General features: G+C 71.1%; 434 protein-coding genes (2 of these 434 running past the window's edge). 212 read left to right on the forward strand and 222 right to left on the reverse strand.

Annotation, left to right across the window (positions count from 1 at the left end):
- Positions 1-493, forward strand: partial view of an MMPL family transporter gene (locus HNR30_RS00275; protein WP_181606995.1) — the final stretch only. It extends 1,664 nt beyond the left edge of the window; only the last 493 of its 2,157 coding nucleotides appear in the window; its start codon lies beyond the left edge, outside the window; it ends in the stop codon at positions 491-493.
- Positions 494-530: 37 nt separating this feature from the next.
- The gene (locus tag HNR30_RS00280; RefSeq protein WP_220133123.1) at positions 531-1,376 is read left to right on the forward strand and encodes a S1 family peptidase; all 846 of its coding nucleotides are present in this window, start codon (positions 531-533) and stop codon (positions 1,374-1,376) included.
- A gap of 43 nt (positions 1,377-1,419) precedes the next feature.
- Here the strand turns inward: HNR30_RS00280 and HNR30_RS00285 are convergent, their stop codons facing one another.
- On the reverse strand, positions 1,420-2,478 hold the full coding sequence (locus HNR30_RS00285; protein ID WP_181606999.1) for an alcohol dehydrogenase catalytic domain-containing protein: 1,059 nt from the start codon (positions 2,476-2,478) through the stop codon (positions 1,420-1,422).
- A 101-nt stretch (positions 2,479-2,579) separates the two neighbouring features.
- Here HNR30_RS00285 and HNR30_RS00290 point away from each other — a divergent pair, with 101 nt between their 5' ends.
- The 3 genes from HNR30_RS00290 to HNR30_RS00300 are packed head-to-tail and all read left to right on the forward strand — an operon-like array spanning position 2,580 to position 7,245.
- Positions 2,580-3,812: an ABC transporter substrate-binding protein gene (locus tag HNR30_RS00290; RefSeq protein ID WP_181607001.1), complete on the forward strand. Its 1,233-nt coding sequence runs from the start codon at positions 2,580-2,582 to the stop codon at positions 3,810-3,812.
- Complete coding sequence (locus tag HNR30_RS00295; RefSeq protein ID WP_181607004.1) at positions 3,809-6,517, forward strand: ABC transporter permease subunit; 2,709 nt, start codon at positions 3,809-3,811, stop codon at positions 6,515-6,517. Before HNR30_RS00290 ends, HNR30_RS00295 begins: the two co-directional genes overlap by 4 nt.
- A complete protein-coding gene (locus HNR30_RS00300) occupies positions 6,514-7,245 on the forward strand; it encodes an ABC transporter ATP-binding protein (RefSeq protein ID WP_181607008.1) in 732 nt (243 codons plus the stop codon). Before HNR30_RS00295 ends, HNR30_RS00300 begins: the two co-directional genes overlap by 4 nt.
- On the opposite strand, the gene HNR30_RS00305 is transcribed toward HNR30_RS00300, so the two are convergent.
- Complete coding sequence (locus tag HNR30_RS00305) at positions 7,242-7,850, reverse strand: VOC family protein (protein ID WP_181607010.1); 609 nt, start codon at positions 7,848-7,850, stop codon at positions 7,242-7,244. The genes HNR30_RS00300 and HNR30_RS00305 overlap by 4 nt on opposite strands.
- A gap of 23 nt (positions 7,851-7,873) precedes the next feature.
- Positions 7,874-8,596 carry a dienelactone hydrolase family protein gene (locus HNR30_RS00310; RefSeq protein ID WP_181607012.1) on the reverse strand — a complete coding sequence of 241 codons (723 nt, stop codon included), beginning with the start codon at positions 8,594-8,596 and terminating at the stop codon, positions 7,874-7,876.
- Between the two features lie 88 nt (positions 8,597-8,684).
- Between HNR30_RS00310 and HNR30_RS00315 the strand changes: the two genes are divergently transcribed.
- Genes HNR30_RS00315 through HNR30_RS00330 form a run of 4 tightly spaced genes read left to right on the forward strand, consistent with a single transcriptional unit; the run spans position 8,685 to position 12,402 of the window.
- Positions 8,685-9,506, forward strand: coding sequence for a hypothetical protein (locus HNR30_RS00315; protein WP_181607017.1), 822 nt, complete (start codon positions 8,685-8,687; stop codon positions 9,504-9,506).
- 9 nt (positions 9,507-9,515) lie between these two features.
- Positions 9,516-10,619 carry an acyl-CoA dehydrogenase family protein gene (locus tag HNR30_RS00320; protein ID WP_181607019.1) on the forward strand — a complete coding sequence of 368 codons (1,104 nt, stop codon included), beginning with the start codon at positions 9,516-9,518 and terminating at the stop codon, positions 10,617-10,619.
- Positions 10,616-11,572 carry an acyl-CoA dehydrogenase family protein gene (locus tag HNR30_RS00325; protein WP_181607020.1) on the forward strand — a complete coding sequence of 319 codons (957 nt, stop codon included), beginning with the start codon at positions 10,616-10,618 and terminating at the stop codon, positions 11,570-11,572. The genes HNR30_RS00320 and HNR30_RS00325 overlap by 4 nt, the downstream gene beginning before the upstream one ends.
- Positions 11,563-12,402, forward strand: coding sequence for a TIGR03619 family F420-dependent LLM class oxidoreductase (locus HNR30_RS00330; RefSeq protein WP_246377055.1), 840 nt, complete (start codon positions 11,563-11,565; stop codon positions 12,400-12,402). The genes HNR30_RS00325 and HNR30_RS00330 overlap by 10 nt, the downstream gene beginning before the upstream one ends.
- A gap of 4 nt (positions 12,403-12,406) precedes the next feature.
- Here the strand turns inward: HNR30_RS00330 and HNR30_RS47135 are convergent, their stop codons facing one another.
- A complete protein-coding gene (locus HNR30_RS47135) occupies positions 12,407-14,368 on the reverse strand; it encodes a CHAP domain-containing protein (RefSeq protein WP_246377056.1) in 1,962 nt (653 codons plus the stop codon).
- 243 nt (positions 14,369-14,611) lie between these two features.
- On the opposite strand from HNR30_RS47135, the gene HNR30_RS00340 reads away from it, so the two are divergent.
- On the forward strand, positions 14,612-15,232 hold the full coding sequence (locus tag HNR30_RS00340; RefSeq protein WP_181607021.1) for a PaaI family thioesterase: 621 nt from the start codon (positions 14,612-14,614) through the stop codon (positions 15,230-15,232).
- 15 nt (positions 15,233-15,247) lie between these two features.
- Positions 15,248-15,901 (forward strand): GntR family transcriptional regulator, encoded by a 654-nt coding sequence (locus HNR30_RS00345; protein ID WP_181607022.1) that lies wholly within the window; start codon positions 15,248-15,250, stop codon positions 15,899-15,901.
- Here the strand turns inward: HNR30_RS00345 and HNR30_RS00350 are convergent.
- Genes HNR30_RS00350 through HNR30_RS00375 form a run of 6 tightly spaced genes read right to left on the reverse strand, consistent with a single transcriptional unit; the run spans position 15,898 to position 22,588 of the window.
- The gene (locus HNR30_RS00350; RefSeq protein WP_181607023.1) at positions 15,898-16,647 is read right to left on the reverse strand and encodes a glucose 1-dehydrogenase; all 750 of its coding nucleotides are present in this window, start codon (positions 16,645-16,647) and stop codon (positions 15,898-15,900) included. The two genes, HNR30_RS00345 and HNR30_RS00350, sit on opposite strands and share 4 nt — an antisense overlap.
- Positions 16,647-18,656, reverse strand: a complete 2,010-nt coding sequence (locus HNR30_RS00355; protein ID WP_181607026.1) for an acetate--CoA ligase family protein — start codon at positions 18,654-18,656, stop codon at positions 16,647-16,649. The genes HNR30_RS00350 and HNR30_RS00355 overlap by 1 nt, the downstream gene beginning before the upstream one ends.
- Positions 18,640-20,145, reverse strand: coding sequence for a class I adenylate-forming enzyme family protein (locus HNR30_RS00360; RefSeq protein ID WP_181607028.1), 1,506 nt, complete (start codon positions 20,143-20,145; stop codon positions 18,640-18,642). Before HNR30_RS00360 ends, HNR30_RS00355 begins: the two co-directional genes overlap by 17 nt.
- Before the next feature lie 16 nt (positions 20,146-20,161).
- A complete protein-coding gene (locus HNR30_RS00365) occupies positions 20,162-20,485 on the reverse strand; it encodes a VOC family protein (protein ID WP_181607030.1) in 324 nt (107 codons plus the stop codon).
- Complete coding sequence (locus HNR30_RS00370) at positions 20,482-20,820, reverse strand: Zn-ribbon domain-containing OB-fold protein (RefSeq protein WP_181607033.1); 339 nt, start codon at positions 20,818-20,820, stop codon at positions 20,482-20,484. Before HNR30_RS00370 ends, HNR30_RS00365 begins: the two co-directional genes overlap by 4 nt.
- A 52-nt stretch (positions 20,821-20,872) precedes the next feature.
- A complete protein-coding gene (locus HNR30_RS00375; protein ID WP_181607035.1) occupies positions 20,873-22,588 on the reverse strand; it encodes a serine/threonine-protein kinase in 1,716 nt (571 codons plus the stop codon).
- A gap of 218 nt (positions 22,589-22,806) precedes the next feature.
- Here HNR30_RS00375 and HNR30_RS00380 point away from each other — a divergent pair, with 218 nt between their 5' ends.
- Both HNR30_RS00380 and HNR30_RS00385 read left to right on the forward strand, forming a co-directional pair.
- The gene (locus HNR30_RS00380) at positions 22,807-23,361 is read left to right on the forward strand and encodes a cysteine hydrolase family protein (protein WP_246377057.1); all 555 of its coding nucleotides are present in this window, start codon (positions 22,807-22,809) and stop codon (positions 23,359-23,361) included.
- Complete coding sequence (locus HNR30_RS00385; protein WP_181607037.1) at positions 23,361-24,125, forward strand: SDR family NAD(P)-dependent oxidoreductase; 765 nt, start codon at positions 23,361-23,363, stop codon at positions 24,123-24,125. The genes HNR30_RS00380 and HNR30_RS00385 overlap by 1 nt, the downstream gene beginning before the upstream one ends.
- A gap of 39 nt (positions 24,126-24,164) precedes the next feature.
- On the opposite strand, the gene HNR30_RS00390 is transcribed toward HNR30_RS00385, so the two are convergent.
- Together HNR30_RS00390 and HNR30_RS00395 are read right to left on the reverse strand one after the other, a co-directional pair.
- Positions 24,165-25,361, reverse strand: coding sequence for an RNA-guided endonuclease InsQ/TnpB family protein (locus HNR30_RS00390; protein ID WP_181607041.1), 1,197 nt, complete (start codon positions 25,359-25,361; stop codon positions 24,165-24,167).
- Between the two features lie 116 nt (positions 25,362-25,477).
- Positions 25,478-26,716, reverse strand: coding sequence for a serine hydrolase domain-containing protein (locus tag HNR30_RS00395; protein WP_181607043.1), 1,239 nt, complete (start codon positions 26,714-26,716; stop codon positions 25,478-25,480).
- A 28-nt stretch (positions 26,717-26,744) separates the two neighbouring features.
- Here HNR30_RS00395 and HNR30_RS00400 point away from each other — a divergent pair, with 28 nt between their 5' ends.
- Entirely contained in the window at positions 26,745-27,629 is an 885-nt protein-coding gene (locus HNR30_RS00400; RefSeq protein ID WP_181607045.1) for a cyclase family protein, read from the forward strand.
- Between the two features lie 49 nt (positions 27,630-27,678).
- Here HNR30_RS00400 and HNR30_RS00405 read toward each other — a convergent pair whose 3' ends face one another.
- Complete coding sequence (locus HNR30_RS00405) at positions 27,679-28,680, reverse strand: cytochrome P450 (RefSeq protein ID WP_220133125.1); 1,002 nt, start codon at positions 28,678-28,680, stop codon at positions 27,679-27,681.
- 55 nt (positions 28,681-28,735) lie between these two features.
- Between HNR30_RS00405 and HNR30_RS00410 the strand changes: the two genes are divergently transcribed.
- A complete protein-coding gene (locus HNR30_RS00410; protein WP_181607049.1) occupies positions 28,736-29,329 on the forward strand; it encodes a TetR/AcrR family transcriptional regulator in 594 nt (197 codons plus the stop codon).
- Here the strand turns inward: HNR30_RS00410 and HNR30_RS49840 are convergent.
- The 3 genes from HNR30_RS49840 to HNR30_RS00425 are packed head-to-tail and all read right to left on the reverse strand — an operon-like array spanning position 29,313 to position 33,192.
- Entirely contained in the window at positions 29,313-30,593 is a 1,281-nt protein-coding gene (locus tag HNR30_RS49840; protein WP_181607051.1) for an aminoglycoside phosphotransferase family protein, read from the reverse strand. The genes HNR30_RS00410 and HNR30_RS49840 overlap by 17 nt on opposite strands.
- A gap of 45 nt (positions 30,594-30,638) precedes the next feature.
- Positions 30,639-32,123: an AMP-binding protein gene (locus HNR30_RS00420; protein WP_181607055.1), complete on the reverse strand. Its 1,485-nt coding sequence runs from the start codon at positions 32,121-32,123 to the stop codon at positions 30,639-30,641.
- 25 nt (positions 32,124-32,148) lie between these two features.
- Entirely contained in the window at positions 32,149-33,192 is a 1,044-nt protein-coding gene (locus HNR30_RS00425; RefSeq protein ID WP_181607058.1) for an LLM class flavin-dependent oxidoreductase, read from the reverse strand.
- Positions 33,193-33,258: 66 nt separating this feature from the next.
- Here HNR30_RS00425 and HNR30_RS00430 point away from each other — a divergent pair, with 66 nt between their 5' ends.
- Positions 33,259-34,170 carry a carbon-nitrogen hydrolase family protein gene (locus HNR30_RS00430; protein ID WP_181607060.1) on the forward strand — a complete coding sequence of 304 codons (912 nt, stop codon included), beginning with the start codon at positions 33,259-33,261 and terminating at the stop codon, positions 34,168-34,170.
- Positions 34,171-34,228: 58 nt separating this feature from the next.
- Here HNR30_RS00430 and HNR30_RS00435 read toward each other — a convergent pair whose 3' ends face one another.
- Complete coding sequence (locus HNR30_RS00435; protein ID WP_181607062.1) at positions 34,229-35,464, reverse strand: M64 family metallopeptidase; 1,236 nt, start codon at positions 35,462-35,464, stop codon at positions 34,229-34,231.
- A gap of 121 nt (positions 35,465-35,585) precedes the next feature.
- On the opposite strand from HNR30_RS00435, the gene HNR30_RS00440 reads away from it, so the two are divergent.
- Both HNR30_RS00440 and HNR30_RS00445 read left to right on the forward strand, forming a co-directional pair.
- The gene (locus HNR30_RS00440; RefSeq protein WP_181607064.1) at positions 35,586-36,533 is read left to right on the forward strand and encodes a LysR family transcriptional regulator; all 948 of its coding nucleotides are present in this window, start codon (positions 35,586-35,588) and stop codon (positions 36,531-36,533) included.
- The gene (locus tag HNR30_RS00445) at positions 36,499-37,728 is read left to right on the forward strand and encodes an alpha/beta fold hydrolase (protein WP_312894163.1); all 1,230 of its coding nucleotides are present in this window, start codon (positions 36,499-36,501) and stop codon (positions 37,726-37,728) included. The genes HNR30_RS00440 and HNR30_RS00445 overlap by 35 nt, the downstream gene beginning before the upstream one ends.
- Here the strand turns inward: HNR30_RS00445 and HNR30_RS00450 are convergent.
- The 6 genes from HNR30_RS00450 to HNR30_RS00475 all read right to left on the reverse strand — a co-directional run bounded on the left by HNR30_RS00450 (position 37,725) and on the right by HNR30_RS00475 (position 43,677).
- Complete coding sequence (locus HNR30_RS00450) at positions 37,725-39,134, reverse strand: ATP-binding protein (RefSeq protein ID WP_181607066.1); 1,410 nt, start codon at positions 39,132-39,134, stop codon at positions 37,725-37,727. The two genes, HNR30_RS00445 and HNR30_RS00450, sit on opposite strands and share 4 nt — an antisense overlap.
- Positions 39,131-40,792 carry an NAD(P)/FAD-dependent oxidoreductase gene (locus tag HNR30_RS00455; RefSeq protein WP_312894164.1) on the reverse strand — a complete coding sequence of 554 codons (1,662 nt, stop codon included), beginning with the start codon at positions 40,790-40,792 and terminating at the stop codon, positions 39,131-39,133. Before HNR30_RS00455 ends, HNR30_RS00450 begins: the two co-directional genes overlap by 4 nt.
- 24 nt (positions 40,793-40,816) lie before the next feature.
- Complete coding sequence (locus HNR30_RS00460; RefSeq protein ID WP_181607070.1) at positions 40,817-41,575, reverse strand: SDR family oxidoreductase; 759 nt, start codon at positions 41,573-41,575, stop codon at positions 40,817-40,819.
- Between the two features lie 9 nt (positions 41,576-41,584).
- Complete coding sequence (locus HNR30_RS00465) at positions 41,585-42,424, reverse strand: RNA polymerase sigma-70 factor (protein ID WP_312894165.1); 840 nt, start codon at positions 42,422-42,424, stop codon at positions 41,585-41,587.
- Complete coding sequence (locus HNR30_RS00470; protein ID WP_181607072.1) at positions 42,414-43,271, reverse strand: NAD-dependent epimerase/dehydratase family protein; 858 nt, start codon at positions 43,269-43,271, stop codon at positions 42,414-42,416. Before HNR30_RS00470 ends, HNR30_RS00465 begins: the two co-directional genes overlap by 11 nt.
- Positions 43,272-43,338: 67 nt before the next feature.
- Positions 43,339-43,677, reverse strand: a complete 339-nt coding sequence (locus HNR30_RS00475; protein ID WP_181607075.1) for an SSI family serine proteinase inhibitor — start codon at positions 43,675-43,677, stop codon at positions 43,339-43,341.
- 107 nt (positions 43,678-43,784) lie between these two features.
- Here HNR30_RS00475 and HNR30_RS00480 point away from each other — a divergent pair, with 107 nt between their 5' ends.
- Positions 43,785-44,459 (forward strand): ThuA domain-containing protein, encoded by a 675-nt coding sequence (locus HNR30_RS00480; RefSeq protein ID WP_220133127.1) that lies wholly within the window; start codon positions 43,785-43,787, stop codon positions 44,457-44,459.
- Here the strand turns inward: HNR30_RS00480 and HNR30_RS00485 are convergent.
- A complete protein-coding gene (locus HNR30_RS00485) occupies positions 44,431-45,066 on the reverse strand; it encodes a MerR family transcriptional regulator (RefSeq protein WP_181607079.1) in 636 nt (211 codons plus the stop codon). The genes HNR30_RS00480 and HNR30_RS00485 overlap by 29 nt on opposite strands.
- Before the next feature lie 118 nt (positions 45,067-45,184).
- On the opposite strand from HNR30_RS00485, the gene HNR30_RS00490 reads away from it, so the two are divergent.
- Positions 45,185-46,237 (forward strand): beta-ketoacyl-[acyl-carrier-protein] synthase family protein, encoded by a 1,053-nt coding sequence (locus HNR30_RS00490; protein WP_181607081.1) that lies wholly within the window; start codon positions 45,185-45,187, stop codon positions 46,235-46,237.
- Between the two features lie 6 nt (positions 46,238-46,243).
- Here the strand turns inward: HNR30_RS00490 and HNR30_RS00495 are convergent, their stop codons facing one another.
- Entirely contained in the window at positions 46,244-47,116 is an 873-nt protein-coding gene (locus tag HNR30_RS00495) for an N-acetylglucosamine kinase (protein WP_181607083.1), read from the reverse strand.
- 73 nt (positions 47,117-47,189) lie between these two features.
- Here HNR30_RS00495 and HNR30_RS00500 point away from each other — a divergent pair, with 73 nt between their 5' ends.
- The 8 genes from HNR30_RS00500 (at position 47,190) to HNR30_RS00535 (ending at position 55,416) form a co-directional block, all read left to right on the forward strand.
- On the forward strand, positions 47,190-48,086 hold the full coding sequence (locus tag HNR30_RS00500; RefSeq protein ID WP_312894166.1) for a MurR/RpiR family transcriptional regulator: 897 nt from the start codon (positions 47,190-47,192) through the stop codon (positions 48,084-48,086).
- Positions 48,040-48,768, forward strand: a complete 729-nt coding sequence (locus tag HNR30_RS00505) for a sugar isomerase domain-containing protein (RefSeq protein WP_181607088.1) — start codon at positions 48,040-48,042, stop codon at positions 48,766-48,768. Before HNR30_RS00500 ends, HNR30_RS00505 begins: the two co-directional genes overlap by 47 nt.
- A 31-nt stretch (positions 48,769-48,799) precedes the next feature.
- Positions 48,800-50,167: a cellulose binding domain-containing protein gene (locus HNR30_RS48945; protein ID WP_181607090.1), complete on the forward strand. Its 1,368-nt coding sequence runs from the start codon at positions 48,800-48,802 to the stop codon at positions 50,165-50,167.
- Positions 50,164-51,429 (forward strand): extracellular solute-binding protein, encoded by a 1,266-nt coding sequence (locus HNR30_RS00515; RefSeq protein WP_181607092.1) that lies wholly within the window; start codon positions 50,164-50,166, stop codon positions 51,427-51,429. Before HNR30_RS48945 ends, HNR30_RS00515 begins: the two co-directional genes overlap by 4 nt.
- A gap of 66 nt (positions 51,430-51,495) precedes the next feature.
- Positions 51,496-52,428: a carbohydrate ABC transporter permease gene (locus HNR30_RS00520; RefSeq protein ID WP_181607097.1), complete on the forward strand. Its 933-nt coding sequence runs from the start codon at positions 51,496-51,498 to the stop codon at positions 52,426-52,428.
- Complete coding sequence (locus tag HNR30_RS00525; RefSeq protein ID WP_181607101.1) at positions 52,425-53,243, forward strand: carbohydrate ABC transporter permease; 819 nt, start codon at positions 52,425-52,427, stop codon at positions 53,241-53,243. The genes HNR30_RS00520 and HNR30_RS00525 overlap by 4 nt, the downstream gene beginning before the upstream one ends.
- A complete protein-coding gene (locus HNR30_RS00530; protein WP_181607103.1) occupies positions 53,240-54,421 on the forward strand; it encodes a beta-N-acetylhexosaminidase in 1,182 nt (393 codons plus the stop codon). The genes HNR30_RS00525 and HNR30_RS00530 overlap by 4 nt, the downstream gene beginning before the upstream one ends.
- Before the next feature lie 116 nt (positions 54,422-54,537).
- Entirely contained in the window at positions 54,538-55,416 is an 879-nt protein-coding gene (locus HNR30_RS00535; protein ID WP_181607105.1) for a DUF4034 domain-containing protein, read from the forward strand.
- 42 nt (positions 55,417-55,458) lie between these two features.
- Here HNR30_RS00535 and HNR30_RS00540 read toward each other — a convergent pair whose 3' ends face one another.
- The gene (locus HNR30_RS00540; RefSeq protein ID WP_181607108.1) at positions 55,459-56,388 is read right to left on the reverse strand and encodes an N-acetylglucosamine kinase; all 930 of its coding nucleotides are present in this window, start codon (positions 56,386-56,388) and stop codon (positions 55,459-55,461) included.
- 81 nt (positions 56,389-56,469) lie between these two features.
- Here HNR30_RS00540 and HNR30_RS00545 point away from each other — a divergent pair, with 81 nt between their 5' ends.
- The 6 genes from HNR30_RS00545 to HNR30_RS00570 all read left to right on the forward strand — a co-directional run bounded on the left by HNR30_RS00545 (position 56,470) and on the right by HNR30_RS00570 (position 61,938).
- The gene (locus HNR30_RS00545; RefSeq protein WP_181607111.1) at positions 56,470-57,339 is read left to right on the forward strand and encodes a MurR/RpiR family transcriptional regulator; all 870 of its coding nucleotides are present in this window, start codon (positions 56,470-56,472) and stop codon (positions 57,337-57,339) included.
- Positions 57,336-58,073 (forward strand): sugar isomerase domain-containing protein, encoded by a 738-nt coding sequence (locus HNR30_RS00550; RefSeq protein ID WP_181607114.1) that lies wholly within the window; start codon positions 57,336-57,338, stop codon positions 58,071-58,073. The genes HNR30_RS00545 and HNR30_RS00550 overlap by 4 nt, the downstream gene beginning before the upstream one ends.
- A complete protein-coding gene (ngcE, locus tag HNR30_RS00555; protein ID WP_181607116.1) occupies positions 58,073-59,434 on the forward strand; it encodes an N-acetylglucosamine/diacetylchitobiose ABC transporter substrate-binding protein in 1,362 nt (453 codons plus the stop codon). Before HNR30_RS00550 ends, ngcE begins: the two co-directional genes overlap by 1 nt.
- Positions 59,435-59,439: 5 nt before the next feature.
- Positions 59,440-60,336: a carbohydrate ABC transporter permease gene (locus HNR30_RS00560; RefSeq protein ID WP_181607119.1), complete on the forward strand. Its 897-nt coding sequence runs from the start codon at positions 59,440-59,442 to the stop codon at positions 60,334-60,336.
- Positions 60,336-61,202, forward strand: a complete 867-nt coding sequence (locus tag HNR30_RS00565) for a carbohydrate ABC transporter permease (RefSeq protein WP_181607123.1) — start codon at positions 60,336-60,338, stop codon at positions 61,200-61,202. The genes HNR30_RS00560 and HNR30_RS00565 overlap by 1 nt, the downstream gene beginning before the upstream one ends.
- 79 nt (positions 61,203-61,281) lie before the next feature.
- Positions 61,282-61,938, forward strand: coding sequence for a type 1 glutamine amidotransferase domain-containing protein (locus HNR30_RS00570; RefSeq protein ID WP_181607126.1), 657 nt, complete (start codon positions 61,282-61,284; stop codon positions 61,936-61,938).
- Here HNR30_RS00570 and HNR30_RS00575 read toward each other — a convergent pair.
- On the reverse strand, positions 61,935-62,303 hold the full coding sequence (locus tag HNR30_RS00575) for a MerR family transcriptional regulator (protein WP_181607128.1): 369 nt from the start codon (positions 62,301-62,303) through the stop codon (positions 61,935-61,937). The two genes, HNR30_RS00570 and HNR30_RS00575, sit on opposite strands and share 4 nt — an antisense overlap.
- A gap of 56 nt (positions 62,304-62,359) precedes the next feature.
- Between HNR30_RS00575 and HNR30_RS00580 the strand changes: the two genes are divergently transcribed.
- From HNR30_RS00580 to HNR30_RS00590, 3 genes are read left to right on the forward strand one after another with little or no spacing between them, the layout of a single operon-like run.
- Positions 62,360-63,403: an aldo/keto reductase gene (locus tag HNR30_RS00580; RefSeq protein WP_181607131.1), complete on the forward strand. Its 1,044-nt coding sequence runs from the start codon at positions 62,360-62,362 to the stop codon at positions 63,401-63,403.
- Between the two features lie 35 nt (positions 63,404-63,438).
- Positions 63,439-64,245, forward strand: a complete 807-nt coding sequence (locus HNR30_RS00585; protein ID WP_181607133.1) for an SDR family oxidoreductase — start codon at positions 63,439-63,441, stop codon at positions 64,243-64,245.
- A 57-nt stretch (positions 64,246-64,302) separates the two neighbouring features.
- Positions 64,303-64,944 (forward strand): ATP-binding protein, encoded by a 642-nt coding sequence (locus tag HNR30_RS00590; protein ID WP_181607136.1) that lies wholly within the window; start codon positions 64,303-64,305, stop codon positions 64,942-64,944.
- A 551-nt stretch (positions 64,945-65,495) separates the two neighbouring features.
- Here HNR30_RS00590 and metE read toward each other — a convergent pair.
- On the reverse strand, positions 65,496-67,748 hold the full coding sequence (gene metE / locus HNR30_RS00595; RefSeq protein WP_181607137.1) for a 5-methyltetrahydropteroyltriglutamate--homocysteine S-methyltransferase: 2,253 nt from the start codon (positions 67,746-67,748) through the stop codon (positions 65,496-65,498).
- A gap of 56 nt (positions 67,749-67,804) precedes the next feature.
- Here metE and HNR30_RS00600 point away from each other — a divergent pair, with 56 nt between their 5' ends.
- Together HNR30_RS00600 and HNR30_RS00605 are read left to right on the forward strand one after the other, a co-directional pair.
- A complete protein-coding gene (locus tag HNR30_RS00600) occupies positions 67,805-68,827 on the forward strand; it encodes a LysR family transcriptional regulator (RefSeq protein WP_246377236.1) in 1,023 nt (340 codons plus the stop codon).
- A 142-nt stretch (positions 68,828-68,969) separates the two neighbouring features.
- Positions 68,970-69,986 carry an MFS transporter gene (locus HNR30_RS00605; RefSeq protein WP_312894274.1) on the forward strand — a complete coding sequence of 339 codons (1,017 nt, stop codon included), beginning with the start codon at positions 68,970-68,972 and terminating at the stop codon, positions 69,984-69,986.
- On the opposite strand, the gene HNR30_RS00610 is transcribed toward HNR30_RS00605, so the two are convergent.
- Together HNR30_RS00610 and HNR30_RS00615 are read right to left on the reverse strand one after the other, a co-directional pair.
- Positions 69,958-70,644 carry a DNA alkylation repair protein gene (locus tag HNR30_RS00610; protein ID WP_181607142.1) on the reverse strand — a complete coding sequence of 229 codons (687 nt, stop codon included), beginning with the start codon at positions 70,642-70,644 and terminating at the stop codon, positions 69,958-69,960. The genes HNR30_RS00605 and HNR30_RS00610 overlap by 29 nt on opposite strands.
- Positions 70,641-71,321, reverse strand: coding sequence for a TetR/AcrR family transcriptional regulator (locus HNR30_RS00615; RefSeq protein ID WP_181607144.1), 681 nt, complete (start codon positions 71,319-71,321; stop codon positions 70,641-70,643). The genes HNR30_RS00610 and HNR30_RS00615 overlap by 4 nt, the downstream gene beginning before the upstream one ends.
- Before the next feature lie 87 nt (positions 71,322-71,408).
- Here HNR30_RS00615 and HNR30_RS00620 point away from each other — a divergent pair, with 87 nt between their 5' ends.
- From HNR30_RS00620 to HNR30_RS00640, 5 genes are read left to right on the forward strand one after another with little or no spacing between them, the layout of a single operon-like run.
- Positions 71,409-72,560: an acetyl-CoA C-acetyltransferase gene (locus tag HNR30_RS00620; protein WP_181607146.1), complete on the forward strand. Its 1,152-nt coding sequence runs from the start codon at positions 71,409-71,411 to the stop codon at positions 72,558-72,560.
- A gap of 32 nt (positions 72,561-72,592) precedes the next feature.
- Positions 72,593-73,087: a hypothetical protein gene (locus HNR30_RS00625; RefSeq protein ID WP_181607149.1), complete on the forward strand. Its 495-nt coding sequence runs from the start codon at positions 72,593-72,595 to the stop codon at positions 73,085-73,087.
- 5 nt (positions 73,088-73,092) lie between these two features.
- Positions 73,093-74,433 (forward strand): alkaline phosphatase D family protein, encoded by a 1,341-nt coding sequence (locus HNR30_RS00630; RefSeq protein WP_181607151.1) that lies wholly within the window; start codon positions 73,093-73,095, stop codon positions 74,431-74,433.
- Between the two features lie 45 nt (positions 74,434-74,478).
- Entirely contained in the window at positions 74,479-75,957 is a 1,479-nt protein-coding gene (locus HNR30_RS00635; protein ID WP_181607154.1) for a glycoside hydrolase family 3 protein, read from the forward strand.
- Between the two features lie 20 nt (positions 75,958-75,977).
- Entirely contained in the window at positions 75,978-76,643 is a 666-nt protein-coding gene (locus tag HNR30_RS00640) for a pentapeptide repeat-containing protein (RefSeq protein ID WP_181607156.1), read from the forward strand.
- Positions 76,644-76,655: 12 nt separating this feature from the next.
- Here the strand turns inward: HNR30_RS00640 and HNR30_RS00645 are convergent, their stop codons facing one another.
- Genes HNR30_RS00645 through HNR30_RS00660 form a run of 4 tightly spaced genes read right to left on the reverse strand, consistent with a single transcriptional unit; the run spans position 76,656 to position 79,861 of the window.
- A complete protein-coding gene (locus HNR30_RS00645) occupies positions 76,656-77,681 on the reverse strand; it encodes an NAD(P)H-dependent flavin oxidoreductase (RefSeq protein WP_181607158.1) in 1,026 nt (341 codons plus the stop codon).
- Positions 77,678-78,397 carry a CoA-transferase subunit beta gene (locus HNR30_RS00650; protein ID WP_181607160.1) on the reverse strand — a complete coding sequence of 240 codons (720 nt, stop codon included), beginning with the start codon at positions 78,395-78,397 and terminating at the stop codon, positions 77,678-77,680. Before HNR30_RS00650 ends, HNR30_RS00645 begins: the two co-directional genes overlap by 4 nt.
- On the reverse strand, positions 78,384-79,151 hold the full coding sequence (locus HNR30_RS00655) for a CoA transferase subunit A (protein ID WP_181608881.1): 768 nt from the start codon (positions 79,149-79,151) through the stop codon (positions 78,384-78,386). Before HNR30_RS00655 ends, HNR30_RS00650 begins: the two co-directional genes overlap by 14 nt.
- 5 nt (positions 79,152-79,156) lie before the next feature.
- On the reverse strand, positions 79,157-79,861 hold the full coding sequence (locus HNR30_RS00660; protein WP_181607162.1) for an enoyl-CoA hydratase family protein: 705 nt from the start codon (positions 79,859-79,861) through the stop codon (positions 79,157-79,159).
- A gap of 39 nt (positions 79,862-79,900) precedes the next feature.
- On the opposite strand from HNR30_RS00660, the gene HNR30_RS00665 reads away from it, so the two are divergent.
- Together HNR30_RS00665 and HNR30_RS00670 are read left to right on the forward strand one after the other, a co-directional pair.
- Complete coding sequence (locus HNR30_RS00665) at positions 79,901-80,680, forward strand: SDR family oxidoreductase (protein WP_181607164.1); 780 nt, start codon at positions 79,901-79,903, stop codon at positions 80,678-80,680.
- A 7-nt stretch (positions 80,681-80,687) separates the two neighbouring features.
- On the forward strand, positions 80,688-81,593 hold the full coding sequence (locus tag HNR30_RS00670; RefSeq protein WP_181607166.1) for an SDR family oxidoreductase: 906 nt from the start codon (positions 80,688-80,690) through the stop codon (positions 81,591-81,593).
- Between the two features lie 43 nt (positions 81,594-81,636).
- On the opposite strand, the gene HNR30_RS00675 is transcribed toward HNR30_RS00670, so the two are convergent.
- Positions 81,637-82,176 carry a 3'-5' exonuclease gene (locus HNR30_RS00675; RefSeq protein WP_181607169.1) on the reverse strand — a complete coding sequence of 180 codons (540 nt, stop codon included), beginning with the start codon at positions 82,174-82,176 and terminating at the stop codon, positions 81,637-81,639.
- A gap of 44 nt (positions 82,177-82,220) precedes the next feature.
- Positions 82,221-82,784, reverse strand: coding sequence for an NIPSNAP family protein (locus HNR30_RS00680; RefSeq protein WP_181607171.1), 564 nt, complete (start codon positions 82,782-82,784; stop codon positions 82,221-82,223).
- Between the two features lie 210 nt (positions 82,785-82,994).
- Between HNR30_RS00680 and HNR30_RS00685 the strand changes: the two genes are divergently transcribed.
- The 3 genes from HNR30_RS00685 (at position 82,995) to HNR30_RS00695 (ending at position 84,454) form a co-directional block, all read left to right on the forward strand.
- Positions 82,995-83,252: a hypothetical protein gene (locus HNR30_RS00685; protein WP_181607175.1), complete on the forward strand. Its 258-nt coding sequence runs from the start codon at positions 82,995-82,997 to the stop codon at positions 83,250-83,252.
- A 54-nt stretch (positions 83,253-83,306) separates the two neighbouring features.
- Positions 83,307-83,564 carry a hypothetical protein gene (locus HNR30_RS00690; RefSeq protein WP_181607180.1) on the forward strand — a complete coding sequence of 86 codons (258 nt, stop codon included), beginning with the start codon at positions 83,307-83,309 and terminating at the stop codon, positions 83,562-83,564.
- 86 nt (positions 83,565-83,650) lie between these two features.
- On the forward strand, positions 83,651-84,454 hold the full coding sequence (locus HNR30_RS00695; RefSeq protein WP_181607183.1) for an ATP-grasp domain-containing protein: 804 nt from the start codon (positions 83,651-83,653) through the stop codon (positions 84,452-84,454).
- Here HNR30_RS00695 and HNR30_RS00700 read toward each other — a convergent pair.
- Genes HNR30_RS00700 through HNR30_RS00730 form a run of 7 tightly spaced genes read right to left on the reverse strand, consistent with a single transcriptional unit; the run spans position 84,451 to position 90,648 of the window.
- The gene (locus HNR30_RS00700; RefSeq protein WP_181607186.1) at positions 84,451-85,197 is read right to left on the reverse strand and encodes an SDR family oxidoreductase; all 747 of its coding nucleotides are present in this window, start codon (positions 85,195-85,197) and stop codon (positions 84,451-84,453) included. The genes HNR30_RS00695 and HNR30_RS00700 overlap by 4 nt on opposite strands.
- A gap of 10 nt (positions 85,198-85,207) precedes the next feature.
- Positions 85,208-86,392: an ATP-grasp domain-containing protein gene (locus tag HNR30_RS00705; protein WP_181607188.1), complete on the reverse strand. Its 1,185-nt coding sequence runs from the start codon at positions 86,390-86,392 to the stop codon at positions 85,208-85,210.
- A complete protein-coding gene (locus HNR30_RS00710) occupies positions 86,389-87,102 on the reverse strand; it encodes an esterase family protein (RefSeq protein ID WP_181607191.1) in 714 nt (237 codons plus the stop codon). Before HNR30_RS00710 ends, HNR30_RS00705 begins: the two co-directional genes overlap by 4 nt.
- The gene (locus tag HNR30_RS00715) at positions 87,102-88,067 is read right to left on the reverse strand and encodes an alpha/beta hydrolase (protein WP_181607193.1); all 966 of its coding nucleotides are present in this window, start codon (positions 88,065-88,067) and stop codon (positions 87,102-87,104) included. Before HNR30_RS00715 ends, HNR30_RS00710 begins: the two co-directional genes overlap by 1 nt.
- Positions 88,067-89,368, reverse strand: coding sequence for a DUF2252 domain-containing protein (locus HNR30_RS00720; protein WP_181607195.1), 1,302 nt, complete (start codon positions 89,366-89,368; stop codon positions 88,067-88,069). The genes HNR30_RS00715 and HNR30_RS00720 overlap by 1 nt, the downstream gene beginning before the upstream one ends.
- Before the next feature lie 3 nt (positions 89,369-89,371).
- Positions 89,372-90,346, reverse strand: a complete 975-nt coding sequence (locus HNR30_RS00725; RefSeq protein ID WP_181607197.1) for a hypothetical protein — start codon at positions 90,344-90,346, stop codon at positions 89,372-89,374.
- A complete protein-coding gene (locus tag HNR30_RS00730; RefSeq protein WP_246377058.1) occupies positions 90,343-90,648 on the reverse strand; it encodes a PadR family transcriptional regulator in 306 nt (101 codons plus the stop codon). The genes HNR30_RS00725 and HNR30_RS00730 overlap by 4 nt, the downstream gene beginning before the upstream one ends.
- Before the next feature lie 57 nt (positions 90,649-90,705).
- On the opposite strand from HNR30_RS00730, the gene HNR30_RS00735 reads away from it, so the two are divergent.
- Positions 90,706-91,272, forward strand: a complete 567-nt coding sequence (locus tag HNR30_RS00735; RefSeq protein WP_181607200.1) for a DinB family protein — start codon at positions 90,706-90,708, stop codon at positions 91,270-91,272.
- On the opposite strand, the gene HNR30_RS00740 is transcribed toward HNR30_RS00735, so the two are convergent.
- Genes HNR30_RS00740 through HNR30_RS00750 form a run of 3 tightly spaced genes read right to left on the reverse strand, consistent with a single transcriptional unit; the run spans position 91,269 to position 93,644 of the window.
- Positions 91,269-91,997 (reverse strand): SDR family oxidoreductase, encoded by a 729-nt coding sequence (locus HNR30_RS00740; protein ID WP_181607202.1) that lies wholly within the window; start codon positions 91,995-91,997, stop codon positions 91,269-91,271. The genes HNR30_RS00735 and HNR30_RS00740 overlap by 4 nt on opposite strands.
- The gene (locus HNR30_RS00745) at positions 91,994-93,082 is read right to left on the reverse strand and encodes an acyl-CoA dehydrogenase family protein (RefSeq protein WP_181607204.1); all 1,089 of its coding nucleotides are present in this window, start codon (positions 93,080-93,082) and stop codon (positions 91,994-91,996) included. Before HNR30_RS00745 ends, HNR30_RS00740 begins: the two co-directional genes overlap by 4 nt.
- On the reverse strand, positions 93,069-93,644 hold the full coding sequence (locus tag HNR30_RS00750; RefSeq protein WP_181607206.1) for a flavin reductase family protein: 576 nt from the start codon (positions 93,642-93,644) through the stop codon (positions 93,069-93,071). Before HNR30_RS00750 ends, HNR30_RS00745 begins: the two co-directional genes overlap by 14 nt.
- A gap of 88 nt (positions 93,645-93,732) precedes the next feature.
- On the opposite strand from HNR30_RS00750, the gene HNR30_RS00755 reads away from it, so the two are divergent.
- Positions 93,733-94,878 carry a thiolase C-terminal domain-containing protein gene (locus tag HNR30_RS00755; protein WP_312894168.1) on the forward strand — a complete coding sequence of 382 codons (1,146 nt, stop codon included), beginning with the start codon at positions 93,733-93,735 and terminating at the stop codon, positions 94,876-94,878.
- Positions 94,875-95,225 carry a Zn-ribbon domain-containing OB-fold protein gene (locus HNR30_RS00760; protein ID WP_181607208.1) on the forward strand — a complete coding sequence of 117 codons (351 nt, stop codon included), beginning with the start codon at positions 94,875-94,877 and terminating at the stop codon, positions 95,223-95,225. The genes HNR30_RS00755 and HNR30_RS00760 overlap by 4 nt, the downstream gene beginning before the upstream one ends.
- Here HNR30_RS00760 and HNR30_RS00765 read toward each other — a convergent pair.
- Both HNR30_RS00765 and HNR30_RS00770 read right to left on the reverse strand, forming a co-directional pair.
- A complete protein-coding gene (locus tag HNR30_RS00765; protein ID WP_181607211.1) occupies positions 95,203-95,670 on the reverse strand; it encodes a hypothetical protein in 468 nt (155 codons plus the stop codon). The two genes, HNR30_RS00760 and HNR30_RS00765, sit on opposite strands and share 23 nt — an antisense overlap.
- 155 nt (positions 95,671-95,825) lie before the next feature.
- Positions 95,826-96,077: a hypothetical protein gene (locus HNR30_RS00770; RefSeq protein ID WP_181607213.1), complete on the reverse strand. Its 252-nt coding sequence runs from the start codon at positions 96,075-96,077 to the stop codon at positions 95,826-95,828.
- A gap of 237 nt (positions 96,078-96,314) precedes the next feature.
- On the opposite strand from HNR30_RS00770, the gene HNR30_RS49845 reads away from it, so the two are divergent.
- The 3 genes from HNR30_RS49845 to HNR30_RS00785 all read left to right on the forward strand — a co-directional run bounded on the left by HNR30_RS49845 (position 96,315) and on the right by HNR30_RS00785 (position 98,554).
- The gene (locus tag HNR30_RS49845; RefSeq protein WP_312894169.1) at positions 96,315-97,037 is read left to right on the forward strand and encodes a GntR family transcriptional regulator; all 723 of its coding nucleotides are present in this window, start codon (positions 96,315-96,317) and stop codon (positions 97,035-97,037) included.
- A 192-nt stretch (positions 97,038-97,229) separates the two neighbouring features.
- On the forward strand, positions 97,230-97,811 hold the full coding sequence (locus HNR30_RS00780) for a GNAT family N-acetyltransferase (protein WP_181607216.1): 582 nt from the start codon (positions 97,230-97,232) through the stop codon (positions 97,809-97,811).
- A gap of 62 nt (positions 97,812-97,873) precedes the next feature.
- Complete coding sequence (locus tag HNR30_RS00785; protein WP_181607218.1) at positions 97,874-98,554, forward strand: copper homeostasis protein CutC; 681 nt, start codon at positions 97,874-97,876, stop codon at positions 98,552-98,554.
- A gap of 4 nt (positions 98,555-98,558) precedes the next feature.
- On the opposite strand, the gene HNR30_RS00790 is transcribed toward HNR30_RS00785, so the two are convergent.
- The 3 genes from HNR30_RS00790 to HNR30_RS00800 all read right to left on the reverse strand — a co-directional run bounded on the left by HNR30_RS00790 (position 98,559) and on the right by HNR30_RS00800 (position 101,722).
- Complete coding sequence (locus tag HNR30_RS00790) at positions 98,559-100,226, reverse strand: serine/threonine-protein kinase (RefSeq protein WP_181607220.1); 1,668 nt, start codon at positions 100,224-100,226, stop codon at positions 98,559-98,561.
- A 73-nt stretch (positions 100,227-100,299) separates the two neighbouring features.
- Positions 100,300-101,337: a DUF6986 family protein gene (locus tag HNR30_RS00795; RefSeq protein ID WP_181607222.1), complete on the reverse strand. Its 1,038-nt coding sequence runs from the start codon at positions 101,335-101,337 to the stop codon at positions 100,300-100,302.
- Between the two features lie 40 nt (positions 101,338-101,377).
- Complete coding sequence (locus HNR30_RS00800) at positions 101,378-101,722, reverse strand: winged helix-turn-helix transcriptional regulator (protein ID WP_181607224.1); 345 nt, start codon at positions 101,720-101,722, stop codon at positions 101,378-101,380.
- 80 nt (positions 101,723-101,802) lie between these two features.
- Here HNR30_RS00800 and HNR30_RS00805 point away from each other — a divergent pair, with 80 nt between their 5' ends.
- Positions 101,803-102,384 carry an LUD domain-containing protein gene (locus tag HNR30_RS00805; RefSeq protein ID WP_181607225.1) on the forward strand — a complete coding sequence of 194 codons (582 nt, stop codon included), beginning with the start codon at positions 101,803-101,805 and terminating at the stop codon, positions 102,382-102,384.
- On the opposite strand, the gene HNR30_RS00810 is transcribed toward HNR30_RS00805, so the two are convergent.
- Together HNR30_RS00810 and HNR30_RS00815 are read right to left on the reverse strand one after the other, a co-directional pair.
- A complete protein-coding gene (locus HNR30_RS00810; protein WP_181607227.1) occupies positions 102,371-103,663 on the reverse strand; it encodes an FAD-dependent oxidoreductase in 1,293 nt (430 codons plus the stop codon). The genes HNR30_RS00805 and HNR30_RS00810 overlap by 14 nt on opposite strands.
- Before the next feature lie 11 nt (positions 103,664-103,674).
- Complete coding sequence (locus tag HNR30_RS00815; RefSeq protein ID WP_181607229.1) at positions 103,675-104,724, reverse strand: class I adenylate-forming enzyme family protein; 1,050 nt, start codon at positions 104,722-104,724, stop codon at positions 103,675-103,677.
- A gap of 121 nt (positions 104,725-104,845) precedes the next feature.
- On the opposite strand from HNR30_RS00815, the gene HNR30_RS00820 reads away from it, so the two are divergent.
- The 3 genes from HNR30_RS00820 (at position 104,846) to HNR30_RS00830 (ending at position 107,463) form a co-directional block, all read left to right on the forward strand.
- The gene (locus HNR30_RS00820) at positions 104,846-105,379 is read left to right on the forward strand and encodes a hypothetical protein (RefSeq protein WP_181607231.1); all 534 of its coding nucleotides are present in this window, start codon (positions 104,846-104,848) and stop codon (positions 105,377-105,379) included.
- A 63-nt stretch (positions 105,380-105,442) separates the two neighbouring features.
- Entirely contained in the window at positions 105,443-106,111 is a 669-nt protein-coding gene (locus HNR30_RS00825) for a response regulator transcription factor (protein ID WP_181607234.1), read from the forward strand.
- Entirely contained in the window at positions 106,111-107,463 is a 1,353-nt protein-coding gene (locus tag HNR30_RS00830; protein WP_181607236.1) for a sensor histidine kinase, read from the forward strand. The genes HNR30_RS00825 and HNR30_RS00830 overlap by 1 nt, the downstream gene beginning before the upstream one ends.
- On the opposite strand, the gene HNR30_RS00835 is transcribed toward HNR30_RS00830, so the two are convergent.
- Genes HNR30_RS00835 through HNR30_RS00845 form a run of 3 tightly spaced genes read right to left on the reverse strand, consistent with a single transcriptional unit; the run spans position 107,443 to position 111,049 of the window.
- Positions 107,443-108,978 (reverse strand): AMP-binding protein, encoded by a 1,536-nt coding sequence (locus HNR30_RS00835; RefSeq protein ID WP_181607238.1) that lies wholly within the window; start codon positions 108,976-108,978, stop codon positions 107,443-107,445. The two genes, HNR30_RS00830 and HNR30_RS00835, sit on opposite strands and share 21 nt — an antisense overlap.
- Before the next feature lie 20 nt (positions 108,979-108,998).
- The gene (locus HNR30_RS00840; RefSeq protein ID WP_181607243.1) at positions 108,999-109,994 is read right to left on the reverse strand and encodes a phenylacetate--CoA ligase family protein; all 996 of its coding nucleotides are present in this window, start codon (positions 109,992-109,994) and stop codon (positions 108,999-109,001) included.
- Positions 109,991-111,049 (reverse strand): LLM class flavin-dependent oxidoreductase, encoded by a 1,059-nt coding sequence (locus HNR30_RS00845; RefSeq protein WP_181607246.1) that lies wholly within the window; start codon positions 111,047-111,049, stop codon positions 109,991-109,993. The genes HNR30_RS00840 and HNR30_RS00845 overlap by 4 nt, the downstream gene beginning before the upstream one ends.
- Positions 111,050-111,196: 147 nt before the next feature.
- On the opposite strand from HNR30_RS00845, the gene HNR30_RS00850 reads away from it, so the two are divergent.
- Together HNR30_RS00850 and HNR30_RS00855 are read left to right on the forward strand one after the other, a co-directional pair.
- Positions 111,197-111,643, forward strand: coding sequence for a hypothetical protein (locus HNR30_RS00850; RefSeq protein ID WP_246377059.1), 447 nt, complete (start codon positions 111,197-111,199; stop codon positions 111,641-111,643).
- Positions 111,644-111,645: 2 nt separating this feature from the next.
- On the forward strand, positions 111,646-113,199 hold the full coding sequence (locus HNR30_RS00855; protein ID WP_181607253.1) for a long-chain fatty acid--CoA ligase: 1,554 nt from the start codon (positions 111,646-111,648) through the stop codon (positions 113,197-113,199).
- Here the strand turns inward: HNR30_RS00855 and HNR30_RS49850 are convergent.
- The gene (locus tag HNR30_RS49850) at positions 113,160-114,038 is read right to left on the reverse strand and encodes an acyl-CoA dehydrogenase family protein (RefSeq protein WP_181607255.1); all 879 of its coding nucleotides are present in this window, start codon (positions 114,036-114,038) and stop codon (positions 113,160-113,162) included. The two genes, HNR30_RS00855 and HNR30_RS49850, sit on opposite strands and share 40 nt — an antisense overlap.
- Positions 114,039-114,164: 126 nt before the next feature.
- Between HNR30_RS49850 and HNR30_RS00865 the strand changes: the two genes are divergently transcribed.
- Positions 114,165-114,797: a hypothetical protein gene (locus HNR30_RS00865; RefSeq protein ID WP_181607258.1), complete on the forward strand. Its 633-nt coding sequence runs from the start codon at positions 114,165-114,167 to the stop codon at positions 114,795-114,797.
- A gap of 57 nt (positions 114,798-114,854) precedes the next feature.
- Positions 114,855-116,606, forward strand: a complete 1,752-nt coding sequence (locus HNR30_RS00870; RefSeq protein ID WP_181607261.1) for a proline--tRNA ligase — start codon at positions 114,855-114,857, stop codon at positions 116,604-116,606.
- Positions 116,607-116,854: 248 nt separating this feature from the next.
- Here the strand turns inward: HNR30_RS00870 and HNR30_RS00875 are convergent, their stop codons facing one another.
- The 4 genes from HNR30_RS00875 to HNR30_RS00890 all read right to left on the reverse strand — a co-directional run bounded on the left by HNR30_RS00875 (position 116,855) and on the right by HNR30_RS00890 (position 118,456).
- Positions 116,855-117,046, reverse strand: coding sequence for a DUF4236 domain-containing protein (locus HNR30_RS00875; RefSeq protein WP_246377061.1), 192 nt, complete (start codon positions 117,044-117,046; stop codon positions 116,855-116,857).
- A gap of 21 nt (positions 117,047-117,067) precedes the next feature.
- Positions 117,068-117,271 carry a DUF4236 domain-containing protein gene (locus tag HNR30_RS00880; RefSeq protein WP_181607266.1) on the reverse strand — a complete coding sequence of 68 codons (204 nt, stop codon included), beginning with the start codon at positions 117,269-117,271 and terminating at the stop codon, positions 117,068-117,070.
- Between the two features lie 23 nt (positions 117,272-117,294).
- Positions 117,295-117,723, reverse strand: a complete 429-nt coding sequence (locus tag HNR30_RS00885; protein ID WP_181607269.1) for a ferritin-like domain-containing protein — start codon at positions 117,721-117,723, stop codon at positions 117,295-117,297.
- 268 nt (positions 117,724-117,991) lie between these two features.
- Positions 117,992-118,456 carry a hypothetical protein gene (locus HNR30_RS00890; RefSeq protein WP_181607273.1) on the reverse strand — a complete coding sequence of 155 codons (465 nt, stop codon included), beginning with the start codon at positions 118,454-118,456 and terminating at the stop codon, positions 117,992-117,994.
- Between the two features lie 94 nt (positions 118,457-118,550).
- Here HNR30_RS00890 and rimP point away from each other — a divergent pair, with 94 nt between their 5' ends.
- From rimP to HNR30_RS00940, 10 genes are all read left to right on the forward strand, one after another.
- On the forward strand, positions 118,551-119,048 hold the full coding sequence (gene rimP, locus HNR30_RS00895) for a ribosome maturation factor RimP (protein WP_181607275.1): 498 nt from the start codon (positions 118,551-118,553) through the stop codon (positions 119,046-119,048).
- Positions 119,049-119,071: 23 nt separating this feature from the next.
- Positions 119,072-120,064 carry a transcription termination factor NusA gene (nusA, locus tag HNR30_RS00900; RefSeq protein WP_181607276.1) on the forward strand — a complete coding sequence of 331 codons (993 nt, stop codon included), beginning with the start codon at positions 119,072-119,074 and terminating at the stop codon, positions 120,062-120,064.
- Positions 120,048-120,359 (forward strand): YlxR family protein, encoded by a 312-nt coding sequence (locus HNR30_RS00905; protein ID WP_181607277.1) that lies wholly within the window; start codon positions 120,048-120,050, stop codon positions 120,357-120,359. Before nusA ends, HNR30_RS00905 begins: the two co-directional genes overlap by 17 nt.
- A gap of 125 nt (positions 120,360-120,484) precedes the next feature.
- Positions 120,485-123,649, forward strand: coding sequence for a translation initiation factor IF-2 (gene infB, locus HNR30_RS00910; RefSeq protein WP_181607278.1), 3,165 nt, complete (start codon positions 120,485-120,487; stop codon positions 123,647-123,649).
- Between the two features lie 195 nt (positions 123,650-123,844).
- Positions 123,845-124,141 (forward strand): DUF503 domain-containing protein, encoded by a 297-nt coding sequence (locus tag HNR30_RS00915; protein WP_181607280.1) that lies wholly within the window; start codon positions 123,845-123,847, stop codon positions 124,139-124,141.
- 19 nt (positions 124,142-124,160) lie between these two features.
- Positions 124,161-124,628, forward strand: a complete 468-nt coding sequence (gene rbfA / locus HNR30_RS00920) for a 30S ribosome-binding factor RbfA (protein WP_181607284.1) — start codon at positions 124,161-124,163, stop codon at positions 124,626-124,628.
- Positions 124,625-125,833, forward strand: a complete 1,209-nt coding sequence (locus tag HNR30_RS00925) for a DHH family phosphoesterase (protein ID WP_312894170.1) — start codon at positions 124,625-124,627, stop codon at positions 125,831-125,833. Before rbfA ends, HNR30_RS00925 begins: the two co-directional genes overlap by 4 nt.
- Positions 125,830-126,684: a tRNA pseudouridine(55) synthase TruB gene (gene truB, locus HNR30_RS00930; protein WP_181607286.1), complete on the forward strand. Its 855-nt coding sequence runs from the start codon at positions 125,830-125,832 to the stop codon at positions 126,682-126,684. The genes HNR30_RS00925 and truB overlap by 4 nt, the downstream gene beginning before the upstream one ends.
- A gap of 89 nt (positions 126,685-126,773) precedes the next feature.
- Positions 126,774-128,459, forward strand: a complete 1,686-nt coding sequence (locus HNR30_RS00935) for a PHP domain-containing protein (protein WP_181607288.1) — start codon at positions 126,774-126,776, stop codon at positions 128,457-128,459.
- Positions 128,456-128,950 carry a hypothetical protein gene (locus tag HNR30_RS00940; RefSeq protein ID WP_181607291.1) on the forward strand — a complete coding sequence of 165 codons (495 nt, stop codon included), beginning with the start codon at positions 128,456-128,458 and terminating at the stop codon, positions 128,948-128,950. Before HNR30_RS00935 ends, HNR30_RS00940 begins: the two co-directional genes overlap by 4 nt.
- Before the next feature lie 65 nt (positions 128,951-129,015).
- On the opposite strand, the gene HNR30_RS00945 is transcribed toward HNR30_RS00940, so the two are convergent.
- Positions 129,016-130,032 (reverse strand): TRM11 family SAM-dependent methyltransferase, encoded by a 1,017-nt coding sequence (locus HNR30_RS00945; RefSeq protein WP_181607293.1) that lies wholly within the window; start codon positions 130,030-130,032, stop codon positions 129,016-129,018.
- An 89-nt stretch (positions 130,033-130,121) separates the two neighbouring features.
- Between HNR30_RS00945 and HNR30_RS00950 the strand changes: the two genes are divergently transcribed.
- The 4 genes from HNR30_RS00950 (at position 130,122) to HNR30_RS00965 (ending at position 135,539) form a co-directional block, all read left to right on the forward strand.
- Positions 130,122-131,042, forward strand: coding sequence for a bifunctional riboflavin kinase/FAD synthetase (locus HNR30_RS00950; RefSeq protein WP_312894171.1), 921 nt, complete (start codon positions 130,122-130,124; stop codon positions 131,040-131,042).
- Between the two features lie 159 nt (positions 131,043-131,201).
- Complete coding sequence (gene rpsO / locus HNR30_RS47150) at positions 131,202-131,471, forward strand: 30S ribosomal protein S15 (RefSeq protein WP_312894172.1); 270 nt, start codon at positions 131,202-131,204, stop codon at positions 131,469-131,471.
- 241 nt (positions 131,472-131,712) lie between these two features.
- Positions 131,713-134,031 (forward strand): polyribonucleotide nucleotidyltransferase, encoded by a 2,319-nt coding sequence (locus HNR30_RS00960; RefSeq protein ID WP_181607296.1) that lies wholly within the window; start codon positions 131,713-131,715, stop codon positions 134,029-134,031.
- A gap of 155 nt (positions 134,032-134,186) precedes the next feature.
- A complete protein-coding gene (locus tag HNR30_RS00965; protein ID WP_376771721.1) occupies positions 134,187-135,539 on the forward strand; it encodes a M16 family metallopeptidase in 1,353 nt (450 codons plus the stop codon).
- On the opposite strand, the gene HNR30_RS00970 is transcribed toward HNR30_RS00965, so the two are convergent.
- Complete coding sequence (locus HNR30_RS00970) at positions 135,532-135,903, reverse strand: hypothetical protein (RefSeq protein WP_220133129.1); 372 nt, start codon at positions 135,901-135,903, stop codon at positions 135,532-135,534. The two genes, HNR30_RS00965 and HNR30_RS00970, sit on opposite strands and share 8 nt — an antisense overlap.
- Before the next feature lie 198 nt (positions 135,904-136,101).
- Positions 136,102-137,382 (reverse strand): S8 family peptidase, encoded by a 1,281-nt coding sequence (locus HNR30_RS00975; RefSeq protein ID WP_181607298.1) that lies wholly within the window; start codon positions 137,380-137,382, stop codon positions 136,102-136,104.
- A gap of 141 nt (positions 137,383-137,523) precedes the next feature.
- Between HNR30_RS00975 and dapB the strand changes: the two genes are divergently transcribed.
- Together dapB and HNR30_RS00985 are read left to right on the forward strand one after the other, a co-directional pair.
- Entirely contained in the window at positions 137,524-138,255 is a 732-nt protein-coding gene (gene dapB / locus HNR30_RS00980) for a 4-hydroxy-tetrahydrodipicolinate reductase (protein WP_181607300.1), read from the forward strand.
- A gap of 111 nt (positions 138,256-138,366) precedes the next feature.
- The gene (locus HNR30_RS00985; RefSeq protein WP_181607302.1) at positions 138,367-138,852 is read left to right on the forward strand and encodes a GNAT family N-acetyltransferase; all 486 of its coding nucleotides are present in this window, start codon (positions 138,367-138,369) and stop codon (positions 138,850-138,852) included.
- Here HNR30_RS00985 and HNR30_RS00990 read toward each other — a convergent pair.
- Complete coding sequence (locus HNR30_RS00990; RefSeq protein ID WP_181607305.1) at positions 138,827-139,297, reverse strand: hypothetical protein; 471 nt, start codon at positions 139,295-139,297, stop codon at positions 138,827-138,829. The genes HNR30_RS00985 and HNR30_RS00990 overlap by 26 nt on opposite strands.
- Before the next feature lie 53 nt (positions 139,298-139,350).
- On the opposite strand from HNR30_RS00990, the gene HNR30_RS49855 reads away from it, so the two are divergent.
- From HNR30_RS49855 to HNR30_RS01010, 4 genes are all read left to right on the forward strand, one after another.
- The gene (locus HNR30_RS49855; RefSeq protein WP_181607307.1) at positions 139,351-140,205 is read left to right on the forward strand and encodes an ArsR/SmtB family transcription factor; all 855 of its coding nucleotides are present in this window, start codon (positions 139,351-139,353) and stop codon (positions 140,203-140,205) included.
- A complete protein-coding gene (locus HNR30_RS01000) occupies positions 140,202-140,846 on the forward strand; it encodes a TenA family protein (protein WP_312894173.1) in 645 nt (214 codons plus the stop codon). The genes HNR30_RS49855 and HNR30_RS01000 overlap by 4 nt, the downstream gene beginning before the upstream one ends.
- Positions 140,837-142,324, forward strand: a complete 1,488-nt coding sequence (locus tag HNR30_RS01005) for a PucR family transcriptional regulator (protein WP_181607309.1) — start codon at positions 140,837-140,839, stop codon at positions 142,322-142,324. The genes HNR30_RS01000 and HNR30_RS01005 overlap by 10 nt, the downstream gene beginning before the upstream one ends.
- A gap of 93 nt (positions 142,325-142,417) precedes the next feature.
- A complete protein-coding gene (locus HNR30_RS01010; protein WP_181607311.1) occupies positions 142,418-142,681 on the forward strand; it encodes a hypothetical protein in 264 nt (87 codons plus the stop codon).
- On the opposite strand, the gene HNR30_RS01015 is transcribed toward HNR30_RS01010, so the two are convergent.
- A complete protein-coding gene (locus tag HNR30_RS01015; RefSeq protein ID WP_181607314.1) occupies positions 142,666-143,313 on the reverse strand; it encodes a response regulator transcription factor in 648 nt (215 codons plus the stop codon). The genes HNR30_RS01010 and HNR30_RS01015 overlap by 16 nt on opposite strands.
- A gap of 29 nt (positions 143,314-143,342) precedes the next feature.
- Between HNR30_RS01015 and HNR30_RS01020 the strand changes: the two genes are divergently transcribed.
- The gene (locus tag HNR30_RS01020; RefSeq protein ID WP_181607316.1) at positions 143,343-145,319 is read left to right on the forward strand and encodes a sensor histidine kinase; all 1,977 of its coding nucleotides are present in this window, start codon (positions 143,343-143,345) and stop codon (positions 145,317-145,319) included.
- On the opposite strand, the gene add is transcribed toward HNR30_RS01020, so the two are convergent.
- From add to HNR30_RS01050, 6 genes are all read right to left on the reverse strand, one after another.
- Positions 145,316-146,305 (reverse strand): adenosine deaminase, encoded by a 990-nt coding sequence (add, locus tag HNR30_RS01025; protein ID WP_181607318.1) that lies wholly within the window; start codon positions 146,303-146,305, stop codon positions 145,316-145,318. The genes HNR30_RS01020 and add overlap by 4 nt on opposite strands.
- Positions 146,302-148,029 carry an adenine deaminase C-terminal domain-containing protein gene (locus HNR30_RS01030; RefSeq protein WP_181607320.1) on the reverse strand — a complete coding sequence of 576 codons (1,728 nt, stop codon included), beginning with the start codon at positions 148,027-148,029 and terminating at the stop codon, positions 146,302-146,304. Before HNR30_RS01030 ends, add begins: the two co-directional genes overlap by 4 nt.
- The gene (locus HNR30_RS01035; RefSeq protein WP_220133130.1) at positions 148,026-149,363 is read right to left on the reverse strand and encodes a purine-cytosine permease family protein; all 1,338 of its coding nucleotides are present in this window, start codon (positions 149,361-149,363) and stop codon (positions 148,026-148,028) included. The genes HNR30_RS01030 and HNR30_RS01035 overlap by 4 nt, the downstream gene beginning before the upstream one ends.
- Before the next feature lie 78 nt (positions 149,364-149,441).
- Positions 149,442-150,311, reverse strand: a complete 870-nt coding sequence (locus HNR30_RS01040) for a 1,4-dihydroxy-2-naphthoate polyprenyltransferase (RefSeq protein WP_181607326.1) — start codon at positions 150,309-150,311, stop codon at positions 149,442-149,444.
- 3 nt (positions 150,312-150,314) lie between these two features.
- Positions 150,315-150,923: a GNAT family N-acetyltransferase gene (locus tag HNR30_RS01045; protein ID WP_181607330.1), complete on the reverse strand. Its 609-nt coding sequence runs from the start codon at positions 150,921-150,923 to the stop codon at positions 150,315-150,317.
- Positions 150,924-150,983: 60 nt separating this feature from the next.
- Complete coding sequence (locus HNR30_RS01050; RefSeq protein ID WP_181607332.1) at positions 150,984-151,478, reverse strand: CGNR zinc finger domain-containing protein; 495 nt, start codon at positions 151,476-151,478, stop codon at positions 150,984-150,986.
- A 30-nt stretch (positions 151,479-151,508) separates the two neighbouring features.
- Between HNR30_RS01050 and HNR30_RS01055 the strand changes: the two genes are divergently transcribed.
- Positions 151,509-151,814, forward strand: a complete 306-nt coding sequence (locus tag HNR30_RS01055) for an antibiotic biosynthesis monooxygenase family protein (RefSeq protein WP_181607335.1) — start codon at positions 151,509-151,511, stop codon at positions 151,812-151,814.
- Here HNR30_RS01055 and HNR30_RS01060 read toward each other — a convergent pair.
- On the reverse strand, positions 151,790-153,205 hold the full coding sequence (locus tag HNR30_RS01060; protein ID WP_181607339.1) for an aminotransferase-like domain-containing protein: 1,416 nt from the start codon (positions 153,203-153,205) through the stop codon (positions 151,790-151,792). The two genes, HNR30_RS01055 and HNR30_RS01060, sit on opposite strands and share 25 nt — an antisense overlap.
- Positions 153,206-153,293: 88 nt before the next feature.
- Here HNR30_RS01060 and HNR30_RS01065 point away from each other — a divergent pair, with 88 nt between their 5' ends.
- From HNR30_RS01065 to HNR30_RS01080, 4 genes are all read left to right on the forward strand, one after another.
- Positions 153,294-154,196, forward strand: coding sequence for a DMT family transporter (locus HNR30_RS01065; RefSeq protein WP_220133131.1), 903 nt, complete (start codon positions 153,294-153,296; stop codon positions 154,194-154,196).
- A gap of 28 nt (positions 154,197-154,224) precedes the next feature.
- Complete coding sequence (locus HNR30_RS01070; RefSeq protein ID WP_181607346.1) at positions 154,225-155,247, forward strand: hypothetical protein; 1,023 nt, start codon at positions 154,225-154,227, stop codon at positions 155,245-155,247.
- Between the two features lie 197 nt (positions 155,248-155,444).
- A complete protein-coding gene (locus HNR30_RS01075) occupies positions 155,445-156,053 on the forward strand; it encodes a hypothetical protein (protein WP_181607348.1) in 609 nt (202 codons plus the stop codon).
- A gap of 69 nt (positions 156,054-156,122) precedes the next feature.
- Positions 156,123-156,569 (forward strand): GNAT family N-acetyltransferase, encoded by a 447-nt coding sequence (locus tag HNR30_RS01080; RefSeq protein ID WP_181607351.1) that lies wholly within the window; start codon positions 156,123-156,125, stop codon positions 156,567-156,569.
- A gap of 81 nt (positions 156,570-156,650) precedes the next feature.
- On the opposite strand, the gene HNR30_RS01085 is transcribed toward HNR30_RS01080, so the two are convergent.
- From HNR30_RS01085 to HNR30_RS01100, 4 genes are all read right to left on the reverse strand, one after another.
- Complete coding sequence (locus tag HNR30_RS01085) at positions 156,651-157,388, reverse strand: methyltransferase domain-containing protein (protein ID WP_181607353.1); 738 nt, start codon at positions 157,386-157,388, stop codon at positions 156,651-156,653.
- Between the two features lie 22 nt (positions 157,389-157,410).
- Positions 157,411-157,890: a GntR family transcriptional regulator gene (locus HNR30_RS01090; RefSeq protein WP_181607355.1), complete on the reverse strand. Its 480-nt coding sequence runs from the start codon at positions 157,888-157,890 to the stop codon at positions 157,411-157,413.
- Positions 157,891-159,095: 1,205 nt separating this feature from the next.
- Positions 159,096-159,800, reverse strand: coding sequence for a JAB domain-containing protein (locus HNR30_RS01095; RefSeq protein ID WP_181607358.1), 705 nt, complete (start codon positions 159,798-159,800; stop codon positions 159,096-159,098).
- 366 nt (positions 159,801-160,166) lie between these two features.
- Positions 160,167-160,877, reverse strand: coding sequence for a GntR family transcriptional regulator (locus tag HNR30_RS01100; protein WP_181607360.1), 711 nt, complete (start codon positions 160,875-160,877; stop codon positions 160,167-160,169).
- A 318-nt stretch (positions 160,878-161,195) separates the two neighbouring features.
- Between HNR30_RS01100 and dapA the strand changes: the two genes are divergently transcribed.
- A complete protein-coding gene (gene dapA, locus HNR30_RS01105) occupies positions 161,196-162,113 on the forward strand; it encodes a 4-hydroxy-tetrahydrodipicolinate synthase (RefSeq protein WP_181607363.1) in 918 nt (305 codons plus the stop codon).
- Positions 162,114-162,229: 116 nt separating this feature from the next.
- Positions 162,230-163,915, forward strand: a complete 1,686-nt coding sequence (locus HNR30_RS01110) for a ribonuclease J (protein ID WP_181607365.1) — start codon at positions 162,230-162,232, stop codon at positions 163,913-163,915.
- Positions 163,916-164,233: 318 nt separating this feature from the next.
- On the opposite strand, the gene HNR30_RS01115 is transcribed toward HNR30_RS01110, so the two are convergent.
- From HNR30_RS01115 to HNR30_RS01125, 3 genes are read right to left on the reverse strand one after another with little or no spacing between them, the layout of a single operon-like run.
- Entirely contained in the window at positions 164,234-164,992 is a 759-nt protein-coding gene (locus HNR30_RS01115) for a hypothetical protein (RefSeq protein ID WP_181607369.1), read from the reverse strand.
- Entirely contained in the window at positions 164,989-165,702 is a 714-nt protein-coding gene (locus HNR30_RS01120; protein WP_181607371.1) for an ABC transporter permease, read from the reverse strand. The genes HNR30_RS01115 and HNR30_RS01120 overlap by 4 nt, the downstream gene beginning before the upstream one ends.
- A complete protein-coding gene (locus tag HNR30_RS01125) occupies positions 165,699-166,409 on the reverse strand; it encodes an ABC transporter ATP-binding protein (RefSeq protein ID WP_181607374.1) in 711 nt (236 codons plus the stop codon). Before HNR30_RS01125 ends, HNR30_RS01120 begins: the two co-directional genes overlap by 4 nt.
- Before the next feature lie 200 nt (positions 166,410-166,609).
- On the opposite strand from HNR30_RS01125, the gene HNR30_RS01130 reads away from it, so the two are divergent.
- Genes HNR30_RS01130 through HNR30_RS01140 form a run of 3 tightly spaced genes read left to right on the forward strand, consistent with a single transcriptional unit; the run spans position 166,610 to position 168,971 of the window.
- Positions 166,610-167,851: a sensor histidine kinase gene (locus HNR30_RS01130; protein ID WP_181607377.1), complete on the forward strand. Its 1,242-nt coding sequence runs from the start codon at positions 166,610-166,612 to the stop codon at positions 167,849-167,851.
- The gene (locus tag HNR30_RS01135) at positions 167,848-168,486 is read left to right on the forward strand and encodes a response regulator (RefSeq protein WP_181607380.1); all 639 of its coding nucleotides are present in this window, start codon (positions 167,848-167,850) and stop codon (positions 168,484-168,486) included. The genes HNR30_RS01130 and HNR30_RS01135 overlap by 4 nt, the downstream gene beginning before the upstream one ends.
- Positions 168,483-168,971 carry a DUF402 domain-containing protein gene (locus HNR30_RS01140; protein ID WP_181607382.1) on the forward strand — a complete coding sequence of 163 codons (489 nt, stop codon included), beginning with the start codon at positions 168,483-168,485 and terminating at the stop codon, positions 168,969-168,971. The genes HNR30_RS01135 and HNR30_RS01140 overlap by 4 nt, the downstream gene beginning before the upstream one ends.
- Before the next feature lie 4 nt (positions 168,972-168,975).
- Here the strand turns inward: HNR30_RS01140 and HNR30_RS01145 are convergent, their stop codons facing one another.
- Both HNR30_RS01145 and HNR30_RS01150 read right to left on the reverse strand, forming a co-directional pair.
- Entirely contained in the window at positions 168,976-170,073 is a 1,098-nt protein-coding gene (locus tag HNR30_RS01145) for a glycoside hydrolase family protein (RefSeq protein WP_181607384.1), read from the reverse strand.
- The gene (locus tag HNR30_RS01150; RefSeq protein WP_181607386.1) at positions 170,070-171,326 is read right to left on the reverse strand and encodes a glucarate dehydratase family protein; all 1,257 of its coding nucleotides are present in this window, start codon (positions 171,324-171,326) and stop codon (positions 170,070-170,072) included. The genes HNR30_RS01145 and HNR30_RS01150 overlap by 4 nt, the downstream gene beginning before the upstream one ends.
- A 91-nt stretch (positions 171,327-171,417) precedes the next feature.
- Here HNR30_RS01150 and HNR30_RS01155 point away from each other — a divergent pair, with 91 nt between their 5' ends.
- Positions 171,418-172,881 carry an aldehyde dehydrogenase (NADP(+)) gene (locus HNR30_RS01155; protein WP_181607388.1) on the forward strand — a complete coding sequence of 488 codons (1,464 nt, stop codon included), beginning with the start codon at positions 171,418-171,420 and terminating at the stop codon, positions 172,879-172,881.
- 52 nt (positions 172,882-172,933) lie between these two features.
- Here the strand turns inward: HNR30_RS01155 and HNR30_RS01160 are convergent, their stop codons facing one another.
- The 5 genes from HNR30_RS01160 to HNR30_RS01180 are packed head-to-tail and all read right to left on the reverse strand — an operon-like array spanning position 172,934 to position 177,723.
- Entirely contained in the window at positions 172,934-173,839 is a 906-nt protein-coding gene (locus tag HNR30_RS01160; protein ID WP_181607391.1) for a 5-dehydro-4-deoxyglucarate dehydratase, read from the reverse strand.
- A gap of 36 nt (positions 173,840-173,875) precedes the next feature.
- Positions 173,876-174,637: an IclR family transcriptional regulator gene (locus tag HNR30_RS01165; RefSeq protein WP_181607394.1), complete on the reverse strand. Its 762-nt coding sequence runs from the start codon at positions 174,635-174,637 to the stop codon at positions 173,876-173,878.
- A 40-nt stretch (positions 174,638-174,677) separates the two neighbouring features.
- Positions 174,678-175,547: a carbohydrate ABC transporter permease gene (locus HNR30_RS01170; protein ID WP_312894175.1), complete on the reverse strand. Its 870-nt coding sequence runs from the start codon at positions 175,545-175,547 to the stop codon at positions 174,678-174,680.
- Positions 175,544-176,467 (reverse strand): carbohydrate ABC transporter permease, encoded by a 924-nt coding sequence (locus HNR30_RS01175; protein ID WP_181607396.1) that lies wholly within the window; start codon positions 176,465-176,467, stop codon positions 175,544-175,546. Before HNR30_RS01175 ends, HNR30_RS01170 begins: the two co-directional genes overlap by 4 nt.
- Positions 176,464-177,723 (reverse strand): ABC transporter substrate-binding protein, encoded by a 1,260-nt coding sequence (locus HNR30_RS01180; protein WP_312894176.1) that lies wholly within the window; start codon positions 177,721-177,723, stop codon positions 176,464-176,466. The genes HNR30_RS01175 and HNR30_RS01180 overlap by 4 nt, the downstream gene beginning before the upstream one ends.
- A 156-nt stretch (positions 177,724-177,879) precedes the next feature.
- Here HNR30_RS01180 and HNR30_RS01185 point away from each other — a divergent pair, with 156 nt between their 5' ends.
- The gene (locus tag HNR30_RS01185) at positions 177,880-178,674 is read left to right on the forward strand and encodes an NAD-dependent epimerase/dehydratase family protein (protein WP_220133132.1); all 795 of its coding nucleotides are present in this window, start codon (positions 177,880-177,882) and stop codon (positions 178,672-178,674) included.
- A gap of 172 nt (positions 178,675-178,846) precedes the next feature.
- On the opposite strand, the gene HNR30_RS01190 is transcribed toward HNR30_RS01185, so the two are convergent.
- The 7 genes from HNR30_RS01190 to HNR30_RS01220 form a co-directional block, all read right to left on the reverse strand.
- Positions 178,847-180,448, reverse strand: coding sequence for an RICIN domain-containing protein (locus HNR30_RS01190; protein ID WP_181607402.1), 1,602 nt, complete (start codon positions 180,446-180,448; stop codon positions 178,847-178,849).
- A 100-nt stretch (positions 180,449-180,548) separates the two neighbouring features.
- On the reverse strand, positions 180,549-182,864 hold the full coding sequence (locus tag HNR30_RS01195) for a pectinesterase family protein (protein ID WP_181607405.1): 2,316 nt from the start codon (positions 182,862-182,864) through the stop codon (positions 180,549-180,551).
- A 186-nt stretch (positions 182,865-183,050) separates the two neighbouring features.
- The gene (locus HNR30_RS01200; RefSeq protein ID WP_181607408.1) at positions 183,051-183,794 is read right to left on the reverse strand and encodes a rhamnogalacturonan acetylesterase; all 744 of its coding nucleotides are present in this window, start codon (positions 183,792-183,794) and stop codon (positions 183,051-183,053) included.
- Positions 183,794-185,614: a DUF6807 family protein gene (locus HNR30_RS01205; protein WP_181607410.1), complete on the reverse strand. Its 1,821-nt coding sequence runs from the start codon at positions 185,612-185,614 to the stop codon at positions 183,794-183,796. Before HNR30_RS01205 ends, HNR30_RS01200 begins: the two co-directional genes overlap by 1 nt.
- Entirely contained in the window at positions 185,611-186,639 is a 1,029-nt protein-coding gene (locus tag HNR30_RS01210) for a mandelate racemase/muconate lactonizing enzyme family protein (protein WP_181607412.1), read from the reverse strand. Before HNR30_RS01210 ends, HNR30_RS01205 begins: the two co-directional genes overlap by 4 nt.
- Complete coding sequence (locus HNR30_RS01215; protein WP_181607415.1) at positions 186,636-187,511, reverse strand: 5-dehydro-4-deoxyglucarate dehydratase; 876 nt, start codon at positions 187,509-187,511, stop codon at positions 186,636-186,638. The genes HNR30_RS01210 and HNR30_RS01215 overlap by 4 nt, the downstream gene beginning before the upstream one ends.
- The gene (locus tag HNR30_RS01220) at positions 187,508-188,398 is read right to left on the reverse strand and encodes an NAD-dependent epimerase/dehydratase family protein (protein ID WP_181607417.1); all 891 of its coding nucleotides are present in this window, start codon (positions 188,396-188,398) and stop codon (positions 187,508-187,510) included. The genes HNR30_RS01215 and HNR30_RS01220 overlap by 4 nt, the downstream gene beginning before the upstream one ends.
- A gap of 160 nt (positions 188,399-188,558) precedes the next feature.
- Here HNR30_RS01220 and HNR30_RS01225 point away from each other — a divergent pair, with 160 nt between their 5' ends.
- From HNR30_RS01225 to HNR30_RS01260, 8 genes are all read left to right on the forward strand, one after another.
- Positions 188,559-189,539, forward strand: a complete 981-nt coding sequence (locus HNR30_RS01225; protein WP_181607421.1) for a LacI family DNA-binding transcriptional regulator — start codon at positions 188,559-188,561, stop codon at positions 189,537-189,539.
- Positions 189,536-190,498 carry an aldose epimerase family protein gene (locus HNR30_RS01230; RefSeq protein ID WP_181607425.1) on the forward strand — a complete coding sequence of 321 codons (963 nt, stop codon included), beginning with the start codon at positions 189,536-189,538 and terminating at the stop codon, positions 190,496-190,498. The genes HNR30_RS01225 and HNR30_RS01230 overlap by 4 nt, the downstream gene beginning before the upstream one ends.
- A gap of 250 nt (positions 190,499-190,748) precedes the next feature.
- A complete protein-coding gene (locus tag HNR30_RS01235) occupies positions 190,749-191,663 on the forward strand; it encodes a carbohydrate ABC transporter permease (RefSeq protein WP_376771729.1) in 915 nt (304 codons plus the stop codon).
- Positions 191,647-192,513 (forward strand): carbohydrate ABC transporter permease, encoded by an 867-nt coding sequence (locus tag HNR30_RS01240; protein ID WP_181607435.1) that lies wholly within the window; start codon positions 191,647-191,649, stop codon positions 192,511-192,513. The genes HNR30_RS01235 and HNR30_RS01240 overlap by 17 nt, the downstream gene beginning before the upstream one ends.
- A gap of 34 nt (positions 192,514-192,547) precedes the next feature.
- Positions 192,548-193,819, forward strand: coding sequence for an ABC transporter substrate-binding protein (locus tag HNR30_RS01245; protein WP_181607445.1), 1,272 nt, complete (start codon positions 192,548-192,550; stop codon positions 193,817-193,819).
- Between the two features lie 58 nt (positions 193,820-193,877).
- Positions 193,878-195,170, forward strand: a complete 1,293-nt coding sequence (locus HNR30_RS01250; protein WP_181607447.1) for a Gfo/Idh/MocA family protein — start codon at positions 193,878-193,880, stop codon at positions 195,168-195,170.
- A 220-nt stretch (positions 195,171-195,390) separates the two neighbouring features.
- Positions 195,391-196,449 carry an alpha/beta hydrolase family protein gene (locus HNR30_RS47160; protein ID WP_181607449.1) on the forward strand — a complete coding sequence of 353 codons (1,059 nt, stop codon included), beginning with the start codon at positions 195,391-195,393 and terminating at the stop codon, positions 196,447-196,449.
- Positions 196,440-197,420 (forward strand): LacI family DNA-binding transcriptional regulator, encoded by a 981-nt coding sequence (locus HNR30_RS01260; RefSeq protein ID WP_181607452.1) that lies wholly within the window; start codon positions 196,440-196,442, stop codon positions 197,418-197,420. Before HNR30_RS47160 ends, HNR30_RS01260 begins: the two co-directional genes overlap by 10 nt.
- Positions 197,421-197,446: 26 nt before the next feature.
- On the opposite strand, the gene HNR30_RS01265 is transcribed toward HNR30_RS01260, so the two are convergent.
- Positions 197,447-199,825 (reverse strand): SpoIIE family protein phosphatase, encoded by a 2,379-nt coding sequence (locus HNR30_RS01265; protein ID WP_181607464.1) that lies wholly within the window; start codon positions 199,823-199,825, stop codon positions 197,447-197,449.
- Between the two features lie 96 nt (positions 199,826-199,921).
- Between HNR30_RS01265 and HNR30_RS01270 the strand changes: the two genes are divergently transcribed.
- The 8 genes from HNR30_RS01270 (at position 199,922) to HNR30_RS01305 (ending at position 212,217) form a co-directional block, all read left to right on the forward strand.
- The gene (locus HNR30_RS01270; protein ID WP_181607475.1) at positions 199,922-205,090 is read left to right on the forward strand and encodes a HAMP domain-containing protein; all 5,169 of its coding nucleotides are present in this window, start codon (positions 199,922-199,924) and stop codon (positions 205,088-205,090) included.
- On the forward strand, positions 205,087-205,707 hold the full coding sequence (locus tag HNR30_RS01275; RefSeq protein WP_181607484.1) for a response regulator: 621 nt from the start codon (positions 205,087-205,089) through the stop codon (positions 205,705-205,707). Before HNR30_RS01270 ends, HNR30_RS01275 begins: the two co-directional genes overlap by 4 nt.
- A 72-nt stretch (positions 205,708-205,779) precedes the next feature.
- Entirely contained in the window at positions 205,780-208,293 is a 2,514-nt protein-coding gene (locus HNR30_RS01280; RefSeq protein WP_181607486.1) for an FtsK/SpoIIIE family DNA translocase, read from the forward strand.
- Positions 208,294-208,362: 69 nt separating this feature from the next.
- Positions 208,363-209,142, forward strand: a complete 780-nt coding sequence (locus tag HNR30_RS01285) for a helix-turn-helix domain-containing protein (protein ID WP_181607489.1) — start codon at positions 208,363-208,365, stop codon at positions 209,140-209,142.
- Positions 209,143-209,178: 36 nt separating this feature from the next.
- Positions 209,179-210,591 (forward strand): 30S ribosomal protein S12 methylthiotransferase RimO, encoded by a 1,413-nt coding sequence (rimO, locus tag HNR30_RS01290; protein ID WP_181607498.1) that lies wholly within the window; start codon positions 209,179-209,181, stop codon positions 210,589-210,591.
- The gene (pgsA, locus tag HNR30_RS01295) at positions 210,588-211,160 is read left to right on the forward strand and encodes a CDP-diacylglycerol--glycerol-3-phosphate 3-phosphatidyltransferase (RefSeq protein ID WP_181607500.1); all 573 of its coding nucleotides are present in this window, start codon (positions 210,588-210,590) and stop codon (positions 211,158-211,160) included. The genes rimO and pgsA overlap by 4 nt, the downstream gene beginning before the upstream one ends.
- 3 nt (positions 211,161-211,163) lie before the next feature.
- Entirely contained in the window at positions 211,164-211,652 is a 489-nt protein-coding gene (locus tag HNR30_RS01300; RefSeq protein WP_181607504.1) for a CinA family protein, read from the forward strand.
- Positions 211,653-211,860: 208 nt separating this feature from the next.
- On the forward strand, positions 211,861-212,217 hold the full coding sequence (locus HNR30_RS01305) for a helix-turn-helix domain-containing protein (RefSeq protein ID WP_181608890.1): 357 nt from the start codon (positions 211,861-211,863) through the stop codon (positions 212,215-212,217).
- On the opposite strand, the gene HNR30_RS01310 is transcribed toward HNR30_RS01305, so the two are convergent.
- The 3 genes from HNR30_RS01310 to HNR30_RS49860 all read right to left on the reverse strand — a co-directional run bounded on the left by HNR30_RS01310 (position 212,214) and on the right by HNR30_RS49860 (position 215,619).
- Entirely contained in the window at positions 212,214-212,963 is a 750-nt protein-coding gene (locus HNR30_RS01310) for a DNA-formamidopyrimidine glycosylase family protein (protein ID WP_181607507.1), read from the reverse strand. The two genes, HNR30_RS01305 and HNR30_RS01310, sit on opposite strands and share 4 nt — an antisense overlap.
- Before the next feature lie 275 nt (positions 212,964-213,238).
- Positions 213,239-213,688, reverse strand: a complete 450-nt coding sequence (locus HNR30_RS01315; RefSeq protein WP_181607511.1) for an RrF2 family transcriptional regulator — start codon at positions 213,686-213,688, stop codon at positions 213,239-213,241.
- Between the two features lie 8 nt (positions 213,689-213,696).
- Positions 213,697-215,619 carry an endonuclease/exonuclease/phosphatase family protein gene (locus HNR30_RS49860; protein WP_181607514.1) on the reverse strand — a complete coding sequence of 641 codons (1,923 nt, stop codon included), beginning with the start codon at positions 215,617-215,619 and terminating at the stop codon, positions 213,697-213,699.
- 129 nt (positions 215,620-215,748) lie between these two features.
- Between HNR30_RS49860 and HNR30_RS01325 the strand changes: the two genes are divergently transcribed.
- A complete protein-coding gene (locus tag HNR30_RS01325) occupies positions 215,749-216,924 on the forward strand; it encodes an ROK family transcriptional regulator (protein WP_181607516.1) in 1,176 nt (391 codons plus the stop codon).
- Positions 216,925-216,932: 8 nt separating this feature from the next.
- Here HNR30_RS01325 and HNR30_RS01330 read toward each other — a convergent pair whose 3' ends face one another.
- The 15 genes from HNR30_RS01330 to HNR30_RS01400 form a co-directional block, all read right to left on the reverse strand.
- On the reverse strand, positions 216,933-220,154 hold the full coding sequence (locus tag HNR30_RS01330; protein ID WP_181607518.1) for a S8 family peptidase: 3,222 nt from the start codon (positions 220,152-220,154) through the stop codon (positions 216,933-216,935).
- Positions 220,155-220,261: 107 nt separating this feature from the next.
- Positions 220,262-221,164 (reverse strand): putative sugar O-methyltransferase, encoded by a 903-nt coding sequence (locus HNR30_RS01335; RefSeq protein WP_181607520.1) that lies wholly within the window; start codon positions 221,162-221,164, stop codon positions 220,262-220,264.
- Positions 221,161-222,216 (reverse strand): hypothetical protein, encoded by a 1,056-nt coding sequence (locus tag HNR30_RS01340; protein WP_181607523.1) that lies wholly within the window; start codon positions 222,214-222,216, stop codon positions 221,161-221,163. The genes HNR30_RS01335 and HNR30_RS01340 overlap by 4 nt, the downstream gene beginning before the upstream one ends.
- Complete coding sequence (locus HNR30_RS01345; protein ID WP_181607525.1) at positions 222,216-222,806, reverse strand: flavoprotein; 591 nt, start codon at positions 222,804-222,806, stop codon at positions 222,216-222,218. Before HNR30_RS01345 ends, HNR30_RS01340 begins: the two co-directional genes overlap by 1 nt.
- A complete protein-coding gene (locus HNR30_RS01350) occupies positions 222,806-223,978 on the reverse strand; it encodes a SagB family peptide dehydrogenase (RefSeq protein ID WP_181607534.1) in 1,173 nt (390 codons plus the stop codon). Before HNR30_RS01350 ends, HNR30_RS01345 begins: the two co-directional genes overlap by 1 nt.
- A complete protein-coding gene (locus HNR30_RS01355; RefSeq protein WP_181607538.1) occupies positions 223,975-225,081 on the reverse strand; it encodes a hypothetical protein in 1,107 nt (368 codons plus the stop codon). The genes HNR30_RS01350 and HNR30_RS01355 overlap by 4 nt, the downstream gene beginning before the upstream one ends.
- A complete protein-coding gene (locus HNR30_RS01360; RefSeq protein WP_181607541.1) occupies positions 225,078-225,458 on the reverse strand; it encodes a hypothetical protein in 381 nt (126 codons plus the stop codon). The genes HNR30_RS01355 and HNR30_RS01360 overlap by 4 nt, the downstream gene beginning before the upstream one ends.
- A gap of 5 nt (positions 225,459-225,463) precedes the next feature.
- Positions 225,464-226,747, reverse strand: a complete 1,284-nt coding sequence (locus HNR30_RS01365; RefSeq protein ID WP_181607544.1) for a hypothetical protein — start codon at positions 226,745-226,747, stop codon at positions 225,464-225,466.
- Positions 226,744-227,310, reverse strand: coding sequence for a TOMM precursor leader peptide-binding protein (locus tag HNR30_RS47175; protein ID WP_181607545.1), 567 nt, complete (start codon positions 227,308-227,310; stop codon positions 226,744-226,746). Before HNR30_RS47175 ends, HNR30_RS01365 begins: the two co-directional genes overlap by 4 nt.
- Positions 227,289-228,368, reverse strand: coding sequence for a SagD/YcaO family ATP-dependent cyclodehydratase (locus HNR30_RS01375; protein ID WP_181607547.1), 1,080 nt, complete (start codon positions 228,366-228,368; stop codon positions 227,289-227,291). Before HNR30_RS01375 ends, HNR30_RS47175 begins: the two co-directional genes overlap by 22 nt.
- A 178-nt stretch (positions 228,369-228,546) precedes the next feature.
- Positions 228,547-228,696, reverse strand: a complete 150-nt coding sequence (locus tag HNR30_RS01380; RefSeq protein WP_181607550.1) for a hypothetical protein — start codon at positions 228,694-228,696, stop codon at positions 228,547-228,549.
- A gap of 112 nt (positions 228,697-228,808) precedes the next feature.
- On the reverse strand, positions 228,809-230,221 hold the full coding sequence (locus HNR30_RS01385; protein WP_181607552.1) for a glycoside hydrolase family 3 protein: 1,413 nt from the start codon (positions 230,219-230,221) through the stop codon (positions 228,809-228,811).
- 68 nt (positions 230,222-230,289) lie between these two features.
- Complete coding sequence (locus tag HNR30_RS01390; RefSeq protein ID WP_181607555.1) at positions 230,290-231,141, reverse strand: carbohydrate ABC transporter permease; 852 nt, start codon at positions 231,139-231,141, stop codon at positions 230,290-230,292.
- Positions 231,138-231,995, reverse strand: a complete 858-nt coding sequence (locus HNR30_RS01395) for a carbohydrate ABC transporter permease (RefSeq protein ID WP_246377065.1) — start codon at positions 231,993-231,995, stop codon at positions 231,138-231,140. The genes HNR30_RS01390 and HNR30_RS01395 overlap by 4 nt, the downstream gene beginning before the upstream one ends.
- Positions 231,996-232,156: 161 nt before the next feature.
- Positions 232,157-233,506, reverse strand: coding sequence for an extracellular solute-binding protein (locus HNR30_RS01400; RefSeq protein WP_181607566.1), 1,350 nt, complete (start codon positions 233,504-233,506; stop codon positions 232,157-232,159).
- 172 nt (positions 233,507-233,678) lie between these two features.
- Here HNR30_RS01400 and HNR30_RS01405 point away from each other — a divergent pair, with 172 nt between their 5' ends.
- Together HNR30_RS01405 and HNR30_RS01410 are read left to right on the forward strand one after the other, a co-directional pair.
- Positions 233,679-234,839, forward strand: a complete 1,161-nt coding sequence (locus HNR30_RS01405) for an ROK family transcriptional regulator (protein ID WP_181607569.1) — start codon at positions 233,679-233,681, stop codon at positions 234,837-234,839.
- 12 nt (positions 234,840-234,851) lie between these two features.
- Positions 234,852-235,499, forward strand: coding sequence for a M15 family metallopeptidase (locus HNR30_RS01410; protein ID WP_181607571.1), 648 nt, complete (start codon positions 234,852-234,854; stop codon positions 235,497-235,499).
- On the opposite strand, the gene HNR30_RS01415 is transcribed toward HNR30_RS01410, so the two are convergent.
- From HNR30_RS01415 to HNR30_RS01425, 3 genes are read right to left on the reverse strand one after another with little or no spacing between them, the layout of a single operon-like run.
- A complete protein-coding gene (locus HNR30_RS01415; RefSeq protein ID WP_181607573.1) occupies positions 235,496-236,389 on the reverse strand; it encodes a CU044_5270 family protein in 894 nt (297 codons plus the stop codon). The two genes, HNR30_RS01410 and HNR30_RS01415, sit on opposite strands and share 4 nt — an antisense overlap.
- A gap of 7 nt (positions 236,390-236,396) precedes the next feature.
- The gene (locus tag HNR30_RS01420) at positions 236,397-236,960 is read right to left on the reverse strand and encodes an RNA polymerase sigma factor (RefSeq protein ID WP_181607575.1); all 564 of its coding nucleotides are present in this window, start codon (positions 236,958-236,960) and stop codon (positions 236,397-236,399) included.
- Between the two features lie 59 nt (positions 236,961-237,019).
- Positions 237,020-237,784 carry a phosphotransferase family protein gene (locus HNR30_RS01425; protein ID WP_246377284.1) on the reverse strand — a complete coding sequence of 255 codons (765 nt, stop codon included), beginning with the start codon at positions 237,782-237,784 and terminating at the stop codon, positions 237,020-237,022.
- A 108-nt stretch (positions 237,785-237,892) separates the two neighbouring features.
- Between HNR30_RS01425 and HNR30_RS01430 the strand changes: the two genes are divergently transcribed.
- The 6 genes from HNR30_RS01430 to HNR30_RS01455 are packed head-to-tail and all read left to right on the forward strand — an operon-like array spanning position 237,893 to position 248,703.
- On the forward strand, positions 237,893-239,317 hold the full coding sequence (locus HNR30_RS01430) for a class I adenylate-forming enzyme family protein (RefSeq protein ID WP_312894178.1): 1,425 nt from the start codon (positions 237,893-237,895) through the stop codon (positions 239,315-239,317).
- A complete protein-coding gene (locus HNR30_RS01435; RefSeq protein ID WP_181607579.1) occupies positions 239,314-240,678 on the forward strand; it encodes a condensation domain-containing protein in 1,365 nt (454 codons plus the stop codon). Before HNR30_RS01430 ends, HNR30_RS01435 begins: the two co-directional genes overlap by 4 nt.
- Positions 240,668-241,513, forward strand: a complete 846-nt coding sequence (locus tag HNR30_RS01440; RefSeq protein WP_181607582.1) for a thiamine pyrophosphate-dependent dehydrogenase E1 component subunit alpha — start codon at positions 240,668-240,670, stop codon at positions 241,511-241,513. The genes HNR30_RS01435 and HNR30_RS01440 overlap by 11 nt, the downstream gene beginning before the upstream one ends.
- Positions 241,504-242,478: an alpha-ketoacid dehydrogenase subunit beta gene (locus HNR30_RS01445; protein ID WP_181607584.1), complete on the forward strand. Its 975-nt coding sequence runs from the start codon at positions 241,504-241,506 to the stop codon at positions 242,476-242,478. The genes HNR30_RS01440 and HNR30_RS01445 overlap by 10 nt, the downstream gene beginning before the upstream one ends.
- Positions 242,471-243,517, forward strand: coding sequence for a 2-oxo acid dehydrogenase subunit E2 (locus tag HNR30_RS01450; protein ID WP_181607586.1), 1,047 nt, complete (start codon positions 242,471-242,473; stop codon positions 243,515-243,517). Before HNR30_RS01445 ends, HNR30_RS01450 begins: the two co-directional genes overlap by 8 nt.
- Positions 243,514-248,703: a non-ribosomal peptide synthetase/MFS transporter gene (locus tag HNR30_RS01455; RefSeq protein WP_181607590.1), complete on the forward strand. Its 5,190-nt coding sequence runs from the start codon at positions 243,514-243,516 to the stop codon at positions 248,701-248,703. Before HNR30_RS01450 ends, HNR30_RS01455 begins: the two co-directional genes overlap by 4 nt.
- Here HNR30_RS01455 and HNR30_RS01460 read toward each other — a convergent pair.
- The 4 genes from HNR30_RS01460 to HNR30_RS49865 are packed head-to-tail and all read right to left on the reverse strand — an operon-like array spanning position 248,645 to position 254,761.
- Positions 248,645-250,420 carry a N,N-dimethylformamidase beta subunit family domain-containing protein gene (locus HNR30_RS01460; protein WP_181607592.1) on the reverse strand — a complete coding sequence of 592 codons (1,776 nt, stop codon included), beginning with the start codon at positions 250,418-250,420 and terminating at the stop codon, positions 248,645-248,647. The genes HNR30_RS01455 and HNR30_RS01460 overlap by 59 nt on opposite strands.
- Positions 250,417-251,664 (reverse strand): condensation domain-containing protein, encoded by a 1,248-nt coding sequence (locus HNR30_RS01465; RefSeq protein WP_181607594.1) that lies wholly within the window; start codon positions 251,662-251,664, stop codon positions 250,417-250,419. The genes HNR30_RS01460 and HNR30_RS01465 overlap by 4 nt, the downstream gene beginning before the upstream one ends.
- A complete protein-coding gene (locus tag HNR30_RS01470) occupies positions 251,661-251,897 on the reverse strand; it encodes an acyl carrier protein (RefSeq protein ID WP_181607596.1) in 237 nt (78 codons plus the stop codon). Before HNR30_RS01470 ends, HNR30_RS01465 begins: the two co-directional genes overlap by 4 nt.
- Positions 251,894-254,761 carry an AMP-binding protein gene (locus HNR30_RS49865; RefSeq protein WP_181607598.1) on the reverse strand — a complete coding sequence of 956 codons (2,868 nt, stop codon included), beginning with the start codon at positions 254,759-254,761 and terminating at the stop codon, positions 251,894-251,896. Before HNR30_RS49865 ends, HNR30_RS01470 begins: the two co-directional genes overlap by 4 nt.
- A 99-nt stretch (positions 254,762-254,860) precedes the next feature.
- Here HNR30_RS49865 and HNR30_RS01480 point away from each other — a divergent pair, with 99 nt between their 5' ends.
- Positions 254,861-255,949, forward strand: a complete 1,089-nt coding sequence (locus HNR30_RS01480; RefSeq protein WP_181607601.1) for a carboxylate-amine ligase — start codon at positions 254,861-254,863, stop codon at positions 255,947-255,949.
- 6 nt (positions 255,950-255,955) lie between these two features.
- Here the strand turns inward: HNR30_RS01480 and HNR30_RS01485 are convergent, their stop codons facing one another.
- The 5 genes from HNR30_RS01485 to HNR30_RS01510 all read right to left on the reverse strand — a co-directional run bounded on the left by HNR30_RS01485 (position 255,956) and on the right by HNR30_RS01510 (position 265,497).
- Positions 255,956-257,839 carry a hypothetical protein gene (locus tag HNR30_RS01485; RefSeq protein WP_181607603.1) on the reverse strand — a complete coding sequence of 628 codons (1,884 nt, stop codon included), beginning with the start codon at positions 257,837-257,839 and terminating at the stop codon, positions 255,956-255,958.
- Positions 257,824-258,558 (reverse strand): ABC transporter ATP-binding protein, encoded by a 735-nt coding sequence (locus HNR30_RS01490; protein WP_181608892.1) that lies wholly within the window; start codon positions 258,556-258,558, stop codon positions 257,824-257,826. The genes HNR30_RS01485 and HNR30_RS01490 overlap by 16 nt, the downstream gene beginning before the upstream one ends.
- Before the next feature lie 139 nt (positions 258,559-258,697).
- A complete protein-coding gene (locus HNR30_RS01500) occupies positions 258,698-263,866 on the reverse strand; it encodes an Lhr family helicase (protein WP_246377073.1) in 5,169 nt (1,722 codons plus the stop codon).
- 47 nt (positions 263,867-263,913) lie between these two features.
- Positions 263,914-264,501 carry a TetR/AcrR family transcriptional regulator gene (locus tag HNR30_RS01505; protein WP_181607606.1) on the reverse strand — a complete coding sequence of 196 codons (588 nt, stop codon included), beginning with the start codon at positions 264,499-264,501 and terminating at the stop codon, positions 263,914-263,916.
- A gap of 12 nt (positions 264,502-264,513) precedes the next feature.
- Positions 264,514-265,497: an aldo/keto reductase gene (locus HNR30_RS01510; protein ID WP_181607608.1), complete on the reverse strand. Its 984-nt coding sequence runs from the start codon at positions 265,495-265,497 to the stop codon at positions 264,514-264,516.
- 98 nt (positions 265,498-265,595) lie between these two features.
- On the opposite strand from HNR30_RS01510, the gene HNR30_RS01515 reads away from it, so the two are divergent.
- On the forward strand, positions 265,596-266,084 hold the full coding sequence (locus tag HNR30_RS01515) for a VOC family protein (protein WP_181607611.1): 489 nt from the start codon (positions 265,596-265,598) through the stop codon (positions 266,082-266,084).
- A gap of 21 nt (positions 266,085-266,105) precedes the next feature.
- Here the strand turns inward: HNR30_RS01515 and HNR30_RS01520 are convergent, their stop codons facing one another.
- Positions 266,106-266,309, reverse strand: coding sequence for a hypothetical protein (locus HNR30_RS01520; protein ID WP_181607614.1), 204 nt, complete (start codon positions 266,307-266,309; stop codon positions 266,106-266,108).
- A 44-nt stretch (positions 266,310-266,353) separates the two neighbouring features.
- On the opposite strand from HNR30_RS01520, the gene HNR30_RS01525 reads away from it, so the two are divergent.
- Positions 266,354-266,548 (forward strand): DUF3046 domain-containing protein, encoded by a 195-nt coding sequence (locus HNR30_RS01525; protein ID WP_181607618.1) that lies wholly within the window; start codon positions 266,354-266,356, stop codon positions 266,546-266,548.
- On the opposite strand, the gene HNR30_RS01530 is transcribed toward HNR30_RS01525, so the two are convergent.
- The 3 genes from HNR30_RS01530 to HNR30_RS01540 all read right to left on the reverse strand — a co-directional run bounded on the left by HNR30_RS01530 (position 266,545) and on the right by HNR30_RS01540 (position 267,835).
- Positions 266,545-266,835: a hypothetical protein gene (locus HNR30_RS01530; RefSeq protein ID WP_181607621.1), complete on the reverse strand. Its 291-nt coding sequence runs from the start codon at positions 266,833-266,835 to the stop codon at positions 266,545-266,547. The genes HNR30_RS01525 and HNR30_RS01530 overlap by 4 nt on opposite strands.
- A 62-nt stretch (positions 266,836-266,897) precedes the next feature.
- Positions 266,898-267,326, reverse strand: a complete 429-nt coding sequence (locus HNR30_RS01535) for a hypothetical protein (RefSeq protein WP_181607625.1) — start codon at positions 267,324-267,326, stop codon at positions 266,898-266,900.
- Positions 267,323-267,835 carry an RNA polymerase sigma factor gene (locus HNR30_RS01540; RefSeq protein ID WP_181607627.1) on the reverse strand — a complete coding sequence of 171 codons (513 nt, stop codon included), beginning with the start codon at positions 267,833-267,835 and terminating at the stop codon, positions 267,323-267,325. Before HNR30_RS01540 ends, HNR30_RS01535 begins: the two co-directional genes overlap by 4 nt.
- A 180-nt stretch (positions 267,836-268,015) precedes the next feature.
- On the opposite strand from HNR30_RS01540, the gene recA reads away from it, so the two are divergent.
- The 3 genes from recA to rny all read left to right on the forward strand — a co-directional run bounded on the left by recA (position 268,016) and on the right by rny (position 273,686).
- Positions 268,016-269,149, forward strand: coding sequence for a recombinase RecA (gene recA, locus HNR30_RS01545; RefSeq protein ID WP_181607638.1), 1,134 nt, complete (start codon positions 268,016-268,018; stop codon positions 269,147-269,149).
- 1,304 nt (positions 269,150-270,453) lie between these two features.
- Positions 270,454-271,110, forward strand: a complete 657-nt coding sequence (recX, locus tag HNR30_RS50585; protein WP_376771731.1) for a recombination regulator RecX — start codon at positions 270,454-270,456, stop codon at positions 271,108-271,110.
- 965 nt (positions 271,111-272,075) lie between these two features.
- Entirely contained in the window at positions 272,076-273,686 is a 1,611-nt protein-coding gene (gene rny / locus HNR30_RS01555; RefSeq protein WP_181607642.1) for a ribonuclease Y, read from the forward strand.
- A gap of 204 nt (positions 273,687-273,890) precedes the next feature.
- Here rny and HNR30_RS01560 read toward each other — a convergent pair whose 3' ends face one another.
- The 5 genes from HNR30_RS01560 to HNR30_RS01580 are packed head-to-tail and all read right to left on the reverse strand — an operon-like array spanning position 273,891 to position 278,992.
- Entirely contained in the window at positions 273,891-275,720 is a 1,830-nt protein-coding gene (locus HNR30_RS01560; protein WP_181607644.1) for a S9 family peptidase, read from the reverse strand.
- A gap of 38 nt (positions 275,721-275,758) precedes the next feature.
- Positions 275,759-276,664, reverse strand: a complete 906-nt coding sequence (locus HNR30_RS01565) for an amino acid ABC transporter permease (RefSeq protein WP_181607647.1) — start codon at positions 276,662-276,664, stop codon at positions 275,759-275,761.
- Positions 276,661-277,329 (reverse strand): amino acid ABC transporter permease, encoded by a 669-nt coding sequence (locus tag HNR30_RS01570; RefSeq protein WP_312894180.1) that lies wholly within the window; start codon positions 277,327-277,329, stop codon positions 276,661-276,663. The genes HNR30_RS01565 and HNR30_RS01570 overlap by 4 nt, the downstream gene beginning before the upstream one ends.
- A gap of 59 nt (positions 277,330-277,388) precedes the next feature.
- Positions 277,389-278,249 carry a glutamate ABC transporter substrate-binding protein gene (locus HNR30_RS01575; RefSeq protein ID WP_181607653.1) on the reverse strand — a complete coding sequence of 287 codons (861 nt, stop codon included), beginning with the start codon at positions 278,247-278,249 and terminating at the stop codon, positions 277,389-277,391.
- A 14-nt stretch (positions 278,250-278,263) separates the two neighbouring features.
- The gene (locus HNR30_RS01580; RefSeq protein WP_220133231.1) at positions 278,264-278,992 is read right to left on the reverse strand and encodes an amino acid ABC transporter ATP-binding protein; all 729 of its coding nucleotides are present in this window, start codon (positions 278,990-278,992) and stop codon (positions 278,264-278,266) included.
- Between the two features lie 188 nt (positions 278,993-279,180).
- Between HNR30_RS01580 and miaB the strand changes: the two genes are divergently transcribed.
- Positions 279,181-280,650, forward strand: coding sequence for a tRNA (N6-isopentenyl adenosine(37)-C2)-methylthiotransferase MiaB (gene miaB, locus HNR30_RS01585; protein WP_181607668.1), 1,470 nt, complete (start codon positions 279,181-279,183; stop codon positions 280,648-280,650).
- A gap of 16 nt (positions 280,651-280,666) precedes the next feature.
- On the opposite strand, the gene HNR30_RS01590 is transcribed toward miaB, so the two are convergent.
- Positions 280,667-280,849: a hypothetical protein gene (locus tag HNR30_RS01590; RefSeq protein ID WP_181607671.1), complete on the reverse strand. Its 183-nt coding sequence runs from the start codon at positions 280,847-280,849 to the stop codon at positions 280,667-280,669.
- Positions 280,850-281,262: 413 nt separating this feature from the next.
- On the opposite strand from HNR30_RS01590, the gene HNR30_RS01595 reads away from it, so the two are divergent.
- From HNR30_RS01595 to HNR30_RS01605, 3 genes are all read left to right on the forward strand, one after another.
- Complete coding sequence (locus HNR30_RS01595) at positions 281,263-281,808, forward strand: hypothetical protein (RefSeq protein ID WP_181607673.1); 546 nt, start codon at positions 281,263-281,265, stop codon at positions 281,806-281,808.
- 274 nt (positions 281,809-282,082) lie between these two features.
- On the forward strand, positions 282,083-282,820 hold the full coding sequence (locus HNR30_RS01600; protein WP_181607675.1) for an isocitrate lyase/PEP mutase family protein: 738 nt from the start codon (positions 282,083-282,085) through the stop codon (positions 282,818-282,820).
- 68 nt (positions 282,821-282,888) lie between these two features.
- Positions 282,889-283,560, forward strand: coding sequence for a class III extradiol ring-cleavage dioxygenase family protein (locus HNR30_RS01605; RefSeq protein ID WP_181607678.1), 672 nt, complete (start codon positions 282,889-282,891; stop codon positions 283,558-283,560).
- On the opposite strand, the gene HNR30_RS01610 is transcribed toward HNR30_RS01605, so the two are convergent.
- Positions 283,547-284,434 (reverse strand): ribonuclease Z, encoded by an 888-nt coding sequence (locus HNR30_RS01610; RefSeq protein WP_181607682.1) that lies wholly within the window; start codon positions 284,432-284,434, stop codon positions 283,547-283,549. The two genes, HNR30_RS01605 and HNR30_RS01610, sit on opposite strands and share 14 nt — an antisense overlap.
- Before the next feature lie 60 nt (positions 284,435-284,494).
- Here HNR30_RS01610 and HNR30_RS01615 point away from each other — a divergent pair, with 60 nt between their 5' ends.
- Both HNR30_RS01615 and HNR30_RS01620 read left to right on the forward strand, forming a co-directional pair.
- Positions 284,495-285,046 carry a DUF6461 domain-containing protein gene (locus tag HNR30_RS01615; RefSeq protein ID WP_246377298.1) on the forward strand — a complete coding sequence of 184 codons (552 nt, stop codon included), beginning with the start codon at positions 284,495-284,497 and terminating at the stop codon, positions 285,044-285,046.
- On the forward strand, positions 285,043-285,540 hold the full coding sequence (locus HNR30_RS01620) for a methylated-DNA--[protein]-cysteine S-methyltransferase (protein WP_181607688.1): 498 nt from the start codon (positions 285,043-285,045) through the stop codon (positions 285,538-285,540). The genes HNR30_RS01615 and HNR30_RS01620 overlap by 4 nt, the downstream gene beginning before the upstream one ends.
- On the opposite strand, the gene HNR30_RS01625 is transcribed toward HNR30_RS01620, so the two are convergent.
- Positions 285,537-285,905, reverse strand: a complete 369-nt coding sequence (locus tag HNR30_RS01625) for an antitoxin (protein ID WP_181607690.1) — start codon at positions 285,903-285,905, stop codon at positions 285,537-285,539. The two genes, HNR30_RS01620 and HNR30_RS01625, sit on opposite strands and share 4 nt — an antisense overlap.
- A gap of 80 nt (positions 285,906-285,985) precedes the next feature.
- Here HNR30_RS01625 and miaA point away from each other — a divergent pair, with 80 nt between their 5' ends.
- From miaA to HNR30_RS01645, 4 genes are read left to right on the forward strand one after another with little or no spacing between them, the layout of a single operon-like run.
- Positions 285,986-286,885: a tRNA (adenosine(37)-N6)-dimethylallyltransferase MiaA gene (gene miaA, locus HNR30_RS01630; protein ID WP_312894181.1), complete on the forward strand. Its 900-nt coding sequence runs from the start codon at positions 285,986-285,988 to the stop codon at positions 286,883-286,885.
- Positions 286,857-287,669 (forward strand): diaminopimelate epimerase, encoded by an 813-nt coding sequence (gene dapF, locus HNR30_RS01635; RefSeq protein WP_181607704.1) that lies wholly within the window; start codon positions 286,857-286,859, stop codon positions 287,667-287,669. The genes miaA and dapF overlap by 29 nt, the downstream gene beginning before the upstream one ends.
- Before the next feature lie 50 nt (positions 287,670-287,719).
- A complete protein-coding gene (locus HNR30_RS01640) occupies positions 287,720-288,475 on the forward strand; it encodes an SCO6745 family protein (protein ID WP_246377075.1) in 756 nt (251 codons plus the stop codon).
- Between the two features lie 19 nt (positions 288,476-288,494).
- Positions 288,495-290,774, forward strand: a complete 2,280-nt coding sequence (locus HNR30_RS01645) for a tetratricopeptide repeat protein (protein ID WP_181607706.1) — start codon at positions 288,495-288,497, stop codon at positions 290,772-290,774.
- A gap of 97 nt (positions 290,775-290,871) precedes the next feature.
- Here the strand turns inward: HNR30_RS01645 and HNR30_RS01650 are convergent, their stop codons facing one another.
- On the reverse strand, positions 290,872-291,279 hold the full coding sequence (locus HNR30_RS01650) for a PPOX class F420-dependent oxidoreductase (protein WP_181607708.1): 408 nt from the start codon (positions 291,277-291,279) through the stop codon (positions 290,872-290,874).
- Positions 291,280-291,289: 10 nt separating this feature from the next.
- Complete coding sequence (locus tag HNR30_RS01655; protein ID WP_181607710.1) at positions 291,290-291,877, reverse strand: dihydrofolate reductase family protein; 588 nt, start codon at positions 291,875-291,877, stop codon at positions 291,290-291,292.
- A 108-nt stretch (positions 291,878-291,985) separates the two neighbouring features.
- Here HNR30_RS01655 and HNR30_RS01660 point away from each other — a divergent pair, with 108 nt between their 5' ends.
- Genes HNR30_RS01660 through HNR30_RS01675 form a run of 4 tightly spaced genes read left to right on the forward strand, consistent with a single transcriptional unit; the run spans position 291,986 to position 296,505 of the window.
- Positions 291,986-292,702 carry a VOC family protein gene (locus HNR30_RS01660; RefSeq protein WP_181607712.1) on the forward strand — a complete coding sequence of 239 codons (717 nt, stop codon included), beginning with the start codon at positions 291,986-291,988 and terminating at the stop codon, positions 292,700-292,702.
- Between the two features lie 44 nt (positions 292,703-292,746).
- Entirely contained in the window at positions 292,747-295,107 is a 2,361-nt protein-coding gene (locus HNR30_RS01665; protein WP_181607714.1) for an ATP-binding cassette domain-containing protein, read from the forward strand.
- Positions 295,108-295,117: 10 nt separating this feature from the next.
- Entirely contained in the window at positions 295,118-295,876 is a 759-nt protein-coding gene (locus HNR30_RS01670; protein ID WP_181607716.1) for an SDR family NAD(P)-dependent oxidoreductase, read from the forward strand.
- Entirely contained in the window at positions 295,873-296,505 is a 633-nt protein-coding gene (locus HNR30_RS01675; protein ID WP_181607718.1) for a nitroreductase family protein, read from the forward strand. Before HNR30_RS01670 ends, HNR30_RS01675 begins: the two co-directional genes overlap by 4 nt.
- Here HNR30_RS01675 and HNR30_RS01680 read toward each other — a convergent pair.
- Positions 296,450-297,166, reverse strand: a complete 717-nt coding sequence (locus HNR30_RS01680) for a TetR/AcrR family transcriptional regulator (RefSeq protein ID WP_181607719.1) — start codon at positions 297,164-297,166, stop codon at positions 296,450-296,452. The two genes, HNR30_RS01675 and HNR30_RS01680, sit on opposite strands and share 56 nt — an antisense overlap.
- 110 nt (positions 297,167-297,276) lie before the next feature.
- On the opposite strand from HNR30_RS01680, the gene HNR30_RS01685 reads away from it, so the two are divergent.
- The 12 genes from HNR30_RS01685 to HNR30_RS01735 are packed head-to-tail and all read left to right on the forward strand — an operon-like array spanning position 297,277 to position 312,957.
- A complete protein-coding gene (locus HNR30_RS01685) occupies positions 297,277-298,881 on the forward strand; it encodes an amidohydrolase (protein ID WP_181607721.1) in 1,605 nt (534 codons plus the stop codon).
- Positions 298,878-300,473, forward strand: a complete 1,596-nt coding sequence (locus tag HNR30_RS01690) for an ABC transporter substrate-binding protein (protein WP_181607723.1) — start codon at positions 298,878-298,880, stop codon at positions 300,471-300,473. The genes HNR30_RS01685 and HNR30_RS01690 overlap by 4 nt, the downstream gene beginning before the upstream one ends.
- Positions 300,470-301,390: an ABC transporter permease gene (locus HNR30_RS01695; protein WP_181607724.1), complete on the forward strand. Its 921-nt coding sequence runs from the start codon at positions 300,470-300,472 to the stop codon at positions 301,388-301,390. The genes HNR30_RS01690 and HNR30_RS01695 overlap by 4 nt, the downstream gene beginning before the upstream one ends.
- Positions 301,387-302,226, forward strand: a complete 840-nt coding sequence (locus HNR30_RS01700) for an ABC transporter permease (protein ID WP_181607727.1) — start codon at positions 301,387-301,389, stop codon at positions 302,224-302,226. The genes HNR30_RS01695 and HNR30_RS01700 overlap by 4 nt, the downstream gene beginning before the upstream one ends.
- A 3-nt stretch (positions 302,227-302,229) precedes the next feature.
- On the forward strand, positions 302,230-303,141 hold the full coding sequence (locus HNR30_RS01705; RefSeq protein WP_181607729.1) for an ABC transporter ATP-binding protein: 912 nt from the start codon (positions 302,230-302,232) through the stop codon (positions 303,139-303,141).
- Positions 303,128-303,868 carry an ABC transporter ATP-binding protein gene (locus HNR30_RS01710; protein WP_181607732.1) on the forward strand — a complete coding sequence of 247 codons (741 nt, stop codon included), beginning with the start codon at positions 303,128-303,130 and terminating at the stop codon, positions 303,866-303,868. The genes HNR30_RS01705 and HNR30_RS01710 overlap by 14 nt, the downstream gene beginning before the upstream one ends.
- Before the next feature lie 11 nt (positions 303,869-303,879).
- A complete protein-coding gene (locus tag HNR30_RS01715; RefSeq protein ID WP_181607734.1) occupies positions 303,880-305,241 on the forward strand; it encodes an amidase in 1,362 nt (453 codons plus the stop codon).
- A 50-nt stretch (positions 305,242-305,291) separates the two neighbouring features.
- The gene (locus tag HNR30_RS01720; RefSeq protein WP_181607736.1) at positions 305,292-307,697 is read left to right on the forward strand and encodes a GcvT family protein; all 2,406 of its coding nucleotides are present in this window, start codon (positions 305,292-305,294) and stop codon (positions 307,695-307,697) included.
- Complete coding sequence (locus tag HNR30_RS01725; protein ID WP_181607739.1) at positions 307,694-308,899, forward strand: sarcosine oxidase subunit beta family protein; 1,206 nt, start codon at positions 307,694-307,696, stop codon at positions 308,897-308,899. Before HNR30_RS01720 ends, HNR30_RS01725 begins: the two co-directional genes overlap by 4 nt.
- Positions 308,899-309,141, forward strand: a complete 243-nt coding sequence (locus HNR30_RS46635; RefSeq protein WP_220133134.1) for a sarcosine oxidase subunit delta — start codon at positions 308,899-308,901, stop codon at positions 309,139-309,141. Before HNR30_RS01725 ends, HNR30_RS46635 begins: the two co-directional genes overlap by 1 nt.
- Positions 309,138-312,233 carry a 2Fe-2S iron-sulfur cluster-binding protein gene (locus tag HNR30_RS48985; protein WP_220133135.1) on the forward strand — a complete coding sequence of 1,032 codons (3,096 nt, stop codon included), beginning with the start codon at positions 309,138-309,140 and terminating at the stop codon, positions 312,231-312,233. The genes HNR30_RS46635 and HNR30_RS48985 overlap by 4 nt, the downstream gene beginning before the upstream one ends.
- Before the next feature lie 43 nt (positions 312,234-312,276).
- Entirely contained in the window at positions 312,277-312,957 is a 681-nt protein-coding gene (locus tag HNR30_RS01735) for an HNH endonuclease family protein (RefSeq protein ID WP_312894182.1), read from the forward strand.
- Here HNR30_RS01735 and HNR30_RS01740 read toward each other — a convergent pair.
- From HNR30_RS01740 to HNR30_RS01770, 7 genes are all read right to left on the reverse strand, one after another.
- Positions 312,954-313,967 carry a CU044_5270 family protein gene (locus HNR30_RS01740; protein ID WP_181607741.1) on the reverse strand — a complete coding sequence of 338 codons (1,014 nt, stop codon included), beginning with the start codon at positions 313,965-313,967 and terminating at the stop codon, positions 312,954-312,956. The two genes, HNR30_RS01735 and HNR30_RS01740, sit on opposite strands and share 4 nt — an antisense overlap.
- Positions 313,964-314,581: an RNA polymerase sigma factor gene (locus HNR30_RS01745; protein ID WP_181607744.1), complete on the reverse strand. Its 618-nt coding sequence runs from the start codon at positions 314,579-314,581 to the stop codon at positions 313,964-313,966. Before HNR30_RS01745 ends, HNR30_RS01740 begins: the two co-directional genes overlap by 4 nt.
- A 47-nt stretch (positions 314,582-314,628) precedes the next feature.
- A complete protein-coding gene (locus tag HNR30_RS01750; RefSeq protein ID WP_181607746.1) occupies positions 314,629-314,943 on the reverse strand; it encodes a MerR family transcriptional regulator in 315 nt (104 codons plus the stop codon).
- 60 nt (positions 314,944-315,003) lie between these two features.
- Complete coding sequence (locus HNR30_RS01755) at positions 315,004-315,432, reverse strand: Hsp20/alpha crystallin family protein (protein WP_181607751.1); 429 nt, start codon at positions 315,430-315,432, stop codon at positions 315,004-315,006.
- 81 nt (positions 315,433-315,513) lie between these two features.
- Positions 315,514-315,840, reverse strand: coding sequence for a PepSY domain-containing protein (locus HNR30_RS01760; RefSeq protein WP_181607753.1), 327 nt, complete (start codon positions 315,838-315,840; stop codon positions 315,514-315,516).
- Between the two features lie 46 nt (positions 315,841-315,886).
- Positions 315,887-317,071 (reverse strand): sensor histidine kinase, encoded by a 1,185-nt coding sequence (locus HNR30_RS01765; protein WP_181607765.1) that lies wholly within the window; start codon positions 317,069-317,071, stop codon positions 315,887-315,889.
- The gene (locus HNR30_RS01770; RefSeq protein ID WP_181607769.1) at positions 317,068-317,745 is read right to left on the reverse strand and encodes a response regulator transcription factor; all 678 of its coding nucleotides are present in this window, start codon (positions 317,743-317,745) and stop codon (positions 317,068-317,070) included. The genes HNR30_RS01765 and HNR30_RS01770 overlap by 4 nt, the downstream gene beginning before the upstream one ends.
- A 94-nt stretch (positions 317,746-317,839) precedes the next feature.
- Between HNR30_RS01770 and HNR30_RS01775 the strand changes: the two genes are divergently transcribed.
- Positions 317,840-318,319, forward strand: a complete 480-nt coding sequence (locus HNR30_RS01775; protein WP_181607773.1) for a septum formation initiator — start codon at positions 317,840-317,842, stop codon at positions 318,317-318,319.
- A gap of 13 nt (positions 318,320-318,332) precedes the next feature.
- Here the strand turns inward: HNR30_RS01775 and HNR30_RS01780 are convergent, their stop codons facing one another.
- Genes HNR30_RS01780 through HNR30_RS01790 form a run of 3 tightly spaced genes read right to left on the reverse strand, consistent with a single transcriptional unit; the run spans position 318,333 to position 321,275 of the window.
- Entirely contained in the window at positions 318,333-320,240 is a 1,908-nt protein-coding gene (locus tag HNR30_RS01780) for a YfgM family protein (RefSeq protein ID WP_181607775.1), read from the reverse strand.
- Between the two features lie 55 nt (positions 320,241-320,295).
- Positions 320,296-320,508 (reverse strand): DUF2277 domain-containing protein, encoded by a 213-nt coding sequence (locus HNR30_RS01785; RefSeq protein WP_181607777.1) that lies wholly within the window; start codon positions 320,506-320,508, stop codon positions 320,296-320,298.
- Between the two features lie 29 nt (positions 320,509-320,537).
- The gene (locus HNR30_RS01790) at positions 320,538-321,275 is read right to left on the reverse strand and encodes an IclR family transcriptional regulator (RefSeq protein ID WP_181607780.1); all 738 of its coding nucleotides are present in this window, start codon (positions 321,273-321,275) and stop codon (positions 320,538-320,540) included.
- 25 nt (positions 321,276-321,300) lie between these two features.
- Between HNR30_RS01790 and HNR30_RS01795 the strand changes: the two genes are divergently transcribed.
- From HNR30_RS01795 to HNR30_RS48990, 4 genes are all read left to right on the forward strand, one after another.
- The gene (locus tag HNR30_RS01795) at positions 321,301-322,206 is read left to right on the forward strand and encodes an SPFH domain-containing protein (protein WP_181607782.1); all 906 of its coding nucleotides are present in this window, start codon (positions 321,301-321,303) and stop codon (positions 322,204-322,206) included.
- Between the two features lie 42 nt (positions 322,207-322,248).
- Positions 322,249-322,590 carry a hypothetical protein gene (locus tag HNR30_RS01800; RefSeq protein WP_181607784.1) on the forward strand — a complete coding sequence of 114 codons (342 nt, stop codon included), beginning with the start codon at positions 322,249-322,251 and terminating at the stop codon, positions 322,588-322,590.
- A 79-nt stretch (positions 322,591-322,669) separates the two neighbouring features.
- Complete coding sequence (locus HNR30_RS01805) at positions 322,670-322,993, forward strand: TraR/DksA family transcriptional regulator (RefSeq protein WP_181607786.1); 324 nt, start codon at positions 322,670-322,672, stop codon at positions 322,991-322,993.
- 113 nt (positions 322,994-323,106) lie between these two features.
- Complete coding sequence (locus HNR30_RS48990) at positions 323,107-323,229, forward strand: hypothetical protein (protein WP_281389441.1); 123 nt, start codon at positions 323,107-323,109, stop codon at positions 323,227-323,229.
- A gap of 1 nt (position 323,230) precedes the next feature.
- Here the strand turns inward: HNR30_RS48990 and HNR30_RS01810 are convergent, their stop codons facing one another.
- The 6 genes from HNR30_RS01810 to aceB form a co-directional block, all read right to left on the reverse strand.
- Complete coding sequence (locus HNR30_RS01810) at positions 323,231-323,563, reverse strand: helix-turn-helix domain-containing protein (RefSeq protein WP_181607788.1); 333 nt, start codon at positions 323,561-323,563, stop codon at positions 323,231-323,233.
- 400 nt (positions 323,564-323,963) lie between these two features.
- Positions 323,964-324,719: an IclR family transcriptional regulator gene (locus tag HNR30_RS01815; RefSeq protein WP_181607790.1), complete on the reverse strand. Its 756-nt coding sequence runs from the start codon at positions 324,717-324,719 to the stop codon at positions 323,964-323,966.
- Positions 324,716-325,936, reverse strand: coding sequence for a (Fe-S)-binding protein (locus tag HNR30_RS01820; RefSeq protein ID WP_181607793.1), 1,221 nt, complete (start codon positions 325,934-325,936; stop codon positions 324,716-324,718). The genes HNR30_RS01815 and HNR30_RS01820 overlap by 4 nt, the downstream gene beginning before the upstream one ends.
- Positions 325,936-327,171 carry an FAD-binding oxidoreductase gene (locus HNR30_RS01825; RefSeq protein ID WP_312894183.1) on the reverse strand — a complete coding sequence of 412 codons (1,236 nt, stop codon included), beginning with the start codon at positions 327,169-327,171 and terminating at the stop codon, positions 325,936-325,938. Before HNR30_RS01825 ends, HNR30_RS01820 begins: the two co-directional genes overlap by 1 nt.
- Positions 327,172-327,182: 11 nt before the next feature.
- Positions 327,183-328,610 carry an FAD-binding oxidoreductase gene (locus tag HNR30_RS01830; RefSeq protein WP_181607798.1) on the reverse strand — a complete coding sequence of 476 codons (1,428 nt, stop codon included), beginning with the start codon at positions 328,608-328,610 and terminating at the stop codon, positions 327,183-327,185.
- Positions 328,607-330,184, reverse strand: a complete 1,578-nt coding sequence (gene aceB / locus HNR30_RS01835) for a malate synthase A (RefSeq protein WP_181607800.1) — start codon at positions 330,182-330,184, stop codon at positions 328,607-328,609. Before aceB ends, HNR30_RS01830 begins: the two co-directional genes overlap by 4 nt.
- A 138-nt stretch (positions 330,185-330,322) precedes the next feature.
- Here aceB and HNR30_RS01840 point away from each other — a divergent pair, with 138 nt between their 5' ends.
- The 6 genes from HNR30_RS01840 to HNR30_RS01870 all read left to right on the forward strand — a co-directional run bounded on the left by HNR30_RS01840 (position 330,323) and on the right by HNR30_RS01870 (position 338,531).
- Entirely contained in the window at positions 330,323-331,006 is a 684-nt protein-coding gene (locus tag HNR30_RS01840) for a DUF4097 family beta strand repeat-containing protein (RefSeq protein WP_181607802.1), read from the forward strand.
- An 85-nt stretch (positions 331,007-331,091) separates the two neighbouring features.
- On the forward strand, positions 331,092-332,480 hold the full coding sequence (gene hflX, locus HNR30_RS01845; RefSeq protein ID WP_246377083.1) for a GTPase HflX: 1,389 nt from the start codon (positions 331,092-331,094) through the stop codon (positions 332,478-332,480).
- A gap of 345 nt (positions 332,481-332,825) precedes the next feature.
- On the forward strand, positions 332,826-334,034 hold the full coding sequence (locus tag HNR30_RS01850) for an amidohydrolase family protein (protein WP_181607816.1): 1,209 nt from the start codon (positions 332,826-332,828) through the stop codon (positions 334,032-334,034).
- Positions 334,035-334,043: 9 nt separating this feature from the next.
- Complete coding sequence (locus HNR30_RS01855; RefSeq protein WP_181607819.1) at positions 334,044-334,841, forward strand: DegV family protein; 798 nt, start codon at positions 334,044-334,046, stop codon at positions 334,839-334,841.
- A gap of 85 nt (positions 334,842-334,926) precedes the next feature.
- The gene (locus HNR30_RS01860) at positions 334,927-335,631 is read left to right on the forward strand and encodes a ComEA family DNA-binding protein (protein ID WP_312894184.1); all 705 of its coding nucleotides are present in this window, start codon (positions 334,927-334,929) and stop codon (positions 335,629-335,631) included.
- 269 nt (positions 335,632-335,900) lie between these two features.
- A complete protein-coding gene (locus HNR30_RS01870; protein ID WP_281389442.1) occupies positions 335,901-338,531 on the forward strand; it encodes a ComEC/Rec2 family competence protein in 2,631 nt (876 codons plus the stop codon).
- A gap of 254 nt (positions 338,532-338,785) precedes the next feature.
- On the opposite strand, the gene HNR30_RS01875 is transcribed toward HNR30_RS01870, so the two are convergent.
- The 3 genes from HNR30_RS01875 to HNR30_RS49875 form a co-directional block, all read right to left on the reverse strand.
- Positions 338,786-340,999 (reverse strand): transglycosylase domain-containing protein, encoded by a 2,214-nt coding sequence (locus tag HNR30_RS01875; protein ID WP_181607821.1) that lies wholly within the window; start codon positions 340,997-340,999, stop codon positions 338,786-338,788.
- Positions 340,999-342,117 carry a class A beta-lactamase gene (bla, locus tag HNR30_RS01880; RefSeq protein ID WP_312894185.1) on the reverse strand — a complete coding sequence of 373 codons (1,119 nt, stop codon included), beginning with the start codon at positions 342,115-342,117 and terminating at the stop codon, positions 340,999-341,001. Before bla ends, HNR30_RS01875 begins: the two co-directional genes overlap by 1 nt.
- Before the next feature lie 121 nt (positions 342,118-342,238).
- On the reverse strand, positions 342,239-343,192 hold the full coding sequence (locus HNR30_RS49875; protein WP_181607827.1) for a helix-turn-helix transcriptional regulator: 954 nt from the start codon (positions 343,190-343,192) through the stop codon (positions 342,239-342,241).
- 157 nt (positions 343,193-343,349) lie between these two features.
- Between HNR30_RS49875 and HNR30_RS01890 the strand changes: the two genes are divergently transcribed.
- Both HNR30_RS01890 and holA read left to right on the forward strand, forming a co-directional pair.
- The gene (locus HNR30_RS01890) at positions 343,350-343,598 is read left to right on the forward strand and encodes a heavy-metal-associated domain-containing protein (RefSeq protein WP_181607829.1); all 249 of its coding nucleotides are present in this window, start codon (positions 343,350-343,352) and stop codon (positions 343,596-343,598) included.
- Positions 343,599-343,844: 246 nt separating this feature from the next.
- Complete coding sequence (holA, locus tag HNR30_RS01895; protein ID WP_246377092.1) at positions 343,845-344,816, forward strand: DNA polymerase III subunit delta; 972 nt, start codon at positions 343,845-343,847, stop codon at positions 344,814-344,816.
- A gap of 337 nt (positions 344,817-345,153) precedes the next feature.
- Here holA and HNR30_RS01900 read toward each other — a convergent pair whose 3' ends face one another.
- The 8 genes from HNR30_RS01900 to HNR30_RS01935 form a co-directional block, all read right to left on the reverse strand.
- Positions 345,154-345,849, reverse strand: a complete 696-nt coding sequence (locus HNR30_RS01900) for an ABC transporter ATP-binding protein (RefSeq protein ID WP_312894186.1) — start codon at positions 345,847-345,849, stop codon at positions 345,154-345,156.
- A complete protein-coding gene (locus HNR30_RS01905) occupies positions 345,842-346,756 on the reverse strand; it encodes an ABC transporter ATP-binding protein (protein ID WP_181607832.1) in 915 nt (304 codons plus the stop codon). Before HNR30_RS01905 ends, HNR30_RS01900 begins: the two co-directional genes overlap by 8 nt.
- A complete protein-coding gene (locus HNR30_RS01910; protein ID WP_181607835.1) occupies positions 346,757-349,366 on the reverse strand; it encodes an ABC transporter permease family protein in 2,610 nt (869 codons plus the stop codon).
- The gene (locus HNR30_RS01915) at positions 349,363-352,461 is read right to left on the reverse strand and encodes an ABC transporter permease (RefSeq protein ID WP_181607838.1); all 3,099 of its coding nucleotides are present in this window, start codon (positions 352,459-352,461) and stop codon (positions 349,363-349,365) included. The genes HNR30_RS01910 and HNR30_RS01915 overlap by 4 nt, the downstream gene beginning before the upstream one ends.
- Positions 352,462-352,623: 162 nt before the next feature.
- Complete coding sequence (locus HNR30_RS01920) at positions 352,624-355,056, reverse strand: hypothetical protein (RefSeq protein ID WP_181607841.1); 2,433 nt, start codon at positions 355,054-355,056, stop codon at positions 352,624-352,626.
- Positions 355,053-358,181, reverse strand: a complete 3,129-nt coding sequence (locus HNR30_RS01925; RefSeq protein WP_181607845.1) for an ABC transporter permease — start codon at positions 358,179-358,181, stop codon at positions 355,053-355,055. Before HNR30_RS01925 ends, HNR30_RS01920 begins: the two co-directional genes overlap by 4 nt.
- 141 nt (positions 358,182-358,322) lie before the next feature.
- On the reverse strand, positions 358,323-358,595 hold the full coding sequence (rpsT, locus tag HNR30_RS47200) for a 30S ribosomal protein S20 (protein ID WP_181607849.1): 273 nt from the start codon (positions 358,593-358,595) through the stop codon (positions 358,323-358,325).
- Positions 358,596-358,677: 82 nt separating this feature from the next.
- The gene (locus HNR30_RS01935) at positions 358,678-359,673 is read right to left on the reverse strand and encodes a glycoside hydrolase family 18 protein (protein ID WP_181607853.1); all 996 of its coding nucleotides are present in this window, start codon (positions 359,671-359,673) and stop codon (positions 358,678-358,680) included.
- A gap of 14 nt (positions 359,674-359,687) precedes the next feature.
- Between HNR30_RS01935 and lepA the strand changes: the two genes are divergently transcribed.
- Entirely contained in the window at positions 359,688-361,562 is a 1,875-nt protein-coding gene (lepA, locus tag HNR30_RS01940; protein WP_220133137.1) for a translation elongation factor 4, read from the forward strand.
- A 4-nt stretch (positions 361,563-361,566) separates the two neighbouring features.
- Here the strand turns inward: lepA and phnE are convergent, their stop codons facing one another.
- The 4 genes from phnE to HNR30_RS01960 are packed head-to-tail and all read right to left on the reverse strand — an operon-like array spanning position 361,567 to position 365,069.
- On the reverse strand, positions 361,567-362,358 hold the full coding sequence (gene phnE / locus HNR30_RS01945; protein ID WP_181607866.1) for a phosphonate ABC transporter, permease protein PhnE: 792 nt from the start codon (positions 362,356-362,358) through the stop codon (positions 361,567-361,569).
- The gene (locus HNR30_RS01950; RefSeq protein ID WP_181607873.1) at positions 362,355-363,059 is read right to left on the reverse strand and encodes a phosphonate ABC transporter ATP-binding protein; all 705 of its coding nucleotides are present in this window, start codon (positions 363,057-363,059) and stop codon (positions 362,355-362,357) included. Before HNR30_RS01950 ends, phnE begins: the two co-directional genes overlap by 4 nt.
- Positions 363,056-363,955, reverse strand: a complete 900-nt coding sequence (locus tag HNR30_RS01955; RefSeq protein ID WP_181607875.1) for a phosphate/phosphite/phosphonate ABC transporter substrate-binding protein — start codon at positions 363,953-363,955, stop codon at positions 363,056-363,058. The genes HNR30_RS01950 and HNR30_RS01955 overlap by 4 nt, the downstream gene beginning before the upstream one ends.
- Positions 363,956-363,965: 10 nt before the next feature.
- A complete protein-coding gene (locus HNR30_RS01960; RefSeq protein ID WP_181607878.1) occupies positions 363,966-365,069 on the reverse strand; it encodes a TIGR03364 family FAD-dependent oxidoreductase in 1,104 nt (367 codons plus the stop codon).
- A 134-nt stretch (positions 365,070-365,203) separates the two neighbouring features.
- Here HNR30_RS01960 and HNR30_RS01965 point away from each other — a divergent pair, with 134 nt between their 5' ends.
- Both HNR30_RS01965 and HNR30_RS01970 read left to right on the forward strand, forming a co-directional pair.
- Positions 365,204-365,956, forward strand: a complete 753-nt coding sequence (locus HNR30_RS01965) for a GntR family transcriptional regulator (protein WP_220133138.1) — start codon at positions 365,204-365,206, stop codon at positions 365,954-365,956.
- A complete protein-coding gene (locus HNR30_RS01970; protein ID WP_181607890.1) occupies positions 365,953-366,675 on the forward strand; it encodes a phosphonatase-like hydrolase in 723 nt (240 codons plus the stop codon). The genes HNR30_RS01965 and HNR30_RS01970 overlap by 4 nt, the downstream gene beginning before the upstream one ends.
- Before the next feature lie 171 nt (positions 366,676-366,846).
- Here HNR30_RS01970 and HNR30_RS01975 read toward each other — a convergent pair whose 3' ends face one another.
- Together HNR30_RS01975 and HNR30_RS01980 are read right to left on the reverse strand one after the other, a co-directional pair.
- A complete protein-coding gene (locus HNR30_RS01975) occupies positions 366,847-367,647 on the reverse strand; it encodes a methyltransferase domain-containing protein (RefSeq protein WP_181607892.1) in 801 nt (266 codons plus the stop codon).
- A gap of 60 nt (positions 367,648-367,707) precedes the next feature.
- Complete coding sequence (locus HNR30_RS01980; RefSeq protein WP_181607894.1) at positions 367,708-368,931, reverse strand: FAD-binding oxidoreductase; 1,224 nt, start codon at positions 368,929-368,931, stop codon at positions 367,708-367,710.
- A gap of 154 nt (positions 368,932-369,085) precedes the next feature.
- Here HNR30_RS01980 and HNR30_RS01985 point away from each other — a divergent pair, with 154 nt between their 5' ends.
- From HNR30_RS01985 to HNR30_RS01995, 3 genes are all read left to right on the forward strand, one after another.
- Positions 369,086-369,574: a GNAT family N-acetyltransferase gene (locus HNR30_RS01985; protein WP_181607895.1), complete on the forward strand. Its 489-nt coding sequence runs from the start codon at positions 369,086-369,088 to the stop codon at positions 369,572-369,574.
- Positions 369,575-369,638: 64 nt separating this feature from the next.
- A complete protein-coding gene (locus HNR30_RS01990; RefSeq protein ID WP_181607896.1) occupies positions 369,639-369,932 on the forward strand; it encodes a hypothetical protein in 294 nt (97 codons plus the stop codon).
- A gap of 10 nt (positions 369,933-369,942) precedes the next feature.
- A complete protein-coding gene (locus tag HNR30_RS01995) occupies positions 369,943-370,572 on the forward strand; it encodes an MOSC domain-containing protein (RefSeq protein ID WP_181607897.1) in 630 nt (209 codons plus the stop codon).
- A gap of 185 nt (positions 370,573-370,757) precedes the next feature.
- On the opposite strand, the gene HNR30_RS02000 is transcribed toward HNR30_RS01995, so the two are convergent.
- Positions 370,758-372,011 carry a glycoside hydrolase family 18 protein gene (locus HNR30_RS02000; protein WP_312894187.1) on the reverse strand — a complete coding sequence of 418 codons (1,254 nt, stop codon included), beginning with the start codon at positions 372,009-372,011 and terminating at the stop codon, positions 370,758-370,760.
- A gap of 105 nt (positions 372,012-372,116) precedes the next feature.
- On the opposite strand from HNR30_RS02000, the gene hemW reads away from it, so the two are divergent.
- Positions 372,117-373,334, forward strand: a complete 1,218-nt coding sequence (gene hemW / locus HNR30_RS02005) for a radical SAM family heme chaperone HemW (RefSeq protein WP_181607898.1) — start codon at positions 372,117-372,119, stop codon at positions 373,332-373,334.
- 45 nt (positions 373,335-373,379) lie between these two features.
- Here the strand turns inward: hemW and HNR30_RS48995 are convergent, their stop codons facing one another.
- The 3 genes from HNR30_RS48995 to HNR30_RS02020 are packed head-to-tail and all read right to left on the reverse strand — an operon-like array spanning position 373,380 to position 375,667.
- Positions 373,380-374,087, reverse strand: a complete 708-nt coding sequence (locus HNR30_RS48995) for a DUF4870 domain-containing protein (protein ID WP_181607899.1) — start codon at positions 374,085-374,087, stop codon at positions 373,380-373,382.
- 9 nt (positions 374,088-374,096) lie between these two features.
- Complete coding sequence (locus HNR30_RS02015; RefSeq protein WP_181608900.1) at positions 374,097-374,873, reverse strand: DUF3097 domain-containing protein; 777 nt, start codon at positions 374,871-374,873, stop codon at positions 374,097-374,099.
- A 44-nt stretch (positions 374,874-374,917) separates the two neighbouring features.
- Positions 374,918-375,667 (reverse strand): hypothetical protein, encoded by a 750-nt coding sequence (locus tag HNR30_RS02020; protein ID WP_181607900.1) that lies wholly within the window; start codon positions 375,665-375,667, stop codon positions 374,918-374,920.
- Between the two features lie 140 nt (positions 375,668-375,807).
- Between HNR30_RS02020 and hrcA the strand changes: the two genes are divergently transcribed.
- The 3 genes from hrcA (at position 375,808) to HNR30_RS02035 (ending at position 378,827) form a co-directional block, all read left to right on the forward strand.
- Positions 375,808-376,827 (forward strand): heat-inducible transcriptional repressor HrcA, encoded by a 1,020-nt coding sequence (gene hrcA / locus HNR30_RS02025; RefSeq protein ID WP_181607901.1) that lies wholly within the window; start codon positions 375,808-375,810, stop codon positions 376,825-376,827.
- A gap of 11 nt (positions 376,828-376,838) precedes the next feature.
- Positions 376,839-377,972, forward strand: a complete 1,134-nt coding sequence (gene dnaJ / locus HNR30_RS02030) for a molecular chaperone DnaJ (RefSeq protein ID WP_181607902.1) — start codon at positions 376,839-376,841, stop codon at positions 377,970-377,972.
- Positions 377,973-378,092: 120 nt separating this feature from the next.
- On the forward strand, positions 378,093-378,827 hold the full coding sequence (locus HNR30_RS02035; protein ID WP_181607903.1) for a 16S rRNA (uracil(1498)-N(3))-methyltransferase: 735 nt from the start codon (positions 378,093-378,095) through the stop codon (positions 378,825-378,827).
- An 11-nt stretch (positions 378,828-378,838) separates the two neighbouring features.
- Here the strand turns inward: HNR30_RS02035 and HNR30_RS02040 are convergent, their stop codons facing one another.
- Positions 378,839-379,471 carry a hypothetical protein gene (locus HNR30_RS02040; protein ID WP_181607904.1) on the reverse strand — a complete coding sequence of 211 codons (633 nt, stop codon included), beginning with the start codon at positions 379,469-379,471 and terminating at the stop codon, positions 378,839-378,841.
- Positions 379,468-379,947 carry a SigE family RNA polymerase sigma factor gene (locus tag HNR30_RS02045; protein WP_181608901.1) on the reverse strand — a complete coding sequence of 160 codons (480 nt, stop codon included), beginning with the start codon at positions 379,945-379,947 and terminating at the stop codon, positions 379,468-379,470. Before HNR30_RS02045 ends, HNR30_RS02040 begins: the two co-directional genes overlap by 4 nt.
- 294 nt (positions 379,948-380,241) lie before the next feature.
- Here HNR30_RS02045 and HNR30_RS02050 point away from each other — a divergent pair, with 294 nt between their 5' ends.
- The 8 genes from HNR30_RS02050 to era all read left to right on the forward strand — a co-directional run bounded on the left by HNR30_RS02050 (position 380,242) and on the right by era (position 386,203).
- Positions 380,242-380,586 (forward strand): histidine triad nucleotide-binding protein, encoded by a 345-nt coding sequence (locus tag HNR30_RS02050; RefSeq protein WP_181607905.1) that lies wholly within the window; start codon positions 380,242-380,244, stop codon positions 380,584-380,586.
- An 86-nt stretch (positions 380,587-380,672) separates the two neighbouring features.
- Positions 380,673-381,743, forward strand: coding sequence for a PhoH family protein (locus tag HNR30_RS02055; RefSeq protein WP_181607906.1), 1,071 nt, complete (start codon positions 380,673-380,675; stop codon positions 381,741-381,743).
- A gap of 64 nt (positions 381,744-381,807) precedes the next feature.
- Positions 381,808-382,272 carry an rRNA maturation RNase YbeY gene (gene ybeY, locus HNR30_RS02060; protein WP_181607907.1) on the forward strand — a complete coding sequence of 155 codons (465 nt, stop codon included), beginning with the start codon at positions 381,808-381,810 and terminating at the stop codon, positions 382,270-382,272.
- On the forward strand, positions 382,269-383,561 hold the full coding sequence (locus HNR30_RS02065) for a hemolysin family protein (RefSeq protein ID WP_181608902.1): 1,293 nt from the start codon (positions 382,269-382,271) through the stop codon (positions 383,559-383,561). The genes ybeY and HNR30_RS02065 overlap by 4 nt, the downstream gene beginning before the upstream one ends.
- Positions 383,562-383,812: 251 nt before the next feature.
- The gene (locus tag HNR30_RS02070; RefSeq protein WP_181607908.1) at positions 383,813-384,445 is read left to right on the forward strand and encodes a hypothetical protein; all 633 of its coding nucleotides are present in this window, start codon (positions 383,813-383,815) and stop codon (positions 384,443-384,445) included.
- An 11-nt stretch (positions 384,446-384,456) separates the two neighbouring features.
- Positions 384,457-384,771: a cytidine deaminase gene (locus HNR30_RS02075; protein ID WP_181607909.1), complete on the forward strand. Its 315-nt coding sequence runs from the start codon at positions 384,457-384,459 to the stop codon at positions 384,769-384,771.
- Between the two features lie 64 nt (positions 384,772-384,835).
- On the forward strand, positions 384,836-385,300 hold the full coding sequence (locus HNR30_RS02080) for an NUDIX domain-containing protein (protein ID WP_181607910.1): 465 nt from the start codon (positions 384,836-384,838) through the stop codon (positions 385,298-385,300).
- On the forward strand, positions 385,301-386,203 hold the full coding sequence (gene era / locus HNR30_RS02085; RefSeq protein WP_181607911.1) for a GTPase Era: 903 nt from the start codon (positions 385,301-385,303) through the stop codon (positions 386,201-386,203).
- Here era and HNR30_RS02090 read toward each other — a convergent pair.
- The 7 genes from HNR30_RS02090 to HNR30_RS02120 all read right to left on the reverse strand — a co-directional run bounded on the left by HNR30_RS02090 (position 386,139) and on the right by HNR30_RS02120 (position 391,143).
- Positions 386,139-386,597 carry a hypothetical protein gene (locus HNR30_RS02090; RefSeq protein WP_181607912.1) on the reverse strand — a complete coding sequence of 153 codons (459 nt, stop codon included), beginning with the start codon at positions 386,595-386,597 and terminating at the stop codon, positions 386,139-386,141. The genes era and HNR30_RS02090 overlap by 65 nt on opposite strands.
- 80 nt (positions 386,598-386,677) lie before the next feature.
- Positions 386,678-387,451, reverse strand: coding sequence for an urease accessory protein UreD (locus tag HNR30_RS02095; RefSeq protein WP_312894189.1), 774 nt, complete (start codon positions 387,449-387,451; stop codon positions 386,678-386,680).
- Positions 387,448-388,158, reverse strand: a complete 711-nt coding sequence (gene ureG, locus HNR30_RS02100; RefSeq protein ID WP_181607913.1) for an urease accessory protein UreG — start codon at positions 388,156-388,158, stop codon at positions 387,448-387,450. Before ureG ends, HNR30_RS02095 begins: the two co-directional genes overlap by 4 nt.
- Before the next feature lie 12 nt (positions 388,159-388,170).
- Positions 388,171-388,785: an urease accessory protein UreF gene (locus tag HNR30_RS02105; protein ID WP_181607914.1), complete on the reverse strand. Its 615-nt coding sequence runs from the start codon at positions 388,783-388,785 to the stop codon at positions 388,171-388,173.
- Positions 388,785-390,482 (reverse strand): urease subunit alpha, encoded by a 1,698-nt coding sequence (locus HNR30_RS02110; RefSeq protein WP_181607915.1) that lies wholly within the window; start codon positions 390,480-390,482, stop codon positions 388,785-388,787. Before HNR30_RS02110 ends, HNR30_RS02105 begins: the two co-directional genes overlap by 1 nt.
- 35 nt (positions 390,483-390,517) lie before the next feature.
- Positions 390,518-390,844, reverse strand: a complete 327-nt coding sequence (locus HNR30_RS02115; protein ID WP_181607916.1) for an urease subunit beta — start codon at positions 390,842-390,844, stop codon at positions 390,518-390,520.
- Positions 390,841-391,143 (reverse strand): urease subunit gamma, encoded by a 303-nt coding sequence (locus HNR30_RS02120; RefSeq protein WP_181607917.1) that lies wholly within the window; start codon positions 391,141-391,143, stop codon positions 390,841-390,843. The genes HNR30_RS02115 and HNR30_RS02120 overlap by 4 nt, the downstream gene beginning before the upstream one ends.
- A 181-nt stretch (positions 391,144-391,324) precedes the next feature.
- Here HNR30_RS02120 and urtA point away from each other — a divergent pair, with 181 nt between their 5' ends.
- From urtA to HNR30_RS02150, 6 genes are all read left to right on the forward strand, one after another.
- A complete protein-coding gene (gene urtA, locus HNR30_RS02125; protein WP_181607918.1) occupies positions 391,325-392,533 on the forward strand; it encodes an urea ABC transporter substrate-binding protein in 1,209 nt (402 codons plus the stop codon).
- Between the two features lie 79 nt (positions 392,534-392,612).
- Positions 392,613-393,464 (forward strand): urea ABC transporter permease subunit UrtB, encoded by an 852-nt coding sequence (gene urtB / locus HNR30_RS02130; RefSeq protein ID WP_181607919.1) that lies wholly within the window; start codon positions 392,613-392,615, stop codon positions 393,462-393,464.
- The gene (gene urtC / locus HNR30_RS02135; RefSeq protein ID WP_246377102.1) at positions 393,461-394,513 is read left to right on the forward strand and encodes an urea ABC transporter permease subunit UrtC; all 1,053 of its coding nucleotides are present in this window, start codon (positions 393,461-393,463) and stop codon (positions 394,511-394,513) included. Before urtB ends, urtC begins: the two co-directional genes overlap by 4 nt.
- Complete coding sequence (gene urtD / locus HNR30_RS02140; RefSeq protein WP_181607920.1) at positions 394,497-395,246, forward strand: urea ABC transporter ATP-binding protein UrtD; 750 nt, start codon at positions 394,497-394,499, stop codon at positions 395,244-395,246. The genes urtC and urtD overlap by 17 nt, the downstream gene beginning before the upstream one ends.
- Complete coding sequence (gene urtE / locus HNR30_RS02145; protein ID WP_181607921.1) at positions 395,224-395,913, forward strand: urea ABC transporter ATP-binding subunit UrtE; 690 nt, start codon at positions 395,224-395,226, stop codon at positions 395,911-395,913. Before urtD ends, urtE begins: the two co-directional genes overlap by 23 nt.
- Before the next feature lie 133 nt (positions 395,914-396,046).
- Positions 396,047-396,670 carry a hypothetical protein gene (locus tag HNR30_RS02150; protein WP_181607922.1) on the forward strand — a complete coding sequence of 208 codons (624 nt, stop codon included), beginning with the start codon at positions 396,047-396,049 and terminating at the stop codon, positions 396,668-396,670.
- A gap of 7 nt (positions 396,671-396,677) precedes the next feature.
- Here HNR30_RS02150 and HNR30_RS02155 read toward each other — a convergent pair whose 3' ends face one another.
- Together HNR30_RS02155 and HNR30_RS02160 are read right to left on the reverse strand one after the other, a co-directional pair.
- On the reverse strand, positions 396,678-396,923 hold the full coding sequence (locus tag HNR30_RS02155; protein WP_181607923.1) for a DUF2630 family protein: 246 nt from the start codon (positions 396,921-396,923) through the stop codon (positions 396,678-396,680).
- Between the two features lie 74 nt (positions 396,924-396,997).
- Complete coding sequence (locus tag HNR30_RS02160; protein ID WP_181607924.1) at positions 396,998-397,960, reverse strand: GNAT family N-acetyltransferase; 963 nt, start codon at positions 397,958-397,960, stop codon at positions 396,998-397,000.
- Between the two features lie 200 nt (positions 397,961-398,160).
- Here HNR30_RS02160 and leuA point away from each other — a divergent pair, with 200 nt between their 5' ends.
- Positions 398,161-399,867, forward strand: coding sequence for a 2-isopropylmalate synthase (leuA, locus tag HNR30_RS02165; RefSeq protein ID WP_181607925.1), 1,707 nt, complete (start codon positions 398,161-398,163; stop codon positions 399,865-399,867).
- Here the strand turns inward: leuA and HNR30_RS02170 are convergent.
- Both HNR30_RS02170 and HNR30_RS02175 read right to left on the reverse strand, forming a co-directional pair.
- Complete coding sequence (locus HNR30_RS02170) at positions 399,848-400,897, reverse strand: DmpA family aminopeptidase (protein ID WP_181607926.1); 1,050 nt, start codon at positions 400,895-400,897, stop codon at positions 399,848-399,850. The two genes, leuA and HNR30_RS02170, sit on opposite strands and share 20 nt — an antisense overlap.
- Entirely contained in the window at positions 400,894-401,493 is a 600-nt protein-coding gene (locus tag HNR30_RS02175) for a TetR/AcrR family transcriptional regulator (protein ID WP_181607927.1), read from the reverse strand. The genes HNR30_RS02170 and HNR30_RS02175 overlap by 4 nt, the downstream gene beginning before the upstream one ends.
- A gap of 88 nt (positions 401,494-401,581) precedes the next feature.
- On the opposite strand from HNR30_RS02175, the gene HNR30_RS02180 reads away from it, so the two are divergent.
- Positions 401,582-402,910 (forward strand): APC family permease, encoded by a 1,329-nt coding sequence (locus HNR30_RS02180; protein WP_181607928.1) that lies wholly within the window; start codon positions 401,582-401,584, stop codon positions 402,908-402,910.
- On the opposite strand, the gene HNR30_RS02185 is transcribed toward HNR30_RS02180, so the two are convergent.
- Positions 402,897-403,598: a TetR/AcrR family transcriptional regulator gene (locus HNR30_RS02185; protein ID WP_181607929.1), complete on the reverse strand. Its 702-nt coding sequence runs from the start codon at positions 403,596-403,598 to the stop codon at positions 402,897-402,899. The genes HNR30_RS02180 and HNR30_RS02185 overlap by 14 nt on opposite strands.
- 96 nt (positions 403,599-403,694) lie before the next feature.
- Between HNR30_RS02185 and HNR30_RS02190 the strand changes: the two genes are divergently transcribed.
- The 3 genes from HNR30_RS02190 to HNR30_RS02200 are packed head-to-tail and all read left to right on the forward strand — an operon-like array spanning position 403,695 to position 405,816.
- The gene (locus HNR30_RS02190; protein WP_246377104.1) at positions 403,695-404,039 is read left to right on the forward strand and encodes a YrdB family protein; all 345 of its coding nucleotides are present in this window, start codon (positions 403,695-403,697) and stop codon (positions 404,037-404,039) included.
- Between the two features lie 2 nt (positions 404,040-404,041).
- On the forward strand, positions 404,042-404,935 hold the full coding sequence (locus tag HNR30_RS02195) for an NAD-dependent epimerase/dehydratase family protein (RefSeq protein WP_181607931.1): 894 nt from the start codon (positions 404,042-404,044) through the stop codon (positions 404,933-404,935).
- Positions 404,932-405,816 (forward strand): Gfo/Idh/MocA family protein, encoded by an 885-nt coding sequence (locus HNR30_RS02200; RefSeq protein WP_181607932.1) that lies wholly within the window; start codon positions 404,932-404,934, stop codon positions 405,814-405,816. The genes HNR30_RS02195 and HNR30_RS02200 overlap by 4 nt, the downstream gene beginning before the upstream one ends.
- Before the next feature lie 56 nt (positions 405,817-405,872).
- Here the strand turns inward: HNR30_RS02200 and HNR30_RS02205 are convergent, their stop codons facing one another.
- The 3 genes from HNR30_RS02205 to HNR30_RS02215 are packed head-to-tail and all read right to left on the reverse strand — an operon-like array spanning position 405,873 to position 409,343.
- Positions 405,873-406,883 carry an acetamidase/formamidase family protein gene (locus tag HNR30_RS02205; protein ID WP_181607933.1) on the reverse strand — a complete coding sequence of 337 codons (1,011 nt, stop codon included), beginning with the start codon at positions 406,881-406,883 and terminating at the stop codon, positions 405,873-405,875.
- Positions 406,880-408,262, reverse strand: coding sequence for an APC family permease (locus HNR30_RS02210; RefSeq protein WP_246377106.1), 1,383 nt, complete (start codon positions 408,260-408,262; stop codon positions 406,880-406,882). Before HNR30_RS02210 ends, HNR30_RS02205 begins: the two co-directional genes overlap by 4 nt.
- Positions 408,263-408,287: 25 nt before the next feature.
- The gene (locus HNR30_RS02215; protein ID WP_181608906.1) at positions 408,288-409,343 is read right to left on the reverse strand and encodes a substrate-binding domain-containing protein; all 1,056 of its coding nucleotides are present in this window, start codon (positions 409,341-409,343) and stop codon (positions 408,288-408,290) included.
- A gap of 38 nt (positions 409,344-409,381) precedes the next feature.
- Here HNR30_RS02215 and HNR30_RS02220 point away from each other — a divergent pair, with 38 nt between their 5' ends.
- The 4 genes from HNR30_RS02220 to HNR30_RS02235 are packed head-to-tail and all read left to right on the forward strand — an operon-like array spanning position 409,382 to position 411,344.
- Positions 409,382-409,825 (forward strand): MarR family winged helix-turn-helix transcriptional regulator, encoded by a 444-nt coding sequence (locus HNR30_RS02220; protein WP_181607934.1) that lies wholly within the window; start codon positions 409,382-409,384, stop codon positions 409,823-409,825.
- Between the two features lie 47 nt (positions 409,826-409,872).
- Entirely contained in the window at positions 409,873-410,490 is a 618-nt protein-coding gene (locus HNR30_RS02225; RefSeq protein WP_181607935.1) for a hypothetical protein, read from the forward strand.
- Entirely contained in the window at positions 410,480-410,929 is a 450-nt protein-coding gene (locus HNR30_RS02230; protein ID WP_181607936.1) for an RDD family protein, read from the forward strand. Before HNR30_RS02225 ends, HNR30_RS02230 begins: the two co-directional genes overlap by 11 nt.
- Positions 410,930-410,972: 43 nt before the next feature.
- Positions 410,973-411,344 carry a VOC family protein gene (locus HNR30_RS02235; RefSeq protein WP_181607937.1) on the forward strand — a complete coding sequence of 124 codons (372 nt, stop codon included), beginning with the start codon at positions 410,973-410,975 and terminating at the stop codon, positions 411,342-411,344.
- Here HNR30_RS02235 and HNR30_RS02240 read toward each other — a convergent pair.
- From HNR30_RS02240 to HNR30_RS02270, 7 genes are all read right to left on the reverse strand, one after another.
- Positions 411,341-411,802 carry a cupin domain-containing protein gene (locus HNR30_RS02240; RefSeq protein WP_181607938.1) on the reverse strand — a complete coding sequence of 154 codons (462 nt, stop codon included), beginning with the start codon at positions 411,800-411,802 and terminating at the stop codon, positions 411,341-411,343. The genes HNR30_RS02235 and HNR30_RS02240 overlap by 4 nt on opposite strands.
- 8 nt (positions 411,803-411,810) lie before the next feature.
- The gene (locus HNR30_RS02245) at positions 411,811-413,433 is read right to left on the reverse strand and encodes a helix-turn-helix domain-containing protein (protein WP_181607939.1); all 1,623 of its coding nucleotides are present in this window, start codon (positions 413,431-413,433) and stop codon (positions 411,811-411,813) included.
- Complete coding sequence (locus tag HNR30_RS02250; protein WP_181607940.1) at positions 413,430-414,503, reverse strand: DUF917 domain-containing protein; 1,074 nt, start codon at positions 414,501-414,503, stop codon at positions 413,430-413,432. The genes HNR30_RS02245 and HNR30_RS02250 overlap by 4 nt, the downstream gene beginning before the upstream one ends.
- Before the next feature lie 3 nt (positions 414,504-414,506).
- Positions 414,507-415,613, reverse strand: coding sequence for an S-methyl thiohydantoin desulfurase family protein (locus tag HNR30_RS02255; protein ID WP_181607941.1), 1,107 nt, complete (start codon positions 415,611-415,613; stop codon positions 414,507-414,509).
- Positions 415,595-417,187, reverse strand: a complete 1,593-nt coding sequence (locus HNR30_RS02260; protein WP_181607942.1) for a hydantoinase/oxoprolinase N-terminal domain-containing protein — start codon at positions 417,185-417,187, stop codon at positions 415,595-415,597. The genes HNR30_RS02255 and HNR30_RS02260 overlap by 19 nt, the downstream gene beginning before the upstream one ends.
- Positions 417,188-417,241: 54 nt before the next feature.
- On the reverse strand, positions 417,242-418,564 hold the full coding sequence (locus HNR30_RS02265; protein ID WP_181607943.1) for a purine-cytosine permease family protein: 1,323 nt from the start codon (positions 418,562-418,564) through the stop codon (positions 417,242-417,244).
- A gap of 168 nt (positions 418,565-418,732) precedes the next feature.
- Positions 418,733-420,010, reverse strand: coding sequence for a Glu/Leu/Phe/Val family dehydrogenase (locus HNR30_RS02270; RefSeq protein ID WP_181607944.1), 1,278 nt, complete (start codon positions 420,008-420,010; stop codon positions 418,733-418,735).
- A gap of 193 nt (positions 420,011-420,203) precedes the next feature.
- Here HNR30_RS02270 and HNR30_RS02275 point away from each other — a divergent pair, with 193 nt between their 5' ends.
- The 4 genes from HNR30_RS02275 (at position 420,204) to HNR30_RS02290 (ending at position 424,164) form a co-directional block, all read left to right on the forward strand.
- Positions 420,204-421,736 (forward strand): alkaline phosphatase D family protein, encoded by a 1,533-nt coding sequence (locus tag HNR30_RS02275; protein WP_181607945.1) that lies wholly within the window; start codon positions 420,204-420,206, stop codon positions 421,734-421,736.
- Positions 421,733-422,446, forward strand: a complete 714-nt coding sequence (locus HNR30_RS02280; protein WP_181607946.1) for a class I SAM-dependent methyltransferase — start codon at positions 421,733-421,735, stop codon at positions 422,444-422,446. The genes HNR30_RS02275 and HNR30_RS02280 overlap by 4 nt, the downstream gene beginning before the upstream one ends.
- A gap of 70 nt (positions 422,447-422,516) precedes the next feature.
- On the forward strand, positions 422,517-423,071 hold the full coding sequence (locus tag HNR30_RS02285) for an RNA polymerase sigma factor (RefSeq protein WP_312894190.1): 555 nt from the start codon (positions 422,517-422,519) through the stop codon (positions 423,069-423,071).
- Positions 423,064-424,164 (forward strand): CU044_5270 family protein, encoded by a 1,101-nt coding sequence (locus HNR30_RS02290; RefSeq protein WP_181607947.1) that lies wholly within the window; start codon positions 423,064-423,066, stop codon positions 424,162-424,164. The genes HNR30_RS02285 and HNR30_RS02290 overlap by 8 nt, the downstream gene beginning before the upstream one ends.
- A 42-nt stretch (positions 424,165-424,206) precedes the next feature.
- On the opposite strand, the gene rocD is transcribed toward HNR30_RS02290, so the two are convergent.
- The 4 genes from rocD to HNR30_RS02310 form a co-directional block, all read right to left on the reverse strand.
- Positions 424,207-425,415: an ornithine--oxo-acid transaminase gene (gene rocD / locus HNR30_RS02295; RefSeq protein WP_181607948.1), complete on the reverse strand. Its 1,209-nt coding sequence runs from the start codon at positions 425,413-425,415 to the stop codon at positions 424,207-424,209.
- Positions 425,412-426,221 (reverse strand): dimethylargininase, encoded by an 810-nt coding sequence (gene ddaH / locus HNR30_RS02300; RefSeq protein WP_246377108.1) that lies wholly within the window; start codon positions 426,219-426,221, stop codon positions 425,412-425,414. The genes rocD and ddaH overlap by 4 nt, the downstream gene beginning before the upstream one ends.
- A 101-nt stretch (positions 426,222-426,322) precedes the next feature.
- Positions 426,323-426,808 (reverse strand): Lrp/AsnC family transcriptional regulator, encoded by a 486-nt coding sequence (locus HNR30_RS02305; RefSeq protein ID WP_181607949.1) that lies wholly within the window; start codon positions 426,806-426,808, stop codon positions 426,323-426,325.
- A 50-nt stretch (positions 426,809-426,858) separates the two neighbouring features.
- The gene (locus HNR30_RS02310; protein WP_181607950.1) at positions 426,859-427,806 is read right to left on the reverse strand and encodes an isopenicillin N synthase family dioxygenase; all 948 of its coding nucleotides are present in this window, start codon (positions 427,804-427,806) and stop codon (positions 426,859-426,861) included.
- Positions 427,807-427,858: 52 nt separating this feature from the next.
- Here HNR30_RS02310 and HNR30_RS02315 point away from each other — a divergent pair, with 52 nt between their 5' ends.
- Positions 427,859-428,440 (forward strand): alpha/beta fold hydrolase, encoded by a 582-nt coding sequence (locus HNR30_RS02315; RefSeq protein WP_181607951.1) that lies wholly within the window; start codon positions 427,859-427,861, stop codon positions 428,438-428,440.
- A 12-nt stretch (positions 428,441-428,452) separates the two neighbouring features.
- On the opposite strand, the gene HNR30_RS02320 is transcribed toward HNR30_RS02315, so the two are convergent.
- Positions 428,453-429,064 carry a TetR/AcrR family transcriptional regulator gene (locus HNR30_RS02320; protein WP_181607952.1) on the reverse strand — a complete coding sequence of 204 codons (612 nt, stop codon included), beginning with the start codon at positions 429,062-429,064 and terminating at the stop codon, positions 428,453-428,455.
- Positions 429,065-429,139: 75 nt separating this feature from the next.
- Between HNR30_RS02320 and HNR30_RS02325 the strand changes: the two genes are divergently transcribed.
- Positions 429,140-430,249 carry an FAD-dependent monooxygenase gene (locus tag HNR30_RS02325; protein WP_181607953.1) on the forward strand — a complete coding sequence of 370 codons (1,110 nt, stop codon included), beginning with the start codon at positions 429,140-429,142 and terminating at the stop codon, positions 430,247-430,249.
- 4 nt (positions 430,250-430,253) lie between these two features.
- Here HNR30_RS02325 and HNR30_RS02330 read toward each other — a convergent pair whose 3' ends face one another.
- The 3 genes from HNR30_RS02330 to HNR30_RS02340 form a co-directional block, all read right to left on the reverse strand.
- Positions 430,254-431,375 carry an alpha/beta hydrolase family protein gene (locus HNR30_RS02330; RefSeq protein WP_181607954.1) on the reverse strand — a complete coding sequence of 374 codons (1,122 nt, stop codon included), beginning with the start codon at positions 431,373-431,375 and terminating at the stop codon, positions 430,254-430,256.
- Between the two features lie 163 nt (positions 431,376-431,538).
- Positions 431,539-432,369 (reverse strand): alpha/beta fold hydrolase, encoded by an 831-nt coding sequence (locus HNR30_RS02335; RefSeq protein ID WP_181607955.1) that lies wholly within the window; start codon positions 432,367-432,369, stop codon positions 431,539-431,541.
- Positions 432,370-432,394: 25 nt separating this feature from the next.
- On the reverse strand, positions 432,395-432,874 hold the full coding sequence (locus HNR30_RS02340; protein ID WP_181607956.1) for a DUF1203 domain-containing protein: 480 nt from the start codon (positions 432,872-432,874) through the stop codon (positions 432,395-432,397).
- Positions 432,875-433,020: 146 nt separating this feature from the next.
- On the opposite strand from HNR30_RS02340, the gene HNR30_RS02345 reads away from it, so the two are divergent.
- The 3 genes from HNR30_RS02345 (at position 433,021) to HNR30_RS02355 (ending at position 435,472) form a co-directional block, all read left to right on the forward strand.
- Positions 433,021-433,524: a TOBE domain-containing protein gene (locus HNR30_RS02345; RefSeq protein ID WP_181607957.1), complete on the forward strand. Its 504-nt coding sequence runs from the start codon at positions 433,021-433,023 to the stop codon at positions 433,522-433,524.
- Between the two features lie 170 nt (positions 433,525-433,694).
- Positions 433,695-434,450, forward strand: a complete 756-nt coding sequence (locus HNR30_RS02350; RefSeq protein WP_181608909.1) for an ABC transporter permease — start codon at positions 433,695-433,697, stop codon at positions 434,448-434,450.
- Positions 434,438-435,472 (forward strand): ABC transporter ATP-binding protein, encoded by a 1,035-nt coding sequence (locus HNR30_RS02355; RefSeq protein WP_181607958.1) that lies wholly within the window; start codon positions 434,438-434,440, stop codon positions 435,470-435,472. Before HNR30_RS02350 ends, HNR30_RS02355 begins: the two co-directional genes overlap by 13 nt.
- 12 nt (positions 435,473-435,484) lie before the next feature.
- Here HNR30_RS02355 and HNR30_RS02360 read toward each other — a convergent pair whose 3' ends face one another.
- The 3 genes from HNR30_RS02360 to HNR30_RS49005 form a co-directional block, all read right to left on the reverse strand.
- A complete protein-coding gene (locus HNR30_RS02360) occupies positions 435,485-435,949 on the reverse strand; it encodes a molybdopterin-binding protein (protein WP_220133142.1) in 465 nt (154 codons plus the stop codon).
- Positions 435,950-436,101: 152 nt separating this feature from the next.
- Positions 436,102-436,821 carry a DUF5941 domain-containing protein gene (locus tag HNR30_RS49000; protein WP_181607960.1) on the reverse strand — a complete coding sequence of 240 codons (720 nt, stop codon included), beginning with the start codon at positions 436,819-436,821 and terminating at the stop codon, positions 436,102-436,104.
- Positions 436,818-438,326, reverse strand: coding sequence for a CDP-alcohol phosphatidyltransferase family protein (locus HNR30_RS49005; protein WP_181607961.1), 1,509 nt, complete (start codon positions 438,324-438,326; stop codon positions 436,818-436,820). The genes HNR30_RS49000 and HNR30_RS49005 overlap by 4 nt, the downstream gene beginning before the upstream one ends.
- A 112-nt stretch (positions 438,327-438,438) precedes the next feature.
- Here HNR30_RS49005 and recO point away from each other — a divergent pair, with 112 nt between their 5' ends.
- Genes recO through HNR30_RS02385 form a run of 3 tightly spaced genes read left to right on the forward strand, consistent with a single transcriptional unit; the run spans position 438,439 to position 440,950 of the window.
- On the forward strand, positions 438,439-439,176 hold the full coding sequence (gene recO, locus HNR30_RS02375; protein ID WP_181607962.1) for a DNA repair protein RecO: 738 nt from the start codon (positions 438,439-438,441) through the stop codon (positions 439,174-439,176).
- Positions 439,173-439,952, forward strand: a complete 780-nt coding sequence (locus HNR30_RS02380; RefSeq protein ID WP_181607963.1) for an isoprenyl transferase — start codon at positions 439,173-439,175, stop codon at positions 439,950-439,952. Before recO ends, HNR30_RS02380 begins: the two co-directional genes overlap by 4 nt.
- A 44-nt stretch (positions 439,953-439,996) precedes the next feature.
- A complete protein-coding gene (locus HNR30_RS02385) occupies positions 439,997-440,950 on the forward strand; it encodes a S41 family peptidase (protein WP_181607964.1) in 954 nt (317 codons plus the stop codon).
- Between the two features lie 16 nt (positions 440,951-440,966).
- Here HNR30_RS02385 and HNR30_RS02390 read toward each other — a convergent pair whose 3' ends face one another.
- A complete protein-coding gene (locus tag HNR30_RS02390; protein ID WP_181607965.1) occupies positions 440,967-441,893 on the reverse strand; it encodes a hypothetical protein in 927 nt (308 codons plus the stop codon).
- Positions 441,894-441,931: 38 nt separating this feature from the next.
- On the reverse strand, positions 441,932-442,480 hold the full coding sequence (locus HNR30_RS02395) for a CGNR zinc finger domain-containing protein (protein WP_181607966.1): 549 nt from the start codon (positions 442,478-442,480) through the stop codon (positions 441,932-441,934).
- A 67-nt stretch (positions 442,481-442,547) separates the two neighbouring features.
- On the opposite strand from HNR30_RS02395, the gene HNR30_RS49880 reads away from it, so the two are divergent.
- The gene (locus tag HNR30_RS49880) at positions 442,548-443,465 is read left to right on the forward strand and encodes a DMT family transporter (protein WP_181607967.1); all 918 of its coding nucleotides are present in this window, start codon (positions 442,548-442,550) and stop codon (positions 443,463-443,465) included.
- Here the strand turns inward: HNR30_RS49880 and HNR30_RS02405 are convergent.
- The 8 genes from HNR30_RS02405 to HNR30_RS02440 form a co-directional block, all read right to left on the reverse strand.
- Entirely contained in the window at positions 443,405-443,794 is a 390-nt protein-coding gene (locus HNR30_RS02405) for a Fur family transcriptional regulator (RefSeq protein WP_181607968.1), read from the reverse strand. The two genes, HNR30_RS49880 and HNR30_RS02405, sit on opposite strands and share 61 nt — an antisense overlap.
- Positions 443,791-444,621 carry a metal ABC transporter permease gene (locus HNR30_RS02410; protein ID WP_181607969.1) on the reverse strand — a complete coding sequence of 277 codons (831 nt, stop codon included), beginning with the start codon at positions 444,619-444,621 and terminating at the stop codon, positions 443,791-443,793. The genes HNR30_RS02405 and HNR30_RS02410 overlap by 4 nt, the downstream gene beginning before the upstream one ends.
- 37 nt (positions 444,622-444,658) lie before the next feature.
- Positions 444,659-445,417 (reverse strand): metal ABC transporter ATP-binding protein, encoded by a 759-nt coding sequence (locus HNR30_RS02415; RefSeq protein WP_246377366.1) that lies wholly within the window; start codon positions 445,415-445,417, stop codon positions 444,659-444,661.
- A 17-nt stretch (positions 445,418-445,434) separates the two neighbouring features.
- Complete coding sequence (locus HNR30_RS02420; protein ID WP_312894191.1) at positions 445,435-446,328, reverse strand: metal ABC transporter substrate-binding protein; 894 nt, start codon at positions 446,326-446,328, stop codon at positions 445,435-445,437.
- Positions 446,329-446,527: 199 nt separating this feature from the next.
- A complete protein-coding gene (gene fdhD, locus HNR30_RS02425; protein ID WP_181607972.1) occupies positions 446,528-447,370 on the reverse strand; it encodes a formate dehydrogenase accessory sulfurtransferase FdhD in 843 nt (280 codons plus the stop codon).
- Complete coding sequence (locus HNR30_RS02430) at positions 447,357-448,190, reverse strand: 2Fe-2S iron-sulfur cluster-binding protein (RefSeq protein WP_181608910.1); 834 nt, start codon at positions 448,188-448,190, stop codon at positions 447,357-447,359. Before HNR30_RS02430 ends, fdhD begins: the two co-directional genes overlap by 14 nt.
- Positions 448,191-448,195: 5 nt before the next feature.
- Positions 448,196-449,911 (reverse strand): NAD(P)H-dependent oxidoreductase subunit E, encoded by a 1,716-nt coding sequence (locus tag HNR30_RS02435; protein WP_181607973.1) that lies wholly within the window; start codon positions 449,909-449,911, stop codon positions 448,196-448,198.
- Positions 449,911-451,650, reverse strand: the 3' portion of a protein-coding gene (locus tag HNR30_RS02440; RefSeq protein WP_181607974.1) for a molybdopterin oxidoreductase family protein. The gene runs 153 nt beyond the window's last position; the window shows 1,740 of its 1,893 coding nt (coding positions 154-1,893); its start codon lies off the right edge, out of view — the gene reads right to left on this strand; the stop codon is at positions 449,911-449,913. The genes HNR30_RS02435 and HNR30_RS02440 overlap by 1 nt, the downstream gene beginning before the upstream one ends.

Here is a 451,650-nt window from a genome sequence, read left to right on the forward strand (position 1 = left end):
CCTGGTGGGCATGGACCCACCGGTCTCCGACGCCATGCTCGTGGAGTGGATCTTCAGCGTCCCGATCGACAACTACGTGCCCCTGATGCTCTTCGCGGTGCTGTTCGGGCTGTCGATGGACTACGAGGTCTTCCTGCTGACCGCGGTGCGCCAGGCCTACCTCAAGCACGGGGACAACCGCCGCGCCGTGGCCGAGGGACTGGGCTCGACCGGACGGGTGATCACGTCGGCGGCACTCATCATGGTCGCCGTGTTCGTCGCCTTCATCGCCTACCCCGACCCTCTGGTGAAGGTGTTCGGCGTGGGCCTGGCGGTGGCCATCGCGGTCGACGCGACCATCATCCGCGGGTTCCTGGTTCCGGCGACGATGGTGCTGCTGGGACGGGCCAACTGGTGGTGCCCGCGCTGGCTCGACCGGCTGCTGCCCAACCTGTCGGTCGAGGGGCACGAGGAGCACACGTCAGCACCACGTGAGCTGGTCGATGCGCGATAGAAGTGCTCTCGTGACAGTCAGGGCACAGACTTCGCCCATGTCTGTCATGCGCAAGGCGCTGACAAGCGCCATAGCCGCCGTGGCCCTGCTGCTCTCCCTCACCGCACCGGCCGGGGCCATCACGGGAGGCCTCCCGGACGGCAACCTGCACCCCAACGTCGGCCTCATCCTCTACTACACCGAGGAGGGGCGCTTCCGCTGCTCGGCCACCCTCATCTCGCCGACCGTCCTGCTGACGGCCGCGCACTGCACGGAGGGCACACTGGGCAGCACGCTCGTCACCTTCGACTCGGTGATCGCCGAGAACCCGCCGTCGCCGTTCCCGGTCGCCGCCGACCCGAGCGCGGGATACACCCCGCAGGAGATCACCGCGGCCGGGTTCCTGTCGGGCACCGCCCACACCCACCCCGAATACTCGGGCTTCACCGACCTCGACAACTGGAACGACATCGGCGTCATCGTGCTCGACCAGCCGGTCGCCGGGATCACCCCGGCCCAGCTGGCGCCGATCGGCTACCTCGACGCCTACGCCCAGCCGAGGCTCAACAAGACCATCTTCACCTTCGTCGGGTACGGCACCGAGGTCCGTAAGCCGCTGACCGGCCCGCAGAAGCCGCAGCCGATGACGTATCCGCTGATGCGCCGCTACGCGGAGTCTCCGGGTCAGAAGCTGACGCCGCAGATCCTGCAGGCCAACGGCAACTACAACGACAACCGCGGCACCGGAGGCACCTGCTTCGGCGACTCGGGCGGTCCCGGCTTCCTCAACGGCTACCTCGTCACCGTGACGAGCTACGGCTACACGCAGAACTGCCGCTACCTCGGCGGCTACCAGCGCGTCGACATCCCCGTCGTGGCCGACTGGATCGCGACCTTCCTGTAAGGGCGAGCGGGCGGGGGCGGGACGCGTGCCGTACCCCCGCCCGTCAGTCGAAGACGATGACACTGCGGGCCACCGAGCCCTGCCGTACCCTTTCGACCGCCGCGTTGATGTCCTCCAGCGGCACGCGTTCGGTGATCAGCCCGTCCAGGTCCAGCCGTCCCGCCATGTACTGCGCGGCCAGCATGGGCAGGTCGCGCAGCGGCGCGGCGTCGCCGCCCTGGGTGCCCATGAGCCTGCGCGAGGCGAACAGCAGGCTGGGGTCGATCTCCAGGTTCTGGCCGCGCGGCGGGCTGCCGACCATGACGGTCGTGCCGCCCGGGCGGGTGGCGGCGAAGGCCTTGGCCAGCACGCCGGGAACGCCGGTGGCGTCGAAGGCGTAGTCGACGTTCTGCGGGAACTCCTGGACCGGTGTCGCGCCGAACCGCTCGGCCAGCTTGAGCTTCTGCTCGGCGATGTCGGCGGCGTAGATCGTGGTGGCCCCGGCCAGCACCGCGCCCTGGATGACGTTGAGCCCGACCCCGCCGCAGCCGACGACCAGCACACTTGAGCCCGGCTGCACACGCGCCACGTTGAGCACGGCGCCGACGCCGGTGACGACGCCGCACGCGAGCAGGGCCATGGCGGCGAAGGGCGCGTCCTTGGCGATCTTCACGCACATGCGCTCGGAGACCACCGCGTGCTCGGCGAAGGAGCCGATGCCGATGAAGCGCCTGGTCTCGGCGCCGTCGAGGGTCATGCGCGGCAACCCGCCCATGATCGCGGTCATCCGCGCTGGGCCCGAGCACAGGTGGAACTCGCCCCCGGCGCAGCCCCGGCAGCGCCCGCAGGGACCGCTCATCGCGATGATCACGTGGTCGCCCGGCTTGAGTGCCGCGACCCCCTCGCCGACGCTCTCGACCACGCCCGCGCTCTCGTGGCCGAGCACGAAGGGCAGCTGGGAGACGACCGGGCTCTTGCCGTCGATGGCCTTCAGGTCGGAGCCGCAGATGCCGGAGGCCCGGATGCGCACGCGGACCTCGCCGGGTCCCGGGTCGGCCAGCTCGACCTCGCGGATCTCCAGGGGCGCGTGGAATTCGGTCAGTACGGCGGCGCGGGTCAGCATGACCGTCACGCTAGCCGGAGCACAATTGCGTAGCAAGCAGTTGCTTGGTGATGTCCGTAAATCTACTCTTCAGAAAACCGAGCGAGCGCTAGGTGGTTTTCATGAGGAAGCGGATGATTGCCGTCCTGGCCGCTGCGGGGCTCGCCGCCGCGGCCTGCGCGGCCGAACAGTCGGGCGGTACGGCCAGCGGTGCGGCTTCCGGTGTCACCGGCACCTCCATCAAGATCGGCGGGGTGCTCACCAAGACCTCGGCCAGCGGCTACTCCACCAAGGACGCCGAGATCGGCGCCAAGGCCAGGTTCGAGCGCGCCAACGCCGCAGGCGGCGTGCACGGCAGGAAGATCGAGTTCGTCGGCGCCGAGGACGACACCCAGGACGCGGCCAAGGGCGACGCCGCGGCCAAGAAGCTCGTGCAGAAGGACGGCGTGTTCGCCCTCGTGCCCGTGCACGCGCCCAACTTCGGCGGCGCCGCCTTCCTGGAGCAGCAGGGCGTGCCGTGGTTCGGCTGGGCGACCGGGCCGCAGTGGTGCGGCACCACGACCGGCTTCGGCTACAACGGCTGCCTGGCGCCCAAGGCGGGCGCGGGCTCGCAGACCTGGTGGGGACGGCAGATGGCCGACCTGCTCGGCGGCGCCCAGGGCAAGAAGGTCTGGGTGCAGACCTCCGACTCCAGCGGCAGCAAGTACGGCGGCAAGACCATCTCCCAGTCGTTCGAGGCGGCCGGCTTCACCCTCGTCGGCGTCGACTCCAGCCTGCCCGCCGCGGCCCCGCCGCCCGACTGGCTCCCGCACGTCAACAAGATCATGGCGACCAAGCCCGACGTCGTCGTCAGCGTCATCGCGGGCACCAAGTTCAACGCCGGGCTCTACGCGGGCCTGAAGAAGGCCGGCTACCAGGGCGTGCTCACCGACGCCACCAGCTACGACGCCAACATCCTCAAGGACCCCGCCCAGGCGCAGGCGTTCGAAGGCGTCATCGCGGCACCCATGTTCGAGCCCTTCGAGTCGACCGCCCCGGAGATCGAGCAGCTGCGCAAGGACGTCGAGGCCGTGGCGCCCGGCACCCAGCTCACCCAGCACCTGGCCATCGGCTACTGGGCGGCCGACATCTTCCTGAAGGTCGCCGACCAGGCGGGCAAGGACCTCACCAGGGAGAAGTTCCTGTCCGTGGCCAACGGCACCTTTTCCTACGAGAACGCCGGATTCGGGCGCATCGCCTATCCCAAGGACCACGACGAGCCCAACGGCTGCGGCGCGCTGGTGAAGATCAGCGGCGGCGCGTTCCAGGTGGCCAAGAACATGAAGTGCTTCGACAACGTGCCGCTCAAGCCGTGATCGGATACATCCTCAGCGGGCTCGTCACCGGCGCGATCTTCGCGGTGCTGGGCTCGGGACTGACCCTGTCGTACGCGGCGACCGGGGTGTTCAACTTCGCCCACGGCGCGATCGGCTTCCTGACCGCGCTGGTGTACTACGAGCTCTACGCCGGACTCGGGCTGCCGCGCTGGATCGCCGCCCTGGTGGCGGCCGGGCTGTTCGCGCCGCTGGTCGGGCTGGCACTGCACCGGGCGATGTTCCGCGGGCTGGCGGGGGCGGGGGAGACGGCGCAGATCGTCGGCACCATCGGGCTGACGATCGCGCTGCCCGCCCTCGGGCTCTTCCTGGTCGAGCTGGCCCTGCCCCTGGGGCTCGCGCCAATCGACGTGAGCGTGCAGCCGCGCGGCGTCGGCCCGGCGCCGCCCGCGCTGTTCGACCTCGGCATCGTCACGCTCGACAGCGACCAGCTGATCACCTTCGGCTTCGCCGTACTGGCCGCCGCCGGCCTGTGGGCCTTCATGCGCCACACCCCGTACGGCCTGCGCATGCGCGCCTGCGTCGACCGGCGCGGCCTGGCCGGGCTACGGGGCATCGACCCCGACTCCACCTCCGCCCTCGCCTGGATGCTCAGCTGCCTGCTCGCCGGCCTGGCCGGTGTGCTGGCGCTGCCCATCGTCGGGCTCGACGCCCACGCCTACACCGTGCTGCTGTTCGCCTCCGCCACAGCCGCGGTGTTCGGTCGGCTGCGCTCCATCCCCTGGACCTTCGCCGCCGGGCTCGGGCTCGGCGTCGTGACGAACCTCGTCGCCGGATACGGCTCGTTCCTGCAGGAGATCACCGGCCTTCGCTCCGCCGTACCCGTCATCCTGCTCTTCCTCGGCCTGCTGCTGCTCAACCGCTCGCGCGAGCGGGTGGCGGGCAGCTCGGCCGAGGACACGCCGCCGCCCGACTACCGCGCCGACCTGCCGCCGTGGCGGCGCCGCCTGCCCTGGCTCGCCGGCCTGGCCCTGCTGCTGGGCTTCACCTTCACCCAGTCCGACTACTACGTGGGCATCGTCGCCCAGGGCCTGGTCCTGGCGCTGATCTTCTGCTCGTTCGTGGTCGTCACCGGGATCGGCGGCATGGTCAACCTCGCCCAGGCCTCCTTCGCCGCGATGGCCGCACTCACCTGCGGATGGGCCTTCTCCGCGGGGCTGCCGTTCATCGTGGCCATCGTGCTCGGGGTGCTCGCCGCCACCGCCGTCGGCATGCTCGTCGCCCTGCCCGCGCTGCGGCTCGGCGGGCGCATCCTCACCCTGGCCACGCTGGCCCTGGCGCTCCTGGCCGACCAGGTGCTCTTCCAGATCGACGCCTTCAGCAACGGGACCATCGGGTGGACGCTGCCCGCGATCAACCTGGGCTTGGGCACCACGACCTCGCCGCAGGTGCGGGTGGTGCTGCTGCTCGTGCTGATCGGTCTGGTCGGGCTGCTGGTGCGCAACCTCGAACGGTCGGCCTCCGGCCGGGCGATCCTCGCGGTGCGCTCGGCTCCCGCCGCCGCGACCACCTCGGGGTTGTCGGCGGCGCGCACCAAGTTCCTGCTCTTCGCGCTGGCCTCGGCGATCGCGGGGCTCGGCGGGGTGCTGTACGCGATCTCCAAGGGGGCGACCACCGCCACCGACCTGCCGGCGTTCGCCGGGTTCGTCTGGCTCGCCGTCGTGGTGCTGCAGGGAGTGCGGCGCATCGGCGGCGCGGTGGTGGGCGGCCTCATCGCGGCCGTCTTCCCCGAACTGCTGTCGGCGTGGGGAGTGTCGGCGCACGTGGGGCTCATCCTGTTCGGGGCGGGCGGGATGATCCTGGCCAAACACCCGGACGGCGTGCTCGCCCAGCTCGCCGAGCAACGGTACCGCCGCCGCACGAAGGCCACGGCGGGGTCCACCACGGCGGACACCACGGCGGGCGCCACGGTGGACCCCCTGTCCGCCGCTCCCGGTGTCCCCCTCCGCCGCGTCGGTGAGACGGTGTACGGCGGAGCCCGGCGGGAGGCGTCCGGTGACCAGCCGTCCCCGCTGTTCGAGCTCCAAGGCGTGGTCGCCGCCCGAGCCGAGGCCACCGTCCTGCGGGGCGTCGACCTGGAGGTCCACGCGGGCGAGGTCGTCGCCCTCCTGGGAGCCAACGGCGCGGGCAAGTCCACCACCTGCGCCGTGGCCGCCGGAGACGTCCTGCTCACCGAGGGCCGGGTGCTGCTCGACGGCACGGACGTCACCACCTGGCAGCCGCATCGACGGGCCAGGGCGGGCATCCTCCTGGCCCCGGAAGGGCGCGGCGTCTTCCCCGCCCTCACCGTGGAGGAGAACCTGCGCACCTGGCTGCCCGACCCCGCCCCCGTCTTCGACCGCCTCCCGCTCCTGGCCACCCGGCGTGCCGTACCGGCCGGTGCGCTGTCGGGAGGCGAGCAACAGCTTCTCACCCTCGCCCCCGCCCTGGTCAGACCACCGAAGGTGCTGATCGCCGACGAGCCCTCCCTGGGCCTGGCCCCGAGGGTGGTCGAGCAGGTCTTCCAGCTGTTCACCGAGCTGCGCGACAAGGGTGTGGCGCTTCTCCTGGTCGAGGAGAAGGCGACGGAGGCGCTGGCGATCGCCGACCGGGTGGCGTTCATGCGGCTGGGCCGCATCACCTGGACGGGCTCCCGGTCGGAGGTCGACGGCGAGCGGCTGGCGGCGGCCTATCTGGGGGTGTCATGAGAGTCGAGGACGTGTCGGTCTCCTTCGGCGGGGTCAGGGCCCTGACGGAGGTGAACTTCGAGGCCCCGGAGGGCGGGATCTGCGGCGTGATCGGTCCCAACGGCGCGGGCAAGACCACGCTGTTCGACGTGATCTCCGGGTTGCGCAGGCCGAGCGGCGGGCGGGTGAGCCTCCAGGGGCAGGACCTGACCGGTCTGAGCGCGGTGAAGCGGGCCAGGAACGGCGTGCGCCGCACGTTCCAGCGCACCCAGGTCTTCGGCCGCCTGACGGTGGCGGAGAACGTGCTGGCCGCGCTGGAGTGGCCGCGCCAGAACTTCCTGGGCGACCTGGCCGCCTGGCCGTCGAGGCGCACGCTGGAGCGCGAGCGTGGCGGGCGCGTGGACGAGGTGCTGGCGTTGTGCGGGCTGACGCCGCTGCGCGACGCGTACGCGGCGGCGTTGCCGGTCGGGCAGCGGCGGCTGGTGGAGCTGGCCAGGGCGCTGGCCGGCCGGCCGAGGCTGCTGCTGCTCGACGAGCCGACCTCGGGGCTGGACGCCGACCAGGTGGCCAGGCTTCGCGAGGTCGTCACGGGCCTGGAGACGACCGTGCTGCTCGTCGAGCACGACATGGGCTTCGTGATGGGCGTGTGCGACCGGCTCGTGGTGCTGGACCTGGGCAAGGTCATCGCCCAGGGACCGCCCGAGCGGATCAGGCAGGACCCGGTGGTCAGGGCCGCCTATCTGGGTTAGCCGGTGCTCCGCTCCACGGTGATCCCCTCGCGTCCGAGGTCCTCGATGATCCCGTCGACCAGACGCGTGGCCACGGTGCGCTCCAGGCGGCCGTGGTCACGAAGCTCTCGTACGGCGGGCACCGGGTCGGCGTCGGCGAACAGGCGCTCGTCGCCGTAGTCGACCGGCCGCCCGGTGGGGTCGATCGTCCACCACGAGGCCTCCAGCGCGATGCCGTTGGGGTCGCTGAAGTAGATCGACCGCAGGAACCCGTGGTCGATCACGTCGGTGACCTCGCAGCCGTGAGCCTTCAGCCGGTCGCGCATGCGGTTGAGCGCGTCCTCGTCCGGCAGGTGCAGCGACAGGTGGTCGAACTGGGAGGCCTTCGGGTACGGCACGCCGGCCGGCTTGGCGAAGCTCTCGATGGGCTGGTCGGTGAACTCGAAGAACGCGATGGTGTTGCCCGGCGCGACCTCGAAGAAGTAGTGGCGGAAGGCGGGGATGGCAAGCGTGGTCACCAGGCGCGCGTCGAGGACGCCGTGCCAGAAGCGCACGGTCGCGTCCATGTCCGCTGTCACCAGGGCCAGGTGGTGGACTCCCCGCCACGGAACGGAATCGGTGGCCATGCCGCTGACGGTACGCCTTTCAACTATCCGTGGCGAGAGGTGAAGGCCAGGATCCTGCGCCACGAGTCGGCGCACGCCTCGGCCCACTCGGTCGCCGAGCGGTCGAAGAAGGAGTGCGGCGCGCCCTCGTAGACGTGCTGCTCGACCTCGATGCCCGCCCGCTCCAGGCTGGAGCGCAGGGCGGCGAACTGCTCGGGGGTCGCGCCGCGGTCGGCGCCGCCCAGGAGCATCAGCACGGGGGAGCCGGGCCCCTTCGGCTCCCAGCCGTCGATGAAGCGCAGCGAGCCGTAGTAGCCGACGCCGCCCGCGAAGCCCTCGACCGAGGCGGCCACGCGCCAGGCATGGGCGCCGCCGAAGCAGAAGCCGACGACGAAGACCGGGCCGGGCAGGGTGGCCGCCGCCGCCCTGGCGTCGGCGTCGAGCTGTTCGTCGGTGACCTGCCGCACGTGCGGCAGGTAGTCGAAGTCGTCGCCGCGCTCGCCGGTGCCCGCCGTGCGGCCGAAGTAGTCGATGGCCACGGCGTGGAAGCCGGCCTCGGCGTAGCGCACGGCCAGGTCGCGGTAGAACGGGTGCAGGCCGCGCACGTCGGGGAAGATGACGACGCCGCGCCCGTTGGGCTCGGCGGGCACGGCCCGGTAGGCCAGGAACGTGGTGCCGTCGGCGGAGGTGAGGGTGGTCTCGCCGTGCTCGGCGACCTCGCCCACGACAGGCGGTGCGGGCGGGCGGCTGTCAGGAGAGTGGCACACAACTGACAATCTCTCGCATCGACGGCATGGACCGGGCAAGGTTCTGCTACGGACGAACGAAAACAGGGGTCACGAGCGTCCAAGGGTCATGAGGTCACGCCCCACCGCCGCGGTGCTTCTCGGCCACGTGGCCCTCTACGGGCTGCTGCTCATCACGATCGACACCGCTGCTCTCCCCGAACCCTCCGACGCCGTCCGGTTCTGGCTGCGGATCGACGCCCAGGTCTTCTCCGTCGCCGCCCTGCTGCTGCTCTTCCCGACCTTCCTGGTCTACCGGGGCGACCCGCTGGGTTCGCTGCTCAGCGGCCTGATGGGCACGCCCTACCTGGTCGCCCTGGCCTGGCTGATCGGCGACGCGGCCGTCGGGCTGGCCGACTACGGTCCGCGCTGGTTCGTGGTGGCCAGGTTCGTGCTGCTGGTCTTCGCCGCGGGCACGTTCGTCGCGGGGCTGCTGGCCATCCCCGCCAACGCCGAGGCGCGGCCCGCGCGGGTCTCGGCCGCGGTGCTGGCGCACTCGTTGGGGTTCTGGCCGGTCGTGGTGGCGCTGTCGGTCGTCGCGCTGGCCGAGCCCCTGCCCGCCGGGACGGGGGTCTGGGGTGCGCGTGACGACGTGGTCTACGGGCTGTGGGCGTACTCGGCCGGGTTCGTGGCACTCGGCGTGGCCCTGGGGCTGCTCGCGCGCAGCGCCCAGCGCCGCGGCCCCACCACGGGCACGCTGATCTCCGCCGGGCTGCTCCTGCCGCCCTACCTCGTGCTGATGGAGCTGTTCACCCGCTTCGACCCCTTCCACCTGGCGCCCTACACGCCGCCCGAGTGGTACGGCTGGGCGGTGCAGACCATCACGGTGTGGTCGGCGCTGGCGCTGATGGCGGGGGTGGGGTTCCTGTTCAGGGAACCAAGCGTGCGCTAGGTTGGGTAGGTGGATCTCGACTTCACCCCCGCGGAACAGTCGTTCCGCGCCGAGGTGCGCTCCTGGCTGGCCGAACACACCCCGCGCCACCTGCCGTCCCTCGACACAGCCGACGGCTTCGCCGCCCACCGCGCGTGGGAGGCGCGGCTCGCCGCCGAACGCCTGTCCGTGGTCTCCTGGCCGGAGGAGTACGGCGGGCGGGGAGCCTCCCTCATCGAGTGGCTGATCTTCGAGGAGGAGTACTGGGCGGCCGGAGCGCCGGCCAGGGTCACCCAGAACGGCATCTTCCTGCTCGCCCCCACCCTGTTCACCTACGGCACCCCCGAGCAGCGCGCCACCTGGCTGCCGCGCATGGCCCGCGCCGACGACGTCTGGGCCCAGGCCTGGTCGGAGCCGGGCGCTGGCAGCGACCTGGCCGCACTCACCTCACGCGCCGTCCGCGCCGACGGCGGCTGGCGGCTGCACGGACTGAAGACCTGGAGCTCACGAGCCGCCTACGCCGGCCACGGCTTCGGCCTGTTCCGCACCTCGGGCGAGCGCCACCACGGCCTGACCTACTTCCTGTTCCCCCTCGACGACGTCGAGGTGCGGCCCATCGCTCAGCTCGACGGGGAGTACGGCTTCGCCGAACTCGCCTTCGACGGCGTGTTCGTGCCCGACTCCATGGTGCTCGGCGACGTCGGCCAGGGCTGGCGCATCGCCATGGCCACCACCTCCTCCGAACGCGGGCTCACCCTGCGCAGCCCGGGCCGCTTCCTGGCCACCGCCTCCCGGCTCGTCGACCTCGCCGCCGACGCCGGCGACCCGGTGCTCCTCGACCGGGCCGCCCGCTGCTGGACCGAGGCCGAGGCCTACCGCCTGCACACCTTCACCACCGCCCGCCGCCTCATGGACGGCACGGAGATCGGCGCCGCCTCCAGCCTCGGCAAGGTCTTCTGGTCCGAGCTCGACCTGCGCATGCACACGCTCGCCATGGACCTGCTCGGCGACCGGGCCGCCGGGACGCCCTGGTACGACGGCTTCCTGTTCTCCCTGGCCGGGCCCATCTACGCCGGGACCAACGAGATCCAGCGCAACATCGTCGCCGAGCGGGTCCTGGGGCTGCCACGATGAACTTCACCTTCACCGACGACCAGGCCGACTTCGGGCTCGTCGTCCGCGACGTGCTCGCCGGCTGCCGCGACGACCGGGGCGCCGCCGCCTGGCAGCGGCTGGGGACGCTCGGCTTCTTCGGGATGCTCGTCGACGACTCGCGCGGCGGACTCGGGCTTCGGCTCGCGGACGCGCTGCCCGCCCTGGAGGAGACCGGGCGGGCGGCCATGCCCGGCCCCGTCGTCGACACCGCCGTCGCGGGCGCGCTGCTGCTCGACGGGCCCGAACTCGACAAGCTCGCCGCCGGAGCGCTCCGCGTCGCCGTGGCCGACAGCGCCTCGACCGCCGCCGACGCCGACCTGGCCGACGTGATCGTCGCCTGGCCGCGCGTGGCCTCCCGCGACGCCGTATCGTCGCAGGCTCCTCAACTTCGTGTACGGCTTGAGCCACGGCCGGGCATCGACCCCGCCAGGCCGCTGTTCACCGTCACCCTCGACGGCGACACCCGCGAACTGACGGGCTCGGCCGTAACAGCGTGGCGGGCGGCCACCGTCGCCACCGCGGCCCAGCTGATCGGGGCCGCCCGCCACCTGCTCGACACCACCGTCGCCTACGCCCGCGAGCGCACCCAGTTCGGCCGGGCCATCGGCGGCTTCCAGGCGGTCAAGCACCGGCTCGCCGACGTCGCCATCGCCGTGGAGTTCGCCGCCCCCCTCGTCCACCGGGCGGCCCTCTCCTACGAACTGCCCTCAGGCGAGCGGGACGTCAGCGCCGCCAAGGCCGCCGCCAACGACGCCGCCCGCCTCGCCGCCGAAGCGGCACTGCAGGTGCACGGCGCCATCGGCTACACCCACGAGCTGGAACTGCGCCACTGGCTGACCCGCGTGTGGTCGTGGAGCGCCGCGTACGGCACCAGCGCAACACACCGCGCCCGCGTGCGCGCCCTGGTCAGGGAGGTACCGCGATGGCCGTGAAGATGAAGTACGGCGTGCCGCTCGGCCTGCTGCATCCCGCCGCGTGGAAGGACGTCGCCGTCGCCGCGGACGAGCTCGGGTTCGAATCCGTGTGGGCGCCCGAGCACCTCGTCTTCACCACCGACCTGTCCACCGCGACCTACCCGGGCACCAGCGACCCCGGCATCAGACCCGCCACGCCGATCTTCGACGCGCCCGCGTTCCTGTGCTGGCTGGCCGGGCTGACGCGCCGCATCCGGCTGGGCACCGCCGTCCACCTGTTCGCGCTGCGCCACCCGTTCGTGTCGGCGCGGGCCTTCGCCACGCTCGACGTCATCTCGACAGGGCGCGCCATCTGCGGGGTCGGCGCCGGGTGGTACCGGGGGGAGTGGGACGCGGCGGGAGTGCCCTTCGAGACGCGCGGTGCCCGGCTCGACGAGGCGCTGCGCATCGCCAGGCGGCTGTGGAGCGAGCCCGTGGTGGAGCACAGCGGGGAGTTCTACCGCTTTCCCGAGGTGGCGTTCGAGCCCAAGCCGGTGCAGCACCGGCTGCCCGTGCTGGCCGGGGGCGAGTCGCGTGCGGCCCTGCGGAGAGCGGCGACGCTGTGCGACGGGTGGATCAGCATGCCGCACACGCTGGAGTCGATCCGGCCGCAGCTGGAGGTGCTGTCGGAGCTGTCGGGCGGGCGCCGCGTGCCGGTGACGGCGCACGCCTACGACCTGGCGTCGCCCGGCGAGGTGGGGGAGTGGGCGGCGCTGGGGGTGGACCGGCTCATCGTGCGGCCGTGGAAGCGGTCGCGTGACGCGGTGGACGGGCTGAGCGCGTTCGCACGGGAGTACGGGGTGTCGTAGCCGGTCACCGGGGGGTGGCGGCGGGCTCGAGGTCGCGGTGACGACGGCCCCTCAGCGGCGCGTCCTGCACGAACCCCCCGGCCACCCGGAGGTCGGCGCGGCGGGCGTCGTGCGGGTGGCCGTCCGCCGCCGGGCGGTGGCGGCGGCCGCGGGTGGGTGCGCTCTCCTGGAAGCCCGCCTCGTCGCCGTGGACGGCGGTCTTGCGGCGGCGGCCCCGGTAGGCGGAGTTCTCGCGCGGCGCCAGGGCGTCGCGGTCGATCCCCGGGAAGGCACCCGCCGGCGAGGAGGCGGCCTGGTCGAGCCGCCGGTAGGTGGTTCGACGTCCCGAGGCGGCACGGAAGGCGTCGAACTCGGCGGTGACCTCGCCGCGCACCGGCTCGGCGGGGATCTCCCTGCGCAACCTGCGCGGCACCCGCTCGCCACGGCGACCGGCCGTCTCCGACGCCCCCGCCTCACCGGCCCCGGAGCGGCCGGACGCGCCGGCGAGATCGGCCGCTCCGGCGACGCGGCGCGCGGCGGTGCCGCCGGGCGATCCGAGGCCGTCGAGCGAGGCGGCGTCGAGGTGGGCGAGGGTGGTGGCGTCGAGGCGAGTCAGGATGTCGGTGTCGAGGGGGCTCGTGAGGTACGCCTCGTCCACCGGCGCGGCCAGGACGAGCGCAGGGTGCGGCATCTCCACGGAGCCGGAGAGGGGACCGGGGGCGGAGAGGGGACCGGAGGCGGCGATGGAGACGGTGCCACTGGAGGACGCGAGGCCGGAGGCGGTGGCGAGGCCGGAGGCGGTGGCGAGGCCGGAGGCGGTGGCGAGGCCGGTCGCCGAGGCGAGGCCGGTCGCGGTGGCGGAGATGAGGCCGGTGGTGGAGACCGGGCTGGTGACGGAGCTGGTGACGGTGACAGAGCCGGTGACAGGGCCGGTGAGCCCGATCCCGGCCTTCGACGTCTTGCGCCGTGTCCCCGCCGTACGGCCCGCGGGCCGTACGGTGGCGCGCTTGCGGCGGCGGCCGCGGGCGGGCGTCTCGGACGCCAGCGGACCGGCGCCGGCGAGGCGGGCCCGTACGTGCCTGGTCCTGGAGAACACCAGCACCGCCAGCGCCGCGACGAGGGCCGAGCCGACCAGCGCGGGCGTGCCGAGCGCGGCCACCGGGGAAGTGGTGGCGGCGGCGACGTCGACGATCGCGGGCAGTGGCTGCGTGGTCGCCTCCTGCGTGTCGGCCGTCGCGGGCTTGGCGTGCTTGCCCTTGGCGGCTGGAGTCCCCGCCTCGGCGTCAGAGGAAGACGACGACGAAGAACCAGAGGACGAGGACGTCGCTGAAGGCGCCGGCTTGGCCGTGGGAGGGGCGGGGGCGTCGGCCGCCTTGGGCTTGGCCGGGGCGGAGGCCTGGGGCGAGGCCTCGGCGCGCGGGAACAGGGCCGTGAACTCGTTGCCCGACTCCGCGTCGCCGTAGAAGGGCGTGTCGGGCGCGAGGGTGCCCTCCTCCTTCTGCGGGGCGTTGGCGGCGTCGAGCCTGGCCTTGATCTTCTCGGGGTACCCGTATCCGACGACCTTGCTGGTGTCTCGTTCCTTGCGCTTGGCGACCCCGCCGTCGATGTTGCCCTCGATGGTGTGGATCCGGCCGCCCTCGACGCTGGTGACGATGCCGACGTGGTCGATGCCGTCGATGTCGTCCGACCCCGACCAGTCGTAGAAGACGAACGCTCCCGGCTTGGGCTTGGTCCCCCAGGCGCCCTGCTCCTTGAACCATTCGGCGTGGGCGACGGTCCAGGCGAACTGCCCGATCCACTCCTCGTAGCCGAGCTTGGCCGCGGCCCACGACAGGTACATGTCGCACCACGGCTGGCCGCTGTAGTCGGAGTCGGTCTCGACGTTCCTGCCGTACCAGTCGCCGAACTTGGTGTAGGCGTTCGCCTTCTCCGTGTAACCGAGCTCCTTCTCGAGCAGCTCGATGTACTTGTGCATCTCTGGTGTCATGGAGGTTCGGGGGACCTTCCGGGGCAGCCTTCAACTTCTGTGATTGGGGAGGCTACCTGGGCAAACGAGCGGTCAAGCACAGACCAAGGAATCGCCAACCGCGGTTCGGAACCAAAAACCGCAGGTCAAGAGGTTGCCAGATATGCCGGAAATAGGTGGTGAAATCCGGAAAAGATCTACCTGTGACGTGTGTGATCCCTGATTCGAATGTCATTCTGTAGAACGTGTTCTAGTATGGGTTCCATGACGATGGAGCTCACTCCCGAGTCCCGCCTGGCCGCCCACTGCGAGCTCGCCCAGCAGACCCGCGACCTGATGGACGCCGTGGCACTGACGGAGGTCAAGGAGGACGAGCTGCTGGCCGTCACGGCCGAGCTGGCGGCGCTCACCGAGCGCCTGCGAGCCGCCTCCCGCGCCACTCCGCTGCCCTTCGATATCTCGCCCGACGGCAACCTGCGCCACCTGGGCAACGCCGTCATCGGCGGCGCCAACCCCATGGCGCTGCCGCTGGTCGTCGAGATGGACGGCCTGACCGCCAGGGCGGAGGTCACCTTCCGCCCCCTGCACGAGGGCCCACCCAACGGGGTGCACGGCGGCATCAGCGCCATGGTCCTGGACCACCTGCTCGGCCAGGCCGCCGCGGCCGCGGGCTTCCCCGGCATGACCGGCACCCTCACCCTGCGCTACCTGCGGCCCGTGCCGTACGGCACGCCCCTGGTGGCCACCGCCGAGCACACCCGCGCGGAGGGACGCAAGAGCTGGGCCGACGGCCGCATCGCGCTGCCCGACGGCACGCCCCTGGTGGAGGCGAGCGGAGTGTTCGTCATGCCGACCGCCTGGCTGGGACGGCATCCCGGCACCTGACGGTACGGTTTATGCATGGTCTACGAGACGCTGAAGGAGCAGATCATCGAGGGGGTGCTCCAGCCGGGCCGGCGTCTCGTCGAGCGTGAGCTCGGCACCGAGCACGGTGTCTCCCGGGTCCCCGTCCGCGAGGCGCTGCGGCGCCTGGAGGCCGAGCGCCTGGTCGTGGTCGTGCCGCGCAAGGGCGTGCTGGTGCGCCCGTTCACTCCGGCCGACGTCGCCGACCTGTTCGACGTGCGCGAGAGCCTGGAGGTGCTGGCCGCAAGGCTGGCCGCCGCGCAGGCCACCGACGCCGATCTCAAGCGCCTGCGTGCCTCCCTTGAGCATGCCGCCCGCCAGAGCGTGCCCTCGGAGATCGCCCGCGCCAACGCCGCCTTCCACACGGTCGTCGTCGAGTTGTCGGGCAACGCCCTGCTCGTCGACATCATGCGCCCGCTGGAGGCCAGGCTGCGCTGGCTGTTCAGGCTCACCTCCAGCCGCGACATCGCCCAGCAGTGCGCCGAGCACGCCGAGCTGTTCTCCGCGATCGCATCCCACGATCCCGACGCGGCCGCGGAGTGCGCGCTCAAGCACGTCAGCAGCGGCCGCGCCCCCTCGCTCGAGCTGGCCAAGGGCTGGAGCGCCGTCGACACGCTGGAGGTGGCGCGCAGCCGCCGCAAGAGGTCCTAGTACCCGGCTCCGGTGAGCAGCCCTCCGTCGACCGTGAACTCACTGCCGGTGCAGTAGCTGGAGCGGTCGGAGGCCAGGAAGGCCACCACGTGGGAGACCTCGATCGGCTTGGCGAAGCGCTTGATGACCATCGACTTGACGAAGGCGTCGGCGTCGACCTCCGTCATCATCTCGGGGTCGAGGACCATGTTCGTGTTGATCGCGCCGGGGTGCACGCTGTTGACGCGGATCTTGAAGGGGGCCAGCTCGCGCGCCGCGGCCTTGGTGACGCCGCGGATGCCGAACTTCGAGGCGGCGTAGGCCGACAGTCCCGCCGCGCCGATGAAGCCCTCGATGGAGGAGATGTTGACGATCGAGCCGCGTCCCGAGGCCTTCATGGGCTCGATCACCGACTTCACGCCGAGCCAGGTGCCCTTCAGGTTGACGTCCAGGACGCGGGAGAACTCCTCGATTGGCATATCGGCGATACGGCTAAATTTCAGGATCCCGGCGTTGTTGACCAGGATGTTGAGCTTGCCGTACGTCTCCACAACCGTCTCCACCGCCCGCGCCCATTCCTCGGGCCGGGTGACGTCCTGACGCACGAACGTCGCCCCGGTCTCGGCGGCCAGGGCCTTGCCCTCCTCCTCCAGCACGTCGCCGAAGACCACCTGGGCGCCCTCCTCCAGGAACAGGCGCACGTGGGATTCCCCCATGCCCCTGGCGCCCCCGGTGATCAGCGCGACCTTGCCGTCCAGCAGGCCCATCACAGACTCCTTCCCGCGGCGACGGCCACCGCCGCCGCCTCCATCGACCGGTAGACGGGCAGCCGCGAGGCGATGGCCCGTAGCTCGTTCTCGACCCCGGGCGGGGCGACGTCGGCGTTCCTCAGCACCAGGCTCAGCCGGGTGCCCCTGACCTGGACGAGCTCGCGCGCGAAGGCGTGGAGCGGCTCGGCGGAGGAGCCGTAGGTGAAGAAGCTCTGCACGTTGACGTGGGCGACGACGTCGCCGTACGGCAGGCGGGGGAGTATCGCCTCGATGGCCCTTCTGGCCAGGGAGGGGTCGGCGCGGGGGCCGACGGGGATCTCCAAGGGGTTGGCCAGCGAGCTGCCCGCGCCCAGGCCGAGGCCGTCGAGGGCGCCGTCGGGCAGGGGCGGCAGGGACAACCCCCGGCGGTCGAAGGCGTCGGCGGCCAGCACGCTCGCCCCGCCGCTGGGCCCGATGACGAGCACTCCGGCCGGACGCCGACCGGCGCCGTGATCGGCGGACGTAGAGTGAGAGGTCCCGTGATCGGCGGCCGGGGCGTGCGCCTGGAAGTAGGAGAGCACCCCGATCAGGTCGTCCTGGCTGTCGACGAGCACCGTGCCGGTCTGCTCGGCCAGCGCCCGCCACACCCGGCCGTCGCCCGCCATACCGCCGGTGTGCGAGGCCGCGGCGAGCCGTCCCTGGCGGGTGCGGCCCCCAACCAGCAGGGCCACCGGCTTGCCCGTCTCCCGCAGCGCCTCGAACAGCGCCCTCCCGTCACGCGGGTCCTCCAGGTAGAGCCCGATCGCCGTGGTCTCCCGGTCGCCGGCCAGCCAGCCGAGCAGCTCGGCGGGGCCGACGTCCGCGCAGTTGCCCACGGTGGCGACCCGGCTGAAGCGCAGCCCGCGCAGCTCGCCGACCTTGACGACCTCGCCGGCCAGGCCGCCGCTCTGCGAGACGAGGGCGATGCCGCCCGGCTCGCCGAGACCGCCGCCGACGAAGGTCTGGCGGCCTCGGGGCGAGTAGACGCCCATGCAGTTGGGCCCCAGCAAGCGGCTTCCCGGCGGCATCGCGCCGAGCAGCTCGGCCTCCAGGTCGGCGCGTCCCGCCTCGCCGAATCCGCCGCTCATCACCTGGATGTACGGCACGCCGTCCGCCTGCCGTACGACCTCGGCGCATCGGGCGGCGGGCACCGCGACCAGCGCGTAGTCCACGCCCGACAGCGTCGGCACGGCAGGTACGCCGTCGATGGAGGAGGCCGTGGGGTGCACAGCGACGACCGGGACACCGCTCTGCTTGTAGAAGCCGAGGAACATGTTGCCGAAGCCCGGCCTGGTGGTGGAGGCGCCCACCACGGCGACGCGCCGAGGCTCGAACAGCGCGGTGAAGTCGCCCGCGCGGCGGGGGGCGGGCGCGGGGGCGCAGCCCTCGATGTAGCGGGCGTCGACGGCCACCAGCCCGCCGGGCCCGGCGATGACGGGATTGAGCTCGAACTCGCCCAGTTCCAGCCGCTCCCACAACCCTCCGTTGCCGCCCAGGGCCAGCAGCAGCTTGACCAGGGCGGACACGTCGACGGCCGGGGTGCCGCGATGGCCGTGCAGGAGCGGGGAGCCGCGCAGGCCGTCGACCATGGCCCGCGCGTCGTCCTCGGTGATCGGGCACACGCGCAGCACCGTGTCGCGCAGCACCTCGGTCCAGACGCCGCCGAGACCGAAGAGCAGCACCGGCCCCGCCATGGGGTCGCGGACGAGCCCGGCGATCAGCTCGACCCCGGCGGGCGCCTGCTCCTCGACGAGGTAGGAGGCGAAGCCCATCTCGGCCGCCGCCGCGGGCAGGCCGGCGTGGTCGAGGCCGAGCCGTACGCCGCCCACGTCCGACTTGTGCAGCACGCCCGACGCCTTGAGCACCAGGGGCGCGGTCAGGGCGGCGCACGAGGTGAAGTCGCCGTCGGTGACCAGCACGCCCCTGGGCACGGGGATGCCCGATGCGAGCAGCAGCTCCTTGACCGCGTGCTCAGACCAGGTGGCCATACAGTTCCCGGATCTCCCGCCTGAGCAGCTTGCCGGGCCCGCCGGAGGCGTCCTGGAAGTGCGGCAGCTCGTCGGCGACCACGATGTGGTCGGGCTGCTGGTGGGCGGGCAGCGACTCCGACAGCGCGAGCGCGACCTTGGCGGCGTCGAGCGAGTGACCCGCGCGGGGCACGACGGCCAGCAGGATCTTCTGCTCCGGGGCGCCCTCGGGGACGCCGACCACGCCGGCCTCCGCCACGTCGTCCAGGGCCGCGGCGGCCTCCTCGACGGCGGCGGGCTGGCTCCAGTGGCCGCCCTTGGCGATGGCGTCCTCGCGCCGGCCGAGCACGGTGAGGACGCCGTCCTCCGAGACGACGCCGAGGTCGCCGCCGACGAACCATTCGCCGCGCAGGACCTCGTCGGAGGGCAGTCCGTCGTAGCCGGCCATGCGGTGCGGCCCGGCGAGGTTGATCTCGCCGGTCCGGCCGACGACACGTCCGCCGGAGGGGTCGGTGATCCGGACGGCGTTGCCCATCCTGGCCCGGCCGGAGGAGCCGAGCGGCGTGGATCCGTCGTCGACCCGTCCCATGCAGGTGTAGGGCGCCTCCGTCTGGCCGTAGTAGGAGTAGACCCCGGCCTCGGGCAGGCGTTCCTTGATGCGCGAGAGCATGGTCGCGGTGAGCGGCTCGCCGCCCAGCATGATCACCCGCAGGGACGACAGGTCGACCCCGGCGTGCTCGTCGGAGCCGAGCAGGGCCGCGTAGAACGAGGGGATCTGCGAGACATGGGTGACCTTCTCGCGCGGCACCACCTTCAGGAAGTTGCCGGGGCCCCAGTCCTGCTCCAGCACCAGCCGCATCCCCGCGTAGAGGGCGGGGCCGACGATGGCGGGGAAGCCGATGCCCCAGATGATCGCGCCGGTGCCGAAGACGGAGTCCTGGGAGCGCGGCACGTCGAGCCAGATCTGCGCCGTGGCGATGGAGGAGGCGTGGGTGTGCACGACGGGCTTGGGCAGCCCTGTCGTCCCCGAGGTGTAGTAGAGCGCCACCGGGTCGTCGTGGGATCCGCGGAGCTCTGGCTCGTCCTGGTTGTCCGAGACCAGCGACTCGGCGGCGATCCACGAGGTGATGCCGGGCAGGTTGGGCCTGATCTGCTCGATCACCCGCGCCACCGTGGCGTCGTAGACGAACGCCGTGCAGCCCGACCGCTCCACCACGGCCTGGAGCGTCTCGACCGGCCAGAAGGGGTTGAGCGCCGCGGTGACCGCGCCGAGCTTGGCCTGGGCCAGGTAGATCTGCGCCACCAGGAGCGTCTCGTTCAGCAGCGCGGCGACGCGCTGGCCGGGCACGATCCCGGCCGCCGCGAGCGCGTGCGCGCGCTCGTTGACGGCGCGGTTGAGCTCGTCGTAGGTGAAGCTCTGCTCGCCGCAGTAGGTGAGCGCGACCCGATCGGGAGTGCGCAGCGCGCCGGCCGTCAGGATCGCGTAGCCGTAGTTTCCATATGGCGACATGGGGGGTGCCTCCCGATCAGAGTGGCTGGTACAGCACGAAGGGGTTGCCCGACGGGTCGCGCAGCACCGCGCGCAGTTCGTGCGGCCCGCTCTCGGCCGGCCGCTCGACCTTCCCGCCCCGCTCCAGGAACTCCTGTACGGCCACGGCCAGGTCCTCGACCTTGAAGGAGGGCACCGGATCGCCCACCACGTGCTCGGCGGGACCGGCCAGCGCGATGGTGACCGTACCTCCGTCGAGGGCGGCGAAGCGGTCGCCGTCGCGGAACTTGACCGGCAGGCCGTAGAACTCGATCGCCTGGTCCAGGTCGGCGACGGGGATGAGCACGTTGCCGAGTTTCATAGGGGCCTCCACTGCGGTAGGTCGTCGGCGAAACTCACCCGCACACGCTGGCCGATGCCGACCTCGTCGGCGAGGATCCGCCCGAAGGCGCGCACGCCCTCGGGCAGGTCGATCCAGGCCAGGATGTACGGCTCGCGCCCGCGGAACTCGGGGACGAAGGAGCGGTGGACGACGGTGTAGGTGTGCACGGTCCCCTCGCCCGAGACCGGTTGGAAGGCGAGCTCGCCGCCGCAGTCGGGGCACTCCTCGGCGGGCAGGTGGACGTAGCGGGCGCAGGGATCGCAGCGCTGAATGACCAGCTCGCCGCGCGCGCATGCGGCCCAGTAGGCGTCCATCGATTGCCAAGCTAGCGCACGCTTGGTTGGGGCACAACAGGTCGAATCCGGCTCAACCGGGCGGCGGCTCGCTGATCACGTCGGTGGGCTCGGACTCGGCCGTGGGCATCGCCCTCGAGCTCGCCTCGGTCGTCGGCGACGGGACGGTCCTGGCCGTCGGCGACGGCGCGCTCTGAGAGGTGCCGGTCGGTTCCTGGCTCGGGCAGGGCGGCCCGTCCATCGGCGCCTCGCTGACCTCCGGGCCGCTGTCGGCCACGGGCACGGTGGCCACGATGATCCCGAAGTAGGCGCGCCTGCCGCAGGCCACGTCGCCCAGGTCGCGGGTGATCGGCTGGGTGTAGCTCGTCTCGCCGGTCAGGGTGCGCACCTCGGTGCCCAGCACGCGAGAGGTGCCGCCCTCCTCGCGCCGGGTGTAGGAGATCTTCAGCTCCACCGGTCCCGTGCCCGCCGCCGTCACCCGCACCGCGCCCGCCGAACCACTCCAGCCCAGGATGGTCGCGGCCCGCACGGCAGGACGGGCGGGGGCGGACTGCGACGATCGCGTGGGCGTGGGGGCCGGCGTCGTGGGAGGCGGCGGTGGCTGGCTCTGGCCCGAGGTCGGCGGCTGCTGCCGGGAGGTGGGCGGAGCGGTGGTGACGGGAGGCTTGGTGGTGGGCCGCCTGCTGGGTCTGCGGTCGGTGGGAGGCGGCCTGGTGCCCTCGACCGTCGGGTCGATCTGCCGCGGCGACTCGGGCGGCGGCATCAGGATCGGCCCGGTGTTGCCGGTGCCCCGCGCCACGAGGAGGGCGACCAGCATCGCCACCACCGCGCCGCCCGCGATCCACAGATGCGGCGGCAGCCTCGGCACGAGGGTGACCCAGCTGCGCCCGCGCCTGATGACGGCCGTCTCGCCTTCGCCCGGGTTGTCGGGCGCCGCCAGGGGGAAACGCAGCGCCAGCAGGGTGGCCAGTTCCGCCAGGTGACGCCGGCCGCGTTTCTCCCATTCGGGGCCGTAGCCCGCGAGCGCGTCCTCCTCCAGCTCCGACAGGAACTCGGTCGCCGAGCCGTACCTGGTCGCGGCGTCCTTGGCCAGGCCCCGGCGTAACAGGTCACGCAGCATGTCGGGCACGAGTTCCAGCGGGACGGGGTCGTGCAGGTGCCGGTCGCGGATCTCCGAGGTGGTGCCGCGGTATGGCACGCGGCCCATCACGCACTCGAACAGCTGGCACGCGGCGGCGTACAGGTCGGCGCGCGGGTTGAAGCCGTTGGTGTGCAGCCACAGCTCGGGGGCCATGTACGGCGGGCTGCCCTGCGGCACGTTGGGCTCCTCGACGTAGCCCACGACACCGAAGTCGCCCAGCTTGCTGGTGCCGTCGGCCTGCACGAGGACGTTCTCGGGCTTGACGTCGCGGTGCGCCACGCCCTTGGCGTGCCCGGCGGCCAGCGCCAGCAGGGTGCCCTTGAGCACGGCCAGCGCCGCCTCCGGGCTGGTACGGCCGTGCTCGGCGAGCAGGGTGCGCAGCGAGACGCCGTCGACGAGCTCCATCACCACGGCGGCCCTGGTGGGGGTCTCGACGTACTCGTAGAACCGCACGACGTTCTCGTCGTCGACCTCGACCAGGCGCGGCGTCTCGGCGGTGAAGCGGGACATGAACTCGGGGTCGCGGCGCAGGGCGGCGTTGAGGTACTTGATCGCGACGTAGGCGCCGGTCTCCTGGTAGGTCGCGAGGAAGACCCGTCCCGTGCGGCCGGCGCCAAGCTGACGTACTTCTCGGTACCCCGGGACCAAGATCAACCCCCATTGAGTCGCCCGTCTAGGATTCGACGGTCTCACCCGGGGTCCCGGTTGTCACGAGTCACGATATTTAACGTGTCGTGCTGGAAATATCACTCTATGTGAAGCGAGACAAGCCGGGCGCCGCCAAGCGCGTTGTGGGGGAGGGTCGAGATTGTTAAGCTCCAGAGGTGAACCAAGCAAGCGCTCGGCTAGCAGTGCTGGTGATGGAGATGCAGCGAGGAGTCGTCGGCGACCTCACGAAATTTCCTGACCTGGTGGATGACGGGCTGATCGACAACACCGCCTCGCTCCTGCGTGCCGCCCGCGCCGCCGCCATGCCCGTCGTGCACTGCACCGCCGCCTTCCGCGCGGACCGGGCGGGATCGTTCACCGACAACTGCCCGTTCATCGTGCACCTGCTGAAGGACCCCGGCCACATGCTGGAGGGCACCCCCGCCGTCGAGGTGCTGCCGCAGCTGTGGGACGACGGCGACCTGGAGAGCCGCCGCTACCACGGCTTCTCGCCCTTCACCGGCACCACCCTCGACCGGCGCCTGCGCGCGATGGGCGTCACCCACCTGATCGCCGCCGGGGTCTCGCTCAACCTCGGCATCCCCGGCCTGGCCCTCGAAGCGGTCAACCTCGGCTACCACGTCACCGTCGCCACCGACGCCGTCGCCGGCGTGCCACGGGAGTACGCCCAGGCCGTCATGAAGCACACCATCAGCCTGCTGGCCACCCGCAGGACCACCGCCGACCTCGTCGCGGCCATCAAGGAGAGGTGATGGAAGGACTGCGCCTGGACGGCAGGACGGCCGTCGTGACCGGGGGAGCCGGGGCCATCGGCGCCGCCATCAGCCGTGACCTGGCCGACCTCGGCGCCCACGTGATCGTCGCCGACCGCGACCTGCCGGGAGCCGAGAAGATCGCCGCCGAGCTCGTGGTCGAGCTGGGCGGCGGCACCCGGATGTGCCTCGGCAGAGCCGCCCACCTCGACCTGGCCTCACCCGCCTCGATCGAGGAGTTCGCCGCAGCCCACCAGCCCGACGTCGTCGTCCACAACGCAGGCGTCTCGGTCGTCGAGCCGTTCGTGGCGGGCGACCCCGCCATGTGGGACCTGATGTGGCAGGTCAACCTGCGCGGGCCGATGTTGCTGACCAAGCTCGTGCTGCCGCGCATGACGGAGCGGGGCTGGGGGCGGCTCGTCTACATCTCCTCCGACGGCGCCCGCGCGGGCTCGGGCGGGGAGGGTGCCTACGCCGCCACCAAGGCCGGGCTGTTCGGCCTGGCCAAGTCGCTGGCCAGGGAGGTCGCCAGGGGCGGGGTGACCGTCAACGTCGTCTGCCCGGGGCCCACGGACACCCCGATGCTGCGCCGGGTCTCCGCCGAGCAGCCCGGGCTGGTCGACAAGCTCGCCCGCGCCATCCCGATGCGCCGCCTGGGCGAGCCCGCCGACGTGGCCGGACTCGTGGCCTACCTGTGCACCCACCGCGCCGCCTACATCACCGGCCAGGTCCTGTCGGTGAGCGGCGGCGTGACGATGCATTGACATCCTCCCTCTCGTGAACGAAGGGGATTCCAACAGCACCTACCCCACGAGGAGGAGGTCACGTTGAGGTTCACGGTTCGCAGGCTCCGGCAACCCGGCGCCTCCCCGTGCAGCCACCGCATGCCCCGCGGCGGTATCCCGGACGTTGCATGCCGCGTTCACGTCGGCGTGCGCCTGATGTCCGCAGGCGACGCAGGCGAATCGAGATTGGCTCTCTCTCGACCCGGCCGCGCGATGCCCGCAGACATTGCAGGTCTGCGACGTGTAACGCGGGTTGACCCTGACCACCCTGCCGGGAGCCTTGTGCTCCAGCCGGGTCACCAGCCGGCCCCACCCGTTGGCGAGGATGCCCCGGTTCAGGCCCGCTTTCTGACGCACATTGCGGCCGGGCGCGTCCGGGGTGCCCCGCGCCGAACGGCTCATGTTCGCGATGTCGAGGTCTTCGACGGCGATCATGTCGAACCGGCGCGCAAGATCGGTCGAGCTCTTCTCGATCCAGTCCTTGCGCCGGTCCGTCTCGCGCGCCCGCAGCCTGGCGACGGCCTGCTTGACCTTGCCCCGCCGCCTGGAGCCGCGCCGGGCACGGGCCAGCCTGCGCAGCAGCCGCGCCATCCGTGTCTTCTCGCCCTCGCGCAGGCCGGGCACGTTCAGCATCTCCCCGGTGGACAGCGCCGCGCTGACGACGACGCCCCGGTCCACACCCACCACCTCGCCCGTCCCCGGCGCGGGGATCGCCTCCGGGACGGCGGCGAACGCCACGTACCAGCGGCCGGACGCGTCGCGGGTGACCCGGTAGGACTTCACCCCGTCGGGTACCGCACGCGACCAGCGCAACCGCACCCAGCCGACTTTCGGTACCTTGACCTCGCCCACCCGCCGCGACAGGCGGCGCACATCGCCCGCCTTGACGGCGATGATCCGAAACCCCTCGTGCCGTCCGGCCTTGCGCCACGTCGGCCGCCGGTGCCTGCCGGCGAAAAAGTTGGCCATGGCCTGCGCGAAATCGCGCAACGCCTGCTGCTGGACGGTCACCGATCCCGCCGCGAGCCACGGATGGGCGGCTCGCGCCTCGGTCAGCTGACGGCACTGCTCGGCGAACCCCGGCGCGCCCTTCCGGCCGGGACGCCAGTGCGCGTGCTGCTCGACGGCCAGATTCCAGACGAACCGGGCGTGCCCGCAGTGCTCGGCCAACGCCGCCTCCTGAGCGGGCGTCGGCGTCAGCCGGTAGCGGGACATACCGATCAACCTACCGACCGCCACCGACAAAACCAGGAGATCACAGTGCCGCATCGTGCCGCGTTTCCTCCCAGCACTGAAGGACGGCGCCTCCACGCTGCAGGTGTTCGGTGAACTCACAGAGCCTGGTACGACGCCTCCAGCAGGAGATAGCCGCGCAGCGCGCCGTCGGCGGCGCGGGCCAGGCGGTTCGGGGTGTAGCCGAAGGCCAGGCCGTGCTCCACGTCGCCCAGGCCGAGGAAGCCGCCCATGCCGGTGTGGCCGAACGCGCCCTCGTGGCCCGCCGTCGGGGTGAGGAAGGTCATGCTGGGGCGCATGTAGCCCAGGCCGAAGGAACTGTCGACGATCAGCAGCTCGTCGGGGCCGCTCACGCGCCGCCTGATGGCGTCGCGCAGGGTCCGCTCCTGGAGGATCTCGCCGGCGACCAGGGCACGGTAGAAGCCGGCCAGGGCGCGGGCGGTGGTCACCAGGCCCGCGGCGGGCCAGCCGGAGGCCATGACCGCCGGATGGTTGGCGCCGCCGGGCAGGAGCTGCATGTCGGGGTTGCCCAGGGCGCGGTTGAGCGGGCTCTGCGGGTCGGCGAAGGCCCGGTTCATGCGGGTGAACAGGTCGTCGGCCGGGGCCTGGCCATGGGCGGCGGGCGTCTCCACCGGGGCCGGGGCCGGGGCCGGGGGCTGGCCGTTGGCGGACGCCTCCATGGGAGTGGGCGCGGGGTCCGCCGTGCGGGCGGCCGGGCGGTTGGTGGTCAGGCGGGCCGCGCGGTCGATGACGTGGTCCGGTGCCCCCAGCCACATGTCCAGCCCCAGCGGCCCGGCGATCTCGGCCGCCACCAGCTCGCCCGCCGTCTTGCCGCTCACCCGTCGGATGACCTCGCCGAGCAGGAACCCGTACGTCAGGGCGTGGTATCCGTGCCTGCTGCCCGGTTCCCACATCGGCTCCTGGGCCGCCAGCCGCGCCGCGATCGCCGGATGGTCGGAGAACTCCTCGACCGGCACCGGATCGTCGATGATCGGCAACCCCGCCTGGTGGGTGAGCAGGTGTTCCACGGTGACGTCCGGCTTGCCGAACTCGGGCCAGTACGTCGCCACCGGCTCGCTCACCTTCACCAGCCCGCGCTCGACGAGCGTGAGCAGCACGGTCGCGGTGATCGCCTTGGTGCACGAGTAGGCGTAGGCGGGCGTGTCGGCGGCCCACGGCCGCCCGGTGTGCCGGTCGGCGACGCCGTCCCACAGGTCGACGACGGGTTCGCCGTGCAGGTAGACGGCGACGGCCGCGCCCACCTCCTCGCCCTTGGCGAAGCTCTTCTCGAAGATCTCTCGGACGCGGGCGAAGCGGGGATCACAGTGGCCGTTCACACGACTCCTAGGGGAAGCGAGCGCTTACTTGGTCACCGAGCCTAACAACTGGGGGCGTTTCGGCCCAGAGGATCAGCGGGGCACGCTCAACCTGCTGACCGGCGAGCGGGTGCTGGCCGCGCTGGCCGCCGCCGTCACCGGGCAGGTCCTGTGCCTGTCGATGCCGGTACGGCGAGGCGGCCCGCGGCTGCGCGGGCGCCCGGAGCCCCAGCACTTCATGTCCATCGACGGCGCCGACTTCGCCGCGGGCACCAGGCCCGTGGGTGCGGGGCTGCGGATGGCCGACGACGCGCTCATCGTCTCGGCGCACGGCACGACCACCCACATGGACGCCCTGTGCCACATGTGGGAGGGCGATCAGCTCTACAACGGCCACCCGGCCGCCCAGGTGCACTCGTACGGCGCCAAGCGGTGCGGCATCGAGCAGGCGGGCGGGGTCGTGGCGCGCGGCGTGTTCTTCGACGTGCCGAGGCACCTGGGGCTCGATCACCTGCCGCCCGAGTTCCGCATCTCCGGCGACCTCCTGGAGGAGATCGCCCCCGTCGGGCCGGGGGAGGTGGCGGTGATCAGGACCGGCTGGCCGCTGGTGTGGGATCGTTCGCCGGAGGAGTACTGGTCGGGCCAGCCGGGCCTGGCCGCGTCTGCGGGACGGTGGCTGGCCGAGCGCGACGTGGCGGTGGTGGCCGCCGACAACGCCGCGATCGGCGGGCTCAACCCTCGTCAGCTCTCCGACGAGGACCTGGCCGACGACCTGCACCTGATCCTGCTGCACCGCCACGGCGTCCACCTGATCGAGCTGCTGTGGCTGGAGGAGCTGAGCGCGACCGGCCGCTCCGACTTCGTCTTCGTCGCAGCGCCCCTGCGCCTGCAGGGAGGCACGGCCAGCCCGCTCAACCCGCTGGCGATCCTCTGACCGGGGCGACGGCGGGCCGGCTCGACCCCGCTGGCGGTCCTCCTGACCCTCACCAGGCGACGGGCAGCTCCTCCAGCGTGGCGATCGGATAGCCGGCGCGCGGTCTCGGCTCCCCGGCGTGCCGCAGGGCGGGGAAGGCCTCGAACAGCGCGCGGTAGGCGATGCGCAGCTCCAGCCTGGCCAGGTTGTGGCCCAGGCACAGGTGCGCGCCGTACCCGAAGGCCAGGTGCTCGCGTGCCTCTGGCCGGTCCAGGCGCAGCGTGTGCGGGTCGGTGAAGACGGCGGGATCGTGGTTGGCCGCGAGCAGGTCGATCGTCACCGTCTCACCGGCGGCGACCGTGCGCTCGTCGAGCTGCACCTCCTCCAGCGCGGCGCGGTTCGGCGCGCCCACCCGGACGATCGTCAGGTGCCGCAGCAGTTCCTCGACCGGGTCCGAGCGGTCCTGCTCGGGGTGGCGCAGCAGTGTGTCGACGCCCAGGGAGATCATCGCCGCGGTGGTCTCGTGCCCGGCCACCAGCAGGATCAGCGCGATGTTGGTGAGCTCCTCGACGGTCACCTCGGCCTTCAGCCCGCTGATCAGGTCGTCGCCGGGCTCCTTGCCGTCGATCAGGTCGCGCAGGTAGCCCGTGAGGTCGGCCACGGCCTGCTGCGAGCCGTACACCATCGCGGTCGAGTTGCTCTCGAAGAAGGCGTGGTCGGCGTACGGCACGCCGAGCAGCTCGCAGATCACCCGCGAGGGCAGGGGAAGGGCGAAGGCGCTCACCAGGTCGACGGGGGGTCCGTGGGTGATCATGCCGTCGATGAGCTCGGCGGCGATCCGCTCGATGCGGGGTTCGAGCAGCCGCATGCGGCGGGCGGTGAACTGGCCCTGCAGCAGGCGCCGGTAGTGGGTGTGCCGCGGCGGGTCCATGTGGATGAACCAGCCGGGCGCCGCGGGCTGGGAGGCGTCGTTGGGCCGGGCGGTGGGGAGCTGGGGGCGCTTGAGCTCCTGCCGGTTGCTGAAGCGCGGGTCGCTCAGGACCGTGCGGGCGTCTTTCTGAGTGCTGACCATGAAATGAGAGTAGACTTTCATTTCGGAGTTTGCTAGCGCTTTGTAGAATCTCAGCATGAGTCTGCGGGAGCGCAAGAAGGCCAGGACCCGGGCGCTGATCCAGCGCGAGGCACTGCGGTTGTTCCGGGATCAGGGCTACGCGGCGACCACCGTCGAGCAGGTCGCCGAGGCGGCCGAGGTGGCGCCGAGCACGGTCTTCCGCTACTTCCCGACGAAGGAGGACCTGGTCGTCATCGACGAGGACCAGGATTTCCTCGACGCGCTGCGCGACGCGCCCGCCGAGCTGGGCCCGGTGGGCGCGGTGCGACACGCCATGCGGGTGTGGACGGCCGCGCAGAGCGCCGACGAGCTGGCCGAGGGGGTCGAGCGGGAGCGGCTGATGCTCACCGTGCCCGAGGTGTGGGCGTCGAGCCTGAAGAGCATCACCGGGTCGGTCACGGCGATGCAGGAGCTGCTGGCGCGGCGGGCCGGGGTGCCGATGGAGGCCATGCGCAACCGCACGGGCGCCATCGTGGGAGTGATCTTCGCGGTATGGCTCACGTGGTCGTCGTCGCCGGGCTCCGACGGCCCGGCCGAGCTGGACCGGGCCCTGGCCGAACTGGAGGTCCTCGACACGGCCCCCGCGCCGCAGGTCAGGAACGCAGGGTGAGCAGGCGGCGCAGCCAGCGGGCGATCATGGGCTTCAGCGTCGCGTCGCCGTCGGGAGGCAGCACCGAGACGATCGCCGCGTAGCTGATCGCCTGGTTCACGGCCACCAGCGGCTCGGCCAGCTCCCACGCCTCCCGCAGCCGGTCCGGCGGCGCGTGTGCGGTCCAGGCGGCCAGATAGGCGTCGAGCGCGGCCGGGTTGGGCTGCCAGTAGAGCGTCACCAGGTCGAGAAACGGGTGGCCGACGCCCGCGTCCGTCCAGTCGAAGTAGACGAAGCCGCCGTCGGCGCGGGCGACGTTGGCCAGGTGGAAGTCGCCGTGCACGGCACAGTCCGGCAGGCCGTACGCCGACAGCCGCTCGACCGCGGACAGCAGGCCGGGTACGGCGGAGCGGATCGCCCGCGCCTCCTCCTCGTCCAGCCAGGACGCCGGGTCGGCGCCGGGCGGGACCACCGTGTGGTCGAGCGCGGCGGCCCAGGTCGACAGCTGATCGGCCAGCCACGGCAGGGTGCGCTCACCGCATCCCGCCGCGATGAGCTCGGCGGTCACCCCGGAGGTGGCCGCCTGGAAACGGCCGTAGGCGCCGAGCACCTCGGCGTGCACGTCGAGCGGGGCCTGGTGGCCGATCTCCGGAGGGAAGGGCCGCATGGCCAGCAGCCGCGCGCCTGGGTCGTGGGCGAGCGGCGCGGGCACCTGGCCGGGGAAGTGCCGGTGCAGGACGGTGACGACCGCGCCCTCGTCGACGAACAGCGGGGAGTCGGCGGCGGACTTCACGAAGACGTCGCCGTCCGAGGTGGGCACGCGCAGGACGCAGCTGAGGTCCCAGATCCGCACCTGCTCGGCCGGCCCCGTGACGGTGACGCCCGGCGGCAGCGCACCGGCCAGCCAGCGGGTGACCCGGTGGATCCAGCCCGGCCGGGCCCACGGGGCCTCGCCGGACCGCCCGCCGCCGGGCGTGGCCCCCGAGGTGCCGGAGGCATCGAATGACCCCGGGGTGTACCACTCCGGGGCGTGGCCGTCGGCGAAGTCGTCGCGGTGGGCGCCGAGCAGGGTCAGGTGCCGCACGCCCGTCTCGCTGTCCTCCTTCTCGGACAGCGCCTTGAGCAGCACGGCGTCGACCTGGCACGCGCGCAGCAGCGCCTCCTGCAGAGGGCGCGGCTCGTCGGCCCACAGGCGTCCTGGCAGCTCGACCGCGGGCAGGACCTGGGGCCCGCCGGGCCGTACGAGCTGCCATTCGACGATGGTGCGCCATTCGGGTTCGGTCACGGCGGTCCACTGTGCACCATCGTCGCCCGCCCGGGCCACCGAATATCAGGCCCCCGGGTAGTTCCCTCCGCCGTGGGCGGCGTCGAGCGCGTCGTAGTCGGGGGTGAAGCCCTTCTTCGGCACGGCCTCCACGAACACCACGCGCCTGGGTTTCTTGTAGGAGGCCAGCAGGCCCTTGACGTGCTCGATGAGCTCCTCCTCCGTGGCCTCGCCCTTGAGGGCGACGACGGCCTGGACCGCCTGGTGCCAGGTGTCGTCCGGCACGCCGATGACGGCGGCGTCGGCGACGGCGGGGTGCGTCTTGAGCGCGCGCTCGACCTCGGCGGGGTAGATGTTCTCGTTGCCCGACTTGATCATCCGCAGCTTCGGCCCGATGAACGTGATGGTGCCGTCGGGCTCGCGTTTGCCCAGGTCACCGGTGTGGTGCCAGCCATCGGCAGATTTGGCGGCGTTAAGCTCCGGCCGGGCGAAATATCCGGAGAAGAGGGTCTTGCCGCGTGCGCAGATCTCGCCCACCTCCCCCGGCGGCACCTCGATCCCGCCCGGACCGAGGATCCGCACCTGCACCAGCGGCGAGGGCCGCCCCGCGAACCCCGATCCTCCCGGCGCCAGCCCCAGGAAGGTGAGCATGCCGCCCACCTCCGTCTGGCCGTATCCGCCCATCTTGGAGCGGCACCACGGCGAGTCGTCGACCGTGGTCATGGCGTCCCACTCGGCCGAGTGGGAGATGAAGCGCATCGAGGACAGGTCGTACTTGCCGCCCGCGTTGGCCGCGACCACGGCGTCGATCATCTGCCCGAACAGGAACGCCTGCGTGACCTTCTCCGCGTCGACCAGCCGGCACAGCTCCTCGGCGTCGAAGGCGGGCATGAAGACGTTCTTGCCGCCGAGGTGGAAGGTGGCCAGCGCGAACATCGTCGTGCCGACGTGGAAGAGCGGTCCGCTGGCCAGGAAGGCGAAGTCCGGCTCCATGCGCCGCACGATCTGCAGCGAGGTGGCGTGCGCGAGCAGGGCGGCGCTCGACAGCAGGGCGGCGTTGGGCCGGCCGTCGAAGGCGGCGGTGTAGAGCGCCAGCACCGGCTCGGTGTCGGCGACCTGGTCGAAGGCGCGCAACGATCCGGAGGCGAGGAAGGCCTCGTACTCCTGCCCGGCCCGGATCCAGGCGCCGTCGGCCTGGACGAGCGGGGTGACGGCGTCCGACGGTTGCCACACCACGACGCGAGGCGTGAGGTCGCCGAGGACGAACCGCAGCTCGTCGGTGCTCTGGCGCCAGTTGGCTGGGCAGCAGACGGCTCCCAGCCGCGAGCAGGCCAGCAGCAGTTCCAGGACGGCATGGGAGTTCTGGCCCAGCCAGAGCACCCGGTCGCCGGGGCCGGTGCCGCGCTCGGCCAGGGCCGCGGCCAGGCGGGTGACGCGGGCTTCCAGTTCGGGATAGGTGAGCCGGACCTCGCCGTCGACCACGGCGGCGGCCTGGGGCCTGCTGCGCGCGTGGTCGGCCAGGACGTCGGAGAGGGTCAGGGAGTGGATCATCGCGCCTCCTGGAGAATCACAACATTCAGCGGAACGCCGGCATGACCTCGGCGGCGAAGAAGCGCATGACCTGCTTCATCTCCTCGAGCGGCATCGGCCTGGTGCTGCCGAAGTCGCACAGCAGCTGCCCGAATCCCGCGTCGCGCAGCACGGAGATCTGCTCGACGACCCGGCCGGGATCCCCGATGACCTCCAGCTGCTCCCACCGGAAGTCGTTGCTCACCGAACCGCCCTTGAGATAGCGGTCCTGGTAGTACTCGAAGCCCTGGGCGGCCTTGCCGGTGCGCGAATCGATCGGCGCGCTGCGCTCGTTGAAGATGCGCGAGCGGTCGAATCCGGCCTCGAACCGCGCCTGGTCCTCGCGTGCCTGCTCCAGCGTGGGCGCCACGTAGACGCTGCGCGCCACGACGAGGCTGTCGGCGCGCTGTCCCGAGATCGTCTGCCAGGTCTCGGCGGCCTGCACCACCTTGCGGAAGGGTGCCGCGGGGTCGGCCAGGATCGGGATGCCGCGCTCGGCGTACATCGTCACCGTCTCGGGGGAGACGGCCGCCACGTGGATAGGCGGGTGCGGCGTCTGCACCGGGCGGGGCGTCAGCGCCACCTCCGCGCCGGTCTTGTAGAACTTGCCCTCGTGCTGGAACGACTCGCGGGTGAACAGCCCGAGGATCACGTCCAGCGACTCGTTGAAGCGGTCGCGCGCCTCGGCCAGGTCGATGCCGAAGCCCTCGAACTCGAAGCTCTGGTAGCCGCGGCCGATGCCGAGGTCGAGCCGGCCGTTCGAGAGCACGTCGACCAGCGCCGCCTCCTCGGCGACGTGCACGGGATTGTGCAGGGGCAGGACCACGATGCCGGTGCCCAGGCGGATGCGCTCGGTCCTGGCGGCGGCGTGGGCGAGGATCGTGAACAGGTTCGGCACCACGCCGTAGTCGCGGAAGTGGTGCTCGGCCAGGCGCACGCCGTCGAATCCCAGCTCTTCGGCCAGCTCGATGAGCTCCAGGTGGTAGTCGTAGACGTCCTTGAAGCTCTGTCCATCGAACCGATGGAAGAGGTGGAAGGTCGAGAACTTCATGCCGGCCCCTCATCTGCTAACCAAGCGCTCGCTTGGGCAGCGTATCAGGAGCCATAGGATCACGCCATGCGTATCGCCGCCGCCCAAGCCCGCTGCCCCTGGCTCGACCCCGCGGCAGGAACCGCCAAGGTCCTGGACTTCCTCCACGACGCCGCCGACCGGCAGGTCGAACTCGTCGCCTTCCCCGAGACCTTCCTGTCCGGCTACCCGTACTGGCTCAGCTCCACCGGCGGCGCCGCCTTCGACGACCCGCTGCAGAAGCAGGCCTACGCCTGCTACCTCGACGCCGCCGTGGAACTGGGCGGCCCCGAGCTGGCGACCATCACCGAGGCCGTGCGCGACCTGGGGATCTTCACCTACCTGGGCATCAGCGAGCGCTCGGGAGGCACCGTCTACTGCACGCTGGTCGCGATCTCGCCCGACCACGGCGTCGTCTCAGCCCACCGCAAGCTCATGCCGACCTTCGAGGAGCGGCTGGTCTGGGGCACGGGCGACGGCCACGGGCTGCGCGCCCACACCTTCCGCGGGGTGCGGGCGGGCGGGCTCAACTGCTGGGAGAACTGGATGCCGCTGGCCCGCCAGTCGCTCTACGCCCAGGGCGTCGACCTGCACGTCTCGGTCTGGCCGGGCTCCACGGGGCTGACGCGCGACATCACCCGCTTCATCGCGCGCGAGGGCCGGGTCTACTCCCTGGCGGCCGGGGCGCTCATCTCCTTCGACGACGTGCCCGCGGGCTTCCCGTTCACCGTGGAGCAGCCGTCGGGCTACGACGGCGGCTCGGCGATCGCCGGGCCCGACGGCGAGTGGGTCGTGGAGCCGGTCTCGGGCGAGGAACGCCTGGTCATCGCCGATCTCGACCTGGCGCGGGTCAGGGGCGAGCGGCAGAACTTCGATCCCGCGGGCCACTATCACCGCGGCGACGTGCTCCGGCTGACCGTCGACCGCAGGCGGTTGTCGGGCGCCGAGTTCCTCGACTGATCCCCGTACGGCACGCGCCGGGCTGCACCGGCCCTGGCGCGTGCCGTACGGGAAGATCTCAGTGGTTGCCCTTGACCGTCCAGGTCACCGACTGGGTGAGCGGTCCGGCGAGGTGGGCGGGGTCGCGCACGTCGGGTGTCGTGTGCGAGACCTCCACGCGGAAGGTGCCCCCGTTGCCGCCGCCGACGGCCCGCACCGAGGTACGGCCCCGCCAGTCGGCCATCTCGTGGCCGTTCTTGAACCAGCGCACCGTCAGCCCCTCGACCGGGAGCGTGGTGATCGCCAGGGTGCTCTGTCGCGGCACCGGCGAGGTGTTCGGGGTGTGGGCGTCGATCGGCCGGGCGATCTCGAAGAACTCGGCGATCATCTTCTCCCTGCCGACCGAGTTGAACTCCCTGCGCAGGCTGCGCATCAGCGAGTTGTCGCTGGGACGGAAGGCGCCGTACTGCGTGTAGTAGGCGCCCTCGAAGGCGCCGGTCACGCCGCCGTCGGGGGTGGGGGAGCCGAGCCAGCGCCACCACTTGGCCCGCTCGGCGGTCATCTGCTCGGCGTTCTTGATCGTGACGTTGGCCTCGGCGAGCTCCGGGCCCTCGTAGCGGCTGCCGTCGCCGGGGAAGGCCCAGTACGGGTACTCGTCGGCCAGGTCGCCCAGCGAGTGGCCGAGCTCGTGCGGCAGGATCTCCGCGCCCAGCGCGTGCCCGCCCGCGAAGGTGACGAGTTCCTCCTCGGTGTAGCCGGCTCCGCCGTACTTGGTGGTGTTGGCCAGGACCGCGATCTGGTCCATGCCGGGCGCGAGCGCCGCGTGGGCACGCGCGGCGTCGATGTCGACGCACAGCAGCCGCTCCAGGCCGTCGCACCAGAACTGCGCGCCGAGCGGGGTGTCCTTGACGACGTCGGCGGTCGGGTCGCCGGTGACCCCGGAGACGGGGGAGACGACGTTGACCTGCCAGACGTTGAAGAGCTCGCGGTAGGTCCTGAAGGGCTCCTTGGCGGTCATGCGGGCCCAGGTGTCGGCCACCTGGGCGGAGTAGGAGGCCTGGTCGGCGGCGGTGTAGCCATCGCCGAGGAAGGTCAGGTCGATGCGGTTGGCAGGGTCGCCGTTCACCTCGACGGGGGTGACGGTGGCGGTGGGCGCCAGGCGGGCGCGCAGGCGCGGCTCGGGCAGGTCGACGGGGACGCGGGTGATCGTGCCGTCCTCGCTGAAGACCTCCATGGGCCGCGGTCCGGCCGAGGCCTGGGCGGGGGCGCCGATCAGGGTGAGCGTGCAGAGCAGGGCTAGGGTGAGTCGCCGCATGCCGAGGATCGTGGCCGCGCCGGATCACGGCCAGATGACGCGTTCTGCGGCGAAAAATCGGTATAAGCAGGTCAGCGGGCATCCATATCGCCGGTGTTATGGAATGTGATATGGCTTCTCCGTGAGCCTGGAGCTGCGCCACCTCAGAGCCGTCTGCGCGATCGCCGACGCCGGCAGCGTCAGCCGCGCCGCCACCGTGCTGGGCACCTCCCAGCCCGCGCTCACCGCCCAGCTTCAGCGCATCGAGCGGGTGCTCGGCGGGCGCCTGTTCACCCGCGGCAGGCACGGCGTCACCCCGACCCCGCTCGGCGCCTACGTGCTCGAACGTTCCCGCATCCTGCTCATCGGCATGGAGGAACTGCTCGCCGGCGCCACCGCCCGGCCCTCGGGCACGATACGGCTCGGCGGCGTGGCCGGGCCCATCCTGCCCGGCCTGGTCGAGCTGCTGGGGGCGGGCGTGAGCTCCTACGCCGACGACTCGCCCCAGCTCCTGTGCGACCTCGTCGCCGCCGGCCGCCTCGACGCCGCCGTGGTGGCCGACTACCGCGAGCACGAGCTGCGCCCGCCACCTCCGCTGCGCTCGGCGGTCATGGCCGAGGAGCCGATCTTCATGGCCGTGCCCGAGACCCACCCGCTGGCCGTGCGCGACGAGATCGGCCTGGCCGAGCTGGCGGGCGAGGCCTTCGTCCTGTCACCGTCCGACGGCGGCGGCTGGCCCGAGTGTTTCCTGCTGGCCTGCATGCGTGCCGGGTTCGCGCCACGCACCCCCCACCAGGCGGCCGACGGCTGGGTCATCCGCTCCATGGTCACCACGGGCGGCGCGGTCGCGCCCTGCCGCGCTACCTTCGCCGAGAGCCCCGGCCTGGTCATCAGGCCGCTGACCGGCACCCCGCTGACCATGCGCCACCTGCTCGTCTGGCACCCCCACGGAACGCTGGCCGAACGCTCGGAGGAGGTCATCGGGTACGGCACGCGCCTGTTCTCCGCCTATGCCCTCGACCGGCCCAGGTACGTGGAGTGGTTAGGGTTGCGGCGTGAGAGTGACGATGCCCGGCCTGACCGCCGTTGACCACGAGTTCGCCGTTCCGCTCGACCACGCCGACCCCGCCGGGCCCACCATCACCGTCTTCGCCCGCGAGATCGTCTCCCCCGACAAGGCGGGCCAGGACCTGCCCTGGGCGGTGTTCCTGCAGGGCGGACCCGGCGGCAAGTCCCCGCGCCTCGACGGCCCCGCCTACTTCTCCCACATCCTCAAGACCCATCGCGTGCTCCTGCTCGACCAGCGCGGCACCGGCCGCAGCACCCCGGCCGTCGCCGAGGGCTCGCCGAAGGAGCTCGCCCGTCGGCTCGGCCACTTCCGCGCCGACGCGATCGTCGCCGACTGCGAGCACATCCGCCGCGCGCTGGGCATCGAACAGTGGGAGACCTGGGGGCAGAGCTACGGCGGCTTCGTCACCCTCACCTACCTGTCGCAGGCGCCCGAAGGGCTGAAGGCCTGCCACATCACCGGCGGCCTGGCCGGGATCGACGCGAGTGCCGACGACGTCTACACGCGCACCTACCCGCGCGTCCGCGAGAAGATCCGCGCCTTCTACGCCCGCTACCCCGGCGACCGCGCCAAGGTCACCGCCATCGCCGAGCACCTGTCGTCCACCGGGGTCACCCTGCCCGACGGCGACCCGCTGACCTTCAGGCGCTGGCAGTCGCTGGGCATGATGCTCGGCAGGAGCGGCGGCGCGGAGAAGCTGCACTGGCTGCTCGACGAGGCCTGGATCGGCGGGCGGCTGTCCGACGCCTTCCTCTACGACGTGATGATGGAGACGTCGTTCCACGCCGGGCCGCTGTACGCCGTGCTCCACGAGTCGATCTACAGCCAGGGCCCGGCCACCGCGTGGTCGGCCGAGCGCCTGCTGCCCGACGACTTCCGGGCGCCCGACATGTTCACCGGCGAGATGATCTATCCGTGGATGTTCGCCGACATGCGGGCGCTGCGCCCCTTTCGCGAGGCCGCCGAGCTGCTGGCCGAGCGGGACGACTGGCCCCCGCTCTACGACGCGGCCCGCCTGGCGTCCAACGAGGTCCCGGTCGCGGCGGTCGTCTACCACGACGACATGTACGTGGACGCGGGACTCTCGCTCGACACCGCCTCCCGGCTGGGCGCCTGCAAGGTGTGGGTCACCAATGAGTACGAGCACAACGGCTTCCGCGCAGACGGGCGGCGCATCACCGCCCGCCTGATGGAGATGAACGCCGGCCTCGTCTAGGAGACGATCTCCCGCAGCGGCAGCCGTACCTCGAACCACGTGTCACCCGGCGCCGAGCGCATCTTGATCTCGCCGCCGTGGCGGCCGGCCACGATGCGGTAGGAGATGTCGAGGCCGAGCCCGGTGCCCTTGCCGACGCCCTTGGTGGTGAAGAACGGCTCGAAGACCCGTTCCTTGATCGCCTCGGGCACTCCGGGTCCGGTGTCGCCGATCTCGATGATCGCCTCGTCCTCGTCGTGCGCGGTGCGGATCGTCAGCGTGCCCTCGCCCTCCATCGCGTCGAGCGCGTTGTGGATGAGGTTGGTCCACACCTGGTTGAGCTCGCCCGCGTAGGCCGGGATCGGCGGGAGGGTGCGGTCGAAGTCGGTCACCACCGTCACACCGGGCGGGATCTTGCCACGGAAGATCGCGATCGTGCTCTCCAGCAGTTCGTGCACGTCGACCGTCTGGAAGGGCGCCCGGTCCATCTGGGAGTACTGCTTGGCCGAGGCCAGCAGCGAGCTGATGCGCTCGGTGGCCTCGGTGACCTCCTTGAGCATCTGCGAGATCTCGACCGCCTCCGACAACCAGCGCAGCGCGGTGCCGGCGTGCTGGTCGCCGACCTTGTGGCGCACCTTGTCCATGGTCTCGATGGTGAAACCGGCGTTGACCAGGCCGGGAGCCAGGTCCCACGCGTCGTCGATGCCGATCTCCTCAAGCGCGTCGCCGATCTCGTCCTCGGCGTCGGAGACCTCCATCGGGGTGCGCTTGGGCACGTTGCCCACCGCCTGCGCGCACATCTCGACCGTGTCGATCAGCGCCCGCAGCTTCTCGGGCGGGATGCCGCCCTCGGCCAGCTCGGCGAGCTGGATGCGGGAGTTGCGGATCAGCTGCCGCAGCTCGCCCACCGCGCGCACCGCCGCAGCGGCGGGGTTGTTGAGCTCGTGGGTGAGCCCCGCGGTGATCTGGCCCAGCGCGGCCAGGCGCTGCCGCCTGTCGATGATCTCCCGCTGCACGCGCCCGCCCAGGAACATGCCCTGCAGCAGGTGGGTGGCCATGGGGAACCACTCGGCGACGATGTAGGCGAACTTCTTGGCCGGCAGCTCGAAGGTCCTGCTCGGCGCGGTGGCCTTGAGCGAGTGGGTGTACAGCGGCGGCGCCTGCGGGCCCAGCCACGCCTGGGTGGCTCCGCCGTACACGCCGGGCTGGGAGGTGCGGGGCGCGGCGACCGTGCCCGCGGTGGTCTCGGTGATCATCTGCATCTCACCCTCGACCAGCACCACGAAGCAGGTGGCCTCCTCGCCCTGGGTGACGATCATCTCGTCCTGGGCGTAGGTGCGCTCGGCTCCCTTGGTCAGCAGCAGCTCCAGCTGCTCGTCGCTGAGCCTCTCGAAGAGGAAGAGCTTGCGAAGTTCGTCAGCGTTCACTGTTTCTCCAGGTACCTGTGCACCAGCGCCACCGCCATCGCGCCCTCGCCGACGGCCGAGGCGACCCTCTTGATCGAGTCGGAGCGCACGTCGCCGGCCGCGAACACGCCCGGCACGTTGGTCTCCAGGAAGTACGGCTCGCGCCGCAGCGGCCACTGCTTCGGCCGCCGGCCGCCGACCACCAGGTCGGGACCGGTCAGCACGAAACCCTTGCCGTCGCGCTCGACCGTCTCGTCCAGCCACGAGGTGTACGGCTCGGCTCCGATGAAGACGAACAGCCACTGCGCGTCGGCGAGGTATTCCTTGCCGTCCTCCTCGACGCGCAGGCGTTCGAGGTGGCCGTCGCCCTCGGCGCCGGTCACCTGGCTGCGGTAGTGCACCCTGATGTTGGGCTTCTCCGCGATCTGCTCGATGAGGTAGGCGGACATCGACTTCTCCAACCCGTCACCTCTCACCAACACATGAACCGTGCTGGCGAATCCCGACAGGTAGACGGCGGCCTGACCGGCCGAGTTGGCCGCCCCCACGATGTAGACCTCGCTGTCCTGGCAGCTGGGCGCCTCGGTCAGCGCCGCGCCGTAGTAGACGCCGCGGCCTACGAAGTCGTCGAGGCCCGGCGCGTCGAGCCTGCGGTAGCTCACCCCGGTCGCGAGGATCACCGCGTGCGCCGCGATCTGCTCGCCCTCCTTGAAGCTCACCACCCTGGCCTGGCCGTGCGGCTCCAGCGCGGTGACCTTCCTGGCGGTCAGCAGCTCGGCGCCGAACTTCAGCGCCTGCCGCCTGGCCCGGTCGGCCAGCTGCTGGCCGGACACGCCGTCGGGGAAGCCCAGGTAGTTCTCGATCCTGGAGCTCTGGCCCGCCTGGCCGCCGCTGGCGTGCGCCTCGACCAGGACCGTGTTCAGGCCCTCCGACGCGCCGTAGACGGCCGCGCCCAGCCCGGCGGGGCCGCCGCCGATGACGATCAGGTCGTAGAAGTCGGTCGCCGGAGTCGTCGACAGGCCCACCGCGGTGGCCAGCGTCGACTGGGTGGGCGCCTGCAACGCGTCGCCGCCGGCCGTCACCACGAGCGGCAGCCTGCACACCTCGGGGCCGCCGGCCGCGGTGATCAGCTGCGCCGCCTCGGGGTCCTCGGCCAGCATCCAGCGGTAGGGCACGTGGTTGCGGGCCAGGAAGTCTCTCACCTGGTAGGAGGGCGCCGACCAGCGGTCGCCCACCACGCGCAGCTCGGCCTGCTCGACCCGGTCGGCGCGCTGCCAGGCGTCGAGCTGGCCGTCCATCACCGGGTAGAACTTCTCCTCCGGCGGGTCCCACGGCTTGAGCAGGTAATGGTCGAGGTCGACGACGTTGATCGCCTGGATCGCCGCGTCGGTGTCGGCGTAGGCGGTCAGCAACACCCTGCGGGCGAAGGGATACAGATCCATGGCCTGCTCGAGGAACTGCACGCCGTTCAGCTGCGGCATCCGGTAGTCGGCCAGGATCGCGGCGACGTCGTCGCCGCGCAGGCGCATCTCCCGCAGGGCGTCGATGCCCTGCAGCGCCTCTTCCGCCCTGACAATCCGGTACTGCTGGCCATACCTGCGCCGCAGGTCTCTGGCGACGGCCCGGGAGACGCCCGGGTCGTCGTCGACGGTCACGATGATCGGCTTGTCCACACTCACCCATAGAGCATGCCATGCCGCTCTTCAGGCGATTACGTGCGCACTTCCGCCGTCGACCAGCAGGGAGGCGCCGGTCACGAACGAGGCGCGCTCGCTGGCCAGGAAGGCGATCACGTCGCCCACCTCCTGCGGCCGGCCGATGCGCCCGACCGGAACGCGGGCCGCGCGTTCCTTCAGCCCCTCCGGCGTGGAGAACGAGCGCAGCCGGTCGGTGTCGATCGGTCCGGGCAGCACGTTGTTGATCAGCACGCCCTTCGACCCGACCTCGCGGGCCAGCGAGCGCACCACCCCGGCCACGGCCGAGCGGGTGGCGTTCGACAGGGCCAGACCGTCGATAGCCTCGCGCACCGAGCTGCTGGTCACGGTGACGATGCGGCCCCACTCGCGCCCGACCATGTCGGGCAGCACGGCACGGATCAGCCGGACGGTGCCCAGCAGGTTGCGCTGGATGGCGACGTCCCAGTCGTCGAGCGACATGTCGGTGAAGCGCCCCACGGGAGGACCGCCCGCGTTGGCGACGAGGATGTCGGCGGGGCCGAGCACCTCGCGGGTCTCGGCCACCACCCTGGCCGCCGATCCGGGGTCCTCCACGTCGGCCAGGATGCCGTGCACCGTCGTGCCGTACTCCTGAAGCTCCACGATCGCCTCGGCCAGGCGCTCGGGGTTGCGGGCGCTCACGCAGACGTGGCACCCCTCGCGCGCCAGGCTCTTGGCCGCCGCCAGGCCGATGCCGGCACTGCCTCCGGTGATGAGGGCGACCTTGCCCGTGATGCCGAGATCCATAAGGAAGGACTATAGAACCCTCTGCAGTTTGTCGGGATTACCGATGGTGTAGATGTCGTGGATGAGCCCGTCGCGCACGTCGAAGGCCATCAGCTGCATGCGGCCACCCATGTCGACGAGCAGCGCCGGCTGGCCGTTGGCCTCGACGGGGGTGACCGATTCGAGGGTGTAGCGCCGCAGCAGCCCGGTGATGAACTTCACCACCGCCTCGCGACCGGTGATCGGCTTGAGCGCCATGCGCACCTTGCCGCCGCCGTCGCTCCAGGAGACGACCTCGTCGTGCAGGAAGCCGGTGAGCGCCTGCATGTCGCCGAGGCTGGCGGCGCGCAGGAACCCTTCGAGCAGCTTGGCGTGCTCCTCCGAGGAGGGGCTGAACCGGTCGCTGCCCTCCGCGAGCCGTACGGAGGCACGGCGGAAGAGCTGGCGGCAGTTGGCCACCGAGGTCTCGACGATCTCGGCGATCTGCTCGTAGGGCAGCTCGAAGGCCTCGCGCAGCACGAACACGGCGCGCTCAGGCGGCGTGAGCCGCTCCATCATGTGCAGCGTGGCGAAGGAGACGGTGTCGCGCAGCTCGGCGGTGTCGAGCGGGCCGATGTCGCCGGAGAGCACCGGTTCGGGCAGCCACGACCCGGTGTAGGACTCCCGCTTGACCCGGGCAGAGCGGAGCTGGTCGAGGGCCAGGCGAGAGACCACGGTGGTGAGGAAGGCGCGCGGTTCGCGCACCTCCTCCTGGTCGACGCCCTGCCAGCGCAGCCAGGCCTCCTGGACGACGTCCTCGGCGTCCCACATGCTGCCGAGCAGCCGGTAGGCGATGCCCAGCAGGGTGGGACGGAGCTCCTCAAAGTTCACGGGTCGCATCATAGGAAGGCCGCCAGTTGAGGTGGAGCCGGGCCCGGGTGTTGTCGGCGCCGCGCAGCCTGGTCATGTAGTGCACGCCGAAGGCGCCCACGGCCAGCCGCGCCAGGGCGGCGGGCACGCGCTTGGGCGCCGGGGCGCCGAGCCGGGCGGCCAGGGCGGGCAGCCACTCGCGGACGGCCAGCGGGTGGTCGTCGACCACGTTGAGCACGCCGGTGACCTCCCGGTCGAGCGCGGCCACGATCGAGGTGGCGGCGTCGTGGGTGTGGGTGAAGGAGAACACCGAGCCGCCGTCGCCGACGATGGGCATCTTGCCCGACCGGACGGCCTTGGTGACGTAGCCGTTCTTGTCGTAGGAGGTGCCGGGGCCGGTGAGGTGCCCGAACCGCAGCACCAGGCCGCCGGCCTCGGCGGTGCGCCGCTCCAGCTCCACCAGCGCGCCCAGGGTCTGGCGGAACTGCTTGGGCGGGTCGGCCAGGAGCGGCGCGTCCTCGTCGGCCAGGCCCTGGCCGGGCTCGTAGGCGAAGGCCACGCCCTGGGCGATCAGCCGGACGCCGGGCCCGGCGTCGACGAGGTTGCGCATGCCTTCGGTGCGCAGGCGGTTGGTCAGGGCGAACTCCGAGGCGAAGCGCCGGGGATTGAGCGCCTGCGGGATGGCGGTCGCCAGGTGGATCATCACGTCGGGGCCGGCCTGCCGTACGGCACGCGCGAGGCCCTCTCGGTCGAGCAGGTCCACGCCCGTGGACCGCGAGATCGGGACGACCTCGTGGCCCACGGCGTTCAGCAACGGGACCAGCTGACGGCCGATGACTCCGGTGGCTCCTGCGACGAGAACTCGCATGGTGGTCTCCTCAGGTTGTGCGCTTTCGGAGACTGGACGGGCGAGCCGCTCCGGATGTGACAACCGATCAGAAGGAGAACACGGTGCCCGTCTGTCGCAGCATCTCGCAGCGGTTGGGGAAGGTGTGCAAGTAGGTGATCTTGCGCCCCTCCCAGGTGCCGATGAGCCTGACGGCGTAGGGGTTGTACTCCTTGGTGCAGGCGCCCGCACCGCCCGGGTGGGCGGTCAGGTCGCCGTCGACGTCGCGCAGCAGGTCGCAGGCGGCCTCGGGGTCGGGGTGGGCGCCGCCGTCGGGGTCACAGGTGAGGTTGGTCCGCACGGCGGAGCTGATGATGGTCGTCCCGCTGAAGGAGGTGTTGGTCACCGACAGCTCCAGTGAGGTCCCCGGGGTCGGTCCTGCGGTCATGGCCGCCATCAAAACGATCTTGGTGAACATCATGAGCGGGGTGATTCCCCTGATCAGGTCCGCTCAGCGGATGGATTTGGTCAGCTGTCCGTGATGAGATGGCTGCCGTGGCGAGAAATCTCATTCTGTCAGGAGGCCTCTACCACGACTTCGCGGCGACCTCCCAGGCACTGTCCGACGTGCTGGCGGAGATCGGTGTGGAGTCCGAGATCACCGAGGACATCGCGGGAGCTCTGAGCGAGCCCTCGGAGTACCAGCTCATCACCGTCAACGCGCTGCGCTGGCAGATGGGCCTGGAGCGCTTCGCCGACCAGCGGGACGAGTGGGGGTTCCGGCTTCCCGCCCAGGCCCGCACCACCCTGCTCGACCATCTCGACCGCGGCGGCGGCCTGCTGTGCATGCACGCGGCGTCGATCTGCTTCGACGACTGGCAGGGCTGGCCGAGGGTGGTCGGCGCGAGCTGGGAGTGGGATCGTTCGCACCATCCGCCGCTCGGCTGGGCCTCGGTGCGCGTCACGGGCGATCACGAGGTGGTGGCGGGGTTGCGCGACTTCGACCTGGTCGACGAGGTCTACAGCGACCTGCGCGTGATGCCCGACGTCAAACCGCTCGCCAGCGCCAACGGCCAGCCGCTGATCTGGGCACGGCCGGTGCGGCGCGGGCGGGTGTTCTACGACGCGCTCGGTCACGACACGCGCTCCTACGACAACGAGATCCACCGCACCCTGCTGCAGCGGGCGGCGTTGTGGCTCCTCAAGCGTCCGGTGCAGTTGAGAGACTGACCTCGGCCTCCGCCGCTTCCCGCGCCAGGCGGCGCAGGGCGTCGAAGGCCTTGCCGTACAACACCGTGCCGAGCACGACCGACTCGACGGTGCTGTCGCGCGGCCCGTCGGGGGTCACGGACGGGATCTCGATCTCGGTGACCAGACGGTGGGCCAGCTCGGCGTGGTGGCCCAGGTCGGTGGAGAGCTCCAGTTGCCTGAGGCGGTGCAGGGTCTGCACCAGCTCGGCGCGGGCGGGCGCGCGCCGGCCGATCCGCCAGCCTTGGGCGGCGATCAGGCGTTCCGCGTCGTGTTCTGCCTCGCTCCAGTCGTCGCCCGGCTCGGGTGCGACGGCGGCCGACAGGGCGTGGCGGGCGACGCCGAGCATGACGTGGGTGGGCAGGCTGTCGTCATCGACGGCGGAGATGATCTGCTTGATCGAGGCGATGGGCAGCCTGCCCACTTCGAGCAGCGCCCGGATGAGGCGCAGGCGGCGCAGGTGTGACTCGTCGTAGTCGGCGCGGGTGGCGGCGAGCGGGCGGCCCTGGGGGAGCAGGCCTTCGCGCAGGTAGTACTTGATCGTGGCGATGGCCAGGCCGGATCTGGAGCTCAGCTCGGACATGCGCATCGGTGGATACTAGCACTATCCAAACCGAGCAAGCGCTTGTGTTACGATGTGCGGCAACCGTCCGGCCGGGGCGGATCGCGCCCCGCCTCGGCCGGGCGTCCAGCGTCCGGGGAGAGACATGGCAGCCGTCGCCGGCATCGGGATGACCGCGCTCACCAGGCAGTCGGGACGCAGCGTGTTGTCGCAGGCGGTCCAGGCGTGCCGGGAGGCGTGCGCCGACGCGGGGATCGCGCCCGGCGAGGTCGACGGGCTGCTCAGCTACCACCTCGGCGACTCGGTGCCGGTCGTGCAGGTCGCGCGGGCGCTGGGGATCGAGCGCCTGGGCTGGCACAACGACATCTGGGGCGGCGGGACCCAGGCGGCGTCGATCCTGGGCGAGGCGGCCATGCTCGTCTCCAGCGGCACGGCACGCCACGTCCTGATCTATCGAGCCCTGAACGGCCGCTCCGGGCAGCGCATGAACACCGTGCCCACCCACCACGACGACTTCACCCGCAGGTACGGCATGGCCGGCCCGATCTCGATGTTCGCCCTGGCCGCCACCCGCTACCTGCACGACGCCGGGCTGACGGAGGAACACCTGCACGCCGTGGTGGCGCAGTCGCGCGAGAACGCGGCGGGCAATCCGCGCGCCCAGCGCAGGGAGGCTCTCGGCCTCGGCGACTATCTGGCCAAGCCGTACGTCAGCACGCCGCTGCGCACGGCGGACTGCTGCCAGGAGAGCGACGGCGCGGTCGCGCTGCTGGTCAGCGGCGTGCTCGGCGGGCCCCGCATCAGGACCGTCGTGCGCGGCGGCGGGCCCGGCTGCTCGGCCATGGACCGGGCTCCCGACGTGACCGCCGTGTTCTCGCAGTACCTGGCTCCCGAGTTGTGGGAACGCTCGGGCGCCAGACCGCGCGACGTGGACGCCGCGCTGCTCTACGACGCCTACTCCTGGCTGGTGCCCAAGCAGCTGACCGACTTCGGGATCACCGGCGAGCCGGGGCCCTATCTGATGGAGCGCGCGCACGCCTGGGTCAACCCGCACGGCGGGCTGCTCAGCGAGGGGTACGTGCACGGACTCAACAACGTCGCCCAGGCCGTGCGGGAGCTGCGCGGAGGCAGGAGCCTGGCACTGGTCACCGGCTTCGGCGGCTCCTACGGCAGCGCAGCCCTGCTCGAAATGACCTGAAGCCGGTCAGGAGGGCAGGAACGCCCGGTGCGGCGCCTCGGGTGACACCGTCCGGGCCGCGAGCCAGGCGGCCGCCGCCTCGCCCGGGCCCGCCGTCACCGGGGCACTGGGCGCCAGCAGCTCCCGTACGGCCCGGCGCACCGGGCCGTCGTTCGTCAGCACGCTGCCCGCCAGCACCGCGGGCGTTCCCGGCTCGTGCACCTCGTGGAAGGTCCTGGCCAGCAGCGCCGCGCCACGCTCGACGATCTCCGCGGCGGCCGGGTCGCCCTCCTCGCACGCCTGGCTGACCAGGGGCGCCAGCTCGGCCAGCGCCAGCGGCGGCGCGGCCTGGGCGATCACCGCCACCTGCTCGTGATCGTGTGCGCCGAGGTGCTTGAGCACCAGCTCGGTCAGGAGTCCCGGCCTCGCCCGCACGGCCGAGCGGGCCGCCTGGCGGCCGAGCCAGAAGGCCGAGCCCTCGTCGCCGAGTTGCCAGCCGAACCCGTCGGCGGTGCCGACGATCGTGTGGTCAATAATTTTTGCCGCGATGGCGCCCGTGCCGGCGATCAGTACGGTGCCCGAGGGGTCGGGCGTCCCCGCCGCCAGGGCCACCACCACGTCGCCGACGACCTGCGGGGGCACCGGGAAGAGCGCTTCGAGCTCGGCGGTGACCGCCTCGATGCCGGCCAGGCCGATCGTCGCCGCCACGACACCTCCGCGATCGACACCCGCCAGAGCGCCGTCTATCGCGGCCTTGAGCTGCGCATAAGCATGAGATGCCGACACCGCTGCCGGGTTGCCGCACCCCGCGCGCGCGTGGCCGACCACGTGACCGTCGAGCGTGGCGACGACCGCGCGAGATGATGTGCCTCCGGCGTCCACGCCGATTACCACTGCCATGTCAAAAATTATTGGCCATAACCCTTGACCGCGCTAGATGGTGAGCATAATTTTCACCATCAAGGAGGACGACGTGGAACTACTGTCCCGGATACGGGCCGAACAGGGCGAACTGCCCGAAGCGCTGCGCAAGGTCGCGGAGGTGATCCTGGAAGACCCGGCCGAGGCCGCCAGGATGACCATCGTCGACCTGGCCGAGCGCTCCGGCACCTCGACGGCCACGATCACCCGGTTCTGCCGGGCCCTGGGCTTCAGCGGCTACGCCGAACTCCGCGTCACCATCGCCACCGAGACAGGACGGGCCGCCCGCCAGCAGTGGGCCACCGACATAGGGCAGGAGATCCGGCCCGACGACGGGCTCGACAAGGTGCTCGGCGTGGTCTCCAACAGCGACATCAGGCTGATCCAGGAGACCGCCGCCCAGCTCGACCTGGGCACGGTGGAGAAGGTGGCGCAGGCGATCTCCAGGGCTCGCAGGGTGCTGCTGTTCGGCGTCGCCAGCAGCGCCGCGGTCGCCGGAGAGATGGAGTACCGGCTCCAGCGTATGGGCGTGCCCACCTGGAGCAGGTCCGACGCGCACAGCGCGCTCACCGACGCCGCCCTGCTCGACGACGGCGACGTGGCCATCGGCATCTCCCACAGCGGCCGCACCCGCGAGGTCATCGAGGTGCTCGCCGAGGCGGGCAGCCACGGCGCGATCACCGTCGCCGTCACCTCGCACCCCCGCTCACCCCTGGCCGAGGTGGCCGAGCTCGTGCTGACCAGCGCGGCACGCGAGACCACCTTCCGCGCCGACGGGTTCGCCGCGATCCACTCCCAGCTGCTCGTCCTCGACGTGGTCTACGTCGCGGTCGCGCAACGCACCTACGAACGGACGAAGGAGGCGTTCGACCTGACGGTGAGAGCCGTCACCGGTCACCGCTATGAACTACCTCGAACACCTGAAGAGCCTGATCGACCCGCTGGCTGACCAGCCCGTCGAGCAGGCCGCGACACTCGTCGGCAAGGCCCTCGACAACGGCGGCGTCATCCAGGCCTTCGGCTCCGGCCACTCAGAGGCGATCGCGATGGAGATCGCCGGCCGAGCCGGAGGGCTGGTGCCGACCAACCGCCTCGCCCTGCGTGACATCCACCTGTACGGCACCGCGGCCCGCTCCGAGCTCGAACGCTACGACCTCGAACGGGATCCTGCCGTCGCCCACCAGATCCTCGACGCCGCCCCCATCCACGAGCACGACCTGTTCGTGATCATCTCCAACTCCGGCGTCAACGGCGTCGTGGTCGAGCTCGCCACCCAGATCAAGGAACGCGGCCACGACCTGATCGCCATCACCTCGCTCCAGCACAGCAACGCCAGCACCTCCCGCCACCCCTCGGGACGCAAGCTGTGCGACCTGGCCGACGTCGTCCTCGACAACCTGGCCCCGTACGGCGACGCCGTACTGCCCCTGCCCGACGGCGGCGCCTACGGCGCCGTCTCCACCGTCACCTCCGCCTTGCTGGCCCAGCTCGTCGTGACCCGCGTCGTGCGCGAGCAGCTCGACGCCGGCAAGGTCCCGCCGATCTACCTCTCGGCCAACGTGCCCGAGGGCGACGCGCACAACCTCGCACTCGAGGCCCGCTACGCGGGCCGCATCCGCCGCGGCGCCTGACTCTCCTTTTCACCCCCCAAGGAGCTTCGCCATGTTCAAACACGTCTGGAAGATCGTTGCCGCCTTAGCCCTCGTGGTCGGACTCGTCGGCGTGGCCCACGCCAGCGCGGCTCCCGGCCTGCGCCTGCAGTACAGGAACAGCTCGACCGGGGCCACCACCCCGCAGGCCGAGCCCTGGTTCAAGCTCTTCAACGACGGCTCGTCCGCCGTGCAGCTCAGCCAGGTGAAGATCCGCTACTACCTGACCGGCACGGAGACCTACCGCTTCGCCTGCTCGTGGGCGGTCGTGAGCTGCTCCACGATCACCGGCTCCTTCACCGGGCTGGCGGGCGGCAAGCAGTACCTGGAGGTGGGCTTCACCTCGGGCACGCTCGCACCCGGAGCCAACACCAGCGACATGCAGCTGCGCTTCTACCGGGCCGACTGGCAGAACTTCACCCAGAGCGACGACCATTCCTACGGCGCCGTGACCTCCTACACCGACTGGAGCAAGGTCGCCGTCTACGTGGGCGGCCAGCTCGCCTGGGGCACCCCGCCCGGCGGCGGCGAGCCGTCGCCGTCATCGTCGCCCTCACCCACGGTCACCCCGACCGGCCAGCCCGGAGGCAAGCTCTTCGACGACTTCTCCTACACCGGCTCCGGCGACGCCCGGCTGGCCCAGCGCGGCTGGACCGTGCGCTCCAGCAGCGGAGGCCCCGGCGTGCCCGGCGCGACCTGGTCGCCCTCGGCCGTCACCTTCCCCGGCGGCCTGCTGACCCTGGAGTCGTCGACCAACGGCACCGGCTCCGGCACGGTGCAGACCGAGCTGTCGACGAGCAACCGCAAGTTCTTCGAGGGCACCTACGCCGCCCGAGTGAACTTCAGCGACGCCCCGGTCAGCGGCGTCCCCGACGGCGAGCACATCGTGCAGACCTTCTTCACCATCACCCCGCTCAACTCCAACCTCGACCCCAACTACGGCGAGCTGGACTTCGAGTACCTGCCCAACGGCGGCTGGGGCGAGCCCTCGAACATCATGTACGCCACCTCGTGGGAGACCTACCAGGCCGACCCCTGGCAGGCCGTCAACACCCACACCGCCGAGCGGGTGAGCTTCGCCGGCTGGCACGACCTGGTCATCCAGGTCTCCGGAGGCACCATCCGCTACTACATCGACGGCCGCCTGTTCGCCGAGCACGGCGGCATCTACTACCCCGAGACGCCCATGTGGATCATGTTCAACCAGTGGTTCATCGATCTGCAGGGCGCCACCACGCCGCGTACCTACCGGCAGCAGGTCGACTGGGTCTACCACGCCCAGAACGAGGTCGTCCCGCCCGCCGAGGTCCTGACCCGCGTCGCCGGCTACCGCGCGGCCAACACCACCTTCGTCGACACCGTTCCCGGGAGCGCTTCATGAAGCACCGGTTCCTGGCCCTAGCGGCCGTATTCGCCCTGACCGCCTGCGGTTCCACGCCGGACCCGGCCCCCAGCGCCGCCACCGGCGGCTCGCCCTCCGCCCAGGCCCCAGCCAAGCTCGTCGTCTGGATCATGGACGGCAGCGTCACCAAGGAGCTGCTCGGCAGCTTCGAGAAGGAGTACGAGGCCGCCCATGCCGGCATCGACCTCGACATCCAGATCCAGGCCTGGGACGGCATCGGGGAGCGTGTCACCGCCGCCCTGGCCAGCACCGACGCCCCCGACGTGATCGAGGTCGGCAACACCCAGGTCGCGCAGTACTCCGCCAGCGGCGGCGTGAAGGACCTGACCGACAAGACCGCCGACCTGCAGGGCTCCGACTGGCTGCCCGGCCTGGCCCAGCCCGGCCAGATCGACGGCAAGCAGTACGGCATCCCGTGGTACGCGGCCAACCGCGTCGTCGTCTACAACAAGGACCTGTGGGGAGACACCGCGATCCCCAAGACCCGCGACGAGTGGGTCGCGGCCACCGAGAAGCTCAACAAGGGCGGCAACCAGGGCATCTACCTCACCGGGCAGACCTGGTACGCGCTGGCGGGCTTCATCTGGGACGAGGGCGGCGACTTCGCCGTCCAGCAGGGCGGCAAGTGGGTCGGCGCGCTCGACAGCCCGCAGGCGCTGGCGGGGCTCGACTTCTACAAGAAGCTCCAGGCGCTCGGCAAGGGTCCCAAGGACGCCGACGAGGCCAACCCGCCGCAGCACGAGGTCTTCGCGCAGGGCAAGGTCGCGCAGATCATCGGCGTGCCCGGCATCGCCGCCCGGGTGCTCGAGGTCGAGCCGGGGATGAAGGACAAGATCGGATTCTTCACCATCCCCGGCAAGACGGCCGACAAGCCGGGCGCCGTCTTCACCGGCGGTTCCGACCTGATCATCCCCGAGGCGTCCAAGAACCACGACGCCGCCTACGAGGTGGTCAAGGCGCTGGCCGGCGAGAAGTTCCAGACCGAGCTGGCCAAGGCCATGAGCTTCGTGCCCAACAGGACCTCGCTCGCCGGCGTTCTGTCGGGTGACGAGGGCACCGCCGCGATGGCGGCGGGCGCGGCCAACGGCCGGGCGACGCCGAACACGCCCAACTGGGCGGCCGTGGAGGCGACCACGGTGATCAAGCAGTACATGACGGCCGTCCTGACCGGCGGCGACCCGGCGGCCGAGGCCAAGAAGGTCTCGCAGTCGATCACCGACACCCTCAACAGCGGCTCCTGACCGACCAGCCCCGCCGTACCTCGTGAGGGGACGGCGGGGCGTCCGATTCACCCCCGAGGAACCTCCGTGACCCTCACGACCCAGGCCCCGCCCAGGCGCGGCCAGCACCGCCCGCCCGCGGCGGCGCGCCGCCGCGCCAATCCCTGGCCCTACCTCCTCATCGCCCCCGCCGTGGCCGGCGGGATCTTCCTTCTCCTCTACCCCCTCCTCAAGGCCGCCCTCATCTCCTTCCAGCACTTCCGCATGGGCGAGCTGATCAGGGGCGGGGCGGAGCTGGTCGGCTTCGACAACTACCGGGAGCTCCTGGCCAAGGAGGAGTTCTGGCAGGTGGTCCTGCGCACGTTCGTCTGGACGGCCGTCAACGTCGTCCTCATCGTCGTCCTGGGCACCGGCATCGGCCTGATGCTCGCGCGCCTGGGCAAGCGGGCCAGGCTGCTGCTGATGTCGGCGCTGGCGCTGGCCTGGGCGACGCCGGTGATCGCGGCGACGACGATCTTCCAGTGGCTGTTCCAGTCGGAGCTGGGCATCGTCAACTGGCTGCTGGGGATCCAGGGATTCGCGTGGTTCGCCGATCCGGTGGCGATGTTCGCGGTGCTGGTGATCCTCGTGGTGTGGCAGTCGATCCCGTTCGTGGCGCTCACGCTGTACGCGGGCCTGACGACGATCCCGAACGAGCTGTACGAGTCGGCGCGCATCGACGGCGGCACGGGCTGGCAGATCTTCTGGAAGGTGACCTTCCCGATCCTGCGCCCGCTGTTCGCCCTGATCACCTCGCTGGAGATCATCTGGGTCTTCAAGTGTTTCCCGCAGATCTGGGTGCTGAGCCAGGGCGGGCCCGACGGGGCGACGACCACGCTGCCCGTCTACGCGTTCAAGATCGCCCGCGTGTTGCACCGGTACGACATGGGTTCGGCCGTGGCCATGCTGACGGTGGTCATCCTCGCCTTCGCCCTGATCACGAACCTGCGCCGCATGCTGAAGCAGGAGGCCGCCGCATGAGAAGAGTCGCGCTCAACACCGCCGCGGCCGTCACCTTCGTCGTGATGATCTTCCCGGTCTACTGGATGGTGATCACCGCCTTCAAGCCGACGAAGGACATCCAGGCCGAGACGCCGTCACTGTTCCCGCTGAGCCCGACGCTCCAGCACTTCGAGACCGCGATGGGCGCCGAGGGCTTCTGGCGCTTCTGGGCCAACAGCCTGCTCGTCACCGCGGGAGCCGTACTCCTGGCCCTGATCGTGGCGTTGCTGGCGGCCTTCGCGGTCAGCCGGATGCGCTGGCGCGGCAAGGGGCCGTTCATCGTCGCCGTCTTCGCCGCCCAGATGGCGCCCTGGGAGGCGCTGCTGGTGCCGATGTTCATCATCGCCCGCGACACCGACCTGCTCGACTCGCTGCTGATGCTCACGGGCGTCTACTTCATGATCACCCTGCCGTTCACCATCGTGACCCTGCGCGGCTTCCTGCAGGCGATCCCCGCCGACCTGGAGGAGGCGGCACTGGTCGACGGCTGCACCCGCGCCGTCGCCTTCAGGCGCATCGTCTTCCCGCTGCTCGCGCCCGGTCTGATGGCCACCTCCCTGTTCGGCTTCATCACCGCCTGGAACGAGTTCGCCTTCGTGAACGTGCTGATCATCAAGGATCAGGCCAACCGCACCCTGCCGGTCTGGCTGTCGTCCTTCCGCGACGTCTTCGGCACCGACTGGGGCGCCACCATGGCCGCGGCGACCATGTTCGCCCTGCCCGCGCTGGTGCTCTTCCTGTTCCTGCAGCGCCGCGTCGGCGCCGGCATGACGGCAGGGGCGGTGAAGGGATGATCCCCAAGGCGCACCACCAGGACCTGAGCCCAGGACGCAGGGGAGAGGTACGGCACGAGCCCGACGATCCCGGCCTCGGCCCCGAGGGCTACCGCCTCACCATCACCCCCGAGCACACGCTGGTCACCGCCGGCGGCCCGGCCGGACGTTTCTACGCCCTCGGCACCCTGGCCAGGACCACGGGCATCGGCACGATCGAGGACCGTCCACGGTACGGCTGGCGCGGCGTGATGCTCGACGTGGCGCGGCACTTCATGCCCAAGGAGTTCGTGCTCAAGCTGATCGACCTGCTGGCCGTCCACCGCATGAACGTCCTGCACCTGCATCTGACCGACGACCAGGGCTGGCGGCTGCACGTCGAGAGGTATCCGCGCCTGACCGAGGTCAGCGGCGAGCACTACACCCACGACGACATCCGCGAGATCGTCGCCTACGCCGCCGAGCGGTTCGTCACGATCGTGCCCGAGATCGAGATGCCGGGCCACGCCCAGGCCGCCATCGCCGCCTACCCGTGGCTCGGCAACGACCCGGCCCGCCAGCTGCCGGTCTGGGACGTGCCGGGCATCAGCAAGCACGTCTTCAGCCTCGACGAGCGCACCATCGCCTTCTGCCAGGACGTGCTCGACGAGGTGAGCGAGCTCTTCCCCGGCCCCTACGTGCACATCGGCGGCGACGAGTGCCCGACCGAGGAGTGGGAGGGCAACCCGCGCGGGCTGGAACCCGGCCAGGCGCGGGGCTGGTTCCTGTCGCGGCTGAAGGTGCCGGGCAAACGGCTCGTCTACTGGTACGAGCGCGACGACGGCCCGCCCGGCGCCGCCGCCATGGTCTGGCTGGAGGAGTCGCTGCCCGGCGACCGCGAGGTGATCTACGCCCCGCACGAGCGCACCTACCTCGACTACGCGCCCTGGCCCGGCGAGCCGGGCGCCAACGGCCGCGTGCTCACGCTGCGCCAGGTGTACGGCTTCGAACCGCCCGACGGCATCCTCGGCGTGCAGTGCCAGTTGTGGACCGAGTACATGCCCGACCCCGAGGCGGTGGAGCGCATGGCCTTCCCCCGGCTCTGCGCCTTCGCGGAGGTGGCCTGGGGGAGCGCCGGCGACGACTACACCGACTTCCTGCGCCGCCTGCCGTCCCACCTGGCCAGGCTCGGCGTGGCGTCGGGGGCGGTCATGCCCTGACCGACGGGTGTAAGGGCGAGATTTCAGGACAAATGATCGGCTCGTCGGTACCTTGTGCAGCCGGAACACGGGTTGCGGAGGCGGTCATCATGGCGTTCTGGAGCAAGAAGTCGATCGTGGATCCCACCTGTGGCGATCGCACGGCGGCCCGGCTCCGCGACGCCCTGACCAGACGCGACAGGCACACCGCCGCCACCCTGCTCGCGGCCGTGCACCACCCCGACGACCGCGCCTTCTACCTGGGCATCTGCGCCGGGGTCGACGGCCTGCAGGAGTGGATCGACGAGTGGATCGCCGCCGAGCCGGACTCCACGCTGCCCCTGCTGGTCAAGGGCGTGCACGGCGTCGACTGGGCGTGGGACGCGCGAGGCGGCGGCCGGGCGTCGGAGACCTCACCCGAGCGGTCCAGGGAGTTCCACCGCAGGCTGGAGATCGCCGAGAACTGCCTGGACCAGGTCGTCGAGCGTGACCCCGGCGACACCGAGGCCTGGGCGACGCTGGTCACCTCCGCCCGCGGCAGCCAGGTGGGGCGGGAGGAGGCCGAGCGGCGTTTCCGCAACGTCGTGACCCGCCACCCGGCGCACCGGGCCGCCCACGAGAGCATGCTGCAGTACCTGTGCGGCAAGTGGTTCGGCAGCGACGAGGAGATGTGGACGTTCGCCCGCGACGCCCCGCTGCCGCACCTGATGATCGACGCCCACATCGAGACGTGGATCGCCCACGGCCGTTCGGCGCTCGACAACGACGAGACCCGCGAGACGCTGCGCGAGATCGCCGCCAAGGTGCACTCGTACGAGGGGCACCGCGACCCCGGCTGGATCGTCGTGGAGAACGCCATGGCCCTGATCTTCTGCATCGCCGACGACTACGCCTCGGCCGCCCGTCAGTTCGACCGGATCGGCGACCGCGCCACCGACTGGCCCTGGTTCCATCTGGAGGGCGGGGCCGACAAGCAGTTCAGGTTCTTCAGGAAGGTCGCCTTCAAGGAGGGCTGACCCGGCGCGGCCAGGGGCGGCCATCCGGCCTGGTGGTGCGCCTCACCCCGAGGTGAACGCCTCGTGCGGGGCGTCGGGGTCGAGCCGGAGCGCCGCGAGCCAGGCCGCCGCGCCCGCGCCGTCGCGGGCCGTCGACACCTCGGTGCCCGCCAGCCGGTCGAGCACGGACCTGCGGACCGGGCCCTCGCTGGTCAGCACGCTGCCCGCCAGGACGATCGGGCCCGAGTGGTGCACCCGGCCCACCGTGGCGACCAGATGATCGGCCGCCTCCTCCACGATGGAGGCGGCCATGGCGTCACCCGCCTCGGCCGCCTGGCAGACCAGCCGCGAGACGGCGGCCAGCCGCATGTGGTCGGCCTGCGCGAGCCGGACGATGCGGTCGACCTTCGCACGGTCGGACGGCCACTCCTGCTCGCCCAGGAAGTGGGTGACGACCAGCTCGACGAGCAGGCCGGCCGGCTGGCCCCTGTCAAGGCAGTGCACGGCCGCCTTCGCTCCCGCGCGGCCGATCCAGAATCCCGAGCCGTGGTCGCCGAGCAGCCAGCCGAGCCCGTCGGCGAGCGCGTCGAGTTCCCTGCCGGCGATGCGCGCGGCCACCGCCCCGGTCCCTGACAGCAGCAGCGAGCCGTCGGGGGCGGACGAGCCCGCCGCGAAGGCGATGGGCACATCCCCGATCAGGGTGGGCGCCTGCGGGATGCCGTGACGGCTCCAGATGGCCGAAAGCGACTCGTGCAGGGCGTCGGCCTGGCCGGCGACACCCGCCAGCGAGCCGCGCACCTGGGCGGCGTCGACTCCGGTGAGCGCCAGGTCAAGGGCGTCGCCGATGGCGGCACTGGCCTTGGCCAGGCCGTGTGCGGAAGGGTTGCCGGGCCCCGCTGTGCCGTACCCCAGCCTGGTCCCGTCGAGGGCGTGGACGGCGACCCGGGTGGAGGTGGCCCCGGCGTCGACACCGACGACGAACGGTTTTGTCACGGTCCTGATTCTGGGTCTTGACGTGACCGTCTTGCAAGAATAATTTTCGCCGCAAGGTTCGGTGTTCGGAAGGAAATTTCCATGACACCTGGTGCCCTTGGCCGGATCGAGAGCGAATTACCCGGTTTGCCGGAAGCGTTACGCCGGGTCGGCGAGGTCATCCTCGAGGATCCGGCCGAAGCGGCCCGCTCCACGATCATCGCCTTGGCCGAGCGTGCGGGCAGTTCTCCCGCGACCGTCACCCGCTTCTGCCGGGCGTTCGGTTTCGCGGGCTATGCCGACCTGCGTGTGGTGCTCGCCACCGAGACGGGCCGCGCCGCGCAGGCGGGCTGGGGCGCGGGCGTGGGCCACGCGATCGGCCCCGACGATCCGCTCGACAGCGCCATCAAGATCATGGCCGCCGCCGACACCCGCCTGATCCAGGACACCGCGGCCCAGGTCGACCCCGATACCGTCGGCCAGGTGGCCGACCTGGTCGTCGAAGCACGCAAGATCCTCCTCGTCGGCGTCTCCACCAGCGGTAACGTCGCCGCCATGCTCGCCGGACGGCTGCGCAGGATAGGCCTGCCGTGCTGGAGCACCTCCGACGCGCACGAGGCGCTCTCGGACGCCGCCCTGCTCACCGCCGGAGACGTCGTGCTCGGCATCAGCCACCGCGGCCGCACCCGCGAGGTCATCGAAGCGCTCGCCGAGGCCGGCAGCCAGGGCGCCACCACGGTCGCGGTCACCTCCTTCGCCCGCTCGCCCGTGGCCGAGGTCGCCGACCTGCTGCTGGCCACGGCCGCATCGCCCGAGACCCCGCTGCGCCTGGGCGGACTGGCCGCCGCGCACGCCCAGCTGTTCGTGCTCGACGCCGTCTACGTCGCCGTCGCGCAACGCACGCACGAACGCACCAGCCAGGCCTTCGCCCGGACGATCCGGGCGGTCGAGAGTCACCGGGTGGAGAGATGACCGTGGGATATGCCGAACGAGTCCTGGACCTCGCGCGGGAGGTCGCGGGCACACAGGCCGAGCGGATCGGGCAGGCCGCCGCGCTGCTGGTCACGAGCCTGCGCGACGACGGCGTCGTCAACGCCTTCGGCTCCGGCCACTCCGAGGCCATCGCGATGGAGATCGCCGGCCGCGCGGGCGGCCTGGTGCCCAGCAACCGCCTGACCCCCCGCGACCTGGTCCTGTACGGCGGGCAGCCGCCCTCCGTGCTCACCCCGGAACTCGAACGCGACCCGTCGATCGCCCACACGATCTACGAGCTGGCGCCCGTCCGCCCGCAGGACGCCTTCGTCCTGATCTCCAGCTCCGGCGTCAACGGCACGGTCGTCGAACTCGCCACGCTGGTCAAGGAGCGCGGCCACCCGCTGATCGCGATTACCTCGGTCCAGCACAGCACCGCCATGACCTCGCGCCACCCGTCCGGCCGGCGCCTGCTCGACCTCGCCGACGTCGTGCTCGACAACGGTTCACCGTACGGCGACGCGATCCTCGACCTGCCCGGCGGAGGCGGTTACGGCGCCGTCTCCACCATCACCAGCGCCCTGCTCGCCCAGCTGATGGTCACCGAGACCATCGAGCGCCTGATCGCGCTCGGCCAGAGCCCGCCCGTCTACCTGTCCGCCAACATCACCGGCGGCGACGAACACAACCGTGCACTAGAAGCCCGCTACGCCGGGCGTATCAGGAGGTCCTGATGTCTGTTTCCCGCCGCGAGCTGCTGCGTGCCGCCGCGTTGATCCCCGCCGCCGGAGCCTTGGCCGCCTGCGCCACGCCCGTGCAGCAGACACCCGCCACCCAGGCGGCAGGGGCCAAGAAGGCGCTGGAAGTGTGGATCTTCGACGGCGGCTTCGGCCACCAGTACGCCACCGACATCCACCAGCCGCTCTTCAAGAGCAAGTTCCCCGACGTGGAGGTCAAGCACAACTTCACCAAGGAGATCACCAAGGTCCTGCAGCCGCGCTTCGCCGGAGGCAACCCGCCCGACGTGATCGACAACTCCGGCGCCAACGCCATGGACTTCGGCGCCCTGGCCCAGGACGGCCAGCTGCTCGACCTCGGCCCGCTGCTGGAGATGCCCAGCTGGGACGACGAGAGCGTCAAGGTGAAGGACACCGTCGACCCGGCGGTGATCAACTTCGGCACCTTCGACGGCAAGTTCTTCGTCCTGGGCTATGTGAACTACATCTTCGGCGTCTGGTACTCCCAGAAGGCCTTCACCGACAACGGCTGGGCCGCGCCCAAGACCTGGGACGACTTCATCGCGCTCTGCGAGACGATCAAGAAGTCCGGCAAGATGGCGCCCTTCACCTACGCGGGCAAGCACCCGCAGTACCTCTACGAGATCCTCCTCACCATGGCCGCCAAGATCGGCGGCAACGACGTCCTGGTCAACATCGACAACCTCGAGGACGGGGCCTGGAAGGCCCCCGCGATGCTGGAGGCGGCCACACGCTGGGCCGAGGTCGGGGCCAAGTACCTCATGGAGGGCACCGCCGGCCTCGACCACGTGCAGACGCAGACCGCGCAGAACAAGTACGAGGTCGCCATGCTGCCGTCGGGCTCCTGGCTGGAGAACGAGCAGAAGTCCACCACCCCGCCCGACTTCGCCTACGGCATGTTCCCCGTGCCCGACGTCACCGGCTCCGACAAGCTGCCGTACGGCACGCTGCACACCCAGCCGGGCGAGAACTTCATCGTCCCGGCAAAGGCCGCCAACACCCAGGGCGGCGTCGACTACCTTCGGGCGATGTTGTCGAAGAAGGCCGCCGGCGACTTCAGCAAGATGGTCGCCACCGTCTCGGTGGTCAAGGGCGCGGGCGAGGGCCTCGAACTGTCGCCCGGCGTCAAGAGCGCCTCCGCCGCCGTGGCCGCCGCCGGGTCCAACACCGTCTTCTACCGCTGGCAGAGCTGGTACGCCCAGCTCAAGGACGAGGCCATCGCCGCCACCGGCCAGCTCATGACCGGCGGCGTCACCCCCGAGAAGTACCTGGAGCGCATCCAGGCCAAGGCCGAAGAGATCAAGAAGGACTCCTCCATCAAGAAATTCAAGCGCTGATCCTGATGAGACGACGACTGTTCATCTTCTCCTTCCTCGTCGCCCCGGTGACGCTCTACCTGGTCTACGTCATCGCGCCGTACGCCCAGGCGTTCTACATCGCCATGACGAACTGGCGCGGCGTCAACGCCGCGCCCCAGTTCATCGGGCTGGAGAACTTCGGGCGGCTGCTGGGCGACGGGGTCTTCTGGAAGGCGGTGGGGCACAACGCGCTGCTGCTGGCCCTGCTGCCGGTGATCACCATCGCCCTGGCCCTGGTCTTCGCCTACCTGCTCAACGTGGGCGGCGCCGGAGGCAGGACCGGGGTCTGGGGGTCGAAGTTCTACCGCGTGCTGTTCTTCTTCCCCCAGGTGCTCGCGGTGACCATCGTCGCCGTGCTGTTCCAGCAGGTCTTCAGGCCCGACGACAGCGGCATGCTCAACGCCCCGCTCATGGCGCTCGGGCTCAAGCCGGTCGGCTTCCTGTCCAACCCGTCGATCGCCCTGTGGTCGGTCATGGCGGTCCTGATCTGGCAGGCGGTCGGCTTCTACGTCGTGCTCTTCTCCGCCGGGCTGGCCTCCATCCCGCGCGAGATGTTCGAGGCGGCGCAGATCGACGGCGCCGGCCGCATGTCGATGTTCTTCCGCGTGACCCTGCCGCTGCTGCGCGACACCGTGCAGGTGGCCTGGGTCTACCTCGGCATCATCGCCATGGACGCCTTCGCCATCGTCTGGGTCATGACCGACCAGCACGGAGGCCCCGACCGCTCCACCACGGTGATGGCGGCCGAGATCTACCGCAACGCCTTCCAGTACTTCCAGTTCGGCTATGCCTCGGCGCTCGGTGTGGTGATGTTCTTCTTCGTCCTCGGCTTCGCCGTCCTGTCGCTGCGCCTGTCACGGCGGGAACGGATCGAGTTCTGATGTCTCGCAAACACCACCTGGGTCCCCTGAACGTCCTGATGCACATCGCCCTGGCCGTCTGGGCGCTGCTCATCATCGTGCCGCTGGTGTGGACCTTCCTCGCCTCGGTCAAGAGCGAGGACGAGATCTTCAGCGACGCCTGGTCGCTGCCGGCCACGCTGCGCTGGGACAACTTCGCCAGAGCCTGGGAGCAGGCGCACATCGGGCAGTACATGCTCAACAGCGTCATCGTCGTCTTCTTCGGCGTGCTGGGCACGATGCTGCTCGGCTCCATGGCCGCCTACGTGCTGGCGCGTTACCCCTTCCGCGGCAACCGCGCCATCTACCTGCTGTTCGTCTCCGGGCTGGCCTTTCCCATCTACCTGGCGCTGACGCCGCTGTTCTTCGTCGTGCAGAACATGGGCACCATCCCGGTCATCGGCCCCTACATCGGGCTCAACACCCATGCCGGGCTGATCCTGGTGTACATCGCCTACTCGATGCCGTTCACGGTGTTCTTCCTCGCCGCGTTCTTCCGCACCCTGCCGACGGCGGTGGCGGAGGCGGCCCTGGTCGACGGGGCCTCGCACACGCGGATCTTCTTCCAGATCATGCTGCCGATGGCCCGGCCCGGCATAGTCTCGATCACCATCTTCAACGTGCTCGGGCAGTGGAACCAGTACCAGAAGCCGCTGGTGCTGCTGCAGGACCGGGACAAGTGGGTGCTGACGCAGGGGATCGCCGACATCTCGACGGCGGCGGGCTACGACCAGGACTGGTCGGCGCTGTTCGCCGCGCTGACGCTGGCGATCCTGCCGATGCTCATCGTGTACACGATCTTCCAGCGCCAGATCCAGTCGGGCCTGACCGCGGGAGCGCTGAAGTGACCTGGTACGGCGTCGCGGGTCAGCCAATCGTGAGCGTCGTTATTGGTGGTCATGGGACGGGGCGGGGCATGATCGAAGGATGACCAAGCGCATTCTGATCGTCCTCACCAGCCACGACGACCTCGCCGGTCTGCGCAAGACCGGGTTCTACGTCTCCGAGGCGGCCCACCCGTGGCAGGTGTTCCGCGAGGCGGGCTACGAGGTGGAGCTCGCCAGCGTGGCCGGCGGGGTGGCGCCGCAGGACGGCTACGACCCCGACGACGCCGCCCAGCGGGAGTTCGTGGCCGCCTTCGACCTGGAGCACACCACGGCCCTGGCCGACGTCGACCCCTCACGCTACGACGCCGTGCTGTACGCCGGAGGGCACGGCACGATGTGGGACTTCCCCGCCAACCCCGACGTCTCCCGCCCCGGGCGCGACGTCTACGAGGCGGGCGGCGTCGTGGCCGCGGTCTGCCACGGCCCGGCCGCGCTCGTGGACCTGACCCTGTCCGACGGCTCCTTCCTGCTGGACGGCAAGCGCGTGGCCGGCTTCACCAACGCGGAGGAGCAGGCCGTCGGGCTCACCGACGTGGTGCCGTTCCTGCTGGCCGACAAGCTGACCGAGCGCGGGGCGACCCACGTGCCGGGGCCCGAGTGGCAGCCGCAGGTCGTGGTCGATGGGCGCCTGGCGACCGGGCAGAACCCGCAGAGCGCCACCGCCCTCGCCCAGGAGATCGTGAAGCTGCTCTCCTAGCAGTCGGGCAGGCGGCCCTCGTAGATGCCGACCTTGTGCTCGATCACCTCGAGGCACGCGTTGAGCTCGGCGAGCTGCTCCAGCACGTGCTCGCGGTGACGCTTGAGCAGGTCCAGGCGCTCCTTCTCGTTGCCGGGGCCCTGCCGTACCAGCTCGGTGTATTCGCGGATCACCGGCAGCGGCATGCCCGACGAGCGCAGGCGGATGCAGACGCCGAGCCAGCCGACGTCGTCCTCGGTGTAGAGGCGCCGCCCGCCCGCGGCTCGCCTCACCGGGTTGGCCAGCAGCCCTTCGCGCTCGTAGAAGCGGAGCGTGTGCACGCTGAGGCCGGTGCGTTCCGCCACCTGCCCGATGCTGAGGGTCATCGTCCGCTCCTTGTCCGCTTGATCTAGAGTCGACTCTAACTCCTAGGGTGCCTAGCATGAGATATCGAGTTCTGGGTGGCACGGGCATCGAGGTCAGCGTCCACTGCCTGGGCGCCATGATGTTCGGCAGCATCGGCAACCCCGACCACGACGACAGCATCAGGATCATCCACGCCGCGCTCGACGCCGGCATCAACTTCGTCGACACCGCCGACATGTACTCCAGCGGCGAGAGCGAGGAGATCGTCGGCAAGGCGCTGCAGGGCAGGCGCGACGACGTCGTGCTGGCCACCAAGGTGCACTTCCCGATGGGCGAGGGACCCAACCGCCGCGGCAACTCGCGGCGCTGGATCGTGCGCGAGGTCGAGGACTCCCTGCGCAGGCTCCAGACCGACTGGATCGACCTGTACCAGATCCACCGGCCCGACCACACGACAGACATCGAGGAGACCCTCTCCGCGCTGACGGACCTCGTACGTGACGGCAAGATCCGCGCCTTCGGGTGCTCGACCTTCCCCGCCGAGGACATCGTGGAGGCCTACCACGTGGCCACGCAGCGCGGGCTGATGCGCTTCCGCACCGAGCAGCCGCCGTACTCCATCCTGGCCCGCGGCATCGAGGCCGACGTGCTGCCGACCTGCCGGCGGCTCGGCATGGGCGTGCTGACCTGGAGCCCGCTGGCCTCAGGCTTCCTCACCGGGAAGATCCGCAAGGGCGTGACCGCCGACTCCCACCGGGCCCAGCTGATGGCGCAGCGGTTCGACCCCTCGCTGCCGGTCAACCAGGCCAAGTACGAGGCCGTCGAGAAGCTCGCCGCGCTGGCCGACGAGATCGGGTGCACCCTGCCAGAACTCGCCGTCGCCTTCGCCGCGGCGCACCCAGGCGTCACCTCGGTGATCACCGGCCCGCGCACCATGGAGCAGCTCGAAGGGCTGCTGAAGGGGGCCGCGCTGGAGCTCGACGACGCCGTGCTCGACCGCATCGACGAGATCGCCCCGCCCGGCAGCAACACCTACCCGCCCGACGGCGTGTGGAAGCCGCGCCCGCTCGTCGAGCCCGCGCTGCGCCGCCGCCCCGCCGGGGAGCGCGCCGCGGGCTGAGGAATGTTCCGCCGCTCCCGGGCAGGTGAAGGGGCATGATTCTGGTACTGGGCGCGACGGGAACGATCGGCCGCCGGGTGGCGGCCCAGCTCGAGGCCGGGGGCCACCCCATACGGGTCGCCTCCAGACACACCCCGACCCCGTTCGACTGGACCGACGCCGCCACCTGGCGCCCGGCCCTCGAAGACATCGGAGCCCTCTTCCTCATGGCGCCCGACGGCCAGGAGATCGAGCCCGAACTGGTCGGCCAGGCCGTACGAGGCGGGGTGCGGCGCATCGTCCTGCTGTCGAGCGGCGGCATCGAGGTGATGGGCGACCAGCGCCTGCTCGCCGCCGAACGCACCGTGCGCGAGTCGGGGGCGCAGTGGACCATCCTGCGGCCGTCGTGGTTCGACCAGAACTTCGACGAGGGCTTCCTGCGGCAGGGGGTGCTGGCCGGGCACATCACCGTCCCGGTGGGGGAGCTGCGGCAGCCGTTCGTCGACGCGGGCGACATCGCCGCTGTCGCGGTCGCGGCCCTCACCCGTGACGGGCACGTGGGGGAGAGCTACGAGGTGACCGGGCCGCGGGCGCTGTCGTTCGCAGAGGCGGCCGCGATCATCGCGCGGGCGGCGGGGCGCGAGGTGCGCTTCGACGGCTCCGCAGAGGCGTACCTGGCGGCGATGACCGGCGTCGGGATGCCGGAAGAGCAGGTCAAGGGAGAGATCGAGGCGTTCGCGGCACTGCGCGACCAGGGGGACGCGCAGCCCACGGACGTGGTGCGGCGGGTGACGGGACGCGCACCCAAGCCGTTCGAGACGTACGCCTCGGAGGCGGCCGGGCGCGGAGCCTGGGCCGGCTGACCGGATCTCCGCACCACTTGATCGAAGAGACCAAAAGCCACGCCTAGGGTGCTGAGAGTGGAACCATCCCGAACCGCCTGGCGAAACACCACCCACGACTGGGCCGCCGACGTCGACCTCGGCCACCTCACCCGCATCCGCGAGAACCCGGCCGAGTTCGCCCCCGGCGGCGTGCTGCACCTGATCCTCGAAACGATCGCCTACCCGGCCGACGAGGCCGCGAGCACCGGCGGCGGCCGCTGCACCGTCACCCTTCACGCCGACGGCTCGGTGTCCGTGGCCGACCAGGGGCGAGGCACCGACACCCGCCTCGACGAGCGGGGACGGCCGGTGAGGAAACCCATCATGGCCACCAAGGACCTGCGCTTCTTCGACGACCCCGGGGCCGAGACGCTTCCCGACGGGCACGCGCGGCGCGGCATGTCCGTCGTCGCCGCGCTCAGCGAGTGGCTCGTCCACACCAACCGGCGTGCCAACGGGGCCTGGAGTCAGCGCTACGAGCACGGCATCCCCGTCACCGGCCTGGAGCCCCTGGCCGGGGGTGGAGGGACGGGGACGACGGTGCGGTTTCTGGCAGGGGCGCAGCTGGCGCCGCTCGCGGAGGACTTCGGCCGGTTCGCGGAGGCATGGCCGGGGCTGGCGGTGGACGTCGATGATCGGCGGGGCGGGCGAGCGTCGGCTGCCGGGGCCGAGCGGTAGGGGTACACCGGCGCTCGCCTCACCGGCCACCCCGATCGGCGCCCGCCGCGACAGGGCTGCCCACTGCCGGTCTGTCAGGTCATGCCGCCTCCCCGCCACTACGCTGGCCACGAGGTCTCGGGTATGTGGCTCTTCTTCGTCGTTGAACCAACTACCGGAGACTTCGTTATCTATCGAGCACCGCCACGCGTGAACCTCAAGCCCCTTTGAAAACGCGGCCTGGATCGATCTCTGGCCAATGGGGCCAACACGTGAAGAATCCTGGGCAGGACAGGCACTCCAACCCTCCAGAAGCCCTCCCCCAAGACACGCCCCACCATGGGCTGCCCGGGCGCAGCCCGGGCCGAGGCCGGGACGCCCGAGCGCGGAGCGCGAGGACCGCTGACCCGGGTGGGATCCAGGCGGGTGACCCAGGACGTGCGTCACGGGTGGGCGGGGGGTGCCGGGGGGCGGAGCCCCCCGTGCGGGGTCCGGGGCGGAGCCCCGGTGTCACAGCCCGCCGGCGAGAAGCGCGGAGCGCTTGCCCTCAAGGACCATGCCTAGGAGGCGGTTCACAAGCCCGCCCGTGCCTCCCGCGCCGCCTCCACCAGGTTCCCGAGCGCCGCCTCCACCTGCGCGTATGTCCGCGTCTTGAGCCCGCAGTCGGGGTTGACCCACACCTGTACGGCCGGCAGCGCGTCGAGGGTCGCCCGCAGGGACCCGGCGATCTCCTCGACCGACGGCACCCGGGGGGAGTGGATGTCGTACACGCCGGGCCCCAGACCTCGGCCGAAGCCCTGGACCCCGCCGAGGATGCGGGCTCCCGAGCGGGCCGATTCGATGGTGGTCACGTCGGCGTCGAGGCCGTCGATCGCGGAGAGGATCTCCTGTGCGTCCGAGTAGCACAGGTGTGTGTGGATCTGCGTGCGGTCGGACACGCCTGATGTCGCCCGCCGGTAGGCGGCGACCGACCACTCCAGGTAGGCGGGCTGGTCGGCGGCTCGGAGGGGGAGCAGTTCGCGAAGGGCGGGCTCGTCGACCTGGATGATCGAGATGCCCGCGGCCTCCAGGTCGGCGACCTCGTCGGCGATGGCGGCGGCGACCTGGTGGGTGACGGCGGCGAGGGGGAGGTCGTCGCGGTCGAACGACCAGGCCACGATGGTCACGGGCCCGGTGAGCATGCCCTTGACGGGTTTGTCCGTCAGAGACTGCGCGTACCGCGCCCACCTGACGGTGATCGGCGCCGGGCGGCTGACGTCGCCGTGGATGATCGGCGGGCGCGTGCAGCGCGAGCCGTACGACTGGACCCATCCGTGCCGGGTGACGGCGAAGCCGTCGAGGTGTTCGGCGAAGTACTGCACCATGTCGTTGCGTTCCGGTTCGCCGTGCACGAGGACGTCGAGGCCGAGGCGTTCCTGGACCCGGATGGCGTGCTCGATCTCCTGCTCGACGAGCTTGTCGTAGTCGGATTCGGCCAGCGATCCGCTGGTGACGGCGGCGCGGGCGGCGCGCAGTTGGCCGAGCTGGGGGAAGGATCCGATCGTGGTGGTGGGCAGCGGGGGCAGGTCCAGGTGGGCGGCCTGGGCGGCGGCGCGTACGGGGTAGGGGCTGCGGGCGGCGACGGGCGGCAGGGGGGCCGGGGCAGCGGTGGCCGGGGGCGGGCTGCCGGGCCGGCCGGTGGTCAGGAGCCTGGACAGTGCGGCGACCTCGGCGACCTTCTCCTCGGCGAACGCCAGCCGTTCCCACAGGCCGGGTTCGAGGGAGGTCTCGACGGCGACGGTGTACGGCACGTGCTGCAGGGAGCAGGAGGTGGAGACCACGACCTGGGCGGCCTTGACGGAGCGCAGCAGTCCGAGTGCGCGGTCGGTGTGGGTGCGCCAGATGTCGCGTCCGGAGACCACCCCGGCAACGATGATCTTGTCGGGTGCCGGGGGCGGGACGACGCCGCGCACCAGGTCCACGGCGATCGCCTCGACGGGGGTGGCGGCGAGCACGCCGAAGGCCTCGCCCAGGTCGCCGAAGTAGGAGGCGACCAGCAGCCCGGGCCGTCCGGCCTGGGCGCCGAGCCGGTCGTAGGCCGCGCGGACCGCCGCGAGCTCTCTCGGCGTGCGGTCACCGACCAGGGCGGGCTCGTCCAGCTGCACCCAGGTCACGCCTTCGGCGGCCAGTGCCGCCAGCAGTTCCTCGTAGCAGTCCAGCACCTCGTCGAGCCGCTCCAGCGCCCCGGCGAGCAGCAGGAAGGTGACCGGGCCCAAGATCACGGGACGCGTCTCGAATCCCAGCTCCAGCGCCTGCCGTACCTCGGAGATCGGCTTGGAGGCGTCGAGCTTGAAGACGGTGTCGCCTCCGATCTCCGGCACCAGGTGGTGGTAGTTGGTGTCGAACCACTTGGTCATGCGCAGCGGGGCGAGGTCGGCGGTGCCTCGTGCCATCGCGAAATAGGGGTCGTCGGCGTCCAGGTAGCGTGCCGGGGTGGCGCCGAGCAGCACGATCGTGTCGAGTACCTGGTCGTAGAGGGAGAAGGTGTTCGACGGCAGCCCGTCGAGGCCGAGGGCGTGGAGCCGCTGCCAGGTCCGCGCCCGCAGCTCGGCGCCGGTCGCCTCCAGGTCGGCGCGACCGGCGCGGCCGTCCCAGTAGGCCTCCAGGGCACGCTTGAGCTCACGGTCGGGCCCGATGCGCGGGTAGCCGAGCACGGTCGATGCGGGGAAGGTCCTCAAGGCCGACGGGTCCTGCGGTCCGGTGGGATTGCTCAAGGCCGACGGGTCCTGGTGTCCGGTGGGATTGCTCAAGGCCGACGGGTCCTGCGGTGCGGGAAAGGTTCTCATGGCGACGCATCCTGCAAGCCTTGACGGAAACCAGGCATCATTCATTCGTGCTGCTTATGCTTCGCGAGATCCGGTGTTTTGCCCGCGTGGCCGAACGGCTCAGCTTCTCGCGGGCCGCCGCCGACCTGGGACTGTCGCAGCCGGCGATGAGCCAGGCCGTCACGCGGCTGGAGAAAGCGCTGGCCGTACGGCTTTTCGAGCGTAATGCCCGCGAGGTACGGCTGACGCCGGCGGGTAAGGGGCTGCTGGAGCACGCGCGGCAGGTGCTGGACTCCGTGCACGCCCTGGAGTCGGAGGCTGCTCGGCTGGCGCGGCCGATCATTCACTTGGCTTATCCATCGCTGGCCGGGCCGCTGGCCGCCCGCATCGCCAGGCGGCTGGCGAACGCGCATCCGCCGGTGGTGGTGGAGCTGCACAACGCGGGTCGCGGCGCCGCGATCGCCGCGCTGGACTCGGGGGAGGCGTCTGTCGCGATCATGGCGATCCCGGCCCCGGCGCGCTTCGTGACCGGGGCGCGGTTCCACGTGGCGCTGGATCGTCTGGCGGTCCCGGCGGGCGACCGGCTCGCGCAACCAAGCGGCGGACGCCCGCCGAGGGTGCCTGTGGCAGGCGGGCACCCGTCCATGCCCGGCGGTCGCCCGGCGAGGACGTCCACGCCAAGCGGACGCCCGTCCGTGCCCGGCCTACGCCCGCCGAGGTCATCCCTGCCCGGCGCCGACCCGGTGGCCGAGGGGGTGCGGCCCGAGCAGCTGGCCGGGCGCGACATCCTCCTGCCGCGCAACCGCCCGCCCGGCGGGGCGTGGGCGAAGCTGGCCGAGCGCCTGCCCGGCCGCCACCGCGCGATCGCCGAGGACCTCGACGACTTCACCGGCGCCCTCGACCTGGTCGCCGCGGGTGCCGGCCTGTTGCCGATCCCTCAGCTGGTCGCCCGCACCCTGCGCCGCGACGACGTGCACTACGTCCCGCTGGAGGCGGGCGAGCTGCGCCTGACCTACGGCGTCGCCTGGTTGCGCGACCAGGTGACGCCCGACCTCCTGGCGCTCGTTAAGGCCGTGCAGGATTCGTTGTGGACGAGGTAGTCTCGCGAACATGAGACGCCGACATTGATCCATAACGCGCCTGAGGCGCAGGCTGTACGCCTACGCCTTCACCGAGGACTTCATCCTCATCTATCCGGTCTACGCGCTGCTGTTCGCCGATCACGGGCTGAACGCCGCCGAGATCTCCTCCCTGCTGGCCATCTGGTCGATCACGTCGTTCGTCCTGGAGATCCCTTCCGGCGTCTGGGCCGACGTGGTCTCGCGGCGCAAGCTCATGGCCTGCTCGCCGCTGCTGATGACGGCCTGCTACGCCCTGTGGACCTTCGCCCCCGGCTATCCCGCGTTCGCCGCAGGTTTCGTGTGCTGGGGCGCGGCGAGTGCGCTGCGTTCCGGAGCGTGGGAGGCGCTGGTCTACCAGGAACTCGCCCACCTGAAGGCGGAACGCGACTACGCCAGGGTGATCGGCCGGGCCGAGGTGGCGAGCACGATGGCCGTCATGCTGGCCTCCGCGCTGGCCGCCCCGGCGCTCACCGCCGGCGGCTACCCCCTGCTGGGGATCCTGAGCCTGCTCATGCCGCTGGTCACGGCGGGCATCGGCTGGTCGCTTCCGGAGAGCCGCAGGGTCGACGACGACGGCGAGGAGGAGCCCTCGGTCCGTCGCGTCATCACGGCCGGGCTGCGTCAGGTACGGCACAGCCGCAAGGTCAGGCAGGCGCTGATCCTGCTGGTGCTCGTCTACGGGCTCACGGGCATCGACGAGTATCTGGCGCTGCTGGCCGACGAGTCGGGCGCGAGCCCCGCGGACGTGGCGCTGCTGATCGGCGTGGTCACGGCCGGTGAGGCGGTCGGCGGCTGGCTGGCCGGGCGCGGCCTGCGATGGGAGCGCCCGCTGCTGGTGCTGGCGGGCCTGCTGCTCGCGCTGGGCGCGATCCTGCAGCACGCGGTCGGGTTCGTGCCGATCGCGGCGGCCTTCGCGATCTTCCGGTGGGCGGTCACGGCGGCTGACGCGAGGCTGCAGGAACGGATCGAGGACACCGCGCGGGCCACGGTGACCTCGTTGTCGGGCTTCGGTACGGAGGTGGTGGTGCTGGCGATCTACGCCGGATACGGCCTGGGCTCGCACTGGCTGTCGTCGTGGCAGCTGTTCGTGGTGGCCGCCGTGCCGTACGTCATCCTGGGACTTGCGCGACGTTCTTGAGGGCCTCGCGCCTGCTCAGGCCGCTGATTCCCTTGGCCGTGACGTAGCGCACGACCTCGCGGGCGTTGACCTTGGCGTACTCTCGCAGCGCCCAGCCGATCGCCTTGCGGGCGAAGAAGTCGTTGTCGGACAGGCTCGGCTCGATGCAGGCGTACAGGAGCGCGGTGTCGGTCTGCTCCTTGAAGCGGTTCTGCGACAGGATGGCGGTGCGGCGCTTCCACAGGTTCTTGTCGTGCGCCCATTCGAGCATGGTCGCGCGCATCGAGTCGGGGTAGCGCTCCAGCAGGTGGCCCATGCGATGGGTGGCCAGCTCGTCGACCAGGTCCCACCACGCGCCGGTGACGATCATCTCTTCGTACATCGGCACGGTGTAGAGCGTCTGGAAGTCGCGGTAGAGGCGGAAGCCCGCGAGCTCGATCGCGGCGTAGCGTTCCTCGCGGAACTCCGCCTCGCGCCACAGGGCGAGCACCGCGCGCCGCCACTCGGGCGCCCCGCCGAGCCGGTTGGCCAGGAAGACGGCCTTCAGCGCGAGCTTGCGCGGACCCGACTGCACCCCGAGGAAGGGCATGTCGGACTTCATGTAGGCCTGCATCGCCGGGGCCTTGTCGGCGTCGGCGATCTGGCGAAGCGCCTGGCGGGCCGCGTCGACGACGCTCATGAGCCCTGCTGGGAGGTCCGCTCGCCCGTGGCCAGGCCGTCGAAGAGCATCGTGATGTAGTGCTCGGCCAGGCCCGTGGTGTTGAGGCGCCCGCCCGGGCGGAACCAGCGCACCGCCACCCAGATGGTGTCGCGGATCATGCGGTAGGTGAGCTTGGGGTCGACGTCGGGGCGGAACTCGCCGGCCGCCTGGCCCGCCTTGATCTGCTCCAGCCACATGCGCTCCACCTCCTCCTCGGCCTTCATGAGGTAGGCGAAGCGGTCGCCGGGCAGCGACAGGAGGTAGTTCCAGTCGTTCTGCATGACGGTGATCGCGGCGCGGTGGGGCTCGAGGGTGCTGAAGCCGATGCGCACCATCTCGGAGAGCACCTCGCGTGGGGTGCCTCCGACCTCCAGCGCGGCGCGGTAGCGTGCCACCAGGTCGTCGAGGAAGGTGGAGAGCACCTCGTCGACGATCGTCTCCTTGGAGTCGAAGTGGTGGTAGAGGCTGCCGGACAGGATGCCTGCCTCGTCGGCGATCTGGCGGACGGTGGTGGCCTGGAAGCCCTTGCGGGCGAACAGCTCCGCGGCGAGCTTGACGAGATGGTCGCGGCGCTCTGAGGCGGATCCGCCCGACGGCCGCGGACGACGGGAAGCCGCTGGGGTCACTGCGGGACCGGCGTTCTTTCTGGTGGGCACCTCCCCATTATGGGCCCTCGGACAATCGCTTGTTCACCGACTCGCGCAGGTCATGCGCGTCAACCAAGCGCTTGTTACGCTTGGGACATGAGAGAGGCCTACATCGTCGATGCCGTCCGTACCCCCGTCGGCCGCCGTGGCGGCGGGCTGTCGGCCATCCATCCCGCCGACCTCGGCGCCCACGTGCTCAGCGCGCTGATGGAACGCACCGGCGTCAACCCCGCGGCCGTCGAGGACGTGGTCTTCGGCTGCGTCGACACCGTCGGCCCGCAGGCGGGCGACATCGCCCGCACCTGCTGGCTGGCGGCCGGACTGCCCGAGCACGTGCCGGGGGTGACGGTCGACCGGCAGTGCGGCTCCTCGCAGCAGGCCGTGCACTTCGCGGCGCAGGCCGTGCTGTCGGGCACCGCCGATCTGGTGGTCGCCGGGGGAGTGCAGAGCATGAGCACGGTGCCCATCTCCTACGCCATGCTGGCCGGCCGCGAGCTCGGCTTCGACAACCCGTTCGCCGGATCCAAGGGCTGGGCCCAGAGGTACGGCACGCGCGAGGTCTCGCAGTTCGCCGGCGCGGAGCAGATCGCCGCGAAGTGGGAGATATCCCGACAGGACATGGAGGAGTACTCCTTCGAGTCCCACCAGCGGGCGTTACGCGCGATCGACGAGGGCCGCTTCGCCGGAGAGATCGCCCCCATCGAGGGAGTCACCACCGACGAGGGGCCGCGCCGCGACACCTCGCTGGAGAAGATGGCCTCGCTCAGGCCCCTCGTCGAAGGCGGCAGGCTCACCGCCGCCCTGTCGTCGCAGCTCTCCGACGCCGCCGCGGCCCTGCTCGTCGCCTCGCCGCGTGCCGTACAGGAACACGGGCTGACCCCGCGTGCCCGCATCCACCACCTGTCGGCGCGGGCCGACGACCCGATCATGATGCTCTCCGCGCCCATCCCGGCGACCGCCCACGCGCTGGCCAGGACCGGGCTGGACATCTCCGACATCGCGGTGGTGGAGATCAACGAGGCCTTCGCCTCCGTCGTGCTGGCCTGGCTCAAGGAGACGGGCGCCGACCCCGCGCGGGTCAACCCCAACGGCGGCGCGATCGCACTGGGCCACCCGCTGGGCGCGACCGGCGCGCGGCTGATGACCTCGCTGCTGTGCGAGCTGGAGCGCACGGGCGGAAGGTACGGCCTGCAGACGATGTGCGAGGGCGGCGGCCAGGCCAACGTCACCGTCATCGAACGCCTGTGAACCAAATCGCACCCTGACGACTCTTAGTCTCTGTGAAGAAACTCCTGGTGGCGGCGCTTGCCGCGGGAACCACTCTGACCCTGATGGCGCCTGCCTCCGCGCAGGCCGCGACGACGACCTTCGGCCCGTACGGCTACGGCAAGGTCAAGCTCGGCATGAGCCTCAAGCAGGCCAAGGCCACGAAGAGGATCGTGCTCAAGATGAAGGGCGAGGGCGGCGGCTGCTCGGGCTGGGACCTCAAGGCCCATCCGACGGGCAAGGACAGCGTCGGCCTGTACATCTCGCGCAACGTGGGCGTGGCGGGCATCTTCGCCTGGAAGGGCGTCAAGACGCCGGAGGGCATCGGGCTCGGCTCCACGAAGGCCCAGCTGAAGAAGGCCTATCCCAAGCTCAAGACCGCCGCCTCCGGCTTCCCGATGGTGTCAGTCCCCGGCAATCCCAAGGCCTACTACCTGTTCCTGCTGAACTCCAAGGGGAAGGTGCGGGAGATGGGCCTGGCACTCGACACACAGGACTGCTTTAACTAGGGCACATGGCCAACCCTTTCACCCTGGGCGTGGCGTCGGGCGAACCACTGCCCGACGGCGTGGTCATCTGGACCAGGCTGGCGCCCGCCCCGCTGACCCTCGACCCCGCCAGGCCCGGCGGCCTACCCAGCCGGGCGGTCGAGGTGCGGTGGCAGGTCGCCGAGGACGAACGCTTCACCCGGATCGTGCGTGAGGGGGTCACGCAGGCCCAGCCCCGCTGGGCCTTCAGCGTGCACGTGCGGGTCGACGGGCTTCGTCCCGGCGCCGACTACTTCTACCGTTTCCGCAGCGGCTCCGACCACAGCCCGGTGGGCAGGACCCGCACCGCTCCCGACGCGGCCTCCGCCGTGCCGGTGCGTTTCGCGGTGGCCAACTGCCAGCGTTACGAGCACGGCTTCTACACCGCCTACCGGCATCTGGCCGCCGAGCGGCCCGATGTGATCTTCTTCGTGGGCGACTACGTCTACGAGTCGCCGCAGGCCGCCAATCCGGTGCGCACGCTGCCGAACACCTCCGAGGCCGACACGCTGGCCGAGTACCGGCTGCGCTACACCCGCTACAAGCTCGACAAGGATCTGCAGGCCGCGCATGCCGCCGCGCCGTGGGTGGCCACCTGGGACGACCACGAGGTGGCCGACAACTACACGGGCGCGCCGTCGTTCTTCCGCCGCCGCGCCCGCGCCTACCAGGCCTACTACGAGCACCTGCCGATCCGGGTGAAGCCCGACGCCCACCTGCTGCAGATGTTCCGCCGCCGCGTCTACGGCCGGAACGCCGAGTTCATCGTGCTGGACTCGCGCCAGTTCCGGGTGCCGGGCGACATGCTGGGCGCGGCCCAGGAGAAGTGGCTGCTCGAACGGCTGCGCACCAGTACGGCGCGCTGGAAGGTCCTGGTGGAGCCGCTCTTCTTCGCCCGCCGCTTCGTGCCGGGCAACCCGCCCAACCTCCGCCTGGACGCCTGGGACGGCTTCCAGGAGCAGCGCCGCCGCATCTTCGACGCCAAGGCCGGCGGCCTGATCGTGCTCAGCGGCGACGTGCACAACCACTGGGCGAGCGACCTGCGCGCCGACTTCCTGGATCCGCAGTCGCCGATCGTCGGCGCCGAGTTCGTGACCAGCTCGATCTCCAGCCGCCCGCCCTCCACGGACGCTCCGGCGGTGCTGGCGGCCAACCCGCACATCAGGTTCTTCGACGGCCGCCGGGGCTACGTGTCCGGTACGGCCGGGGCCTCTGACTTCAGGGTTTCGTACCGGGTCGTGGATTCTGTCGAGAAGGCAGGGGCCAATGTCCGGATTGTCGCCGAGTTCGTCACGGAAGGTGAGGGAATCAAGCGTTCTGACGTTTGAAAATGCCTCTAGCAAATAGGAAACTTTCCTATTAGATTTCGGGTCATGCCCACGCGCGACCGCGGCCTGAAAAGGCTTGCCGACTCCGTCCTGCTGCCCGGATTCCAGGGCACCTCCCCGCCCGACTGGCTGCGCCGACGACTGGGCGACGGACTGGCCGGAGTCGTGCTGTTCACCCGCAACATCGCAGGCTTCGCCCAGGTCGCCGAGCTGACCGCCGCCCTGCGGGCTGAGAACCCCGCCGTGCTGGTCGGCGTGGACGAGGAGTCGGGCGAGGTCACCCGCCTGGAGGTGGCCACCGGCAGCAGCCGCCCCGGCCCCTACGCGCTCGGCGTGGTCGACGACGTCGTGCTCACCGAGGAGGTCGCCTGTGGCCTGGGCGCCGACCTGGCCGGCGTCGGGGTGAACGTCGACTTCGCGCCCTCGGCCGACGTCAACTCCAACCCCGACAACCCCGTGATCGGCCTGCGGGCCTTCGGCGCCGACCCCGGACTGGTCGCCCGGCACGCCGCCGCCTTCATCCGCGGCCTGCAGTCGGCCGGGGTCGCCGCCTGCGCCAAGCACTTCCCCGGCCACGGCGACACCTCCGTCGACTCCCACTACAGCGTGCCCGTCGTCGGCGACGACTTCGAGGGCGCCCTGCTGCCCTTCCGCGCCGCCATCGAGGCCGGGGTCAAGACGGTCATGACGGGCCACCTGCTCGTACCTCAGGTCGACGCCGAGATGCCCGCGACGCTGAGCCACCAGGTGCTGACCAGGCTGCTGCGCGAGGAACTCGGCTTCGAGGGCGTGATCATCACCGACGGCATCGAGATGGCCGCCGTCTCCAGCGTCTACGGCCTGGGCGGCGCCTCCGCCATGGCCATCGCCGCCGGCGCGGACGCCATCTGCGTGGGCGGGGAGAACTCCGACGAGCTCAGCGCCATCGTCATCCGCAATGCCATCGTCGACGCGGTCGTCGAGGGCAGGCTCCCCGAGGAGAGGCTGCACGACGCCGCCCGCCGCACCTCCGCGCTGGGCGCCTGGGCGGCCGGTGGCGTGCGTTCGGCCGGCTCGCCCCGCGCCGAGGAGATCGGCCTGCACGCCGCCCGCCGCGCCGTCAAGGTGACCCGCAGGTCCGCCGCGCCCGTCCTGCCGATCACCTCGGCCCCGCACGTGATCGAGCTGTCGCCGGAGATGAACCTCGCCATCGACAAGAAGACCCCGTGGGGAGTCGGCGAGCCGCTGTCCAAGCTGATGCCCGGCACCGTCGTCACCCGCCTGCAGGGCGCCGACGGCCCGGCGCTGGAGAACCTGCTCTCCTCCACCAACGGCAGGCCCATGGTGATAGTCGCCCGCGACGCCCACCGCTACCCGTGGCAGCTCCAGGCGATCGAGCACCTGCTGTGCGCCCGCCCCGAGTCGGTCGTGGTCGAGATGGGCCTGCCCGAGCGCAGCGACCTCGGCGCCGTCCACATCGCCACGTACGGCTCGGCCCGGGTGTGCGGCCAGGCCGCGGCGGAAGTCATCACCGGACTGTCGTAGGGACCCTCTAGCATCCACGGGTGGAATTCGTAGACCAGGACCTGTCCGGCTCCTCCCTCACCGACCTGCCCGACGAGCCCCATCTCTTCCGCGGCTGCGACCTGTCGCGCGCGGAATTCTGGGGCGCGTCCCTGGCGGGCTCGCAGTTCCTCGGCTGCGTCCTGGAGCAGACCGACTTCCGCCGCGCCGACCTCGACAGCGCCGTCTTCGAGGGCGGCGGCGGCCTGCGCCCGCGCTTCGGCGACGCCGACCTGCTCGACGCCCGCTTCACCGACGTCGACCTGTCGTCGGCCGAGTTCGGCGGCGCCCTGCTGACCGACGCCGCCTTCACGGGCTGTCGCATGATCGGCGCCAAGCTCACCGGCTCGCGCGGCCCCGGCTTCGCCGTCGAGCGCAGCAACCTGACGATGGCCAACCTCGGCGGCTGCTCCTTCCGCGGCGCGCGGCTGTCGGGCGTGCGCTTCGACGACGGCGACCTGTCGGGCTGCGACTTCACCGACGCGGTGCTGGCCGACTGCCGGCTCATCGGCGCACGGATGATCAACGCCGTCTTCGAGCGAGCCGACCTGCGCGGAGCCGACCTCGGGCATCCCGACGACACCACGCTGCGGGTCTTCTCCGGCGCGGTGATCAGCCCGGCCCAGGCGGCGGCGCTCCTCGCCGACCGGGGGATCAAGGTGATCTGAAGCCCCAGGCCGCTAGCGCGGCAGCCGCGCCAGCGCCCGTTCGGCCTCGGCCATGACGCGCTCGATCAGCTCCGCGCACGACGGCAGGTCGTCGATCACACCGACGACCTGCCCGCTCGCCATCACCCCGAGGTCGGCGCGCCCGTCGACCATGGCCGCCTTCAGCAGCATCGGCGTGTTGCCCGCCTGCAGCACCTGCGCCCAGGTCAGGTCGCGGCCGTGCTTCATGCGCCGCCCCTCCCGCACGAGCGCCGCGATCGACAACCCGGAGACCGCCCTGAACCTCAGCCCGTTGCGTACGGCACGCAGCAACCTGGTCCGCTGCAGCGAATCGACGAACGGCGTGCGCAGCACCCGGTGCGGCACCCCGTCGACGTGGGTGGTGACCACCGTCTCCGAGGCGCCCAGGTAGGCCTTCTTGACCTCGTCGGGCACCGGGGAGTCGCTGGTGAGCAGGAAGCGGGTGCCCATGGCGATCCCGGCCGCGCCGTACGCCAGGGCGGCCACGAGCCCGCGCCCGTCGAAGAAGCCGCCCGCGGCGATGACGGGGATGTCGACCGCGTCGACCACCTGGGGCAGCAGCAGCGTGGTGGCGACCGGCCCGGTGTGGCCCCCGCCCTCGCCGCCCTGCACGATCACGGCGTCGGCGCCCCAGGCGGCGACCTTCTCGGCGTGGCGGCGCGCGCCGACGCTGGGGATCGTGACGACTCCCGCGTCCTTGAGCCGTTTGATCAGTTCCTGGCGCGGCGCCAGGGCGAAGGAGGCGACCCGCACCCCTTCGCGGATCATCACCTCGACACGCTCGGCCGCGTCGTCGGCGTCGGAGCGGATGTTGACGCCGAAGGGCGCGTCGGTGCGTTCCCTGACCTCGCGGATGGCGGTGGTCATCTGCTCGACCGACATGGTGGCGGCGGCGATGACGCCCAGGCCGCCGGCACGCGAGGTGGCCGCGGCGAGCCGGGCGCCGGCCACGTAGCCCATCCCTGTCTGGACGATCGGGTGGCGGCAGCCGACCAGGTCGGTCAGCGCGGTCCTCACGCGGCGACCTCCTTACCGCGCTGCCCGCCGGGATCCAGGCTCCGGAGCACCTCCAGCTCCTGAGCCGTGGGCAGGCGGGTCTGCGGCACGTCGCCCGGCACGGCCAGCGGGAAGCCGGTCGCCCTGACGACGTCGTCGACGCTCACGCCCGGGTGCACCGAGGCGAGCCGCATCGAGCCGTCGGGGGTGTCGAAGTCGAGGACGGCGAGGTCGGTGACGACGCGGCGCAGGTCGTACGCGCCCCGGTCGGTGCCCAGGCCGCTGATCATGTCGACCCGCTCGACGAAGACGCGGGGGGAGTGGCGGGGGATCCAGTAGCTGGTGGGGTTGCAGAGCGTGTTGCCCGGCGCGCCGCGCACGCCCAGGAGCTGCGCCTTGGGCCGGGTCCAGTCGCCGATGCAGGAGATGTTGGTGTTGCCGTGCCTGTCGATCTGCGAGGCGCTGAGCATGACGTGGCGCCTGCCGTGCAGCACCAGCCACAGGTGGTCGCGGAAGGGCAGCCAGCCTTCGACGGTCCTCGGTGCCGCCCCGAGTTCTGGCACGTCGCCGGTGAGCAGGCAGGTGCCGTCGGAGGTGAGCAGGTCGGGCTCGAAGGTGAGGCGGGCCAGGCGGGCTGCCAGCACGGTGATGGCGCCGCCGATCCCCGCGGCCAGCACCTCGCCGTCGCCGCGGAAGGCCTCGGCGCAGGCGATCACGCACACGTCAGCGCGGCTCATCGATGAACTCCTGCCAGGGGGTGGTGGTGTAGCGCTTCTGCCAGTCCTCGTCGCGCGGGTAGTCGGGCTCGCAGCTGGTGAACCACGCGCCGCCCGGCGCCTCCACGACGCCGGAGACCATGGCACGGCTGACCAGCAGCGACTGCAGCGGACCCTCTTTCAGCAGGTCGTCGACGACGCGCTCGCAGGAGACGAAGGTCTGCCGCGCCGCCTTGGCGTAGAGGTCGTCGAAGTAGGGGTCGGGGCCGAGGTACTGCCCGTTGCCGCGGGCGTCGGCCCGGTTGAGGTGGATCAGCGCCACGTCCATGGTCAGCGCGGGCACGGCGACCAGTTCCTCGTCGGAGTAGGGCGAGCTCACGGTGCGCAGCTCCGGGTTGACCCGCATCACGTCGGAGCCGAGCCCGGCCCTGGTCGGCAGGAACGGCAGCCGGTGCGCCGCCGCCAGCAGCCCGAACATGAACATGCCCTCGTCGTATTCGGTGAAGGCGATCGAGCCCTCCTGCCTGGCCTTCCTGAAGTGCGGTTCGAGGGGGATGGAGTCGAGCGTGACGAAGGGGGCGACCACCCGGCGCACCTTGCCCGCCGCGCACAGCAGGCCGACGTCGGCCCCGCCGTACGAGACGATCGTCAGGTCGGTGAGATCGGAGCGCAGGATGCCCTCGATCAGCGCCATGGGCTTGCGGCGCGATCCCCAGCCGCCCACGCCGATCGTCATCCCGCTCTCCAGCCGCGCGACGACGTCGCCGACCGTCATGACCTTCATCCGAGCCCCCTGCGTTTGCCCATCAGGTTCAGTTCGAAGGTGAAGCCCTGCTCGAAGCGGTAGCTGCCCTTGGGGTCGACCGGGTCGATGCCGTTGAGCGACTCCTTGGCGCGCCGGATGACGTAGGGGTCCTTGGCGGCGATCTGGGCGGCGACCTCCATGGCGGTCTCGCGCAGCTTGCTCGTGACGTGGAGCACGGAGCCGTAGGCGTGCAACTCCTGCGCGGTGACGGGCCGGCAGGTGTAGACCATGGCGCGCATCAGGTGTTGCGGCACCAGCCGGGCCAGGTGCGTGGCCGCGCCGAGGGCCCCGCGGTCCACCTCGGGCAGGGCGAAGTAGGCGTCCTCTGCGGCGACCACGATGTCGGCGTTGCCGGCGAGGCCGACGCCGCCTCCCAGGCAGTAGCCGTGCACGGCGGCGATCACCGGGACCTCGCACTCGTAGACCGCCGCGAAGGCCTCGTAGCACCCCCTGTTGACGGCGACCATCAGGCCCGGATCGTGTTCCAGCTCCTTGACGTCCACGCCCGCGTTGAAGCCCCTGCCCTCCGCCCGCAGGACGACGACCCTGGTCGCGGGGTCCTGTCCGGCCTGCCGTACGGCGTGGGCCAGATCGTTCCAGCCGCGGGCGGTCAGGGCGTTGACCGGCGGAACGTCCACGACGATCTCGGTGATCTCTCCGGGAATTGCCTCGATGCCCACTATTCCTCCACCTAACGCTTGCTTGGTACGGTAGCACCTGTGAGCCACGACTTCACCGGCAAGGTCGTGCTGATCACCGGCGGCACCAAGGGGATCGGCGCGGGCATCGCGCGCGCCTTCCTGGAGGCGGGCGCCACCGTGATCGTCTGCGCGCGCAAGGAACCCGGCGCCCCCATCAGGACCTGGCTGTCCGGCACCGAGCACCCCTGGCGCACGGCGCAGTTCGTGCAGGCCGACGTCCGCGAACCGTCCGACGTGACCCGGCTGATCGCCGGACTGCCCGGGCTCGACGTGCTGGTCAACAACGCGGGCGGCTCGCCTCCCGCCCCCGTCGACGGCACCTCGCCCCGGCTGCACGCCCGCGTCATCGAGCTGAACCTCGTGGCCCCGCTGCTGGTCTCCCAGGCCGCCTACCCGCTGCTGGCCGCCTCCCGAGGCTCGATCGTCATGATCGGCTCCATCAGCGGCTCCCGCCCCTCGCCCGGCACCGCCGCCTACGGCGCCGCCAAGGCCGGGCTGCACCACCTCGCCGCGTGCCTGGCCGCCGAGTGGGCGCCCGCCGTACGGGTCAACACGGTCGTCGTCGGCCTCGCCGAGACCGAGGGCGCGGCCGAGCACTACCCGCCCGGCGTCACCGGCGCCATCCCCGCGGGCCGGCTGGCCCGCCCCGAGGACGTCGCGGATGCCTGCCTGTGGCTGGCCGCGCCCGGCTACGTGACCGGCGCCGAGATTCTGCTCCACGGCGGCGGCGAGACCCCGGCCTGGCGGGCGGCCGAGGGCCGGGACACCCCTGGCGGAGGCGATCACCGTGAGGCATGATCAGCGCGTGCTTATCTGTGACGGGCGCGTCGTCATCATCACCGGAGCCGGCCGGGGCATCGGCAGGCAGCACGCCCTGGAGTTCGCCAGGCAGGGCGCCCGCGTCGTGGTCAACGACCTGGGCACCGGGCGATCCGGCGACGGCCGCTCGGGCGAGCCCGCCCAGCTCGTGGCCGAGGAGATCAGGCAGCTCGGCGGCCAGGCCATCGCCAACTGCGACGACGTGGCCACCTGGGACGGCGCCGCACGGCTGGTCAAGTCGGCGGTCTCCGCGTTCGGCGGCCTCGACGTGCTGGTCAACAATGCCGGCTTCCTGCGCGACCGCATGCTCGTCTCGATGACCGAGCAGGAGTGGGACGACGTGGTCAGGGTGCACCTCAAGGGCCACTTCCTGCCGTTACGCCACGCGGCCGGCTACTGGCGCGAGCGGGCCAAGTCCGGCGTTCCCCCGCAGGCCAGAGTGATCAACACCTCGTCGGGCGCCGGGCTGCTGGGCAGCGTCGGCCAGGGCAACTACGCGGCCGCCAAGGCCGGCATCGCGGCGCTGACCCAGGTCGCCGCCGCCGAGCTGGGACGGTACGGCGTCACGGTCAACGCCATCGCGCCGGCCGCGCGCACCAGGATGACCGAGGAGGTCTTCGCCTCCACCATGGCCGCCCCCGAGTCCGGGTTCGACCCGATGGACCCGGCCAACGTGGCGCCCCTGGTGGTGTGGCTCGGCTCGGCGGCCTCGGGGCACGTGACGGGGCGGGTGTTCGAGGTCGAGGGCGGGGTGCTGTCGCTGGCCGACGGCTGGCGCCACGGGCCCAGGGCCGAACGCGACACGCGCTGGGAACCCGCCGACGTGGGCGCCGCCGTGGACGAGCTCGTCCGCCAGGCCCCGCCGCCCGAACCGGTGTACGGCGCCGGCTGATCACCGAAGGGCGCGGGTCCAGCAGGTGTACGGCGCCGGCTGATCACCAGAGGTCGCGGTCCAGCAGGTGGACGACCAGCGCGGCGATGTTCCACGCGTCGTCCTCGCCCCGATGGTGCCGCCCTTCCAGCGGCAGCCCGGCGACCTCCAGCGCCTGCGCCATGCCGGGCCGCCTGGCCAGGCCGAGCGCCTCGGCGAAGCGGGCCTTGGCGTTGACGTGCACCTGGTTGAAGGGATACTCCGCCTGCCCGGCCCGGCACTGCCGGGTGAACTGCAGGCGGTCGTAGTCGCCCCAGCTCGCCCACGGGCGCAGCCCGGCGTCGTGGTCGCGGGCCAGGATCCGGCACGCCTCGGCGAGCGTGACCCCGCCGTCGACCTCGTCCTGGGTGAGCCCGGTCAGCTCGGTGCAGAAGGCGCTCACCGTGGAGCGTTCTGGGCGCACCAGGATCCCGTGGCGGCCGACCCGCTCGCGGGCTTCGGTGTCGACCACGGTCAGGCCGATCTCGATGATCTCGTTGGGCATGCCGGACGGGTTGGGCCCGTCCCAGCAGGTGGCCTCGACATCGACGACGTTCAGGAGCATGGCGGCAGGCTAGGACCGCGGCGCCCGCCCTCGCACGCCGTTTTTCAGCGCATGCCCGAGCGCGGGGTGGGGGCCAGGCGCAGGTGTTCCACCGGCGCGGTCAGCCACGGTGACAGGTCGGGGAGGGCCGGTGCGGGGGAGCCGGTCAGCCGGATCGCCACGTTGGCGTCGGAGCGCACCGGCAGCGCGGGGAAGGTGTTCTCCGCGTGCTCGCTGTGCCACGTGAACTCCCGGAGGGCCTCGGGCGGGACGTCGGGCGTGACGTGGCAGATCGCGGCCTCGAAGAGCGGGCCCGTGGCGTGCACGGGTGCGGAGGCGCGGAGCAGGAGCACGTCGTCGGAGTCGATCATCGTGGCGTTGGCGGCGTCGCGGTGTTCCTTCCAGGCGGGACTGTGCAGGTAGAAGGACTCAAGGGCGTGCCGCCGCACCTCCATGTCACGAAATTTCCGGATCCAGTGGATGACGTCGGGCCGGTCGAGATCCTCGAACATCGCCACCAGCCCGATCCCCGCCTCCTCCTGCGACTCGACGAAGTGCCGCTCGAACAGGGAGACGAAGCTGTCGCGCAGCCCGGGACGCAGCGTGTAACGCCGCCACTCGTAGATCATGCGCACACCGTAAGGCGGGATCCCTGTCAGCCCGCGTCAGTGATCGAGACGCAGAAGAATCTTCTAATTACTCTGCGCTACCAAACGATGACCTTCGGTTATATGATCGCTTTGGCTTTGACCTCCAAGGTCAAGTCGAGTCAAAGGGCTAGTCGTGTGCCTTCTGGGCCCGGGCACGAGACTGCCGGCCATCGGTGAACAGGAGCAGAAGTGATCAAGAAGCTGTGCGCAACCGGTGCCGTCCTGGCAGCGGCGACGGGCGTGACCTTGCTTGCCGCCCCAGCACACGCAGACAGTTGGACCAGCAACTGGAGCAGCAACAGCGACTCCTCGCAGTCCGGCAACAACTTCGGAAACGTCGCGGCCTCGAACGTGGGCGGCGGCGGCTCCACGAACGTCAACAACATCAACGGGATCGCGACGACTGCCTCTGACAGCAGCATCTCGGTGACCTACATCTTCAGGTAGCACGTGCCTTCGCCTCAGTCCTCACCCAGCACCTCCCTCGGAAGGAACTTCCCCATGCTCAAGAAGATCTGCGTCACCGGTATCGTCGTGGCCGCCGCCGGTGTCTCCCTGATGGCCGCTCCGGCCTCCGCCGACACCGACACGCACAACTCCAGCTGGAACAACGAGTCGTCGCAGTCCGGCAACAACTTCGGCAACGTGTTCGCCGGCAACGTGGGCGGCGGTCGCTCGACCAACGTCAACAACATCAACGGCAACGCCGTGACCGGCACCAACGGCAGCTGGGTGGGCGTGCGCGTCTTCGTCGACTAGCGATGCGCGGCGCGAGCCGGGTCTGCGCGCGGCCCGGCTCGCCGCCACACGTATGAGCGCTGAATGCGTCCAATACCATCACTTGGGTGACTATCTGTGCTTATGCGACATATGACGGCCCTGATGACGATCGGGAGCTCACGCTCGAAGCCTGGAGCGAGGCCGGCATCGACGGCCGTGTCGTGCGCTGGGACGACCCGGAGGCCGACTGGTCGGTCTTCGACGCCGTCGTGGTGCGCTCGACCTGGGACTACGTGGAGCGTCGTGCGGAGTTCCTGGCCTGGACGCGCAGGGTCGGAGAGGTGTCGCGGCTGCTCAACCCCGCCGAGGTGATCGAGCGCAACACCGACAAGACCTACCTGCGCGACCTGGGCGTCGCCACCGTTCCCACCCACTGGTCCTCGCACGACCTGCCCGACTGGCCCGAATACGTCGTCAAGCCCGCCATCTCGGCGGGCGCCAAGGACACCATCCGCACCGGTGACCGCGCCGTCGCGGCCGCCCACGCCGCTCGTCTGGAGGCCGCCGGCCGTACCGCCATGGTGCAGCCCTACCTCGACATGGTGGAGGCCGAGGGCGAGACCTCGCTGCTCTACTTCAACCGCCGCCTCAGTCACGCGGTACGGCGAACGCCGATGCTCGCCGCGGGCACGACCTCGGCGGACAACGCGCGGGCCGAGCTGCGCGATCCAGCCCCGGACCAGGTCGAACTGGCCGAGAAGGTGCTTGCCGCCATCCCCCAAGCCCTTCTCTACGCCCGCGTCGACCTGGTCCGGCTGTCCGACGGCAGCCCGGCCGTGATCGAGCTCGAACTCACCGAGCCCTACCTCTACCTGCGCTACGACAACGCCGCCAAGAACTTCGCGGCAGCGCTGCGCGAGCTGGTCTAGCAGGTGATGCCGCCGTCGACCGGGATGACCGTGCCCGTCAGGTAGGCCCCGGCCCGCGAGGCGAGGAAGATGGCGGTGCCGGCCATGTCCTCCGGCGAGCCGATCCTGCCCAGCGGCACGGAACCGGCGATGGCGCGGCGCGTGCCCGGATCGTCGAGGGCGAAGGCCATCATCTTCGACTCGAACGGGCCGGGCGCGATGGCGTTCACCGTGATGTGCTCACCGGCCAGCTGGCGTGCCAGGTGGCGGGTGAGCATGTGCACGCCCGCCTTGGTGGCGGAGTAGGGGTAGCTCTCCAGGGCCGGGACCCTGATGCCGTCGACGGAGCCGACGTTGATCACCCGTGCCGGGTCCTCGGCGGAGGCGGCCTTGCGCAGGTTCGGCAGCAGTTGCTGGGTGAGGAAGAACACGCCCTTGACGTTGATGTTCCAGAGCTTGTCGAAGGCCGACTCGGGGAACTCCTCCAGCGGAGCTCCCCAGGTCGCGCCCGCGTTGTTGACCAGCACGTCCACCCGTTCGGGCAGGGCCTCCACCAGGGTCGCGATGCCCTCGGGGGTCGACAGGTCGGCGACCACGCCGGTGCAGCCGATCTCCTCGGCCGCGGCGTTGACCTCGGCGCTCTTGCGCGCGGAGATGAACACCGTGGCGCCCGCCTCCGCGAAGCCCTGGGCGACCATCCGGCCGATCCCACGCGAGCCGCCGGTCACGACGACGGTCTTGCCCGATACGTTGAACAGAGTCATATTCTAGAGCTTAGTTCTCTTTGAGCCACAACGTCATCAGGCCGCGGAAGTGCTCGACGAAGCGCTCGTGCTCGCCCGGCGGATAGGTGTGGCGCACGGTGTCGACCAGCAGGTCGTCGAAGGCCGGACCGGCCACCCAGTCACGCACCACCTGGTCGAGGTGGGGCAGCCGCGTCGCGCAGAACTCGTGGTAACGCTCGGTCTCGAAGTAGTCGTCGGCCAGCCTGCGGTAGGCGGCCAGCCGTTCGGCGTAGTCACCCTCGATCTCGAAGTACTCGCGGGTGCCGAGATCGATGCGCGGGCGGCGGCCGGTCTCCGCGCAGAAGATCGTCCACTTGACCAGCGTCTTCATCGCCCAGGGGAAGTAGTAGTGCAGGCTCGTCAGCGCCACGTCCGGGCAGGCGTTGGCGTAGTCGATCGGGTGCACGTCGCTGCCCTTGACCAGCACCTCGCAGGAGTTGAACTCCCAGCGGAAGAAGGCGTTGACCAGCCGCGAGATCGTCACCACCTCGTCGCCGACCTGCGGCGACAGGAAGTTGTGGTCGACCGCGTAGCGCGAGTGCATGGGCAGCTCGGGCTGGAACTTCATGACCATGGTCTCCGCCCCGATCGACAACGACCGGGCGAAGGCGTCGTAACCGTCGATCGCCTTCTGCAGGTGCATGAGCATCTCGCCGCTGGCGTCGTAGGCGGCGTGCAGTTCCGCGGGCGAGCGCACGATCGACACGCCCCGCCAGGCGCCGCCGTCGTAGGGCTTCATGACCAGCGGGTAGCCCAGCGACTCGGCGATCTCGTCGAGGTCGAAGGGCCGGTTGTAGCGGGCCGAGGTGTAGGCGTACCGCGCGTTGTCCAGCGGGTTCTTGTACGGCACCAGCACGGTGTCGGGCACCTTGATGCCCATGCGCATCAGCGCGCAGTAGGCCGTGTGCTTCTCCATCGCCTGGAAGGTGAACGGGCTGTTGAGCACGTACACGTCGTCCATCATGGCGATCTTCTTGAGCCACTCGCGCGGGTGGTAGTACCAGTAGGCCAGCCGGTCGATCACGACGTCGTGACGCGGTTTGTCGCGCAGGTTGAACGGCTCGATGGTGACCCGCTCGACGTCGAAGCCGTCGGTGGCCTCGCGCATGATGGCCTCGAAGGCCGTCGGCCAGTCCTCCTCGGTGCCCAGCAGCAGCCCGATCAGATGTCTCATACGAACCTCCCCAGGTGGTGTGCGAGCTGGGCGCGCCAGGAGGGCCAGTCGTGCGGCACGTCGTGGCCCCACAGGTCGAGCTCGTGCCTGATGCCCTTGGCGGCCAGCACGGCCGCCAGTCGCTTGGTGCTCTCCAGCGCGCCGGTGGTGTCCTCCCACTGGCCCTGTCCGCAGACCAGCAGCAGGCTCAGCCGCCCGCGCAGCCAGTCCAGGTGGTCGCCGTGCAGGTTCGGCACGTAGTCCAGCGGGTTGTTGAAATAGGCCGACTCGCCGCGCTCGCCCCAGCCGTACCAGTGCGACGGGTCGTAGGTGCCCGACAGGCAGAGCGCCAGCGGGAACAGGTCGGCGCGCCGCAGCGCGAGGTTGGCGGCGTGGAAGGCACCCAGGCTGCAGCCGAACAGCATGATCTCCGCGGGACCCGCGCAGTCGCCGTGGATCGCCGGGACGACGCGGTCGAGGATCCAGCGCTCGTAGTCCTCGTGGCTCTTGGCCCTGGCCTCCATGGGCAGGTGCCGGTTCGACCAGCTCTGGGCGTCGTTGCTCGGGACGCAGTAGATCTTCACCCGGCCCGCCTCGACCAGGTGGCCGACGGCGGCGAGCATGCCGTTGTTCTCGAAGTCGGCGGCCTGGCCCTGCTCGCTGGGGAAGGCCAGCATCGGGCGCCCCCAGTGGCCGTAGGCGAGGACGCCGTCGCTCAGTTCGCGTCTCATCAGGTCATGTCCTGGAGTAACCGGCTCAGGTGGGGGTGGAAGGCGTCTCGCCAGGCCGTGTAGTTGTGCACATCCGCCACTTCCCGAAATGTCACGTCGTATCCCTGTAAGTCCAGAGCTTCCGCCAAAAGGTGGTTGTTGGAAAGGTTCTCCTCGGCGAGACCGCACGTCATGGCGACGGGCACCGGGCGCCCCTTGCCGCGCTTGGCGCTCTCGACGAAGTCCGTGATCTGCTCGAAGCGCGGGAAACGCCGCTCCTGGGGGTCGTGCTCACGCGTGAAGAAGCTGCCCGACTGCAGGAACAGCGCGTCGAACAGATCCGGGTGGCGCCGGTGGGCGTGCAGCATGGCCAGGGCCCCCAGGCTGGTCCCCATGCCGATCCTGCGCCTGGCGGGTATCCGCCCCAGGACGCTCAGCGCGTCCGCGTAGTCGTCGTCGGCCGCGTAGATCCGGTTGCGGTCGTGCGGCTGGAGCAGCGCGACCCACATCGGCCTGAACCAGGTGTGGCGGATGCCGAGCTCCAGGTATCGCAGCAACATCGCCAGCCGCGCGTATTCGGGGCCGTCGTGGACGACCAGCAACGAGGGGAACGGGGGCGGTTCCGCCGGGCCGTACCAGGAGATGTCGAGCCCGGGCGCGGACACGATGGTTTCGCGCGCCCACTCGTACGGCGGCGCGGGATCGCGCACCCACGACGGAGCGCGGTACTCGGGGAACTCCAGCACGCTCTTGTCGCCGAAGACCCCGGCGACCCGCAGGGGGTTGCCGGGATCGAGGATGGTCTCCCTGCGGCCGTCGCGGTGGGTGACCTCGAAGAGGTACTCCATCCGGTCGACCCGCGGACGGGGGACCTCCAGCCGCCAGCCGCCCTGGACCGGGGAGAGCTCCACCGTGTCGAGCCCCACCTCCTGGTAGAGGCGGACAGCCGACAGCCTCCCCTGATCCGGAAGGAAGAAGCTCAGCATCAAAGCCCCGGCATGCGCCCGTTTCTGAACAGGTCCACGAAGACCTGATGGTCCTGACGGGCCTGTGCCCCGTACGCATGGGAGAAATCCACCAACATCGATATAAATCCGGAAGTTTCGGAACCGATGCGCTCCACGATCGCCTCCTCCGTCGAGAAGTCGACCAGGTCGTGCGACGACTCGTCGTCGGCCACCGAGTGCATGCGCGCGACCGCCCGCCCGAGGTCACGCATGATCGAGCGCAGCTCCTCCGGCTCGTTGACGTCGTCCCAGTCGAGGTCGGCGGAGTACGGCGAGACCTCGGCGACCAGCTGCCCGATCCCGTCGAGAGTGGTGTAGCCGAGCCACGGATCGGCGTAGGCCTGCAGGGCGCGCTGCGACTCGGCGGTGCGGTGCCCCTGGTGCAGGAAGTACCCCGACACCCGTTCGTCGGCGATGTGCCGGGCGACCGCGGGCACCTGGGCCTGCTTCATGTAGAGGATCACGTCGTTCTCCAGTGCCTGCGAGCGCCCCTCCAGCAGCAGGTTGTACGAGGGCAGCCCGGCCGAGCCGATCCCGACGCCCTTGCGCAGCGCCACGTCCTTGATGTGGTGCTCGACAGGGCTGGAGGGCACCGGCAGCGTGCCCAAGTAGTCCTCGAAGGCCGCGCAGACCTTGCGCCTGATGTCCTCGTCGACCTCCGTGCGGGTGTCGGTGATGGCGAAGCGCCGGTCGTAGGTGTCGACGACCGTCTCGTGGTCGAGCATCGCGACCCTGGTCGACAGCCGGGCGGTCTGCAGCACCCGGTGGAGCACCCCGCTGGTGGTGTCGAGGGTGAGCGAGCCGATCGCGTCGTCGCCGCCGTGCGCGATGCCGGTGAGTTCGACCAGGTAGGCCTGGCCGAACTCGCTCACGAGCTCCGAGATCGCGGCGTCCGAGAGCGCCTTGGCGTATCCGAGCAGCGCCACGCTGGCCGCGAAACGCTTGAGATCCCAGGTGTAGGGGCCGACGTAGGCCTCGTCGAAGTCGTTGACGTTGAAGACGAGCACGCCGGAGGCGTTCATGTAGGTGCCGAAGTTCTCGGCGTGCAGGTCGCCGTGGATCCACACGCGCCTGGTCTGGTCGTCGAGGTAGGAGTCGTCGGCGAACGGCCCGGCCATGTCGGCGTAGAACAGGCAGGCGCTGCCCCGGTAGAAGGCGAACGGCGAGGCCGCCATCTTCCGGAACTTACGGGAGAAGGCGGCAGGGTCCCGCTTGATGGAGTCCCCGAACTCCGTCATGAGGACGCCGAGGACGTGGGACTCGCGAACCTCAGAGCTCATGATTCACAGTACGGCGCGCGGATCCTCGCGACCAGAGCTCGGCATGGCGCGCAGCCCGCGCACCCAGAGCGCGGGAACCAGGACGCCCAGCAGCGCCAGCTGGGCCGCGCCGGAGATCACGATCGCCTGGCTGAACTGGTGGTCGAGCAGGAGGGGCAGCCGGCTGGCCAGCAGGGGCAGACCCAGCACGCCCAGCGCCAGCGCCGCGGGGGCGTGGACGGGGCGCCGGGTGAGCGCCGAGACCGAGCCGACGGTGAGCAGCAGTGCCGCCACACCCTCGCCGGAGGCCCACGGCCAGATCCACATCCAGCTCTCGTCCAGGCCGGGGGCCGGCCCGGAGGTCAGCACGGAGGCGCTCACGTAGTACACGAGGCCCACGGCCATGGCCGGCACGATGACGAGCCAGGGCAGCACCGGAGTGGTCGAGCCGCCGTGGTGGCCGAGCAGCAGCGCGAGCGCGGCGACCACGGCCATGGAGGTCGTGCCGAGCCACGACTCGAACGCGATGTCACCGAACGCCAGGGTGATGGCGACCTGCTGGAACACGGTGAAGGCCAGGCCCGCCAGCGCCAGGCTCCTGGCGGGGCGCACCGCGCCACGGGCGAGGGTGGCGAAGGCCAGCAGCCAGCAGATCGCCAGTCCGAGGTTGGCCGCCTCGTAGAGCCGGTCGCTGAGCGGGTCGGCGAGGGCTGACATCAGCGTCGCGGACGACAACACGGCCTGCAGCCCGATGCCGAACAGTGCGGTGAGGCGCACGGTCTCGCCCCAGGCCGCGCCTCGGGGCCTCCAGCTGAGCCGCACCCTGACCGCCAGGGCCGCGACGCTGAAGATCTCACCCCATGGGGGCCGAGGTCCTGTCTCGTCGGGGGCGTCGTAGGCCTCCAGGAAGGCGGCGACCATCTCCTCCTCGCGCTCGGCCCGATAGGAGGCGGGCAGCAGCTTCAGGACGTTGCGGTAGCGCTGCTCCAGCAGGGTCATGAGGTCACCGTCCTGGCGCGCAGCCGCGCGGTGGCGGTCCTGACGTTCTCGGCCAGCCGGGCCGCTTCCTGTTCCAGGGCCGCGGCCCCGTCGTCGGTGAGGCGGTAGTAGCGGCGCAGCCGCCCGTTCTCCGCCTCTTCCCGGTCAAGCACGACCAGGCCCTCGGTGGCCAGCCGGTCGAGCACCCCGTACAACGTCCCGATCTTCAGCTGGGTCCGTCCCCCGGACAGCCGCTCGACCTCCTGGACGATGCCGTATCCGTGCCTCGGCTCGCCCACCAGGGCGGTGAGCGTCAAGAACATGGGCTCCGTCATATTCACACATGCATCATATCCTGCGAGCCACGATATGATGCGGCCATGAAGGAAGAGCTTGTCACCTACCTCCAGAGCGCCCGTGAGGCGATGGTCTGGAAGCTCCAGGGCCTGCCGGAGTATGACGTGCGCCGCCCCATGACCCCCACGGGCACGAACCTGCTGGGCCTGGTCAAGCATCTGGCCGCCGTCGAGCTGGAGTATTTCGGCCTGGTCTTCGGCCGCCCGTCCGGCGTCGTGCTGCCGTGGTTCGCCGACGACGCCGAGCCCAATGCCGACATGTGGGCCACGGCGCAGGAGTCACGCGAGGAGATCGTGGCTCTGTACCGCACCGCCTGGGAGAAGGCCGCCGCCACTTTCGAGGCTCTTGAGCTCGACTCGCCCGGCGAGGTTCCGTGGTGGCCCGCCGAACGTCGGAAGGTGACGCTCCACCGGATCCTGGTCCACATGATCGCCGAGACGAACCGGCACGCCGGGCATGCCGACATCCTGCGTGAGACCATCGACGGCGCGGCCGGGATGCGCGAGGGCAACGACAACATGGGCGCCCAGGGCCCCGAGTGGTACGCCGCCCACCGCGAGCGCCTGGAGGAGATCGCCGCAGGCGCCTAAGGGTGCTGGCTCGACACCGAGATCACCTCGCCGGTCATGTAGCCCGAGTAGTCGCTCGCCAGGAAGACGATCACGTTGGCCACCTCCCACGGCTCGGCGGCCCGGCCGAAGGCCTCCTGCGCGGCCAGTTGCCGGAGCAGCTCGGGCGAGGTGACCTTCTCCAGGAACGCGTGCATGGCCAGCGAGGGCGCGACGGCGTTGACCCGGATGCCGTGCGGAGCAGCCTCTAGCGCCACGCACCTGGTCAGCGCCATCACGCCGGCCTTGGCCGCGGCGTAGTGCGACTGCCCGCGCTGCGCCCGCCAGCCGATCACCGAGGCGTTGTTGACGATCACCCCCTGCCCGCGGGGGATCATGCGGCGCAGGGCGGCCCTGGTGCAGCGCATGGTGCCGGTGAGCGTCACGTCGAGCACGGTGTCCCATTCGCGGTCGGTCATCTCCGCCAGCTCCGCCGTACCCCCGAGTCCCGCGTTGTTGACCAGCACGTCGAGCGGGCCGCAGGCCTCGAACATGGCCTGGACCTGCTCCTCGTCGGTCACGTCGCAGGGGATCGCCAGGGCGCCGAGCTCGGCGGCGGCCTCCTTCAGCCGCCGCTCGTGGCGGTCGGAGACGATCACCCGCGCACCCTCCTCGGCGCAGCGCCGCGCGGTCGCGAACCCGATCCCGGCCCCGGCCGCCGCCGTGACCAGAACGGTCTTGCCGTCCAGCAGGCCATGACTGTTCATTTCGGCAGCCCCAGGACTCGTTCGGCGATGAGGTTGCGCTGGATCTCGCTCGATCCCGCGTAGATGGTGTCGGCGCGGCTGAACAGGTACAGCCGCTGCAGTTCGGTCAGCTCGCCGCCCGGCGCGACCAGCCCGCCGAGCCCTTGGACGGCCTGGGCCAGCTCGCCGAGCCTCCTGTGCCACTCCGACCAGTACAGCTTGGCCGTGGCCAGGTGCGGGTCTCGGTGGCGCATGATCTGCAGCTCGATCCACGACTGGGTGAGCCGGTCGAGCAGGATCGGGTCGCGCAGTTCCCCGGCGGCCGCGACCACCTTGGCGAACTCGCGCTGGAAGCCGATCTGCTGGGCGAGCGTCGAGACGCCGCGCTCGTAGCCGAGCGTCGCCATCGCCACCTTCCAGCCCTCGCCCGGCTCGCCCAGGATGTCGCCGGCGGCCGCCCTGGCGCCGTCGAAGAAGACCTCGTTGAACTCGCCGGTCCCGGTCAGCTGGACGATTGGGCGCACCTCGACGCCCGGCTGGTCCATCGGGACGAGCAGGTACGACAGGCCGCGGTGCCGGGCCGAGCCGGGTTCCGTACGGCACAGCACGAAGATCCAGTCGGCGACGTGGGCGAGCGAGGTCCACACCTTCTGCCCGGTGAGCACCCACTCGCCGCCCCGGAGCACCGCCTTGGTCTGCACGTTGGCCAGGTCGGATCCGGCATCGGGCTCGGAGTAGCCCTGGCACCACAGCTCCTCGCCGCGCTGGATCGGGGGCAGGAACCTGCGCTTGTGCTCCTCGGTGCCGAAGTCGAGGATCGTCGGGCCGATGAGGTTCTCGCCGATGTGGCCGACCCTGGCGGGGGCGTCGGCCCTGGCGTACTCCTCGTGGAAGGCGATCTGCTCCTCGACAGAGGCCGCGCGCCCGCCGTACTCCCGCGGCCAGCCGAGGCACGTCCAGCCGGCCTGGCCGAGGTGGCGTTCCCACGCCTGCCGTACCTCGAAGCCCTCGTGCTCGCGTCCTGGGCCGCCCAGGCCGCGCGCGTGCGCGAACGGGCCGTTCAGCGCCTCGCCGAGCCAGGCGCGCGCCTGCTCACGGAGCGTCACGGAAGGCCCCGTAGCCTCCGCGGAAGAACACCAGCGGACCGCCCTCGGCGTGCGTGTCGAGCTGCAGCACGCGGGCCACGACGATCACGTGGTCGCCCGCCGGGTGCTCGGCCTCGATGGAGCAGTCGATCCAGGCGAGCGCGCCGTCGAGCACCGGGCTGCCGCCCGGCGAGTCGCTCCAGCCCAGGCCGGCGAACTTGTCGCCGCCCCTGGAGGCCAGTTGCAGGCAGATACGCTGCTGGTCCTCGGCCAGGACGTTGACCGTCAGGGTCTTGGCGCTGCGCAGGCGCGGCCAGCTCGTGCTGGTGTGCGCGACGCAGAAGGCGACCAGCGGCGGATCCAGGGAGACCGAGGTGAAGGAATTGGCGGCCAGGCCGCAGGGATCCCCTGAGGTGGGGTCCAGGGCCGTGATCGCGACCACACCGGTGGCGAACCTGCCCAGCACCGTGCGGAAACGCTGACCGTCGAGCTGGTTCCCGTTATGGGGGTGCATGGCGGCTCCGTTGCGTGGGTGACCGTTGCACTCCTCGGGCGCGAGCAGCCGTGCCGCGTGAGTGCTCATGGTCGCCTCCTTCAGCCGTATCATACCAAGCGCTTGCTTGGACGGTAGGTGGCTTGCTCGGAAAGTGTCAAGCGCTTAGGTTGAGGGTGTGGCCAAGCGCTTGCTTGCTTTTTCTGATCGTACGGCCCTCGCGGGCATCGGATACACCGACTTCTCCAAGAACTCCGGCGTCAGCACCCTGACCCTCGCCTGCCGCGCCATCCTCGCCGCCCTCGACGACGCCGGGCTCGGCGTCGACGACGTCGACGGGATCGCCACCCACCGGGTCGGCGACTCCGTGCCGCCCTCCACCGTCGGGCCCGCGCTCGGCATGGGCGCCCCCACCTGGTACCTGGACCAGTTCGGAGGCGGGAGCGTCTCGCACTCGGTCGTCGGGCAGGCCGCCCTGGCCGTCGCCGCCGGACTGGCCGAGACCGTCGTCTGCTACCGGGCCATCAACGCACGCTCGGAGTTCCGCATGGGCACCGCCGCCTCACCCGGCATGGAGGCGCAGTACCAGGTGCCCTACGGGCTGGCCCAGCCGCTGCAGCACTTCGCCATGGCCGCCAGGATGCACATGATCCGCTACGGCACCACCGCCGAGCACCTGGGCCGGATCGCGGTGCGGCAGCGGGCCCACGCGGTCAAGAACCCGCGCGCGCTCATGCGGGTGCCGATCACCCTCGACGACTACCTGGCCAGCCGGTGGATCGCCGAGCCGTTCCGGCTGCTCGACTGCTGCCTGGAAACCGACGGCGCCTGCGCCGTGGTCGTCACCTCGGCCGAGCGGGCCCGTTCGCTCCGCCGTACGCCGGTCCTGATCTCGGCGGCCGCCTGGGGCGGCGGCGACTCGTTCCTGTCCGGCGCCTCACCCGCCGACCCGACCGTCACCGCCGCCGCCGAACTCGCCCCCCGCCTGTACGGCCAGGCGGGACTCGGGCCCTCGGACATCTCGGTGGCGATGTTGTACGACTGCTTCACCTACTCGGTGCTCGTGCAGCTGGAGGACTACGGATTCTGCGCCAAGGGCGAAGGCGGCGACTACCTGGAGGAGTCGCTGCCGTTCAACACCCACGGCGGATTCCTGTCCGAGGGGTACGTGCACGGGCTCAACCATGTCGCCGAGGCCGTCTCCCAGCTGCGGTGGGAGGCGGGCGACCGGCAGGTGCCCGGGGCGTCGGCCGCGCTGTCGACCTCGCAGCCGGGCTACGTCCTGCCGGCCACCTCGGCGCTCATCCTGCGGAGGGACTCGTGACCGATCGGGATTCCGCGGCGTGGTGGGAACGGGTGGCGGAAGGGCGGCTGGAGGTGCAGGAGTGCTCACGCTGCGGCACGCTGCGTTTCCCCGCGCGGGCCTTCTGCCCGCGATGCCGCGCGGAGGACTGGCGATGGCGCGCGGTCGAGCCGGTCGCCGAGGTGGACAGCTGGATCGTCGAGCGGCGCACGACGCCGCCGACCACGATCGTCCGGGTGCGGCTGGCGCGGGCACCGCACGTCGTCATGTACGGCAACTGGCGGGCGGAGCGGGAGCCGTCGCCGGGGGAGCGGGTCGGGGCGGTCTTCGAGGACGGGCCCAAGGTCAACTGGGTTCCTCGGCCCTGAAACGCTCGTGGGCGGCCTGTTTGGTGATGCCCATGGCGGAGCCGACCTGGGCCCAGGAGGCGCCGCCGGTGCGGGCGGCGGCGACGGCCTGGTCGAGCAGGGTGCGCTGCCAGCTCTCGACGTGCGACAGCAGGGTCAGGGCGGCCAGCGGGCGCTCCTGGGTGAGGTTGACGATCTGCTCGCACAGCAGGTCGGACTTGACCACCAGCCAGCCGGGCGGCGCCGCCGCGGCCAGGGGCATCACGTGGCGGTACCACTGCAGCTCCGCGTCCTTCGCGCCCTCGGGCGTGGCCGGTGATCGCCGACGGCTGGTCCAGCCGCACGAGCAGGTCGCCTGGTAGCCGACGAAGTCGCGGGTGAACAGCTCGGCGGAGCGCGCGAGCGAGCCGTCGGGCAGGACAGGTGTGGTGTGGCCCTCGTGATCCGGGACGTCGGGGAACCTCATGGGGCGTCAAGCTACCTTGACGATCCGATTGCCGTCAAGGTTGCCTGACGGCTTGAGGGACGGAAAACGCGTCCTGGCGGGCGTGGGGGACCCGCCAGGACGCGCCTCCTTCCCCGTACGTGATCGTGACCAGGACTCCGGCGAGGGTTGGAGTCCTAGCCCGAGTGCTCACGCACGGAGCCGGTGGGGGAGTGTTCCTCCTCGAGGTGCTGCCCGTGCCGGTAGCGCTCGGCGATGAGTTGCGCCGCGCCGACCGGATCGTCGATGGGATGCGTGATCGTCGCGCCCTCCTCGGTCCACACGAACGACCCGTCCTTGCACCACACGGTCAACTCGGTGAGCACCGACAACACGGACATGCCGTTGGCGTTGCTCTGGTAGGTGTGGGTGAACCCCTGGCGATGCAACGCGTAACGCAGTAAACGTGTTGCCTCGCGGGGGTCATGCCAGGGCAGATACGACGTGGCCGAGAGCACCGGGCTCACCCCCTCGAAGGACTCCGCCTTTGATGGATTTGTACCAACGAATGGATGATGCGGCTGTCAAGGGCGTCCGGTCAAGGGGTTCTGGCCTGCTAGAACCAGATCGTCTAAATTGTTGGAACAAAAGGGGTGAAAGTGGCAGCGTCCCCGCTTTATCGCCAGGTGGCCTCGATCTTGCGGCAGGCCATCTACTCAGGCGTCTACAAGCCCGGTGACGTTTTGCCCACAGAGGCGGAGCTTCAGGACAAGTACGGCATCAGCCGGAACACCGCTCGAAACGCCTTGATCATGTTGCTGAACGAGGGTCTCATCACCCGGACCCCGCGCATCGGTTCCGTCGTCCGCGAGCGCCGCGCGCTGCTCATCCATCCGCAGCGCGAGCTCGAGCCCCAGCCGGAGGGAGAGATCAGGGAGGCGTTCGCCACGGCGGTGCGGACCGAGGGGCGCGAGTTCAGCCAGGACATCATGATCGAGACCGTCGGCGCGGACGACGAGATCGCCGGCCGGCTGGAGCTCGGCGACGGAGAGTTCGCGATCGTACGGCGGCGCCTGCGTTACGTGGACGGCCAGCCGTACAACATCAACGACTCCTACTATCCGCGCAAGATCGTCCAGCTCTCGGAGATCGCGGAGCCCGGCGACATCAGAAGAGGCGCCAACCGGGTCCTGCAGGAGCTCGGGCACAGGCAGGTACGCGTCGTGGACGACATCATGGGCAGGATGCCCACGCAGCGGGAGGCCGAGCTCCTCCAGCTGGACGCCGGCACGTGCGTCCTGGTGTTCGTCCGCGTCGGGTACGACGCGAGCGACACGCCGGTCCGTGTCGCGGTGTCGGTGTTTCCCGCCGACAAGCACTTGATCAGATACGAGCTCGACCTCGACTGAGCGAGCTCGCTTGGGGGTGATCTCGCCGACCGGCGCCCCGCGAGCCTTTTCGGACTTGCCGCGCCGGTGATGGGAGTAGTGCATACTCCCGAAAATTCGATTTATCCAGAAATATCCGGATATGTGCAGCGCGCCATCACTCGAACACAGTCCGTGTTCACGCGCACACCCACCGCAACGAAGGGATGTCCGATGCACTCGAAGACCCTCCTTGCTCCACTGACCCTCCGGCGAGCGGAGCCCGGTGACCTCTCAGGTGTCCTCACCCTCCTCGCAGACACCGCCGAATGGCTGCATTCCCAGGGGGTGCGGCAATGGCCGCGCGGCGGGTTCGGCCCGGAGCGCATCGAGCCGCTGATCGCCGAGGGCACGCTCTACGTGCTGGAGTCCGGGCTGTTCGACCCCGTGGCCAGCATCGCGCTCGACACGCATGCCGACCGCGAGTTCTGGACCCCGGCCGACCGCCCGGCCGACGCGCTCTACGTGCACAAGCTGGCCGTCTCCCGCGGCTGGTCGGGAAGCGGCCTGGGCGACGCCCTGCTGGACTGGGCCGGCGGCTGCGTGGGGGACGCCGGGCTGCGCTGGCTGCGGCTTGACTGTGCCAAGGACAACGCGCGGCTGCAGGACTACTATCGGCGACGCGGGTTCACTCACCTGCGGACGGTGGATCTCCCCCACCGGGCCTCGGGGGCACTCTTCCAGCGTGCCGCCGCTCGCCACGACGACCACGAGCTCTTCCGGGATCTGACCACGTCCGAGCTGGTCAGCGCCTGAGGCTCCAGAAAATGCCCCCTTCCCGCCCGGAAGGGGGCAGATCAGGCGATAGCCTTTGCCCGATGACTGGTTCACTGCTTGAGGTGATCGCGCTCGACGTGCGCGACGCCGTGGCCGCCGAGCGCGGCGGTGCCGACCGCCTGGAGGTCGTCGCCGACATGTCCGCCGACGGGCTCACCCCCGCCCCGGAGACCGTCGCGGCCATCTCCGGCGAGTGCGCGCTGCCGCAGATGGTCATGATCCGTGCCACGGCGGGCTTCACCGCCGACGCCGAGACGCTCGACGGCCTGCGCCGGGCGATCAAGGAACTGTCGGCCGCCGGTGCGGCGGGGTTCGTCTTCGGCTTCCACGACGCCGCCGGCATGGTCGACCTGGCCGCCACGGAGGCGATGATCCACGCGGCGTCGCCGCTGCCGTGGACCTTCCACCGCGCCGTCGACCACGCGGCGGACATGCACGCCGCCTGGCGGGCCGTCCGCCTCCTGCCCAACCTCGCCACCGTCCTCACCTCGGGAGCCCCCTCGGGGGTGGCCGACGGGCTGCCGGTGCTCAAGGCCCGCGCGGAGGCGGGGGACGCTTCGCTGATCCTCGCGGGCGGAGGCCTGAAGCCCGAGCACGTGCCGGAACTGCTGTCGTACGGCGTGCGGGCCTTCCACGTGGGGAGCGCGGTGCGCGGCTCATGGCGCGAGCCGGTCGACCCGGCGCTCGTGGGCAAGTGGCGTCAGCTGGTGGATCGCGACTGAGGAGTTACTGCCCGTCCTGGTAGACCATGGGGCCCGACTCCAGGAAGGCCGCGCGGGAGGCGTCCTTGAGCCACGTGGTCGCGCTGGAGGCCCGGGTGAGGTTCGTGTAGACGGCCAGGGTACGGATCACGTAGCGGCCACGCTGCCCGGTCCACGAGTACAGCTGGACGTCCCACCAGTTCGACGTGTAGCAGATGCCCGACGATCCAGGACCCTCCTGCGGGCACCGGATGCCCCAGTCCTGCACGTAGACGTTCTTGAGCCTGGAGTACGCGGTGCGGGCTCTGGCCGCGTCCTTGAGCGGGACGACCCAGACGGTCACCATGATGCGGCCCTTCGGCGCGCCCGAGCCGATGTAGGCGCCCACGGCCATGTCGCCGCAGCGTGCCTTGCGCAGGGCGGACTTGACCCGCTCGTCGGGCCACGGGCTCGGGCAGTCCTCGACTCCCGCGGCCTCACGGCTGAAGCGCACCCCTTGAGGGCTCTTGAAGGACACCGGGAGCAGGGCGTCGGCGGTGATCGGGGTCGGGTCCGTGCTCTCCTTGTCGAGGTCGGCGGGGTTGAAGGGATCCTCGGTCGGTTGCTCGGTCGGTTCCTCGTCCGGCTCCTCCGAAGCGCTCGGCGACGGCGTCGGTTCGGAGGAGGCAGCGGAAGAGGTGGAGGGCTGGGACGTGGCCGCCGGGTCGCTTGACAGCGCTCCCTGGACGGCGTTCCTGACCACGGCTCGTACACCCACGACGACCAGGACCAGCGCCACCGCCCCTGCGCCGACGGCCAGGCCGATCTTCTTCGACCGTCCGCCGCCGCCGGCCGGAGGCGGGGGAGGTTCGCCCCACCCGGGAGGCGGCCCCGGCGGCGTCTGCGGGTGCGGCCGGAGGGTGAGCCGCTCGGACTCCGGCATGCCCGCCGTGGGGTGCGCGGCGGGCGGCTCGTCGCCGGTCAGGCGGCGCAACAGGGCGGCGGCGCTCGGCCGGGCCGCCGGGTCCTTGGCCAGGCAGGCCGTCAGGGCCGGGCGCAGTTGCCGGGGTACGGCCGACAGGTCGGGTTCGCGGGTGAGGATGGCGTGCATGATGACCGGAAAGGTGTCGCCGCGGAAGGCCTGCTGCCCGGTGGCCGCGTAGACCATGGAGGACGCCCAGCTGAACAGGTCGGCCGCCGGGGTGATCGGCGCTCCGCCGAACTGCTCCGGCGCCATGTAGACGGGCGTGCCCATCACGCTGTGCGTGGCGGTCTGGTCGGTGACCCTGGCGATCCCGAAGTCGATCACCACGGGTCCTTCCGGCCCCATGATCACGTTGTGCGGCTTGAAGTCGCGGTGGATGATCCCGGCTCGATGGATGGCCGCCAGCGCGGTGAGCGTGGCCACCGCGAGCCGTTCCAGCCCGCTGCCGGAGCGCGGGCCCTCGGTTCTCACCAGCCGGTCGAGCGAAGGCCCAGGGATGTGCTCGCTGACGATGTACGGCTGGTCGCCCACCAGGCCCGTGTCCAGGACCCGCGCGGTGCAGAACGGGGCGACCTGGCGTGCCGCCTCGGCCTCGCGCAGGAAGCGGCGGCGTGCGTTCTCGTCCGCTGCGGCTCCGGCGTGGAGCACCTTGATCGCGACCTGCTCAGGGGACGATCCACGGCCCAGGTAGACCGTTCCCTGGCCGCCCCGCCCCAGGACCGCGGTCACCCGGTAGGGCCCGATCTGTCGTAAATCTTGCGGCGTGAGCGCATGCACAAGATCTCACCCTAACCCCCTGGGGCTAGCGGGACCCGAGTGCGCTGTCCGCCCGCCGAAGGGCGGCGGCCAGGGTCTTGATGGTCGCCGGCTCGTCCATGACGCCCGCCACCTGGCTCTGCGCCTCCCAGGCGTCCACCCGCTCCCGGTAGGAGGAGTAGGTCGTCAGGTGGAAGGCGTACACGGTGGCGAAGCGGCTGACCAGGTGCGAAGGATGCATGTCCCAGCCCTGGTAGAAGCCGTTCGACAGCGAGTGGCGTACCAGCCGCGCGTGCCGTACCCACAAGGCGTGCACGTCCGATGCCGCGTCCGATGCGGGGGAGGCGGCCAGGGAGCCGTCCGACAGTTCCACGGAGGTGGTGGAGAAGGCGGTCTGCATGAGGTTGCGCGCGTGGTCGCAGGCGGGGTGGTCGAGGCGCTGCTCGTGCGGCGGCAGGCCGAGCGAGGCGGTGTAGTCGAACACGCCGAAGTGCGCCGCGGCCAGGCGCGGATCGAGGCCGGGGCGCAGGAACGGCAGGGTGCGCGGGTCCTCCACCTGGAGCTCGAAGGTCAGCTCCGAGCCAAGGGAGCCCAGCAGCGACGAGAAACGCGGGACGTACGACTCTTCGAGGACCTTCGGGAAGGTCACCGTGAATCCGGGCGGCAGGGACTCGAAGGACTCCAGGAACAGGCGCAGCGTGCGCTCCGAGCGCTCCTCGTCGTCGGCGAAGGACTTGACGCGCAGGCCCCAGCGCCGGGGCAGCGCTCCGGCGTCGTGCAGTGCCTGGACGGCGGCCACAGCGGCGGCGACGTGGCCGTCCTCCTGGCCGGGGCGGTTGCCGTAGCCGTCCTCGAAGTCGATGCGCACGTCCTCGATGGGCTCGTCGGTGAGCTTGGCGACGACCCTGGGGTGGACGTCACGGGCCAGGTCGAGCGGGACGTCGAAGACGGAGGCGAGCTCGTCGGCGGAGGGCAGGTGCTTGTGCAGCAGGTCCAGGGCCTCCTGGCCCCAGGTGGTCACGGTCGCGGCGGTGAAACGGTCCGCCGGAACGTAGACCGTGTGGATGGGCTGCCACCCTGACATGAGATTCCTCCAGAAACGTCCCCGAATCTGGCTGAGTGTCTCACACGGCGTGCTGTGTACGTTCGGCGAACCGCTGCCGGGCCAGCTCGATCTCCGAGGTATGCGACTCGCCCCAGTTCATCACCGTCCATGCGGATTCCAGCAGCGAGCGGCCCAGCTGCGTCAGCTCGTAGTCGACGCGGGGCGGGACGGTCGGGTGCACGGTCCGTTCCAGCAGGCCGTCCTCCTCCAGGGCGCGCAGGGTGGCGGTGAGCATGCGCTTGCTGATCGCGGGCAGGGCGCGGCGCAGCTCCATGAAACGGCGGGTGCCCGGCGACAGCTCGTGCATGACGGCCACGCTCCACTTGTCGCCCAGCCGGTCGAGCGTCTCCTTGGCGATGCACATGAGCTGGTTCCCTCCGTGTGACCGGGGCAGAAAAAAGTGCCGTCTGCCACTCCAGGGTAAACCTACTCACAATCAAGGGCATGACGACTTTCGCAGAGCCCGCCGACGCTGAGCAGCTTGAGCGGGCGACCCAGGGACTGACCGACCGTGGCTTCGCCGTACAGGTCGTGGACACCGCGGAGGAGGCCAGGAAACTGGTCGCCGACCTGGTGCCGAGGGACAAGGGCGTGTTCACCGCGGTGAGCGAGACGCTCAGGCTGGCGGGCATCAGCGCCGACCTCGACGAGTCGGGCGACTACCGGTCCGTCCGCGCCGAGCAGGGTGAGCGGGCGGTCGCGGCCACGCCCGACTACATCGTGGGCAGCGTGCACGCCGTGACCGAGGCGGGCCAGGTGGTGGTGGCCTCGGCCAGCGGCAGCCAGCTCGGGCCGTACGCCTCGGGGGCGGGCAGGGTCATCTGGGTGGTCGGCTCCCAGAAGATCGTGAAGGACCTCGACACCGGGCTGCGGCGCACCTGGGAGCACACGCTGAAGCTGGAGTCGGAGCGCATCGAGCGGCTGTACGGCCAGCCGTCGTTCATCGCCAAGCTGCTCATCGTGGAGCGTGAGCACGACCCGGAGCGGGTGACCGTGGTGCTGGTGCGCGAGGCTATCGGTTTCTGATCGCCGCGTTCATGGCGTCGAGGCCGACCAGCTTGACGCGCTCGCCGCGGTCCAGCGACCTGGCGAGCGCGGCCTCCGCGGCCTCGATGTCCAGCCAGTCGTCGTAGACGACGGGCCGTACGCCCTTGGACGCGAGCAGCGTGTCGAGGTCGGTCGTCCGTCCCGAGGGGGCGTCGGCCAGCAGGGTGCGCACGGTCTCCGCGGCGTCGGACTTGTTGGTGCCGATCACCCCGGTCGGCCCGCGCTTGAGCCATCCGGCGACGTATTCGCGCTCGCGCACCCGCCCGGCGACGTGGGGCACGGTCATGGTGTCGGTGGAGAACGGCACGCCGGGCAGCGGCACGCTCTGGTAGCCGACCGAGCGCAGCACCATGCCCACGGGAAGCGTTTCGTACTCTCCCGTGCCGACCACGCGCCCGTCGACCAGGTGGGTGCGCTCCAGCCGGAGCGCCTCCACGCGGTCGGTGCCGAGGATCTCGACGGGCCGCAGCCAGAAGCGCACGTCCAGGCGCCGGGGACGGCCCACGGGGGCGCGGGCGGCCCACGACTGCAGCACGTCGATGTTGCCGCGCACCTGGCGGGGGAAGTCGCCGCCGAGCACGACGGCCTCCTCGGGCCGCACGCACACGTCGGCGTTGGCCACCTCGCCCAGCTCGCGCAGTTCCTTCAGGGTGAACTTGGCGTGCTCGGGCCCCCGGCGGCCGATCATGTGGATCGCCTTGACCTGCGATGACTCCAGGCGCTCCAGCACGTCGTGCGGGATGTCGGTGCCACGCAGGTCGTCGTGGGTCTTGGCCAGGATACGGACCACGTCGACCGCGACGTTGCCCACGCCGATCACGGCCACTTCCGGGCTGTCGAGGGTGAAACGGTCGGGGGAGACGTCGGGGTGCCCGCAGTACCAGTTGACGAAGTCGGTGGCGGCCACGCTGCCCGGCAGGTCCTCGCCGGGGATGCCCATGCGCCGGTCGACCATCGCCCCCGTGCAGTAGACGACCGCGTCGTAGCAGGTCAGCAGCTCCTCGACGGAGAGGTCCGCGCCGAGCGTGATGCCGCCGACGAAGCGCACCTGGGGGAGTTCGAGCACCTTGCGCAGGTAGTTGGCGATGGACTTGATCGAGGTGTGGTCGGGGGCGACCCCGTACCTGACCAGCCCGTACGGTGTGGGCAGGCGTTCCAGGACGTCGACCTGGACATCAGGGGGTGCCAGCTTGACGAGGGCTTCGGCGGTGTAGATCCCGGCAGGTCCCGATCCGACGACTGCGACGGTCAGCGCCACCTGCGGCCTCCTTACGCTCCGACATGGGGGTCTGCCAGGGTCAACCGGCCAGTGCCGTCGATATATCCCCGGTCTCCGGTGCGCACGAACCCGTCACGGGCGAAGACCCTGACATTCCGGGCGGTCTCCACATATCCGCTCATGACGGCTCGTGATCGCAAAAGTACCGCCCCCACCTCGCCCCGGGCCAGGATTCGGCCGTTCGGATCCCGGATCGAGACGTCCACGCCCGCCCGAGGCCGCCCCACGGTGCGCTCGGCGTCGTCGGGCGGATCGTCGGGCCGGGTGCCCAGGCCGAGACCCGCCTCGGTGCACAGGTAGCGGTTGCACACCGGCACGCCGTACCGCTCGCGCAGCTTCCTGATCAGGCCGGGCCCGGCCGGCGCCCCGCTCGACAACACCAGCCGCACCTCGGGCAGTCGCGCGCCGGTCTCCATGACCTGGGCGAGCTGACGCGGGCTGCCCTGCAGTACCGGCAGGCGGTGGTCGCGCACCAGCCGGGCCGCCGCCTCGGGATCCCAGCGCGGCAGCAGGTGGCTGGTACGCCCGGTCTGCAGGAACACCGGCAGGCGGGTGGCGAAGGCCAGGTGGTCGAGGCGGGTGAAGACCATGCGGGCGTCGCCGGTGCCCCAGCGGGTGCCGGCGCCGTGCGCCCTGATCGCCTCCAGCTGCTTGTCGCCGAAGACGACGCCACAGCGATGCCGCGAGGTGTACACGACCACGACCGGCCGTTCGGGGCCCGGCGGGAAGGGCGGGGGCGGCGCCTCGCGACGGCCCAGCCGCTCCAGCGTGGACAGCACGATGGCGGGATCGGGATGCCCGGCGCCCGCCGTGACGGCGCCGATCTTGGCCGCGGCCACGTAGGCCAGCACCCAGTCGGGCCCTTCCGGCAGCGCCAGGGCGACCACGTCGCCGATGCGCACGCCGCGATGCGCCAGGCCCGCGGCCAGGCGGTCGGACAGCGTGTCGAGATCGGCGAACGAAAGGCACGAGGAACCGGAGACGACCGCCGCGCGCGCCCCGAACCGGCGTGCGGCCTCCCCGGCCAGCAGACGCAGCATGAGCGCTCCGGGAGGACGGGGGCGCCCTGTCTATACCCGCCCTGAACAGCAATAACCGTTCTCAGCGATTTCCCAGGCTTCTCCTCGGCCGATCCCAAGCCCGACCGCTTGGCTGGTCGCCATGAAGAAGACCCTCACTCTCGGCCTGGTGGCCGCCGCGTTGGTCACGACGGGCCTGGCCACCTCGTCGAGCGCCGCCACCGTCTCGCCGGCCGCGGCCGTGCGGCTCGACCCGGCGCCCCTTCCCGAGGGCGTCACCACGATCACCGACCAGATCCTCGACGCGGACCGCACCCTGCGCGGCCCCGGCCTGCGCAGCCGCTACAACCTGTGGGTCGTAGGCATCCACGGCACGGCCACGGTGCGCGACAAGGACTCGAAGTTCATCAACTACACCTGGCAGCGCGGCACCCTGACCGCCAAGACCGCCACCACGGTGACGGTCACCAGCAAGGACGGCGTCGTCCAGACCTGGGCGCTGCACGCGTCGACCCGCTTCCGGCGGGCGGCCAAGCCGGCCGATCTGACCAAGCTGGTCGTCGGCGACGGTGTCTTCGCGATCGGCGTGCCCGGGGCCGCCGGGCCGACGGCCGCGGCCGTGTTCGTGCCGAAGAACCGCGCCGTGCTGGAGGCTCCGGCGGTTCCTGGAAGCTGACAGCGGCCCGTGGCGGAGGCTCCGGTCTTCGCCACGGGCACCTTTACCCCAGAATGGGGCGCTATGACGGAAAAGGCCATCCTGGTCGTCGAAGACGAGCCGCACCTGCGCGACATCGTCGAGCTCGCCCTGCGCTTCCACGGTTTCCGCGTGACAGGCGTCGCCTCGGGCGAGGAGGCGCTGGCCGCGGTGGAACGCTCACAGCCCGACCTGATCGTGCTCGACGTCATGCTGCCGGGCATCGACGGCTTCGAGGTCTGCCGCCGCCTGGCCGAGCGCCACATCCCCGTCATCTTCCTGACCGCGCGCGACACCACCGCGGACACCGTGCACGGGCTGACGCTCGGCGGCGACGACTACGTGACCAAGCCCTTCTCCGTGGAGGCGCTGGTGGCGCGGGTCAGGGCCGTGCTGCGCCGTATCGAGCGGGCCTCGGGCGGCGGGGTGCTGCGCGTGGCGGACCTGGAACTCGACGAGGCCCGCTGGGAGGTACGGCGGGGCGGCAAGCCGGTGGAGCTGTCGCCCACCGAGTTCCGGCTGCTGGCCTTCCTCATGGCCCACCCCGGCCGCGTGCTCACCAAGCGCCAGCTGCTGGAGCACGTGTGGGGGTACGGCGGGCAGTCACAGGTGGTCGAGACCTACATCTCCTACCTGCGGCGCAAGCTCGACCCGCTCGGCGAGCCGCTGATCCACACCCAGCGCGGGGTGGGTTACGCCATCAGGCATCCGTGATGTCGCTGCGCGCCCGCCTGCTCGCCGGCCTGCTCGCGGTCAGCACGATCCTGCTGCTCACCCTCGGCACCGTCAGCGTGGTGGTGCTGCGCGACCATCTCGTCCAGCGGCTGGAGAGCCAGCTCGACACGGCCGCCAGGACCACCGCCGTGCGCGTCTTCGCCGCCCCGGGCGGGCAGCTCGACCGCATGCTGACCGGCTCCACCTACGCCGCGGTGAGCTTCAACGCCGGCACCGGCAAGGCCAGGCTCATCAACGGCGACGCCCCGGCCAGCGCCAGCGTGCCGGGACTGGTCGAGCGGCTCGGCCGCAACCTGGTGCGCCAGCACGCGGAGGCGGGACGGATCTTCATCCTCGACAACGGCATGCGGGCCAGGGCGGTCGCCCAGAACCGCCAGCCCAACCGGGTGATCGTGCTCGCCGTGCCGATGGACGCCGTCGAGGCGCCGGTGCGCCGGCTGATCCTGGCCGAGCTGCTCACCGGGGTCGGCCTGATCCTGCTGCTGCTCGCCGTGGGGCGCCTGCTCATCGTCGGCGGGCTCGCGCCGCTGTCGCGCATGGCGGCCACCGCCCATCACATGGCCGCGGGCGGCGACCTGTCGCTGCGCATGCAGGCTGGACCCTCCGAGGCGGGCCGGCTGGCCGGGGCGGTCAACGTATTGCTCGACCGCATCGCGGAGATGTTCCGCGACCGCTGGGCCTCGGAGGACCGCGTGCGCCGCTTCGCCGCCGACGCCTCGCACGAGCTGCGCACGCCGCTGTCGACCATCCGCGGGTACGCCGAGCTGTACCGGACCGGGGCGATCCCTCCCGCCGAGCTGCCCAAGATCATGGGCAGGATCGAGGACGAGGCCACCAGGATGGGCGACCTCGTCGGCCAGCTGCTGGAGCTGGCCCGCCTGGACCGGGGGGCGGAGCTGCAGCTCGACGAGACCGACCTGTCCGCCGTCGTGCGCGAGATCGCCGCCGACTGCTCCGCCGTCGCGCCCGCCTTCCCGATCATCGCCGACGTGCCCGACACGCTGAGCGCGGTGGTCGACGAGCCGCGCTTCCGCCAGGTCGTGGTCAACCTGCTGGCCAACGTCCGCGCCCACACCCCGGCCGGGACCTCGGCCGTCGTCCGGCTGTCGCGGCGCGAGCACGGAGGCGTGCTGCTCGTGGTCGAGGACGCGGGTCCCGGCGTCAAGGACCCGGACAAGGCCTTCGACCGTTTCCACAAGGGCTCGCCCGACGGCACCGGGCTGGGACTGGCGATCGTCAAGGCGATCACCGAGGCCCACGGCGGCCGCTGCTGGATCACCTCGGGCGGCGGGACCGCCGTCCACGTCGAGCTACCCGCGCTCGCCGGCTGACGACGCGCGCAGGGCGAGCTTGTCGATCTTCCCGTTGGCGTTGACGGGCAGCGAATCCACCACGAAGACCCGCCTGGGCACCTTGTACGACGACATGTTCTCCTTGGCCCACGCCACCAGCGTGCCCGCCTCGACCTCGACGCCCGGCCTCGGCACCACGAACGCCCACCCGCACTCCCCGGCGCGATCGTCGGGCATGCCGACCACCGCCGCCTGGGCGAGCGATCCCTCGCGCAGCAGCAGCGACTCCACCTCGGCGGGGGAGACGTTGAAGCCGTTGACGATGAACAGCTCCTTCTTGCGGTCGACGATGGCGACGTTGCCGGCCGGGTCGAGGTAGCCGATGTCGCCGGTGTGCAGCCACCCGTCGCCGTCGATCGCCTCGGCCGTGCGGGCGGGGTCGTCCCAGTAGCCGCGCATGACGCCGTAGCCTCGCTGGAGGATCTCGCCGCGCTCGCCGTCGGCGACCTGCTTGCCGTCGTCGTCGACGATCCTGACCTCGATCCCGGGTACGGGCCTGCCGGTGGTGGCGGCGATGACCTCGACGGGGTCCCCGGCCCTGGTCATGGAGACGACGGTGCCCTCCATCAGGCCGTAGGCGTTGATCATGCGCTCGACGCCGATCTCGTCCAGCACCCGCCGCACCAGCGCGGGCGGTACGGCGGCGGCGCCGCAGATGGCCACCCGCAGGGAGGAGAAGTCGCGCGGAGCCTGCTCGAGCTCGGTCAGGAGCCGGGAGAAGAAGGCCGGCGCACCCGCCAGGACGGTGACCTTCCCGGACTCGATGAGGTCGATCACCGTCTCCGGCGTGAACGCCGGCACCGGGATCATCGTCGCCAGCCGCAACACGCAGGCGAGCAGCCCGGCGTTGAGCCCGAACCCGTGGGCGAAGGGCGCGATCACCGGATACCGGTCGCCCTGGCGCAGGGTGACGATCTCGGCCCAGTCCCAGTAGCCGCGCAGCACCTGCGCGTGGTCGAGCATCACGCCCTTCGGCGTGCCCGTGGTGCCCGACGTGGACATGATCTCGCACAGGTCATGCGGCTGTACGGCCAGCGCGCGGGCGAGGGCGTCGTGGAGCGGCGTGTCGTGGGCGGCGGCCAGCAGCTCGTCGCGGGTGAGCGTGCCGCCCGGCCCGATCGTGTGGCGCAGGCCGCTCATGGGCGGCAGGAGCCCGGCCAGGCCCTCGGAGCCGACGAGCACCACCTCGGTGCCGGTCTTGGCCAGCAGAGCCTCGGCCTCGATCCCCTTGTAGCGGGCGGACAGCGGGACGATCACGGCGCCCGCGCACCAGACGCCGAACGCGTACTCCACCCAGGTGGCGTCGTTGACTCCCCACACGGCGACGCGGTCGCCCTGCCGTACGCCCAGGGACATCAGCCCCCTGGCCACCCGGGTGGCCCGGTCGGCGAGCTCCCGCACGGTGACGGCGCCCAGGACGGGCACGTCCGGGTGGTGGCCGGCCTGGTGGTGCAGCATGCGGGGGATGGTCCCCCAGTCGGGTAAGGGTTCCATCGCGCCTCCCGTGGGAGCCTTCAGGTCAGCAACGCGCGGTCGCGGCCCAGGTGCTGGCCGCGCTGGTCGGTGACGATCCCGGGGGTACGGCTCTCGCCCACCTCCGGGGAGATCTCGACGGCGATCTTGACCGGGGTGAGCCCGTGGAGCGCCTGCTCGATGCGCGACTTCCACATGGGGTTGCCCACCAGGCTCTGCCTGGCGAAGCGGATCGTCAACACGGCGGCGTCGAGGGTGCCCTGGCGGCTGACGGTCAGCTCCCAGCCGGCCACGCCGTCGATCTTCGACATGGCCTTGTCGAGGCGGGCGAGCGAGACCCACACGCCCCTGATGAGCAGGTGGTCGCCGACCGTGTGCAGGGAGCCGCGCATGACGTAGCCGGTGCGCAGGACCGTGTCGTCGCCGGCCACCACGATCTCGCCGCTGTCGGCGAACTCGTCCTTGCCCAGGCGGGCCTTGCGGAGCGCGGGAGCGAAGTCGGACTCCTGAGAGGAGCGCCAGGCCATCGCCGCTCCGGAGAAGGGGTTGGCCAGCACCTCGGTCACGGTCGCGTCGAACTCGCCGGCCAGGTGGGTCAGCGTGTGGGGCGAGGCGATCTCGCCCGTCACGATCACCTGGCGCAGGCCCAGGTCGAGCGGGTCGAGGAGGAACTCCAGATGGAGCCTGGCCAGGAAGTCCATCGCCCCGGTCGGGGTGGCGACGAGCGTCGTGGCCCGCACCGAGGACAGCAGGTGGTGCAGGCGCATGCGGCCGCGCGGCCCCGCGGTGGCGGCGGCCGCGGCGACCTCCGCGGAGGCGGAGGCCCACAACGAACCGGCCGGCTCCGCCAGGGCGACGACCACGCGGTCGCGCTCGCCGACCCCGGCGGCGCGCAGGGCGTCGGCGGTGGTGGCGACGTCGTGGGGGGTGAGCGGCACGGCACTGGAGGCGTCGGGCGACAGCTGCAGCAGGCCGGAGGCGGTGGCGGCGGACGAGGCCAGGTCGTCGCGGGTGAGCCAGCGAGCGGGGTGGTTCACTTCATCACCTCGGTCATGAAGCGGGTCATCGACTCGCACACGTGCTCGTGCGCGAGTCCGCCCACCTGGGCCTGGAGGATGAGGTCGGTGGCGCCCGCCTCGGCGATGCGGGCGACGGCCTTGCGCGAGCCCTCGGCGTCGTCGACCACGACCATGAGGTGCTCGCGCAGCGTGGCCATGGCCTCGCCGGGCGGCATGCCCGCGGCGAGCTGGCCCAGCACCCGGTGGGTGGCGTGCCTGGCGTCGTAGTAGTCGGGCGGGGTGACGAGGTTGACCTGGCGGCGGATGTACCACAGCACCGGGTCGGCGGCGATCTGCGCGGCCTCGTCGCGGGTGGCGCCGACGAACCAGGGGATCATCAGCGCGACGCGCCGGCTGTCGGGGTCGAAGCCGTTGCGCTCCAGCTCCGCTCGGTACTTGGCGATGTCCTCCGCCACGTCGTCGATGCCCTTGAGCATGGTCATGCCGAGCAGGTGGTAGCCGTGCTTGGCGGCGGCCAGGTAGCCCTCCAGCGAGGTGGAGGCCGTCCAGACCGGGGGATGCGGCCGCTGGGCGGGGCGCGGGTAGACGGCCACGTCGGGGATCTCGAAGAACTCGTTGGAGCGGGAGATCGGCTCGCCGTCGGCCTCCCAGATGGCCAGGACGGCCTCCAGGGAGTCCTCCCAGATCTGGCGCGACTTCTCGAAGGGCCGCTGGAAGGCCTGGTACTCCAGGGGTGAGGCGCCTCGTCCCGTACCGAACTCCACCCGGCCGCCGCTGAGCACGTCGAGGGTGGCGATGCGCTCCGCCGTGCGGATGGGTGACTGAAAGGGGAGCAGGACGACGCCGAGGCCCAGGTGGATGCGCTCGGTGCGCTGGGAGATCGCGGCGAGCACCAGGTCGGGCGCCGAGGAGTGGGAGAAGCCGCGGGTGAAGTGGTGCTCGACGAACCACGCGGTGTCGTAGCCGAGCCGGTCGCCCAGGACGACCTGGTCCATCACGTTCCGGAAAGCCTGCTGTTCGACCTCGCGAGTGCGCCCCCGCACCTCCAGCTCGTAGCCCAGGCTGATCCGCATTCGCCCCTCCAAGAACTCTTAACCAAGCGCTCGCTTGGGAAGCGTATCAGCCCCCGCCCTTGCGGGGAAGTAAACGGGAGACCAGAGTGAATGATCGTGAAGCGAAAGCACGGGCTGAGACGGCGGAAAGATGGGACCCTCCCTTCCATGAGGGGATTCCGCCGCGAGCGGCCTGTCGTGGATGAGCAGGCCTTGGCGAGTGCGCGTAGGTATGAGGCTTTCGGCCGGGTGATGGCCGCGTTGGCGACGGAGGCGGAGTTCATCGAGTCCTGCCGCGACCTGACCTGGTGGCGGGGCTCCGACCACAGCTGGCACCTGGAGTGGCGCGACGGTCCTTACGCCGCCGAGGTGGCCGAGCTGCTGGTCGAGCAGGTGTGCGACGCGAACGGAAGCCTGGTCGCCCCGGCGGGTCCCGGCAACCAGGCGACCGCCGTGCTCGACGTCATGGGGGTGCGCCTGGAGCTGCGCGCCGTCGATCCGCTCGGCCGCGAGCGCATGCAGGCACGCGGCGCCTTCTGGCGCCTCACCGAGGCGCTCGACACCTCCCGGCCCACCAACGCCCGCCGCCCATGGGAGGAACTTCTCGGAGGTTGATCATGCGCAGCACCATGCAGGACGTCCCCCTCACCGTTTCCCGCATCCTGCGCCACGGAGCCGCCGCCCACGGCGGCTCCAAGGTCGTCTCCTGGACCGGCGACGGCCCGCGCGAACGCAGCTTCGCCGAGGTCGCCGCACGGGCCGGGCAACTGGCCACCGCCCTGCGCGACGAACTGGGCGTCGACGGCGACCAGCGGGTGGCCACGCTCATGTGGAACACCGCCGAGCACCTCGAGGCCTACCTGGCGGTGCCCTCCATGGGCGCGGTGCTCCACACGCTCAACCTGCGCCTGCCCCAGCAGCAGCTCGCCTACATCATCCGGCACGCCGACGACAGCGTCGTGATCGCCGACGCCTCGCTCGTGCCCCTGCTGCCCGAGGTCAAGCGGCTGATCGTGGTGCCCGACGACTACGAGGAGCTGATCGCCGGGCGCGACCCCGACTTCGCGTGGCCCGAGCTCGACGAGCGCGAGGCCGCGGCCATGTGTTACACCTCCGGCACCACCGGCGACCCGAAGGGCGTCGCCTACAGCCACCGCTCGATCTACCTGCACTCCATGCAGGTCAACATGATCGACGTGCTGGGCTCCACGCCCGCCGACACCACGCTGCCGGTCGTGCCCATGTTCCACGTCAACGCCTGGGGCATCCCGCACGCGGCGTTCATGGGCGGGGTCAACCTGCTGATGCCGGGCCCGCACGTCCAGCCCCCCGCGCTGGCCGAGATGATCGAGACCGTACGGCCCACGCACGCGGCAGGGGTGCCGACCGTCTGGCAGGGACTGCTGCAGGAACTGCGCTCCAGGCCGCGCGACGTCTCCAGCCTCCAGGCGGTCGTCGTCGGCGGCTCGGCCTGCCCGCCCGCCCTGATGCGCTCCTACGACGAGGAGCTGGGCGTCAGGATCGTCCACGCGTGGGGCATGACGGAGATGTCGCCCCTCGGCTCGGTGGCCGTCGCGCCGCCCGCCGCCGAGGACGAGTGGTCCTACCGCGTCACCCAGGGACGGTTCCAGCCGGGTGTGGAGGCGCGGTTGTGCGGGCCCGGCGGCACGGTCCTGCCCTGGGACGGGCTCGCCGTGGGCGAGCTGGAGGTGCGCGGGCCGTGCGTCACCGCCTCCTACTACGCCGCCGACGCGCCGGAGAAGTTCAGCACCGACGGCTGGCTGCGCACCGGCGACGTCGGCACGATCACCTCCGACGGGTATCTCACCCTGACCGACCGGGTGAAGGACGTCATCAAGTCGGGCGGCGAGTGGATCTCCTCGGTGGAGCTGGAGAACCACCTGATGGCGCACCCGGGCATCCTGGAGGCCGCGGTCGTGGCGGTGCCCGACGACAAGTGGGGCGAGCGCCCGCTGGCCGTCGTCGTGCCGGAGGGCGAAGCCGACTTCCACGCGCTGCGCGACTTCCTCGGCGAGCGGGTGGCCCGCTGGCAGCTGCCGGAACGCTGGACGGTGGTGGAGTCGGTGCCCAAGACGTCGGTGGGCAAGTTCGACAAGAAGCTGATCCGCGCTCAGTACGCCGGAGGGGAGCTCGACGTCACGAGCCTGTGAAGGCGGGCGCGGTGCGCCTGCGGCGGCCCGAACAGCTGGGCGTCGGACGTGGCCCGCTTGAAGAAGCGGTGCGCGTCGTGCTCCCAGGTGATGCCGATGCCGCCGTGGATCTGGATGTTCTCGCCCGCCGCCGACAGGTAGGCCTCGCCGCAGTAGGAGCCGGCCACGGCCGCGGGCACGGCGCCCGCCACAGCCGCGGCCACGGCCGCCTCCGCGGACTCCACGAGCATCAGCAGGTCGGCCAGCTTGTGCTTGATCGCCTGGAACGAGCCGATCGGGCGGCCGAACTGCTCGCGGGTCTTCGCGTAGGCCACGGCGCTCTCCAGGCACCGCCGCGCCCCGCCCGCCTGCTCGGCTGCCAGCGCGATGACACCCAGGTCGCGCACACGCTCCGGGTCTCCCGCCGGCCCCAGCGGCCTGGCCTCGTCGATGTCGAAGCGGGCGAGCGGGCGGCTGGGATCCATCGTGTCGTACGGCATGCGCCGGAAGGCCGTCGCCTCCACCAGCCACTCGCCCCGGTAGGCGAAGACCCGCTCCCCGTCGAGCGCGTGGTCGCCCCCGTCGAAGAGCACGGTGGCGCTCGACGTCCCGGCCGCCAGGCTCGTGAGCGTCTCCGCGTCGCCCGCCTGCTTGACGGCCTCGACGGCCAGGAAAGTCTGCAGGAACGGCAAGGGGGACAGGGCCCGGCCGAGCTCGGCCGAGACGACGGCGAGCTCCTCCAGGCCGCAGCCCGCTCCGCCGTACTGCTCGGGGACGGTCAGGCCGGCGGCACCGAGCTCGCCGGCGAAGGCCGGCCACGCCGGGCCGGTCGCGAGGAAGGAACGGACGATGTCGCGCACCCGCCTATATTAACCAAGCGTTTGCTCAACTAGCCCTGCCTTGACTGAGTTTTACTTCCCCTGTAATGCGGCATATCGTGACGTATGGCCACTTTTGTCAGGGGGACGAAGAGGCCGGACAGAACTATGGATGACATACAGGTCGATTACGCCCACTATGCCGAGTACGACAGACGTCAGCGAGGCATCCAGCGTCACCTGCTGATCACCTTCTTCGGGGGAGTGGTGCTCGGCCTCGTCGGCATGGTCCTGCCCGCGTCACTCGCCGACGTCTACGACCCGTACGCCGCCATCGCTCTCGCCGTCGCGGTGGGAATGACCGCGAGCGGCTTCGGCTGGGCGCTGCTCACCTCGTTCCTGACCGCGGCCTCCGGCGTCGTGTCCACCATGGGACTCGGCACCCTGCTCGGGACGGCCGACTTCAACACCACCGCGGGCGGCGCGATCGGCCTCAACGTACTCCTCGTCCTGCTCGTCGCCGTCGGCCTGCTGGCCTACGTGACGCGCAGGAACGACCGATGGGGCGACCTCGCGGCCGGAGGCATCAGCGCCCTCGTCCTCACCGACGTCATCGACCGCAGCACCGCGGGCTTCGTCGACTTCGAGCCCGGCTTCTGGCCCTGGCCCGGCGTACTGCTGGCCCTGCTGGCCGTCGGCTCGGTCTTCCTCACCCGCAAGAGCCTGCCCGCGGCCCTGCGCGCCCTGGCGGTCGCCGCGACCATCACCGGCGGCTTCATGGTGGTCTTGGCACTCCTTTGATGTCCAGGACTCGATAGCCTGTACTTTCACACCTTCAGGCCCGACCGAGGAGTTCTCGTGCTGCTGCGCATGTCGTCGTTGTTTCTTCGCACCCTGCGGGACGACCCGGCAGACGCGGAAGTCCCGAGCCACAAGCTCCTGGTCCGCGCCGGCTACGTCCGCCGCGTCGCCCCCGGCATCTACTCCTGGCTGCCCCTGGGCAAGATCGTCATGGAGAACGTCGCCGCCGTCGTGCGCGACGAGATGAACAAGATGGGCGCCCAGGAAGTGCTCTTCCCCGCGCTGCTGCCCCGCGAATACTACGAGGCCACCGGCCGCTGGACCGAGTACGGCGACACCCTCTTCCGCCTCAAGGACCGCAAGGGCGGCGACTACCTCCTCGGACCCACCCACGAGGAGCTCTTCACCGACATGGTGAAGGGGGAGTACTCCAGCTACAAGGACTTCCCCGTCACGCTCTACCAGATCCAGACCAAGTACCGCGACGAGGCGCGTCCCCGCGCCGGCATCCTGCGCGGGCGCGAGTTCGTGATGAAGGACTCCTACTCCTTCGACCTCGACGACGACGGCCTCAAGCGCTCCTACGAGCAGCACCGCGAGGCCTACATCAAGACCTTCGACCGGCTGGGCATCCGCTACAAGATCTGCTTCGCCACCTCGGGCGCGATGGGCGGCTCGGCCTCGGAGGAGTTCCTGGCCCCCACCCCCACCGGCGAAGACACCTTCGTGGCCTGCCACAGCTGCGGCTACGCCGCCAACGCCGAGGCCTACACCACGACCCCGCCCGCCTCCGTCACCGGCGAGCACCCGGCGCTGGAGGTGCTCGACACCCCCGGCACCCCGACCATCGAGTCGCTCGTGGCGTGCATGAACTCCGACCACGGCATGGCGATCACCGGCGCCGACACGCTGAAGAACGTCGTCGTCAAGGTCACCACCCCCGGCTCGACCAAGTCCGAGATCCTGGTCATCGGCGTCCCCGGCGACCGCGAGGTCGACTTCAAGCGCCTCGAGGCCTCCCTGGCCCCCGGCGAACCGGCCATCTTCGAGGAGGCCGACTTCGCCAAGAACCCCGGCCTGGTGCGCGGCTACATCGGCCCGCAGGTGCTCAAGGACCTCGGCATCCGCTACCTCGTCGACCCCCGCGTCGTCTCCGGCACCTCCTGGGTCACCGGCGCCAACGAGCCCGGCAAGCACGCCCGCAACGTCGTGGCCGGACGAGACTTCACCCCCGACGGCACCGTCGAGGCCGCCGAGGTGCGCCCCGGCGACCCGTGCCCCCGCTGCGGCTCCGAGGTCTCCCTCGACCGCGGCATCGAGATCGGCCACATCTTCCAGCTCGGCCGCAAGTACGCCGACGCCGCCAAGCTCGACGCCCTCGGCCCCGACGGCAAGCCCATCCGCATCACCATGGGCTCCTACGGCGTCGGCGTCTCCCGCGCCGTCGCCGTCATCGCCGAGCAGTGGCACGACGAGCTCGGCCTCGTCTGGCCGCGCGAGATCTCGCCCGCCGACGTGCACATCGTCGGCACCGGCAAGGAGAACCAGGTCGAGAAGGCCCTGGAGATCGCCGCGGCGCTGGAGGCCCGCGGGGTGCGCGTCCTGGTCGACGACCGGCCGAGCGTCTCGCCCGGCGTGAAGTTCAAGGACTCCGAGCTGCTGGGCGTGCCCACGGTCCTGGTCGTCGGCCGCGGCCTGTCCCAGGGCCTCGCCGAGCTCCGCGACCGGGCCAGCGGCGAGAAGCAGGAGATCCCGATCGACGAGGCCGTGGAGCGCATCGCCGCGCTCGTGGAGGGCCCGGCCGCCTGACACGGCGCGGCGCCCCTTAGTGCGGCGCCGCGCCCTTTGGTACGGCGCCCCTTGGTACAGCGCCTCTTGGTATGGCGCCTCTTGGTATGGCGGGGTGCCTCTTGACATGGCGCGGCGCCCCGCCGGAGAAGGCCGGCGGGGCGCCGAATTGCCGCTTGGCGAGCGTGGACCTGTGGTCACCGCTTTTGAGGGTTGGGGCCCCTGGAATCGGACAGCGAAGACCCCGGCCCGCCCGCCACTGGGGTGCCCTACCGGCGACGTGTGGTCTTGCGCCAGGTGAGATTGCCGGGCAGGTTCAGTGACACGGTGCGGCGGCCGTCAGGGCCGTGGGTGACGCGGAAGAGCTTGTTGCCGTAGCTGTGCCCCACGCCCTTGTTGGACAGGTTGATCCGGAACGGTCCTAACTTGAATGATTTTCGATAGCTCAGTCCCATGGGCATCTCAGCTGCCCAAAAAACTGGCTAATAGTAGTGCCGGTTCCGCTTTCGTCCGATCGACTTGCTGAGGTGGAAGCCTCCGGGCAGGCGGAACGAGACATGACGCCCGCCGCCAGGGGTCGAGGTGACGTTGAACTTACGCCCGCCGACGCTGTGACCCACGCCGTGCGGGGTCAGGTGGATACGAAACGGCCCGATCTTGATGGTCTTCCTGTAATGCCAGCCCATGTCCAGGTCAACGAACGGCCAGGTCAGCTGGTTCCCTGCACCGAGTCGGGCATGCCGGGCAGCGCCCTGATCCGCCTGCGGAAGCCGTAGGAGCGGGTCACGGACTCCTGCATCGCCAGCGCCGCGTGACGGCGCAGCGCCACGTCGTCGCTGGCCGCCAGCTCCAGGTAGGCGGCCGTGATGCCCTCCTCGACCAGCACCGCCAGGTTGACGACCTGCGTGGCGCTCGTGGGGGTCTCGCCGACGTCGTAGGACGACTCGGTCTCGACCGGGCTGCCGCCCCGGCTGGAGATCATGACGCGCAACCTGTCGCGCGTGCCGCGGTGGGCGTTGAACGCCGCGGTCACGCGGGAGCGCAGGGTGCCGGTGGTACGGGCGCCGAGCATGCCGTAGGCGTAGACCGCCGCGTGCTCGGCCGCCAGCGCCTTGCGCAGCCGCTCCACATCGTTCACGACTGCCTCACGCTCGCTCCCCGGGGACGGACGGACGCCGGCTCGGCACGTTCCACGGAAACGCACCGTCGCGCCACCTGGACGCCGCACACCGGCCACGCGACCACACGGCCGAGGCTCTCCGCGCGCCCGACTCCCGCACGCCCGACTCCCGCACGCCCGACTCCCGCACGCCCGACTCCCGCACGGCCGACTCCCGCACGGCCGAGCACCGCGCGGCGGACTCCCATACGGCCGATCCCCGCACGCGCGACTCCCGTGCGGCCGATCACAGGGACCTCGGCAGGGCCACGGCGTGGGCGGCCTCGCAGGCCCCGATGCTGGCGATCAGCTGGGACAGCGACGCCGAGGCATCGGCCAGGTCGCGCGTGCGCTGAGCGGCCGCCTTGCGCTCGATGTCACGCAGCCGCGTCAGCGACACCTTCTGGACCGGGGCCGACGCCGACGGCGAAGGCGAGGCGGGCACGGTGGCCAGGCTCTGCGGCAGCCGCGAGCGCAACTGCGTCAGATGGGCGAGATGGCGGTCGAGAAAGGGCCGCAGCACCTCCCCGCCGGAGTCGACGAGCGCGCGGTAGAGCGCGATCGTGCGCTCCTTGTCGGCCACCAGCCGCTGCAGCAGCACCGTCTCAGGGTCGGGCGCCGGAGAGGCCACGGGCTCGGGCACGCTCGCCGCGCAACCCGACACCAGCAGCGCCCCACCGGTCAGCACGGCTCGCCTGGACAGTGTGTTCATACGACTGACGATGATACGGCCCCGAGCCAGATAGGGTGTGAACTGGTGTTGTGACAAAAGGGCGAGGTCCGCCCGAGAAATAGGGGAGGTCGACATGGGTAGTGCCGCATCCCGCGACCACCTGATGAAGCTGCTGGAGCCTGTTGTCGCGGCGGAGGGCCTCGACCTGGAGGACGTGAGCGTCACCAGCGCGGGCAAGCGCAGAGTGCTCAGGGTGATCGTCGACCGTGACGGAGGCGTGTCGCTCGACGACGTGGCCGAGGTCAGCAACGCCGTCTCCGCGGCGCTCGACGACGACGACCGGATGGGCAGCCAGCCGTACACTCTCGAGGTCTCCTCGCCCGGCGTCGACCGTCCGCTCACCGAGCCGCGCCACTGGCGCCGTGCGGCCAAGCGGCTGGTCAAGGCGGAGTTGCGCGACGGCAGCGTGGTGGAGGGCCGCATCGTGGCGGCCGACGAGACCGGCGTCGTCATCTCCCTGGAGAAGGACGAGCGCCGCATCGACTTTCAGGACCTGGCCCAAGGACGGGTGCAGGTGGAATTCCGTCGCTTCGATGACGAAGACGACTTCGAAGACGACGATGAGGGCTAAGGGGGAGCCTCGTGGACATTGACATGAGTGTCCTGCGCAGCCTCGAGCGCGAGAAGGACATCTCCTTCGACCTGGTCGTGAAGGCGATCGAGGACGCTTTGCTGATCGCCTACTTCCGCACCGAGGGTGCGGCGCAGAAGGCGCGCGCCGAGCTTGACCGGCAGAGCGGTCATGTGACCATCTTCGCCGCCGAGCTCGACGACGACGGCGAGATCGTGCGCGAGTACGAAGACACACCGAACAACTTCAGCCGGATCGCGGCCACGACCGCCAAGCAGGTGATCCTCCAGCAGCTGCGTGACGCGGAGGACGAGGTCAACTTCGGCGAGTTCGCCAGCCGCGAGGGCGAGCTGGTCTCGGGCGTGATCCAGCAGGGCCGCGACCCGAAGGTGGTCCTGATCGACCTGGGCCGCATCGAGGCGATCATGCCGGCCAACGAGCAGGTGCCTGGCGAGGAGTACGGCCACGGCGAGCGCATCAAGGCCTTCGTGATCCAGGTGAAGAAGGGTCACAAGGGCCCGTCGGTGACGGTCTCGCGCACGCACCCCGGTCTGGTGAAGAAGCTTTTCGCGCTCGAGGTGCCCGAGATCCTCGACGGCACGGTCGAGATCGCCGCGATCGCGCGCGAGGCGGGCCACCGGACGAAGATCGCAGTTCGGTCACGAAAGCAGGGCGTCAACGCCAAGGGCGCGTGCATCGGGCCGATGGGTTCGCGGGTGCGCAACGTGATGACGGAGTTGCACGGCGAGAAGATCGACATCATCGACTGGTCGGAGGACCCGGCGGAGTTCGTGGGGAATGCCCTCTCGCCCGCTCGTGTTTCCCATGTCGAGGTGGTCGACGCCGCAGCTCGGGTGGCCAGGGTGACCGTGCCCGACTACCAGCTGTCCCTCGCCATCGGCAAGGAGGGGCAGAACGCGCGGCTGGCCGCGCGGCTGACCGGATGGAAGATCGACATCAGGTCTGACGCGCAGGCAGAGGATGCCGCCGGTTCCGTAGATGCGTCGACACGGTAAGCTGGAATATGGTGGCCATGTTGGCCAACTCGCGGGTCCACAACGCACGTGCGTGGGTTGTCGGGTCCGCGAAGCCAAGTCAGAGCTTCTTCGCCTGGTGCTGGTAGGGGATCACGTCATCCCCGACCAGCGGGGACGACTTCCGGGCAGGGGCGCTTCGCTGCACCCCCGCCTGAGTTGTCTGGAGCTCGCCGAACGACGCCGAGCGTTCCCGCGCGCTTTCCGTGTGCAGGGTCCGGTCGATGTCACGCAGGTGCGGGCACACCTCGAGAAGGAGTCAGGAAATGTCATGTAGGACGCCGGATTAAGGGGCGGAGTCAGATTGCTATGAGCGCCTGATGAGCACGCGGCGATGAAGACGTCAACGTAACGACGGCCTGGACGGCACAGCCAGCCTCCCGGGCCGAGTAAGGGAGTGCAGTGGCGAAGGTCCGGGTATACGAGCTCGCTAAGGAGTTCGGCGTCGAGAGCAAGGTCGTCATGGCCAAGCTCCAGGAGATGGGGGAGTTCGTCCGTTCGGCGAGCTCGACCATCGAGGCGCCGGTCGTCCGCAGGCTCACGGAAGCTCTGGGCGTCCAGAAGGGCGGCTCAGCAAGGGGTGGCTCCGGCCGTGGCGGCGCAGCGCCGTCGGGTCCGAGGCCGTCCGCACCCGCGCAGGCAGAAGGCCGCGCGGGCAACGGCGTCTCCGAGACGTCCACTCCGCGGCCGGCGCCCAAGCCGGGTCCGCGTCCTGGTCCGGCGGCGCCTCGCCCGTCGGCCCCCAGTCCTCAGCAGCAGCAGCCGCAGTCTGCCGCGCCGCGCCCCGAGGCGCCGCGGTTCGAGGCTCCGCCCGCTGCTCCGCAGGCGCCTCGTCCCGAGGCTCCGCAGACCCGCTTCGAGGCGCCCAGCGGCGACCGCGGCCCGCGTCCGGGTCCCGGTGGTCCCAAGCCTGGCCCGCGTCCCGGCCCGCGGCCGGAGTCGTCGGCCGGCGGTCCGTCGGCGGGTGCTCCGTCCGGCAACGCGCCTTCCGGTCAGCGTCCCGGCGGCGACCGTGGCCCGCGTCCGGGTCCTGGTGGTCCCAAGCCTGGCCCGCGTGGCCCGCGTCCCGGCAACAACCCGTTCTCCTCGAACGCGAGCGGCATGGGGCAGCAGTCCCGTGGCCCGCGTCCCGGCGGCCGTCCCGGTGACGACCGCGGTCCCCGCCCCGGCGGCGACCGTGGCCCGCGTCCCGGCGGTCCCCGCGAGGGCGGCGCTCCGCGCGACGGCGGCATGCCTCGTCCGCAGGGCGGCCCGCGTCCGGGTCCGGCCGGTGCGGGTGGTCCGCGTCCCGGCCCCGGTGCCGGTGGCCCGCGTCCCGGTGGTGGCTCCGGTGGTCCCGGCGGTCCCCGTCCCGGCGGTCCGCGTCCCAACCCGATGATGATGCCGCAGGGTCGCCCTGCCGGTCCCGGCGGTGGCGGCGGTGGCCGTCCCGGTGGTCCCGGAGGCCGTCCCGGTGGTGGCGGCGGTCGTCCGGGTGGTCCCGGCGGTGGCGCCGGTCGTCCGGGTGGCGGCGGCGGTTTCGCCGCTCGTCCCGGTGGCGGCGGTGGCCGTCCCGGTGGCGGTGGCGCTCCCGGTGGCGGCGGCGGTTTCGGTGGCGGCGGTGGCCGTCCCGGTCCCGGCGGCCGTGGCCGTGGCGGAGGCACCGCGGGTGCGTTCGGCCGTCCTGGTGGGCGTCCGACCCGTGGCCGCAAGTCCAAGCGCCAGCGGCGTCAAGAGTTCGACAACATGTCGGCGCCGTCGATCGGCGGCGTGCAGGTTCCCCGTGGCAACGGCACGACCCTGCGCCTGCCGCGTGGCGCCTCGCTGTCCGACTTCGCCGACCGCATCGGCGCCAACCCCGCCTCGCTGGTGCAGATCATGCTGCACCTCGGCGAGATGGTGACGGCCACGCAGGCGGTCAACGAGGAGACGCTCCAGCTTCTGGGCGCCGAGCTCGACTACGTCATCCAGGTCGTCAGCCCGGAGGAGGAGGACCGCGAGCTGCTCGGGGCCTTCGACATCGAGTTCGGCGAGGACGAGGGCGACGAGGCCGACCTGGCCGCGCGTCCGCCGGTCGTGACCGTCATGGGTCACGTCGACCACGGTAAGACCCGCCTGCTCGACGCCATCCGCAAGACCAACGTGGTGGCGCGCGAGGCCGGTGGCATCACCCAGCACATCGGCGCCTACCAGGTGTCGACCGTGCACGAGGACGAAGACCGGAAGATCACCTTCATCGACACCCCGGGTCACGAGGCGTTCACCGCCATGCGTGCGCGTGGTGCGAAGGCGACCGACATCGCCGTCCTGGTGGTCGCGGCCGACGACGGTGTGAAGCCGCAGACGATCGAGGCTCTCAACCACGCCCAGGCGGCCGACGTGCCGATCGTGGTCGCGGTCAACAAGATCGACAAGGAGGGCGCAGACCCGAACAAGGTCCGTGCCCAGCTCACCGAGTACGGTCTGGTGGCCGAGGAGTACGGCGGCACCACCATGTTCGTCGACATCTCGGCGCGTGAGGGCATCGGCATCGAGAACCTCCTCGAGGCGATCCTGCTGACCGCCGACGCCGAGCTCGACCTGCGGGCCAACCCGTCGATGGACGCTCAGGGCATCGCCATCGAGGCGCACCTCGACAAGGGCCGCGGCCCCGTCGCGACCGTCCTGGTCCAGCGCGGCACGCTCCGCGTCGGCGACTCGATCGTGTGTGGCGAGGCCTACGGCCGCGTCCGCGCGCTGCTCGACGACAACGGCGAGAACGTCGAAGAGGCCGACCCGTCGCGTCCGGTCCTGGTCATGGGTCTGACGGCCGTGCCGAGCGCCGGTGACAACTTCATCGTTGTGACCGACGACCGCATGGCTCGCCAGATCGCCCAGCAGCGTGCTGCTCGCAAGCGCAGCGCCGACATGGCCAAGTCCTCGCGCCGCCGCACCCTCGAGGAGCTCTTCAGCGACCTCGAGAAGGGCCGCGTCGACGAGCTCAAGCTCATCATCAAGGGCGACGTGTCCGGTTCGGTCGAGGCCCTGGAAGACGCCCTGCTCAAGATCGACGTCGGCGACGAGGTCAGGCTCCGTGTCCTGCACCGCGCCGTCGGTGCGATCACCGAGTACGACGTCAACCTGGCCATGGCCGACGAGAACGCCGTCATCATCGGCTTCAACGTCCGGCCCGAGCCGCGCGCCCGCGACCTGGCGGAGCGCGAGGGCGTCGACATCCGCTACTACTCGGTCATCTACCAGGCGATCGAGGAGATCGAGGCGGCGCTCAAGGGCATGCTCAAGCCCGAGTACGAAGAGGCTCAGCTCGGCACCGCCGAGATCCGCGCCATCTTCAAGGTCCCGAAGATCGGCAACATCGCCGGTTCGATGGTCCGCTCTGGCAAGATCGTGCGCAACAGCAAGGCCCGGCTCATCCGCGACGGCGTCGTCATCTCCGACAACCTCACCGTCACCTCGCTGCGGCGGGAGAAGGACGATGTCACCGAGGTCCGCGAGGGCTTCGAGTGCGGTATCGGCATCGGTTACGGCGACCTGAAGGAAGGCGACGTCATCGAGACCTTCGAGATGCGGGAGAAGCCGCGCGACTAACACTCGCTGAGGCCGCCCGGTGGGATACGTCCCGCCGGGCGTCCCACCCGTGTTTACCGTTTTCCGGTACGGCTCGCCGTACCGGAAAAACGCTTGCCTAGCGCCCGACGGGCGCGGCAGTGTGCCGCAGAGGGCTCTCCCACCGCGAGCCCGCGGTTCACGCGACACTCCTCAGCCAAGCGGTGGTTGCCAACGATGTACGTAGGTGCTTTGACCCTGGACCTGCTGCTGGGCGACGTGAGATCGCTCAAGCAGAAACGTTCCGTGGTGCGTCCCATCGTCGCCGAGCTGCAGCGCCGCCATCCGGGCGTCGCCGTCGCCGAGACAGGTCACCTCGACCTGCATCGACGGGCGGAGATCGGGGTAGCAGTGGTCTCATCCTCGGCGGGCAACTGCAAGGAGGTTCTGGAGGCGTGCGAACGCCTGGTGGCCTACCGGCCCGACATAGAGTTGCTGTCCGCCAGACAGCGTCTCTTCACCGACGAAGACTGAGAACCTAGGGGGACTGACCATGGTGGACGCAGCACGCGCGCGCAAGCTCGCCGACCGCATCCAGCAGATCGTCGCCGAGATGCTCGAGCGCAGGATCAAGGACCCGCGGCTGGGGTTCGTCACGATCACCGACACTCGCATCACCGCCGACCTGCGGGAAGCCACGGTCTTCTACACCGTGTTCGGCTCCGATGCCGAGCGCGCCGACAGCGCCGCGGCGCTCGAGAGCGCCAAGGGCATCATCCGTTCCGAGGTCGGCAAGCAGACCGGGGTGCGCTTCACGCCCACCCTGACCTTCAAGCACGACCCGATCCCGGAGAACGCCCGGGCCCTCGACGAGCTGTTCGCCGCGGCGAAGGCCAGGGACGAGGAGGTCGCGCGGCAGGCCGAGAGCGCCTCCTACGCCGGTGAGGCCGACCCGTACAAGAAGCCCGACGAGGACGAGGACGAGTTCGACTCCGACGGTGCGGAGAGCCGGACGACGTGACCTCGCAGGCGAGTGAGCCCGAGGACCGCGAGGCCTTCCCGCCGCCCGCGGCAGGCTCCGCCGTCCCTTCATCCGGTACGGCGGAGCAGGGCGACCCCGCGTCACCCGGCTCCACCGGCACCGGTTCTCAGGCGTCATCGGGCGCCGGGTCCGAGGTGTCGTCGGGCGCCGCGTCCGACGAGTCTGGCCTGCCCGGTCTGCCCTCGGCCGCGTCGCTGGGGCGTCCGGGGACGGCGATCGCCGAGTACGCCTGGGAGCGCACCCTTGAGCTGATCGACGAGGCCGACGTCGTCGCCCTGGCCTGCCACATCTCGCCCGACGGCGACGCCTTGGGCTCGATGCTGGCCTGCGCCCGCGCGTTGCGCGTCACGGGCAAGAAGGTCGTCGCGTCCTTCGGCGACAAACGTTTCGCGGTGCCCAGGCTGCTGCACTTCCTGCCCGACCAGGAGCTGCTCTCGCGGCCCGACGACTACCCCGACAGCCCCGAGGTGATGATCACCTTCGACTCCTCGACCCTCGACCGGCTCGGCCTGCTGTCGGCCCATGCCACGAGGGCCACCGAGCTGATCGTCATGGACCATCACCCGTCGAACCCGGGATTCGGCACGCTCAGCCTCATCGACCCCGCCGCGGCCGCGACCGCCGTGCTGGCCGAGGAGCTGATCCGCCGCCTGGGCGTGCCGCTCGACCGTGAGATGGCCACCAACCTGTACGTCGGCCTGGTCACCGACACCGGTTCCTTCCGCCACGCCTCCACCACCCCGGCCGCTCACGAGATGGCCGCCCGGCTGGTGGCGACGGGCCTGCGCACCGACGAGATCGCGCGCCAGTTGTGGGACCGCGCCCCGTTCGGCTACCTGAAGGTCCTGGCGGCCGTGCTGGATCGGGTGGTCCTGGAGGGCGACCTGGTGTGGACCTACGTCACCCGTCACGACCGCCAGCGGTACGGCCTGCCGTACGACGAGGTGGAGGGCATCATCGACGTGGTGCGCCGCGCCGACGAGGCGGAGGTGGCCGTCGTGCTCAAGGAGGACGACGACGGTGCCTGGCAGGTCTCCACGCGCGCCAAGAACTCGGTCGACGTGGGCGCCATCTGCACCGCGCTCGGCGGCGGCGGTCACACCAAGGCCGCCGGATACACCTCGCACCTGCCGGTCGACGAGACCATGGCACGCTTTCGCGACCTGCTGAGGAAGGCCACATGACTGCAAGCGGCTTGATCATCGTCGACAAGCCGGCCGGCTGGACCTCCCACGACGTGGTCGGAAAGATGCGCCGCATCGCCGGCACGCGCCGCGTGGGCCATGCCGGCACCCTCGACCCGATGGCCACCGGCGTGCTGGTGGTGGGTGTCGAGAAGGCCACCCGGCTGCTGGGGCACCTGGCGCTGACCGAGAAGGTGTACGAGGCGACGATCCTGCTCGGCGTCACGACCAACACCGACGACGCCGAGGGCGAGGTGCTGTCGACCTCGCCGGTCGACGTCACGGCCGACCGGATCATGGCGGGCGTCGAGACGCTGACCGGCCAGATCATGCAGGTGCCGCCGCAGGTGAGCGCCATCAAGGTCAACGGCGAGCGGGCCTACAAGCGGGCGCGCGCGGGCGAGGAGGTCGAGCTCCAGGCCCGGCCGATCACCGTCCACGCCTTCGACGTGACGGGGATCGAGGGCCCGTCGATCACGGCCACGATCCGCTGCTCCAGCGGCACCTACATCCGTTCGCTCGCCCGCGACCTGGGCGCCTACCTCGGCGTGGGCGGCCACCTGACGGCGCTGCGCCGTACCAGGGTCGGCCCCTACGACCTGGGCCTGGCCCGCACGATCGACCAGCTGGCCGAGCAGTGCGACATCCTGCCGATCGGTGACGCGGTCACCGCGGCCTTCCCCAGACGCGACGTCACCGAGGACGAAGCGCGCGTCGTCAGGCACGGCGGCCGGCTGCCCGCGGCGGGGCTGGGCCAGGGGCCGATCGGCGTGTTCGGCCCCGACGGCGAGTTGCTGTCGCTGGTGGAGGAGCAGGGCCGGACGGCCAGGCCGCTGGCGGTCTTCGTCTAGTCGCCCGGCGGTGGCCGCCGGGACATGAGGAGTTCTCTCTTCTGCGGGAGGGTGCGGTCAGGCACCCCTCTCAGTACGAAGGACTCCCCATGGGTCACGGGCATCACCACCATCACCACGACGAACCGCCTCACGATCACGCCGCCGACCTGTCGGTGAAGGACGAGGAACTGGAGCCTGGCGAGCTCTCCCGGCGCTCGCTGATGCGCAGGGCCGGGCTCCTCGGCGCGGCGACCGTGGCCGCCTCGGCCGGCGCGGCCGTGGCCGCCACCGGGCCCGCCGCGGCCTCCGGCCCCGACCACGGTCGCGAGCCGCGCAACGGCTACCTGTGGCTGTCCGGCGACCACCACATCCACACCCAGTACAGCGGCGACGCGATGTACCGCGTGATCGACAACGTGCGCCACGCCGCCGCCTTCGGCCTGGACTGGATGGTGATCACCGACCACGGCGGGCCGCAGCACGCCAGGATCGGCGTGGAGAAGGTCAATCCCGACATCGTCGCCGCCCGGGCCGAGCACAAGGACGTGCTCGTCTTCCAGGGCCTGGAGTGGAACATCCCGGGCGCCGAGCACGCCACGGTCTTCGTGCACCCCGGGCGTCGCGAGGTCGAGGTGCTCAAGGAGTTCGAGAACTCCTACGACGGCTCGGTCAAGGGCTCCGGCAGCGGCCCGGCGGACGAGGCGCTGGCGGTGGCGGGCATCGCCTTCCTCGGCCAGGCCGTACGCAACAGGCGCATCCCCGACGCGCTGTTCCTGGCCAACCACCCGGCCAGGCGCGGCATCGACTCGCCCCACGAGATCAGGGCCTGGCGCGACGCCGACCCGAACGTGGCGATCGGCTTCGAGGGCGCGCCCGGCCACCAGGCGGCGGGCATGCCCAAGCCGCTCGGCCCCGGCAGCGGCCGCGGCTTCTACGCCGGCAGCCCGAGCGGCGCCTCCTTCCCCGGCTACCCGCTGGAGAGCTACCGCACCTTCGGCGGCTTCGACTGGATGACCGCCACCGTCGGCGGCCTGTGGGACAGCCTCCTGGCCGAGGGCCTGCCCTGGACGATCTCCGCCAACTCCGACTCGCACGTCGTCTACGGCGAGACCGCCACCCGGGGACCCGGCACCAACTTCGAGGTCAACGGTTTCCACGACGACCCGGTGTACGGCCAGCCGACGACGCTCACCGCGGGCGACTTCTGGCCCGGCTACTACAGCCGCACCACGGTCGGCGCGGAGGACTTCTCCTACGCGGCGGTCATGAACGCGCTGCGCGCGGGCCGTGTCTGGGTGGACCACGGCCACCTGATCGCCGGGCTCGACGTACGGCTGCGCGAGACGGGCTCGCGCCGGGGCGTCACCCTGGGCGGCACGCTGGAGGTCCGCAAGGGCCGCCGGGTCGAGCTGGTCGTCGAGGTCGACCTGGCCACCCGCCCGAACTGGGCGCAGTTCGTGCCCAAGCTGGCCAGGGTGGACGTCATCCAAGGCGACGTGACCGGCCCGGCGGCCGATCGCGACGTGTTCACCACGCCCACGACCAGGGTCGTGAAGTCCTTCGAGGTGACGGCGAACGCCGGGAACAAGGTCACCTTCGTGTATCCGGTGGGCGTCGTGGACCGGCCGATGTACCTGCGGGTGCGTGGCACGGACGGCAACCACTCCGCCGTCGGCCTGCTCGGCGCGCCGGTGGACCCGGCCGGCCCCAGGATGGACGTCGTGGGAGACGCCGACCCCTGGGTCGACCTGTGGTTCTACTCCAACCCCGTCTGGGTGCGGCCGGTCGGATGAACCTGATCGGCCTGTCCACGGGCCGCCGCGACCTGCCGGGGGCCGAGCACGTGCTCCACGAACTCGTGGCGCTGCTCGGCCGCCCGGCCGTCAGGCTGGCCTGCACGCACTTCGTCGGCGGGTTCGTCGAGCTCAGCCTGGAGACGGCCGCTGCCGTGCCGCTGCCGGAGGGCCTGTCACCCGGCGAGGCGGCCGTCGAGGCGCACCGGCTCGGCGGGGGCCGGGCGGTGCTGTTCGACGGCGCCGAGGAGCTGACGGGGGTGCTGACCGTCGAGGCGCTGGTCGGGCGGTCGGCGATCGAGAGGGTGACCGTGCTCGCCGGGGCGGACCCGGGACCTGAGGCGAGGGTGGACACGCTGGGCCACCTGCGGCCGGTCAGAGTCGGCGGCACGCTCACGCTGGCGACGACGCCGGGATTGCTCACGGGCGGCGGGCACGGGCTGGTGCCCTTCGAGCTGGCCGACCAGGGCACCTGCTGCGGCGGCCACTGACCACGGGCCCGGCCGGCCGGGGCTTACCGGGCGGGCTACACGGCCACGATGATGCCCGGCCGGGCTCACCGGGCGGGCTTCACGGCCACCATGATGTCGCGCACGATCGCCTGGTCGACCCGGTGCTCGAAGTCGGGGTACTCCCGCACGCGCAGCCCGTGCTTCACCAGGATCTCGCCCAGTTCGTCGCGGCCGCCGCCGTAGGTGTTCCACGAGATCCCGATCGCCCCGCCCGGCCTGAGCAGCTCGGCCCAGCCCGGCACGGCCCTGGCGATGAGGTCCAGGGGGCTGCGCGACAGCCCGCCGCCGCCGCTCCTGCTGCCGTGCTGCACGCCGTACGGCGCGTCGGTGACGACGAGGTCGAAGGAGCGCGGCTTGAAGAACTCGCGAGCCCGCAGCGTGTCGGCGTTCACGACGGCGACCTGCTGCACGTCTCCGGCCTTCTGCGCCTCCTTCGACAGCGCGAACGAGGCGTTGAGGCGCTTGCCCACCAGCGCCCGCTCCCGGCGTACCGGCACGACCTCGGCGGTGTGCTTGAGCCGCTTGTCCTTCAGCCATCGCCTGAGGAAGACGGTGTAGGCCTCGAAGTCCTTGGCGTCGACGTCCATCCCGTAGGCGTCGTAGCCGTACATGAGCGCCTGGTTGAGGGTGGTGCCGCGCCCGCACATCGGGTCGAAGACCGACAGCCGCCCGTCGAACGGCAGCCCCGAGGCGAGCAGGGTGACGTTGAGCAGCAGCTTGGTGAAGTGCTCGTTGGTCTTGCCCGCGTACTTCTGGATGGTCAGCAGGTCGCTGCTGAGCCGGTCGAGCGGGCGCATCTCCAGGGGCCGCAGCAGCGGGCCCTCGACGCCGAAGACGGCGTAGACCGACGACAGGTTCGACAGCAGCGCCACGTCGTCCTCGGACAGCTCCGCCTCGAAGGTGACATAGGGCACACCGCCGATGACGCTCTCCTCGATCGCCGAGATGGGCGACCGGGTCGCCGTGCCGAAGACCGCCAGCTCGCTCCTGGTCAGGCGCACGGCGCTCTCGCCGTAGACCCGGTTGAAGGCGGGCAGGATCAGCAGTGCGTAACGAGGCATGCAGCGGATGCTATCGCCCCCTCGATTGGGGGGAATCCCGGCGCGCATGGCACGCTTTGAATGAGCAAAGACGGTTGAGGAGGCCCGGCGTGCCGGATTCTGGAAGATCGGTCGTCACGATCGGCGTGTTCGACGGCGTGCACCGCGGGCACCGGGCGGTGGTGGAGCGCGCGGTGTCGCGGGCGCGCGAGCTGGGCCTGCGGTGCGTCGCGATCAGCTTCGAGCCCCATCCCGGCGAGGTCGTTCGTCCCGGCTCCCACCCGTCCCGGCTGACCACGCCGTCGCACCGCGCGCAGCTGCTGCGCGAGCTGGGCGTCGACGAGGTGCGGGTGATCGACTTCACCCTCGGCCTGTCGCGCACCACGCCCGAGGAGTTCGCGCAGTCGCTGCTCGTCGACGACCTGCGCGCGGCGGTGGTCGTCGCGGGGGAGAACTTCCGTTTCGGCCACCGGGCCGCCGGCGACGTCGAGACCTTGCGCACGCTGGGCGACAAGCACGACTTCACCGCCGAGGTGGTGCCGCTGGTTCCCGGGGTGTCGGCGACGCGCGTGCGCGAGCTGCTGGCGGAGGGCGACGTCGGCGCGGCTGCGGAGGCGCTCGGCCGCCCGCACCGGGTCGAGGGCGTCGTCGTGCGCGGCTACCAGCGCGGACGCCAGCTCGGCTTCCCCACCGCCAACGTGGAGTCGCCGCCGCACACGGCCATCCCGGCCGACGGCGTCTACGCGGGCTGGTTGCGCTGCATCCCGGTCGGCAACCTGCCCGCCGCCTACGACGGCGTGCGCTGGCCTGCCGCGATCTCGGTGGGCACCAACCCGACGTTCGAGGGCGTGCCGCGTACGGTGGAGGCCTACGCGCTCGACCGCGACGACCTGGAGTTGTACGGCACGCACGTGGCCGTGGAGTTCGCCGCCCGGTTGCGCGGCAACACCAGGTTCGACTCCATCGAGGCGCTCGTCGACCAGATCAACGCCGACGTCGACCAGGCGAGGGACCTGACGCGCGGCGCGTGAACAACGATGTGCGACCAGGTGTACCGCGATGGTAACCTTGCATGTCGGCTCTGTAATGGCTGCGTTCCACGCCGCCCTGGATGCCTTCATCGCGGCGACTGTCGGCACGCACGGTCGCTCGCATTCGATCCAGCGTGTCCGCATAGTTCAAGGAGAGTCGTGTCCCTCGACACCACTGCCAAGAAGGCAATCATCGCTGAGTACGCCAAGGGCGACAGCGACACGGGTTCCCCCGAGGTCCAGATCGCGCTGCTCAGCAAGCGCATCAGCGAGCTGACCGAGCACCTCAAGTCCCACAAGCACGACCACCACAGCCGTCGTGGTCTGCTCCTGCTGGTCGGCCGGCGTCGCCGCCTGCTGAAGTACCTGCAGAACAAGGACATCGAGCGCTACCGTTCGCTCATCGAGCGCCTCGGTCTGCGCCGATAGTGTGACAAGGGAGCGGCGTTTCGCCGCTCCCTTCTCCTTTAGACAACTTAAGATCCGAGACACTAATGCCCCCGCGTCCGCACGAGCACCTAGCGACCCGCGACGCATGCGGGCCGGTCCTCGGTAGTGGCTTCCGGTCGAAAGACCGGGCGCTTCGATCGATGACCGGCGCTGCACCTACACGAGGGTGCCGGTGATTTCTTGAGGGCGCGGGAGACCTACTGACCGAAGGAGGTCCCCCGTGGAGGGTGTCCACACCGCTGAAGCCGTCATCGACAACGGCGCATTCGGCACGCGCACGATCCGGTTCGAGACGGGCCGGCTCGCGCGCCAGGCGGCGGGTTCCGCCGTCGCCTATCTCGACGGCGAGACGATGGTCCTGTCCGCGACCACCGCCTCGAAGTCCCCCAGGGACAATCTCGACTTCTTCCCGCTCACGGTCGACGTCGAGGAGCGCATGTACGCCGCGGGCCGTATCCCCGGCTCGTTCTTCCGCCGTGAGGGCCGTCCGTCCGAGGACGCCATCCTCACCTGCCGCCTGATCGACCGGCCGCTGCGCCCGTCGTTCGTCAAGGGCCTGCGCAACGAGATCCAGGTCGTGGCCACCATCATGGCCCTGAACCCCGACCACCTCTACGACGTCGTGGCGATCAACGCCGCGTCGCTGTCGACCCAGCTCGCCGGGCTGCCCTTCTCGGGCCCGATCGGCGGCGTGCGCGTGGCGCTGATCGACGGCCAGTGGGTGGCCTTCCCGACGCACCCCGAGCTGGAGCGCGCCACCTTCGACATGGTGGTCGCCGGCCGCGTCCTCGACGACGGCGACGTCGCGATCATGATGGTCGAGGCCGAGTCCACCAAGGACACGCTGAAGCTGGTCGCCAATGGCGCGGTCGCGCCGACCGAGGAGACCATCGCGCAGGGCCTCGAGGCCGCCAAGCCCTTCATCAAGGTGCTGTGCGAGGCGCAGAACAAGGTCGCCAAGGTCGCGGCCAAGGAGACGGCCGACTACCCCGTCTTCCTCGACTACCAGGACGACGCCTACGCCGCGGTCGAGGCCGCGGTCAAGGGCGACCTGTCGGCCGCGCTGACCATCGCGGGCAAGCAGGAGCGCGAGACCGAGCTCGAGCGCGTCAAGTCGACGCTCGGCGAGAAGCTGCTGCCGGAGTTCGAGGGCCGCGAGAAGGAGCTGTCCGCCGCCTTCCGCAGCGTGATGAAGAAGCTCATGCGCGAGCGCGTCATCAAGGACGGCGTGCGCATCGACGGCCGCGGCCCGAAGGACATCCGCGCCCTGTCCGCCGAGGTCCACGTGATCCCGCGCGTGCACGGCTCGGCCCTGTTCGAGCGCGGCGAGACGCAGATCCTGGGCGTCACGACGCTGAACATGCTGCGCATGGAGCAGATGGTCGACACTCTCAACCCCGAGAAGACCAAGCGCTACATGCACAACTACAACTTCCCGCCCTACTCCACCGGTGAGACCGGCCGGGTGGGCTCGCCCAAGCGCCGCGAGATCGGTCACGGCGCGCTGGCCGAGCGGGCGCTGATCCCGGTCCTGCCGACGCGTGAGGAGTTCCCCTACGCGATCCGCCAGGTCTCCGAGGCGCTGGGCTCCAACGGCTCGACCTCGATGGGCTCGGTCTGCGCCTCCACCATGGCACTGCTCGACGCCGGTGTGCCGCTGCGCGAGATGGTCGCTGGCATCGCGATGGGCCTCATCGGTGAGGGCGACACCTTCATCACCCTGACCGACATCCTCGGTGCGGAAGACGCCATGGGCGACATGGACTTCAAGGTCGCCGGTACCAAGGAGGTCATCACCGCCCTCCAGCTCGACACCAAGCTCGACGGCATCCCGGCCAGCGTCCTGGCCGCCGCCCTCAAGCAGGCCAAGGGCGCGCGTCTGGCGATCCTCGACGTGATGCAGGAGGCGATCGACTCTCCGGCGGAGATGAACCCGACCGCGCCGCGCATCATCACCATCAAGGTCCCGGTCGACAAGATCGGCGAGGTCATCGGGCCGAAGGGCAAGATGATCAACCAGATCCAGGACGACACCGGCGCCGAGATCACGATCGAGGACGACGGCACCATCTACATCGGCGCGACCGACGGCCCGGCTGCGGAGGCCGCGCGTAGCGCCATCAACGCGATCGCCAACCCCCACATGCCGGAGGTCGGCGAGCGCTACCTGGGCACGGTCGTGAAGATCGCCTCCTTCGGCGCCTTCGTGAGCCTCATGCCCGGCAAGGACGGCCTGCTCCACGTCTCCCAGATCCGCAAGCTGCACGGCGGCAAGCGCATCGAGAACGTCGAGGACGTCATGAACGTCGGCGAGAAGATCCAGGTGGAGATCGCCGAGATCGACTCGCGTGGCAAGCTCTCGCTGGTCCCGGTCGAGGTCATCGAGAAGGAAGCCGCCGAGAAGGAGGCCAGGGGCGCAGCGGGTGACGAGCCCGCCGCCGAGGCCGCCGAGGCGTCCTCGGGCGACGACAAGCCGCGCCGCACCCGCACCCGCGTGCGGACCCGCCGCCCGGCCGACGGCGACGACCGCAACTCGTAACGAGGGGCATCACGACCGCGCGGCCGAAGCCGGCCGCGCGGTCGCTTTTTTGGGAGGCCCACGCGGCCCGTGAAAAGGACTTTTGGCGCAAGCCTCCAGTACGAGGCTTCCGAGGGAGTACGGAGTACGTACGGCGCAGCCGTACAGTGGGCGATGTGACGACGACGAAGTCGGCGCCCGGGCAGAAGGAGCGCGCGTTGATCGAGACCACCCTCCACCCGGGCAGGGAAGGCGTAGGCACGGTCAAACGCACCATCCTGCCGGGAGGGCTGCGAGTGGTGACCGAGACCATGCCGACCGTGCGCAGCGTGGCGGTGGGCATGTGGGTCGGCATCGGTTCGCGCGACGAGGCGCCCGAGCACATGGGTGCCACCCACTTCCTGGAACACCTGCTGTTCAAGGGCACGCCCAGCCGCGACGCGATGGAGATCTCCGCCTCGATCGAGGGCATCGGCGGTGAGATCAACGCCTTCACCGCCAAGGAGTACACCTGCTACTACGCGCGGGTCCTCGACGAGGACCTGCCGGTGGCGGTCGACGTGCTCGCCGACGTGGTGACCAGCTCGCTGATCGACCTCGACGACGTCGACGCCGAGCGGGGCGTGATCCTGGAGGAGATCGCCATGCACGACGACGATCCCTCCGACGTGGTGCACGAGCAGTTCTCGGCCGAGCTGTACGGCGATTCGCCCATCGGCCGGCCGATCCTGGGCACCGTGGAGTCGATCAACACGCTGCAGCGCGACCGGATCCTCGAGTACTACCGCCGCTACTACCTGCCCAGCCGTACTGTCGTCTCCGTGGCCGGCAACATCCGCCACGAGCAGGTCGTCGAGCTGGTCGCCAAGGCCTACGGCCGGGCGGGGGCGCTCGGCGGCCCCGCCGAGGCGGTGCCGCCGCGGATCGAGGGCCCGGGTGTCGCGCCGCGCTCCGGGGTGAGGGTGCTCGACCGGCCCACCGAGCAGGCCAACCTGGTGCTGGGCACCACGGCGATGTCGCGCACCGACGACCGCCGGTTCGCGCTCGGCGTGCTCAACGCGGCCCTGGGCGGCGGCATGTCGTCGCGCCTGTTCCAGGAGATCCGCGAGAAGCGGGGCCTGGCCTACTCCGCCTACAGCTACACCTCGGCCTACGCCGACACCGGGCAGTTCGGCATCTACGTCGGGTGCCTGCCGTCCAAGATCGACGAAGTGCTGAAGATCTGCCGCGACGAGGTCGCCCGCGTCGTCGACCAGGGCATCTCCGACGAGGAGCTGGTGCGCGGCAAGGGCCAGATGCGCGGCGGGCTCGTGCTCGGCCTGGAGGACACCGGCTCGCGCATGTCGAGGATCGGCAAGAACGAGCTCGTCTACGACGAGCTGCTGTCGGTCGACGACGTGCTCGCCAGGATCGACGAGGTCACGCCCGACGAGATCCTCGCCGTGGCCCGCGACGTGCTCAAGCGTCCGCTCACGCTCGCCGTGATCGGGCCCTACGGCGACAAGGACTTCTCCTCGGCGATCAGCTGACCCTGATCACGGCGCCGATGGTGGTGCCGCCACCGGGGATCCTGCTGATGGTGAGCCCGGTGGTGGTGCGCCGGCCGCGCACCTCCTCCTCCGGCTTGACCGCTCCCTCGTCGGCGACGGTCAGCCGCAGGCCACCCCGGTGCATGGTCAGGGCGAACGACACCGTCTTGGCCCGGCCGAACCGTTCTACTTCGGCCAGCGCGGCCCGCACCGTCTCGCGCGCCCGATCGGCCGCGGGACCGGTCAGGTCCTGCGAGGGCAGCGCCCAGATCTCCACCTCGATGCAGGTGCGCTGTGACCAGCTCACCAGGTCGTACTCCAGCAAACCGGAAAAGGTCCGCGGTTGCTCGCTTCCGATTGTCACGGTCCGGCCCTTCTTCAGCGCTCCGCAACGGTGCGGGCCACGACGGGACCGCACCGGTGCATGGTGAACAGACGCAGACCACCGGCCCCACCCGGCGAACCACCCCCGTGAGCAGCTCAGGACCGCGCTCCACCCCGTGCGATTCCTGGCTCTCCGGGGATGATTATGAGACCCGGTGCCCCCGCCCGCAAGATGCCGCTATGGGCACTCCTGCGCCGCCGTGGTGGCCAGCGCGTTGCACAGGTTGACCCGCCCGTGCCCGAAGGCGTTGTCGCGTCCCGGTATGCCCAGGTCATCGACGGTGGCGATGAGCCGGTTGAAGGCTCCCTGGGCGCTGAAGGCCGGGAAACGGGAGCGGATGGCGGCGATTACGCCCGTGGCGATGGGGGCCGCCATCGAGGTGCCGTCGAACTCGTCGTAGGCGTCGCCGACGATGGACGACAGCACGTCGTCTCCGGGAGCCGCCACGTCGACGAACGTGCCGGTGTTGGAGACCTGGCCGCTGCCGAAGGTGGCCAGGTTGTCACGGTCGTTGGTGGCCGAGACGGCGATCACCTGCGAGTAGGCCGCGGGGAAGACCTGGGTGCCCTGCTGGCCGGGTAGCACGTTGCCCGCCGCGGCCACCAGGGTCGCCCCCTGGACCAGGCCGAGCTGGAAGACGTTCTCGATGGCCTGGCGCAGCGTGGCGGAGTCGGCGCCGAAGCCGAAGCTCATGTTGATCACCTTGGCGCCCTGCTGCCAGGTCCACAGCAGGCAGTCGGAGACGTCGGCCACCGAGCCGCTGCCGTTGTTGTCGAAGGCCTTGCAGATGATGAGCCGGGCGTTGAAGGCCACCCCGGCGCCGCCCTGGCCGTTGTTGACGCGGGCGGCGACGATGCCGGCCACGTGGGTGCCGTGGTTGTTGCCGTCCTTGCAGCTGCCTTCGACGATGCCGCCGTTGAACAGCCCGGTGGAGCGGGCGCAGCCGATCACGTTGGCCGCGAGGTCCTCGTGGTCGATGTCGATGCCGGTGTCGACGATGCCGACCTTGACGGGCGCGCCGGGGATGCCGGCCTGGGCCAGGGTGAAGTAGCCCTCGGGCGCGTCGATGTCGGCGTCGGCGATGCCGCCGGTCTGGCCGGTGTTGTGCAGGTGGTACTGGTCGGCGAAGTCGGGGTCGGCGGGGAAGATGGGCGGCGGGACCGATCCGATCCGGATGAGGTAGTTGGGCTCGGCGTACTCCACCGCGGGGTCGCGGCTGAGCCCGGCGGCCACCTGGGCCGGGTCCTGGTCGGTGCGGAGCAGGTCGGCGCCGGTGCGCAGGGCGCGCAGCCGGCTGACACCCGAGCGCCGCTCGAGGTCGCGGCGCCTGGTGTCGGGGACGTCGGCGCGATACTTGACGATGACGGAGGTGGCGTCGTACGGCGGTGCGGCCTGCGCTCCGGCCGGGGCCGGAGCCACCAGGAACGCGGCCACGAGCAGCCCAATGACGATTCTCATGGGTCGTCCTCTCGGGACATGAGGGATTGGACTGAGGCGGCACCGGCCAATGTGCGCCCGTCAGGCGAGCGCTTCTATGCACAAGTGCACACAGCTCATGGCAACCTTCGCCGCCCCTGGGGAGTCCAGTAGCCTGACCCTGTGATCCGGGTAGGAGTGCTTGGCGCCAGAGGGCGCGTTGGTCAGGAAGTCTGCAAGGCCGTCGAGGCTGCCGCCGACACCGAGCTGGTGGCGGCGATCGACAAGGACGACCCCATCGAGGGGTTGCGCGACGCGCAGGTGGTGGTCGACTTCACCCACCCCGACGTCGTCATGGGCAACCTCGAGTGGGCCCTGTCCCACGGCATCCACGCCGTGGTCGGCACCACCGGCTTCGACGAGGCCCGGCTGCAGCAGGTCGGGCGCTGGACCTCCGGCGGCGCCAACTGCCTGATCGCGCCCAACTTCGGCATCGCCGCGGTGCTGATGATGCACTTCGCGCAGCAGGCGGCGCGCTACTTCGACTCGGTGGAGATCGTCGAGCTGCACCACCCGAACAAGGCCGACGCTCCGTCCGGCACCGCCCGCCGTACGGCCGAGCTGGTGGCGGAGGCGCGCTCGAAGGCGGGTGTGGGGCCGATGCCCGACGCGACCAGCACCGAGCTCGACGGCGCCCGGGGCGCGAACGTGCGGGGTGTGCACGTGCACGCCGTACGCCTGGCCGGGCTGATCGCCCACCAGGAGGTCATCCTGGGCGGCGACGGCGAGATCCTGACGATTCGCCACGACACGATGAACCGCGCCAGCTTCACGCCGGGCGTGCTGCTGGGTGTGCGCAGGGTCGCCGAGCTGCCGGGGCTGACCGTGGGCCTGGAGCACCTGCTCGACCTGTGAAAGTGAGTTGCCCACGGCACCCGACCGTGGGCAGACTCAACCACAAAGAGGGGGGTTGCCCGGCTCCGCACAGCCAGGCTCTCGATCATCACCTTACGCTACGAGGGGCCAATGGTTCGGTGGGCTGAGCTGGGCGAGTTGCCGGAGCTGGCGCAGATCGAGCGGGCGGCCGACGGCCTGTTCGCCGAGGTGGGCATCGTCTTCCCGCCGGGCACGACCATGATCGAGGAGGCCGGCGACCCTGGGCGGGTGCTCGTGGAGGGCGATCCGCCCGCCGGGTTCGCGATGCTCGGGTGGATCGACGGTCACGTGCATCTCGACCAGCTGGCCGTGCATCCCGCGCGCATGCGGCGGGGCATCGGCGGCCGGCTGATGGCCGCGGTGCTCGACCACGCGCTGGCCGTGGGCGCGCCGGGCGTGACCTTGACGACCTTCCGCGACGTGCCGTGGAACGCCCCCTGGTACACCAGGCACGGCTTCGCCGTCGTGCCCGAGCCCGCGTGGGGCCCGGAGCTGCGAGCCCTGGTGGAGCACGAGCGCGAGCTGGGCATCGAGCTGGCGCCCCGGGTGGTCATGCGCGCCGCGACAGCTCCATGATCCAGTTGTCGTGCCAGGTGGCGCCGCCGTCGGTCGAGAAGGCCTGGCGGAAGCGGGCCGACGCCGGGGTGACGAGGTCCCAGGTGTGCCGCATACGCAGGCCGTCGAGCTCCTGGTAGAACGTGCCGACCCCGTTCTCGAACCTGCCCACGTGAAGGCTCCAGTCGGGGGCGTGACCGCGGGCGTGGATGGCGTTGCTCCACCGGCCCGTGCCCGGATCGTGCGCGTGCACGTCGACGAAGGCCATCTCGCGTCCGTCGGGCAGCACGGCGGCGTACTCATCCACCACCACCTGCCCGCCGAGGAAGGCGGCGCCGGTGTTGACCGCGGGGAACTGCTCCCAGCCCGCCGCGACGGTGGCCGCCGGGTCGGCGATCAGCGAGGCGACGGCCTTGCGCCGGTTGCGGACGTCGAACACGCCGACGAGAAAGTCGAACTCTGCCATGCAGGCCAGCATCGGCGAACTCGGGCGCCGCGCCCAGGATTAGGCTGGGCCTTGTGATCGAGTACCGGCTCGGCCCGCACGACGTCGCCCGCGTGCGTTTCGGCCGTTCCCCGATGCTGGAACTCCTGGCCAGCGTGCGGCTGCTGCTCGGCGCGGGCGACCGGCACGTGCACCGTCCGTGGCTGCAGTCGCTGGCCCCGCACGGCAGGCGCGTGCTGAACCGGCTGCCCGTGCTCCTGGCCGATCTGCGCCACGTGCCGGAGGAGCTGCTGACGGAGCCGGCGGAGCACTTCGAGAAGGAGCTCGAAGGGCTCGGCCCGAGCCTGCGCGACGAGGTGGCGGCCTACTGGGCGGCGGCGATCGAGCCGGTCTGGCCGAGGCTGCGCGCCGTCCACGACGACGACCTCGGCTACCGGACGGCCGCGCTGACCACCGGCGGCCTGGCCGCGGTGCTGACCGGCCTGCATCCCGACGTCGAGTACCACGACGGGCTGCTGCGCATCAGGAAGCCCCAGGTCGACGAGTGCCTGCCGGCCAGGGGCGTGGGCGTGCTGCTCATCCCGTGCGTGTTCGGCTACCCCGGCCTGCTGGCCGCGCACGGCGACTGCGAGCCCACGCTGGTGTACGCGCCGCGCGGGGTCGCCCTGACCTGGCAGGCGACGCCGGTCTCCGAGCCGCTGGTGAGGCTGATGGGCCGTAACCGGGCGGCCATCCTGTCCCTGCTCGACCTGCCGCACACCACCACGGAGCTGGCCGTACGGCTCGGCATCACGGCGGCCGCGGTGAGCGAGCACCTGACGGTGCTGCGGGAGGCCAGGCTGGTCAGCCGCAGGAGGAACGGCCGCACGGTGCTCTACCAGCAGACCGGCCTGGCGGCGGAGCTGGGTGCGGGTAGCATCTGTCAGTGATTCGCGCAGAGCTGTGGCAGGTCATCGAGCCGGTCTACCGTGACATCGTCGCGCACCCGTTCCTGACCGGGCTGACCGACGGCTCGCTGCCGCGCGAGGCCTTCCGCCACTACGTGGTGCAGGAGGCGCACTTCCTGCCCGACTACGCCCGTGCCCTGGCCGCCTGCGGTTCGCGTGCCCCCGGCCCGGCCGCGATCCACCGCTTCGCCACCGACGCCGCCCGCACCGTCGAGGTCGAGCACAGCCTGGTGGTGGAGCTGCTGCAGGCCTTCGGCCTGGCCGAGGCCGACGCCCGTAAGCAGGGACCCGGGCCGACCACGGTCGGCTACGCCTCCTATCTGGTGCGCGCGTGCTCGCTGGGCACCTTCCCCGAGGCGCTGGCGGCGATCGTGCCCTGCTACTGGATCTACGCCAAGGTGGGGGAGCGGCTGCTGGCCTCCTCCTCGCCCGACCCGCTGTACGCCTGGTGGATCGAGACCTACGGAGGCGAGGAGTACCAGGAGACGGTGTCGGGCGTGCTCGACCTGCTCGACTCGCTGGAGCCCGATCCTGCCCTGCTCGACGTCGCCCTGACCACCGCCCGCTTCGAGTGGATGTACTGGGACGCCGCCTGGCGCCTGGAGGGCTGGCCATGCGGCTGAGGGAGCTGCTGCAGGCCGACCATCTGGCGCTGAAGGTGCTGACCGGGCACGACCTGCTCGACCGGCAGGTGCGCGGCGTCTCGACGACCGACCTGATCGAGCCGGGCCGCTTCGTCAAGCCGGGTGAGCTGGTGATGACCGAGCTGACCTGGCACACCGGGCCCGCCTCCTCGCAACGGTTCGTGGCGGCGCTCGGCGAGGTGGCCGCCCTGGTCTCTGGCACCGCGCTGAAGGTGGTGCCAGACGATCTCATCGACGCCTGCGCGGCGGCCGGGCTGCCCCTGCTGACCCTGCCGGTGGACGTGCCGTTCAGCGTCGTCACCGAACACGTCCTGCGGGCGCTGCTCGCCTCTCCTCCGAAGGCCAGGTACGGCTCGCGGCGCCGCCTGGCCAGCACTCTGGTCGACGGCGGCAGCCTGGCCAAGCTGGTCAACGCCGTGGCTGACGAGCTGAGCGTGGGCTGCTGGGTCATCTCGCCCACCGGCCGCGTCGTGGTCAGCTCCCGGCGCCTGCCAGGAGAGGACGCCGTACGGCTGGCGCAGGCGTTCCTGACCGCCCGTTTCCTGCCCGGCATGGCCGACGGCCTGTCGATCTTCCCGATCAGCCGGGGCGCACCGCATCGCATCGCCAACTGGTTCATCGCCTACGAGGGCACACCCGGCGAGCACGAGGACCTCATCGTCGAGCTGGCCGCGCTGGTGGCGCTGGAGCGCTCGCGCCTGGAGGCGGCCCACCGCATCGAGCGGCGGGTCCTCGACCAGCTCCTGGAGCTGCTGGAGTCCGGCGACGCCGCGCTGCCCTCGGTCGTCTCCCGCCTGCACACCCTGCACGTGGAGACCGAGCACGGCCTGCTGGCCGTGGTGGCCTCCGCGGGGCCCTCGGCGGAGGTCGGCGTCACCGTCCTCGACGAGTTGCTGCGGCCCCTGGCGCCCGGGGTGGTCACCGCCTCCGACGGCGTGGCCGTGGCGCTGGTGCCGCTGGCGGGCAACTCCGCCGAGGACCTGACCGCGCACCTGCTGCGCGGCGCCCGCACCCTGGAAGCCGGGCTCGAGCGCATCACCCTCGGGCTGAGCGGCGTGACCACCAGCCCGGCCGCGCTGAGCGGGCTGCTGGAGGAGGCCAGGAACGCCCACGCCCTGGCGGCGCTCGGCGGCTCGCCGGTCAGCCTGGTCACCGGCGACGACGCCGGCTCGCACCGCACCCTGCTCGCGGCCATCCCCGGCCCGTTGCGGCGCTCCTTCCGCGACCGGCTGCTCGGGCCGCTGGAAGACTACGACGCCGCCCACCAGACCGACCTGCTGGCGACCCTGGAGGCGTTCCTGGAGGAGTCGGGCAACTGGGCGGCGACGGCTGCGGGGCTGCACGTCCACGTCAACACGCTGCGATACCGGCTGCGGCGGATCGAGGAGCTGACGGGGCGCTCGCTCAGTTCATGGGACGGCAGGGTGGATTTCATTCTCGCGCTGCGGATGAAGTGAGAAATGCACGCCCGCCGATGACGAATGGCTCGGCGGCGTGACAATGGCGGATGTCATTCTTTCGAGGAGTCGGCAACCTCGAAGGGAAAAGAAATGATGATCGCCAAAGCAGCGGCGGTTCTCGCGGGCGCGGCCATGCTCGCCGGGACGATGCAGAGCGCGGGCCTGGCGGCCGAGGCCTGCGGGCCGCGGCTGGAGAAGACCTACCGCACCTACTCCGGCTGCGCCAAGGCGGGAGACGACGGCAAACGCTCGGGACGGTGGCGGCAGTGGGAGTGCCTGGCGGTGGCGATCGACCCGCCGCCGCCCGGGCACAGCGGCGACCTGTACGAACTGTGGGTCTACACCTGCAGGTGAGTGCCGAGGCCCCGCTCCCTGGCCTGGACCACCGCCTCCTCCTTGTTGCGCACCCCCAGGGCGTGCACGAGCTGCGTGACGAGGTTGCGGACCGTTCCCGGCGCCAGGTGCAGGGTGTCGGCGATGCGTGAGTAGCCGTATCCAGCGGCCAGCAACTCCAGGACCTGGTGCAGGCGGTCGGACAGCTCGGGGAAGGGCCTCGGCGGCTGCCCGAACGCTTCTCGGAAGTGGTCGCCGAGGCTCGGATCGAGCACGTGGATCCCCTCCGCCACGGCTCTGATCGCCTGCACCAGCACGCTGCGGCTGCTCTCCTTGTGGAGGAAGCCGCAGGCCCCGGCGGTGACGGCGGCGGCGATCCTGCTGCGCTCGCGGTACTGACTGAGCACGACGAATCTGGTGTGCGGCAGCTCCGCCGACAGGCGGCCGATGAGGTCGACGCCCGCGCCCGGGTCGCTGTGCAGTTCCAGGTCGACCAGGACGATGTCGGGAGGGTTGTCCCGGCACAATTCGACGGTCGCGGTGACGGTGTCGGCGTCACCGATGACCTCGATGTCGGAAATATCGGAAAGTGCGGTTTTCACTCCCGTGACATAGAGCGGGTAATCGTCCACGATCACCACCCGAATATTCATGCCTTCATTTAACTGATCCCGGAGCTCACATGAGATCGATCCGCCAGATCGATGCGGGTGGCCCGGCCACCGTCGTCAGCTGCGTGCTGATCCTGGTGCTGTCGGGCTGGGCGGCGATGGTCCTCACCCCGAGCCTCGACTACCCGCCGGAGCGCCTGGAGCGGGCGGCCGTCTGGCTCCTGCTCGGCCTGCCGCTCTACACGGCCGGATTCCTGCTGCTGGCCGGCCGCATCCGGCCGCGCCTCGGCGGCTGGCTGATGCTCGTCGGGGTGGCCTACGTCGCCGAGGAACCGCTGCGCGTGCTGACAGCACTGGCCGAGCTGCCCCTCGACCCCTGGATCCACCTGGCGGCCGCGATCATCCGCGGCACCTTCGTCCTGACCGCGCCTCTCTGGCTGCCCGGCATCACGGCACGCAGGTCCCTCGCCTGGGCGGTCTGCGCGGTCGTGGCCGCCTTCCAGGTGGTCGAGCAGGGGCTCGGGGCGCAGCGGGCGATCGCGGCCGCAGCCGCGCGCTCGTCCGGGCTGATGCCGGAATCCGCCGGTCCGCTGTACGGCTGGCTGCTGGAACACCAGCGCGAGCTCTACAGCGCGCTCGGGCTGCTGGTCGCCGCGACGATCCTCGCCGGCGCCCATGGCACCCCGGCCAGGCGGCTGCGGCTGACCGGCGCCTACGTCGTGTGGAGCGTGCTGTTCATCTCCGAGATCTGGGGCGAGAGCCTCGCCTTCCCCGCCGCGCTGGCCGGAGCCCTGCTCGGCCTCGGGCTCACCGCCTGGACCGTCGGCAGGGCCCGGCTGTGGCACCTCGAACGCGGCACCAGGCGCATGCTCGTGGTGTACTCCACCGTGGCCGTGCTCGCTCTGCTCGACCTGCTCTTCCTCGGAGTCACCGCCTACTACGTGGAAGGGGTGCGCGCCGAGATCCTGGGCGCGGCCGTCCTGACCGTCGGCATGGGCGTCAGGCCCGTGGGCGGCTGGGCCGTACGCAAGCTCGAAGGGTTGTTCTTCGGAGCGGGCGTGCGCCCGCACGAGGCGGTGCGAGCCCTGGCCGAGCGGCTGGACAGGGCGCCCGAGCCGCAGGAGGTGCCGGGAGCCGTCTGCCGGAGCGTCGTCGAGGACCTGGGCATGCCGGGAGCGCGGCTGGAGGTCGAGGCCAGGCCGTCGGAGTCGGTGACGCTCGCCTCCGCCGGCGAGCCGGTCGAGCTCGGCGAGTGCTTCGAGCTCAGCTACCAGGAACGCGTGATCGGCAGGCTGCGCGTGCTCGGCCCCGACGAGGGGCGGCTGCCGGCGCGCGAGGCCGAGCTGATCACCCTGCTGGCCGGGCAGGCCACACCCGCCCTGGCGGCGCTGCAACTGCTGGAGGAGGTCAGGGCCGCCCGCGAGCAGCTGATCCGCTCGTGGGAGATGGAGCGGCGGCGCCTCTACCGCGACCTGCACGACGGCCTCGGCCCGCACATCTCGGCGCTGCGGCTGCTGTGCGACACGCTCCGCTCGGGCGACTGCGCCTCGCCCGAGCGGGTGATCGAGCAACTCGCGGGAGGCGTCAACGAGATGTCGGTGCTGACCAGGCGGCTCATCGACCGGCTCATCCCCACGGAACTGGAGGAACGCGGACTGTACGGAGCGGTGACGTGGCTGGCCGGGCGGCTCGGCGTGGGGCCGCTGCGCATCGAGGTCAGGGCCGACCAGGCGGCGCTGCGCGGACTGCCGCTCCAGGTGGGGACGGTCGCCTACCAGATCGTCGGCGAGGCGCTCACGAACGTGGTCAAGCACGCCCACGCCACCCGCGCCGTGGTGGGCCTGGAACTGAGCGCCGGCGAGCTGATCGTGACCGTGGAGGACAACGGCCTCACGGGGGCCTCGCCGGTGCCCGGCCCCCGCAGGGGGACCGGGCTGGGCTCGATCGCCGACCGGGCCGCCGCGCTGGGCGGCTGGTCGGAGGTCAAACGCGAGGCGGGCGGCACCCGCGTCCGCGTCGGCCTGCGCCTGCAGGCCTGCTCGGGCTAGCGGGCGGCGTACTCCTCCAGCTCGGCCAGGAAGGCGTCCTTGAGGTGGCGCGGCAGCCAGGTGATCTCGAAGGCGTTGCGCTGGACCTGGACCAGCTCCTCCTGGGTGAAGCCCATCTCCGCCAGGTTCTCGGCCACGTAGCCGGGGAAGTAGGCGGGGTCGTCGGAGTTGATCGTCACGCGCACGCCCTGGCCGAGCAGCTTCTTGATCTCGGCGGCCTTGGTCGAGCGGGTCACGATGCCGTTGGAGATCGGGCAGCAGGTCAGGCCGATGCCCCTGTCGATGACCTTCTCGACGAGGGCGGGGTTCTCCAGGATGTTGACGCCGTGGTCGATGCGGTCGACGCCGATGTCCTCGACGGCCTGGCGGATGTGCTCGATGGAGTTCTCCTGGTCGACGTCGCAGTGCATCGTCAGCAGGTAGCCCTCCTGACGGGCACGCGCGTAGACGGCGGCGAACTTGGCGGGCGGGTTGCCCTTCTCGTCGGAGTCGAGGCCGACGCCGACGATCCACTCCTTGTACGGCAGGCTCTCCAGCAGCGTCGCCATGGCGTACTCCGCCTGGAAGTCGCGCAGGAAGCACATGATGAGCTGCGCCCTGATCCCCAGCTGCTTCTCGGCGTCGAGGATCGCCCTGCGCAGGCCGCGGATGACGAGGTCGAACGGCACGCCGCGCGAGGTGTGCGCCTGCGGGTCGAAGAAGATCTCGGCGTAGCGCACGTTCTGCGAGGCGGCCTTGCGCAGGTAGGCGAAGGCCAGGTCGTAGAAGTCGGGCTCGGTGCGCAGCACACCCATGCCCTCGTAGTAGATCTTCAGGAAGCTGGGCAGGTCGTCGAAGTCGTAGGCCGCGCGCAGTTCCTCGATCGTGGCGTACGGCAGGACGATCCCGTTGCGCCCGGCCAGCTCGAACTTGAGCTCGGGCTCCAGCGTGCCCTCGATGTGCAGGTGCAGCTCGGCCTTGGGCAGGCCCTTGATGAAATCGTTCATTGGATGACCTCCACGACGTCCAGGTTGACGCAGTCGACCAGACCGAGGTCGGTGACGGCGTAGTCGGGAATGGCGGTGATGGACAGGAAGAACAGGTACATCAGCGGCGCGGGCAGCGGGCAGCCCAGCTCGCGGGCCAGCTCGTCGAGGCGGGTCTCGGCGGCGGCCATCTCGTGGGCGGGCAGGTCGGAGACGATGCCGCCGATCGGCAGCGGCAGGCGTTCGCGCACCTGGCCGCCGACCACGACGACCTGGCCGCCGCCCATGCGGACGACCTCGTTGACGGCGACCGCCATGTCCTCGCGGGAGGCGCCGACGCAGATGACGTTGTTGTCGTCGGGGGCGGCGCTGGTGGCGATGGCGCCCTCGCGCAGGCCCATGCCGCTGACCACCGCGACGGCCGCGTTGGGCCCGTCCGTCTTGCCGTACCTCTCCACGACGGTCACCAGCAGCGCGTCGTGCTCGACGCTCGGCTCGACGACGCCGTCCACGACCGGCAGGCGCAGGTCGCGCCGCCTGCGGACGAAGACCTGCTCGGTGAACTCGATCGCGAGCACGTCCACCTCGGCGGCGTCGGAACGCAGCACGAAGTCGCCGGCGGTGACCTGCCTGACCGGGAAGGGCGTGACCTCGCCGCGGGCGGGCGGCGCCGTCGGGGCGATCATCCTGCCGTCACGGGCGACGACCGACCCGCCGGCGACGACCTCCCGGATGCGGAAGTCCTCCAGCGAGTCGACGATCAGCACGTCGGCCAGGCGGCCGGGGGAGATGCTGCCGACCTCGTGGTCGATGCGGTACATCTCCGCGCAGTTGACCGTGGCCATCTGGATCGCGGTGACCGGGTCGACGCCTGCCTTGATCGCCATGCGCACGAGCTTGTCGACGTGGCCGCCGGCCAGCACGTCGGCCGCGTGCACGTCGTCGGTGCAGAAGGCGATGCGGCGCGCGCCGGCCTTCTCGACGACCTTGATGTTCTCCTCGAGGAAGAAGGCGACCGACGACTCGCGGATGATGCCGTAGATGCCCTGGCGCAGCTTCTCCAGCATCTCCTCGTGGGAGTACGACTCGTGGTCGAGGCGGATGCCGGCCGCGGCCAGCCCGGCGATGCGGCGCGCGTCGGACAGCGGGGCGCAGCCGAACACCGGCAGCCGGTTCCTCCTGGCCAGCTCCAGCGCCTCGTGCACGGCCGGGTCACCGTGCTCGACCATCTCCTGGACGGTCTCCCAGATGCCGACGCACTCCGGCCAGGTGTGCGCCTCGCGGTGCTCGTCGGGGCCGAAGGTGAAGCCGACGTTCGACTGGGGCACGGTGTAGGGGGCCTTGGCGGGCGCGCCCCACCAGATGCGCATGCCCGTGCGCTTCGACTCGTCGAGGAAACGCCGCACGCCGGGCAGGCCCTCGACCACGAGGATCTGGTCCAGGCCCGAGACGACGCTGGTGGTGCCGAACGGCACGACCAGGTCGGCGAAGCTGGTGACGGAGAGCTTGCTGCACTCGATGTGCAGGTGGCCGTCGATGAGGCCGGGCACCAGGTAACCGCCGCGGGCGTCGATGACCTCCGCGCCGGGGCCGTGCTCGCGGGCCTGGCCCACGTAGGCGACGCGCCCCTCGAAGATCCCGACCTCGGCCGGGTAGAGCTCGCCGGTCAGGACGTTGACCAGGATGCCGTTGACGATGACCGTGTCAGCGGGCCGCCTGCCGTACGCGACGTCGAGCAGGGTCATGCCGCCACCTCCAGAACGCGGACGGGCCTGCGGTCGAGGGCGGCGTACAGGCCGCCGGCGACCAGGAGACCGAGGAAGATCGAGACGTCGGCGCCGCCGAGCAGCGTGGCGATCGGCCCGGCGTAGAGCGTCGAGTTGATCGACAGCGCGGCCACGACCATGCCTGCGGCCTGCGCGATCAGAGCCGGCCAGCGGTACGGCTCGGCGGCGGAGAACAAAGCGCCGGTGTCGTAGACGCCCCCGCGGCGCAGCCAGTCGGTCACGTACACCCCCGCCCACGGCGCCAGCCAGATGATCAGCAGGCCGAGGAAGGTGTTGAGCATGGAGTTGAAGTTCTCCGACATCACCGCCACATAGGTGATGATGACGCAGATCACCAGGTCGAGCACGACCGCCGTCGAACGCTTCAGCTTGATGCCCGCCGCCTGTAGGTTCAGGCCCGAGGAGTACAGGTCGGTGGTGTTGACCGCGAACAGCGTGACGATCGCCAGCACCAGGTACGGCACGACGAACCAGCCGGGCAGGGCGCTCGGCAGCCCCGAGATCGGGTCGCCCGCCTCGGCCACCACGGTGGCCACGGCCGCGCCCAGCGTCATGAGCAGCACGTACGGCAGGAAGCCGCCCAGGAAGGCCCAGCCGAAGACGGCCTTCTTGCTGCTGCCGGAGGGCAGGTAGCGCGAGTAGTCGCCGCCCAGCGGGCCCCACGACAGGCCGCCCGCCGACATGACCAGCGCCACGGCCATCGTGAACGTGGCGAAGTCGGCGCCCCCGGACGGCTGGAGGGTGACCTTCGGGGTGACGATGACCGCCATGACGGCGAACAGGGCGACGAAGACCCAGGTGAAGTACTTCTGCGCCTTCATGACCGCCGCGTGCCCGATGAGCGGCAACACCAGCTGGATCGCCGCCGCGACCAGGATCACCACGATCTTCACCCCGGTGGAGGTGGCCACCCCGGCCTGCTCCAGCAGCGTGAGCGACGCGAACGTGATCAGCACCATGCCGCCGGCCTCGAAGCCGACCATGTTGAGCCAGCCGAAGAAGCTCAGCGCCCGCGCGCCCTTCGTGCCGTAGGCGGCACGCGAGACGGCCATGGTCGCGGTGCCGGTGGCCGGGCCCTGCAGGCTCGTCAGGCCGACGAGCGGGAAGGCCAGCAGGTTGCCGACGACGATGGCGGCCACGGCCTGGGGGAAGGAGAGCCCGAAGGCGATGAGGACGGTGCCGTAGACGAGGGTGAAGATGCCCATCGTGGTGCCGGTCCAGAGGAAGAACAGGTCACGCGGCCTGCCGTACCTCTCCTCCGCCGGTACCGGCTCGATTCCGCGTTGTTCCATGGGCACAAGTGAACCAACCCGTGTTGACCAGGGCGGTTATCCGGATCTACGAGCTGCGGGCGGGGCGGTTGTATCCGTCTACAAGGTGATCGCGAGGCCGATCGTGAACAGGGCGCCGAAGAGCAGCTGGAGCTTGCCGGTCTGCTGCAGGACCTTGATCAGGTCGCGGCCCCGGGCGTGGTGGAGGACCGCGTGGATGGCCGGGATGGCCAGCGGCAGCGCGCCGATCGTGAGGACCGTCAGGGGGCGGACGAAGCCGAGGCCGAGCGAGACCAGGAAGGCGAGGCCGATGCACAGGGTGTACAGCGTGCGGGTGCGCCGGTCACCGAGGACCACGGCCAGCGTGCGCTTGCCCGAGGCGGTGTCGGTGGGGATGTCGCGCAGGTTGTTGACGACCAGCATCGCGCACGACAGCAGGCCGACCGGGATCGACGCGATCAGGGCGAGCCACGACAGCTGCTCGGTCTGCACGTAGGCCGTGCCGACGACCGGCACCACGCCGAAGAAGACGAACACCGCCAGCTCGCCCAGCGCGCGGTAGCCGTACGGGGTCCGGCCGCCGGTGTAGAACCAGGCGGCGGCGATGGCGGCGGCGCCCACGGCGAGGATCCACCACGCCTGCGTGAGGAGCACCAGCACCAGGCCCGCGACCGCGGCCACGGCGAAGCAGGCCAGCGCGGCGGTGAGCACCTGCCCGGGGGTGGCGAGCTTGGAACCGACCAGGCGCAGCGGGCCGACCCGCTCGTCGTCGGTGCCGCGGATGCCGTCGCTGTAGTCGTTGGCGTAGTTGACCCCGATCTGCAGCAGCAGGGCCACGAGCAGGGCGAGCAGCGCGCGGAGCGGATCGACGTCAGGGACGGCCAGGCCGGTGCCGACCGCGACGGGGACGACGGCGCTGGGAAGGGTACGAGGGCGTGCGCCGGCCACCCATTGACTCAGTGTCGCCATGGGTCAGCTGATATCGGTGGTGAGCCTGAGCATGCGCACCGGGCGGCCCATGTCGAGCACGCGCTCGGCCATGTCCTCGCCCCAGCCTGCCGACTCGAGAAAGCCGAGCACCGCGTAGTTTTCGGCGAAGGCCCAGGTCACGACCCTCTGGTAGCCGTCTTCGCGAAGGTAGTCGACGGTGGCGTTGAGCAGGCGGCTGCCGTGGCCGCGCCGGACGAAGTCGGGGTCGACCAGCAGGGTGAGCATCTCGGCCACCCGGGTCGGGTCGAGGTCGGGGTCCTCCGCGGGAGCGTGGGAGGCCAGGCCGACCACCTTCTCGCCGCCGCGCGGCGTGGCGGGCGCCTGCGCGCCGCCGAGCCCGAGTGCGGGAAAGCCCTCGGTGTCGAGGATGGTCTCGACGGCCACCAGCACCCGATGACGTGCGCTGGGCGGCGAGACGATCGCCTCGTCCCACTGGCGCAGCCACATCTTCTCGGCCGCCGGGCCGGTCATCTGCTCCAACGGCCCCTCGGGCAGGAAGTCCCGATAACCGTAACGCCAGGCGCGAATCTGAGTGTTCGCCACCTGGAGCACATCCTCGCGCCGGGCCGCCCGGACGCCTACGTCTGCCATCTCGGCCCGCTCCTTCGCCTGCCGTCGTGCGCGCGAACCGGAGGATCTCCCGCGCACGTGTTACACCGTATCGGTCATTGGGCCCTCCCGTTGACGCGAACCCGCCTTCCTAGCCCGGTAGGCGCGGGTTTTCGTGCGATTACCGCACACTCTCATGTCACACCAGGCTCGCGATCTGTTCTTCGAAGCGTCGATGAAAGCCCATTGACATGTGTGCTCCGCGCACACCTTCAGCCTCTCCCACCCCGGCCGCATCGTGGCGGCGGCGATCCTGGCCAGTCCCCCCTGCACGCCCTGGGCGATCGGGACGAGCGTCCCGGGCGTGTCCACCCTCAGCGGGAGTTCCGGGAGCCGCCGGTCCTGGCCGTGCAGGATCGCGCGCAGGCTCTCCCTGAGCGTGACCGCGAGAGCCAGGTCCTCCTCGGTGGCCCGATCGCCGTCGCCGATCAGGGAGCGCTCGCGCAACCACACGGACAGCTCGGCGGGAGACGACAGCTCTTCCGCCTCCGAGTCCACCGTGTAGGTGTTCAGGAAATCCCGGATGAGTGCCACCATGTCACCACTGTAGGACGTTCGGAGGTTGCTGTGATCGTGCGTACGTGGAGAGGCTGGACCCGTCCCGAGGACGCGCCGGCCTACGAGACCTACCTGATGAAGACCGGGTTCGCCGGGTACACCAGCACGCCGGGGAATCTGGGGGTGCACTTCACCCGTCGCGAGGTCGACGGCCGGGCGGAGTTCTTCCTGCTCTCCTACTGGGAGTCGATGGAGGCGGTGCGCGCCTTCGCGGGGGAGGATCCCTCGGTCGCGGTCTTCTACGACGAGGACGACGACTTCCTGATCGACCGGGAACGCACCGTCGAGCACTACGAGGTGTTCGCCAGCGCCTGAGTGCGGGCCAGGGCCCGGGCCAGGCGGTCGACGCCTTCGGAGAGCTCGGCGGCGTGGGCGGCCTGGTTGTGGCTGAGCCTGAGGCGGGGGCCGGGCGGCTCGGCCGGGTAGTAGATCCTGCCCGGGCTCACCAGCACGCCGCACCTCCTGGCCTCTTCGACCAGGGCGCCCTCGTCGGTCTCCGGCGGCAGCCGTACCCACAGGTGGTGGCCGCCGATGGGCAGCAGGTGCGGTTCCACGCCGGTGAGGCGGGCGGCGATCGCGGCGGCCAGCGTGTCGCGGCGCTGGATCAGGTCGGTGTGCACGGCTTTGAGGTGCCTGGGCCAGGCGGCCGACGTGACGAACTCCAGGGCCGTCTCCTGCAGCGGGCGGGCGACGAAGAACGACTCCACGAGCTGGCTGGAGCGCAGCCGCCGTCCGGCGGGGCCGCGGGCGATCACCGCGGCCAGGCGCAGGCTCGGCGAGAGCACCTTGGTCAGCGAGTTGATGTGGACGACGGTCCCGTGGTGGTCCATCGACACCATGGGCGCGGGCGCGTGCGGAGTGAGATAGCGGGCGTAGTCGTCCTCGATGACGAACGCGCCGTTGGCGCGGGCGATGTCGAGCACCTGGCGCCGGCGATCGGCGGTCAGCGTCGCGCCCGTCGGGTTGTGCAGGGTCGGCTGGCAGTAGAAGACCCGCGCCCCCGTCAGCGCGAACGCCTCGGCCAGCAGGTCGGGGCGCACCCCTTCTGTGTCGGTCGGCACCGCCGTCGCCCGCAGGCCCGCCGCCTTCGCCGCGGCCAGGGCGCCGGGGTAGGTCGGCGTCTCCATCAGCAGCGGGGTGCCCGGCGCGGCCAGCGACCTGAACGCGTGCGTCAGGGCGGCCTGGCCGCCGCTCACCACCAGCACGTCCGCCGCCGTCACCTCGCCGCCTGCCTGGTCGGCGAACCACCGGCGCAGCTCCGCCAGGCCGGTGAGCGGCGGCATCGCCCAGGCGTCGGGCCGGCGTACGGCACGCGCCGCCGCCTGGGCGAGGTGCTTGTCGGGTCTGATGCGGGGGTTGAGGTAGCCGCCGGTGAGGGGGATCACCCCGTCAGGAGGCGGGGTGAGGAGTGCGGCGACGCCCGATTCGTCCACGACTCTGTCGCCGAGGGCGACGGTCTGCCAGGAGAGGTCGGCGCTCTCGGTCGTCCTGGTGACCGGGTGGGCCACGTAGGCGCCGCTGCCCGGCCTGGTGACCACCCTGCCCTCGGCGGCGAGCCTGCCGATCGCGCGTGACACGGTCACGGGGCTGACGTTGTGGCGTCTGATCAGCTCCCGGCTGGAGGGCAGGCGGTCGCCGGGGGCGAGGGCGGCGGCCTCCGCCCGCAGTATCGCGGCCAGCTGGGCGATACTGCTATCGTCGTTCATGAAGAATGATGATAGCGCTACTGATGCCTGGACAGTAGCGGTTCCGCTGGCCATCCGGAGTGACGAGCTCGACGCCGTGGGCGCGAGGATGGCTGGACCTGCTGGACCTGCTGGCTCTGCGGCCGGTGCGGAGCGGCGTGGCACCGTCCTGGCCTTTCTCGGTGTGCTGGCCTTCTCCGGGTCCTTCCCCGCGACCGTGTTCGCCATGGAGGGCTTCGACCCCTGGCTGGTGGCCATCGGGCGAGCGCTCCTGGCCGGAGTGATCGCGGCGGTGTGCCTCAAGGCGGCGCGCCTCCCGCTGATGCCGCCGCGGGCCCTGTGGCCGTCCTACGCCCTGATCTCCGCCGGGGTGGTCTTCGGCTTCCCGGTGTTCAGCGGGCTCGCGCTGCACCTGGGCGCGAGCACCTCCCACTCGGCGGTCGTCATCGGCCTGCTGCCCGCCGCGACGGCCGCCTTCGCGGTCCTGCGCGCCGGAGAGCGGCCCAAGCCGTTGTTCTGGGCGGCGTGCGCGGCCGGAGCGGCGGCGATCACGGTCTTCACCGTCGCGCAGGGCGGCGGCAGTCTGACCTGGCCCGACCTGCTTCTGGTCGGGGCGCTGCTGTCGGCCGCCATCGGCTACACCGAGGGGGCGCGCCTGACCAGGAACGAGCCGGGATGGAGGGTGATCTCCTACACGCTCGTCCTGTCGTTGCCCGTCACCGCGCCCGTGACGGCCGCCCTGGCGGCCACGACGGAGATCACGTTCAGCTGGACGGCTGTCGCCGGGTTCGCCTATGTGGGGGCGATCTCGATGTTCCTGGGCTTCGTGCCCTGGTACAAGGGACTGGCCATGGGCGGGATCGCCAGGGCGGGGCAGACCCAGCTGACCCAGCCGCTGCTCACGCTGGTGTGGGCGTGGTCGCTCATGGGGGAGGAGTTCGGGCTGGAGACGGTGGCGGGAGCGCTGGCCGTCCTGGTGTGCGTCGCCGTCACGCAGCGCAGCCGCAATTGAACCGCTCAGACGGGGGCAGGGGGCCGGTATGGCAGACCTCAATGTGCCCGACGGCGGCTTCTGGCCCGCGCCCGAGGTGCCGCAGCCGAACATCTACCCGATGGAGTGGCGGGTCGAGACCGAGAAGCTGGCGCAGATCTACGAGAAGTCCAAACGGCAGGTGTGGAACCCCGCCGACCTGCCATGGGACGGGCTGCGCGCCGAGGACTTCAGCCGTGAGCAGCGGCTGGGGATCATGTACTGGTTCTCGGTGCTGGCCAACTTCGACGCGTCGGGGCCGGCGGTCTTCGCCCGCGCGACGATCCAGGCCTTCGAGAAACACGAGGAGGATCCGGTCCGCAAGTGCTTCTTCTCCATCACACGCGACGAGATGAACCACGAGGAGTGCTGCCAGCGCACGATCGCCCGGTTGTGGCCGGGCGGGCCGCTGAACTGGACGCCCGGCGACGACCTGGAGAGGGCGGCGCACAACAACGTCGGATGGCTCTACCACAACGGCGGGCGGTACTGGCACGGGTACAACGCCGCCGTCGGCAGGTACAGCCTGCCGGTGCTGTTCACCAGCTTCATGATGGGGGAGATGGCCGCTTCGACGCTGTTCAGGGGGATGGCGTCGGGGACGTCGCATCCGGTGTTCTCGGAGATGTTCCACAGGATCGGGCGGGACGAGTCCAGGCATCTGCAGATCTGCATGACGATCCTGGAGAACGAATGGCCGGGGCTGACCGACGACGTGCGCTCGCTGATCACCCGGCAGCTGCGGGCGGGGTTCGTGTTCCTGTCGATGATCCTCTGCGAGCCGCCCGGCGGGTTCTGGGAGCTGCCGCCGTACTTCCTGGACAACCACCGGGTGCTCATGAACCACGCGCGTGAGGGCGGGCTCGGGGTGTTGTCGTACGAGGAGCAGGCGGAGAACTGGCGGGTGGCGATGGCCCGGGTGCGGACGATCGTGGAGAGGTGGGGGATCGCGTTTCCGGCGATTCCCGAGCTGGATCTGGACGGGGTCGAGGTGGACGTGATCGATCCGGAGGACATCATCCCGGTGTTCTGAGGATCGGGGTTCCTCTGCGGCTCCTCTTTGGCTCCTCTGCGGTTCCTCTGTAGCCGATTCTGGCGTTACGACATATCCGGATTTATGCGGACGATAGGCTGCCGGGCGGTCATCTGCCAGGCGTCTTAGACGACATGCAACCGGGCTGCAAGTCCGATGTGGGTGGATGATCCGCAACCGCATCGAATGGAGTTCCGATGGCACACCGTCTCACGCGCGTCACCGCCGTGACCGGCAGCTTCTTCCTCGCCCTGACCCTCGCACCGGCCGCGGCAAGCGCCACCACCGGCGTCGCCGCCGGTGCCACCGCAGGCGTCACCGCGGCGCCGGTCGCGTCCGCCGCGTTCAGCGCCCCCACGGTCACAGCAGCAGTGGCACCGGTCCTCAAGGTTGGAGGCGCCTCCCTGGACACCGCTCGGGTGAAGGTCAACTATCCGACCAGGCAGAGCGCGTACCAGCCGATCAGCTACACCTACACCGTGTGGAAGTCCTACGTGTTCGAGGGCCAGGTGCTGGTCCTGTACACCGACATCAACCGGGGCAACGTCTCCAAGATCCGCATCACCCGCCGCGCCCCCAACGCCAAGTGCGGCGTACGCAGGGAGGGGCGCGACTACAACGCCTACTGCATCATCACCCGGCCCGAGAAGTGGAAGCGCTTCTCCATGACCGTCAAGGTCTGGCCGCGCCGCCTCTCGTCGGTCATCGCCGACCACTACTGGGGCGGAGGCGACTACGGCGTCAGCACCGACAGCATCGCCCAGGCCGACAAGTTCGCCCGCACGCGTACGCGCCTGCTCTACTGACACACGTTTCTCCCCTTGGGGCGTTCCCGGCTGCCGCCGGGGGCGCCCTTTTCGTTTAGGTTTGCTCTCATGCTCCGCCTCGAAGAGATCACTCCCGAGAACCTGCCGGACGCCGTGAACGTGAAGGTCGCACCCCAGCAGGAACGATTCGTCGCCCCGGTGCTCAACTCCCTCGCCGAGGCGTACGCGTCCAGGGAGACCGCCTGGCCGCGGCTCGTGTACGACGGGGAGCGGGCGGTGGCGTTCATCATGGGCAACTTCGACCCCGGCCACGAGATCGAGGCCTTCAGGTGCGGGATCTGGCGCCTCAACGTCGCCGGCGACGCCCAGGGCAAGGGGTACGGGCGGTTCGCGGTCGACGCGTTCCTGGAGGAGGCGCGCAAGCGGGGGAACGCGCGGGCGACCGTGCTGTGGGAGCAGGGGGAGGGCGGGCCGGAGGGCTTCTACCTGCGGCTCGGGTTCCGGCCCACGGGCGAGGTGCTGTTCGGGGAGACGGTGGGGGCCATCGAGCTCTGAGCCCTTCGTGAGGGGTACGGCAGGCGCACACGGTTGGCGTGCCTTCTCAGGTCCCCCCGCGCGGTCATCTCTTCCGCGCGGTCATCTCTTCCGTGCAGTCAATGCGAACCGCCACGCGGTCGCCCGCAACGGCATCCCTTCATGCACCCGCCGCAGCCGCTCGTCATACCCCTCCACCGAGAACCCCGGCACCTGCCAGTCAGCGATGCGCAGGAACAACACCAGCGCCCCCACATCCCGGAACACCGCCTCCGAGGCCCGCTCCTCCTGCCACGTAACCTCGAACCCCGCCTCCACCAACCCCCCGGCCGCCGACGCCAGGTCCCACTCGTACACCTCATGCCGGGGCCCACCCAGCGCCAGATTCACCTCCTCCAGATCCCGCCCACCGACCTGCTGCGTGACGAACACGCCACCAGGCTTCAACACCCGATACACCTCGCCAGGATCGAACGACTCGTGCCGGTTGATCACCAGCTCGAACGCCTCGTCCGCGAAGGCGAGCACCTCGTCCTCACCCACCTCCACCACCTCGACCCCCAGCGGCTCCAGCCGGGCCCTGGCGACGGGCACGTTCGGCGCATACCCCTCGGTGGCCGCCGTCCTGGCCGGCAGCGGCGCCAGAGCGGCCAGGAACTCCCCGCCGCCGGTGCCCATGTCGAGCATGGAGGAGACGGCGGCCATGCGGTCGCGCACGAGGTGCTCGTAGTTCCAGGGGAGGCGGTCGGTGTGCTCTTCATAGCGGTCCTTGAAGACGTCGAAGTCCCAGCCTTCGAAGGGGGTCGCCAGCGCTTCGGAGATCAGATGGTCGTAGTCCATGTGATCATTCTCGCCGCGGGGTCTAGCGGTTTTCCGGCCACGACTCGGGCGGCGCGACGAAGCTCCCTCGCTGCGGGACGGTGTAGATCCACCCTTGCTCGCGCAGGAGAGCGATGCCCCGGCGTGCAGTCTCCCGCGCCACGCCGTACCTGCTGACCAGGGCCGACTCGGTCGGGATCCGCCGCTTGGGCGGGAACTCGCCCGAGCGGATCTTCTGAACGATGTCGTCGGCGATCTGCTGGAACATGGGAGTCTGTCGAGGGGCTCTCGGTGCGTCGGTGGCAGTCCCTACGAAGGTTCCTTCGCCCTGGACCGTGTAGATGTGGCCCTCCTCGCGAAGAACGTGAATGGCTCGACGGGCTGTGGTCCGTGCGACGCCGAACTCATGCTGGATCTCGCTCTCGCTGGGAACGCGCGAACCTGGCGCGAGGTCGGCGATGCGATTGCGGATGATCTCTGCGACCTGCAGGTAAAGATGCTGGTCGCCGTCGTAGTCGAGCACACCCGCAAGATAGGCGAACCGGGATGTTATTGGGCAAATAGATACGCCTATTTAAGCGTTCTAATGGAAGTGACTAGTCAAGGAGATACAACTAGACGTAAGCTTGCGGCATGCGCTCCCCCCACTGCGTCGGCAGGCACGTGGTCTTCGATCCGGGCATCTGGTATCCGGCCGTGCCCCGAACGGATCGCCTGCGCGTCCGCGATCACAGCTGTAGTTGCGGAGTGGTGATCTACGAGCTGTGCGAGGCGGGAGGGCTGCAGTTCATCCGACGAATACGGCCTGGAAACGGACAAACGGTGGTCGAAGAATCCGGACGGGAGATCGCCTCGAAGATAGGCCCCCTATGGGCCCGCATGCTGCAGGGCGAGACGTGATCGCCATGAGGCGCATGAGGCGATGGCGGTGGTGGATGACGCGTCGCCGCCGGTCGGCGTGCCCGTGTTGCCTGGCGCTGTGCCGCAGGGCTTCTGCTTGATCGTTGCAGGTTGGAGAACATCAGCTCCCGGTCGCTCGTGTGTCTGACCTCGCACGGCGGCTGGGTAGCGGCTCCGCGGAGGAGAGGGGAGCCGCGGAGCCGCGTCAGAACTGCGCGAGGCCCTCCCCTCGCGCAGATGAACCCAGGATGGCGCGGTCGCGTCTCCTGAGGACCCTGCTTTGGCAAGCATCCATGGTTCACGTGTGGTGACGTCCATGGGTGTTGCTGGAGCGGGTTGCTGGTAGGAGGGCCCGATGATCATCCCCTTCGCAGTCACGAGAATCGGGCCCTTCGTGCAGCCAATGCCGACCGTTCGTCGACGCTGGGCGGATCGTGCGGCAGTCCTCTGGACCGCGGGGTGCCTTGACTGCGGTGGGCGATCTGATGGCCACCCCGATGAGCCGGGTCTTGGCGCAGCAAGAATGCTGGCAGCGGGGTCGTAGCGGTCCGGCGCCTGTCCGGGGAGGCGCTGGACCGCTCCCGTGCTTCGGTAGTTCCTGTTCCGAAGCCATGAGGAGCAAGCCCCATCGTGGCCGTGCTCTTGGGAACGGCGATCACGAGGCGCCCGACCATGGTGTGCGCGGCGAAGCCGCGCCTATGGAGCGCGCGCGAGCCGGAGGCGAGCACCGCAGATTCGGGTGGGATCCAAGCGAGTGACCCAGGAAGCGCGTCACGGGTGGGCCGGGGGCGGAGGCCCTCGTGCGGGGCCTGGGGCGGGGCCACAGTGTCACGGCCCGAGCTCGTCCGCGCCGGAGGCGCCGGCTGGCGAGGACCTTGCCGTGGGGATGCGGCGCCAGGCGGTGTCGGTGACGATCAGGTGGTCGAGGAAGCGCAGGCCGACGGTTTCCGCAGCCAAGGACAGGTGATCCGTCGCCGCGAGGTCGGCAGGGCTTGGGGTGAGGGAGCCGCTGGGGTGGTTGTGGGCGATGCCGAACGACGCGCCGCCCGAGGTGAGCACCGAGGTGATGACCTCCCGGACGGGGACGAGGGTGTGGTCGGTGCCGCCCTCCGTGAGAACGGTACGGCGGAGCACAGCGCCTCTGGCGTCGCAGACGATGACCGCCAGGCGTTCGCGGGAGTGGCCGCGGAGCAGGGGAGCGGCTACCGAGGCCAGGTCTGAGCTGCTGGTGATGCGGGTGCGTGAGGGTTGTGCCGCTGCTCGCCGTACGAGATCGAAGGCCGCGGCGACGCGGGCGGCCTTGGCGGGGCCGATGCCGGGTACGGCCAGCAGGCGGTGGGCTTCCGAGCGGGACAGGGAGGTGAGGTCGCCGCAGTGGGAGATCACCTGGGCGGCCAGGTCGACGGCGCTGGTGCCGTGGAAGCCGGAGCCGAGGAGGATGGCGAGGAGTTCGCGGTCGGCCAGGGCCGAGGGGCCGCGCGAGAGCAGGCGTTCGCGGGGGCGTTCGGTGGCGGGCAGGTCTTTGACGCGCATCAGTACACCTCCGGTTGGGCACCGGGATGGTTGTACCAGCGGGGGCTGACAATCCTCGGGCGTCGGCCGCGCGGAGGGCGGGGATGAGGATCTTCCGGAAGGGTGCGAAGGACGGGGGATCTTCCGAAGCGTGCAGAGGGGCCGGGAGGGGCGATCTTCCGGAGCGCGCGGAAGGTTGGAGGGTGGAGATCGTCCGGAGCGTGCGGGAGGGGCGGGGAGGGTGGGGATCGTCCGGAGCGTGCGAAGGGCCGGAGGGCGGGGATCCTCCGGAGGTGGAGGGGTCCCTGATGGGAGGGCCTCCGGAGGAAGCTGCGATGCCGTTCCCCGACACCGGCCCGCCCCGGTGCGAAGGCGGGCCGAGGTGCGTCAGACGGGCAGGCTGTAGACCACCTGGAAACGATCACCGGGGATGACGATGTCGCTCGTCTCGACGGGCCGGTCGCCGGCCCAGTGGGTGCGTTCGACGTGAAGCACGTGGACCCCCGCCGGCAGGTCGAGGGCGTCGCTCTCGCTGGGCTGGGGGACGCGGGTGTGGACGCGCTCCACGATCTCGGTGATCTTGATGCCGTGAGCGTACATCCGGGCGATCAGGCTGCGCCTGTCGTCGTCGGAGGCCAGCTCAAGAGGCTCGTAGGAGGTGGCGAGTTGGAGGGCCTTGCCGTCGTCGCGGTAGATGTAGTGCGTTTTCGCCACCGGGGCGGCCTCGTCGAGGCGGAGGCGCTGGGCGATCGCAGGCCCGGCTTCCGACTGCTCGCTGTGCCTGTCGAGGGTGACACGGCGGCCCTGGCTCTGCAGGTCCGCGGCAAAGGGGGAGGAGTGTTCAAGATGTCGCCATCGGTGGAGGGGGATGAGGTCGGGACGTTCCCTCACGTAGTGACCGGAGCCGACGCGACCCACGATGAGGCCTTCGTTCGCCAGGACACGGAGGGCGTGCCGGGCGGCTGTCTCGCCGACTTGGTATTTACGGGTCAACTGCGCCCGCGAGGGGATGGGCGCGCCAGGAGGGAGTGAACCGTCGTTGATCTGTCGTCGAATGTCCTCGACGACGCGCAGGTAGACCGGATCGGAGGTGGCCACGAGACCGTCCTTGTAGTGGAGGCCCTGTTAGGGCATTGGGCCCCATGTTGCCGTATTCGGCAGGTAACCTACCGTCATCGAGCGGAGATGGAGTGCCAACTTTGGGCAGGTGAAAAATTCTCCGCGAATCTCTGTAACACCCCCGTAAGGACCACCGATTGTCCGGTAGAGGTCGTCGATGTGTGTACCCCCGAGCACATATCGGCGGCCTCTTCCCAATGGGGCACCCCTACCTGGTTCGTGGACGGGGTTGAGGTTTTCCACAGATGAGGGGTGCCGGGGTCCAAGCGTTTTGCGAATCCGGGTACCGTTCGCTCTATGGCATCGCCTTCTCGTTCCACCGGAGCCCCCTTCGGCCGCATGCTGACCGCCATGGTCACCCCGTTCACCGCCGACGGCGCCGTCGACTACGACCGCGCCCAGTCGCTGGCTGCCTACCTGGTCGATGTCCAGCGCAACGACGGCCTGATCGTGAGCGGAACCACCGGTGAGTCGCCGACCACGAGCGACGCGGAGAAGGAGCGGTTGCTGAAAGCGGTGGTCGAGGCGGTCGGCGATCGGGCGACGGTGGTCGCGGGCGCCGGCACCAACGACACCCATCACAGTGTGGAGCTGGCCAGGTCCGCCGAGCGGGCCGGTGCCCACGGCCTGCTCGTGGTGACGCCGTATTACAACAAGCCCCCGCAGGAGGGGCTCTACCAGCATTTCACCGCCGTTGCCGACGCCACGGGCCTGCCCGTGATGCTCTATGACATTCCGGGCCGCAGTGGCGTCCCGATCGCGACGACCACGCTGATCAGGCTGGCGCAGCACGAGCGCATCGTGGCGGTCAAGGACGCCAAGGGCGACCTGTTCGCCGGCTCGCAGGTGATGCTCGCCACCGACCTGGTCTTCTACTCCGGCGACGACGCGCTCAACCTGGCCTGGCTCGCGTACGGCGGAGCCGGATTCGTCAGCGTCGTCGGCCACGTGGTCGGAGCGGAACTGGCCAGGATGATCGCCGATCACGGCGCGGGACGTGCCGACGAGGCGCGCGCGACGCATCAGCAGCTGATTCCGGTCATCGATGGGATCATGAATCGAGCCGGTGGAGCGATCATGGTCAAGGCGGCACTCAAGCTGGTTGGCCAGCCCGTGGGCGGGCACAGACTCCCCTTGGTGGCCGCCGACGAAGCGCAGATCGCCGAGCTGCGGGCATGCCTGGTGGCCGGCGGAGTGAAGTTGACAGACGTGTAAGGACTGGCGCGAAACGTGGTCACACGACTACCTGTCCAGCGACGAGCCGGTGACTCGTCCGGAAGGCGGTCAGACGAGCGCGTCTCGTGTCAGCAGACGGGGAGGAAAGGACATGCATGAGTCACCCGCATCCTGAACTGGGCTCGCCACCGCCGCTGCCGCAGGGCGGGCTGCGCATCATCGCGCTCGGCGGCCTGGGGGAGATCGGCAGGAACATGGCCGTCTTCGAGTACGACGGCCGCCTGCTGATCGTCGACTGCGGTGTGTTGTTCCCCGATCCCGAACAGCCCGGGGTCGACCTGATTTTGCCCGACTTCGACTACATCAGAGATCGGCTCGACGACGTCGAGGCGATCGTGCTGACGCACGCCCACGAAGACCACATCGGGGCCGTGCCGTACCTCCTGCGTGAGCGGCGCGACATCCCGCTCGTCGGGTCGAGGCTGACGCTGGCCTTCATCGAGGCCAAGCTCACCGAGCACCGCATCCAGCCGGTGAAGCATCAGGTCGTCGAGGGGGAGAGGCACACCTTCGGGCCGTTCGACCTAGAGTTCTTCGCGGTCAACCACTCGATTCCCGACGCCGTGGCGGTGGCCATCCGCACACCGGCGGGCATCGTGCTGCACACCGGCGACTTCCGCATGGACCAGCTGCCCAGCGACGGGCGGCTGACCGACCTGGGCGGATTCGCCCGGCTCGGCAGCGAGGGCGTCGACCTGCTGATGTCCGACTCGACCAACGCCGAGGTGCCGGGCTTCGTCACCAGCGAGCGCGAGATCGGGCCGGTCATCGACGAGGTCATCCGCACCTCGTCCAAGCGCGTGATCGTGGCCAGCTTCGCCTCCCACGTGCACCGCGTGCAGCAGGTGATGGACGCCGCCGCCAGGCATGGCCGCAAGGTCGCGCTGATCGGCCGGTCGATGGTGCGCAACATGGGTGTGGCCCGCGACCTGGGCTACCTCCACGTGCCGCCGGACCTGATCGTCGACGGGCGCGAGATCGAGGGCTGGCCGCCGGAGGACGTGGTGCTGATCTGCACCGGGTCGCAGGGCGAGCCGATGGCGGCGCTGTCGCGCATGGCCAACCGCGACCACCCGATCCGGGTGGCCGAGGGCGACACCGTGCTGCTCGCGTCGAGCCTGGTGCCCGGCAACGAGACCGCGGTCAACAAGGTCATCAACGGGCTGACCAGGTGGGGCGCCCGCGTCGTGCACAAGGGCAACGCCAAGGTGCACGTCTCAGGGCATGCCGCCGCCGGTGAGCTGCTGTACGTCCTCAACCTGGTGCGGCCGTCCAACTTCATGCCGGTGCACGGCGAGTGGCGCCACCTGCGCGCCCACGCCAAGCTCGCCGCGCTCACCGGAGTGCCCGACGACAACATCGTCATCGCCGAGGACGGCGTGGTCGTCGACCTCGTCGACGGGCAGGCCAAGATCACGGGCGCGGTTCAGGCGGGCTACGTCTACGTCGACGGCAGCAGCGTGGGTGAGATCACCGACGTGTCGCTGAAGGACCGGCGCATCCTCGGCGACGAGGGGTTCGTCTCGGTCGTGGTGGTGGTCGACTCCACCACCGGCAAGGTGACCGCGGGGCCGGAGATCCACGCGCGCGGGTCGGGCATCGATCCGACGGCGTTCGAGGACATCATCCCGCAGATCGAGAAGGCGCTGCAGGACCGGGCCGCCGACGGGGTGGTCGACATGCAGCAGATCCGACAGGTGGTGCGCCGCACGGTGGGGCGCTGGGTGAGCGACACCTATCGGCGGCGGCCGATGATCATCCCGGTGGTGGTCGAGGTCTGACGCGCCTGCGTGACGTACGGCGGGGCGGCGAGCCCCCGGGAGCCTGGCTGGATGCCGGGATTCGGGGGGTCGCCGCCCCGGCCTGTGTCGGGGGCACGGAAGAGTACGGCGGGTCGCGGGTCTGAGGCGGGTCCTGGGCAAGGGAAGGGGATGGCGGTCGCGGATCTGAGGCGCGGAGGGCGGCGCAACACGCGGATCGCTCGGCGGGTTGTGAGAGGGGGACGGCGCGTCGCGGATCTGGGGGCGCAGGCCAGAGGGACGGCAGGACACAGGTCTGAGGTGTGGCCGGGGCGAGGGTGATCGCTGCCTGGCCGGGTGTCAGAGGTCACGGCGGCGCAACGCCCAGACTCCCGCGAGCACTGGCACCACCGCGTACGCCGCCAACACCGCGGCGGCGCCTGATGCCGACAGGCGCGTGCCGTACACCGTGTTGGTCAGGTCCGCCCCCACGATGAGCCGCGGCAGCCCGCCGATCATCACCGACCGCCCCCACTCGCCCGCCACCCCCGGCACGTTGAAGGAGATGATCGGAAACACGTACAACACCCCCGCCAGGAGCGCCACGCATGCCGCGACCGACCGCAGCAGGGTGCCGAGCCCGAGGCCGAGCAGGCCGAGCACTACCACCGACAGCCCCGACACCACCAGCAGCGGCACCCGGTCGGCCAGCGGTTCGAGGTGGAATCGATCGCCGACGACGAGGCGCGTCACCAGGGCGGAGCCGAACATCGCGGCCTGCCCGACGATCAGGCCGATCGCGGCGATGCCGGCCGTCTTGCCCGCGAGCACGGGCCAGCGGCGGGGGACGGCGAGGTAGCTGGCCGGAATGTCCTTGACGGCGGCGAGCACGCCGAGGATGCCCAGGCACAGCTGCGGCACGATGATCACGACGTCTTCGAGCTCGGTCAGCTGCGCGGCGTCGCGCCGGGAGGCGGGGGCGGCGTCGTACATGCCGTTGGCCATGAGCGCCAGCCCCGCCGCCATGAGGATGGAGCCGAGCGAGACGGCCAGGACGAGCCAGGTGGAGCGGAGCGAGCGCAGTTTGATCCACTCCGCTCGCAGGGTGTGCGGTGTCATACGTCTCTCCTGGTGAACACGGCCCAGGCGGCGGCCAGCGGGACGGCGGCGTAGAGGAGCAGGAGCCCGATCGCGGCGAGCGGTTCGAGCCCGGCCCGCTCCGGCAGGAAGGCCTGCGGCACGAGGTTGGGCAGCAGGAACGCCCCGATCCGGGTGCTCCATGGCGTCGGCAGCAGGTTGACGATGCCGGGGACGACGAACAGCAGCGCCACCACCCCCGACACGGCGCCCGCGGTGGATCGGGTGACGACGCCGAGGCCGAGCCCGGCCAGGGACAGGACGGTGGCGGCGAGGGCGTGGGCGAGGAGTTGCGCGACGTCGAGCTCGGCCATGGGGTAGTCGCCGACCAGGCGCGCGGCCGAGGCGGTGGCCAGCAGGACGGCGGCGCTGACGGCGAAGGCCGTGAGGGCCACGACGGCGGCCTTGTCGAGGAGCAGGCGGCTGCGGCGCGGGGTGACGGTGAGCGTCTGGCGGATGAGGCCGGTGGCGTACTCCCCGGTCGCGGCCAGGACGCCGATGACGGCCACGGCCAGTTGCACCACCGGCAGGAAGCCCTCCTCGGCGGCAGCGGCGGAACGCAGGCCGCGCTCGTGCCAGATGGAGTCGACGTAGAGGGTCCAGGCGACGCCCAGCACGAGGACGAGGGCGGCCGTGCCGACGGCGTAGTGGGTGGAGGCGGTGCTCCTGAGCTTGATCCATTCGGCTCTCATCGGTACTCCACGCTGGAGCCCGTCAGCTGCAGGTACGCCTCCTCCAGCGAGGGGTAGGCGCTGGTCAGGTCGGAGAGGGGAGTGTCGGCGACGAGCCTGCCGCGGCCGATGATGACCAGATGGTCGGCGGTGAGGGCCATCTCGCTCATGAGGTGGCTCGACAGCAGGATGGTGCGGCCTTCCGCGGCCAGCCCGCGCATGAGGTGGCGGATCCACCGCACCCCGTCGGGGTCGAGGCCGTTGACCGGCTCGTCGAACATCAGCACCGCCGGGTCGCCGAGCAGCGCTCCGGCGATGCCGAGGCGTTGCTGCATGCCGAGGGAGAATCCGCCGACCCGCTTCCTGGCGACCGGGGTGAGCCCGACCTGCGCCAGGACTTCGGCGACGCGGATCTCGCCGATGCCGTGCGTGGCGGCCAGGGCCAGCAGATGGTTGTAGGCGCTGCGGCCCGGGTGCACGGCGGTGGCGTCCAGGAGGGCGCCCACCTCGCGCATCGGCTCGGGCGCCTCGCGGTAGGGACGGCCGTTGACCAGGGCCTGGCCGCTGGTCGGTGTGGCCAGGCCGAGGATGAGGCGCATCGTCGTGGACTTGCCCGCTCCGTTGGGTCCGAGGAAGCCGGTGACCTGTCCTGGCTCGACGCGGAAGGACAGGTCGTCGACGGCGGTGGTGCTCGCGTAGGTCTTGGTCAGGTGTTTGACGTCGATCACGGGGTTCACGCTCTCCCGCGAGGTGGGGGCGGGTCGTCAGACCGGGGGCCGATCTCACGCCCGGGGGTCAGACCAGGGGTTGAGGCAGCGGTGGCCGGGCGTTCCAGGTCAGACCAGGGGTTGAGGCGGCGGTGGCTGGGCGTTCCAGGTCAGACCTGGGGTTGACGCGGCTCGGGGTGGCAGCGGCTAGCGTCGTCGGCATGACCGAGGTGCGCCCCTTCTTCGCCAGGCGGCTGAGCCGTACCCAGCTGGTAGGACTGGACTTGCTGGTGGCCGTGGTGCTGACGATGGCGTTCCTGCCCGCGACGGACCGGCCGGTGCTGGGCGCGCTGCTGGCCCTGCCGCTGGCGGTGCGCCGGGTGTGGCCGCGGACGGTGTTCTGGCTGGTCCTGGCGGTGGCGGTGGTGGCCGTCGCGATGGGGGCCGTCGGTTACGCCTATCTCGCCCCGGCCTACGCGCTCTACGCCGTCGCCTCCACGGGAGGGGAGAGCCGCTGGGCGTCCACGGTGACGGTGTCGGCGGTCGGCGTGGGGTTGCTGGCCTTCCTGGCCGTGGCCGGAGCGGTGCCGGAAGGGGGAAGCGCGCGGACGGCGGTGGACATCATGTTCGGGCTGGCCGCGCTGGCGGGGGCGTGGAGTGTGGGGCGGGCGGTGCACGAGCGCCGCACGTACGCGGCCCGCGACGCGGCGCGGGCCGCCGAGCAGGCCGTGGCCGACGAGCGGTTGCGGATCGCCCGGGAGCTGCACGACGTGGTCACGCACAGCATGGGGTTGATCGCCGTCAAGGCGGGGGTGGCCAACCATGTGCTCGACCGGCGTCCGGAGCAGGCGCGGGAGGCGCTGGCGGTGATCGAGACGACGAGCCGGGGTTCGCTGAACGAGATGCGGTTGTTGCTGGGGGTGCTGCGGGCGGAGCCGTCGCGGCACCCGATGCCCGGCATTTCGGGCTTGGGGGAGTTGGTGGAGCGCAACGGGGGTGTGCTGGAGCTCGCCGTCGCGGGGGAGGTGCCGGAGGGGGCCGGGCTGGCCTGCTACCGGATCGTGCAGGAGGCGCTGACGAACGCCGCCAAGCACGCGCGGGGAGCGGCGTGCCGGGTGGTGGTCGCCGACGAGGGCGGCGCGCTGCGCATCGAGGTGACCGACGAGGGGCCGCCCGGCAAACGACAGCCCGCTACGGGCCACGGCGCGGGCACCGCACGGCAGGCGGGCACGGGCACCGCACGGCAGGCGGCCCCGGGCACCGGCACGAGCACGAGCACGAGCACGAGCCCGAGCACGAGTACGAGCACGCTACGGCAGGTGGCCGCGGGCGAGGGTCACGGGCTGATCGGGATGCGGGAGCGGGTGGCGATGTACGGCGGAGCGTTCGAGGCCGGCCCGCGCCCCGAAGGCGGCTTCCGGGTCCTGGCGACCCTGCCCTACCCGCATGGAGCCCACCCATGATCCGCGTCGTGGTGGCTGACGACCAGGCCCTGCTCAGAGGCAGTTTCCGCGCCCTGGTGGAGTCCGAGCCCGACCTGGCCGTCGTCGGCGAGGCGGCGACGGGGTTCGAGGCCGTCGAGGTGACCTTGCGCGAGCGCCCCGACGTGGTCCTCATGGACGTGCGCATGCCGCGCATGGACGGCATCGAGGCCACCCGCCGGATCGCGGGCGCCGCCAGGGTCCTGATCGTCACCATGTTCGACCTCGACGCCCACGTCTACGACGGCCTGCGCGCGGGGGCCTCGGGTTTCCTGCTGAAGGACACCCCTCCGGCCGACCTGCTCGCGGGCATCAGGACGGTCGCGGCCGGCGAGTCGCTGCTGGCCCCGACGGTCACCCGCCGCCTGATCGAGGAGTACGTGCGCGGCAGGACCCCGAGCGTGAGCCTGGAGGGTGTCACGGAGCGGGAGCGCGAGGTGCTGCTGCTCGTCGCCCGCGGCCTGGCCAATGCGGAGATCGCCGCGCATCTGCATCTGAGTCTGGCGACGGTGAAGACGCACATCGGCCGCCTGCTGGCCAAGCTGCGCGCCCGCGATCGGGCCCAGCTGGTGATCGCGGCCTACGAGAGCGGGTTGGTGATAGTTTCGCCGAAATGAGAGTGGTGTTCACCAAGTACGACGGGACCCTGCACTGGCACCACCCGAGCCGCAGGCTGGGTGAGGACGAGTACGGGGTCTGGATGGGGGCCGTGGCGGGCACGGTCGGGCACAAGGGCGACGGGCCGCCGGTCGTGTGGAAGCAGGCGTTCGTGATGCTCTTCCCGCGCGATGAGGGCTGGGTGGCGCTGTTCAACGCCATGCCGCACGACTGCGAGGTCTACGTCGACGTGACGACGGTGCCGGTGTGGGACGGCGACACGGTGACCATGGCGGATCTGGATCTCGACGTGATCAGGCCGGTCGAGGGCGAGGTCTACCTGGACGACGTGGACGAGTTCGAGGAGCACCAGCGGGTCATGAAGTACCCGGAGGAGCTGATCGCGCAGGCCGAGGAGACCGCCCGCATGCTGATGACGGCGGTGAAGGAGCGCCAGGGCCCGTTCGGCGGCGCGCACGAGCCCTGGCTGGCGATGGTCACCTGACATCTCACTGCCGGGCCAGGGCCTCCCGCAGGGCGTCGAGCCGGGCAGGGGAGGCCAGGCCGGCGTGGTAGAGGTGGAACTCCTGCGCCCCCGCCTTGCCGTAGATCCGCAGGTGCTCGGCGAGCACACCGGGGTCGGCGGGCCGGGGCGGCAGGGCGAGAACGTAGGCGCCGACCCGCTGTCCCTCGGCGGCCAGGGCGCCGAGCGCGCCGAGGCGGCCGGCGTCGGTCACCGGATCGCCCCAGCAGCTGCCGACCAGCACGTGCGCCCGCGGGTCGCCGGCGGGCAGCGCGGCGAAGGCGCCGGTCGCCCACGGGTCGGGGTTGGCGTGCAGGGTGATCGGCAGCTCGCCGCAGGCGGGCAGCACGCGCTCGCGCAGGCCTGCCGACAGGGCGACCCTGACGTCGCGCACCTGGTCGTGCAGGTCGCCGAGCGCGTCGGCCATGGAGGTGGGGGAGCCGTCCACGGCGGCGCGGACGGCCTCCAGGGTGCCGGCGGGGTAGCGGTCCGCGCAGGCGGCGCAGAAGCACAACGACAGCAGGTCCTGGTGTACGCCGGTCCAGTCGGCGCCCGCGGTCTTCTCGTGCGGGCTCTGGTGGCCGTAGCCCATCGGGCCGCACGCCTCCAGGACGATCCCGTCGGGCTCGCCGGCGGTCACGATCTCGCGGACCAGGCGCTGGCAGTAGTCGAGCACGTCGTCGTGGGCGGGGCAGAGCGCGTGCGGGTAGGGGCCGTGGAAGGCGTTGCGCACGACCAGGTCCGGGTTGCGGGAGCCGAGCCAGGAGTTGTGCGTGAGCACGGTCCAGGCGAGCACCTTGAGCCCGGCCTCGCCCAGCGCGTCACGCGCCCGCAGCCAGGAGTCGGCCGTGGTCCAGCCGGGGGAAGCGGGCACCAGGCGGCCCCAGGCGCTGGGCCGTACGGGCAGGTAGAAGGCGGAGTGCGTCGCCTCCAGCACCCGATGGGCGGGGTGGTGGGGCGTGACGACGCGGGCCGAGTGGTAGGAGGCTGCCAGCGCGACCGCCTCGACGCCGAGCGAGGCGATGCGGGCGGCGGCCGAGGGGTCGCCGACGACGTCCCACGGGTAGACGTAGGCGATGTTCACCAGCGCGGCCTCCTGGTCGAGAATGCGGGCTCGAACCGCTGCATGTAGCCGGTGTCGTCGCGGGAGGTGATCCCGCAGGCGAGGTACTGCTCGTGCATGCGGGCCAGGGCGTCGCGGTCCAGTTCGACGCCGAGTCCGGGCCCGTCGGGAACGGGTACGGCGCCGTCGGCGAAGCGCAGCGCGCCCGGCGCGACCACGTCCTGCCCGTCCTGCCAGGGTGTATGCGTGTCGCAGGCGTGCGTGAGGTTCGGCGTGGCGGCGGCCAGGTGGGTCATGGCGGCCAGGCTGATGCCCAGGTGGGAGTTGGAGTGCATCGACAGCTCCAGGCCGAAGGTGCCGCAGAGTGCCGCGACCTGCGCCGACCTGGTCAGGCCGCCCCAGTAGTGGTGGTCGAGGAGCAGCACGCCGATGGCTCCCTGCTCCAGGGCGGGCGGCAGGTGCGCGGGAGTCACGACGCACATGTTGGTGGCCAGTTTCATCGGCACGTTCGCGGCGACGGCGGCCATGCTCGGGATGTCGACGGCCGGGTCCTCCAGATACTGCAGGATCCCGTCGAGTTCCTTGCCGACCCAGATCGAGGTCTCCACGGTCCAGGAGGCGTTCGGGTCGAGGCGCAGCGGGACGCCGGGGAAGGCCTCGGCGAGCGCGCGGATGGCGGCGACCTCCTGGGCGGGCTCGTAGACGCCGCCCTTGAGCTTGATCGACTGGAAGCCGTAGCGGTCGATCAGGAACCGGGCCTGCTCGACGATGCCCTCGGGGTCGAGCGCCGCGCCGAACCGGTCGTCTGGCTCGCCCGGGTGCCCGGCCCACTTGTAGAACAGATAGGCGCTGTACGGCACGGCGTCGCGTACCCGGCCGCCGAGCAGGTCGACGACGGGCACGCCCGCCGCCTTGCCGCGGATGTCCAGGCAGGCCACCTCGAAGGTGGCGAACACCCGGTCGACGCTCTTCTCCTTGGTGGCCACGCCGGTCAGCCCGTGCAGGTCGCTGACCACGTCGCCGACGAGCGTGTCGATGCGCCGGTAGATCTCGTTGGTGTGGTGCACGTCCACGCCGACCAGTGCCTGCGCGCACTGGCGCACCTTCTGGAGGTGGTCGAGGTCGCCGTAGGTCTCGCCCAGGCCGGACAGCCCCTCGTCGGTGATCACCTCGACGATCGTGCGCAGCGCCCACGGTTCGTGCACGCCGGCGGCGTTGAGGAGCGGCGGATCGCGGAAGGCGACGGGGGTGACCCGGATTTCGCTAATCTTCACTCTAAACTCCGTCCATATATGTGAACAGATATCATATTTCTAGACATATAGACTTGAGCTATATGACATTTCACTGAGAGGTGCTTTTCGGATGATTCAGGGATTCGACCCCCGCACCGGCCAGCCCACCGGCCTTGAACTCCCCGAGACCGACCGCGCCGGGGTGGACGCGGCGGTCGCCGCCGCTCTGGAGGCGGGGCGGGCCTGGCGCGGAGCCCCGGCCGAGGAGCGTGCCCGCGTGCTCGAAGCGGTCGCCGACGCCCTGACCGCGCGCGCCGAGGAGCTCTGGCCGCTGGCCGACCGCGAGACCGCGCTCGGAGAGGTACGGCTGCGCGGCGAGATCGGCCGCTCCGCCGGGCAGTTCCGCTTCTTCGCCCAGGTCATCCGCGACGGGGGATACGCCGAGGCGATCATCGACCACGCGGACACCTCGCTCACCCCGCCCAAGCCCGACGTGCGGCGCATGCTGCGCCCGCTGCCGGGCGTGGTCGGCGTCTTCGCCGCCTCCAACTTCCCCTTCGCCTTCTCCGTGGCAGGAGGCGACGTGGCCTCCGCGCTGGCCGCCGGATGCCCGGTGGTCGTCAAGGCCCACCCCGGCCACCCCGGCACCTCGGAGCTGACCGCCTCGGTGATCCGCTCCGCGCTCCCGTCGGCCGACCTGCTCGGCCTGGTCCAGGGCATGGAGTCGGGTGCGTGGCTGGTCCAGCACCCCTCGGTCTCCGCGGTCGGCTTCACCGGCTCGGTGCCCGGCGGCAAGGCCATCCAGGCGCTCATCGACGAGCGGCCCGAGCCCATCCCGTTCTTCGGCGAGCTCGGCAGCGTCAACCCGGTGGTCGTGCTGCCCTCGGCCCGGCGTGAGGGCCTGGCCCAGGGGTTCGCCGCGTCGCTGACGCTCGGTTCCGGGCAGTTCTGCACCAACCCCGGCCTCGTGTTCGCCCCCGAGGACGTGGTGAAGGAGTTCGCCGAGGCCGTCTCGGCCTCCACGGGCACGCCCATGCTCTCCTCCCGGATCCGCGACGGGTACACCAGCGGCGTCGAGCGGTTGTCGTCGCTGACCCTGCTGGCCACCGGCCAGGCGGGCGAGGGCGCCTGGGCCGTGGAGCCCAGGCTCTTCACCACCGACCTCGACAGCTTCGCCGCGCAGTTGCCCGCGGTCGCCGAGGAGTGCTTCGGGCCGTCGTCCATCGTCGTCACCTACCGCGACGTCTCCGACCTGCCCGGCGTGCTCGCGCGCCTGGAGGGCTCGCTCACCGCCACCGTCCACGCCACCGACCCGGCCGAGGCCGCGCCTCTGGTCGAGGTGCTGGCCCGCACGGCGGGGCGGCTGGTGTGGAACGGCTGGCCCACCGGCGTCGCCGTCACCTGGGCCATGCACCACGGCGGGCCGTGGCCCTCGGCGACCACCACCTTCACCTCCGTCGGCGCCACCGCGATCGCCCGCTGGCTGGCACCGACCGCCTATCAGGACTGGCCCGCCGAGCTGCTCCCGCAGGAGCTGCAGGACTCCAACCCGCTGGGCGTCCCGCAGCGGGTCGACGGCGTGCTCTCCCGCTGACGCACCACGGCCGGCGCCGGGTCGCACGGACCCGGCGCCTGGCGCGACGGCTTCACACACCCGCGATGTCCCTGCCCGCGGCGATCAGCCGCTCCAGCTCGGCGACGTCCTCGGGCGCGGCGTCGACCAGCGGGGGACGCACCGCGCCCGCGTCGAGCCCGCGCAGCCGTACACCTGCCTTGACCAGGGAGACCGCATAGCCCGGCACCTTGTCTCGCAGCTCCACCAGCGGGAGGTAGAACCCGGTCAGCAACCGCTGGCACAGCACCTCGTCGCCCGAGGTCAGCGCCTTGTAGAAGGCCAGCGCGATCTCCGGCGCGAAGGCGAAGACGGCCGAGGAGTAGAGGGTGACCCCGATTCCCCGGTAGGCGGGCATGGTGAACTCGGCGGTCGGGAGCCCGTTGAAGAAGGTGAACTCCCGGTCGGTCTCCTGGCGCACGGTGAGGATGATGCGCTGCAGCAGGTCGAAGTCGCCGATGCCGTCCTTGTAGCCGATCACGTTCGGGATGCCGGCGAGCTGGGCGACGGCCGGCGGGCCGAACCTGGCGTTGGCCCTGCCGTACACGATGATCGGCAGCTCGACGCTCTCGGCGACGGCACGCACGTAGGACACCAGACCGCCGGGAGGGGACGACACGAGATAGGGAGGCAGCAGCAACAGGCCGTCGACACCCAGAGCCTGGGCCTCGGCGGCGAAGGCGCGCGCCGTGGGCAGCGGACCGCCGGTCCCGGACAGGACCGGCACCCGGCCGCCTGCCGCGGCGATGGAGGTGGCCACGACCTGCCGGTACTCCGCCAGGTCGAGCGCGTTGAACTCGCCGGTGCCGCAGGCGGTGAACACACCGCCCGCCCCCGACTCCACTCCCGCGGAGACGTGTTCGGCCAGGACCGACTCGTCCACCGAGCCGTCGGACGCGAACGGGGTCACCGGGAAGAAGAGGACACCATCAAGACGCATAACCGAGATCCCTCCGAGAATGCGCCGGATGATGGATTATCGGATGCCCTCCCGGCGCAGAGTGGCAGCGAGTTTGCGGGTGTGCCGCACCACCGCCTCGGCGACCTGCTCGACCCCGGAGGGCGGCAGCGAGGCGGGCATCGAGACGCTGATCGCGTCGGTGGCCGGGATGCGGTAGTCGACCGCGACGGCCACGCAGGCCACCCCGCGCGTGCCCTGCTCGCGTTCGTGCGCCCAGCCGCGCGAGCGCACCTGGTCGAGCTCGTCCATGAGCTTGGCCGTGTCGGTGATGGTGTGGTCGGTGAGCGCCGTCAGCTCCGCGGGCAGCAGGCCGAGCACCTCGTCGTTGGTCAGCTGCGCCAGCAGCGCCTGGCCGAGCGCGGTGACGTGGGCGGGCAGGCGACGGCCCACCCTCGGGATCACGTGGTGGGCGACGCGCGAGTCGCGGGTCGCCAGGTACAGCACGTGACCGTCGTCGCGCCGGGCGAAGTGCACCGTGTGCCCGATCTCCTCGCGCAGGTCCTCCAGGGTCTCCTGCGCGTACGGCAGAGCCGGGTCCTTGTCGAGGTAGGCGGTCCCGGTCAGCAGGGCGTGCGGCCCGATGCCGTAGGCGGACTCGCCGGGAGGCGCCTCGATCCACTTCAGCTCGGCCAGGGTCCGCAGCAGCGCGTGCAGGCTGCTGCGCGGGAAGCCCGTGCGGTGCTGGAGCTCGGCCAGCGACAGCCGGTCGGGCGAGGACGACAACATCTCCAGGATGCGAACGGTGCGCTCCGCCGACTTCACCATCGAAGGCTCCATAAGATCCAGAATAGGGGATGAGATCCATGTATGTGGACACCTATCCCTTGACCGCGCCGCTGGTGAGTCCGCGCATGAACTGCCGCTGGAACGCCAGGAAGGCGATGATCGACGGCAGCAGCGCCAGGAGGGTCGCGGCCAGCAGCACGCCGATGCCCACCTCCTCGTCGGAACGCAGCGATCGCAGCGCGATGGGCAGCGTGTAGTAGCCCGGATCGTTGGCGACGATGAGCGGCAGCAGGTACTGGTCCCAGATCATGGTGAAGCCGAAGACGCCGATCACGCCGAGCGCCGGACGGCACAGCGGCAGGATGATCGTGAAGAAGGTGCGCAGCTCGCCCGCGCCGTCGATGCGGGCGGCCTCCTCCAGTTCGACCGGGACCTCCTTCATGAACTCGGTCATCACCAGGATGGAGAAGCCCCACGCCCCGACGGGAAGGATCATGCCCGCGTAGGTGTCGATGAGCCGCACGTCGAGCAGCGGCATGTCCGCCAGCACGAGCGAGAGCGGGATGGCGATGATCTCCTCGGGCAGCATCATCGTCGCCAGCATGATCAGCATGACCACGGTCATGCCCCGGAACTTCTTGCGCGCCAGGGCGTAGGCGGCGAAGACGCTGACGAGCATCTGCAGCAGCAGCCCGAAGCCGACCACGACGAAGGAGTTGAACAGGTAGCCGTAGACGTTCTTGTCGCCCGCCTGGGCGAAGTTCTCCAGCGTGAAGCCGTCGGGCCACAGGGCGAAGCTGGTCGGGTCGAGGGTCTGGCCGAAAGCGCTGACCAGCAGGCCCCACAGCGGGCCGGCGAAGACCAGGATCATGCCCGCGTACAGCAGCAGCTTCAGGACCGTCGCCACCGGGCCGCGCCTGGCCTCCAGGCCCAGGGCGCTGTCGAAACGATGCGGGGTCACGATGCCTGCCTCCTGCGCATCAGCTGCACCATGATCGTGAGCACCAGCGTCGCCGCGAACAGCACGATGCAGCCCGCCGCGGCCACGCCGAGCTCGTTGCTCTGGAAGCCCATCTTGTAGATCAGTGTCATCAGCACCTCGGAGGAGCCGTTCGGCCCGCCGTTGGTCAGCACGTAGACCTCGACGAAGACGCGCAGGCCCCGGATGGCGGCCAGGGTGGCCAGGATCCAGAAGACCGGGCGGAGCGCGGGCAGCGTGATGTGCCACAGGCGCTGCCAGGTCGAGGCGCCGTCGACGGCGGCGGCCTCGTACAGGGTGCGGTCCACGCCCACGAGCCCGGCCAGGAAGATCATCATGTCGTACGGCGTGCCACGCCAGATCATCATGCCCATGATCGACAGCAGCGAGGAGTCCTCGCTCGACAGGAACGGCTGCGGATCGATCGTGAGGAACCCGATGATCGAGTTGATCAGGCCGCTCTCCGCCGGGTGGTACATGATGCGCCAGATCTCGGCGACCGCCGCCATGGTCACGACCACCGGCAGGAAGGCAGCGGTGCGCACGAACCACAGATGCCTGGCCGTCCCCTCGATCAGCAGAGCCAGGACCAGGCCCAGCACCAGCGAGCCGACCGTGGTGCCGACGGCCAGCACGACGCTGTGCCACATCGCGCTGACGAACGCGTCGTCGGTCATGATGCGGCGGTAGTTGTCCAGGCCCACGAACTCGTCGCCGAGGAAGGTCTGGACCTTGAAGAAGCTCATCCGGAGGTTCTCGAACATCGGGATGAACTTGAAGTAGAGGAAGAGGATCAGCGCCGGTGCGAGGAAGAGCCAGGGCACGAGCCATCGCCCCCGCCGCCGGGCCTGCCGGCGGTGGGGGCTCAGGCGCTTCTCCTCGCGCACGAGGGTCATGCTCATGAGGCCTTCTGGTTCTGCAATTCCGTGGTCAGCTTGGTCGCCAGGCCGTCCATGGCGGTCTTGACGTCGGACGAGCAGTCGGCCCACACCGCGTTGATCGCGTCGGCCGAGGCCTGGCGGATCGGCGCCCAGTTCGGCACCGGCTGGCTGTAGACCGCGTCCGGGTAGGCGTCGGCGAAGACCTTCCAGCCCGGATCCTGCCGCTCGGCGGCCAGGTTGACGGTGGTGTTGACGGGCAGGCGCACGATCGCGCCGGGGGCGTCCTTGTTCATCCCGATGCGCTGGCCCTCGGCGGAGACGGCGAACTCGGCGAACTTCTTCTGGTTGTCCTCCTGCGCCGAGCCGGCCATCAGGTAGACGTTCTCGCCCTCGCCGAGGGTGCCGGGACCACCCGACGGGCCCTTGGGCACCGGGTGGACCTCGATCTTGTCGGCGCCCAGGCTCTTGACGAAACGCGCCAGCACATAGGGTCCGACCAGGTAGATGCCGCCCTGGCCCTTCTCGAAGACCTCGTGGGTGACGGTCGTGTCGTTGCTGACCGCGCCCGGGTTGACCGACTTGGCGGTGCAGAACTGGTCCTGCAGGAACTTGACGGCCTCGACGGCGTTCGGCTGGTTGACGGCCGGGGTGAACTTGCCGGCGTTGTTGGTCAGGAAGTCGCCGCCGTTGGCGTAGATCAGCGAGGAGGCGTACCAGGAGGCGTAGCCGCGCTTGGTGCCGGCCGGGATGACGAAGCCGGCGGTGTCGGCCTGGCCGTTGCCGTCGGGGTCCTTGTCGGTGAAGGCCTTGGCCAGCGCGGCCAGTTCCTCCCAGGTCTTGGGCGGCTGCATGCCGACCTTCTCGCGCCAGTCCTTGCGCATGATCAGCGCGAACGACTGGGCCGAGAACGGCGCGGCGTAGTACTTGCCGTTGCCCGCCTGGGCGGCCTTCCACGCGCCTTCCGCGAGCTTGTCGCCGCCGGCCAGGGAGGCCTTGTCGACCTCGCGCAACCAGCCCTGCCCCTGCATGTTGCCGAGCTGGGCGGTGTCGTTGATCACGATGTCCGGCAGGTTCTTCTGGGCGGCCTGCTGCTGGAGCTTGGTCTCGAAGTCGTCGAAGATCGCGGTGACCTTGGTCTTGACCCCGCTGGCCTTCGTGAAGGCGTCGGCAAGTTTCTGGGCCGTCTTCGCCGAGTCGGAATCGGGCGCCTGCCTGATCCAGATGTCCAGCGCTTCGTCAGATCCCGCTCCACTCGAACCGCAAGCCCCGAGGGTCACGACTAACACCGCGACACCGAGCAGATGGCGTGTCATCGGACCGCCTCCCGTTCACATACTTGGACGTTGTCTGGTGATGTGCATTTCGTCCAGCGGAACGTATATTGTGATCCGGGTCATAGTCAACAAGGCTTACGAACTCCTCAAGGGAGACCTATGCGGATCCTGGTGACCGGCGCGGCCGGCAAGCTCGGCATTCTCCTGCGGCCTCTCCTGGCCAGGCCGGGACGGACACTCCGGCTGACCGACCTGGTGCCCGTCGAGCCCGGCGAGAGGGAGGAGTTCGTCCAGGCCGACCTGGCCGACCCCGAGGCGATGGCGGCGGTGACCAAGGGCGTGGACGCGATCGTCCACCTCGGCGGGCAGAGCCGCGAGCACCCGTGGGACGACATCGTGCGCGCCAACATCACGGGCAGCCAGATCCTCATGGAGGCCGCCAGGGCCGAGGGGATCCGCCACCTGGTGCTCCTGGGCAGCCACCACGCCGCCGGCTTCCACACCCGCCCGGCCGACGGGGGCGAGCTGCCCGACTACGCCTTCCCCCGCCCCGACACCTTCTACGGGGTCAGCAAGGTGGTGCTGGAGGCGCTGGCCAGCCTGTACTTCGACCGGTTCGGCATCAACTCCACGGTCATCAGGCTCGGCACCTGCAACCACGCGTCAGGGGACACACGCGGGCTGGCGACCTGGATGTCGCCGCGCGACCTGGCCGCGCTCATCGAGGCGGGCCTGGTCGCGCAGGGATTCCACGTGGTGTGGGGGGTGTCCGACAACGACCGCCGGTGGTGGTCGCTCGACGCGGCGCGGGCGCTGGGATGGGAGTCGCGCGACGACTCGGAGGAGCACGCCACGCCGCTCATCGAGAAATACGGCGAGCCGGATCTGAGCGAACCACTGCACGACCGGGCCGGAGGGGCCTTCACGCTCAAGGAGCTCGGCGGGAAGTGGTGAAAAACGCTCCCGCCGCCCGGTGCTGATCGACAGGAAGACGCCTTCGAGCCTGGCGTCCGTGCCCTCTCCCCGCAGCGTGGTGACGCTGGGCACGGTCAGCCGGATCTGGCGCCGACAAGGTACGGCTCGCGCCGGTGAAGTCCAGGCGCGAGCCGTACGGAGAACTGCAAGGTCACGGGGTGATGACTCGCCCGCCGAGGGTCACGACCAGGCGGCCGTCGGAGGCGAAGGACCAGCCGAGCGCACCGGAGTAGCCGGAGCAGCGCGAGCCGTTGGTGCCCGCGTAGAACTGGTTGGAGCTGTCGGAGTTGCCGACGATCTTGTCGTTCGACCCGCTGGAGAAGCGGCACGAGGTGTTGTTGCGGAAGACCGAGCTGCCGGCGTCGAAGGTGAAGTTGCGCTCGGCGTTGTCGATGCTGATGTTGTTCGACACGGTCATCGCGCCGGGGTTGCGGTTGTAGGTGAAGCCGTGCTTGCCGTTGTTGTAGGCGAAGTTGCGGCGCACGATGTGGTTGACGCCGATGTCCTCGCCGCCGAGCTTGTAGCCGTTGCGGTCACCGTTGCCGGCCTGGCCGCCGTTGCTGAGGGTGCCGTTGTTGTAGGCGAGGGAGTCCTCGATCGTCACGACGCCGATGGCGCCGGTGTCGGTCTTGGTGTACAGGTCCCAGCCGTCGTCGATGTTGTTGCGCGCGACGGCGTAGCGGAAGACGTTGCCGCCGCCGACGGTGAGCTTGGCCGCGAAGCCGTCGGCGTCCTCGCCGTCGGAGTCGGCGTTGTCGTGCGACAGCGCCGAGAGGATGAGGTTGTTGGCCGGCCACTGGTCACGCGGGGTGCTCGACAACGTCCGCGAGAGCTGCAGGCCGGTGTCGCGGTTGAAGCGCGTCACGGTGCGCTCGAAGATGTTGTTGCTGCCGCCGACGAAGATGCCGTTGTCGCCGGCGCGCTCGACGATCAGGCCCTTGACGTGCCAGTAGTTGCCGTTCACCGCCAGGCCGCGGTTGGCCGGGTCCTCGGCCTGGGCCGCGAAGTTCAGCACCGGCGTCTCGCCCGGGTAGGCGGTCAGGGTCTTGCGGGCGCTGGAGGTGCCGTTGTTGCCCGTCGCGACCGTGACCGTGGAGGAGTAGGAGTAGGTGCCGCCGCGCATGTAGATCGTGCCGCCCGCGGCGACGCGGGTGAGCGCGGAGGTGAGCGTCGTCGGGTTCGAGATCGTCCCGGCCGCGCCGTCGCTGCCGGAGGGCGAGACGTAGAGCGCGTCGCCGGTGGGCGGCGGGGTAGTGGGGTTGCCGGTCGGCGTGATCGTCGGGCTCGGGGTGATCGTCGGGCTGGGGGTGCCGCCGGAGGTGGGGGTGAGCGTCCACTGCTTGGTGGAGGCGCTGTCGCACGAGTTCTGCTTGACCAAGCCGCTCTCGGCGTTGAGGCACTTGGCGCTACCGGCGTTGACCAGGCGGGTGCCGGAGACGGTCCAGCGCTGGAAGGTCGAGCCGTCGCAGGCCTCGGCGACGATCGCCTTGCCGGCACTGGTCGAGTCGCCGGAGACGCCCGCGCACAGGCCGTTGACCGACGAGATCAGGGCGCCCGAGTCCGACAGGGTCCAGCTGCTGCTCGCCGCGTTCGTGGTGAGCTGGCCGCCGGACGAGGCGGTGGTCAGGTACTGTCCGCTGGCGTTGTTCTTGATCGTGTAGACGGTTGCCGCGCTGGCCGAGGTGGCCACGGCCAGCACGCCGCCCGCCAGGGCGGTTGAAACGATGACGGCTGCGGATACGACATGTCTCATGGAGTGATCTCCTCGATGGGATGTCCCCCGATTCCCCTGGGGACCGCCCCCAGGGGGTTCAGGTACGGCCCGCGTCTCGCGAACGCGGGCCGTACGCGTGCTAGCGGATCCGCCCCGCTCCGGCACGTGCCGGGACGATGCCCTGCAGCGACCGGGGCGGGTCGATCCGGGTGAACAACGTGGGAGTCCAGCCCGCGTCCGGGGTGAGCGTCACCCCGGAGGCGGCGATCAGATCGGTCTCGACGCCGTCGACGAGATTGCCGCGCTGGCTGATCGCGGTGCCGCCGATGACCGACAGGAGCCTGGAGCCGACGAAGGCGTTGGACTCGGCGAAGACCTTGGAGCCGAAGCCGACGCCGATCGAGTAGGCGGTGATCCCCTTGTAGAGGTTGTTGTAGACGTGGACCTGGCCGAAGCGCACCCGCGGCACACGCTGGCCCAGCCCGTCGAAGTAGTTGTGGTGCACGGTGACCTTGAGCTTGTCGGCCTCGCCGTAGCTGTTCGGGTTGTCGGTGTTGCCGATCAGCGTGGTCTTGTCGTGGTTGCTCAGGTGGTTCCAGCTCAGCGTGACGTAGGTGGAGCCGCGCACCACGTCCAGCAGGCCGTCGTGGACCTGGTACGGCCGGCCGAAGTGGACGGGCTGGTTCGAGTCGGGGTTGTCGCCGTCGTCGAGGGTGTTGTGGTCCAGCCAGACGTGGGTGGCGCCGGAGACCTCGAAGTTGTCGAACGAGGCGTTCCAGGCGCCCTCGGCCCCGTCGGTCGGGTCCCAGGCGGGGAAGCAGTCGGAGGTGTCGGAGATCGACAGGTTGCGGACGATCACGTTGTCGACGTTCTGGATGCGGATGCCGAAGCTCTTGAGCGCGGCGTCGTCGCCGAGGCCGATGAGGGTCGTGTTGGAGCCCAGACGCACGGTGATGTGCGCGGCCATCGCGTTGTAGCTGGCCTTCCTGGCGTCCTCCATCGGGCCGCTCGGGCGGGTGGAGCGGCCCCAGACGGCGGGGTCGTAGGCGGCCAGGTAGCCGTCGAGGGTGTAGCCGGCGGTGGCGTAGTCAGCGCAGGTCAGGATTCTTCCCGAGCTGTCGACGTCGGCGTCGATGGTGCCCTTCACGTAGATGATCCGCGGGGTGTTGTCGGCGGGATCGCCGAGCGCCTCGACCAGCTCGGCGCGGCTGGAGACGACGTGCACGCTGTCGTTCCAGGCCGCGGAGCCGCCGGTCGTGCCGGTGGTGGCCGCAGCCCAGCCGTCGTTGGGGGCCAGGGTCTCGCGGCCGAGCCGGAAGGAGCCGTGCCCGCGGTGGCCCTCGGTGGAGGCCGCGAACTGGTCACCGGCCGCGCCCGCCGTCACCGCGGCACCGGCTGCGTCCGCCGGGCCCGCCGCGTGGCCGTGGTCGTGGGGGACCGGGTTCCAGCCGTCGTCGCCCGCCAGGTACCTCTGCGGGGTGAACTGCGCCGCCTCGGCGTCGGTGAGCTGCTTGCGGTCGGCGTTCGCCGTCGAGCCCGGCCCGCTGTTGCGGTACTCGGCGAAGCGCGCGTCCCGCCAGGAGAAGCCCGACATGTCGTCGTAAGGGATCTCCTTGACCTGCTGCCCGAGCCACGACTCGCGCACCACGAGCTGCCCGACCGCGGTGGCCGAGCCGCCGGCGTGCCAGGGCCTGGCCAGGAAGACGGTCTGCGCGGGCGCGGTGCTGACGAGCTGGCTGCGGTAGATCAGGAACCCGTACGGGTTGGTGATCTCGGTGCTGGGCGCCGCCACGTAGCCGTTGTTGGTCGTGCTGCCGCGGGTCAGCGACTTGATCCGGCACCGGTCGAAGACCGCGGTGGCCCGTCCGAAGATGAAGTCGACGTCGCCTTCGACGTAGCAGTTGCGGAAGTACTGCCGCGAGAAGCTCGTCGTCGAGGGGGAGTTGGCGTACAGGGTGTCCTGGTTGCCGATGAAGCGCACGTTGTCGTAGACCTGCCGGTCGCCGACGGTCCTGACGGCGACCGCCTGGCTGCTGCCGGCGGCTGCCTCGTCGTAGGCGTTCTCGAAGGTCAGGTTGCGCGCGGTGAAGTCGTCGGCGCTGATGACGTAGGAGGCGCTCCCGGAGGTGCCGTAGGTGCCCGAGCCGTCGGGCTTCTGCTGGGACGCGGCGGCGTCGAAGGTCAGGACCACGCGGGAGGGGTCACGCGTGGCGCCGACGAGGGAGATGTACGGCTTGTCGGCCGGGATGACGACTTGCTGCTTGTAGGTGCCCTCACGGACCAGGATCGTGACGGGCCTGGTGTTGCCCGGGGGCACGGCGTCGACGGCCGCCTGAACGGTGGTGAACTGACCCGAGCCGTCGGCGGCGACCACGAGGGTGGTGCGGTGCTGTGCGGCAGCCGGCGTCGGCGTCAGTGCCAGAACTGCCAGGGCGAGGAGTAACAGACGTCGCACGGGACGACCTCACTTGGGGGGTGGCACAACAATCGGTTGCACGAAACCATTACGTAATCCCGATTTCACGTCAATATCCGCTGAAAGATTCATAGATGCAGCCGCAATCGGTTGCAGAAAGATGCAGTTTCGCGCCACGACGAAGGCCCCGGCGGGAGATCCCGCCGGGGTAGGGAATCCGGGGCGCTACCCGAGCGCCCCGTGGACGGCGATGCCGGCCTCCTCGGCGCCCGAGCGGGTCTCGCCACCCGGCGCCCGGCCCTCGGTGCGCCACTCCACGAGCTCGGCGGCGCGTTCCGCGGGCAGGACGACCCCCTGCGGCTGCTCGGGGCAGACCTCGCGCCAGGGGAGCAGGTCACCGGCGGCCCCCGCCAGGAGCCGCGCCACCTCGATCGCCCCCGCCGCCGTGAAGTGGGTGTCGTCCACCTCGACGAACAGCGCCTTGGCGGCGCCCACGCCGACCTCGCCGTAGAAGCGCAGGCTCGCCTCCTGCAGGTCGATGAGCGGCACGCCCTCGAAGCCGGCCAGCTCCTTCATCGCCTCCGGATAGCGCCCGTGGGTGGGCTCGGCCGAGCGCCGTTCCACGGACGTGACGAGGATCGGCCGGGCGCCCCGCTCGCGTGCCCCGTCGAGGTAGCGGCGCAGGAAGACCTGGTAGCCGTCGAAGGGGGCGCTGAACCTGTCCTGGTCGTGCTTGGGGTCGTTGTGCCCGAAGCAGACCAGCAGCAGGTCACCGGGGCCGATGGCGGCCATGATGCGCTCGTGCATGCCCAGCCGCTCGATCGAGCTGCGCACGCTCGCGCCGGGGATCGCCTCGTTGACGATGTCGGCGTCCACGAACAGGCCGAGAGCCTGCCCCCAGCCCGCCATCGGCGCGGCCGCCTCGGGATAGGCCGAGGCGGTCGAGTCACCCGCGATGAAGATCCTCATCAGCCGGCCAGCTCCGCCGCCCGCTCCCGGCCCATCCGGCCGTCGGCGACGACCACCGTGATCGACCGGCGCAACTCGCCCTCCACCAGCAGCGGCTTGTCCCAGGCCAGCGCCGGGCCCACACCCGGATACTCGGCGACGCGCACGAACCACGGGTCGATCTCGCCGCGCTGCACGAACAGCAGGCTCCACGAATCGCTGACCAGGCAGAGCCAGGGGCTGGTGCTGCCGTGCACGGAGGCCTCGCCCCGCGACCCAGCGGTGAAGGCGTCGAGGTTCGCCGAGGCCTTGGGCGCGCGCCAGAAGAAGCCGCCGTAGCCCGCGCCGGCCCGGCCCTTCGTCGCCGAGCTCTCGATCTTCGCCGAGCCCGTCAGGGTGAAGGAGACGTCCAGCGCCCAGGCGTCGCCGAGCGAGCGGGTGAGCAGCGTGCGCTCCTCGGTCAGCAGCACCTCGCCGTCGGGGCCCGTCCAGTCGAGGTGCTCCAGGTAGCCGCCGTCGACCGGTTCCAGCCTGCGGCGGCGCTGCCTGCCGTGGTTGGGCAGGATCACCGGGCCGGTGCCCGGCACGAAGGTGGAGCCGCCCCAGAAGTTGACGCCGTTCACGTCGGAGATCGCCACGCTCGCCCCGAAGTGGTGGATGTGGTCGGCGGGCTGCAGCTCGGTGACCGGGACACCGCCCAGGGTGGTGACCGGGTGGAGATAGGGCCTGGGGGCCGAGGTGACGTCGATGTCGCTGCGGTAGAGATACGACGCCGTCTCGCCCAGCCGTACCTCCGGCCACGGGTCGTCGGCGGGCGCGCCGGGGAAGCCCAGCTCCGACAGGGTCTTCAGCTCGCGCGCGCTGCGCGCGGCGAACGCGGCGATGCCGGGCACCAGGCGGCGCTCCGGCTCGTCGGCCGACTCGATCGGGGCCGGTTCCGGGGCCAGGCGCACCGCGTCGAGGAAGCGGGTGAAGGCCTCGGTGGAGGCGAGCGGCACCAGCAGATCGGTGCCGTCACGCAGGTGGTCGAGCAGGTTGGCCAGCAGGTCGGTGCGCCCGTAGCCGGTGCGCACGCCGCCGGCCTCCAGCTCGTCGGTGGTGTAGAACAGCCGCGCGGTGCCGGCGGAGCCGTGCAGCTCCAGGAACGGCTCGTAGCGGCGCTCGGCGCACAGGCTCACGGTGACGGTGATGACCGTGCCGTCGGCCAGGCGCACCCGGGCGCTGGAGGTGTCGTCGGACTGGATGTCGTTGGCGTGGTAGAGCTCCAGGTCGATGCTCTCCACCGGGGAGGGGCCCGCGACCGAGAAGGCGGTGGCCACGGCGTGCGCGAACGGGTTGGTCAGCGCGCCGTCCATGACGTCGACGCCGTCGAGCCGGCGCTTGCCCGCCCAGGCCGCACGCGTGTAGTAGCTCTTGGGTCGCTCCCACGCGCCCGCGACGCCGATGCCGCGGATCTCGCCCACGACCGAGCGGGCGACCGGGATCGCGGCCGAGCCCAGCGACTGGAAGCCGACCTGCACGACCCCGCCGGTCTCGGCCGCCGCCGCGGCGATGCGCTCGAACTCGGCGACCGAGGGCGCGGGCGGCTTCTCCAGCAGCACGTGCGCCCCCGCCCGCAGGGCGGTGACGGCCAGGTCGGCGTGGGTGTGGATCGGGGTGGCGATGACGGCCACCCGCGCCCCGGTCTCGCGCACGAGCGCTCCCAGGTCGGCCGACTGCGGCACGCCCAGGTCGGCGGGCCTGGGGTCGCAGACGCCGGCGAGCTCGGCGCCCTCCAGGCGCGAGATGTTGTGCAGGTGGTGCTTGCCGAAGCCGTGCACCCCGGCGACGACGATCTTCACTCGAACCACCTCGTCGGATGACCGGTCGCGGTGAGCAGGCCGTTCTCGACGGCGACGGGGTACGGCTCGGCGAGCAGGCCGAGCTCGGCCAGGGACGCGTCCTCCACGTGTTCCACCATGACAGGATCACGCAGGCACAGCGCCAGCTGGCCCGACAGCTCCATGAGCAGATGCGGGTAGACGGGCACGTCGTAGGCCCTGGCCAGGTCCGCGATGCGCAGGAACGGCGTGATGCCGCCCACGCGCACCACGTTGGGCTGGATCACGTCGACCGCTCCGGAGGCCAGCAGCTCGCGGAAGCCGTACAGGGTGTAGACGTTCTCGCCCACGGCGACCGGCACGCCGATGGAACGCCGCAGCTCGGCCAGACCACGCCAGTCGTCGGCGGGCAGCGGCTCCTCGATCCAGGCCAGGTCGAACCTCTCCAGCGCGGAGACGGCCCGCCGGGCGCGGAACAGGTCCCAGCGCTGGTTGGCGTCGATCATCAGCTGCGTGTCGGGCCCGATCACCTCGCGGACCGCGGCCACCCGCTCGACGTCCTCGCCCAGGTCGGGCTTGCCCACCTTGATCTTGACGGCGGGCAGGCCCTTCCAGCGGGTCGCCTGCGCGACCAGCTCCTCCAGGGAGTAGTGCAGGTTGACGCCGCTGCCGTACACGGGAACCTCGGAGCGGCGCGCCCCGAGCACGCCGACCAGCGGACCGCGCAGACTCCACAGGGCCAGGTCGAGCCCGGCCATGGCGACCGTGGCCAGCCCGCCGCGCCCGGCCTCGCTCAGGTGCCAGGCCAGCCGGTCCCACACCGCCTCCGGGTGCGGCTCCAGGCCGAACACCGCGTCGCGCACGTCGTGGTCGAGCAGGGCACGCACGGCGTGCGCGCCGATCTGCGGCGTCCACGAGATCCCGGTGCCGACCCGGCCGTCGTCGAGCGTGACGTCCACGCGGACGACGTGGTTGTACGGCACGTCGGCGCCCCACGGCCGGGCCAGGGGCGCCGACCGCAGGGTGGTGGTCAGATCGACGATCATGCGGCTACCAGGGACAGGCCATGCTTGATCAGCGTGTCGAGCTCCGCCTCGTGCTCGGGCGTGAGGTCGGTCAGCGGCGCGCGCACCGGGCCCACGTCCAGGCCGCGCAGCCGGATCCCGGCCTTGACCAGCGCCACCGCGTAGCCGGGCGCCTTGCTGCGCAGCTCGACCAGCGGCGCGTAGAACTCCGTAAGCAGCCGGTCGTCACCCGCGAAGAAGGCCTTGGCGATCTCGGGGGCGAAGGCGAACACGGCGCTGGAGTACAGGTCGATGCCCAGGCCGCGGTAGGCGGGCATGGTCAGCTCGGCGGTCGGCAGGCCGTTGAAGAACATGAAGTCCTCGCCGATCTCCCGACGCACGGCCAGCACGGTGCGCTGCATGCGGTCGATGTCGCCCAGTCCGTCCTTGAGGCCCACGACGCCGGGGATCCGGGCCAGCTCCACCACGGTGGCCGGGTCGAGGACGACCGAGCCGCGCTGGTAGACGATCACCGGGAGCTCGGCCGCGATGGCCGTCACGTACGCGACGAAACCGGAGGTCGAGCCCTGCGTCAGGTAGGGCGGCATGAGCAGCAGGCCGTCGGCTCCCGCCTCGCGTGCCGTACGGGCCTGCTCCAGGGCGGCGCCGAGCGGGCCGCCCGCGCCCGCCAGCACCGGCACCTGGCCGGCGGTGGCGGCCACCGCGACCTGGACGGCCAGCGCGTGCTCGGCCTGCGAAAGCGCCGAGAACTCCCCGGTGCCGCACGCCACGAAGACCGCGCCCGGGTCGTGGGCCAGGCCCTGGCGGATGTGTTCCGCGAGCACCCGCTCGTCCAGCGCCCCGTTGTCGTCGAAGGGCGTCACGGGGAAGAACAGCACGCCGCTGAGGTTCACAGGCTCTCCTTGAGTTCGGTGCGCCAGCTCCGCTTGGCCTGCCAGCCGAGCATGCGCTCGGCCTTGGCGGAGGAGAAGGCGGGGGCGCTGCCGGTCAGTCCGGCGGCGAAGGGGGCGGTGGCGGGGATGAGCCGCGGCAGCAGCTCCGACAGCGGGTCGCGGGCCAGCGCGTCGGCGGCCCCGGCGAAGAAGACCTCGCCATTGGGCAGCTCCGGCAGCTTGGACAGCAGAGCGAGCAGCATGTCGGCGGCGTCGCGGGCGTCGAGGTAGTTGAAAAGCGAGACCGCCGCGAGCTCCGGACGGTCAAGCCGCTCGGCCATGGTGTGGCCTTGCTGGGTGGGGGCGCCCTCCCACTCCTCGGGCGCGACCACGTAGCACGGCCGGACCGCGGCCATCCGGGTCTCGGAGGTCCGCGCGAACGTCTGCATGGTCTGCTCGGCCACCAGCTTCGACAGGCTGTAGGCGTTCCACGGCTGGGCCGGGTGGTCCTCGTCGAGCGCGAGGTAGGCGGGTGTCCAGCCGTCAGGCTTGCCGTACCCGATGACCGTCGGGCTGCTGGCCACGACCAGCTTGGGCACGCCCAGCGCGGTGGCGGCGTGGCACACGTTGAACGCCAGCTGGGTGTTGGTGCGGAAGGTCACGCCGTCGCTGCGGCTGAACGGGGTGGCGATCGCCGCCAGGTGGATGACGGACTCGGGACGGAAGCGGGCGATCACCTCATAGGCCTCGCCGAGGTCGGTCAGGTCGGCGGGCAGGCATGCGGCGGCCTCGGGAGGGGTTCCGGGCGCGTTGTCGATGCCGATCACCTCGTGCCCGGCTGCGGCGAACGCGGTGACGACACTGCGGCCCAGGCGCCCGGCGCTCCCGGTGACGAGAGTTCTGCTCACGGGGGATGTCTTTCTGACGGTCTGCTGATGAGGGTCTGCAACCAGTTGCATAAACTCTGGCCATCCAGCGCGAGCTCTGTCAAGTGGCCAGCGGGTTTACCTCGCAACCGGTCGCAATAGTGCCTGGTAGGCGTGCAACCGATTGCGTTAGTGTGCGGCCATGGTGACGATTCGCGACGTAGCCAGGGCGTCGGGAGTGCACGTGTCGACGGTCTCGCGGACTTTCTCCGCGCCGCATCTGGTCAACGAGAAGACCCGGCAGGCGGTGCTCGCGGTCGCCGCGCAGCTCGGCTACCGGCCCAACCGCGCGGCCAGGGCACTGACCACCGGCCGCACGCACAACCTCGGCCTCATCGTGGCCGACATCGCCAACCCCTTCTTCCCCCCGCTGATCAAGGCGGCCCAGGGACACGCGCGCGAGCGCGACTACCACGTCTTCGTCGCCGACACCGACGAGGACCCGGTGCTGGAGCAGGAGCTCATCGAGACGCTGTCCAAGCAGGTCGACGGCGTGCTCCTGTGCAGTCCCCGGCTGTCGAACCAGACCATCCACCGGCTGCGCGCCGAGGTCCCGCTGGTGATCGTCAACCGCCGCGTGAAGGGCCTGACCACCGTCCTGATGGACGTCGGCCAGGGCGCGCGGGCGGCCATCGACCATCTGGTGGGCCTCGGCCACCGGCGCATCGCCCTGCTCACCGGGCCGCCAGGCTCGTGGACCAGCGGCGAGATCCGCCAGGCCGCCACCGACCGGGCGGCCGAGGCCGGAGTGCCGCTGACGGTCGTGGGACCCAACGAACCCACCGAGCAGGGCGGCCTGGCCGCGGCAGACAAGATCGCCGGGCACAGCGCCGTGCTCTGCTACAACGATCTGGTCGCGCTCGGCCTCATCGAAGGCCTCGTCGAGCGCGGCCTGAGCGTCCCGGGCGACGTGAGCGTCATCGGGATCGACGACAGCCTGCCCGGCCGGCTCAACCGGCCCAAGCTGACCACCATCACCATGCCGACCGCCGCCGCCGGGCGCATGGCGGTCGACCTGCTGCTGGCGGCCGTCGGCGCCGGAGAGCACGCCCCGCACACCACCGTCAGGCTGGAGACCAGCCTGGTGATCAGGGAATCCACCCAGAGAGCGAGTGAACCGTGAAGTTCGGCACCACCCCCGACGGGCAGCCAGTGGAGCGTATCCAGCTGTCCAACGGCCGGCTCAGCGTCGCAGTCCTGACGCTCGGGGCAATCATCCAGTCGATCGAGCTGCCCGACGGCGCCAACGTCGTGCTCGGGCTGGACAGCGTGAGCGACTACCTGGAGCGCAGCCGCTACTTCGGCGCCGTCGTGGGCAGGTTCGGCAACCGCATCGCCGACGGCGCCTTCACGCTCGACGGCGTGCCGTACGAGCTGGCCCGCAACAACAACGGGCATGCCCTGCACGGCGGGCTCAGGGGCTTCGACAAGCGGGTGTGGAGCGCCTCCCGCGACGGCGACCACGCCGTACGGCTCAGCCTGGTCAGCAAGGACGGCGAGGAGGGCTACCCGGGCACGATGTCGGTCTCGGTGACCTACACGCTCGACGGCGACGAGCTCCTGATCGCCTACGAGGCCACCACCGACGCGCCGACGGTGCTGAACCTCACCAACCACTCCTACTTCAACCTGGCCGACGCCCCTGACGTGCGCGGACACGTGCTGACCATGGAGGCCGACGCCTACCTCGAGGTGGACGAGGGGAAGATCCCCGTGCCCGGCGACCCCGTGCCGGTGGCGGGCACGCCCTACGACTTCACCGCGCCCACCGCGATCGGCGAGCGGCTGGAGGGGCGCTACGACCACTGCTACGTGTTGCGGCCGGGCGGGGGCATCGTGGTCGAGGAGCCGGTCAGCGGGCGTTCGATGCGGGTGCGCACGACCGAGCCCGGCGTGCAGTTCTACACCGGGCACATGCTCGACGGCGTCGTCACGCCCTACCAGGCCTTCGCCGGGTTCTGCCTGGAGACGCAGCACTTCCCCGACTCGCCCAACCGGCCCGATTTCCCCTCGACGGTGCTGCGTCCGGGGGAGGTGCACCGGTCGGAGACCGGGTACCGATTTGATTGCAACCGCTTGTAGCAAACCGGCTAGATTCTCGGAAAAGTTTTCCTCGGCTTCATCGTAAGGTAACGCTGTGACCTGGGTATACGCCGATAACGATATATCGGTAACGAGAAGGTAACGTCTGCAAAGGGTTGACGTAACTTTCCGTGGCGCTATAGGAAAGCGCCATCCACCCCCGCACAGCCGAGGGATATGTCAAGCCATGCCCCACCAAGTCTCCGTGTCTCCCTCTCCGAAGCAGGTGAGACTCGAACCCGCCCGCCCAGTGGGCCAGCACCGCGGGACGAAGAACGCGTGGAAGCGCCGTGAAGCCGGTGCGGCCTACGTTTTCCTCGCCCCGTGGTTCCTGGGCCTCATCGCGATCACCGTCGGTCCGATCGTGGCCTCGCTCTACCTGTCCTTCACCGACTACAGCCTGCTCGAAGAGGCCCAGTGGGTCGGCCTGGACAACTACGCCAGGATGTTCACCGAGGACGACCGCTTCCTGCAGTCGCTGAAGGTCACCACGATCTACGTGGTCGTCTCGGTGCCGATGCAGCTGGCCTTCGCGCTGCTGCTGGCCCTGCTGCTCGACCGAGGCCTGCGCGGCCTGACGATCTACCGCTCGGTCTACTACCTGCCCTCGCTGCTGGGCGGCAGCGTCGCGATCGCGATCCTGTGGCGGAAGATCTTCGGCACCGACGGTCTGGTCAACTCGGTCCTGCTCTGGTTCGGGATCGAAGGTCCCGGCTGGGTCACCGACCCCGACACCGCGCTCGGCACGCTGATCCTGCTGCACGTGTGGACCTTCGGCGCCCCGATGGTCATCTTCCTGGCCGGTCTGAGGCAGATCCCGCAGAGCTACTACGAGGCGGCCTCCGTGGACGGGGCGACCAAGCTCACCCAGTTCCGCCACATCACGCTTCCGCTGCTCACGCCGATCATCTTCTTCAACCTCGTGCTCGAGATCATCAAGTCGTTCCAGTCCTTCACCCAGTCGTTCATCGTCAGCAACGGCACCGGCGGACCGGTCGACTCCACGCTCTTCTACACGCTCTACCTGTACATGAAGGGCTTCAAGAACTTTGAGATGGGCTACGCGGCGGCCATGGCCTGGGTGCTGCTGCTCATCATCGCCGGTCTGACCGGGGTCAACTTCCTGATGTCGAAGTATTGGGTCTTCTATGGCGACACAAAGTAACCCCCGCGTGCCGCTGCTCTACAGGCGGCGGTTCAGCCGGGGTGCCAAGCACCTGATGTTGATCGGCTTCGGCCTGGTCATGCTCTATCCGCTGCTGTGGATGGTGTCCGCGGCGTTCAAGCCGGAAGAGCTGATCTTCCGCGAGCCCGGCCTGTGGCCCAGCGAGGTCACCCTCGAGAACTTCACCGAGGGCTGGTACTCACTGAAGAACTCCTTCGGCCACTACCTGTGGAACTCCGCGGTGATCACAGCTTTGTCTGTTATCGCTAACCTCGTCGCCTGCTCGATGGCCGCCTACGCCTTCGCCCGGCTGGACTTCCCCTTCAAGAAGTTGTGGTTCGCCCTCATGCTCGGCTCGATCATGCTGCCGCACCACGTCACCGTCGTGCCGCAGTACATCGTGTTCGCCAAGCTGGAGTGGATCAACACCATCTGGCCGCTGATCCTGCCGAAGTTCCTGGCCACCGACGCCTTCTTCATCTTCCTGATGGTGCAGTTCATCCGCACCCTGCCCAGGGAACTCGACGAGGCGGCGGCCATCGACGGAGCGGGGTACTGGCGCACGTACTTCAGGGTGATCATCCCGCTGTGCATGCCCGCCCTGGCCACCACCGGCATCTTCACCTTCATCTGGACCTGGAACGACTTCTTCAGCCAGAACCTCTACCTGACCAAGTCCGACACCCTGACCGCCAGCGTGGCCCTGCGCCAGTTCCTGGACGGCAGCGGCGAGTCGTCGTGGGGGCCGATGTTCGCCATGTCGCTCATCTCCCTCGCACCCATCTTCGGATTCTTCCTGGCCGGCCAGAAGTACCTCATCCGCGGTATGGCGACCACCGGCCTCAAGTAGCTCCTCCCACCCCCCTTCCATGGAGGTAATCGCAGTGAAGCGCAAGTTCACGGTCGCCCTGCTCGCGACCGCGGTGATGGCGGCGGCCGCCGCGTGCGGTGGCGGCTCCGAGTCCGGCACCGAGGCCGGCGGCAAGACGAAGATCGTCTTCTCCTACTGGGGCAGCGACTCCCGTCAGAAGCTCACTGAGCAGGTCATCGCCAAGTTCGAGGAGAAGAACCCGACGATCGACGTCGAGGGCGACTTCTCCGACTGGGGCAGCTACTACGAGAAGCTGGCCACCAAGGTCGCCGCGGGCGACGCGCCCGACGTGATGACCATCGAGATCCGCGGCCTGGCCGAGTACGCCGGGCGCGGCGCGCTGGCCGACCTGACCGGCAAGGTCAACACCGCCGACCTCGACCAGCAGGTCCTCGCCGCCGGCCAGGTGGACGGCAAGCAGTACGCCATCCCGAGCGGCGTCAACACCTTCGCGGCGATGGTCAACAAGGCCACCGTCGAGAAGCAGGGCCAGCAGCTGCCCGACGACAAGGCCTGGACGTGGGACCAGTTCATCGAGACCAGCAAGGCGATCACCGAGAAGAGCGGCGGCTCCGTCTGGGGCACCGACTACAACTTCAACCCCGCCTTCCTGCAGGTCTTCGCCGCCCAGCGCGGTGAGAAGTTCTACGACAACGGCAAGATCGGCATGTCGGCCGACACGCTGAAGGCCTGGTGGGGCATCCACCAGAAGCTGATCGAGACCAAGGCCGCGCCCGACGCCGCCAAGATGGCCGAGATCGGCACCAACGTCGAGCAGGCGCTGCTGGCCACCAACACCGGCGCCTACGGCATCTGGTGGAGCAACCAGCTCGGCGCCCTGTCCAAGGGCTCCGGCCAGGAGCTCGACCTGCTCCGCCTGCCCAAGCTCGAAGGCGCCCCCTCCGGCGGCATGTTCCTGCAGCCGGCCATGCACTGGTCGATGTCGGCCAAGTCCGAGCACACGGCCGAGGCCCAGAAGTTCGTCGACTTCCTGCTCAACGACGCCGACGCCGGTGGCATCCTGCTCAGCGACCGCGGCCTGCCCACCAACGCCAAGGTGCTGGAGGCGATCAAGAGCAAGCTGACCCCGACCGACCAGAAGACGCTCGACTTCATCGAGTCGGTCAAGAGCGAGCTCAGCCCGACCGTCGTTCCGCCGAAGGGCGCCATGGAGATGGAGGACATCCTCAAGCGCAACTCCGAGGAGGTGCTGTTCGGCAAGACCACGCCGGACGCCGCCGCCGCGAAGTTCCTGCAGGAAGCCAACGCCGCGCTCGCCGGCTGACCACCACTGATGCGGGGCCGTCCGCGAGATCGGGCGGCCCCTCGGGGAGACACCTCAGATGAGATACGCCTTCGTCGGCACCGGGCACCGGATCCAGATGTACGTCGACGCGCTCGTCGGCGAGTGGAGCGACACCGGCCACATCGTCGGCTTCTGCGACCGCAACCAGACCCGCATGCAGTACTACGTCGAGCGGGCCGGCCGCCCCGTGCCCACCTACAAGCCCGAAGAGTTCGACTCCATGCTGGAGCAGTGCGACGCCGTCATCGTCGCCACGGTCGACGCCACCCACGCGGAGTACGTGGTGCGCGCGCTCGACGCCGGCAAGGACGTCATCTGCGAGAAGCCCCTGACCATCGACGCCGACGGCTGCGAGGAGATCCGCGCCGCCGCCGAACGCAACCCCGGCAAGCTGGTCGTCACCTTCAACTACCGCTACTCGCCGCGCAACTCCGCCGTGCGCCGGCTCATCGCCGCCGGCGAGATCGGCGAGGTCACCTCGGTGCACTTCGACTGGTCGCTCGACACCATCCACGGCGCCGACTACTTCCGCCGCTGGCACCGCGACAAGGCCAACTCAGGCGGCCTGCTGGTGCACAAGTCCACCCACCACTTCGACCTGGTCAACTGGTGGCTCGCCGCCGCAGCCGAGACCGTGTACGCCCAGGGCTCGCTGCGGTTCTACGGCGACGCCAACGCCGCCGGGCGCGGCATGACCGACCGGCCCGAGCGCGCCCTCGGCGCACCCGGCCTCGGCACCGACCCCTACCTGCTCGACCTGGCCGCCGACCCCCGGCTCAAGCGGCTCTACCTCGACGCCGAACACGAGGACGGCTACCACCGCGACCAGGACGTCTTCGCGCCCGGCATCACCATCGAGGACAACATGTCCGTGCTGGTGCGCTACGCGGGCGGGGCGCAGCTCACCTACAACCTGGTCGCGCACGCGCCCTCCGAGGGCTACCGGGTGGTGTTCAACGGCACGGGCGGGCGGATCGAGCTGACCGTCTGCGAGCGCACCTGGACCCCGCCGCACGCCGCCATCGACCCCAGCGCGGCCTCCAAGGAACACGTCACCGACGCCTGGGAGAAGCTGGTGCTGCACCGGCTGTGGGAGCCGCCCCAGGAGATCGAGATCGAGCGGGGCGCCGGCGGGCACGGTGGCGGCGACCGGCTGCTGCTGGACGACGTCTTCCGCGGCGCCGGCGACGACCCGCTCAGGCGGCAGGCCGGGTACGTCGACGGCATCCGCAGCGTCCTGGTGGGCGCGGCGGCCAACGAGGCCATCCGCTCCGGCCAGGTCGTCCACCTGGCCGACGGCGGCACCCGGCTGGCGGCCCGTGCGGTCTGACACCCCGCGCCCGACGCCCGACGCCCGCCCCGCCGGGCCGCACGCTCCGGCGAACGGCAGGCCCGCCGTCGCGCCGGATGAGGCGCCCGTGGCCGTGCCTGGCTCCCCGGCCGTGGGCGTGCCGGGCTCTTCGGCCGGGTCGGGGTCCTCTGCTGTGTCGGGATCCTCTGCTGTGTCGGGGTCCTCGGCCGGGCTGGGGCCTTTCGCGGGGTTGGCCGAGGTGGCGGGGCGTCAGTTCGGCCTGTTTCCCGAGCCCGGCACCGAGCTCGGGCCCGAGGCTGGGCCCGAGCTGGCGAAGGCCGCGCGGGAGGCCATCGGCGTGCTCGACCTGGCCGCCGCCGACGTGCGCACCGAGCGCGCGTGGAGCGCCGACGGGCTGGCCTGCGAGGAGGTCTCCTGGGACGTCGGCTTCGGCCCCCGCACCCACGCCTACGTCCTGCGTCCCGCCGACGCGGGTGACGCGGTGCTGCCCGGCGTGGTGGCGCTGCACTGTCACGCGGGCATGAAGTGGGCGGGCAAGGAGAAGATCGCCGACCCGCCGTACGGCCCGTCCCCCGAGGTCGTACGGCTGCGCGAGGCGATCTACGGCGGCCTGGCCTGGGCGGGAGAGCTGGCCAGGCGGGGCTTCACCGTCCTGGCCCACGACGTCTTCACCTGGGGCAGCCGCCGCTTCCCCCTCGGCGACGCCCAGGGGGACGCCTATGACGAGGCGGCCGGGCTCCACGAGCAGGTCGTCGCCAAGCACTGCACCGTCCTGGGCACCTCCTACGCGGGTGTGGTGGCGGGCGAGGATCTGGCCGCCGCGGCGTACCTGCGGTCCCGCCCCGACACGGGCCCGGTGGGGTGCGCGGGGTTGTCGGGCGGCGGGATGCGCGCCGTGATGCTGGGCGCGTTCGACGCCGAGGTGGCCGCCGTCGCCTCGGTCGCGATGATCTCCTCCTACCGCGACCTGCTCGACGAGGGATACCTCGCCAGGCATACCTGGATGCTGTATCCTCCCGGCCTGTCCAGGCTGTGTGACCTGCCCGATCTGGCGGCGTGCGCGGCCCCCCGGCCGTTGCTGGTCTGGTACGGCGAGCACGACGAGATCCTTCCGCTCACCGGGATGCGCCGGGCCCATGCCATGATCGAGCGGCACTACGGGCATCGGCACGCACCGGGTGGCTACACCGGGATTTTCGGCGACGCGGGGCACAGTTTCGGCCGTCAGGCCCAGGAGCGAGTGTTTCGGTGGCTCGCGCGCCACCTGATCATGGAAGAAGGCACAGCGTGGCGGTGACGATTCGGGACGTGGCCAAGGCGTCTGGGGTGCATGTCTCGACGGTGTCGCGGACGTTCTCCGCCCCGCACCTGGTGAACGCCGAGACACGCACGAGGGTGCTGGCGATCGCGGAAGGGCTCGGCTACCGGCCCAACCGGGCGGCCAGGGCCCTGACGACGGGGCGTACCCACAACCTGGGGCTGATCGTGGCGGACATCGCCAACCCGTTCTTCCCCCCGCTGATCAAGGCCGCGCAGGCGCAGGCGCGTGAGCGTGACTACCACGTCTTCGTCGCCGACACCGACGAGGACCCGCTGATGGAGCAGGAGCTCATCGAGACCCTGTCGAAGCAGGTCGACGGGGTGCTGCTGTGCAGCCCGCGACTGTCGAACAGGATGATAGAGAAGCTGCGCGCCGAGGTGCCGTTCGTCGTGGTCAACCGGCGGGTGAAGGGACTGACGACGGTGCTCATGGACGTGGGGCAGGGCGCCCGCGCGGCCATCGGGCACCTGGTCTCGCTCGGCCACCGCCGCATCGCGCTGCTGACCGGCCCCGACGGGTCGTGGACGAGCGAGGAGATGCGGACGGCGGCGGCGAGCGCGGCGGGAGACTTCGACGTGGAGTTGTCGGTGCTCGGGCCGAACGAGCCGACCGAGCAGGGCGGCATCGCGGCGGCCGACAAGGTCGCCGGGTCGACGGCGGTGTTGTGCTACAACGACCTGGTCGCGCTGGGGCTCATCGAGGGGTTGACGGACCGGGGGCTGAAGGTGCCCGACGACGTGAGCGTGGTCGGGGTCGACGACAGCCTGCCGGGGCGGTTGAACAAGCCGAAGCTGACGACCATCACCATGCCGACGGCCGCGGCCGGGCGCATGGCGGTCGATCTGCTGCTGGCCGCCGTGGGTGCGGGGGAGTCGGGGACGCCGACGCTGGCGCGGCTGGAGACCAGCCTGGTGATCCGCGAATCGACCGGCGCCGCCCCCGCCTGAGGTCGCCCCACCCAAGGCCGAGAGGTTCAGCCGGGGGTGGGGTGCTTGGCCCGCAGCACCAGCACCGCCATGTCGTCCCTGATCGGCAGCGGCGAGTAGGCGTCGACCGCCTGCCGTACCCTCTCGGCCACCGCCCCGGCGCTGAGCCCCCGGCACTGCGCGAGCAGCCGCGCCAGGCCGTCGTTGTCGTCGAGCTGGCGCCGTCCGTCGCGCCGCTCGGTGACACCGTCGGTCACGCAAACGAGCACGTCGTCGGGCGCCATCTCGAAGGTCTCGTCGAAGAAGGTGGCCGTGGTGTCCACGCCCAGCAGCAGCTGCGCGGAGGCCACCGCCTCGACCCTGCCGTGGCGGCGCAGCAGCAGCGGCGGCGGGTGCCCGGCCGAGGCGATCGTGCACCGGGCGCCGCCGTCGGGCAGCGGAACCAGGGTCCCGCACAACATGCTGAGGAAGCGTCCCTCCTCGACCTCGTCCAGGAGCGCCCGGTTGAGCCGGTCGAGGATGTCGGCGACCGGGTAGAGCTCGCGGGCGAACAGCCGTACGGCATGGCGGGCCAGCCCTGTCACCGCGGCGGCCTCAGGGCCGCTGCCGCTGACGTCGCCCAGCGCGAAGCACCACTGCCCCGACACCTCGAACAGGTCGTAGAAGTCGCCGCCCGCCTGGGCGCCTTCGCCGGCGGGCAGGTAGATCACCGCGGACTCGACGCCCGGCATCGGGGCGGTGCGCATGGGCAGCAGGCTGCGTTGCAGGACCAGCGCGGTCTGCGTCTGGCGGGAGTAGAGCCGGGCGGTGTGCAGGTTGAGCGACACGTGGCGGCACAGGTCCTCCACGAGCGCGCGCAGCTCCTGCGGCAGGGGACGGTCAGGGCACGACACCACAAGCGTGCCGAGCCCTTCGCCGCCGAGGCTGAGCGGGAAGGCCACCACGCCCGGCAGGCCGACCCCTGGTGACCACAACGAGGCGGGCAGGCTGTCGCGCAGTTCGGCGTTGCGCCGCTCGTCGGCGTGCCAGGCCTGGGCCAGGCGGCTGACGCCGGTCTGGTCGGTCAGGTAGACCGCGGCCCACCGCGCGATCTTGGGTACGACGAGCTGGGTGGTCAGCGCGGCCAGCAGGCGCTCGTCGTGCACCCCGGCGAGCAGCTCGCCGGCCTCGGCCAGGAAGGTCAGCCGCCCGCGCTGCGCCCGCTCGCGTTCGGCCAGGCGCAGCCTGCCCACGGACACGGCGAGCCGGTCGGCCAGGTGCTTCAGCTCGATGACCAGCTCGCGCCCGAACCGGTCGGCCTCGGCCGCCACGGCGACCACGAACCCGGCCGTGGCGCCGCCTGACTCGACGGGCACGCAGGCCAGCGACCTGGCGCCGAGCCGTACGGCCAGCTCGGGGTCGGACTCGGCCAGGTCGTCCACCAGCCGCGGGCCTGGCCGGTCGGTCTCGAAGGGGCCCTTGGCCGGAAGCGGCGGCAGCTCGCGCGGGTGTCCGGCCTCCGCTGCGGCCGACAGCAGCCCGTCGGTCCCCGCCATGAGCACGTAGGCCGCGGACCCGCCGGCCGCCAGGTGCGCCATGCGTGCGGCGGCGTCGAGCAGCTCGGGGAGGGGCAGGTCGCTGTCGAGCACGTCCACGGCCCGGGTGGCGCGGGCCGGTGCGGCCGATTCGGCCAGCAGCCCGCCGTGCCGGGCGGCGACGATCATCCAGCAGGTCAGCGTGCCCGTGCGCACGTGGGACAGGTACACCGCGACCTGCCCGCCCGAGCGATGGCGCAGGGTGGCGGGCCCGCGCCAGCGCCCCAGCTGCAGCACCTGCTCGGCCGAGAGTTCCCGGTCGCCCGCGCCGCTCATCCCGGCCAGCTCGGCGAGCGGGAGCCCCAGGGCGTCGGCGGCGGCGTGGCCGAGCATGGTCTCGGCTTCGCCGTTCCAGGAGCGGATCCTGCCGTCGGGCCCGGCGGTGACGACCGCGATCGTCACGTCGTCGAGGTCGTGCGGCGGCGCCGGGGCGGGGTGAAGCGGGCCGTCGTCGATGTCCATGCGGAACCAGACCTGCTTGACCGCACGGCTGTAGGTGACGCCCCACGTCGTGGCGAGGTCGGCGGTCAGGGACAGGCCACGGCCGTGGCTCTCCAGCGCGCCGGGATCGGGCGCGGGCGCGGCGGGCACCGCGCGGGTCGGGTAGCGGTCGGTGACCGCGATCTCCAGGTAGGCGGGACTCGCGGTGAGCTCCAGCCGGCAGGTCAGCTCGACGTCGGTGCCCGCGTGGATCACCGCGTTCGTGACGAGCTCGCTGGTCAGCAGCACCGCGTCGTCCGCGGCTTCGGTCAGGTGCCAGTCCGTCAGGGTGTCTCGGACGAAACGACGGGCCGCGGCTGCCGCCAGGGGAGTGCCGGTGAAGCTCCGCGAGGAAACCCGTGTCGTGTTCACGTGACTTCCTAGAACATCACTCAATGTGCAGATTAGGTGACTCTCAGAGTGGCAGACTGAGTCGTCTGCTACAGGCAGTTGTGAAAGAAGGCTGCGATGGCTCCCCAGCTCGAGGCCGACCTCCGTCCCCTGCTCGTGGCCCTCCACGGGCTGCGCGACGGCAACTTCCACAAACGGCTGGAGGTGCCCCCCGACGGCGTCCTGGTCGAGCTGGCGATCGCCTTCAACCAGGTCGTCGACCGCAACGAGCACCTCACCAGGGAGCTGACCAGGGTGCGCAGCGAGGTCGCCCGCCAGGGTCATCTCGACGAGCGGGTCACGGCCAGCCCCGGCACGGGGGCGTGGGCGGTCAACGTGGCGGCGGCCAACACGCTCATCGACGCGCTGGTGATCCCGGCAGCCCGGGCCACGCGGGTGCTCAACGCGGTCGCGGACGGCGACCTGTCGCAGCGCTTCGACCTGCAGGAGGGCAACCGGCCCCTGCGCGGCGGCCTGCGGCTGATGGGCAAGGCGGTCAACCGCATGGTCGACCAGCTGGCGTTGTTCTCCGGTGAGGTCACGCGCGTGGCGCGTGAGGTGGGCACGGAGGGGCGGCTCGGCGGCCGGGCCAACGTGCAGGGCATGTCGGGCAGCTGGCGCGACGTGACCGAGGCGGTCAACGCGATGGCCAGCCGGCTCACGGCGCAGGTGCGCGACATCGCGGTGGTCACCACGTCGGTGGCCAACGGCGATCTCACCCGCAAGGTGACCGTGGAGGCGACGGGCGAGCTGCTGGAGCTCAAGCTCACCGTGAACACGATGGTGGACCAGCTGTCGGCGTTCGCTGACGAGGTGACGCGCGTCGCGCGCGAGGTCGGCACTGAGGGACGGCTCGGCGGCCAGGCGCAGGTCCGTGGGGTGTCGGGGGTGTGGAAGGACCTCACCGACAACGTCAACTTCATGGCCTCCAACCTCACCACCCAGGTCCGCGACATCGCCCAGGTCGCGACGGCGGTGGCGAAGGGCGACCTCTCGCGAAAGATCACGGTGGAGGTCAAGGGTGAGATCTACCAGCTGAAGGACACCCTCAACACGATGGTGGACCAGCTGAGCGCGTTCGCCGACGAGGTGACGCGGGTGGCGCGCGAGGTGGGCACCGAGGGCCAGCTGGGCGGCCGGGCCGAGGTGAAGGGCGTCTCCGGCACCTGGAAGGACCTGACCGACAACGTCAACTTCATGGCCACCAACCTCACCACCCAGGTGCGCAGCATCGCCCAGGTGACCACCGCGGTGGCCAACGGCGACCTGTCCAAGAAGATCACCGTCGACGCCAGGGGCGAGATCCTCCAGCTGAAGGACACCATCAACACGATGGTCGACCAGCTGAGCGCGTTCGCCAGCGAGGTGACCCGCGTGGCCCGCGAGGTCGGCACCGAAGGCCAGCTGGGCGGCCAGGCGCAGGTCCGTGGGGTGTCGGGGGTGTGGAAGGACCTCACCGACAACGTCAACTTCATGGCCTCCAACCTGACCTCGCAGGTGCGCTCGATCGCGCTGGTGACGACGGCGGTGGCCAACGGCGACCTGTCGAAGAAGATCACGGTCGACGTGAAGGGCGAGATCCTGCAGCTGAAGGACACCGTGAACACGATGGTGGACCAGCTGTCGGCGTTCGCCGACGAGGTGACGCGCGTGGCGCGTGAGGTGGGCACGGAGGGTCGGCTGGGTGGTCAGGCGCAGGTGCGCGGGGTGTCGGGGGTGTGGAAGGACCTCACCGACAACGTCAACTTCATGGCCTCCAACCTGACCTCCCAGGTGCGTGACATCGCCCAGATCACCACCGCCGTGGCCAACGGCGACCTGTCGAAGAAGATCACGGTCGACGTGAAGGGCGAGATCCTGCAGCTGAAGGACACCGTGAACACGATGGTGGACCAGCTGTCGGCGTTCGCCGACGAGGTGACGCGCGTGGCGCGTGAGGTGGGCACGGAGGGTCGGCTGGGTGGTCAGGCGCAGGTCCGTGGGGTGTCGGGGGTGTGGAAGGACCTCACCGACAACGTCAACTTCATGGCCGACAACCTCACCACCCAGGTCCGCAACATCGCCCAGGTCGCCACCGCCGTCGCGCAGGGCGACCTGACCCGGAAGATCACCGTCGAGGTGAAGGGCGAGATCCTCGAGCTCACCGAGACCATCAACACCATGGTCGACCAGCTGTCCGCGTTCGCCGACGAGGTCACCCGGGTGGCCCGCGAGGTCGGTACGGCAGGCCAGCTCGGAGGCCGGGCCGAGGTCAAGGGGGCCTCCGGCACCTGGAAGGACCTCACCGACAACGTCAACTTCATGGCCTCCAACCTGACCACCCAGGTGCGCTCGATCGCCCAGGTGACCACGGCCATCGCCAACGGCGACCTGTCCAAGAAGATCGACGTCGACGCCCGCGGCGAGATCCTCCAGCTGAAGGACACCATCAACTCCACCGTCGACCAGTTGAGCGCCTTCGCCGACGAGGTGACGCGTGTCGCGCGCGAGGTCGGCACGGAGGGTCGGCTGGGTGGTCAGGCGCAGGTGCGCGGGGTGTCGGGGGTGTGGAAGGACCTCACCGACAACGTCAACTTCATGGCGGGCAACCTGACCTCCCAGGTGCGCAGCATCGCCGTCGTGACGACGGCCATCGCCAACGGCGACCTGTCCAAGAAGATCACGGTCACCGCCCGCGGCGAGATCCTCCAGCTGAAGGACACCATCAACACCACCGTGGACCAGCTGCTGGCGTTCGCCGACGAGGTGTCACGCGTGGCCCGCGAGGTCGGCACCGACGGACGGCTCGGCGGCCAGGCGCAGGTGCGCGGGGTGTCGGGGGTGTGGAAGGACCTCACCGACAACGTCAACTTCATGGCCTCCAACCTCACCTCCCAGGTGCGCAACATCGCCCAGGTCGCCACGGCCGTCGCCAACGGCGACCTGTCCAAGAAGATCGACGTCGACGCCCGCGGCGAGATCCTCGAACTGAAGACCACGATCAACACCATGGTCGACACCCTCAGCCGCTTCTCCTCGGAGGTCACCCGCGTCGCCCGCGAGGTCGGCTCGGAGGGCAGGCTCGGCGGTCAGGCCGAGGTCGAGGGTGTCTACGGCACCTGGGAGCGGCTCACCAGCAACGTCAACGAGCTCGCCGGCAACCTCACCACCCAGGTGCGCGCCATCGCCGAGGTGGCCAGCGCCGTCGCCCAGGGAGACCTGAGCCGCACGATCTCGCTGGAGGCCAAGGGCGAGGTGGCCGAGCTGAAGAACAACGTCAACCTCATGGTCGCCACCCTGCGCGAGACCACCCGCGCCAAGGACTGGCTCGAAAGCAACCTGGCCCGCATCGCCGGGCTCATGCAGGGCCACCGCGACCTCGTCGAGGTGGCCGACCTCATCCTGTCCGAGATCACCCCGCTGGTCTCGGCCCACTACGGCGCCTTCTTCCTGGCCGAGCGCGACCCGTACGAAGAACCGGTGCTGGCCCTCATCGCGGGATACGGCGGCTCGGCCCTGCCCAGCCAGGAGATCCGGCCGGTCAAGTTCGGCCACGGACTGGTCGGCCAGGCGGCGGTGGAGAAGCAGCGGATCCTGCTGGCCGAGGTGCCCTCCGACTACATCAAGATCCAGTCGGGGCTCGGCGAGTCCGCCCCCGCGAGCGTCGTCATCCTGCCCATCCCCTTCGAGGACCAGGTGCTCGGCGTGATCGAGCTGGCCTCCTTCAACCGTTTCAGCGACGTGCACCTGGCCTTCTTCGACCAGTTCGTGGTGACCATCGGTGTGGCGATCAACACCATCATCGCCAACTCGCGCACCGAGGCGCTGCTGTCGGAATCGCAGCGCCTGGCCGTACAGCTGCAGGGCCGCTCGGACGACATGCAGCGCCAGCAGGCCGAGCTGCGCAAGTCCAACGCGGCGCTGGAGGAGAAGGCGCAGCTGCTGGCGACGTCGAGCCGCTACAAGTCGGAGTTCCTCGCCAACATGTCGCACGAGCTGCGCACCCCGCTCAACAGCCTGCTCATCCTCGCCAGGCTCCTGGCCGACAACCCCGACGGCAACCTGTCGTCGCAGGAGGTGGAGTTCGCCTCCACCATCCACAACGCGGGCAGCGACCTGCTGCAGCTGATCAACGACATCCTCGACCTGTCCAAGATCGAGGCGGGCCGCATGGACGTGCGCCCCGAGACGGTGCCGCTGAGCAAGCTGCTCGACTACGTCGACGCCACCTTCCGCCCGCTGACCGCCGACCGTGGGCTCGCCTTCGAGATCGAGGTACGGCCAGGCGTGCCGCGCGAGCTGTTCGCCGACGAGCGGCGCCTGCAGCAGATCCTGCGCAACCTGCTGTCCAACGCGGTCAAGTTCACCGCCAGCGGCGAGGTGCGGCTGGAGGTCTCCAACGCCGGACGCCACGCCTTCGACGACCCCTCGCTGGAGACCGAGGAGGACGTCATCGCCTACGCGGTCACCGACACCGGCATCGGCATCGCCGCCGACAAGCTGCCCGCCATTTTCGGTGCCTTCCAGCAGGCCGACGGCACCACCAGCCGCAAGTACGGCGGCACCGGCCTGGGACTGTCGATCAGCAGCGAGATCGCCCGCCTGCTCGGCGGCGAGATCCACGTCTCCAGCGAGCCGGGCAGGGGCAGCACCTTCACCCTCTACGTGCCCGCCCGCTGCCCCGCCCCGCTGGTCAGCCCTGGACCCGACGACGACCACCAGGCGCGGCCGGAGACACGGCACCGGCCGGCCGAGGCCCCGCCACCGCAGGAGCAGGACGCGGAATGGCCCGCCGAGCAGGGCGGCGAGCTGTGGTACTCCGCGGCCAGGCTGACCGAGCTCAAGGCGGGCCCGATCGGCAGGATGTTCGACGGCCGCCGGGTGCTGATCGTCGACGACGACATCCGCAACGTCTACGCCCTCACCCACGTGCTGAGCCGCCTCGGCCTGGAGGTGGCCTACGCCGAGAACGGCCGCGAAGGCATCGACACGCTCGAACGCGAGGAGCGGATCGAGCTGGTGCTGATGGACGTCATGATGCCCGGGATGGACGGCTACGAGACCATGGCGGTCGTACGGCAGATGCCGCAGTACACCACGCTCCCCATCATCGCCCTGACGGCCAAGGCCATGCCGGGCGACCGCGACACCGCCATCGCCAGAGGCGCCTCCGACTACGTGCCCAAGCCGGTCGACCTCGACCACCTGCTGGAGGTCATGCGCAGCTGGCTCGGCGGAGAGCGGCTGACGGAAGAGGTCGCCGGATGAACCGCCGGGTCAAGATCCTGCTGGTCGACGACCGCGACGAGAGCCTCATGGCGCTCGAGGCGGTGCTGCGCCCGCTCCAGCAGACCCTGCTGCGCGCCAAGTCGGGGCAGGAGGCGATGAAGCTCATGCTGCGCCATGACGTGGCGGTCGTCCTGCTCGACGTGCTCATGCCCGGCATGGACGGCTTCGAGACCGCCACCCACATCAAGCGGCTCGACAAGACCAAGGACGTGCCGATCATCTTCCTCACCGGCACCGACAGCGGGTCGGGCGCCTCCTTTCGCGGATACGCGGTGGGCGCCGTCGACTACATCACCAAGCCCTTCGATCCGTGGGTGCTGCGCTCCAAGGTCGCCGTCTTCATCGACCTGTTCCGCAAGACCGTGCGGCTGCAGGAGCAGACCACGCTGCTGCGCGAGCTGATCCGCCAGGACGACAGGCTGGCCGCCAACGGCAGGGCGATCGCCGAGTTCGGCGAGCGGCTGGCGGCCGTGGAGTCGCGGCTGAGCGGCGTCTGCGCCGAGCGGCCCGACGACGACGTGCTGAAGGAGGCGGTCGCGGAGCTGGCGGAGCGGGTGGCGGCCATGCAGTCGGCCTTCGAGGCGGTCAAGCTCTGAAAAGCGGGTTCGGGGGGCTTGTCCCGGCGTGGCACAGTGCGACCGGGCGGTCTCCGACGTACCTTTGGCATCATGGCCACCCGTACGCCGAAAAGCACATCGAAAGGGCCGGCGAAGCGGTCGACCTCCTCTCGGTCGGGGTCGGGCGGCTCACCGGCCAAGCGGACGACAAGCTCGGGCAGCTCGTCGTCGCGCTCGCGGCCCAGGGCGTCGGCCAAGAAGCCGGTGACGCACCAGGACCCCATCACCTGGGTGTTCACCATGATCGGCAAGCTGATCGTCGGCCTGTGGATGCTGGTGGCCAACGGGCTCGGTGCGGCCGCGCGGGCGCTGGGCAACCAGGCCAGGGAGCTCGATCCGGCGCACCGGCGCGACGGGGTAGGCCTGGCGTGGCTGGCGGTCGCGATCGTGCTGGCCGCGATGACGTGGCGCACGACCAAGGGCGACGTGGCCGGGTTCGTCTCCACGGTCGAGAGCGCGATCTTCGGCTCGCTGGCCTGGGCGGTGCCGCTCCTGCTGGGCCTGCTGGCCTGGCGCTACCTGCGTCACCCCGACCAGAACGCCGACACCGGACGCATGATCATCGGCTGGGCCGCGCTGCTCGCCGGGGTGCTGGGCATCGTCCACGTCGCCAACGGCACGCCGTACCCGTCGGGTGGCAACAACGACACGATGGAGCGGGTGTCGCAGGCGGGCGGCATGGTCGGCTTCATCGTCTCCGCGCCGCCGATGAGCATCCTGCCCGCCTTCGTGACGATCCCGCTGCTGCTGATCCTGTCGGTCTTCGGCGTGCTGGTGATCACCGCGACGCCGGTGCACCGCATCCCCGAGCGGCTGGCCGAGCTGCGCCACATGCTCCTCGACCGCGGCACTCCCCAGCCGGGCGATCCCGTGCGGCGCAGCCGTACGAAGAAGAAGGAAGGCCAGGACCTGCCCGACGGCGTCAAGCCGTACGACTCGCCGGTCATCAAGGAAGACGACAAGCGGGCCGACCACTCTCCGGAGATCGTGCCGGGTCTCACCGCCGACGACGACGATCCGCCGGTCAAGGTCTCCAAGCCCGAGCCGCCCGAGCCCACCCCCGCCCCCCGCAAGGTGGAGCAGCTCGTGCTCTCCCCGCAGGCCGGGCCGTACATCCTGCCCGACCTGCAGAGCCTCAAGGGCGGCAGCGCCCCCAAGCCGGCGACCAAGGCCAACAGCGTGGTCGTCAACGCTCTGACCAGCGTGATGGAGCAGTTCGCCATCGACGCGCAGGTGATCGGCTTCACCCGCGGCCCGACGGTCACGCGCTACGAGATCGAGCTGGGCCCCGCGGTGAAGGTGGAGAAGGTCACCGCCCTCACCAAGAACATCGCCTACGCCGTCAAGTCCGCCGACGTCCGCATCCTGTCGCCCATCCCGGGCAAGTCGGCGATCGGCGTCGAGATCCCGAACGCCGACAAGGACCTGGTGTCGCTGGGCGATGTGCTCAGGTCGCAGGTCGCCCAGGCCGACCACCACCCGATGATCGTCGGGCTGGGAAAGGACGTCGAAGGCCGGACGATCGTCGCCAACCTCGCCAAGATGCCGCACCTGCTCATCGCGGGCGCCACCGGCGCCGGTAAGTCGGTCTGCGTCAACGGCCTCATCACGTCGATTCTGATGCGCTCCACGCCCGACGAGGTGCGCATGGTGCTGGTCGACCCCAAGCGGGTCGAGCTGTCCGTCTACGAGGGCATCCCGCATCTCATCACCCCGATCATCACCAACCCCAAGAAGGCCGCTGAGGCTCTCGAATGGGTCGTGGGGGAGATGGACCGCCGCTACGACGACCTGGCGGCCAGCGGATTCCGCCACGTCGACGAGTTCAACAAGGCCGTCAAGGCGGGCAAGCTCCAGCCGCCCCCCGGCAGCGAGCGGGTCTACCAGCCCTACCCGTACCTCCTGGTGATCGTCGACGAGCTGGCCGACCTCATGATGGTCGCGCCGCGAGACGTCGAAGACTCCATCGTGCGCATCACCCAGCTGGCCCGTGCCGCGGGCATCCACCTGGTCATCGCCACCCAGCGGCCGTCGGTCGACGTCGTCACCGGCCTGATCAAGGCCAACGTGCCCTCCCGCCTGGCCTTCGCGGTGTCGTCGCTGACCGACTCGCGGGTCATCCTCGACCAGCCGGGCGCCGACAAGCTCGTCGGCCAGGGCGACGCGCTGTTCCTGCCGATGGGCGCGAGCAAGCCGATCCGCATCCAGAACGCCTTCGTCGGCGAGAAGGAGATCGCCGAGATCGTCGCCCACTGCAAGGGCCAGATGCAGGCCGAGTACCGGGAGGACGTCGCCGCCGCGCCGGTCAAGAAGGAGATCGACGAGGACATCGGCGACGACCTCGACCTGCTGCTGCAGGCGGCCGAGCTGATCGTGACCACGCAGTTCGGCTCCACGTCGATGCTCCAGCGCAAGCTGCGCGTCGGCTTCGCCAAGGCGGGACGGCTGATGGACCTCTTGGAAAGCCGGAATGTGGTCGGGCCCAGCGAAGGGTCAAAGGCTCGTGATGTGCTGGTCAAACCCGACGAGCTGGCCGGTCTGCTTGCGGATCTTCGCGGCGAATGACCCAGCTGTCCCCTGGGCATGGTGATTACTGATTGAATAAGTGTCACTACGCAAGGTCAGGGGCGGGGAGTGAACGAGCAGAGCATTGGCTCCATGCTGGCCGAGGCCAGGCGGGAGAAGGGACTGACCGTCGGGCAGCTGAGCGCGAGCACCCGCATTCGCGAGGCCGTGCTGTACGCCATCGAGCGCGACGACTTCTCCCTGTGCGGCGGAGACTTCTACGCCAGGGGGCACGTGAGGAGCTTCGCCAGGGCCGTCGGGCTCGACCCGGCGACCATGGTGCAGCTCTACGACGACCAGCACGGCGGGTTGCCCGTGCCGGTGAAGGCCACGGCCGTCTTCCAGGCCGACCGCAGGGTCAAGCTGCGCGAGCGGCGCGGCCCCAACTGGACGATGGCGCTGGGCGTGGCGCTGGCCATCGTCGTCGTGTTCGGCGTCGTGCGGGTGATGGGCGGCTCCGGCCAGACCCCGACGGCCGAGATCATGCCCGCCTCCAGCATCCCCAGCCTGCTGCCCAGCAACGTCGCGCCCGGCGACGTCGCCCCCGTCCAGCCGCGCCAGACCCAGGCGCAGTCCACCGCACGCAACCTCAAGATGGTCACCGTCAAGGTCCTGGCCAGGCGGTCGGCCTACGTGAACGTCCGAGACGCCAAGGGGCGCAAGCTCTTCGCCGGGACCCTGGCCAAGGGCAAGTCCTCAACCTGGAAGGCCCCCTCCGAGGTCAAGCTGCTCATCGGCGACGCCGGAGCGGTATCCCTGCAGGTCAACGGCAAGAACCTGGGCACACTCGGATCCCGTGGGCAGACCATCCGCCGCTCCTTCGGGCCCTCAGCGGCCAGGCCCCGGTGAAGGTGGTGGCCAAGTGCCGATACCGTAGAGGACACCATGTCATCCCGCAGAACCGTTTCCCTGATCACTCTGGGCTGCGCCCGCAACGAAGTCGACTCGGAAGAGCTCGCCGCGCGCCTGGAGGCTTCCGGCTGGCAGCTCGGTGAAGACGACCCCGACGTCGTCGTCGTCAACACCTGCGGGTTCATCGACTCCGCGAAGAAAGACTCCATCGACACGCTGCTGGCCGCCTCCGACTCCGGCGCCAAGGTGGTCGCCGCCGGCTGCATGGCCGAGCGCTACGGCAAGGAGCTGGCCGACGCCCTGCCCGAGGCCAGCGCCGTCATCTCCTTCGACGACTACACCACCATCGGCGAGCGTCTCGACGACGTGATGGAGGGGCGCGCGTTCGCCCCGCACACGCCGCGCGACCGCCGCACACTGCTGCCGCTCACGCCCGTCGAGCGCCGCTCGGTCGCGAAGAACATCCCGGGCCACGGCGAGACCGACCCGGCGGCGCCCTACCCCGCCAGCGGCCCGCGCGTCCTGCGCAAGCGGCTCGACGAGAGCCCCGTGGCCTCGCTCAAGCTGGCCTCCGGCTGCGACCGCCGCTGCACCTTCTGCGCCATCCCCGCCTTCCGCGGCTCTTACGTCTCCCGCACGCCAGAAGAGCTGCTGGCCGAGGCCGACTGGCTGGCCCACCGCGGGGTGCGCGAGCTGGTGCTGGTGAGCGAGAACTCCACCTCCTACGGCAAGGACCTGGGCGATCTGCGCGCGCTGGAGAAGCTGCTGCCGCAGCTGGCCGCGATCGAGGGCGTCGAGCGGGTGCGCGCGAGCTACCTCCAGCCTGCCGAGCTGCGACCTGGCCTGATCGAGGTGCTGGCCGCCACCGAGGGCGTGGCGCCGTACTTCGACCTGTCCTTCCAGCACGCCTCCGGCACGGTCCTGCGGCGTATGCGACGGTTCGGCGACCCCCAGCGTTTCCTGGAGCTGCTGGAGGCGGTCCGCAAACTCGCTCCCGAGGCGGGCGTGCGCTCCAACTTCATCGTGGGCTTCCCCGGCGAGACCGACGAGGAGTTCGGCGAGCTGGTCGGCTTCCTGGAGCAGGCCCGTCTCGACGTCATCGGCGTGTTCGGCTACTCCGACGAAGACGGCACCGAGGCCGCGACCTTCGAGGGCAAGCTGCCCCAGGAGGTCGTCGACGAGCGGGTGCGCCTCCTGACCGAGCTGGCCGAGGAGCTGACCTCGCAGCGCGCGGAGGAGCGCATCGGCCACGAGGTCGACGTGCTGATCGAGGAGGACCTGGGCGACGGCGGCTACGAAGGGCGCGCCGCCCACCAGGGACCCGAGGTCGACGGTTCCGTCACCGTGCAGGGCATCGGCCTGCTGCCCGGCCAGATCGTCCGCGCCACCGTGGTCGACTCCGAGGGCGTCGACCTGATCGCACGCATCAAGGCCGGCGGGCCGTGACGAAGGACGAGCGCCGCTTGGTGAGCCCCTGGAACATCGCGAACGTGCTCACGGTCCTCCGCTTGGCGCTCGTCCCGTTCTTCTTCGTCAGCCTGTTCCTGCCCGGCCCGACGTGGCGCTGGGTCGCCCTGGGCGTCTTCGCCGTGGGCTCGTTCACCGACTACCTCGACGGCGAGCTGGCCAGGCGCTACGGGCTGATCACCGACTTCGGCAAGATCGCCGACCCGATCGCCGACAAGGCGCTGACGGGCGCGGCGCTGGTGGGCCTGTCGATCCTGCAGGAGCTGCCGTGGTGGGTGACCGTGGTCATCCTCGGCAGGGAGCTGGGTGTGACGCTCCTGAGATTCTGGGTGATCCGCCACGGTGTGATACCTGCCAGCTACGGCGGCAAGGTCAAGACCGTCCTGCAGATGGCGGCGATCGTCCTCTACATCGTGCCCGGCGTGCCCGACATCGTGCGCTGGACCGTGATGGGCGCGGCGGTGGTGGTCACCGTGGCCACGGGTGTGGATTATGTCTGGCGGGCCGTGAAACTGCGTCAGGTCGCCAGGAAGGCCAGAGGGGAGTAGCCGATGCCCGCCGAGCACGTGCTGGACCTCCTCGTACGGCAGGCGGCCACGCTGGCCGTGGCCGAGTCGCTGACCGGCGGGATGATCGGCGCCGCGTTCACGGGAGTGCCCGGCTCGTCCAGGTCCTTCCGCGGCGGGGTGATCTCCTACGCCACCGATCTGAAGCACTCCCTGCTGGGCGTCCCAGACGACCTGCTGGCCCGCGAGGGCGCCGTGCACCCGGAGGTGGCCGCGGCGATGGCGCGGGGGGTGGCGGCGCTGTGCGGGTCGACCTACGGGCTGGCGGTCACCGGCGTGGCGGGCCCCGAGCCTCAGGACGGCCGGGCGGTGGGCACCGTTTTCGTGGCCGTCGCAGGTCCGGGAGGGGCTGTCCGTAGTAAAGATCTGAACTTGGAAGGGTCACGCGAACGTATCCGGGTAGAGACCGTTCAACAGGCAGTCGATCTGCTCGAAGGTGTGCTGAAGCAGAACATGGGGGAACATTCCGCATGATTACCGTGTTACGTCCCCAGCGAACATGCGATGCACGGTCTGACGCGGTGTCGGTGGATACGGGTACGGTGGAGCTGTGAGTGAGGTCCGTGAGCCATCTGGAAACCGGCAGCGACGCCCGATGATGACGGCGAGGAGTATGTACGAAGTCAAGAAGAAGGTTGCGCACGGCGGGGTGAAGCCGACCACGCCCGGGAGGGAGCGTCACATGATTCTGCTGCGTCAGCTGCTGGGTGACGTGCTGCGCCGGTTGCGTGTCCGGCAAGGACGCACTCTGCGCGAAGTGTCTCAGCTTGCGAGAGTCTCGCTGGGTTACCTGTCCGAGGTCGAACGCGGTCAGAAGGAAGCCTCTTCCGAACTGCTCGCCTCGATCTGTGGTGCCCTCGGCGTGCCGCTGTCGCAGGTGCTTCGCGAGGTGTCCGACCAGTTCGCACTCGCCGAGCTGCAGGCCACCCCGGTTTTGGCCGACGCACCCGAACACGAGCGTCTCCCCTTGTCGGAAACCGTCCCCGGTGCGATCACCGACACGGTCTTCCCCGAGGTCAAGGACATGGTGGCCGCCTAACGCGGCTGGCAGGTCCCACACCACAGGATCAGTCGCTCCTGTGGCGCTGCCCCCATCTCCCCGCGACTGATCAGCCCTCCGCATTGGCGACAGGGTCTTCCCGCCCTGCCGTAGACCCACCGACGATCGACCCGCCGCCGCGCGCCCTCTTCGAGGAGGCGCTGCGCCTGCGTGACCACGTCCTCCAGCTCCGCCACCTCACCGACCGGCCGCCACGGCCACAGCCCGCGCAGGAAGAGTGTCTCCGCGCGGTAGATCGTGCCGATCCCGGCCAGATTGCGCTGATCGAGCAGCGCCTCGCCGATCGTGCGCTCGGGCGCCCTCATGAGGTTGCGCGCCGCCAGCTCCGCATCCCAGTCGGGCCCCAGCAGGTCCGGGCCCAGATGCCCCACGACGGTGTCTTCGCGTTCTGTCCTGACCAGGTCGACCATGCCCAGCTTGAAGCCGACCGCCTGGTTGTCGGCGGTGGCCAGCACCAGCCTGACCTGGTCGCGGCCCGGCACCCGCGCGTACGGCGGCAAGATGCGCCAGCTCCCGTCCATGCGCAGGTGGGTGTGGACGGTCAGCCCGCCCTCCACCCTGGTCAGCAGGTGCTTGCCCCTGGAGACGGTCTCGAGCACCCGGCGGCCCGACAGGTCGGCCGTGGCGTGGCGCGGCACCCTGAAGTCGGAGCGCACCAGCACCTTGCCGTCGAGCGCCTCACGCAGCCTGGCCGCCGCACGGAAGACGGAGTCGCCCTCGGGCATCCCGGCTCACTCCCCGGCCAGCGGGCCAGTCACCGGCCTGCGGGTGTGGGATCGCTCCTCGGCCAAGACGCCGGTGCCCGGCTCGCGCGTGTGGGATCGCTTGTCGGTCATGATGGCGGTCGCTGTATCGCGCGTATGGGATCGTTGCCCGGTCATGGAGCCTGCCGCTCTTCCGCGCGTGGGAATCGTGTCCCGGTCAAGGCGCCCGTCGCCGGGCCGCGCGTGTCGGATCGGTTCCCGCATGGGAGGTGGGCTGCCGGCCCGCGCACGTCGGATCAGTCCCAGGCCGAGGGGTCGGCGGCCAGCTCGCGCACCCGGTTGGGCAGGTCGCCCTTGGCGACGTGCTCCAGGGTGACCTCCTCGAGGATCGCCCGCTCCGAGGCGCGCAGCGCGATCCACACCTGCTGGAGCGACTCGGCGGGCCCCCGGTAGCCCACGTGCTCGGGGCGCTCGCCGCGGACGTTGGCCAGCGGGCCGTCGACCGCCCTGATCACGTCGGCCAGGCTGATCTCTGCGGCGGGCCGGGCCAGCACGTAGCCGCCCTCCGGCCCCCGCTGCCCGCGCACGAGCCCGGCCCGGCGCATCTGCAGCAGGATGTTCTCGAGGTACTTGGGTGGCATGTCCTGCTCTTTGGCGAGCTCGCCCACGGTGGTCGGCCCGGCACCCGCCGCGGCGAGTTCGGCGGCGGCGCGAAGGGCGTAGTCGACACGAGCGGAAAGGCGCATGTAACCGATTATCCCCCCTGGTCAACACTGGTTAGGCGCAAGGTCGCCAGAACGGGCAGGTGATCGGAGTACGGCAGGCGGGGGACCTCGGCCTTCAGCACCTCGATCCCCTGCGTGACCAGCACGTGGTCGATGCGCTTGACGGGGGCGTCCGCCGGAGATGTTAACGGATTGCCCAGATTTGTCAGGGGATCTCGTAGTCCGGCATCGAGGAGAGGCGCCAGTCCCGGATCCCCGGCGGGGATGTTGAGATCACCGGCCAGCACCACCGGCCGCGGATCCCCGACTACGGCCGCCCTGGCCGGCATGCCGTCCTCCGTCGAGCGCATGCTGTCGAGGTCGAGGCCCCGGGCGAGCTCGCCGGCGATCCTGGCCACCTCGGGCGCCTGGCCGCCGGGCGCCTGCAGGTGGGTGTTGACGATGCCGACCTCCCTGCCGCCCACCTCCACGACGATCGCCTGAGCCTGCGCACCGGTCGGGTAGTCGTGCCGGCCGAGCCTGTGGGACCTCACCGTGACCGGCAGGTTCGTCAGCAGCGCGTCGCCCCAGCGTTCGTCGGCGGCGGGGGCGAAGACGTGACGCAGGCCGGTGAGGCGGGCGATGCGTCCCAGGTCGTCGTGGCCGCCGTTGAGCAGCCAGCCCCGGTCGACCTCGCTGAGCAGGACGACGTCGGGGGAGCGCTCGTTGATGAAGGCGGCGATCCGGTCAAGGGACAGGCGGCCGTCGAGGCCGAAGCCCATGCGGATGTTGTAGGCGAGCAGGGTGAACTGGTCGCCGGTCTTGCGCTGCACGGCCGGGTCGACGCGCACGCCTGTCGCGCCGACCACGGCGATCACCGCCAGCACCGCCGCCGCGACGAGCCGCTGCCGGGCGGGCGATGCCGAGGAGGGGGAGCCCAGAGGCGGTGGAGGCGTCGACCCGGCGTCGTGAACGGCGCCCGGCGTGGGAGGGAGCAGCGGATCGGCGCCCGGGGCAGGGGGGAGCGGCGGGTGGAAGGGCCGGTCGGTGCCGCGTGCCGTCAGCGCGAGGGCGGCGACCACGGTCAGCCCCATGACCAGCGGCACCAGCCGGTTGGGGAATCCGAGGTCCAGGTCGTACGCCGCGTAGTACACGAACGTCGCCACCAGGAACCCCGTCGTCCCGCCCAGCAGCGCCGCGCCCGGCCGCCGGGGCGGGGGGCGGCGCAGGGCGGTCGCCGACAGCGCGATCCCGATGGCGGCACCGATCATCGGCGAGGCGAGGGAGGCGTCAGGCAGGCCGGTGCCCACCACCAGCAGCACACCGACCATCCCGACGAGCGCCCAGCCGGGCCAGCGGGGGAGGGCCGCCGCGAGCAGCAGGAGAACCGCCGACAGCCCCACCACGCCCCTGGCCAGCACCTCGCCCCACATCCCCGGCGCCCAGGCGGGTGGGAGCGGCACCAGGTGTGACTGCCCCACCAGGAACAGCGCGGGCCCGAACAGTGCCCACGTCGCCGAGGGTGCGAGATCGTGCGAGGGCCTGGCTTCGCGCAGCGCGACGGCGAACCCCGCGCACAGGGCCACGACGCCCAGCCATGCCGGCACCTCGTCACGCCACACCAGGTCGACCTGGTCGAGCACCTGGTGCGTCACCACCGTGGCGGCCAGCCCTGCGGCGAGCCCGAGGGGAACCGCCCGGCGGTCGAGGGTGCGGGCGCAGCCGTACAGGAAGACGAGGCCCGCCGAGACGCCTGCGGAGGCCGTGTAGAGCTGCTCCAGCCCGGTCTGGAGCAGCAGCCGCGACACCACCAGCAGGGCCGCTCCGCCGTACAGGCACCATGACGGGCGTAGCAGGGCCGCGAGGAAGGGCAGGAGGAACCAGGCGGCGGCGTAGGCGCCCATGAGCTCGGGAGGAGTCTCGCCCGCCCGGCCGAACAACGTGATCAAGGACGGCAGGAACACCCGTAACACGTCAAAGAAGATCATGACGCCGAGGGCTAACGGCACGGCGGGCATTCAGGCATCATCACGGAAACCCGTAAGCGCTTGCAAGAGCGCTAAACTCTCAGCAACCTTAACGATTTGACGTTGGGATACAGCGTGGAGCGACGTCCTGGTGTGCCCCGGTTGCTACGGGAGATCAACGATCGGGCTGCCCTGGAACTCCTCCTGGCCGAAGGGCCGATGACCAGGGGACAGATCGGCGACCAGACCGGCCTGTCGAAGGTCACCGCCTCGCAGACCCTGGCCAGGCTCGAGGAACGCGGCCTGGTCGAGGTGGTCGGCGTGCAGGCGGGCGGCAGGGGCCCCAACGCCGCGTTGTATTCCGTGGTCTCCAACTCCGCCTACGTGGCAGGGCTCGACGTCGGTCCCGAAACGGTCTCGACCGCCATCGCCGACATCCACGGCCGCACGCTGGCGGAGGTGACGGTCAGCCCCAACGGCGACGACCCCGTGTCGGTGGTCCACAGCGCCGTCGTCAAGGCGTGCAAGAGCGCCAAGGTGAGCCTGTCGAAGCTGCGCGGCGTGGTGATCGGCACGCCGGGTGTGGTCGATCCGCGCAGCGGCGACGTGCGCTTCTCCTTCGACCTTCCGGCCTGGCACGAAGGCATCCACGAGGCGCTGGCGCGCGACCTCAAGCGCGAGGTGACGATCGAGAACGACGTCAACCTGGCGGCGATCGCGGAGCGCGCCGACGGGGCGGCCAAGGGCATCGACGACTTCGTGCTGCTGTGGGCGGCGCGAGGTATCGGCCTGTCGGTGGTGCTCGACGGCAAGATCCACCGGGGGCGTTCCGGCAGCGCGGGCGAGATCGGCTACCTGCCGGTGCCCGGCGTGCCGTTGCCGGAGGACATCAGGGCCGAGCCGGGGCGCCTGCCGTCGCTGGCGGGCGGCCTGCAGTCGCTGGTCAGCGCCGAGGCGGTGGCCGACCTGGCCAAGGGGTACGGCTTCGCGGTGAGCGACGCGAGCGAGAGCGTGAAGGCGGCGCTGGCCGCGGGCGAACGCGGCGATCCGCTGCTCGACGACATCGCCCACCGGCTGGCGCTGGGCGTGGCGGCGGTCTGTGTCGTGCTCGACCCGGGCCGTGTCGTGCTGGCGGGGGAGGTGTGCCGGGCGGGCGGATCGGCGCTGACCTCGCGCGTCGAGGAAGCCGTCGCGCGTATCTGCCCGATCCGCCCTGAGGTGGTGACCACGGCCGTCGAGGGCAACCCGGTGCTGCGCGGCGCCGTGCTGGCCGCCCTCGGACAGGCTCGTGAGGAGCTCTTCTCCTCCTGATTCTCCGGCTACTTCAGGCGGAAGGCCCTGGTCACCGTGGTGGTGACCGTGTTGCCGCGCCGGTCGTCGGCCGTCAGCCGCAGCGAGGCGAATCCGCCGGGCTTCGACGGGTTGAGCATCACGGCGCGATACTCCTGCGGCCCCGAGGGCAGCACGGCCAGCTTGTGCCAGGTCGCGCCGTCGTCGTAGGAGACCTCGGCGCCGACCTTGGCCGGCAGCGCCCTGGAGGTGCTCTCCAGTCGCAGCGGCAGCGTCATCGGCCCGGCGGGTGCGGCGTTGTCGAGGTCGAGCTCGGGCGCGGCCACGACGGCGAGCACCTGGGCGGGGCCGTCCTGCTGGGAGGTGAAGGTCCACGCCGAGGTGATCGGGGTCGACAGCTCCGAGGTGTAGCGGTCAGCCGTGCCCTCCATGACGACCCGGTATTTCCCGGCCGGGGCGGTGAAGGTGACGGGCGACAGTTGCATGGGCACCTGGTCGGCCGCGGCCACCTGGGTGCCGTCGGCGGCGTAGAGCGTGGTCCTGGTGTCCGACAACATCACGAAGCCGGTGCGGCCCTCGGTCGGCGTGTGCGCCAGCGGCATGCCGATCGTCAGCTTGTCGCCGGCGCGGCTCAGGCCGCCCCAGTCGGGCAGGGCGGGGGCGAGCACGGCCTGGTTCCACCGCTCGGCCCGGTAGCGCCTGTGCGCCTTGAAGGTGCGCTCCGGCTCGTGCTCAAGGGTGAGGAAGGTGTTGAGGCCGCGGGTGTAGCCGATGCCGGGGGTGAAGTACTCGGTGCGCTTGCTGGGCAGCGTGGTGTGCATCTCCAGCGCGCTGGGCAGCGGGCCCCAGGACGACGGCGGGCCGGCGAAGACGACCATCGGGGTGAGCAGCTTCTGCCGGATGGCGGCGAACTCGACCGGGACGGCGGCCAGGTCGCGGTCGCGCGCGGTGTGGCTCTCGGGGACGCGGCCCTCGGTCCTGAACATGAGGTAGTAGGCGTAGGGGCTGTCGGCGAAGTAGCCGTCGGCCCCGCGGCGGCCGATGACCGACCACAGGCGGAAGGCGAAGCCGTCGACCTCGCCGGTCGGGGTGACGGAGAAGCGCTGGCCCTCCTCGCCCGAGGCCGCGCCGACGAGGATCGGGGCGAGCCCGCCCGGCCGCTCGCGGGTGAAGAGCATCTCCTCGGCGGAGGTCTCGGAGTCGGGCTTGTCGGTCTTCACGTCCATGGTGCGGGCCGTACGGGCGTCGAAGACGATCTCGCGCTCCCCGGTGACCTCCACGTCGGGCAGGACCACGAGGCTGTTGTCCATCTCCTGGCCGGGCACGATCGTGAGGGGCGCCGCGATGGCCAGGTAGCGGCCCTCGGCCAGTTCGATCTCGGCCGAGCCGTTGGCCACGGGGAACATCAGGCGGGGGGCGCCCGACATCGACTCGAAGTAGACCGGCAGCGCCCGCGCGGCGGGGTCGGGGACGGTGCCCTCGCGGTCCAGCACGGTCAGCTTGACCTTGTGCGTGCGCACGGCCTTGTCGAGGCTGAGCCCGGTCTGCACGGCCACGGAGCCGTCCGCGCTGCGCGCGGTGATCCTTCCGGCGTACGGCCCGGCGACGCCGAGCGACGGTGTGGCGGTGACCTTCACCTCGGAGCTGCCGCCGGCGGGCACGGTCACCTCGGCGGGCACGGCGAACATCCCGGCGGGCGCGGCCTCACCGGTGTGCGCCGCGGCGGTGGCCGACAGCTGGAGGGTGACGGGCGCGCTGCCCGCGTTGGTGTAGGTCACGGTGCGTTCGACCACGCCCTCGTACGGGTGGGCGACCGAGCCGAAGGAGAGCGTCGTGGCGGTGGCGAAGACCTCCTGCCGTACGGCACGCGCCACGTCGAGGCGCCCCGAGCCCTGCTGGAAGGCCGGCGCGTCGATGGCCTTGGCGCTGCCCGTCAGCGCGCTCTTGAGCTGCTGCCAGGTCCAGTCGGGGTGACGCTGGGCCAGGACGGCGGCGGCTCCCGCGACGTGCGGGGTGGCCATGGAGGTGCCGCTCATGCTCGTGTAGCCGCCGTCGACCGCGGGAAGCGACGAGGCGGAGGAGCGGGCGGCCACGATGTCGACGCCGGGCGCCACCAGGTCGGGCTTGAGCGCGTTGTCGCCGGCCCTCGGGCCGCGGCTGGAGAATCGCGCCATGACGTCCTGCTTGTCGACCGCGCCGACGGTCAGCGCCGAGTCGCTGCTTCCGGGCGAGCCGACGGTGTAGCTCTGGTCGCCGTCGTTGCCCGCGGCGATCACGAACAGGGCGCCGGTCTCGGCGGTCAGCCGCGCGACGGCCTGCTCCATCGGGTCCTCGCCGGGGGAGTCGACGCCGCCGAGGCTCATGTTGATGATCTTGGCGCCGCTGCGGGCCGCCCACTCCATGCCGGAGATGATGCGCGAGGTCGCGCCGGAGCCCGAGTCGCTCAGCACCTTGCCGATGAGCAGGCGCGCTCCCGGCGCGACGCCCTTGTGAGTGGCGCCGAGCCCGGCGATCGTCGAGGCGACGTGGGTGCCGTGGCCGTGGCCGTCGGCGACCGTGCCGCCGTAGGTGAAGTTCTGCGTGGCCTCGATCTGCTTGGCCAGGTCGGGGTGGGTGGCGTCGATACCGGTGTCGAGCACGGCGACCTTGACGCCCTGGCCGGTGTAGCCGGCCTGCCAGGCCTCCGGAGCGCCCACCTGGGGCACGCTCTGCTCCAGGGCGACCTTCACCGGGGCGTCAAGCCAGATCTTGCTCGCGCTCACGCTGCGTGCGCTCATCAGGGTCTGCAGGATCGGCTGGTCCTTGGCGGGGGCCAGGGCCACGCCGTTGATCGACGGCAGCGCCGTGCCTCCGGCGGGCAGAGCGGCCCTGGCCGTGGCGGGATACTGCACGATCAGCGGCAACGTCGGCGACGAGGCGTCGTCGAGGCCGTCGGCCACCAGCCGGTTGACCTGGAACAGCCGCTCGTCCAGCACGCCACGGGCCACCAGGTCCGCGACGTCCGTGGGGATCACGGTCAGCTCGTCACCGGCGCCGAAGCGCAGGTAGGAGGTCTTGCGCCCGGACCCGGGGACGAAACGCAGCGCCTGGCCGCGCAGCGTGACCTTGTCGCCGGTGATCAGCGTGACGCTCTTCTCGGGCGCCGCGTCGCCCGGGGCGCTCCGCCCGGGCTCCGCGTGCGCGGGCGAGGCCGCCAGCAGCCCGGCCAGGACGGCCAGCGACAGGCTCGCCGCGCCCTTCTTTCTCCACACAGTCCTCTACCTCACAAGTCAGGAAATTTGAGCTGATCTTGTCGGGTGGGGTGGGTGTGAAGAAAGCGGTTACCGTGGCGAGTACCCGCCAAGGCGGATACTCGCCATCAGCGGGCCAGGGCGAAGAGCAGGAAGTGGTTGTCGCCGCCGACGAGCTCCTGCACATCGGGCTCCAGGATGGCCGGCTCGCGCACCACGAGCCGGTAGCCGTGGGCCGTGAACGCCGGCATCAGGTCGCGCTGGCGCGCGCCCACCTCCTCGCAGGCCGTCGGGTGCGGCCCGAAGTTCGGCACGGTGAACAGCAGCGGCACCCGCCGCGAGGCCAGGAAGCCCAGCCAGGCGTCGGCGGCGGTGTAGGGCATCTCGCAGAAGCTGTGGATGTTGATCGCCAGGTGGCACGCGCCGGGTGCGACGACCTCGTCCAGCTCGTCGGCGGCGACGGTCCGCGCGAGGTGGCCGGCTCCGCGGTGGCGCAGGTAGAACTCGCACACGTAGGTCGACTCGGGGATGCCGTCGGCGCAGTAGTAGGCGCCCAGGCCCGCCACCGCCTGGACCATGCGGTGCGCGAGCCTGCCGTACCCGGCGCCCACGTCGATGATCGTCGTGCCCTGCCGTCCCAGCAGGCCGAGGTGCCGGTCCAGGAAGGAGATCTCGTTGACCGAGTCGAGCAGGTCGCGGCTGACGGTGGAGAAGCGCTCGAAAGTGTGCGTCTGGCAGCCGAAGGCCCCGTCCTCGCCCAGGGCGGCGAGCAGCCCGCGAGTGTCGTGCCGGGAGACGTAGTCGGCGTAGACGTAGTACTTCAGCCGCTCGGCCTCGCCGAAGTAGCGGCCCTGCCACACGAAGCAGTTGTCGCCGCGGAAGGTGGCCAGGTCCAGGTCGCGCGCCACGAACTCGGGCGACCAGTGGGTGGTGCCGGTCAGCGGCGAGCGCAGCTCCCGGTAGCGGCGGCGCAGGTCGGCGAGGCGGGGGTCGGCGGGCGACGGGCCGGCGGGCAGCGGGGCAGCGGTCATGCCTGCTCCAGGACGTCGTCGAGGCGCCGCAGCAGGTGGGCGGCGACCTCGTCGCCGGTGGTCCATTCGAGCCCGGCCAGGTCGGCGGCTCCCCGCTCGCCGTTCATCACCCGTTCGAGCCGTGACCACAATTCGCGGGAGGGCGTCGACGGTTCGGCGTGCACGATGCCGCCGCGTTCGGCCAGCGCCGCGACCCGGCGGGGGAAGGAGTCGGCCTCGGGCATCTCCGGGTCGGTCAGGCCCAGGACCGGGCGCCGGTTCCACACCAGGTCGCAGGTGAGGGTGCCGTAGGCGTTGGTGATCACGGCGTCGGCCGCCGCGTAGTACGGCTCGGGGTCGGCGACCATCCCCACGTAGGCGATGCCGGCGTCGCTGCCGGGCTGTGCGGGGGCCTTGTCCAGGACGAAGAGGCGGTGCCCCGGCGGGCTGTGCCGCCGCCAGGCCGTCAGCACCGCTTCGGCGATGCGCCTGTTGTCGGGCCGCAGGGACATGCCGCCCACCGTGAGGACCGCGGCCTTGCGGTCCGGCGCCAGGCCCAGCAGCTCGCGCGATGCCGTACGGCCGGCGGACAGGCCGGCGGTCACCGGCCCGAGGCAGCGGATCGGCGCGCTGGTGGTGTAGGGGCCGGGATGGGCGGCGGAGAAGTCCAGCACGACGATCTCCCCGGCGTGGTCGAGCAGCCGGTCGTGCTCGGGCAGCCCGATCTCGGCGAAGAACCAGTCCGTCAGCAGGATGGCCCGCCGTCCCCAGACCTGCGCGCAGTACGGCAGCGCCCACACGACCTCGTCGCAGACGGTCAGGTCGGGACGTGGGCGCCCGGCCAGGGTCTCCCACACCACCTGGGCGGCGCGTCCCGACAGGTCCCACTCGTCGGCGATCGGCAGCTCGGTGAAGTCGATGCCCTGCCAGGCCAGGTACGTCGCGGCGCTTCCCGAGGCGAGCACCTCGACCGTGACGTCGGGACGCCGCCTGCGGAGCGCGGCGATGATCCGGGCGTCACGGGCGGCGTGCCCGAAGCCGTGCCCGCGCACCAGGAACAGGATCGTCGGCATCAGCGGTCCTCCTCGAGTGAGCGCCGGTGCAGTTCCAGCGCGCCGATCAGGGCGGGGAAGGGCGGCGGCCCGTGGGCGCCGGTCCTGCCGGTGGTCCAGCTGCGCATGGGCACGGGCGGGACGACCAGCACGTTGCGGCGCTCGGCCAGCGTGCTCACGTGCCGTTCCGTGGTGGGGTTGTGCCACGCGCCGGGCGGGAAGCCGGGGGCGACGGCCACGGGCGCGCGTGTGCAGTACAACGCCAGGAGGCTGGGGGAGTCGGCCAGCCCGAGGGCCAGGCGCGAGAGGTAGCCGACGGTGGCGGGGCACACCAGCACCGCGTCGGCCCACTCGGTCAGGCGCACGTGCGGCCCGGCGGTGACCGGTCCGTCCGGCCAGGTGTCGGAGAGGATCTCGGTGCCGGAGACGACGCCCAGGGCGGTGGGGGTGACGAACCGTTCCGCCGACCTGGTCAGCATGATCCGCACGTCGAGCTCGGGATAGGTGGTGCGCAGCCATCCGGCGTGCTGCGGGGTGTAGGCGGCGGGCACGGCCCCGGTGACGACCAGGAGCAGCCGCTCGAAGCCCACGGGAGGGAAGGTGTCACCCATCAGGTCTCCTCGCGGCCGGGCAGGGAGCCGAGGGCGATCTCCGCCACCGACGACTCCTCCAGCGGGTCGAGCCCGGTGGCGGTGGCGAAGGCGGCCGAGTCGCCGCCGCCGAGCGGGCAGGCCGCCAGGCCCATGGCGGTGGCGGCCAGGCAGACGGCTTCCATGACCACCCCGGCGTTCTTGAGCGTCAGGGCGTAGCTGATGCCTTCGTACTTCCAGCTCTGGCGCCCGAAGCGGGCGGCGAGCGTCAGGACCACGTGGGGCACGCCGGTTCCGCCCATGGCCCGGTGGGCGTGGTCGAGGATGCGGACCAGGGAGGTGACGTCGGCGGGGAACGGAACGAGGGTGTGGTCGGCGGGCCGGTAGCGGTACAGGCCGGGCGCCAGCCCGTCGCAGGTGCGGACGGCCAGGTAGTACTCCAGCTCGTGCATGCCGCCCGCCGAGGGCACCGGGCGGAGCAGGCCGTCGTGGCCGACCCCGGTGATCCTGGCGACGCGGTGGAGCAGCTCGCTCAGCCGGTCGGCGGGGATCGGCCGGCGGCCGAACGTGCGCACCGAGCGGCGGCGCTCCATGACGTCGGTCAGGGTGGGGTCGTCGCGTCTGAGCCGGTCGAGGTCGACCTCGGCCAGCGCGATCGGCTCGCCGGGCGCGTCGGCGCGCAGGGCGGGCGGGCGCGGGTGCCGGCCGTCGAAGCGGTTGGTGCCGCCCAGGCGGGTGTCGGTCAGGCCGGTACGGCTCAGCGCGTGCGCCCAGACGTCGTGGAACTCCCGCAGGGCGGCGGGCGGTTCGAGGTCCTCGGGCGTCAGGCCGTTCGCGGCGGCGGGCACGAGCAGGCCGAGCCCGGCCAGGAAGGCGACCAGCGGGCCGGTGCCCTGGTCGGGCGCCAGCTCCTGGAGCTCGGTCAGGGTGCGGGGCCGGGCGAGCAGCGACAGCAACACGACGTCGCGCGGGCGCAGCAGGGTCACACGGTATCCGGCGACGGGGGATTCGAGCACGAGATGCTCGCCGTGGCGGCGCAGGGCCGCGAACCGCGAAAGGCGCAGGACCGCGAACCGTGACAGGCGCGGGGGCCCGTGGGGATCGGGCGCCGCTCCGGCACCCGCCAGCCGGGAGGTCAGGACGGCCTCGGCCAGCCGCACGCCGCCGGCCTCGCACACCAGGGCGCTCCTCATGGCCGTCCTCCTCGCGCGTGCCCGAGCACGATCGCCTCGAGCATCGACTCGCCCAGCTCCTTCTCCAGCTCCCGCGCCCGCGGCGACGTGAGTACGCCCTGGGGGAGCGTTGTGAACGCCCGCCGTACCACCGGAGAGGCGATCACCTCGCCGAGCTCCGCGGCCCGCCCCGGCGGCAGCAGCCGTACGGCGGGCCGCGGATCGGCCAGGGCCGCGCCCACCAGGAACGACATGAACCACGCCGCCTCCAGCCCGGGGTCGGAGGCCAGCCCGCCGTGGCGTGCCAGCCGTTCGCGGGCCAGGGGGCGCACGGCCGCCGCCTCCAGGCCGAACTCACGGAAGGCCTCCTGCTCGGCCAGCACCCGCCACGGGTGGCGCAGGCTGTCGCGGCGGCCCACGCACACCGTCAAGGGCGGCAGCGTCGCCTCCAGGCGATGCGTGACGACGGGCAGGCGTTCGGCCAGCCCGACCGACTCCGGCGCCGGCCCGTCCCTGACGTCGTCGAGGAAGCACACCGAGTGGCGCGGGCCGTAGCCGTCGTTGCCGGTCAGGCTCTCCTCCTCGGCGTGCTCGACGAGGTTCGGGATCCGGCACAGAGCCCGCGTCCCCGCCGCCGTCATGAACTGCCGCAGCGCGACGTCGTCCTGCCCGGCGAAGGTGCCGGGCTCCTCGGTGGCGGCCCGGCCGAACGCGCGGGCCAGGGCGGCGGGCATGACGAGGGCCACCGACGGCACGTACTGGTCGGCGACCTCGGTCCACGTGCCTCCGGCCGCGGCCACCATCCGCAGGCTGTGGGCGGTGTGCGAGCCCCACTCGGCGAACAGCGACAGCGGCAGGCCCGGGTGGCGGGCGACGGCCGCCAGCACCCGCTCGGGGAAGTGCGCGCAGGGGATGGCGTCGTCCTGGACGACCAGGTGGTGCGTGACGCCGGGGGCGACGGCCGACCAGGCGGCGGCCGCCGTACGCAGGGTCGAGGGGCCTTCGTCCGGGGCGGGGTCCACGACGATCCGCGGCTCCAGGCGGGACAGCTGGGCGGCCAGGCGCCGGGCCCGGTCCAGCCGCGCGGGGTGGGTCATGACGACCGTCGACAGCACCGGCCTCATCGCGACAACTCCACGACGGCCAGGACCCTGGCCGAGCGGGGGAGCAGGGGGCACGACTCCGGCAGGTCGCCGAGCCGTACCCGGTGGGGCAGGAGCCCGGCCAGGCGTTCGGCGGCGACGCCCGCCTCGACCAGGCGGTGGCGGTACCGCGACGGGGTGAGGCGCTGGTCGCAGGTGAGCAGGACGGCCAGCTCGTCCGCGGCCGTCACCACCACCCACGCGTCCAGCTCGCCGCCCGCCAGGGCCATGGCCAGCGCCTCCTCCAGGTCGGCCGCGGGGCCGGGGACGGCGCCCTCGTGCGGGGGCGGCGCGTGGCCGGACTCGAAGTCCAGGGCGAGCAGCGCGCGATAGGTGTCACGCGCCGGGCGGACTGGCATGACCGTCACCTTTCGTAGACCCCGACCACGGCGGCGACCTGCTCCCGCCCGCGGTCCAGTTCGAGCAGCTCGCGCAGGCCGTCCGGCACCCTGAGCGTCCAGACCAGGTGATGCGCGCCCGTGGCGGGCAGGCGGGCCAGGACCCGCCCGGCCCGCAGGAAGGACCGGCGCAGCGCAGCCTCGCCGTGGGCGGCGTGCAGCCGTCCTGGCGTCGCGACCAGGACGAGCCAGGCCGTGGCTCCGGCGGGAAGGTCATCGGGCGGCTCGACCGCGCTCACGTCGGCGCGCGTCGCGATGAGCACGTCATCACGCGGCGAGTAACGGTGGACCGGGTACGGCAGGCCGGCGGCGCCGACGAGGTAGGTGTCGAGCGCCGGGCGGTCACAGGCGGCGCGGATCAGGCCGGCCAGCGCATCGGGGAGCGGGAAACGCGGCGAGGAGCCCAGGTCGGCGTCCCGCCACCGGTCGGGCTCCTCCTCGACCGGGCGATCCCATGGAGCCCTGCGGACCAGCCACTCGTGCCGGGCGATGGTGTCGCCGGGCACGTCGCAGGTGGGGCAGTCCGGCTCGGGTGGCACCTCCAGGCTGTGCTGCTCGAAGGTCCGCAGATCGATGCGGTGCAGCCGGCGGCCGGTGAGCAGGGGCGCGTGGCCGAGGAGCAGGGCGACGACCTCGGCGGTGGCCAGGGCGGCGGCCAGGTTCGCCGCCTCGGGCGGGACCGGCCCCGCCTTCCTGGAGGCGGCCAGGCAGGCGGGGCAGAGCGAGTGGCCAGGCCGCAGGAGCGGGCCCAGGTCGAGATGGTGGCCGTCGGCGGTGACGGGCAGGACGGTGGTTCCCCGCCGCCACCAGGGGGCGGGGTCGTCGACGACGGCGGGGGACAGGGCGACGCCCGTCGCGCGCAGGTCGGCCTCCAGGAGCGCGGCGAGCGGGCCGGAGGTGGCGACGTGCAGGACGTCCGACGACAGCGCCCGCCGTACACCCGCGCTGCCGCGCGGATCGCCGAGCCGCGACCAGAAGGGGCCCGCCGGTCCAGAGATGTCGGGATCGTGGTCGAGCAGGCCGGAGGAGTCCAGGAGGGCGACGATCTCGGCGACCTGGACGGCGGGCAGCTCCAGCCGGCGGGCGATCTGCTCGGCGGTGTGGTGCCCGTCGAGCAGCGGCAGGAGGCGGGGGAGCACCCGCGTGGCCGCCGCGCCCGTGAACACGCGCGGCTGGCGGCCGCCGGTGATGATCAGCGTGCCGTCGCCCTGGGTGGTCATCAGCCCGGCGGCCAGTGCCGGCAGGGTCATGGCGAGCGCTCCTCCCCGCAGCGCGGGCACTCGGGAGCCGGCAGGAGGGTGTGGGTGGTGAGGCGGAGGGTCGCCATGTCCACGAGGTGGATCTCTCCCGGTTCCGTGGCCGTCAGGAGTCGCTGGACGAGGGCCTGGGCGATGCGCACGTGGTGGGGCAGGTGCCCGGCGACGCCCGCGCCGCTGTCGGCCCGGCGGCGAGCCGCGGTCAGGTCGCGCAGCCGCGCGTCGCCGTCGTGACGGCGGCGGCGGATGAGGTAGCAGCGGTGGCAGGGCCCGCGCGGCGGGACGACCAGCGGGCCGGCGACGAGGTGGGGGTGGTCGACGACCACCGGGAGCCAGGGGAGGGCGCTCTCGAACGCTTGGCGGTCGAGCTCGTCGCAGAGCTCGGGCTCCGGCCGCCACGCCGCCAGGACGGTGACGGGCGGCACCGACGGCCCGGGATGGGCGAGCTCGTGGACGACCGGCCCGGTGACGGAGTCGTCCAGGAGGGCGGCGAGGGCGTGGCCGAACGGGCCCACGGCCACCACGCGCGGGCCCGTCAGGCGAACGGCTGCGGCCACGGGTTCACCTCCTCCCGCGTCCGGGCGGCGAACCCCATGCGCGCCGGCGCCTCCCGCAGGCGGGAGTGCGCGCGGAACTGCGCGTGCGGCCACGGCGACACCGGCTGCAGCTCGGGGACGATCACGGCCACGGCGTGCAGCCCCGCGTCGCGCAGCTCGCTCGTCGTGCGGTCCACGGCGTAGGCGCGCATGCCGAGACGCGCCAGGCGGCCGAGCACGTCGCGCAGGCCGTCGGCGGCCAGCGGGCGGGCCAGGCCCGAGGGGCCACGTTCGGTCAGGTCCTCGGTCAGGAACGAGAACGCCGCGCCGCGCTCCGGCCTGGCCATGGCCAGCGCGCTGCCCGCCGCGTGCTCGCGCGCCCCGGTGTAGCAGCTGAACCGGAAGGTGATCATCTCGATGAGGGCCTTCTCCGCGGCCTGACCCGGCGTGGACCCCACGGACCCGCCCAGCAGGTGCACGATCGCGGGATCGTGCGGCGCCGCCTGCAGCACGCACACGGTGGGCACGCCCAGGTCGGTGGTCGCGTCGAACAGGTGGGTGGTCAGGAACCGCCGGGCGCTGCGGTCGAGCAGGTAGCGCACGTCCCGCGTGTAGGCGCTCTCCTCCAGCGGGGGCAGGGGCAGCCGCAGCTGCCAGGCCAGCGCGATGGCGTCGCGTTCGACCACCTCCAGCACCCCGGCCAGCAGGGCCGCTTCGCGGTCGGTGTGGACGGCGTGCCCGGTGGAGATCTGGCAGGCGAACCGCTCTCCCGGGCCCGGCCGCAGCCCGTAGCAGGCCATGACCGCCGGGATCCAGGCGGGGGAGCCGGAGTGCAGGTCGGTGCCGGCGACCCAGCGGATCGGCACGGACGGGTCGGGCGGTTCGAGCGGGCAGTCCCGGCGGCCGTACTCCTCGGGGGAGCACAGGGGGACACGGGAGAGGTCGAAGGTGGCGACCTCATCGGCGGTCGCGGTGATCGTCGCGGGGTGGGGACGGAGCCCGGCGTAGCGCTCGGCGGCCTCGGCGATCGCGATCCGGCGCGCCAGGGCGTCGTCGTCGAGTAATCGGCCGATTCCCACCGCCGGTTCCATACCGGCGGAACAGAATGCCATCCGGTCGAATCCGCGGCATTTGGCGCCGGGTCCCAGGCGCGCGACAACCGAAAAGGGGCCGAGCAGCCGCTCGGCGAAGTCAATGTTATTCAGCATGGCGAAGAACATTCCGGTGACCGCTTTCACGGTCACCGGAATCGCGTTCTCAGCAGCAGCACCAGTAGGCCACCGGCGCGTTCTCGTCATCGCCGAGTGGGAGGTCGCCGGACTGTTCGAGCAGGTCCGCGACGAGGGTGTTCCAGTCGGACGTGCACTGGACGGACAGATCCAGCTTGTCGTAGACGGCGTTGTTCATTTCGCCTCCCTGGATACCGGGCAAGGAATAGTAAAGTTTCCTTGCTATTTCAATCATGGTCAGTATATGACGATGATCGGCCGGTATCCAGAGCGAATAAACGAATGGAACGTCACGCTGTGAGCAGTTCCACCGCGGCCTGCGCATTCGCGCGCGCCGCGCCGTACGTCGCGATGTAGGCGGCGCTGTCGGGCCGCCAGATGGGCAGGCCCATCTCGATGACGGTGGCGTCGGGACGCGCCGACAGCAGCCGCGACACGAGCGCGCGGCTCTCCGCGTAGCGGTGCGCGTCCTTGACCACGACCACCAGCGAACGCTGCGCCGCGCGGCCGAGCAGAGCCTCGGCGTCCGCCTCCGCCGGCTTGATCCGCACGGTCTCGGCCTGCGGAAGCTTCAGCCCCCACGGGACGTCGCCCACCGCGATGGTCGGGGGCGTGTCCACCTCGATGACCAGCGGGTCGACGAGGGGGCGGGTGGCGCCGGACAGCCGCACGGCACGGCGTGCCGCGTCGAGGCCGACCAGGTTCTGCTCGCCCGCCGCGCCGGAGCCCGCGGTGAACCACGACCGCAGCGCGTCCACCCGCGCCACCGCCTCCTCCAGGCGCGCGGCCGGGACGGTCGCGGCGACGTGCTCGATGACCTGCAGCACGTCCTCGTAGGAGGGCACGGGGCCCAGGCAGAGCAGGTCCGCGCCGGCGATCAGCGACTGCGCGGCGCCCCCGGCCAGGCCCACGCTCTTGGTGATGGCGTGCATGTCGAGGGCGTCGGAGACCACGACTCCGTCGTAGCCCAGCTCCTGCCGCAGCAGCGTGGTGAGCGCCTCGGCGGAGAGCGTGGCGGGCGTGGGCCCGGTCAGGACCGGGACCGCCACGTGCGCGGTCATGATCGACTTGGCGCCCGCCGCGATGGCCGCGCGGAAGGGCACGAGCTCCCGCTCGCGCAGCACGTCGAGGCCGACGTCGACCACGGGCACCGACAGGTGGGAGTCGACGCGGGTGGCGCCGTGCCCCGGGAAGTGCTTGACGCAGGCGGCCACGTTGACCGACTGCAGCCCCTCCACGGCGGCGACCGTGTGCCTGGCCACCAGGTGCGGGTCGTTGCCGAAGGAGCGGGTTCCGATCACCGGATTGTCGTCGGCGGTGTTGACGTCGGCATCGGGAGCCATGTCCAGGTTGATGCCGCACGCCGCCAGCTCCGAGCCGATCGCCCGGTAGACCTTCCTGGTGAGCTCGACGTCGTCGACGGCGCCGAGCGCGGCGTTGCCCGGGTACGGGCTACCCACGTGGTAGGCGAGACGGGTGACGTCCCCACCTTCCTCGTCGAGGGAGATGACGGGGTCGCCGGCGGCCTTGAGCGTGCTGGTGAGCTCGCTGACCTGCGTCGCGTCGGCGACGTTGAACCCGAAGAGCGTCACGCCGCCGAGCCCCGCTCCCAGCTCCCGCAGCACCCACTCGGGTGCCGTGGTGCCCTGGAACGCGGCCAGTAGCGTGCCCGCCGCCAAGCGACGCAGCCCCCGATCAGTCATGATTTTTCCCATCATGAGGTACGGCTTGCGCCATGGATCCGGCGCAAGCCGTACAGGACGTGCGGAATTTAGCCCTTCACCGCGCCGGCGACGAGGCCGGAGACCATGCGCCGCTGGACCAGGAGGAAGAACCCGATCACAGGGATGGTCATCAGCGTGGAGGTCGCCATGATGCCGCCCCAGTCGGTGCCCCGCTGGCCGAAGAAGTACTGCACGGCGACGGGCATGGTGTAGCTCGTGGAGTCCTTCATCAGCGTGAAGGCGTAGATGAACTCGTTCCACGTGGTGATGAAGGAGAAGATGCTGGTGGCCACCAGACCCGGCGCGACCAGCGGGAAGAGCACCTTCCAGAAGGTGGTGAAGCGAGAGGCGCCGTCGATCCAGGCGGCCTCCTCCAGTTCCTTGGGCACCGCGGCGACGAACGTGCGGAGCATCCAGATGCCGAACGGCAGCGTCATGCCGACGTTGACCACGATGAGGCCGAAGAGCTGGTCGTACAGGCCCAGCCGCTGCAGGTTGAGGAACAGCGGGATGAGCAGGGCCTCGGCCGGGACCATCTGCGCCACGAGGAGCAGGATGAGGAACGGCACCCGGCCCTTGAAGCGGAAGCGGGCCACCGCGGTGGCCGCCAGCAGCGAGAACACCGCGCCGATGACGACGGCCGACACCGCGACGATCACGCTGTTCTTGAGGTAGACCCAGATCGAGTTGCCGGCCACACCCTTGTCGAACACCCGCGAGACGTGGTCGAGCGTCGGTTCGGTGGGGAACGGGATGAAGTCGGTGGTGAAGATCTGGTTGTTGCTCTTGAAGGCGGTCGCCACCATCCAGTAGACGGGGAAGACCGCGAACAGGAACACCAGGATCCCCGCGGTGTTGAGCGCGACGTTGGTGATCCTGCGCCTGGTCAGCGGGTTCATCGGATGTCCTCCTGCTTGACGATCTGGCGCACGTACACGGCCGTGACGACCAGCAGGATCAAGGTCAGGAGCACCGCGATCGCCGCGCCGGAGCCCATCTTGGGCGGGCTGCGGAACGCCTCGGCGTAGGCGTACATCGACAGATTGAACGCCTCGCGGTTGGTGGTTCCGCCGGCGAGGATGAACAGCTGGTTGAAGACCTTGAAGTCCCAGATGATGGAGAGCACCGTCAGGACCGCGAAGACCGGCTTGAGCAGCGGCATCGTGATCTTCCAGAAGGTGCGGAAGGCCGAGGAGCCGTCGACCTTGGCGGCCTCGTACAGCTCACTGGGGATGCTCTTGAGCCCGGCCAGCACCGACACCGCGATGAAGGGGAACGACTGCCACACCACGGCGATCGTGAGGATCACGTAGATCGGCAGCACGTCGTTCAGCCAGGGGTAGCCGGTCCAGGAGGTCTGACCGTCCGGCGGGGCGGCCAGCCAGTCCGGCAGCAGGTTCAGGAACCAGTTGATGATGCCGGCGTCGGCATCGGCCAGCCAGCGCCAGATGACGCCGACCGCGACCGGGGGAACCGCCCACGCGGCCATGCAGCCGACGATCACCAGCTTGGACATCTTCTTGCCCAGGCGGTTGATGAGCAGGCCCACCAGGGTGCCGACCACCAGGGTGAAGGTGACGGCGAAGACGGCGAACAGCACGGTGTTGCGCAGTGCCGACCAGAACAGGTCGTTGTCGAGGATGGTCTCGAAGTTGCCCAGGCCCACGGACTCGGGCGGGGTTCCGCGCCGGATTTCGCGCAGGCCCACCTTCTGGGTGGACATCACGATCATCTGGAACAGCGGGTACAGCAACAGGCCCGCGATTATCAGAAGGCCCGGCAACAGAAGCGCGTAGGGAATCACCCAGGACGGAAGGCTCTTCCTGGGAGTGCGGCCCGTCTGCTTGCGGCGCCGCCCCGCGGCGGAGTGGTTGCCTCCGCCGCGGGCGATCGTTGACGTCTGGTTAGACATGATTACTGGTTGAGGATCTCTTCGAGTTCCTTGTTGGCGTCGGCCAGGGCGGTGTCGACGTCCTTCTTGCCCTCGATGACCGAGCGGGCCGCGTTCTGGAGCACGGCCTTGGTCTCGCTGGCCTCGTTCCAGTTGGCGTCGTTCGGGAAGCCGCGCGACTGGGAGAAGGCGTTGGCGAACGGAGCCAGAGCCGGGTCGGACGCGACCTGCTGGAGGCCTTCGGCGTAGTAGGGCAGCAGTCCGCCGTCGATCGCGTAGCGGGTGCCGAACTCCTTGCCGGCCGCCATCGCTACGAAGGCCTTGGCGACGTCGGGCTCCTTGGAGTCCTTCCAGACGGCGATGTCGTTGCCGCCCTGGAAGGCCGGAGCCGCCTGGCCGTCCTTGCCGGGGATGGTGAAGAAGGCCATCTGGTCCTTCTTGACCTTGCCCTTGCTCTCGGTCTCGATGGTGCCGATGTCCCAAGGAGCGGTGATGTACATACCGACCTTGTTGTTGGCGAAGCGGGCGCGGATGGCGTCCGTGGCCAGGTTCAGGCGGGACTTGGCGTTCACGCCGTGCTTGGCGACCAGGTCGGTGTAGAACTGGAAGCCTTCCTTGAAGGCCGGGTCGGTGAGCTTGCCGACCCACTTGCCGCCCTCCTGGACGGCGAAGTCGCCGCCGGCGGACCAGACGAACGGGGAGAGCGAGTAGTTGGCGTCGGTGCCGCCGACGAAGGCGAAGCCGTCGACGTCCTTGCCCTTGCCCTCCTGGATCTTCTTGGCCGCCGCGACCAGCTCGTCCCAGCTCTTCGGCTCAGCGATCTTGAGCTCGTCGAACCAGTCCTTGCGGTACAGGACGGCGCGGGTGCCGCCGCCCCACGGCAGGGCGTAGATGTCGCCGTCCACCGTCTCGTAGCCGTACTGAGCGGCGGGGATGCCCTTGAGGTCGGGGTTGCCCTCGACCACGTCGGTGATGGGGAGCAGCGCGTCCTGCGCCTGCCACTCCAGCACCTGGGTGTTGCCGATCTCGGTGACGTCCGGGCCCTCGCCGCCGGCGGCGGCGGTGGTCCAGCGGTCGTTGATGCCGGTCCACGGGATCCACTGGACGTTGACCGTGGCGCCGGTCTCCTCCTCGAAACGCTTCTCGAGGTCGTCCGAGTACTTCTGGATCTTCGGGTCGGTCGGCTCGCCGAGGCGCCAGACGGTGATGGTCTTACCGGCGAACTGCTTGCCGGCCGGGGCGGCGCTGGAGGCGCCGGCGTCGGGCGCCTTCGTCTCCTGGGTGGTGGTGCCGCCGCCGGAACCACATGCGGCCAGGCCCAGCGCGAGGGCCGCCGTGGTCACCGAGGTGGCCGTGATTCTCGAGATCCTCACTAGGGTTCTCCCTTCCCGGCTTCAACGCGTCGGGGTTGCGTCTATGGGGGTGCCGGGCCGCGGGGTCCGCACCTGGCTGATCGTCAGTCTGGCTGACTGCTGCTAAACTAACAAGAAACTTTCTTAAAAGAAACAAGTCGTTAGCCGATCGTGACGAGAGGGGGGCCGAGTGGTGGCCCAGAGCCCCGGGACACCCCGGTTGCTGCGCAGGCTCAACGACCGCAGCGCCCTCGAACTCCTCTTGTCGGATGGTCCGCTGACCCGTGCCGAGTTGGGTGAACTCACCGGCCTCTCCAAGGTAACCGCAGGTCAGCTGCTTGCGCGACTGGAGGAGCGAGGACTGGTCGAGGTCACGGGCGAGCGCGCCGGAGGCCGTGGCCCCAATGCCGCGCTCTACGGCGTCGTTCCCTCCAGTGCCTACGTCGCAGGCCTCGATATTCTGCCTGAATCGATCACCGTCGGTGTGGCGGACATCACAGGTAAAATCGTTGTCGAGGTCACAGTCGACCCGCTAGACGGTAAAGATCCGGTCAAGGCCGTCCTGAACGCGGTTCAACGCGCCTGCAACTCCGCCAGGATCGCGCAATCGCAGCTGCGATCCTTCGTCATCGGCACCCGAGGCGTCGTCGACCCCCGCACCGGCGAGGTGCGCTTCTCGATGGACCTGCCCGGCTGGCACGTCGGCGTGCTGGCGAGCCTGCGCCGCACCCTCGGCGCCTCCGTCATCATCGAGAACGACGTCAACCTCGTCGCCCTCGCGGAACACCGCTACGGCGCCGGCATCGGCCAGGACGACTTCGTCGTCATCTGGGCGGGCGTCGGCCAAGGCCTGGGCGTCATGCTCGGCGGCAGGCTGCACCGCGGCATCACCGGCGGCGCGGGCGAGATCGGCTGGCTACCGGTGCCGGGCGAACCCCTGCCGACCGACGTCAGCCGTCCCACCTCCGGCTCCTTCCAGCGCCTCGTCGGCAACGAGGCGCTCGGCGGGCTGGCCGCCGCCCACGGCATCCCCGGCCGCACCGTCCCCGAGCAGATCCGCACGGCCGTCGCCCGCGAGGCCACCGCCTACCTCGACGACGTCGCCACCCGCCTGGCCGTCGGGGTCGCCGCCGTCGCGGTGGTGCTCGACCCCGGCCTGGTCGTGCTCAGCGGCGACGTCGGCAAGGCGGGCGGCCCCATCCTGGCCGCGATGGTCGAGCAGGCCGTCGCCCGCGTCTGCCCGAGCCGGCCCAGCGTCCAGGCGACCCGCGTGGCGGGCAATCCGGTGCTGCGCGGCGCGCTCGTCGCCGCCCTTGAGCAGGCCCGTGAGCAGGTCTTCTCCGACACCGTGTGAGAATGAGGTCCCATGCGGGACGACATCGTGCTGATCTCCGACCCTCGCGTGGCGGCCATCCCGGTCTCGGAATCCGGAGAGCCCCTGGCCGACGCTCGCGGCCGGTTGCGGGTCGATTCCCGGCTGGCCGACCCGGCCGGCGCCTACGCCCACCTGCGCAGCGGCCTCCTGGCCCGGCTGGAGCGCGCCGAGCGCCGCCTGCCGTCCGGCTTCCACCTGCTGATCATCGAGGGCTACCGGCCCATCGCCACCCAGCAGGAGATCTTCGACTCCTACTCCGCGACGCTGCGCGCGACCTACCCCGGCCGCCCGCCCGCCGAGATCGCCACCATGGCCAGCCGCTACGTCTCCCCGGTCGCGGTGGCGCCGCACACCGCGGGCGCCGCCGTCGACCTGACCCTGTGCTCGCCCGACGGGGCGGAGTACGACATGGGCACGCCCGTCAACGCCACCCCGGAGGAGAGCGACGGCGCCTGCTACACCGACGCGCTCTCGATCTCGGGTGAGGCCAGGCAGCACCGCAAGATCCTCGCCTCGGCGCTCGAATCCGCCGGCCTGGTCAACTACCCCACGGAGTGGTGGCACTGGTCCTACGGCGACCGCTACTGGGCGCTGTCGACCGGCGCCGCCCACGCGCTCCACGGCCCGGTGCCCTTCTAGCGCTCGCCCGCCCGGTCCACGAACCTCCCCAGCAGCAGGCTGTCCCAGTTCAGGAGCCGGTCGCCGGCTCGACTGCGATAGCCCAGGTACGCATAGGAGCCGGGATCGACGAAGATCTCCTCGCCGCCGAGCCGGAGCGTCACGCCCTTGCGCTTGGCGAGATCGGCCGAGCGGCCGGAGTAGCGCACGCCGGGGATCTTCGCCATGGCGCCGTAGATCGCCGCCCGAAGGCCTTCTGGCAGCACCGACTCGCGCATCCCCATCGCCAGGTGCTGGAAGGTGAACAGGTCGCGCTCCTCGGGAGTGATCTTCCGCTTCAGCCTGGCCTCCCGTTCGTCGATGGCGGTGTAGGAGCGCTCCAGCAGGGCCGCCGGATCGGTGGGCAGCGACAGCAGGAAGCCATAGGTCACCTCGAACTCCGAGCCCTTGATGGTGCGCAGCTCGCCGTTCTCGATCACGGCGAAGGCGGAGTCGTCCACCCGCCTCCACAGCTCTTGAGTGGCGGTCCGGCCGTCCTGGAGGCGGACCATGAGCTTGGTGTAGGCCCACGGCCCCGTGGGCTCGGCGGGAGCGCCGGCGGCCTTGGCGGCGGCGCCGAGTGCCAGCCGTTCGGCGCTGGAGACAGGCCGCAGGGTCGGTGTCGTGGTGACCGCAGGGGTGGCGGCCCCGGGCCTGCGCGGGAGGCCGGGGTCCGGCCTGGCCACGAGGATCGCCGCCGCGGCCGTGGCCAGCGCCGCCGCTGCCATGATCAGGAGGAAGGGCCGCCTCGGCCTCGCGGCGTGAGACCTCGAGATCCGGCCGGTCAGCCGGACGCGCGCCGCCCGCGTGGCCTCGGGGGAAGGGCCCGGCTGGGCGTCGTGCCGGTGGCGCAGCAGCTGAATCTCGTCCATGAGGGGCCTACCTTTCGTCCGGGACGGACAACGCCGAGCGCAGCACGCGCCGGGCACGGTTGACACGGGATCCGACGGTGCCGACGGGGATGCCGAGGGCCGCCGCGACCTCGCCGTAGCTGAGCTCGGCGCACGCGACCAGCAGCAGGGCGTCGCGGTCGCCCTTGCCCAGGGCGGCCAGGCCGCGCGCGAGCGCCGGGGTGAGCTGCTCGGCGCTGACCCGTTCCGCCACCCGGTCCGCGTGGCCGTCATCGGCCTCGCGCTCCGCCGTACGGCTCAGCGCACGGTAGAGACGCAGCTCGCTGCGGCGGTGGCGGCCGATGAGGTTCGTGGCGATGCCGTACAGCCAGGGCCGTGCCTGCGGCCAGGCCGGGTCGTAGCGGTGCCGCTGGTCGAAGGCGGCCAGGAATGTCTCCGCGGCCACGTCGTCGGCGGCGGCGGATCCCAGCCTGACGGCCGCGTAGCGGTGGATCGCGGGGAAGTAGCGGTCGAAGATCTCGGCGAAGCACTCGGGCTCCGCCCGTGACCTGGCGATGATCGACGCGTCGCTCGTGCGCAGGTCAGGGGGCATGCGTCCGTCGCCTTTCTCGGGAACGTTCGCTGCTGATTGCCCGGAGCGCCGGGTCTTCTTCACGCCATCGTGCGCTCCAGGAGCGCCAGGCCCTCCTCGGCGTAGCGCCGCTCGCCGGTGCGCAGGCCGTAGGCGATGTCGCCGACGATCGCGCAGCGCGCGTAGAAGGCGACGCGTGCGTCCCATCCGGGATCGCGGTCGGGTGTGTAGGCGGCGGCCAGCAGCGCGCTGAAGCCGGGCCCGAGGTCGCGGTAGAGCAGCGCGAAGTCGCGGGCGGGATCGGCCACCAGGGCGTCGGTCCAGTCGATCACCCCGGTGACCTCGTCGCCGAGCAGCAGGATGTGCTCGTCGCCCAGGTCGTTGTGGCACAGCGCCTCGTGCTCCGGCTCGCCCGGCGGCGGCTGGGTGAGGAACGACTCGACGAGCACGCGGGCCCGGCCCGGGAATCGGCCGGCGACCTCCTCGAACTGCGCCGCCGCCGCGTCGAGCTGCTCGCCCATCGTCGGGGTGAAGCGCGGATGCTCGATGCGGCAGGTGTGCAGCACGCTCAGGAAGGCGCCCAGGGTCTCGGCCAGGCGGCGCGGGTCGGCGGCCGGGTGCTCGGCCAGGGGCGTGCCCGCGAGCCGGTGGTAGACGATCAGCCCCCGGGCGGGGTCGCTGTCGACCACGCGCGGCACCGGCAGCGGGGAGATCGGCGCGAGCGCGTCGAGCAGCGCGACCTCGCGGCGCGTCGCCTCGGGATCTGGGCGTTTGCCGACGCGGGCCAGCAGGCCGCCGTCGAGTTCGTGGACGGTGTTGTCCCAGCCTTCGCCGATCGCCTTCATCACGGCGAGAGCGTATCGGGCCGGAACCTTGCGCCGCGTTTGGTGATCATGTAAGACTTGCAAAATAAATAGGAAAGTTTCCTGTCTGTTCTTCCCTGGAGTGCCCGGGTGAACCTGACCGTCCCCGACTTACTCGTCGCCCGCGCCCAGCGGGAACCCGACCGCACGGCCATGATCGTCCACGGTCGGGAAGAGCTCACCTTCGGCGCATGGGCCTCGCGCTCGGGCGAGGCCGCCGCCGGCCTGATCGAGCGGGGCGTACGTCCCGGCGATCGGGTCGGACTGCTGTTCTCCGCCGCGGAGTGGACCGACTACGCCGTGGCCTTCTGCGCGGTCCTGCGCGCGGGGGCCGTGGCCGTGCCGCTGTCGGACCGGCTGGCCGCCGCCGACCTCGACCTCGTGCTGCGCGACTGCGGTGCGGTGGGCGTGGTGCACGGCGCCGTGCCCTACAGCGGCGGCTGGCACCTGGGCAGTGCGGCGGCCCCACCCGCCGAACTGCCCAGGCTCGCCGCCCGCGACCGGGCGCAGATCCTCTACACCTCCGGCACGACCGGGCGGCCCAAGGGAGTCGTGGCCACGCACGCCAACCTGGCCTACGGCATGGGCGGCAAGCGGCGGCCCTTCGCCCACTCCCGGCACCTGGCCCACGCCTTCCCCATCGGCACGAACGCGGGCCAGACCATGCTGCTGTCCGCCGTCGACGCCAGCCCCGCGGTGGTGACACTGCCGCGCTTCACGCCCGGCCGGTTCGGGGCGCTCATCGAGTCGTACCGCGCGGGCACCGTCTTCCTGGTGCCCGCGATGGCGATCGAGCTGCTCAACGCCGGTGTGCACGAACGGCACGACCTGTCGAGCGTGCTGCTCCTGGGCTCCGCCGCCGCTCCGCTGCCGGGGCCGATCGCCCAGCGGCTGACGGCGGCCTTCCCCCGGGCGGCGATCACCAACTACTACACCTCGACCGAGGCGGCGCCCGCCCAGACCATCATGATGTTCGACCCGGAACGTCCCGGCAGCGTCGGCAGGGCGGTCGCCGGAGGCGGCGTCCGCATCGCCACCTCCGGCGGCGCACCCGCCGCGCCCGGCGAGACGGGCGAGGTGTGGATGCGCTCACCCACCGTCCCGCGCGCCTACTACGGCGACCCCGCGAGCGACGTCTTCCGCGACGGCTGGGTGCGCATGGGAGACCTGGGCTACCTCGACGACGAGGGCTACCTGTTCCTGGTGGACCGGGAGAGCGACGTCGTCAAGTCCGGCGCGTTCAAGGTCTCCACCATCCGTGTCGAAGAGGCCGTCTACGCCCACCCCGATGTGGTCGAGGCGGCCGTGCTCGGCGTACCGCACCCCGTGCTCGGGCGCGCCATCGCCGCCGTGATCGTCACCCGCGCTCCGCTTCCGGCGGAGGACCTGCGGCTCTTCCTGAAAGACCGGCTCGCCCCGCACGAGGTGCCCGCGCAGGTGCACACGGTCGAGGCACTGCCCCGCAACCGGGGCGGCAAGGTCGACAAGCGTCAACTCCTGGGAGCATTGCAATGATCGAGGCTTCGCTCGCCCAGCGGGGCATGTGGGTGACCGAGCAGTTGACGGAGACGGGATCGGCCTTCCACGTGCCGCTCGTCGTCCGGTTCGGCGACGACCTGGACTCCGCGGCGCTGCTACGCGCCTGCGCGGCCCTGGTCCGCAGGCATCCGGCTCTGGCGGGGGCGCTGCGCGAGGACGGCGACCGCCTCGTGCTCGTGCCCGGCGGCAGGCCCTCCATCGAGAGCGCGGAGGGCGAGCTCGACGACTCGCTGATCCGCGAGCCGTTCGACCTGGACAAGGGGCCGCTGTCACGCTTCACCCTGTTCGGGCGGACCCTGCTGTTCGTGGCCCACCACGTCGTCTTCGACGGGCTGTCCAAGGAGATCCTCCTGCGCGACCTGGCCTCCTGCTACGCGCAGGAGCTCGAGGTCTCGCGCGCGGCCGCGTTCTGGGCCGAGCGCTGGAACGAGCCGGGCGAGACCGTCGTGCAGGGCGTGCCGTACACGGCCAGGCACGCGGGCCGCGCGCTGGCCACCGAGATCACCCTCGATCCGCCCGCGATCGCCGGGCTGTCGCGCTTCGAGCACCTGCTCGCCGCGCTGCACGTGCTGCTGCGCGGGTACGGCAACGCCGACGTCGTCACCGCCATCGACCTGTCCACCAGGACCTCCGACACCCACGACACCATCGGATCGTTCGTCACCGAGCTGCCCGTCGCCTCCAGCCCGCGGCCCGAGCAGACCTTCCTGGAGTTCGCCACCGGGCTGCGCGCCACCCTGCGGGAGATCTACCGCCACCGCGCCGTGCCGCTCGCGGCGGCCGTCCCCCACCTGCGCCCGCACGCGGCCCTGACCCCGGTGTCGGTGAGTTACCGCCGCAGGACCGAGCCGGAACCCGCCTTCGTGGGCGTCACGGCCGAGGTCGACTGGACCGTCTTCAACCACGCCGTCCGCGGCGCCGTCCACCTGCAGTGCGTCGACAGCGCTTCGGGACTGCGCATCAGCCTGCGGCACCTGCCCGAGGTGGACGGCCCACGGCTGGCCGCCGACCTCGCCGCGCTCGTCGCCGCCGACCCCGGCCGGGCCCTGGGCGAGCTCGTCGGCTTCGAGACCCGCACGACGTCCTCGCCCGTCGTGGCCGAGCAGGCCGCGCCCGCCGCCGCGAGCGAGCTGACCGAGCAGGTCAGGCAGATCTGGGAGGAGGTGCTCGGCATCTCGCCCGTGCTCGACGACGACGACATCTTCGACCTGGGCGGGCACTCGCTGACCATCACCCAGATCATCGCCAGGATGGACAAGCGGCTGGGCGTCAAGGTCGAGCTGGACGACTTCTTCGACAACCCCACCATCGCCGGGGTGCTCGCCCATGCCCGCTGAGGACGATCTCGAACTGCTCCTGCTCATCAGGCACTTCGAGCTGGCCCTGCTGGACCTGTTCGACCGGGGCGAGCTCAACGGCACCACGCACACCTGCCTCGGGCAGGAGTACGTGCCTGTGGCCCTCGGGCCGCTGCTGCGCGAGGACGACCACGTCTTCAGCAACCACCGCGGCCACGGCCACTACCTGGCCAGGTTCCGCGACTTCCACGGCCTGCTCGCCGAGATCATGGGCAGGCGGGGCGGCGTCTGCGGCGGGGTGGGCGGCAGCCAGCACCTGTACCGCGAGACCTACCTGTCGACCGGCATCCAGGGGCAGAGCCTGCCCGTCGCCGCCGGGGTGGCCCTGCACCTGAAGGGCAGCGGCCGGCTGGCCTGCGCCTACATCGGCGACGGTACCTGGGGCGAGGGCGCCGTCTACGAGGCGCTCAACCTGGCCGCCCTGTGGGAGCTGCCGCTGATGGTCGTCGTGGAGAACAACGGCATCGCCCAGTCGACGCCGACCGAGCAGCAACTGGCCGGCAGCATCTCCGGCCGGGCCGCCGCCTTCGGCATCGAGCACCGCCTGGTGACCTCCACGGTGATCGACGAGATCCGTGACGACGTCGCCGAGACCGTCGCCGCCGTGCGTACCGGCCGCCCGGCCGTCGTCGAGTTCGTCACCCACCGGGTCGGCCCGCACAGCAAGGGCGACGACACGCGCGACGCCGAGACCCTCGCGCTGGCACGCAAGCACGACTGGTACCCCCTCCACGAGGGCGGCCAGGCCGACCAGGCGGCCCGCGCGCGCATCCAGCAGATCGTCGGAGAGGTGTCGGCCCGGCCATGCGCGTAGTGGAGAACCTCAACCTGGCCCTGCACGGGCTGCTCGCCGACGATCCGCGCGCCTACCTGCTCGGCGAGGACGTCACCGACCCGTACGGCGGAGCGTTCAAGGCCACCCGCGGCCTGTCGACACGCTTCCCCGGCCGGGTCCTGTCCACGCCGATCAGCGAGGGCGCGATCACCGGGGTCGCGGGCGGGCTCGCGCTCGCCGGCGACACCGCCGTCGTCGAGATCATGTTCGGCGACTTCGTCGCGCTCGCCTTCGACCAGCTGTGCAACTTCGCCAGCAAGTCCGTGTCCATGTACGGCAGGCCGCTGCCGCTGCGGCTCATCGTGCGCGCGCCCATGGGAGGCGGGCGCGGCTACGGCCCGACGCACAGCCAGAGCCTGCACAAACACTTCATCGGCCTGCCCGGCCTGTCCCTGTACGAGATGTCGCCCTTCCACGACAACACGCTCGTGCTGCGGTCGATGTTGTCGCGCGGGGAGCCGGGCATCCTCTTCGAGGACAAGGTCCTCTACACGCGGCGCATGCACGAGGCCGACCCGATCTTCCGCGTCCGGCTCGACGGCGAGCTGGCCGTGGTCGACCTCGACGACGCGCCCGAGTGCGTCGTGATCGCCCCCGGCGGCGTCGCCCACCGGGCCATGGCCGCCATGCGGACGCTCCTGATGGAGCAGGAGCTCTCGTGCCGGCTGCTGGTGCCGTCGCGGCTCTACCCGCTCGACGTCGACGCGCTGCTGCCCTACCTCGGTGACGCGGTCGTGGTCGCCGAGGAGAGCACCGCGGGCGGGACGTGGGGGAGCGAGGTCGCCCACCAGCTGCACCAGCGGTTGTGGGGGCGGCTGCGCAGGCCCGTCGCGGTGGCGCACTCGCGCGACGGGGTGATCCCCGCCGCCCTGCACCTCGAACGCGAGGTGCTGCTGAACGAGGAGACGATCGGCACGGCCGTACTGGAGGTCCTCCGTGGGTGAACTGCTGGTTCCCAGGCTCAACCCGAACGACACCGAGTACCTGCTGGTGGAGTGGGTCGTGGAGAACGGCGCCGAGGTGCGGGCCGGGGAGGTGGTGGCGGTCGTGGAGAGCTCCAAGGCGGCCACCGACCTGGAGTCGCCGGGCGACGGGGTGTTGGTGCACGAGGTGAAGGAGGGGGCCTGGTGCGAGCCGGGCGCCGTGCTCGGGCGGGTCACCTTGGGGGGTTCCGCCGCGCCCGCCCCGGTGGCGGCCTCCGGTGACGGCGTGCTGATCACCGAACCCGCCCGCGCGTTGATGGCCGAGCTGGGCGTGACGGAGGCGGAGATCGCCGGGCTCGGGGTCGCCGTCGTGAAGCGCTCGCACGTGGAGGAGGTGGCCGGACGCCGGAGCCCGGCGCCCGCCTCCGCCGCCGGCGGCCTGCCGCTGACGCGCGTGCAGCGGGCCGTCGCCAGGGCCGTCTCCATGTCGCACCAGACCATCCCCGCCGCCTACACGGTGATGCGCTTCGACGTCGGCCAGGCGCTGGCCAGGGCCGAGGAGCTCACCCAGCAGGTGCGCAGGCCCGTCGGCCTGGCCGAGCTGTTCGTGCACGCCATCGCCGCCCTGCACCCCCGCTTCCCGCTGTTCTTCGCCACCCTCGACGGCGACCACGCGCTCCCGTCACCCACGCCGCACGTCGGCGTCACCTTCGACCTGGGCGAGGGCCTCTACGTACCCGTCGTGCGCGACCCGGCGAGCCTGACCGTCAAGGAGCTGGCCGTCACGCTCATGCGCTACCGCGTGGCCGCGAGCAAGGGCGAGTTCAAGGGCGCCGAGCTGACCGGGGCCACCATCACCCTGACCCTCCACACCGAGCCTGACGTAATCATGGCGATCCCGTTCGTCTTCCCCGGCCAGGTCGCCGCGCTGGCCCTGCCCGCCGCCAGGCAGGAAGGCGAGCGCATGGTCGCCGACGTCGGCCTGGCCTACGACCACCGGCTGATTAACGGCCGTGACGCGGCGCTCTTCCTGAGCGCGCTGAAGAACGAGGTCTCATGACGCTCACAGAAGCCAAGCGGGCGCTGCTGGCCCAGCGTCTGCGCCGTCGCGAGACACGGACGATCGAGCCGCGTCCCGAAGGCGTCGCGCCGCCGCTCGCGCACGCCCAGGAGCGGCTGTGGTTCCTCGACCAGTACGAGCCGGGCTCGACCGCCTTCGTGGTCCCCTCGCTGGTGCGCCTGCGCCGCCCGATCGACGAGCAGGACCTGCGCGTGGCGCTGGTCCGGCTGCTGGCCAGGCACGAGGCGCTGCGCATGAACTTCCGCGCCACCGACGACGGCAGGCCCAGCCTGGTACTGCGCGAGCCCGACAACCCCGCGCTGAAGGTGCGCAGGGCGGCGAGCCTGGAGGAAGGGCTCCAGCTCGCCGAGGCCGAGCTGGCGGTCCCCATTGACCTGGCCGAGGACCCGATGCTCCAGGTCCTGCTCGTCAGGCTCGCGCCCGACGACCACCTGCTGCTCCTCAAGGCCCACCACATCGTCGTCGACGGCTGGTCGGCCGAGATCGTCATGCGCGACCTGCTCGCCTGCTACGACCGGCGGCCGATGGCGGAACTGCCGATCGGCTACGGCGACTACGCGATCTGGGAGGCCGGGCGCGACTACGGCAGGGAGGTCGCCTACTGGCGGGAGCGGCTGCGCGACGTGCCGCCGCTGGAACTGCCCACCGACCGGCCGCGCCCGGCGGTGCGCAGGGACGCGGGAGCCGCCACCCCGGTGCGGATCGGCGCCGACGTGGTCGCCAGGCTGGCGGCGGTGAGCGCACGCGCGCACGCCACGCCGTACATGACCCTGCTCACCGCCTTCCAGGTGCTCCTGGGCCGGCTGACCGGGCAGGACGACTTCGCCGTCGGCACCCCGGTGGCCGGGCGCGGATTGCCGGAGCTCGACGGCGTGGTCGGGATGTTCGTCAACACCCTCGTGATGCGGGCCGGCCTGGCCGGCGACCCCACCTTCGAGGAGCTGCTCACCCAGGTCAAGGAATCGGCCCTGGACGCCTACGCGCACCAGGACCTGCCGTTCGAGCGGCTGGTCACCGAGCTCAACGTGCCGCGCGACGTCAGCCGCTCGCCGATCTGCCAGGCCATCTTCGCGTTGCAGAACTTCGACAGGGCGGGTGACGTCGAGGCGGTCGACGTCCCGATCACCAGCACCCGGGCCGACCTGTGCCTGTACCTGTTCGAGACGGGCGAGGAGCTGACGGGCTCGCTGACCTACAGCACCGACCTGTTCACCGGCGAGAGCGCCGAGCGCCTGGCCAGGCGCTTCGAGACGCTCGTGCGCTCGATCGCCGAGCACCCACGGGCCCGCCTGTCGGAGCTGGAGGTGATGGACGACGGCGAGCTGGAGCTCATCGACTCCTTCAGCCGCGGCGAGCAGGTGCGCCCGCTCCAGGCACGGCTGCTGCACGAGGTGCTCCAGCCGGGCGAGGGCGTCGCCGTCACATGCGACGGCGACGAGCTCACCTACAGCGAGCTCGACCGGCGCGCGACCCGGCTGGCGGTGGCGCTGCAGCGCCGCGGCGTAGGCCCGGACGTCCGGGTCGGCGTGCTGCTGGAGCAGTCGGTCGACATCGCGGTCGCGCTGCTCGGCGTGCTGAAGGCGGGCGGCGCCTACGTGCCGCTCGACCCCAAACTGCCGCAGGAACGGCTCGACTACCTGGTCGAGGACTCCGGCGCGGTCACCGTGCTGACCGACGTGACGGGCGAGGACGGCGAGTTACGCGACCCAGGCACCACGCCCGACCACCTCGCCTACGTGATCTACACCTCGGGCACCACCGGCAGGCCCAAGGGCGTGGCGGTGCAGCACCGGCAGATCCTCACCTACCTGGCCGGGGTCCGCGAACGCTTCGGCGTCGAGCCGGGCTCGCGGTTCGCGCTGATGCAGTCGCTCGCCTTCGACTTCGGCATCACGATCTTCTACCTGTCGTTGCTGACCGGCGGCACGCTCCAGCTGCTCGACCCGCAGACCCAGGAGCTGCCCGAGGCCGACTACCTCAAGCTGACCCCCTCCCACCTGGCCTCCCTGCTGTCCACGGGAGACCAGCGGCTGCCGCGCAAGCTGCTGATCCTCGGCGGCGAGGCCTCGCGCAGCGCCTGGGCGGGGGAGCTGTCCCGCAGGACCAGGGTGATCAACCACTACGGCCCCACCGAGGCGACCGTCGGCATCACCACCCACGAGGTCACCGGCCACGAGACCGAGCCCGCCCTGCCCATCGGCCGGCCGCTGCCCGGCGCGCGGGTGCTCGTGCTCGACGCCGCGGGCAGGCCCGTGCCGATCGGCGCCACCGGCGAGATCCACCTGGGCGGCGACCGCCTGGCCCGCGGATACCTCGGCAGGCCGGAGCTGACCGCCGAGAAGTTCGTCGAGCTCGACGGCGAGCGCTTCTACCGCACCGGCGACCTGGGCCGCTGGCTGCCGACCGGGGAGCTGTGCTTCCTGGGCCGCCGCGACCTGCAGGTCAAGGTCCGCGGCCACCGCGTGGAGCTGGGCGAGATCGAGGTGGCGCTGTCGGCGCTGCCCGAGGTCGAGCAGGCCGTGGTCGAGCTCAGGGGCGACCGGCTGGTCGGCTACCTGACCGGGGAGCGCCTGAGCGTCAGCGAGCTGCGCGCCCGGCTGGGCCGTACGCTGCCCGACTACATGATCCCGGTCCGCTACGTTTGGCTGGACGAGCTGCCGCTCAAGTCGCACGGCAAGGTCGACAGGGCCAGGCTGCCGGAACCCGACGAGGAGCGGCCCGACCAGGAGACCGCCTTCGTCGAGCCGTCGACCGAGCTGGAACTGGCCGTGGCCGAGGTCTGGGCCGAGGTGCTCGGGCTGGAGCGGGTCGGGGCGCACGACGACTTCTTCGACCTCGGCGGGCACTCGCTGCTGGCGGCGCAGGTGGTGGCCAGGCTCAAGCGGCGCCTGCCGCGCCCGGTGACCATCCTCGACCTGTTCCAGCATCCGACCGTGCGAGGCCTGGCCGCGCTGTCGCAGACCGCCGACTCGGGGCGGCTGGTCCACCGGCTCACCCGGGAGCAGAAGGCGACCGCGAGCGTCGTCTGCATCCCCTACAGCGGCGGCAGCGCGGCCATCTACCAGCCGCTGGCCGACGAGATGCCGGCCGGGCACGCCCTGTACACCGTGACGGTGCCCGGGCACGAGCTCGGCGCGCACGAGCAGGCCACCGCGGTCGAGGAGATCGCCGAGCGGTGCGCGGCCGAGATCCTGGAACACGTACGCGGACCGCTGTCGCTCTACGGCCACTGCGGGCTCGGCGTGATGCTGACGGTCGAGATCGCCCGCCGGCTGGAGGCTGCCGGACGTGACGTGGACGCGGTCTACCTGGGCGGCGTCTTCCCCTTCGCCCGGCCGCGCAAGGGCCTGCGCCGCGTGACCGAGGCGATCGAGAAACTCCAGGGCGACCAGCACTGGGCCAACGGCCTGCGCGCCGCCGGGCTCGACACCGACGGGCTGGACCAGGCCGAGCTGCAGTTGCTCATCGACAACCAGCGGCGTGGCACCAAGGAGGCGGAGGAGTACTTCACCCGCCTGTTCGAGGAGGACCCGATACGCCTGCGCGCCCCGGTGATCTCCGTCGTCGGCGAGCGCGACCCCGCCACCGACTACTACCAGGAACGATTCCGGGAGTGGCACCGCATCGCCGAGCGCACGGCGCTCGTCGTGCTCGACGAGGCCGGGCACTACTACCTGAAGTACCGGGCGGCCGAGCTGGCCCAGATCGTCACCAGGACCCACCACGAGTGGGAGCGGATCCCGCGCTCCACATGGTGGGTGGAGGGGGTCTCCGAGCAGGCGAACGCGCAGGCCGGTCCCGAGCCGACCATGCGGCGCTTCTCCGCCGTCGCCGCCGGCCAGCTGATCTCGATCATCGGCGCGGCCCTGACCGAGTTCGCCGTTCCGATCTGGATCTACACGACCACCGGCTCGCTGGTGAGCTTCGCGCTCTTCTCCGTGCTGGCGCTGGTGCCCGGCACGCTGGTGGCGCCGATCGCCGGGGCGGTCGTCGACCGCTACGACCGCCGCACGGTCATGCTCGCCGGCAGCACCGCGGCGGGCTCCACCCAGCTGGTGCTCGGAGTCCTGCTGTGGACCGGCAACCTGCAGCTCTGGCACGTCTACCCGCTGCTGGCGCTGCTGTCGGTGGCGCTCACCTTCCAGCGCCTGGCCTACCAGTCGGCGGTGCCGCAGCTGGTGCCCAAGCGCTACCTGGGCCATGCCAACGGCATCGTGCAACTGGTCACCGGCACCTCCCAGCTGCTCGTCCCGCTGATCGCGGTCGGCCTGGTGGCGCTGATCGGCCTGGAGGGCATCCTCGCCATCGAGGTGGTCTCCTACACCCTGGCCATCGGCACGCTGCTGATGATCCGCTTCCCCAAGGCGATGGCGGCGCGCAGGCGCGAGACGCTGGGCGCCGAGATCGCCGGCGGCTGGCGCTTCACGTGGGGCGTGCGCGGCCTGCGCGACATGGTGCTCTTCTTCACGGTGCTCAACGTCTTCCTCTCCCCGCTGTTCGTCCTGGTCACCCCGCTCGTGCTGGGGTTCGCCACACTCGCGGACGTGGGCAGGGCGGCGTTCGCGGGCGGCCTGGGAGCCTTCCTCGGCGGCCTGGTGCTGACGATCTGGGGCGGCCCGCGGCGGCGGCGCATGCGCGGCATGCTGCTCTCGGTGCTCGGGCTGGCGGCGGCCGCGCTGGTGACGGGCCTGCGCGCCGAGTTGTGGGTGGTCGCGGTCGGCGCGTTCGGCCTGTCGTTCGCCCTCACCACGGTCAACGGCATCTACGCCACGATCGTCCAGGTGAAGGTGCCGCGCCGCTACCACGGCCGGGTGTTCGCGCTGAACACGATGATCGCCTGGTCGACGCTGCCGATCGGGTTCGGGCTCGTGGCGCCGTTCGGCACGGCGCTGGTGGAGCCCCTGATGGCGCCAGGGGGAGCGCTGGCCGGCAGCGTGGGGGCGGTCATCGGCACGGGGCCGGGGCGCGGCATCGGCCTGATGTACCTGCTGCTCGCGCTGGCGATCACGATCGTGGTGCTGGTGGCGCTGCGGGCGCGCACGCTGGCCCGCTTCGACGAGGAGGTGCCCGACTCGCCGCCGGACGACCTCATCGGCTACCAGGAGATCAGTGCCCGGGCAGGCGGACCGTCCGCCACCGCAGAGGCTCCGACCGTCCGGCGCTGACCAGGCGCCCGGCGCAGGTGGTGAACACCTCGCCGGGCGCCTGGAGCCCGAGCGGCTCCCAGGTACCGCCGGGGATCATGGTGTGCACGTCTCCCGCCGCGTCGGCGGCGTAGAGCCGTCCGTTCATGGCGGACAGGCACCGCGCACCGGAGGCGGGACCGGCCGGGCGCCAGGTCCGCTCGCCGAAAGTCAGGCTCCACAACTCGTCGCGGTCGGTGGCGACGTGGAAGGCGTTGTCGGCCACGGCCAGCGCCAGGGCCCCCTCGGGGGCGGGCCCGAGGTCGCCGCGGTCGAGGCTGACCAGCCGTCCGGCCGCCGACAGCCCGAGCAGCTCGACGCCGATGCCGCCCGCCGCCTCACGCGGCACGGCCAGCGCGCGCAGCTCGCCGACGTAACGCACCGGCTGCCAGGCCAGGTTCTGCCCGCACAACTCGCGCGCCAGCAGCGTGCCGTGGGCGTCGACCGCGTGCAGCGTACGGCCCAGCACGGCCATGGCGCGGATGTCGGCGGCGGCCCCGATGACCTCCCAGCGCGGCGACGGCGCAGCGGACAGCCGGTCCAGCACGTTCCTGGTGACGCGCTCGACCACCGGATCGTGCAGCGTGTTACCCCAGTTGATGGTGGCGGCGTTGAACACGGTGCCCGCGCCGCTGGTGAACACGCCCATCGTGGCCATGCCGCCCTGGCCGTAGGCACTCCAGTGCCGCAGGTCGGCGGTGGCCAGCACGACGAACGACGACGGCGTGCCGTCCCGCGCGGTCACCCTCGGCACCCCGGCGACCTCCTCGAACTCGGCGGCGTCGGTCTCGTAGCCGAGGCTGCCCTGGCCGAACTTGTCGCCGTCGGTCAGGCCGGTGCCCTCGAACACCCAGTGGCCCGCGAAGCGCGTGGTGTACGACTCGTCGAGCATGCGGCGCATGTAGGGGCCCCAGGTGCCGGCGCCCGCGCGGAAGCTGGTGCCGGTCAGGGTGTTCTCCGGACGGCCCGTGGCGACCCACTCGGCGCTGCCGGTCAGGGGGTCGCGCTCGCAGACCATCGTGCGGCCGCCGTCCTCCAGCGTGATCTGCCACCAGGCGGTGTTGCCGGAGAAGAAGGCGACGTTGCCGCCGGCGGCCACGAAGTCCTCGACGGCGTCGCGCATGCCCATCGACCAGTACTCGTCGTGGCCGTTGACCACCAGCAGGCGATGCGCGGCCAGCAGCTCGGGATCGAGGTCGAGGTTGGAGCAGTAGGCTACGTCGTAGCCGGCGGGACGCAGCCAGCGGATCATGCCCTCCTCCCAGCGCTCGGGCGGCGGACCGCCTCCCGGCCGGTCGAAGCTGACGCGCGTGGCCCGCTCGGGGGACTCGGTCCAGTACAGGCCCTCGCCGGGCACGCCCGACCTGTTGTAGGCCTGCCAAGTGGTGAAGGGCACGCTGACCAGGATGGGCGAGGTCGGGCGTGCCTGCCGTACGACGAAGTACACCTCGTTGTCGGGGCAGGGCGCCGAGCCCGGCAGGCTGTACGGCCACGGCTGCTCGGGACCGAAGCATGCCCGGTAGAGCGAGCTGGGCCAGTCGTCCCCGATCCGCAGGGTCCAGTCGGCCCCCGCCCGGCCCTCGTGGACGATCCGGTCGTCGGCGACGTCGGTCACCACGACGGGCGAGGGGGCCGACAGCGTGAAGCGCAGCTCGCCGCCCTGGACGCAGGAGGTGGCGTGCGCGTAGGCCGCGATCATGGCCGCGCCGCCTCGACGAGCATCGACTCCAGATCGAGCAGGTAACGCTCCATGGCAGGCTTGGGCAGGTAGCGCGTGTCTGCCGTGAGCGAGACGCCCTCGGGGCCGACGTGCACGCAGAAGCGGCAGTTGAGCTTGTCCTGGCTCATCGGCCAGGTCAGCGTGCTCTCCTCCAGCGCCCGGTCGAGCTCGGCCCCGGTGCACGGCTCCGGCCCCGGATCGGTGAAGCGCATGTCGTTGAAGCAGCAGTTGGGATGCACCGGCTCGCCCCGGCGCTCGCTCTCGGCCGCCACGACGGCCGCCCGGTCGGCGGGGTCGTGGTAGGCGCTGCGGTAGGCCTGCAAGGCTGCGGGCGCGGCCGATCTGAGCAGCTCCTCGAACGGGCGGTCCACGTCGACGGTGAACAGGCCCTCCTGTGACAGCGTGCTGACCAGGCCGATCGTGTCGCGTCTGAACCGGTTGGCCACGATCGGCAGCACCGCTGTCGTGGCGCGCCCGGCGAGCTTGGCGACCGCGCTGAGGAGCACGGTCGAGGTCGAGACGGCGTGGCCGGCGGCCACCGCCCGCACCGCCAGGTTCAGGGCGGGGGAGTGGAGCAGCGCCCGCCAGATCGGCGGTCCCGCGGGTTCTGCCACCCGCACGGGGAACATGGTCGACGGCATGCGCGCGTGCTCGGCCGCCCAGTGCCCGGCGGCCTTGGCGGCGGCCCTGCGGCCGTCCGGCCCGCTCTGCCAGCGGGCCAGGTCCAGGGGCTGGGGCGCGGGCGTGCGCGGGGCGCGGCCCAGCAGCAGCACGCGCAGGTCGCGTACGGCCACCTCGGCGCCCAGCCCGTCGGCGGCCAGGTGGCAGAAGACCAGCACCAGGTGGGTGACGGCGTCGCCCTCCGTGATCAGGGCGACCCGGAGCGGCCATTCGTGCTCGTAGTCGAAACGCGTCGCCTCCAGCCCCGCCATCACAGCCTCGGGGTCCGCGCCCTCGTGGACGAGCAGCGGCAGCCGCCCCTTCTCGTGCAGGCGCTGGGCGCCGTCGTCGAGGAGCGTGCGGAGGGAGCCGTGGCGTTCGATCAGCCGGGCCAGCGCGTCGGCGGCCTCCTCGACGCTCACACCGGACGGCACACGCACGATCCGCCCGAAGTTGAAGTAGTGGTCGTCCGGCGCGGTGCGCTCGATCGTCTCCCAGATCGCCCGCTGACCCCAGGTCAGCGGGGCCGTACCCGATCCGGGACCGGCGAACTCGACGTTCATGGGACCGCGACGAAGGCCGCGAGCCGGTCGAGGTCGTCGAGCATGGCCAGGCCGTCGTCGGTCAGCTCCACCTCCACCCCGAACTCCGCCTCGATCGCGTCGACCAGCCGCATCTGGCCGATCGAGGTCAGGCCGAGCGCGCTCAGCGGCACGGCGGAGTCGAGGGCCTCCTGCGCGGTGACAGCGTTGTCAGAGGCCTCCGCGACCAGTTCGGCCAGTCTCTGCTTGATCATGTCAGCTCCTTTGCGAGGCGCTCCGCCTCCTCGTCGGAGAGCTGGTCCAGCTCGGCGACCAGCAGCTCCTCGATCGACCGCGCCAGGCCCTCGACGGTCGGGGCGGAGAACAGGGCGCGAATGGGCACATCCAGCTCGATCGTGGCGCGCAGCCGCGAGACTGCGCGGACGGCGGACAACGAGTGGCCGCCGAGGGCGAAGAAGTCGTCGTACGCGCCGACCTTCTCCAGCTCGAGCACCTCGGTGTAGACCTCGGCCACCAGCGCCTCCGCGTCGGTGCGCGGGGCCACGTAGCCGGCCTTGACCGGCTGCGGCTTGGGCAGCGCGTTGCGGTCCACCTTGCCGTTCGGCGTCAGCGGCAGGCGCTCGACCACGACCAGGGTGGAGGGCAGCATGTAGGCCGGCAGGAAGCGGGCGGCGTGCTCCCTGACCACGTCGGGCTCACCGCCCACCAGGAAGGCCACCAGGGAGTCGTCCTGCACCGCGGCGACCGCCTGCCGTACGCCCGGGTGGCTCTCCAGGACCGCCTCGATCTCGCCCAGCTCGATGCGGTGGCCGCGTAGCTTGACCTGGTTGTCGGTGCGGCCGAGGAACTCCAGGGTGCCGTCGCGCAGCCACCTGACCAGGTCGCCGGTGCGGTAGCGCCCGCCGCCGAAACGTTCCGCCGTCAGCTCCGGGCGGCCCAGGTAGCCGTCGGCCAGGCCCGCGCCGCCGATCAGCAGCTCGCCGGGCACGCCGACCGGCACCGGCTCGCCGCGCCGGTCCACGACGTGCAGCGTGGTGTTGCGCAGGGGCCGCCCGATGGAGACGGACGTGGGCTCCGGCGGCACCTCCCACCAGGTGGACCAGATCGTCGTCTCCGTCGGGCCGTACATGTTCAGCAGCCGCGGCACGCGGGCGCGCAGCTCGGCGGCGAGCTTGACCGGCAGCGGCTCGCCCCCCGTCAGCGCGACCACCTCGGGCAGGTCACCGGCCAGGAGCACCCGCCAGCCCGACGGCGTCGCCTGGACGTGGGTGACCCCGGGCGGCACGCCGTCGTGGGCGCTCTGCGCGACCACCACCCGGCCGCCCGAGACGAGCGGCAGGTAGAGCTCCAGGCCGGAGATGTCGAACGACAGGGAGGTCAGCGCCAGCCAGACGTGTTCGGGGCGGGGGTCGAGCAGGTCGCTCATGGCGTGCACGAAGTTCGCGAGCGCCCGATGCGGGATCACCACGCCCTTCGGGCGGCCGGTGGATCCCGAGGTGTAGAGCACGTAGGCGGTCTCGGCCGGGGTGAGCACCGGCTCGGCGGGCTCGGCCTCGACGTCGGTGAGGACCAGCTTGGCGCCGGAGTCCTCCAGGACGTAGTCGAGCCTGGCCTCGGGGTAGTCGGGGTCGAGCGGCAGGTAGGCGGCGCCCGCCAGGTTCACGCCGAGGAGCGCGACGACCATGTCGGCGCTGCGCGGCAGCCGTACGGCCACCAGGTCGCCGGGGCCGATGCCCTGGCCGCGCAGCCGCTCGGCCAGCCCGCCGGCGCGGGTGACCAGGTCGCGGTAGGTCAGGTCGTCGACCGCGAGGTTGCCGGGAGTCCTGGCGGCCTGCTCCAGGACGAGCTGGGCGACGCTGCGCCCGTCGGCCTCGGCGGCGGTGTCGTTCCATGCTTCGAGCTGCCGCTTCTCGTCGCCGGGCAGGAGCTCGCCGGTCTCCAGCAGCGACAGGTAGCGCCGGGTCATCGCCTCGACGCTCTCGCGCTCGAACAGCTCCTCGCTGTAGATCGCCACGCCGAGCAGGCTGCCGTCGGCCTGGGGGTAGAGGTCGAGGGTGAGATCGTGGCGCGCGGGGTGCCAGCCGTGGTCGTACGGCTCGGCATCCAGACCCGGCAGCGGGTCGGCGACGCGGTCCTGGGTGTGGAGCGCGAACATGGTCTGGAACAGCGGAGTCCTGGACAGGTCACGCTCCAGGCCTAACGCGGTGATCAGGCGGTCGACCGGCACGTCCGGCCGGGACAGGGCCTGCAGTACGCTCTTGCGGGTCCGGCCGAGCACCTCGGTGAACCCGGCCTCGCCGCCGAGGTCGCACCTGAGCACCATCGTGGTCGACAGATAGCCGATCGTGCGGTCCAGCTCGGGGGTGCCGCGTCCGGCACCCGGCACGCCGACGCAGAAGTCGTGCTGGCCGCTGTGCCCGGCCAGCAGGAGCTGGTAGGCGGTGAGCAGTGCCATGAAGGGCGTGCACCTGGCGCGCTTGGCCGTGTCGGCGACCGCGGCGGCCAGCTCGGGGGTGATCGTGAAGCGCACCTCGCCGCCGGCCGTGCCGCGGACCGCCGGTCGCGCGTGGTCGGTGGCCAGGTCCAGGACCGGCGTTCCTGACAGCTGCTCGACCCACCAGTCGAGCTCGGGCTCTGGGCGCGGTGCCGGCTGGGGAGCGGGCGAGGTCGGCGGCGTGCCCGCATAGCAGGCGCCGACCTCGCTCTGCAGCACGGTCAGCGACCAGCCGTCGCCGTTGATGTGGTGCAGGACGACGCAGAGCACGTGGTCGTCGGGGGCCAGCTCGATGAGCGTCACCCGGAAGGGCGGCCGCTCGGCCAGGTCGAAGGCGGCGTTGGTGCGCTCCTTGACCAGCTGGAACGCCTGACCGGGCTCGGCCCTGAGCCGTTCGAGGCGGAAGCCGCCGGGCGAGTCGATCACCGCCTCCGGCCGTCCGTCCGCCTCGACGTAGCGGGTGCGCAGCGCGTCGTGTCTGGCGACGACCGTCTCGAACGCCGACTCCAGCCGCTCCGCGTCCAGGGGACCGCGCAGGCGGTAGGCGTAGGAGCAGTTGTAGGACGGGTCGTCCGGGTCGAGCCTGTTCAGGAACCAGAGCCGTTCCTGCCCGTAGGAGAGCACAGCCGTCCCCCCGGCAATCTTTTAAGAAAGTTTCCTATTAGTTATGGAGTATTCCATGATCTTGATTGGGCTACAAGCCCGAGTGGGTAGGAAATGCATATGGTTGCCCTTCTCGGGATCGAAGAGGAATACCTCATCGTCGACCCGGTCTCACGGGCCGTGGCCCCCCGGGCGGCAGAGGTGCTCGCAGCCGCCACCGAGGTCCAGGACCTCTCCCACGAAATCACCCGATTCCAGATCGAGGCCCGCACCCCTCCATCGGCCGACCTGACCGAGGTGGGCGAACGGCTGCGCGGCGCCCGCCGCGAAGTCGCCCGCGCCGCCCGCGACTGCGGCCTGGCCGTCGTCGCCAGCGGCATCCCCGTCCTCGGCGACGTCGTGCCCGCACCCCTGTCCGACGACGCCCGCTACGAGCAGGGCCGCGTGCTCTACCGGGCGCTCCAGGACGAGATCAGCATCTGCGCCCTGCACGTCCACGTGGACGTGCCCGACCCCGAGCACGCCGTCTACGTGGGCAACCACCTGCGGCCCTGGCTGCCCACGATCATCGCGCTGGCCGCCAACTCTCCGTACTTCGTCGGACGCGACACCGGCTACGCCTCCTGGCGGGTGATCAGCTGGAGCCGCTGGCCGGTGTCGGGCGCGCCGCCCTACTTCACGGACTACTCCGCCTACGAACGCGCCGTCGCGACGTTGTCGGAGTCCGGGGCGCTCATGGACGCCAAGACCGTCTTCTGGGACACCCGGCCCTCACCCAAGCTGCCCACCGTCGAGATCCGCGTGGCCGACGTGCCCCTCGACGTCAACGACAGCCTCGTGATCGTCGGGCTGATCCGGGCCCTCGTTGTCACCGCGCTGGCCTCGGTCACCCGCGGCGACCTCGGGCCGCCCGTCGCCTCCGAGGTGCTGCGCGCCGCCTACTGGCGGGCCGCCCGCGACGGCATCCACGGCTCCGGCCTCGACCTGCTGCACGGCGGCGGGCTGGTGCCCGGCACGGCCCTGGCCTGCCAGCTGCTCGAGCACGTACGGCAGGCGCTGGCCGAAGCGGGCGACCTGGAGTTCGTCGAGGAGGGGCTGGAGCTGCTCACGCTGCGGGGATCGGGAGCGGTGCGCCAGCGCCGGGCGCACGCCTGGGGCGGGGGACTGGCCGGGGTGGTGGACGACCTCATCGAGGCGACGGTGGCGTGAGGCTCGTCAGGGCGCTTTCGTGGGCGCCTCCGGGGTGGTTGTTTCCGGGGTCGCGGTTTCCGGGGTCGCGGTCGTCTCCGGGGCCGACGTTTCTGTGGCCGCCGTTTCCGGGGTCGCCGATGGCTGCCTGATCGCGTAGAGGCCCATGCCGTACAAGGCCACCCCGAGCACGATCATCCCGATCGCCACCGACCACCGCAGTCCGGGCTCCATGTACGTGGCCAGGAACCACGAGTGGTTCAGCTGCCCGTTGGCGAGGAAGACGCAGGCCACGATCCCCTGCGGGAACAGCGGGATCGCGCCCAGGCCGAACCCGATCCAGGCGACGGTCTGCTTCGACTTGGGCAGATCCTCGAACCTCTTCGAGCGAGACGACGCAGCCTTGCGGCCGGTGCGCATGGTGTGCAGCAGCTCGGGGCCGTGGGAGCGCAGGCGGGCCTCGGCCAGGCGGCCCAGGAACCACCAGCACCACACGCCTGTCGCCAGGCCGACGGGCACGCCCGCCCAGCCGTACTGCGCGGCCACGATGCCGGCCGGGGCGCCGGTCGCCGCCACCAGCGCCAGCATCAGGTAGGCCAGGCCCGTCAGGCCGTTGTTGTCCTCGCTGATGCGCAGCGGGTTGCCGCCGCGCTTGTGCGGGTCGGTGCCAGGGACCAGGCCGTAGATCGACACCACCGGCACCAGCCCCGCCGCGCCGCCGAGCAACGCGGGCAGCAGCGCCAGCAGGAGCGGCCACGGACCGCCGGAGATGGCGCCGAACCCGACCGTGACCAGCACCGCGACCGGCGTCACCGCCGACAACCACGCCAGCTGGCGACCGCGCACATCGGTCGCGCCGGGCGTCATGAGGGTCAGCCACAACGCTGTGCCGTCCATGGCGTACAGGCTGGAGGTCATGGAGGCGGCCATCACGATGAAGATCGGACCGGCGTACGGCAACATGCCGTTCCAGCCCAGGATCAGCGGCGCCGCGCCGAAACAGACGCCGTACGACAGGGCGAAGGTCAGCTGGTGGTTGCGCACCAGGTCGCGCGACCACGTGCGCAGCTCTTTGGCGATCAGCGCGCCGTTGGCCGTCGACGCCGTCATCGGCCGCCTCGGCCGGGCGTTCACCCGCCGGGCGCCGGTCCTGCGCGACAGCAAGGCCGCCCAGAGGCCGAGCAGCAGCAGGTCGAGGACGGCCAGCGCCGCCAGCGCGACCAGATCGCCCTCGACGGCACGCAGGCCCCAGCCGGACGGCAGCCACCACACCAGGCCGGGCACGCCCGTCTCGCCGAACGCCCAGAAGAAGACCCAGATCTGACCCAGCCCGGCCACGATCGCGCCGTTGATCACCCCGGCGCCGATCGCGCCGACGCGGGAGCGCAACGCCAGGCTCAGGGCGCCCACCGCGACCTTCGACACCAGGACGAACAGGGTGAGCTGCAACACGATCGCGGGTACGGCCAGCAGCGCGTTGCCGGCGCCCAGCCGTACGCCTGCCACCAGCAGGCCCAGCAGCGCCGACAGGCTGACCACCGGCGCGAAGCCCACGAAGGCGGCCATGAGCAGGCCCGTCGCCAGCCTGCGCGGAGGCAGGCCCAGGAGCGAGAAGTGCTCGGGCTTGAGCGTCTCGTCGCCCCCTCCCATGATCACCGGGCCCAGCAGCCAGCCGAGCAGCCACACCGCGTACGCCGCGGCCAGCATCTCGGGGCTCTGGGTGACGCTCAGCCACAACGTGCCCAGCGCCAGCACCCCGCCCAGGGCCACGCCCGTGAGGGTCATCTGGCCCTGCTGGCCGGTGCGGGAATGGCGCAGGACGGCGAGCTTCATCCTGGCCATCGTCACCGCGGTCGCGGCCACGGTCGTGGCGGGCGAAGCGGCCCGGGGCGCGGTCAGCTGGTCAGCCACGACAGCTCCTCGACCCCGTCGCCCGGCGTGCCGACCAGCTCCACGAAGGTGTCCTCCAGCGTGCGGCCGCCCCTGACCTCGTCGAGCGTGCCCGCCGCCGCGACCCTGCCGTCGTCGATCACCGCGACGTGATCGCACAGCTGCTCCACCAGCGCCATGACGTGGCTGGACAGCACGATCGAGCCGCCGCCCGCGACGAAACCACGCAGAATCGTCTTGATCGTCGCCGCCGACACCGGGTCGACCGCCTCGAACGGCTCGTCGAGCACCAGCAGCCGCGGCGCGTGCAGCAGCGCCGTGGCCAGGCCGATCTTCTTGCGCATGCCGGTGGAGTACTCGATGACCAGGGTCTTCTCGGCCTCGTCGAGCTCCAGCACCGCCAGTAGTTCCCGCGCGCGCTGCTCGACCGTGGCCTTCGGCAGGCCGCGCAGCAGGCCCAGATAGGTGAGCACCTCGCGGCCGGTCAGCCGCTCCGGCATCGCCAGGCCGTCGGGGAGCACGCCGACCAGCGCCTTGGCCTGCTCGGGGGAGCTCCAGACGTCCTGGCCGAAGATCTTCGCATGGCCGTCGTCGGGGCGTAACAGGCCCACGGCCATGGACAGGGTGGTGGTCTTGCCGGCGCCGTTCTGGCCCACCAGACCGTAGAAGGAGCCCGCGGGGACATGGAGGCTCACCCCGTCGACCGCCACCTTCTCGCCGAACCGCTTGGTCAGGCCCATCAGTTCGAGGGCGTCGCCCACGCCAGTCTCCTCATCAGTCCGCCGGACAACCCAGACAACCTTGTACCAGGGCAACGTCGAGATCAAGAAGATCTTCGAGATGGGATATGCGGGGATCCGCCTGCCTTGACGAACTCCCTCAGGCGCGCAGACGCAATCCCCGCGGGGTCGGGTGGAAACCGGCCGCCTCGAGCGCACCGGCCAGGGGAGAATCGATGATCGACTCGCCGTCGGCGCGCTCCACCGTCAGCTTGCCCAGCACCCCGTCGCGCACCGCCAGCGCCAGCGCGTCGACGGCCGGCTGCAGGCGCTCGTCGTCGGCGAAGGACAGCAGCGTCTTGCCGCCGCGTTCGACGTAGAGGACGAGGAAGCCGTCGATGAGGACGACGAGGGCGCCCGCCTTGCGTCCGGGCTTGTGCGAGACGTCGCCCGGGTGCGCGGGCCACGGCAGCGCCGCGCCGTACGGGTTGGCGGGGTCGGTCGCGGCCAGCACCACGGCCCGCCTCACCTCCGGCGCCCGCTCACCCACGGGCCGGCCCGGAGCCGACGCGAGCGAGCTCGGGGCCTGCGGGCCTTCGCCGGGCGCACCCCAGGCCGGAGGGCTTCCCCCAGACGCGCGTGGGGCCAGGGCTCGCATGCGGTCGACGGCCCCCGGCAGCGCGAACTGCGCCCCGCCCAGGCCCTCGACGAAGTAGCCGCGGCGGCACCTGCCGCTCTCCTCGAAAGCCCGCAGCACCTGGTACACGCCCGAGAAGCCCCCGGGCAGCCGCTCGGCGGCCACCGCGCCGCGGGTGATCACGCCGTGCCGTTCGAGCAGCACCTCGGCCTGCGCCTGGGCGCGCACGGTCGGCTCGGCCGACGGCGACGGCAGCAGCCACCAGCGTCCCGCCACCGTCGGCGGGCCACTACGCGTGGGCAGTACGGCACGCCGGCGCCGCGTGGTCGCCGGGCGGTGAGCGGGACGACCCGTGCCCAGCGTCGCCCGCAGGGGAGCCAGGGTGTCACCCGAGACCCGGCCCGACCACACCAGATCCCACAACGCGGCGACCAGAGCCGAGTCGTCGAGCGCGCCCGCCCGCTCGGACAGGCCGCGGAAGAACAGCGCACCGCCGTTGCCCAGGACCTCCAGCACCCGCTCGTGCAGCGGGGTCATGGTGACGTCGAGCGGGTCGGGCATCAGGAGCGGGGCGGTGTCGGCGAAGTAGAGGCTCACCCAGCCGTCGCCGCCGGGCAGCGAGCCCTGGCCCGCCCACAGCACCTCGCCCGAGGCGGTCAGCTCGTCGAGCAGCGCCGGGTGGTAGCCGGGGACACGGGCGGGCAGGACGAGATTTTCGAGCGCCGAGGCGGGGATGGCGGCGCCCTGGAGTTGTTCGAGGGCGTTGACCAGGGCGTCCATGGCCCGCGCCGGACTCGCGCCCCCACCGCGACGGTCGGCACCAGGACCGGAGACACCCCACGCCCCGTGCCCCCCGGACCCGGGAACGCCCGAGCCCCCGCGACCCCCGGCTCCCGGGAAGGCGCCCGCTCCTTGGCCGCCCGCCCCGTGGTTGCCCGCCCCGTGGTTGCCCGCTCCGTGGCCGCCCGCTCCGTGGCCGGTGGGTCCTGAAACCCCGGGGGTTCCATGGCCGCCAGGCGCTGAAACGCCCTGGGCGCCGTAGCCGGGGGCGCCTCCGTGGCCCTCGCCGTCCTGGTAGATGGAGGCCGTGATGCCGTGCCAGGCGGGCAGGAAGGTCGCCAGCGTCTCCGGGGCGACCGGCTCGACCTCCTTGCGCAGCCGCGCCAGCGAGCGCCGGCGCAACATGCGCAGCACCCCCGCGTCGCACCACTCCTCGCCCCGGCCACCCGGCCTGAACTCGCCCTGCACCACCCGCCCCGTGGCGGCCAGCCGGTTGAGCGCGTCGGTGACCACGGCGACACCCAGCCCGAACCTGGCGGCAGCCGTACCCGCCGTGAACGGCCCCCGGGTGCGGGCGTGGCGGGACAGGAGGTCGCTGAGCGGATCGGCGACCGGCTCCAGGAAGGTGTGCGGGATGCCCACCGGCAGTGGCGTGCCCAGTGCGTCGCGGAGCCGGGCGGCGTCTTCGATCGCCGCCCACTGCTCCTCGCCCGCGACTCGCACCCGGATCGCCCGCCGGGCACGCTCCAGCTCCGCCAGCCACGCCGGGTCGCCGCCGCGCACGCTGACGTCGTCGGCGAGCAGCGGGCCATGCGACCGCAGCAGGTCGGCCAGGTCCTCCTGGTCGCGCAGCGGCCGGTCGAGGCGGGCCAGCTCGCGCTCGCTGTCGGCGATCACGTCGGGGTCGAGCAGCTCGCGCAGGTCGGCCTGGCCGAGCAGTTCGGCCAGCAGCGACGTGTCGAGCGCGAGCGCCTGCGCGCGACGCTCGGCGAGCGGTGCGTCGCCTTCGTACATGAACGCGCCGATGTAGTGGAACAGCAGCGACGCCGCGAACGGCGAAGCCTGCGAGGTCTCGACCTCCACCACACGCACCCGGCGCGCGGCGATGTCGCGCATCAGCTGCACCAGCCCCGGCACGTCGAACACGTCCTGCAGGCACTCGCGCATCGTCTCCAGCACCACCGGGAAGCTGGCGTACTGGGAGGCGACCCCGAGCAGGTGGGCGGCCCGCTGGCGCTGCTGCCACAGCGGGGTGCGGCGTCCCGGGTTGCGGCGCGGCAGCAGCAGGGCGCGCCCGGCGCACTCGCGGAAGCGGGAGGCGAACAGGGCGGAACCGCCCAGTTCCTCGGTGACGATCTGACCGATCTCCTCGGGGTCGAAGGCGGCGACGTCGGTCGGGGGGTCGCTGAGGGTGTCGGGGATGCGCAGGACGATGCCGTCGTCGGAGTGCACCGCCTGCACGTCGAGGCCGTAGCGTTCGCGCAGCCGCCGGTTGATCGCCAGCGCCCAGGGGGCGTGCACCCGCGCGCCGTAGGGGGAGTGGATGACCACGCGCCAGTCGCCGAGTTCGTCGTGGAAACGTTCGACGAGGAGGGTGCGGTCGTCGGGGACGTAGCCGGTGGCTTCGCGCTGCTCGTGCAGGTAGGAGAGGAGGTTGTCGACCGCGTAGCCGTCGAGCCCGGCGGCACGCAACCGCTCCACCGCACCACCACCCGAGCCCGCCGCACCGGAGCCCGCCGCACCCGAGCCCGCCGCACCGGAGCCCGCCGCACCCGAGCCCGCGACACCCGAGCCCACGACAGCTGAGCCCCCGACAGCTGAGCCCGCGACATCGGCTCCCTTGGAGGAGCGACGCTTGCCCGTCGCCTTCGAGCCCTTCGAGCCCCCACGCCCGCCGCTCGGCTCCGGAGAGGCCGTCCTCCCCTCGGCTTCCGCCGACAGGTCGCGAAGGAAGGCGCCGATGGCGCGCCCCAGCTCGGCGGGTCGCCCCAGGGTGTCGCCGTGCCAGAACGGCAGCTTGCCCGGCTGCCCCGGAGCGGGCGAGACGAGCACCCGGTCGGCCGTGATGTCCTCGATGCGCCACGAGGTCGCCCCGAGCACGAACACGTCTCCCGCGCGCGACTCGTAGACCATCTCCTCGTCGAGCTCGCCCACCCGAGAGGCGCGCTCGCCGACGAGGAACACCCCGAACAGCCCCCGGTCGGGGATCGTGCCGCCGTTGGTGACGGCCAGGCGCTGGGTGCCCGGCCGCCCCTGCAGGGTGCCCGTCACGCGGTCCCAGACGATGCGCGGCCGCAGCTCGGCGAACTCCTCGCTCGGGTAGCGCCCGGCGAGCATGTCGAGCGTGGCCTCCAGGGCGCTGCGCGGCAGGGTGGAGTACGGCGCGGCGCGCTTGATCACCGTTTCGAGTGAGTCGACGGTCCACTCGTCGAGCGCCGTCATCGCCACGATCTGCTGGGCCAGCACGTCGAGCGGGTTGCGCGGGTAGCGCATCTCCTCGATCTGGCCGCTCTTCATGCGCTCGGCGACGACGGCGGTCTGGATGAGGTCGCCGCGATACTTGGGGAAGATCACCCCGCGCGAGACCGCGCCGACCTGGTGGCCGGCGCGGCCGATGCGCTGCAGGCCGCTGGCGACGCTGGGCGGCGCCTCGACGCAGGCGACCAGGTCGACGGCGCCCATGTCGATGCCCAGCTCGAGGCTGGAGGTGGCGACGACGGCAGGCAGGCGGCCCGACTTGAGCGCCTCCTCGATCTGGGAGCGCTCCTCCTTGGAGACCGAGCCGTGGTGGGCGCGCACGACCTCGGGCACCACGCCCTTCGTGCCGCCCGCCTGCGCCATCATCTCGGCCGGTGAGCGCCGGGCGCCGGGACCCGACACCTCGACGTGCTGCTCGCCCCCGCCCGTGGAGTCCCACAGCGACAGGTCGACGGTGGGGTTGGAGCGTTCGTAGGCCAGCTCGTTGAGCCGGGTGCACAGGCGTTCGGCCAGGCGGCGCGAGTTGGCGAAGACGATCGTGGAGCTGTGGGCGCCGATGAGGTCGAACAGCTTGTCTTCGACGTGCGGCCAGATCGACCTGCGGGCGGGCTCGGCGAAGTCGTCCTGCGGGGGCGGGGCGTCGAGCTCGGTCATGTCCTCGATCGGGACGACGACCTCGATCTCGATCTGCTTGTCGGAGGGCGGCTGGACCACGGTCGCCGGGCGGGTGCCGCCCAGGAACGCGGCCACCTCGCTGACCGGGCGCACCGTCGCCGAGAGTCCGATGCGCTGGGCCGGGCGTTCGAGCAGGTCGTCGAGGCGTTCGAGGCTGAGGGCCAGGTGGGCGCCGCGCTTGGTGGCGGCCACGGCGTGCACCTCGTCGATGATCACCGTCTCGACGCCGCGCAGCGCCTCGCGCGCCTGGCTGGTGAGCAGCAGGAACAGCGACTCCGGCGTGGTGATGAGGATGTCGGAGGGCTTGCTCGCGAATCGGCGCCGTTCCTCGGCGGAGGTGTCGCCGGAGCGGATGGCCACCGAGATCTCGGGCACCGGCAGCCCCAGGCGCCGCGCGGTCTGCTTCAGGCCGGCGAGGGGAGCGCGCAGGTTGCGCTCGACGTCGACCGCCAGGGCCTTGAGGGGGGAGATGTAGAGGACCCGGCAGCTCTTGGGCTGCTCGGGCTCGGCCTTGCGTGCGGATCTCGCCTGCCGTACGGCACGGCGCTCGGGCTCGGCCTGCCGATGCCGTACGGCGAGGCGGTCGAGCGACCAGAAGAAGGCGGCGAGTGTCTTGCCGGAGCCGGTGGGCGCGACCACTAGGGTGTTGTCACCGCGCGCGATCGACTGCCACGCACCCTCCTGCGCCGCCGTGGGCGAGGCGAAGGCACCGCGGAACCACTCCTGGGCCATGGGGCTGAACTGGTCGAGCGCACTCATACCTTCATGGTGCCGTGCCGCACCGACAGTTTCGCCCCGGCCCCCGTTCAGGGCCTCGCGTGCCGTACCAGACCGGAGATCAGCAGGTCGCAGACCGCCTCGAACTGGGCGTCGATGGCTGGATCCGACCATTCGGCCGCGTGCGCGGGGTCGTGGAAACGCGCCGTCGCGTCGAACACGGCCCGCGCCGCGCTGCGTGCGTCTGCCGTGGCCAGCTCGCCGCGCTCCACGCCCGCCGCGACGATCTCCTCCAGCTGGCCGACGAGCTCGTCGATGTGGGCGGCGATGACCGTGCTCGACTCGCCGACCAGCACCGTGTAGGTGGCGAACAGCTCGGGATCGTCGAGGACCTTCTTGCGCTTGGCCGTGAACAGCGCCGACAACCAGGCGCGCAGCCGTACGGGCGCGGGCCCGTCAGGAATGACGGCGAGTGCGGCGTGCGACTGCTCCAGCCACTGGTGGGTGACCGCCTCGCGCAGCGCGGCCTTGCTGGGGAAGTGCCGATACACGCTGCCGTGGCTGACACCGAGCGCCCTGGCCACGTCGACCACCGTCGCCTTGGCAGGGCCGTAGCGGCGCAGGACGTCCTGGGCAGCGGCCAGGATCTGCTCGCGTGTCAGCACACCGTCGCTCATGAGGTGATTTTCTCAGCGTTCACTGTCGAGGTGCGCCATCTGGGCGGGAGCGTAGCGATCTCCCGCCGCCGAACCGGCGGGCACGGCGGCCTCGATCGCTGCCAGATCGGCCTCCGTCAGCGAGACGTCGAGCGCGCCCAGCGCCTCCTGCAGGCGGTCGCGGCGGCGCGCGCCGATCAGCGGCACGATGTCGTCGCCGCGGCCGAGCACCCAGGCGATGGCCAGCTGCGCGACCGTCACGCCCTTGTCGTCGGCGATCGTGCGCAGCGCCTCGACCAGCGCCAGGTTGCGCTCCAGGTTCGCCCCGGCGAAGCGGGGACTGTGCGCGCGGAAGTCGCCCTTGCCCAGCTCACGCTCCGGCGACCAGTGACCGCTGAGCAGCCCGCGCGACAGCACGCCGTACGCGGTCACGCCGATGCCGAGCTCGCGGCAGGCGGGCAGGATCTCCTCCTCGATCCCGCGCGACATCAGGGAGTATTCGATCTGCAGGTCGGAGATCGGGTGTACGGCATGAGCCCGGCGGATCGTCTCCGCGCCCGCCTCCGACAGGCCGATGTGCCTGACGTATCCCTCGCGTACGAGGTCGGCGATCGCGCCGACGGTCTCCTCGATGGGCACCTCGGGGTCGACCCGGGCGATCCGGTAGACGTCGATGTGGTCGGTGCGCAGGCGGCGCAGGCTGTAGGCGACGAAGTTGCGCACGGCGATCGGGCGGCCGTCGTAGCCGAGCCAGGCGCCGTCGGGGCCGCGCAGGCCGCCGAACTTGACGCTGATCTGCGGCCTGTCGCGGCCTTCGAGTGCCTTGGCGATGAGCATCTCGTTGTGGCCCATGCCGTAGAAGTCGCCCGTGTCGAGCAGGGTGACGCCCGCGTCGAGGGCGGCGTGGATCGTGGCGATCGACTCGTTCTCGTCCGCCGGGCCGTACAGATCGGACATTCCCATACAGCCCAGCCCGAGCGTGGACGTCTGCATCTCACCAAGCTTGCGAGTATCCATGAGTCCAACTATGGACTATGGACTGACAGATTTCAAATTTTGTCAGCAAAGATTGATGTGCTCCATCCCGGAGATAGGAGGAGTGAGGTGAGCCCCCAGTGAGCGAGATCGACACGGCCCTGGCCGCGAAACACGAGCGCATCAAGCAGCAGCACCTGATACCGCACCGCCCCCCGAGCAGCGCCCGCGGCCTGCACCACTTCGCCCTGCTGTCGTCCGATGTCGAGCGGACCATCGGCTTCTACCAGGACCTGCTCGAATTCCCGCTGACCGAGATCTTCGAGAACCGCGACCACAAGGGGTCGAGCCACTTCTTCTTCGACGTGGGCAACGGCAACTTACTGGCGTTCTTCGACTTCCCGGGTCTCGACCTGGGCCCGTACCAGGAGGTCCTGGGCGGGCTGCACCACATCGCGATCTCGGTGGACCCGGTCACGTGGGAACGGTTGCGCGGAAAACTGGAGATGGCCGGCGTGCCGCACCAGATAGAGAGCGGCGCCTCCATTTACTTCAGGGACCCCGACGGCGCCCGGCTGGAGCTGCTCGCCGACCATCTCGGTGAGATGTACGGCTCGCGAGTGCTGTGAAGCGTTGTCGTGCGAGAAGGGTCAGCGGCGCGAGGCCCTTCTGGTGCGATCTATCCCCGCGCGCGGGTCACGCTTGAGCCCGGCGTGCCGTTCCGAACGATCGGCCTTCTCCTGAGCCACCGACTGGCGGATGAGACGGTCGAGTAAGCGGCGCTTGGCCCTGCCCACCTTGCTCTTGGCGGACTTGGCGGGCGATTTCTTGGGGGTCTTGGAGGATTTCGCCATGGCGGAGGTCCTACCCACTGCGACGGTGGTTCGATACTTGGTTGATGCGCCTAACTGAGTTCTGGAGAAGGATGCGCGCCCACTTCGGCGACGCCTACGCCGAGTCGTGGGCCCGCGACTACGTGCTGGCGCCGCTGGGCGGGCGCACGGTCGAACAGGCGCTGGCCGACGGCATCGGGGCCAAGGAGGTCTGGCGCGCGGTCTGCCAGGTCGAGCCGGTCGCCTCGGGACTGCGCTAGTTCCCCTCCGGCGGTCGCTCCGCGTCCGCGCCGAGGATCGCCTTGAGCGACTCGACGGTCATCTCCAGCTCGTCGGCGCCCCCCTGACCGCCGGGCGACCACAGGAAGAGCCAGCCACGCTGGGTGGGCGTGGCGAAGATCAGGGTCTGCCGCCCGGTGCGCGGATGCCACACCCACAACACGGGCTCGCCGCCGCCGACCATGCGCCCCACGAGCCCGTGATCGGGGAGCAGCTCGGCCAGGGCCTGAAGGTGGAGGCGCCGCTCCTCGGTGTACGTGGTCGCCACATCTTCAGCATCACCCCAGCTCACGACCCTGGCAACAGCGGCGGCGCATTGTGGTGGAATGTCTAGCCCGCCAGCCGCCTGGCGATCTCCCTGACGGTCCTGTGCGCCCGGAACGCCAGCAGCGCGGCGACCGCGACGAACACGCCCCCCACGATCGCGGCCGGCCCCCATCCGACGGCGATGACCAGCACGACGGTCATCAGCGCCGACGCCGCCACCGCCAGCCAGGCGGCCACCAGCCGGTCCATGGCGAAGATCGGCGCGGGCCTGACCGTGGCCCACACGCCGAAGCAGAACCACGCCGCGCACAGCAGCGTCAGCATCCCGAAGACCAGGTTCGTGCGGTCGGGCAGCGGGCTCGGCTCGCTCGCCCACAACGACACCAGCAGGGTGCCGCCCACCAGGCCGCCGACGAGCGCGACGACCCCGCGGAAACGCCGCCACGGCGTCACCTCTCCGCGGACCAGCTCGATGATCTCTTCCTCGTTCACTGCGACTCCTCCCTCAACCGCTCCTTGAGCATCCGGCGCGCGCGAAACAGCCGGGACTTGACCGTTCCGACAGGAACCCCGCAGATCTGCGCGCAGTCCTCGATCGGGAGATCCTCCAGGTAGAACAGGACGAGGATCTCCCGCTCGCGCGGAGGCAGCATGGCCAGGCCGTCGAGCAGCGCCGCCCTCTCCTCGTACGGCAGGGCGGGCGGCTCGGCCGTCTCCTCCGCCTCGGAGGACGACTCCTGCGTGCCGTACTCCTCGCGAAGCCTGTTGGTCACCGCGCGCCTGGCGATCGTGAACAACCACGGCGCGAACCGCGCGGGGTCCTTCAGCCGTGGCAGACCGCGCACCACCGCCACCCACACCTCCTGGGTCACGTCGTCGGCGCGGCCCGGGTCGAGCATGCGGCCGACATAGGTCCGCACCGGCTCGTGCCAGGCTCTGACCAGCTCTTCGAGCGCGTCGCGCTCACCGAGCTGGCAGCGGAGCACCAGGATCTCGTTCATGTCTCCTCAGTCGCGGACGGGACACGCCAGGTTCATGGTTCGGATGAGATCGAACAGTCGTTCGGCTAATATGGGAAGCAGCCGGGCGGTGGCTCGACCGCGGTTCGGCCAGAAAATGTCGGTGGCAGGCCGTAGCTTTCTCACGACTGACCGGACCACGTTCCTCCAAGGGGAGATCCCATGGCTATCAATGACCGCGAGAAGGCCCTTGAGACTGCCCTCGCACAGATCGAGCGTCAATTCGGCAAGGGCTCCGTCATGCGCCTCGGCGACGACGCCCGCGCCCCGATCGAGGTGATCCCGACCGGAGCCATCGCCCTCGACGTCGCGCTCGGCATCGGCGGGTTCCCCCGCGGCAGGATCGTCGAGGTCTACGGCCCGGAATCCTCCGGTAAGACGACGGTGGCGCTCCACGCGGTCGCCAACGCGCAGCGCGCCGGAGGCATCGCGGCCTTCATCGACGCCGAGCACGCCCTCGACCCCGAGTACGCCAAGAAGCTCGGCGTCGACACCGACGCCCTTCTGGTCTCCCAGCCCGACACCGGTGAGCAGGCGCTCGAGATCACCGACATGCTGATCCGCTCCGGCGCCGTCGACCTGATCGTCATCGACTCCGTCGCCGCCCTGGTGCCCAAGGCCGAAATCGAGGGCGAGATGGGCGACAGCCACGTCGGCCTCCAGGCCCGCCTCATGTCTCAGGCGCTGCGCAAGGTCGCCGGTGCGCTCAACAGCACGGGCACCACCGCCATCTTCATCAACCAGCTGCGCGAGAAGATCGGCGTCATGTTCGGCTCGCCCGAGACCACGACCGGTGGCAAGGCCCTGAAGTTCTACGCCTCGGTCCGCCTCGACATCCGCCGCATCGAGACCCTGAAGGACGGCACCGAGGCGGTCGGCAACCGCACCCGCGTGAAGGTCGTCAAGAACAAGATGGCCCCGCCCTTCCGCCAGGCCGACTTCGACATCCTCTACGGCGTGGGCATCTCCCGCGAGGGCGGCCTCATCGACATGGGCGTCGAGCACGGCTTCGTCCGCAAGGCCGGCGCCTGGTACACCTACGAGGGCGACCAGCTCGGCCAGGGCAAGGAGAACGCCCGCAACTTCCTCAAGAACCACCCCGACGTGGCCAACGAGATCGAGAAGAAGATCAAGGAGAAGCTGGGGGTCGGCCCGCGTCTCGACGCGCCCGCCGCCGACGGCGCCCCGGCCGCTCCCGGTGCCGCCGCTCCCGCAGCCGCCCGCACCGCCGCGGCCCCCGCCGCATCCGGCCGCGGCTCCAAGGCCGCAGCCATGCCCAAGCCGGGTGACGTCTGAGCGGTGGACGCGTGAACGAGCCTCGGGGCGACCGCGGACGCCGCACCAGGCGGCCGTCCGGCGACCCCAGCGGCTCGGGCTGGGTCGACTCCGACCCTGCCGCCATTCCCGACTGGGCGGCGGACGCCCCCTCCACACCTCCGGGCCACCCATCCGGCCCGGAGGAGGCGCCACGCCGCCCTGCCCGTTCTCCCCGGCCATCGCATCCGCGTGACTGGGGCGCCTGGCCCGAGCCACCCACCCGCGCACGCCGCCCCTCGCCCACGGTCCACCCGTACTGGGAGAACGGCGAACGACGCACGATCGACGACGGCCACCCGTTCTTCGGGCCGGGCGCTGACGAGGCACCGGCCGGCGCCGATGAGGTGACGGCCGGCCACCAACCGGTCGGCCTTGCTGGCGGTGAGGCGGCGGAGGGTCGCCAGCCCGTCGGCCGTGGTGGCGGTGAGGCGGCGGAGGGTCGCCAGCCGGTCGGCCCTGCTGGCGCTGGGGCGGCGGAGGGTCACCAGCCTGCTGGGCTCGATGCCGGCGAGGTGGTGACCGGACATCACCAGTTCTTCGCTGCGGCTTTCGACGACGATGACGGCCACCCGTTCTTCGGGGCCGACGGTGACGCGGGGGCGCCTGCCTTCGCCCTGGGCTCGGGCGACGACGGCGAACCGGTGATAGGCCTCGATTCGGGTGACGACGGCACCGGCCCACTCGCCGGCCTCGCCTCCGGAGACGACGGCACCACGCCTCGCCGCGGCGCCCGTCGGGGGGCACGACGGCGGCCTGCTCGCGGGGGGCGTGCGGGGGACGGGGACGGTTCGGGCGATGACGGCCGACTGGGTGAAGTGGGCGCGCGCGGCTTCGGCGCGACGCCGATGGAGGCGGTTGGGCCCCACCCGGGGGAAGGGCGTTCGTACGGCTCGGCGGAGGGCGATGAGGGTGTAAGCGCGCCGTGGTCGCTCGGTTCTGCGGAGCGCGGCGAGGGCGTGGAAGGCCGAGGGCCGCTTGGTTCGGCGGAGCGCGGCGAGAGCGTGGACGATCGAGGGCCGCTTGATTCGGCAGGGCTCAGCCAGAGCGCCAACGGGCGCCAGCCGATTGATTCGGCGGAGCGTGGCGCGGGCGTGGACGAGCGAGGGGTGCTCGATTCTGCGGAGCTCGGCGAGGGGGTGCGGCTGCTCGGCTCGCCGGAGCCTGGCGAGAGCACCGCGACGCAAGGGCTAGCCGGCTCAGCGGCGTCCGGTGAGCCGGTCGAGGAACGGAGCTCGGCCGGTTGGAGGCAGCCCTACGAGAGCCTTGGAGAGACGGGCTCCGGCCTGTTCGACACCGTGGAGCCCGAGAAGCGCGGGCGGCGCGGAGGCAAGGGGTCATCGAGGCGAGGCCGATACGGGTCAGGCAACTCCCGCGGCTACAGGAGCGGCGGTGGGTGGCGGTCCGACGGCCCCGACGCCGGTTCGTCCGCCGCCCAGGCGCCGCCGGCCGACCCGGAGGCCGTCGCGCGCAACATCTGCCTGCGCCTGCTGACCATGGCCCCCAAGACGAGGGCTCAACTGGCCGAGGCGATGCGCAAGCGGATGGTGCCCGACGACGTGGCGGAACGGGTGCTCGATCGTTTCACCGAGTTGGGCTTCATCAACGACGAGGCCTTCGCCGAGGCGTGGGTCGATTCCCGGCACCATGGCAGGGGGCTGGCCAAGCGTGCCCTCGCCTCGGAGCTACGGCAGCGCGGGGTTGACGGTGACACGGTGAAGGAGGCCGTCGAGCGGCTCGACGCTGATCAGGAGGCGGAGACGGCTCGGCGGCTGGTGGATCGGAAGCTGGCCTCGACCAGGGGGCTCGATTCGCAGGTCAGGGTCAGGCGGCTGGCGGGGATGCTGGCGCGGAAGGGGTATTCCGCTGGGGTGGCTTACCGGGTGGTGCGGGAGGCGCTGGAGCAGGAGGGGGTCGAGGTGGAGGACGACGACCCGTTCTGACCGACCTTGCGTCTGTCATTGACGATCCCGGCACCGGGCATGCCATGCGGCACCTGCCGATGACGAGCCTGGCACAGGGCATGCCGTGCGGCACCTGCCGGTGACGAGCCTGGCACAGGGCATGCTGTGCGGCACCTGCCGGTGACGAGCCTGGCACAGGGCATGCTGTGCGGCACCTGCCGGTGACGAGCCTGGCACAGGGCATCCAGTGCCATTGCCGTTGCTGGGGCGGCCTGGGCTGAGCATCCTGCGGCTCTTGCGGTTGCTGGGTCTGGTGCGGGGCATCCTGCGACCCTGCGGTTGGCGAGTCTGGCACTGGGAGTGCGCCGGAGTGCTGCGGCTCCTGCCGTTGGTGGGTCTGGTGCGGGGGCATCCTGCGACCCTGCGGTTGGCGAGTTTGGTGCGGGGCGTGCTGCGGGGCGTCCTGCGGGGCGTCCTGCGACCCCTGCGGTTGGCGGGGCTGGCGCTGGGTGTGCTGCGGGCCTCGCGGTTGGTGAGCCCGGCACGCGGCATCATCCCCGGGCTCTCTTGCCGTGATGAGCCTGGCGAGGACAGCCCGTTCGGCGGGCTTCAGCGGCCCCAGGGCGCTCGTCTGCCACACCCTGTCCCCGCTGCGGGGGCGGCGAGCAAGGGGGTGGGGAAGCGGGTGGAATGGTGAAATCTCGTTTTTGTCACGTGCTCCGACACGCTTGACAGGCCACCTTTGCTTGCCCGTTACCTCTTCGACGCATAACCTCGACGGCAGTGAGGAGTTACTCCGCGCAGTGCGGATTGCCATACCGGTGAACGACGGACGAACGCGATCGAGTGACCCAGGCGGGCAAGGCGCCGGCTATCACAGTCGGTGCCAGTTTCGCCTTGGCTTGTTTTCTCTCCAACTGGAGATGACAACGTTCGGGCTGTCCGCGCCGCGCCTGTGACGCCTCCCGTTTGGGCCACGTGTGCGCGAGGAGGGCGGGGCATCCATGGAGTCGCTGGTGCCGGTGCTGACAGTGGCGGTGCTGCTGCTTGCGGTAGCCACGATCGCGACGCTGGTGCTGGTGATCCGTAGGACGGGGTCCCCCAAGTCGGCCAAGGCGAGCCCGCAGCAGCTGGCGGAGGCGCACGACGAGCTCACGCAGGCCAGGCTGGAGGCGGGGCAGATCCGCGACAAGGCGGAGTCCGACGCCGAGGAGATCCTGCGCCGTTCCGAGGCGGCCGCGCAGAGCGCCACGCAGTTGCGCCAGGAGGTCGAGGAGGAGTCCCGGCTTCTCAAGCACGAGCTCAAGGAGCTGCGTGCCGATCTGGAGCGCAGGGAACGCCGCCTGGCCGAGCGCGAGGAGCGCCTCGACGAGGAGACCAAGCGCCAGGCCGACCGTGAGCGGAAGCTGACGGAGTCGGAGGAGGAGCTGACGGTCAGGCAGGAGAGGTTGCTGCAGGTGGAGGGCGAGCGCCGCAAGGTGCTCGAGCGGGTCTCCAGGCTCACCTCCGACCAGGCCAAGAACGAGCTGATCAAGGACATCGAGAACCAGGCGAAGCGTGAAGCGGCGCTGATCATCCGCGAGATCGAGAGCGATGCGCGCAAGGAGGGCGAGAAGCGGGCGACCAAGATCGTGACGCTGGCCGTACAGCGGATCGCGGCCGAGCAGACGGCGGAGTCGGTCGTGAGCGTGCTTCATCTGCCCGGCGACGAGATGAAGGGGCGGATCATCGGCCGGGAGGGCCGCAACATCCGGGCGTTCGAGTCGACGACGGGTGTGAACCTGATCATCGATGACACGCCGGAGGCCGTCCTGCTGTCGTGTTTCGATCCGGTCCGCAGGGAGACCGGCCGGCTCACGCTGGAGAAGCTGATCCTCGACGGCCGCATCCACCCGCAGCGCATCGAGGAGGCCTACGAGCGCAGCAAGGCCGAGGTGCAGGACCTGTGCGCGCGGGCGGGCGAGGACGCCCTGGTGGAGCTGGGCATCACCGACATGCACCCCGAGCTGACGCTGCTGCTGGGCCAGCTCAGGTACCGCACCTCCTACGGCCAGAACGTGCTCAAGCACCTCATCGAGTCGGCGCACATCGCCGGGATCATGGCCGCCGAGCTGAAGATGGACACGGCGCTGATGAAGCGTTGTGCGCTGCTGCACGACATCGGCAAGGCGCTCACCCACGAGGTCGAGGGCAGCCACGCGCTGATCGGCGCCGAGATCGCGCGCAGGTACGGCGAGAGCGAGGACGTGGTGCACGCCATCGAGGCGCACCACAACGAGGTCGAGGTCAGGACCGTCGAGGCGGTGCTGACGCAGGCGGCCGACGCGATCAGCGGCAGCCGCCCCGGCGCGCGCCGCGAGTCGCTGGAGGCCTACGTCAAGCGCCTGGAGCGGCTGGAGGAGATCGCCTCCTCCTTCGAGGGCGTCGAGAAGGTCTTCGCGATGCAGGCGGGGCGCGAGATCCGGATCATGGTCAAGCCGGAGAACATCGACGACATCCAGGCGCAGGTGATCGCCCGCGACATGGCCAAGCAGGTGGAGGAGGAGCTGACCTATCCGGGGCAGATCCGCATCACCGTGGTCAGGGAGTCTCGGGCGACAGAGTTCGCCCGCTGAGCCACTGAGCCGCTGACCCGCTGACCCGCTGAGTGGCGGGGCGGCGGGGCCGGTGTTCGCGAGCCACCGGCCCGTGAGCCGCCGATGTCCGAAGGGCGGGGCCGCGAGCGAGGAAACCCGGCCCACGGGCGAGGAAGCCCGAACCACGACCCCGGGGCGCCGCGCGGGCCAGGGGGCGCGCGGGCCAGGGGTCGCGGGACGCTGTTAGTCGAAGATCTGCTGGTAGAAGGCCAGCTCCGCCGCCAGCGAAGCCACCCGGGTCTCGGTGCGCCTGAATCCGTGCGACTCGCCCTCGAACGCCAGGTACGTGCACGGCACTCCCCGCTCCGCGAGCGCCTCGGCGAACCCCGACGACTGCTCGGGCGGCACGACGGGGTCGTCGAGCCCCTGCAACAGCAACATCGGGCACACCACCCCGTCGACCAGCGCGAGCGGCTCACGCGTGGCGTACAGCCCGGGGTCGTCGGGCCCGACGAGCCATTCCACATAGCGCGACTCGAAGTCATGCGTGTGCGCGTTGAGCGGCGCGAGCGCGCTGATGCCGTAATAGGACACGCCGCCCGCGAACGCCCGCGACCGGCAGCAGGCGGCCATGACCGTCCATCCGCCCGAGCTGCCGCCGCGTACGGCGATGCGCTTGGGGTCGGCCAGGCCTTCGGAGGCCAGCCATTCGGCGGCCGCGATGGTGTCCTCGACGTCGACGACGCCCCACTGACCGCGCAGCCGCTCCCGGTAGGCCCTGCCGTAGCCGGTGGAGCCGCCGAAGTTCACGTCGATGACGCCGATGCCGCGCGAGGTGAAGAAGGCCTTCTCCAGGTCGAGGGCGGTGCCGGCGTGTGCGGTGGGCCCGCCGTGCACGAAGACCACGTACGGCGGGGCGTCCTCGGAGGGGAAGTCGGGCGAGGCGGGAGGATAGAGGTAGGCGTGCACCCGGCGTCCGAACCGCCCGGTGAACTCCACCGCCTTGGCCGTGGGCAGGTAGGCGATGTCGGGAAGCTCCTCGATGCCGCGGCGCAGCCCTTCGACGCGCCCGGTGGCGAGGTCGACGCGGGCGAGCGTCGTCGGGATCGCCGGGCCGTACCCGACCCCGATGAGTGAGCCGCCGTCGGCGGCGAGCGCGGGCAGCCAGCCCGAGTAGGGCACATCGAGGTCGGTGAGGCTGCCCGATTCCGGGTCGAGCAGGCCCAGCCGCAGGTCGCCCTGGCCGTGCAGGACCGCCAGGCGCCCGTCGTCGAGGATGAGGTACGGCAGGCCGCCCAGGTTCCACAGCGGCCAGGCGAACTCCTCCTCGGCGGGGAAGAGCGCCTGTGACGAGGTGCCGTAGATGCTGATCTGGTAGAGGTTCCACCAGCCCGACCAGTCGGAGATCACGTACAGGTGCGAGTTGTCGCGGAACTGCGGGGCGAGCACGGACTCGGTGATCCCGCCCTTGACGGTCCAGGAGTTGCCGTCGGACAGGCGGGTCAGGCGCAGTTCGGTGCCGGTCCACGGCATGCGGGGGTGGTTCCAGCAGATGTAGGCCAGGTGCTCGCCGTCGGGGGAGAGGGTGGGGTAGGCGTAGAAGTCGCTGCCGGTGACGTGCTGGACGGGGTCGCCGCCGGCGAGCGGGATGGAGACGATCGAGCGGGTGACCTTGCCGTCGTCGTGGTGGCGTTCCTGCACGGCCCAGATGTCGTCGCCGTGGACGAGCAGGTCGGCGTAGCGGGCGCCGTCGTCGGGGGTCAGCGCGCCGCCGCCGACCAGGTGGAGACGCTGGTCGGCGGCGTTGGAGAAGATCACCTGGCCGGAGGGGGTGACGGCGTAGGGACGCCCGCCGTACTCATGCACCCGCGTGCGGGCGCTCCAGGGCGCCGCCAGCAGCTCCGTGCGGGTGCCGTCGGCGGCCCTGTGCATGATGGTCGAGCGTCCGCCCTCGTCGGGCCTGTCCTCCGTCCACCACACCTGCCCGTCGTGGGCGGTCGGCCAGCCCAGGTGCAGGCCGGATCGGGCGACGTCGGTGGTGGAGATCGGAGAGGCCCAGGGGGTCAGCGGCATAGCCGCATCCTGCCCGAAAGTCACCGCCTTCGCAGGTCCTATTCCATGCCTTCGAGCGCACCGGCCCCCGGAGTGCCGGTGCCCATGCCGACGGCGGCGGGTCCTGGGGGCGCGATCGGCGGCACGATCGACTTGCGGCTGCGGCGGCTGCGGCGCTCCAGCCACGTGGCCAGGGCGCTGAGCGCCATGTTGAGTCCCACGTAGATGATGCCGATGACGATCGCGGCCGGGATGAGCGAGCCGAAGAAGGCGGCGGGCAGGATCTTGAAGCCCATGTTGAGCAGGTCGACGTAGGCGATGATGTAGCCGAGCGCGGTGTCCTTCAGCAGCACCACCAGCTGGCTCACGATCGCCGGCATCATCGCGGTGACGGCCTGCGGGAGCAGCACCAGGCGCATGACCTGGTTCTTGCGCATGCCGATGGCGTAGGCCGCCTCCGACTGCCCCTTGGGGATCGAGCGCACGCCCGCGCGCACGACCTCGGCCAGCACCGAGCCGTTGTAGAGCATCAGGCCGAGCACGACGGAGATGAAGGCGTAGTCGCCGCCCCCGAACACGGTCGGGAACAGGTAGAAGATGAAGAAGATCAGCAGCAGCAGCGGGATGGCGCGGAAGGTCTCCACGACCGCGCCCGCGGGCACGCGGATCCACTTGTGGTCGGAGAGCCTGGCCAGGCCGAAGACCGCGCCGAAGACCAGCGCGAGCACGGCGGCCGCGCCCGCGGCTCTGAGCGTGCCGAGCAGTCCGGGGATGACAAAATCCGTCCAGGTGGTGGCCTGGAGGAACGGCTCCCAGATCTTGCCTTCCCACTGGTTCTTGGCGTCGAAGCCGGTGTAGATGAACCACAGGACCGCGGCGACCAGCAGGATGCTGACGACGGTCAGCAGGTGGTTGCGCACCCTGGCGCGCGGGCCGGGCGCGTCGAACAGGACACTCGTGCTCATCGTGCCACCGCCAGACGCCGGGCCAGCCACCCGGTCAAGAAGCCGATCGGGAGCGTCACGGCCATGAAGGCGACGACGATGCCGAGGAAGATCGGGATGGAGGCGCCCGTGGTGTCGAAGACCTCCTTCATGTTGGCCGCGGCGTCGGCGAGGTAGCCGCCGGCGGTCGCGACCGTGGTGTTCTTGATCATCGCGATCACCACGCTGCCCAGCGGGGCGATGACCACGCGGAAGGCCTGCGGCAGGACGATCAGCATCAGCGTCTGCATGAAGGTCAGCCCGATGGCGCGGGCGGCCTCGGCCTGGCCCATCGGCACCGTGTTGATGCCGGCGCGCAGCGCCTCGCAGACGAACGCCGCGGTGTAGGCCGACAGGCCCAGCGCGACCACCCAGAAGGAGTTGGTGCGGGGCACGTCGGAGAAGGCGAGCCCCAGGGTGTCGCTCAACCCCAGCGCGGAGAAGGCCAGCACCAGCGTCAGCGGGGTGTTGCGCACCACGTTGACGTAGATCGTGCCCGCTGCCCGCAACACCGGCGTCGGCGAGACCCTCATGATCACCAGGATGGTGCCCAGGACCATCGAGACCACGAAGCCCACCAGGGAGAGCTTGATGTTCTCCAGGAAGCCCTCGGCCAGGAAGGGGCCGTATTCAATGAGTTCGTCCACTGTGCTCCACCGCATAGGACAGCGGCGGCCGGGATCCCGGCCGCCGCGTCAGACCGGACCTAGGCGCAACCCTCGGCGGGCGGCGCGGACTCGGAGAGCTTGAGTCCTTCGATGCCGCCGAACCACTTGTCGAGCAGCTGCTTCATGGTGCCGTTGTCCCACAGCTTCTTCACCGCGGCGTTGACGGCCTCGCAGGTCTTGGTGTCGCCCTTCTTCAGGCCGATGCCGTACTTCTCGTCGGTGAAGCCCTGGCCGAGCACCTTGAAGTTGCCGCCGGCCTGCTTGGCGAAGCCCGCCAGGATCAGGTCGTCGGTGGTGACGGCGTCGAGGTTGCTGCCGGTGAGCTTCTGCACGCACTCGGAGTAGTTGGCAGCGTCGACCGTCGTGGCGTCGAGGTCGAGCTCGCCGTCCGGGGGCGGGTCGGTGATGCGCTTGTAGGAGTTGGAGCCCGCGGCCTTGCAGATGCGCTTGCCCTTGAGGTCCTGCGGGGAGGCGATCGTGGTGTCGTCCTTGCGGACCATCACGTCCTGGTGGGCGATCACGTACGGCCCGCCGAAGGTGACCTTCTCCTTGCGCGCGTTCGTGATGGAGTAGGTCGCGAAGATGATGTCGACGGTGCCGTTGGCCAGGAACGGCTCGCGGTTGGAGGAGGCCGACTCCTTCCACTCGATGCTGGCGTCCTTGCCGCCGTTCATCTCCTTCAGCACGGCCTTGGCGACGTCGACGTCGAAGCCCTCGGGCTCGGCGCCCTTCTTCAGGCCGAGGCTGGGCTGGTCCCACTTGGTGCCGACGACGATGGTCGCGCCGTCGGCGACCTTGTCCGAGACGCTGGCGTAGGTCTTGTCCCCGCCACAGGCCGCCAGGCCCGCTACCAGCAGGCCGGCAGCGCCCAGAGCGGCGCCGATCCGACGAATGCTCATCTGTTTTGTGCCCTTCAGTGCGTAAGGATCTTGGACAGGAAGTCTTTGGCCCGGTCGGTGCTGGGGTTGGTGAAGAACTCGTCGGGAGTGCTCTCCTCGACGATCTGGCCGTCGGCCATGAACACCACCCGGTTCGCCGCCCTGCGCGCGAACCCCATCTCGTGCGTGACGACCACCATCGTCATGCCGTCACGAGCCAGTCCGATCATGACATCGAGCACCTCCTGGACCATCTCCGGGTCCAGTGCGGAGGTCGGCTCGTCGAACAGGATCATCTTCGGGTCCATGGCCAGTGCCCGGGCGATCGCCACACGCTGCTGCTGCCCGCCGGACAGCTGCGCGGGGTACTTGTCCGCCTGGCTGGCGATGCCCACCCGCTCGAGCAGCTCCATCGCCCGCTTGTCGGCCTGGTCCTTGGCGATCTTTCGCACCCGGGTCGGCCCCAGCGTCACGTTCTCCCTGATCGTCTTGTGCGCGAAGAGGTTGAACGACTGGAACACCATGCCGACTTCGGAGCGCAGCGCGGCAAGCGCCTTGCCCTCGGCGGGCAGCTCGCGCCCGTCGAAGACGATCGTGCCCCCGTCGATGGTCTCCAGCCGGTTGATCGTCCTGCAGAGCGTCGACTTGCCGCCACCGGACGGACCGATCACCACGAGGACCTCGCCGCGCGAGACCGTCAGGTTGATGTCCTTCAGAACGTGCAGCGCCCCGTAGTGCTTGTTGACGCCCTCCATCTGGACCAGCGGGGTCGCGTCACCGTTGTCCGTCATGGATCACAACGTAGAGGGCCGAGGTGTTCTGGTCACTAACTGACCGGTCCCAATCAGATCACGGCATGTCAAAGCCGTAATGTGCACAGTTGACCCTGATCATGAGTGAGAGGCCTGTACGGCTCGCGCAAACTCCGCGAGCGCCTACCCTTGTAAGTGCCATGAGGACCTATGAGGTGCGCACCTACGGGTGCCAGATGAACGTGCACGACTCCGAGCGCCTGTCCGGCCTGCTGGAGGATGCCGGCTACGTCGCCGCGCCCGCGGGTGAGCAGGCCGACGTGGTGGTGTTCAACACCTGCGCCGTGCGCGAGAACGCCGACAACCGGCTCTACGGCAACCTGGGCCACCTTCGCCCGGCCAAGGTGAAGAACCCCGGCATGCAGATCGCCGTGGGCGGCTGCCTGGCCCAGAAGGACCAGGGCGAGATCGTCCGCAAGGCGCCGTGGGTCGACGTGGTGTTCGGCACCCACAACATCGGCTCGCTGCCGGTGCTGCTGGAGCGTGCCCGCATCGCCGGCGAGGCCCAGGTCGAGCTGAAGGAGTCGCTCGAGGTCTTCCCCTCGACGCTGCCCACCAAGCGCGAGTCCGCATACGCCGCCTGGGTGTCGATCTCGGTCGGCTGCAACAACACGTGCACCTTCTGCATCGTGCCGTCGCTGCGCGGCAAGGAGAAGGACCGCCGCCCCGGCGACGTCCTCAACGAGGTGCGCACCCTGGTCGAGCAGGGCGTGCTCGAGGTCACCCTGCTGGGCCAGAACGTCAACACCTACGGCGTCGAGTTCGGCGACCGGCTCGCGTTCGGGAAACTGCTGCGCGCCTGCGGCTCCGTGGAGGGCCTGGAGCGGGTGCGGTTCACCTCCCCGCACCCGGCGGCCTTCACCGACGACGTGATCGCCGCCATGGCCGAGACCCCCAACGTCATGCACCAGTTGCACATGCCGCTGCAGTCGGGCTCCGACACCGTGCTGAAGGCCATGCGCCGCTCCTACCGGGCCGAGCGCTACCTGGGCATCATCGAGCGGGTCCGCGCCGCCATGCCCGACGCCGCGATCTCCACCGACATCATCGTGGGCTTCCCCGGCGAGACCGACGCCGACTTCGAGCAGACCCTCGAGGTCGTACGGCAGAGCCGCTTCGCCAACGCCTTCACCTTCCAGTACTCCATCCGCCCCGGCACCCCGGCGGCGACCATGGATCACCAGGTGCCCAAGCAGGTCGTGCAGGAGCGCTACGAGCGGCTGGTCGCGCTGCAGGAGGAGATCTCCTGGGCCGAGAATAAGAAGCAGCTCGGCCGTACCCTCGAGGTGCTGGTCGCCGAGGGCGAGGGCCGCAAGGACGAAGCCACGCACCGCCTGTCGGGGCGTGCCCCCGACAACCGGCTCGTGCACTTCGCGGTGGGCGACGAGGTGCCGCGCCCCGGTGACATGGTCACCGTCGAGGTCACCTACGCCGCGCCCCACCACCTGGTGGCCGACGGCAGGACCCCGGTGGTGCGCCGCACCCGCGCGGGCGACGCGTGGCAGGCCCGCCAGGGCGCGGCCGCGACCGCCGCGCCCGGCGTCATGCTCGGCATGCCCTCGGTCGGGCGGCCCGCGCCGCTGGAGCCGGTCTCGACGCCCTGCTCCTGACCGGGGAGCCCGGTTCTCAGTTCCGGCCGAGACTGTCGAGCACCTCGTAGCAGTAGTCCCTGCGCAGATCGCGGAAGGTCGCGCACGGGTCGGGCAGCCCCCGGCGCGTGCGCGGCCGCTCTCCCGCGCGCGTCGCGGCGGGCGTACGGCCGGCGCCGCGGTGGGTCGTGGTCGCCGAAGGCCCACGCGGGGCGGGCACGACACGCACCCAACGATGCACGGGAGCGGCCACGGGCCCGTCCCAGCGCCGCCCGGGCCCGCCCTCGGGAGCGGCGATCGGCCCGCCCCACCGCGGCCCAGGCTCACTCCCAGGCTCACTCCACGGCTCACTCCTCGGCGAAACGGTGTGCGAATTGCGCCGATCATCGATAGCCGCGCTTTCCGATCCGAGAAACGCACAGGAGATTCCCAGGATCGCCACGGCGACGACGATTCCCACGCTCACCAGGGGCGCCGACCAGGGCCGCCGACCTGGGTAGATGCCATCAATGCGGGACAAGTCGTGATTCCTTCGTGATTGATGCGCGGGCATTGCACTTATGCGGCTAGTGTGGTCCATCACCTGCTTGAGCCGGTGAGCTTTCCCCTGATCCCGACGCAGGAGCTGTTTTCATGGAAGGCCACGATCCCGAGCGCCTCGACGTCCTGGCCGGACCCGCGGACGAACCCCGGCCGCGCAAAAAGCAGAAGAACAACACCAAGACCCTCGTCATCGCCGGTGCCGTGGTGGCCGCCCTCCTGGCCGCCGGAGGCATCGGATTCGCCGTGGCGGGTGGCGACAAGCCTGCCGCGGGCAGCCCGGTGACCGGCACCCAGACCACCCCGTCCGGCGACGCCCAGCAGGAAGCGCCCGCCGAGGACGGCTCCGAGGGCCAGAAGGGCGACCCCCAGGAGGACGCCCAGCCGCAGGACGGCGTGACCACGGACGTCGGCGGCGGCGAAGGCGACAGCGACGGCGGTGGCGGCCAGGAGGACACCGGCTCCGGCGACGGCTCGACCAGCGAGAACAACTCGGGCGACTCGGGCAGCTCGGGCGACTCGGGCGACTCCACGGGTGGCAGCACCACCAAGCCGACCGAACCGGCCGCCGACCCCGGCCCCGCCGACGGCCCCGCCGGCATGGTCGGCGGCGAATGCGCCGCCACCGGCTGCGGCTGACCGCCTCACACGATCGCCGCGGGGCGCTGACCGCCTCACACGATCGCCCCGGGGCGCTGGCCGCCTCACACGATCGCCCCGGGGCGCTGGCCGCCTCACACGATCGCCCCGGGGCGCTGGCCGCCGCGCCTGGTCGCCACGGAGTCGTGGTCTCGCTCGCTGACCCCGCGGGCCTGACCGGCAGCGGCGCCGCCCCGTGGCCGCAAGTGGATCCCGGCTTTCGCCGTCCATTGGCCATGGGGCAGCCGCGCCCGCGCGTCCTAGCGTCCAGGACATGACGAACGCCGCCGCCCTGCGCGCCCTCCACGTGCCGGGGGACCCGCTGATCCTGCCCAACGTCTGGGACGCCGCGTCGGCCCGGGCCGTCCAGGAGGCGGGCTTCCCCGCGCTGGCCACCGGCAGCGCGGCGGTGGCCGCGGTGCTGGGCTACGAGGACGGCGAGCAGACCCCGCCCGGCGAGATGTTCGCCGCGATCGCCAGGATCGCCAGGATCGCGACCGTCCCGGTCACCGCCGACGTGGAGCGCGGCTACGGCCTCGAACCCGCCGAGCTGGCCGAGCGCCTGTGCGGGGCGGGCGCAGCGGGCTGCAACCTGGAGGACTCCCGCCACGACACGATGGTCGCCGTCGACGAGCAGGCGCGCTTCCTCTCCGAGGTCAGGCGGGCAGCGGGCGACGACCTGGTGATCAACGCCCGCGTCGACACCTACATCCTCGGCTCCAAGGAGCGCGCCGACGCGGTCGAGCGTGGCCGCCGCTACCTGGAGGCGGGCGCCGACTGCGTCTACCCGATCGGGCTCGGCGACCCGGAGGAGATCCGCGCCTTCGTGCAGGAGGTCGGCGGCCCGGTCAACATCCTGTTCCGCCCGGGTGTGCCCGATCCGGCCGCGCTCGCGGCGCTCGGCGTGGCCCGCGTCAGTTACGGCCACGGCCTGCACCTGGCCGCGCACACCTACGCCAAGCGCCTGATCACCGCCGTCAAGGAGGGCCGCGACCCGTACGCCTCCCGATGACGGGACCCAGCCAACGAGGGCCGCGACCCGTACGCCGTCCGATGACGAGATCTTCGTAAGATGGGCTGGTGCTAGTCGCCGCGGCCGTATGCCCGCATCCGCCGTTGATCGTGCCCGAGCTGGCCGGCGCCGCCGCCCCCGAACTCGACGGCCTGCGCGCGGCCTGCGCCTCCGCCCTCGACACCGTGCTGGCCACCGACCACGACGTGCTGCTCGTCGTCGGCGCGGGCCCGAGCACCCGGCGGTACGGCGGGCGGGCGGCGGGATCGCTGCGGCCCTGGGGCGTCGACGTGCGCGCGGGGGAGGGCGAGCCCGAACTGCCGCTGTCGCTCACGATCGGCCGCTGGCTGCTGGGGCGCGACCCCGACGGCTTCCAGGCGGTCGACGACTCCTGCGACGCCGTACGGCTGGGCGGGTCGCTCGGCGACGGGAAGCGGCTGGCGCTGCTGGTCATGGCCGACGGCTCGGCCTGCCTGACCGAGAAGTCGCCGGGATTCCTCGACCCCGCCGCCCTGCCGTACCAGGAGAAGCTCACCAAGGCCCTGTCCGAGGCGGACGCCGCGGCGCTGGCCGCGCTGGACCCCGAGGAGGCGGCGCGGCTCTGGGTGGGGGGCAGGGCGGCGCTGCAGGTGCTGGCCGGTGCGGCGGGCGAGGGCGCCTACCGCGGACGCGTGCTGGCCGACCTGGCGCCGTACGGCGTGGGCTACACCGTGGCCGCGTGGACCGCTAGCGCAGCTTGACCGTCATCAGGTCGCGCGCGAGCACGACCCGGCCGCCGAAGCTGCGGCGCACCTCGGCGAGGAACCGGGGCTCCTCCTCCAGCCCGTACCTCTCGGAGAAGTGGGTGAGGACGAGCGTGCCCACCCCGGCGCGCTCGGCGACCTGGCCCGCCTCGAAGGCGGTCAGGTGCCCGTGCTCCTTGGCCTGGGCCTGCTCGGAGCTGAGGAAGGTGGACTCGATCACCAGCAGGTCGACGCCGTCGGCCAGGGCGAAGACGTTGTCGCACAGGCGGGTGTCCATGACGAGCGCGAAGCTCTGTCCCGGCCGGTGCTCGCTGACCTCCTCCAGGGTGACGCCGCGCAGCTCGCCGGTGCGCTGGAGCAGGCCGATGTCGGCGCCGTGGATGCCGCGGGCCCTGAGCTCGCCGGGGAGCATGCGGCGGCCGTCGGGCTCCTGGAGGCGGTAGCCGTACGACGGGATGGAGTGCGACAGGCGCATGGCGGTCAGCGGCGGCACGGCGGCGACGTCGCCCGACACGGGATGCTCGGCGATCACGTCGGTGTCCATGAAGGAGCTGGCGTGACGCAGCGCCTTCCAATGACGCGATCCCGCCGCCGGGAAGACGGCGTTGACCTGGTGCGCGACGCGGTCGCGCGCGATGCGCTGCACGATGCCGGGCACGCCGAGGCAGTGGTCGCCGTGGAAGTGGGTGACGCAGATCCAGTGGATGTCGTTCGCGCTCAGCCCCGCGTGGGCGAGCTGGCGCTGGGTGCCCTCGCCCGGGTCGAACAGCAGTCCCTGGCTGTCCCAGCGCAGAAAGTACCCGTTGTGGTTACGGTGTCTGGTGGGTACCGCGCTTGCCGTGCCCAGGATGACGAGTTCTCGCGAGGACATGATGGACACAGTGACACACGCGGGATTGTCGGTGGCGCCTGGCACGATGTCGTCGTGACCATGCAGCCCGTCGACGCCTCGTGGCTTTGCGGCGAATACGGCGAAGAGTGCTACAGCTTCATCTACGTCCGCGCCACCCCCGAGGAGGTGGTCGGCCGTCTCGGCGGCCGATGGGAGGAGTTCACGCCGGGACCGTTCCCCGACGATCCCGACGAGTTCCCGACCGACGGCGACCCGCTCGGCGTCACGTCGATCGGCGAGTGGACGTTCGTCTTCGACCCCGACTGGACCGGCACCGACGAGAAGGTGATCACGCGGCTGTCGAAGGGCACCCGTCTCGTCTCCCAGGCCGCGCTGGGGATCGACGACACCGACTACTTCTACTGGTGTGAAGACGGCGAGATCAGATACGGCTGGGGAGGCGACGACGGACCGCTCACCGAGGTCCCCGTCGAGCTCGCCGACACGATGGCCGAGATCGACAGGCTCTATCCTGGTGCTCCCCGGCTCTACAGAGGCCCCGCCTTCCTTCTCGTTGAGCACCTGACCGGCATCAGGCCGACGGAGCACCTGCTGAAGGGCCTCACGCTCAGATGGGGCAGGCTCATATGACCGATACCGTGACCTACGCCCAGGTCGACACCCCCGTGGGGCCCTTCGTCGTGGCGGTGTCCGAGCAGGGCCTGGTGGCCAGCGGCTGGGGCCGCCTGGAGCTGCCCATCGACACGGCCGACGACCCGGCGCGCGCCGAGGGCGTGGTCGCCGAGCTGCGCGCCTACTTCGACGGCGACCTGCGTCGCTTCGAGACGCCGATCGACTGGCGGCTCACCTCGGGCAGCCGCCGCACGGTCCTGAAGGCCCTGCACGGCGTGCCGTACGGCACCGCGGTCACCTACGGCGAGCTGGCGAAGCTGAGCGGCACCAGCGTGCCGCCGCGGGGGATCGGCTCGATCATGGGCTCCAACCCGATCCCCATCTTCGTGCCCTGCCACCGTGTGATCAGCGGCACCGGCCTGGGCGGCTTCAGCGGCGGCGTGGGCGTGGAGACGAAGCGCTGGCTGCTCACCCACGAGGGGTACCTGCAGCCAACGCTCCTCGACCTCTAGCCCTGCTTGCCGTCGATCTTGTCGGCGGCGTCCTTGGCCATCTGGGCGCCCTTGTCGATGTGCTCGTCGAACTTGCCGCCCGTGGCGCCACTGGCCATGTCCCTGGTCTTGTCGATGCCCTGGTGCGCCATGTCCTCGGCCTTGCCGCGCAGGTCGTCGATCATGTTGCCGGTGCTCTGGCCGGCGTCCTGGACGGAGTCCTTCGCCTGCTGCGCCGCGTCGGTCGTGGCGTCCTTGGCCTGGCCGGCGGCGTCGTGCGCCTTGTTCATCGTGTCGTCGGCGGCGTTCTTCGCCTGTTCCGGGACGTTCTGCAGCTTGTCCGTGGTGCCGCCGAACATCTCCTTGACCTTGTCGAAGATCGACATGACTTCCCCCGATGTGTTGAATGACGGCCCCCCCGAGCCGCCGTCACCTTCATACCCCGATCCTTGACACACTTATCGGTGTGCGTCAGCAGCCAGTAATCGCCGTCGTGGGTCCCACAGCCGCCGGAAAGTCCGATCTCGCCGTGGATCTGGCCCTCTCCTTGGGGGGCGAATGCATCAACGCGGACTCGATGCAGCTTTACCGAGGAATGGACATCGGCACGGCGAAGCTCGACGTTTCCGAGATGAAAGGTGTACCTCACCACCTCCTGGACATCTGGGAGGTGACGGAGGCGGCCAGTGTCGCGGAGTACCAGAAGCGGGTGCGTCCGCTGCTCGACGCGATCGCCGCGCCGATCCTGGTCGGAGGCAGCGGGCTGTACGTCAGGGCCGCCCTCGACGATCTGGAGTTCCCCGGCACCGACCCGGAGATCCGGGCGCGCCTGGAGGCGGAGCTGGCCGAGAAGGGCACCCACGAGCTCTACGCGCGGCTGCGCGAGCTCGACCCGGTGGCCGCCGAGTCGATCCTGCCCTCCAACGGGCGGCGCATCGTGCGGGCGCTGGAGGTGATCGAGTTCTCGGGACGGCCGTTCTCGGCGACGATGCCCTCCTACGAGGCGGTCTACCCCAGCGTGCAGATCGGGCTGGAGGTGCCGCGTCCCGAGCTAGACGAGCGCATCGCGCTGCGCGTCGAGCGCATGTGGCAGGCGGGTCTGGTGGCCGAGGTCGAGTCGCTGCTGCCCGGCCTGAGGGAGGGGCTGACGGCGTCGCGGGCGCTCGGCTACGCCCAGGTCCTGAGATTTCTCGACAAGGAGTGGACCGAGGAGCAGGCCTTCGACGAGACGATCAGGGCGACCCGCCGCTTCGCCCGGCGCCAGGAGTCGTGGTTCAGGCGTGACCCCAGGGTGGTCTGGCTGCCCTACGACTCGCCCGACCTCCTAGGCTTGGCTCATGAGGTTCTTGAAGGGGCACGGCACTGAGAACGACTTCGTCATCCTGCCCGATCCCGATGGCGAGCTCGACCTTTCCGCCGCGCTGATCGCCCGCGTCTGCGACCGCCGGGCCGGCATCGGCGCCGACGGCGTGCTCCACGTGGTGCGCACCAAGACCTCCGACGAGGTGGCCCATCTGGCCGACGAGGCCGAGTGGTTCATGGACTACCGCAACGCCGACGGCAGCATGGCCGAGATGTGCGGCAACGGCACGAGGGTCTTCGCCCGCTACCTGGTCGACGCCGGGCTGGCCGAGCCCGGCTCGTTCGCCATCGCCACCAGGGGCGGCCTGCGGGGCATCCGGATCGGCGAGAGCGGCGACGTCGCCACCGACATGGGCAGGCCCCGCGTGCTGGGCGAGAGCGTCGCGTCGGTGGCGGGCCACGAATACCCGGGGCTCCACGTCGACATGGGCAACCCGCACCTGGCCTGCGTGATCGGCGACCCCGTCGCCCAGCTCGACCTCGGCCACCAGCCGGGCTTCGACCCCGCGGTCTTCCCGCAGGGGGTCAACGTCGAGCTGCTCAACGCGGTGGGCCCGCGCAGGGCCGTCATGCGCGTCTACGAGCGCGGCTCGGGCGAGACCCGTTCCTGCGGCACCGGAGCCGTCGCCACCGCCGTCGCCGCCGCCCACCTGGCGGGGGAGAGCACCGGCGAGTGGACCGTCGAGGTCCTGGGCGGCACGCTCACCGTCACCCTGACCGAGGAGACCAGCTTCCTGGCGGGCCCCGCGGTGATCGTCGCCAGCGGCGAACTGGCTATTGCCGAATGATGTTCTGTTAGGGGATCCTGGGTTCGTTTCCCGAATCCAGGAGGTACGGCATGGCGGACCCGCGCACCACGGCAGCCTCTGTCAAAGGACCGATCGGCGTCCTCGGTGGCGGCTTCATGATCTCCCGTGAGGCCAAGGCGATCTGCGAGCAGTACGAACTCGGACCCCGCGAGCTCTACTTCCGCGGGCGCTGTGGCGTGATCGGCGAGACGCACGCCGACGTGATCATGTCGATCGCCCACTACTTCCCCGCCGACCACGTCGTCCCGAACTGGGAAGGCGGCAGGAAACTCCCCGTCGAGCAGGCCGTCGCCCTCTACGCCGGCATCTGCCAGGACTGGGGCCGCCGCAAGCTCGGCGGCTTCGACGGCTGCGCCAGGATCGCCGAGCTGCTGGAGAAGGTGGTCCGGGCGGCCTCGCCGCTCGCCGCCCCGCTGTTCGCCGGCTGGCGTGCCGTACCGCTGGCCGACGACGCGCCCGCCAGGGCTGCGCAACTCCTGCACGTCGTGCGCGAGCTGCGAGGCGGGCTGCACACCGCCGCCGTCATCGCCTCGGGGCTGACCCCGCTGGAGGCCACGCTCTCCGCCGACCACTCGGGCACGCCCTTCGGCAACAGCACCGGGGAGATGATGGCGAAATTCTTCGAATGGCCCGAGCCGTACCCGGCGATCACGCCCGAGGTGCTCGAGCGCAGGCGGGAGGTGGAAGAACGGACCGACGATCTCATGGCGCCGTCCTTCGAAGTGCTTACCGAGACGGAACGCGACGAACTCATCGAGCTCCTGCGTTTGGGGCATGCCCGTTGACCTGGCAGACTTTCTGCCCATGGACGTGGACATCTGGTCGTGGGTCGGCCAAATCCAGCAGCAGCTCTCCGAAGCGGGCCAGGCCCCGCTCGCCATGGCGCTGGGAGACCTGCCCGCGCAGGCCTACCAGGGCCGCTACGCGCAGCTCGACGTGGTGGCGCCCGCCATCGCGCAGCAGGCGGAGGCCATGGGCCAGCCGTGGCTGGAGTTCTACGCCCGTTACTGGCATCTGATCGGCCGCATCGGCGACCGCGCCCAGGGCGCGGTCGCGATCGGCGACGCGGAGCAGCTGGTGGCGTTCGCTGAGCGCGAAGACGTGCGCGACTGCCCGGCCGCGCCGGCCGCCCTGGAGGCGCTCGTCGTCACCCTGGCCAACGCCGACGCGCCCGGTTACGCCGACGAGCGCCTGGCCAAGCTCACCCCGGCGCTCGACGTGGCGCCCGAGTCGATCGCCTACAGCGGCATCGTGACGCAGTACGTCGCCGCGCTGATCGACGCCGGCCGCGCCGACGAGGCCGTCGCCTACGCCGAGTCGGCCGTCGAGCGCCTGCGCGGCGCCGGCCGCGAGGCCAGCTGGGAGCTGGGCGCCGAGAGCGCCCGCGCGCTGCTGGCCGCCGGCCGCGCCGACGCCGCACTCGACGCGCTCCAGGCAGCCGCCGAGTTCCAGGCCGACGACCCCGTCGCCAAGGAGCACCGCGACGGCGTACGGCGAGCGCTCATCCTGGCCGAGCTCGGCCGCATCGAGGAGTCCGTCGCCGCGCTGCCCGACCTCGACGTGGTCGGCGAGCACCCGCGCGTCTTCGTCGAGTGGAGCCAGGCCGTCGCCAAGCTGGCCTCCTCCGCCCAGATCACCAACACCTGGCAGCTGGGCCGCGTCCTGCGCCAGTGGATCGACTACTTCTCGACCATGGGCGGCTACCACGCCCGCTTCGAGCTCGCCGTCATCGCCGGCCACCTCGCCCTGGCCCGCCAGGGTGTCTGGCAGGCCAAGCTTCTGGCCGACCTGGCCGAGTCCTTCGCCGGTGAGCTGCGTTCCCCGGAAGGCGCCTCCGAGCGCGTCGCCGCGCTCCGCGCCGCCGCCGAGGCCGCCACCCCGCCCCAGGCGCCCGGCCCGCTCGACGACCGCGTCGGCCAGTTCGACGCCGCCGACGGCTTCAACGCCGACCCCGAGAAGTGGGTCGAGTGGCTCTCCCCGCTGTCGGGCACCGACATCGAGGCCACCCGCCGCCACACCACGACGCTCGGCTTCCTCGGCTACCCCGCCCAGGGCGCCGACATCTACTGGAAGCTCCTCGTCGACGACGGCGACGTCGCCCAGGCCGATCCGGAAGACGTCACCTATCTGGCCACCCTCCTCATCGAGGCACGCCAGGATGAGCGCCTCGAGCAGTTGGCCGGCCTGCTGCCCCACGTGCAGAAGCACACCACCCTGGCCCGCCTGCACTCCGCGCGCGAGCGCTGGCAGGAGGCCATCGGCGAGGCCGAGCACGCCGTCACCAACGGCGGCGGCATCTCCGCCCGCCGCCTGCTCGCCAGCTCGCTGCAGCAGGTCGGCGAGAACTCCAAGGCCGCCACGGTCCTGTTCAACGTCCTCGACGACGAGGAGACCACCGAGGAAGACGTCTGGCGCATGATCGTCATGGCGACCTCGGCGGAGGACTGGGACACCGTCCGCGCCGGCGCCGCCAAGATCGGCATGCCGATCTCCTCCACGGAGGGGCCGATCGAGGAGGAGATGGGCCTCATCCGGCTCATCCTGCCCGCGCCCGACGGCAGCCAGCGCCAGATCCTGTCCATCCGCACCGGCCCCGCCTCCGCCCGCCTGGCGCTGCCGCAGCCGCGCGGCATGGAGTACAACGCCGGCGACCTCATCGTCTTCGACCCGCAGCTGCTTGAGCCGGTGCCCGACAGCCACGAGGAGCGCGAGAACTTCGTGCCGCCCTTCGCCGCGGTCAGCATCCTGCGGCCGGGCGGATACACCAGCTACTTCTTCGACGGCGCCGCGCCGTCGGAGTCGGACTGGGCGGAGTTCACCGAGGTCATGGCCGAGCGCGGCTGGCCGATGTGGGTCTACAGCGACGACAACTACACCGTCACCCACCCGAGCAGCGGCGAGCGGCTGGCGGGCGTCTACGGCTGGGTCGCGGTGCCGCCCGGGGTGTCGGCCTCCGAGGTCGACGCGCTGCTCGACGACGCCACCGAGCGCTGGTCGCACCCGCTGGCCTGGCTCGACCTCGCCCGCGAGATCGACGTCGAGGTGGAGCGCCACGAGCGCATCGTGAAGGAGTACGGCCTCTAAGCAGGCCTCCAAGCACGCCTCCAAGCACGCCCGAAGGAGGGGTCATCCGGCGGATGGCCCCTCCTTCGTCATAGGCTGTGAGCAATCCCGTGGGCGGTCAGCGGATCCTGTCGACCACTCGCTGCGGTGTGAGCCGGATCGCCACGCGCACCACGTCGGGCGGCAGGGCCAGGTAGCTCTCGCCCGCCCCCGGCCCGTCGTAGCGTTCCGCCAGCTGCACGGCCAGCCGTCTGCCCTCGTCCACCGTGACGGCGGCCACGCCGCGGACCTCCACGTAGCGTTCCGGGTCGGTCAGGTCGAAGACGCTGAGACTGGCGCGTGGATCCCGCTCCAGGTTCACCACCTTGCGCCGCCCGGCGGCGGAGGAGATGACGACGTCGTCACCGTCGACGCCGACCCACACCACCGAGGTCTGCGGGCTGCCGTCGGGGTTGAGGGTGGCCAGGATGCCGATGTTCGGGGCGCCGATGATCTTCCGCGCCGAGTCGCTGAGGCGAACAGTCATGATCGCCAGACTACGCAGGTGCCGGGCGGTATCGCACGAACACCTCCGCCGTCCGGTCGCTGCCGTTGAGCAGCTCAAGGCGCACGGGCGCGCCCCCGGGGCTGTCGAACAGCCGCACCCCGTCGCCGAGCAGCACCGGTGCGATGTGCAGGTCGATCTCGTCGATCAGCCCCCGCTCCAGGAGCTGCCGCCCGATGGTCGGCGAGAAGACCTCGAGGTTCTTGCCTGCGGCGGCCTCCAGCCCGATCCGCACCGCTTCGGCCACGTCGCAGTTCAGGAACGTCACCCCTTCGGCGGGCTGGGCGTCCTCCGGATGGTGGGTCAGGACGAAGAGCCGGCCCTTCCAGGCTCCGCCGTAGATGGCGTCGGCGTGGGGAAAGGCGTCCCAGCCCCGGCGCCCGCCGAGCACGGCGCCGGTCGTCTCGGTGTACTCCTCGATGAGGCCGGGGCGGGAGGTGAAGCCCGTCATCCAGTCCATGCTGTGGCCGGGCCCGGCGACGAACCCGTCCAGCGACATGGTGAAGTGCCAGAGCACCTTGCCCGAGGCGGTCTGCCGGTCCGGCTCCGCCAGGGACGGGGTGCTCTTCGCTGTGTTCATGCTCGGTCCTTTCGTCGGTCACTCCTACGGTTGACCCACCCGCACCGGGAAACTCATCGGGGGGAAATGCGTTGGCACCCCGGTCCGCCCGGTGATTAACCTCGCAGGATGACCGCACAGCTCATAGCGCTCGGCTTCGACGCGAACGACCCTGCCCGCCTGGCCCGCTTCTGGGCCGGGTTGCTCGGCTGGGAGAGCGCCGACGACCCCCACGGCGGCATCACCCTGCTCCCCGCCGACGACACCGGCTTCCGCCTGCGCTTCCTGCCCTCGCAGGAGAAGAAGAACCGCCAGAACCAGGCCCACTTCGACCTGACGAGCACCTCCCTGGAGGACCAGCGGCGCACGGTCGCCAGGGCCCTGGAACTGGGCGGCAGCCACCTCGACATCGGCCAGGGCCCCGACGCCGACCACGTGGTGATGGCGGACCCGGAAGGCAACGAGTTCTGCGTCATCGAGCCGGGCAACAAGTTTCTCGCCGACTGCGGCTTCATCGGGGCGCTCGCGAGCGACGGCACCCAGGCGGTCGGCTACTTCTGGGCCGAGGCGCTCGGCTGGCCGCTGGTCTGGGACCAGGACGAGGAGACCGCGATCCGCTCGCCGCACGGCGGGCCGAAGATCACGTGGGGTGGCCCGCCCGTCGCCGAGAAGACCGGGAAGAACAGGTTGCACTTCGACCTCGCGCCCTCGCCGGGCGGCGATCTCGACGCCGAGGTCGAGCGGCTGATCTCCCTCGGGGCGACCCGGCTCGACATCGGTCAGGGCGAGGCCGGCCACGTGGTGATGGCCGACCCCGACGGCAACGAGTTCTGCGTCTACCCGTAAACCCGCCCGGCCTCGGTGCGGTCACGCACAGCTACGCTCGGAGCATGGATCGCGACCAGTACGTCCATGTCCGCGGCAGCCGCGTGCACAACCTGCGCGCCGTGGACGTCGACGTCCCGCGCGACGCCCTGGTCGCCTTCACCGGCGTCTCCGGCTCCGGCAAGTCGTCGCTGGCCTTCGGCACGCTCTACGCCGAGTCGCAGCACCGCTTCCTGGAGTCCGTCGCACCGTACGCCCGCCGCCTGCTGCAGCAGGCGGGCGTGCCCGACGTCGACTCGGTCACCGGCCTGCCGCCCGCCGTGGCGCTGGAGCAGCGCAGGTCGGTGCCCTCGGCCCGCTCGTCGGTGGGCACGATCACGACGTTGTCCAATTCGCTGCGCATGCTCTTCTCCCGCGCCGGGCACTATCCGCCGGGGGCGCCGCGCCTCGACTCCGACGCGTTCTCGCCCAACACCGCCGCCGGAGCCTGCCCGCGCTGCCACGGCCAGGGCGTGGTCTACGAGGCCACCGAGGACTCCCTGGTTCCCGATCCCGGCCTGACCATCCGTGAGGGCGCCGTCGCCTCCTGGCCGGGCGCCTGGCAGGGCAAGAACCTGCGCGACATCCTGGCGGTGCTCGGCCACGACCTGGACGTGCCCTGGCGGGACCTGCCCGCCGAGCAGCGCGAGTGGATCCTGTTCACCGACGAGCAGCCTGTCGTCACCGTCCACCCCGAGCGCGAGCCCGGCCGCATCCAGCGCCCCTACCAGGGCACCTACTCCAGCGCGCGCCGCCTGGTCCTGCACGCCTTCGCCGACTCCAAGAGCGAGTCCGCCCGCCGCCGCGCCGGGCGGTTCCTGCACGCCGACCCCTGCCCGGTGTGCGGGGGCCGGCGGCTGCGGCCCGAGGCGCTGGCGGTGACCTTCGAGGGGTACGGCATCGCCGACCTGGCCGCGATGCCGCTGCGCGACCTGGCCGGGCTCCTGCGCCCCCACACGGCGTCGGAGGGCCCCGCCGGGGTGCTGAGCAAGGATCTGGTCGCCCGCCTCGACGTCCTGTCGGAGCTCGGCCTCGGCTACCTCGCGATCGGCCGGCCCGCGCCGACCCTGTCCGGCGGCGAGCTGCAGCGCCTGCGCCTAGGCACCCAGCTGCGTTCCGGCCTGTTCGGCGTGGTCTACGTGCTCGACGAGCCCTCGGCGGGGCTCCATCCCGCCGACATCGAGGCGCTGGTCGAGGTGCTCGGCCGCCTCAGATCGGCGGGCAACAGCGTCTTCTTCGTCGAACACGATCTGGACGTGGTCCGGCAGGCCACCTGGATCGTCGACATCGGACCGGGCGCGGGCGTGCACGGCGGCCGGGTGCTCTACAGCGGCCCCGTCGAGGGGCTGGCCCGTGTCCCCGAGTCGGTCACCGGGCGCCACCTGTTCGACGACCGCCGCGCCGTCCCTCGCGAGCCCCGCCGGCCGCGCGGCTGGCTCAAGCTCCGGGGCGCCTCCCGCAACAATCTGCGCGACCTCGACGCCGACGTGCCCCTCGGCGTGCTCACGGTGATCAGCGGCGTCTCCGGCTCCGGCAAGAGCAGCCTGCTGGAGGAACTGGCCGAGCACGCGACGGGCCGGATCGTCCGCGTCGACCAGCAGCCGATCGGGCGCACCCCGCGCTCCAACCTGGCCACCTACACGGGCCTGTTCGACGTGGTACGCAAGCTCTTCGCCGCCACCGAGGCCGCCAGGGAGCGCGGCTACGACGCGGGCCGCTTCTCCTTCAACGTGGCGGGCGGCCGCTGCGAGACCTGCAAGGGCGAGGGGTACGTCTCGGTCGAGCTGCTCTTCCTGCCCAGCACCTACGCCCCCTGCCCCGACTGCCACGGCGCCCGCTACAACCCCGAGACGCTGGAGATCGTCTACCGGGGCAGAACCATCGCCGAGGTGCTCGGCCTGAGCGTCGACGACGCCTCGGCCTTCCTCGCCGACGTGCCCACCGCCGAGCGTCCGCTGCGCGCGCTGCGCCAGGTCGGCCTGGGCTACCTGCGGCTGGGGCAGCCCGCCACCGAGCTCTCCGGCGGCGAGGCGCAACGCGTCAAACTCGCCTCCGAGCTCCAGCGCACCGGACGCGGCCACACGATCTACCTGCTCGATGAGCCCACCAGCGGCCTGCATCCGGCTGACACCGTCGTGCTGATGCGGCAACTGGAGGCGCTCGTCGAGGCGGGCAACACCGTGGTGCTGGCCGAGCACGACCCGGCCGTCCTGGCCGTCGCCGACCATCTCCTCGACCTCGGCCCCGGAGGCGGCGACGAGGGCGGGCAGGTCGTCGCCCAGGGCACTCCCGCCGAGGTGGCCGCCGACCCGGCCAGCCGTACCGGGCCCTACCTCAGGGGCCGCCTCGGCGGGGGCGGTGCTTTCCCCGCGGGAGACGACAGGTAAGAATCCCTCCATGCTCGAACGATTCCGCCTGGACGGCAAAGTAGCGATAGTCACCGGCGCCTCCTCCGGCCTGGGCGTGGCCTTCGCCCGGGGCCTGGCGGAGGCCGGGGCCGACGTCGCCATCGGCGCGCGACGCAAGGACCGCCTGGAGGAGACGAAGCGGCTGGTCGAACAGACCGGCAGGCGCTGCGTGGCCGTGGAGACCGACGTGGCCGACCCGGAGTCGTGCCACGGCCTGGTCCAGGCCGCCATGGACGGGTTCGGCGCGGTCGACGTGCTGATCAACAACGCGGGTGTCGGCACGGCGGTGCCGGCGCTGAAGGAGACGCCAGAGGAGTTCAGCAGGGTCGTCGAGGTCAACCTGCACGGCACCTTCTGGATGGCCCAGGCGTGCGCGAAGGTCATGCGGCCCGGCTCGTCGATCGTCAACATCGGCAGCATCCTCGGCGAGACCACGGCCGGGCTGCCGCAGGCCGCCTACAGCGCGTCCAAGGCGGGCGTCATCGGGCTGACCCGCGACCTGGCGCAGCAGTGGACCTCCCGCCGGGGCATCCGGGTGAACTGCCTGGAGCCGGGCTTCTTCGCCTCGGAGATGACCGAGCAGTACAACCCGGGCTACATGGAGCAGATGCTGAAGCTCCGGGTGCCGATGGGACGGGCGGGCGACCCCGCGGAGCTGGTCGCCGCGGCGATCTTCCTGGCCTCCGACGCCTCCTCCTATGTGACGGGTGTGGTCCTGCCCGTCGATGGGGGAATCCTGATCACATGACACCTGACGAGCTCCTCACCACGACCCGCACCGTCCGCAAGCGGCTCGACCTGTCCAGGCCCGTCCCGCTGGAGCTGATCGAGGAGTGCCTGACGATCGCGCTCCAGGCGCCGAGCGGCTCCAACCGGCAGTCGTGGCAGTGGCTGGTGGTCATGGACGCCAACAAGCGGGCGGCCGTCGGAGAGGTCTACCGCAAAGCCTGCCACGCCTACCTGGAGTCCGAGGGCGCGGCGGGCAGGCTCTTCGCCGACGATCCCGAGCGCAGCCGGGTCCAGCGGCGGGTGCACGACAGCGTGGAGTTCCTGGCCGACCGGATGGGCCGGGCGCCGGTGCTGGTGATCCCGTGCCTGCGGACCGGGCGCCCGCTGCCGCCCGGCAACCAGGCGGGCCTGTGGGGCTCGCTGCTCCCCGCCGCGTGGAGTTTCATGCTGGCCGCCCGCAGCCGTGGTCTGGGCACGGCATGGACCACGCTGCACCTGAGCCACGAGGCCGAGGTGGCCGGGATCCTGGGCCTGCCCGACGGCGTGCACCAGGCGGCGCTCATCCCGACGGCCTACTACACGGGGGAGGGCTTCAAGCCTGCTCCGAGGGCTCCTCTGGAGCAGGTGCTGCACGTCGACGGCTGGTGAGCGCCGCCCTTCTCTCGATCTCCGACACCATCGCCTCGACCCGTACGTCGAAGATCTCCTGCTCGTCGACGGCGGCGAGCTCGTCGCTGAGCCGGGTGATGTGCGGGAACCTCGCCGGGTCCAGGGTGCGGTACTCCCGCGCCCAGGCCGCCAGGTCGCCTGCCTGCACGTCGGGGTCGAACAGGCGGAAGGCGGCCGTCTGCCCGATGAAGGCCAGGAGCGCGTCACCGAAGGAGCGGTAGAGCAGGGCGGCCTCGCCCCCCTCAAGCCCGGCCTCGTGCACGCATTCCAGGATGAACTCCACGATCAGGAACTCGCGTTCGCGCCGGGTCGTCCGGCTGGCGGTCATGGAGACGACGACCGGGTACTTCAGCGCCACCCGCAGCGAGCCCGCCGCCAGCGCGCGCAGCCGGTCCTTCCAGCCGAGCCCGGCGGGTATGCCGTCGATCGCCTCGCCGAAGGCGCGGTCGGCGACCGACAGCAGCAGCTCGTCCTTGTCGCGGAAGTGCCGGTAGATCGCCGTGGGGTCGGCGCCGAGCTCCTCGCCCAGGCGCCGCACGGTGAAGGCGTCCGAGCCGCCGCGTTCGGCGATGCGCAGGACGGCCTCGATGATCTGGTCCGGGCTGAGCTGGCTGCCGGAGCGTCTGGTCCTCGTTGCCATGATCGCGCCATTGTATCGGTTCGGCATCCGGAGAGCGCAACACCGTTGACAACAGTGTTGCGCTCAGCGTTCACTCCTCTCCAACACGGCAAGCGCGAGAGGGGATCTCCATGGTCGATGTGGTGTTCACCGGCGGCAGGGTCTTCACCGGGACCTCCGCGGAACCCGTCGAGGCGGCGGTGGCCGTCGAGGACGGCCGCATCGTCCGGATCGGCGCGCCGATCCCGGCCAGGGAGACCGTCGACCTCAAGGGCGGCCTGCTCGTCGCCGGCTTCCAGGACGCCCACGTGCACCCCGTCTTCGCCGGTCTGCAGATGGGCAACTGCGACCTGTCGGGCGAGCACAGCGTCGAGGGCTACCTGGCCGTCGTCGCCACCTACACCACCGGCGACACCTGGATCACCGGCGGCGGCTGGTCGATGGACGTCTTCCCCGGCGGCACCCCGACCAGGCAGCTGCTCGACCAGGTCACAGGGGAGCGGCCGGCCCTGCTGACCAACCGCGACGGCCACGGCGCCTGGGCCAACACCGCGGCCCTGCGCCTGGCGGGGATCGACGCCTCCACACCCGACCCGTTCGACGGCCGCATCGAGCGCGAGCCCGGCGGCCACCCCGCGGGCACCCTGCACGAGGGCGCCATGGACCTGGTCGCCAGGCACGTGCCGCCGCCCACCGGCGACGAGATGTACGAAGGCCTGCTCAGGGGCCAGCGGCACCTGTTCGGCATGGGCGTCACCGGCTGGCAGGACGCGATGGTCGGCGCCTACCCGGGCCAGCCCGACAACCTGCCCGCCTACCTGCGCGCCGCCGGTGAGGGCACCCTGCAGGCCCGGGTGGTCGGCGCGCTCTGGTGGGACCGCGAGCGCGGCCTGGAGCAGATCCCGGAGCTGGCCGAGCGGCGCACGACCAAGAACAGGTTCGCCGCGACCACCGTCAAGATGATGCTCGACGGCGTGGCGGAGAACTTCACCGCCGCGATGCTGGAGCCGTATCTCGACGGATGCGGCTGCCCCACCTCCAACAGCGGCCTGAGCTTCGTCGATCCCGAGATGACCAGGGAGGCGGTCCAGCGGCTCGACGCGCTCGGCTTCCAGATCCACTTCCACGCGCTCGGCGACCGGGCGGTACGGCAGGCGCTCGACGCGGTCGAGCACGCCCGCCGTACGAACGGAGCCAACGACAACCGCCACCACCTGGCCCACCTGCAGGTGGTGCACCCCGACGACATCGGGCGCTTCGCCAGGGCCGGGGCCGCCGCCAACATGCAGCCGCTGTGGGCCTCGCACGAGAAGCAGATGGACGAGCTGACCATCCCCTTCCTCGGCCCCGAGCGGGCCGCGCAGCAGTACCCCTTCGGCGACCTGGCCAGGGCGGGGGCCCGGCTGGTGGCCGGCAGCGACTGGTCGGTGAGCAGCCCGAACCCGCTGTGGGGCATCCACGTGGCCGTCAACCGCAGCTTCCCCAGCGACGAGAACCCGTTCTACCCCGATCAGGCGCTCACCCTGGCCCAGGCCCTGACCGCCTACACCGCGGGCAGCGCGTGGGTGAACCACCTCGACGACGTCACCGGCACCGTCCAGGTGGGCAAGCGCGCCGACCTCGTGGTGCTCGACCGTGACCCCTTCGCCGCGCCGCCGTCGGAGATCGGCGCCACCGAGGTCGTCCGCACGTACGTGGACGGCCGCCTTGTCTACGAAAGAAAGGCAACGGCATGAAAAAGGTCCTGGCCACGCTGGCCGTCCTGTCCCTGGCGGCCTGCGGCGGCGGCGCGCAGCAGCGGTCCGCGCCGAGCCCGAGCGCCGCCCGGCTCAGCACCGACACCCCGAAGGCCAAGGGCGAGATCGACTCCTTCACCTGGGTGATCTACGCCGAGCCGCCGATCCTCGACTACGCCTACGCCTTCGACTACCCGCAGAACCAGGTGCTGGCCAACGTCTGCGAGAGCCTGATGCAGTGGACGCCTGAGCTGAAGGTACGGCCCGGCCTGGCCGAGAAGTTCGAGCAGCGCGACCCCAGGACGCTCGTCTACACCATCCGCGAGGGCGTGAAGTTCCACGGCGGCGGCGAGCTGACCGCCGACGACGTCGTCTACAGCCTCAAGCGCCACCTCGACCCCGACGTCGGCTCCTACTGGATCTCGACCTTCCGCGACGTGGAGTCGATCGACAAGACCGGCCCGATGGAGGTGACGGTCCGGTTCAAGCAGCCCTACTCGCTGTTCAACGAGCAGATGGCGACGAGCGCCGGGACCGTCGTCAGCGCCGCGGGGGTCAGGTCCAGGGGCAGGGAGTACGGCACCGCCGACGGCGGCCTCGACTGCACCGGCCCCTTCAAGCTCGGAGCCTGGGCGAAGGGCCAGTCGATCACGCTCGACCGCTTCGACGGCTACTGGGGCGAGCGCGCCAGGTCCGGCAAGGTCACCTTCACGTTCGTCCCCGACTCGGCGGCCAGGGCCAACGCCCTTGTCACAGGCGAGGCCGACGGCAGCTACATGATCCCGACCACCGCCCTGGCCAAGCTCCGCGCCTCGGGCACGGGCACGGTCTATGCCGGACCCAACCTGACGACCATGAACCTGATCGTCTCCGACCTGGCCAAGGGGCCGCTGGCCGACCTGAGGGTACGGCAGGCGATCTCGCTGGCCCTCGACAGGGAGGGCCTGGTCAAGGCGACGCTCGGCGAGTTCAGCGGCGCCACCTCGGTGCTGGCCCCGGCCGAGTCGTGGCGCAACGCCGCCTCCGCCCGGCCCTCGGCCCCGCCGGTCGAACGTGACGTGGAGGCCGCCAGGAAGCTGGTCGCCGAGGCGGGGGCGACGGGCAGGAAGGTCGTCGTCGCCCAGTCGAGCATCGCGCCGGAGTTCCTGGTCCTGGCCAACTCGCTCCAGGCGGCGGGCAAGGAGATCGGCCTCGACGTCGAGGTGCGCCCGGTCGCCCCCGACGCCTACACCGCGCTCTTCTCCGACCCCAAGGCCCGCGAGGGCATCGATCTGTTCCCGACGAGCTGGTACCTGTCGGTGACCGACCCGCTGTCGATGTACGGGCTGTTCCAGACCGGCCAGTTCGAGAACTACGGCGGCTTCTCCGACCCCGCCTACGACGAGCTGGTCGTGGCCGCCAACAACGAGTTCGACCCCGCCAAGCGCGCGGCGATCACCGCCAGGCTGCAGGAGGCGGCCGCCGCCCAGCTGCCGTGGATCCCGGTCGCCGACATCGCCAACACGGTCTTCCTCAACAAGCGTGTCACCGGCGCGCCGACCAGCATCGCCTACCTGTACTACCCGTGGGCCGCCGACATCGGGGCCGCATGAGACGCGTGTTCTGGATGGCGCTCACGCTCGCCGTGTCGTCGTTCCTGATCTTCGGGGCGCTGCAGCTCGCCCCGGGGGATCCGGCGAGCTTCCTGCTCAGCGGGCGCTCGGCGACCCCCGAGGCGATCGCGGCCATCCGCGAGCGCTACCACCTGGACGAGCCGTTCCTGGCGCAGTACTGGCACTGGCTCGGCGGCGTGCTGACCGGCGACTTCGGCCGCTCGGTGCAGTTCCGCAGCGACGTGGGCGGCCTGATCGCCTCCCGGGTGCCCGTCACGCTGACGCTGATCGCGATGGCCTTCCTGCTCATCATGGTCGCCGGGCCGCTGCTGGGCCTGCTGAGCGCCGCCCGGCCCGGCCGGGTGGACCGCTCGATCCTCGTCGCGGGCTCCGTGGCGGTGGCGACGCCGTCGTTCGTGCTCGGCTTCGTCCTGATCGCGATCTTCTCGGTGAACCTGGGCTGGTTCCCCTCGATGGGCGCGGGGGAGGGCCTGGCCGACCGGCTGCACCACCTGACGCTGCCCGCGATCGCGCTGGCCCTGACCTTCGCCGGAGTGCTCGCCCGCGTATCGCGCTCGGCGATGATCGAGCAGCTCGGCCAGGAGTACGTCACCGTCGCGAGGGGCCGCGGCGTGCCGGAGCGGACCGTGCTGCGGCGCCACGTCCTGCGCGGGGCGATGACGGTGATCGTCACCTACGGCGGGCTGCTCGTGCCGGGGCTGCTGGTCTCGACCGTGCTGGTCGAGACCACCTTCGGCGTCAACGGGCTGGGCCAGCTGCTGCAGTACTCCGTGACCGTCAAGGACTTCCCCGTCGTGCAGGCGCTCACCCTGCTGACGGTCGCCCTGTTCGTGCTGGCCAACCTCGTGGTGGATCTGCTGGCACCGCTCGCCGATCCCCGGGTGAGGAACCGATGAACACCGTGGTGGTCAGGCCGGGCCTGCGCCGGCTCAAGGGCGACGGCCTGCGTACGGCGGCGCTGGTGGTGATCGCGCTGCTCGTGCTGACGGCGATCCTGGCCCCGCTGGTCGCCCCCGCGGACCCCGACGCGATCGACCTGTCGGCGACGCTCGCCGGGCCGGGCGGCGACCACCTGCTCGGCACCGACGCCTCGGGCCGTGACCTGCTGTCGCGGGTCATCCACGGCGCGCGTAGCGGCCTGCTCGGGCCGCTGGGCGTGGTGGCCATCTCCACCGTGCTCGGCGTGCTGGCCGGGCTGACCGCCGCCTGGCACGGCGGCTGGGTCGACACCCTGCTGTCGCGCTCGATGGAGCTGGTCTTCGCCTTCCCGGGACTGCTGCTGGCGATGCTCGTCGTCGCCATGTACGGCCCCGGCCAGACCGGCCCCATGATCACCCTGGCGGTGGCCTACACACCCTTCGTGGGACGCATGGTGCGCGGGGTCGCGCGGGCCGAGATGGGCAGGCCGTACATCGCCGCCTACCGCGCGCTCGGCTTCGGGGGTCTGGCGATCTGCCTGCGCCACCTGCTGCCCAACATCGCGCCGGTGATCCTGGCCCAGTCCACGATCAACTTCGGCTACGCCCTGCTGGATCTGGCCGGGCTGTCGTTCCTCGGCCTGGGCGTGCAGCCGCCCGCCGCCGACTGGGGTGCCATGATCAACGAAGGCCAGACCGCGGTTCTGATGGGCGCGCTCGGCCCGGTCCTGGTGCCAGGCGTGGCGATCGTGCTGAGCGTCGTCGCTTTCAACATCGTCGGCGAGAGCCTCGCCGACCGCGTCGCCAGGAGGTGAGGCATGCTCTCGATCGAGGACCTGACCGTACGGCTCCCGCACACCGCCCGCCCGGCGGTCGACGGCCTGAGCCTGACCGTCGCGGAGAACGAGACCGTCGGGCTGGTGGGGGAGTCGGGGTCGGGCAAGTCGCTGACCTCGCGGGCGGTGCTCGGCCTCCTGCCGCCCAAGGCCGAGGCCACCGGGAAGATCATGATGGACGGCGCCGACGTGCTCGCCATGAACCGCGCCGAGCTGCGGCAGCACCGCACCCGGTCGGTGGCGATGATCTACCAGGATCCGCGTGCCGCCATCAGCCCGTTCCGCCGCGTCGGAGACTTCCTCACCGAGACCATCGCCATGGACCGCGCGGCGGCGGCCGGGCTCCTGGAGACCGTCGGGCTGCGCGAGAGCCATCTGCGCAACCGCCCGCACGAGCTGTCCGGCGGCATGCTCCAGCGCGTGGTGATCGCCGCCGCGCTGGCCGGACGCCCCAGGCTGCTGCTGGCCGACGAACCGACCACCGCGCTGGACGTCACCACCCAGGCGGAGATCATCGCCCTGCTGCGGCGCCTGCGCGTGCCCGGCATGCTCTTCGTCACCCACGACCTGGAGCTGGCCGCGACCATCTGCGACCGCGTCTACGTCATGTACGCGGGTCGTGTCATGGAGACCAGGCCGACCGGCGAGCTCTTCCGCGATCCGCGCCACCCGTACACCGCCGGGCTGCTGGCCGCGACCCCGCGCCTCGACGAGCTCGGCACGCTGCCGCCCGCCATCCCCGGCCGCCCGCCCGACCTGCTGGCGCACCTGCCCGGGTGTCCGTTCGCCCCGCGCTGCCCGCACGTCCTGGACTCCTGCACGGCAGGCGTGCCCGGCCTGGTCGGCGGGGTCGCCTGCCTGCGCGCCGAGGAGCTGTGCGATGAACGACCTTGACGTGACCGGCCTGCGCAAGAGCTACGGCCGCTTCACCGCCGTGGACGACGTCGGCTTCACCGTGCCCGCAGGAGGCTCGCTCGGCCTGGTGGGGGAGTCGGGCTCCGGCAAGAGCACGACCGCGCGGCTGCTGCTCGGGCTGGAACGCCCCGACGCGGGCAGCGTGCTGGTGTGCGGACGGCCGGTGGCCGCGGTGAGCCGCCGCGAGCGGGCCAGGCTGATCCAGATCGTCTTCCAGGACCCCTTCGGCTCCCTGGACCCGCGCCTCACCGTCGAGGACTGCCTGACCGAGGTGCTGAAGCTGCACTTCCCCGCCCCGTCCTACGGCAAGCGGGTCGGCGAGCTGCTGGAGCAGGTCGGGCTGGGGCCGCGCGAGGCAGGGGCGTTGCCGCGGCAGCTGTCGGGCGGTCAGCGTCAGCGGGTGGCCATCGCCCGCGCGCTGGCCGTACAGCCGAAGGTCCTGGTCCTGGACGAGGCGGTGGCGGCACTCGACGTCTCGGTGCAGGCTCAGATCCTCGGGCTGCTGGCCGACATCAGGGCGGCCGAGGAGGTCTCCTACGTCTTCATCACCCACGACCTGGCCGTGGTCGGCTGCGTGGCCGACCAGGTGGCCGTCATGCGCCACGGCCGGGTCGTGGAATCCGGTCCCACCCGGCAGGTGCTCACCTCGCCCCAGCACGACTACACGCGGCTGCTGCTCGACTCCGTCCCGCGTGCCGCCTTCTAGAAGGGACAAGCATGTCCTACCTGTCCGCCACCGAGGCCGTGCGGCTCATGACCGCGCGCGAGCTGTCGCCCGTCGAGCTGCTCGAGGCCGTGATCGCCCGTGCCGGTGAGGTCGAGAACGTGATCAACGCCTTCACCGAGGAGCTCTACGACTCCGCGATGGCCCAGGCCAGGATCGCCGAGACGGCCTATCTCAGGCGCACCGCCCGGCCCCTGGAGGGCATCCCGGTGGCGGTCAAGGAGGAGCAGCCGATCGTCGGTCTCACCCACGAGGAGGGCTCGCTGCTGCTGAAGGGCACGATCGCGGAGGTCACTCACCCGGTGGTCACGCGCATCGTGCGGGCCGGCGGCATCGTGCACGCCCGCACGACCACGCCGGAGTTCAGCTGCGCCGCCTTCACCCACAGCAAGCTCTGGGGTGTCACCCGCAACCCGTGGAACCCCGCCTTCTCGCCCGGCGGCTCCTCCGGAGGATCGGGAGCCTCGCTCGCGGCCGGCACCAGCCTGCTGGCGACCGGCTCCGACATCGGCGGCTCCATCCGCATCCCCGCCTCCTTCTGCGGCGTCGTCGGCTACAAGCCGCCCTTCGGCCGGGTGCCCGCGCTGCCCCCGTTCAACCTGGACCAGTACTGCCACGACGGTCCCATGGCGCGCACCGTCGCCGACTGCGCGCTGCTGCAGAACGTCATCGCCGGACCGCATCCCTGGGACGTGGTCTCGCTGCGGCCCAAGCTGGAGCTGCCGCCGCTCACCGGCGACGTGCGGGGCATGCGGATCGCGTTGTCGCTCACGCTGGGCGACTACCTGGTCGAGCCCGACATCCTCGACAACACCCGGCGGGCTGCCGAGGCACTGCGGTCGGCCGGGGCGATCGTGGAGGAGGTCACGCTCCCGTGGACCAGGGAGCTCATCATGCGCGCGGCCGACGCCCACTTCGCCGGGATCTTCGGCGCGGGCATCGACGACGACGAGCTGCTGTGCGACTACACGCGGGCCTTCCGGGCGATCCGTCCAGAGCTCTCCTTCCACCAGGGGCTGGAGCTGGAGGGCGAGCTCTACCGGCCGCTCGGCGAGTTGCTGGAGCGCTACGACGCGCTGCTCTGCCCGACCAGCGCGGTGCCCGCCTTCCCCGCCGAGCACGACGGCGGGCCGCTGGAGGTCGCGGGCGAGTCAGGGCCCTACATGCTGGGGGTGATGACGGTCCCGTTCAACATCGCCAGCCGCTGCCCGGTCATCTCGGTGCCCTCGGGGCGGGCCTCGAACGGCATTCCGACCGGGGTCCAGGTGGTCGGGCGCACCTACGACGACGAGACCGTCTTCCAGGTGGCTCAGGCCCTGGAAGGAGCTCTGGCGCCGCTAGGCCACCCCTTGTAGCCTATGGTCGTTGCGTAGTCCGGTACGAGTTGCGTATTAAGGAACAACGCATGGTGAGCGGACCTCGTGTGGTGATCATCGGCGCGGGCATCGTGGGCTGCGCGCTGGCGGACGAGCTGACCGGGCGGGGCTGGAGCGACGTCACCGTCGTCGAACAGGGCCCCCTGTTCGCCGCCGGCGGGTCGTCGTCCCACGCGCCCGGACTGGTCTTCCAGACCAACCCCTCCAAGACCATGACCGAGTTCGCGAGCCACACGGTTCGCAAGTACCTCACCCTCGGCACCTTCGACCAGGTCGGCGGGCTGGAGGTGGCCACCACCGAGGTACGCCTGACCGACCTGCACCGGCGGCAGGGCTGGGCCGCGGCCTGGGGCGTCGAGGGCCGCGTGATCGGCCCGGAGGAGTGCGCCAAGCTCTGGCCGCTGATCGACCAGGGCAAGGTGCTCGGCGGCTACCACGTGCCCTCCGACGGGCTGGCCGACGCTCTGCGCAGCGGCGAGGCCCAGGCACGACGGGCGATCGAGCGGGGCGCGAGCTTCCTGCCCCACCACACCGTGGTCGGCGTCGAGCAGCGCGCCGGGCGCGTCACCGGCGTCTCCGTCAGCACCGACGAAGGCCTGCGCACCATCGCCGCCGACGTGGTCGTGTGCGCGGCGGGCTTCTGGGGGCCGACGATCGGCGCCATGGCCGGGGTGGCCGTGCCGCTGTTACCCCTGGCCCACCAGTACGCCAAGTCGGGGGAGGTCGCCCAGCCCGGCGGCCCCATCCTGCGGCACCAGGACAAGGACCTGTACTTCCGCATGCACGGCTCCCGCGTGGGCGTCGGCTCCTACGCGCACCGCCCGATGCCGGTCGCCCAGCACGAGATCGCGGCCAAGGCCACCACGATGCCCTCGCTCCAGGCCTTCACCGCCGAGGACTTCGAGCCCGCCTGGCGCGACGCCCGCGAGCTGATCCCGTCGCTGGAGGGCTACTGCGAGGGCATCAACGGCATCTTCTCCTTCACCCCCGACGGCTTCCCGCTCATCGGACAGAGCCCCGGCCTGGAGGGCTTCTGGCTGGCCGAGGCGGTCTGGGTCACCCACTCGGCCGGCGTGGCCAGGGCGGTGGCCGAGCTCCTGGTCGACGGCACCTCCGGCTACGACCTGCACGAGTGCGAGCTGTCCAGGTTCGAGCCGGTGCAGCTGTCACCCGCCTTCGTCTCCGAGCGCGGGCAGCAGAACTTCGTCGAGGTCTACGACATCATCCACCCGCTCCAGCCCATGGAGTCGCCCAGGCCGCTGCGCACCAGCCCCTTCCACCCACGCCAGCAGGAGCTCGGAGCCTGCTTCCTGGAAGGAGCCGGGTGGGAGCGCCCCCACTGGTTCGAGAGCAACCGGCCGCTGCTGGAGAAGCTCGTCACCCGCAGGCACGGCGGCCTGTCACCCGAACTGTTCATGGGCACCGCCCAGCGCGGCGAGTGGGCGAGCCGCCACTGGTCGCCGATCGCCGCCGCCGAGGCCTACGCCACCCGCGAGCAGGTCGCCCTGTACGACATGACCCCGCTCAAGCGCATCGAGGTCAGCGGGGCGGGAGCGGCCGCGTTCCTGCAGTACCTGACCACCAACAACGTCGACAAGAAGCCCGGCTCCGTCACCTACACCCTGCTGCTCGACGCGCGCGGCGGCATCCGCTCCGACCTCACCGTGGCCCGCCTCGACGAGGAGACCTTCCAGGTCGGGGCCAACGGCAACCTGGACCTCGACTGGCTGCGCCGCCGCGCCCCCGCCGGCGTGCGGGTGCGCGACATCACCGCCGGCACCTGCTGCGTCGGCGTCTGGGGCCCGGGGGCGCGCGACCTGGTCCAGCCTCTGACCGACATGGACATGTCGCACGCGGGCTTCCGCTACTTCACCTGCAGGAGCGGCTACCTCGGCCACGTGCCCGTGCTGGCCATGCGCGTCTCCTACGTCGGCGAGCTGGGCTGGGAGCTGTACACCGGCGCCGACCTCGGTCTGAAGCTCTGGGACACCCTCCATCGCGAGGGCGTGACCGCCGGGGGCCGCGCCGCCTTCAACAGCCTGCGCCTGGAGAAGGGCTACCGGCTGTGGGGCACCGACATGACACCCGAGCACCAGCCGCACGAGGCCGGGCTCGGCTTCGCCGTACGCGACGACAAGGACTTCCTCGGCCGCGACGCCCTGTCCACGGAGCTCACCCGCAAGCTCGTGCCGATGTTCACCACCGAGGTCGTCATGGGCAAGGAGCCGGTACGGCACGCGGGACGCACGGTCGGCTACACCACCAGCGCCGCCTTCGCCCACACGCTCGGCCGCCCGATCGCCTACGCCTGGTTGCCGATCGAGCTGGCCGAGCCCGGCACCCACGTCGACATCGCCTACTTCGGCAACCGGGTGCCCGCCCAGGTCGCCGCCGAGCCCCTGTACGACCCAGGGATGGAGAAGATCCGCCGGTGACCCCGCATCCGGACACCCTCTGGCGCACCCCGCGACCCCGGCGCTCCTACGACGTGGTGATCGTCGGAGGCGGCGGCCACGGCCTGGCCACCGCCTACTACCTGGCCAGGAACCACGGCATCACCAACGTGGCGGTGATCGAGAAGGGGTGGCTGGCGGGCGGCAACATGGCGCGCAACACCACGATCATCCGCTCCAACTACCTGTGGGACGAGAGCGCCGCCATCTACGAGCACTCGCTGAAGTTGTGGGAGGGGCTCGGCGACGAGCTCGACTACGACCTGCAGTTCAGCCAGCGCGGTGTCCTCAACCTGGCGCACAACCTGCACGACGTGCGCGAGGGCAGGCGGCGGGTCAACGCCAACCGGCTCAACGGCGTCGACGCCGAGTGGCTGGAGCCCGACGAGGTCGCCAAGTTCTGCCCGATCGTCAACACCACCGCGAGCGCCCGCTACCCGGTGATGGGCGCGACGCTGCAACGCAGGGGCGGCATCGCCAAGCACGACCACGTGGCCTGGGCGCTGGCCCGCAAGGCCGACCAGTACGGCGTCGACCTCATCCAGGACACCGAGGTCACCGGCTTCGAGATCACCGGCGGGCGCGCCGTCGCGGTGAAGACCACCAGGGGCACCATCGCGGCGGGCAAGATCGCCCTGGCCGCCGCGGGCCACACCAGCGTGCTCGCCTCGATGGCGGGCATCCGCCTGCCGCTCCAGTCGCACCCGCTCCAGGCGCTGGTCAGCGAGCTGCTGGAGCCCGTCCTCGACTGCGTCGTCATGTCGAATGCCGTGCACGTCTACGTCAGCCAGGCCCACAAGGGCGAGCTGGTCATGGGCGCGGGCATCGACGCCTACAACTCCTACGGCCAGCGCGGGGCCTTCCACGTGATCGAGGCGCAGATGGCCGCCGCGCTGGAGCTGTTCCCGATCTTCAGCCGGGTGCGCGTGCTGCGCACCTGGGCCGGCATCGTGGACGTCTCGCCCGACGCCTCCCCGATCATCGGGCGCACCCCGGTCGAGAACCTGTTCATCAACGCCGGCTGGGGCACCGGCGGCTTCAAGGCCACCCCGGGCTCCGGCTGGGTCTACGCGCACACCATCGCGCACGGCGAGCCGCACCCGCTGGCCGAACCCTTCGCCCTGGAACGCTTCACCACGGGCGCGCTGATCGACGAACACGGAGCGGCGGCGGTGGCCCACTGATGATGCTCATCGAATGCCCGCACTGCGGGCCGCGCGACGAGAACGAGTTCCGCTACGGCGGGCAGGCCGGGGTGGCCTACCCGGAGCGGCCCGCGGAACTCGGCGACGAGGAGTGGGCCGCCTACGTGTTCATGCGCGACAACCCCAAGGGCTGGTTCCACGAACGCTGGTTCCACACCAGCGGCTGCCGCACCTGGTTCACCGTCCACCGCCACACCGTCACCCACGAGATCCGCCCATGAACTTCCTCTTCGACGGCCGCTCCTACACCGGCCTGCCCGGCGACACCCTGGCCGCGGCCCTGCTGCGCAACGGGGTGCGCATCGTGGGGCACAGCGTCGACCTGGGCCGCCCGCGCGGCGTCTTCTCCGCCGGATCCGAGGAGCCGAACGCGCTGGTCCAGGTGGGAGCCGACCCCATGGTGGCCGCGACCACGGTCGAACTCCACGAAGGGCTCACCGCGCGTAGCCTGCGCGGCAGGGGCCGCGTCGATCCCGCCGCCGCCGACGAGCGGCGCTGCGACAAGGGCTACCTGCACGCCGACGTGCTGGTCATCGGCGCGGGACCCGCCGGGCTCGCGGCCGCCCTGGCGGCGGGGGAGGCCGGGGCGCGGGTGATCCTGGTCGACGAGCAGCCACGGCCCGGCGGCGACCTCCTGAACAGCCGGGTCGTGCTCGACGGCGCGCCGGGTCAGGCGTGGGCCGCGTCGGCCGCGGCACGGCTGGCCATGCTGCCGGAGACCCGGATCCTGAGCCGCACGACCGCCATCGGGTACTACGACCACAACTACGTCGTCGCCGTGGAGCGCAGGCCAGGCGGGGAGCGGCTGTGGCACCTGCGCGCCCGCCGCGTGGTGCTCGCGACCGGCGCCCACGAGCGGTCGGTCGCCTTCCCCGGCAACGACCGGCCCGGCGTGATGCTGGCCTCGGCCGCGCGCGCCTACGCCAACCGCTACGGCGTGCTGCCAGGGCGGCGGGCGGTGGTCTTCGCGTGCGCGGATTCGGGATACGAGGCCGCGCGCGACCTCGCCGCGGCCGGAGCGGAGATCGCGGCGATCGTCGACCCGCGCGGCGGGCCCGATCGCGTGACCGGCGTCGTGACCGGTGTTGTGACCGGTGTTATGACCGGTGTCGTGACCGGGACCACCGCCGACGGCGACGGCGTGCTCGACGGCGTCCTCGTCGGCGACCGGCTGGTCGAGGCCGACCTGCTGGCCGTCGCGGGGGGCTGGAGCCCGGTGGTGCACCTGTTCAGCCAGTCGCAGGGGCGGCTGCGCTTCGATGAGGAACTCCAGGCGTTCGTGCCCCACCTGTCCGCGCAGGCCGAACGCTCGGCCGGAGCCTGCAGAGGCGTGTACGGCACGGCGGCGGCCATCGCCGACGGCCTCGCGGCGGGAAGGCAGGCCGCGGAGCTGACGGGGTTCGCACAGCCCGTGCCGGTGCCGCGGGTGCCCGAGAGCGACGAGCCCGAGCCCTCCCCGCCCGCCGCCCTCTGGGTGTGCGGCGACGATCCCGCCGCCTCCTTCGCCGACCTGCACCGTGACGTCACCGTCGCCGACCTGGCCAGGGCCACGGGCGCGGGGCTGAGCTCGGCCGAGCACGTCAAGCGCTACACCACCGCGGGTACCGGCGCGGACCAGGGCAAGACCTCGGCGGTGCCCGGCGTCGTGGCCGCGCTGCTCGGGACCGGCCCGGGCACCACGACCTTCCGCCCGCCGTACACGCCCGTCTCCTTCGCGACCCTGGCCGGGCGCGACCGGGGCCCGCTGTCGGACCCGATCAGGGTCACCGCGATGCACGACGCCCACGTGGCGCGCGGCGCGGTGTTCGAGGACGTCGGCCAGTGGAAGCGCCCCTGGTACTTCCCGCTGCCCGGCGAGACGATGGAGGAGGCCGTCGAGCGCGAGTGCCGCGCCGCCAGGACCGGCGTGGCCGCCATGGACGCCTCCACGCTCGGCAAGATCGACATCCGGGGGCGCGACGCGGGGCTGTTCCTCGACCGGGTCTACACCAACCTCTACTCCACCCTGCCCGTCGGCTCGTGCCGCTACGGCGTGATGTGCACCGCCGACGGCATGGTCTTCGACGACGGCGTCACCTCCCGCCTGGCCGACGACCACTTCCTGATGACCACCACGACAGGCAACGCCGCCCAGGTGCTCGACTGGCTGGAGGAGTGGCACCAGACCGAGTGGCCGCGGCTGGAGGTGGCCTTCACCTCCGTGACCGACCACTGGGCCACCGTCGCCGTCGCCGGGCCGGGCGCCCGCCGGGTCGTCGCCGCGATCGCCCCCGAGGCCGTCGACCTGCCGTTCATGACCTTCACCGAGTTCGCCCACGGCAGGGTCTTCCGCATCAGCTTCTCGGGCGAGCTGGCCTTCGAGATCAACGTGCCCTGGCCGTACGGCAGGGCGGTGTGGGAGCGGGTGCTGGAGCTCGGCGCCGTGCCGTACGGGACGGAGACCATGCACGTGCTGCGGGCCGAGAAGGGCTTCGCGATCGTCGGCCAGGAGACCGACGGCACGGTGACCCCGCAGGACCTCGGCATGGGGTGGATCGTCTCCAGACGCAAGCCGGACTTCGTGGGCAAGAGATCGCACGCCAGGCCCGACACGGCGCGCACCGGCAGGAAGACGCTGATCGGGCTGGACACGCACGTGCCGGAGGGCGCGCAGCTCACCCTGGACGGACGCATGGTCGGGCATGTCACCTCCAGCTACCCGCGAGCGGTCCTCGCCATGGCCCGCGGCGTCGGCGAGGGCCAGCGTCTGGTGGCCCACGACGGCGGACGCGAGATCCCCGTGACCGTGGTGGCACCGGTCTTCTACGACCCCGAGAACCTGCGTCGCGACGGCGACCCCTTCGTGCAGGGCGGGGTCTCGTCGTTCGAGCCGGTACGGCACAGCCCGGCGGGAAACTTCGCCGCGCGTTTCGAGGCGGCGAGCAAGGAGCGGGTCCGGCTGCGTGAGGTGCCGTTCGTCCCCATGTGGGAGGTGCGGGGGCAGGACCCGGGCCGAGGACTGCGGCTTGGCCCCGCCTGGTGGCTGGTCACGGGGGAGCGGCCCGAGGGCGGCGTGGAGGTGTCGGGGCAGCGCACGGTCCTGGAGATCTCGGGACCCGGGGCGCGCGAGGTGCTGCTCACGGGCTGCCCCATCGATCTGCACCCGTCGGTGTTCACCGGCCACGCGCAGACGTCGCTGGCCAAGGCTGGAGTGATTCTGGAGCGGGTCGGCCAGGACGCCTACCGGATCTACGTGCGCTCTTCCTTCGCCGCCTACCTGAGCGAGTGGCTGCTCGATGCGCTCACCGCATATGTCGCATCTTTCCGGAAATAAGGTGGTATCTATACGCAAACTTTGACGAGCGGAGCGTGGCGGGGTGCGGCGGGCACTGGGTGGAAGGGCGCTGGGTGGGCTGGCGTGTGCGGCGATGCTGGTCAGCGGTTGCGGGGCGTTGGAGGCGGCCGACCAGCTGCCGCAGAGCAAACCGGACAGCACCTCCAAGCCGGGTGAGGCGCTGAAGAAACTCGAGAAGCTGGCCGTCAAGGGCCGCGCGCCGCGGACCGGCTTCGACCGTGACGAGTTCGGTCCCGCCTGGGCGGACGTCGACCGCAACGGCTGCGACACCCGCAACGACATCCTCAAGCGCGACATGACCGACGAGACGTTCAAGGAGGGCACGCACAACTGCATCGTGCTCACCGGAGTCCTCGAAGATCCGTACGGCGGCAAGACCATCAAGTTCAGGCGCGGCAACGAGACCAGCATGGCCGTGCAGATCGACCACCTGATCCCGCTGTCGGACGCCTGGCAGAAGGGCGCGCAGCAGTGGTCGGCGACCAAGCGCAAGGAGTTCGCCAACGACCCGCTCAACCTGCTCGCCGTCGACGGGCCGCTCAACAACCAGAAGAGCGACGGCGACGCGGCGACCTGGTTGCCGCCGCGCCGCGCCTACCGCTGCACCTACATCGCCCGCCAGATCGACGTGAAGGTCAAGTACGACCTGTGGGTGACGCGCGCCGAGAAGGACGCCATGGAGCAGATCCTGTCGTCCTGCTAGCCCTTCGTCCTGCAGGGGTCGCCGGCCACCTCGGGCGCCTCGTCGGCGACGGACACCTCCAGCTGGGCGGTCGAGGCCAGCAGGCTGCCGGCCGGAGCGCCCGCGACGGCCGCGTCGACGACCTCGCTGCGCTCGCCGAGCAACGCGAAGCTCGCGCGGTCGAAGATGAGATCGTCACGGGTGCCCGCTTGCGTGGTCAGGCCGACGCCGATCCCCTCACGCCCGGCCGCGTCCCTGACCTTCTCGGTGACGCTCACGCCCGGGATCGTCGCGACCGCCTGGTAGAGCGCCTTGCGCTGGGCGGCGGGCACGTAGGTCTCCCGCAGCAGGTCGCTGGCGCGGGTGAAGGCCGACTGGTCCGCCTCCACGCCCTTCTCGTTGGGCTCGTGAGCGGAGTACAGGTGCGCCCGCATGCCCTCGGCGTCGGACGGCAGCTTCTTGATCGCCGCGTAGTCGCTGCGCAGGTGGTCGGGGACGGTGCCGCCGTCGCAGTTGGCCAGCGCGATCAGCTCCGGCTTGCCGACGCCCTCGTAGGCCTGCTTCGGGATCGGCCAGCCGGGGAACTCCCGTGGTTCCAGCAGTTCCATGCGCAGCACGCCGTAGGCGTCACCCGTCTGCTCCGCGCGCAGCCAGATCGTGCGGCTGGTGCGATACAGCCAGCGTTCCTCCTTCTCGCCCATGCTGTAGGAGCCGTACATGGTCTGCGACTTGACGACCACATACTGGTCGTCGCGCGGGTCGAGCTCCTCGGCCACCGCCCCGGCCGCGCGGTCGAGCACCTCGCTCGCCGACATCAGCCTCACCTGCGGCCGCTGCTCCACCTGCGCGGGCCGGGTGACCACGAAGGTCGCCGCGAGCGCCAGCGCGCCCGCCGCCGCGACCACCACGTACGGCCTGCGCGCCCTTCTCGCTCCACCCGAGGCCAGCCTGGAACGGGCCGAAGCCCTGGCGCCCGGGTCGTAGGGCTCGGCCCCGGGGCGCTCGTCACGGTACAGGTCGATCTCGTTCATGACTCTTCCCCCAGGACGCGGCGGATCTTGGCACGGGTGCGGGACAGGCGGGACCGCACGGTCCCCATCGGGATGCCGAGCGCCTCCGAGGCCTGCTCGTAGGTGAGGTCGGCCCAGGCGACCAGGAGGAAGAGCTCACGTTCCTTACGGCTCAGCGCGGCGAGCCCGGCGGCCAGGCGCGGGCGCAGGTCACGCGCGCTGACGCGCTCGACGCTGCGCTGCTCGAAGCTGTCGCCGTCCGGCTCGGCCAGCCTGGCCAGGGCCCGCAACCGCCGCACCTCACCACGGTGGTGCTTGGCGATCAGGTTGGCCGCCATGCCGTACAACCACGGCCTCGCGTCAGGGCGCGAGCGGTCGTAGCGTGCACGTTTGCGGAAGGCGGCCAGGAACGTCTCGGCCGTGACGTCGTCGGCGGCCGAGACGCTCTCCGGGCCGAGCCGGCGCGAGACGTAGCGGTGGATCTCGTCGGCGTAGCGGTCGAAGAGCCCGGCGAAGCGCTCGGGATCGGCCAGGGACTCCTGGATGACCAGGGCGTCGCCGGTGACCTGCGCGGCCGCCGGGATCGTGGCGCTCACCACGGGGCGGGTCGTTTCATCGGGGATGGGTCCTCTCATCGGTGTCCCTCACCCCTTACTCACCCGCAGGCCGTCGCGGTGTTCCGCTATTCGAGCGCGGAGATGCGGTCGCGGGCCAGCCGCAGCTCCTCGCGCAGCACGGCCACCTCGGCCTCCAGTTCCAGGATGCGGCGGATCGCGTTGAGCGTCATGCCCTCGTCGGCCATGCGCGTGACGTGCTGGACGATGAGGATGTCATGGCGGGAGTATCGCCGCTGGCCGCCGGGGGAGCGGCCGGGGATGACCACCTCGTGCTGGTCGAGGCGGCGCAGATAGGCCTGCTGCACCTGAAGCATGTCGGCGACCTGGCCCAGGGAGTACAGCGGCGCGTGCTCGTCGTCGAAGGGCAGTCGCTGCGCCATCGTGCCTCCTCATGGCAGGAGGGACGGGCCGCGACGGCTCGCCCCTCCCCGGTGTCGTGGTCAGGCCTTGATGGCCTTGGCCTCGCTCTGCCGGATCTCGACCTTGCGCGGCTTGGCGCGCTCGAGAACCGGGATCCGGACGGTCAGCACACCATTGTGGTATCCGGCGTCGATGCCGTCGCTGTCGAGGTGTTCCGACAGGTAGACGCGGCGTGTGAAGGTGCCCATGGGGCGCTCGCGGACGAACACGCGCTCGTCCTGGGCGCTCTCCTCCTCGCGCCGGGCGCTGACGCTGAGAACGCCGCGGTCGACCGTGACCTCGATCGAGGCCGGATCGATGCCGGGCAGGTCGAAGCGGAGGACCACGTCGTCGGCTCGGCGCAGGCCGTCCATCGGCATGATCGGGCCGCCCTCGAGGGTCTGCCGGGTGAGCCGGTTGAACTGGCGCTCGAACTCCTGGAAGAACGGGTCGATCGAGGTGAGCAGCATCGGTACCGAACCTCCTCTTTGGAGAGTGGATAACTTCTAACTTGAGTTGTAGGTTAGCTCGCTCTCCGGATTGATGCAAGCTCAGTCGTCGTCGTTCGCGTCATCGCTGTCGTCGTCGGTGTCCGCGGCGTCCGGGGTGTCGGTGTCGTGCTCGAGCACCTTGCCGTTCTGGTCGTCGATCTCGAAGTCGTGCTCCACGTTGTCCTTGGTCACCTCCACGTCCCAGTGGCCGCGCTCGTGCTCGCTGTCGGTGAGGGCCGAGCCGGGCACCTGGTCCTGGGCGATCTTGACGGCCTGCTCCTTGGTGATCTTCGGGTCGGCCTGCGTCGCGGCGAAGGCGGCACTGCCCGCGCCGACCAGGCCCATGGTCACGAGGCTGGCTGCGATGATCTTCGTTGTCGTCTTCATGCCCCCAGCTCATCGCGATCCGGGGTAACGGCGCGCTAAGCGGCGGTTAACGTCCCAGAAGCAGCTCGACGCCCTGCTTCGACAGGCGCATCGAGCCTCCCGAGGCCTCGGCCGTGCGGCGCACGATGTCGAGCCCCAGCCCGGTCGAGCCCGCTCCGCTGCTGCCGCGCTCCAGCAGGGCGGCGTCGAAGCCCGGACCCTCGTCGTGCACGCTGAGCCTGCCGTCGGGCGTCAGCCGTACGGAGAACGCCGTGCCCTCGGGCGTGTGCGCGAAGACGTTGCCGAGCAGCGCGTCCACCGCGGCGGCCAGGTCGGCGGCGGCCACGGCGACCTGCACCCGGCCCTGCGGCAGCTCCACGGTGACCTCGCGCTCCTGGTCCTCGGCCAGCACCGACCAGAACCGCACCCGGTCGCCGACCACCGCCGCCGCGTCGCACGAGGTCTGCGCCCGCTCGTGATGACGGGCGTCGTTGATGATCGAGCTGACGGCCCGCTCCAGGTCGTCGACGCGGGCGGCGATCCTGGCCGCCTCCTCGCGGTCACGCAGCGCCTCAGCGTCGAGCCTGAGGCCCGTCAGCGGAGTACGCAGCCGGTGCGACAGGTCCGCGACCGACTCGCGCTCGGCGGCCAGCAGGTCGCCGATCCGGCCGGCCAGGTGGTTGAGCGCCAGCGCGACGCTCCTCAGCTCGGGCGGCCCGCCGGGCGTGGCGCGGGCCTCCAGGTCGCCGCCCGCCAGCCGGTGCGACACCCCGGCCAGCTCACTGATCGGCCCGACCAGCCGCCGCGCCAGCCGGTCGGCCAGCACGATGCCCAGCACCACCAGGGCCAGGCCCAGCACCAGCAGGGCCACCCAAGCCTCGTAGACGCCGCGTCGCAGCTCCTGCTCGCTCACGAAGACGCTGATCACCACCGTGCCCTGCGGCGACTGCACCGAGGTCAGGACCTGCCGGCCCTCGTCGGCCTCGGCGGTGACGCTACGGCCCAGCGCCGCCAGCCGCACCGCGTCCGACGACTGCGGCGTCACCCGCCTGATGACCTCGACCGGCAGCGAGGCCCGCTGCGCCGACAACTCCGGATCGGGCGAGAGCGCCACCGACTCGGCCGTCGTCGTCGCCCGGCCCATCGCGCCGTTCTCCGCCACCGCCCTGACCAGCAACGCCATCGGCACCAGCAGCGCGATCAGCACCAGGGAGGTGGTCGCGGCGACCAGCAGCGCCAGCCAGCGCCTCATTCCGGACCCACCAGCTTGACCCCCACGCCGCGCACGGTGTGCAGGTAGCGGGGGCGCGCGGCGGTCTCGCCGAGCTTGCGCCGCAACCACGAGATGTGCACGTCGACCGTCTTGTCCGCGCCGCCGTACGGGACCTGCCACACCTCCGTCAGCAGTTCCCGCTTGGTCACCACCTCGCCGGGTCGGGCCGCCAGGAAGTGCAGCACGTCGAACTCACGCGGCGTCAGATCGAGTTCGCGCCCGTCGAGCGTCGCCGTGCGCGCCTTCGGATCCACGGTCAGGCCGCCCAGCCTCAACGGCTCCACGGTCGCGGTGACCGTACGGCGCAGCACCGCGCGGATGCGCGCGTCCAGCTGGGCCGCGCTGTACGGCTTGACCACGTAGTCGTCGGCGCCCGAGTCGAGCACCGGGACCATCTCCGCGTCGCCGTCACGGGCCGTCGCCACGATCACCGGCACCTTGCTGACCGCCCTGAGCATGCGCAGCAGCTCGCGGCCGTCGAGATCGGGCAGGCCCAGGTCCAGGACGATCAGGTCGGGGCGGTCCTGCACGGCCAGGCGCAGGCCGTCGAGGGCGGTGGGGGAGCTGGCGACGGCGTGACCGAGATCGCGCAGGCCCCTGGACAGGGCCGTGCGGATGGTCACGTCGTCCTCGATGAGCAGGATGTCCGCCATATTGTCCCACCGTAACCGCTGGTTGGCCGTGGGCCGATCGGGCTTATCGGGCTCTTAACCTTGCCTTAGGAGTCCATGGGGGAAGGTGGTGGACATGACACGGCTCGTTCTGGCCTGGGTGGCCACCGCGCTGGCCGCCATCGCGGCGGGAGTGGCGGTGCTCGGGCTGCTCGGAGGGTCGTCGCTGGCCGGCGGCGGAGGCAAGGTGCTCGACCGCGACGAGGTCAGGGACGCCCTGGCCGCCGCCACCACCTCCCCGACGCCGTCAGCGGCCCCGTCCTCTTCCGCGGCTTCCTCTTCCGCCGCTCCCTCTTCCGGGGCCCCGTCCGCCGTGCCCTCGGGTTCGCCCTCGTCGCAGGCCTCCGTGCTCACCACGGCGGGCGGCACGATCGTCGCCTCCTGCTCCGCCGGGCAGGTGACCCTCAGGAGCTGGAGCCCCGCCCAGGGCTACTCCATCGACGACGCCGACCCGGGACCCGCCCCCACCGTGAAGGTGGAGTTCGAGCCGGAGGACGGCGACGAGCTCGAAGTGCGCGTCGGCTGCGCGGGCGAGCGCCCCGTCGTCCTCCCGTGAACCACGGCCCGCCTCAGGCCTCGGCGCTCAACGCCGACTTGGTCAGCTCCGCCTGCCGCCGGATCTGCCCCATCACCACCGGGTTGAGATTCCTGTCCTCGAACACGCTCACCATACGATCCATCACCGCGTAGGCCTGATCGAGATCGCCCTGCCTGGCCTCGGCCCTGGCCAGGCGGCGCATCACCAGGTTGAGCGTGATGTTGTCGACCGACGCCTGCCTGGCCACCACGCTGAGCTGCTCGATGCCCTCCTTGGGGTCCGGCGGGCGCACCTGCACACGGCCGTCGCGGATGCGCTTGAACTCGCGCTCCGCGTTGAGCCCCTTCACCATGCGCGCGTAGACGGCCAGCGGGTGGCCGCCGTGCCGGTCGATGACCTCCTCCAGCGCCTCGTTGCCCGAGCGCAGCGTGGGGGAGTCGGAGCCGAGCAGCGAGAACAGCTTGCCCTGGTCCTCGCCCAGCATCAGCTCCGCCACCTGGTGGTCGGCGGTGGTCACCGGATAGCGCACCTTGATCGTCAGCACGGGTGAGACGATGCGTGAGCCGTCGGCGGCGATGTACTGCGCCCTGACGCGATACTCGCCCGGCTGCTGGAAGTAGTGGCCCTCGCGTCCGTGCCCGATGTAGGCGCTGCGATACATGGCCGGGTTGTTCTCGTCGAGCCGGATCTCCAGCGAATGGTCCACGCAGTGGCGCATCATCGGCCGGTACAACACCGTGCGCCCGCTCGGCTGGGTGATCGACACCTGCGTGAACTCGGTGTCGGGATGCAGATGGCTGTGCGTGGTGCGCGCCTCGCCCGTCGACGACAACTTCAGCTCGACCACCACCGGCTCGCCCAGGCCGAACCACTCCTTGGCCCGCACCTCCAGCGCCAGGCCGGTGCGGTCCTCGACCGGCGGCTCGAACGGGGCGATCTCGGCCGCGCCCAGCCCGAACGCGTTCGCGCCCATCGCCACGTCGCGGAAGAAACCGTGACGCAGGTGGATGAGCTCGGCGTCGGTGAACTGGAAGGGGAAGGCCGCCCAGTAGCCCGCCTCGCCGCCCGGGCGGTAGTGCTGCACGTAGTTCATCCACGACAGGTCGCCGAACCCGCCGTCGGGGCCGAGCGGCTGCGGCGGCGTGGCCAGGTTCTTCTGCCAGGAGTGCAGCAGGTTGAAGGCGTGGCCGAGCTCGTGCACGTAGGTGCGCAGCTGGGCGCGCTGCGCCTGCGGGCTGTCGCCCTTGATCGCGTCGTAGAAGACCGCCGCGCCCTGGCGCTGGCAGCCGTCGTTGTAGTCGAACATGATGCCGCGGTAGCCGCCCACGTGCTTGCTGGCCACCAGCAGCCACACCCGCCACGCGGCCGCGTCGCCGTACTGACTGAACTGCTGGGTCATCGCGTGGTGCAGCTCCGCGTCGTCCCACGCCAGGTCGCGGCCCGAGCCGTCGGTCGGGACCACGCCGGGCTCGGCGACCCTCAGCTCGACACCCGCGTCGGCCCACGCCTCGCGCACGCCGATCACCCGCGGCTCCACCTGCGGGCCCGGCAGCGACCCCGTGTTGTACTCGACGAACGGGACCGTGCCCACCACCGAGTCCTGCTCCAGCAGCACGCTGCGGAAGAACGCGCTCGCGAACGGCAGCTCGTAACGGCGGCCGTCGATCTCCGCCGCTGCCACACCCTGTTCGATCGTGACCGTGACCTGCTTGGAGGTGACGGCCTGGGTGAAGGCGCCCTGGCCCTCGACCCGCGTGCTCGCGCCCTCGACCGTGATGGTCGGCGCGTGCACGACGAACGAGCCGATGTAGGAGGTCGTCGCCCCCGCCACGGTGAACAGGTCACCGCTGAGCCGTCCGGTCGGTCTCGTTCCGTCGACGTCGACACGGAGGTCGACCTGAGAGTCTCCGTCCTGGCCGCGATAAAGCCCGCTGATCATGGCGCTCCCCTCCTGATCCACTCAGTGGGGACGCTTCACCGCCGGGAGCGAGCTGTCAACGGCTTCCGCGGACTTCGAGGGCGGACAACAAATCCTCCGACACCCGGGTGATCTCCTCGACCGCCCGGTCGAACGCCTCGGCGTTGTGCTTGGCGGGCGCGCGGAAACCCGAGATCTTGCGGACGAACTGCAGCGCCGCCGCGCGCACGTCGTCCTCGGTGACGTCTTCTGTGAACGGCGGGCGCAGGGTCTTGATGCTTCGGCACATGCCACCCACGGTAGCCGCCGCCACCGACATCACCGGAAGAAGCCGATGCGCTGGCTGATCTCCGCGGCCCCCTCGGCCAGCAGCCCGGCCACCTCGGGCAGACGCTCCGGCGTGAGCCGGTACGAAGGCCCCGAGGCGCTCACCGCGGCGATCACCGAGCCGTCGGCGCCTCGGATCGGGGCGGCGACCGCGTTGAGACCCACCTCCAGCTCCTCCGTCGTCGCCGCCCAGCCGTCCCGCCTGACCGCGTCGAGCCCCAGCAGCTCAGGATCGGTGATCGTCCGGCCGGTGAAGCGTTCCAGCCGCGCCGGCAGAGGCAGCGCCCCGAACGCCAGCAGGACCTTGCCGCTGGAGGTGGCGTGCGCTGGGGTGCGCTGGCCCACCCAGTTGTGCCCGCTGATCGCCGACGGGCCCCTGACCTGGGTGATGTTGACCGCGAAACCGTCCTGCGCCACCGCGATGTTGACCGTCTCGCCGACCTCCTCGGCCAGGCGGCGGCACACCTCCCGGCTCTCCCGCGACAGATCGAGCTGCGCCGTGGCCGCGCCCGCGAGCCGTACCACCCCGAAACCCAGGCGATAACGGCCGCGCTCGCCGCTCTGCTCCACCAGCCCGCCCTGCTCCAGGGCGCCGAGCAGGCGGAACGCCGTGGACTTGTGCACCTCGAGCGCGGCGGCCAGGTCGGTCACCCGCGTGGCGCCGTCGCGGGCCAGGATCTCCAGGATCGCGATGGCCCGATCAACTGACTGAACTGAGCCGTTGCTCATAGCGCAACAGATTAATATCCCCGTCATGGCAAAACGGTCCGTTTTATGGAAGGCCCTCTGGCTCGCCCTCGTCGCCGTCGTGGTGCTGGGTTTCGCGGCCACCGGCTGCTCGCGCGTGAGCACCGAGACCGACGAGGTCGTGCTGCACTACGCGGGCGGGCCGTTCGAGGCGATCGCCTTCGAGAAGTGCATCAACCCGTCGAGCGGCCTGACCGTGCTGGGTCCGGGAGACACCGGCTACTCCTACCCCTTCGGGCAGCGCTCCTTCGACTTCTCCGGAGTGGAAGGCGCCGAATCGGGAGCCATCTCGGTCGTGTCACGCGACAACGTCCAGATGACCGTCGCCGGATCGGCCACCTTCACGCTCAACACCGAGTGCAAGGTGCTGCGGCAGTTCCACGAGCGCATCGGGCGCAAATACGGCGCCTACTTCGAGGACGGCCAGTCCGAGGGGTGGACGAAGATGCTCAACTTCTACTTCAAGCAGCCTCTGGACCGGGCGATGGACGCCGCGTCCCAGGAGTTCGAATGGAAGAAGCTCTTCAACGACCCCCAGGTCAAGCAGCAGTGGGAGCTTCGGGTGGGGCAGCTCGCCCGCGAATACATCAGGGAGGCGGCGGGGGCCGAGTACTTCTGCCAGCCGCTGTACGCGGGCACAGGCGACTGCGGTGACGTCGTGCTCACCATCCAGAAGCCGCAGCCGCCGGACTCCCTCATCGAGGCCCTCGCCGCGGAACAGGCGGCCAAGCAGCAGAACCTCGCCCAGCAGCAGATCAACGCGAAGGTGAAGACGGAGCTCGAGTCGATCAAGGACCTGGTCGCGGTGCTCGGGCCGAACGGGGCGATCCTGTGGAAGGCCATCCAGGACGGGAAGGTCGACGTGATCCCCGTACCGCAGAACGGGGCCATCAACATCACGCCCCGGCAGTGATACCCGGTTGCGTTGACGTTTTCGCAGGCTAGGGTCGTTGGGATGAAGGGCTCGTGGTGGACGCCGCGCATGCTCATCGCCGTCATCGCGGCGGTGAGCCTGGTGGCGTTCGCCCAGTCCGGCGGCGCCGGCACACTCCGGCAGGCGCAGGAGGCCGTCCACGTCCAGGCCTCCGAGAGCTGGGCGGCACCCGCCACGACTCCTCCCGTCGCCGCGCGTGAGCACCTCGGCGCCGGCTGGCACCTCACGCGCCCGCTGACACGACAGCCGGCGCCGCAGCCTCCGAGCCCGCCGCGGGCCTCCTGGCCCGACTCCGGCGAGTTCCGCGACCCGCAGCAGTCCTCGTACCTGACGGCAGGGCCCCGCAGTCCACCGATGAGCTAGGCGTTCCACCTCACCCCATCGCCGGCCGCCGCCCCCGGCGGCTCTCTTCGGCGCGCCCATCATCACGAAGGACTTCAGCATGCCCAAGCTCGGCAGTGTCCAGATCCAAACCCTCCGGGAGGCCCTGGAGGAGCAGCTCCGCTGGCGAATCGCGCAACTCGCCGAACTCAAGGTGACCGTCGCCGGCATCTCCGCCGAGGAGCCGACGTGGCAGGACGCGATGTCGTCCATCGCCGCCGCCGACCAGGCCATCGCCCAGACCGAGGAGAGCCTCGACCGGCTGGCCGCAGGGACGTACGGCACCTGCCACGACTGCGAGGCGGACATCGCCTTCGAACGGCTCAAGGTGCGGCCGCTGGCGCGGTTCTGCATGGACTGCCAGCGGCGCCGCGAACGCTGGTGACCCTCGCGCATGGGGCGGCGGTGCGCAGGCTTGTGGCACCGCCGCCCCGTGCGCCACCATCTGGCTGGGAGCTCGCTGTCGCCGGTTTCCGCCCTGGCCGAGGAGTGATGCCCATGACCGCAGACCGTCACCGTCCCGGCTACGTCCGGCGCCGGATCGGCAGGGCGCTGCTGGCCTACGCGGTGGCGCTCGCGGTGGGCGCCGCCGTCGTGGCGGCGTGGTGGCTCAGCCGGTGAGTCAGGCGACCCTCCACGTGCGGTCACCGAGCGTGGCCACCACGTCCACCGTGCCGCCCAGCGCGGCGACGTAGGCCCGGACCACCTCGATCCCGGACACCTCGCCGCTTTCAATGCGGGAGACCCGGGCCTGACTCACTCCGAGGGCCTCGGCCAGCTCGGCCTGGGTCACGCCCATCGCTCTGCGCATCTCGCTGAGCTGGTAGCCGCGCTGGTAGGCCTCACGCCGGGCCTTCGCCGTGGCCTGGCCCTCCTCGCGGTCATCATCGCCGCGAGGGTCGAGCGCTCGCGCCCTCGCCTTGACCTCGCTCCACTTGGCGAACTCGGTGCTCATCTGCCCTCCTGTCCCTTCAAGGTGATGAGGTGCTCGGTGAAACGCTTGTCGGCTAGTGGGATGGCGTCGTCATACCAACGGTGCCAGTTTCCCGCTGCTAGGAAGATGGCTTCTCGAAGCGGGTTGAACGCGAACATGATCCTGATCTCTGTCGTCGATCCACCAGTGGACGCCGGGTCCTCCTCGGCCAGTTGATCGAGGCGTCGCGCATGAGATCCACGGTGGCCGGATCGCTCACGTAGACCGTCAGATACCACTCAGCCGCTTGCGGGGCAGGCTGATTGCCCAGCTCATCCTGAAAATCCACTCGAACGGACGTCAGCTGCCAGAGGTCGCCCGCTGTCGCAGGACCGGGGGCGGGCGGGTGGGCGGGCGGGGGGCGGGAAGGCGGGGGAAGCGGTCAAACTCGAGGTGCGAGCTCAGCGCCGAAGGCGAGGGCGATCTTCCGCATCCCCTCCGACAGCTCCTCCCGGTCCAGTGCGTCGATCCGCTCCGCCGGCCCCGACACCGACATCGCCGCCACCACCCGAGCCCCGTCGTGCACCGGCACCGCGAGGCAGTGCACCCCCAGCTCCTCCTCGCCCAGGTCGAGCGCGTACCCCTGGACCTTCACCCGGTCGAGTTCCGCGAGCATCGCCGCAGGGGTGGTGATCGTGTTGGCCGTCTTGCGCGGCATCCCCGTGCGTTCGAAGAGCGCGACCGCCTCGGAGGCGGCCCGGTCGGCGAGCAGGACCTTGCCCACGGCCGTGCTGTGCGGCAGCAGCCGCCGCCCCACTTCGGCGAACATGCGCAGCCGCCGCGGCGAGCTCGCCTGGGCGACGTAGACGATGAAGTCGCCCTCCAGCACCGCCAGGTTGGCCGTCTCGCCCGACAGTTCGACCATCCGCGCCAGGTAAGGCTGCGCCCACACGCCGACCATGCGTTCGGCGACGCCGCCGAGCCGTACGAGACCGCCGCCGAGCGCGTAGCGTTTGTCCGATTCCTGGCGCACGTATCCCCGGCTGAGCAGGGTTCTGAGCAGCCGGTGGATGGTCCCGTACGGCAGGCGCGTGCGTGCGGCGATCTCCGACAGCCCTGCCTCGCCCCCGTGGGAGGCGAGGGCTTCGAGCACGTCGAAGGCGCGTTCGACGCTCTGCACCGTGCCGTTGTCGCTCATGGCGATACCCCCCGGAGTGAAGCGTCCAGCACCTCGGCGGTGTGCGCGACCCTGATGGCCGAGCCGCGGCGGCGCATGGCGGCGGCGATCTGCATGGTGCAGCCGGGGTTGGCCGAGACGAGCAGGTCGGCGTCGAGGCCTGACACGGCGCGGGCCTTGCGGTCGCCGAGGTCGCGCGCGGCCTGGGGCTGGAAGATGTTGTAGGTGCCCGCCGAGCCGCAGCACAGGTCGGATTCGGGGATCTCCTTGAGCACCAGTCCGGGGATGTCGCGCAGGAGGTCGCGGGGCTGGCGGCGGATGCCTTGGGCGTGGGCGAGGTGGCAGGCGTCGTGGTAGGCGACGGTGAGGGGTACGGCGTTGCGCTGGGCGGCGGGGCCGAGTTCGGCGAGCCATTCGGCGAGGTCGACGACGCGCAGGGCGCGGGCTCGCGCGGCCCAGGGGGTGCCTTCGAGCAGGTCGGCGTACTCCTTCATGGAGGAGCCGCATCCGGCGGCGTTGACGACGATGACGGAGACGCCGGCGCGTTCGAACACGCGGATGGTGCGTTTGGCCAGCCGTCTGGCCTGGTCGGATCGTCCGGAGTGCACCGACAGCGCGCCGCAGCAGCCCTGGCTCGGGGGGATGACGACGTCGCAGCCTTCGAGGGAGAGCACGCGGGCGGTGGCGGCGTTCACCTGGGGGAAGAACTCGCGCTGCACGCATCCGAGCAGCATGCCCACCACGGCTCTGCGCGGTCCGCGTGCCCGCACGAACCGGGGCATGCGCTGCCGTACCTCGACGTGTGGTGCGAGGGCGGCCATGGCGCCGAGGCTCGGGTGCACCCGCTCCAGGAAGCCCTGCAGCGCGCCGGTCAGCCGCATCGGCCATCGCAGGAGCCGCAGCCTGCGCGGGTAGGGGAAGAGGCTGAACACCAGGCCGCGGACGGCGCGGTCCTGGGGGTCGCGTTCGTGTTCGCGTTCGACGGTGGCGCGGGTCTGCTCGATCAGCTTGTCGTATCGCACGCCTGAGGGGCAGGCGGTGACGCAGGCCATGCAGCCGAGGCACGCGTCGAAGTGCCCGGCCATCGCGGGGGTGATCGGGGTGCCCTCGACGTGCTGGGACATGAGGTGGATGCGTCCGCGCGGCGAGTCCATCTCCTCGCCCCACAGGGCGTAGGTCGGGCAGGACGGCAGGCAGAAGCCGCAGTGCACGCAGTCGTTGATCAGGTGGGGGTCCATCACACGCCTCCGGGAAGCCGGCCAGGAGCCAGGAGCCCGCCGGGGTCGAACCGCTCTTTGACGCGCCGCATGAGCTGGAGGGCGCCGACGCGTCCCCATCGCTCGACCCTGCGCGCGGCTTCGTGCGGGGCGGCCAGGAGCACGATCCGCCCTTCGTCGTCGTCGAAGCCGGCGCGGAGCGTGGTGACGAACGCGGCGACGGCGGCCGGGCCGGTGTCGGGTGGCAGGGCGATGCGCGCCACCAGGTGGTCGCCGAGCCACATCCGGGTGGCGGCGGGCACGCCGGCGTCGTCGCGCGCGCCGAGGACCGCCACGGCCAGCGCCTGCACCCGGCTGAGCGGCGCCCGCGCCTCGATCAGCACCTCGTCGCCGGGAAGCCGCGCCCACGTCGCGGGGGGAGCGTCGGCCACATCCGTCAGGCCGAGATCTTGTACGGCACGCGCCCGTCCTTCGGCGGCGCCGCCCTCGAACAGGGCGGACACGGTCATCTCGGAGGCGCCGGACGGCCAGTCGAGCTCGATGGCGCTGGGTTCGGCGTGGCTGGTGACGAGGGTGTGCAGGAGCCGGTCGAGGTCGCCAGGCAGCCAGATCGTCGAGCCGGTGTCGTCGCGGTCCTCGCGTGCCGCCGGGACCCGCCCTGAGGCCCAGAAGCGCTTGCTGGGCAGCGGGTGGAGGCGGAAGGTGGCTTCGGCGATCACGCCGAGAGTGCCGTAGGAGCCGGTGAGGAGCTTGCCCAGGTCGTAGCCGGCGACGTTCTTGACGACCTTGCCTCCTGAGCGGGCGACGGTGCCGTCGGCCAGGACGACGGTGACGCCGATGAGCAGGTCGCGCGCCGTGCCGTACCTCAGGGAGCGCGGTCCGGCCAGCGCGGTGGCGAGCGTGCCGCCGACGGTGGCGCCTTCGAGCGGCGTGTCGAGCGCGAGCTCCTGGCCCTTGCCCGCCAGGACGGCGGCGAGCGCGTCCATGGTCACCCCGGCCTCGACCCGGACGACGAGGTCGCCCGCGGCGTGTTCGAGCACCTGGTTCATGCAGCACAGGTCGAGCAGCACGTCGCAGCGGTCGGGCCGGCGTGCCCAGTGCAGCTTGGTGCCGCCGCCGACGGGCACGACGGCCAGGCCGCGCTCGGTGCAGACGCGCAGCACCTCGGAGATCTCCTCGACCGACTCGGGCAGGACGACCCATCGGGGGCGGACCCCGGCCACGTCGTCGTCGGGGCCCGCGTCGCGCACGCTCACCGCGCCGAACATCAGAACTGTTCCGCCTTCCCCGCCTCGACCAGCGGATGCGGGCCCTTGCGCACGCCGGGTACCTCGCCGCACAGGCGCGGCGTCGGGAAGACCTTGCCGGGGTTGGCGAGCCCCTTCGGGTCGAAGGCGCATCGCACGAGCTGCATGGTGTCGAGGTCGGTGTCGGAGAACATCTTCGGCATGTAGCGGGCCTTGTCGACGCCGACGCCGTGCTCGCCGGTGATCGAGCCGCCGTGTTCGATGCACAGGTCGAGGATCGCCCCCGAGACGGTCTCGGCTCGCTCGCCCGCGCCGGGTTCCGCGTCGTCGAAGAGCACCAGCGGGTGCAGGTTGCCGTCGCCGGCGTGGAAGACGTTGGCGACGCGGATGCCGTGCTCGGCGGAGAGCCGGTCGATGCCGGCCAGGACCTGCGGCAGCGAGGTGCGCGGGACGACGCCGTCCTGGACGATGTAGGCGGGGCTGATGCGGCCGACCGCGGCGAACGCCGACTTGCGTCCCTTCCAGATCGCCGCGCGCTCGGCGGCGTCGGCGGCGACGCGCAGCTCGAACGCGTCGGCGCAGATCTCCCGGAGCTGGGCGAACTGCAGGTCCACCTCGGGGGCGGGGCCGTCGAGCTCGACGATCAGCACGGCTCCCGCGTTCTCCGGGTAACGGCAGGCGACCGCGGCCTCCGCGGCCTCGATGGCGAGCGCGTCCATCATCTCGATCGCGGCGGGCACGATCCCGGCGGCGATGATCGCCGAGACCGCCCGGCCGCCTTCCGCGATGTCCCGGTAGGCGGCCAGGACCGTGATCACGCTCTCGGGCGTACGGCTCAGCCGTACCGTGATCTTGGTGGCGATGCCGAGCGTGCCCTCGGAGCCGATGAAGGCCCCGAGCAGGTCGTAACCCGCATCCATGCGGTCAAGCATGACGATGTCGCCATCAGGGGTGACGATCTCGCAGGCCAGGATGTGGTTGACGGTGAAGCCGTACTTCAGGCAGTGGGCGCCGCCGGAGTTCTCGGCCACGTTGCCGCCGATGGAGCAGATCTGCTGGCTGGAGGGGTCGGGAGCGTAGTAGAAGCCCTGCTCCCTGACCGCCTCGGTGATCGCCAGGTTGGTGACGCCCGGCTCGACCACGGCGCGGCGGTTGTCGAGGTCGATCTCCAGGACGCGCCGCATCCTGGAGGTGACGATCAGGACGCCGTCGCTGCGGGGGAGCGCCCCGCCCGACAGGCCCGTGCCCGAGCCGCGCGCCACGAACGGCGTGCCGTACTCGTTGCAGAGCCGCACGATCGCGGCGATCTGCTCGGCGGACTCGGGCAGCACCACCACGCCCGGTGTGGCGCGGTGGTAGGTCAGGCCGTCGCACTCGTAGGTGCGCAGGCGCACCGGGTCGGTGATGACCTCACCGACGTTCTCGAGCCGGGCGATGAGCCGTTTCATGGCATGCGAGCATAAGCCGGAAGTGTCAAGAATTCCGCAAAGTCGTCGTCGAGGGCGACCTCCTTGAACAACGCCTCCGCCTGGCCGTACAGCTCCTTGTCGTAGCCCGGCTCCTCGGCGATCTTGGCCAGTTCCTCGCCGATGATCTGCTCGACCAGTTCCTTGGTGACGACCTGCTTGGTGTCGTCGAGCTCGATGCCGTTGTGGATCCACTGCCAGATCTGCGAGCGGGAGATCTCGGCGGTGGCGGCGTCCTCCATCAGGTTGTGGATGGCGACCGCGCCGAGCCCGCCCATCCAGGCGGCCAGGTAGCGCAGCGCGACGTCGACGTTGGCGCGCAGGCCCGTCTCGGTGATCTGGCCCGGCGTGGCCGAGACGTTCAGCAGGTCGGCGGCGGTGACGTCCACGTCCTCGCGCAGCCTGTCGAGCTGGTTCGGCCTGCTTCCGAGCACGCCGTCGAAGACCTCGCGGCAGATCGGCACCAGATCCGGGTGGGCCACCCAGGAGCCGTCGAACCCGTCGCCGGACTCGCGGGTCTTGTCGTTGCGCACCTTGTCGAGGGCGATGGCGTTGACCTCGGCGTCGCGGCGCGAGGGGATGAACGCGGCCATGCCGCCGATGGCGTGCGCGCCGCGCTTGTGACAGGTGCGCACCAGCAGCTCGGTGTAGGCGCGCATGAACGGCGCGGTCATGGTGACGGCGTTGCGCTCGGGCAGCAGGAACTCGCGGCCGCGGGTGCGGAACTTCTTGATCACGCTGAACAGGTAGTCCCAGCGGCCGGCGTTGAGGCCCGCGGAGTGCTCGCGCAGCTCGTAGAGGATCTCCTCCATCTCGAACGCGGCCGGGTAGGTCTCGATGAGCACGGTGGCGCGGATGGTGCCGCGCGCGATGCCGAGCAGGTCCTGCGCCTTGTTGAACACGTCGTTCCAGAGGCGTGCCTCCAGGTGCGACTCCATCTTCGGCAGGTAGAAGTACGGCCCGCCGCCCTTGGCGATCTGGCGCGCGGCGCAGTGGAAGAAGTAGAGGCCGAAGTCGAACAGGCTGGCACTCGTGGGCTGACCGTCGACGATCGCGTGCTTCTCCTCCAGGTGCCAGCCGCGCGGCCGCACCACGATCGTGGCCAGCTCGGCGTCCGGCTTGAGCGCGTAGGCCTTGCCGCCGGTCTCGAAGTCGATGGTCCTGTCGAGCGCCTCACGCAGGTTGAGCTGGCCGAGCACGCAGTTGTCCCAGAGCGGCGAGTTGGCGTCCTCGAAGTCGGCCAGCCACACCTTCGCGCCCGAGTTGAGCGCGTTGATGGTCATCTTGCGGTCGACCGGCCCGGTGATCTCCACCCGGCGGTCCTCCAGGCCGGGCGCGGGCGGCGCGACCTTCCAGTCGCCGTCGCGGATGCCGGCGGTCTCGGGCAGGAACCCGAGCGTGCCCCCGGCCGACAGCTCCTCCTGGCGTGCCTGGCGGGCGGCGAGCAGCTCCAGGCGGCGCGCGTTGAATTCGCGCTGCAGCGTCTCCACGAAGCCCATGGCCTCGGGGGTGAGCACCTCGTCGAACCTGTCGTGCATCGGGCCGGTGATCTCCATGGTTTTCCGCCTTGTGGAAAGCTGATTCTGGATGATGGAAGCGAACCTATCTAAGGTGATCCCAAGGGTCAAAGGCAGGGTTGCCTCAGGGACCTACCCCGATGCCCGTACGGCACCGCGCGCGGGAGCATCTGAGGCATGAAGAAGATGGCTATCGCGGGGGCGCTGGCGACCGCCGCCCTGCTGACCGGTTGCGGCGTCGTCGGCGGTCCCACGCAGCAGGAGGAGATCTCCTACGACGTGGCCGACAAGGTCACCAAGCTGGTGCTCGACAGCGAGTCGGGCGACATCGTGGTCAACGAGAGCGACCGGGCGGGCATCAGGGTCGTCGAGACGCGCCACTGGAACAACGACAAGCCCAACGCCCAGCACAAGGTCAACGGCGACACCCTGGACGTCTCCTACGACTGCCCCGACGTCTTCGTCAACAACTGCTCGGTCGACTACCGGGTCGAGGTTCCCAAGGGCCTGGAGCTGACGCTGGAGACCGGCTCGGGCGACCTGACGTTGCGGACGCTGTCGGGTGTGGTGCGGGCCAAGAGCGGTTCGGGCAACATCTCGGCCAGCGGCCTGGTGGGCAAGCAGTTCCGCGCCGAGACCGGGTCCGGCGACGTCGAGCTCAAGTACGCCTCCACGCCCGACGAGATCAAGGTGGAGACCGGCTCGGGCAACGCCTCCGTGTGGGTGCCGCAGGGTCCCTACGACGTCCAGACCAAGACCGGCTCCGGCGAGACGGAGGTCGCCGTCACCGACGAGCCGGGCGCCTCGCGCAAGATCTCTCTTGAGACCGGTTCCGGCGATGTGAAAGTCCTGCTCGGATAAATCTGGTGAGTCTTGTCGGGCGTGCGTGGCACCATCGAGGGAAGACACCGGGATGTCCGGACGTTCCCTATAAGAGATGACAGGAATGCACGAAGAACTTCAGTTTGACCTCGAAGAGCGCCACGCCCTCCGACGTGTGGCCGGACTGTCCACGGAGCTCCAGGACGTCACCGAGGTCGAATACCGCCAGCTGCGTCTCGAGCGGGTGGTCCTGGTGGGCGTCTGGACCTCCGGCACCGCAGAAGACGCGGACAATTCCCTATTGGAGCTCAAACTCCTGGCAGAGACGGCCGGTTCGCAGGTTCTCGACGGGCTGATCCAGCGCCGTCAGAAGCCCGACCCGGCGACCTACATCGGCTCCGGCAAGGCGCTGGAGCTGAAGGACATCGTCGAGGCCACCGGAGCCGACACCGTGATCTGCGACGGTGAGCTCACCCCGGCACAGCTGCGCGAGCTCGAAGACGTGGTCAAGGTCAAGGTCATCGACCGCACCGCCCTCATCCTCGACATCTTCGCCCAGCACGCCAAGAGCCGCGAGGGCAAGGCCCAGGTCGAGCTCGCCCAGCTGCAGTACCTCCTGCCGCGCCTGCGCGGCTGGGGTGGCAACCTGTCGCGCCAGGTCGGTGGCCGTGCCGCCGGCGGCGTCGGCATCGGCGGCCGCGGCCCGGGTGAGACGAAGATCGAGCTCGACCGGCGCCGGATCAACGAGCGCATGGCCAAGCTGCGGCGCCAGATCAAGGGCATGTCGGTCGCGCGCGACACCATGCGGGCGCACCGCGCCTCGCGTGAGGTGCCCGCGGTCGCCATCGCGGGTTACACGAACGCGGGCAAGTCGTCGCTGCTCAACCGGGTGACGGGCGCGGGAGTGCTGGTGGAGGACGCCCTGTTCGCCACCCTTGACCCGACCGTGCGCAAGGCGCGCACGCCCGAGGGCCGGCTGTTCACGATCGCCGACACCGTCGGCTTCGTACGGCACCTGCCGCACCAGCTGGTCGAGGCGTTCCGCTCCACGCTGGAGGAGGTCGCCGACGCCGACCTGATCCTCCACGTGGTCGACGGCTCGCACCCCGATCCCGAGGGCCAGATCACGGCCGTGCGCGAGGTGTTCGCCGACATCGAGGGCGCGCTCGACGTGCCCGAGATCATCGTGATCAACAAGGCCGACGCGGCCACGGGCGACGTGGTCGACAGGCTCACCCGGCGGTTCGGGCACGACAGCATCGTCGTCTCGGCCCGGACGGGCGAGGGCATCGGGGCCCTGATGGACCTCATCGAGCAGCGGCTGCCCAGGCTCGACCACGAGGTCGAGCTGCTGGTGCCGTACGACCGCGGTGACCTGATCTCGCGGGCGCACAAGGAGGGCGAGGTCATCTCCGTCGAGCACACGCCCGAGGGGAGCGTCCTGCACGCCCACGTGCCGTCGAGCCTGCTGCATGAGCTCGGAAAAGTCGGCAAACCGGTCGAAAAGGTGTAATTCCGGATATTATTCGCGCCGTTAGTGAGGGTGCTAAGATTAGCCAAGCTTTCCCTCACTATGGCGCGGGTTTCGGATGTCGACTGCTGTGAGTCATGTCACCTGCGGGGGTCCCAGGGATGATTGGGCTTTCTTCCGAATAACCCTGTACAGCAGACGCGCCTGTGAAATAACGTAACTGAACTGAAATCGCCGGATCATGAGTCCGGCGATCGGTCACCGCACACTGTCGCGGGTGAGAGCAGGAGACCCCATGTCGTCCGGACCCGGAGCGGACTCAATGGGCGCGGCGCCCAGCCGTGCGCTCCTTTTCCGTACGCGTCCTTCGTACGGGCGGGTGATGCCGTGACAGTGAGGCTCCTGACCAACATCGGCCGGCTCTGGACCGGGCACGACACCCTGAGTAACGGCGCCATCCTGGTGCACAACGACCGGATCGCCTGGGTGGGACGCGCCGCGGACCTGCCGCAACACGTGCCCGGCGTCGTCGACGACATCGTCGACGTCGACCACGTCGAGAACCTCGGGGGCGCGCTCGTCACCCCCGGCCTGATCGACGCCCACACCCACCCCGTCTACGCCGGCAACCGTTACGCCGAACTGGCGATGATCTCCGGCGGCTCCACCCCCTCCGCGATCACCGCGGCGGGCGGCGGCGTGGGCTCCACCGTCACCGTGACCCGCGGCACCGACCCGTGGACCCTGTGCAACGGGGTGCGCGAGCGACTGCGCTCGTGGCTGCTGAGCGGCACCACCACGGTCGAGGCGAAGACCGGCTACCACCTCACGCGCGACGGCGAGCTCGCCGACGTGCGGCTCCTGCGTGAGCTGGAGAAGGAGCCGATGATGCCGCGCGTGCACGTCACCTTCCTGGCCGCGCACGTCCTGCCGCCCGAATACTTCGGCCGCCAGCGCGATTACGTCGAGGCCGTGGGCGCCTGGTGCGCCGACGCCGCCGCGGCGGGCGCCGACTCCGTCGACGTCTACTGCGACGAGGGCTACTTCTCTACCGAGGAGTCGCGCTGGGTCCTGGCCTCAGGGCGCAACGTCGGCCTGCTGCCGCGCATCCACGCCGGCGTCTACAGCCGCCGCGGCGCCGTCCAGCTGGCCGCCGAGCTCGGCTGCGCCTCGGCCGACCTGCTTCACTTCACCTCCGACGAGGACATCGCGATCATGTCCCGCTACGGCGTGCCGGCCGTCATCTGCCCGGCCACCGCCATGCAGCGGGGCAGCGTGCCGCCCGTCAAGCGCATGCTGAAGGCCGGCGTCACCGTCGCCCTCGGCAGCGACCACAACCCGGGCCACTGCGGCATCACCTCGATGCCCCTGGTCGTCTCGCTGGCCGTGGCGATGTTCGGCATGAGCGTCGGCGACGCCCTGCGCGCCGCCACGCTGGGCGGCGCGACCGTCCTCGGCGCCCCCGACCGCGGCATGCTCGCCCCCGGACGGCTCGCCGACATCGTGCAGTGGGACGCCGACCACGAGGGCGCCTTCGCCTGGTCCTACGGCCTCAAGCCGCGTCGTGTCTGGCGAGGCGGGACACCCGTTCAATAGTCTCGGCATATGCCGGTCGCCGTGGTCACGGACTCCACCGCCTACCTGCCTGCCACCGACGGGGTGACGGTCGTCCCGCTCCAGGTGATCGTCGACGGGGCCGAGGTGTCCGAACTCTCCTCTCCCGACCTCGCGCGCGCCACCACCTCCCGTCCCGCTCCCGCGCTGTTCGCCGACGTGTACTCCGGGCTCACGGGATTCGACGGCGTGGTGTCCGTGCACCTGTCGGGGGAGCTCTCCGGGACCGTGGAGGCCGCCTCCGCGGCGGCAGCGGCGGCGCCCGTGCCCGTCGAGGTGGTCGACAGCCGGTCCATCGCCATGGGACTCGGGTACCCGGTCCTGGCGGCCGCTCGTGCCGCCGCCTCCGGGGCGTCACTCAAGGCCGTCGCCGACGCGGCCCGCAGGTGCGCGGAGGTCACGCAGACGTTCTTCTACGTCGACACGCTCGAGTACCTCCGGCGGGGCGGCCGCATCGGCGCCGCGGCCTCGATGGTGGGGTCCGCGCTGATGATCAAACCGCTGCTGCACCTGGTCGACGGGCGGATCGAACTACTGGAGAAGGTGCGCACACCCTCCAGGGCGCTGGGACGCCTGGAGGAACTGGCCGTCAAGGCCGCCGGGGCGGCGCGCGTGGTCGAGGTGGCGGTTCAGCACCTGGCGGCCCCGGGGCGGGCGGAGGCGTTGTGCGAGCGGCTGCGGGGGCGGCTGCCCGGCGGGGCCCGGTTCACGGTCGTGGAACTGGGGGCCGTGGTGGGAGTGCACGCCGGGCCGGGGATGCTGGGAGTGACGGTTTCGCCGGGGGAGTGACGGTTTCGCCCGGGAAGTGAGGCCCCCGTCCACAGAACCGCGTTCGGCTCCGCCGGTGCCGCCCCGCCCTCCCTAGCCTCACCCCGTGCGCGCCTACGACCAGGAACGAACGGCGGCGGAGACCCGGCTCCGCTCGATCACCTCACCCCACGAGCCGCCCCGGCCACCGCGGTCCTTCCAGGCGTTCAGGGAGGCGGACACGGGCGCCCGTCCCGGGCCTTCAGCCGGGTCCCCTCTGCGGGCGCTGGTCGCCGTCGGCCTACTGGCGGTCCTCGTCGCCGCGTTCTTCGTGTGGCGGGCCCAGCCCGACGTCGAGCCCCTCGCGCCACTCACCCCCTCGCCGCCCGGCGCCACGACCGCGAAGGCCAGCGTCGGCCAGGTCATCGTCCACGTCGCGGGCAAGGTGCGCCGGCCGGGCGTCTACACGCTGGCCGCGGGCTCGCGCGTGGCCGACGCGGTCGAGGCGGCGGGCGGCGTACGGCAGGGGGCGGGCTCGGGGACGGTCTTGGGGTCCGTCAACCTGGCCCGGCGGGTGGTGGACGGGGAGCAGATCACCGTGGGCCTCGCCGCCACCGCCGCCGCCGGCGCGCAGGGTGATCCGCTCGTCAACCTCAACACGGCTTCCCCCGAGCAGCTGGAGCAGTTGCCAGGGGTGGGGGAGGTGCTCGCGCAGCGGATAGCGGCGTTCCGGGACTCGCACGGGGGGTTCCAGAGCGTTGAGCAGTTGCGGCAGGTCAGCGGGATCGGGCCTCGGAAGTTCGAGGAGATCAGGGACAAGGTGCAGCTCTGATGCCCGACGCGTCCGCCCCGTCCCAGACTCCTCGCCCTGTCCCGCCGCCTGCTGCGACCCCTCACCCTGCCCCACCGCATGTTGCGGCCTCTCGCCCTGCCCCACCGCGTGCTGCGCCCCGTCGCCCTTCTCCGCGGCTCGCCTCGGCCCTTCGCTCCGCGCCGCCGCGTGCTGCGGCCCCTCGCCCGCCTCTATCGCTCGCCTCGGCCTCTCGCCGAGTTCCTGCGCGAGCGCGCCTTCTCCTCGACGGCGCTCTCCTCGAACCGCGCATGTGGAGCCTCACCCTCCCCGCCGCAGGCGCGTGGCTCACCGCGCTGACCCTGCTCGCCCTCCCACCCCTCATCGCCACCCTCACCGCACCGGCCTGCGCAACCCTCGCCGTGCTCGCCTGGCTCCTCACCCGCCCATCAAGCCCTCACCCGCCCGGCCTCACCCCACACGTCCGCCACGCGGCCCCCAGACGCCCGCTAACCCGCCACCGCAAGCCGCCGCTCCCCACGATCCCCCTCCGCCACCGCCGCCCCCTCACCGCCCTCCTGAGCGCCATGGCCGCCACAGCAGCCGTCGTGGCCCTCACCCTCCACAGCACCACCACGGGACCCATCCCAGCCCTAGCCGCCCAGGGCGCCACGATCACCGCCGAAGTCACCCTCACCGACGACCCCAAAGCCCGAAAGTCCCCCACCAGCCGAGAGAGCATCGTCGCCCAAGCCCGAATCGATGCAATCCACCACCAAGGCACCCGCACCACCCTCAGCACCCCCGTCGTCCTGTTCGCCAACGGCCCGCAATGGGGCCCCCTCCTCCCGTCCCAACGGCTCCAGGTGACCGGCCGCCTGACCCCCGCCGCGCCCGGCGATCTGGTAGCCGCCTTCCTCCTGGTCCGCGGCCCGCCCCGCATCCTCACCCGCCCCACCTGGATCCACACCGCAGCGGGCGACCTCCGCGCAGGCCTGCGCGACGCCGCGGCGGTCCTCCCACCCGACCAGCGAGGGCTCCTCCCCGGCCTCGTCGTCGGCGACGTCTCCCGCATGGACCCCCAGGTGGCCGCCGACTTCCGCGACGCGGGCCTCACCCACCTCCTCGCCGTCAGCGGCGCCAACCTCGCCATCGTCGCCGGCGCCGTCCTCGCGCTGGCCCGCCTGGCGGGCTTCCCCCTGCCTGCCCGCGCTCTCCTGGCCTCGGCCGCCATGCTGGCCTTCGCGGTGGTCGCCCGCCCTTCCCCGAGCGTCCTGCGAGCCCTGGTCATGGGCCTGGTGGCCATGCTCACCCTGGGCACCGGCCGCGCCCGTGACGGCTTCACCGCCCTGTCGGCGGCCGTGCTGCTGCTGATCCTCTTCGACCCAGGACTGGCCCGCTCGTACGGCTTCGCCCTGTCCGTCTGCGCCACCGCGGGCCTGCTCCTCCTCGCCCCACGCCTCAGCAACGCCCTGGCCGGAGGCCCAGCCACCCATCACCCCACGCCCCTGCGCGATCGCCTGCGCAACCTGAAGACTCGGCACGTCACGTTCCTGCGCAGCGCGACGACTCGGCGAGCCAGCCCTCCGCTCAACCTGACGGCTTGGCGAGCCAAGCTGCACCGCTCCCTCCCACCCACCGACACCCCAGACCACCCCTCGGCGACCCATCCCCACCGCCAACCCTCCACAGGCCGCCGCCGCTTGCCCCACTGGATCGCGGAAGCCCTGGCCATCCCCATCGCCGCGCAGGCCGCCGTCACCCCGGTCCTCGTCCTCATGGCAGGCCAGCTCACCCTCATCGCCATACCTGCCAACCTCCTGGCGGCCCCCGCCGTCGCCCCCGCCACCCTCCTGGGGTTCGCCGCGGCGGTGGTGGCCCCCCTCTCACCCGAAGCAGCCGAACTACTGGTCATCCCCGCCGGCTACGCGGTGGCCTGGATCATCGCCGTCGCCGAGTGGGCGGCAAGCATGCCCCTGACGGAGATCCCATGGCCAGGCGGCCTACCGGGGCTTGCCCTCCTGGCCGTCGTCGTGGCGATAGCCGTGCCCCTTCTCCGCTCAGGCAGATGGCGCCCGCTGATCGCCGTGATCGTGTGCGCGGTGCTGCTGGCCGTGCTCGCCGTACGCCCGATGGTGGCCTCCTGGCCTCCACCCCGTTGGCTGCTGGTGGCTTGCGATGTCGGCCAAGGTGATGGCCTGGTGATCGCCGCAGGACCGGGCAGAGGCGTCGTGGTGGACACGGGCCCGGATCCGATCCTCATGGACAGATGCCTGCGAGACCTGGGCGTCAGAGAGGTGCCGCTCCTCGTGCTCACCCACCCCCACGCCGACCACGTGGCCGGGACATCGGGCGTCCTCAGAGGCCGCCCGGTCGGCGCCGTCCTGCTGAGCCCCGTCACCGAAGAGCACCCACGAGCGGAAAGAGAACCAGTTCCCCCAATCCCTGACCAGGGCCCACAGACCCCCAAGCCAGCGCGATGGGTGGCCACCCCCGGCTCCCGCTGGACCTTCGGCCCTTCGGAGGTGACCGTCCTCGGCCCGCCCACCGGCTCGCCTGCGAGCGAAGGCCCCGGCGAGGGCAGCGCCGTGAACAACGCCAGCATCGTCCTGCACGTCCGCTGGTCGGCGGGCTCGGCACTGCTCAGCGGCGACATCGAGACGGAGGCCCAGACCGCCCTCGTACGGCACGGCCTGCCGTCCGTCGACGTGCTCAAAGTGCCTCATCACGGCTCAGCGCGCCAGGACCCGGCCTTCCTGGCCGCCACCGGTGCACGGGCCGCCTTGATCAGCGTGGGCGCGGACAACCTCTACGGCCACCCCGCGCCCTTCACCCTGGCAGCCCTCCACCGTCTCGGCACCCGGATCTACCGCACCGACCAGGCGGGACATCTCGTGGTGCTGGAGCGCGATGGCCGACTGGCCGTCGGAGGCAGCGAATGACGGACCTCACACCCCACCGCATGCCACACCAGCCCTCCGAGCCCCGGATCCCCGAGCCCCGGATCCCCGAGCCTCGGATCCCCGAGCCTCGGATCCCCGAGCCCCGGATCCCCGAGCCCCGGGCCCCTGAGCCCCGGGTCGCCGTGCCGGGCCGCGCGTCCTCGGCGCGGCTGACCTCGCCCTGCCGCGCCTCCGTGGTCCGCATCGACGCGCCACACCGAGCCCCCGCGACCCAGCACACACGCGCCCCCCACCTAGCCCGTGCCCTCCTCCGAAGCATCACCGCCGCCCTGCTCCTGGCCACCACCATCCCCCTGATCGCCCCCGTCACCCACCGCGCCCTCGTCCTCGCCACCATCCTCCTGCTGCTCACCCTGGTCCCCGCCGCCATCCGACGTCTGACGCGCCGGGGCGCACGCCCGGCTGCACCCCTCGAACCGGGCCGCGTCCACAGCCGTGAACGACGTGGCGGGCACCCCTCGCAACGCCCCGATCATGGTCTCCTTCCAGATCGGCCCAGGCAGCGTGGCCCCCGCCACCGACCCGTAGTACCGCCCCCCGATCGTGACCCCGATCAGCTTGTGCGCCTGCGACCCCCGAGGATCGCCGATACTCACAGCCCCCGCCAGGTCGGGCGTGAACCCGGCGAACCAGGCGGCCGCGTAGGCGTCGGTCGTCCCCGTCTTCCCGGCGGCGGCGCGCCCGATCCCGCCCACCGAGCGCATCGTGCCCTTGGTGAACACCCCCGACAGCACCTCGGCGGTCGCGTCCGCGATGGCCGGTTCGAGCGCCTGCTTGCAGCGGGGCCGGTAGTCGGTGGCCTTGCCGTCGCGGTCGGTGATGCGGGTGATGGCCATCGGCGCGCAGTACCGCCCGCGAGCGGCGATGGCCGCGTAGGCGTTGGCCACGGTCACCGGGTCCATCTCGTTGATCCCCAGCGTGAACGTCTCGAACTCCTGGAGCTTGCCGCCGTCCGAGCGGTGGATGCCCAGCGATCTGGCCGTCTTGACCGTCTCGCACAGCCCCACGCGCTGTTCCAGCTCCACGAAGAACGTGTTGACCGAGCTCCACGTGCCGGTGCGCAGCGTCTTCCAGCCGGGCGAGCCCTCGTCGTTGGTGACCGTGTGCGAGGTGTCGCCGATGCCCTGGCCCTTGCAGTTCGTGAACGCCGCCAGGCTCGGCGCACGGTAGCCGGCCCCGGCGAGCAGGCCGTCGTCGAGCTTCATGCCCTGCTTCAGCGCGCTGATCAGGGTGAAGGTCTTGAACGTCGACCCTGCCTGGAATCCCATGCCTCCGCCGTGCTCGGCGTCGGCGACAAGGTTGTAGGAGACCTCGTGCTTGGACTTGCGCGTGCCGTACGGCCTGCTGGCGGCCATGGCCTTGATCGCACCTGTGCCGGGCTGCACGAGCGCCTCGGAGGCGACGGCGTTGTCGGAGGTGTGCACGTATTTCTTGATCGCCCGGTCGGCGGACTCCTGCATGGCCGGGTCGAGGGTGGTGCGGATGGTCAGGCCGCCGCGGTTGAGCATCTTGACCCGCGCGTCGGCGGTCTCGCCGAAGGCGGGATTGCGCAGGATGTCCTGGCGCACGTAGAGGCAGAAGTACGGCTGGGTGCTCGACTCGCAGCCTCCGGGCAGGCCGGTGCCCTTGTAGCCGAGTTTGGCGGCCTTCGCGGCGGCCGCCTGCTCCGGAGTGATCTTACCGAGTTCCGCCATGCGGGCCAGGACCACGTTGCGGCGCTTCAGCAGGCGCTGGCGCTGCTTCTTGCCCAGGTTGGGGTCGGTGGCGTTCGGGTCCTGTACGGCTCCCGCGAGCGTGGCGGCCTGCGGCAGCGTGAGATCACGCGCCTTGACGCCGAAGAACCTCTTGGCGGCGGCCTCGATGCCGTAGGCGCTCGCGCCGAAGTAGGCGATGTTCAGGTACTTCTCGAGGATCTGGTCCTTGGTGTACTTCTGCTCGACCCCCATGGCGTAGCGCAGCTCCGTCAGCTTGCGCCCGTAGCTGGCCTCCAGGGCGGAGTTGCGCTCGGCCTCGGTGTCGGCGGCGTTGAGCAGCACCTGCTTGACGTACTGCTGCGTGATGCTCGACCCGCCCTGGCTGACCCTGCCCGAGCTCATGTTGGTGGCCAGGGCGCGGATCGTGCCTTCGAGGTCGATCGCGCCGTGCTCGTAGAAGCGGTAGTCCTCGATCGCCACGATCGCCGTCTTCATGATGCCGGCGATCTGGTCGGCGCCCACGACCTGCCGATACTGCTCGTAGAACCGGGCCATCTCCTTGCCCTTGGCGTCCTGCACGATCGACACCTCGGCGAGCGGCGGCTCTTCGAGTGCCATGGGCGTGAGGTCGACTGCCGAGACCAGGCCGATCCCGGCCCCGCCCACGGTGGGGAAGGCGATGGCGGCCACCAGGACCCCCGAGGCGGCGGCTGCCGCGGCCAGCTGTGCGATCTTCGTCCCCCGACGCGCCATCAGAGCCTGCCGAGGCCGCGGGCCAGGATGGTGGCCGTCCGCGCGATGATCTTCTCGTCCGCGTCTGCTCCGGAGGCCTTGCGGTTGGTGAAGATCGCCATGATGATCGGCGCCGATGTGCGATCCGGCCAGACGACGGCGACGTCGTGCGCTGTGCCGTACACACCACCCGTGCCGGTCTTGTGCCCGACCACCCAGCTTGAGGGGAGTCCGGCCTTGATGCGGGCCTCGCCGGTCTCGGTGGCGACGAGCCAGGCGTTGAGGCGGTCGCGGTCCTTCGCGTGCAGGGCGGTGCCGACGGTGACCGCACGCAGGCCGCGCGCCATGGCCGCGGGCGTGGTGGTGTCGCGGCGCTCCCCGGGCGACCAGTCGTTCAGCTCGGTCTCCCAGCGGTCGAGGCGGGAGGCGGAGTCCTTGAGCGTGCGCAGATACCTGGTCAGGCCGGAAGGGCCGCCGATCTGCTTGAGCAGCATGTTGCCCGCGGTGTTGTCGCTCAGCGTGATGGCCGCCTCGCACAACCGCGCCACGCTCAGGCCCTGCTTGACGTACTTGGCGGTGACGGGAGAGTTGGGCTTCACCTCGGCGGCGCTCCAGCGCACGACCTTGCTCATCAGGCCCGGCTCCGAGGTACGCGCCTTGTGCAGCACCGCCGCGCAGGCCATCGCCTTGAAGGTGGACAACAACGGGAACCGCTCACGCGAGCGGTACACCACCGTCCGGCCGGTCGCGGTGTCCACGGCGTACGCACCGATGCGACCATCGAACGCCGCCTCCAGCGCCCGCAACGCCCGGCTCACGGAGGGCGCGACCCGCACGTTCGCCCGCACCGCGACGCTCCCCACCGGACGCACGTACGACCCCGTCGGCGTCACAGCACTCTCTGGCGGGCGCGCGGTCGACCCCACGCGCGCTCCGGCACTCTCGGACCGATGCACGTACGGCGTGGCGGCCGAGGCAACGCCCGCCGAGACGCCCGCCGAGACGCCCGGTGATGCGGCGGTCGAGACGCCCGTCGAGACGCCCGGTGATGCGGCGGTCGAGACGCCCGATGACGCGGCCACGAGCGGAACGGTGATCGCCAGGGCTGCCGGCAGGCGGCGGGTGTGGAGATTTCGCACTACAAGTCCCATCAACCGGTCGACTGTCAGAAGTGAGGAGCAAAGCAGACGTGATCAGATCGTGTCTAATAGCGATATCGACGGCCCGCGATATCGATTCGCATATCCATGCTGGTCGAGCTCAGAGCCATCCGAGCTTGGCAGCACGCACGCCCGCCTGGAATCTGCTGGTCACACCCAGCACCGCCGACAGCTCGCCGACGACACGGGTGACGGTCCTGGTCGAGACACCCAGCGCCCGCGCGATCGCGTCGTCCTTCGCCCCGGTCGCCAGCAGACGCAGGACAGCGCGCTGCTGGTCGGTGAGCTCCTCGCCGTCGGCGCCGCGCGGCACGTCCTTGGGCTCGGAGGCGGTCATCCAGCAGTAGTCGAACAGCGCCGCAAGGGTCGCGGTCAGCGGGTGGTCCTCGATGAACAGCGCCCCGGCCTCCAGGTCGCCGGGCGCCACTTCGACGATGGCGGTCCGCCGATCCATGATGATCATGCGCACCGGCACGAAATGCGCCGTCCGCACCTCCACGCCGTGCTCCATCAGCGCCTGGATGTGCTCGCGGAGGACCGGCATGTGGAGCTGGCCGTGGCTGTGCATCACCCGCACCCGCACGCCGCGCTCGACGGACTCGCGGTCGTTCTCGAAGGCGTAGGCCAGCCGGACCGGATCCCACGTGTGAGGGGTGTGCATGGCCACGATCTCGCCGGTCGCCGCCACCTCGGCCGTCCGGAGCCGCCGCCGCAGCTCGTCGACCCGGCTGCGGGGGAAGAACTCCACCGGGCCGTCCTCACGCGTGCCGTACGGCAGGTCGAGGTAGTGCTCGGTGAGCGCCCGCGAGGCGGCCCGCTGTACGGCGAGGCGGTGGATCAGGTCGTCGCCGTCGGAGATCATGCGCGTCAGCGCCGCCATCGCGTCCACCGCGATGTCGGCGCCAGGGTGCAGCAGCCCGAGCTCCGCCAGCCTGTCCCTGGCCTGGTCGAGCTCGCCGGGACGCAGCGCCAGCGCCTTGGCCGCGGTCTCGAAGGGCTCGCCCTGCTGCCGCATCCGCGCGTAGACCCGCCTGGCCGCCGCCTCTTCTCGCACTGCCCGTCTCTCCTCTGGTTCCGATCTCCGCCATGTCGCAAAGCGGAAGGCGGTTTCGCTGGCTCGTGCCGCCGCGGCTCCGCGAAGATCGCAGAGAGGGTACGGCCACGCGAAGGGCCAAGATACCCAACCCGTGTATGGCATTGGAGCGGAGACTATGATCACCCTTGCGCACAGCCTGGTCACCTACCACGTGAGCGGCCTGGAGCCGGACAGCTGTCCCCACTGCGTGAGCGCCATGAAGGCGGCACTCGCGCAGCTGCCCGGCGTGGTGGGTGTGGACGTCAACCAGATGACGGGCAAGGTCAGCCTGCTGACCGAGGGGATGGTGGAGGAGAGCTTCGTGGTGGCGGCCATCGAGGACAGCGGTTGCGTGGTGGATCGGGTGCCGCGCTGGCACACGTGATCGGATGCCATCGCGGCGGCCTACAGGGTGACCGGGGTCGGGCCCCGAACGGTCACCGGGACGAAGCCCCACACGGCGGCCGAAGACAGCGGTTCGGGGTGGCCGTTGGGGCGGCTGCCGGGCTGGCTGGCCCGTGACGCTCGACGGCGAGCGCTGATGCCGCTACACCAGCGGCGGGCGGCGCGGTTCCACCATCAGGCCAGATCGAGTACCTGATTGTCGGTACGGCATGGCATGCTGCTCGGCATGGCGCAGACCCCACCGGACCTTGTGACGCTCATCGTCGGCGACGAGGAACTGCTCGTCGATCGGGCTGTGTCGGCGGTCGTGGCCGCGGCGCGTCAGGCCGATCCCAACGCCGAGGTGCACGACCTGGTGGGCGGAAAGGTCGAGTCCGGAGAGATGACCCGGCTGACCTCGCCGTCCCTGTTCGGCGACCAGACGATAGTGGTGATCAGGTCGGCGCAGGACCTGGCGAAGGAGGTCATCGCCGAGGTCCTCGCCTACGCCAAGGCTCCCTCCGACGACACCGTGCTCGTGCTCGTGCACCCCGGCGGCGTCAAGGGCAAGGCGCTGGTCGACGGGGTCAAGAAGACCGGCGCCCGGACGACGACGATCGCCAAGGTCACCAAGGCGACCGAGCGCATGGAGTTCATCAAGGCGGAGTTCAAGCGAGTGGGGCGCAGCATCTCGACCGACGCCGCCCAGGCGCTGCTCGAGGCCGTCGGTAACGATCTGCGCAACCTGTCGGCGGCGTGCAACCAGCTGATGTTCGACACCGAGGACAAGGCGATCGGGCTGGCCGCCGTCGAGCGCTACTACCGGGGGCGGGCGGAGGTCACCGGGTTCACGGTCGCCGACTCGGCGGTGGAGGGGCGGCTGGCCGAGGCGCTCGAGCAGGTGCGCTGGGCGATGGGCAGCGGTGTGGCGCCGGTGCTGCTGGTGAGCGCGCTGGCCGGAGGGCTCAGGGGGCTGGCGAAGGTGGCCGGCGCGCCGCGCAACCTGCGTGGCGGGCAACTGGCCGCGCACGTGGGCATGCCGCCGTGGAAGGTCGACCGGGTGAGCAGGCAGCTCAAGGGGTGGGGGCCTGAGGGGCTGTCACGGGCGATCAAGGCTGTGGCCTATGCGGATGAGCAGGTCAAGGGGGGCGGCGCCGACACGGGGTATGCGCTGGAGCACGCCATCCAGGAGATCGTCGCCAGCCGCACGGGACGCTAGCCGACCAGCAGTCCCAAGCCCAGGCCTCGACTGGCGGCGGGCCGGGCGGAGGCCGCGGCTGGCGGTGGATCGGGTGGAGGCTGCGGCCGGTGGCAGCTGAGCGTGGGCCGCGGGATGGTGGCGGGCTGGATCGGGGCTCGGCTGTGGCGGGTCGTCTGGGTAGCTACGGCTGGTCTCGCCCCGGGCGCAGGCTGCGGCTGGCGGTGGGCCGGGTGGAGGCTGCGGCCGGTGGCGGCTGGGCGTGGGCCGCGGCTGCGGGCGGGCGGGGCGGAGGCTGCGGCTGGTCTCGGTTTGGGCGCGGGTTTCGCCTGGTGGGGGTCGAGCGGAGGTTTCGCGTTCAAGACTCCTGCAGCACCGTCTCCCGCAGGACCCCGTCGCTGATCTCCAGCACCCGGTCCGCCAGGGTGATCAGGCTGGGGTCGTGGGTGGCGACGAGGGCGGTGACGCCCTCGCTGCGTACGAGGGCCCGCAGCAGCTGCATGATCTGGCGCCCGGTCTGGGAGTCGAGCTGCCCGGTGGGCTCGTCGGCGATGAGCAGCCGCGGCCGGTTGGCCAGGGCGCGGGCGATGGCGACGCGCTGGCGCTGGCCGCCGGACAGTTCGTAGGGCCGCTGGTTGACGTGCTGTTCGAGGCCGACGAGCGACAGGAGCATGCGGATGCGCTTCTCGCGTTCGTCGACGGGGGTGCGCAGCAGGCGCATGGGCACGCCGACGTTCTCGGCGGCCGACAGCACCGGGATGAGCCCGAAGGACTGGAAGACGAAGCCGACGACGTCGCGCCGCAGGGCCAGCAGCTGGTCCTCGCCCAGTGCGGTGACCTCCTGCCCGGCCACGGTCACGCGTCCGGCGTCGGGCCTGTCGAGGCCGCCGATCTGGTTGAGCAGGGTGGTCTTGCCCGAGCCGGAGCGGCCTCGGATGGCGATGAGTTCGCCCGGGTAGGCGGAGAAGGTCACTTCGCGCAGGGCGACGACCTCCTTGGGCCCGGTGCGGTAGACCTTGCGCACGCCCTCGACGACGACCAGGGGTTCATTCACCGGTTTCCTCCGAAGGCGAAGCGGGCCACACGCCGATGTGGTCGGACTCGAGTTCGAGCCTGACGCGGCGTTCCATGTTGAGCGCGTTGGTGAAGTCGCGGGGCAGCTGGAGGCGGCCGACGCGGTCGAGCACGGCGTACTCCTGGGCGTGCCCGCCGGAGGAGCGCACGGTTTCGCTGGAGGTGCGCCCGTCGCGGATGCCGATGGTCCTGTCGACCTGCTCGGAGACGAGCGGGTCGTGGGTGACGATGACGACGGTGACGCCCAGTTCCTTGTTGGCCTTGCGCAGCGCGTCGAAGACCTCGGCGGAGGTTTCGCTGTCGAGTTCGCCGGTGGGCTCGTCGGCGAGGACGAGGGTGGGCGAGTTGGCCAGGGCCACGGCGATGGCGACGCGTTGCTGCTCGCCGCCGGACATCTGGTCGGGTTTGCGGTCGGCGCAGTAGTCGACGCCGAGGAGTTCGAGCAGGTAGGCGGAGCGTTGGGCGCGTCCGCTCCTGCCCGCGAGTTTCAGCGGCAGCTCGACGTTCTCGCGCGCGGTCAGGTAGGGCAGCAGGTTGCGCGCGGTCTGCTGCCAGATGAAGCCGACGACCTCGCGCCGGTAGCGCAGCCGGTCGCGGGCGGTCATCGACAGCAGGTCCATGCCGCCGACCTTGGCGACGCCCGCGGTGGGGATGTCGAGGCCGGACAGCACGTTGAGCAGCGTCGACTTGCCCGAGCCCGAGGCGCCCACGATGGCCACCAGTTCGCCCTTGTCGATCAGCAGGTCGAGGCCCTGCAGGGCGACGACCTCGACTCCCTCGGTCTTGTAGATGCGCACGAGGTTGTCGCAGACGATGTGGGCGTCACCGCCGAAGGCGGCTTTCTCCGACAGTGCCTGCGCTTCCAGCTCTGACAGGGTCTGTTCCACTTAGTCCCCCACTCGTAGAACCGAGCCGAGAGTACGGCGGCGGGTGATGATCGTATGGACGAGGGCGCCGAGGATGGCGACGAGGGTGAGTCCTGCGGCCAGCAGGATCGGGGTGAGCAGGTCGACCTCGTAGGCGCCGACGGCCACGTCTCCGGCGTAGGCGGACAGGTCCACGCCTGGCCCGAGCGCGCTGGGCAGGGCCAGTCCGAGGCCCAGGCCGACGAGCGCGGTGATGAGGATCAGGGGCGACACCTCCAGCACGGTGAGCCGTTGCGCCTGGCCGGTGGACAGTCCCAGGGTACGCAGGAACGACAGGGCGTCGGCCCGGTCGGCGGCGCTGATGACCAGCGAGACGATGACCGCGACGCAGGCGTAGACGGCCATCGCGATGGTGGCGACCAGGAGGGTGGTGCGGATGACGGAGGTCAGCGGATCGTCGGCGATCTCGCTGTAGATCTGGTCATAAGTCTGGATCTGGGTGGCTACGCCGGTCGCGGCGAGCAACGCCTGGGCGTTGGCCGCGCCCTTGACGAGCAGCACGTTCGGCGCCACCCGCGTCCCGGCCCGCTCGTTGGCGTCGTACGGCACGACGGCGAACTTGCCGCTGGAGAAGAACCCCGGCATGGCCGCGAGCTCACCGGCGGGGGTCAGGGTCATGCGCGTCTGCCACCCGATGTCGAGCTTGGTGACGCCCTTGAGCTCCTTCGACACCAGCGCGGGAATGCCCTGGCCGGCCGGCTGCGCCGGCAGCGGGACGGGCGAGCCTTCCGCGATCCGGGCGAAGCCGGCCAGGTCGACGGCGAGCACGGGGAAGCGCTGCGCCCCCAGCCCCAGCTGGACGATGCCGGTCTGGGCGGGCAGCACCTCCTGCACCCCGGCGACCTCGCGCACCCGCTCGATCGCCTCGGCGCTGAACTCCAGCTCGGTGGTGAGCTTGATCGGCACGCCCACCCGCTGCCAGGCGGCGAGTTTCTGCGTGCTGTCCAGGCCGGTCGCCATCATCGAGGCGAAGACGGAGACGCCCAGGGCGGGCAGCAGGATGAGCACCGGCAGCACGCTGAAGGCCTTGGCCCGCGCCGCCCTGGTCAGGCCCAGGAACGGCACGGCGGGCCGGCGCCGGGCCGCGAGCCGTACGACCAGCCGGAGCGGATAGGGGTAGCAGCGCAGCGTGATCAGCGCGGCGGCGACGGTGAGCGCCATCGGGACCAGCAGCAGGAACGGGTCCTGCCCCTGCTCGGACACCTCAGTGGTCACGCCGCGGGTGCGCAGCAGGTAGGCGCCGCCCAGGGCCAGGCCGATGACGAGGATCTCCAGCGTGATGCGCCGCGGCGAGGGCTTGGGGGAGACGACGTCGCCGCGCCGCTCGTGCAGTGGCGTGCGGTGGGCGCTCGCCATCATGACCGCCGAGAAGGCCAGCACGGTCAGCAGGACGAGCAGGGGCGCGATGTGGACGATCGGGGTGGCGGGCCCCGGCACCAGGTACGACAGCGCGTAGCCGGCGAGCGCGGCGGGGACGGTGCTGAGGGCGATGGGCGCCAGGCCGGTCCGTACCACGGTGGCCAGCGCGCCGCCGCGGGCCCGCATCAGCGCCAGCGCCTGGTCCATGCGCTCCAGCAGCAGTTGCGCGGCCAGCACGATCACGCCGAGCGCGACGAGCAGCAGCCCACCCAGCACGAGGAAGAGGATGGTCTCCGCGGTGGCCAGCTCGGTCCTGAACTCCGTCAGCCGCTCGCCCAGGAGCGAGTCGAGCCGGAAGGAGCCCCAGCTGGGTTCGATCAGCCCGAGGTCGCGGCGGTAGTCCTGCAGGGCGGTGAGCAGTTCGCCGACGCGCAGCGAGCTCACGGCGGCCGTGTCGAGCCCCAGGATCCAGCTGTAGACCACCTGGCGGTCGGTGTCGGCCAGCGTCGACACGCTCGCGTCGGCGATCAGGGCCGTGTAGCGGAACTCGTCGGAGGTGGTGCCGGGCTTGACGCTGACCGCGGCCCTGAGCATGTCGGGGTGGTGCGTCCAGTAGGCGGAGTCGGGCTGCTTGGCCTTGAACACGCCGGTGACCTTGAGCCGCAGCGGCTTGGTGGCGCCCACGACGTATTCGCTGCCGAGGGCCAGGCCCATCTTCTCGACCGCGTGCTGGGTGACGCCGATCTCGACCAGCGTCATGCCGCCGCTCGCGCGCGGCGGTCCGGGAGGGGCGCCGCCGACCCACTCGATGCGCTGCGCGGCGTCGCTCATCCAGCCCATGTCGAGGTACTTGTCGGGCGCGCCCATGACGGGTGCGGCCAGGGTCCTCAGGCTCATGTGCGAGGTGCCGGAGCCGGGCGGGCGCACGATCGCGGACAGCGGCCGCGGCAGCTCCGAGCGCACCAGCCGGTCGCGCTGTTCGAAGGCGGAGCGGTCCCGCATGCCCAGCCCGTTGCCGCTGCCGGGCTGGAAGCGCACGCTCAGGTCGACCTCGCGCGCGGTGACGGAGTCGAGCTTGCGGCTCAGCGCGTCGTCGAAGGCCCCGTTCATGGCGCGCGGCAGGCCCGACACGAGCAGGGTCGCGCTCAGGGTGAGCAAGGCCAGTACGGCGACCGCACCGGCGTGCACCCGCGCCAGGACCCCCGAGTTCACTGTTCCTCCCCGATGCGCAGCACCCGGCCCAGGCCCTGCTTGCGCATGTTGCGGGCCAGCCCGGCGACGATGGCGAACAGCAGTGCCGCCACCACCACCAGCATGGCCACGGTGGCCGGCCACGGAATGTCGAGCAGCACCGACGGCGTGACCGCCGAGGCCTGCCCGGTCAGGACGATGTGCGGGACCACCAGCGTGCCCACCACGAGGGCCAGCACGGTCCCGGCGGTCAGCGACAGTCCGATGATGAAGGTCTGTTCGATCGCCAGCAGCCCGAAGATCTGGCGGAAGCTGACGCCCAGCGCCCGCAGGATGGTGAATTCGGCCATGCGCTCGCGTGCCGCGACGGCCGCGTTGACCAGGAAGCCCAGCGTGGCGAAGACGAGCGCGGCCAGGAAGCCGAGGATCAGCGCGCCCTGCAGCCCGCTGGCCAGCGGGTCGTCCTGGAGCTCGGTGGCCAGGGTGGCCTGGTCGAGCGCGGTGAAGTCCCACTGGGGGCTGGTGCGCAGCTTGGCCAGGGCGGCGGTGGTGTCGTCGGAGGCGAGCCACCATTCGGTGGCGGGCCTGGCCATCGCGCCCGCGGCCATGTCGTGTCCTTGCAGCGTGGTCCAGTCGACGAGCACGGCCTGCTGGTCGGGGGAGGTGGTCGGCATGCGCTCGACGATCCCGGCGACCTTGATGTCGATCGGGCGGCCCTCGAAGACGACTCGCCCGGTCTGTCCTTCGGTCAGCTTCAGGGTCGCGGCCAGGCCGGAGGTGAGCACGACGGGCAGCGGAGTGGCCGCGGCCGGCGGCTGGCCCGACGGCAGGGCGAGGCTGGGCGTGCCGTCCTCGATCGCCAGGGTGAAGGTCCAGGGCACCGGCACGCCGTCGGCGAGCATGCGGTCGACCTTCAGCGACACCGGCATGCCCTGGGTGTTGGTGCCGATCATGCCGCGCAGGCTCAGCGGGTAGCTGATCTGACCGCTGCGTCCGGCCAGGCCGGCCAGGTCGACCTCGATGTGGTTGGCGCCCGGCCGTACCCCGGTGACGTTGAGCCCGCGCCAGACGCCGAGCGCGTCGGAGACGACCAGCCGCAGGGGCGAGAAGTCGACCTTGGAGCTCTCGACGCCGACGTCGAGGGTCAGCTTGCCGGGCCTGCCCGGCAGCTCCAGCGCCTGGGGCTGGGCGACGGACAGGGCCTTGCCGAGCTCGGCCGGCGTCTGCCCGGACAGGTCGGGGCGGAGCTGGAACAGCTGCCGCAGCTTGGTGGCGTCGAGGGCGAGCAGCACGCTGCGCACGTCGCCGAAGTCGGCGTCCTGGCGCAGCGCGGGACCGGCCTCGCGCACGCCTGGCAGCGAGGCGAAGGCGGTGCCGCGTCCGAGCGCGCCCAGTTCCTGGCCGTCGGCGGGGCCGGTCAGCCGCAGGTCGGCGCCGGTCTGGTGGCGGGCCTGGTCGGCCTGGGAGGAGCGCCAGGTGGAGGCGGTGGCCATGGAGACGATGCCGATCGCGATCGCCATGGTCAGCAGCAGCGCGGGCCCGGCGTACCGCAGCGGGCGGCGGGCCACCTGCCAGGCGCCCAGGGCGGGGGCCAGGCTCGCCCGCCTGCTGGTGACCCGTTCGGCGATCTTCGACACCCTGGGGACCAGCCGCAGGCCGAGCATGCCGCCGGTGAGCAGGGCCAGGGCCGGCCCGGAGATGATGAGCGGGTCGATGCCCAGCTCGCCGGTGACCGTACCGGTGACCGGGGCTCCGTAGTGCTGCAGCTGCCAGATGGCCAGCGCGGCGACGACGAGCAGGGCCAGGTCGGCTCCCGCGCGCTGGATGAGGCCGCGCGCCCCCGACCGGCCCCGCGACGACTGCTCCTCGACATAGGTACGGCGGGCGCCGGCCAGGGCGGGCAGCGCCAGCAGGACGGCGGAGGCCAGCGCGACCGCGGCGGAGACCAGGAAGGATCCCAGGTCGGGTGTGGGGGCCAGGTGCACGCCCGAGGACCGGATCCAGGGCAGGGAGTTGATCAGGGCGAGCATCGGCGGCCCGAGGAAGGGGGCGACGATCGCGCAGGGCACCGCCACCAGCAGGGCCTCGCCGCCGGCGAGGAAGCCCAGCCGCCAGATGCCGGCGCCGCGCGAGCGCAGCAGCGCGACCTCCATGCGGCGGTGGTCGGCCAGCAGGCGCGCGGTGAGCATCAGCGCGTAGGCCGACAGCAGCAGCAGCTGCAGGACCGGGATGAGCATGGTGGAGCGGGCCACCAGCGAGGCGGTGCTGAGCTGGGTCAGCATCTCCGACAGGCGTCCCGTGGTGGTGCAGGAGGAACATCCGGCGCGCTTGAGCTCGTCGCGCAGGCCGGAGAGGCTGGCGGCCATGGGCCGCAGCTGCTCGGGCGTCAGGGAGCGCAGGTCGGGTTCGGCCGTCCAGGTGGTGCTGACGTTGGTGGCGAACCGCGACAGGAACGTCTCGCGCCCCACCATGAGCGGGCCGTAGCTGGTGAAGTTGAGGGTCTCGATGCCCCGGCCGAGCAGCGGCTCGGAGGTCCAGCGGGCGCCGAACGGGTCGTCGAGCTGGAACAGGGCGGTGATCTTCACCTTGACCGGCTTGTCGTCGAGCCGGGAGCGGGTGACGAACTCGTCGCCCACCCGCAGCTGGGCCGTGGCCGCCGCGGTGACCGAGACCGCCGCTTCGACCACCGGCCCGCCGTCGGACGGCCAGGCGCCCTCGACGATCTTGGCGTGCTCCTGGAGGGCCTCGTTGCTGCCGAACCTGAGCAGCTCGGGCGTCTTGAGGCGTTCCTGGCCCGGCCGTACATAGGAATCGGAGCGCATGCTGGTCGTGACGGCCAGTGAGACGTTGGCGTAGGCCTTGCTCAGCTGCTCGCGGACGATCGAGTCGAGTTCGGCGAAGCTCTCGCCGGTCACCGGCGCCGACACGGTCGCCGACGTGGTGCCGAATCCGGCCTTCTCCATCGTGCGCCGCACGCCGACGTCGGCGATCGTGGAGGCGTACATGGTCAGCGAGACCAGTGTCGTGGTCGCCAGCAAGATCGATCCCAGCGCCGCGAGCAGCAGCAGCGGCTCGCTGAACGCACGCTTGACGACAAGAGGCACCTGCCCCCGCATGGGTCCTCCGCTTCCCCGTACTTTCACCTGTTCAGAGCACTCTCGACAGTCGTGCCGGGCTGGATCAAGGCGCGCGTGTCAACGGATGCGCAGCCGATACGCTGCGGCGATGCCCGCGTGATATCGGAACTGTGACACAAACCGCACCTGATCCCAATGTTCTTACTCATTGATACGAAGTATCAGTAAGGGGTCAAGCAGCAACGGCAGCGCCAGCCCCGCGGCCACGCCCGCCAGCGCCCCGAGCAGCACCACGGGAGCCACCTGGACCAGGGTCAGCCGCCGCGCCTGCCCTGCGGTCAGGCCCAGCGTGCGCAAGAGCGTCAGCGCACCGCCGCGCTCCTTCGAGGTGATCACCAGCGCCAGGACGACGGCCAGCGCGGCATAGCCGGCGAAGAGCAGCGTGGCCAGCAGGAACGTCGTCTGGACCAGCCCGGTCAGCGGCGCGGCGCGCATGGTGGACAGTACCTGCGAGCGCAGGGTGAGTGTGACCCCCGGCCCCAGGGCCGCGGCAAGGCGGTCACGATCCACGCCCGCTCCGCGCACGTACAGCAGGGCCGGATCGCCGAATCGAGGGTCGGCGGGGATCACCACGACCCGGCCACCGCGCCCGGGGAAGCCCTCCAGTGGCGCGCTCGCCGACAGGGTGATCTTCCCGCCCCAGTACATCTCCAGCTCCTGGCCCACGAGCTCCGGGGGGACCAGCGCCGCGATCGCGCCCGGAGCGGCGGGTGGCAGTGCGGGCGGCGGTGCGGGCGCCCGCACAGGGGTGTCGCCGACGAGCTCGCGGAAGGCCGCCAGGTCCAGCGCCAGCACGGTGTGCTCCTGGTAGTCGGCCAGCCGGGTGCGCTTGACCTGGATCGGCACCACCCCCGTGACCCCCGGCACCCGCCGTACCCTCTCGACCGCGCCGGCGGGAAAGCCGCCGGCCGCCTCGGCCTGCGCGTCCGCCCCCACCTCCGACCAGGCCCGCCGCTCCTGCCCGTCGGCCAGCGAGGCGCTCACGCCCGCGCCGAACACGGAGACGGCCAGCGCGGGCACCAGGACCAGCACCGGCGCGGCCGACAGCAGGCGGGCGCGGGCCGCCATGACCAGCCCCAGGTACGGCACGGCGTCACGGCGCCTGGCCGCGAGCCGTACGAGAAGCAGCAGCGGCAGCGGATAGACCCGCAGGGCCGGCACCGCGCCCGCCAGCGTGATCAGCAGCGGCGCCAGCAGCACCAGCGGATCGCCGCTCAGCCCCCGCGCGCGCAGCAGGAGCAGCGCGGTGACGCCGAGCCCGACGAGCGCGACCTCGATCGCGACGCGCACCGGCCCCGACCGGCGTCCTGCCAGGTCGCTCCGGTGTTCCGGCAGCGGGACACGATGCCGTACGGCCAGCAGCACCGCGCCGCCCGCGGCCGTCGCGAGCGCCAGGGCGGCGGGCGCGGCGTTGTGGAGCGGCACCGCGGGGCCGGGCACGAACCAGAGCACGACCTGCGCGGCGACCGTCGCGGGCAGCGCACCCAGCGCGATCACTGCCGCCCCGCTCAGCGCGATCCCCGCCAGGGAGCAGCCGCGTGCCCGCATCAACGACAGCGGCCGCTCCAGCCGCCGGCACAGCAGCAGCACCGCCAGCGCCAGCACTCCGGCGGCCACCAGCAGCAGCGCCCCGAGCACGAGGTAGACGACGGCCGACGCCGAGCGCAGATCGGCCAGATAGGTCTCGATGATGCGCGGCAGGTCGGTCCTGAGCATGGAGATGGTGCCGGGCAGCTCGCTGTGGTAGCCGATCTGGCCGCCGAACTCCGCCACACCCGCCGGGATGCCGGGGGCGGCCCGCGCGTCGGGGCGGCCGGGGTCGAGGGGGAGCACCCAGCTGTAGGTGAGCTCGACCGCCCGCCCGGCCAGGCCCGGCAGGCCCGCGTCAGGGACCAGGCCCATGACGTGCCGCTCCAGCTGGGCGTCGGGGCCCGGCGGGTAGACGTACTCGATCGCGCGGGCGCGGCGGTGGTGGTCCCAGAACCGGTCGGCCGGCGACAGCGGCTCGTAGAGCCCGGTGACCTCGACGGTGAGCGCGGACGGCGCGCCGATGCGCAGGGTCGAGCCCACCTCGACGTGCAGTTCCTCGGCTGCCGACCGGGGCAGGCCCACCTGGACGGCCTGCTCCCCGGCTCCGGGCGGGCGCCCGGCGACCCAGCGCACGCGGTCCCGCAGAGCGGAGGCCCATACGAGGCCGAGGTAGGAGCGGCGCACGTCGGTGCCCGCCTCGATCGGGCGTGTCGGCAGCTCCAGCCGGTGGTGCCCGGCGGTGACCAGGCCGCGCAGGGAAGCGGGCAGGCGTTCGCGCAGCGACGCGTCCTCGTAGGCGAAGTCCTGGACGGTGGAGGGTGCGCGGCCGCCGCCGTAGGCGCTCATGGTGACGGTCAGGTCGGTGTGCAGGGCCGAGGCACGGCGCAGGGTGTCGGCCATGGCCGCGTCGTAGGCGCCCTCGACCGCCTTCGGCGCCCCCGACACCAGCAGGGCCGCGGCGAACAGGAGCACGCCCAGCGTCACCACGGCGCCCCGGCCGCCGCCCGCCAGGCGCAGGGCCGTGCCCAGGGGCGCCGGCCTCATCGTTCCTCCCCGATCCGCAGCGTCCGCCCCAGCCCCGTCCTGCGCAGGCGGCGGGCGAGCGCGGCCAGCACGGCGAACAGCACCAGCGCGATCCCGGCGAGCATCGCCAGCACGGCCCCCCACGGCAGCTCCAGCACCACGGCGGGCGTGACCTGGGCGGCCTGGCCGGTCAGCACCATGCGCGGCACCACGTACGCCGACACGCCGGCGGCCAGCAGCGTGCCGACCACCAGCGACAGCCCCACCACGAACGCCTGCTCGACGGCCAGCAGCCCGGAGACCTGGCGGAAGCTCACGCCCATCGCCCGCAGAATGCCGAAGTCGGCGGCCCGCTCCCTGGCCGCGACGGCGGCGTTGACCAGGAATCCGAGGACGGCGAAGACCAGGGCGCCCGCGAAGCCGAGGATCAGCGCGCCCTGCAGCCCTCCGGCCAGCGGGTCGTCGCGCAGCCGCACGATCGTCTCGCCGAGCGAGAGCGCCGAGGTGTCCCATTCCGGGGTGCGGCGCACCCGCTGCAGTGCCTGGTCGCCGGTGGCCGACAACCACCACTCGCCGGTGGGCCGCACGGGATGGCCGAGCCGGTGCTGCTGCTCCTGCAAGGTCGCCAGATCCATCAGGACCACCGGCTGCTCCTGATCGGCCGAGGGCACGGCCCGCAGGACCCCGGCCACCGTGATCTTCGCGGGCCAGCCGTCCAGCGCCAGATCCCGGCTCTGGCCGGTGGTGAGCTTGAGCGTGCCGGCCAGGCCGGCGCCGAGCACCACAGGGATGGGCGGCTCGTGCTCGTCGGTGCCGAGCCGTACGACCAGGGGGTGGGAGGCCCTGGGCACGCCGCCCGACGCGACGGAGAGCTCGAAGCCGTCGCCCATCGGCCTGATCGACGCTTCGGGCAGCGGTGTGGCCGAGCGGAACAGCCGCGACCACTGGCCGGGCAGGCCGGAGACGGCCAGCGTGAGCCGCCCGTCGTCCTGCCCCAGCGGCACGTCGAAGGTGAGCCCCCGCAGCCCGACCGGCCCCGACAGGCGCCCGCTGCGCCCGGCCAGCAGGCCGGCGTCGAGTTCGAGCCGGTTCTCGCCCTCCTGGAGCGGGCCGAGCCGCACGTCGTGCCAGACGCCCTGGCCGTCCACGAGCGTGGCCCTGAGCCTGACGGAGTCGCGGCCCCGGACCCGTACGGAGAACACGAGCCGTCCACCGGGCATGGGCAGCAGCCGCGGCTCGGGACGGCCCGCCCGCAACGCCGCGCCGAGCTGGGCGAGGCCGCGGTCGCCCAGGTCGGGGCGGAGCTTCATGACCTGCTCCAGCCGGTCCGCGTCCAGGGCGAGCACGGCGGTGTACAGGCCCGACATCTCCAGGCCGCCGCGATGGGCCGGGCTGAGCGCCGTGACACCGGGCAGTCCGGCGAAGGACGCGCCGCGCCCGAGCGGTCCGAGCTCCTGGCCGTCGGGCGATCCGGTCAGCCGCAGGTCGGCGCCGACCGCGTGGGAGGCCTGGTCCACCTGCGAGGCCCGCCAGGTCGCGGTGGTGGCCAGGGAGACCACGCCGATCGCGACGGCCATGGTGATCAGGAGCGCGGGCCCGGCGTAGCGTGCCGGGCGGCGGCTGACCTGCCACGCGCCGAGCGCGGGCGCCAGGCCGGGCCGCTTCGAGGTGACCCGTTCGGCGATCCTCGAGATCCTGGGCACCAGCCGCAGGCCCAGTAGGCCGCCGGTGAGCAGGGCGAGCGCGGGCCCGGTGACGATCAGCGGATCGATGCCGAGCTCGCCCGCGGCCGTCGAGGTGACCGGCGCGCCGTACCTCTGCAACTGCCACAACGCCAGCGCGGCCACCACGAGCAGCACCACGTCCGCGCCCGCCCGCTGGAGCAGGCCGCGCTCGCCGCGTGAGGTCTGCACCTCGACGTAGGTGCGGCGGGCGCCGGCCAGCGTGGGCAGCACGAGCAGGACGGCACAGGCCAGCGCGACGGCGCCCGACAGCAGGAAGGCCCGCGGGCCCGGCACCGGTTCGAGGCTCACGCCGGTGGCGTGGATCCACGGCAGACCGGCGACCAGCGCGATCAGCGGCGGCCCGAGGAACGGCGCGACCACGGCGCAGGGCAGTGCCACCAGCAGAGCCTCGCCCGCCGTCAGCAGCGACAACCGCACCGTTCCCGCGCCGCGCGCCCGCAACAGCGCCACCTCCATGCGCCGGTGGCCGGCCAGCAGCCTGGCGGTGAACATCAGCGCGTACGCCGACAGCAACAGCAGCTGCAGCACCGGAATGAGCATGGTGGAGCGGGCCACGAGCGCGGCGGTGCGCAACTGGGTGAGGGTCTCGGGCAGGCGGGAGGCGACGCCGCACCGCTGGCATCCCTGCGCGGCCAGGCGCTGCTTGAGCGCGGCGACGCGCTCCGCCAGCGGACCCAGCGCCGCCGGCGGCAGGCCGCGCAGGTCGGGGACGGTCGTCCAGGTGGGCGTGACCAGGCCGGTGAAGTGCCGCTGGAAGGCCTGCCTGGTGACCATGAGCGGGCCGTGGGTGGTGTAGCTGCCGTACGACACGCCTCGCACCAGCATCGCCTCGGACCGCCAGCGTTCGCTGGAGGGGTCGTCGAGCTGGAAGACGCCGGTGACGCGCACCTTCACGCCGGTGTGATCGAGGCGGTTCTCGGTCGTGAACACCTGGCCGGGCACGAGGTCGAGCGCCTCGGCGACGGGACGCGAGACGGCGGCCTCGACCATGGGCCCGGGGGAGGGCCAGCGGCCCGCGATCAGCCTGGCGTGCTCGGCGAGCTGGTCGTTGGTGGCGAAGACCAGCAGGTCGGGATGCTTGCGGTCCTCCTGGCCCGGGACCACGAAGGAGCCGGAGGTCGCGCTGAGATACGTCGCGGCCCTGCCGTAGAGCGAGGCGTTCGTCGCGCGGATCAGCTCGTCGACGGCGGTGAAGTCCGCGGACCTGACCGGGCTGGTGACGGTGGTCGACGTCGAGGTCAGCGAAGCGGTGGCCAGCGCCCGCTCGACGCCCGCCTCGACGACCGAGGAGGCGAACATCGCCAGCGCCACGAGGGTCGTGGTGGCCAGCAGGATGGCGCCGAAGGCGGCAGCGAGGAGTAAGGGTTCGTCACGTGCCCGCGTCACCACCAGCCCCCGCATGCGGCCCATGCTCAGCGGAACGAAGTACGGCGGGCAAGAGTCCTTGATCGACTCGAGACCCTAGTGTGATCGTCCGGAAACGCGGCCGGGCACGCGAAAACGCCGCACCCCGTCCCAGGGCGCGGCGTTCGGCGTGGTGCTCTACTTGGCGGCGGCCAGAGCGGCGGCCTGCTTGGCGATCGCCGACTTGCGGTTGGCGGCCTGGTTCTTGTGGATGACGCCCTTGCTGGCAGCCTTGTCGAGCTGGCGGGCGGCGGCGCGCTGCGCGGCCACGGTGGCCTCGACGTCGCCGGACTCGGCGGCCTCGCGGAACTTGCGGACGGCAGTCTTCAGCGAAGACTTGACGGCCTTGTTGCGCAGGCGAGCCTTCTCGTTCTGCTTGTTGCGCTTGATCTGGGACTTGATGTTCGCCACGAAGAAGCCTCGGTGAAAGTCTGAGTGTTGGATGGGACGCGCGGGCTCACGAGAGAGGGCGCGCCACACGCAGTTGTTCAGGTTACCAAACCTGGAGAGCCGGCCGGAACCACTGTTCAGTGTACTCGTGCCAGTCCTGTTCGGTGGCCGCGAAATCCACATAGAGGGCCAGACCGTAGCGATCGCGCCTGCCATGGGCGCTCAGCGCGAGCCTGGCCGCCCTCGCGGCGGTCGCCACACTCTCGGAGGCGTCGGACCAGGCGAAGGCGTGATCATGGTAGGCGGGAGCGCCGATGAGCAGGAGCTTGTCCTGCGGGACCAGGTCCAGGGCACGTTCCGCCTGCCGGACGACATGGCCGCCGTAGAGGGACTCGGCCGGCATGAAGGAGTCGTAGGTCATGATCGCCACCTGGTCGACACGCTCGACGACCTCGGAGAAGTAGCCGGGCGACCAATACTTGTCATGACTTATCGTGACCCGGGCGGCCAGACGCATGCCGGGATACGGCTCGATCTGCGGCGTCGAGGTGGACAGCAGCTTCGTGTGCGCACGCGTGCGCTCCAGCAGGTCCAGGAACTCGGCGTCGCCGTCGCCGATCGGCTCGAAGTTGTAGTGGATGCCGTCGAATCCCAGGGCCATCGTGCGCTGGACGCCGGTGAGGATGTTCGTCCTGGTGGCCGGGTCGTCCAGGTCGAGGATGCCGTCCACCGCCTGGCCCAGCCACGCGGAGACCCTCAGGCCATGCCTCCTCGCCGCGGTCGTGAAGACCTGGGTCTGCGGCTCCAGATCCAGTGTGCCGTCGGGGTTGAACGGGCCCGTGTGGACGTAGAGGTCCTTGATTCCGGTACGGCTCAGCCGTACGGCCAGATCGTCGACGTCCGCCTCGGATTTCCGGCCATCCACCCACATATGGCCCAGCCACAGAGCGTCGTTGCCGGTGCTCTTCGCCCAGTCCTCCGGGGCGCCGGTAAACTTGACGTGGTGAGTGCCGGCGACCAGCCCGGCCAGCAACACCACGAGCGCGGCGGCGAGCGCGACAAGGCGCAGGCCGCGGCGGACGACGGTCCGGGAAACCATCCGGACATGTCACCATGGATTTGACGTTGAGCTCAACCCTGTCGAAACGGACCCCGGTGCGCATTCAGCCTGGCCAGACTGACCCCGCGTTGATTCGCAACTTCTGCATCATCGCGCACATCGACCACGGCAAGTCGACCCTTGCCGACCGGATGCTGCAGATCACCGGTGTGGTCGACGACCGCTCCATGCGCGCGCAGTACCTCGACAGGATGGACATCGAGCGTGAGCGCGGCATCACCATCAAGTCGCAGGCCGTGCGCCTGCCGTGGGACGGCCACGTCCTCAACATGATCGACACGCCGGGCCACGTCGACTTCACCTACGAGGTCTCGCGCTCGCTGCAGGCGTGCGAGGGCGCGATCCTGCTGGTCGACGCCGCGCAGGGCATCGAGGCGCAGACCCTGGCCAACCTGTACCTGGCCATGAACAACGATCTGCACATCATCCCGGTGCTCAACAAGATCGACCTGCCGGCCGCCCAGCCCGAGAAGTTCGCCGAGGAGATCGCCGGCCTCATCGGCTGCGACCCCTCCGAGGTGCTGAAGGTCTCGGGCAAGACCGGAGTGGGCGTGCCCGAGCTGCTCGACCACGTCGTCCAGACCGTGCCGGCGCCCGTCGGCGACGCCGACGCCGCCGCCCGCGCGCTGATCTTCGACTCGGTCTACGACACCTACCGCGGCGTCGTCACCTACGTCCGGGTCATGGACGGCCATCTCGGCAAGCGCGAGCGCATCCTCATGATGTCGACCCAGGCCCAGCACGAGACGCTCGAGATCGGCGTCATCTCGCCCGAGCCGAAGATCTCCGACCAGGGCCTCGGCGTCGGCGAGGTCGGCTACCTCATCACCGGCGTGAAGGACGTGCGCCAGTCGCGGGTGGGTGACACCGTCACCACCGCGGTCCGCGGCGCCCAGGAGCCCCTGGCCGGCTACGAGCACCCCAAGCCGATGGTCTTCTCCGGCCTCTACCCGATCGACGGCGACGAGTACCCCGAGCTGCGCGAGGCGCTCGACAAGCTCCAGCTCAACGACGCCGCGCTGGTCTACGAGCCCGAGACCTCTGCCGCGCTCGGCTTCGGCTTCCGCGTCGGCTTCCTCGGCCTGCTCCACATGGAGATCGTGCGCGAGCGGCTCGAGCGCGAGTTCGGCCTGTCGCTGATCTCCACGGCGCCCAACGTCGTCTACCGGGTCGTCATGGAGGACGGCAAGGAGCTGACCGTCACCAACCCCTCCGAGTTCCCCACCGGCGGCAAGATCGCCGAGGTCTACGAGCCGGTCACCAAGTCCACCATCCTGGCGCCCGCCGAGTTCATCGGCGCGATCATGGAGATCTGCCAGGGCCGCCGCGGCCAGCTGCAGGGCATGGACTACCTGTCGGAGGACCGGGTCGAGATCCGCTACACCCTGCCGCTCGGCGAGATCATCTTCGACTTCTTCGACCAGCTCAAGTCGCGCACCAGGGGCTACGCCTCGCTCGACTACGAGCCCGCGGGAGAGCAGGCGTCCGAGCTGGTCAAGGTCGACATCCTGCTCCAGGGCGAGGCCGTCGACGCCTTCTCGGCCATCGTCCACAAGGACAAGGCCTACACCTACGGCGTCGACATGGCCAAGAAGCTCAAGGACCTCATTCCCCGGCAGCAGTACGAAGTGCCGATCCAGGCCGCCATCGGCGCCCGGGTCATCGCGCGCGAGAACATCCGGGCCATCCGCAAGGACGTTCTGGCCAAGTGCTACGGCGGCGACATCACCCGTAAGCGCAAGCTGCTGGAGAAGCAGAAGGAAGGCAAGAAGCGCATGAAGATGGTCGGGCGCGTGGAGGTGCCCCAGGAGGCCTTCGTCGCGGCGCTGTCGACCGAATCCTCCGCCGACAAGGCCGCCAAGAAGTAGTCCCTCACGCGCCGATACGCCGCCGGACCAGCGCCGACAGCTGGTCCACGGCGACCACCAGCACCAGCACCACCAGCAGGTGGGTGACCATCTCGTCGAACCTGAACAGCTTGATCGACTGGTTGACGAGGAAGCCGATGCCGCCCGCGCCGACCAGGCCGAGCACCAGCGACGAGCGCACGTTGACGTCGAGGCGGTAGAGCAGCAGGCCCAGACACTGCGGCAGGGCCGCGGGCAGCACCGCGTGCGCCGCCACCTGCACGCGTGAGGCGCCGTTGGTGCGCAGCGCGTCGCGCGGGCCCAGGTCGATCTCCTCCATGGCCTCGGCCCAGAGCTTGCCCATGACACCGGTGTTGTGGAAGATCAGCGCCAGCACCCCCGCGAACGGGCCCAGCCCCACCGCGGTCACGAAGACCAGGGCGAACACCACGTCCGGCACGGCACGCAGGAACGACAACACGGTCCGCGCCGCCTGGTAGACCCAGCCGCCCGAGGTCGTGGTGCGGGCGGCCAGGACGGCCAGCACCAGCGCGGACGGCACGGACAGGGTGGTGCCGAGCAGGCCGATGTAGAGGGTGACCAGGGCCGCCTCCACCGCCGCGCCGAGCACCTCGCCCGACAGGTCGGGCGGCAGCGCCTGACCCAGGAAGTCGGCCATGCCCGCCCAGCCCTGGACCAGGGCGGCGGGGGAGAACTCCGTCGCCTCCCAGGCCAGCACGTGCACGGCGACCAGCGCCACGGTGACGGTGGCGGTGACCAGGGTGACGGGGCGCCGCCTGGGCGGGGTGAGCGTCATGCGGCCGCCCCTTGCTCGCCGTACAGGAAGTCGAGGTCCGCGGGATTCAGCCCGGCGGCGCGCTCGTCCAGCGTGACCCGGCCGGCACGCAGGCCCACGACGCGGTCCGCGTGCCGTACGGCCAGGCCCGGCTGGTGCAGCACCGCCGCGACGGCCAGGCCACCCGTCCTGGCCAGGTCGGCCAGGAGCGCCACCACCTGCTCGGCCGCCGACGGGTCCAGCGCCGACACCGGCTCGTCGGCCAGCAGCACCGAGGCGCGCTGGCACAACGCGCGGGCGATGGCGACCCGCTGCTGCTGGCCGCCCGACAGCCTGCCCGCCCGATCGGCGGCCCGGCCGGCCAGGCCCACCCGGTCCAGGCAGGCCATGGCCTCCTCGCGCAGCTCGCGCGGGAAGAGCAGGGGATGCAGCGACCGGCGCAGCGGCAGCCGCCCGAGCGCCCCGGCGCTCACGTTGTCGATCACGGTACGGCGCGGCACCAGATGGATCTGCTGGAAGACCATCGCGGCGCGTGAGCCGGTCTCGATCGTGCCGCCGTCGGCCTGCTCCAGGCCGACGACGCAGCGCAGCGCCGTGGACTTGCCCGAACCGTTGGCGCCGAGCAGGACCACGAACTCCCCGGGGGCCACGTCCAGGTCGAACCCGTCGAGAACGGTCCGCCCGCCGTACGCCTTGCGCAGCCCCCTGATCCGCAGGCTCATACGTCCTTCTCCGTCAGGCCCAGCGTGGCGGCCAGGTCGAACAGCGGCTGGTAGGTCTCCTTGGTGACCGCGACGAGCGGTCCGGGCGGGTCGACGTCGAGGAAGGCGCCGACCTTGGCGACGTCCTCGGGCTTGAGCCGCAGCAGCGCCTGGGAGACGGCCTCCCGGAAGGCGGGGGAGGCCTTGCCCGAGACGGTGATCGGGTCGTTCGGGATGGGGTCGGAGGTCCAGATCTGCCGGAAGGCGGCCGGGTCGAAGCTGCCCTCCGCCGCCGCGGTCGCCAGCTGCTGGCTGTTGATCTCGGCGGCCTCGACCTTGCCGTTGGCCAGGGCCAGCAGCGCCTCGGGGTGGCCGCCCGCGTAGTCGAGCTTGAGGTCGGACTCGGCCAGCCCGGCCTGCTTGAGCGCGAAGCGCGGCAGGGCGTCACCCGAGGTCGAACCGGGGCTCGACAACGCCAGCGACCTGCCCTTGAGATCGCCGATGGCCTTGATCGGGGAGTCCGCGGGCACCCAGATGCCCGCGGTGTAGGTCGTGAGCGCGCCCTTGGCGTCGGCGAACGAGGCGAGCGGCTGGGCGCCGGCCTTCTCGCTGGCGAACACGAAGCCGAGCGGGCCGAACTGGGCCAGCTCCAGCTGGCCGTTGCGCATGGCCAGGACCTCCGCCGAGTAGTCCTCGACGACGGTCAGCTCGACCGGGCAGTTCAGCTGCTTGCTCAGCGCGTCGGCCAGCACCTGGTAGGCGGGCTTGAGCTTGGCCGGGTCCTCGTACGGCTCGATGCCGAAGCGGATCTTGCCGTTGGGGCAGGTGGCGGCGGCCTGGGTGGGGGTGGCGTCGGTGCCGCAGGCGGTCAGGGCGAGGGCCGCGGCGGCGGCCAGGGCCAGGAGTCGGGGGCGCATCGGGGGCCTTTCAGGCGAGAAGGGTGTCGAGGACGTGCGGAGCGAGGCCGAAGGAGGTGGTCATGCCGACGCCGGAGGTCACGGCGACGACAGCCACCCCTGGCAGGGGGAACTCGGTGAGGAACGGCTCGCGTCCCGAGGCGTAGACCCCCAGCCAGCGTTCGCGTACGGCCGGCGGACCGCTGCCGAGCAGCCGCGCGGTCTGCTCCAGGACGAGCGTGTCCAGCTCCTCCGGCTGGAAGGGGTCGTGGGTGACCGCGTAGGCGTGGGTGTCGCCGATGGTCAGGTCGCCGTCGGGGCGCTGGGTGAGCATGAGGTTGAGCCCGGCCGCGACGAGTTCGGGGTGCTCGGCCCCGAGCCTGGCCCGTACGGCGGGCAGTGTCGAGCAGCCGTCGAACCCGGCGTACCTCAGCATCGAGAAGCCGCTGAGCACGGCCGGCTCGATCGTGCGGCCGTGCGGATCGCGCACGCGTAGCATGTGCAGCACACAGCGCCGCAGCCCCAGGCGCTCGGCCAGGCCGGGGAAGTGGCGGTCCACGTCGTGGCCGACCGCGACCACGATCCTGCCCGCCCTGATCACCCCGCGCGAGGTGCCCAGCAGGCCGGGCTCGATCGTGTGCACCGTGGTGGACCAGTGGAAGCGCACCCCCTGGTCCGCCAGCCAGGCGGCGACCGCCTGGACCGCCTGGCGAGGGTCGACCCGCAGGTCCAGCGGGAACCAGGCGCCGCCGACGGCTCCGGCGACCGGAACCCGCAGGTCCTGGCGGTCGAGCAGGACCACCTGGTCACCGCGCGCCTGGCGGAACTCCTCCAGCACGGCGTACTCGTCGTCGGCCCTGGCCACCACGACCGCCCCCGACTCGCGCAGCCACAACCCGGCCTTCTTGGCCAGGTCGAGCCAGGTCTCGCGGGCCTTGAGCGCGTAGTCGAGCGCCGGGCCGGACATCGCGGTGACGCAGGCGTGGCCGAAGTTGCGGACCGATGCGCCGACGGCACGTTCGTCGCGCTCGACCACCACGACCGACAGGCCGCGGCGTACGGCCTCGACGGCATGGGCCAGGCCCACGATCCCGGCGCCCACGATCACGACATCGGGCTGGGGAGAACTTGTCATGACAAGTACGGTGGCGCGGAGCGGCGAGCATCGTCAACATATGTTCGGAGATGTCACCCTGCGTTCACCTTGCCCTGGTCTGCTTGCGTTTCCGTGGAGGTTCACCTGTATTGTCAACTGACATGGACCGGCCCATGCACGAACGCATCGCCTCCGACCTGCGCCGCCACATCGCCAACGGCGAGCTCGCCGTCGGCTCCCTCGTGCCCTCCGAATCCCAGCTGGGCGAACAGTGGGGCGCCTCGCGCGGACCCGTCCGCCAGGCACTGGCGGCGCTGCGAGCGGAAGGGCTCATCGGCGGCGGCCGGGGCAAACCCCCCACCGTCCGCAGCCGGGCCGTCGCGCAACCCTTCGAGACGTTCCTGAGCTTCTCCAGCTGGGCCGAAGGGCTCGGCAGGATCCCCGGCCAGCGCACCCTCGAGATCGCCCGGCGACCCGCCGGCGCCGAGGTCGCCGACGCCCTCGAGCTCGAAGAGGGCGAACCCGTCGTCCAGCTGCTTCGCCTGCGGCTGCTCGACGGCACCCCCACCATGATCGAACGCACCACCTTCGTCTGGGAGGTGGGCAGGATGTTGTTCGACCACGAATGCGACTCGGGGTCGATCTTCGCCTTCCTCAGCGGCCGGGGCGTCGACCTCAGCGTGGCCAGGCACGTCATCGACGCCGTCGCCGCCGACGCCGCCGACGCGGCGCTGCTCGGCATCGCCCAGGGAGCGCCGCTGCTGCGCGAGCAGCGCATCACCGCCACCGCCTCGGGGCGGCCGATGGAACGCTCGGACGACCGCTACCGGCCGGACCTGGTCACCTTCATCATCGAGAACTCCCAGCAGGCCGGGCGCCCCGCGCTGGCGCGCAGCCCGCTGGACATCCAGGAGAGCACATCATGATCGACCTCGCCGTGCTGGACATCGCTGGCACCACCGTGGAGGAACACGGGGCCGTGTACGTGGCGCTGGAACAGGCCGTCAGGGCCGCGGGCGGGCAGCCTGGGGCGGGGGACATCCAGCGGTGGATGGGAGCCGACAAGCGGGAGGCGATCGCCGCCCTGCTCGCCCTGCCGGAAACCGATGCCTCCCTCGTCGGGGGCGTGGGTCGCTCGGCCGCCGACGCCTCCCTCGTCGAGGCCACCTTCGCCGACTTTCGCGCCCGCCTCGACCACCTCTACCGGGAGCGGCCGCCCGCCCCTCTCCCCGGCGTCCCCGAGGCGCTGGCCAGGCTGCGGGAGGCGGGCGTCAAGGTGGCCCTGACCACGGGCTTCGACCGCGACGTCACCTCCGGCCTCCTGAAGCACCTGGGCTGGGACGAGGGCGTGCTCGACGCCATGGTGTGCGTGGACGACGTGGCGGCCGGACGGCCCGCGCCGTACATGATCTTCCGCGCCATGGAGCTCACCGGTGTACGGAGCACCGAGCGCGTGCTCGTCGCCGGGGACACCACACGCGACCTGGAGGCCGGGACGAACGCCGGAGCCGGATACGTGGTCGGCGTGCTCACCGGCGGCCTCGACGCCGTCGCCCTCGGCCGCACCCGCCACACCCACCTGCTGCCCGGCGTCGCCGACCTGCCCAGCCTCCTCGGCCTCGACCGTCCTGCCCACCCGAAGTAGGCCCTCGCACCTCGTGCGCGACCCGCGTGCCGTCTGCGCGACCCGCATGCAGTCTGCGCAACCCGCATGCAGTCTGCTCGACCCGCGTGCTGTCCGCTCGACCCGCGTGCCGTCTGCGCGGCCCCACCTTCGCTTGCGGAACACGGGCCGATTCGCCGGCCGGGGCAAGGCTTACGCGGCCCTGGCGACGTAGCCGTAATACGCGCAGGCCGCGAAGAACGTCCCCCGCTGCCCCGCCCGCTTCAGCCCGGCCAGCCACACCGCCTGCTCGTCGTCGGAGATCAGCCCCTCCCGCACCGTCAGCGGCGAGAACGTCTCGGCCAGCCCCAGGAAGAACCCACCGCCCCCCACCTCGGTCAGCAGGTGCCCCTGCACCTCCACCAGCTCCAGACCGCACGCGCGCAGCAGCTCCGGCAGGTCGCGCATGACACGAGGCTGGCTGACCACCACGGCCAGCAGCGCCTCCTCCATCGCCCGTCCGAGCGTGTGATCGGCGCAGGCGAAGGTCAGCGAGGCGTAGTCGCCGTCGAAGACCGCCACCACCCCGCCGGGCCGCACCACGCGCCGCGCCTCGCGCAGCACCCGCGCGGGGTCGGCGACGTGGCTGATCAGCGTGTGCGCGACGAGCACGTCGAAGCTCGCCGACGGGAAGTCCAGGGCATGCGCATCTCCCCGCCGGAAGTCGACCTTCAGCCCCTCGGCCGCCGCGAACCCGCGGGCGGCCTCCAGAAGCACCGGGCTCTGGTCGACCCCCGTGACCGTGTAGCCGGGGACGCGCGCCAGCGCGCGGGCGACCACGCCGGTGCCGCAGCCGACCTCCAGCACCTCGCCCTCGGGCGGGAGCTCGGCCAGGTAGGAGTCGCGGAAGGCGGTGAAGCGGGGATCACGGCCCCTGGCCTCCAGGCGGTCGACGAACCGCCGGAGAGTGGCCTGGTCCTGCTCGTTGATGTGTTGCATGGCGTCTCGAGTCATGCCTCCGCTGTATGCCTCGAGACGCCTGCCGTCCAGGGACGAATGCACACACGACCGGTCCTAGATGGACGGGATCGCGGTGGTGAAGCGGAAACAGTGCGCCGGATCGTGGGTCGCCTTCAGCCGCACGAGGCGCTCGAAATCGGCCGGGTCGAAGGCGCTGCGCACCTCGTCCGCTGTGGCCGGGCCGTACTGGAAGTTGAGGAACCTGCCCAGCGGCCGCAGCCCCTCCGGCACCTCCCAGGCGCCGGCCGCGACGATCTGCAGGAGGTAGGCGGCGTCGCGATGGCCCATCATGTTGGCCGCCGGCTTGGCCAGCGCGCCGCCGAGGTGACGAACCTGCACGACATGGGGCGAGTCGGCGATCGCCGCGGCGGGCAGATCGGCCAGGAAGACGCCGCCGCCCGCGTAGCCGTGCGGGTCGGACGGCTCCTGGGCGATGGAGCCCGACTCGGTGTAGGGCATGACGCGCAGGCTGTCGTCGAGCACCTCGCCCGCCTGACGCAGCGGCGCGACAAGCCGCTCACCCTCGGCCGCCTCGCCCGCGAAGGCCACACGGACCGCCGCGAGCCGCCGGTCGGGCGTCGGGATGAGCGCCAGGCTCGACGTCAGCGTGTCGGGCAACGTGGTCGTCCACGCCAGGTACGCCTCGATGAGCTCCTCGCTCGCCGGGAAGAGCAGCCCGCCTCCGTAGAGCTGCTCGACCGGGACCAGGGCGAACTCCAGCGCCGTCACCACGCCGAACGCGCCGCGCGTGCCCAGCATCGCGGCGAACAACTCGTCGCCAGGAGTGAGCACCACCGGGGCGCCGTCGGCCAGCACCGCCTCGATGCGGGTGACATGATCGGCCGCGTAGCCGTACGTTCGCGACATCAGGCCCAGGCCGCCGCCCAGGGTGTACGGCACCGCGCCCAGGTCGGGGAAGCTCCCCGAGACCGGGGCCAGGCCGTACGGCGCGGCCGCCTCGATCACCTGCCGCCACCGCACGCCCGCACCGATGCGCGCCGTACGGCGATCAGGGTCGATGGTCACCTCGTCGAGGCGGCCCGTGGTGATCAGCACGCCCTCCTCGGCGGCGACGGTCAGCCCATGACCCGCCGCCTGGACCGCCACGGGCAGATCATGGGCGGCGGCATGGGCGACGGCCGCCCGGACGTCGGCCGCGTCGGCGGCGACGACGACGAGGTCGGGGTGGTGGCGATGGGACGTCTGGAAGCCGCTTCGCTCACCGTCGTAGCCGTTGTCACCGGGGCGGAGGACGGGACCTTGCACGTTTTCCATCATGGGCGGCACCCTAGCCAGGCCCACCGACAGTTCCGGCGGGCGGCGAACGGCTCACCGCTGCCATCGCCCGCTCCCGCCGCGCGCCGCTGGTGGTCAGCCGCCACTGCCGCTGGCCCCACGGTCGCTCGCGGCCGGGGCCTCTACACTCGCCGCCATGACCCTCCGGACCGCGAGGTTGTCGCTGGACAGGCCATCCATCACCGACCTGGCCGACGTCCACGAGATCCACGCCGACCCCGAGACCAACCGCTTCAATCCCGCCGGCCCCAGCCCCGACCTGGCCACCACCAGGCAGATGCTCGCCGGGTGGCTGGCCGACTGGCGCGAGCACGGCGTGGGCTACCGGATGGTGCGCCTGCTCGACGCCCCGCGGGTGATCGGCGTCGCGGGCCTGCGCCAGACCGAGCTGGACGGTGAGGTCGTCCGCAACCTCTACTACCGCTTCCGCCCCTCCGCCTGGGGTCAGGGGTACGCGCTGGAGGCGGCGCGGGCGGCCATCGCCGGTGGCGAGGGCGACGGCCCGCCCGTGGTGGCGCTGATCCGCCCCGGCAACCTGGCCTCGCGCAGGGTGGCCGAGGGGGCCGGCCTGCGGTTGCACATGTCGATCCTCCATCTCGGCGGTCCGATGGAGCTCTACCGCTGAATTCTGTCGGTGCCGTTGCCTACTCTGCTTCTCGAACGGATGTGCGAGATGGGAGTGGTGTTCCATGAGTGTCGCCGCGGAGCGGTTCGAGCGGGCGGCCATCCTGGGCGTGGCGATGGCCGAGGAGACCAGGCGGATCCTGCGGTCGCATCTGCGGCCCGCGGAGGTCTCGGCCGACGGCACGGTGCTGGTCAACGTGCCCTTCCCCGATTCGGCGGTGCTGCGCGTCGTGCTGGAGGTGGCGACCGAGTGCTTCGCGCGCGCGGGCGCCTCGCCCGAGCAGGCGCGGCGCGAGGCCCTCGAGTCGGTGTTACAGCTGGCCGGTCCTGAGACCGAGAGACGGCGCGACATGGGCTAGCGTTCCTGGCATGCGCGTTATTTCGGTCAATGTCGGCACCGCGGTCGACGCGGAGTGGGCCGGGAAGGTGAAGCGGACGGCGATCGACAAGCGCGCCGTCTCCGGGCGAGTCGAGGTGCGGCCCAACGGCCTGGCCGGCGACGAGCGCGGCGACCTGGCGGCTCACGGCCGGCCCAGCCAGGCGGTGTACTCCTATGCCCGGGAAGACTACGACTGGTGGGCGGGCGAGCTCGGGCGTGAGCTGCGTGACGGCCAGTTCGGTGAGAACCTGACCACCAGGGGCGTCGATCTCGGCGGGGCGAAGCTGGGGGAGCGGTGGCGCGTGGGGAGCGCGCTGCTGGAGGTGTCGTCGCCGCGGGTGCCGTGCGTGGTGTTCCGCAACTGGCTCGGCGAGCCGGGGTGGGTCAAGCACTTCACCGCCGCCGAGCGTCCCGGGGCGTACTTGAGCGTGATCGAGACGGGTGAGCTGGGGGTGGGTGACGATGTGGAGCTGGTCCACCGGCCCGACGACAGCGTCACGGTGGTCGAGTCGTTCCGCGCGTATCACGGTGACGTGGAGCTGATGCGCCGCATCCTGGCCTTCGACGGGCACGCGCCGGTGTGGGACGCGGTGGCCAAGCGGGTGCTCGGCACCTCCTGAACCCGCCCGCGATTCGGAGCGTGCTGAGGCAGAGCGGGCGTGCGCGCCGGTGGAGAGCAGGCGTGCCGCCACTGGCCGGGCATGCGGTGCCGTGGCGGCTCAGAGTGCGGTGGCCGCGCGCGGGGGCAGGCCCGTGCGCGGCCACCGGTCCTCCTGCGACTACCAGGTCCCCCGGCAGGTCGCCGCTAGCGCAGCACCCGGTAGAGGGCGCTGGTGAGCGAGGCGTTGGCGTCGTCCTGGTCGACCGACCACATCATCGACCCGCCGAGCCCCCTGGCCCTGATGTACAGCGCCTTCTCGGTGACGGTCGTGGGGTCGTCGTAGGACCAGAACTGCGTGCCGTCGTACAGCCACACCGCTCCGGTCCGCAGGTCGCGGTACCTCTTGCCGGGCTTGGTCAGCAGGTCCTTGTAGTCCTCCGACCCCGCCTCCCACTTGCCGGGCGCCGCGCCCGTGGCGGGCTGGTAGACGCCGTCGCCGCGCGGTCCCGGCGGGACGCCGGTCCAGCCCTTGCCGTACGCGGGCACGCCCGCGACGAGCTTGCGGATCGGGGCGCCGCGCTGCAGGTAGTAGCCGATGGTGGAGTGCAGGCTCTCGCGGATGTCGTTGGGGTCGCGCCGGTCGTTGAAGAGGTTGGCGTGGTGCCCGGTGATCTTGTCCCATGGCCCGTGCAGGTCGTAGCCCTGGACGGTGGCGTAGTCGAACAGCTTGAAGAGCTTGCGCACCTCGAAGCCGGCGTCGATGACGCGCTCGGCGGCGGGCAGGAAGGCGGTGAGGAGCTGGCCGCGCTTGTAGGCGTCGAGCTGGCTGCGCAGTTCGGTGACGAACGCGGTGAAGTTCTGCTTGTCCTCGGGCCTGATCACGTTGCCGGCGTTGCCGGGGTAGCCGGGCCACTCCCAGTCGAGGTCGATGCCGTCGAAGACGCCTGCGCCGGCGCCCTCGGGCAGGCCGGGCAGGTTGCCGCGCAGCCACAGGTCGATGCACGACTTGGCGAGCTTGGTGCGCGACTCGGGGGTGAGCACGGCGTCGGAGAAGTGCGCGGAGCCGGTCCAGCCGCCCAGGGAGATGAGCACCTTCAGGTTGGGGTGCTTGGCCTTCAGCTTGCGCAACTGGTTCATGTTGCCGTTGAGCGCCTGGCCGGGCTCGTCGGCCACGCCGTCCACGCTCTGCTCGGCGGGCACGGGGCGCTGCCAGTCGGCCCACGCGTCGGCCGAGTAGCACTCGGCGTTGGCGTTGACGAATCCGAACGCGTAGTTGATGTGCGTGAGCTTCCTGGCCGCTCCGCTGGCCTCCATGTCCTTGACGTGGAAGTTGCGGCCGTAGATTCCCCACTGGATGAAGTAGGCGACACGTTTGAAGTCGGAATGGGCCTCAGCCGGCACGGCCAGCATCGACATGCCGAGTAAGAGGGAGGAGAGGGCGAGAACGACCTTCTTCACAGGGCGACTCCGGGGGGCTGAACTTATAGGAAACTTTCCTATAAGTTGCCCGGATAGTAGGACGGGCGGATCTCGCAGTCAATGGCAGGCGGCACACTGGAAGGCGTGCCTTCCACCCTTCCCGACGGCGATCCGGTCCCCGCTTCGGGCGAATTGTCCGAGAGCGCGCTTGCCGTCCTGGGCGAGCGCCCGTTCGGCTTCTACGTCCACGTGCCGTTCTGCGTGACCCGCTGCGGCTACTGCGACTTCAACACCTACACCGCCTCCGAGCTCGGGCCGGGCGCCTCGCAGCGCGACTACGCCGACACCGCCGTCGAGGAGGTACGGCTGGCGCGCAGGGTGCTGGGCGAGGCGGATCTGCCCGTGAGCACGATCTTCTTCGGCGGCGGCACCCCCACCCTGCTGCCCGCCGACGACCTGGGCAGGATCCTGGCCGCGATCGACGCCGAGTTCGGCATCGCGCCGGGCGCCGAGGTGACCACGGAGGCCAATCCCGAGTCGGTCGACCCCGCCTATCTCGAGACGCTCAGGAGCCGCGGCTTCAACCGGGTCAGCTTCGGCATGCAGAGCGCGCGGGAGCACGTGCTGAAGGTGCTCGACCGCCACCACACCCCCGGACGCGCCGCGCAAGCCGTACGGGAGGCCCACGAGGCCGGGTTCGAGCACGTCAACCTCGACCTCATCTACAGCACGCCCGGCGAGTCCGACGACGACTGGCGGGCCTCGCTGGAGGCGGCCATCGCCGCCGGGCCCGACCACGTCTCGGCCTACGCCCTGATCGTCGAGGAGGGCACGCGGCTGGCGGCCCGCATCAAGCGCGGCGAGCTGCCGATGCCCGACGACGACGCGGCGGCCGACCGCTACCTGATGGCCGACGAGCTGCTGAGCCAGGCCGGGTTCACCTGGTACGAGGTGTCCAACTGGGCGACCTCGCAGGAGGCGCGGTGCGCGCACAACCTGCTCTACTGGACGGGCGGCGACTGGTGGGGCGTCGGCCCCGGCGCGCACAGCCACGTCGGCGGCACCCGCTGGTGGAACGTCAAGCACCCCGCCGCCTACGCCAGGCGGCTGGCCGAGGGCTCCTCGCCCGCCCACGCCCGCGAGGAACTGTCGGGCGACGACCGTGAGGTGGAGCGGCTCATGCTGGAGCTGCGCCTCGACACCGGATACCCGCTGGCCGACGTCAAGCCCTCGGTCCGTACGGCTGTCGCGAGCGCGCTGGGTGACGGGCTGCTGGAGACGGAGGCGTTCAAGCGGGGGCGCATGGTGCTCACGCTGCGCGGCCGCCTCCTGGCCGACGCCCTCATCCGCGACCTGGCCTGACATCCTGGCGCAGGCCGTCCGTGGAGAGGACGGCCTACCGCCCGGTCAGCTGACCATCCGGATCGCGAACGGGTAGCGGTAGTTCTCGCCCCGGTTCGCCGCCATCGCCGCCATGATCTCGAAGATCAGCGCACCGATCCAGACCACGACGATCAGCACGAAGCCGATCAGCACGAACATCAGCACCCAGCTGATCATGTAGGCGATGAAGAACGTGATCTGGAAGTTGAGCGCCTCGGCCGACTGGTCGCGCACGTAGGGCGACTGGTCCTTCTTGATGAAGTAGATGATCAGCGGGCCGATGAAGCCGGTGAAGATGCCCAGGAGGTGCGCCAGCATCGCCATCGAGGTGTCGTCGGTGCCGGGACGCGGACCGTAGCGGCCGGGAACGTGCGGCTGCGCGGCGTAGTGGCCCGGCTGCTGGTAGCCCTGGGGGTACCCAGGCTGCTGGTAACCCTGCTGGTAGCCGGGTTGCTGATACCCGGGCTGCTGATAGCCGGGCTGCTGGTATCCGGCGGGCATCGACGGCGGCTGGCCGTACCCGTATCCGGGCTGCTGGTAGCCCGGCTGCGGTTGCTGGTGACCCGACGGGTAACCCGGCTGCTGGTAGCCGGGCGGGGCCGAAGGCGGCTGGCCGTAGCCGTACCCCTGCTGCGGGCCCGAGCCGGGCGGGGGCGGCGGGTAGCCCTGCTCGGGCTGAGGATCGGAGTTCGGGATGCGCCGGGTGGCGTCGTCGTCCGAGGGCTGACTCATGAAACGAGGCTAGTCGGACTCACCGGGATTAGTCACGAAGTCGATGAGCTCCTCCACCCGCCCCAGCAGTTCGGGTTCGAGGTCCGCGAACGTCGACACGCTCCCGAGGATGCGCCTCCACGCGTCGGCCGGCTCCATGCGCCAGCCCAGCGCGGCGATGACGCCTTCCTTCCACGGCACCCCGCGCGGCACCACGGGCCAGGCGGGGATGCGCAGCACCGAGGGTTTGACCGCCTGCCAGATGTCGACGAACGGATGCCCGACCACCAGCACGTGCGGCGAGGTGACCTGCGCGGCGATGCGGCTCTCCTTCGAGCCCGCCACCAGGTGGTCGACGAGCACCCCGAGCCGCCGTCCGGGGCCGGGCTCGAACTCCTCGACGATGGCGGGCAGGTCGTCGACACCCTCCAGGTACTCGACCACCACGCCTTCGACGCGCAGGTCGTGGCCCCAGATCTTCTCGACCAGCGCCGCGTCGTGCACGCCTTCGACGTAGATGCGGCTCTCGCGCGCGACCCGCGCCCGCAGCCCCTCCACGGCGATGGACCCGGACGCGCTGCGCAGCGTGCCCTTCTGGGCTTGCGCGGCGGGGCGGACCAGCGTCACCGTCTTGCCCTCCAACAGGAAGGCCGCGGGCGCCAGAGGGAAGAGCCGGCGTTTGCCGAAGCGGTCCTCGAGGGTGACGGCCTCCTTGTCGCAGGCCACGATCGCGCCGCAGAACCCGCTGTCGGCGTCTTCCACCACCAGGTCGAGCTCGGCGGGAACCTGGGGGATCTTGCCCTTCATAGGCCTGCGCCAGTTTCCCGCGAGCACGTCTCCGTCGTAGCGACTCACATCCGGGACGGTAGCAAACGCCTGCGCGCCGCGCGCCGCCGTACGACCACCAAGATCGTCGTGGCGAGGCCGACGGCCAGGCCCGCGCCGCACAGGATCAGCATCATGCCGGTCCCGGACACGACACCCGTCAGCGGTGCGCCGATGCCGAACCGCGAGGCGCCCTGCTCCTGCCCCGTGGTGCACAGGAACTGGTAGTCGCCCGCCGACGGCACGGTGATCGTGGCCAGCCGCTCCCAGGTCAGCCCGTTGAGCGTGATGGTCTGGGAGCCGCCGGCCCGCTCCAGCCTGGCCGCGCCGAGGCTCTTGCAGGAGTAGTCGGTGTTGGGCCCGCTGTAATACAGCACGGCTTCCTGCGCCGGGTCGAGGCGCACGGTGGCGGTCTCACCGGCGACGAAGGTACGGCTCGGCGCCGCGCTGGTGATGCCGCCGACCACGCCGGAGAAGAAGACGCCGACGCCGACGGCCACGCACACCACGGCGATCGCCCACGCGCCGCCCACCCACCACAGCGACGGGCGGACCCTGGGCGCGGGAGGCGGCGGTTGCGGCGCCCACTGCCGCGGCGGGCCGTACTGGGCCGGCTGGTAGGGGTAGGAGGGCGGCTGCTGTTGATACTGGGGCAGCCCCTGAGGCGGCGGGGAATACGGGCCGGGTTGCTGCCAGGGCGGGGGAGCAGGGGGCAGATCGTCCCTGGACACGCGCCTGGTCGGATCGTCGGGCGGGGTCGGGGAGTCGGCTGTCATAGTCAGCAGTCTGACCTCCCCGCAGGCCGCCCGCCACCTCGGGTTATCGCACCTTGCAGGCGAGAGCCGTACACTTGGCACTCGGGAACACAGAGTGCCAGATCTGACGTTTTCCGAAGAGCAACACAGGAGGTGAGCACGTGCTCGACGACAGGAAGCTCGCAGTGCTCCGCGCCATAGTCGAAGATTACGTGTCCACCAACGAACCGGTGGGCTCCAAGGCGCTGGCCGAGCGTCACAATCTCAACGTCTCCCCGGCCACGATCCGCAACGACATGGCGGTGCTGGAGGAGCAGGGCTACATCGCCCAGCCCCACACCAGCGCCGGGCGTGTGCCGACCGACAAGGGCTACCGGCTCTTCGTCGACCGGCTCTCGCAGGTCAAGCCGCTGTCGTCGGCCGAGCGGCGGGCGATCGAGACCTTCCTGGTGGGCGCGGTCGACCTCGACGATGTGGTCACCCGCACCGTGCGGCTGCTCGCGCAGCTGACCAGGCAGGTCGCCGTGGTGCAGTACCCGACCCTGACCCGCTCGACGGTCCGCCACGTCGAGCTGGTGCCGTTGAGCGAGCGCCGGGTCATGCTGGTGCTCATCACCAACACCGGGCGGGTCGAGCAGCGTGTCATCGAGCTGCACGAGGTCGCCGACGACGCGCGGATCGCGCACCTGCGCGCCGTGCTCAACGCCTGTCTCGACGGATGCGGCCTCAGCAGCGTCCCCGAGCTGGTGGCCGACCTGCCCGAGCGGGTCCCGGCCGAAGACCGGCCCATGGCGGCCACCATCCTCTCCGTCCTCCTGGAGACCCTGGTCGAACGGCACGACGAGAAGATCGTCTTCGCCGGTGCGGCCAACCTGGCGGGCGCCGACTTCAGCAGCGGGCTGCGCGACGTGCTGGAGGCTCTCGAAGAACAGGTCGTGCTCATGCGGCTGCTCGGCGAGACATCGCCCGACACGCCCGCGGCGCTGACCGTGCGCATCGGATCCGAAAACCCCTACAGCGGCCTCCGCGGCACATCCATCGTGGCTACCGGCTATGGTTCAGGCGACAGGCAGCTCGCCCGGCTGGGCGTTCTCGGCCCCACCCGCATGGACTATCCCGTCACGATGGGCGCCGTGCGCGCCGTGGCTCGCTACGTCAGCCAGATCCTGGCTGCTTCATAAGAGGTCGATAAGTGGCAAACAGCGACTACTACGCCACCCTCGGGGTACGGCGTGACGCCAGTCAGGACGAGATCAAGAAGGCCTACCGCCGTCTTGCCCGTGAGCTGCACCCTGACGTGAACCCGGACCCCACGACCCAGGAGCGGTTCAAGGAGATCACCCAGGCCTACGAGGTCCTGTCCGACCCGAACAAGCGCCAGATGTACGACCTGGGCGCCGACCCCTTCCAGGGCGCCTCGGCGGGAGCGGGCGGCTTCGGTGCCGGCTTCCCGTTCAGCGACATCATGGACGCCTTCTTCGGCACCGGCGGCGGCTCGCGCGGCCCCCGCTCGCGCGCCAGGCGCGGACGCAACGCCACCATCCGGGTCGAGCTCGACCTGAAGGAGTCGGCGTTCGGCACCACCCGCGAGCTCCACGTCGACACCGCCGTGCTGTGCGAGGTGTGCTCCGGCGCGGGCACCGCCCCCGGCACCCACCCCGACACCTGCGACATGTGCAACGGGCGCGGCGAGATCCAGCAGGTCACCCGCTCCTTCCTGGGCCAGGTCATGACCTCGCGGCCGTGCCCCCAGTGCTCCGGATTCGGCAGCATCATCCGCCACCCGTGCCAGGAGTGCGCCGGCGACGGCCGTGTCCGCACCCGCCGTACGATCAAGGTCCGCATCCCCGCGGGCGTCGAGGACGGCACCCACATCCAGCTCGCCGGCGAGGGCGAGATCGGTCCCGGCGGCGGACCTCCCGGCGACCTGTTCCTCGAGATCGTCGAGCGGCCCCACGAGATCTTCGAACGGCGCGGCGACGACCTGCACTGCACCGTGCAGATCCCGATGACCGCGGCCGCGCTCGGCACCTCGCTCACCATCGAGACCCTCGACGGCCCCGAGGAGGTCGACGTACGGCCCGGCACGCAGTCCGGACAGGTGATCACCATGTACGGCCGAGGCGTGCAGCGGCTGTCGGAGTCGGGCCGCGGCGACCTGCTCATCCACGTGAACGTGGAGACCCCCATGCGGCTGGAGCCGGCGCAGGAGGAACTCCTGCGGGAGCTGGCCAAGCTGCGCGGCGAGGAGCGGCCCCCCGGCAAGTTCGCGCCGGGGCAGCAGGGCTTCTTCTCGCGCCTGCGCGACGCGTTCAACGGCCGCTGACGCCTCACGCGGGCCGCCGATCCCCCACGAGACGCTGACGCCTCACGCGGGCCGCCGACCCCCTACGAGACGCTGACGCCTCACGCGGGCCACCGGCCCCTCCCATGGGACGATGACCCGGTGAGCGTTCCAGTCTTCCTGGCCGACCGGGCCGAGTTCGGTAAGAGCGAGATCCTCCTCGGCGGCCCGGAAGGCCGCCACGCGGCGACCGTACGGCGCCTGCGCGCGGGAGAGAGGGTCGACCTCACCGACGGCGCGGGCGCGGTGGCCGAGTGCGTCGTCGCCGAAGAACGCAAGGACTCCCTCCTGCTCGACGTGCTGAAGACCTACGACACGCCACCGCCCGGCCCCCGCCTGGTGGTCGTCCAGGGCCTGCCGAAGGGCGACCGCGGCGAACTGGCCGTGGAGATGATGACCGAGGTCGGCGTCGACGTCATCGTGCCCTGGGCGGCGGCCAGGAGCATCACCCAGTGGAAGGGCGAGCGGGCGGCCAAGGCGCTGGGCAAGTGGCGGGCCACGGCGCGGGAGGCGGGCAAGCAGGCGCGGCGCTTCCACCTTCCCGAGGTGACGGAGCAGGCCTCGACGGTCCAGGTCGTGCAGCTGCTGCGGAAGGCCGCGCTGGCCGTGGTGCTGCACGAGGAGGCCGACATGCGGCTGGCCTCGGTGGAGTTGCCCGCGGAGGGCGACATCGTGCTCGTGGTCGGGCCCGAGGGCGGCGTCGCGGGTGAGGAACTGGCGGCCTTCACCGGCCAGGCCGGGGCCGTACCCGCTCTTCTCGGCACGACGGTGCTCAGGACCTCGACGGCGGGGGTGGCGGCGGCGTCCGTGCTGCTCGCGCGCACCGGACGCTGGTAGACCCCCTGACGTCAGCCGCTCGGCTGCACCAGGGGGCTGTAGAACTCACTCGGCTCCGGCGTCAGGGGCGGCTCCTCGGGAGGGCACTCCTCGACCGGGCACGTAGCCTCGGGCTCGACGGTCTCGCTGGGCGTGGGGGTCGGACTCTCCTCGGGGCAGTCGTCGGCCGCGTCCTGCTCCTGCGTCGGGCACGTCGGCGTCGGGCTGGCCGAGGGAGGCGACGGCTTGGTGGTCGAACCGGCCGTCTGCGGCGCCTTGACGGGCTGCGTGGGCGCGACGACCTCGGGCGTGGCCACGGAGTTGACCGGAGGCGGGTTCTGCTCCGACTGCGTGCGCTCGGAGCGCTTGGGCCTGGAGGTGGACTCCGAGCTGGGCGTGGGTTTGACGTCGTCGGTCCAGTTCACCACGGTGGTGACGACGCTCTCCCGCCACTCGGGGACGATCATGACGACGGAGGCGGCCACCAGCACGGCGCTCGCTCCCGCCGCACCGGCCCGCCACCAGAACAGGTTCCTGACACCGCGCCGCGCGATGCGGTCGCGGATGATCTCGAGACCTTCGGGAGACGGAACCACCTGATCCGCCTCCGCGCGGAGTACACGGCGCAGAATGTCGCCGTGCTCGTCGGGGCGTAGGTGGCTCATGTGAGGTTCTCCAGGACGGAACGCAGGGCTGCCATGCCACGTGCGGTGTGGCTCTTGACCGCCCCCTTGCTGATGCCCATGGCATGGGCGATCTCAGCTTCTGACAGGTCCCCGTAATACCGCAGGACCAGGGCCTCCCGCTGCCGGGCAGGCAGCGAACGCAGGGCCTCGATGACGGCTGAGCGCTCCAGCTCGCCGATGGCGCCGTTCTCGGCGCTCGGCGCGTCGGGCATGCCCTTGGGTGCGTACTTCTCGACGACCGCGCGGTGACGCAGCACGGAACGGGACCGGTTGACGACGGATTGTCGCAGGTAGGCCAGTGCCTTGTCGGGGTCACGGAGGCGGCGCCACGCCCCGTGCAGGGCCACGAAGGCGTCCTGCACGACTTCCTCCGCGGTCGCTATGTCGCGCACGAGCAACACAGCGAGACGCACTAATGACCGAAAGTGTGCGCTGTAGAGCGCGGTCACGGCCATGTCGGCGTCCCAACCGACGGGCACCGCTCCCAACGACCTGTCGGCCAGCAGGGTTTCGGTGGTCACATCAGTGGGACGCGCGGCCTTCCCAGAGGGTTTACGCTCATCTGGTCCAAGCGGCTTTCCTGGTTCCTTAGGGTGCATGACCCGGTCGTGTCCTCGACAGGTGGCCTCGCCCGACCCTGAATCGTCTTATTTGTCGGTGAAAGTTCGGGTGAAAGTCTCGCACACCCACCCTAACCGCGGGGATCATCGAAAGCGATTACCGATTGGCAACGGCGATAAGGTCTTGTCGTGAGCGACTGTCTGTTCTGCAAGATCGTGGCCAAGGAGATCCCCGCGACCGTCGTCTACGAGAGCGACCGGGCGCTGGCCTTCCGTGACATCAACCCGCAGGCCCCGACCCACGTGCTGGTCATCCCGAAGCTGCACGTCGCCAACGCCGTCGAACTGGCCGACGCCGGCGACGGCCTGGCCGACGACGTGCTCAGGGCCGCGCACGCGGTGGCCGAGCAGGAGGGCGTCTCCGAGGGCGGCTACCGGATCGTCTTCAACACCGGCGCCGACGCCGGTCAGACGGTCTTCCACGTGCACGCGCATGTTCTCGGCGGGCGAAGCCTGACCTGGCCGCCCGGCTAGAAACCCACGCGACCTTCCCCCAGCTCCTCGATACGATGGGGGAAGAAGAACCTGACCGAGGAGGCACAGGCCAGACGGGCCTGCCCATGTCCGAGCCAAACGAATCCCGCAGACCGGCGCCACCGACCCGCACGCAGGCCAAGGTGCTGATTCCGGACGAATACTCGATGGTCAGCCTCCTGGGATCCCGGGACGAGCTGCTCCGCGTCATCGAGGGCGCCTTCCGCGCCGACATCCACGTCCGGGGCAACGAGATCACCATCACCGGCTCCCCCGAGGAGAGCGGCGCCGTCGTGCGCCTCTTCGAGGAGCTGGTCGAGGTGCTGCGCAGCGGCGGTGAGCTGACGGCCGACGCCGTCGAGCGCGTCATCGCCATGCTCAAGATGGCCTCAGAGCGACCCGCCGAGGTGCTGTCGCTCAACATCCTGTCCTCACGCGGCCGGACCATCCGGCCGAAGACGGCCAACCAGAAACGCTACGTCGACGCGATCGACAAGCACACGATCGTCTTCGGCATCGGCCCGGCCGGCACCGGCAAGACCTACCTGGCCATGGCCAAGGCGGTCTCCGCGCTGCAGGACAAGAAGGTCAACCGGATCATCCTGACCCGGCCCGCGGTGGAGGCGGGTGAGCGGCTGGGCTTCCTGCCCGGCACCCTCTACGAGAAGATCGACCCCTACCTGCGTCCCCTCTACGACGCGCTGCACGACATGCTCGACCCCGACTCGATCCCCAAGCTCATGGCGGCGGGCACGATCGAGGTCGCGCCCCTGGCGTACATGCGTGGCCGTACCCTGAACGACGCCTTCATCATTCTCGACGAGGCGCAGAACACCTCGCCCGAGCAGATGAAGATGTTCCTCACCCGGCTGGGCTTCGGCTCCAAGATCGTGGTGACCGGTGACGTGACGCAGGTCGACCTGCCCAGCGGCACCGAGAGCGGGCTGCGCGTCGTGCAGCGCATCCTGAGCGACGTGCGCGACATCCACTTCGCGAGGTTGTCGAGCGAAGACGTCGTGCGACACCGCCTCGTCGGCGACATCGTCGACGCCTACGGCCGCTACGACGCCGAGCGCCAGGCCGAGCAGCAGGAGTTCAAGCAGGTCCGGCCGCAGGGCCGCAGCAGGTACGGCACGCGCTCGGGGGAGCGGTCGTGACCGGGCACGTACGGCACGCGCTCCGGGGCGCGACCGGGCAGCGCGGCGCACGGGGGGAGCGCTCATGAGCATCGAGATCAACAACGAGTCCGGGGTGGAGGTCGACGAGGAGCGCCTCGTCGGCCTGGCCGCCCACGTGCTGGCCGAGATGGACGTCAATCCGCTCGCGGAGTTGTCGATCATCGTGGTCGACGAGGACGTCATGTCCGAGCTGCACGAGAAGTGGATGGGCGAGCCCGGTCCCACCGACGTGCTCTCCTTCCCGATGGACGAGCTGCGTCCGGGCGGCGGCGCCCGCGGCGATGGCGAGGGCCCGGCCGATCCGGCGCTGCTGGGTGACGTGGTGCTCTGCCCGACGGTGGCCGAGAAGCAGGCCAAGGAGGCCGGGCACAGCACCCGCGACGAGCTTGAGCTGCTGTGCACGCACGGCATCCTGCACCTGCTCGGCTACGACCACGCGGAGCCCGAGGAGCACAAGGAGATGTTCGGCCTGCAGGCCAAGCTGCTGGAGTCGTGGCGAGCCCGATGAACGGCTGGTTGCTCTTGGCCATCGTGCTCGTCGTGTGCGGTGGCCTGATCGCGAGTGCCGAGACCGCGCTGTCGCGGATCTCGCGCGTGCGCGCGGAGGAGTTCGTCCGTGACGGCCGGCCGGGCGCCAAGCGCCTGCAGGCCATCGTCACCGATCCGCCGCGCTACCTGAACCTGCTCCTGCTCCTGCGGCTGAGCTGCGAGCTGGTGGCGACGGTGATCGCCGCCTCCCTCTTCATCGACCTCATGGGCGACCAGGGCTGGGCCTACGTGACGGCCGCGGCGGTCATGGTCGTGGTCAGCTATGTGATCGTCGGCGTCTCGCCGCGTACTCTGGGCCGCCAGCACGCCGAGCCGATCGCGCTGGCCAGCGCCCCGGTGGTCTACGTCCTGACGAAGATCTTCGGCCCGCTGCCCACGCTGCTCATCCTGCTGGGCAACGCGGTGACGCCGGGCAAGGGCTTCAAGGAGGGTCCGTTCACCTCCGAGGCCGAGTTGCGTGACCTGGTCGACCTGGCCGAGGAGCGCCGGGTGATCGAGCCCGACGAGCGCGAGATGATCCACTCGGTGTTCGAGCTGGGTGACACGCTGGTGCGCGAGGTGATGGTGCCGCGCACCGACATGGTCTTCATCGAGCGCGGCAAGAGCCTGAACCAGGCCTTGTCGCTGGCGCTGCGCAGCGGTTTCTCGCGTGTTCCCGTGGTGGGCGAGAACGAGGACGACGTCATCGGCATCGCGTACCTGAAGGACATCACCCGGCAGGTGCACGAGTCGAGCGCGGGCGCCGAGCGGGTCGACTCCGTCATGCGTCCGGCCAGCTACGTGCCGGAGAGCAAGCCGATCGACGAGCTCCTGCGCGAGATGCAGGCGCGCCAGATCCACGTGGCCATCGTGATCGACGAGTACGGCGGCACGGCCGGCCTGGTGACGATCGAGGACATCCTGGAGGAGATCGTCGGTGAGATCACCGACGAGTACGACCAGGAGGCTCCGCGCGTCGAGGAGCAGCCCGACGGAGCGTTGCGGGTGACCGCCCGCATGCCCATCTACGAGCTGGCCGAGCTGTTCGGCACCGAGATCGAGGTCGACGACGTCGAGACCGTCGGCGGCCTGCTGGCGCACGCCCTGGGCCGGGTGCCGATCGCGGGTTCCGAGGCGGAGGTGGCGGGGCTCAGGCTGACGGCTGAGAGCCTGGCGGGCCGCCGCAACCGGATCAGCACGGTCCTGGTACGGCGAGCGGTCCACGAGGATGACGACGAACCCGTCGAAGCCTCCGCACAGCAGGATTAATCGGCATCAAGCGTTCTACAAGCGGATTGCAAGGGGGGTCGGCCACTCTCTTCTCAGACGCCCTGTGCGGTGGGCGTCTGGGGGGGAGTCCAAGGGCCGGGAGGGGTTCGCGGCCCGAGGACGATCCTGGGGGGTGAGCAACGAGAGTTGCTCGACGACTAAGGGTGCTCTCGCCTGGCGAGGGCACCCTTAAGCGTTTATTGGCGAGTGTGGTGGATTGCCTCTTTCGGCAGCTGGGCACATGGTTGATCGTGAATCGGGGACTTTGGAGCACACTCGCCTGCGCTGCGTTGCTTCTGGCGGGTTGTACAAGCGGGGGCGGCCAGTACACCGACGGCGAGGTGCACCAGGAGCTCGTGCGCCTGCGTCAGATGCTCAACCGAAGCCCGGCGCTGCCCGACGGCTTCTCCGACAAGGCCCAGCCGGCGTGGAAGCCGCCCTTCGCGGCGGGGAGCCGTGCCTGCCGTGCCATCCTGCAGGCGACCTCGGGGCACGCGCCGCCGCGCGCGATCATGGCCCAGGCGGCGGTCACCTACGAGGGCGACCTGCTCGGCGAGCTGGCGGCGGTCGGGCTGGCGTCGTACACGGGAGGCGAGGCCGACTGGCACATGCGCGACCTGGGCAAGGCGCTCGACGGTTGCGCGTCGCTGGCCTCCGGCTCCGGCACGTCGCTGCCGATGAGGGACCTGCCGCTGCCCGTGCTGGGCGACGGCGTCGACGGTGCGGTGGCCAGGCAGGCCAGGGGCAGGCTCAACGGCTATCCGTACGCGCTGAACCTGATGCTGGTGCGTTCGGGCGACACGATCATCTCGATCGTGCACACGGGGCTGTCGAAGGTGGATTCCAAGCGCACCCAGCAGCTGGCGCGCTCGTTCCTCAAGTAATCTGGGCTCTCATGGATCCCGAAGACAGCAAGATCATTACCCTGGCCCGCGCCGCCCGCGCGCGCAACGGTTCCGCGCAGGGCGCGGCCGTGCGCGACGAGACCGGCCGCACCTACTCCGCCACCAACGTGGAGCTCGCTGCGCTGCGCCTGTCGGCGCTGCAGGTGGCGGTGGCCATGGCGGTCTCCAGCGGCGCCGAGTCGCTCGAGGCGGCGGCGCTGGTCAGCGGCGGCGACGGCCCGAGCGCCGACGACGAGGCCGTCGTGCGCGAGCTGGGGGCCCAGACGCTGCTCGTGGCGGGGCCCGACGGCGAGCTGCGGAGCTGACCTCGATGATCGACTGTCCGGCCTGCCCGAGCAGGAGCAGGAGCTGGAGCCGACGATGATGGCGATGTCCCCCTACCTGGCAGGCCTGCGCGCGGAGGTCGGCTCACGGCTGCTGCTGCTCCCCTCCGCGGCCGGATTCGTCTTCGACGAGCACGGCAGGCTGCTGGTCGCCCGGCACGCCGACACCGGCCTGTGGGCGCCGCCCGGCGGCAGCATGGACCCCGACGAGAGCCCGGAGGACACGGTCGTGCGCGAGCTGGCCGAGGAGGTCGGCGTCGAGGCCGAGGTGCGCGGGCTGATCGGCGTGTACGGCGGGCCGGACTTCCGCACCGTCTACCCCAACGGCCACGAGTGCGCCTACGTCATCGCCGCGTACGGCTGCGCCGTGGTCGGCGGCACACCGATGCCCGATCGTGACGAGATCCTCGAGGTCAGGTGGGCGGGCGAACACGAGGCGGCGGGGCTGCTCATGCCCGCCTGGACCACCCATGTGCTGCCCGCGGCCTTCAGCTGGTGGGACAATCATTAGGTGACCTCTGAACATCGAGCCGGATTCGCCTGTTTCGTCGGACGGCCCAACGTGGGCAAGTCCACGCTGATGAACGCCCTGGTCGGCCAGAAGGTGGCGATCACCTCCAACAAGCCGCAGACCACCAGGCGCGCCATCAGGGGCATCGTGCACCGGCCTGACGCCCAGCTGGTCATCGTCGACACTCCCGGCCTGCACCGGCCGCGCACGCTCCTCGGCGAGCGTCTCGACAGCCTGGTGTTGTCGACGCTCACCGAGGTCGACGTGATCGGTTTCTGCGTGCCCGCCAACGAGAAGGTGGGCAAGGGCGACCGTTTCATCGCCGACAAGCTCACCGCGGTCAAGAAGACCCCGGTGGTCGCCGTGGTCACCAAGTGCGACCTGGCCTCCCGCGAGCAGATCGCCGAGCAGCTGCTGGCCGTCTCCGAGCTGGGTGAGTTCGCCGACGTCGTGCCGGTCTCCGGCGTGTCGGGCGACCAGCTCGACATCCTCGGCGACGTGCTCATCAAGCACCTTCCCGAGTCGCCGCCGCTCTACCCCGACGGCCAGCTCACCGACGAGCCCGAGCAGGTCCTGGTGGGCGAGCTGATCAGGGAGGCCGCGCTGGAGGGCGTGCGCGACGAGCTGCCTCACTCCATCGCGGTGGTGGTCGACGAGATGCTGCCCCGCGAGGGGCGCGACGACCTGCTCGACATCTACGCGCACATGTTCGTCGAGCGGCCCTCGCAGAAGGCGATCGTGATCGGCCGCAAGGGCGAGCGCCTGCGCGAGGTCGGCACCACGGCGCGCAAGCAGATCGAGGCGCTGCTCGGCACCCGCGTCTACCTCGACCTGCGCATCAGCGTGGCGAAGGACTGGCAGCGCGACCCGAAGCAGCTGCGCCGGCTCGGTTTCTACGACTGATCGCCAGCACGGCGCAGAGCGTCGCGACCAGCGAAGCACCCAGCGCCGCGTAGCAGCCGGGCTGGATCACCGTGCCGACCGTCAGCCAGTTGCCCAGCCGCAGGTCGACCGCGCCGGTGGCGTGCACCAGGTAGAGCACGACCAGCACCCCCGCGGCCAGCGCCGGCACGGCGGCCAGGCCCGTGAGCAGGCGGCGGCCCGCGTAGGCGCCCGTCGCGCCCAGGGCGATCACGATGATGCCGCAGATCAGGACGAGCAGCCCGAGAGGGTTCTCCAAAGCGCGCTCCTGGGCGAAGGAGCCGCTGATGATGGTCGTGCCCGCCTCGATGGCCACCCAGGGCAGGGTGGAGCAGTAGACGAGCACCACACCGGCGACGACGACGAGCAAGGCCATGACACAACCCTAGGTCGCGTACGGCCCGACAGCCAGGGCATGACACCGTGGCACGCACGCCGGAGTCCGATGCCGGGGGTCTACGACGGCGGCACCTGGGCGAGGCCCCAGTCGAGGCGCTCGCGCAGCTCGACCGCGTCGGCGGCCAGGGCCTGGACCAGCGTTCCCGGTCCGGCCAGCGGCATCACCACCACCCCGTCGGCCACAGCCCCGTCGGCCACAGCCCCGTCGGCCACAGCCCCGTCGGCCACCGCCGTGTCGCACGGCCGCGTCGTCAGCACGCTGCCGACGCACCGGGCGCCGCCCAGCACGGCGGGGGAGCAGGGGCCGGTGCCGAGCTCCAGCTCCTGCCTGAGCAGCGGCCGGCCGCCGGCCGTGGCGTCGAAGCGGGTGACGCAACGCCCGCCCGCCTCGCCGTACCTGCCCATGACGACCTCCTCGCGCCACCACACGCGGGCGTCGCCGTCCAGCGACAGCCGTACGGCCATGCGGTGGTCGCAGCCGTCGGCCAGGACGGTCGGTTCCGGGGCGAAGCGCAGCGACGCGCCCGCGCCGACGTGCGCCGTCACCGTCATGGACGACGGGCCCTCACCCGGCAGGACCAGCGTGGAGGCGATCGAGCCGACCTCGAGCGTCGTGCCGGGGGCCACGCGCAGGTCCAGTTCCAGCTCGTCGCCTCCGAGCGGCCCCGCCGCCGTGGAGACGAGGTGGACGGTGACGGGTCCGGTCTGGCGCAGGGTGAGCGGAGGGCTGGAGCGCAGGACGGTGAGGGCGGTCCGGCCCGCGGAGAGGGTCGTGGCGATCTCCGCCCGCGCCCGCATCGCCCGCCGCGCCGCGACCGCGGCCAGGCTCACGCGTGCACCGGATGCCCGTGGTCGTGCCCGTGCCCGTGGTCGTGCCCGTGCTCGTGCTCGTGGGACCACTCGTGGACCTGTTCCGTGACCCAGGCGGCCACCTCTGCCGCCCCCTCGGTCCTGACCGAGGTGAACAGCACCGGCTTGCCCTGCCGTACGGCGGCCGCGTCGCGGTCCATGACGCCCAGGTCGGCGCCGACCATCGGCGCCAGGTCCGTCTTGTTGACCACCAGCAGGTCGGCGGAGGTGACGCCGGGGCCGCCCTTGCGCGGCACCTTGTCGCCGCCCGACACGTCGAGGACGAAGATCTGCCGGTCGACCAGGCCCCGGCTGAAGGTGGCGGTCAGGTTGTCGCCGCCACTCTCGACGATCACCAGGTCGAGCGGCCCGAAGCGCTCCTCCAGCGTCTCCACGGCGTCCACGTTGGCCGCGATGTCGTCGCGGATGGCGGTGTGCGGGCAGCAGCCGGTCTCGACGGCCAGGATGCGCTCAGGGTCGAGCACCCCGGCCCTGCGCAGGAAGTCGGCGTCCTCGGTGGTGTAGATGTCGTTGGTAACCACGCCCAGGCGCAGCGAGCCGCCCAGCGCGCGGCACAACGCCGCGGTCAGGGCGGTCTTGCCGCTGCCGACCGGGCCGCCGATGCCCAGGCGCAGGGCCCGGCCGCGGCCGTCGGGAGCGTGGTGGACGTCGTCGTGTACTGCGCCCATGATGGGCTCCTTTCAGGAGACGAACAACCGGACGGGGCTGCGGCGGTGCCGCTCGGCGAGCAGGTCGAGCAGCGGAGCCGAGGCCGCGGGCAGCCCGTCGGGTGAGGGAAGGTCGAGCGTGGCCAGGACCCGGTGGACCGCCACCGGGTCCAGGCCGAGCAGCCGCACCGCCGCCGTGGCGGGGCCGGTGACCGCGTGGTAGGCGGCCGCGGCGCCGGCCTCGCGCGGGGTGGCGCCCACCACGGCGGCCGTCACACCCAGGGCGATCGGGTGGTGGGGGCTGGGGAGCCTCCCGGCCAGCTCCTCCAGGGCGGGGGAGGGCCAGATGCGCCTGGCCACCCGGAGCAGCAGCCGTCCCTGGGTCCTGGCGGCCTCCCGCTGGGCCGGGGAGGCGGTCCTGGCGTCGAGCTCCGCGTCGAGCTCGACCGGGTCGTGCCCGGCGCACGCCTGGGAGGCGAAGCCCGCGGCGACCGCGCCCGCCGTCCTGAGCCGCCCGGCGAGGAACGACTCCAGGCTGGCCAGGTCGTGGACCAGGCCCTCCTTGACGGCCTGTTCCATGCCTCCCGAGTGGGCGTGGGAGCCGGCGGGAAGGCGGGAGTCGGTGAGCAGGAGGAGGCCTGGCGTCATCAGAACAGGAAGTATCGCTGGGCCAGGGGCAGCACCGTGGCGGGCGAGGGTTCGACGCGTTCGCCGTCGATGCGCACCTCGAAGGTGTCGGGCGCGACCTCGATCCTGGGCATGGCGTCGTTCAGCGGCATGGAGGCCTTGCCTCGCCGCCGTACGTCGGCCACGGGCGCCAGCCGGCGGCGTACGGCGAGCCGGTCGCCGAGGCCCGACTCCAGGGCGAGCGGCGAGATGAAGTGCAGCGAGGTGGCCGCCGGAGTGGCGCCGAACGCGCCGAACATGGGCCGGGGCAGCACCGGCTGCGGCGTCGGGATGGAGGCGTTGGCGTCGCCCATCTGGGCCCAGGCCACCACGCCGCCCTTGAGCACGAGGTCGGGCTTGACCCCGAAGAAGGCCGGGTCCCAGAGCACCAGGTCGGCGAGCTTGCCCGGCTCGACCGAGCCGACCTCCGCCTCCAGGCCGTGGGCGATCGCCGGGCAGATCGTGTACTTGGCGATGAAGCGGCGGGCCCGCAGGTTGTCGGCCACCGGGCCGAAGCGCCGCTCCATGACGTGGGCGGTCTGCCAGGTACGGATGATCGTCTCGCCGACGCGTCCCATGGCCTGGGAGTCGGAGCCGATCATGGAGATCGCGCCCAGGTCGTGGAGCACGTCCTCGGCGGCCATGGTCGAGGGCCTGATGCGCGACTCGGCGAAGGCCAGGTCCTCGGGGATGGAGGGGTTGAGATGGTGGCAGACCATCAGCATGTCGAGGTGCTCGTCGAGCGTGTTGACGGTGTGCGGGCGGGTCGGGTTCGTCGACGACGGCAGGATGTTGCCGTAGGAGGCCACCCGGATGATGTCGGGAGCGTGCCCGCCTCCGGCGCCCTCGGTGTGGTAGGCGTGGATCATCCGGTCGCCGATGGCCTTGAGCGTCGACTCGACGAATCCCGCCTCGTTGAGCGTGTCGGTGTGGATGGTCACCTGCACGCCGGTGGCGTCGGCGACGGCCAGGCAGGCGTCGATGGCGGCCGGGGTGGTGCCCCAGTCCTCGTGCAGCTTGAAGCCCGAGGCCCCGGCGCGCAGCTGCTCCAGCAGGCCCTCGGAGCTGACGGTGTTGCCCTTGCCGAGCAGAGCGAAGTTGAGCGGGAAGGCGTCGAGCGACTCCAGCATGCGGCCCAGGTACCACGACGGGGTGACGGTGGTGGCCTTGGTGCCGTCGACCGGTCCGGTGCCGCCGCCGATGATCGTGGTGATGCCGGAGGCGATCGCGGTGTCGAGGACCTGCGGGCAGATCAGGTGCACGTGCGAGTCGATGCCGCCCGCGGTGAGGATCTTGCCGTTGCCGCCGAGGATCTCGGTCGACGGGCCGATGACGATGTCGACGCCGTCCATGGTGTCGGGGTTGCCGGCCTTGCCGATGGCAGTGACGCGCCCGTCGGTCACGGCGACGTCGGCCTTGATCACGCCCCAGTGGTCGAGGATGACCGCGCCCGTGATGACCAGGTCGGGAGCGCCCTCCGCACGGGTGGTGCGGGCCTGGCCCATCGACTCGCGGATCACCTTGCCGCCGCCGAAGACGACCTCGTCACCGGCTCCCGCCGGGCCCATGGAGCGGTCCTCGGTGACCTCGATGAACAGGTCGGTGTCGGCCAGGCGCACCTTGTCGCCGACGGTGGGGCCGTAGAGGGCGGCGTAGCGCGCGCGGGAGATCTCAGGCATGGGGGTGATCCTCGGTCGAGCGGGCGCGGGAGATCTCAGGCATCGGGGGCTCCTCGGTCGAGCGGGCCTGCCCACTCGGGGCGCAGTCCTGGCACGATCCGGTTGCCGGCCAGCGGCACCAGGGTGACGTCGCGCTCCACGCCGGGCTCGAAGCGCACGGCCGTACCGGCGGGGACGTCGAGGCGGTGACCCCAGGCGGCCTTGCGGTCGAAGGACAGGCCGGGGTTGACGGCGGCGAAGTGGTAGTGGGAGCCGACCTGGATCGGGCGGTCGGCGGTGTTGACGACGCGCAGCGTGACGCGCGGGCGGCCGGGATTCAGCTCGACGGCCTCGTCGGGCACGACGTACTCGCCGGGGATCATGGGATCGGCCGGTGGACGGTGACGAGCTTGGTGCCGTCGGGGAAGGTGGCCTCGATCTGGACCGACTCCAGCATCTCCGGCACCCCCTCCATGACGTCGTCGCGGGTCAGCACCTCGCGGCCCGACTGCATGAGCTCGGCCACGGTGCGGCCGTCCCTGGCGCCTTCCATCAGGAAGGACGCGATGATCGCGGTGGCCTCCGGGTAGTTGAGCTGGAGGCCTCTGGCCCGGCGCTCGCGTGCGACCCCGGCGGCGACGTGGATGAGCAGGCGCTCCTGCTCGTGAGGGGTAAGCCGCATGCCCGGACCCTAGGGACGGGGCATTTCCAAGGTGTTGCCGACGTATGTCGCGCCGGTTTCCCTGGGTTGGCCTCGTGTCGCGAACGAGCGGTGAAGTCCGGGCAATCCGCAATTAACCGTCGCGATCTTCAGGGGAAATCCCCGCCGTTCACGCTGCTTGCGAAACGAGAGGGGTATACCAATGCGACTGTCCAATGCCCTGTTGGCGACAGCCCTGATGGTCGCCGCCGCCGGATGCGGATCCACCGGCTCCACCGGTTCCGCCGAAGGCGGTGACATCAAGGTCGGGATCCTGCACTCCCTCAGCGGGACGATGGCCATCAGCGAGGTCACCGTGCGCGACGCCGAGCTGCTGGCCATCGAGGAGATCAACGCCGCGGGCGGCGTGCTGGGCAAGAAGCTCGTGCCCGTGGTGGAGGACGGCGCCTCGGACTGGCCCACCTTCGCCGAGAAGGCCACCAAGCTCATCCGCCAGGACAAGGTCGCCACCGTCTTCGGCGGCTGGACCAGCGCCAGCCGCAAGGCCATGCTCCCGGTCTTCGAGCGCAACAAGGCGCTGCTGTGGTACCCGGTGCAGTACGAGGGGCTGGAGGCCTCGCCGTACATCTTCTACACCGGCGCGACCACCAACCAGCAGATCATCCCCGGCCTCGACTACCTCAAGGAGCAGGGCAAGAAGAAGATCTTCCTGGTGGGCAGCGACTACGTCTTCCCGCGCACCGCCAACAAGATCATCAAGGCGTACGCCACCGCCAACGGCATGGAGGTCCTCGGCGAGGAGTACACCCCGCTGGGCCACACCGAATACTCCACGCTCGTCAACAAGGTCGCCCAGGCCAAGCCGGACGCGGTCTTCAACACGCTCAACGGCGACAGCAACGTGGCCTTCTTCAAGCAGTTCAAGAGCGCGGGCCTGACCGCCGAGGCGATGCCTGTCCTGTCGGTGAGCGTCGCCGAGGAGGAGGTCACCGGCATCGGCGTCGACAACATCGCCGGCCACCCGGTGGCGTGGAACTACTACCAGACCACCGCGACCCCCGCCAACGACAAGTTCGTCGCCGCCTTCAAGGCCAAGTACGGCGCGCAGAAGGTGACCAGCGACCCGATGGAGGCCGGCTACAACGCCGTCTACCTGTGGGCCGAGGCGGTCAAGAAGGCCGGCACCACCGAGGTCGAGGCCGTCAAGAAGGCCGCCGGCGGCATCGCGCTGGAGCGCCCCGAGGGCCTGGTGACCATCGACGGCGAGAACCAGCACATGTACAAGACCGCCCGCATCGGAATCATCCAGACCGACGGTCTGATCAAGGAGGTCTGGAACTCCGGCCAGCCCATCAAGCCCGACCCCTACCTCAAGGGCTACCCCTGGGCGAGCGGCCTGACCGCGGGCTGACCGGGCGCCGGGCCGCCGAGAGCGCGAAAGAACGCATCTGCCCGGCGGCCCGGCCGGACCTCCACTGGAAAGGACGGCCTTGGAAGCCTTCGTCAACCAGCTGCCGATCGGCCTGTCGATCGGCGCCGTGCTCCTGCTCATCGCCCTGGGCCTGACCTTCACCTTCGGGCAGATGGGCGTGATCAACATGGCGCACGGCGAGTTCATCATGGCGGGTGCCTACACCGCCTTCCTCCTGCCCGGCCTGTTCGTGCCCTCGCTGGTCGTGGCCTTCTTCGTGGCCGGGGCGATGGGCCTGGTCCTGGAGCGGCTGGCCATCCGGCACTTCTACGGCAGGCCGCTCGACACGCTGCTGCTCACCTGGGGCGTCAGCCTGGTGCTGCAACAGCTCGCCCGCGACCTGTTCGGCGCCCCGAACGTGCAGGTCAAGGCGCCCGACTGGCTCGCCGGCGGCATCGGCATCCTGCCGTACAACCGCCTGTTCATCATGGGCCTGGCCATCGCCAGCGTCGTGGGGGTCTGGCTCTACCTGGTGAGAACCAAGCACGGCCGGCGCATGCGCGCGGTCATGCAGAACAGAAGGCTCGCGGCGACCAGCGGCATCGACACCGGCCGCGTCGACATGCTGACCTTCTTCATCGGCTCCGGGCTGGCGGGCATCGCAGGGGTGGCGCTCACGCTCGTCGGCCCGGTCGGTCCCTCGCTGGGCACCTACTACATCGTCGACGCCTTCCTGGTCGTGGTCGCGGGCGGTCTCGGACAGCTGCGCGGGGCGGTCCTGGCGGCGGCCGGGCTCGGGCTGCTCAACTCCTACGCCGAGTTCTGGTCGGACGCGAGCCTGGCCAAGGTCATCGTGTTCGCCGCCGTCATCGCGTTCCTGCAGTTCCGGCCGCAGGGCCTGTTCACCGTCAGATCGCGAGCCCTCTCATGAACAAGACCGACGTCATGAACAAGGCCGACGTCATGAAAAAGGCCGATGTCATGAAAAAGGCGATCTATCCGATCCTCGTCGGCCTGCTGGTCGTCGCCGCGCCGTTCCTCATGGACGCCTTCCGGCTCAACCTGCTGGCCAAATACCTCTGCTTCGCGATCGTCGCCCTCGGCATTGGCCTGGCCTGGGGACAGGGCGGCATGCTCACCCTCGGCCAGGGCGTCTTCTTCGGCCTGGGCGGCTACTCGATGGCCATGTACCTCAAGCTCCAGGAAGGCGGCCTGCCCGACTTCATGGTCTGGAGCGGCGTGGAGAAACTGCCCGCGCTGTGGACGCCCTTCGCCAACCCCGTCTTCGCCCTCGCGACGGCAATCCTCGGGCCCATGCTCCTGGCCACCCTGCTCGGCCTGCTGGTCTTCCGCCAGCGGGTGCGCGGCGCCTACTTCGCCATCCTCACCCAGGCGCTGGCCGCCGCCCTGGTCATCCTGCTCGTCGGCCAGCAGGGCCTGACCGGCGGCACCAACGGCATGACCAACTTCTACGACCTGTTCGCCTGGGACCTGGCCGAGGACTCCACGCAGCGCGGGCTGTACTTCGTGGTCGCCGTCGTGCTCGCGCTGCTCTACCTGGGCGCGCGTCAGCTGGTCAGGAGCAGGTACGGCAGGCTGCTGGTGGCGGTGCGCGACGGTGAGGACCGGGTGCGCTTCCTCGGCTACGACCCGGCCACCGTCAAGACCGTCACCTTCGCGATCTCGGCGGGCATGGCGGGCCTGGCCGGAGCGCTGTTCGTGCCCGTCGTCGGGATCATCTCGCCCGCCCTGCTCGGCGTCGTCCCGTCGCTGGAGCTGGTCGTCGCCGTCGCGGTGGGCGGACGCTACGCGCTGGCCGGAGCCGTCCTGGGCGCGGTCGTCATGGGATACGCCAAGACCGCCTTCAGCGAGCAGTTCGCCGACGGCTGGCTCTACCTGCAAGGGGCCCTGTTCATCCTGGTGATGACGCTCGCCCCGAAGGGAATCATGGGGGTGATCAAGCGTGCTCGAACTGCGTGACATCCAGGTCGACTTCGACGGCTTCAAGGCCCTCGGCGGCGTCGATCTCACCGTCGCCGAAGGGGAACTGCGCTTCCTCATCGGGCCCAACGGCGCCGGCAAGACCACGCTGATCGACGTGATCACCGGCCTGACCAGGCCCACGTCCGGCACCGTCGGCTTCGACGGCCACGACCTCGTCGGCCGCAAGGAACACCACATCGTCAGGCTCGGCGTCGGCCGCACCTTCCAGACCGCGGTGGTCTTCGAGGAACTCACCGTCCTGGAGAACCTCGACCTGGCCGCCAGCTTCCGCAAGCCGCTGTGGAGCCTGATGAGACAGCGCAAGGGCGTCACCGAGGCGGTCGAGGAGGCTCTGAGCAGGACCGGCCTCGAAGAACTCGCCGAACGTTCGGCCGGCGTTCTCTCGCACGGCCAGCGCCAGTGGCTAGAGATCGGCATGCTGCTGGCCCAGAGGCCCCGGCTGCTGCTGCTGGACGAGCCGGTCGCCGGCATGTCGCGCGAGGAGCGCGAGCGCACCGGCGAACTGCTCACCGGCATCGCCCGGGACCACACCGTCATCGTCGTGGAGCACGACATGGAGTTCCTGCGGCGCTACGCCTCGCAGGTCACCGTGCTCCACGAGGGCAAGGTGCTCACGGAGGGGTCGGTCGACCAGGTACGGGCCGACCCGCGCGTCCAGGAGGTCTACCTCGGGAGGAGGGCCAGTGATGCTGTCGGTACGGGATCTTGAGTCGGGGTACGGCAGAGCGCGCGTGCTGTTCGGAGTCTCGCTGACGGTCGAACCCGGCGAGCTCGTCTGCGTCATGGGACGCAACGGCGTCGGCAAGACCACCCTGCTCGACACGGTGATGGGCGTCCTGCCCGTCACCTCGGGCACCGTCACCTTCGACGGGCGCGACATCACCAGGCTCAAACCGCACGAGCGGGTACGGCTCGGCATCGCCTACGTGCCCCAGGGACACGACACCTTCCCGCAGCTGTCGGTGCTGGGGAACCTTCAGGTGACGCTGGAGGCCTCGAAGGGCTCGCCGTCGGCGCTCGACGAGGCGCTCGACGTCTTCCCGGCGCTCAAGCCGCTCCTCAAGCGGCAGGCGGGCTACCTGTCGGGCGGCCAGCAGCAGCAGCTGGCCATCGCGCGTGCGCTGGTCACCCGGCCGAGGATGCTCATCCTGGACGAGCCGACCGAGGGCATCCAGCCGTCGATCATCATCGAGATCGAGGAGGCCATCGAACGGCTGCACGGGTCGGGGCTGTCGGTGCTGCTCGTGGAGCAGTACGTGGACATCGCCCTGCGGCTGGCCGACCGGTTCGTCATCCTCGACGCCGGCCGCGTCGTGCGCGAGGGCGAGGCCCGCGAACTGCGCGGCGAGGAGGTGCAGCACCTGCTCGCCGTCTGAGCATCGCGCCGTTTGAGAGGCCGGGCCGGTGACACCGCCTTCGCCGCCGGTGCGGCGGGTGCGAAGGGGCCTTTCAATCTGCGTGCTTGAGGAGTGCAATCGCCGTGCAAGAGCCGCCCCCTACCTTCGCCTCATGACGAAGAGACTCCTGCTCGGCGCGGCGGCCACTGCGGCCACGGCCGCCCTTCTGCTTCAGCCCGCGGCCGCGCAGGCCGCCTCGCCCAAGCCGGTCACGGTGTCCGGCAAGCTGTTCAAGGCGTGGGTGGCCGGCGACGAGGCCAAGGCGCTGAAGTACGGCTCGCCCTCGGCCGTGAAGACCTTGTTCGCCTACCCCTACCGCACGCCTGACGTGGGCCCGAAGTGTTACGGCAAGGTCTGCGACTTCGCCCACACCAGCGTGACCGTGCCCGGTGCGCTCAACGGCATCCGGATGATCGTCTCCGGCTCGAAGGTGGTCAAGGTCTACACCTCGCGCCACCTGACCAAGCCGTCGCACGCCGCCAAGTGGCTCTACAAGGCCTACCTCGCCAACGACAAGAACGCGGCCATGGAGGTCGCGACCTTCAAGGCCATCACGCAGCAGTTCAAGGCCAAGTACCAGCCCGGTGACCAGATCCACCAGTTCATGGGCTGCGAGAAGGAGTCCAAGGGCTACATCTGCCACTGGTACTACGAGGGCGGCGCGGCCAACATGCACGTGCGCGGCAGCAAGATCCGCGGCTACTACGTCGACCACATCACCTACGTGGCTGACTAGGCGCCCCTTACTGCCGGTAGTTCTCCACCTGCCCGGCGGGGCGCACGCCGGCGGCGTCGGGGTCCTCGCCGGCCGAGCGGCGGGCGCGCCGCTGGCGCAGCAGGTCCCAGCACTGGTCGAGGGCGACTTCCAGCTCCCTGACGCGGGTGTTCTCCTCGTCGGAGCCGAGCGTGCCCTCCGACAGTTTGGTGCGCAGCTCGTGCTCCTCGGCGACCAGCTGCTTGATCCGGCTCAGAATCTCGTTGTCCTGCATGATCCTGACTGTACCGACACGGTGATAGAAAGCCTTCTACGGCAGGTATTGCCCTGGTCAGGGAAGCGGTTGCGTCACCTGCCTGTCAGCACCACTTGCCAGGTAGCCCACTGGTCGAGCGGCCGGAACCCCATGGCGTGGTTGATGGCCAGCATGTGCGCGTTGGAGTCGGCGTTCCAGGTGAGGATCCTGTCGAGCGACGGGTCCGCCTCGCGCATCCAGCGGGCGTTGGCCAGCTTGACCAGCAGCCCCAGCCGGTGTCCGCGATGCGCGCGCAGCACCGCGGTGTCCTGCTGCTTGGCCCAGCCGCCGTGGTCCTCGTCGACCGCGACCATGGTGAACGCGGCGGGCTCGCCCGTGGCGTCATGGGTGGCCATGGTGATGTAGAAGGTCACGCCCTTGGCGTGCAGCCGCTGCTGGAACTCCTGGTAGCGGGCGGTGGTCCAGCGGGTGGCGGCGAAGTCGATCTCGCCGGTGGGGATGTCGTTCATCCCCTCCATCAGCGTCACCAGCGCGGGCAGCAGCTCCTCGGGAGCCGGCCAGGGCAGGTGGGTGACGGTGTAGCCGGCGGCGTGACCGGCGGCCTCCCGCTCCAGCTCGGCGAAGTGGCCCACGCCGGAGAGGTCGAGCACGCTCCTGGTCTCGGGCAGCGCGGGAGTGCCGCCCACGGCGGCCGAGAACTTCGCGCCCGGCATGCCGTCGGGCGTCTCCCAGACCACGGTGGTGCGGCCCAGCGCCCTGGCCCGGCCGATCGCGTGCTCGAACAGGGCACGCCCGATGCCCTCGCGCTGCCGGCGGGGATCGACCACCAGCGGGCCGATCGAGGTGAAGTGGAGGTTCTCGGCCAGCGGGGCACGCAGGCTGTACCAGCCGGACAGATCGGATGTGACCCACGCCTCACGCGCGTCCGTCGACGGCGGATCGCACACCATGGCCCGCACCATTCGCTCACTCAGCAGGGGGCCGGAAAAGTCCTGGTGGGAGCGGACGTAGAGGTCGTACATGGCGGGCAGGTCATCAGGCTCGAACGGTCGCATCGAGTCAGTCAACCACGCCACAAGTCTTCTCAGCATCTGAGATACGGTCCGGGGCTCCGCGAGACGTCTGGTAGCGTCGTTGACATGCTGCGCGGGCTGCTTCTTCTTAGCCGCCGCGGCGGGGGCCTGTAAGAGGCCGGCTCCCTCGCCGCGGTGCCGCTCCTGCGCGTCGGCCGTTCTTTTCCCTGAAAGAAGGACCGATGACTTCTCAGCAGCCCAGCGGTATGCCCATTCATCGTTACCCGGCCTACGAGCCGGTACGTCTGACCGACCGCACCTGGCCCGACAAGGTGATCACCAAGGCGCCCCGCTGGTGCGCGGTCGACCTGCGTGACGGCAACCAGGCGCTGATCGACCCGATGGACTCCCATCGCAAGCTGCAGATGTTCGAGTTGCTGGTGCGCATGGGTTACAAGGAGATCGAGGTCGGCTTCCCCGCGGCGTCGCAGACCGACTTCGACTTCATCCGTAAGATCATCGAAGAGGGGCGGGTCCCCGACGACGTGGTCATCCAGGTGCTGACCCAGGCGCGTCCCGAGCTGATCGAGCGCACCTTCGAGTCGCTCCAGGGCGCCAAGCGGGCCATCGTGCACCTGTACAACTCCACCTCGACGCTGCAGCGCCGGGTGGTCTTCGGCCAGGACCGCGAGGGCATCACCGCGATCGCGGTCGAGGGCGCCAAGCTCTGCAAGAAGCTGGCCGAGGCCACGGACGTCGACGTGTACTTCCAGTACTCTCCCGAGTCCTTCACCGGCACCGAGCTCGACTACGCCGTCGAGGTCTGCGACGCGGTCAACGAGGTCTGGCAGCCCACCCCCGACCGCAAGGTGATCATCAACCTGCCCGCCACGGTCGAGATGGCCACGCCCAACATCTACGCCGACCAGATCGAGTGGATGCACCGCAACCTGAAGCACCGCGACTCGATCATCCTGTCGCTGCACCCCCACAACGACCGCGGCACCGCCGTCGCCGCCGCCGAGCTGGGTTACCAGGCGGGCGCCGACCGCATCGAGGGCTGCCTGTTCGGCAACGGGGAGCGCACCGGCAACGTCTGCCTGGTGACCCTGGGCATGAACCTGTTCACCCAGGGCGTCGACCCCGAGATCGACTTCAGTGACATCGACGAGATCCGTCGCGTCACCGAATACTGCAACCAGCTGCCCGTGCACCCGCGCCACCCGTGGGGCGGCGAGCTGGTCTACACCGCCTTCTCCGGCTCCCACCAGGACGCCATCAAGAAGGGCTTCGAGCACCTGGAGCAGGACGCCGAGGCCGCGGGAGTCCCGGTCGACCAGCACACCTGGGCCGTGCCGTACCTCCCCGTCGACCCCAAGGACATCGGCCGCACCTACGAGGCGGTCATCCGGGTCAACAGCCAGTCGGGCAAGGGCGGCGTCGCCTACATCATGAAGGCCGACCGCCAGCTCGACCTGCCGCGCCGGCTGCAGATCGAGTTCTCCAAGGTGGTCCAGCAGCGCACCGACGACCAGGGCGGCGAGGTCACCCCGGCGCAGATGTGGGAGATCTTCACCGACGAGTACCTCCCCAACCCGGCCAACCGCTGGGGCAGGCTGGGGCTGATGGCCCACCGCAACTCCTCGACGGTCGACGAGAAGGACCGCATCAGCGCCGACATCCGTCTCGACGGTGAGATCCGCGAGGTCGAGGGCGCCGGCAACGGACCGATCTCGGCCTTCGTCGACGCCATCGCCTCGCTGGGCATCCAGGCGCGCGTCCTCGACTACGTCGAGCACGCCATGAGCGCCGGCTCCGACGCCAAGGCCGCCTCCTACGTCGAGGCCGAGGTCGACGGCCAGGTCCTGTGGGGTGTCGGCATCGACGCCAACACCACCACCGCCTCGCTCAAGGCGATCATCTCCGCGGTCAACCGCGCATCGCGCTGAGCAGACGATCCACCGGCAGGCCGGGCACGCGGTGCCCGGCCCGCCCCTCCATGGTCCGACCGGCCACCAGAGCGTTCAACACGGCCTCCTCCACGGCCTGCACGACCGCCTCATAAAAGGGGTCGAGCCATCCCCACGGCACGAAGACGATCTTTTCGTACGGCGCGGCGCCGACCGGAAACCCACTGGTCAGCGCCCCGGGGTTGGCAGTGGAGAACGCGAGGAAGACGTCGCCGGAGAAGTGCGACCCGCTGGTCCCCGTGCGGGCCAGCCCCAGCGGCACCCGCCGGGCCAGGGCCGTACACTGCCCGGGCAGCAGCGGCACGTCGGTGGCCAGCACGACGATGATCGATCCGGCTCCCGAGTCGAAGGGGTTGTCGTCGAGCAGGCCGGGGCCCACGTGCCTGCCCAGCACGGTCAGCTCGCGGCGCGAGCCGAAGTTCGCCTGGACGAACACGCCGACGGTGTAGGAGTCGTCGCCGTGCCTGACGATCCGCGAGGCCGTGCCGCTGCCGGCCTTGAAGCCGTAGCAGTTCATCCCGGTGCCGCCGCCGACCGAGCCCTCGGCGATCGGTCCCGGCCTGGCGGCGTCGATGGCCGCGACGGCGTGGGCGGGCTTGACGTGGTCGCCGTTGATGTCGTTGAGGTAGCCGTCCCAGGTCTCGGCGACCACCGGCAGCAGCCACTCGTGGGCGCCCTCCGGCCGCTCCCTGGCCACCCATTCGATCACCCCGCGGTGGCAGGAGCCGACGGCGTGGGTGTTGGTGATCGTGACGGGCAGGGCCAGGGAGCCCGTCTCGCTGATCCAGGTGGTGCCGGTCATCTCGCCGTTGCCGTTGAGCGAGAACCAGCCGGCCGCGCAGGGCCGCGCGAGGTCCGCGCGTGACCTGGGCAGGATCGCGGTGACGCCCGTCCTGACGTCGGAGCCCTCGATGAGGGTGGTGTAGCCGACCTCGACGCCGGGGACGTCGGTGATCGCGTTGCCGGGGCCGGTCACCCCGGGCAGGGCGAGGATGTCGCGTGCCCTCACAGGTGCACTCCCGTCATGGTCGAGGCGTACGCGCGGATCTGCCTGGCCGCCTCGTCGGGGGAGACGGTCGGCACGGCCATGGTGGCGTGCAGGCCGTAGCCGTCCTCGAGGGCGACGAGGTTGCGCGCGATCATGGTCGAGTCCTGGCGGAGCGCGAAGGCGCCCGAGGCGCTGCCCGCTTCCAGCACGGCCACGTAGATGCCCACCTGCCTTTCGTAGAGCCTGATGTACTCGGCGGCGCACTCGGGATCGCGCCTGGCGATCGCGCCCAGTTCGTAGAGCAGGATGCACAGCTCGTCGCGTGGGTCGTCGGGCAGCCCGCTGTCGATCATCGCCCGAAGCCGGGCGACCGGGTCGGGCTCGGCCCGCACGGCCTCCTCCCGCGCGGTGCAGAAACGCTGGACCGCCTCCCTGTGCACCTCGCGCAGCAGCTCGGTCAGGCCGGGGAAGTAGTAGAGCACCGAGCCGGAGGACATGCCCGCCGCGTCGGAGACGTCGCGCAGGCGCAGCCCGAGCAGGCCGCGCTCGACCACGCTGCGCCGGGCGGCGGCGATCAGATGGGCGCGGCGTTCGTGCGCGCGATTGGGTCTGGCCATAGTTATCTGAACACCATTCAAAGCTATTGACGGGGTCTACGCCGAGTTCTTTGATGCTTGTTAAAAGAACTAGACGTGGAGGCTCTCGATGGCCCTGCGACGTGGTTTGCGCGCCTTCGGCACCCTGCTCATCGTCCTGTCCGCGATCACCCCCGCCTCGTCGGTCTTCATCATCGCCCCCGGCGTCATCCGCCAGGCGGGCACCGGCGCCTTCTGGAGTTACGTGCTGGCCGCGGTGGTCGGCGTGTTCATGGCCTTCGTCTACGCCGAGCTCTCCTCCGCCTACCCGCTGACCGGCGGGGAGTACACCATCATCGGGCGCACCCTCGGCCGGCTGCCCGGCTTCATGGCGCTCGTCCTGGTGCTCGTCACCCAGTTGCTCATCCTCGCCGTGATAGCCCTGGGCGTCGGCATCTACCTCGGCGCCCTGCTGCCGGGCCTGCACGGTCCGACGATCGCCGCCGTCACCGTGCTGGTGTCGATGGCCCTGGCGGTCCTCGACATCAAGGTCAACGCCGTCGTCACCGGGATCTTCCTGGCCGTCGAGATGCTCGCCCTCGTCGTGGTCACCTGGCTCGGCCTGGCCAACGTCACGCGGCCGTTCGGCGACCTGCTGGTCAGCCCGGTCGCCGCCGACGGCTCGGCCGTCTCGTTCGGGATGATCGCCATCGCCACCGCCGTCGCGATCTTCTCCTACAACGGGTACGGCTCGGCCGTCTACTTCGGCGAGGAGACCCACGAGCCGAGGCGCGACATCGCCAGGGTGATCCTCTGGGCGCTGGTCATCACCGTCGCCTCCGAGCTGATCCCGATCACCGCGGCCCTGCTGTCGGCGACCGACCTGGGCGGCGACGTGATGCTGGAGTTCGTGGCCCAGCGCGGCGGCCAGACGGTGACGACGCTGGTCAGCCTCGGCATCGCGCTGGCCATCGTCAACGCGGTGCTGGCCATCATGTTGCTGTGCGCGCGCCTGGTCTTCAGCAGCGCCCGCGACGCCACCTGGACCAGGGGCGCCAACCGGGCGCTGTCGAGCGTGCACCCGCGCTTCGGCACCCCGTGGGTCGCCACGATCGCCGCCGGAGTGGTCAGCGCCGCCTTCTGCTTCGTGCCGCTGCAGTTCCTGCTCGTGGTCACCGGCACCTCGCTGGTGGTGCTCTACGCCGCCCTGTGCGTGGCGGTGATCGCCGGGCGGCGCAACGGCAGCACCTCGCGCGGCGCCTACCGTATGCCCCTCTACCCGCTCGCGCCCGTGGCCGGGCTGGCGGCACTGGGCTACGTGCTCTACGCCAACGCCATCGACCCGGTGTTCGGCCGTCCCAGCCTGTACGTCACCGCGGGCCTCCTGGCCGTGGCCGCGCTGCTCTACGCCACGCTCATCAGGCGCGGGTGGAGCATCGGCGACGTCAGCGAGGACTGAGCCCGAGGTAGGCGGCCATCGACAGGGCACCGTGCTCGAAGGTGGCCGCCCGCTTCTCGACGATGTTGTTGTACATGCCGAACAGCTCGAAGCTGACCGCGCCGTAGAGCCACGTCCAGGCGTGCAGCCCCCGAAGCGCCACCTCGGGGTCGACGTCGGCGAAGATCGTCTCGCGCAGCTTCTCGGCGTCGGAGAAGGCGCCGACGGGGGCGTCGGTGGGCGGCGGCACCCGGATCTCGCCCGCCCGCGAGGCCTCCGACAGCAGGCGTGAGAAGCGGATCCCGTCGCGCGCGGCCGGATCGACGGTGTCCTGCGGTGCCTGGTATCCGGGGACCGGGGTGCCGTGGATCAGCGCGTATTCGTGCGGGTGCGCCAGAGCCCAGGCGCGCACCGCCCGGCACATGGCCATCCACCGGCCGGCGTAGTCGTCGCGCGGCGCGGCGTCGTCGGCGTCCTCGACGGCCTGGCCGACCGCGTTGTACGCGTCGATGATCAGCGCCGTCAGCAGGTCGTCCTTCGTCGGGAAATAACGATGGATGGCGCTCGACACCATGCCCATCTCCCGGGCCACGGCGCGCAACGACAGCCCTCCTGCGCCGTCGGTCTCCAGGTGGCGCCGGGCGATGTCGGTGATCTCCCTGGTCAGCTCGGCTCTGACTCGTTCTCTCGCGGTACGGCCTGCGCTCATGCCCCCACCGTAGCAGAGCGGTGAGAAGAAAAGAGAGCACCGCTCTTGACGTTTGTTGCTCTCTTGAGAGAGCATTGCTCTCAGAAGGGAGCAATGATGACAATTTTCAAGGGTGCCAACCTCCTGCTGATGTTCCTGCTGGAGCTGGGGGTGCTGGCCGCGGCGGGACTGTGGGGCTTCACACTCCAGGCGGGCTGGCTGGTGCGCGTCGTCGCGGGTCTGGGAGCCCCCGGGGTGTTCATCGCGGTGTGGGCGCTGTTCGGAGCCGCCAACGGCGCCAAGTACCCCCTGACCGGCCTGGCGCGCTTCGTCCTGGAACTGGGGTGGTTCGGCGGCGGCGCCGTCCTGCTCTACCTGGCCACCTCGGCCGCCCCCGCCGCCGTCTTCTTCGGCCTCTGGGTCCTCAACGGCGTTCTCCGTCTCGTCTGGAAGCAGGTCTGATCATGGGAAAGCATCTTGTCGTCGGAGCCGGTCAGGTCGGCTCCCACCTGGCCCGCACGCTGGCCGGCCAGGGTCACGAGGTCGTGCAGGTGAGCAGGTCGGGCAGTGGCCCGTACGGCGTGGCCGCCGACGCCAGCGACCGCGCCAGGCTGACCGAACTGGCCAAGGGCGCCGACGCCGTCTACAACTGCGTGAACCCCGCCTACCACCGCTGGCTGACCGACTGGCCGCCGATGGCCGAGTCGTTCCTGGCCGCCGCCCGCGAGAACGACTCCGTCCTGGTCATCCTGGGCAACCTCTACGTCTACGGCCCGGTGGACGGGCCGATGACCGACGACCTGCCTCTCAGGCCCTCCTCGGAGAAGGCCGCGGTCAGGGCGAAGATCTGGAACGACGCGCTGGCGAGCGGGGTGCGCACGGTCGAGGTGCGCGGCTCCGACTACTTCGGCCCCGGCTCGACCGACCAGGGCTACTTCGGCGAGGAACGGTTCCTCAAGCCGCTGCGCGAGCGGAAGACCATCCGCACGGTCTGGCCGCTGGACGTCCCGCACACCTTCACCTACCTGCCCGACGTGGCCGAGTCTTTGGCCATCGCGGGCAGCGACCCCAGGGCCTGGGGCCGGGCCTGGCACGTGCCGTCGAACGAGCCGACGACCTTCCGCGAGATGGGCAGCCGCATGGCCGCCGTGCTCGGCCTGCCCGAGCCTCGCATGTCGGCGATGCCGTGGCCGATGGTCAGGATGGCCGGGCTGTTCTCCCCGATGGTCGGCGAGATGAAGCACGTGCGCTACCAGTTCACCAGCCCGTTCGTGATGGAGTCCGCGGACTTCACCACCACCTTCGGGCTGCGGGCGACCCCCATGGACGAGGCGCTGCGCCGTACGCTGGGTCGATGAAGATTGCCATGATCGGACTGGGCGACATCGCGGAGAAGGCCTACCTCCCCGTGCTGGCCGCCCAGCCCGACCTCGAACTCCACCTGTGCACCCGCAACAAGGCCGCCCTGGACCGGATCGGCGACGCGCACCGCGTCACCGGCCGGTCCACGGCCGTCTCCGGGGTCGTCGAGGCGGGGGTCGACGCCGCGTTCGTGCACGCCGCCACCGCGGCGCACTTCGAGATCGTGGAGCCGCTCCTGCGCGCGGGAGTGCCGGTCTACCTCGACAAGCCGATCACCTCCGACCTGGCGTCGAGCACGGAGCTCGTACGGCTGGCCGCAGGATCGGGCGTCTCGCTCATGGTGGGCTTCAACCGGCGCGTCGCCTACGCCGGACTGGCCGGGCTGCCGCGCGACCTGGTGCTGATGCAGAAGAACCGGGCGCACCTGCCCGACGAGCCGCGCAGGGCGGTCTTCGACGACTTCATCCACGTGGTCGACACCCTGCGCTTCCTGGCGCCCGGCGAGGTGACCTCGCGCCACATCCGCACCCGGGTGCGCGACGGGCTGATCGAGCACATCGTGCTGGAGCTCGCGGGTGAGGGCTTCTCGGCCATCGGGATCATGAACAGGGTCGGCGCGGCCTCGGAGGAGTCGTGCGAGGTGATGGGCGCGGGAGCCAAGCGCCGCATCGTCAACCTCGGCGACGTGATCGACTACTCGGCCGAGGGGGAGACGCTGCGGCGCAGGCCCGACTGGGTGCCGGTCTCGCGCCAGCGCGGCATCGAGCAGCTGTGCCTGGAGTTCCTCGACGCGGTGCGGCAGGGGCGGGTGCTCGACGCCTCCGACGCGCTGGTCTCGCACGAGATCTGCGAGGAGATCGTCCGCCAGGCGAGCTGAACTGCGAGGGCGCTGCCCGGCCGCCGCGCGGGTGCGGGCGCGGCGGCCGGGAGGTCTCAGGGGCCGGTGTACTCCGACGCCAGCCGGCGCAGTCTGGCGTGCGCCCCCTCGTAGACGTCGCCGCCGCCACCCAGATACCTCTTGGCGACCTTGGCGACCATCGTGTAGTTGGTGTCGCAGACGTTGCCCACCGGGGCCTGCCCCGCCTGGCTGACCAGCTGGTAGGCGTCGAGCGTGTCGAGCCCGGTCAGCTCGCAGGTCCAGGTCACCAGGTCGTGCTGGCTGATGCGGTAGGCGTCCTCCAGCGGCCTGGCGGAACCGGTCGACATCAGGTGATCGTCGTCCTCCAGCCGGGGCCAGGGCGTCGGCACCCCCTTGATCAGCTCGACCGCGACCACGGTGTTCATCGCGCACTCCAGCGCCGTGCCGCACACCTCGCCCTCGCCCTGGCGGGCATGGCCGTCGCCCACGGCGAACAGCCCGCCCTCCACGTTGACCCCGAGGTAGACGGTCACCCCGGCCCGCAGCTCGGTGGTGTCCATGTTGCCGCCGTGCGCGTCAGGAGTGATCGTCATCCTGGCCTCGCCGGCCGCGGGCGCCACGCCGACGGTGCCGTGCATCGGGTCCATCGGAAGGGCGACGGTGAAGTCGCCGTTCCTGGCCTGATACCTGGCGACCTGGCGGTCGAGGTCGAGGTCGTAGCGCCAGACGCGCTCCTCCAGCGGGGGCTGGAGCGTGGCGGTCGTGTGGGTGCCGGTCAGCGCGCCGAACAGCGGGAACGTCGAGGACCACGCGTGGTCGCGCGCCGGGGTGATCGAGACGAAGTGCAGGGCGAGCGTGTCGCCCGGTTCCGCGCCCTCGACGTGGAAGGGCCCGGTCACCGGGTTCAGGTAGGGGAACTCGCACACCTGCGAGGGCAGGTCGTCGACGCTCTTGACCCGGCCGGCGAAGCAGTCCTCGGTGAACAGCTCCAGGATCGTGCCCGGCCGCAGCTTGCCCACGGCGGCGCGGCCGCCGAAGGTGTAGCTGTACTCCTCGGGCGAGGGCCGGTAGGACACGATGTTCACGAAACCTCCTGAGGGAGAGAGGGCCGGCGGCCGAGCAGGTAGGAGACGCCCAGCACCACCAGGCCGATGCCGAGCCAGATGAAGCCCAGCACCTGGGCGGCCACATTGGCGTTGACCACGACGAAGACCAGCACGGCGAAGCCGATCGCCGGAGCGACCAGGTGGGCGAGCAGGTCGCGGCTGCGTTGCCGTACGACGAAGTGGACCACGACGGCCACGTGCAGGAGCAGGAAGGCGGTCATGGCGCCGAAGTTGACCAGCGAGACCAGCAGCGACACGCCGTCGTCGAGGGTGTTCATCCACAATCCGACGCCGAGCGAGATCAGGGCGACCACGAGCGTGGCGTTGACCGGGACCTTGTGGCGCGGGTCCACCTTGGCCAGGAACGCGGGCAGCTGCCGGTCGCGGCCCATCGCGAACAGCAGGCGTGAGGTGGCGGCCTGGGCGACCAGGGAGTTGGCGAAGCCCCAGGCGACCGCGGTGGCCACGGCGGTCAGGATGGCCAGCCACGGGCCGCCCGCGAACTCGGCCAGCGCGTAGAAGGCGTTGTTCTTGACGTCGTCGTCGGTCATCACCGCGGCGCGGTTCTGGGTGAGCAGGGCCGCGACCCAGGTCTGGGCGATGAACAGCACGCCGACCAGGGCGAGCGCGGCGACCATGGAACGGCCCAGGCGCGCGGCGCTCTCCCTGTTCTCCTCGGCCAGCGTGGAGATGCCGTCGAAGCCGAGGAACGACAGCACCGCCACCGAGGCGGCGCCGAAGACGACGGTCCAGGAGAAGGTGTTGGGGTCGAACACCGGCGAGAGGGTCTCGGCCTGGCCCTTGCCCGAGGCCAGCGCGACGACGCCGACGACGAGGAAGACGGCGAGCACGGCCAGCTCGGCGATCAGCATGATCTTGGTGACGCGGGCGGTCATCTGGATGCCCAGGTAGTTCACCACGGTGTTGAGCAGCACGAAGATGATCAGCCAGCCCCAGATGGGGATGGCGGGGACGAACGAGGCCATGGCCGCGCTGGCGATCAGGTAGAGCAGGCTCGGCACCAGGATGTAGTCGAGCAGGATCGCCCAGCCCGCCATGAAGCCCACCGGCGCGGCGATGCCCCGGCCCGCGTAGGTGTAGACCGAGCCCGCCATCGGGAAGGCACGGGCCATCTGCGCGTACGACAAGGCGGTGAAGGCCATGGCCACGAGGCCGACGAGGTAGGCCAGGGCGACCATGCCGTGGGAGGCGCGGAAGACGTCGCCGAAGATGCCGAAGGGGGCGATCGGCACCATGAAGATCAAGCCGTAGATCAGCAGGTCGGCGAAGCCGAGGGAGCGCTGCAACTCCTGGCGGTAGCCGAACCTCTCCACGGTCTCGGGGGGTGTGGTCATCATGAGCGGAGCCTAGAACTGATATTTTCTAATGAAAAGGTTTCTCTAGAAAGAATGACAGCCCGTCGGCCCTGCCCAGGTGCACCCGCTGGCGCACCTGCCGGTCGACCAGCGTCAGTTCGCCCCTCGCGCTGGTGATCGTGGCGCCGTCGGCATGCCTGTCGATCGTGTCGACGTCGAGGGAGCCCGCCCGCCTGATGAGGCTGGCCAGCATCATCACCGCCTCGTAGCAACCGTGGCCGTGCGCGTTGAGCAGCGGAGCGTGCGGGCCGAACCGGCCGGTGTACCTCTCGGCGAAGCTCAGTCCGGCATCGGTGTCGAGCCCGTGGAAGTAGCCCATCGAGGCGAACAGCTCGCCCGTCTCGTCGCCGCCCATGCCCAGCAGGCCGTGCTCCTCCAGCGCCGCGCACAACCTCGGCACCGCCAGGCCCTCCTGGACGAAGGCCCGGTTGAAGCGCACCAGGTCGCTGCCGATCAGGGTGAGCAGGATCGCGTCGGGCCTGGCCGCCCTGACCCCCTCGACCGCCGCGACCGCCGCGCCGTGCGGCACGTAGGACTCGCCGACCACCTGGTCCAGGTAACCCCTGATCGCGCCGTTGACCAGCCGCGGCCACACGTAGTCGTTGCCCAGCAGGAACCACCGCCGCGTCCTGCGGTGGGCGCGCAGCCACTCGATCGCCGGCCGCAACTGCCGCACCGGCGTCTCGCCCAGGAAGTACAGCCCCCTGGCCTGGCCCCCGCCCTCGTACGGCGGCGCGTACACGAACGGCACGCGTCCCCGCAGCAGGTCGACCACGGCCACCCGCACATCGCTCGCATGCGTGCCGGCCAGCGCCTGGATCGTGCCGCTCGCGACCAGCCCGCCGACCTCCGCCGCCACCTCGCGCGGCGCCCGGCCGCCGTCGATCAGGACCAGCTCGACCCGCCTGCCCAGCAGCCCCCGCCCGTTGACCTCCTCGGCCGCCAGCAGGGCGCAGTTGATCGCGCACGGGCCGACCAGGCCCAGCACTCCCGACACCGGCACGATCAGCCCGATCCTCACCGCCGAGGAGGGCAGCAACCGTGCCTCCAGCGGATCGACCATCGGTGCCACGCGCCGAGTATCCTCCTAAACTGGACGCCATGACGAATGCCGGGCTCGGCTCCTCTCTGGCCTATCTGCTCAGCCGCGCCGAACGCAGCGTCAACCGCGCCCTGTCCGCCGTGCTGTCGGCGGAAGACATCACCGTCGAGCAGTGGCGCATCCTGCGGGCCCTCGGCGACGGCCGGGGCCATTCGATGGGGGAGCTCGCCACCGCCGTCCTCATGCCGCACCCCACGCTGACCAAGGCCGTCGACCGGCTCATCGACCGCTCGCTCGTCTACCGCGGCCCCTCCTCCGAGGGCGACAGGCGCAGGGTCGCCGTCTTCCTCGCCTCCAGGGGCGACGAACTGCTCGCCCGGGTCGAGGGCGGCATCGCCGAGCACCACCGGCTCATCGAGGCCGCGTACGGCACCGCGCGCACCGAGGAGCTCATGCGCGCCCTCGAAGACCTCGTGCAAGCCCTGGAGCATGGCAATCCTTGATCAAGCCATTCCCGCCCCTAGTGCACCCAGCGGGAATGACTCCGGGCATGACAGCACAGACCTCCACCTCCACCTCGGAGAAGACCACCCTGGGCGCGCTCTCGCGGGTCTGCCTGGGCGCCATGGTCCTGCTGGAACGGCAGGTGCGCCAGACGCTCACCGCCCAGCCCGGCAAGGTGGGCGACGCGACAGCGGTCGTGCTGGGCATCGCCGACCGTACGGCCTGCGCGGCCCGTGACGTCCTGGGCCGCGGCAGGCGCGCCGTCACCGACCCCGTGGGCACCGGCAAGGCGCTGGCCGGCTCACCGCCGGTGGCCTGGATCACCAGCCCGGCGCGCGGAGTGGCCTCGAAGGTGGCCGCACGGCTCGACAGCCTCGCCGCGCACGGACGCACCGTGGCCGACGAGGTCAGTGACGACGCGGCGGCCTTCCTGAAGGTGGAGTCCGACCGGGCCATCGCCTGGGCGCGCACCACCGTGATCCCGCCGATCGTGGAGGACCTGGCCAACAACGAGAAGATCCGTGACCTGGTGTTCAACCAGGCGCTCGGCGCGGTCTCCGACGCCTCCCGCACGGTCAAGGGCGTGGCCAGCGACGCCGACGCCCGCGTCGAGGCCGGGTTCCAGCGGCTGCTGCGGCGCGGAGAGGCCGCCGATGGCGGATGACGCCTACGCCGGGCTCGTCTCCCGGGTGATGGCGCTGCTGATCGACGTGCTCGTGCTGGTGCTCGGCACGGCGGCGGTCTACCTGGTGCTGGTCGAGGGGTCGGAGCTGATGCTCGGCGGCTCGCCGTCCTGGGTGCGCCCCGTCGCAGGCACCGTGATGGGCGTGCTGCCGACCGCCTACTTCACCCTCGCGTGGTGGCTCACGGGACAGACGGCCGGCGACATCGTCATGGGCGTGACGGTGTCGAGGGCGAACGGCGAACGGCTCGGCTTCCTGCACGCCCTGCTACGGGCCGTGGTCGGGCTCGCGCTGGCGCCGCTGTGGCTGGCCGGGATGGTCACCACGCTCATCGACGGGCGGCGGCGGGCATTGCTCGACATGCTCTTCGGCACCGTCGTCCGCTACGGCGGCGCCCGCACGAACCTGCAGCTCCTCTGAACCCGGCTGGACGCGCGGCCGCCGGCGGGCGGACAGTGGAGTCATGGCTGTCGACCTGAACCACACGATCGTCCCGTGCCGCGACCCCAAGGCCTCGGCGGAGTTCCTCGCCGCGATCCTCGGACTCCAGGCGGGCAAGCAGCGGGGCCCGTTCATCCCGGTCGAGACCGCCAACGGGGTGACACTCGACTACATGGAGGCCGGGCAGTTCCGGCCGATCCACTACTGCTTCATCGTCAGCGACCCCGAGTTCGACGAGATCTTCGCCAGGATCGAGGAGCGCGGGCTCGACTACTGGGCCGACCCCGCGCACCGCGAACACGGCACGATCAACCATCTGTACGGCGGGCGCGGTTTCTACTTCGACGACCCCAACGGGCACAACATGGAGGTCATCACCGCCCCCTACGCCTAGATCCAGTAGTTGTCGTGCTGCGCGTAGAACTCCGGCCCCTGCTGCTCCAGCAGACCCTCGAAGTAGCCCTCGCGCGGCGCACCCGGCGAGAAGTGGATGAGCATCGAGGCGGGGGCGCCCGACTCGTTGCGGAAGCCGTGCACCCCGCCGATCGGCACGTGCACGAAGTCGCCGGGGCCGCACTCCAGCCACTTCTCGCCGTTGTAGATGGTGACGGCGCCCTCGAGGACGAAGAACGACTCGGTCATGGTCCGATGGAAGTGCGGCGCGGGCCCGGACGGCGTGGCGGGCATGTTCCACCGGTAGAGCCCGAACAACCCGCCGGTCGAGGCGCCCGTCGCCAGGTAGTGGGCGCTGCCGCCGTGCGGGTAGCGCAGGTCGGGTTCCTGGGAGGCGGGGCGGAAACTCGCCGTGATCTCGCCCTTGTCGCCGAAGTACTTCGGGTCGGGATAGGTCATGACGTCCATTAAAGGTGAGGGGTTCGTGCGGGGGCGGGGTGACCCCCGCCAGGAGTACGGCTCGCGCCCGCCGTCAGCGAGCGGCAGGCCAGATGCAACGCCAGCCGGTCCAGCGACGCCACCGGCCCGCCCAGCAGCCGCTCCAGCACCGTGATCCGCTGCGTCACGGTGTTGCGGTGCAGCCCGATCGCCTTTGCCGTCTCACCCGGCGACGACCCGCACGTCAGATAGGCGTCCAGAGTGCGCAGCAGCATGCCACTGTCGGGCGCCGCGAGCACCGGCGCCAGCAGCCGGGCCGCCTGCTCGCGGAAGGCCTCGGTGGTGAACCAGCGCCACATCAGCTGCTCGGGGCCGACGTCGTCGATGTGCTCCACCACGCCGGGGCCGTCGCTCGCGGCGGTGAGCGCCGCCTGGTGCGCTTGACCCAGCGTCGCCGCGACCGCCGCCGGGCCCGTCGCAGGCCGGCCGACTCCGGCGGCGAGCGGCACGAACGAACGGTTCTCGGCGTAGGCGGCGTTGAACCACGCCAGCACCTTCCGCAGCCGCGCCGCCAGCAGGCCGACCTCCTGCTCGGAGGGCCTCTCGGGCGAGGTCACCCACGACGACCAGCCGTCCGCCCGCTCGAACACCGGCAGGGCGAACCCCTCCTCCTCCAGCGCGGACGTCAGCTGCGGTGTCAGGTCCGCGGACGTCTGCTCCCCGCCGTACCCCCACGTCAGGTGCACGCCCACATGCCAGCCGTCCAGCACGATCCCCGCCCGGGCGGCCCGCCGGGCGACATGCTCGGGGATGACCGGCGCCCCCTCCAGTTGCAGCAGCTCCGTCAGCAGGCCCGCCAACCTGGCACGGTCGCGTTCCTGCCGGAGCCGGTCGTGCGCGACCCACGCCCCCGCCGCGACCGCGGCCGTCTGCGTCACCGCCCGCGCCGCCTCCTGCCACGCCGGGCCGCCGTCGGCGGTTTCGGCCACCAGCCACAGCCGGTGGCCGCTGCCCGGTACCGGGCACGACGCCCACGCATGATCCGGCAGCCGCTCGGTGGTGATCGTCGCATGGCGGGTGACCTGCTCCGGCGTCGCCCACCGCAGCCCGCCCGACACGATCCGCCCCTCAGCGGCGACCACCGCCGCTGTGCCGCGCAGCGCCTCGGCCGCGATCGCCACGACCCGTTCCAGGGTGTCGGCGGTCACGAGCTTGGACACCACTCCCGCCATCGCCCGCGCGTACAGCAGCTCCGGCTGCTGCACCAGCCCGAGCAGCCGCGCCGTCAACGCGGCCGCCGACGCGGGGATCGACGTCGGCGCGACCGCCACCAGCGGCAGCCCGAACCGGTCGGCCAGCCTGATCGTGGACTGCGTGGCAGCCTCCACGTTGCCGACGATGACCAGCATTCTTCCGCCGCGGCCATGCAGGCGGCGGCAGAACACCTCCACCAAGTGCTGCGCCGACACCCCCGCCCGGTCGCCGAGGTCGGTGACGCCGACCGAACCGGGCGCGATCCGGCTCAGGTCGGCGCCCGTCTGGATCTGCGCCGCGTTCCGTACGACGTGGTCCAGCCCGGACGCGCCGCCGAGAAGCCGGTAGCCGTGGAAGGCGGGGTCGTTGAGCAGATCACGAGCGGTGACGACGGTCATCGGGCCCGGCCTTCCGGCGTGCGATCGTCGAGGACGCCCAGGCCGAACATGGGCGGAGCGACCAGGGGGTAGGCGTCGGCGGTCAGCCACTCGGCCGGGGCCGGGATGCGGATCACCTCGACGTGCCTGCCGGGCGATATCTGCTCGGCGGAGATCGGCTGCCAGGTCCGCTTGTCCAGCACGCAGATGATGTCCGGCACGTGGGCGGTGACGGCGCCGTCGTCGATGGTCATCGCGTACTCGTCGGCCATCTCCACCCGCATCACCCGGCCGGGGTCGCTTTCGTGCTCCAGGGTGAGCGCGCCGCCGGTACGCGGCCGGGGGTGACGCACCACCTCGATCACGACGCCGGAGAACAGCGGGCTCGCGCCCGCTTCGGCCAGCATCGCCGCCCTGGAACGGCGATCGCGCTGCCCCTCCCGCAGAGCCCGTCCCAGCCGGATCGTGTCGGAGAACGCGCCTCGGATGCCGCACCTGGCCGCCTGCCCTGCCGTCATCGGGTAGAGGGCGGTGGCCGCCCACCCGCCCAAGGCCGGGAGCGCGGCCCGCAGCAGCCGCTCGGCGTCGGCGTTGTCCCTGGCCGCGTTGATCGTCACCAGGTTCCCGCTCGGGTCGGCCAGCACCACCGGAGCCGCCGCCACCCCTCCCGGGTTGAACGTGACCTGGTCCACGCGCGGGAACGCCCGGCCCATGCCGTCGGCGTCGATCAACGGCAGCCGCGACCAGGCCGCGGCCGCCACCGCGAACAGCGCGTTCGCGCCGCCCGCCTCGAAGCCGAGAATCGCCGCCACGTCCCGCCCCAGCAGAGCGCCGACGGCCGTGACCGCGTCGGTGAAACAGTGGGCCGCCGGGAGCCGTTCGAGCATCACGGTGATGGATCCGGTCGCCGCCACCGGCACCACCAGCGCCTCAGAGGGGAGGCTGCCGGCGTCGGCGAGCCGCACGGGGCCGTGCTGCCGCAGCGCGTGCCGCAGCAGCACCGCGACGATGGAGGTGTCCCCGCCGCCGCCCGACCCCTTCAGGGTCGCGCCGGCGGCGAGGTCGTCGACCACCCCGGCCGTGATCTCCACCCGTCAGGGCCCGCCCACGAGCTGCTCGACCGGCACGTACGGGTCGTCCAGGCCGAACCCGGCCGGGCCGAAACACGCCAGCGCCTCCGGCGAGCGCATGATGCGCGGCGTGGAGATGGCGTACACGGTGAGCCGCTGCCCGTACGTCAGCGCCTCCGTGGTGACCGGCGCCCCCGTCTCGCTGTTGAGCGTGCAGATCAGGTCCGGCACGATGGCCGCCGGTTGCCCGTTGCGTCGCGCCACCAGGTGCTCGTTCTGGAACACGATCTCCATCTGGTCGCCCGGGTCGTCCATGGCCGTCAACCGCACCCGCCCGCGTGCGAACCCGGCCACCGTGCGCCGCTCGATATCGGCTACCTTGCCCCGGAACAGCACCACGCCATGACTGTAGATGGTGTCGGCCAGCATCGCGGTCAAAGCCGCGAACGGGTCCCGGTGATCGTCCCTGGCCTGACGCAGGGTCGCCCCGATCCTGGCCGCCAGCGTCAGCGTGCCCGGCACCGCCGTACGGCGCACCTCGCGGGCGTCCATCGGGTAGTCGCAGATGTAGGCCGACCCGCCCATCTGCACTGTCACCGCCCGCGCCAGCATCTCCATGCGCCGGTTGTCGACGGCGTCGATGATGCCCGCGTCGCCGTGGTCGGAGGCGATCGACATGGGCGAGCCGGGCACGCCCATCACGGCGAACGTCTCCATCTGCAGCTCGGGAAAGGCGCGGCCCATCCCGTCCGCGTCCACCACCGGCAACCCGGTCTCGGCGCCGAGCACCAGCGGGATCATCGAGTTGAAGCCGCCGCACTCGATCGGCATCGTCGCCGCCGCCCGCCGCCCCAGCCTGTCTTCCAGCGTGCGCAGCGCGGTCACGATCCCGGCCGCGCCGGGCAGCTTCTCGTGGAAGACGGTCGGGGCGCCCATGAGCGCGCACGGCAACACCAGCGCGTCGTCGGGCAACTCGTCGACGCCGATGATCCGCACCGCACGGCCGGCGCGCAGCTGCTGCTCGACCAGCAGCCTGCCCACGTAGGGATCGCCGCCGCCGCCGGTGCCGAGCACCGCGGCGCCCTCGGCGAGGTCCCGCAGTGTGTCCAGCGTCAGTTCAAAGCCGCCCACGGCTCGCCCTCCTGCCTGCTCGTGGCCACCGCGAGATCCAGGTCGCCGACCGCTTTCACCCGCACCCGCACCGCGTTGCCGGGCAGGTACGACACCGCCACCTCGTCGATCTCGGTGATCTCGACGCTGTCCGGCGCGGCCCCCGCCGACACCGCCCGCTCGATCGCCTCGGCGCGGGCCTGCTCCAGCACCTCCTCCCGGGTGCGCGAGGCGGTGATCGCGAACAACCGGTCCACGTCCCCTCCGATCTGCCCGATCGCAGCGCCGATCGCGTTGGCGACCGCGTGGTGTTCGGGCCGGTACACCGCGGGCACTCCTGGCAGGTCGGGCGGGACCAGGACGCTGCCGCCGCCGACGAGCACCACCGGCAGCGGCGTGTCGGAGACCCGCATCTGGTCGACCAGGTCCGCCACCGTCCGCGTCATCCACTCCACGCCGGTTTTGACGAGGCCGCGGTCCAGGTGCCGCACCAGCGACCGGTCCCCGATGTCGGCCAGCCCGTACGCCACGGCGAGGTCGGTCGCGGTCAGCACCTGCCCGCCGAACACGAGCGCCGCCTCCGTCAGCCGGTACCCGACCGAATCGGGCCCCACCTCCAGCGTCGGCGACGTCAGGACCCGGCTACCGCCGCCCAGGCCGTGCGACAGCACGTCCGGCATGCGGAAGTTCACCCGGACCCCGCCGATGTACATCTCGCCGGCCGCCTGCCGCGGGTAGCCGTGCACCAGCACGCCCACGTCCGTGGTCGTTCCGCCGATGTCGACCACCGCGCAGCTGGGCAGGTCCGCCAGGTGCGCGGCGCCGCGCATGCTGTTGGTCGGGCCGCTGGCGAACGTGCGGACCGGGTAGCGGCGCGTGTATTCGGCGTCCATCAAGGTGCCGTCGTTCTGCGACAGGTACAGCGGAGCGGCCACGCCGACCGCCGCCAGGGCGGACGCGAACGCCTCGACGATGTGGCCGGCCAGCTCACGCAGGGCCGCGTTGATGATGGTGGCGTTCTCCCGCTCCAGCATCCCGATCCTGCCGATCTGGTGCGACAGGCTGACGTGCAGGTGCGGCAGCTCGGCCAGCAGGATGTCGGCGGCGGCCTCCTCCATCTCGGCGTTGACGGGGGAGAACACCGAGCTGATCGCGACGGTTTCTATGCCGCGCGCGGCCAGGTCGCCGGCGACTCGTTTCAGCTCCTCAGGCTTCAGCGGCGAGATCGGCCGCCCGTCGAACTCGTGCCCTCCGTGACACAGGTGCGTGGAGGGCCGGATGGCGTCGATCAGGCGCTGCGGCCAGTCCACCAGGGGTGGAAGCGCTGAGGTGGCCGGTAACGCCAGCCGTACCACGCCGGTGGCGGCCAGGCCCCGGCCGGTCACCAGCGCGTTGGTGAAGTGGGTGGTACCGATCATGACGCCGTCGATGGCGGCGCGATCCACCCCGGACGAGGAGAGGACCTGCTCCAGAGCGGACACGATCCCGGTGGTCACGTCGGCGGTGGTCGCTGTCTTGACGGACGCCAGGACGGTGGTCCCGTCCATGAGGACGGCGTCGGTATGGGTGCCGCCGACGTCGATCCCTACTCGCACGGTGGGCTCCTGATTCTCGGTGGGAAGGCACAGGGGAGGGGAGTGGCGCGGCCGTCAGGCGGAGGCGGAGACTCCGCGCGTGCGGGCCGCCCCGGTCAGGCCCGCCTTGCCCGCGATCACGTACAGCACGAACGCGGCCAGGAGCGAGTTCAGCGCCGGGATGCCCCAGGCCAGGTAGTGGCCGACCAGCGCCGCCGCGATCCACACCACCAGCGCCGCGGGCACCCAGCCGGGCGCCGTCGAAGGGAGCTCGCCGGTGGCGCGGGACTCGTCCAGCAGCGGCCGCCACGCGCGGACGACGTAGTACTCGGCGACCATGATGCCGGCGATCGGCGGGACGGCGACGCCCAGCAGGATCAGGAAGTTCACCAGGTGGTCGGCGATGCCGAGCGCGGCCAGCGCGGTGCCGACGACGCCGAGCACGACGGTGACGGCGGCCCGCCCGGACCGCATGCCGAACGCGGTGTGCAGCGCGTTGGTGACCCCGAGACCGGCCGCGTACAGATTCCAGTCGTTGGTCTTCAACGTGGCCGCGACCAGGATGATCGTGCCGACCACCCCCGAGGTGGTGGTGACGATCGCCACGACGTCGCCGGTGCGCAGCGCGTGCGCGAGCAGCACGCCGACGAGGGCGAGCACGTACTCGCCGAGCGTGATTCCCACGACGGTCTGCTTGACCACGTCGGCGGCGGACTTGTTGAACCGGCACATGTCCGGGCTGATGACCGCGCCGACGATGAACCCGCCCGCGACCAGGGTCGCCCCCTGGGCGAGGCTGAGGGCGGGACCGGCCGGCTGCGAGGCGACCAGCTCGCCGAGCGGGTGCTTGCCGAGCTCGACCGCGATCGCCCACCCGGCCAGCGCCAGGAACGCCGGGACGGTGATCCACGCGGTCCACGCCATCCCGAGGAAGCCCGGGACGACGATCGCCGTGATGGCCAGGCCGCCGACGACGGCCCACAACCAGGCCGGCCCGCCCAGCAGCGCCGCCATGCCCGAGCCGAGCACCGCGGACTGGACGCCGAACCAGCCGAGGAGGCAGACCGCGATCACGACGCCGACCAGGCCCGACCCGTACCGGCCGAACCCGGTCCATCGGGCCAGCACGGTGGTGGACATGCCCTCGCGCATGCCGGCGATCCCGATCGCGATGGCGACCAGCTCCAGGATCACCGCCCCCAGGGTGACGGCGAGGACGGCCTGCCAGAACGTCATGCCCATGCCGAGGGTGGCGCCGAGCAGGAACTGCGACAGGGCGCTGAGGAGGCCGAACCGCTGGATCGCGACGGTCGCCCAGCCGTAGCGGGCGGTGGTGGGTACGCGCTCCAGGGCGTAGTCGTCGCGGGCTAAGCCTCCGTCAGCCGGTGTGGGGGTCATTGGCGTTCCCTTCACGTTCATCCCGAGAAGAGAGACGCTAAGGCTCGCCGGTCATCCGATAAAGGGGCAAAATGCCCTCAGCTCCGCGCGATCAGGGCGTCCTGCACAGTGCCTCACCTGGGGCTCCCGCCGGTGCCCGGGTTCCCGGAGGGAACCCGGGCGTGGGGGTCACGGGTACAGGCCCCGCAGGGTGTGCGCCTCTGCGACGCGGCCGACGCCGATGACGTGGGCGGCCTGCCGCAGGGTGATGCCGCGCTCCGCCGACAGCGAGCGCACCTCGGCGAAGGCGCTCTCCATCAGGTCGCGCAGCTTGACCTCGACCTCGCCGGCGCTCCAGGAGTAGGCCTGCATGTTCTGCACCCACTCCAGGTAGGAGACGATCACGCCGCCGGCGTTGGCGAGGATGTCGGGCACGACGACGACCCCGGAGCCGGCCAGGATCTCGTCGGCCTCGGGGGTGGTGGGGCCGTTGGCGCCCTCGACGATGAGGCGCGCCCTGACACGGGGCGCGTTCTCGGCGGTGACGACGCCCTCGAGGGCGGCCGGGACCAGGACGTCGACGTCGAGCTCCAGCAGGTCGCCCAGGGGCATCGCGTCGGCGTCGCGGTAGCCTGCCACGCCGCCGGACTCGGCGACCCAGGCGCGCACGGCCGCGACGTCGAGGCCGTTGGGCGCGTGGACGGCGCCGGTGGCGTCGGAGACGGCCACGACCGTGCAGCCGGCGTCGGACAGGTACTGCGCTGCCAGCGCGCCGACCTTGCCGAAGCCCTGCACGGCGACGGTGACGCCCTCGCCCGAGCGGCCCAGCGCCATCATGGCGGCGATCTGCACGCCGCGCGAGGTCGCCCCGGCTCGGCCGAGGGAGCCGCCGAGCGTCATGGGCTTGCCGGTGACCACGCCGGGCACCGAGTAGCCGGCGTTGACGCTGTAGGTGTCCATGATCCAGGCCATGGTCTGCTCGTCGGTGCCGACGTCGGGGGCGGGGATGTCCTTCTCGGGGCCGATGAGCGGCAGGATCTCGTTGACGTAGCGGCGGGTGAGCCGCTCCAGCTCGCGGGTCGAGAGCCCGGACGGGTCCACGGCCACGCCGCCCTTGGCGCCGCCGTACGGGATGCCCACCAGCGCGCACTTCCAGGTCATCCACATCGCCAGCGCGGTGACCTCGTCGAGGTCGGTGCTGGGATGAAAGCGGATGCCGCCCTTGGCGGGGCCGCGGGTGATGTTGTGCTGGACGCGGAAGCCCTGGACGATGTCCATCCGCCCGTTCTCGCGGCGCACCGGCACCGACACGGTGAGGGAGCGGCGGGGGGTGGCGAGCATCGTGTGCAGGCCCTCGTCGAGGCCGAGGTGTTCGGCCGCGTGGGCGAGCTGGTGGAGGGCTGAGTCGAGGGCTTGACGCCCGGGAGTGATCAGGGCCGGCGTCGTTGACGGCACCATGACGGTCATGGGGTGAGCCTCCTCAAGGAGTCCAGGCGCCATTGCCTGAAACCCTTATGGGTGTTGTGTCGCAATCACCCTAGGGTGACCGGTTTCACCCTGGCTAGAGGTGAACGTTGCGCAGAGGGGGTATTCACATGCGTCTGTTGCCGCTTCGAAGCCGATCCGTTGCCGGTAGCCTGATCATGGGAAGGGAACGGGCATGCCAGAACTCTTGGTCGGGCCGATGTTGCGCTACGTCGACGAGACGAGCGCGTCCATCTGGGTCGAGACCAGTCAGCCGTGCGAGGTGACGGTAGAGGTCGGAGCGACGCGGGGCAGGGCCTCCACCTTCACCGTCCACGGGCACCACTACGCCATCGTCGACGTCGAGGCCGAGGGCGCCTACGAGGTGCGCCTCGACGGCGAGAAGGTGTGGCCGCCGCCCGACAGCCGGGCCAGCCGCATCATGCTGCTCGACCTGTCGAAGCCGGTACGGCTGGCGTTCGGCTCCTGCCGTACCAGCGTGCCCCACGACGCGGCGCACAACGCCACCCACGGCCCCGACGTGCTGCGGGCCTACGGCGCGCACCTGATGCAGACGGCCGACGACGACTGGCCCGAACTGCTGCTGCTGCTCGGCGATCAGGTCTACGCCGACAGCCCGTCGCCGGAGATGCTCGACTTCATCAAGGAGCGGCGCCCCGGCCAGGAGCCCGCCAAGGAGATCGCCGACTTCGAGGAGTACGCCGAGCTCTACCGGCAGGCCTGGACGGAACCGGAGATCCGCTGGCTGCTGTCGACCGTGCCGACCGCGATGATCTTCGACGACCACGACCTGCGCGACGACTGGAACACCTCGCGCGACTGGCGGCGCAAGATGGCCAAGGTCGAGTGGTGGCCGCGCAGGGTGATCGCCGGGCTCGGCGCCTACTGGGTCTACCAGCACCTGGGCAACCTCTCGCCCGCCGAGCGGGCCGACGACCCCCTGCTGCAGAAGCTCACGGCCGGAGGGGGAGCCGAGGTGCTCGACGCCTTCGCCGCCCGCGCCGACGCCGACCCCTCCAGCAACCGCTGGAGCTACTCCCGCGACCTCGGCGACACGCGCCTGATCATGGTCGACACCCGCTGCGCCCGCCAGCTGGTGCCGCGCGACCGCATGATGCTCGACCCCGCCGAGTGGTCGTGGCTGCTGGAGCAGGTCGACTCGCCCGCGCGGCGGCTGATCATCGGCTCGTCCATCCCGTACCTGCTGCCCGAGGGCGTGCACTACGTGCAGAACTGGAACGAGGCGCTGTGTGACGGCAAGTGGGGCAAGCTCGTCGCCAGGCTGTCCGAGGCCTTCCGCCAGGCCTTCGACCTGGAGCACTGGGCCGCCTTCCGCCAGTCGTTCGACCAGCTCGGCAGCCTGCTGAAGGACCTGGGCAAGCCCGTCATGATCCTCTCGGGTGACGTGCACTACTCCTACGCCGCCAGGTCCGGCAACATCCACCAGCTCGTCTGCTCGCCGATCCGCAACCCGCTGAGCCGTACACTCCGCCTGGCCAACGTGATCACCCAGTTCGGCATCGCCACCCTGATCGGGCGTTTCCTGGCCAGGCTGGCGGGGCTGCCCAGACCGCCCTTCCGCTGGAAGATCGTCAAGGGCCCGTGGTTCCAGAACGCCCTGGCCCAGATGGAGCTGGGGGAGGGCACCACGGTGTCCTGGTACGGCGCGCAGAAGAAATTCGAGGAGATCGACAGCGTGAGGCTATGACCGACCACTACTCCGTCGCCGTCCCCTTCTACGACCTGTGGCACGACGATGGCCACGTCCCCGACATGCGCGAGAAGCTGCCTTCCGTGCTGTCGGGCGTACGGCGAAGCGTGCTGGAGATCGGCGCGGGCACCGGGCGCATGACGGAGGTGATCGCCGCCGCGACCCCCGCCGAGATCTTCGCCGTGGAGCCCTCGCTCGGCATGCGCGGCGTGCTCCTGTCGCGCCTGGCCGACCGGCCCGACCTCATGGAGAGAGTCACCGTCCTGCCGTACGACGCCCTGAGCGTCGAGCTGGACGAGCCCGTCGAGGCCGTGGTCATGATCGCGGTCCTCTACACCTTCAGCGCCGCGGAACGCGCCAAGCTCTGGCAGGTGCTCGCCAGGCAGCTGGAGCCCGGCGGGCTGCTGGTGTTCAACTGGCGCGAGCGTCCCGTCGCCGAGCCGGGTGAGCTGGAGCAGCTCGACACCTACCGGGTGGGCCGCCACGACTACGAGATCTGGGCGCAGACGCTCACGGCCTCCGAGGAGCTCTCCACCGCCCGCTTCCTCTACCGGATCCGCCACCGCGGCGTCGTGATCAGCGAGGACGAGGTGGTCAGCAGCAGCCACCGCCCCGGCCTCGACGCCCTCACCGCCGAGCTGACCGCCGCCGGATTCGTCCCCGGCGACGCCCCCGAGGGCCTGCTCACCTGGCGGCTGCGGAAATAGTGGGAACCGGGGGCGGCGCAGCGGCCAAGGACAGGGTGACAGCCTGCCCACCCCCGAGAGGACCACGAAGGTGCTCACGCTCGACGACGCCACGCTGATCGGGCGGTCGTTAGGCGAGCCGGAGATGTTCGCCCAGCTCTTCGACCGGCACGCGGACGAGATCTTCCGCTACGCCGCCAGGCGGCTGGGTCCCGAGCTCGCCGAGGACGTGGTGGGAGAGGTCTTCCTGACCGCCTTCCGCCGCCGCTCCGGCTACGACACGACCCGGCCGGACGCCCGGCCCTGGCTCTACGGCATCGCCACCAAGAAGATCGCCGCACACCGCCGGGCCGAGATGCGCAGGGCCAGGGCCATGGCCCGGCTGGCCGCCGAGCGGCCTGACGGCTTCGACGAGCGAAGCGCCGAACGCGTGACGGCCGAGCAGCTGCAGCCACGCCTGGCCAGGGCGCTCACCAGGCTCAACGCCGGTGAACGCGATCTGCTGCTCCTGCTGGCCTGGGCGGACCTGACCTACGAGGATGCGGCGCTCGCACTCGGCGTCCCCGTCGGCACCGTCCGCTCCCGCCTGCACCGGCTGCGCGCCAAGGTCCGACGGGCCCTTCCCGAGGAGTTCCACCATGGATGAGGAGATCCGTTTCTTCGCCGACAACCGGCCCGGCGCCCCGCCCTACCCTGACGAGGCGCGCGCCAGAGTACGGCAGCGGCTGGAGAGCCGGGGGCGGCGTCCGCGCTTCCTCCAGCCCGCCCTGGCGGCGTTCGCGCTGACGATCGCCCTGGTGGCGGGGGTCACGGTCCTGCTCTCGGGCGGACGGGACGGTGACGACGGCGTCGCCGTGACGGCCCTGCCCGAGCTGGATCCGCGGCCGGGACAGTTCGTGCTGATCGAGGCGCGGCATTCCTACACCGACGAGCAGGGCAGGGCCACGGTGTATCACACGCGCGCCTGGCAGCCGGTCGAGCCGAGCCACGGCACCGGCGTCGTGGAGAGCACCGGGGCGGACCGGCCGGCCTGGACCCCGCCCCAGGAGGTGGCCTTCGGCCGCACCGAGTGCCCGCCGATCCTCGAGATCGCCCGGGTCGACTACCAGTACCTCGCCGGCCTGCCCGTGGACGCGGCGGGCATGCGAGAGTGGCTGGAGCGGCGCATGGCCGGCAACGGCGCCGAGGTCGACTTCTGGGAGCTGGAGTCGTTCCTGCAGGTCACCTACCTGCCGCAGGCGCAGCGCAGGGCGCTGGTCGAGGCGATCAGGACGCTGCCGGGCGTGCGGGTGACCGAGAACGTCACCGACGCCGACGGGCGGACCGGCCTGGCGCTGGGCTTCGTGACGGAGGGAGTGGGGGTGTCGGGCGGGGGCACGATCCGGGTGACGGAGCAGCTCATCTTCGACCCGGCGACTGCCGCCTTCCTGGGCGTCAGGAACGAGGGCCAGGGCACCCGCGCCTCGGCCCGTGTCGCGCTCTCGCTGGTCGATGCGCCAGCCGCGGTCAGAGACGGCGGATGCCTGGTCGCGCCCCCGCCTATCCCTGTGACGGCGCCGACCGAGATGGGGAACATGTGGATGACGCCGCAGCCCTCGCCCTCGACGACCGTGCCTGACGAGGAGCAGCCCGAGCTCGAGATCCGCTCGACGCTGACCCCGGAGCCGGTCGAGTCGGTCCTCCCGACCCCGATCCCCGAGTCGGACACCGTCACCTTCACCCCGGTCCCGACCCCCTGAGAACTCCGGTACGGCTTGGCCGAGCCGTACCGGAGCACCCGGCTACTGGAACGACTCGATCGTCTCGGCGAGGCGGTCGACCGCCCACAGCAGGTCTTCCTCCGAGATCACGATCGGCGGCGCGAGGCGGATCGTCGAGCCGTGGGTGTCCTTGGCGAGCACGCCGCGGGCCATCAGCGCCTCGGAGATCTGCCGTCCGCTGGCCAGCGACGGGTCGATGTCGACGCCCGCCCACAGGCCACGGCCGCGGACGGTCACCACGCCCTTGCCGACGAGGGTCGCGAGCCTCTCGTGCAGGATCACGCCGAGCCGGGTGGCGCGCTCCTGGAACTCGCCGGTGTTGAGGATGTCGATGACGGCGTTGCCCACCGCGCAGGCCAGCGGGTTGCCGCCGAACGTGGAACCGTGCTGGCCGGGCTTGATGACCCCGAGCACGCCGGCGTCGGCCGCGATGGCGCTGACCGGCACGACGCCGCCGCCCAGGGCCTTGCCCAGGACGTAGATGTCGGGCACGACGCCCTCGTGGTCGCAGGCGAAGGTCTTGCCGGTACGGCCGAGGCCGGACTGGATCTCGTCGGCGATCATCAGCACGTTGTTCTCGGTGCAGATCTCGCGGACCTGGGTGAGGTAGCCGTCCGGCGGCACCAGCACGCCCGCCTCGCCCTGGATGGGCTCGACCAGGACGGCGACGGTGTTGGCGTCGATCGCCTCGCGGATCGCCTCCGCCGAGCCGTACTTCACGATCTTGAAGCCCGGCGTGTAGGGGCCGAAGTTCGTGCGGGCGTCGGGGTCGGTGGAGAAGCTCACGATCGTGGTGGTGCGACCGTGGAAGTTGTCCTCCATGACGATGATGTTCGCCTGCTCGGCGGCGACGCCCTTGACCTCGTAGCCCCACTTGCGCGAGACCTTGATGGCGGTCTCGACGGCCTCGGCGCCGGTGTTCATCGGCAGGATCATGTCCTTGCCGGTGAGGTCGCCGAGCCCGGCGGCGAAGCGCGCGAACTGGTCGTGGTAGAAGGCGCGGCTGGTGAGGGTCAGGTTGCGCAGCTGCTCCTGGGCGGCCTCGATGATCTTCTCGTTGCCGTGGCCGAAGTTCAGGCTGGAGTAACCCGACAGGAAGTCCAGGTAACGCTTGCCTTCGACGTCGGTCACCCACGCGCCGTGGGCCTCGTGGATCACGATCGGCAGCGGGTGGTAGTTGTGCGCGCTCCGGCGCTCGCTGATCTCGATCTGCTCGGTGGTCTTGCTCATCGAATCTCCAGGGTGCAGCACTTGGGACCGCCGCCTGCCTTGCGCAGCTCGGACAGGTCGACCGGAATGACCTCGTATCCTCGGCGCTTCAGCTCGAGCTGCAGGTCATTTGCCTCGACATTGATGACGACATGGCTGCCGTCGCTCACCGCGTTGAGGCCCAGAACCTCGGCGTCGGCGAGGGTCGCCTGGATCGCGTCCGGGAACATCCGGCGCAGCACTTCCTGGCTCCCTAGAGAGAACGCTCCGGGGTAGTAGGCGATATTCCGCCCGTCGAGCGGGAACAAAGCGGTGTCGAGGTGGTAGAAGCGGGGATCGACCAGCTGGAGCGTCACCACGGGGCGGCCGAGGAACTCCTGCGCCTCCAGGTGGGCCGAGCGGTCGGTGCGGAATCCGGTGCCCGCCAGGATCACGTCGTCGAGGGTGAGGAAGTCGCCCTCGCCCTCGTTGACGAAGCCCGCCTCCAGGGTCTTGCCGAAGCCGTTGTCACGGAACCACCGCAGGTAGGCCGGGCCCTCGGGGCCGCGCTCCGGGAAGGCGAACCGCGCGCCGTACACGCGGCCGTCGACCACGAGCGCGCCGTTGGCGGCGAACACCATGTCGGGCAGGCCCTCGACGGGGTCGATCAGGCTGACCTGGTGGCCCAGTTCCTCGTAGGCGGCCTTCAGCGTCTCCCACTGGCGGATCGCCAGCTCGCGATCGGCGCCCTTGGCCGGGTCCATCCACGGGTTGATGGCGTACTCGACCGCGAAGTGCTCGGGGCGGCACATCAGGAAGTGCTTGGGCATGCAGGTCTCCGTCGTCATTGAGGGGATCGTGACCCAGGGTCAACGGAGCAATGCTAGAAACCGGTGTTTACGCAGGCCAAGCACTACAGCTTGCGTGTTGGCGCGGGTCTGTTGCGTTTCTAGGCGGGGTTTGCGGATCCGTTGCGTTCCACCGGGACGGCCGTGCCCGGGGTGGCGTCGACCAGGCGTGAGAGCACGATCGCCGACTTCGTCCGCACCACGAACGCCTCGGCCGCGATGCGTTCGATGACCCGCTCGACGTGGCGCACGTCTGTTGCGCGGATGTGGAGCAGGGCGTCGGCCTCGCCGGTGATGGTGGCCGCGCTCACCACTTCCGGGAACCGCATGACGGCCAGGGCGATGTCGGAGGGTTTCGTCTTGCCCGCGCAGAAGAGCTCGACGTAGGCCTCGGTGGTCCAGCCCAGGGCCTGGGGGGAGACGCGGGCGCTGAAGCCGGTGATCGCGCCCGACTCGCGCAGGCGGTCGACGCGGCGCTTGACAGCCGAGGCGCTCAAGCCGATGGCCGCCCCGATGTCGGCATATGTCGCCCGGGCGTCCTCGACGAGCGCGCCGATGATGTCACGATCCAGCCGATCCAGTTCCACGAGAGTCCTGTATACCGCTTGTCGCGCACCCATGACGCCCCGAGGCGGGCCTACCGGCTCTCGCCCGGCAGCACCTCGGCTCCGAGCTGCGGGAAGACCTTCGACACCTTGCTCAGCAGGTAGTCGCCGTAGGTGCCGGTGAAGGCCCGCAGGTCCTGGCCGTCCCACCGGGCCCGCCCGCCGGGCGTGTACGGCAGAGGCGGCACCTCGCAGTCCCACCCGGGATCGAAGAAGAACGGGAAGCTCAGGCGCTCGTTGCCGCTCAGGTTGCGCACCCGGTGCGGCGTCGAGCGGTAGAGGCCACCCGTCAGCTTGTCGAGCATGTCGCCGATGTTGCACACGAACGTGCCCTCGATCGGCGGGGCCTCGATCCAGCCGTCGCGGGTGTGCACCTGGAGCCCGGCGTTGTCGTCCTGGAGGAGCAGGGTCAGCAGGCCGTAGTCGGTGTGCTCGCCCACACCCCAGCCGTCGGCGTCGGGTTCGCTCGGCGGGTAGTGGAAGACGCGGAACAGGACGGTGGGGTCGGCGGTGTAGCCGGTGGAGAAGTAGCCGGGGTCCAGGCCCAGGCTGCGGGCGATGCCGCTCATGACCCGCTGGGCCGTGCGGGTCATGACCTCCAGGTACTCCAGGACGGCCGGCCCGAGCTCGGGGACCTGCTCCGGGAAGAGGTTGGGGCCGCGCAGCGGCAGCCCTGACGCGGGCTCCTCCCTGCCGAAGTAGACGCCCTCCTTGAGGTCGGGCCTGCCGGAGGTCAGCTCGCCGCCGACCGGGAAGAAGCCGCGCCAGGCCCGGCCGCCGCGCTCCATCGAGATCTCGGCCTTGACGTGCTCGGGGAGGTCGAAGAAGCGCCTCGCGGCCGAGTCGAGCCGCTTGATCAGCTCGGGTGGTACGCCGTGGCCTGACAGGTAGAAGAAGCCGTTGTCGCGGCAGGCCTGGCCGATCTGGTCGGCGACCTGGTCGTCGGGCTGGCTCAGGTCGATCACGGGGAGCGTGCTCATGAAGTGAATTATCGTCGGGCGAGACCCGCTGCAGGGCCGCTAGCGTATTCGCATGTTCCCGGAGAAGATCCATGGCGCCGCCACCCGGATCGTCGGTGACCCGTCGCGGGTGGCGCTCCTGCTGCCCGGCCGTGGGTACAGCGTGGCCAGGCCGCTGCTCCACTACGCGCGCAAGGTGCTGCTCGCCCACGACTGGACCGTGCAGGAGATCTGGTGGGAGGTGCCGGAGGATCTCTCCGTCGACGACAGCCCGGCCTGGGTGGCCGGCCAGACGCGGCGGGCGCTCGATCGGGAGGACGCCGGGAGCGTCATGCTGGTGGGCAAGTCGCTGGGCACTCTCGCGGCGCCCCTCGCCGTCGAGCGCGGGCTGCCCGCCATCTGGCTGACGCCGCTGCTCCACATCGACGGCATGGCGCGCACGCTCGGGCTGTCCACCGCGCCGACCCTGCTCATCGGCGGCACCAACGACGCGTCCTGGCCGCCGGGGGCCGCCGAAAGGACCGGGCAGGAGTACCTGGAGTTGCCGGGCGCCGATCACGCGCTGGAGCTGATGGGCGACCCGCTGGGCTCGGTGGAGCACCTGGCCAGGGCGACGGCGGCCATGACGGCCTTCGTCGGAGGCCTCGGCCGGTAAGGAGAACCCTGCCTAGCTCTCCCGGGCGCGCATCCAGGGGCCGAGTGCCGTGTCGGTGGCCTCGGTCATGCGGCGGCGCGTGGTGTCGAGGTCGTCGCCAGCCTCCTCCAGCAGCACCTGCAGCGCTCCCGTGATGGCCCCGACGAACGCGCCCACCAGGGCCGCGGCGCCCACCTCGTCGAGCTCCTCGGGAAAGGCGGCGTGCAGGTGCCGGGCGATCTCGCGCTGCGCGTCGAGCTGCAACTGCAGTCCGCGCCCCCGCACGGCCGGCACGGTCCGGATCAGCCGCATCCGCAATGCCGCCGTGCGCCCCACCATGTCGTCGCTGTCGCGGTTGGCCTCGCGCAGCGCCCTCAGCAGCACGTCCGCGGGCCCGTCGTCGGCCGCGCGCGTCGCGATCGCCTCGAGGACGGCCACGATCCGCCCGTCGCTCTCCGGCCAGAGCACCTCCTCCTTGCTCGCGAAGTAGCTGAAGAACGTCCGGCTCCCGATCTCGGCCGCCTCGGCGATGTCGGCGATGGTGGTGCCGTCGTAGCCGCGCTCCTCGAACAGTTCCACCGCGGCCTCGACGATCGCGCGCCGGGTGCGGCGGCGCTTGCGGTCCCGCAAGGTCAGTTCAGCCATGCCGCAACCCTATCGCAGGCGATGCAATGCTGCATTCATTGCAAATCTGCATTGAGTGCAGTTACTGTCGTGCCCATGACAACCGTTCTGATCTCAGGAGCAGGCATCGCCGGCGGCACCCTCGCCTACTGGCTCGCCCGCCACGGCTACGAGCCCACGATCGTGGAGCGCTCGCGCGGCCGGCGCTCCAGCGGCAACCCCGTCGACGTGCGTGCTCCCGCCCGTGACGTCGCCGAGCGCATGGGCCTGCTGCCCCGGCTGCGCGAGGCCGCGACCAGGGTGAACCGGCTGACCTTCGTCGACAGCCAGGGCCGGCGGGTCGCCGGCATGCGCATGTCGCCGTCCGACATCGAGCTGCCCCGCTCCGACCTGGCGCGCATCCTGTCCGAGGCCGGCCAGGACGACACCGGCTACCTCTACGACGACACCATCACCTCGATGCGCCAGGACCCCTCAGGCGTGGAGGTGACCTTCGAGAATGCCGCTCCCCGCCGCTTCGACCTCGTCGTCGGCGCCGACGGCCTGCACTCGGCCGTGCGCCGCCTGGCCTTCGGCCCGGAGGAGCGCTTCGCCTCCCACCTGGGCATGTACGTGGCCACGCTGCCCATCACCGGACTCGACCTGGACCCCACCGAGGTGACCATGCACAACACGCCGGGCCGGGCCGTGGCCCTTCATCCCGGCGCCGGTCAGCCGGGGGCCGCCTTCATGTACCGCGCGCCCGCCGTGCCCGGGCTCGACCACCGCGACACCGCGCGGCACAAGGAGATCCTGGCCGCCGCATACGCCGGCGCCGGCTGGCGCGTGCCGTACCTCCTGGAGCAGGTACGGCACGCCGACGATCTGTTCTTCGACGCCGTCAGCCGGGTACGCCTCGACACCTGGTCCGCCGGGCGGGTCGTGCTGCTCGGTGATGCGGCCTCGTGCGTGTCGCTGTTCGGCGACGGCTCCACCCTGGCCATGGCCGGGGCCTTCACGCTGGCCGAGGCCCTCGCCGCGCATCCGCGCGACCACGGCGCCGCCTTCCGTGCCTACGAGACCCGGCACCGGGTGCTGGCCGACCCCAAGCAGCGCCTCGTCGCCCCGGCGTCCCGGCTGCTCGTCCCCGCGACCGGATACGGCATCGCCGCGCGGAACGCGGGAGCCCGCCTGCTGTCGGCGGCCTCCCGCGCTCGCGCGGCGTGATGTCCTACGGCTGGTGGAAGGCCACCTCGGGGTTGTCCTTCGTGGGCGCGTCGAGCAGCGGCTCGTTCTCGCCCTTGAGGTGCCGGTCGAAGAAGGCGCCCACGTAGGCGCGCGGGATCTCGCCCGAGCGCTTGCCCGACAGCGGCGCCGCCGGGTCGACCATGCCGAGCTGGGCGCCCAGCACCGGCAGGTCGACGAAGCTGAGGTGCCCGGTGTCCTTCACCGTCAGCCAGCGCTTCCATCCGCCGAGCCGCTGCCACGAACGGTCCCACGAGGCGTCCACGCCGCCGGGGGAGTGGCCGCTGCGCGTGCCGACCATCATGAAGGGCCGCTTGAGGCCGTCGACCGGGGTGAAGAACGTGCCGTCGAGGTTGACGCCCGCGCGCACCCGGCGATCCTCCGCCATGACCCGCGCGGCCGTGTTGCCGCCGATGGAGTGCCCCGCCATGCCGATGCGGCTCCTGTCGATCATCTTCGCGTACGGCCAGGCGGACCGGGGGCCCGTCAGCCGGTCGAGCAGGAACGACACGTCCTTGGCCCTGCCCTCGGCGACCTCGGCCAGGCCGCCCTCCTTCACCTTGTCGCAGGCCACGCAGGTGGTGATCCTGCCTCCGGGGAAGGCCGTGCCGTACGACTCGTTGGCGTGGTCCACGGCCGCGACGACGTAGCCGCGGCTGGCCAGGTCCTCGGCGAGGCCGGTGAGCAGGCCGCGGGGCAGGGTGAAGCCGGGCGACAGCACGACCAGCGGGTGGCGGCCACGCGCCGGGGCGGCCCCGGCCTTCGCGTTGACCTTGGTCGCGCTGACCATCTCGGCCGCGCCGGGCTGGTCACGCTTCTGCCCCTTCAGCAGCAGGCGCGCCTCCTCGATGGTCATGTACGGGGCGGTCGCACCGCCGCCCGGCAGGGCCGGGTAGTACATCGACACCATCAGCTCGCGCGGGCCCTTCCCGGTCCACGGGTCGACCCGGTCACGGTCCACGAGGTGCAGCACCTCACGCCCGACCGGGCTCTGCCCGGTCACGGCGGGAATCTCCAGCTGGACGGCGGCCTGTGCGGGAGCGGCGGCGACGGTCCCCGCGGCGATCAAAGCGGCGGCCAGTGCGGTGGTGAGGGTCTTCTTCGTCATGGGGAAGAAGCTACGGATCACCCCCGGGGCCCCGGCACTGACGAAAGTCAACCCGGGGCCCTGCCGTTGGTCACCAGTCTTCGCGCGCCCGGTCTTCGCGCGCCCGGCCTTCGTGCGCCTGGCCTTCGTGAACCCGGTCTTCGCGCACTCGGCCTTCGCGCACTCAGGTGTCGCGCGCCCAGGTCTCGCGCACCCAGTCGAGCGCCTCGGGGGCCGTGCGCAGGATGGAGATGTGCCCGTCGTCCGCGCCCGTCCGCGCGAGCGCGCCGGGGATGTGGCCGGCCAGCCAGCGGCCGTGCGCGGCGGGGATCACCCGGTCGCGGTCGCCGTGCACCACCAGCGTAGGAACGGCGATCCGCGCGGGGTCGAACCCCCACGGCGCGACGTAGGCCAGGTCGTCGTCGATCAGGGCTCCAGGACCGTTGTCCATCGCCGCTCCGACCACGCTGCCGAACCACGCCCACTCCTGGTCGAGGGCCGCGTGGTCGCCGGGCGTGAACATCTCCGGGTCGTACTCCGCGACCGCCTCGTGGGCTTCCTTGGCCTCCCGGCCCCGGGCCGCCGCGCGTAGCGACGCCACCCCCGACGGGGTCATGCCGCCGAACCAGTCGAGCCCCTCCGCGTCGTAGGGAGCCGGGCTCGACACGCTCACGACGGCCCGCACCCGGCCCGGTGACAACGCCGCGCAGGCCAGCGCGTGGGCCCCGCCGCCCGAATGCCCCATCACCACGTAGTGCTCCAGGCCCAGCTCGGCGGCGACCCGCTCGGTGTACGCCGCGGCCGAGGCGATGTCGCGGCCCGGACTCGGCGTCGAACCGCCGTAGCCGGGGCGGTCGTAGGAGATCCAGCGCACCCCGGGAAGGAACAGCGGCCGCGGCGGGGCGCCGATGTTGGGGGTGCCGTGGTGCCAGAAGACCGGGATCTCGCCCGTCCGCGTGTCGTAGACGTGCAGGATCCGGCCTTCGCCCAGGTCGAGATCGAATTCGGCGGTCATCCGCGCAGTGTAGGACGCGCCACCGTCAATTCGCCCTGCGCACCTCGAACTGGAAGCAGCCGAACTCCACCGCCCTCACGTGCACGACGGCCACGCCCGGATCCTCGAAGAGCTCCTTCAGCGCCACCTCGGGGTCCTCGCCCTTGGCCAGGTACTCGCCCCCGGCGATCGTGCCCTGCGCGGTGTAGGCCCGCATCATGCGGTGCGCGGTGTGCGCCGCGGGCCAGCCCGCCTCCCGCGTGCCCTCGCACGGCTCCGCGTGCACGAAGATCGGCCCCACCTCGTCGTAGGCGCCGGGATCCACGCCGGTCTCCGCCGCCCACCTGCGCAGCGGGGCGTAGGACAGCAGCGCCACCCGCTCGCCCGGCCGCGCCTTCGTCAGGCAGCAGCGCAGCGGGCTGCCGCCCTCCTCGTCCACCTTGACCACCGGCCGGCGTCCCGCGTCGTCCGTCTCCAGCAACGTTCGCACCACATCCGGGTGGATAGCTCTGACCTTGAGTTCCATACCTCGATGGTCGCCCCGCAACCACGGGGGCGCTGGCGGGATCCGGACCTGTCATGGCCCGCCAGGGGGCGCCGTGTGCCACGGCCGCCCATACGAGGCAGGATGGGCGTCTAGGCTCGCATGTGCGAAAGGTGTGGTGAGGGCTTGTGACGACGTTCCGGATCAGCGAGGCCGCTGCCCTGCTGGGGGTCAGCGCCGACACCGTGCGCCGGTGGGTCGACGCGGGCAGGCTGGCCGCCGAACGCGACGAGCACGGCCACCGGCAGGTCAACGGCGCCGACCTGGCGGCCTTCGCCCGCTCCCAGGTGGGCGCCGGTGAGGACGGCGTACGGTCCTCGGCGCGCAACCGCTTCCGCGGGATCGTGACCGAGGTGATCCGCGACGCGGTGATGGCGCAGGTGGAGATCGCGGCGGGTCCGCACCGGGTGGTGTCGCTCATGAGCCGCCAGGCCGCCGACGAGCTGGGGCTGGAGCCGGGGGTGGTGGCCGTGGCGGTGATCAAGTCCACCAACGTGGTCGTCGAACTCCCCAGCCACGACCGCGCCACAGGACAGGACCGCGCCACAGGACAGGACCGCGCCACGGGTCACGACCGCGCCACGGGTCACGACCGCGCCGCCGCTCACGATCGCGGCGCCGGCCAGGTGTGAGGGGACACGCGGTGGCAGGTCCCGACAAACGACCACCCGGTGCGCCCGGCACACCCGAGCCTGGCGGGTCGTCCGCGGAACGCGGCCCGGCCGGAGCCGACGCGGCAGCCGGGCGGCTCGAACCCGGGCAGCTCAAACCGGGGCGGCTCAAGGCCGGGCGGTTGCCGTGGATGCTGGTGGTGCCGGCCGTGCTCGGGCTGGCGTTCCTGGTCCTGCCCCTGGCCGGTCTGCTGGTCAGGGCCCCGTGGTCGACCCTGCCGCAGCGCCTGGCCGAGCCGCAGGTGCTGGAGGCCCTGCGGCTCTCCCTGGTCACCGCCACCATCGCCACCGCCGTCTGCCTCCTGCTCGGCGTGCCCCTGGCCTGGCTGCTGGCCAGGGTGGAGTTCCCCGGCCGCCGCCTGGTGCGGGCGCTGGTGACCGTCCCCCTGGTGCTCCCCCCGGTGGTGGGCGGCGTCGCCCTGCTGCTGGTCCTGGGACGGCGCGGCCTGATCGGCCAGTGGCTGGAGAGCACGTTCGGCGTCACCCTGCCCTTCACCACGGCCGGGGTGGTCGTCGCCGAGGCGTTCGTGGCCATGCCGTTCCTGGTCATCAGCGTCGAAGGTGCCCTGCGTGGCGCGGATCGGCGCTTCGAGGAGGCCGCCGCCACCCTGGGAGCGTCGAGGATGACGGTCTTCCGCCGGGTGACCCTCCCGATGATCATGCCGGGCGTCGTCGCGGGGGCGGTGTTGTGCTGGGCGCGGGCGCTGGGTGAGTTCGGCGCGACGATCACCTTCGCGGGCAACTTCCCCGGCACCACGCGGACCATGCCCCTGGCCGTCTACCTGGCGCTGGAGACCGAGCCCGAGGCGGCGATCGTGCTCAGCCTGGTCCTGCTGGCCGTCTCGGTGATCATCCTGGCCAGCCTGCGCGACCGGTGGCTGTCGTGAAGGCGCACCTGGTGGTCACCCGGCCCGCCTTCACCCTCGACATCGAGCTCGACGTCGCCCCGGGCGAGGTCGTCGCGCTGCTCGGGCCCAACGGCGCCGGCAAGACCACCGCCCTGCGCGCCCTGGCGGGGCTGATCCCGCTGACTCGCGGCGAGATCGTGCTCGACGGGCAGGCGATCCACACCCGGCCCGCCGAGCAGCGCCCCATCGGCATGGTCTTCCAGGACTACCTGCTCTTCCCGCACCTGAGCGCCCTCGACAACGTCGCCTTCGGGCCGCGTTGCCGCGGCGTCTCCAAGACCGAGGCTCGCCGTACGGCTGCCGCCCTGCTGGAGCAGGTCGGGCTGGCCGGCCACGCCTCCTCCAGGCCGCGCCGGCTGTCAGGAGGGCAGGCGCAGCGGGTCGCCGTGGCCCGCGCGCTTGCCGTACGGCCGGCGTTGTTGCTGCTGGACGAGCCGCTGGCCGCCCTGGACGCGCATACCAGGCTGGAGGTCAGGTCGCAGTTGCGCCGCCACCTGGCGGGGTTCGAGGGGGCGACCGTCCTGGTCACCCACGATCCGCTCGACGCCATGGTGCTGGCCGACCGGCTCGTGGTCGTCGAGAACGGCTCCGTCGTGCAGCAGGGTGTCCCGGCCGAGGTCGCCCGGCGGCCGCGTACCGACTACGTGGCCAGGCTGGTCGGGCTGAACCTGTATCGCGGGGTGGCCGACGGGCACCGGGTCACGGTGGGCGATCTGCTGCTCAGCGCGGCGGACACGATGGAGGGGCCGGTGTTCGTCGCCTTCCCTCCCGCCGCCGTCGCGCTCTACCGGACCCGGCCCGACGGCAGCCCGCGCAACGTCTGGCAGGCCAGGATCGACGGCGTCGAACGGCACGGCGACAACATGCGCGTGCACCTGACCGGGCCGGTGACCGCCTTCGCCGACATCACGCCCGCGGCCGTCGCCGAGCTCGACCTGACGCCGGGCCAGGAGATCTGGGCCTCGGTCAAGGCCACGGAGACCCACGCCTACCCGGCCTGAACGCCGATGGGCTCACTCCCACAGGGAGTCGGCCGAGATCACCCTGATGTCGGTGACCTCGCCGATGTGCCGTGCCCCGCACCGGTCGCCCGGCATCACCAGGTGCGGTCCGCGCCCGTCGAGCTCCTGGCAGTCGATGCTGACGGCCAGCAGCGCGGCGGTGTTGCCGAACTCCGGGTCGATCTCGCCCCACGACAGCACCACCCGGTGCCCGTCGCGCCCGAGCACCGTGACCAGGAACCTCAGCCGGTCTCTGCGGTCGCCCGACGCGAAGAGCGGCTCGGCGGCCAGCAGCACGTCGATGAGCAGGGGGCCGGTGAAAGAGTGACGCCTCGGCCCCGAGCTGCGGCACTCGAAGGTGACCGTCAGCTCCCGCTGCGGCATCGCCCGCAACGTCGCGACGCTCAGCCAGGCCGGGGCGCGCACGTCGCCGGACAGCGCCGTCAGGCCCTCGGCACGACGATCGATCTGCTCCACCAGCGCCCTCCTCGTCACGGCCCCTCATGCCCACGATCACCGATCGGCACGCGCGGATGCAAGCCGTGTCGCCGATACCCCTCGCAGATGCGGACACAACGCGGCCCCCGCCCTCTGGTGAGGGACGGGGGCCGCGTGGAGACGCCGAGGTGTCAGCCCTTGTCGGCCTCGCCGGTGCTGGCCTCCTGGACCTCCTCGGGGGAGGCCTCCAGGTCCTGCTCGGCGTCGGCGCCCGCCTGCGCGGAGGCCTTGTCGAGCTTGACCCAGCTGTAGACGCTCTCCACCGAGAAGAGCACCAGCAGGTAGGCGGTGAGCACCGCGAGCACCCACGTCAGCTGCCCGGCCGCCGCGGCCACGCCGATGATCAGCAGGCGCAGCTCCCAGCCGAGCCCGGCGTGGAAGACCCACGCGGGCGGCCAGATGCTCTGGCGGGTGCGGTAGACGGTGTCGTAGGTGTGGTAGCCGACCACGTACAGCAGGACGAACAGCAGCCAGCGCGGCGCGTCGGCGGCCAGGCCCACCAGGATGATGATCAGGAACTCCAGCCCGCGCACCAGCGGGGGAGTCAGCCAGTCGAAGCGGCCCAGGTGGTCGCGCGCGGCGGTCGGCAGCACCAGGACCAGCGCGATCAGCGACGGGACCAGGAGCCAGAAGCCCGAGGTGAGCTGCCCGGCCACGGCCAGGCCGATGACCGCGACGACCGCGACCAGCAGCGTGGGGACGGGCGGCAGGCCCTTGCCGAGGCGCGGGGCCAGGGCGTGGACGAGCGGGCCGTCGTCGCGGTAGGCGAGCAGGCGCGCCGTCTGGACCCTGCGGCGCTCCTCGTCGGGGTCGGGCGTGTCGGTGGACAGGGCCTGCGGCTGGGTGATCATGATGCGAGCGACCTCAGGAGACGACCGGAGAGGGAGTAGCAGGCGGCGACGGTGCCCCAGATCAGCAGCGTGAGGAAGGTGATCCGGGCGTCGAAGAAGGCGGCGGTGATCGCGATGGCCGCGAACCGCTCGCCGATGGGGAAGACCAGCATCTTGCGGACCCAGTGGACGGACTTGTACCTGCCGGCCTTGGTCCACATCTTCAGCAGGCCGCGGATGCCGCCACTGCGCTCGTTGCGCCGGATCTCCAGCTGCTTGCGCAGCGGGCGGTCGTCGGGAGCGGTGAGCTCCAGCGTGGGCAGCGGCCTGGGCGGCTTGCGACGGCTCGCGGCGCCGTACGAGAAGTCGAGCAGGTGGCGGATCGACTGCAGGCCGATCGCGGCCATGGCCAGGGTCCAGATCTCGTCGCCGTGGCCGGTGACCACGTAGCCGACCGCGAGGCCGGCGAAGACGACGTACTCCTTGAACCGGTCGAAGGTGGCGTCGAGCCAGGCGCCGAGCACGCCGAACTTGCGGGCGTAGCGGGCGACCTGGCCGTCGACGCAGTCGAAGACGAAGGCGAAGTAGATGAGGATGCCGCCCGCGACCATGCCCAGGCGCTCGCCGGTGGCGAAGCAGGCCGCGGCGGCCACGCCGAGGGCGATGGAGATCAGCGTGACCTGGTTGGGGGTCAGCCCGCGCCTGGCCGCCCAGCGGGCGATGAAGCGGGAGTAGGTGCTGACGAAGTAGGTGGTGAAGAAGCCGTCGGCGCCCTTGACCGCGTTGTTGAGCCTGGCCCGGTCTTCGTCCATGCCGCCGATCTCGGCGCTCGCCTCGTTGGCCTCCGCCTGGGTGGTGACCCGGCGGAAGAACAGGTCGCGGCGGCCGCGGATGCCGACGGAGACGCCCTGGCGCACGAGGCCGAAGACCACGATCTGGATCAGGTCGTCCTCCGGGCCGAACAGGTGGGTCAGCTCGGCCAGCTCGCGGCAGGTCTGGGCCAGCACGGGGGCGTGGCGCACGTTGAGGTGGAGCGGTCCCAGGAGGACGGTGTTGGGCCGGGTCACCGCGTGGTGGGCGGTGCCGACCGAGATCACCCTGGACCTGCCCGCGCGGGTGCGGACCATGAGCCCTTCGAGGGTGCGGTCGCCGATCTCCGGCGCCGCCTCGTCGATGGGGATCTCGTCGGTCTCCTCGCCGTTGGTCTCCGGCCGAGGCTCCTTGACCACGAGGGCCTGCGCGGCACGCTTGGCCTTGTGGAGCTGGTAGAGCAGCTCGTCGTGGACGACGGAGTTGTCGGGCAGGATCAGGAGGTTCTCGGTGGCGGCCTCGGCGACATCGGCCAGGGCGCGCAGCATGGTGGCCACGTCGCCGTGGGCGACGGTGGCGGGCTGCGGGTCCAGGGAGAGGACCTGGCTGTGCAGGCGCTCGGCGACGGTGGGGGTGCCGGGCAGCGCGGTCAGCCGGAGGCCGGTCGGGGCGGCGTCATGGCCGGGCGAGGAGCCCAGCAGGACAACGCGAGGCATGTCTCCCTTTCGGAGGGGGGCGAAGGACGGGGCAGTCGTCAAAGTCTAGTGAGCCTTGAGTAAAGCCCGTGCATTCGAGGTTTGGGGGCGCCGCATTCCATAGAATACGCAGGTGAGTCTGTATCGTGACGAAGGCGTTGTGCTGCGCACTTCCAAACTGGGCGAAGCCGATCGCATCGTCACAATTCTTACAAAACGCACAGGGAAGGTTCGCGGCGTCGCCAAGGGCGTGCGCCGCACCACCTCGCGCTTCGGCGCGCGCCTGGAGCCGTTCACCCACGTCGACCTGCAGCTCCACACCGGACGCACACTCGACGTGATCACCCAGGCCGAGACGCTCCGCCCGTACGGCGAGGCGCTCGCGCACGACTACCCCCGCTACACCGCCGGGCACGCGATGCTCGAGACCGCCGACAAGCTCACCCACGGCGAGAAGGAACCCGCGCTCAAGCAGTTCCTGCTCCTGGTCGGCGGGCTGCGCACCCTCGCCGACGGCAGCCACGAGGCACGCCTGGTGCTCGACGCGTTCTTCCTGCGCTCCCTGGCGGTCGCCGGATACGCTCCGGCGATCCACCAGTGCGCCAGATGCCAGGCTCCCGCCGTACGCGCCTTCGCCATCGTCGCCGGCGGAGCGGTGTGCGGGCCGTGCAGGCCCGCCGGCTCCGCCGTGCCCGCCCTGGAGACCCTCACGCTGATGGGCGCGCTCCTCAAGGGCGACTGGGCGAGCGCCGACGTCTCCGACAAGCGGCACCGGGCCGAATGCAGCGGTCTGGTCGCCGCTTACCTGCAATGGCACCTCGAACACGGCATACGCTCTCTGCGACACGTAGAAAGGGAGCCCGTCACGTGAAGTACCGCCCGCCGACCCCCCACCCCTCCGGCGCGACCCCGCCGCCGATCCCGCGTGATCTGGTGCCGCGGCACGTCGCCATCGTCATGGACGGCAACGGCCGCTGGGCCAAGCAGCGCGGCCTGCCGCGCACCGAGGGGCACAAGGCGGGCGAGTCCTCCCTGTTCGACGTGATCGAGGGCGCCCTGGAGCTGGGCGTGCCGTACCTCAGCGCCTACGCCTTCTCCACGGAGAACTGGAAGCGCTCGCCCGAGGAGGTGCGCTTCCTCATGGGCTTCAACCGCGACGTGATCCGCCGCCGCCGCGACGAACTGCACGCCATGGGCGTGCGCGTGCGCTGGGCCGGGCGGCCAGGACGCCTGTGGAAGAGCGTCATCTCGGAGCTGGAGACCGCCGAGGAGATGACCAGGGACAACCGCAAGCTGACGCTGCAGTTCTGCGTCAACTACGGCGGACAGGCCGAGATCGTCGACGCGGCGCTCAAGCTCGCCAAGGACATCGCCGACGGCAGGGTCAACCCCAGGAAGGTCAACGAGAAGGTCTTCGCGCGCTACCTCGACGAACCCGACATCCCCGAGGTCGACCTGTTCGTCCGCTCCAGCGGGGAGCAGCGCTTCTCCAACTATCTGCTCTGGCAGTCGGCCTACGCCGAGATGGTCTTCCTCAACCGCCTGTGGCCCGACTTCGACCGCCGCGACCTGTGGGAGGCCTGCGAGGTCTTCGCCAAGCGCGACAGGCGGTACGGCGGGGCCGTGCCGAACGAGGTCGCCGGATAAATCCGGGATGCGGCGGGGCCGCACCCGGTGAGAAGGTTGCCCCCATGACCTCGCGCAACGACCAGCTCGACCAGCTCTGCTCGCAGGTGTCCGACCACTACGTCTTCCCCGACGTGGCCAACGAGATCGTGGCGGTCCTGCGCGGCCGCATCGCGGAAGGCACCTACACCGGCCTCGACGACGACGCCGCGTTCGCCGAGGCCGTCACCCGCGACCTGCAGTCGGTCAACGGCGACAAGCACCTGCGGCTGGTCCACAGCGTCGACGTCGTGCCCGAGCACGACGCCTTCGACATGGAGGCCTACCGCCAGCAGGCCGCGCTCAGCGCGTACGGCTTCGCCCGCGTGGAACTCCTCGCGGGCAACGTCGGCCTGCTCGACATCCGCAGCCTCTACGACGCCGGGCTCGCGGGCGAGCGCGCCACCGCGGCCATGACCCTGGTGGCCGAGGCCGACGCGCTCATCGTCGACCTGCGCCGCAACGGCGGCGGCTCACCCGACATGATCGCCCTGCTGTGCAGCTACCTGTTCGACGAGCCCACCCACCTCAACTCGCTGTACTGGCGCGCGAGCGACACCACCGAGCAGTACTGGACGCTGCCCTACGTGCCCGGCGCCAGGTACGGCGGCGAGAAGCCGGTCTACGTGCTCACCAGCGCGTACACCTTCTCGGGCGCCGAGGAGTTCTCCTACAACCTGCAGTCGCGGTCGCGGGCGACCCTCGTCGGCGAGACCACCCGCGGCGGCGCCCACCCGGGGACGCGCTACTACATCGGGCCGCACCTGAAGTCGGCGGTGCCCAGCGGCCGGGCCGTCAACCCGGTGACGGGCACCAACTGGGAGGGCACCGGGGTGCAGCCGGACCTCAAGGTGGCGGCGGACGACGCGTTCGACGTGGCGTACGCGCTGGCGCTGCAGCACGTGCTCACCCTGGGGGAGGAGGGCGCCCGCCGGCCGGTGGCCGACGCCGCCCGCGAGGCGCTCCAGGAGCTCGGCTGACGCTGCTCCGGCACGCTTAGTCCGCTCCGGGTGAGACGAGCAGCCGCTCGCGCTCGCTCAGCAGCCGCAGCCGGTCCCGGGCGGCGGCCTCGCGGCCGTTGACGATCGCGGCGAGCATGCGCTCGGCCCAGCGCGCGACCTCCTGCACGCCCCGCTGGGTCTGCTTGATGCGGTCGTGCTTCATCGCGTCGGTGATGATGTTGTCGAAGAACGTGTCGACGAACCACCGCGTGTCGACCTCGGGCAACGTCGGCTTGGCGCGGATCCCGAGGTCGGCCAGCTCGCGGGCGAAGACGTCGAGCGCCCGCTGGGCCTTCCACACGGCCCGCTCCGCCTGCTTCAGCCGGTCGTGCTCGAACGCGTCCGCGACGAGGCCGCCGCCCAGCATGTCCCAGCCGGAGAGATTTCGTGCCGAGTCGAGCAGCTTGAGCACCGCGGCGACCTCGCGCTGCGCGGCGAGCCCGGCCTGGCGGGCCTCGTCGTGCTCGCGGATGGCCTCGCCCACGTCGGTCAGCAGGACGCCCAGCTCCGCCAGCCGCGCGGCATTCGGTTCCCCGCGCTCCAGGATGTCGCGCTCCCTGGCGGCCAGCAGCGCCGGGTAGGCGGCATGGGCGTCGCCGAGCCGCCCCAGCTCCCGCTCGATGCCTGCCAGATCCTCCAGGAGACCGGCCAGTCTCTCCGTCTCGCCTGCGAGGCGCTGCCACGCGGCCAGCGCTTCGGCGCGCTCGCGGGTGAGTCTCTCGTCGCGGGAGCCTGTCAGCCCGGCCAGGAACCCGCTGAACCCGCTCTCGAGCCGCGCGACGTCGCGTTCCTCTTCGGTTACCCGGCGCTTGAGCTCGGCGATCGCCCGCCGTACCTCGTCGGCTTGGTCGGTCGCGGCGGTTCGTTGCCGCCGGAGGTGGTCGCCGCGCCGGACGAGGGCCGCGCACTCTTCGAGATCCACGCCCGCTCCAACGAAAGGGGCGAAGGGCCGCGTTCCCGTCAGGCGCGGCGGCGGGCGCGGTAGGCGGCGACGTGCATGCGGTTGCCGCAGGTGCGGCTGTCGCAGTAGACGCGCGACCGGTTGCGCGACTCGTCGACGAACACGCGCTCGCAGTCGGGCGCCGAGCAGGTGCGCAGCCGCTCCCACTCGTCTTCCACCAGCAGGTGGGCGAGGGCCACGCCGCAGTCGGCGGCCAGGTGCTCGGCCAGGGCGGCGCCGGGGGCGAAGTAGTGGACGTGCACCGGGTGCCCGTCGTGCTCGGCCAGGCGCGGCGTGATGCGGGTGCCCTCGAGCAGAGCGTTGAGCAGCCGGATGGCGTCGGCCCGGTCGGTGGCGGAGAAGATCTCGTGGAAGGCGTCGCGCACCCGGCGTGCCTGGTCGAGGTCGCGCTGGGTGAGCTCGCCGATGCCGCTGATCTCGCGCGCGTCGACGAGGGCGCGCAGTTCGTCGAGGTCGAGCAGCTCTTCTCCCGCGGAGGTCGCCGGCGAGGTGTTGACCAGCGAGACCACGGTGCCCAGCGAATGCACCATGTCATGGCCAAACGGCATATTGACTCCTGACTGCGGCCGGTCCTAGCGTGAAGACTATCGCTGCGGTAGGCCATCGGGGGTTTCTGTGAGTGCACATCGCCGTACCGTGGCCATCGCGGTGGCAGGCGCGCTGATCATCTCCACGTCGGCTCTGCTCGTACGGCTGGCCGACGTCTCGCCGGCCACCTCGGCGTTCTACCGCTGCGCCTACGCCGTGCCTCCCATGGTCCTGCTGGCCTGGCTGGAGCGGCGCCGGCTGGGGCCGATGCCGCGGCGCGGGCTGTGGCTGTCGTGGTCGGCGGGCGTGTTGTTCGCGCTCGACCTGCTGTTCTGGCACCACACCATCGCCTACGTGGGCGCGGGCCTGGCGACCGTGCTGGGCAACCTGCAGGTCTTCATCGTGGCCTTCGCCGCCTGGGCGATCTTCCGCGAGCGGCCGAGCAGGAATCTGATGATCGCGACGCCCGTGGTGTTCGGCGGCGTCGTGCTGATCTCCGGGATCTTCGACAGCGCCGCCTACGGCAGCGACCCGGGTCTCGGGGTGCTCACCGGGGTGGCCACGTCCCTGGCGTACGCGGCCTTCCTGCTGCTCATGAAGGCCGCCCCGCAGCGGACGGCGGGGCCGCTGGCGCATGCCACGACCGTGGCGGCGGTGGCCATCGTGGCGCTCAGCCCGCTCTTCGGCGGCGCCGACCTGACCCCCTCGTGGCCCGCGCACGGCTGGCTGCTGCTGCTCGCGCTCGGGCCGCAGCTGATCGGCTGGCTGCTGATCACGTACTCGCTGCCCAGGCAGCCGGCGGCCCTGACAGCGCTGCTGCTGCTCGTGCAGCCGATGACGACGATGGCGTTGTCGGCGGTGCTGCTGGGGGAGCGGCCCTCGTGGCTGCAGCTCGGCGGCTGCGCGGTGATCGTGCTCGGCGTGCTCTACGGCTCGCGCCGGGCTCAGCGCGAGGTGCGTGAGACCGAGCACTCCGCGCAGGTGCCGAAGACCTCGACCGTGTGAGTCACCTCGGTGAAGCCGTGTTCGGCGCCCACGGCCTCGGCCCAGCGTTCGACGTCGGGCCCGGCGACCTCCACCGTGCTGCCGCACTGGCGGCAGACCAGGTGGTGGTGGTGGGAGTCGGTGGTGCACGCGCGGTAGACGGACTCGCCGTCGTCGGTGCGCAGCACGTCGACCATCCCGCCGTCGGCCAGCGCCTGCAGCGCTCGGTAGACGGTGGTCAGGCCGATCTTCGCGCCGTCGGAACGCAGCTGGGCGTAGACATCCTGGGCACTGCGGAAGCTGGCGCTGCTGCGCAGGATGTCGTGGACGGCATCGCGGCGGCTGCTCATGCTGCGGACTCCTTTCTGCGGCGAACGAATCTACCCAGTCCGAGCGCCAGAACGAATCCGGCGAGAGACACCAGGACGATCGCCGCACCGGGGGGAACCTTCGCAGAGAGCGTAGAGCTCAGCAGGCCCCCGACGGCGGCGACCACGCCGAAAACCATCGCCAGCCCCATGGTCGCCCGGAAGCCGCTGGTGAACTGCTGGCTGGTCGCGACGGGGATCACCATCAGCGCGCTGACCAGCAGCAGGCCGACGACCCGCATGGCGATGACCACGGTGAGTGCGGCGGTGATGGCGATCACCATCGACAGGAAACGCACCGGCAGGCCGCTGGCCTTGGCCACCTCCTCGTCCTGGCACAGGACGAACAGCTCGCGGCCGAACACCACGACGACGCCGATCACCGCCACGGCCAGGCCGGCGATGATCCACAGGTCCTCGGCGGCCACGGTGGCGATCGAGCCGAACAGGTAGGAGTTGAGCTTGGCGTTGCTGCCGCCTGGCGCGATGGCCATGAGCAGCACGCCGCCCGCGATGCCGCCGTAGAACAGCAGCGCCAGGGCCACGTCGCCGGTCGTGCGGCCCCGCGCGCGCACCAGTTCGATGGCCACCGCCCCGGCGACGCTGACGATGATCGCGGTCACGACGGGGGCGGTGCCGGTGAGGAAGCCGAGCGCCACACCGGTCAGCGCCACGTGGCCGATGCCGTCGCCGAGCAGGGCCAGGCGGCGCTGCACGATGAAGGTGCCCACGGCGGGCGCGCACAGGCCCACCAGCAGCGCGGCCACCAGGGCCTGCTGGAAGAAGGGCAGCTTGAGCAGCTCGATCACGGTGTCACCTGGGTGGTCTCGTAGGCTCGGGAAACGCTCACGGTTTCACCTGCCAGCTCTCCAGCGGGCTGCCGGGCTCGCGCTCGCCCGTGTGGGGGTGCAGGTGTTCGTGGCCGGGGCGGGCGCACTCGCCCTCGGGCTGCGGCGGCCGCCCGTCGTGGGCGATCAGCCCGTCGCGCACCACCACCCCGCGGGTGATGAGCGGCTCCAGCGGGCCCAGCTCGTGGGCCACGAGCACGATGGTCTTGCCCGCCGCGACCAGCGACTTGAGGGTGTCGGCCAGGAGCTGCTGGCTCTCGGCGTCGACGCCCGCGGTCGGCTCGTCCATGACGAAGGTGTCGGGCTCGCCGGCCAGCGCGCGGGCGATGAGCACGCGCTGCTGCTGGCCGCCCGACAGGTCCTGCACCCGGTCGCCTGCCCGGCCTGACAGGCCCACGGCCTCCAGGGCGCGGGTCACGGCCAGCTTGTCGGCCGCGCTGGTGAAGCGCAGCCGCTTCTGGCGGGCGATCCGGCCGGAGGCGACGATCTCGCGGACCGTGGCGGGCACGCCGCCGCCGATCTGCAGGCGCTGCGGCACGTAGCCGACGCGCCACCACTCGCGGAACCTGGCGGGCGGCGTGCCGTACAGCAGAGTCTGTCCCGCCGACAGCGGGGTCAGCCCGAGCAGCGCCCTGATCAGGGTGGACTTGCCCGAGCCGTTGGCGCCGAGCACGGCCACCACCTCGCCGGGGCAGATGGTCAGGTCTATGCCGCGAAGCACGTGACGGCGGTCCAGGGTCACCTGGCCGCCGGTCATCGCGAAAGTCGTGTCTGTCAAGAGCATCCCAGTGCGGTCCGCAGGGTCTGGAGGTTGGCGCGCATGGCCGACAGGTAGTCGCCCTGCTCGGGCCCGCTCTCCAGGGGGTCGAGCACCGCGGTCTTGGCCCCCACCTCTCCGGCGAGCACCTCGGCGACCTTGGGGCTGACGAGGGTCTCGGTGAAAATGGTAGTCACCTTCTCGTCCTTGGCCAGCTTCGCCACCTCCGCCAGGCGGGCGGGGGAGGGCTCGCTCTCCGGGTCGATCGTGATGCCGACCTGCTTGAGCTGGTAGCGGTCGGCCAGGTAGCCGAACGCCTCGTGGCTGGTGACCAGCGTCTTGCTCGTGCAGGTGCCCAGGCCCTTGGCCATCTCGGCGTCGAGCGCGGTCAGCTCGGCGGCGGCCTTGGCGGCCCGGTCCTTGAAGCCCTGGGCGTGCGCGGGGTCGGCCGCGGCGAGCTTGTCGCCGAGCTGGGTGGCGACGGTAGCCAGGCGGGAGGGGTCGAGCCAGATGTGCGGGTCGTAGGAGACCTCGTGCTCGTGCTCGGCGTGCTCCGCCTCGGTCTCGCCCTCGTGGCCTTCCTCGTGGGCGGCTTCGAGGGTCTTGACCGCGGTGGCCGCGTCGAAGCTCCTGTCGGTCGCGTGCTGCTCGATGGCCTCGTCGACGGCGGGCTGCACGCCCTTGATGTAGACGGCCATCTGCGCCCCGGCGATCTCGGCGACCTGCTGCGGGGTGAGCTCCAGATCGTGCGGCTCGACGCCGGGAGCGGTGAGGTTGGTGACGGTGATGTCGCTTCCGCCGACCCGCTCGGTCAGCCACTGCAGCGGGTAGAGGGCCGTGACGACCTCGCCGGCGCCGGTGGTCTCAGCGGCGCCGGTGCCGCAGGCTGTCGTGGCGAGGAGGGTGCCCACGGCGAGCAAACCAGCGGCACGCAGACGGAAATTTCCTGACATCATGCCGACCAGTATGCGGCAAAATGAAAACGGTTGTCAAAATCGACGATGGTGGGATGCCGCTCGGCCGCCGGGGGCCGGGACACGCCGGACGGCATCCCGCATCACCCCGGTCGGCGTGCGCGGGCCGAGCCGTGGCCCGTGCCCGGGGTGACGTCTACGCGCTCTCGCGCCCGCGCTCATCGACCTCCATCCGCTGCTCGCCCGCGTAGACGTTCATCGACTCCCCCCGCAGGAACCCGATGAGCGTCAGCCCCTCGGCGGCGGCGAGCTCCGCGGCCAGCGAGGAGGGCGCCGAGACCGCGGCGAGCATCGGGATGCCCGCCATCACCGCCTTCTGCACCAGCTCGAACGACGCGCGCCCCGACACCATGAGCACCGTCCCCGACAGCGGCAGCCGGTCCTCGCGCGCCGCCCACCCGAGGATCTTGTCGACCGCGTTGTGCCGACCCACGTCCTCCCTGACGCACAGCGCCGTGCCGTCCGGGGCGAACAGCCCGGCGGCGTGCAGGCCGCCGGTCCTGTCGAACACCCGCTGGGCCGAGCGCAGCAGGTCGGGCAGCGCGATGACGAGCGAGGGCGCCACCCTCATCGGGTCGTCGCGGACGCTCCACCTGGCGACCGTGCTCACCGCCTCCAGCGAGGCCTTGCCGCAGACCCCGCACGAGGAGGTGGTGAAGAAGTTGCGAGGCGCCGGCGCCGCCACGCCCGGCGCCAGCCGTACGTCCAGGACGTTGTAGGTGTTCAGCCCCTCGGCCGTCGCCCCCGCGCAGTAGCGGATCGAGGAGATGTCGCCCGCCGAGCCGACGGCCCCCTCGCTGACGAGGAAGCCGGCGGCCAGGTCGAAGTCGTCGCCGGGGGTGCGCATGGTGACGGTCAGCGGCGTGCCGTCGAGGCGGATCTCCAGCGGCTCCTCGGCGGCCAGGTGATCGATCCGCCGCGAGGGTACGGCGGAGCGGATCTTCAGCACCGGGCGGCGCAGCGCTCTATACGTAGCCATACCCGAAGCGTCCCTTCACGCACAGGTTGCCGTGGGTGACCGGGTTGTCGTGCGGGGAGGTGACCTTGACGATCCTGTTGTCCTGCACGTGCAGGGTGAGATTGCAGCCCACCCCGCAGTAACTGCAGATCGTCGTGGTCTGCGACTGCCGCGACTCGTCCCAGGTGCCCTCGGCGCGCATGTCGAACTCGCTCTTGAACGACAGCGCCCCCGTGGGGCAGACCTCGACGCAGTTGCCGCAGTAGACGCAGGCGGAGTCGGTCAGCGGGGCGTCGAACTCGGTCGAGATCGTCGAGTCGAAACCGCGCCCGGCGACGGCGATGGCGAAGGTGTTCTGCCACTGGTCGCCGCAGGCGTCCACGCACTTGTAGCACAGGATGCACTTGTTGTAGTCGCGCACGTAGAGCTCGTTGTCGACCTTCACGGGCTGCTCGACCCTGGCGGCCTCCTCGCCGAACCGCGCGGGGTCGGCTCCGTATTCGGCCATCCACTCCTTGGCCCTGGGCGTCGTCGACAGGTCGACCGACGACGCCAGGAGCTCCAGCACCACCTTGCGGCTGGAGGTCGAGCGCTCGCCCGAGGTGGCGACCTTCATGCCCGTCTCGGCCTTGCGCGAGCAGGAGGGCACGAGCGTGCGCGAGCCCTCCACCTCCACCACGCACACCCGGCACGCGTTCTTGGGCGTGAGGGTGTCGCCGTGGCAGAGCGTCGGGATGTCCTTGCCCGCCGTACGGCAGGCGTCCAGGATCGTGGAGCCCTCGGGGACGCGGACGACCTCCCCGTCGATCTCCACGTCGATCAGGCGGCGGGGCGGCTGCAGCGGGATCACTTGAACACTCCCAGGCGGTCGATGGCCGATTCCACGGCGTTCCACGCGGTCTGGCCCAGGCCGCAGATGGAGGCGTCGCGCATGGTCTGCCCGACCTCCCGCAGCAGCACCAGGTCGTCGGAGGTGACGCGCTTCGACAGCCGGTGCAGGGCCTCCTCCTGCCGCACGGTCCCCACCCGGCAGGGCACGCACTGGCCGCACGACTCGTCGCGGAAGAACTCGGCGATGCGCAGCAGGATGCCCTTGAGGTCGACGCTCTCGTCGAGCACCATCACCACGCCGGAGCCCAGCGTGGTGCCGGCGGCCCTGGTGCCCTCGAAGGTCAGCGTGATGTCGAGGTCGGTGACGAACGATCCGGCCGCCCCGCCCATGAGGACGGCGCGCACGTCCCCGGTCGGCTGGGCCAGGTCCAGGAGCTCGCGCAGGGTGGCGCCGAACGGGAGCTCGTAGACGCCCGGCCTGGCGACGTTGCCCGACACGCAGAAGAGTTTCGGCTCCGCCGCCCGGTAGGCCTCGGGGCCGCGCTCCAGGATCGGCAGCACGTTGACCAGCGTCTCGACGTTGTTGACCACCGTGGGCTTGCCGAACAAGCCCTTCTCCACCGGGAAGGGCGGCTTGGTGCGCGGCTCGCCCCGGTAGCCTTCGATGGAGTTGAAGATCGCGGTCTCCTCGCCGCAGATGTAGGCGCCGGCGCCCCGGCGGATCTCGATGTCGAAGCGGAAACCCTGCCCGAGGATGTCGTCGCCGAGCAGCCCCCGGGTGCGGGCGGTGGCGATCGCGTGCGACAACCGGGCGGTCGCCAGGGGATACTCGCCCCTGATGTAGAGGTACCCCTTGGCGCACCCGGTGGCGTAGGCCGCGATCGTCATCGCCTCGATGAGCGCGTACGGGTCGCCCTCCATGACCACGCGGTCCTTGAAGGTGCCCGGCTCGCTCTCGTCGGCGTTGCACACCAGGTAGTGCGGATGGTCGGGCTGCGAGGCCGTGGCCGCCCACTTGCGCCCGGTCGGGAAGGCGGCGCCGCCCCGCCCGACCAGCCCCGCGTCGGTGACCTCGCGGATCACCCCGGCGGGGCCCAGCTCGAAGGCCCTGCGCAGGGCCGCGTAGCCGCCGGTGGCCCGGTAGTCGTCGAGGCTCGACGGATCGACCGTGCCGACCCGCCGCAGGAGGGTCAGCCCGGCCTGGCCGCGCTGCGGCACCGGGGTCACCTCGGGCGCGTCGATCTCCCACGACGGGCGCTCACCGGCCGTCAGGGCCAGGCAGGCGGGCGCCCGATCGCACAGGCCGAGGCAGGGGCTGTCCACCCAGGTCGTGCCCGGCGGCCCCAGCTCGGCCTCGACGCGCTGCCGTACGCCGGCGGAGCCGTTCGCCGCGCAGGCCAGGTCGGTGCAGACGTGCAGCACGCGCGGTGTGCGCGGCTCCAGCGACAGCAGCGAGTAGAACGACGCGACGCCGTACGCCTCGGCGGGCGGGACGGTCAGGCGGCGGCAGATGTAGTCGAGCGCGCCCTCGCTGATCCACCCGACCCGGTCCTGCACCGCGTGGAGCGCGGGCAGGAGCAGGTCGCGTGCGGGTTCGGCGCGGGTGGCGAAGCGCAGATCGGCCTCGGTGCGAGCCCCGCCCTCCCATGCGGAGGCGGGCGGGCCGAGCAGGGCGTCGACCGCCGCGCGCTCCTCATCGGCGGGTTCGACGCCGCGCAGACGGATGTCCATCAGCTCACCGCCACGAGCTTCTCGACCCGGACGGCGGCCGCCTTGAACTCGGCCGTCCCCGCGATCGGGCAGGTCGCCTCGATGGTCAGGGCGTTGGTGTCGACCTCGTCGGGGAAGTGCATGGTCATGAAGACCAGACCGGGACGCAGGGCGGGGTCGATGTAGACGGGCGCGATCACCGAGCCGCGCCGCGAGGTGATGCGGACCTCCTCGCCTTCCACGACGCCTAATCTCACGGCGTCCTCGGGGCACAGCTCGATGGTCTCGCCGCGCCGCAGGGGAGAGGCGAAGCCCGACGACTGCACGCCGGTGTTGTAGGAGTCGAGGCGGCGCCCGGTCGTCAGGCGCAGCGGGTACTCCTCGTCGAGCAGGTCGACGGGCGGGGAGTGCCTGAGGATGCCGAACGGCGCGGGCGGGCCCGGGTTCTCGGTCCACAACCGGCCGTGCAGGTACGGGGGTTCGAGCTCGGTCAGCGACGGGCACGGCCACTGGATGCCCTGCAGCTCGGCCAGCCGCTCGTAGCTCATGCCCTGGTGGGCGGGCGACAGGGCGCGCAGCTCGTTCCACACCTCTTCCGCGCCGTCGTAGTGCCAGTCGTGGCCGAGGCGGCGGGCGATCTCGCACATGATCCAGATGTCGTCGCGCGCCTCGCCCGGCGGCTCGACCGCCTTGCGCACCCGCTGCACGCGGCGCTCGCTGTTGGTGAAGGTGCCGTCGGCCTCGCACCACGCGGCGCTGGCGGGCAGCACCACGTCGGCCATCTGCGCGGTCTTGGTGAGGAAGATGTCCTGCACGACCAGGTGGTCGAGCATCGACAGGCGCTTGACGCAGGCCAGCGAGTCGGCCTCCGACTGCACCGGGTTCTCGCCGATGAGGTAGCAGGTGGTGACCTCGCCCTCGGCCATGCCCTCCAGCATCTGGGTGAGGTTGAGGCCGTACCTCGGCTGGATGCCGATGTTCCACGCCTGCTCGAAACGGGTCCTGACGGTCGGGTCGAGGATGTCCTGGAAGCCCGGCAGGCGGTTGGGGATGGCGCCCATGTCGCCGCCGCCCTGCACGTTGTTCTGCCCGCGCAGGGGAGAAAGGCCCGAGCCGTAGCGTCCGACGTGCCCGGTGAGCAGGGACAGGTTGATCAGGGCGCGCACGTTGTCGGTGGCGTTGTGGTGCTCGGTGATGCCGAGCGTCCACACCAGCTGCGCCCGGTCGGCGCGGGCGTAGGTGTGGGCCAGTTCCCTGATCGCCTCGGCGGGCACGCCGGTGACCTGCTCGGCGACGGTGAGGGTCCACGGCTCGACGGAGGCGGCGAACTCCTCGAAGCCGGCGGTGGCGCGCTCGATGAAGGCCCTGTTGTGCAGGCCGGCGTGGATGATCTCGCGGGCCACGGCATGGGCGAGCGGGATGTCGGTGCCGACGTTCAGCCCGAGCCACCGGTGCGCCCACTGGGCGGTGCCGGTGCGCCGGGGGTCGACGGCGAACATCCGCGCGCCCTTCTTCAACCCCTTCAAGACGTGGTGGAAGAAGATGGGATGCGCGTTGCGGGCGGCCGAACCCCACATCACGATCACATCGGTGTCCTCGACCTCCTGGTAGGAGGAGGTGCCTCCGCCGCTGCCGAACACGGCCGACAAGCCCGCCACGCTGGGGGCGTGGCAGGTGCGGTTGCACGAGTCCACGTTGTTGGTGCCCACCACCACGCGGGTGAACTTCTGGCCCACGTAGTTCATCTCGTTGGTCGAGCG

It is taken from the genome of Nonomuraea soli (genome assembly GCF_013761175.1).
GTDB lineage: Bacteria > Actinomycetota > Actinomycetes > Streptosporangiales > Streptosporangiaceae > Nonomuraea > Nonomuraea soli.

Coding starts and splice junctions, on each gene's coding strand:
- HNR30_RS01815 (WP_181607790.1), bottom strand. CDS start 324,719: ATGAGCGACAACGGCACGGTGCAGAGCGTCGAACGCGCCTTCGACGTG.
- HNR30_RS02275 (WP_181607945.1), top strand. CDS start 420,204: ATGCCAGAACTCTTGGTCGGGCCGATGTTGCGCTACGTCGACGAGACG.
- HNR30_RS00380 (WP_246377057.1), top strand. CDS start 22,807: ATGCAGCGAGGAGTCGTCGGCGACCTCACGAAATTTCCTGACCTGGTG.
- HNR30_RS48990 (WP_281389441.1), top strand. CDS start 323,107: ATGACCGCAGACCGTCACCGTCCCGGCTACGTCCGGCGCCGGATCGGC.
- HNR30_RS01670 (WP_181607716.1), top strand. CDS start 295,118: ATGCTCGAACGATTCCGCCTGGACGGCAAAGTAGCGATAGTCACCGGC.
- HNR30_RS00325 (WP_181607020.1), top strand. CDS start 10,616: ATGAACTTCACCTTCACCGACGACCAGGCCGACTTCGGGCTCGTCGTC.
- HNR30_RS01680 (WP_181607719.1), bottom strand. CDS start 297,166: ATGGCAACGAGGACCAGACGCTCCGGCAGCCAGCTCAGCCCGGACCAG.
- HNR30_RS02320 (WP_181607952.1), bottom strand. CDS start 429,064: ATGGCTGAACTGACCTTGCGGGACCGCAAGCGCCGCCGCACCCGGCGC.
- HNR30_RS01045 (WP_181607330.1), bottom strand. CDS start 150,923: ATGGCAGACGTAGGCGTCCGGGCGGCCCGGCGCGAGGATGTGCTCCAG.
- HNR30_RS00915 (WP_181607280.1), top strand. CDS start 123,845: ATGTACGTAGGTGCTTTGACCCTGGACCTGCTGCTGGGCGACGTGAGA.
- HNR30_RS00315 (WP_181607017.1), top strand. CDS start 8,685: ATGAGGTCACGCCCCACCGCCGCGGTGCTTCTCGGCCACGTGGCCCTC.
- HNR30_RS01470 (WP_181607596.1), bottom strand. CDS start 251,897: ATGATCAAGCAGAGACTGGCCGAACTGGTCGCGGAGGCCTCTGACAAC.
- HNR30_RS01810 (WP_181607788.1), bottom strand. CDS start 323,563: ATGAGCACCGAGTTCGCCAAGTGGAGCGAGGTCAAGGCGAGGGCGCGA.
- HNR30_RS00290 (WP_181607001.1), top strand. CDS start 2,580: ATGAGGAAGCGGATGATTGCCGTCCTGGCCGCTGCGGGGCTCGCCGCC.
- HNR30_RS00830 (WP_181607236.1), top strand. CDS start 106,111: ATGTCGCTGCGCGCCCGCCTGCTCGCCGGCCTGCTCGCGGTCAGCACG.
- urtE (WP_181607921.1), top strand. CDS start 395,224: ATGCTGTCGGTACGGGATCTTGAGTCGGGGTACGGCAGAGCGCGCGTG.
- HNR30_RS01190 (WP_181607402.1), bottom strand. CDS start 180,448: ATGAGACATGTCGTATCCGCAGCCGTCATCGTTTCAACCGCCCTGGCG.
- HNR30_RS01445 (WP_181607584.1), top strand. CDS start 241,504: ATGCGCGTAGTGGAGAACCTCAACCTGGCCCTGCACGGGCTGCTCGCC.
- HNR30_RS02315 (WP_181607951.1), top strand. CDS start 427,859: ATGTTCCCGGAGAAGATCCATGGCGCCGCCACCCGGATCGTCGGTGAC.
- HNR30_RS00700 (WP_181607186.1), bottom strand. CDS start 85,197: ATGACTCTGTTCAACGTATCGGGCAAGACCGTCGTCGTGACCGGCGGC.
- HNR30_RS01615 (WP_246377298.1), top strand. CDS start 284,495: ATGCAGCCCGTCGACGCCTCGTGGCTTTGCGGCGAATACGGCGAAGAG.
- HNR30_RS00485 (WP_181607079.1), bottom strand. CDS start 45,066: ATGCGCATGTCCGAGCTGAGCTCCAGATCCGGCCTGGCCATCGCCACG.
- HNR30_RS00975 (WP_181607298.1), bottom strand. CDS start 137,382: ATGAGAATCGTCATTGGGCTGCTCGTGGCCGCGTTCCTGGTGGCTCCG.
- HNR30_RS00630 (WP_181607151.1), top strand. CDS start 73,093: ATGGCCAACCCTTTCACCCTGGGCGTGGCGTCGGGCGAACCACTGCCC.
- HNR30_RS02190 (WP_246377104.1), top strand. CDS start 403,695: ATGACAATTTTCAAGGGTGCCAACCTCCTGCTGATGTTCCTGCTGGAG.
- HNR30_RS02435 (WP_181607973.1), bottom strand. CDS start 449,911: ATGGACATCCGTCTGCGCGGCGTCGAACCCGCCGATGAGGAGCGCGCG.
- HNR30_RS00340 (WP_181607021.1), top strand. CDS start 14,612: ATGACGATGGAGCTCACTCCCGAGTCCCGCCTGGCCGCCCACTGCGAG.
- HNR30_RS00710 (WP_181607191.1), bottom strand. CDS start 87,102: ATGAGACGCGAACTGAGCGACGGCGTCCTCGCCTACGGCCACTGGGGG.
- HNR30_RS02115 (WP_181607916.1), bottom strand. CDS start 390,844: ATGATCCCCGGCGAGTACGTCGTGCCCGACGAGGCCGTCGAGCTGAAT.
- HNR30_RS01970 (WP_181607890.1), top strand. CDS start 365,953: ATGATCGACCTCGCCGTGCTGGACATCGCTGGCACCACCGTGGAGGAA.
- HNR30_RS01490 (WP_181608892.1), bottom strand. CDS start 258,558: ATGGGCCTGACCAAGCGGTTCGGCGAGAAGGTGGCGGTCGACGGGGTG.
- HNR30_RS01640 (WP_246377075.1), top strand. CDS start 287,720: ATGGCGGACCCGCGCACCACGGCAGCCTCTGTCAAAGGACCGATCGGC.
- HNR30_RS02230 (WP_181607936.1), top strand. CDS start 410,480: ATGGCGGATGACGCCTACGCCGGGCTCGTCTCCCGGGTGATGGCGCTG.
- HNR30_RS01525 (WP_181607618.1), top strand. CDS start 266,354: ATGCGCCTAACTGAGTTCTGGAGAAGGATGCGCGCCCACTTCGGCGAC.
- HNR30_RS00305 (WP_181607010.1), bottom strand. CDS start 7,850: ATGGCCACCGATTCCGTTCCGTGGCGGGGAGTCCACCACCTGGCCCTG.
- HNR30_RS00985 (WP_181607302.1), top strand. CDS start 138,367: ATGGTTCGGTGGGCTGAGCTGGGCGAGTTGCCGGAGCTGGCGCAGATC.
- HNR30_RS01070 (WP_181607346.1), top strand. CDS start 154,225: ATGGCAGACCTCAATGTGCCCGACGGCGGCTTCTGGCCCGCGCCCGAG.
- HNR30_RS01915 (WP_181607838.1), bottom strand. CDS start 352,461: ATGCGGGGGCAGGTGCCTCTTGTCGTCAAGCGTGCGTTCAGCGAGCCG.
- HNR30_RS01740 (WP_181607741.1), bottom strand. CDS start 313,967: ATGAACGAGATCGACCTGTACCGTGACGAGCGCCCCGGGGCCGAGCCC.
- HNR30_RS02195 (WP_181607931.1), top strand. CDS start 404,042: ATGGGAAAGCATCTTGTCGTCGGAGCCGGTCAGGTCGGCTCCCACCTG.
- HNR30_RS02180 (WP_181607928.1), top strand. CDS start 401,582: ATGGCCCTGCGACGTGGTTTGCGCGCCTTCGGCACCCTGCTCATCGTC.
- urtA (WP_181607918.1), top strand. CDS start 391,325: ATGCGACTGTCCAATGCCCTGTTGGCGACAGCCCTGATGGTCGCCGCC.
- HNR30_RS01685 (WP_181607721.1), top strand. CDS start 297,277: ATGGTCGATGTGGTGTTCACCGGCGGCAGGGTCTTCACCGGGACCTCC.
- HNR30_RS01620 (WP_181607688.1), top strand. CDS start 285,043: ATGACCGATACCGTGACCTACGCCCAGGTCGACACCCCCGTGGGGCCC.
- holA (WP_246377092.1), top strand. CDS start 343,845: ATGGCGCAGACCCCACCGGACCTTGTGACGCTCATCGTCGGCGACGAG.
- HNR30_RS01365 (WP_181607544.1), bottom strand. CDS start 226,747: ATGACCCTGCCGGCACTGGCCGCCGGGCTGATGACCACCCAGGGCGAC.
- HNR30_RS00495 (WP_181607083.1), bottom strand. CDS start 47,116: ATGGCAGTGGTAATCGGCGTGGACGCCGGAGGCACATCATCTCGCGCG.
- HNR30_RS01380 (WP_181607550.1), bottom strand. CDS start 228,696: ATGAACAACGCCGTCTACGACAAGCTGGATCTGTCCGTCCAGTGCACG.
- truB (WP_181607286.1), top strand. CDS start 125,830: ATGACTGCAAGCGGCTTGATCATCGTCGACAAGCCGGCCGGCTGGACC.
- HNR30_RS02415 (WP_246377366.1), bottom strand. CDS start 445,417: ATGACCGGCGGCCAGGTGACCCTGGACCGCCGTCACGTGCTTCGCGGC.
- HNR30_RS02330 (WP_181607954.1), bottom strand. CDS start 431,375: ATGACGAAGAAGACCCTCACCACCGCACTGGCCGCCGCTTTGATCGCC.
- HNR30_RS01080 (WP_181607351.1), top strand. CDS start 156,123: ATGCTCCGCCTCGAAGAGATCACTCCCGAGAACCTGCCGGACGCCGTG.
- HNR30_RS02120 (WP_181607917.1), bottom strand. CDS start 391,143: ATGCGGCTTACCCCTCACGAGCAGGAGCGCCTGCTCATCCACGTCGCC.
- dapA (WP_181607363.1), top strand. CDS start 161,196: ATGGCATCGCCTTCTCGTTCCACCGGAGCCCCCTTCGGCCGCATGCTG.
- HNR30_RS00845 (WP_181607246.1), bottom strand. CDS start 111,049: ATGCGGATCAGCCTGGGCTACGAGCTGGAGGTGCGGGGGCGCACTCGC.
- HNR30_RS01410 (WP_181607571.1), top strand. CDS start 234,852: ATGCGGGACGACATCGTGCTGATCTCCGACCCTCGCGTGGCGGCCATC.
- HNR30_RS02395 (WP_181607966.1), bottom strand. CDS start 442,480: ATGCCGTTTGGCCATGACATGGTGCATTCGCTGGGCACCGTGGTCTCG.
- HNR30_RS01390 (WP_181607555.1), bottom strand. CDS start 231,141: ATGAACCCGCTGACCAGGCGCAGGATCACCAACGTCGCGCTCAACACC.
- HNR30_RS00545 (WP_181607111.1), top strand. CDS start 56,470: ATGACACCTGGTGCCCTTGGCCGGATCGAGAGCGAATTACCCGGTTTG.
- HNR30_RS01165 (WP_181607394.1), bottom strand. CDS start 174,637: ATGGAGCCTTCGATGGTGAAGTCGGCGGAGCGCACCGTTCGCATCCTG.
- HNR30_RS02215 (WP_181608906.1), bottom strand. CDS start 409,343: ATGGTCGATCCGCTGGAGGCACGGTTGCTGCCCTCCTCGGCGGTGAGG.
- HNR30_RS02090 (WP_181607912.1), bottom strand. CDS start 386,597: ATGGCCTTGCTCGTCGTCGTCGCCGGTGTGGTGCTCGTCTACTGCTCC.
- dapF (WP_181607704.1), top strand. CDS start 286,857: ATGAGGTTCTTGAAGGGGCACGGCACTGAGAACGACTTCGTCATCCTG.
- HNR30_RS01660 (WP_181607712.1), top strand. CDS start 291,986: ATGACCGCACAGCTCATAGCGCTCGGCTTCGACGCGAACGACCCTGCC.
- HNR30_RS01135 (WP_181607380.1), top strand. CDS start 167,848: ATGATCCGCGTCGTGGTGGCTGACGACCAGGCCCTGCTCAGAGGCAGT.
- HNR30_RS01310 (WP_181607507.1), bottom strand. CDS start 212,963: ATGCCCGAGGGCGACTCCGTCTTCCGTGCGGCGGCCAGGCTGCGTGAG.
- HNR30_RS01805 (WP_181607786.1), top strand. CDS start 322,670: ATGCCCAAGCTCGGCAGTGTCCAGATCCAAACCCTCCGGGAGGCCCTG.
- HNR30_RS01765 (WP_181607765.1), bottom strand. CDS start 317,071: ATGAGGCGCTGGCTGGCGCTGCTGGTCGCCGCGACCACCTCCCTGGTG.
- HNR30_RS01855 (WP_181607819.1), top strand. CDS start 334,044: ATGCCGGTCGCCGTGGTCACGGACTCCACCGCCTACCTGCCTGCCACC.
- HNR30_RS02185 (WP_181607929.1), bottom strand. CDS start 403,598: ATGAGCGCAGGCCGTACCGCGAGAGAACGAGTCAGAGCCGAGCTGACC.
- HNR30_RS02045 (WP_181608901.1), bottom strand. CDS start 379,947: ATGGCCGTGACCGCGCTCTACAGCGCACACTTTCGGTCATTAGTGCGT.
- HNR30_RS01175 (WP_181607396.1), bottom strand. CDS start 176,467: ATGAGCATGACCCTCGTGCGCGAGGAGAAGCGCCTGAGCCCCCACCGC.
- HNR30_RS00800 (WP_181607224.1), bottom strand. CDS start 101,722: ATGTGCATCGCCAAGGAGACGCTCGACCGGCTGGGCGACAAGTGGAGC.
- hflX (WP_246377083.1), top strand. CDS start 331,092: ATGCACGAAGAACTTCAGTTTGACCTCGAAGAGCGCCACGCCCTCCGA.
- HNR30_RS00525 (WP_181607101.1), top strand. CDS start 52,425: ATGAGAAGAGTCGCGCTCAACACCGCCGCGGCCGTCACCTTCGTCGTG.
- rimP (WP_181607275.1), top strand. CDS start 118,551: ATGGGTAGTGCCGCATCCCGCGACCACCTGATGAAGCTGCTGGAGCCT.
- HNR30_RS02385 (WP_181607964.1), top strand. CDS start 439,997: ATGACCTCGCGCAACGACCAGCTCGACCAGCTCTGCTCGCAGGTGTCC.
- HNR30_RS01355 (WP_181607538.1), bottom strand. CDS start 225,081: ATGAGGCCGGTGCTGTCGACGGTCGTCATGACCCACCCCGCGCGGCTG.
- metE (WP_181607137.1), bottom strand. CDS start 67,748: ATGAGAACCTTTCCCGCACCGCAGGACCCGTCGGCCTTGAGCAATCCC.
- HNR30_RS02245 (WP_181607939.1), bottom strand. CDS start 413,433: ATGACCGTCGTCACCGCTCGTGATCTGCTCAACGACCCCGCCTTCCAC.
- HNR30_RS00820 (WP_181607231.1), top strand. CDS start 104,846: ATGAAGAAGACCCTCACTCTCGGCCTGGTGGCCGCCGCGTTGGTCACG.
- ybeY (WP_181607907.1), top strand. CDS start 381,808: ATGAGCATCGAGATCAACAACGAGTCCGGGGTGGAGGTCGACGAGGAG.
- HNR30_RS02405 (WP_181607968.1), bottom strand. CDS start 443,794: ATGAGCAGCCGCCGCGATGCCGTCCACGACATCCTGCGCAGCAGCGCC.
- HNR30_RS02175 (WP_181607927.1), bottom strand. CDS start 401,493: ATGGCCAGACCCAATCGCGCGCACGAACGCCGCGCCCATCTGATCGCC.
- HNR30_RS00635 (WP_181607154.1), top strand. CDS start 74,479: ATGCCCACGCGCGACCGCGGCCTGAAAAGGCTTGCCGACTCCGTCCTG.
- HNR30_RS01800 (WP_181607784.1), top strand. CDS start 322,249: ATGAAGGGCTCGTGGTGGACGCCGCGCATGCTCATCGCCGTCATCGCG.
- HNR30_RS00355 (WP_181607026.1), bottom strand. CDS start 18,656: ATGGCCACCTGGTCTGAGCACGCGGTCAAGGAGCTGCTGCTCGCATCG.
- HNR30_RS01010 (WP_181607311.1), top strand. CDS start 142,418: ATGATGATCGCCAAAGCAGCGGCGGTTCTCGCGGGCGCGGCCATGCTC.
- HNR30_RS00795 (WP_181607222.1), bottom strand. CDS start 101,337: ATGTCAGGGTGGCAGCCCATCCACACGGTCTACGTTCCGGCGGACCGT.
- HNR30_RS01420 (WP_181607575.1), bottom strand. CDS start 236,960: ATGCCCCCTGACCTGCGCACGAGCGACGCGTCGATCATCGCCAGGTCA.
- HNR30_RS01085 (WP_181607353.1), bottom strand. CDS start 157,388: ATGGACTACGACCATCTGATCTCCGAAGCGCTGGCGACCCCCTTCGAA.
- HNR30_RS01275 (WP_181607484.1), top strand. CDS start 205,087: ATGAACCGCCGGGTCAAGATCCTGCTGGTCGACGACCGCGACGAGAGC.
- HNR30_RS01280 (WP_181607486.1), top strand. CDS start 205,780: ATGGCCACCCGTACGCCGAAAAGCACATCGAAAGGGCCGGCGAAGCGG.
- HNR30_RS02350 (WP_181608909.1), top strand. CDS start 433,695: ATGCTGGTGGTGCCGGCCGTGCTCGGGCTGGCGTTCCTGGTCCTGCCC.
- HNR30_RS01980 (WP_181607894.1), bottom strand. CDS start 368,931: ATGATGGAAAACGTGCAAGGTCCCGTCCTCCGCCCCGGTGACAACGGC.
- HNR30_RS01990 (WP_181607896.1), top strand. CDS start 369,639: ATGAGTGTCGCCGCGGAGCGGTTCGAGCGGGCGGCCATCCTGGGCGTG.
- HNR30_RS01020 (WP_181607316.1), top strand. CDS start 143,343: ATGAGATCGATCCGCCAGATCGATGCGGGTGGCCCGGCCACCGTCGTC.
- HNR30_RS02110 (WP_181607915.1), bottom strand. CDS start 390,482: ATGCCTGAGATCTCCCGCGCGCGCTACGCCGCCCTCTACGGCCCCACC.
- HNR30_RS00460 (WP_181607070.1), bottom strand. CDS start 41,575: ATGGATCTCGGCATCACGGGCAAGGTCGCCCTCATCACCGGAGGCAGT.
- HNR30_RS00600 (WP_246377236.1), top strand. CDS start 67,805: ATGCTTCGCGAGATCCGGTGTTTTGCCCGCGTGGCCGAACGGCTCAGC.
- HNR30_RS02160 (WP_181607924.1), bottom strand. CDS start 397,960: ATGCGACCGTTCGAGCCTGATGACCTGCCCGCCATGTACGACCTCTAC.
- HNR30_RS00530 (WP_181607103.1), top strand. CDS start 53,240: ATGATCCCCAAGGCGCACCACCAGGACCTGAGCCCAGGACGCAGGGGA.
- HNR30_RS02240 (WP_181607938.1), bottom strand. CDS start 411,802: ATGACCTATCCCGACCCGAAGTACTTCGGCGACAAGGGCGAGATCACG.
- lepA (WP_220133137.1), top strand. CDS start 359,688: ATGGATTTGACGTTGAGCTCAACCCTGTCGAAACGGACCCCGGTGCGC.
- HNR30_RS02155 (WP_181607923.1), bottom strand. CDS start 396,923: ATGCAGGACAACGAGATTCTGAGCCGGATCAAGCAGCTGGTCGCCGAG.
- HNR30_RS01210 (WP_181607412.1), bottom strand. CDS start 186,639: ATGATCGTCGATCTGACCACCACCCTGCGGTCGGCGCCCCTGGCCCGG.
- HNR30_RS00550 (WP_181607114.1), top strand. CDS start 57,336: ATGACCGTGGGATATGCCGAACGAGTCCTGGACCTCGCGCGGGAGGTC.
- HNR30_RS01425 (WP_246377284.1), bottom strand. CDS start 237,784: ATGAAGGCGATCGGCGAAGGCTGGGACAACACCGTCCACGAACTCGAC.
- HNR30_RS01935 (WP_181607853.1), bottom strand. CDS start 359,673: ATGGTTTCCCGGACCGTCGTCCGCCGCGGCCTGCGCCTTGTCGCGCTC.
- HNR30_RS02075 (WP_181607909.1), top strand. CDS start 384,457: ATGGATCCCGAAGACAGCAAGATCATTACCCTGGCCCGCGCCGCCCGC.
- HNR30_RS01270 (WP_181607475.1), top strand. CDS start 199,922: ATGGCTCCCCAGCTCGAGGCCGACCTCCGTCCCCTGCTCGTGGCCCTC.
- HNR30_RS01955 (WP_181607875.1), bottom strand. CDS start 363,955: ATGCGCCCCCGACTCCTGGCCCTGGCCGCCGCCGCGGCCCTCGCCCTG.
- HNR30_RS01500 (WP_246377073.1), bottom strand. CDS start 263,866: ATGAGTGCGCTCGACCAGTTCAGCCCCATGGCCCAGGAGTGGTTCCGC.
- HNR30_RS00565 (WP_181607123.1), top strand. CDS start 60,336: ATGTCTCGCAAACACCACCTGGGTCCCCTGAACGTCCTGATGCACATC.
- HNR30_RS02020 (WP_181607900.1), bottom strand. CDS start 375,667: ATGACAGCCGACTCCCCGACCCCGCCCGACGATCCGACCAGGCGCGTG.
- HNR30_RS00300 (WP_181607008.1), top strand. CDS start 6,514: ATGAGAGTCGAGGACGTGTCGGTCTCCTTCGGCGGGGTCAGGGCCCTG.
- HNR30_RS01015 (WP_181607314.1), bottom strand. CDS start 143,313: ATGAATATTCGGGTGGTGATCGTGGACGATTACCCGCTCTATGTCACG.
- HNR30_RS01005 (WP_181607309.1), top strand. CDS start 140,837: ATGCGGCTGAGGGAGCTGCTGCAGGCCGACCATCTGGCGCTGAAGGTG.
- HNR30_RS00835 (WP_181607238.1), bottom strand. CDS start 108,978: ATGGAACCCTTACCCGACTGGGGGACCATCCCCCGCATGCTGCACCAC.
- HNR30_RS01755 (WP_181607751.1), bottom strand. CDS start 315,432: ATGCTGCTCACCTCGATCGACCCGTTCTTCCAGGAGTTCGAGCGCCAG.
- HNR30_RS00905 (WP_181607277.1), top strand. CDS start 120,048: ATGCGTCGACACGGTAAGCTGGAATATGGTGGCCATGTTGGCCAACTC.
- HNR30_RS01305 (WP_181608890.1), top strand. CDS start 211,861: ATGATTCTGCTGCGTCAGCTGCTGGGTGACGTGCTGCGCCGGTTGCGT.
- HNR30_RS00585 (WP_181607133.1), top strand. CDS start 63,439: ATGATTCTGGTACTGGGCGCGACGGGAACGATCGGCCGCCGGGTGGCG.
- HNR30_RS02220 (WP_181607934.1), top strand. CDS start 409,382: ATGACGAATGCCGGGCTCGGCTCCTCTCTGGCCTATCTGCTCAGCCGC.
- HNR30_RS01575 (WP_181607653.1), bottom strand. CDS start 278,249: ATGAGCATTCGTCGGATCGGCGCCGCTCTGGGCGCTGCCGGCCTGCTG.
- HNR30_RS02200 (WP_181607932.1), top strand. CDS start 404,932: ATGAAGATTGCCATGATCGGACTGGGCGACATCGCGGAGAAGGCCTAC.
- rocD (WP_181607948.1), bottom strand. CDS start 425,415: ATGAGCAAGACCACCGAGCAGATCGAGATCAGCGAGCGCCGGAGCGCG.
- HNR30_RS01300 (WP_181607504.1), top strand. CDS start 211,164: ATGCCCGCCGAGCACGTGCTGGACCTCCTCGTACGGCAGGCGGCCACG.
- HNR30_RS00650 (WP_181607160.1), bottom strand. CDS start 78,397: ATGAGCCGCGCTGACGTGTGCGTGATCGCCTGCGCCGAGGCCTTCCGC.
- HNR30_RS00575 (WP_181607128.1), bottom strand. CDS start 62,303: ATGACCCTCAGCATCGGGCAGGTGGCGGAACGCACCGGCCTCAGCGTG.
- recA (WP_181607638.1), top strand. CDS start 268,016: ATGGCTATCAATGACCGCGAGAAGGCCCTTGAGACTGCCCTCGCACAG.
- rbfA (WP_181607284.1), top strand. CDS start 124,161: ATGGTGGACGCAGCACGCGCGCGCAAGCTCGCCGACCGCATCCAGCAG.
- HNR30_RS01455 (WP_181607590.1), top strand. CDS start 243,514: ATGACGCTCACAGAAGCCAAGCGGGCGCTGCTGGCCCAGCGTCTGCGC.
- HNR30_RS00750 (WP_181607206.1), bottom strand. CDS start 93,644: ATGAGCACTCACGCGGCACGGCTGCTCGCGCCCGAGGAGTGCAACGGT.
- HNR30_RS01645 (WP_181607706.1), top strand. CDS start 288,495: ATGGACGTGGACATCTGGTCGTGGGTCGGCCAAATCCAGCAGCAGCTC.
- leuA (WP_181607925.1), top strand. CDS start 398,161: ATGACTTCTCAGCAGCCCAGCGGTATGCCCATTCATCGTTACCCGGCC.
- HNR30_RS01975 (WP_181607892.1), bottom strand. CDS start 367,647: ATGACTCGAGACGCCATGCAACACATCAACGAGCAGGACCAGGCCACT.
- HNR30_RS01870 (WP_281389442.1), top strand. CDS start 335,901: ATGTGGAGCCTCACCCTCCCCGCCGCAGGCGCGTGGCTCACCGCGCTG.
- HNR30_RS00785 (WP_181607218.1), top strand. CDS start 97,874: ATGACTGGTTCACTGCTTGAGGTGATCGCGCTCGACGTGCGCGACGCC.
- HNR30_RS01780 (WP_181607775.1), bottom strand. CDS start 320,240: ATGATCAGCGGGCTTTATCGCGGCCAGGACGGAGACTCTCAGGTCGAC.
- HNR30_RS01385 (WP_181607552.1), bottom strand. CDS start 230,221: ATGACTGATCGGGGGCTGCGTCGCTTGGCGGCGGGCACGCTACTGGCC.
- HNR30_RS01480 (WP_181607601.1), top strand. CDS start 254,861: ATGGTTGCCCTTCTCGGGATCGAAGAGGAATACCTCATCGTCGACCCG.
- HNR30_RS02015 (WP_181608900.1), bottom strand. CDS start 374,873: ATGAAGGGCAAGATCCCCCAGGTTCCCGCCGAGCTCGACCTGGTGGTG.
- HNR30_RS00390 (WP_181607041.1), bottom strand. CDS start 25,361: ATGTCCCGCTACCGGCTGACGCCGACGCCCGCTCAGGAGGCGGCGTTG.
- HNR30_RS01595 (WP_181607673.1), top strand. CDS start 281,263: ATGGAAGGCCACGATCCCGAGCGCCTCGACGTCCTGGCCGGACCCGCG.
- HNR30_RS00720 (WP_181607195.1), bottom strand. CDS start 89,368: ATGAGCTCTGAGGTTCGCGAGTCCCACGTCCTCGGCGTCCTCATGACG.
- HNR30_RS01250 (WP_181607447.1), top strand. CDS start 193,878: ATGAGATACGCCTTCGTCGGCACCGGGCACCGGATCCAGATGTACGTC.
- HNR30_RS00940 (WP_181607291.1), top strand. CDS start 128,456: ATGAACCTGATCGGCCTGTCCACGGGCCGCCGCGACCTGCCGGGGGCC.
- HNR30_RS00725 (WP_181607197.1), bottom strand. CDS start 90,346: ATGACCCTGCTGGAGCAGCGCTACCGCAACGTCCTGAAGCTGCTGCCC.
- HNR30_RS01160 (WP_181607391.1), bottom strand. CDS start 173,839: ATGCGTCTTGATGGTGTCCTCTTCTTCCCGGTGACCCCGTTCGCGTCC.
- HNR30_RS01225 (WP_181607421.1), top strand. CDS start 188,559: ATGGTGACGATTCGCGACGTAGCCAGGGCGTCGGGAGTGCACGTGTCG.
- HNR30_RS01745 (WP_181607744.1), bottom strand. CDS start 314,581: ATGAGAGGACCCATCCCCGATGAAACGACCCGCCCCGTGGTGAGCGCC.
- HNR30_RS01965 (WP_220133138.1), top strand. CDS start 365,204: ATGCACGAACGCATCGCCTCCGACCTGCGCCGCCACATCGCCAACGGC.
- HNR30_RS01985 (WP_181607895.1), top strand. CDS start 369,086: ATGACCCTCCGGACCGCGAGGTTGTCGCTGGACAGGCCATCCATCACC.
- HNR30_RS00515 (WP_181607092.1), top strand. CDS start 50,164: ATGAAGCACCGGTTCCTGGCCCTAGCGGCCGTATTCGCCCTGACCGCC.
- HNR30_RS00705 (WP_181607188.1), bottom strand. CDS start 86,392: ATGAGACATCTGATCGGGCTGCTGCTGGGCACCGAGGAGGACTGGCCG.
- HNR30_RS02225 (WP_181607935.1), top strand. CDS start 409,873: ATGACAGCACAGACCTCCACCTCCACCTCGGAGAAGACCACCCTGGGC.
- HNR30_RS02055 (WP_181607906.1), top strand. CDS start 380,673: ATGTCCGAGCCAAACGAATCCCGCAGACCGGCGCCACCGACCCGCACG.
- HNR30_RS01655 (WP_181607710.1), bottom strand. CDS start 291,877: ATGAACACAGCGAAGAGCACCCCGTCCCTGGCGGAGCCGGACCGGCAG.
- urtC (WP_246377102.1), top strand. CDS start 393,461: ATGAACAAGACCGACGTCATGAACAAGGCCGACGTCATGAAAAAGGCC.
- HNR30_RS00865 (WP_181607258.1), top strand. CDS start 114,165: ATGGATGACATACAGGTCGATTACGCCCACTATGCCGAGTACGACAGA.
- HNR30_RS00610 (WP_181607142.1), bottom strand. CDS start 70,644: ATGAGCGTCGTCGACGCGGCCCGCCAGGCGCTTCGCCAGATCGCCGAC.
- HNR30_RS01520 (WP_181607614.1), bottom strand. CDS start 266,309: ATGGCGAAATCCTCCAAGACCCCCAAGAAATCGCCCGCCAAGTCCGCC.
- HNR30_RS48945 (WP_181607090.1), top strand. CDS start 48,800: ATGTTCAAACACGTCTGGAAGATCGTTGCCGCCTTAGCCCTCGTGGTC.
- HNR30_RS48995 (WP_181607899.1), bottom strand. CDS start 374,087: ATGAGTCAGCCCTCGGACGACGACGCCACCCGGCGCATCCCGAACTCC.
- HNR30_RS00620 (WP_181607146.1), top strand. CDS start 71,409: ATGAGAGAGGCCTACATCGTCGATGCCGTCCGTACCCCCGTCGGCCGC.
- HNR30_RS01505 (WP_181607606.1), bottom strand. CDS start 264,501: ATGAGCGACGGTGTGCTGACACGCGAGCAGATCCTGGCCGCTGCCCAG.
- HNR30_RS01950 (WP_181607873.1), bottom strand. CDS start 363,059: ATGAGCCTGCGGATCAGGGGGCTGCGCAAGGCGTACGGCGGGCGGACC.
- HNR30_RS00890 (WP_181607273.1), bottom strand. CDS start 118,456: ATGAACACACTGTCCAGGCGAGCCGTGCTGACCGGTGGGGCGCTGCTG.
- HNR30_RS01600 (WP_181607675.1), top strand. CDS start 282,083: ATGACGAACGCCGCCGCCCTGCGCGCCCTCCACGTGCCGGGGGACCCG.
- HNR30_RS01115 (WP_181607369.1), bottom strand. CDS start 164,992: ATGACACCGCACACCCTGCGAGCGGAGTGGATCAAACTGCGCTCGCTC.
- HNR30_RS00780 (WP_181607216.1), top strand. CDS start 97,230: ATGCACTCGAAGACCCTCCTTGCTCCACTGACCCTCCGGCGAGCGGAG.
- fdhD (WP_181607972.1), bottom strand. CDS start 447,370: ATGGCTACGTATAGAGCGCTGCGCCGCCCGGTGCTGAAGATCCGCTCC.
- HNR30_RS02210 (WP_246377106.1), bottom strand. CDS start 408,262: ATGATGACCACACCCCCCGAGACCGTGGAGAGGTTCGGCTACCGCCAG.
- HNR30_RS01095 (WP_181607358.1), bottom strand. CDS start 159,800: ATGCGCGTCAAAGACCTGCCCGCCACCGAACGCCCCCGCGAACGCCTG.
- HNR30_RS01065 (WP_220133131.1), top strand. CDS start 153,294: ATGGCTGGACCTGCTGGACCTGCTGGCTCTGCGGCCGGTGCGGAGCGG.
- HNR30_RS01035 (WP_220133130.1), bottom strand. CDS start 149,363: ATGGAACAACGCGGAATCGAGCCGGTACCGGCGGAGGAGAGGTACGGC.
- HNR30_RS00350 (WP_181607023.1), bottom strand. CDS start 16,647: ATGGGCCTGCTGGACGGCAAGGTCGCGCTGATCACCGGGGGCGCCAGG.
- HNR30_RS01075 (WP_181607348.1), top strand. CDS start 155,445: ATGGCACACCGTCTCACGCGCGTCACCGCCGTGACCGGCAGCTTCTTC.
- HNR30_RS00475 (WP_181607075.1), bottom strand. CDS start 43,677: ATGACCGCAGGACCGACCCCGGGGACCTCACTGGAGCTGTCGGTGACC.
- HNR30_RS00855 (WP_181607253.1), top strand. CDS start 111,646: ATGCGCAGCACCATGCAGGACGTCCCCCTCACCGTTTCCCGCATCCTG.
- HNR30_RS01050 (WP_181607332.1), bottom strand. CDS start 151,478: ATGGTGGCACTCATCCGGGATTTCCTGAACACCTACACGGTGGACTCG.
- HNR30_RS01350 (WP_181607534.1), bottom strand. CDS start 223,978: ATGAGGAGCGCCCTGGTGTGCGAGGCCGGCGGCGTGCGGCTGGCCGAG.
- HNR30_RS01155 (WP_181607388.1), top strand. CDS start 171,418: ATGATTCAGGGATTCGACCCCCGCACCGGCCAGCCCACCGGCCTTGAA.
- HNR30_RS00990 (WP_181607305.1), bottom strand. CDS start 139,297: ATGGCAGAGTTCGACTTTCTCGTCGGCGTGTTCGACGTCCGCAACCGG.
- HNR30_RS01920 (WP_181607841.1), bottom strand. CDS start 355,056: ATGAGGCCGGCGCCCCTGGGCACGGCCCTGCGCCTGGCGGGCGGCGGC.
- HNR30_RS01415 (WP_181607573.1), bottom strand. CDS start 236,389: ATGGACGAGATTCAGCTGCTGCGCCACCGGCACGACGCCCAGCCGGGC.
- HNR30_RS01690 (WP_181607723.1), top strand. CDS start 298,878: ATGAAAAAGGTCCTGGCCACGCTGGCCGTCCTGTCCCTGGCGGCCTGC.
- HNR30_RS01200 (WP_181607408.1), bottom strand. CDS start 183,794: ATGAGGATCTTCATCGCGGGTGACTCGACCGCCTCGGCCTATCCCGAG.
- HNR30_RS02310 (WP_181607950.1), bottom strand. CDS start 427,806: ATGAGCACGCTCCCCGTGATCGACCTGAGCCAGCCCGACGACCAGGTC.
- HNR30_RS00740 (WP_181607202.1), bottom strand. CDS start 91,997: ATGAACAGTCATGGCCTGCTGGACGGCAAGACCGTTCTGGTCACGGCG.
- HNR30_RS00945 (WP_181607293.1), bottom strand. CDS start 130,032: ATGCCTCGTTACGCACTGCTGATCCTGCCCGCCTTCAACCGGGTCTAC.
- HNR30_RS00825 (WP_181607234.1), top strand. CDS start 105,443: ATGACGGAAAAGGCCATCCTGGTCGTCGAAGACGAGCCGCACCTGCGC.
- HNR30_RS01960 (WP_181607878.1), bottom strand. CDS start 365,069: ATGACAAGTTCTCCCCAGCCCGATGTCGTGATCGTGGGCGCCGGGATC.
- HNR30_RS00735 (WP_181607200.1), top strand. CDS start 90,706: ATGAAGGAAGAGCTTGTCACCTACCTCCAGAGCGCCCGTGAGGCGATG.
- nusA (WP_181607276.1), top strand. CDS start 119,072: ATGAGTGTCCTGCGCAGCCTCGAGCGCGAGAAGGACATCTCCTTCGAC.
- HNR30_RS00285 (WP_181606999.1), bottom strand. CDS start 2,478: ATGCTGACCCGCGCCGCCGTACTGACCGAATTCCACGCGCCCCTGGAG.
- HNR30_RS01540 (WP_181607627.1), bottom strand. CDS start 267,835: ATGAACGAGATCCTGGTGCTCCGCTGCCAGCTCGGTGAGCGCGACGCG.
- HNR30_RS00690 (WP_181607180.1), top strand. CDS start 83,307: ATGCTCAAGAAGATCTGCGTCACCGGTATCGTCGTGGCCGCCGCCGGT.
- HNR30_RS00490 (WP_181607081.1), top strand. CDS start 45,185: ATGGCAGCCGTCGCCGGCATCGGGATGACCGCGCTCACCAGGCAGTCG.
- phnE (WP_181607866.1), bottom strand. CDS start 362,358: ATGACGCTCACCCCGCCCAGGCGGCGCCCCGTCACCCTGGTCACCGCC.
- HNR30_RS02105 (WP_181607914.1), bottom strand. CDS start 388,785: ATGACGCCAGGCCTCCTCCTGCTCACCGACTCCCGCCTTCCCGCCGGC.
- HNR30_RS02080 (WP_181607910.1), top strand. CDS start 384,836: ATGTCCCCCTACCTGGCAGGCCTGCGCGCGGAGGTCGGCTCACGGCTG.
- HNR30_RS00435 (WP_181607062.1), bottom strand. CDS start 35,464: ATGCGGCGACTCACCCTAGCCCTGCTCTGCACGCTCACCCTGATCGGC.
- HNR30_RS01060 (WP_181607339.1), bottom strand. CDS start 153,205: ATGAACGACGATAGCAGTATCGCCCAGCTGGCCGCGATACTGCGGGCG.
- HNR30_RS00410 (WP_181607049.1), top strand. CDS start 28,736: ATGAGTCTGCGGGAGCGCAAGAAGGCCAGGACCCGGGCGCTGATCCAG.
- HNR30_RS01795 (WP_181607782.1), top strand. CDS start 321,301: ATGGCAAAACGGTCCGTTTTATGGAAGGCCCTCTGGCTCGCCCTCGTC.
- HNR30_RS00805 (WP_181607225.1), top strand. CDS start 101,803: ATGACGACTTTCGCAGAGCCCGCCGACGCTGAGCAGCTTGAGCGGGCG.
- HNR30_RS01875 (WP_181607821.1), bottom strand. CDS start 340,999: ATGGCGCGTCGGGGGACGAAGATCGCACAGCTGGCCGCGGCAGCCGCC.
- HNR30_RS00730 (WP_246377058.1), bottom strand. CDS start 90,648: ATGTTCTTGACGCTCACCGCCCTGGTGGGCGAGCCGAGGCACGGATAC.
- ureG (WP_181607913.1), bottom strand. CDS start 388,158: ATGGGCGCAGTACACGACGACGTCCACCACGCTCCCGACGGCCGCGGC.
- HNR30_RS01610 (WP_181607682.1), bottom strand. CDS start 284,434: ATGTCCTCGCGAGAACTCGTCATCCTGGGCACGGCAAGCGCGGTACCC.
- HNR30_RS00875 (WP_246377061.1), bottom strand. CDS start 117,046: ATGCCCATGGGACTGAGCTATCGAAAATCATTCAAGTTAGGACCGTTC.
- HNR30_RS01695 (WP_181607724.1), top strand. CDS start 300,470: ATGAGACGCGTGTTCTGGATGGCGCTCACGCTCGCCGTGTCGTCGTTC.
- HNR30_RS00280 (WP_220133123.1), top strand. CDS start 531: ATGTCTGTCATGCGCAAGGCGCTGACAAGCGCCATAGCCGCCGTGGCC.
- HNR30_RS01140 (WP_181607382.1), top strand. CDS start 168,483: ATGAGAGTGGTGTTCACCAAGTACGACGGGACCCTGCACTGGCACCAC.
- HNR30_RS00360 (WP_181607028.1), bottom strand. CDS start 20,145: ATGTCGCCATATGGAAACTACGGCTACGCGATCCTGACGGCCGGCGCG.
- HNR30_RS02265 (WP_181607943.1), bottom strand. CDS start 418,564: ATGACCCCCACACCGGCTGACGGAGGCTTAGCCCGCGACGACTACGCC.
- HNR30_RS00570 (WP_181607126.1), top strand. CDS start 61,282: ATGACCAAGCGCATTCTGATCGTCCTCACCAGCCACGACGACCTCGCC.
- HNR30_RS01460 (WP_181607592.1), bottom strand. CDS start 250,420: ATGATCGCGGCCTACGCGCACGCCACCTCCTGCGTCCAGGGCGGCGAG.
- HNR30_RS01890 (WP_181607829.1), top strand. CDS start 343,350: ATGATCACCCTTGCGCACAGCCTGGTCACCTACCACGTGAGCGGCCTG.
- HNR30_RS49005 (WP_181607961.1), bottom strand. CDS start 438,326: ATGCCTCGCGTTGTCCTGCTGGGCTCCTCGCCCGGCCATGACGCCGCC.
- HNR30_RS01840 (WP_181607802.1), top strand. CDS start 330,323: ATGAAGAAGATGGCTATCGCGGGGGCGCTGGCGACCGCCGCCCTGCTG.
- rimO (WP_181607498.1), top strand. CDS start 209,179: ATGTCATCCCGCAGAACCGTTTCCCTGATCACTCTGGGCTGCGCCCGC.
- HNR30_RS00580 (WP_181607131.1), top strand. CDS start 62,360: ATGAGATATCGAGTTCTGGGTGGCACGGGCATCGAGGTCAGCGTCCAC.
- HNR30_RS00405 (WP_220133125.1), bottom strand. CDS start 28,680: ATGGTCAGCACTCAGAAAGACGCCCGCACGGTCCTGAGCGACCCGCGC.
- HNR30_RS00715 (WP_181607193.1), bottom strand. CDS start 88,067: ATGCTGAGCTTCTTCCTTCCGGATCAGGGGAGGCTGTCGGCTGTCCGC.
- HNR30_RS00680 (WP_181607171.1), bottom strand. CDS start 82,784: ATGATCTACGAGTGGCGGCGTTACACGCTGCGTCCCGGGCTGCGCGAC.
- HNR30_RS01775 (WP_181607773.1), top strand. CDS start 317,840: ATGACACGGCTCGTTCTGGCCTGGGTGGCCACCGCGCTGGCCGCCATC.
- HNR30_RS01675 (WP_181607718.1), top strand. CDS start 295,873: ATGACACCTGACGAGCTCCTCACCACGACCCGCACCGTCCGCAAGCGG.
- HNR30_RS01665 (WP_181607714.1), top strand. CDS start 292,747: ATGGATCGCGACCAGTACGTCCATGTCCGCGGCAGCCGCGTGCACAAC.
- HNR30_RS01625 (WP_181607690.1), bottom strand. CDS start 285,905: ATGTCGATCTTCGACAAGGTCAAGGAGATGTTCGGCGGCACCACGGAC.
- HNR30_RS02290 (WP_181607947.1), top strand. CDS start 423,064: ATGGATGAGGAGATCCGTTTCTTCGCCGACAACCGGCCCGGCGCCCCG.
- miaB (WP_181607668.1), top strand. CDS start 279,181: ATGAGGACCTATGAGGTGCGCACCTACGGGTGCCAGATGAACGTGCAC.
- HNR30_RS00370 (WP_181607033.1), bottom strand. CDS start 20,820: ATGGACGCCTACTGGGCCGCATGCGCGCGCGGCGAGCTGGTCATTCAG.
- HNR30_RS00880 (WP_181607266.1), bottom strand. CDS start 117,271: ATGGGCTGGCATTACAGGAAGACCATCAAGATCGGGCCGTTTCGTATC.
- HNR30_RS02340 (WP_181607956.1), bottom strand. CDS start 432,874: ATGGAACTCAAGGTCAGAGCTATCCACCCGGATGTGGTGCGAACGTTG.
- HNR30_RS00505 (WP_181607088.1), top strand. CDS start 48,040: ATGAACTACCTCGAACACCTGAAGAGCCTGATCGACCCGCTGGCTGAC.
- HNR30_RS02325 (WP_181607953.1), top strand. CDS start 429,140: ATGACAACCGTTCTGATCTCAGGAGCAGGCATCGCCGGCGGCACCCTC.
- HNR30_RS00675 (WP_181607169.1), bottom strand. CDS start 82,176: ATGCTCCTGAACGTCGTCGATGTCGAGGCCACCTGCTGGGACGGGCCC.
- HNR30_RS01120 (WP_181607371.1), bottom strand. CDS start 165,702: ATGAGAGCCGAATGGATCAAGCTCAGGAGCACCGCCTCCACCCACTAC.
- HNR30_RS01340 (WP_181607523.1), bottom strand. CDS start 222,216: ATGCCGACGATCCTGTTCCTGGTGCGCGGGCACGGCTTCGGGCACGCC.
- HNR30_RS01785 (WP_181607777.1), bottom strand. CDS start 320,508: ATGTGCCGAAGCATCAAGACCCTGCGCCCGCCGTTCACAGAAGACGTC.
- ddaH (WP_246377108.1), bottom strand. CDS start 426,221: ATGACGACGGAGACCTGCATGCCCAAGCACTTCCTGATGTGCCGCCCC.
- HNR30_RS01995 (WP_181607897.1), top strand. CDS start 369,943: ATGCGCGTTATTTCGGTCAATGTCGGCACCGCGGTCGACGCGGAGTGG.
- HNR30_RS01240 (WP_181607435.1), top strand. CDS start 191,647: ATGGCGACACAAAGTAACCCCCGCGTGCCGCTGCTCTACAGGCGGCGG.
- HNR30_RS01720 (WP_181607736.1), top strand. CDS start 305,292: ATGGTGAGCGGACCTCGTGTGGTGATCATCGGCGCGGGCATCGTGGGC.
- HNR30_RS02280 (WP_181607946.1), top strand. CDS start 421,733: ATGACCGACCACTACTCCGTCGCCGTCCCCTTCTACGACCTGTGGCAC.
- HNR30_RS46635 (WP_220133134.1), top strand. CDS start 308,899: ATGATGCTCATCGAATGCCCGCACTGCGGGCCGCGCGACGAGAACGAG.
- HNR30_RS00815 (WP_181607229.1), bottom strand. CDS start 104,724: ATGCTGCGTCTGCTGGCCGGGGAGGCCGCACGCCGGTTCGGGGCGCGC.
- HNR30_RS01925 (WP_181607845.1), bottom strand. CDS start 358,181: ATGCGGGGGCTGGTGGTGACGCGGGCACGTGACGAACCCTTACTCCTC.
- HNR30_RS01315 (WP_181607511.1), bottom strand. CDS start 213,688: ATGCGCCTTTCCGCTCGTGTCGACTACGCCCTTCGCGCCGCCGCCGAA.
- HNR30_RS01760 (WP_181607753.1), bottom strand. CDS start 315,840: ATGAAGACGACAACGAAGATCATCGCAGCCAGCCTCGTGACCATGGGC.
- add (WP_181607318.1), bottom strand. CDS start 146,305: ATGAACGATTTCATCAAGGGCCTGCCCAAGGCCGAGCTGCACCTGCAC.
- HNR30_RS01110 (WP_181607365.1), top strand. CDS start 162,230: ATGAGTCACCCGCATCCTGAACTGGGCTCGCCACCGCCGCTGCCGCAG.
- HNR30_RS01710 (WP_181607732.1), top strand. CDS start 303,128: ATGAACGACCTTGACGTGACCGGCCTGCGCAAGAGCTACGGCCGCTTC.
- rny (WP_181607642.1), top strand. CDS start 272,076: ATGGAGTCGCTGGTGCCGGTGCTGACAGTGGCGGTGCTGCTGCTTGCG.
- HNR30_RS01770 (WP_181607769.1), bottom strand. CDS start 317,745: ATGGCGGACATCCTGCTCATCGAGGACGACGTGACCATCCGCACGGCC.
- HNR30_RS00765 (WP_181607211.1), bottom strand. CDS start 95,670: ATGAGGTTCCCCGACGTCCCGGATCACGAGGGCCACACCACACCTGTC.
- HNR30_RS00560 (WP_181607119.1), top strand. CDS start 59,440: ATGAGACGACGACTGTTCATCTTCTCCTTCCTCGTCGCCCCGGTGACG.
- HNR30_RS49000 (WP_181607960.1), bottom strand. CDS start 436,821: ATGATCACCCAGCCGCAGGCCCTGTCCACCGACACGCCCGACCCCGAC.
- aceB (WP_181607800.1), bottom strand. CDS start 330,184: ATGGAGATCACCGGCCCGATGCACGACAGGTTCGACGAGGTGCTCACC.
- HNR30_RS01650 (WP_181607708.1), bottom strand. CDS start 291,279: ATGACTGTTCGCCTCAGCGACTCGGCGCGGAAGATCATCGGCGCCCCG.
- HNR30_RS48985 (WP_220133135.1), top strand. CDS start 309,138: ATGAACTTCCTCTTCGACGGCCGCTCCTACACCGGCCTGCCCGGCGAC.
- HNR30_RS00385 (WP_181607037.1), top strand. CDS start 23,361: ATGGAAGGACTGCGCCTGGACGGCAGGACGGCCGTCGTGACCGGGGGA.
- HNR30_RS00470 (WP_181607072.1), bottom strand. CDS start 43,271: ATGCGAGTTCTCGTCGCAGGAGCCACCGGAGTCATCGGCCGTCAGCTG.
- HNR30_RS01715 (WP_181607734.1), top strand. CDS start 303,880: ATGTCCTACCTGTCCGCCACCGAGGCCGTGCGGCTCATGACCGCGCGC.
- HNR30_RS01335 (WP_181607520.1), bottom strand. CDS start 221,164: ATGACCGCTGCCCCGCTGCCCGCCGGCCCGTCGCCCGCCGACCCCCGC.
- HNR30_RS00850 (WP_246377059.1), top strand. CDS start 111,197: ATGAGGGGATTCCGCCGCGAGCGGCCTGTCGTGGATGAGCAGGCCTTG.
- HNR30_RS01130 (WP_181607377.1), top strand. CDS start 166,610: ATGACCGAGGTGCGCCCCTTCTTCGCCAGGCGGCTGAGCCGTACCCAG.
- HNR30_RS00935 (WP_181607288.1), top strand. CDS start 126,774: ATGGGTCACGGGCATCACCACCATCACCACGACGAACCGCCTCACGAT.
- HNR30_RS02335 (WP_181607955.1), bottom strand. CDS start 432,369: ATGACCGCCGAATTCGATCTCGACCTGGGCGAAGGCCGGATCCTGCAC.
- HNR30_RS01750 (WP_181607746.1), bottom strand. CDS start 314,943: ATGGCGCAGCGACTGCCCTTCGACGACGAGCACGCGCCGCTGTACTCC.
- HNR30_RS02235 (WP_181607937.1), top strand. CDS start 410,973: ATGGCTGTCGACCTGAACCACACGATCGTCCCGTGCCGCGACCCCAAG.
- HNR30_RS00430 (WP_181607060.1), top strand. CDS start 33,259: ATGCGTATCGCCGCCGCCCAAGCCCGCTGCCCCTGGCTCGACCCCGCG.
- HNR30_RS01435 (WP_181607579.1), top strand. CDS start 239,314: ATGATCGAGGCTTCGCTCGCCCAGCGGGGCATGTGGGTGACCGAGCAG.
- HNR30_RS01465 (WP_181607594.1), bottom strand. CDS start 251,664: ATGAACGTCGAGTTCGCCGGTCCCGGATCGGGTACGGCCCCGCTGACC.
- HNR30_RS01185 (WP_220133132.1), top strand. CDS start 177,880: ATGCGGATCCTGGTGACCGGCGCGGCCGGCAAGCTCGGCATTCTCCTG.
- ngcE (WP_181607116.1), top strand. CDS start 58,073: ATGTCTGTTTCCCGCCGCGAGCTGCTGCGTGCCGCCGCGTTGATCCCC.
- HNR30_RS01820 (WP_181607793.1), bottom strand. CDS start 325,936: ATGGACCCCCACCTGATCAACGACTGCGTGCACTGCGGCTTCTGCCTG.
- HNR30_RS01030 (WP_181607320.1), bottom strand. CDS start 148,029: ATGACCCTGCTCGACGTCGCGTACGGCAGGCGGCCCGCTGACACGGTC.
- HNR30_RS00655 (WP_181608881.1), bottom strand. CDS start 79,151: ATGACGGTCGGCGACGTCGTCGCGCGGCTGGAGAGCGGGATGACGATC.
- HNR30_RS01360 (WP_181607541.1), bottom strand. CDS start 225,458: ATGCCAGTCCGCCCGGCGCGTGACACCTATCGCGCGCTGCTCGCCCTG.
- HNR30_RS01560 (WP_181607644.1), bottom strand. CDS start 275,720: ATGCCGCTGACCCCCTGGGCCTCTCCGATCTCCACCACCGACGTCGCC.
- HNR30_RS02150 (WP_181607922.1), top strand. CDS start 396,047: ATGACGAAGAGACTCCTGCTCGGCGCGGCGGCCACTGCGGCCACGGCC.
- HNR30_RS01565 (WP_181607647.1), bottom strand. CDS start 276,664: ATGAGCACGAGTGTCCTGTTCGACGCGCCCGGCCCGCGCGCCAGGGTG.
- HNR30_RS47135 (WP_246377056.1), bottom strand. CDS start 14,368: ATGACACCAGAGATGCACAAGTACATCGAGCTGCTCGAGAAGGAGCTC.
- HNR30_RS02065 (WP_181608902.1), top strand. CDS start 382,269: ATGAACGGCTGGTTGCTCTTGGCCATCGTGCTCGTCGTGTGCGGTGGC.
- HNR30_RS01345 (WP_181607525.1), bottom strand. CDS start 222,806: ATGGGTGACACCTTCCCTCCCGTGGGCTTCGAGCGGCTGCTCCTGGTC.
- HNR30_RS00345 (WP_181607022.1), top strand. CDS start 15,248: ATGGTCTACGAGACGCTGAAGGAGCAGATCATCGAGGGGGTGCTCCAG.
- HNR30_RS01510 (WP_181607608.1), bottom strand. CDS start 265,497: ATGGATACTCGCAAGCTTGGTGAGATGCAGACGTCCACGCTCGGGCTG.
- HNR30_RS00330 (WP_246377055.1), top strand. CDS start 11,563: ATGGCCGTGAAGATGAAGTACGGCGTGCCGCTCGGCCTGCTGCATCCC.
- HNR30_RS00365 (WP_181607030.1), bottom strand. CDS start 20,485: ATGAAACTCGGCAACGTGCTCATCCCCGTCGCCGACCTGGACCAGGCG.
- HNR30_RS01830 (WP_181607798.1), bottom strand. CDS start 328,610: ATGAAACGGCTCATCGCCCGGCTCGAGAACGTCGGTGAGGTCATCACC.
- HNR30_RS01790 (WP_181607780.1), bottom strand. CDS start 321,275: ATGAGCAACGGCTCAGTTCAGTCAGTTGATCGGGCCATCGCGATCCTG.
- HNR30_RS02040 (WP_181607904.1), bottom strand. CDS start 379,471: ATGAGCCACCTACGCCCCGACGAGCACGGCGACATTCTGCGCCGTGTA.
- HNR30_RS00420 (WP_181607055.1), bottom strand. CDS start 32,123: ATGATCCACTCCCTGACCCTCTCCGACGTCCTGGCCGACCACGCGCGC.
- HNR30_RS01040 (WP_181607326.1), bottom strand. CDS start 150,311: ATGGCGACACTGAGTCAATGGGTGGCCGGCGCACGCCCTCGTACCCTT.
- HNR30_RS01440 (WP_181607582.1), top strand. CDS start 240,668: ATGCCCGCTGAGGACGATCTCGAACTGCTCCTGCTCATCAGGCACTTC.
- HNR30_RS01705 (WP_181607729.1), top strand. CDS start 302,230: ATGCTCTCGATCGAGGACCTGACCGTACGGCTCCCGCACACCGCCCGC.
- HNR30_RS00425 (WP_181607058.1), bottom strand. CDS start 33,192: ATGAAGTTCTCGACCTTCCACCTCTTCCATCGGTTCGATGGACAGAGC.
- HNR30_RS02270 (WP_181607944.1), bottom strand. CDS start 420,010: ATGACCGTCATGGTGCCGTCAACGACGCCGGCCCTGATCACTCCCGGG.
- HNR30_RS01700 (WP_181607727.1), top strand. CDS start 301,387: ATGAACACCGTGGTGGTCAGGCCGGGCCTGCGCCGGCTCAAGGGCGAC.